Annotated in this window: 439 protein-coding genes, 2 tRNA genes, 2 pseudogenes and 1 riboswitch (2 of these 444 only partly in view); of the genes and pseudogenes, 241 read left to right on the top strand and 202 right to left on the bottom strand. The window is 74.3% G+C overall.

What is annotated here, in order from left to right:
- Positions 1-628: the 3' portion of an HpcH/HpaI aldolase family protein gene (locus OG774_RS14785; protein ID WP_328310681.1), read on the top strand. It extends 164 nt beyond the left edge of the window; the window shows 628 of its 792 coding nt (coding positions 165-792); its start codon lies off the left edge, out of view; it ends in the stop codon at positions 626-628.
- A gap of 39 nt (positions 629-667) precedes the next feature.
- On the top strand, positions 668-1,660 hold the full coding sequence (locus OG774_RS14780) for a helix-turn-helix transcriptional regulator (RefSeq protein WP_328310679.1): 993 nt from the start codon (positions 668-670) through the stop codon (positions 1,658-1,660).
- On the opposite strand, the gene OG774_RS14775 is transcribed toward OG774_RS14780, so the two are convergent.
- Positions 1,633-2,370 carry a VIT1/CCC1 transporter family protein gene (locus tag OG774_RS14775; protein WP_328310677.1) on the bottom strand — a complete coding sequence of 246 codons (738 nt, stop codon included), beginning with the start codon at positions 2,368-2,370 and terminating at the stop codon, positions 1,633-1,635. The two genes, OG774_RS14780 and OG774_RS14775, sit on opposite strands and share 28 nt — an antisense overlap.
- Before the next feature lie 155 nt (positions 2,371-2,525).
- Here OG774_RS14775 and OG774_RS14770 point away from each other — a divergent pair, with 155 nt between their 5' ends.
- The 4 genes from OG774_RS14770 (at position 2,526) to OG774_RS14755 (ending at position 6,369) form a co-directional block, all read left to right on the top strand.
- Positions 2,526-3,098: a DUF1707 SHOCT-like domain-containing protein gene (locus OG774_RS14770; protein ID WP_328310675.1), complete on the top strand. Its 573-nt coding sequence runs from the start codon at positions 2,526-2,528 to the stop codon at positions 3,096-3,098.
- 290 nt (positions 3,099-3,388) lie between these two features.
- The gene (idi, locus tag OG774_RS14765; protein ID WP_328310960.1) at positions 3,389-3,973 is read left to right on the top strand and encodes an isopentenyl-diphosphate Delta-isomerase; all 585 of its coding nucleotides are present in this window, start codon (positions 3,389-3,391) and stop codon (positions 3,971-3,973) included.
- A gap of 99 nt (positions 3,974-4,072) precedes the next feature.
- A complete protein-coding gene (locus tag OG774_RS14760) occupies positions 4,073-4,861 on the top strand; it encodes a YybH family protein (protein WP_328310673.1) in 789 nt (262 codons plus the stop codon).
- A gap of 83 nt (positions 4,862-4,944) precedes the next feature.
- Entirely contained in the window at positions 4,945-6,369 is a 1,425-nt protein-coding gene (locus OG774_RS14755) for an HNH endonuclease signature motif containing protein (protein WP_328310671.1), read from the top strand.
- Positions 6,370-6,503: 134 nt separating this feature from the next.
- On the opposite strand, the gene OG774_RS14750 is transcribed toward OG774_RS14755, so the two are convergent.
- Both OG774_RS14750 and OG774_RS14745 read right to left on the bottom strand, forming a co-directional pair.
- Positions 6,504-6,941 carry a VOC family protein gene (locus tag OG774_RS14750; protein WP_328310669.1) on the bottom strand — a complete coding sequence of 146 codons (438 nt, stop codon included), beginning with the start codon at positions 6,939-6,941 and terminating at the stop codon, positions 6,504-6,506.
- Positions 6,942-6,946: 5 nt separating this feature from the next.
- On the bottom strand, positions 6,947-7,786 hold the full coding sequence (locus OG774_RS14745; RefSeq protein ID WP_328310667.1) for a helix-turn-helix domain-containing protein: 840 nt from the start codon (positions 7,784-7,786) through the stop codon (positions 6,947-6,949).
- Between the two features lie 122 nt (positions 7,787-7,908).
- Between OG774_RS14745 and OG774_RS14740 the strand changes: the two genes are divergently transcribed.
- Positions 7,909-8,232, top strand: coding sequence for a putative quinol monooxygenase (locus tag OG774_RS14740; RefSeq protein ID WP_328310665.1), 324 nt, complete (start codon positions 7,909-7,911; stop codon positions 8,230-8,232).
- A gap of 38 nt (positions 8,233-8,270) precedes the next feature.
- Here the strand turns inward: OG774_RS14740 and OG774_RS14735 are convergent, their stop codons facing one another.
- Positions 8,271-9,737, bottom strand: a complete 1,467-nt coding sequence (locus tag OG774_RS14735; protein WP_328310663.1) for an MFS transporter — start codon at positions 9,735-9,737, stop codon at positions 8,271-8,273.
- A gap of 100 nt (positions 9,738-9,837) precedes the next feature.
- On the opposite strand from OG774_RS14735, the gene OG774_RS14730 reads away from it, so the two are divergent.
- Both OG774_RS14730 and OG774_RS14725 read left to right on the top strand, forming a co-directional pair.
- Entirely contained in the window at positions 9,838-10,365 is a 528-nt protein-coding gene (locus tag OG774_RS14730) for a TetR/AcrR family transcriptional regulator (protein ID WP_328310661.1), read from the top strand.
- Positions 10,366-10,561: 196 nt separating this feature from the next.
- Positions 10,562-10,915 carry a DUF3040 domain-containing protein gene (locus tag OG774_RS14725; RefSeq protein ID WP_328310659.1) on the top strand — a complete coding sequence of 118 codons (354 nt, stop codon included), beginning with the start codon at positions 10,562-10,564 and terminating at the stop codon, positions 10,913-10,915.
- Between the two features lie 30 nt (positions 10,916-10,945).
- Here OG774_RS14725 and OG774_RS14720 read toward each other — a convergent pair whose 3' ends face one another.
- Together OG774_RS14720 and OG774_RS14715 are read right to left on the bottom strand one after the other, a co-directional pair.
- On the bottom strand, positions 10,946-11,647 hold the full coding sequence (locus tag OG774_RS14720) for a Crp/Fnr family transcriptional regulator (protein WP_328310657.1): 702 nt from the start codon (positions 11,645-11,647) through the stop codon (positions 10,946-10,948).
- A gap of 91 nt (positions 11,648-11,738) precedes the next feature.
- Entirely contained in the window at positions 11,739-13,058 is a 1,320-nt protein-coding gene (locus OG774_RS14715; protein WP_328310655.1) for an MFS transporter, read from the bottom strand.
- Between the two features lie 148 nt (positions 13,059-13,206).
- Between OG774_RS14715 and OG774_RS14710 the strand changes: the two genes are divergently transcribed.
- Both OG774_RS14710 and OG774_RS14705 read left to right on the top strand, forming a co-directional pair.
- Positions 13,207-13,545, top strand: coding sequence for a universal stress protein (locus OG774_RS14710; protein WP_328310653.1), 339 nt, complete (start codon positions 13,207-13,209; stop codon positions 13,543-13,545).
- Positions 13,546-13,624: 79 nt separating this feature from the next.
- On the top strand, positions 13,625-14,791 hold the full coding sequence (locus OG774_RS14705) for an MFS transporter (protein WP_328310651.1): 1,167 nt from the start codon (positions 13,625-13,627) through the stop codon (positions 14,789-14,791).
- On the opposite strand, the gene OG774_RS14700 is transcribed toward OG774_RS14705, so the two are convergent.
- From OG774_RS14700 to kdpF, 6 genes are read right to left on the bottom strand one after another with little or no spacing between them, the layout of a single operon-like run.
- Positions 14,754-15,437, bottom strand: coding sequence for a response regulator (locus tag OG774_RS14700; RefSeq protein ID WP_328310649.1), 684 nt, complete (start codon positions 15,435-15,437; stop codon positions 14,754-14,756). The two genes, OG774_RS14705 and OG774_RS14700, sit on opposite strands and share 38 nt — an antisense overlap.
- Positions 15,434-17,950: a sensor histidine kinase gene (locus OG774_RS14695; RefSeq protein ID WP_328310647.1), complete on the bottom strand. Its 2,517-nt coding sequence runs from the start codon at positions 17,948-17,950 to the stop codon at positions 15,434-15,436. The genes OG774_RS14700 and OG774_RS14695 overlap by 4 nt, the downstream gene beginning before the upstream one ends.
- Positions 17,951-17,966: 16 nt before the next feature.
- The gene (locus tag OG774_RS14690; RefSeq protein WP_328310646.1) at positions 17,967-18,674 is read right to left on the bottom strand and encodes a potassium-transporting ATPase subunit C; all 708 of its coding nucleotides are present in this window, start codon (positions 18,672-18,674) and stop codon (positions 17,967-17,969) included.
- A gap of 2 nt (positions 18,675-18,676) precedes the next feature.
- Positions 18,677-20,767 (bottom strand): potassium-transporting ATPase subunit KdpB, encoded by a 2,091-nt coding sequence (gene kdpB, locus OG774_RS14685; RefSeq protein WP_328310644.1) that lies wholly within the window; start codon positions 20,765-20,767, stop codon positions 18,677-18,679.
- Entirely contained in the window at positions 20,764-22,419 is a 1,656-nt protein-coding gene (kdpA, locus tag OG774_RS14680) for a potassium-transporting ATPase subunit KdpA (protein ID WP_328310642.1), read from the bottom strand. The genes kdpB and kdpA overlap by 4 nt, the downstream gene beginning before the upstream one ends.
- Entirely contained in the window at positions 22,419-22,511 is a 93-nt protein-coding gene (gene kdpF / locus OG774_RS14675; RefSeq protein WP_328310640.1) for a K(+)-transporting ATPase subunit F, read from the bottom strand. Before kdpF ends, kdpA begins: the two co-directional genes overlap by 1 nt.
- 240 nt (positions 22,512-22,751) lie before the next feature.
- Here kdpF and OG774_RS14670 point away from each other — a divergent pair, with 240 nt between their 5' ends.
- A complete protein-coding gene (locus OG774_RS14670) occupies positions 22,752-23,354 on the top strand; it encodes a DJ-1/PfpI family protein (protein ID WP_328310638.1) in 603 nt (200 codons plus the stop codon).
- A gap of 3 nt (positions 23,355-23,357) precedes the next feature.
- Here the strand turns inward: OG774_RS14670 and OG774_RS14665 are convergent, their stop codons facing one another.
- A complete protein-coding gene (locus OG774_RS14665) occupies positions 23,358-23,750 on the bottom strand; it encodes an ACT domain-containing protein (protein ID WP_328310636.1) in 393 nt (130 codons plus the stop codon).
- Between the two features lie 59 nt (positions 23,751-23,809).
- Positions 23,810-24,023: riboswitch (cobalamin riboswitch) on the top strand.
- A 144-nt stretch (positions 24,024-24,167) separates the two neighbouring features.
- On the opposite strand from OG774_RS14665, the gene metE reads away from it, so the two are divergent.
- Entirely contained in the window at positions 24,168-26,444 is a 2,277-nt protein-coding gene (gene metE / locus OG774_RS14660) for a 5-methyltetrahydropteroyltriglutamate--homocysteine S-methyltransferase (protein WP_328310958.1), read from the top strand.
- A 78-nt stretch (positions 26,445-26,522) separates the two neighbouring features.
- Here metE and OG774_RS14655 read toward each other — a convergent pair whose 3' ends face one another.
- From OG774_RS14655 to OG774_RS14640, 4 genes are all read right to left on the bottom strand, one after another.
- Positions 26,523-27,137: a class F sortase gene (locus OG774_RS14655; protein ID WP_328310634.1), complete on the bottom strand. Its 615-nt coding sequence runs from the start codon at positions 27,135-27,137 to the stop codon at positions 26,523-26,525.
- 8 nt (positions 27,138-27,145) lie between these two features.
- Entirely contained in the window at positions 27,146-27,997 is an 852-nt protein-coding gene (locus OG774_RS14650; protein WP_328310632.1) for a hypothetical protein, read from the bottom strand.
- Between the two features lie 128 nt (positions 27,998-28,125).
- The gene (locus OG774_RS14645; RefSeq protein ID WP_328310630.1) at positions 28,126-29,223 is read right to left on the bottom strand and encodes an HTTM domain-containing protein; all 1,098 of its coding nucleotides are present in this window, start codon (positions 29,221-29,223) and stop codon (positions 28,126-28,128) included.
- Positions 29,220-29,894, bottom strand: a complete 675-nt coding sequence (locus tag OG774_RS14640; RefSeq protein WP_328310628.1) for a hypothetical protein — start codon at positions 29,892-29,894, stop codon at positions 29,220-29,222. The genes OG774_RS14645 and OG774_RS14640 overlap by 4 nt, the downstream gene beginning before the upstream one ends.
- 36 nt (positions 29,895-29,930) lie before the next feature.
- Here OG774_RS14640 and OG774_RS14635 point away from each other — a divergent pair, with 36 nt between their 5' ends.
- Positions 29,931-31,424, top strand: a complete 1,494-nt coding sequence (locus tag OG774_RS14635) for a hypothetical protein (protein WP_328310626.1) — start codon at positions 29,931-29,933, stop codon at positions 31,422-31,424.
- Here the strand turns inward: OG774_RS14635 and OG774_RS14630 are convergent, their stop codons facing one another.
- Positions 31,425-31,901 (bottom strand): hypothetical protein, encoded by a 477-nt coding sequence (locus OG774_RS14630; RefSeq protein WP_328310624.1) that lies wholly within the window; start codon positions 31,899-31,901, stop codon positions 31,425-31,427. It abuts the gene before it with no gap.
- 60 nt (positions 31,902-31,961) lie between these two features.
- Here OG774_RS14630 and cobF point away from each other — a divergent pair, with 60 nt between their 5' ends.
- Positions 31,962-32,717 carry a precorrin-6A synthase (deacetylating) gene (gene cobF, locus OG774_RS14625; protein ID WP_328310622.1) on the top strand — a complete coding sequence of 252 codons (756 nt, stop codon included), beginning with the start codon at positions 31,962-31,964 and terminating at the stop codon, positions 32,715-32,717.
- Here the strand turns inward: cobF and OG774_RS14620 are convergent.
- The 3 genes from OG774_RS14620 to OG774_RS14610 are packed head-to-tail and all read right to left on the bottom strand — an operon-like array spanning position 32,696 to position 33,898.
- Complete coding sequence (locus OG774_RS14620) at positions 32,696-33,025, bottom strand: ankyrin repeat domain-containing protein (protein ID WP_328310620.1); 330 nt, start codon at positions 33,023-33,025, stop codon at positions 32,696-32,698. The two genes, cobF and OG774_RS14620, sit on opposite strands and share 22 nt — an antisense overlap.
- A 6-nt stretch (positions 33,026-33,031) precedes the next feature.
- The gene (locus OG774_RS14615; RefSeq protein ID WP_328310618.1) at positions 33,032-33,631 is read right to left on the bottom strand and encodes a histidine phosphatase family protein; all 600 of its coding nucleotides are present in this window, start codon (positions 33,629-33,631) and stop codon (positions 33,032-33,034) included.
- A gap of 9 nt (positions 33,632-33,640) precedes the next feature.
- Complete coding sequence (locus tag OG774_RS14610) at positions 33,641-33,898, bottom strand: hypothetical protein (RefSeq protein WP_328310616.1); 258 nt, start codon at positions 33,896-33,898, stop codon at positions 33,641-33,643.
- A gap of 212 nt (positions 33,899-34,110) precedes the next feature.
- Here OG774_RS14610 and OG774_RS14605 point away from each other — a divergent pair, with 212 nt between their 5' ends.
- Both OG774_RS14605 and OG774_RS14600 read left to right on the top strand, forming a co-directional pair.
- The gene (locus tag OG774_RS14605) at positions 34,111-34,323 is read left to right on the top strand and encodes a CbtB domain-containing protein (RefSeq protein WP_274192713.1); all 213 of its coding nucleotides are present in this window, start codon (positions 34,111-34,113) and stop codon (positions 34,321-34,323) included.
- Positions 34,324-34,369: 46 nt separating this feature from the next.
- Positions 34,370-35,227 (top strand): CbtA family protein, encoded by an 858-nt coding sequence (locus OG774_RS14600; RefSeq protein WP_328310613.1) that lies wholly within the window; start codon positions 34,370-34,372, stop codon positions 35,225-35,227.
- A 77-nt stretch (positions 35,228-35,304) separates the two neighbouring features.
- Here OG774_RS14600 and OG774_RS14595 read toward each other — a convergent pair whose 3' ends face one another.
- The 6 genes from OG774_RS14595 to OG774_RS14570 all read right to left on the bottom strand — a co-directional run bounded on the left by OG774_RS14595 (position 35,305) and on the right by OG774_RS14570 (position 39,244).
- On the bottom strand, positions 35,305-36,714 hold the full coding sequence (locus tag OG774_RS14595; protein ID WP_328310611.1) for a nucleoside recognition domain-containing protein: 1,410 nt from the start codon (positions 36,712-36,714) through the stop codon (positions 35,305-35,307).
- The gene (locus OG774_RS14590) at positions 36,711-37,586 is read right to left on the bottom strand and encodes a FeoB small GTPase domain-containing protein (RefSeq protein ID WP_328310609.1); all 876 of its coding nucleotides are present in this window, start codon (positions 37,584-37,586) and stop codon (positions 36,711-36,713) included. Before OG774_RS14590 ends, OG774_RS14595 begins: the two co-directional genes overlap by 4 nt.
- A gap of 2 nt (positions 37,587-37,588) precedes the next feature.
- On the bottom strand, positions 37,589-37,819 hold the full coding sequence (locus OG774_RS14585; protein WP_274191114.1) for a FeoA family protein: 231 nt from the start codon (positions 37,817-37,819) through the stop codon (positions 37,589-37,591).
- 66 nt (positions 37,820-37,885) lie between these two features.
- A complete protein-coding gene (locus tag OG774_RS14580; RefSeq protein ID WP_328310605.1) occupies positions 37,886-38,614 on the bottom strand; it encodes a metal-dependent transcriptional regulator in 729 nt (242 codons plus the stop codon).
- Between the two features lie 41 nt (positions 38,615-38,655).
- Positions 38,656-39,039 carry a hypothetical protein gene (locus OG774_RS14575; protein ID WP_328310603.1) on the bottom strand — a complete coding sequence of 128 codons (384 nt, stop codon included), beginning with the start codon at positions 39,037-39,039 and terminating at the stop codon, positions 38,656-38,658.
- Between the two features lie 31 nt (positions 39,040-39,070).
- Positions 39,071-39,244, bottom strand: a complete 174-nt coding sequence (locus OG774_RS14570) for a hypothetical protein (RefSeq protein WP_328310599.1) — start codon at positions 39,242-39,244, stop codon at positions 39,071-39,073.
- Positions 39,245-39,365: 121 nt separating this feature from the next.
- Here OG774_RS14570 and OG774_RS14565 point away from each other — a divergent pair, with 121 nt between their 5' ends.
- A complete protein-coding gene (locus tag OG774_RS14565) occupies positions 39,366-40,427 on the top strand; it encodes an acyl-CoA dehydrogenase family protein (RefSeq protein ID WP_328310597.1) in 1,062 nt (353 codons plus the stop codon).
- A gap of 95 nt (positions 40,428-40,522) precedes the next feature.
- Here OG774_RS14565 and OG774_RS14560 read toward each other — a convergent pair whose 3' ends face one another.
- Entirely contained in the window at positions 40,523-41,137 is a 615-nt protein-coding gene (locus tag OG774_RS14560; protein WP_328310595.1) for a superoxide dismutase, read from the bottom strand.
- 264 nt (positions 41,138-41,401) lie between these two features.
- On the opposite strand from OG774_RS14560, the gene OG774_RS14555 reads away from it, so the two are divergent.
- Genes OG774_RS14555 through OG774_RS14535 form a run of 5 tightly spaced genes read left to right on the top strand, consistent with a single transcriptional unit; the run spans position 41,402 to position 46,600 of the window.
- Positions 41,402-43,003 carry an ABC transporter substrate-binding protein gene (locus OG774_RS14555; RefSeq protein WP_328310593.1) on the top strand — a complete coding sequence of 534 codons (1,602 nt, stop codon included), beginning with the start codon at positions 41,402-41,404 and terminating at the stop codon, positions 43,001-43,003.
- Positions 43,004-43,016: 13 nt separating this feature from the next.
- Positions 43,017-44,051, top strand: coding sequence for an ABC transporter permease (locus tag OG774_RS14550; protein WP_328310591.1), 1,035 nt, complete (start codon positions 43,017-43,019; stop codon positions 44,049-44,051).
- Positions 44,044-44,973: an ABC transporter permease gene (locus OG774_RS14545; protein ID WP_328310589.1), complete on the top strand. Its 930-nt coding sequence runs from the start codon at positions 44,044-44,046 to the stop codon at positions 44,971-44,973. The genes OG774_RS14550 and OG774_RS14545 overlap by 8 nt, the downstream gene beginning before the upstream one ends.
- Positions 44,970-45,911: an ABC transporter ATP-binding protein gene (locus OG774_RS14540; protein WP_328310587.1), complete on the top strand. Its 942-nt coding sequence runs from the start codon at positions 44,970-44,972 to the stop codon at positions 45,909-45,911. Before OG774_RS14545 ends, OG774_RS14540 begins: the two co-directional genes overlap by 4 nt.
- Positions 45,908-46,600 carry an ABC transporter ATP-binding protein gene (locus OG774_RS14535; RefSeq protein WP_328310586.1) on the top strand — a complete coding sequence of 231 codons (693 nt, stop codon included), beginning with the start codon at positions 45,908-45,910 and terminating at the stop codon, positions 46,598-46,600. Before OG774_RS14540 ends, OG774_RS14535 begins: the two co-directional genes overlap by 4 nt.
- Here the strand turns inward: OG774_RS14535 and OG774_RS14530 are convergent.
- The 8 genes from OG774_RS14530 to OG774_RS14495 all read right to left on the bottom strand — a co-directional run bounded on the left by OG774_RS14530 (position 46,575) and on the right by OG774_RS14495 (position 53,883).
- Positions 46,575-47,600 carry a D-alanine--D-alanine ligase family protein gene (locus tag OG774_RS14530; protein ID WP_328310585.1) on the bottom strand — a complete coding sequence of 342 codons (1,026 nt, stop codon included), beginning with the start codon at positions 47,598-47,600 and terminating at the stop codon, positions 46,575-46,577. The two genes, OG774_RS14535 and OG774_RS14530, sit on opposite strands and share 26 nt — an antisense overlap.
- Before the next feature lies 1 nt (position 47,601).
- Positions 47,602-48,930 carry an ATP-grasp enzyme gene (locus OG774_RS14525; protein ID WP_328310957.1) on the bottom strand — a complete coding sequence of 443 codons (1,329 nt, stop codon included), beginning with the start codon at positions 48,928-48,930 and terminating at the stop codon, positions 47,602-47,604.
- Positions 48,931-48,932: 2 nt separating this feature from the next.
- Positions 48,933-49,487 carry a TauD/TfdA dioxygenase family protein gene (locus OG774_RS14520; protein WP_328310584.1) on the bottom strand — a complete coding sequence of 185 codons (555 nt, stop codon included), beginning with the start codon at positions 49,485-49,487 and terminating at the stop codon, positions 48,933-48,935.
- An 8-nt stretch (positions 49,488-49,495) separates the two neighbouring features.
- Positions 49,496-50,320 (bottom strand): O-methyltransferase, encoded by an 825-nt coding sequence (locus OG774_RS14515; RefSeq protein WP_328310582.1) that lies wholly within the window; start codon positions 50,318-50,320, stop codon positions 49,496-49,498.
- Positions 50,317-51,516: a sedoheptulose 7-phosphate cyclase gene (locus OG774_RS14510; RefSeq protein WP_328310579.1), complete on the bottom strand. Its 1,200-nt coding sequence runs from the start codon at positions 51,514-51,516 to the stop codon at positions 50,317-50,319. Before OG774_RS14510 ends, OG774_RS14515 begins: the two co-directional genes overlap by 4 nt.
- A 101-nt stretch (positions 51,517-51,617) precedes the next feature.
- Positions 51,618-52,283, bottom strand: a complete 666-nt coding sequence (locus OG774_RS14505; RefSeq protein WP_328310577.1) for an HAD family hydrolase — start codon at positions 52,281-52,283, stop codon at positions 51,618-51,620.
- A gap of 134 nt (positions 52,284-52,417) precedes the next feature.
- On the bottom strand, positions 52,418-52,597 hold the full coding sequence (locus OG774_RS14500) for a hypothetical protein (protein ID WP_274192727.1): 180 nt from the start codon (positions 52,595-52,597) through the stop codon (positions 52,418-52,420).
- A 74-nt stretch (positions 52,598-52,671) separates the two neighbouring features.
- A complete protein-coding gene (locus tag OG774_RS14495; protein WP_328310573.1) occupies positions 52,672-53,883 on the bottom strand; it encodes a pyridoxal phosphate-dependent aminotransferase in 1,212 nt (403 codons plus the stop codon).
- A 114-nt stretch (positions 53,884-53,997) separates the two neighbouring features.
- Between OG774_RS14495 and OG774_RS14490 the strand changes: the two genes are divergently transcribed.
- The 4 genes from OG774_RS14490 (at position 53,998) to OG774_RS14475 (ending at position 57,607) form a co-directional block, all read left to right on the top strand.
- Entirely contained in the window at positions 53,998-54,588 is a 591-nt protein-coding gene (locus OG774_RS14490; RefSeq protein ID WP_328310571.1) for a dihydrofolate reductase family protein, read from the top strand.
- Positions 54,589-54,667: 79 nt separating this feature from the next.
- Positions 54,668-55,786, top strand: a complete 1,119-nt coding sequence (locus OG774_RS14485) for a quinone oxidoreductase family protein (protein WP_328310569.1) — start codon at positions 54,668-54,670, stop codon at positions 55,784-55,786.
- A gap of 25 nt (positions 55,787-55,811) precedes the next feature.
- Positions 55,812-56,729 (top strand): fumarylacetoacetate hydrolase family protein, encoded by a 918-nt coding sequence (locus OG774_RS14480; protein WP_328310566.1) that lies wholly within the window; start codon positions 55,812-55,814, stop codon positions 56,727-56,729.
- The gene (locus OG774_RS14475) at positions 56,717-57,607 is read left to right on the top strand and encodes a VOC family protein (protein ID WP_328310564.1); all 891 of its coding nucleotides are present in this window, start codon (positions 56,717-56,719) and stop codon (positions 57,605-57,607) included. Before OG774_RS14480 ends, OG774_RS14475 begins: the two co-directional genes overlap by 13 nt.
- A 3-nt stretch (positions 57,608-57,610) precedes the next feature.
- On the opposite strand, the gene OG774_RS14470 is transcribed toward OG774_RS14475, so the two are convergent.
- From OG774_RS14470 to OG774_RS14450, 5 genes are read right to left on the bottom strand one after another with little or no spacing between them, the layout of a single operon-like run.
- Entirely contained in the window at positions 57,611-58,351 is a 741-nt protein-coding gene (locus tag OG774_RS14470; protein WP_328310562.1) for a GntR family transcriptional regulator, read from the bottom strand.
- Positions 58,352-58,374: 23 nt separating this feature from the next.
- Positions 58,375-59,025: a class II aldolase/adducin family protein gene (locus tag OG774_RS14465; RefSeq protein WP_328310560.1), complete on the bottom strand. Its 651-nt coding sequence runs from the start codon at positions 59,023-59,025 to the stop codon at positions 58,375-58,377.
- Positions 59,022-59,423 (bottom strand): nuclear transport factor 2 family protein, encoded by a 402-nt coding sequence (locus OG774_RS14460; protein WP_328310558.1) that lies wholly within the window; start codon positions 59,421-59,423, stop codon positions 59,022-59,024. The genes OG774_RS14465 and OG774_RS14460 overlap by 4 nt, the downstream gene beginning before the upstream one ends.
- 47 nt (positions 59,424-59,470) lie before the next feature.
- Positions 59,471-59,950 carry an SRPBCC family protein gene (locus tag OG774_RS14455; RefSeq protein WP_328310556.1) on the bottom strand — a complete coding sequence of 160 codons (480 nt, stop codon included), beginning with the start codon at positions 59,948-59,950 and terminating at the stop codon, positions 59,471-59,473.
- Positions 59,947-60,870, bottom strand: coding sequence for a VOC family protein (locus tag OG774_RS14450; protein WP_328310554.1), 924 nt, complete (start codon positions 60,868-60,870; stop codon positions 59,947-59,949). The genes OG774_RS14455 and OG774_RS14450 overlap by 4 nt, the downstream gene beginning before the upstream one ends.
- Before the next feature lie 304 nt (positions 60,871-61,174).
- Between OG774_RS14450 and OG774_RS14445 the strand changes: the two genes are divergently transcribed.
- On the top strand, positions 61,175-62,002 hold the full coding sequence (locus OG774_RS14445; protein WP_328310552.1) for an SDR family NAD(P)-dependent oxidoreductase: 828 nt from the start codon (positions 61,175-61,177) through the stop codon (positions 62,000-62,002).
- On the opposite strand, the gene OG774_RS14440 is transcribed toward OG774_RS14445, so the two are convergent.
- Positions 61,983-62,771 (bottom strand): N-acyl homoserine lactonase family protein, encoded by a 789-nt coding sequence (locus OG774_RS14440; RefSeq protein ID WP_328310550.1) that lies wholly within the window; start codon positions 62,769-62,771, stop codon positions 61,983-61,985. The two genes, OG774_RS14445 and OG774_RS14440, sit on opposite strands and share 20 nt — an antisense overlap.
- A gap of 109 nt (positions 62,772-62,880) precedes the next feature.
- Here OG774_RS14440 and OG774_RS14435 point away from each other — a divergent pair, with 109 nt between their 5' ends.
- Positions 62,881-63,585 carry a mycothiol-dependent nitroreductase Rv2466c family protein gene (locus OG774_RS14435; protein ID WP_328310548.1) on the top strand — a complete coding sequence of 235 codons (705 nt, stop codon included), beginning with the start codon at positions 62,881-62,883 and terminating at the stop codon, positions 63,583-63,585.
- Between the two features lie 49 nt (positions 63,586-63,634).
- Here the strand turns inward: OG774_RS14435 and OG774_RS14430 are convergent, their stop codons facing one another.
- From OG774_RS14430 to OG774_RS14420, 3 genes are read right to left on the bottom strand one after another with little or no spacing between them, the layout of a single operon-like run.
- Positions 63,635-64,471 (bottom strand): class I SAM-dependent methyltransferase, encoded by an 837-nt coding sequence (locus OG774_RS14430; RefSeq protein ID WP_328310546.1) that lies wholly within the window; start codon positions 64,469-64,471, stop codon positions 63,635-63,637.
- Positions 64,468-65,487 (bottom strand): sigma-70 family RNA polymerase sigma factor, encoded by a 1,020-nt coding sequence (locus tag OG774_RS14425; RefSeq protein ID WP_328310544.1) that lies wholly within the window; start codon positions 65,485-65,487, stop codon positions 64,468-64,470. Before OG774_RS14425 ends, OG774_RS14430 begins: the two co-directional genes overlap by 4 nt.
- Complete coding sequence (locus OG774_RS14420) at positions 65,484-66,281, bottom strand: MerR family transcriptional regulator (RefSeq protein ID WP_328310542.1); 798 nt, start codon at positions 66,279-66,281, stop codon at positions 65,484-65,486. Before OG774_RS14420 ends, OG774_RS14425 begins: the two co-directional genes overlap by 4 nt.
- A gap of 169 nt (positions 66,282-66,450) precedes the next feature.
- On the opposite strand from OG774_RS14420, the gene OG774_RS14415 reads away from it, so the two are divergent.
- Positions 66,451-67,572: a ferredoxin reductase gene (locus OG774_RS14415; protein ID WP_328310539.1), complete on the top strand. Its 1,122-nt coding sequence runs from the start codon at positions 66,451-66,453 to the stop codon at positions 67,570-67,572.
- A gap of 50 nt (positions 67,573-67,622) precedes the next feature.
- On the top strand, positions 67,623-68,849 hold the full coding sequence (locus OG774_RS14410; protein ID WP_328310537.1) for a fatty acid desaturase family protein: 1,227 nt from the start codon (positions 67,623-67,625) through the stop codon (positions 68,847-68,849).
- Position 68,850: 1 nt separating this feature from the next.
- Here OG774_RS14410 and OG774_RS14405 read toward each other — a convergent pair whose 3' ends face one another.
- Positions 68,851-70,206: an MSMEG_0569 family flavin-dependent oxidoreductase gene (locus OG774_RS14405; protein WP_328310535.1), complete on the bottom strand. Its 1,356-nt coding sequence runs from the start codon at positions 70,204-70,206 to the stop codon at positions 68,851-68,853.
- A 339-nt stretch (positions 70,207-70,545) separates the two neighbouring features.
- On the opposite strand from OG774_RS14405, the gene OG774_RS14400 reads away from it, so the two are divergent.
- The 3 genes from OG774_RS14400 to OG774_RS14390 all read left to right on the top strand — a co-directional run bounded on the left by OG774_RS14400 (position 70,546) and on the right by OG774_RS14390 (position 73,495).
- Entirely contained in the window at positions 70,546-71,592 is a 1,047-nt protein-coding gene (locus OG774_RS14400) for a DUF222 domain-containing protein (protein ID WP_328310532.1), read from the top strand.
- 7 nt (positions 71,593-71,599) lie between these two features.
- A complete protein-coding gene (locus OG774_RS14395) occupies positions 71,600-72,187 on the top strand; it encodes an HNH endonuclease signature motif containing protein (protein ID WP_328310529.1) in 588 nt (195 codons plus the stop codon).
- Positions 72,188-72,310: 123 nt separating this feature from the next.
- On the top strand, positions 72,311-73,495 hold the full coding sequence (locus OG774_RS14390; protein ID WP_328310527.1) for an FAD-dependent monooxygenase: 1,185 nt from the start codon (positions 72,311-72,313) through the stop codon (positions 73,493-73,495).
- A gap of 57 nt (positions 73,496-73,552) precedes the next feature.
- Here the strand turns inward: OG774_RS14390 and OG774_RS14385 are convergent, their stop codons facing one another.
- Positions 73,553-74,983, bottom strand: a complete 1,431-nt coding sequence (locus tag OG774_RS14385; RefSeq protein ID WP_328310525.1) for an amidohydrolase family protein — start codon at positions 74,981-74,983, stop codon at positions 73,553-73,555.
- A 194-nt stretch (positions 74,984-75,177) separates the two neighbouring features.
- Here OG774_RS14385 and OG774_RS14380 point away from each other — a divergent pair, with 194 nt between their 5' ends.
- On the top strand, positions 75,178-75,984 hold the full coding sequence (locus OG774_RS14380; RefSeq protein WP_328310523.1) for an IclR family transcriptional regulator domain-containing protein: 807 nt from the start codon (positions 75,178-75,180) through the stop codon (positions 75,982-75,984).
- Positions 75,985-75,989: 5 nt separating this feature from the next.
- Here the strand turns inward: OG774_RS14380 and OG774_RS14375 are convergent, their stop codons facing one another.
- Together OG774_RS14375 and OG774_RS14370 are read right to left on the bottom strand one after the other, a co-directional pair.
- Entirely contained in the window at positions 75,990-77,183 is a 1,194-nt protein-coding gene (locus OG774_RS14375; RefSeq protein ID WP_328310520.1) for an acyl-CoA dehydrogenase family protein, read from the bottom strand.
- Entirely contained in the window at positions 77,180-78,160 is a 981-nt protein-coding gene (locus tag OG774_RS14370; protein WP_328310518.1) for a ring-cleaving dioxygenase, read from the bottom strand. The genes OG774_RS14375 and OG774_RS14370 overlap by 4 nt, the downstream gene beginning before the upstream one ends.
- A gap of 105 nt (positions 78,161-78,265) precedes the next feature.
- On the opposite strand from OG774_RS14370, the gene OG774_RS14365 reads away from it, so the two are divergent.
- The 6 genes from OG774_RS14365 (at position 78,266) to OG774_RS14340 (ending at position 83,952) form a co-directional block, all read left to right on the top strand.
- A complete protein-coding gene (locus tag OG774_RS14365) occupies positions 78,266-79,222 on the top strand; it encodes a helix-turn-helix domain-containing protein (protein ID WP_328310516.1) in 957 nt (318 codons plus the stop codon).
- Positions 79,219-79,905: an alpha/beta hydrolase gene (locus OG774_RS14360; protein WP_328310514.1), complete on the top strand. Its 687-nt coding sequence runs from the start codon at positions 79,219-79,221 to the stop codon at positions 79,903-79,905. The genes OG774_RS14365 and OG774_RS14360 overlap by 4 nt, the downstream gene beginning before the upstream one ends.
- A 70-nt stretch (positions 79,906-79,975) precedes the next feature.
- Positions 79,976-81,157, top strand: coding sequence for a CaiB/BaiF CoA transferase family protein (locus tag OG774_RS14355; RefSeq protein WP_328310512.1), 1,182 nt, complete (start codon positions 79,976-79,978; stop codon positions 81,155-81,157).
- Entirely contained in the window at positions 81,154-81,996 is an 843-nt protein-coding gene (locus OG774_RS14350) for a citryl-CoA lyase (RefSeq protein ID WP_328310510.1), read from the top strand. The genes OG774_RS14355 and OG774_RS14350 overlap by 4 nt, the downstream gene beginning before the upstream one ends.
- Positions 81,997-82,012: 16 nt before the next feature.
- Entirely contained in the window at positions 82,013-82,894 is an 882-nt protein-coding gene (locus OG774_RS14345) for a dioxygenase family protein (protein ID WP_328310508.1), read from the top strand.
- A gap of 23 nt (positions 82,895-82,917) precedes the next feature.
- Complete coding sequence (locus OG774_RS14340; protein ID WP_328310506.1) at positions 82,918-83,952, top strand: 5-methyltetrahydropteroyltriglutamate--homocysteine methyltransferase; 1,035 nt, start codon at positions 82,918-82,920, stop codon at positions 83,950-83,952.
- A gap of 64 nt (positions 83,953-84,016) precedes the next feature.
- On the opposite strand, the gene OG774_RS14335 is transcribed toward OG774_RS14340, so the two are convergent.
- Complete coding sequence (locus OG774_RS14335; protein ID WP_328310504.1) at positions 84,017-84,292, bottom strand: hypothetical protein; 276 nt, start codon at positions 84,290-84,292, stop codon at positions 84,017-84,019.
- Positions 84,293-84,420: 128 nt separating this feature from the next.
- Between OG774_RS14335 and OG774_RS14330 the strand changes: the two genes are divergently transcribed.
- The 3 genes from OG774_RS14330 (at position 84,421) to OG774_RS14320 (ending at position 85,903) form a co-directional block, all read left to right on the top strand.
- The gene (locus OG774_RS14330) at positions 84,421-84,930 is read left to right on the top strand and encodes a hypothetical protein (protein WP_328310502.1); all 510 of its coding nucleotides are present in this window, start codon (positions 84,421-84,423) and stop codon (positions 84,928-84,930) included.
- A 1-nt stretch (position 84,931) separates the two neighbouring features.
- Complete coding sequence (locus OG774_RS14325; protein ID WP_328310500.1) at positions 84,932-85,282, top strand: hypothetical protein; 351 nt, start codon at positions 84,932-84,934, stop codon at positions 85,280-85,282.
- Between the two features lie 306 nt (positions 85,283-85,588).
- The gene (locus OG774_RS14320) at positions 85,589-85,903 is read left to right on the top strand and encodes a hypothetical protein (protein ID WP_328310498.1); all 315 of its coding nucleotides are present in this window, start codon (positions 85,589-85,591) and stop codon (positions 85,901-85,903) included.
- A gap of 2 nt (positions 85,904-85,905) precedes the next feature.
- Here the strand turns inward: OG774_RS14320 and OG774_RS14315 are convergent, their stop codons facing one another.
- Positions 85,906-87,864 carry an acyl-CoA thioesterase/bile acid-CoA:amino acid N-acyltransferase family protein gene (locus OG774_RS14315; protein ID WP_328310496.1) on the bottom strand — a complete coding sequence of 653 codons (1,959 nt, stop codon included), beginning with the start codon at positions 87,862-87,864 and terminating at the stop codon, positions 85,906-85,908.
- 143 nt (positions 87,865-88,007) lie between these two features.
- On the opposite strand from OG774_RS14315, the gene OG774_RS14310 reads away from it, so the two are divergent.
- From OG774_RS14310 to OG774_RS14300, 3 genes are all read left to right on the top strand, one after another.
- On the top strand, positions 88,008-89,213 hold the full coding sequence (locus OG774_RS14310) for a PucR family transcriptional regulator (RefSeq protein WP_328310494.1): 1,206 nt from the start codon (positions 88,008-88,010) through the stop codon (positions 89,211-89,213).
- Positions 89,214-89,362: 149 nt separating this feature from the next.
- Positions 89,363-90,037, top strand: a complete 675-nt coding sequence (locus tag OG774_RS14305) for a GntR family transcriptional regulator (protein ID WP_328310492.1) — start codon at positions 89,363-89,365, stop codon at positions 90,035-90,037.
- Positions 90,038-90,066: 29 nt separating this feature from the next.
- Complete coding sequence (locus OG774_RS14300; protein ID WP_328310490.1) at positions 90,067-91,233, top strand: acyl-CoA dehydrogenase family protein; 1,167 nt, start codon at positions 90,067-90,069, stop codon at positions 91,231-91,233.
- On the opposite strand, the gene OG774_RS14295 is transcribed toward OG774_RS14300, so the two are convergent.
- Positions 91,221-92,924: a class I adenylate-forming enzyme family protein gene (locus OG774_RS14295; protein WP_328310488.1), complete on the bottom strand. Its 1,704-nt coding sequence runs from the start codon at positions 92,922-92,924 to the stop codon at positions 91,221-91,223. The two genes, OG774_RS14300 and OG774_RS14295, sit on opposite strands and share 13 nt — an antisense overlap.
- A complete protein-coding gene (locus OG774_RS14290; RefSeq protein ID WP_328310486.1) occupies positions 92,925-93,971 on the bottom strand; it encodes an LLM class flavin-dependent oxidoreductase in 1,047 nt (348 codons plus the stop codon). It lies immediately after the preceding gene.
- Positions 93,972-94,115: 144 nt separating this feature from the next.
- Here OG774_RS14290 and OG774_RS14285 point away from each other — a divergent pair, with 144 nt between their 5' ends.
- A complete protein-coding gene (locus tag OG774_RS14285; protein WP_328310484.1) occupies positions 94,116-94,967 on the top strand; it encodes an SDR family NAD(P)-dependent oxidoreductase in 852 nt (283 codons plus the stop codon).
- 7 nt (positions 94,968-94,974) lie between these two features.
- Here OG774_RS14285 and OG774_RS14280 read toward each other — a convergent pair whose 3' ends face one another.
- Positions 94,975-95,895: a LysR family transcriptional regulator gene (locus OG774_RS14280; protein ID WP_328310482.1), complete on the bottom strand. Its 921-nt coding sequence runs from the start codon at positions 95,893-95,895 to the stop codon at positions 94,975-94,977.
- A gap of 173 nt (positions 95,896-96,068) precedes the next feature.
- On the opposite strand from OG774_RS14280, the gene OG774_RS14275 reads away from it, so the two are divergent.
- Positions 96,069-98,054 (top strand): flavin-containing monooxygenase, encoded by a 1,986-nt coding sequence (locus tag OG774_RS14275; RefSeq protein ID WP_328310481.1) that lies wholly within the window; start codon positions 96,069-96,071, stop codon positions 98,052-98,054.
- 94 nt (positions 98,055-98,148) lie between these two features.
- Entirely contained in the window at positions 98,149-99,510 is a 1,362-nt protein-coding gene (locus OG774_RS14270; RefSeq protein ID WP_328310480.1) for an MFS transporter, read from the top strand.
- Between the two features lie 29 nt (positions 99,511-99,539).
- Here the strand turns inward: OG774_RS14270 and OG774_RS14265 are convergent, their stop codons facing one another.
- Entirely contained in the window at positions 99,540-100,322 is a 783-nt protein-coding gene (locus OG774_RS14265; RefSeq protein ID WP_328310478.1) for an IclR family transcriptional regulator, read from the bottom strand.
- A 90-nt stretch (positions 100,323-100,412) separates the two neighbouring features.
- Between OG774_RS14265 and OG774_RS14260 the strand changes: the two genes are divergently transcribed.
- The 3 genes from OG774_RS14260 to OG774_RS14250 are packed head-to-tail and all read left to right on the top strand — an operon-like array spanning position 100,413 to position 103,694.
- Positions 100,413-101,654, top strand: coding sequence for an FAD-dependent oxidoreductase (locus OG774_RS14260; RefSeq protein ID WP_328310477.1), 1,242 nt, complete (start codon positions 100,413-100,415; stop codon positions 101,652-101,654).
- 23 nt (positions 101,655-101,677) lie between these two features.
- Positions 101,678-102,754 (top strand): cupin domain-containing protein, encoded by a 1,077-nt coding sequence (locus tag OG774_RS14255; protein WP_328310476.1) that lies wholly within the window; start codon positions 101,678-101,680, stop codon positions 102,752-102,754.
- A gap of 10 nt (positions 102,755-102,764) precedes the next feature.
- Positions 102,765-103,694, top strand: coding sequence for a fumarylacetoacetate hydrolase family protein (locus OG774_RS14250; RefSeq protein ID WP_328310474.1), 930 nt, complete (start codon positions 102,765-102,767; stop codon positions 103,692-103,694).
- 4 nt (positions 103,695-103,698) lie between these two features.
- Here OG774_RS14250 and OG774_RS14245 read toward each other — a convergent pair whose 3' ends face one another.
- Complete coding sequence (locus OG774_RS14245) at positions 103,699-104,109, bottom strand: GlcG/HbpS family heme-binding protein (RefSeq protein WP_328310472.1); 411 nt, start codon at positions 104,107-104,109, stop codon at positions 103,699-103,701.
- 231 nt (positions 104,110-104,340) lie between these two features.
- On the opposite strand from OG774_RS14245, the gene OG774_RS14240 reads away from it, so the two are divergent.
- Positions 104,341-104,952, top strand: coding sequence for a sulfite oxidase-like oxidoreductase (locus tag OG774_RS14240; RefSeq protein ID WP_328310470.1), 612 nt, complete (start codon positions 104,341-104,343; stop codon positions 104,950-104,952).
- Positions 104,927-105,685, top strand: coding sequence for an FAD-binding oxidoreductase (locus tag OG774_RS14235; RefSeq protein WP_328310467.1), 759 nt, complete (start codon positions 104,927-104,929; stop codon positions 105,683-105,685). The genes OG774_RS14240 and OG774_RS14235 overlap by 26 nt, the downstream gene beginning before the upstream one ends.
- 9 nt (positions 105,686-105,694) lie before the next feature.
- Here the strand turns inward: OG774_RS14235 and OG774_RS14230 are convergent, their stop codons facing one another.
- Together OG774_RS14230 and OG774_RS14225 are read right to left on the bottom strand one after the other, a co-directional pair.
- The gene (locus OG774_RS14230; protein ID WP_328310465.1) at positions 105,695-106,051 is read right to left on the bottom strand and encodes a UBP-type zinc finger domain-containing protein; all 357 of its coding nucleotides are present in this window, start codon (positions 106,049-106,051) and stop codon (positions 105,695-105,697) included.
- Positions 106,048-106,404 (bottom strand): GNAT family N-acetyltransferase, encoded by a 357-nt coding sequence (locus tag OG774_RS14225; protein ID WP_328310463.1) that lies wholly within the window; start codon positions 106,402-106,404, stop codon positions 106,048-106,050. Before OG774_RS14225 ends, OG774_RS14230 begins: the two co-directional genes overlap by 4 nt.
- 191 nt (positions 106,405-106,595) lie before the next feature.
- Here OG774_RS14225 and OG774_RS14220 point away from each other — a divergent pair, with 191 nt between their 5' ends.
- Complete coding sequence (locus OG774_RS14220) at positions 106,596-107,807, top strand: thiolase family protein (RefSeq protein WP_328310461.1); 1,212 nt, start codon at positions 106,596-106,598, stop codon at positions 107,805-107,807.
- Complete coding sequence (locus tag OG774_RS14215; RefSeq protein WP_328310459.1) at positions 107,804-108,502, top strand: SDR family oxidoreductase; 699 nt, start codon at positions 107,804-107,806, stop codon at positions 108,500-108,502. The genes OG774_RS14220 and OG774_RS14215 overlap by 4 nt, the downstream gene beginning before the upstream one ends.
- 7 nt (positions 108,503-108,509) lie before the next feature.
- Here OG774_RS14215 and OG774_RS14210 read toward each other — a convergent pair whose 3' ends face one another.
- Together OG774_RS14210 and OG774_RS14205 are read right to left on the bottom strand one after the other, a co-directional pair.
- Positions 108,510-109,808, bottom strand: coding sequence for a hemolysin family protein (locus OG774_RS14210; protein WP_328310457.1), 1,299 nt, complete (start codon positions 109,806-109,808; stop codon positions 108,510-108,512).
- Between the two features lie 52 nt (positions 109,809-109,860).
- Positions 109,861-110,436, bottom strand: coding sequence for a TIGR03086 family metal-binding protein (locus OG774_RS14205; protein WP_328310455.1), 576 nt, complete (start codon positions 110,434-110,436; stop codon positions 109,861-109,863).
- A gap of 207 nt (positions 110,437-110,643) precedes the next feature.
- Between OG774_RS14205 and OG774_RS14200 the strand changes: the two genes are divergently transcribed.
- Positions 110,644-110,844 carry a hypothetical protein gene (locus OG774_RS14200; protein ID WP_274191171.1) on the top strand — a complete coding sequence of 67 codons (201 nt, stop codon included), beginning with the start codon at positions 110,644-110,646 and terminating at the stop codon, positions 110,842-110,844.
- A gap of 1 nt (position 110,845) precedes the next feature.
- Here the strand turns inward: OG774_RS14200 and OG774_RS14195 are convergent, their stop codons facing one another.
- From OG774_RS14195 to OG774_RS14175, 5 genes are read right to left on the bottom strand one after another with little or no spacing between them, the layout of a single operon-like run.
- Positions 110,846-111,394: a VOC family protein gene (locus tag OG774_RS14195; protein ID WP_328310451.1), complete on the bottom strand. Its 549-nt coding sequence runs from the start codon at positions 111,392-111,394 to the stop codon at positions 110,846-110,848.
- Positions 111,391-112,401 carry an LLM class flavin-dependent oxidoreductase gene (locus OG774_RS14190; RefSeq protein WP_328310449.1) on the bottom strand — a complete coding sequence of 337 codons (1,011 nt, stop codon included), beginning with the start codon at positions 112,399-112,401 and terminating at the stop codon, positions 111,391-111,393. Before OG774_RS14190 ends, OG774_RS14195 begins: the two co-directional genes overlap by 4 nt.
- Positions 112,398-112,775 carry a nuclear transport factor 2 family protein gene (locus tag OG774_RS14185; protein ID WP_328310447.1) on the bottom strand — a complete coding sequence of 126 codons (378 nt, stop codon included), beginning with the start codon at positions 112,773-112,775 and terminating at the stop codon, positions 112,398-112,400. Before OG774_RS14185 ends, OG774_RS14190 begins: the two co-directional genes overlap by 4 nt.
- A complete protein-coding gene (locus OG774_RS14180) occupies positions 112,772-113,902 on the bottom strand; it encodes an LLM class flavin-dependent oxidoreductase (protein WP_328310445.1) in 1,131 nt (376 codons plus the stop codon). Before OG774_RS14180 ends, OG774_RS14185 begins: the two co-directional genes overlap by 4 nt.
- Positions 113,902-115,293 carry a phytoene desaturase family protein gene (locus OG774_RS14175; RefSeq protein WP_328310443.1) on the bottom strand — a complete coding sequence of 464 codons (1,392 nt, stop codon included), beginning with the start codon at positions 115,291-115,293 and terminating at the stop codon, positions 113,902-113,904. Before OG774_RS14175 ends, OG774_RS14180 begins: the two co-directional genes overlap by 1 nt.
- Before the next feature lie 80 nt (positions 115,294-115,373).
- Here OG774_RS14175 and OG774_RS14170 point away from each other — a divergent pair, with 80 nt between their 5' ends.
- The 11 genes from OG774_RS14170 to OG774_RS14120 all read left to right on the top strand — a co-directional run bounded on the left by OG774_RS14170 (position 115,374) and on the right by OG774_RS14120 (position 125,987).
- The gene (locus tag OG774_RS14170; protein WP_328310441.1) at positions 115,374-116,252 is read left to right on the top strand and encodes an LLM class flavin-dependent oxidoreductase; all 879 of its coding nucleotides are present in this window, start codon (positions 115,374-115,376) and stop codon (positions 116,250-116,252) included.
- A gap of 160 nt (positions 116,253-116,412) precedes the next feature.
- Positions 116,413-117,294: an endonuclease domain-containing protein gene (locus OG774_RS14165; RefSeq protein WP_328310439.1), complete on the top strand. Its 882-nt coding sequence runs from the start codon at positions 116,413-116,415 to the stop codon at positions 117,292-117,294.
- 283 nt (positions 117,295-117,577) lie between these two features.
- Positions 117,578-118,816: a cytochrome P450 gene (locus tag OG774_RS14160; RefSeq protein ID WP_328310437.1), complete on the top strand. Its 1,239-nt coding sequence runs from the start codon at positions 117,578-117,580 to the stop codon at positions 118,814-118,816.
- Complete coding sequence (locus OG774_RS14155; RefSeq protein ID WP_328310435.1) at positions 118,813-119,223, top strand: nuclear transport factor 2 family protein; 411 nt, start codon at positions 118,813-118,815, stop codon at positions 119,221-119,223. The genes OG774_RS14160 and OG774_RS14155 overlap by 4 nt, the downstream gene beginning before the upstream one ends.
- Before the next feature lie 2 nt (positions 119,224-119,225).
- Positions 119,226-120,797: an AMP-binding protein gene (locus OG774_RS14150; RefSeq protein WP_328310433.1), complete on the top strand. Its 1,572-nt coding sequence runs from the start codon at positions 119,226-119,228 to the stop codon at positions 120,795-120,797.
- Between the two features lie 26 nt (positions 120,798-120,823).
- On the top strand, positions 120,824-121,663 hold the full coding sequence (locus tag OG774_RS14145) for a mycofactocin-coupled SDR family oxidoreductase (RefSeq protein WP_328310431.1): 840 nt from the start codon (positions 120,824-120,826) through the stop codon (positions 121,661-121,663).
- 26 nt (positions 121,664-121,689) lie between these two features.
- On the top strand, positions 121,690-122,808 hold the full coding sequence (locus OG774_RS14140) for an NDMA-dependent alcohol dehydrogenase (protein ID WP_328310429.1): 1,119 nt from the start codon (positions 121,690-121,692) through the stop codon (positions 122,806-122,808).
- Positions 122,809-122,819: 11 nt separating this feature from the next.
- The gene (locus OG774_RS14135; RefSeq protein WP_328310424.1) at positions 122,820-123,245 is read left to right on the top strand and encodes a nuclear transport factor 2 family protein; all 426 of its coding nucleotides are present in this window, start codon (positions 122,820-122,822) and stop codon (positions 123,243-123,245) included.
- On the top strand, positions 123,242-123,679 hold the full coding sequence (locus tag OG774_RS14130) for a nuclear transport factor 2 family protein (RefSeq protein ID WP_328310422.1): 438 nt from the start codon (positions 123,242-123,244) through the stop codon (positions 123,677-123,679). The genes OG774_RS14135 and OG774_RS14130 overlap by 4 nt, the downstream gene beginning before the upstream one ends.
- Positions 123,676-125,217, top strand: coding sequence for a class I adenylate-forming enzyme family protein (locus OG774_RS14125; RefSeq protein WP_328310420.1), 1,542 nt, complete (start codon positions 123,676-123,678; stop codon positions 125,215-125,217). Before OG774_RS14130 ends, OG774_RS14125 begins: the two co-directional genes overlap by 4 nt.
- A gap of 98 nt (positions 125,218-125,315) precedes the next feature.
- The gene (locus OG774_RS14120) at positions 125,316-125,987 is read left to right on the top strand and encodes a TetR/AcrR family transcriptional regulator (RefSeq protein ID WP_328310418.1); all 672 of its coding nucleotides are present in this window, start codon (positions 125,316-125,318) and stop codon (positions 125,985-125,987) included.
- 65 nt (positions 125,988-126,052) lie between these two features.
- Here the strand turns inward: OG774_RS14120 and OG774_RS14115 are convergent, their stop codons facing one another.
- Positions 126,053-127,804 (bottom strand): acetyl/propionyl/methylcrotonyl-CoA carboxylase subunit alpha, encoded by a 1,752-nt coding sequence (locus OG774_RS14115; RefSeq protein ID WP_328310416.1) that lies wholly within the window; start codon positions 127,802-127,804, stop codon positions 126,053-126,055.
- An 86-nt stretch (positions 127,805-127,890) separates the two neighbouring features.
- Here OG774_RS14115 and OG774_RS14110 point away from each other — a divergent pair, with 86 nt between their 5' ends.
- The 9 genes from OG774_RS14110 to OG774_RS14070 are packed head-to-tail and all read left to right on the top strand — an operon-like array spanning position 127,891 to position 138,371.
- A complete protein-coding gene (locus OG774_RS14110) occupies positions 127,891-129,507 on the top strand; it encodes an acyl-CoA carboxylase subunit beta (RefSeq protein ID WP_328310414.1) in 1,617 nt (538 codons plus the stop codon).
- Positions 129,504-130,280, top strand: coding sequence for an enoyl-CoA hydratase/isomerase family protein (locus tag OG774_RS14105; RefSeq protein WP_328310412.1), 777 nt, complete (start codon positions 129,504-129,506; stop codon positions 130,278-130,280). The genes OG774_RS14110 and OG774_RS14105 overlap by 4 nt, the downstream gene beginning before the upstream one ends.
- On the top strand, positions 130,280-131,068 hold the full coding sequence (locus OG774_RS14100) for an ester cyclase (protein ID WP_328310410.1): 789 nt from the start codon (positions 130,280-130,282) through the stop codon (positions 131,066-131,068). Before OG774_RS14105 ends, OG774_RS14100 begins: the two co-directional genes overlap by 1 nt.
- The gene (locus OG774_RS14095) at positions 131,065-132,042 is read left to right on the top strand and encodes an LLM class flavin-dependent oxidoreductase (RefSeq protein WP_328310408.1); all 978 of its coding nucleotides are present in this window, start codon (positions 131,065-131,067) and stop codon (positions 132,040-132,042) included. The genes OG774_RS14100 and OG774_RS14095 overlap by 4 nt, the downstream gene beginning before the upstream one ends.
- Positions 132,039-133,307 (top strand): cytochrome P450, encoded by a 1,269-nt coding sequence (locus OG774_RS14090; RefSeq protein ID WP_328310406.1) that lies wholly within the window; start codon positions 132,039-132,041, stop codon positions 133,305-133,307. The genes OG774_RS14095 and OG774_RS14090 overlap by 4 nt, the downstream gene beginning before the upstream one ends.
- Positions 133,304-134,902, top strand: a complete 1,599-nt coding sequence (locus OG774_RS14085) for a class I adenylate-forming enzyme family protein (protein ID WP_328310404.1) — start codon at positions 133,304-133,306, stop codon at positions 134,900-134,902. Before OG774_RS14090 ends, OG774_RS14085 begins: the two co-directional genes overlap by 4 nt.
- Positions 134,899-135,741: a MaoC family dehydratase gene (locus tag OG774_RS14080; protein ID WP_328310402.1), complete on the top strand. Its 843-nt coding sequence runs from the start codon at positions 134,899-134,901 to the stop codon at positions 135,739-135,741. The genes OG774_RS14085 and OG774_RS14080 overlap by 4 nt, the downstream gene beginning before the upstream one ends.
- Before the next feature lie 34 nt (positions 135,742-135,775).
- A complete protein-coding gene (locus OG774_RS14075; protein WP_328310400.1) occupies positions 135,776-136,687 on the top strand; it encodes an alpha/beta hydrolase in 912 nt (303 codons plus the stop codon).
- Positions 136,688-136,733: 46 nt separating this feature from the next.
- The gene (locus OG774_RS14070) at positions 136,734-138,371 is read left to right on the top strand and encodes a flavin-containing monooxygenase (RefSeq protein WP_328310398.1); all 1,638 of its coding nucleotides are present in this window, start codon (positions 136,734-136,736) and stop codon (positions 138,369-138,371) included.
- A gap of 3 nt (positions 138,372-138,374) precedes the next feature.
- On the opposite strand, the gene OG774_RS14065 is transcribed toward OG774_RS14070, so the two are convergent.
- From OG774_RS14065 to OG774_RS14055, 3 genes are all read right to left on the bottom strand, one after another.
- Positions 138,375-139,106: a GAF and ANTAR domain-containing protein gene (locus tag OG774_RS14065; protein ID WP_328310397.1), complete on the bottom strand. Its 732-nt coding sequence runs from the start codon at positions 139,104-139,106 to the stop codon at positions 138,375-138,377.
- A 201-nt stretch (positions 139,107-139,307) separates the two neighbouring features.
- On the bottom strand, positions 139,308-139,631 hold the full coding sequence (locus OG774_RS14060) for a hypothetical protein (RefSeq protein WP_328310396.1): 324 nt from the start codon (positions 139,629-139,631) through the stop codon (positions 139,308-139,310).
- A gap of 117 nt (positions 139,632-139,748) precedes the next feature.
- A complete protein-coding gene (locus OG774_RS14055) occupies positions 139,749-140,750 on the bottom strand; it encodes a helix-turn-helix domain-containing protein (protein ID WP_328310395.1) in 1,002 nt (333 codons plus the stop codon).
- Between the two features lie 204 nt (positions 140,751-140,954).
- Here OG774_RS14055 and OG774_RS14050 point away from each other — a divergent pair, with 204 nt between their 5' ends.
- Positions 140,955-143,120 (top strand): molybdopterin-containing oxidoreductase family protein, encoded by a 2,166-nt coding sequence (locus OG774_RS14050; protein WP_328310393.1) that lies wholly within the window; start codon positions 140,955-140,957, stop codon positions 143,118-143,120.
- 9 nt (positions 143,121-143,129) lie between these two features.
- Here the strand turns inward: OG774_RS14050 and OG774_RS14045 are convergent, their stop codons facing one another.
- The 4 genes from OG774_RS14045 to OG774_RS14030 all read right to left on the bottom strand — a co-directional run bounded on the left by OG774_RS14045 (position 143,130) and on the right by OG774_RS14030 (position 147,102).
- Positions 143,130-143,510 carry a hypothetical protein gene (locus tag OG774_RS14045; RefSeq protein WP_328310390.1) on the bottom strand — a complete coding sequence of 127 codons (381 nt, stop codon included), beginning with the start codon at positions 143,508-143,510 and terminating at the stop codon, positions 143,130-143,132.
- Positions 143,500-143,718 (bottom strand): hypothetical protein, encoded by a 219-nt coding sequence (locus OG774_RS14040; RefSeq protein ID WP_328310388.1) that lies wholly within the window; start codon positions 143,716-143,718, stop codon positions 143,500-143,502. The genes OG774_RS14045 and OG774_RS14040 overlap by 11 nt, the downstream gene beginning before the upstream one ends.
- Positions 143,719-143,911: 193 nt before the next feature.
- Entirely contained in the window at positions 143,912-146,434 is a 2,523-nt protein-coding gene (locus OG774_RS14035) for an HAD-IC family P-type ATPase (protein WP_328310386.1), read from the bottom strand.
- 77 nt (positions 146,435-146,511) lie between these two features.
- The gene (locus tag OG774_RS14030; RefSeq protein ID WP_328310384.1) at positions 146,512-147,102 is read right to left on the bottom strand and encodes a TetR/AcrR family transcriptional regulator; all 591 of its coding nucleotides are present in this window, start codon (positions 147,100-147,102) and stop codon (positions 146,512-146,514) included.
- Between the two features lie 75 nt (positions 147,103-147,177).
- On the opposite strand from OG774_RS14030, the gene OG774_RS14025 reads away from it, so the two are divergent.
- Together OG774_RS14025 and OG774_RS14020 are read left to right on the top strand one after the other, a co-directional pair.
- Positions 147,178-147,549, top strand: a complete 372-nt coding sequence (locus tag OG774_RS14025; protein WP_328310382.1) for a DUF1330 domain-containing protein — start codon at positions 147,178-147,180, stop codon at positions 147,547-147,549.
- On the top strand, positions 147,546-148,319 hold the full coding sequence (locus OG774_RS14020; RefSeq protein ID WP_328310381.1) for an alpha/beta fold hydrolase: 774 nt from the start codon (positions 147,546-147,548) through the stop codon (positions 148,317-148,319). The genes OG774_RS14025 and OG774_RS14020 overlap by 4 nt, the downstream gene beginning before the upstream one ends.
- 56 nt (positions 148,320-148,375) lie before the next feature.
- Here OG774_RS14020 and OG774_RS14015 read toward each other — a convergent pair whose 3' ends face one another.
- Positions 148,376-149,590, bottom strand: a complete 1,215-nt coding sequence (locus OG774_RS14015; protein ID WP_328310380.1) for a cytochrome P450 — start codon at positions 149,588-149,590, stop codon at positions 148,376-148,378.
- Entirely contained in the window at positions 149,587-150,279 is a 693-nt protein-coding gene (locus OG774_RS14010; protein ID WP_328310378.1) for a TetR/AcrR family transcriptional regulator, read from the bottom strand. Before OG774_RS14010 ends, OG774_RS14015 begins: the two co-directional genes overlap by 4 nt.
- A gap of 59 nt (positions 150,280-150,338) precedes the next feature.
- Here OG774_RS14010 and OG774_RS14005 point away from each other — a divergent pair, with 59 nt between their 5' ends.
- Entirely contained in the window at positions 150,339-151,784 is a 1,446-nt protein-coding gene (locus OG774_RS14005; RefSeq protein ID WP_328310376.1) for an MFS transporter, read from the top strand.
- Here the strand turns inward: OG774_RS14005 and OG774_RS14000 are convergent.
- The 3 genes from OG774_RS14000 to OG774_RS13990 are packed head-to-tail and all read right to left on the bottom strand — an operon-like array spanning position 151,781 to position 153,995.
- A complete protein-coding gene (locus OG774_RS14000) occupies positions 151,781-152,266 on the bottom strand; it encodes a VOC family protein (protein ID WP_328310374.1) in 486 nt (161 codons plus the stop codon). The genes OG774_RS14005 and OG774_RS14000 overlap by 4 nt on opposite strands.
- Before the next feature lie 26 nt (positions 152,267-152,292).
- Positions 152,293-152,904 (bottom strand): FMN reductase, encoded by a 612-nt coding sequence (locus tag OG774_RS13995; RefSeq protein WP_328310372.1) that lies wholly within the window; start codon positions 152,902-152,904, stop codon positions 152,293-152,295.
- Positions 152,904-153,995 (bottom strand): LLM class flavin-dependent oxidoreductase, encoded by a 1,092-nt coding sequence (locus OG774_RS13990; RefSeq protein WP_328310370.1) that lies wholly within the window; start codon positions 153,993-153,995, stop codon positions 152,904-152,906. Before OG774_RS13990 ends, OG774_RS13995 begins: the two co-directional genes overlap by 1 nt.
- A gap of 228 nt (positions 153,996-154,223) precedes the next feature.
- On the opposite strand from OG774_RS13990, the gene OG774_RS13985 reads away from it, so the two are divergent.
- Positions 154,224-155,903: an FAD-dependent monooxygenase gene (locus OG774_RS13985; RefSeq protein WP_328310368.1), complete on the top strand. Its 1,680-nt coding sequence runs from the start codon at positions 154,224-154,226 to the stop codon at positions 155,901-155,903.
- Here OG774_RS13985 and OG774_RS13980 read toward each other — a convergent pair.
- From OG774_RS13980 to OG774_RS13970, 3 genes are read right to left on the bottom strand one after another with little or no spacing between them, the layout of a single operon-like run.
- Positions 155,888-157,363: a protein adenylyltransferase SelO gene (locus OG774_RS13980; protein WP_328310366.1), complete on the bottom strand. Its 1,476-nt coding sequence runs from the start codon at positions 157,361-157,363 to the stop codon at positions 155,888-155,890. The genes OG774_RS13985 and OG774_RS13980 overlap by 16 nt on opposite strands.
- Positions 157,360-157,986 (bottom strand): hypothetical protein, encoded by a 627-nt coding sequence (locus OG774_RS13975; protein WP_328310364.1) that lies wholly within the window; start codon positions 157,984-157,986, stop codon positions 157,360-157,362. The genes OG774_RS13980 and OG774_RS13975 overlap by 4 nt, the downstream gene beginning before the upstream one ends.
- A gap of 44 nt (positions 157,987-158,030) precedes the next feature.
- Positions 158,031-159,251: an alpha/beta hydrolase gene (locus tag OG774_RS13970; protein WP_328310362.1), complete on the bottom strand. Its 1,221-nt coding sequence runs from the start codon at positions 159,249-159,251 to the stop codon at positions 158,031-158,033.
- A gap of 97 nt (positions 159,252-159,348) precedes the next feature.
- Between OG774_RS13970 and OG774_RS13965 the strand changes: the two genes are divergently transcribed.
- Positions 159,349-161,109: a pyruvate dehydrogenase gene (locus OG774_RS13965; RefSeq protein ID WP_328310360.1), complete on the top strand. Its 1,761-nt coding sequence runs from the start codon at positions 159,349-159,351 to the stop codon at positions 161,107-161,109.
- Here OG774_RS13965 and OG774_RS13960 read toward each other — a convergent pair.
- Positions 161,106-162,659, bottom strand: a complete 1,554-nt coding sequence (locus OG774_RS13960) for an adenylate/guanylate cyclase domain-containing protein (RefSeq protein WP_328310358.1) — start codon at positions 162,657-162,659, stop codon at positions 161,106-161,108. The two genes, OG774_RS13965 and OG774_RS13960, sit on opposite strands and share 4 nt — an antisense overlap.
- A 42-nt stretch (positions 162,660-162,701) precedes the next feature.
- Positions 162,702-165,386: a pyruvate, phosphate dikinase gene (ppdK, locus tag OG774_RS13955; RefSeq protein ID WP_328310356.1), complete on the bottom strand. Its 2,685-nt coding sequence runs from the start codon at positions 165,384-165,386 to the stop codon at positions 162,702-162,704.
- Positions 165,387-165,704: 318 nt separating this feature from the next.
- Here ppdK and katG point away from each other — a divergent pair, with 318 nt between their 5' ends.
- The gene (katG, locus tag OG774_RS13950) at positions 165,705-167,897 is read left to right on the top strand and encodes a catalase/peroxidase HPI (RefSeq protein ID WP_328310956.1); all 2,193 of its coding nucleotides are present in this window, start codon (positions 165,705-165,707) and stop codon (positions 167,895-167,897) included.
- A gap of 67 nt (positions 167,898-167,964) precedes the next feature.
- On the opposite strand, the gene OG774_RS13945 is transcribed toward katG, so the two are convergent.
- Positions 167,965-169,407 carry a carotenoid oxygenase family protein gene (locus OG774_RS13945; protein WP_328310354.1) on the bottom strand — a complete coding sequence of 481 codons (1,443 nt, stop codon included), beginning with the start codon at positions 169,405-169,407 and terminating at the stop codon, positions 167,965-167,967.
- Between the two features lie 10 nt (positions 169,408-169,417).
- Positions 169,418-170,026: a hypothetical protein gene (locus OG774_RS13940; protein WP_328310352.1), complete on the bottom strand. Its 609-nt coding sequence runs from the start codon at positions 170,024-170,026 to the stop codon at positions 169,418-169,420.
- A gap of 371 nt (positions 170,027-170,397) precedes the next feature.
- On the opposite strand from OG774_RS13940, the gene OG774_RS13935 reads away from it, so the two are divergent.
- The 5 genes from OG774_RS13935 to OG774_RS13915 all read left to right on the top strand — a co-directional run bounded on the left by OG774_RS13935 (position 170,398) and on the right by OG774_RS13915 (position 175,739).
- Positions 170,398-173,130, top strand: coding sequence for a DUF6777 domain-containing protein (locus OG774_RS13935; protein ID WP_328310350.1), 2,733 nt, complete (start codon positions 170,398-170,400; stop codon positions 173,128-173,130).
- Positions 173,131-173,367: 237 nt separating this feature from the next.
- Positions 173,368-173,832, top strand: coding sequence for a hypothetical protein (locus OG774_RS13930; protein WP_328310348.1), 465 nt, complete (start codon positions 173,368-173,370; stop codon positions 173,830-173,832).
- Positions 173,829-174,845, top strand: a complete 1,017-nt coding sequence (locus tag OG774_RS13925; RefSeq protein WP_328310346.1) for an HTTM domain-containing protein — start codon at positions 173,829-173,831, stop codon at positions 174,843-174,845. Before OG774_RS13930 ends, OG774_RS13925 begins: the two co-directional genes overlap by 4 nt.
- 155 nt (positions 174,846-175,000) lie before the next feature.
- Entirely contained in the window at positions 175,001-175,327 is a 327-nt protein-coding gene (locus tag OG774_RS13920; protein ID WP_328310344.1) for a hypothetical protein, read from the top strand.
- A gap of 214 nt (positions 175,328-175,541) precedes the next feature.
- Positions 175,542-175,739, top strand: coding sequence for a hypothetical protein (locus OG774_RS13915; RefSeq protein ID WP_328310342.1), 198 nt, complete (start codon positions 175,542-175,544; stop codon positions 175,737-175,739).
- Positions 175,740-175,766: 27 nt separating this feature from the next.
- Here the strand turns inward: OG774_RS13915 and OG774_RS13910 are convergent, their stop codons facing one another.
- Positions 175,767-176,207, bottom strand: a complete 441-nt coding sequence (locus OG774_RS13910) for a hypothetical protein (RefSeq protein ID WP_328310340.1) — start codon at positions 176,205-176,207, stop codon at positions 175,767-175,769.
- A gap of 355 nt (positions 176,208-176,562) precedes the next feature.
- Here OG774_RS13910 and OG774_RS13905 point away from each other — a divergent pair, with 355 nt between their 5' ends.
- Entirely contained in the window at positions 176,563-176,913 is a 351-nt protein-coding gene (locus OG774_RS13905; RefSeq protein ID WP_328310337.1) for a hypothetical protein, read from the top strand.
- A 13-nt stretch (positions 176,914-176,926) separates the two neighbouring features.
- Here OG774_RS13905 and OG774_RS13900 read toward each other — a convergent pair whose 3' ends face one another.
- From OG774_RS13900 to OG774_RS13890, 3 genes are all read right to left on the bottom strand, one after another.
- Positions 176,927-177,319, bottom strand: a complete 393-nt coding sequence (locus tag OG774_RS13900) for a helix-turn-helix domain-containing protein (RefSeq protein ID WP_274192837.1) — start codon at positions 177,317-177,319, stop codon at positions 176,927-176,929.
- Positions 177,320-177,764: 445 nt separating this feature from the next.
- Positions 177,765-178,163 carry a hypothetical protein gene (locus tag OG774_RS13895; protein ID WP_328310334.1) on the bottom strand — a complete coding sequence of 133 codons (399 nt, stop codon included), beginning with the start codon at positions 178,161-178,163 and terminating at the stop codon, positions 177,765-177,767.
- Between the two features lie 93 nt (positions 178,164-178,256).
- Positions 178,257-178,634 (bottom strand): hypothetical protein, encoded by a 378-nt coding sequence (locus OG774_RS13890; protein ID WP_328310332.1) that lies wholly within the window; start codon positions 178,632-178,634, stop codon positions 178,257-178,259.
- 283 nt (positions 178,635-178,917) lie between these two features.
- Between OG774_RS13890 and OG774_RS13885 the strand changes: the two genes are divergently transcribed.
- Together OG774_RS13885 and OG774_RS13880 are read left to right on the top strand one after the other, a co-directional pair.
- Positions 178,918-179,619 (top strand): TetR/AcrR family transcriptional regulator, encoded by a 702-nt coding sequence (locus OG774_RS13885; protein WP_328310330.1) that lies wholly within the window; start codon positions 178,918-178,920, stop codon positions 179,617-179,619.
- 35 nt (positions 179,620-179,654) lie between these two features.
- Positions 179,655-179,900 (top strand): hypothetical protein, encoded by a 246-nt coding sequence (locus OG774_RS13880; RefSeq protein WP_328310328.1) that lies wholly within the window; start codon positions 179,655-179,657, stop codon positions 179,898-179,900.
- Between the two features lie 24 nt (positions 179,901-179,924).
- Here OG774_RS13880 and OG774_RS13875 read toward each other — a convergent pair whose 3' ends face one another.
- A complete protein-coding gene (locus OG774_RS13875; protein ID WP_328310326.1) occupies positions 179,925-182,288 on the bottom strand; it encodes a xanthine dehydrogenase family protein molybdopterin-binding subunit in 2,364 nt (787 codons plus the stop codon).
- Positions 182,289-182,362: 74 nt separating this feature from the next.
- Between OG774_RS13875 and OG774_RS13870 the strand changes: the two genes are divergently transcribed.
- The 12 genes from OG774_RS13870 to OG774_RS13815 all read left to right on the top strand — a co-directional run bounded on the left by OG774_RS13870 (position 182,363) and on the right by OG774_RS13815 (position 196,901).
- The gene (locus OG774_RS13870) at positions 182,363-183,190 is read left to right on the top strand and encodes an SDR family NAD(P)-dependent oxidoreductase (RefSeq protein ID WP_328310324.1); all 828 of its coding nucleotides are present in this window, start codon (positions 182,363-182,365) and stop codon (positions 183,188-183,190) included.
- Between the two features lie 104 nt (positions 183,191-183,294).
- Positions 183,295-184,098: an alpha/beta fold hydrolase gene (locus tag OG774_RS13865; protein ID WP_328310322.1), complete on the top strand. Its 804-nt coding sequence runs from the start codon at positions 183,295-183,297 to the stop codon at positions 184,096-184,098.
- A 133-nt stretch (positions 184,099-184,231) separates the two neighbouring features.
- Positions 184,232-186,367: a hydantoinase/oxoprolinase family protein gene (locus OG774_RS13860; protein ID WP_328310320.1), complete on the top strand. Its 2,136-nt coding sequence runs from the start codon at positions 184,232-184,234 to the stop codon at positions 186,365-186,367.
- 3 nt (positions 186,368-186,370) lie between these two features.
- A complete protein-coding gene (locus OG774_RS13855; protein ID WP_328310318.1) occupies positions 186,371-188,692 on the top strand; it encodes a hydantoinase B/oxoprolinase family protein in 2,322 nt (773 codons plus the stop codon).
- Between the two features lie 12 nt (positions 188,693-188,704).
- Positions 188,705-190,303 (top strand): FAD-dependent monooxygenase, encoded by a 1,599-nt coding sequence (locus OG774_RS13850; RefSeq protein WP_328310317.1) that lies wholly within the window; start codon positions 188,705-188,707, stop codon positions 190,301-190,303.
- Positions 190,300-191,907 (top strand): (2,3-dihydroxybenzoyl)adenylate synthase, encoded by a 1,608-nt coding sequence (locus OG774_RS13845; protein ID WP_328310316.1) that lies wholly within the window; start codon positions 190,300-190,302, stop codon positions 191,905-191,907. The genes OG774_RS13850 and OG774_RS13845 overlap by 4 nt, the downstream gene beginning before the upstream one ends.
- Positions 191,904-192,686, top strand: a complete 783-nt coding sequence (locus tag OG774_RS13840; protein ID WP_328310315.1) for a maleate cis-trans isomerase family protein — start codon at positions 191,904-191,906, stop codon at positions 192,684-192,686. Before OG774_RS13845 ends, OG774_RS13840 begins: the two co-directional genes overlap by 4 nt.
- Positions 192,683-193,930, top strand: a complete 1,248-nt coding sequence (locus tag OG774_RS13835) for a cytochrome P450 (RefSeq protein WP_328310313.1) — start codon at positions 192,683-192,685, stop codon at positions 193,928-193,930. The genes OG774_RS13840 and OG774_RS13835 overlap by 4 nt, the downstream gene beginning before the upstream one ends.
- 69 nt (positions 193,931-193,999) lie before the next feature.
- A complete protein-coding gene (locus OG774_RS13830; protein WP_328310311.1) occupies positions 194,000-194,731 on the top strand; it encodes a TetR/AcrR family transcriptional regulator in 732 nt (243 codons plus the stop codon).
- A gap of 45 nt (positions 194,732-194,776) precedes the next feature.
- Complete coding sequence (locus tag OG774_RS13825) at positions 194,777-195,418, top strand: VOC family protein (protein WP_328310309.1); 642 nt, start codon at positions 194,777-194,779, stop codon at positions 195,416-195,418.
- Positions 195,415-195,657, top strand: a complete 243-nt coding sequence (locus OG774_RS13820) for a hypothetical protein (protein ID WP_328310307.1) — start codon at positions 195,415-195,417, stop codon at positions 195,655-195,657. The genes OG774_RS13825 and OG774_RS13820 overlap by 4 nt, the downstream gene beginning before the upstream one ends.
- A complete protein-coding gene (locus OG774_RS13815) occupies positions 195,654-196,901 on the top strand; it encodes an alpha/beta hydrolase (protein WP_328310305.1) in 1,248 nt (415 codons plus the stop codon). The genes OG774_RS13820 and OG774_RS13815 overlap by 4 nt, the downstream gene beginning before the upstream one ends.
- 2 nt (positions 196,902-196,903) lie before the next feature.
- On the opposite strand, the gene OG774_RS13810 is transcribed toward OG774_RS13815, so the two are convergent.
- The gene (locus tag OG774_RS13810) at positions 196,904-197,467 is read right to left on the bottom strand and encodes a hypothetical protein (RefSeq protein ID WP_328310303.1); all 564 of its coding nucleotides are present in this window, start codon (positions 197,465-197,467) and stop codon (positions 196,904-196,906) included.
- 133 nt (positions 197,468-197,600) lie between these two features.
- Here OG774_RS13810 and OG774_RS13805 point away from each other — a divergent pair, with 133 nt between their 5' ends.
- Positions 197,601-198,812, top strand: coding sequence for a sensor histidine kinase (locus tag OG774_RS13805; protein ID WP_328310301.1), 1,212 nt, complete (start codon positions 197,601-197,603; stop codon positions 198,810-198,812).
- Entirely contained in the window at positions 198,809-199,450 is a 642-nt protein-coding gene (locus OG774_RS13800; protein ID WP_328310300.1) for a response regulator transcription factor, read from the top strand. The genes OG774_RS13805 and OG774_RS13800 overlap by 4 nt, the downstream gene beginning before the upstream one ends.
- Positions 199,451-199,620: 170 nt before the next feature.
- Here the strand turns inward: OG774_RS13800 and OG774_RS13795 are convergent, their stop codons facing one another.
- The 4 genes from OG774_RS13795 to OG774_RS13780 form a co-directional block, all read right to left on the bottom strand.
- Positions 199,621-200,592 (bottom strand): mechanosensitive ion channel family protein, encoded by a 972-nt coding sequence (locus tag OG774_RS13795; RefSeq protein ID WP_328310299.1) that lies wholly within the window; start codon positions 200,590-200,592, stop codon positions 199,621-199,623.
- A gap of 279 nt (positions 200,593-200,871) precedes the next feature.
- Positions 200,872-202,317 carry an aldehyde dehydrogenase family protein gene (locus OG774_RS13790; protein WP_328310298.1) on the bottom strand — a complete coding sequence of 482 codons (1,446 nt, stop codon included), beginning with the start codon at positions 202,315-202,317 and terminating at the stop codon, positions 200,872-200,874.
- On the bottom strand, positions 202,314-203,009 hold the full coding sequence (locus OG774_RS13785) for a class II aldolase/adducin family protein (protein ID WP_328310296.1): 696 nt from the start codon (positions 203,007-203,009) through the stop codon (positions 202,314-202,316). The genes OG774_RS13790 and OG774_RS13785 overlap by 4 nt, the downstream gene beginning before the upstream one ends.
- A gap of 116 nt (positions 203,010-203,125) precedes the next feature.
- Positions 203,126-203,863 carry an IclR family transcriptional regulator gene (locus OG774_RS13780; RefSeq protein ID WP_328310294.1) on the bottom strand — a complete coding sequence of 246 codons (738 nt, stop codon included), beginning with the start codon at positions 203,861-203,863 and terminating at the stop codon, positions 203,126-203,128.
- Between the two features lie 47 nt (positions 203,864-203,910).
- Here OG774_RS13780 and OG774_RS13775 point away from each other — a divergent pair, with 47 nt between their 5' ends.
- Positions 203,911-205,773 carry an FAD-dependent monooxygenase gene (locus OG774_RS13775; RefSeq protein WP_328310291.1) on the top strand — a complete coding sequence of 621 codons (1,863 nt, stop codon included), beginning with the start codon at positions 203,911-203,913 and terminating at the stop codon, positions 205,771-205,773.
- Between the two features lie 61 nt (positions 205,774-205,834).
- Here OG774_RS13775 and OG774_RS13770 read toward each other — a convergent pair whose 3' ends face one another.
- The 7 genes from OG774_RS13770 to OG774_RS13740 form a co-directional block, all read right to left on the bottom strand.
- The gene (locus OG774_RS13770; protein ID WP_328310289.1) at positions 205,835-206,410 is read right to left on the bottom strand and encodes an AAA family ATPase; all 576 of its coding nucleotides are present in this window, start codon (positions 206,408-206,410) and stop codon (positions 205,835-205,837) included.
- Positions 206,403-207,875 carry a flavin-containing monooxygenase gene (locus tag OG774_RS13765; RefSeq protein WP_328310288.1) on the bottom strand — a complete coding sequence of 491 codons (1,473 nt, stop codon included), beginning with the start codon at positions 207,873-207,875 and terminating at the stop codon, positions 206,403-206,405. Before OG774_RS13765 ends, OG774_RS13770 begins: the two co-directional genes overlap by 8 nt.
- Before the next feature lie 137 nt (positions 207,876-208,012).
- On the bottom strand, positions 208,013-208,381 hold the full coding sequence (gene tatB, locus OG774_RS13760; protein ID WP_328310287.1) for a Sec-independent protein translocase protein TatB: 369 nt from the start codon (positions 208,379-208,381) through the stop codon (positions 208,013-208,015).
- 11 nt (positions 208,382-208,392) lie between these two features.
- On the bottom strand, positions 208,393-209,283 hold the full coding sequence (gene tatC / locus OG774_RS13755; RefSeq protein ID WP_328310285.1) for a twin-arginine translocase subunit TatC: 891 nt from the start codon (positions 209,281-209,283) through the stop codon (positions 208,393-208,395).
- A 3-nt stretch (positions 209,284-209,286) separates the two neighbouring features.
- Positions 209,287-209,571: a Sec-independent protein translocase subunit TatA gene (gene tatA, locus OG774_RS13750; protein WP_328310284.1), complete on the bottom strand. Its 285-nt coding sequence runs from the start codon at positions 209,569-209,571 to the stop codon at positions 209,287-209,289.
- A gap of 55 nt (positions 209,572-209,626) precedes the next feature.
- Complete coding sequence (locus tag OG774_RS13745) at positions 209,627-210,103, bottom strand: (2Fe-2S)-binding protein (RefSeq protein WP_328310283.1); 477 nt, start codon at positions 210,101-210,103, stop codon at positions 209,627-209,629.
- A 10-nt stretch (positions 210,104-210,113) separates the two neighbouring features.
- A complete protein-coding gene (locus OG774_RS13740; RefSeq protein WP_328310281.1) occupies positions 210,114-212,537 on the bottom strand; it encodes a molybdopterin cofactor-binding domain-containing protein in 2,424 nt (807 codons plus the stop codon).
- 336 nt (positions 212,538-212,873) lie between these two features.
- Here OG774_RS13740 and ypfJ point away from each other — a divergent pair, with 336 nt between their 5' ends.
- The gene (gene ypfJ / locus OG774_RS13735) at positions 212,874-213,899 is read left to right on the top strand and encodes a KPN_02809 family neutral zinc metallopeptidase (RefSeq protein WP_328310278.1); all 1,026 of its coding nucleotides are present in this window, start codon (positions 212,874-212,876) and stop codon (positions 213,897-213,899) included.
- Between the two features lie 13 nt (positions 213,900-213,912).
- Here the strand turns inward: ypfJ and purU (OG774_RS13730) are convergent, their stop codons facing one another.
- From purU (OG774_RS13730) to glnT, 6 genes are all read right to left on the bottom strand, one after another.
- Positions 213,913-214,773 (bottom strand): formyltetrahydrofolate deformylase, encoded by an 861-nt coding sequence (purU, locus tag OG774_RS13730; RefSeq protein ID WP_328310276.1) that lies wholly within the window; start codon positions 214,771-214,773, stop codon positions 213,913-213,915.
- Positions 214,770-215,426 carry a sarcosine oxidase subunit gamma family protein gene (locus OG774_RS13725; RefSeq protein WP_328310274.1) on the bottom strand — a complete coding sequence of 219 codons (657 nt, stop codon included), beginning with the start codon at positions 215,424-215,426 and terminating at the stop codon, positions 214,770-214,772. The genes purU (OG774_RS13730) and OG774_RS13725 overlap by 4 nt, the downstream gene beginning before the upstream one ends.
- Positions 215,419-218,253, bottom strand: a complete 2,835-nt coding sequence (locus OG774_RS13720; RefSeq protein WP_328310272.1) for a 2Fe-2S iron-sulfur cluster-binding protein — start codon at positions 218,251-218,253, stop codon at positions 215,419-215,421. Before OG774_RS13720 ends, OG774_RS13725 begins: the two co-directional genes overlap by 8 nt.
- Complete coding sequence (locus OG774_RS13715) at positions 218,250-218,522, bottom strand: sarcosine oxidase subunit delta (RefSeq protein WP_328310955.1); 273 nt, start codon at positions 218,520-218,522, stop codon at positions 218,250-218,252. Before OG774_RS13715 ends, OG774_RS13720 begins: the two co-directional genes overlap by 4 nt.
- 47 nt (positions 218,523-218,569) lie before the next feature.
- Complete coding sequence (locus OG774_RS13710; protein WP_328310270.1) at positions 218,570-219,868, bottom strand: sarcosine oxidase subunit beta family protein; 1,299 nt, start codon at positions 219,866-219,868, stop codon at positions 218,570-218,572.
- A gap of 61 nt (positions 219,869-219,929) precedes the next feature.
- Complete coding sequence (gene glnT, locus OG774_RS13705) at positions 219,930-221,294, bottom strand: type III glutamate--ammonia ligase (protein WP_328310268.1); 1,365 nt, start codon at positions 221,292-221,294, stop codon at positions 219,930-219,932.
- Between the two features lie 134 nt (positions 221,295-221,428).
- Between glnT and OG774_RS13700 the strand changes: the two genes are divergently transcribed.
- The 12 genes from OG774_RS13700 (at position 221,429) to OG774_RS13645 (ending at position 229,635) form a co-directional block, all read left to right on the top strand.
- Positions 221,429-222,148: a FadR/GntR family transcriptional regulator gene (locus OG774_RS13700; protein ID WP_328310266.1), complete on the top strand. Its 720-nt coding sequence runs from the start codon at positions 221,429-221,431 to the stop codon at positions 222,146-222,148.
- A 168-nt stretch (positions 222,149-222,316) separates the two neighbouring features.
- Positions 222,317-222,616, top strand: a complete 300-nt coding sequence (locus tag OG774_RS13695) for a hypothetical protein (protein ID WP_328310264.1) — start codon at positions 222,317-222,319, stop codon at positions 222,614-222,616.
- The gene (locus tag OG774_RS13690; protein ID WP_328310262.1) at positions 222,613-223,056 is read left to right on the top strand and encodes a hypothetical protein; all 444 of its coding nucleotides are present in this window, start codon (positions 222,613-222,615) and stop codon (positions 223,054-223,056) included. Before OG774_RS13695 ends, OG774_RS13690 begins: the two co-directional genes overlap by 4 nt.
- Positions 223,053-223,235: a hypothetical protein gene (locus OG774_RS13685; RefSeq protein ID WP_328310260.1), complete on the top strand. Its 183-nt coding sequence runs from the start codon at positions 223,053-223,055 to the stop codon at positions 223,233-223,235. Before OG774_RS13690 ends, OG774_RS13685 begins: the two co-directional genes overlap by 4 nt.
- Positions 223,232-224,683, top strand: coding sequence for an APC family permease (locus OG774_RS13680; RefSeq protein ID WP_328310258.1), 1,452 nt, complete (start codon positions 223,232-223,234; stop codon positions 224,681-224,683). Before OG774_RS13685 ends, OG774_RS13680 begins: the two co-directional genes overlap by 4 nt.
- A 16-nt stretch (positions 224,684-224,699) precedes the next feature.
- A complete protein-coding gene (locus OG774_RS13675; protein WP_328310256.1) occupies positions 224,700-225,377 on the top strand; it encodes a hypothetical protein in 678 nt (225 codons plus the stop codon).
- Positions 225,374-225,637 (top strand): hypothetical protein, encoded by a 264-nt coding sequence (locus tag OG774_RS13670; RefSeq protein ID WP_274192881.1) that lies wholly within the window; start codon positions 225,374-225,376, stop codon positions 225,635-225,637. The genes OG774_RS13675 and OG774_RS13670 overlap by 4 nt, the downstream gene beginning before the upstream one ends.
- 28 nt (positions 225,638-225,665) lie before the next feature.
- The gene (locus tag OG774_RS13665; protein WP_328310252.1) at positions 225,666-226,559 is read left to right on the top strand and encodes a glutamine amidotransferase; all 894 of its coding nucleotides are present in this window, start codon (positions 225,666-225,668) and stop codon (positions 226,557-226,559) included.
- Complete coding sequence (locus tag OG774_RS13660; protein WP_328310250.1) at positions 226,547-227,254, top strand: glutamate synthase; 708 nt, start codon at positions 226,547-226,549, stop codon at positions 227,252-227,254. The genes OG774_RS13665 and OG774_RS13660 overlap by 13 nt, the downstream gene beginning before the upstream one ends.
- 46 nt (positions 227,255-227,300) lie before the next feature.
- Entirely contained in the window at positions 227,301-228,623 is a 1,323-nt protein-coding gene (locus tag OG774_RS13655) for an FMN-binding glutamate synthase family protein (protein ID WP_328310248.1), read from the top strand.
- Between the two features lie 81 nt (positions 228,624-228,704).
- Complete coding sequence (locus OG774_RS13650) at positions 228,705-229,070, top strand: hypothetical protein (protein WP_328310247.1); 366 nt, start codon at positions 228,705-228,707, stop codon at positions 229,068-229,070.
- A 97-nt stretch (positions 229,071-229,167) separates the two neighbouring features.
- Entirely contained in the window at positions 229,168-229,635 is a 468-nt protein-coding gene (locus OG774_RS13645) for a BLUF domain-containing protein (RefSeq protein ID WP_328310246.1), read from the top strand.
- A 46-nt stretch (positions 229,636-229,681) separates the two neighbouring features.
- Here the strand turns inward: OG774_RS13645 and OG774_RS13640 are convergent, their stop codons facing one another.
- Complete coding sequence (locus tag OG774_RS13640; protein WP_328310954.1) at positions 229,682-229,921, bottom strand: hypothetical protein; 240 nt, start codon at positions 229,919-229,921, stop codon at positions 229,682-229,684.
- A 71-nt stretch (positions 229,922-229,992) separates the two neighbouring features.
- On the opposite strand from OG774_RS13640, the gene mtnA reads away from it, so the two are divergent.
- Positions 229,993-231,042: an S-methyl-5-thioribose-1-phosphate isomerase gene (mtnA, locus tag OG774_RS13635; RefSeq protein ID WP_328310245.1), complete on the top strand. Its 1,050-nt coding sequence runs from the start codon at positions 229,993-229,995 to the stop codon at positions 231,040-231,042.
- Complete coding sequence (locus OG774_RS13630; RefSeq protein ID WP_328310243.1) at positions 231,039-231,680, top strand: class II aldolase/adducin family protein; 642 nt, start codon at positions 231,039-231,041, stop codon at positions 231,678-231,680. The genes mtnA and OG774_RS13630 overlap by 4 nt, the downstream gene beginning before the upstream one ends.
- 138 nt (positions 231,681-231,818) lie before the next feature.
- Here the strand turns inward: OG774_RS13630 and OG774_RS13625 are convergent, their stop codons facing one another.
- Positions 231,819-232,763, bottom strand: a complete 945-nt coding sequence (locus OG774_RS13625; RefSeq protein ID WP_328310241.1) for a Dyp-type peroxidase — start codon at positions 232,761-232,763, stop codon at positions 231,819-231,821.
- 115 nt (positions 232,764-232,878) lie between these two features.
- On the opposite strand from OG774_RS13625, the gene OG774_RS13620 reads away from it, so the two are divergent.
- Positions 232,879-233,655: a class I SAM-dependent methyltransferase gene (locus OG774_RS13620; RefSeq protein WP_328310239.1), complete on the top strand. Its 777-nt coding sequence runs from the start codon at positions 232,879-232,881 to the stop codon at positions 233,653-233,655.
- A 4-nt stretch (positions 233,656-233,659) separates the two neighbouring features.
- On the opposite strand, the gene OG774_RS13615 is transcribed toward OG774_RS13620, so the two are convergent.
- The 3 genes from OG774_RS13615 to OG774_RS13605 form a co-directional block, all read right to left on the bottom strand.
- Positions 233,660-234,070: a hypothetical protein gene (locus OG774_RS13615; RefSeq protein ID WP_328310237.1), complete on the bottom strand. Its 411-nt coding sequence runs from the start codon at positions 234,068-234,070 to the stop codon at positions 233,660-233,662.
- Positions 234,071-234,188: 118 nt separating this feature from the next.
- A complete protein-coding gene (locus OG774_RS13610; protein WP_328310235.1) occupies positions 234,189-235,370 on the bottom strand; it encodes an MFS transporter in 1,182 nt (393 codons plus the stop codon).
- 178 nt (positions 235,371-235,548) lie between these two features.
- Positions 235,549-237,861 (bottom strand): molybdopterin-dependent oxidoreductase, encoded by a 2,313-nt coding sequence (locus OG774_RS13605; RefSeq protein ID WP_328310233.1) that lies wholly within the window; start codon positions 237,859-237,861, stop codon positions 235,549-235,551.
- A 102-nt stretch (positions 237,862-237,963) separates the two neighbouring features.
- Between OG774_RS13605 and OG774_RS13600 the strand changes: the two genes are divergently transcribed.
- Positions 237,964-238,350: an ATP-binding protein gene (locus OG774_RS13600; RefSeq protein WP_328310231.1), complete on the top strand. Its 387-nt coding sequence runs from the start codon at positions 237,964-237,966 to the stop codon at positions 238,348-238,350.
- Positions 238,351-238,378: 28 nt separating this feature from the next.
- Here OG774_RS13600 and OG774_RS13595 read toward each other — a convergent pair whose 3' ends face one another.
- Entirely contained in the window at positions 238,379-238,642 is a 264-nt protein-coding gene (locus tag OG774_RS13595; protein WP_328310229.1) for a hypothetical protein, read from the bottom strand.
- A gap of 112 nt (positions 238,643-238,754) precedes the next feature.
- On the opposite strand from OG774_RS13595, the gene glyA reads away from it, so the two are divergent.
- The 7 genes from glyA to OG774_RS13560 are packed head-to-tail and all read left to right on the top strand — an operon-like array spanning position 238,755 to position 248,049.
- Positions 238,755-240,059, top strand: a complete 1,305-nt coding sequence (glyA, locus tag OG774_RS13590; RefSeq protein WP_328310227.1) for a serine hydroxymethyltransferase — start codon at positions 238,755-238,757, stop codon at positions 240,057-240,059.
- The gene (locus OG774_RS13585; protein ID WP_328310225.1) at positions 240,056-241,315 is read left to right on the top strand and encodes a sarcosine oxidase subunit beta family protein; all 1,260 of its coding nucleotides are present in this window, start codon (positions 240,056-240,058) and stop codon (positions 241,313-241,315) included. Before glyA ends, OG774_RS13585 begins: the two co-directional genes overlap by 4 nt.
- Before the next feature lie 23 nt (positions 241,316-241,338).
- Entirely contained in the window at positions 241,339-241,638 is a 300-nt protein-coding gene (locus OG774_RS13580) for a sarcosine oxidase subunit delta (RefSeq protein WP_328310223.1), read from the top strand.
- Positions 241,635-244,418, top strand: coding sequence for an FAD-dependent oxidoreductase (locus tag OG774_RS13575; protein ID WP_328310220.1), 2,784 nt, complete (start codon positions 241,635-241,637; stop codon positions 244,416-244,418). Before OG774_RS13580 ends, OG774_RS13575 begins: the two co-directional genes overlap by 4 nt.
- Positions 244,411-245,043, top strand: coding sequence for a sarcosine oxidase subunit gamma (locus tag OG774_RS13570; protein WP_328310218.1), 633 nt, complete (start codon positions 244,411-244,413; stop codon positions 245,041-245,043). The genes OG774_RS13575 and OG774_RS13570 overlap by 8 nt, the downstream gene beginning before the upstream one ends.
- Positions 245,040-247,502 (top strand): GcvT family protein, encoded by a 2,463-nt coding sequence (locus tag OG774_RS13565; protein WP_328310216.1) that lies wholly within the window; start codon positions 245,040-245,042, stop codon positions 247,500-247,502. Before OG774_RS13570 ends, OG774_RS13565 begins: the two co-directional genes overlap by 4 nt.
- A gap of 34 nt (positions 247,503-247,536) precedes the next feature.
- Positions 247,537-248,049 (top strand): cyclodeaminase/cyclohydrolase family protein, encoded by a 513-nt coding sequence (locus OG774_RS13560; RefSeq protein WP_328310214.1) that lies wholly within the window; start codon positions 247,537-247,539, stop codon positions 248,047-248,049.
- Between the two features lie 69 nt (positions 248,050-248,118).
- On the opposite strand, the gene OG774_RS13555 is transcribed toward OG774_RS13560, so the two are convergent.
- Entirely contained in the window at positions 248,119-248,793 is a 675-nt protein-coding gene (locus OG774_RS13555) for a GntR family transcriptional regulator (RefSeq protein WP_328310212.1), read from the bottom strand.
- A 100-nt stretch (positions 248,794-248,893) separates the two neighbouring features.
- Between OG774_RS13555 and OG774_RS13550 the strand changes: the two genes are divergently transcribed.
- Positions 248,894-250,258 carry an L-serine ammonia-lyase gene (locus OG774_RS13550; RefSeq protein WP_328310210.1) on the top strand — a complete coding sequence of 455 codons (1,365 nt, stop codon included), beginning with the start codon at positions 248,894-248,896 and terminating at the stop codon, positions 250,256-250,258.
- Between the two features lie 22 nt (positions 250,259-250,280).
- Positions 250,281-251,123 carry a formyltetrahydrofolate deformylase gene (purU, locus tag OG774_RS13545; RefSeq protein ID WP_328310208.1) on the top strand — a complete coding sequence of 281 codons (843 nt, stop codon included), beginning with the start codon at positions 250,281-250,283 and terminating at the stop codon, positions 251,121-251,123.
- Between the two features lie 12 nt (positions 251,124-251,135).
- Here the strand turns inward: purU (OG774_RS13545) and OG774_RS13540 are convergent, their stop codons facing one another.
- The 3 genes from OG774_RS13540 to OG774_RS13530 form a co-directional block, all read right to left on the bottom strand.
- Entirely contained in the window at positions 251,136-251,933 is a 798-nt protein-coding gene (locus tag OG774_RS13540; RefSeq protein WP_328310206.1) for an IclR family transcriptional regulator, read from the bottom strand.
- Between the two features lie 102 nt (positions 251,934-252,035).
- Positions 252,036-252,242: a hypothetical protein gene (locus tag OG774_RS13535; protein WP_328310204.1), complete on the bottom strand. Its 207-nt coding sequence runs from the start codon at positions 252,240-252,242 to the stop codon at positions 252,036-252,038.
- 41 nt (positions 252,243-252,283) lie between these two features.
- Positions 252,284-253,423: an aromatic ring-hydroxylating oxygenase subunit alpha gene (locus OG774_RS13530; RefSeq protein WP_328310202.1), complete on the bottom strand. Its 1,140-nt coding sequence runs from the start codon at positions 253,421-253,423 to the stop codon at positions 252,284-252,286.
- 429 nt (positions 253,424-253,852) lie between these two features.
- Between OG774_RS13530 and OG774_RS13525 the strand changes: the two genes are divergently transcribed.
- Positions 253,853-255,040, top strand: coding sequence for an NAD(P)/FAD-dependent oxidoreductase (locus OG774_RS13525; RefSeq protein WP_328310199.1), 1,188 nt, complete (start codon positions 253,853-253,855; stop codon positions 255,038-255,040).
- A 21-nt stretch (positions 255,041-255,061) separates the two neighbouring features.
- On the opposite strand, the gene OG774_RS13520 is transcribed toward OG774_RS13525, so the two are convergent.
- A complete protein-coding gene (locus OG774_RS13520; protein ID WP_328310197.1) occupies positions 255,062-256,492 on the bottom strand; it encodes an MFS transporter in 1,431 nt (476 codons plus the stop codon).
- A 172-nt stretch (positions 256,493-256,664) separates the two neighbouring features.
- On the opposite strand from OG774_RS13520, the gene OG774_RS13515 reads away from it, so the two are divergent.
- Entirely contained in the window at positions 256,665-257,012 is a 348-nt protein-coding gene (locus OG774_RS13515) for a bifunctional 3-phenylpropionate/cinnamic acid dioxygenase ferredoxin subunit (protein WP_328310195.1), read from the top strand.
- 7 nt (positions 257,013-257,019) lie between these two features.
- Here OG774_RS13515 and OG774_RS13510 read toward each other — a convergent pair whose 3' ends face one another.
- Positions 257,020-257,352: a DUF3040 domain-containing protein gene (locus OG774_RS13510; RefSeq protein WP_328310193.1), complete on the bottom strand. Its 333-nt coding sequence runs from the start codon at positions 257,350-257,352 to the stop codon at positions 257,020-257,022.
- A gap of 139 nt (positions 257,353-257,491) precedes the next feature.
- Here OG774_RS13510 and OG774_RS13505 point away from each other — a divergent pair, with 139 nt between their 5' ends.
- Complete coding sequence (locus OG774_RS13505; RefSeq protein ID WP_328310191.1) at positions 257,492-258,796, top strand: MFS transporter; 1,305 nt, start codon at positions 257,492-257,494, stop codon at positions 258,794-258,796.
- On the opposite strand, the gene OG774_RS13500 is transcribed toward OG774_RS13505, so the two are convergent.
- A complete protein-coding gene (locus OG774_RS13500; RefSeq protein WP_328310189.1) occupies positions 258,755-259,477 on the bottom strand; it encodes a GntR family transcriptional regulator in 723 nt (240 codons plus the stop codon). The two genes, OG774_RS13505 and OG774_RS13500, sit on opposite strands and share 42 nt — an antisense overlap.
- Before the next feature lie 75 nt (positions 259,478-259,552).
- Between OG774_RS13500 and OG774_RS13495 the strand changes: the two genes are divergently transcribed.
- The 5 genes from OG774_RS13495 to OG774_RS13475 are packed head-to-tail and all read left to right on the top strand — an operon-like array spanning position 259,553 to position 264,822.
- A complete protein-coding gene (locus OG774_RS13495; RefSeq protein ID WP_328310187.1) occupies positions 259,553-260,809 on the top strand; it encodes an acyl-CoA dehydrogenase family protein in 1,257 nt (418 codons plus the stop codon).
- Between the two features lie 25 nt (positions 260,810-260,834).
- A complete protein-coding gene (locus OG774_RS13490) occupies positions 260,835-261,716 on the top strand; it encodes a fumarylacetoacetate hydrolase family protein (RefSeq protein WP_328310185.1) in 882 nt (293 codons plus the stop codon).
- A complete protein-coding gene (locus tag OG774_RS13485) occupies positions 261,713-262,696 on the top strand; it encodes an alpha/beta fold hydrolase (RefSeq protein WP_328310183.1) in 984 nt (327 codons plus the stop codon). The genes OG774_RS13490 and OG774_RS13485 overlap by 4 nt, the downstream gene beginning before the upstream one ends.
- Positions 262,697-262,704: 8 nt before the next feature.
- On the top strand, positions 262,705-263,313 hold the full coding sequence (locus tag OG774_RS13480; protein ID WP_328310181.1) for a VOC family protein: 609 nt from the start codon (positions 262,705-262,707) through the stop codon (positions 263,311-263,313).
- A gap of 3 nt (positions 263,314-263,316) precedes the next feature.
- Complete coding sequence (locus tag OG774_RS13475; protein WP_328310179.1) at positions 263,317-264,822, top strand: FAD-dependent monooxygenase; 1,506 nt, start codon at positions 263,317-263,319, stop codon at positions 264,820-264,822.
- Positions 264,823-264,834: 12 nt separating this feature from the next.
- Here OG774_RS13475 and OG774_RS13470 read toward each other — a convergent pair whose 3' ends face one another.
- A complete protein-coding gene (locus OG774_RS13470; protein ID WP_328310177.1) occupies positions 264,835-265,680 on the bottom strand; it encodes a universal stress protein in 846 nt (281 codons plus the stop codon).
- A gap of 118 nt (positions 265,681-265,798) precedes the next feature.
- On the opposite strand from OG774_RS13470, the gene OG774_RS13465 reads away from it, so the two are divergent.
- The 3 genes from OG774_RS13465 to OG774_RS13455 are packed head-to-tail and all read left to right on the top strand — an operon-like array spanning position 265,799 to position 268,945.
- Entirely contained in the window at positions 265,799-267,196 is a 1,398-nt protein-coding gene (locus OG774_RS13465; protein ID WP_328310175.1) for a dihydrolipoyl dehydrogenase family protein, read from the top strand.
- Between the two features lie 14 nt (positions 267,197-267,210).
- Complete coding sequence (locus tag OG774_RS13460; protein WP_328310173.1) at positions 267,211-267,540, top strand: putative quinol monooxygenase; 330 nt, start codon at positions 267,211-267,213, stop codon at positions 267,538-267,540.
- A 22-nt stretch (positions 267,541-267,562) separates the two neighbouring features.
- Positions 267,563-268,945, top strand: coding sequence for a dipeptidase (locus OG774_RS13455; RefSeq protein WP_328310171.1), 1,383 nt, complete (start codon positions 267,563-267,565; stop codon positions 268,943-268,945).
- Positions 268,946-268,949: 4 nt separating this feature from the next.
- Here OG774_RS13455 and fahA read toward each other — a convergent pair whose 3' ends face one another.
- The 3 genes from fahA to OG774_RS13440 are packed head-to-tail and all read right to left on the bottom strand — an operon-like array spanning position 268,950 to position 272,603.
- Positions 268,950-270,140: a fumarylacetoacetase gene (gene fahA / locus OG774_RS13450; protein WP_328310169.1), complete on the bottom strand. Its 1,191-nt coding sequence runs from the start codon at positions 270,138-270,140 to the stop codon at positions 268,950-268,952.
- Complete coding sequence (locus OG774_RS13445; protein WP_328310167.1) at positions 270,137-271,342, bottom strand: homogentisate 1,2-dioxygenase; 1,206 nt, start codon at positions 271,340-271,342, stop codon at positions 270,137-270,139. Before OG774_RS13445 ends, fahA begins: the two co-directional genes overlap by 4 nt.
- A gap of 13 nt (positions 271,343-271,355) precedes the next feature.
- On the bottom strand, positions 271,356-272,603 hold the full coding sequence (locus OG774_RS13440) for a cytochrome P450 (RefSeq protein WP_328310165.1): 1,248 nt from the start codon (positions 272,601-272,603) through the stop codon (positions 271,356-271,358).
- Between the two features lie 219 nt (positions 272,604-272,822).
- On the opposite strand from OG774_RS13440, the gene OG774_RS13435 reads away from it, so the two are divergent.
- From OG774_RS13435 to OG774_RS13425, 3 genes are all read left to right on the top strand, one after another.
- Positions 272,823-275,159 (top strand): phosphoketolase family protein, encoded by a 2,337-nt coding sequence (locus OG774_RS13435; RefSeq protein WP_328310163.1) that lies wholly within the window; start codon positions 272,823-272,825, stop codon positions 275,157-275,159.
- Entirely contained in the window at positions 275,156-276,247 is a 1,092-nt protein-coding gene (locus tag OG774_RS13430; RefSeq protein WP_328310161.1) for an acetate/propionate family kinase, read from the top strand. Before OG774_RS13435 ends, OG774_RS13430 begins: the two co-directional genes overlap by 4 nt.
- Positions 276,248-276,330: 83 nt before the next feature.
- Positions 276,331-276,915, top strand: a complete 585-nt coding sequence (locus tag OG774_RS13425; RefSeq protein WP_328310159.1) for a dihydrofolate reductase family protein — start codon at positions 276,331-276,333, stop codon at positions 276,913-276,915.
- Here the strand turns inward: OG774_RS13425 and OG774_RS13420 are convergent, their stop codons facing one another.
- Together OG774_RS13420 and OG774_RS13415 are read right to left on the bottom strand one after the other, a co-directional pair.
- Positions 276,916-277,923, bottom strand: a complete 1,008-nt coding sequence (locus OG774_RS13420; protein WP_328310157.1) for an RNA polymerase subunit sigma-70 — start codon at positions 277,921-277,923, stop codon at positions 276,916-276,918. It lies immediately after the preceding gene.
- 77 nt (positions 277,924-278,000) lie between these two features.
- Positions 278,001-278,960: a CPBP family intramembrane glutamic endopeptidase gene (locus OG774_RS13415; RefSeq protein ID WP_328310155.1), complete on the bottom strand. Its 960-nt coding sequence runs from the start codon at positions 278,958-278,960 to the stop codon at positions 278,001-278,003.
- A gap of 394 nt (positions 278,961-279,354) precedes the next feature.
- Here OG774_RS13415 and OG774_RS13410 point away from each other — a divergent pair.
- Together OG774_RS13410 and OG774_RS29825 are read left to right on the top strand one after the other, a co-directional pair.
- Positions 279,355-280,397 (top strand): annotated as a pseudogene (locus OG774_RS13410) (AMP-binding protein); the annotation flags it as partial.
- Positions 280,395-280,892 carry a class I adenylate-forming enzyme family protein gene (locus OG774_RS29825; RefSeq protein WP_442874000.1) on the top strand — a complete coding sequence of 166 codons (498 nt, stop codon included), beginning with the start codon at positions 280,395-280,397 and terminating at the stop codon, positions 280,890-280,892. The pseudogene OG774_RS13410 and the gene OG774_RS29825, both read left to right, overlap by 3 nt.
- Positions 280,893-281,004: 112 nt before the next feature.
- Here the strand turns inward: OG774_RS29825 and OG774_RS13400 are convergent, their stop codons facing one another.
- Complete coding sequence (locus tag OG774_RS13400) at positions 281,005-281,412, bottom strand: acyl-CoA thioesterase (protein ID WP_328310149.1); 408 nt, start codon at positions 281,410-281,412, stop codon at positions 281,005-281,007.
- A 37-nt stretch (positions 281,413-281,449) separates the two neighbouring features.
- On the bottom strand, positions 281,450-282,481 hold the full coding sequence (locus OG774_RS13395) for an NAD-dependent epimerase/dehydratase family protein (RefSeq protein ID WP_328310147.1): 1,032 nt from the start codon (positions 282,479-282,481) through the stop codon (positions 281,450-281,452).
- Positions 282,482-282,635: 154 nt separating this feature from the next.
- Here OG774_RS13395 and OG774_RS13390 point away from each other — a divergent pair, with 154 nt between their 5' ends.
- Genes OG774_RS13390 through OG774_RS13350 form a run of 9 tightly spaced genes read left to right on the top strand, consistent with a single transcriptional unit; the run spans position 282,636 to position 292,143 of the window.
- Positions 282,636-283,814 (top strand): inositol-3-phosphate synthase, encoded by a 1,179-nt coding sequence (locus OG774_RS13390; RefSeq protein WP_328310145.1) that lies wholly within the window; start codon positions 282,636-282,638, stop codon positions 283,812-283,814.
- A complete protein-coding gene (locus OG774_RS13385) occupies positions 283,811-284,749 on the top strand; it encodes a hypothetical protein (protein ID WP_328310143.1) in 939 nt (312 codons plus the stop codon). The genes OG774_RS13390 and OG774_RS13385 overlap by 4 nt, the downstream gene beginning before the upstream one ends.
- Positions 284,746-285,885: a class I SAM-dependent methyltransferase gene (locus OG774_RS13380; protein ID WP_328310141.1), complete on the top strand. Its 1,140-nt coding sequence runs from the start codon at positions 284,746-284,748 to the stop codon at positions 285,883-285,885. Before OG774_RS13385 ends, OG774_RS13380 begins: the two co-directional genes overlap by 4 nt.
- Entirely contained in the window at positions 285,882-286,901 is a 1,020-nt protein-coding gene (locus OG774_RS13375) for a Gfo/Idh/MocA family protein (RefSeq protein ID WP_328310139.1), read from the top strand. Before OG774_RS13380 ends, OG774_RS13375 begins: the two co-directional genes overlap by 4 nt.
- Positions 286,892-287,722 (top strand): MBL fold metallo-hydrolase, encoded by an 831-nt coding sequence (locus OG774_RS13370; protein ID WP_328310137.1) that lies wholly within the window; start codon positions 286,892-286,894, stop codon positions 287,720-287,722. Before OG774_RS13375 ends, OG774_RS13370 begins: the two co-directional genes overlap by 10 nt.
- Positions 287,719-289,269 carry a YcaO-like family protein gene (locus OG774_RS13365; protein WP_328310135.1) on the top strand — a complete coding sequence of 517 codons (1,551 nt, stop codon included), beginning with the start codon at positions 287,719-287,721 and terminating at the stop codon, positions 289,267-289,269. The genes OG774_RS13370 and OG774_RS13365 overlap by 4 nt, the downstream gene beginning before the upstream one ends.
- Positions 289,266-290,114 carry a sugar phosphate isomerase/epimerase family protein gene (locus OG774_RS13360; protein WP_328310132.1) on the top strand — a complete coding sequence of 283 codons (849 nt, stop codon included), beginning with the start codon at positions 289,266-289,268 and terminating at the stop codon, positions 290,112-290,114. Before OG774_RS13365 ends, OG774_RS13360 begins: the two co-directional genes overlap by 4 nt.
- Complete coding sequence (locus tag OG774_RS13355; protein WP_328310130.1) at positions 290,111-291,367, top strand: glycosyltransferase family 4 protein; 1,257 nt, start codon at positions 290,111-290,113, stop codon at positions 291,365-291,367. The genes OG774_RS13360 and OG774_RS13355 overlap by 4 nt, the downstream gene beginning before the upstream one ends.
- 20 nt (positions 291,368-291,387) lie before the next feature.
- Positions 291,388-292,143, top strand: coding sequence for a PIG-L deacetylase family protein (locus OG774_RS13350; RefSeq protein WP_328310128.1), 756 nt, complete (start codon positions 291,388-291,390; stop codon positions 292,141-292,143).
- Here the strand turns inward: OG774_RS13350 and OG774_RS13345 are convergent.
- Positions 292,130-292,693: a hypothetical protein gene (locus tag OG774_RS13345; RefSeq protein WP_328310126.1), complete on the bottom strand. Its 564-nt coding sequence runs from the start codon at positions 292,691-292,693 to the stop codon at positions 292,130-292,132. The genes OG774_RS13350 and OG774_RS13345 overlap by 14 nt on opposite strands.
- Before the next feature lie 1,225 nt (positions 292,694-293,918).
- On the opposite strand from OG774_RS13345, the gene OG774_RS13340 reads away from it, so the two are divergent.
- From OG774_RS13340 to OG774_RS13325, 4 genes and pseudogenes are all read left to right on the top strand, one after another.
- Positions 293,919-295,277, top strand: coding sequence for an MFS transporter (locus OG774_RS13340; RefSeq protein ID WP_328310125.1), 1,359 nt, complete (start codon positions 293,919-293,921; stop codon positions 295,275-295,277).
- A gap of 118 nt (positions 295,278-295,395) precedes the next feature.
- The gene (locus tag OG774_RS13335; protein WP_328310123.1) at positions 295,396-296,295 is read left to right on the top strand and encodes a shikimate dehydrogenase; all 900 of its coding nucleotides are present in this window, start codon (positions 295,396-295,398) and stop codon (positions 296,293-296,295) included.
- Between the two features lie 10 nt (positions 296,296-296,305).
- Positions 296,306-297,025 (top strand): annotated as a pseudogene (locus OG774_RS13330) (sugar phosphate isomerase/epimerase family protein); the annotation flags it as partial.
- A gap of 583 nt (positions 297,026-297,608) precedes the next feature.
- On the top strand, positions 297,609-297,902 hold the full coding sequence (locus OG774_RS13325) for a hypothetical protein (RefSeq protein WP_328310121.1): 294 nt from the start codon (positions 297,609-297,611) through the stop codon (positions 297,900-297,902).
- Between the two features lie 11 nt (positions 297,903-297,913).
- On the opposite strand, the gene OG774_RS13320 is transcribed toward OG774_RS13325, so the two are convergent.
- Complete coding sequence (locus OG774_RS13320; protein WP_442873988.1) at positions 297,914-298,606, bottom strand: TetR/AcrR family transcriptional regulator; 693 nt, start codon at positions 298,604-298,606, stop codon at positions 297,914-297,916.
- 35 nt (positions 298,607-298,641) lie between these two features.
- Between OG774_RS13320 and OG774_RS13315 the strand changes: the two genes are divergently transcribed.
- Positions 298,642-299,466 (top strand): hypothetical protein, encoded by an 825-nt coding sequence (locus OG774_RS13315; RefSeq protein ID WP_328310116.1) that lies wholly within the window; start codon positions 298,642-298,644, stop codon positions 299,464-299,466.
- 361 nt (positions 299,467-299,827) lie between these two features.
- Here OG774_RS13315 and OG774_RS13310 read toward each other — a convergent pair whose 3' ends face one another.
- Positions 299,828-300,163: a DUF1330 domain-containing protein gene (locus tag OG774_RS13310; protein WP_328310115.1), complete on the bottom strand. Its 336-nt coding sequence runs from the start codon at positions 300,161-300,163 to the stop codon at positions 299,828-299,830.
- 166 nt (positions 300,164-300,329) lie between these two features.
- Positions 300,330-300,402, bottom strand: a tRNA-Arg gene (locus OG774_RS13305).
- A gap of 153 nt (positions 300,403-300,555) precedes the next feature.
- Here OG774_RS13305 and OG774_RS13300 point away from each other — a divergent pair.
- On the top strand, positions 300,556-300,759 hold the full coding sequence (locus OG774_RS13300; protein WP_328310114.1) for a hypothetical protein: 204 nt from the start codon (positions 300,556-300,558) through the stop codon (positions 300,757-300,759).
- Here the strand turns inward: OG774_RS13300 and OG774_RS13295 are convergent.
- Positions 300,735-301,637 carry an EamA family transporter gene (locus OG774_RS13295; protein ID WP_328310113.1) on the bottom strand — a complete coding sequence of 301 codons (903 nt, stop codon included), beginning with the start codon at positions 301,635-301,637 and terminating at the stop codon, positions 300,735-300,737. The genes OG774_RS13300 and OG774_RS13295 overlap by 25 nt on opposite strands.
- Before the next feature lie 84 nt (positions 301,638-301,721).
- Between OG774_RS13295 and OG774_RS13290 the strand changes: the two genes are divergently transcribed.
- The 3 genes from OG774_RS13290 to OG774_RS13280 all read left to right on the top strand — a co-directional run bounded on the left by OG774_RS13290 (position 301,722) and on the right by OG774_RS13280 (position 303,509).
- On the top strand, positions 301,722-302,624 hold the full coding sequence (locus tag OG774_RS13290) for a LysR family transcriptional regulator (protein ID WP_328310111.1): 903 nt from the start codon (positions 301,722-301,724) through the stop codon (positions 302,622-302,624).
- Between the two features lie 163 nt (positions 302,625-302,787).
- The gene (locus OG774_RS13285; RefSeq protein ID WP_328310109.1) at positions 302,788-303,147 is read left to right on the top strand and encodes a hypothetical protein; all 360 of its coding nucleotides are present in this window, start codon (positions 302,788-302,790) and stop codon (positions 303,145-303,147) included.
- Positions 303,144-303,509: a hypothetical protein gene (locus OG774_RS13280; RefSeq protein ID WP_328310107.1), complete on the top strand. Its 366-nt coding sequence runs from the start codon at positions 303,144-303,146 to the stop codon at positions 303,507-303,509. The genes OG774_RS13285 and OG774_RS13280 overlap by 4 nt, the downstream gene beginning before the upstream one ends.
- Positions 303,510-303,681: 172 nt before the next feature.
- Here the strand turns inward: OG774_RS13280 and OG774_RS13275 are convergent, their stop codons facing one another.
- Entirely contained in the window at positions 303,682-304,200 is a 519-nt protein-coding gene (locus OG774_RS13275) for a hypothetical protein (protein WP_328310105.1), read from the bottom strand.
- Positions 304,201-304,377: 177 nt separating this feature from the next.
- Between OG774_RS13275 and OG774_RS13270 the strand changes: the two genes are divergently transcribed.
- On the top strand, positions 304,378-305,154 hold the full coding sequence (locus OG774_RS13270) for an SIR2 family NAD-dependent protein deacylase (protein ID WP_328310103.1): 777 nt from the start codon (positions 304,378-304,380) through the stop codon (positions 305,152-305,154).
- Between the two features lie 3 nt (positions 305,155-305,157).
- On the opposite strand, the gene OG774_RS13265 is transcribed toward OG774_RS13270, so the two are convergent.
- Positions 305,158-305,928, bottom strand: coding sequence for a bestrophin-like domain (locus OG774_RS13265; protein WP_328310101.1), 771 nt, complete (start codon positions 305,926-305,928; stop codon positions 305,158-305,160).
- Between the two features lie 92 nt (positions 305,929-306,020).
- Here OG774_RS13265 and OG774_RS13260 point away from each other — a divergent pair, with 92 nt between their 5' ends.
- The 4 genes from OG774_RS13260 to OG774_RS13245 all read left to right on the top strand — a co-directional run bounded on the left by OG774_RS13260 (position 306,021) and on the right by OG774_RS13245 (position 309,472).
- Entirely contained in the window at positions 306,021-306,545 is a 525-nt protein-coding gene (locus OG774_RS13260; protein ID WP_328310099.1) for a hypothetical protein, read from the top strand.
- A gap of 75 nt (positions 306,546-306,620) precedes the next feature.
- Entirely contained in the window at positions 306,621-307,460 is an 840-nt protein-coding gene (locus tag OG774_RS13255; protein WP_328310097.1) for an oxygenase MpaB family protein, read from the top strand.
- A 105-nt stretch (positions 307,461-307,565) separates the two neighbouring features.
- Entirely contained in the window at positions 307,566-308,708 is a 1,143-nt protein-coding gene (locus tag OG774_RS13250; RefSeq protein WP_328310953.1) for an acetyl-CoA C-acetyltransferase, read from the top strand.
- On the top strand, positions 308,708-309,472 hold the full coding sequence (locus tag OG774_RS13245) for an SDR family oxidoreductase (protein ID WP_328310095.1): 765 nt from the start codon (positions 308,708-308,710) through the stop codon (positions 309,470-309,472). Before OG774_RS13250 ends, OG774_RS13245 begins: the two co-directional genes overlap by 1 nt.
- Here OG774_RS13245 and OG774_RS13240 read toward each other — a convergent pair.
- On the bottom strand, positions 309,469-309,768 hold the full coding sequence (locus OG774_RS13240; protein ID WP_328310093.1) for a DUF1330 domain-containing protein: 300 nt from the start codon (positions 309,766-309,768) through the stop codon (positions 309,469-309,471). The genes OG774_RS13245 and OG774_RS13240 overlap by 4 nt on opposite strands.
- Before the next feature lie 45 nt (positions 309,769-309,813).
- Between OG774_RS13240 and OG774_RS13235 the strand changes: the two genes are divergently transcribed.
- Together OG774_RS13235 and OG774_RS13230 are read left to right on the top strand one after the other, a co-directional pair.
- Positions 309,814-310,446, top strand: coding sequence for a maleylpyruvate isomerase family mycothiol-dependent enzyme (locus tag OG774_RS13235; protein ID WP_328310091.1), 633 nt, complete (start codon positions 309,814-309,816; stop codon positions 310,444-310,446).
- 24 nt (positions 310,447-310,470) lie between these two features.
- Entirely contained in the window at positions 310,471-311,190 is a 720-nt protein-coding gene (locus tag OG774_RS13230; RefSeq protein ID WP_328310089.1) for a mycothiol-dependent nitroreductase Rv2466c family protein, read from the top strand.
- Between the two features lie 77 nt (positions 311,191-311,267).
- On the opposite strand, the gene OG774_RS13225 is transcribed toward OG774_RS13230, so the two are convergent.
- Entirely contained in the window at positions 311,268-312,368 is a 1,101-nt protein-coding gene (locus OG774_RS13225) for an NYN domain-containing protein (RefSeq protein ID WP_328310087.1), read from the bottom strand.
- A gap of 135 nt (positions 312,369-312,503) precedes the next feature.
- On the opposite strand from OG774_RS13225, the gene OG774_RS13220 reads away from it, so the two are divergent.
- Positions 312,504-313,550, top strand: coding sequence for a leucyl aminopeptidase (locus tag OG774_RS13220; protein WP_328310085.1), 1,047 nt, complete (start codon positions 312,504-312,506; stop codon positions 313,548-313,550).
- Positions 313,547-314,329 (top strand): maleate cis-trans isomerase family protein, encoded by a 783-nt coding sequence (locus tag OG774_RS13215; RefSeq protein WP_328310083.1) that lies wholly within the window; start codon positions 313,547-313,549, stop codon positions 314,327-314,329. Before OG774_RS13220 ends, OG774_RS13215 begins: the two co-directional genes overlap by 4 nt.
- Positions 314,330-314,391: 62 nt before the next feature.
- Here OG774_RS13215 and OG774_RS13210 read toward each other — a convergent pair whose 3' ends face one another.
- From OG774_RS13210 to OG774_RS13160, 11 genes are all read right to left on the bottom strand, one after another.
- Entirely contained in the window at positions 314,392-315,243 is an 852-nt protein-coding gene (locus tag OG774_RS13210; RefSeq protein WP_328310081.1) for an alpha/beta fold hydrolase, read from the bottom strand.
- Complete coding sequence (locus OG774_RS13205) at positions 315,240-315,911, bottom strand: isochorismatase family protein (RefSeq protein WP_328310079.1); 672 nt, start codon at positions 315,909-315,911, stop codon at positions 315,240-315,242. Before OG774_RS13205 ends, OG774_RS13210 begins: the two co-directional genes overlap by 4 nt.
- Entirely contained in the window at positions 315,898-316,590 is a 693-nt protein-coding gene (locus OG774_RS13200; RefSeq protein WP_328310076.1) for an SRPBCC family protein, read from the bottom strand. Before OG774_RS13200 ends, OG774_RS13205 begins: the two co-directional genes overlap by 14 nt.
- Entirely contained in the window at positions 316,587-317,126 is a 540-nt protein-coding gene (locus tag OG774_RS13195; RefSeq protein ID WP_328310074.1) for a (2Fe-2S)-binding protein, read from the bottom strand. Before OG774_RS13195 ends, OG774_RS13200 begins: the two co-directional genes overlap by 4 nt.
- A complete protein-coding gene (locus tag OG774_RS13190; protein WP_328310072.1) occupies positions 317,123-319,558 on the bottom strand; it encodes a xanthine dehydrogenase family protein molybdopterin-binding subunit in 2,436 nt (811 codons plus the stop codon). The genes OG774_RS13195 and OG774_RS13190 overlap by 4 nt, the downstream gene beginning before the upstream one ends.
- Positions 319,555-320,442 carry an FAD binding domain-containing protein gene (locus OG774_RS13185; RefSeq protein WP_328310070.1) on the bottom strand — a complete coding sequence of 296 codons (888 nt, stop codon included), beginning with the start codon at positions 320,440-320,442 and terminating at the stop codon, positions 319,555-319,557. Before OG774_RS13185 ends, OG774_RS13190 begins: the two co-directional genes overlap by 4 nt.
- 144 nt (positions 320,443-320,586) lie before the next feature.
- Positions 320,587-321,984 carry an MFS transporter gene (locus tag OG774_RS13180; RefSeq protein ID WP_328310068.1) on the bottom strand — a complete coding sequence of 466 codons (1,398 nt, stop codon included), beginning with the start codon at positions 321,982-321,984 and terminating at the stop codon, positions 320,587-320,589.
- A gap of 44 nt (positions 321,985-322,028) precedes the next feature.
- On the bottom strand, positions 322,029-323,297 hold the full coding sequence (locus OG774_RS13175) for an FAD-dependent monooxygenase (protein WP_328310066.1): 1,269 nt from the start codon (positions 323,295-323,297) through the stop codon (positions 322,029-322,031).
- 173 nt (positions 323,298-323,470) lie between these two features.
- A complete protein-coding gene (locus tag OG774_RS13170) occupies positions 323,471-323,980 on the bottom strand; it encodes a MarR family winged helix-turn-helix transcriptional regulator (protein WP_420791735.1) in 510 nt (169 codons plus the stop codon).
- Between the two features lie 132 nt (positions 323,981-324,112).
- Positions 324,113-324,730: a TIGR03086 family metal-binding protein gene (locus OG774_RS13165; RefSeq protein ID WP_328310064.1), complete on the bottom strand. Its 618-nt coding sequence runs from the start codon at positions 324,728-324,730 to the stop codon at positions 324,113-324,115.
- A gap of 26 nt (positions 324,731-324,756) precedes the next feature.
- A complete protein-coding gene (locus OG774_RS13160; RefSeq protein ID WP_328310062.1) occupies positions 324,757-325,656 on the bottom strand; it encodes a DNA-3-methyladenine glycosylase family protein in 900 nt (299 codons plus the stop codon).
- On the opposite strand from OG774_RS13160, the gene OG774_RS13155 reads away from it, so the two are divergent.
- Positions 325,655-326,707: a helix-turn-helix transcriptional regulator gene (locus OG774_RS13155; protein WP_328310060.1), complete on the top strand. Its 1,053-nt coding sequence runs from the start codon at positions 325,655-325,657 to the stop codon at positions 326,705-326,707. The genes OG774_RS13160 and OG774_RS13155 overlap by 2 nt on opposite strands.
- A 67-nt stretch (positions 326,708-326,774) precedes the next feature.
- Complete coding sequence (locus tag OG774_RS13150) at positions 326,775-327,350, top strand: hypothetical protein (RefSeq protein ID WP_328310058.1); 576 nt, start codon at positions 326,775-326,777, stop codon at positions 327,348-327,350.
- Positions 327,351-327,403: 53 nt separating this feature from the next.
- Here OG774_RS13150 and OG774_RS13145 read toward each other — a convergent pair whose 3' ends face one another.
- Positions 327,404-328,540 carry a L,D-transpeptidase gene (locus OG774_RS13145; protein WP_442873987.1) on the bottom strand — a complete coding sequence of 379 codons (1,137 nt, stop codon included), beginning with the start codon at positions 328,538-328,540 and terminating at the stop codon, positions 327,404-327,406.
- 300 nt (positions 328,541-328,840) lie between these two features.
- Between OG774_RS13145 and OG774_RS13140 the strand changes: the two genes are divergently transcribed.
- Positions 328,841-329,542, top strand: a complete 702-nt coding sequence (locus tag OG774_RS13140) for a response regulator transcription factor (RefSeq protein ID WP_274189693.1) — start codon at positions 328,841-328,843, stop codon at positions 329,540-329,542.
- A gap of 44 nt (positions 329,543-329,586) precedes the next feature.
- On the opposite strand, the gene OG774_RS13135 is transcribed toward OG774_RS13140, so the two are convergent.
- Positions 329,587-331,128, bottom strand: coding sequence for a HAMP domain-containing sensor histidine kinase (locus tag OG774_RS13135; RefSeq protein ID WP_328310053.1), 1,542 nt, complete (start codon positions 331,126-331,128; stop codon positions 329,587-329,589).
- A gap of 74 nt (positions 331,129-331,202) precedes the next feature.
- Here OG774_RS13135 and OG774_RS13130 point away from each other — a divergent pair, with 74 nt between their 5' ends.
- On the top strand, positions 331,203-332,903 hold the full coding sequence (locus tag OG774_RS13130; RefSeq protein ID WP_328310051.1) for a trypsin-like peptidase domain-containing protein: 1,701 nt from the start codon (positions 331,203-331,205) through the stop codon (positions 332,901-332,903).
- A 24-nt stretch (positions 332,904-332,927) separates the two neighbouring features.
- On the opposite strand, the gene OG774_RS13125 is transcribed toward OG774_RS13130, so the two are convergent.
- The 3 genes from OG774_RS13125 to OG774_RS13115 all read right to left on the bottom strand — a co-directional run bounded on the left by OG774_RS13125 (position 332,928) and on the right by OG774_RS13115 (position 335,103).
- Positions 332,928-333,650, bottom strand: coding sequence for a class I SAM-dependent methyltransferase (locus OG774_RS13125; protein WP_442873986.1), 723 nt, complete (start codon positions 333,648-333,650; stop codon positions 332,928-332,930).
- Positions 333,647-334,345 (bottom strand): DUF2064 domain-containing protein, encoded by a 699-nt coding sequence (locus OG774_RS13120; RefSeq protein WP_328310047.1) that lies wholly within the window; start codon positions 334,343-334,345, stop codon positions 333,647-333,649. The genes OG774_RS13125 and OG774_RS13120 overlap by 4 nt, the downstream gene beginning before the upstream one ends.
- A gap of 65 nt (positions 334,346-334,410) precedes the next feature.
- Complete coding sequence (locus OG774_RS13115) at positions 334,411-335,103, bottom strand: glycosyltransferase family 2 protein (protein WP_328310952.1); 693 nt, start codon at positions 335,101-335,103, stop codon at positions 334,411-334,413.
- A gap of 170 nt (positions 335,104-335,273) precedes the next feature.
- Between OG774_RS13115 and OG774_RS13110 the strand changes: the two genes are divergently transcribed.
- Positions 335,274-336,653, top strand: a complete 1,380-nt coding sequence (locus OG774_RS13110; RefSeq protein ID WP_328310045.1) for a hypothetical protein — start codon at positions 335,274-335,276, stop codon at positions 336,651-336,653.
- Positions 336,654-336,728: 75 nt separating this feature from the next.
- Here the strand turns inward: OG774_RS13110 and OG774_RS13105 are convergent, their stop codons facing one another.
- Positions 336,729-337,787, bottom strand: a complete 1,059-nt coding sequence (locus tag OG774_RS13105; RefSeq protein ID WP_328310043.1) for an NAD-dependent epimerase/dehydratase family protein — start codon at positions 337,785-337,787, stop codon at positions 336,729-336,731.
- Positions 337,788-337,846: 59 nt separating this feature from the next.
- On the opposite strand from OG774_RS13105, the gene OG774_RS13100 reads away from it, so the two are divergent.
- Positions 337,847-338,365, top strand: coding sequence for a MogA/MoaB family molybdenum cofactor biosynthesis protein (locus OG774_RS13100; RefSeq protein WP_274192983.1), 519 nt, complete (start codon positions 337,847-337,849; stop codon positions 338,363-338,365).
- Between the two features lie 199 nt (positions 338,366-338,564).
- Here the strand turns inward: OG774_RS13100 and OG774_RS13095 are convergent, their stop codons facing one another.
- Complete coding sequence (locus OG774_RS13095; protein WP_328310039.1) at positions 338,565-339,221, bottom strand: SAF domain-containing protein; 657 nt, start codon at positions 339,219-339,221, stop codon at positions 338,565-338,567.
- Positions 339,222-339,451: 230 nt separating this feature from the next.
- Between OG774_RS13095 and OG774_RS13090 the strand changes: the two genes are divergently transcribed.
- Positions 339,452-340,354, top strand: coding sequence for a DMT family transporter (locus OG774_RS13090; protein ID WP_328310037.1), 903 nt, complete (start codon positions 339,452-339,454; stop codon positions 340,352-340,354).
- A gap of 217 nt (positions 340,355-340,571) precedes the next feature.
- Here the strand turns inward: OG774_RS13090 and OG774_RS13085 are convergent, their stop codons facing one another.
- From OG774_RS13085 to OG774_RS13075, 3 genes are all read right to left on the bottom strand, one after another.
- Complete coding sequence (locus tag OG774_RS13085) at positions 340,572-340,964, bottom strand: FmdB family zinc ribbon protein (protein ID WP_328310035.1); 393 nt, start codon at positions 340,962-340,964, stop codon at positions 340,572-340,574.
- A gap of 204 nt (positions 340,965-341,168) precedes the next feature.
- Entirely contained in the window at positions 341,169-341,762 is a 594-nt protein-coding gene (locus OG774_RS13080) for a 5-formyltetrahydrofolate cyclo-ligase (protein WP_328310033.1), read from the bottom strand.
- Positions 341,759-343,120, bottom strand: a complete 1,362-nt coding sequence (locus OG774_RS13075) for a UTP--glucose-1-phosphate uridylyltransferase (protein ID WP_328310031.1) — start codon at positions 343,118-343,120, stop codon at positions 341,759-341,761. Before OG774_RS13075 ends, OG774_RS13080 begins: the two co-directional genes overlap by 4 nt.
- 125 nt (positions 343,121-343,245) lie before the next feature.
- Between OG774_RS13075 and glp the strand changes: the two genes are divergently transcribed.
- The 4 genes from glp to OG774_RS13055 all read left to right on the top strand — a co-directional run bounded on the left by glp (position 343,246) and on the right by OG774_RS13055 (position 346,626).
- The gene (gene glp, locus OG774_RS13070; RefSeq protein ID WP_328310029.1) at positions 343,246-344,499 is read left to right on the top strand and encodes a molybdotransferase-like divisome protein Glp; all 1,254 of its coding nucleotides are present in this window, start codon (positions 343,246-343,248) and stop codon (positions 344,497-344,499) included.
- A gap of 5 nt (positions 344,500-344,504) precedes the next feature.
- Positions 344,505-345,179 (top strand): GNAT family N-acetyltransferase, encoded by a 675-nt coding sequence (locus OG774_RS13065; protein ID WP_328310027.1) that lies wholly within the window; start codon positions 344,505-344,507, stop codon positions 345,177-345,179.
- Positions 345,180-345,402: 223 nt separating this feature from the next.
- Entirely contained in the window at positions 345,403-346,503 is a 1,101-nt protein-coding gene (sepX, locus tag OG774_RS13060; protein ID WP_328310025.1) for a divisome protein SepX/GlpR, read from the top strand.
- Positions 346,504-346,553: 50 nt separating this feature from the next.
- Positions 346,554-346,626: transfer RNA gene (locus tag OG774_RS13055), tRNA-Ala, on the top strand.
- A 17-nt stretch (positions 346,627-346,643) separates the two neighbouring features.
- On the opposite strand, the gene OG774_RS13050 is transcribed toward OG774_RS13055, so the two are convergent.
- Positions 346,644-347,018, bottom strand: a complete 375-nt coding sequence (locus tag OG774_RS13050; RefSeq protein ID WP_328311226.1) for a hypothetical protein — start codon at positions 347,016-347,018, stop codon at positions 346,644-346,646.
- On the opposite strand from OG774_RS13050, the gene OG774_RS13045 reads away from it, so the two are divergent.
- Positions 346,909-347,604, top strand: a complete 696-nt coding sequence (locus OG774_RS13045; RefSeq protein ID WP_328310024.1) for a class I SAM-dependent methyltransferase — start codon at positions 346,909-346,911, stop codon at positions 347,602-347,604. The two genes, OG774_RS13050 and OG774_RS13045, sit on opposite strands and share 110 nt — an antisense overlap.
- Before the next feature lie 31 nt (positions 347,605-347,635).
- Here OG774_RS13045 and OG774_RS13040 read toward each other — a convergent pair whose 3' ends face one another.
- Positions 347,636-349,201, bottom strand: a complete 1,566-nt coding sequence (locus OG774_RS13040; protein ID WP_328310022.1) for a dolichyl-phosphate-mannose--protein mannosyltransferase — start codon at positions 349,199-349,201, stop codon at positions 347,636-347,638.
- Positions 349,202-349,226: 25 nt separating this feature from the next.
- On the opposite strand from OG774_RS13040, the gene rsmI reads away from it, so the two are divergent.
- Positions 349,227-350,084 (top strand): 16S rRNA (cytidine(1402)-2'-O)-methyltransferase, encoded by an 858-nt coding sequence (rsmI, locus tag OG774_RS13035; protein ID WP_328310020.1) that lies wholly within the window; start codon positions 349,227-349,229, stop codon positions 350,082-350,084.
- Here the strand turns inward: rsmI and OG774_RS13030 are convergent.
- The 4 genes from OG774_RS13030 to OG774_RS13015 are packed head-to-tail and all read right to left on the bottom strand — an operon-like array spanning position 350,073 to position 355,248.
- Positions 350,073-351,041 (bottom strand): NADP-dependent oxidoreductase, encoded by a 969-nt coding sequence (locus OG774_RS13030; protein ID WP_328310018.1) that lies wholly within the window; start codon positions 351,039-351,041, stop codon positions 350,073-350,075. The two genes, rsmI and OG774_RS13030, sit on opposite strands and share 12 nt — an antisense overlap.
- Positions 351,042-351,097: 56 nt before the next feature.
- Positions 351,098-351,574, bottom strand: a complete 477-nt coding sequence (locus tag OG774_RS13025) for a flavodoxin family protein (protein WP_328310016.1) — start codon at positions 351,572-351,574, stop codon at positions 351,098-351,100.
- A gap of 24 nt (positions 351,575-351,598) precedes the next feature.
- Positions 351,599-352,432: a purine-nucleoside phosphorylase gene (locus OG774_RS13020; RefSeq protein WP_328310014.1), complete on the bottom strand. Its 834-nt coding sequence runs from the start codon at positions 352,430-352,432 to the stop codon at positions 351,599-351,601.
- An 11-nt stretch (positions 352,433-352,443) separates the two neighbouring features.
- The gene (locus OG774_RS13015; protein WP_328310012.1) at positions 352,444-355,248 is read right to left on the bottom strand and encodes a serine/threonine-protein kinase; all 2,805 of its coding nucleotides are present in this window, start codon (positions 355,246-355,248) and stop codon (positions 352,444-352,446) included.
- Between the two features lie 287 nt (positions 355,249-355,535).
- Here OG774_RS13015 and OG774_RS13010 point away from each other — a divergent pair, with 287 nt between their 5' ends.
- Positions 355,536-356,759: an amidohydrolase gene (locus OG774_RS13010; protein WP_328310011.1), complete on the top strand. Its 1,224-nt coding sequence runs from the start codon at positions 355,536-355,538 to the stop codon at positions 356,757-356,759.
- A 113-nt stretch (positions 356,760-356,872) separates the two neighbouring features.
- A complete protein-coding gene (locus tag OG774_RS13005) occupies positions 356,873-359,647 on the top strand; it encodes a Tex family protein (protein ID WP_442873999.1) in 2,775 nt (924 codons plus the stop codon).
- A gap of 76 nt (positions 359,648-359,723) precedes the next feature.
- Here OG774_RS13005 and OG774_RS13000 read toward each other — a convergent pair whose 3' ends face one another.
- The gene (locus OG774_RS13000) at positions 359,724-360,194 is read right to left on the bottom strand and encodes a gamma-glutamylcyclotransferase (RefSeq protein WP_328310010.1); all 471 of its coding nucleotides are present in this window, start codon (positions 360,192-360,194) and stop codon (positions 359,724-359,726) included.
- 134 nt (positions 360,195-360,328) lie between these two features.
- On the opposite strand from OG774_RS13000, the gene OG774_RS12995 reads away from it, so the two are divergent.
- The gene (locus OG774_RS12995) at positions 360,329-361,726 is read left to right on the top strand and encodes an NAD(P)H-quinone dehydrogenase (RefSeq protein WP_328310009.1); all 1,398 of its coding nucleotides are present in this window, start codon (positions 360,329-360,331) and stop codon (positions 361,724-361,726) included.
- Here the strand turns inward: OG774_RS12995 and OG774_RS12990 are convergent, their stop codons facing one another.
- The 3 genes from OG774_RS12990 to OG774_RS12980 form a co-directional block, all read right to left on the bottom strand.
- Entirely contained in the window at positions 361,727-364,486 is a 2,760-nt protein-coding gene (locus tag OG774_RS12990) for a helix-turn-helix transcriptional regulator (RefSeq protein ID WP_328310007.1), read from the bottom strand.
- Between the two features lie 230 nt (positions 364,487-364,716).
- A complete protein-coding gene (gene glpK, locus OG774_RS12985; RefSeq protein WP_328310005.1) occupies positions 364,717-366,219 on the bottom strand; it encodes a glycerol kinase GlpK in 1,503 nt (500 codons plus the stop codon).
- 70 nt (positions 366,220-366,289) lie between these two features.
- Positions 366,290-367,012 (bottom strand): MIP/aquaporin family protein, encoded by a 723-nt coding sequence (locus OG774_RS12980; RefSeq protein WP_328310003.1) that lies wholly within the window; start codon positions 367,010-367,012, stop codon positions 366,290-366,292.
- A 413-nt stretch (positions 367,013-367,425) separates the two neighbouring features.
- On the opposite strand from OG774_RS12980, the gene OG774_RS12975 reads away from it, so the two are divergent.
- The gene (locus tag OG774_RS12975; RefSeq protein WP_328310950.1) at positions 367,426-369,153 is read left to right on the top strand and encodes a glycerol-3-phosphate dehydrogenase/oxidase; all 1,728 of its coding nucleotides are present in this window, start codon (positions 367,426-367,428) and stop codon (positions 369,151-369,153) included.
- Positions 369,154-369,294: 141 nt separating this feature from the next.
- Entirely contained in the window at positions 369,295-369,756 is a 462-nt protein-coding gene (locus OG774_RS12970; RefSeq protein ID WP_328310001.1) for an anthrone oxygenase family protein, read from the top strand.
- A 13-nt stretch (positions 369,757-369,769) separates the two neighbouring features.
- On the opposite strand, the gene OG774_RS12965 is transcribed toward OG774_RS12970, so the two are convergent.
- The 3 genes from OG774_RS12965 to OG774_RS12955 form a co-directional block, all read right to left on the bottom strand.
- Positions 369,770-371,182 (bottom strand): MDR family MFS transporter, encoded by a 1,413-nt coding sequence (locus tag OG774_RS12965; protein ID WP_442873985.1) that lies wholly within the window; start codon positions 371,180-371,182, stop codon positions 369,770-369,772.
- A 276-nt stretch (positions 371,183-371,458) separates the two neighbouring features.
- The gene (locus tag OG774_RS12960; RefSeq protein WP_328309999.1) at positions 371,459-371,884 is read right to left on the bottom strand and encodes a DUF1707 domain-containing protein; all 426 of its coding nucleotides are present in this window, start codon (positions 371,882-371,884) and stop codon (positions 371,459-371,461) included.
- A gap of 18 nt (positions 371,885-371,902) precedes the next feature.
- Entirely contained in the window at positions 371,903-373,717 is a 1,815-nt protein-coding gene (locus OG774_RS12955) for an acetyl/propionyl/methylcrotonyl-CoA carboxylase subunit alpha (RefSeq protein ID WP_328309997.1), read from the bottom strand.
- 240 nt (positions 373,718-373,957) lie between these two features.
- On the opposite strand from OG774_RS12955, the gene OG774_RS12950 reads away from it, so the two are divergent.
- The gene (locus OG774_RS12950; protein WP_328309995.1) at positions 373,958-374,740 is read left to right on the top strand and encodes a hypothetical protein; all 783 of its coding nucleotides are present in this window, start codon (positions 373,958-373,960) and stop codon (positions 374,738-374,740) included.
- Between the two features lie 38 nt (positions 374,741-374,778).
- On the opposite strand, the gene OG774_RS12945 is transcribed toward OG774_RS12950, so the two are convergent.
- From OG774_RS12945 to OG774_RS12920, 6 genes are all read right to left on the bottom strand, one after another.
- On the bottom strand, positions 374,779-375,408 hold the full coding sequence (locus OG774_RS12945) for a Maf family protein (RefSeq protein WP_328310948.1): 630 nt from the start codon (positions 375,406-375,408) through the stop codon (positions 374,779-374,781).
- A gap of 254 nt (positions 375,409-375,662) precedes the next feature.
- Positions 375,663-377,525 (bottom strand): HNH endonuclease signature motif containing protein, encoded by a 1,863-nt coding sequence (locus OG774_RS12940; protein WP_328309993.1) that lies wholly within the window; start codon positions 377,523-377,525, stop codon positions 375,663-375,665.
- A gap of 53 nt (positions 377,526-377,578) precedes the next feature.
- Positions 377,579-378,319, bottom strand: coding sequence for a DUF899 domain-containing protein (locus OG774_RS12935; RefSeq protein WP_328309992.1), 741 nt, complete (start codon positions 378,317-378,319; stop codon positions 377,579-377,581).
- Between the two features lie 70 nt (positions 378,320-378,389).
- Positions 378,390-379,280 (bottom strand): YceI family protein, encoded by an 891-nt coding sequence (locus OG774_RS12930; RefSeq protein ID WP_328309990.1) that lies wholly within the window; start codon positions 379,278-379,280, stop codon positions 378,390-378,392.
- A gap of 18 nt (positions 379,281-379,298) precedes the next feature.
- Entirely contained in the window at positions 379,299-379,532 is a 234-nt protein-coding gene (locus OG774_RS12925) for an acyl-CoA carboxylase subunit epsilon (protein ID WP_328309987.1), read from the bottom strand.
- Positions 379,529-381,172 (bottom strand): acyl-CoA carboxylase subunit beta, encoded by a 1,644-nt coding sequence (locus OG774_RS12920; RefSeq protein ID WP_328309985.1) that lies wholly within the window; start codon positions 381,170-381,172, stop codon positions 379,529-379,531. Before OG774_RS12920 ends, OG774_RS12925 begins: the two co-directional genes overlap by 4 nt.
- A gap of 79 nt (positions 381,173-381,251) precedes the next feature.
- On the opposite strand from OG774_RS12920, the gene OG774_RS12915 reads away from it, so the two are divergent.
- Entirely contained in the window at positions 381,252-382,100 is an 849-nt protein-coding gene (locus tag OG774_RS12915) for a biotin--[acetyl-CoA-carboxylase] ligase (RefSeq protein ID WP_328309983.1), read from the top strand.
- Between the two features lie 46 nt (positions 382,101-382,146).
- Positions 382,147-382,857 (top strand): PH domain-containing protein, encoded by a 711-nt coding sequence (locus tag OG774_RS12910; protein WP_328309981.1) that lies wholly within the window; start codon positions 382,147-382,149, stop codon positions 382,855-382,857.
- Here OG774_RS12910 and OG774_RS12905 read toward each other — a convergent pair.
- Positions 382,811-383,329: a MaoC family dehydratase gene (locus tag OG774_RS12905; protein ID WP_328309979.1), complete on the bottom strand. Its 519-nt coding sequence runs from the start codon at positions 383,327-383,329 to the stop codon at positions 382,811-382,813. The genes OG774_RS12910 and OG774_RS12905 overlap by 47 nt on opposite strands.
- A 76-nt stretch (positions 383,330-383,405) precedes the next feature.
- On the opposite strand from OG774_RS12905, the gene OG774_RS12900 reads away from it, so the two are divergent.
- Entirely contained in the window at positions 383,406-383,651 is a 246-nt protein-coding gene (locus tag OG774_RS12900; protein WP_328309977.1) for a hypothetical protein, read from the top strand.
- On the opposite strand, the gene hisN is transcribed toward OG774_RS12900, so the two are convergent.
- A complete protein-coding gene (gene hisN, locus OG774_RS12895) occupies positions 383,648-384,469 on the bottom strand; it encodes a histidinol-phosphatase (protein ID WP_328309976.1) in 822 nt (273 codons plus the stop codon). The two genes, OG774_RS12900 and hisN, sit on opposite strands and share 4 nt — an antisense overlap.
- Before the next feature lie 49 nt (positions 384,470-384,518).
- Between hisN and OG774_RS12890 the strand changes: the two genes are divergently transcribed.
- The gene (locus OG774_RS12890; RefSeq protein WP_328309974.1) at positions 384,519-385,196 is read left to right on the top strand and encodes a response regulator transcription factor; all 678 of its coding nucleotides are present in this window, start codon (positions 384,519-384,521) and stop codon (positions 385,194-385,196) included.
- A 10-nt stretch (positions 385,197-385,206) separates the two neighbouring features.
- A complete protein-coding gene (locus OG774_RS12885) occupies positions 385,207-386,487 on the top strand; it encodes an ATP-binding protein (RefSeq protein WP_328309972.1) in 1,281 nt (426 codons plus the stop codon).
- Between the two features lie 3 nt (positions 386,488-386,490).
- Here OG774_RS12885 and OG774_RS12880 read toward each other — a convergent pair whose 3' ends face one another.
- The 3 genes from OG774_RS12880 to OG774_RS12870 form a co-directional block, all read right to left on the bottom strand.
- Positions 386,491-386,706: a hypothetical protein gene (locus OG774_RS12880; RefSeq protein WP_274193024.1), complete on the bottom strand. Its 216-nt coding sequence runs from the start codon at positions 386,704-386,706 to the stop codon at positions 386,491-386,493.
- 286 nt (positions 386,707-386,992) lie between these two features.
- Complete coding sequence (locus OG774_RS12875) at positions 386,993-387,493, bottom strand: GtrA family protein (RefSeq protein ID WP_328309969.1); 501 nt, start codon at positions 387,491-387,493, stop codon at positions 386,993-386,995.
- A complete protein-coding gene (locus tag OG774_RS12870) occupies positions 387,490-389,226 on the bottom strand; it encodes a sigma-70 family RNA polymerase sigma factor (RefSeq protein ID WP_328309967.1) in 1,737 nt (578 codons plus the stop codon). The genes OG774_RS12875 and OG774_RS12870 overlap by 4 nt, the downstream gene beginning before the upstream one ends.
- Positions 389,227-389,399: 173 nt before the next feature.
- Between OG774_RS12870 and OG774_RS12865 the strand changes: the two genes are divergently transcribed.
- The 3 genes from OG774_RS12865 to purE are packed head-to-tail and all read left to right on the top strand — an operon-like array spanning position 389,400 to position 392,100.
- On the top strand, positions 389,400-390,350 hold the full coding sequence (locus OG774_RS12865; protein ID WP_328309965.1) for a GGDEF domain-containing protein: 951 nt from the start codon (positions 389,400-389,402) through the stop codon (positions 390,348-390,350).
- Positions 390,351-390,373: 23 nt separating this feature from the next.
- Positions 390,374-391,561: a 5-(carboxyamino)imidazole ribonucleotide synthase gene (locus OG774_RS12860; RefSeq protein ID WP_328309963.1), complete on the top strand. Its 1,188-nt coding sequence runs from the start codon at positions 390,374-390,376 to the stop codon at positions 391,559-391,561.
- A gap of 11 nt (positions 391,562-391,572) precedes the next feature.
- Positions 391,573-392,100 (top strand): 5-(carboxyamino)imidazole ribonucleotide mutase, encoded by a 528-nt coding sequence (gene purE / locus OG774_RS12855; RefSeq protein WP_328309961.1) that lies wholly within the window; start codon positions 391,573-391,575, stop codon positions 392,098-392,100.
- On the opposite strand, the gene OG774_RS12850 is transcribed toward purE, so the two are convergent.
- The gene (locus OG774_RS12850) at positions 392,070-392,672 is read right to left on the bottom strand and encodes a TetR/AcrR family transcriptional regulator (protein WP_328310947.1); all 603 of its coding nucleotides are present in this window, start codon (positions 392,670-392,672) and stop codon (positions 392,070-392,072) included. The two genes, purE and OG774_RS12850, sit on opposite strands and share 31 nt — an antisense overlap.
- A gap of 103 nt (positions 392,673-392,775) precedes the next feature.
- Between OG774_RS12850 and OG774_RS12845 the strand changes: the two genes are divergently transcribed.
- Complete coding sequence (locus OG774_RS12845) at positions 392,776-394,071, top strand: FAD-dependent oxidoreductase (RefSeq protein WP_328309959.1); 1,296 nt, start codon at positions 392,776-392,778, stop codon at positions 394,069-394,071.
- Here the strand turns inward: OG774_RS12845 and OG774_RS12840 are convergent.
- Positions 394,040-395,254, bottom strand: a complete 1,215-nt coding sequence (locus tag OG774_RS12840; protein WP_328309957.1) for a glycosyltransferase — start codon at positions 395,252-395,254, stop codon at positions 394,040-394,042. The two genes, OG774_RS12845 and OG774_RS12840, sit on opposite strands and share 32 nt — an antisense overlap.
- Before the next feature lie 149 nt (positions 395,255-395,403).
- Here OG774_RS12840 and OG774_RS12835 point away from each other — a divergent pair, with 149 nt between their 5' ends.
- Both OG774_RS12835 and OG774_RS12830 read left to right on the top strand, forming a co-directional pair.
- Positions 395,404-396,561: an acyl-CoA dehydrogenase gene (locus OG774_RS12835; RefSeq protein ID WP_328309955.1), complete on the top strand. Its 1,158-nt coding sequence runs from the start codon at positions 395,404-395,406 to the stop codon at positions 396,559-396,561.
- Between the two features lie 106 nt (positions 396,562-396,667).
- Positions 396,668-397,159, top strand: coding sequence for a DUF805 domain-containing protein (locus OG774_RS12830; protein ID WP_328309953.1), 492 nt, complete (start codon positions 396,668-396,670; stop codon positions 397,157-397,159).
- Positions 397,160-397,244: 85 nt separating this feature from the next.
- Here OG774_RS12830 and OG774_RS12825 read toward each other — a convergent pair whose 3' ends face one another.
- From OG774_RS12825 to OG774_RS12815, 3 genes are read right to left on the bottom strand one after another with little or no spacing between them, the layout of a single operon-like run.
- Positions 397,245-398,408 carry a GDSL-type esterase/lipase family protein gene (locus OG774_RS12825; protein ID WP_328309951.1) on the bottom strand — a complete coding sequence of 388 codons (1,164 nt, stop codon included), beginning with the start codon at positions 398,406-398,408 and terminating at the stop codon, positions 397,245-397,247.
- Positions 398,405-399,139, bottom strand: a complete 735-nt coding sequence (locus tag OG774_RS12820) for a TIGR03089 family protein (protein ID WP_328309949.1) — start codon at positions 399,137-399,139, stop codon at positions 398,405-398,407. Before OG774_RS12820 ends, OG774_RS12825 begins: the two co-directional genes overlap by 4 nt.
- A gap of 39 nt (positions 399,140-399,178) precedes the next feature.
- A complete protein-coding gene (locus OG774_RS12815) occupies positions 399,179-401,341 on the bottom strand; it encodes an LCP family protein (protein WP_328309947.1) in 2,163 nt (720 codons plus the stop codon).
- 324 nt (positions 401,342-401,665) lie between these two features.
- On the opposite strand from OG774_RS12815, the gene rfbD reads away from it, so the two are divergent.
- From rfbD to OG774_RS12790, 5 genes are all read left to right on the top strand, one after another.
- A complete protein-coding gene (gene rfbD / locus OG774_RS12810; protein WP_328309945.1) occupies positions 401,666-402,580 on the top strand; it encodes a dTDP-4-dehydrorhamnose reductase in 915 nt (304 codons plus the stop codon).
- Between the two features lie 70 nt (positions 402,581-402,650).
- Positions 402,651-402,911 (top strand): hypothetical protein, encoded by a 261-nt coding sequence (locus OG774_RS12805; protein WP_274189633.1) that lies wholly within the window; start codon positions 402,651-402,653, stop codon positions 402,909-402,911.
- Between the two features lie 54 nt (positions 402,912-402,965).
- Positions 402,966-403,877, top strand: a complete 912-nt coding sequence (locus tag OG774_RS12800) for a tetratricopeptide repeat protein (RefSeq protein ID WP_328309941.1) — start codon at positions 402,966-402,968, stop codon at positions 403,875-403,877.
- A 19-nt stretch (positions 403,878-403,896) separates the two neighbouring features.
- A complete protein-coding gene (locus OG774_RS12795) occupies positions 403,897-404,790 on the top strand; it encodes a glycosyltransferase family 2 protein (protein WP_328309939.1) in 894 nt (297 codons plus the stop codon).
- 88 nt (positions 404,791-404,878) lie between these two features.
- On the top strand, positions 404,879-405,733 hold the full coding sequence (locus tag OG774_RS12790) for an alpha/beta fold hydrolase (RefSeq protein WP_328309937.1): 855 nt from the start codon (positions 404,879-404,881) through the stop codon (positions 405,731-405,733).
- 31 nt (positions 405,734-405,764) lie between these two features.
- Here the strand turns inward: OG774_RS12790 and OG774_RS12785 are convergent, their stop codons facing one another.
- Entirely contained in the window at positions 405,765-406,202 is a 438-nt protein-coding gene (locus tag OG774_RS12785) for a hypothetical protein (protein WP_328309935.1), read from the bottom strand.
- Positions 406,203-406,388: 186 nt separating this feature from the next.
- Between OG774_RS12785 and OG774_RS12780 the strand changes: the two genes are divergently transcribed.
- Together OG774_RS12780 and OG774_RS12775 are read left to right on the top strand one after the other, a co-directional pair.
- Positions 406,389-407,480 carry an NDP-sugar synthase gene (locus tag OG774_RS12780; protein ID WP_328310946.1) on the top strand — a complete coding sequence of 364 codons (1,092 nt, stop codon included), beginning with the start codon at positions 406,389-406,391 and terminating at the stop codon, positions 407,478-407,480.
- A complete protein-coding gene (locus tag OG774_RS12775) occupies positions 407,473-408,408 on the top strand; it encodes a DNA-3-methyladenine glycosylase family protein (protein WP_328309933.1) in 936 nt (311 codons plus the stop codon). Before OG774_RS12780 ends, OG774_RS12775 begins: the two co-directional genes overlap by 8 nt.
- On the opposite strand, the gene OG774_RS12770 is transcribed toward OG774_RS12775, so the two are convergent.
- Genes OG774_RS12770 through OG774_RS12755 form a run of 4 tightly spaced genes read right to left on the bottom strand, consistent with a single transcriptional unit; the run spans position 408,402 to position 412,202 of the window.
- Positions 408,402-409,058, bottom strand: a complete 657-nt coding sequence (locus tag OG774_RS12770) for an NUDIX hydrolase (protein ID WP_328309931.1) — start codon at positions 409,056-409,058, stop codon at positions 408,402-408,404. The genes OG774_RS12775 and OG774_RS12770 overlap by 7 nt on opposite strands.
- Complete coding sequence (locus OG774_RS12765) at positions 409,055-410,404, bottom strand: coenzyme F420-0:L-glutamate ligase (RefSeq protein WP_328309929.1); 1,350 nt, start codon at positions 410,402-410,404, stop codon at positions 409,055-409,057. The genes OG774_RS12770 and OG774_RS12765 overlap by 4 nt, the downstream gene beginning before the upstream one ends.
- On the bottom strand, positions 410,394-411,395 hold the full coding sequence (gene cofD / locus OG774_RS12760; RefSeq protein WP_328309927.1) for a 2-phospho-L-lactate transferase: 1,002 nt from the start codon (positions 411,393-411,395) through the stop codon (positions 410,394-410,396). Before cofD ends, OG774_RS12765 begins: the two co-directional genes overlap by 11 nt.
- 42 nt (positions 411,396-411,437) lie before the next feature.
- The gene (locus OG774_RS12755) at positions 411,438-412,202 is read right to left on the bottom strand and encodes a site-2 protease family protein (RefSeq protein ID WP_328309925.1); all 765 of its coding nucleotides are present in this window, start codon (positions 412,200-412,202) and stop codon (positions 411,438-411,440) included.
- A gap of 351 nt (positions 412,203-412,553) precedes the next feature.
- Here OG774_RS12755 and OG774_RS12750 point away from each other — a divergent pair, with 351 nt between their 5' ends.
- The 3 genes from OG774_RS12750 to OG774_RS12740 all read left to right on the top strand — a co-directional run bounded on the left by OG774_RS12750 (position 412,554) and on the right by OG774_RS12740 (position 416,977).
- Positions 412,554-412,814 (top strand): WhiB family transcriptional regulator, encoded by a 261-nt coding sequence (locus OG774_RS12750; protein WP_274189625.1) that lies wholly within the window; start codon positions 412,554-412,556, stop codon positions 412,812-412,814.
- A gap of 129 nt (positions 412,815-412,943) precedes the next feature.
- Complete coding sequence (locus tag OG774_RS12745) at positions 412,944-416,543, top strand: glycosyltransferase family 2 protein (RefSeq protein ID WP_328309924.1); 3,600 nt, start codon at positions 412,944-412,946, stop codon at positions 416,541-416,543.
- A gap of 47 nt (positions 416,544-416,590) precedes the next feature.
- Positions 416,591-416,977: a VOC family protein gene (locus OG774_RS12740; protein ID WP_328309923.1), complete on the top strand. Its 387-nt coding sequence runs from the start codon at positions 416,591-416,593 to the stop codon at positions 416,975-416,977.
- A gap of 2 nt (positions 416,978-416,979) precedes the next feature.
- On the opposite strand, the gene OG774_RS12735 is transcribed toward OG774_RS12740, so the two are convergent.
- Positions 416,980-417,387, bottom strand: a complete 408-nt coding sequence (locus OG774_RS12735; RefSeq protein ID WP_274193662.1) for a metallopeptidase family protein — start codon at positions 417,385-417,387, stop codon at positions 416,980-416,982.
- A gap of 180 nt (positions 417,388-417,567) precedes the next feature.
- On the opposite strand from OG774_RS12735, the gene OG774_RS12730 reads away from it, so the two are divergent.
- The 8 genes from OG774_RS12730 to OG774_RS12695 all read left to right on the top strand — a co-directional run bounded on the left by OG774_RS12730 (position 417,568) and on the right by OG774_RS12695 (position 426,139).
- Positions 417,568-418,047 (top strand): DUF3499 domain-containing protein, encoded by a 480-nt coding sequence (locus OG774_RS12730; RefSeq protein ID WP_328309921.1) that lies wholly within the window; start codon positions 417,568-417,570, stop codon positions 418,045-418,047.
- Between the two features lie 95 nt (positions 418,048-418,142).
- Positions 418,143-419,576, top strand: coding sequence for a phosphomannomutase/phosphoglucomutase (locus OG774_RS12725; protein ID WP_328309919.1), 1,434 nt, complete (start codon positions 418,143-418,145; stop codon positions 419,574-419,576).
- Positions 419,577-419,600: 24 nt separating this feature from the next.
- Positions 419,601-419,810 carry a Trm112 family protein gene (locus tag OG774_RS12720; protein WP_274189620.1) on the top strand — a complete coding sequence of 70 codons (210 nt, stop codon included), beginning with the start codon at positions 419,601-419,603 and terminating at the stop codon, positions 419,808-419,810.
- A gap of 4 nt (positions 419,811-419,814) precedes the next feature.
- Positions 419,815-420,936 (top strand): SIS domain-containing protein, encoded by a 1,122-nt coding sequence (locus OG774_RS12715; protein WP_328309916.1) that lies wholly within the window; start codon positions 419,815-419,817, stop codon positions 420,934-420,936.
- A 40-nt stretch (positions 420,937-420,976) separates the two neighbouring features.
- On the top strand, positions 420,977-422,227 hold the full coding sequence (gene manA, locus OG774_RS12710) for a mannose-6-phosphate isomerase, class I (protein ID WP_442873984.1): 1,251 nt from the start codon (positions 420,977-420,979) through the stop codon (positions 422,225-422,227).
- Between the two features lie 49 nt (positions 422,228-422,276).
- Positions 422,277-423,239: a cation diffusion facilitator family transporter gene (locus tag OG774_RS12705; protein ID WP_328309913.1), complete on the top strand. Its 963-nt coding sequence runs from the start codon at positions 422,277-422,279 to the stop codon at positions 423,237-423,239.
- 142 nt (positions 423,240-423,381) lie between these two features.
- Positions 423,382-424,935, top strand: coding sequence for an amino acid permease (locus OG774_RS12700; RefSeq protein ID WP_328309911.1), 1,554 nt, complete (start codon positions 423,382-423,384; stop codon positions 424,933-424,935).
- Between the two features lie 178 nt (positions 424,936-425,113).
- The gene (locus tag OG774_RS12695; protein WP_328309909.1) at positions 425,114-426,139 is read left to right on the top strand and encodes an ANTAR domain-containing protein; all 1,026 of its coding nucleotides are present in this window, start codon (positions 425,114-425,116) and stop codon (positions 426,137-426,139) included.
- A 3-nt stretch (positions 426,140-426,142) separates the two neighbouring features.
- On the opposite strand, the gene OG774_RS12690 is transcribed toward OG774_RS12695, so the two are convergent.
- Complete coding sequence (locus tag OG774_RS12690) at positions 426,143-426,466, bottom strand: hypothetical protein (protein WP_328309907.1); 324 nt, start codon at positions 426,464-426,466, stop codon at positions 426,143-426,145.
- Positions 426,467-426,612: 146 nt separating this feature from the next.
- Between OG774_RS12690 and OG774_RS12685 the strand changes: the two genes are divergently transcribed.
- Genes OG774_RS12685 through OG774_RS12675 form a run of 3 tightly spaced genes read left to right on the top strand, consistent with a single transcriptional unit; the run spans position 426,613 to position 429,625 of the window.
- A complete protein-coding gene (locus OG774_RS12685; protein ID WP_328309905.1) occupies positions 426,613-427,290 on the top strand; it encodes a chemotaxis protein CheB in 678 nt (225 codons plus the stop codon).
- A complete protein-coding gene (locus OG774_RS12680) occupies positions 427,287-429,185 on the top strand; it encodes a CheR family methyltransferase (protein WP_328309903.1) in 1,899 nt (632 codons plus the stop codon). Before OG774_RS12685 ends, OG774_RS12680 begins: the two co-directional genes overlap by 4 nt.
- A complete protein-coding gene (locus OG774_RS12675) occupies positions 429,182-429,625 on the top strand; it encodes a hypothetical protein (protein ID WP_328309901.1) in 444 nt (147 codons plus the stop codon). Before OG774_RS12680 ends, OG774_RS12675 begins: the two co-directional genes overlap by 4 nt.
- A gap of 43 nt (positions 429,626-429,668) precedes the next feature.
- On the opposite strand, the gene OG774_RS12670 is transcribed toward OG774_RS12675, so the two are convergent.
- Complete coding sequence (locus OG774_RS12670) at positions 429,669-431,303, bottom strand: long-chain fatty acid--CoA ligase (protein ID WP_328309899.1); 1,635 nt, start codon at positions 431,301-431,303, stop codon at positions 429,669-429,671.
- 527 nt (positions 431,304-431,830) lie between these two features.
- On the opposite strand from OG774_RS12670, the gene ahcY reads away from it, so the two are divergent.
- From ahcY to secA, 8 genes are all read left to right on the top strand, one after another.
- Positions 431,831-433,315, top strand: a complete 1,485-nt coding sequence (gene ahcY, locus OG774_RS12665) for an adenosylhomocysteinase (protein ID WP_328309897.1) — start codon at positions 431,831-431,833, stop codon at positions 433,313-433,315.
- Between the two features lie 179 nt (positions 433,316-433,494).
- Positions 433,495-434,211 carry a dTMP kinase gene (locus OG774_RS12660; RefSeq protein WP_328309895.1) on the top strand — a complete coding sequence of 239 codons (717 nt, stop codon included), beginning with the start codon at positions 433,495-433,497 and terminating at the stop codon, positions 434,209-434,211.
- Entirely contained in the window at positions 434,208-434,885 is a 678-nt protein-coding gene (gene mtrA / locus OG774_RS12655; RefSeq protein WP_328309893.1) for an MtrAB system response regulator MtrA, read from the top strand. Before OG774_RS12660 ends, mtrA begins: the two co-directional genes overlap by 4 nt.
- A 103-nt stretch (positions 434,886-434,988) precedes the next feature.
- Positions 434,989-436,821: an MtrAB system histidine kinase MtrB gene (gene mtrB, locus OG774_RS12650; RefSeq protein ID WP_442873998.1), complete on the top strand. Its 1,833-nt coding sequence runs from the start codon at positions 434,989-434,991 to the stop codon at positions 436,819-436,821.
- Positions 436,818-438,638, top strand: a complete 1,821-nt coding sequence (locus OG774_RS12645) for an LpqB family beta-propeller domain-containing protein (RefSeq protein ID WP_328309891.1) — start codon at positions 436,818-436,820, stop codon at positions 438,636-438,638. The genes mtrB and OG774_RS12645 overlap by 4 nt, the downstream gene beginning before the upstream one ends.
- Positions 438,639-438,742: 104 nt before the next feature.
- Positions 438,743-439,549 (top strand): ComF family protein, encoded by an 807-nt coding sequence (locus tag OG774_RS12640; RefSeq protein WP_328309889.1) that lies wholly within the window; start codon positions 438,743-438,745, stop codon positions 439,547-439,549.
- A 194-nt stretch (positions 439,550-439,743) separates the two neighbouring features.
- Entirely contained in the window at positions 439,744-440,469 is a 726-nt protein-coding gene (gene hpf / locus OG774_RS12635) for a ribosome hibernation-promoting factor, HPF/YfiA family (protein WP_328309887.1), read from the top strand.
- A 119-nt stretch (positions 440,470-440,588) separates the two neighbouring features.
- Complete coding sequence (gene secA / locus OG774_RS12630; protein ID WP_328309885.1) at positions 440,589-443,771, top strand: preprotein translocase subunit SecA; 3,183 nt, start codon at positions 440,589-440,591, stop codon at positions 443,769-443,771.
- 8 nt (positions 443,772-443,779) lie between these two features.
- On the opposite strand, the gene OG774_RS12625 is transcribed toward secA, so the two are convergent.
- Together OG774_RS12625 and OG774_RS12620 are read right to left on the bottom strand one after the other, a co-directional pair.
- Entirely contained in the window at positions 443,780-444,328 is a 549-nt protein-coding gene (locus OG774_RS12625) for an Rv3235 family protein (RefSeq protein WP_328309883.1), read from the bottom strand.
- A gap of 107 nt (positions 444,329-444,435) precedes the next feature.
- Entirely contained in the window at positions 444,436-445,221 is a 786-nt protein-coding gene (locus OG774_RS12620) for a TrmH family RNA methyltransferase (protein ID WP_328309881.1), read from the bottom strand.
- Between the two features lie 66 nt (positions 445,222-445,287).
- Here OG774_RS12620 and OG774_RS12615 point away from each other — a divergent pair, with 66 nt between their 5' ends.
- From OG774_RS12615 to OG774_RS12605, 3 genes are read left to right on the top strand one after another with little or no spacing between them, the layout of a single operon-like run.
- A complete protein-coding gene (locus OG774_RS12615) occupies positions 445,288-446,703 on the top strand; it encodes a WS/DGAT/MGAT family O-acyltransferase (RefSeq protein WP_274193072.1) in 1,416 nt (471 codons plus the stop codon).
- 7 nt (positions 446,704-446,710) lie between these two features.
- Positions 446,711-447,676, top strand: a complete 966-nt coding sequence (locus tag OG774_RS12610) for a patatin-like phospholipase family protein (protein WP_328309878.1) — start codon at positions 446,711-446,713, stop codon at positions 447,674-447,676.
- Entirely contained in the window at positions 447,673-448,176 is a 504-nt protein-coding gene (locus OG774_RS12605) for a DUF6912 family protein (RefSeq protein WP_328309876.1), read from the top strand. The genes OG774_RS12610 and OG774_RS12605 overlap by 4 nt, the downstream gene beginning before the upstream one ends.
- Before the next feature lie 26 nt (positions 448,177-448,202).
- Here OG774_RS12605 and OG774_RS12600 read toward each other — a convergent pair whose 3' ends face one another.
- Together OG774_RS12600 and OG774_RS12595 are read right to left on the bottom strand one after the other, a co-directional pair.
- Positions 448,203-448,979, bottom strand: a complete 777-nt coding sequence (locus OG774_RS12600; RefSeq protein WP_328309874.1) for a DUF5710 domain-containing protein — start codon at positions 448,977-448,979, stop codon at positions 448,203-448,205.
- Between the two features lie 65 nt (positions 448,980-449,044).
- Positions 449,045-450,397, bottom strand: coding sequence for an FAD-binding domain-containing protein (locus OG774_RS12595; RefSeq protein ID WP_328309872.1), 1,353 nt, complete (start codon positions 450,395-450,397; stop codon positions 449,045-449,047).
- Between the two features lie 17 nt (positions 450,398-450,414).
- Here OG774_RS12595 and OG774_RS12590 point away from each other — a divergent pair, with 17 nt between their 5' ends.
- Complete coding sequence (locus OG774_RS12590; protein ID WP_328309870.1) at positions 450,415-451,011, top strand: nucleoside/nucleotide kinase family protein; 597 nt, start codon at positions 450,415-450,417, stop codon at positions 451,009-451,011.
- Between the two features lie 9 nt (positions 451,012-451,020).
- On the opposite strand, the gene rsgA is transcribed toward OG774_RS12590, so the two are convergent.
- Together rsgA and aroA are read right to left on the bottom strand one after the other, a co-directional pair.
- Positions 451,021-452,058 carry a ribosome small subunit-dependent GTPase A gene (gene rsgA / locus OG774_RS12585; RefSeq protein WP_328309868.1) on the bottom strand — a complete coding sequence of 346 codons (1,038 nt, stop codon included), beginning with the start codon at positions 452,056-452,058 and terminating at the stop codon, positions 451,021-451,023.
- Positions 452,059-452,065: 7 nt separating this feature from the next.
- On the bottom strand, positions 452,066-453,379 hold the full coding sequence (aroA, locus tag OG774_RS12580; protein WP_442873983.1) for a 3-phosphoshikimate 1-carboxyvinyltransferase: 1,314 nt from the start codon (positions 453,377-453,379) through the stop codon (positions 452,066-452,068).
- A 92-nt stretch (positions 453,380-453,471) separates the two neighbouring features.
- Between aroA and OG774_RS12575 the strand changes: the two genes are divergently transcribed.
- Positions 453,472-453,752 carry the beginning of an SOS response-associated peptidase gene (locus OG774_RS12575; protein ID WP_328309866.1) on the top strand. The gene runs 508 nt beyond the window's last position, so 281 of the gene's 789 nt are visible here — the first part of the coding sequence; the start codon lies at positions 453,472-453,474; its stop codon lies beyond the right edge, outside the window.

Raw genomic sequence — 453,752 nt, 5'->3', positions numbered from 1 at the left:
TCTCCAGCACGGCCTGTTCGACCGCGCGTCGACCGCTGCCGCGGTCCGCGCCGTCGACGCCCACGGGCTCGCCCCGCTGGTGCGCCTGCCCGCCGTCGACGAGGCCTCCGTGGGGTTCGCGCTCGACCTCGGGGTCCGTGGCGTGATCGCCCCGATGGTCTCCGACGTCGCGACCGCCACCGAGCTCGTCGCCGCGTGCCGCTACCCGCCGGCCGGGCGTCGCTCGTTCGGGCCCGTGCGCACGGCGCTGCGTCCCGGCGCCGACCCCGTGGGGTCCGCAGGCTCCGTCCTCGTGTTCGCGATGATCGAGACGGCCGACGCCCTGGACCGGGCCGGCGAGATCGCCGCGGTGCCGGGCCTGGACGGGCTGTTCGTCGGCCCCGGTGACCTCGGCGTCGCCCTGGGGCTCGGCCCCGCCCAGAACCGCGAGGAGCCCGCGATCCACGACGCGTTCCGGCGCGTCCTCGACGCCTGCGCCGCCGCGGGCACGCGCGCGGCCGTGCACGCCACCCGCGCGCATTACGCCGCCGCCCGGGCCGCCGACGGGTTCTCGCTGGTCACCACGTGGTCCGACGTGCCGGCGCTGCTCGAGGGCCTGGACGGTGCGCGCGAGGGGTTCCGGGGATAGCGGACCGTTCCCGTCCGCCTCACCGGGCACACTGAGCGCGTGCTCGAGACCTCCGCCCGCCTGCTGCGCCTGCTGTCGCTGCTGCAGGCCCGCCCGGAGTGGACCGGCCCGGAGCTCGCCAAGCGCCTCGGCATCACCACCCGCACCGTGCGCCGGGACGTCGACAAGCTCCGCGGGCTCGACTACCCGGTCGAGGTCGGCTTCGGCCCCGGCGGCGGCTACCGCCTCGGCTCCGGGGCCGCGCTGCCTCCGCTGCTGCTCGACGACGACGAGGCCGTCGCGGTCGCGGTGACGTTGCGGACCGCGGCCGGGTCCGGGGTGGCGGGCACGGGGGAGACGGCGCTGGCCGCGCTGGTGAAGCTCGAGCGGATCCTGCCCGCGCGCCTGCGGCACCGGGTCTCGGCGATGCCGGTGGCGATCGTGGCGCCGCGCGTCGCGCCGACCGTCGACCCCTCGGTGCTCGCCGTCGTGGGCGGGGCGTGCCGCGACCGACGCGTGCTCGAGATCGACTACACGGCCCGCGACGGGGCCGCGACCCGTCGGCGGATCGAGCCGATCCACCTCGTCGCCTGGGGTCGGCGCTGGTACCTCGTGGCCTGGGACCGCGACCGCGAGGACTGGCGCACCCTGCGCGTCGACCGCCTCACGCCGCGGCTGGCCCCGGACGGGCTCCCGACCGGGCCGCGCTTCGCCCCGCGCGAGATCCCGGGCGGCGACCCGGCGGCGTTCGTCTCGGACCGCGTCGCCGACGTCCGGCCGTTCCGCTGCGTCGTGCGCGTCGAGGCGTCGGCCGAGCAGGTGCGGGCGACGATCTGGACCGACCAGGTGCGCATCGAGCCGGACGGGCCGGACGCGTGCCGGGTGACGCTCTCCACCGACGACGCCCGCGCCGCGACGATCATCCTGCTGGGGCTCGGGGCGGAGTTCACCGTCGAGTCGCCCGACGCCCTGTCCGAGGAGCTGCGGGTGGTGGCCGCGCGCTACCTGCGGGCCGCCGGGGACGCTCAGCCGACCGCGCCGCCCACCAGGTAGCCAATGCCGTAGGTCGCGGCGAGGCCCAGGGCGCCGCCGATCATCACCCGCAGCACGGCCCGCCTCGGGGTCGCGCCACCGAGCCGGGCGCCGGCCCAGCCCGCAAGCCCGAGGGCGAGGAGCACCACCGCGACGGTGACGGGGACCCGCCACGTGGGCGGGGTGGCGATCACCGCGATCAGCGGCAGGAGCGCGCCGAGAATGAACGCCACCGCCGAGGCGCCCGCCGCCCGCCAGGGGCTGGTCAGCTCGTCGGGGTCGAGGTGGAGCTCGGCGTCGACGTGGGCGGAGAGCGCGTCGTGCTCGGTGAGCTCGACGGCCACCTGCCGCGCGGTCGCCCGCGAGAGGCCCTTCGCCTCGTACAGCTCGGTGAGCTCCTCGAGCTCCTCCTCGGGCGTCTCGCGCAGCTCGCGCTTCTCCTTCGCCAGCTGGGCGCGCTCGGAGTCGCGCTGGCTGGACACCGAGACGTACTCGCCGAGGGCCATCGAGACCGCACCCGCCACGAGGCCGGCGATCCCGGCGGTGACGATGGGGGCGCGCTCGACCGTCGCGCCGGCGACGCCGACGACGATGCCCGCGGTGGACACGATCCCGTCGTTGGCGCCGAGCACGCCGGCGCGCAGGGCGTTGAGCCGCTGGGAGAGCTCGCCGCCGTGCGGCTCGGGGTGGACCTCGCCCGGGGTCCCGGAGCTGCTCACCGTCTCGCTCATGTCTCCAGGGTCCCACGAAGAATGGAATGATTCCAGAAAACTGAGCCTGCCCTCAGTTCGCGCGTGATCCTCACGGCGATCCGGCGCGCGGGAGCGCACGATGGTGGTGCCGGGTGACGCGGACGGGGCCGCCGCGCCCGGCAGGAGGAGGCGCCGTGGACACCGAGGGAGCAGCCGAGCGCGAGGGGCGGGGCGACCCGGAGGAGCACCGGTCACGCCTGCCCGAGCCGAGCGGGCCGCCGGACCTGCGGGTGAGCGACGCCGAGCGCGCGGCCGCCCTGCAGGCCCTGGGCACGCACCTCGAGGCGGGTCGCCTCGACATCGACGAGTTCGGCGAGCGCTCCGCCCGCGCGGCCGTCGCCGTCCACCGGTCCGACCTGGAGCCCCTGTTCCTCGACCTGCCGGCGCCGCACCCGCCGTTGCCCCACCCTCACGTCGCACCGCCGCCCCCGGTGCCGGCGGCGCCGTCCTCCGTGCCCGAGCAGGTCCGGGACCGCCGGCCCGCCCCGGCCGGTCCGGCCCTCGGCGTCGCGCTCGTGATGGTGCTCGTGCTCGTGCTGCCGGCGCTCCTGGTGGGCGCGGCGGCGACGGGCTCGGCCGGCGGCCTGCTGGTGCTCCCGCTGCTGTTCCTGGTGCTCGGCGCGCGGCACGGGCGCTGGCACGGCCGCGGACCCGGGGGCCACGGGCACGGCCACGGCGGGAGGCACGGGCCACACGGACCCTGGTGAAAACGGGGGTGGCGCGCCCGCCTCGGATGAGGTTAGGCTTGCCTCATCGCTGCGCGGTGTTGTGGTGGCGCCAGCGGCAGCGGCGAGAGGTGGCCCCGGGCTCGAGGGACGAGCCCGGGGCCACCGATCCCCCTTGGATACCACGTTTCGCCCCTCCGCGCTCCCATCGAGCGCGTGACCAGCGGCGACGGGATCCGGTGACTCCCCCTGCCGCACGGTCGCGTGAGTCGTCGGCGCTTCGAGGTGCCGCCGCGCGGGGCGCAGGGGAAGCTGTGTCCGTTATGGGGATCATCGAACGGGTCGTGCTTCTCGACGAGTCCGGGGCGGCGACGGGGACGGCGGCCAAGGCCGAGGTCCACCACGACGCCACGCCGCTGCACCTGGCGTTCTCCTGCTACGTGTTCGACGGGCGCGGCAACCTGCTGCTGACCCGGCGCGCCCGCAGCAAGAGGACCTTCCCCGGCGTGTGGACCAACTCGTTCTGCGGCCACCCCGCACCGGACGAGCCGATGGACGAGGCCGTCCGCCGTCGCGGGCGCCAGGAGCTCGGGATCGACCTCGACGGCCTGCGCCTCGTCCTGCCCGGCTTCCGGTACGACGCCGAGCAGGGCGGGGTGCGCGAGAACGAGATGTGTCCCGTCTTCGTCGCCCGCACCCACGACGTTCCCCGCGAGCCGGACCCCGGCGAGGTCGACGAGATCCGCACCGTGCCGTGGGCGCCGTTCCGCGACGAGGTCCTCGCCGAGCGCTGGTCCGGGATCTCGCCGTGGTGCGCCGACCAGATCCGCCTGCTCGCCTCGCTCGGCCCCGAGCCGGGCCGCTGGGCCACCGCCGACCCGGCCGCGCTGCCCCCGGCGGCGTTCCTGGCGTCGTGAGTCCTGGGCGTCGTGAATTCTCGGTCCCGCCGATGAGTCGGCGCGGCCGCGGGAGTTCCACCGGGTGAGGACGCCATCCGAACCCGGGAGGACAGCCCCATGGCCGACAACGACGCCGAGCGCGAGATCCGCGAGCTGATCGAGCGCTGGGCCCACGCCGTGCACGTCGGCGACCTCGAGACGGTCGTCGCGGACCACGCCGAGGACATCGTCATGTTCGATGTGCCCCCGCCCCAGAACGGGATCCGCGGTCTCGCCGACTACACCGCCGCCTGGCCCCCGTTCTTCGAGTTCCAGGCCTCCGGCGGGTGCTTCGACATCGTCGAACTGGAGGTCACCGCCGGCGCCGACGTCGCGTTCGCCCACGCCCTGCTGCGCTGCGACACCCCCGAGGCCGTCGCCGCCCGCCCCGACCTCCGGCTGCGGCTCACCCTCGGCCTGCGCCGCGACGAGGGCCGCTGGGTGGTGGCACACGAGCACCACTCGTTCCCCGACGAGAGCCACGTCGTGGAGGAGGACCAGCAGGCGGTCCGCGAGGTGCACCGGAAGTGGGCGCAGGACACCGCCGCCGGTGACCTCGACGCGCTCGTCGCGCCGATCGCCGACGACATCGTCTCCTACGAGCAGGAGGGTCCGCTGGAATACGTCGGCATCGACGAGGTCCGCGAGGTCTGCCGGGCCGGGCTCGAGGCCACGCCGGAGTCGGTGCGCTGGGAGATCCCGGACCTCCGGGTCGTCGCCGGCGGCGACATCGCGGTCTCGTGGGGGATCGACCACATCACCCCCGGCCCCGACGCCGAGTCGGTGCTCTCCCGCGGCACCCGGGTCTTCCGGCGGACGGGCGAGGGCTGGTCGATGATCCACCAGCACCTGTCGTTCCCCGTCTGACCCACGCCACGTCGCGGATCTCGTGGTCGGTGTTCTCGCCGATCGGGCGGTGGTTGTCGGGGGTCGGTTCTAGAATCGAACGTATGAGCGAAGGCGTGGGTGTCGTGGAGCGCGAGGCGCTCGCGGCTGCCCGCGCCGAGGAGATCGCCGGCAATCAGGCCTACTACCGGCGTCTGGAGCGCATCGCGGAGATGGATCGTCTCGGGCTCGCGGCGGTGACGGGGGACCGCAGCACCGAGCGGTTGCTGCAGGAGAGCTGGCGGCTGGACCCGTCGAAGGCCGGGCGGCTGGTCGCCGAGGCCGAGGACCTGGCGCCGCGCTTGTCGCTGCACGGTCAGCCGCTGCCGCCGCGGCTGCCGTGCACCGCGACGGTGCTGGCGTCGGGGGAGGTCTCCCCGGAGCACGTGGCGATCATCCGCCGCACCATGACCAAGATTCACAAGATGGAGCACGTCGACCCGGCCGAGGTGCCGGCCGCGGATGCGTATCTGGCGGAGAAGGCGACGCTGTTCCCGCCGGCGACGTTGCGGCGGCTCGCCGAGGCGTTGCTGGCCAAGCTGGACCCCGATGGTGCGGCGCCGGACGAGGACGCCGACCTGTTCGACGACCTGACGATGACCTCGGGCCAGGACGGCACCCTGGAGATGCGGATCCGGATCCACGACGCGGTCGACGCCGAGTCGATCCGCGAGGGCATCGGGGTGCTGGCCACCCCCACCGGTTCGGACGATCACCGGTCGTTGGGGAACCGGCAGGCGTGCGCGTTCAAGGAGGTGTTCGCCGACGCCCTCGGTCCGAACGGGCTGGTCACCGACACCCGCCACAACGAAGCCGACAACTCGGGAGCTGACGCCGCCGCCGCCGACGCCGACGCCGACCACACGGGAGCCGACGACACGGAAGCCGACGAGCCCGATGCCGTGGACGCCGGCGAGGACCCGCCGCTCGAGGACGCGCTGATCCCCGAACCCCGCCGCCCCGAGCCCGCGGCAGCACCAACGCCGGCACCGGAGACCACTCGCGGACCCGGGCGGGCGCTGTTGACGATCACCATGGACCACCGCTGGCTCCAGCTCGCGATCGGGCACGGCACCCTGGACTCCGGGGCCCTGTCCGACCCGGCCACCGTCCGCCGGTGGGCCTGCGACGCCGACATCGTCCCCCTCGTCCTGGGCTCGAAGTCCGAGCCGCTGGACATCGGGCGCCGCTCCCGGCTGATCCCCGATGCGATGCGTCGGGCGCTGACCTTCCGCGACGGCGGCTGCGCGTTCCCCGGCTGCACCCGCCGACCCCGCCGTTGCCACGCCCACCACATCGACCACTGGGGTGAGGGCGGACCGACCTGCCTCGACAACCTCACGCTGTTGTGCCGGCATCACCACCAGGTCATCCACCACGGGCACTGGCGGATCGACATGATCGACGGGCTCCCGTGGTTCACCCCGCCACCCTGGATCGACCCCGACCGACAACCCAGACCCGGCGGACGACCAGCCGCTGTCGTCTGAGCGACCCGGAACGCTTCGAAAACCGAAGTATTCGCGGGAGGACTCACGGCGAGCGGCCGTCGGCCCGGCGGACGGTCGGCCACCGTCGTCGGATCCAGCCGGGAGGCTTCGAAGATCGAAGCATCCGCGACACCTCAGGGCCGGGGCGCCCCGTGATAGGTGCCGAACTGCCAGTGGTTGCCCTCCGGGTCGCGCACGGCGACGTCGTGGGAGCCGTAGTCGGTGTCGTAGGGGCCCTGGGTGACCTCGCCGTCGCCGTGGTCCCGGACCCGCGCGGCGATGGCGTCGATCTCGGCGGCGTCGGGTACGACGACGTAGGCGGTGAACGAGCCGGAGGACGTCGCGCGCACGTCGGTGCCCGGGCGCTGCTGGCCCATCATGATCCCGCCGCCGCTGGGCCAGGCCAGCTCGGCGTGCTGCACGACGCCGGCGTCGTCGGCGTAGGCGACGACCTCGACGAACCCGAGGACCTCGGTCAGGAACGCCATGAGGGCGCGGGCGTCCCGGGCCGCGAGCGTGGGCCAGATCTGGGGCGGCGGGGTCTTGGCGTCGGTCGTGGAGGAGATGTCCATGGTGCTCACGGTGCCGTGTCGGGGGTGCCGGCGTCTTGGACGTTCCCGATCTCCTCGGCGAGCCAGCGGGTGGGCGAGCAGCCGGCGAGCGCACCGAACTCCCGCGTGAGGTGGGCCTGGTCGGCGTAGCCCCCGTCGGCGGCGATGTCCGCGAGCCCGAGGGGAGCGCCGGCGACCGCGCGGGCCTGGAGGCGGCGCCGGGCGCGGTCGAAGCGGGCCATCCGCCCCGCGACCTTCGGGGCCACGCCCATCTCGGCGCGGAAGCGCTGGCCGAGGTGGCGCTCGCTCCAGCCGACCTCGTCGGCGAGCGCGTGCACGGGGACGGTGCCGGCCGACCCCACGAGCCGTCGCCAGGCCCGGCGCACCTCGGGGGCGACCGGGCGCCCCGGGGCGTCGACGGCCAGCGCCCGCTGCAGGACGTCGTCGAGCGCGGCGAAGCGCCCGTCCCAGCCCTCGGCGGCCTCGACCCGTTCCTCCAGCTCGCGCGTCACGGCGCCGAGGACGTCGTCGCCGTCGACGGTGATCCCCGCGAGGTCCGAGGCGGGCCGCCCGAGCAGGGCCCGGGCCGCGAGGGGGTCGAGCACGACGTGCACCCCGGATTGGCGCCCGTCGTGGACGATCTCCTCGGGCGTCGTGTGCAGCCCGCCGATCGCCGTGCGGCGCCGGGCCAGGCTGCCGTCCGGCGTGCGCATGACCAGCGGCTCGCCGAACGTGACGATCAGTGTCAGGTACGGCGAGGGCAGGCCGCGGTGCACGCCCGGCGGACCGCCGCGCATGTCGTAGCCGTGGTAGGCGACGTGCCCGCGCAGAGGCGCGCCGGGCACCCCCGACCGTCCGTCCGACACCGGCTCCACTCTCTCAGTGTGGCCCCGGCGGCCGGCGATCGGAACGGTCCGTGGCGGACCCCCGCTCCGCCGCGCGAGGATGCGCACCGCACCCCGACCCCGGACGATGTGGAGAGACGACCTTGATCCTGATCAACGTCAAGTGGACCGTGAAGCCGGAGTACGCCGAGCAGTTCCCGTCCCTGGTCAAGGACTTCACCGACGCCGTGCGCCGGGAGCCCGGCAACATCTTCTTCGAGTGGTCCCGGCACCTCGAGGAGGACAACACCTACGTCCTCGTCGAGGCGTTCCAGGACGACGCCGGCGACGCGCACGTCCAGTCCGACCACTTCCAGACGTTCGTCGCGCAGGCGCCCGACTGGGTCTCGCAGAAACCGAGGATCATCAACGTCCAGAACGTCCCGCAGGACGGCTGGGGCGAGATGGGCGAGATCGAGCCCCGCTGAGTCGAACCCCGCTGAACCGCGGCGCCGGGCCGGCCGGGTCAGACCCCGACCGGCTCGCGCTCCGCGGAGGCCGTTGCGCGGGTGAGCAGCCGCCACGCACCGAGGGCCGTGAGCGCCAGGACGGCGGCACCGAGCGCCGCGGCGCCCTGCATCCCGGCGACGAACGCCTCCCGCGACGCGGTGACGAGCGCGTCGCCCACTCCCGGCTCCAGCGCCCCGGCGTGGGCGAGCGCGCCACCGAGGGTCTCCTGCCCCGTCCGCGCGGTGAAGACGGCCGCGGCGAGGCTGCCGAGCACCGCGGTGCCCAGCGCCCCGCCGAGCTCGTAGCCCGTCTCGGAGATCGCCGAGGCGGCGCCGGCCCGGTCGGCCGGGGCGCGGGCCAGGATCAGGTCGTTGGTCAGCGCCTCCGACAGCGCGACGCCCGCCCCGAGCAGCGCGAACCCGACCACGACCCCGGCCAGGCCGCCGAGGACGGCGACGAGGGCGAGGCCCGTCGCGGCGGACCCGAGCCCGAGGCCGACGAGCGCGGGCGGCGTGAGCCGGCGCGCCAGGCGCGTCGCGAGGAGCGCGCCGGTCACCCCGGCGACGGAGCCGGGCAGCATCCACAGCGCGGCCTCGAGGGGGGAGTGCCCGAGCACCGACTGCAGGTACTGCGGCAGCAGCAGGAGCAGGCCGACCAGTGCGAACACGCCGAGCAGGTTCGTGGTCACCGAGACCGAGAACGACGGGCGGGAGAAGAGCCCGAGGTCCAGGAGCGGGTGCGCGAGGCGGCGCTGGCGGCGGACGAACAGCGTGCCCGCGGCGACGCCCACGGCGGCCGAGAGCGCGGCGCCGACGGTCGGGCCCTCGGTCGCGACGGTCTTGAGCGCGGAGACCAGCGGGAACATCGCGACGAGCGACAGGGCCGCCGAGGTCAGGTCGAACGGGCCCGGGTGCGGGTCGCGGCTCTCGGGCAGGACGAGCGGGCCGACCACCAGCAGCAGCACGATCACGGGGACGTTGATCAGGAAGACCGAGCCCCACCAGAAGTGCTCGAGCAGCACCCCCGCCACCACGGGACCCGCCGCCGCGCCGCCGGAGAACGCGGCCGACCACACGGCGACGGCGGTGGCCCGGCGACGCGGCTCGGGGAACGTGGTCTTGATCAGCGAGAACGTCGAGGGCATGAGCGTCGCCCCGCCGAGGCCCAGCAGGGCGCGGGCGACGACGAGCGTGCCGGCCGTCGGCGCGAACGCCGCGAGCACCGAGGCGATGCCGAAGGCCGCGGCACCCCACATCAGCAGGCGGCGCCGGCCGATGCGGTCGCCCAGCGTGCCCATGGTGACGAGCAGGCCGGCGAGCACGAACGAGTACGCGTCCACGATCCAGAGCTGCTCGGCGGCGCCGGGGTCCAGGTCCTCCGCGAGCACCGGCAGCGCCGCGCCCAGCACCGTCATGTCGATGCTGATGAGCAGCACCGGCAGGACGAGTGCGGCCAGCGCGAGCGCGGGCGACCGGCGGGACATGGCGAGCCTCCGAGCAGGAGCACGAGTGACTGCACCGTCCAGACGGTGCAGTTTTGACGACGGCGAAACTACACCGGCTGGACGGTCTACTGTCAACGTCGTGCCACGCCCGTCACAGCGCGACCGGATCCTCGACGCGTACACGGACCTCGTCGTGACCTCCGGTCCCGAGACCGTGACGCTCGACGCCGTCGCGAGCGCGGCGGGGGTGTCCAAGGGCGGGCTGCTCTACCACTTCGGGTCGCGCGAGGCCCTGCTCGAGGGGCTGCTGGCGCGGGCCCGGGCGCTCAACGACGACGACCTCGCTGCGGCCCGGTCCGCCCCCGAGGGCGTGGCGCGGTACTACCTGCGCACCTCGGTCGACGAGCCGGCCGCCGCGAGCCCCGTCTATCGGGCGACGGTCGCGCTGATCAAGCTCGCGACCACCGAGCCCCGCGCGGCGGAGGCGACACGCCGCTGCCTGGCGGGGTGGCGGGCGGCGCTCACCGACGAGCTCGGCGACCCCTTCGCCGCCGACCTGGTGGCCGCGGTGGGCGACGGCATCTACCTGCGCGCGATCGTCGGCGACTCCAGCGAGGGCCTCGGCGGCGCGATCGAGGAGGTGCTCCGGCGGGCCGGTCCACGGTGAACGGGCGGTCGGCGGCCGGTCCGACGGCGTCGTCCACGGCTCCCGTCGGCCCGACGGTCGCCGCGCTGCGGCGAGGGCCCCTGTTCGGGGCCGCGGCGTGACGGGCTTGGACCCGCGGCATCTCCGCTGGTCGATGCCAGGTACCGGTGGTCGAGGACACGGTGTGAGCCCCCGGCGCCTGACCCATCCTGGGGAGGTGGAGCAGCCAGAGGAGCCGGACCGGGCCGCCGAGGAGACCGCCGCTGAACGGGCCGTCGACCCTTACCGCGCCCCCTTCGACGCGATGGTGCGCGCGCTGGCGGCCCAGGACCCGCGGTTCATCCGCCGGGTCAGCGTCCCCAGGGCGCACCGACCCGGCGTCGGTCACCTCATGCTGCTCGCGGGCCTGGTGAGCACCCTGCTGCTGGGTGTCCTGCCCCTCGCGATCGGGGTCCACACCGGCTCCGTCGTCCTGCTGGTCATCGGCGCGCTGGGCTCGACCCTGCTGCCGGCCGGCGCCCCGCTGGCCGTGCGCATCGTCCTGCACCGGACGCGTCCCCTGATGCGCTGAGCCCGGCCCGCTGGCGCCGGCCCCCGGTGCCTAGACGGCGACCGCGTCCACGCGGCGCCGCAGGGTCGGCAGGTCGCGCACCACGATGCTGCGCCCGTCCTTGACCAGCACGCCCTCGGCGACGAGGCGGGAGAGCTCGCGGCTGAGCGTCACCCGGGTCAGCCCGACCATCAGCGCGAGCTCGTCCACCGGCGGCCGCACGGACAGGCGCGCCGACGTCCCGAGTGCGCCGTCGCCGTAGGCCTCGACGAGGTGCCCGAGCAGCAGGGTCACCCGCTCGCGGGCGGGCAGGCCGTCGAGGAACACGTGCAGGTGCAGCACCCGCTGCTTGTGGGACACCCGGCGGACGACCTCGACGAGCAGCTCCGGGTCGTCGCGCGCGGCGGCGACCAGGGCGTCGCGACCGACGGTGAGCAGCTCGCACGGCGTGATCGCGGTGGCCGACACCTGGTTGAGGCCGCCGTCGAAGCAGACGCCCTCGCCCAGGCTCGCGCCCGGCTCGGCCCAGGAGATCACCCGCACCGTGCCGTCGGGACGCAGCATGTGGATCCGGACCCGGCCGCTGACCACGACGTGGAACGACGACGACGGTTCGCCCTGCCGGTAGAGGTGCTGACCGGCGCGGACGGGGCGCGGGACGCCGAGCGCCTCGATGCGCCGGCTGATGGCACCGGGCTCGCCGAGCAGGAACGGCGAGACGGTCGGCGAGGGTGGAACGTCGTGCGGAGCCATCGCCGTCCTCCGATCCGGCCGCCGGAGCGCGGGTGAGGGGCAGGCTACGGGCCGGACGAGCGTCCCGGAAGGGACGCTCGTCCGGCCGTGCTCACGCTGCCGCGCGCACGGGCGTGGAGGTGATGGACTCGGCGTTGGTGTCGGGCAGCGCGATGGTGCACAGCAGGCTGATCACCGACAGCCCGGCGAGCAGCACACCGATCGCGAGGCTCGACCCCAGCCCCGCGACCAGCGCGGTGGCGATCAGAGGGACGACGCCGCCGCCGAGGACGCCGGCGAGGTTGTAGGACAGTCCCGCGCCGGTGTAGCGGTAGTGCGTCGGGAAGAGCTCCGGGAGCTGTGCGCCCTGCGGACCGTAGGCGATGCCGACGACGCCGAGCACCACCGAGAGCCCCAGCCCGAAGGACCACGCGGTGCCGATGTCGAGGATCGGGAACGCGATGATCCCGCCGACGATGGCGGACGCGTTGCCGATGATGATCATCTTTCGCCGCCCGACACGATCCGACAGGATCGCGCCCACGATGGTGGTCGCGGCGAAGACGAGGCCGCCGATGATCCCCATCGCGAGCACCGTGGTGCGCGGGAGCCCGAGCTCCTGGGTGCCGTAGCTCGTCAGGTAGGTGACGCCGATGTAGAAGAACGCGAACACGGCCATCGTCGAGCCCGCGCCGAGCAGCACCCGGCCCGTGTGGGTGCTCAGCACCTCCATGACGGGCATGCGGGTGCTCGTCGTCTTCTCCCGGGCCATGAACGCCGCGGTCTCGGTGATGGCGAGCCGCACATAGAGGCCGACGGCGACGAGCACGACGCTGCCGATGAACGGCACCCGCCAGCCCCAGGCCAGGAACGCCTCGTTGCTCATGGTCAGCGCGGTGGTCAGGAAGGTGGCGCTGGCGAGTGCGAAGGCCAGCGACGGACCGAGCTGCGGGAACAGCGCGTACTTGCCGCGCATCTTGCCCGGCGAGTTCTCCGCGGTGAGCAGCGTCGCGCCGGCCCACTCCCCGCCGACCGCGAGGCCCTGCAGGATGCGCAGCAGCACGAGCAGGATCGGGGCGGCGATGCCGATGGCACCGGTGGTGGGCAGCAGGCCGATGGCCAGTGTCGAGAGGCCCATGACCAGCAGCGTCGTCACGAGCGTGCGCTTACGGCCGAGCTTGTCGCCGAAGTGCCCGAACAGGACGGAGCCGAAGGGCCGCGCGACGAAGGCGACGCCGAAGGTCGCCAGCGCGAGCGCCGTGCCGGCCGCCGCCCCGAGCGAGGGGAAGAAGACCTTGTTGAAGACGAGCGCGGCGGCGGTGCCGTAGATGAAGAAGTCGTAGAACTCGATCACCGTGCCGGTCATGCTCGCGATCGCGATGCGGCGCATGGGTGGTGACGCGCCGGCGGGCGCGGCGTCGCTCTGACTCACGGAGCCTCCTGAACGTTCGTACGGGTACGCCGAGTGTCCGGTTCAGGAGGATTGAGGTCTGTATCGCACACTACAGACGGAACGTGTCCACGCGTGCTCGCCGAGGTACACACCGTAGCGTGGTCGGCTCAGACATCTCGGGGGATCGATGACGATCTTGGTAGCCGTCACCGACGACGGCACGGGCGCCGTGGCGCTCGGCGCCGCGCTGGCCGAGGCGGCCTGGCGGGACACGGCGGTGGTGGTGCTGAACCTGCGTGCCGGCCCCCTCGCCGTCCCGGCCGGCGCGCCGGTCACCGTCGTCGACCGCACCTCCGGGGTCGAGGACGGCGACGCGGTGCTCGAGCGGCTGGAGGCGGACACCGACGTCGACCTGCTCGTCATCGGCGTCCGGCGCCGCAGCCCGGTGGGCAAGGCGTTCCTCGGCGACGTCGCGCAGCGGCTGCTGCTCGAGGCCGAGGTGCCCGTGCTGGCGGTGAAGACCTAGCGCGCTCCGCGAGGCGGAAGAACCTGCTCGTCTCCCGATCGGTGTGGCCGACCCGTGCCGGTGCTGTGACCATCGGCCGGTGCCGCGATCCCCGGAGCTCCGCCTCACCGTCGCCGGCGCCGCGGTGGTGGGCGTGGCCTACGGGATGGGTCGGTACGCGTTCGGTCTGACGTTGCCGGCGCTGCGCGGGGACCCGTCGCTCTCGGCCGACGGCCTGGACGACGCCGTCCTCGGCCTCATCGCCTCCGCGTCCTTCGCCGGCTACCTCGCGGGCCTGCTGCTCGCGCCCGTGCTGAGCCGCCGCCTCGGGCCGCGGGCCCCGACGACGGTCGGGAGCGTGTGCGGCGTCATCGGCGGAACCCTCGCCGCCGTGGCGCCGTCGCCGGCGGTGCTCGCGGTCGGCACCGTGCTCGCCGGCAGCGCCGCGGGGTGGGTGTGGGCGGCGTACTCCGACCTCGCGGCCGCCGTCGTCGACGCGCCCCGCCGCCCGCGGGTCCTGGCCGTGATCAGCACCGGGACGAGCGGGGGCCTGGTGGTCTCCGGGCTCGTCGCGCTCGCGGTGATGGGCGTGCCCGGCTGGCGGCTGGTGTGGGTGGCGATCGCGGTCGCGTCCGCGGCGGCGGGCCTGCTCAACCTGCGCGGGACGCCCGCGGTCCGACCCTCACGCACCGGGCCGGTGGGACGGATCCCGCTGCGCGGCCTCGCGGTCCCGACGCTGTACTCGGTGGCCTTCCACGTCGGCGTCACGACGTTCTTCACCTGGGCCGCCGACATGTTGCGCCGCAGCGGGCTCGACGCCGGGCTCGCCGGCGTGCTCTACGCCCTCGTCGGGGTGGTCGGCCTCGTCGCGCTGGGCACGGGCGGCTGGTGCGCGCGGTTCGGGACGGTCCGCGTCGCCGCCGCGTGCCTGCTGTCGATCGCCGCGTCGCTGGTGATCCTCGGCGCGGGTGCCGGGTCCGCTCTCGTCGCACTCGGCGCCGCGGTCGTGTTCGCGCCCGGGATCATGGGCGGTGCCGCCGTGCTCGCCGTGTGGACCGCCGAGATCGCCCCGGACCGGTCGGGCGAGGCGCTGACGGTCGTCGTCGCCGTCGGGGCGCTCGCCGCGGTGATCGCCCCGGCCGTCGTGGGCCTGCTCCTCGGGCTCGTCAGCCTGACCGCCGTCCTCGTCGGGCTGGCCGCGCTCCTCCTGGTCACGGCCGGCGGCCTGCTCACGGCTCGAAGCGGTACCCCCGCCCCGCCTCCGTGACGAGGTGGCGCGGGCGCGCGGGGTCGGGCTCGAGCTTGCGGCGCAGGTGCGCGAGGTAGACCCGCAGGTAGTGGCCCTCGGTGCCGTAGGCGGGGCCCCACACCTCGCGCAGGATCTGCTGCTGCGTGACGAGCATCCCGGGGTGGCGCACGAGGTGCTCGAGCACGCCCCACTCGGTGGGGCTCAGGTGCACCTCGGCCCCGTCGCGCACGACCTTCTTGGCGACGAGGTCGACGGTGAAGCTCGCGGTCTCGACCACGGGCGTCCCGTCGGGGGCGACCGCCGCCGCCCGCCGGACCGCGGCCCGCAGACGGGCCAGCAGCTCGGGGACGCCGAAGGGCTTGGTGATGTAGTCGTCGGCCCCGGCGTCCAGGGCGGCGACCTTGTCCACCGAGTCGGTGCGCGCCGACAGCACGATCACCGGCACCGCGCTCCACCCGCGCATCCCGGCGAGGACCTCGAGCCCGGGCATGTCGGGCAGCCCGAGGTCGAGGATGACGACGTCGGGCGGCGGGTGCTCGGCCGCGGCGCGCAGGGCGGCGGCGCCGTCGGCGGCGAGCACGACCGTGTGGCCGTGCGCGGTGAGGTTGATGCGCAGGGTGCGGAGCAGGTGCGGGTCGTCGTCGACGACGAGGACGCGGCTCACGGGACCAGGGCCGGCTTCGGGGCCGCCGGCAGCGACAGCACGGTGGTGAGGCCGCCGCCCGGCGTGTCCTCGGCCTCGAGCGTGCCGCCCATCGCCTCGGTGAAGCCGCGCGCGACGTGCAGGCCGAGCCCGACCCCGGTGGCGGCCCGCCGGTCGCCGAGACGCTGGAACGGGGTGAACAGCAGGTCGCGCTGCTGGCGCGCGACGCCGGGTCCGGTGTCGACGACCCGCAGCTCGACGCGGTCGGCGTAGGCGCTGGCGCGGACGGCCACCGTCGTCCCGCCGCCGTGGCGCAGGGCGTTGTCGACGAGGTTCGCGACGACCCGCTCGGCGAGCCCGGCATCGGCGAGGACGTCGGGCAGGTCCTCGGCGACCTCGACCACCACCCGGTCCGTGGCGGGGTGGACGCCGGCGAGCGCCGCGGCGACGACCTCGTCGAACCCGACCGGCGCCGTCACCGTGGTGACCGCGCCGGTGGCCAGCCGCGAGGAGTCGAGGAGGTTGTCGACGAGCCCGGTGAGCCGGTCGGCCGAGTCCTCGACGGTCGCGAGCAGCTCTTGGCGGTCCTCGGCCGGCATCCGCAGCACGGGGTCGCGCAGGCTCCCGGCCGCGGCCTTGATCGCGGTCAGCGGCGTGCGCAGGTCGTGGCCCACGGCCGAGAGCAGCGCGGTGCGCAGCCCGGCGGCGTCGGCGCGGCGCTGCGCGTCGGTGGCCTGGGCGGCCATCCGCCGGTTGCGCAGCGCGAGCAGCGCCTGCCCGCTGACCGCCGAGAACAGGGCGCGCTCGCTCGAGGTGAGGGTGCGGCCGGTGCCGACGAGGTGCACGCCCTCGTCGATCTCGACGTCGGCGTCGGCGTCGGCGGGTCGCGCGCACGGGGCTCCGCCGGTGCACGCCGTGGTCTCCCAACCGGTGCCCGCCGAGCGCTCCAGCAGCGCGACCGTCGTGAGGCCGAACGCCTCCCGGACCCGCTCGAGCAGCTTGGGCAACGGGTCGGAGCGCGAGAGCACCACGCGGGCGAAGGAGCCGAGGAGCGTCGCCTCGGCGCGGGCCGTGGCGGCCTGGGCGGCGCGACGGTCGGCGCGGTCGACGACGGCCGCGACGAGCAGCGCGACCACCACCATCGCCACGATCGCGAAGGCGTTCTCCGGCTGGGCCACCGAGAGCGTGTACAGCGGCGGGGTCAGGAAGACGTTGAGCAGCAGGCCGCCACCGATCGCGGCGACGAGCGCGGGAGCGAGCCCGCCGATCATCGCCGTCACCACCGTGGCCAGGAAGAACAGCACCACGTCGGTGGAGAGGTCCACCGACTCGCGCAGCGCCACCCCGAGCACGGTGGCGAGCACCGGCAGCAGCACGGCCGCGGGCCAGCCCCAGGCCTGGCGACGGGCGGGCAGGGAGAGGCGTGGGCGCCGTCGGGCCTCGCCCGCCTCCGCGTGGCTCACCAGGTGGACGTCGATGCTCCCGGACTCGGCGATCGTCGCGGCGCCGATCCCGGGGTCGACCAGCCGCGCCCACCGCGAGCGCCGCGACGTCCCGAGGACGAGCTGGGTGGCGTTCGCGGTGCGCGCGAACTCGAGCAGCGTGGCCGGCACGTCGTCGCCGACCACCGTGTGGAACGACGCCTCCACGTCCTCGGCGAGGCGACGCAGCTCGGGGCCGGCGGACCCCGCAGGCCCCGCCGTCGCCAGGCCGTCCCCGCGCAGCACGTGCACGCAGAGCAGGTCCGCCGACCCGCTGCGCCGGGCGATCCGGGCCGCGCGGCGCAGGACCGTCGCGCTCTCGGGTCCGCCGGTGACGGCGACGACGACCCGTTCCCGGGCCTCCCACACCTCCTCGACACCCTCGGCGGTCCGATAGCGCTGGAGCGCGACGTCGACCTGGTCGGCCACCCACAGCAGCGCGAGCTCACGCAGCGCGATGAGGTTCCCGGTGCGGAAGTAGTGCGCGAGCGAGGCGTCGATCTTCTCGGGCCGGTAGATGTTGCCGTGCGCCATGCGCCGCCGCAGGGCCTCCGGGGTGATGTCGACGAGCTCGATCTGGTCCGCGGCGCGCACCACGGCGTCCGGGATCGTCTCGCGCTGGCGCACGCCGGTGATGCGTTCGACGACGTCGCCGAGGGATTCGAGGTGCTGGACGTTGACCGTCGAGATCACGTCGATCCCGGCGGCGAGCAGCTCCTCGACGTCCTGCCAGCGCTTCTCGTGGCGCGAGCCCGGCGCGCAGGAGTGCGCGAGCTCGTCGACCACGCAGACCTCGGGCGCCCGGGCGAGCACCGCGTCGACGTCGAGCTCGCGCAGCTCGGTGCCGCGGTGGTCGAGGACCGTGCGGGGGAGGACCTCGAGCCCCGCGAGCAGCGCCTCGGTGCGTGCCCGCCCGTGGGTCTCGACGAGGCCGACGACGACGTCGGTGCCCCGCTCGAGGCGGCGGTGGGCCTCGTTCAGCGCGGCGTAGGTCTTGCCCACGCCGGGGGCCGCGCCGAGGTGGATGCGCAGCTCACCGCGTCTGCTGGACACCTCCTCATCCTGCACCTCAGCGGATACCCGGCGCCGCCGCGACGAGGGCTGCGTCGAGCGCCGGGACGTCCACCCGCGGCTCCCCGAGCACCCCGAGCGACCGCCCGTCGGTGGCCTCGGCGACGAGCGCGCGGACGCGGTCCTCCCCGAGCCCGGTGACGCGGGCGACGCGGGGCACCTGCAGCGCCGCGTAGGCGGGACTGATGTGCGGGTCGAGCCCGGAGGCCGAGGCGGTGAGCGCGTCCGGGGGAACGGCGGCCGGGTCGACGCGTTCGCGGCCGGCGATGGCGGCCCGGCGCTCCGCCACGGCCGTGCCCAGGTCCTCGGCGGCGGCACCGAGGTTGGAGCCGCCCGAGGTCGTCGGGTCGGCGGGGCCGAGACCGGCGACGGCGAAGTCGGGCGCCGACGCCGACGGCCGCGTGTGGAACCAGGGGTCGGCGGCCGGGTCCGCGGGGACGGGGTCGATGCCGATGAGGGACGAGCCGCTCGGGAGACGGAGCGGAGCGGAGGTCGACCCATCGATGCTCGGCGTCAGGGAGCCCTCGGCGTGGTGCTCCAGCCCCGGCAGGCGCGAGACGCCCCAGATCGCCGCGGGGTAGACGACGCCGAGCAGCACGGTCAGCGCGAGCAGCACCCGCGCCGCGGCGGCGAGCTGGCGGCGCAGCGCGGTCCCGGTGACGGCCGGCTCCCGCGCCGGTGCCTCGGGGTCGAGGGTGGTGGTCATGATCAGCCGATCCCCGGCACGAGCCGGACGAGGAGGTCGATGAGGTAGATGCCGACGAACGGGACGACGATGCCGCCGAGCCCGTAGACGAGCAGGTTGCGCCGCAGCAGCCGGTCGGCCGACGACGGGCGGAAGCGCGCGCCGCGCAGGGCGAGCGGGATGAGCGCGACGATGACCAGCGCGTTGAAGATGACCGCGGAGAGGATCGCCGACTCCGGGGTGGCGAGCGCCATGACGTTGAGCGCCCCGAGCTGCGGGTAGAGCGCGAGGAACATCGCGGGCAGGATCGCGAAGTACTTGGCGAGGTCGTTGGCCAGCGAGAACGTGGTCAGCGCGCCCCGGGTGATCAGCATCTGCTTGCCGACCTCGACCACCCCGATGAGCTTGGTGGGGTCGGAGTCGAGGTCGACCATGTTCCCGGCCTCCTTGGCGGCCGCGGTCCCCGTGTTCATGGCGACGCCGACGTCGGCCTGGGCGAGCGCGGGCGCGTCGTTGGTGCCGTCGCCGGTCATCGCGACCATCCGGCCGCCGGCCTGCTCGCGGCGGATCAGCGCGAGCTTGTCCTCCGGCGTGGCCTCGGCGAGGACGTCGTCGACACCCGACGCGGCGGCGATGGCCCGGGCGGTCACGGGGTTGTCGCCCGTGATCATGACGGTCCGGATGCCCATCGCCCGCAGCTCGCCGAACCGCTCCGCGATCCCGGGCTTCACGACGTCCGACAGCTCCACGACACCGAGCGCCCGCCTACGTGCGTGATCTTCTGAGCTATAGCTCAGAAGATCACGCACGGAGGAGGCGACCACCAACGGCGTCCCACCGCGCTCGGCGATCTCGCCCGACAGGCGCTCGAGCTCGGCGCGCTCGGCGTCGGACACCGCGTCGCCCAGCCACGCCAGCACCGAGGACGTCGCGCCCTTGCGGAGCTCGCGGCCGTCGAGGTCCACGCCCGACATGCGGGTCGTCGCGCTGAACGGGACGAACTCCGCGAGCGCCTCGCGCGCGCTCGCCTCCGCGGGCAGCCCGTGCTCCTGTGCGGCCAGGGCGACGATCGAGCGCCCCTCCGGCGTGGTGTCGGCGAGGCTCGCCAGCCGGGCCACCTCGGCGAGCTCGGCGACGTCGACCCCGGCGACGGGGTGCAGCGCCGTCGCGCGCCGGTTGCCGAAGGTGATCGTCCCGGTCTTGTCGAGCAGCAGCGTCGACACGTCGCCGGCGGCCTCGACCGCACGGCCCGACGTCGCCAGCACGTTGCGCTGCACGAGCCGGTCCATCCCGGCGATGCCGATCGCCGAGAGCAGCGCGCCGATCGTGGTGGGGATGAGGCAGACCAGCAGCGCCACGAGCACCACCAGCGACTGCTGGGCCCCGGAGTACCCGGCCATCGGCTGCAGGGCCACGACGGCGAGCAGGAACACGATGGTCAGCGCCGAGAGCAGGATCGTCAGCGCGATCTCGTTGGGCGTCTTCTGCCGCTGCGCGCCCTCGACCAGCGCGATCATCCGGTCGACGAACGACTCGCCGGGCCGCGCGGTGATCCGCACGACGATGCGGTCGGAGAGCACGGTGGTCCCGCCGGTGACCGAGGAGAGGTCGCCGCCGGACTCGCGCACCACCGGCGCGGACTCGCCGGTGATCGCCGACTCGTCGACGGTGGCGATGCCCTCGACGATCTCGCCGTCGCCCGGGATCGTCTGCCCGGCCTCGACGACGACGTGGTCGCCAACGCGCAGGTCCGTCGCCGGGACCTCCCGGCCGTCGGGCGTGTGCGCCACGGTGTCGGTGCGCGTGGCCCGCAGCGCGTCGGCCTGGGCACGGCCGCGGCCCTCGGCAGCGGCCTCGGCGAGGTTCGCGAACACCACCGTAGTTCCCAGCCACACCGCGATCCACCACGCGAACACGCTCGGGTCGAGGACCGCCGCGACGGTGACGACGACCGAGCCGACCCACACCACGAACATCACGGGGTTGCGCACCTGGTGGCGCGGGTCGAGCTTGCGCAGCGCCGTCGGCAGCGACTCCAGGAGCAGCGCGGGCCGGAAGGCGCCGGCGCCGACGGGCCGGCCCGTGTTCTGCGGTCGTTCGAGGACGGCGGTCATGCCAATCCCTCCGCGAGGGGGCTCAGGGCCAGGGCGGGCAGGAAGGTGATCGCCGCGACGAGCACGATCGTGCCCGCGACGAGCACCGAGAACAGGGGCGTGCCGGTGGAGAGCGTCCCGGCCGACGGGGCGACGCGGGGCTGGCGGGCGAGCAGCCCGGCCAGGGCGAGCACGGCGACGATCGGCAGGAACCGGCCGAGCAGCATCGCGACCCCGAGCGTGGTCTGGAAGAACCCGCTGGTGACCGTGAGCCCGCCGAACGCCGAGCCGTTGTTGTTCGCGGCCGACGCGTAGGCGTAGAGGACCTCGGACAGCCCGTGCGGCCCGGAGTTCGTCAGAGCCCCCGGGATCCCTGGGCGACCCGCGGTCGACGGCAGCGCGATCGCCAACCCGGTGCCGAGCAGCACCAGCGCCGGCATCGTCAGCACGACCACCACCGCGCACGTCACCTCGCGGCGCCCGAGACGCTTGCCCAGGTACTCCGGCGTGCGCCCCACCATGAGCCCGGCGAGGAACACCGCGACGATCGCGACGACGAGGATCGAGTAGAGCCCGGTCCCGACCCCGCCCGGCGTCACCTCCGAGAACAGCATGTTCAGCAACGCCCCACCGCCGCCGAGCGCCGAGAAGCTGTCGTGCAGGGAGTTCACCGCGCCGGTCGACGTGCCCGTCGTCGAGTTCGCGAAGAGCGCCGAGCCGGGGATCCCGAAGCGCACCTCCTTGCCCTCGAGGTTCGCCCCCGCGAACGACGCGCTGCGCGCCTCGGCGGTCCAGATCACCGCGAGCATCGCCGTCCACAGCCCGCCCATGACGGCGAGCAGCGACACCCCCTGGCGGATCGAGCCGACCATGCGCCCGAACGTCCGCGTCAGCGACACCGGGATCACGAGCAGCAGGAAGATCTCGAGCAAGTTGGAGACGGGATTCGGGTTCTCGAACGGGTGCGCGGAGTTGGCGTTGAGGATGCCGCCGCCGTTGGTGCCGAGCTCCTTGATCGCCTCCTGCGACGCCGCCGGCGCCAGCGCGATCGTCGACGGACGTCCGTCCGGACCGACCACGTCGACCCCCGCCCGGAGGCTCATCACGACGCCGAGGGCGACGAGCACGACCGCGGCGAGGGCGGCGATCGGCAGCAGGATGCGGGTGCAGCCGCGGACGATGTCGACCCAGGCGTTGCCCAGCCGGTCGGTGCGGCTGCGGACGAAGCCGCGGACCAGGGCCACGGCGACGGCCATGCCGACGGCCGCGGAGACGAAGTTCTGGACGGTCAGGCCCACCATCGCGACGGCGTGGCCCATGGTCGTCTCGGGCACGTAGGACTGCCAGTTGGTGTTGGTGACGAACGAGATCGCGGTGTTGAACGCGACCCCGGGCTCCACCGCGCCGCGGTCGAACGACCACGGCAGCAGCGACTGCAGGCGCTGCAGCAGGTAGAGCAGCACGATGCCGGCGAACGAGAACGCGAGGATCGCCACGGCGTAGGTGCCCGCTCGCTGCTCCGAGCGCGGGTCCACGCGCACGATGCGGTAGACGAGTCGTTCCAGCCGCCAGTCGCGCGCGTCGCTGTAGACGCGCGCCATCCAGTCGCCGAGGGGACGCCACGCCGCCGCGAGCAGCACGAGCAGGACGCCGACCTGCGCGAACCCGGCCATCAGAACCTCTCCGGGCGCAGCAGGGCCACGACGAGGTAGATCAGCAGGCCCAGGGCGACGAGGCCACCGAGCACGTTCGCGGCGGCGCTCACAGCCGGTCCAGCCCACGGACGGCGAGCAGCAGGATCGCGAAGACCACGATCACCGCGCCCGCGTAGAGGAGGTCGAGCACCGGTTCCCCTTCGACGTCGACACCGCCCCGACGGCGGTGTGCCGATCACCGAGCCTCCGCCCGCCGGCGCCCCGCGAGGGCCGCGTTGACGCGACGTTGACGCCGGACGGCCCGCGTTTTCACGTCCCGTCAGCCCGGTGTGACGCGGCATGCTGGAGACGTGAGCGCACCCGAGGTGAAGCGACTGGGGATCCTGCTGTTCGACGGCGTCGAGGAGCTCGACGCCGTGGGTCCGTGGGAGGTCCTCTCCTGGTGGACGGCGAACTTCCCCGACGACGGCTACGTCGCGACCCTGTTCTCCGTGGACGGCGGGCCGGTGACCTGCGCGAAGGGTATGACGATCGTCCCGCAGCACTCGGCCGACGACGTCGGGCCGCTCGAGGTGCTCCTGCACCCGGGCGGGCGTGGCACGCGTCCCCAGGTCGAGGACCCCGCGCACCTCGACCGCGTGCGGTCCTGGCGCCGCGACGTGCCGCTGATGACCAGCGTGTGCACCGGCTCGCTCGTCTACGCCGCCGCCGGCCTGCTCACCGACCGGCCCGCCACGACGTACCACGCTCAGCTCGACACCCTCGCCCAGCTCGACCCGAGCATCGAGGTCCGGCGCGACGACCGCTACGTCGACTCCGGCGACGTGATCACCAGCGCCGGCGTCTCGGCCGGCATCGACATGGCGTTCCACCTCGTAGTGCGGCTCGTGGGCGTCGAGCGCGCCCGCCAGGTCCGCCGGGGCATCCAGTACGACCCGGAGCCGCCGGTGTAGCCGTCACGACATCCCATCGAGCTCGCGGAGCACCGCCATCGCGTCGTCGCGGCGCTCCCACGGCACGAACAGGTGGTCGTGGTGGAAGCCGGCGACGGGGTTGGTGCCGATCCCGGCGTCGGCGAGCGCGCGGGTGATCACGGCGAGGAAGCCGACGGCCTCGAGCGCCGACGCCACGCGCAGGGTGATCCCGGCGCAGGGGAACGCGCCGGTCAGGCCGTGGGCGTCGGCGTCGGCGGCGGTCACCACCGCCGAGAACCCCTCGTCCTCGCGCATCGTCGCGAGCGGCGCGAGACCGTTGGGGAGCTCGGGCACGGAGACGAACACGTAGCGGTCGGGGTGCAGCACCGGGTCCATCCCGGCGAGCAGGCGGACGGGATCGGTGTCGCCGGGCATCCGGGCATCCTCCCGCTGCCCGTGACGGCGGACACAGGCTCTCCGGGCCTGTCCGGGTTATGGTCCCGGGCGCTGGTGGTTCCCGGTCCGTCCTCGCGGCGGTCCGGGTGGCAACAGGGAACCCGGTGCGAATCCGGGACTGCCCCGCAGCGGTGAGTGGGAACGACCGCCGTCACAGAGCACTGGACACACGTCCGGGAAGCGACGGCCAGTAGGTGGCGCATCCGCGCCTCGCCCGCGAGTCCGAAGACCTGCCATCGGTGCGTGCGCCGACCGTCGGCGCGCGCGGCTGGCGGAGTCTCGTGGGGGGACCCGTGGCGTTCCGGTACCGACGTGTGGTGCCGCGCGCACGACCGACCCGTGCCGACTCTCGCGAGCCCCGACCGCTCGACGAGGAGAAGAGCCGTGTCACGTGCACTGTCCGGCCCCATCGGGGCCACCGTCCTGGGGTACCCCCGCATCGGCCCGCGCCGGGAGCTGAAGAAGGCCCTCGAGGCCTACTGGAAGGGCGCGGGGACCGCCGCCGACCTCGAGCAGGTCGCCGCGGACCTGCGGGCGCAGACCTACCGCGAGCTGGCCGAGGCCGGCCTCGACTCCCAGCCGACCGGCACGTTCTCGTTCTACGACCACGTCCTCGACGTCACCGCGATGATCGACGCCGTGCCGCCGCGCTTCCGGCCGAACGGGCGGCGCGAGGGGACGGCGCTGGAGGAGTACTTCGCGATGGCGCGCGGCACCGCATCCACCGCGCCGCTGGAGATGACCAAGTGGTTCGACACCAACTACCACTACCTCGTCCCCGAGATCGGGCCCGACACGGCGCTGCGCCTGGCCGACGAGACGCCGGTCGAGCGCGTCCGTGAGGCGGCGGCCGCGGGCGTCACCGCTCCCCGGCCGGCCCTGGTCGGCCCGGTGACCTACCTGCTGCTGGCCAAGGCGGCCGACGAGGCGCCGGAGGGCTTCGACGCGCTCGACCGTCTCGACGACGTCGTCGAGGTCTACGCGCAGCTGCTCGCGAAGCTCGCCGACGCCGGCGCCGCCTGGGTGCAGCTCGAGGAGTCGGCGTTCGTGAACGACCGCGCCGACGCCGAGATCGAGGCCCTCCGCCGCGCCTACGACCGCCTCGCCGGCACCACCGACCGTCCGCGGATCCTGGTGACGACCTCGTACGGCGACCCCGGTCCGGCGCTCGACGTCCTCGCCGAGAGCCGCGTCGACGGCATCGGTCTCGACCTGGTCACCGCCCCGCACCTGGCGGACCGTGTGCCCACGCTGCCCGCCCTGCGCCAGAAGACCGTGGTCGCGGGCCTCGTCGACGGCCGCAACATCTGGCGGTCCGATGTCGCGCGGGCGATGTCGCGCGCGGCCACGCTGCTGGGGTCGGTGGGCGAGATCGCCGTGTCGACCTCGTGCTCGCTGCTGCACGTGCCCTACGACGTGACCGTCGAGACGACGCTCGACCCCGGTGTCGTCGCGCGGCTCGCGTTCGCCCGTCAGAAGCTCGACGAGGTCGTCCTCCTGGGCCGCGTGCTGCGTGGTGACGAGTCCGAGGAGAGCCTGCGGCAGGCCGTGGCGGACGCCGCGAGCGACGCCGCGACCGGCGGCGACGCGGCCGTCCGGTCCCGGGTCGCCTCGATCGACCCCGCCGACCGCACCCGCACCGAGTACGCGGTGCGGGCCAAGGCGCAGCAGGCGCGGCTCGGGCTGCCGCCGCTGGCGACGACGACCATCGGCTCGTTCCCCCAGACCCCCGACGTGCGCAAGGCACGCGCCGACTGGGCGAACGGGCGTCTCGACGACGCGTCCTACCGCTCCCGCATGCAGGCCGAGATCGAACGCGTGGTCCGGCTGCAGGAGGAGATCGGGCTGGACGTGCTGGTGCACGGCGAGCCCGAGCGCAACGACATGGTGCAGTACTTCGCCGACAACCTGCCCGGCTTCGCCACCACGGAGCTGGGCTGGGTGCAGTCGTACGGCTCGCGCTGCGTGCGCCCGCCGATCCTGCACGGCGACGTCTCGCGCCCGGAGCCGATCACCGTCGAGTGGGCGCAGTACGCGCAGTCGCTCACGGACAGGCCCATGAAGGGGATGCTCACGGGCCCGGTCACGATCCTGGCCTGGTCGTTCGTCCGGGACGACCAGCCGTTGGGCCGGACCGCCGACCAGGTGGCGCTCGCCCTGCGCGACGAGATCGCCGATCTCGAGTCGGCGGGCATCTCCATCGTCCAGGTCGACGAGGCGGCGCTGCGCGAGCTGCTCCCGCCGCGCCGGGCCGAGTGGGCCGCGTACCTCGACTGGGCGGTCGGCTCGTTCCGCCTCGCCACCGGCGGCACGTCCGAGGAGACGCAGATCCACACGCACCTCTGCTACTCGGAGTTCGGCGACGTCATCGACGCGATCGACGGCCTCGACGCCGACGTCACGACGATCGAGGCCGCGCGCTCGCGCATGGAGGTCCTCGCCGACCTGCAGGCCGTGGGCTACTCCCGCGGGGTCGGGCCGGGTGTCTACGACATCCACTCGCCGCGCGTCCCCGAGCGCGAGGAGATCGCCTCGCTGATCGCCGAGGCGCAGCGGGTCGTGCCGACCGACCGGCTGTGGATCAACCCCGACTGCGGCCTCAAGACGCGGGGGTACGAGGAGGTCGAGCCGACCCTGCGCGCGATGGTCGAGGCGGCGCGGGCTGCGCGGTAGGAGCTCGCGGTAGGACTCGTGACGGAACGACCGAGGGCCCGGGGCGGATCGTGCTCGCCCCGGGCCCTCGGCCGCCGGTCAGATCTTCTGCACCTCGACGAAGTCGGCGTAGACGATCACGTTGGAGAGATACGACCGGGCGCTCCGGTCGTAGTCCCCGCCGCAGGTGATGAGCCGCAGCTGGGGGTTGGCGGTGTCGTTGTAGACCGCGTCCGTCGGGAACGAGTCCTTCGGGATCGTGTCCACCCGCGACACCTCGAACACGGCGCGCTGGCCGTCGGCACGGTCGATGAAGACCTGCGAGCCGGCGACCACGTCCTTCAGGTTCGCGAAGATCCCAGGCTGGCCGCCGCCGTTGACGTGGCCGAGGACGATGCTCGGCCCGACCTCACCCGGCGTCGGGCTCTGGTCGAACCACGACGCCTGCATCGGCTTGGAGACCGGCGGCACCTCGAGGCTGCCGTTCTCCTGCAGCCCGGTCGGGACGAGCGACGACTCCGCGGAGATCGACGGCACGGTGACCCGGGTCGGGGCGGACGCCGCCAGCGGCGCGGGCGAACCGAAGCCCGAGGGACCGGACGAGTTCATCCCGACGACCAGGGCCAGGCCCACCAGGACGACGATCAGACCGATCGAGACGTTCGTCATCGAGATCCCGGACTTCTGCTCCGGGCCCTTGTCGGTGATGCTCATCCGCTCGCTCAGTTCCCCGTGTCGACGCCGCCGGACGGCACGCGCTTGACCTGCGTCGCGTACACCTCACCGACGGGGCGGTAGTCGTACCAGTAGTGGTTCACCGAGCTGTTGAAGTAGCAGACGGTGCGGGCGTGGCCGTGGCTGTACCCGGAGCCGTGGCGGTAGCCCGAGCCGTAGTTGTCGCCCTCGTCCGTCGTGGTGAGGGTGGCGCCGCTCGTGTCGATGTCGGCGTCCGTGTCCGCGTCGCTGCCCGAGCCGGAGTCCGTGGTCGGCTCCGCGGCTCGCAGGCCCTGGGCGCCGGAGAGGCCGCTGGAGCTCACGGACGGGAGTCCGCCGCCGGAGGTCACCGACGGGAGTCCGCCGCTGCTCGAACCGCCACCGCCGGATGAGGTCCCGCCGCCGCCGGATGAGGTCCCGCCGCCGCCGGCGGACCCGCCGTTGGTGATCGGGCCGGTGCCCGGGTCGAGGACGCTGTCGAGGGGCGTGTCGGCGGCCGGGTCGGTGACGGGGTCGGTGCCCGGGTCGAGGACGTCGTCGAGGGGCGTGTCGGCGGCCGGGTCGGTGACGGGGTCGAGGACCGGGTCGGTGCCCGGGTCGGTGACGGGGTCGAGGACGGGGTCGAGGACGGGGTCGATCGGGTTGCTGTCGGTGTCGGTGCTGTCGGTGCCGTCCGTCGAGTTGTCGGTGTTGTCGTCACCATGGCCGTCCCGGTTCGGGTGGCCGTGGCTCGACACCTCGACGCAGGTGTCGCCCGAGTAGTAGTCGGTCGCGGACGCCGACCCGACGCCCAGCGAGCCGATGAGCAGCACCCCGGCCCCGAGCACCAGGAACCGGCGCTGCCTCTCCTGACTGATCATGTCCTCTCTCCGTCCCCGGCCCTCGCCGGCCCGTTCCGCGTACTGGCTGTCGCCCCGTCGACGTTGACCACGTCGCCGCTCACCCATTCGGTGTTACTTCTGAGTTGCCTCGTGACCAAAGCGTTAGCTCAGGTGTCGGACAATGCCCTCGGCTGTTGCCGGTGTGGCACTGCGCTCTCCGCCGGGACCACCAGCTCCTCGGGCATGGTCGACACCTCGATCGCCGGCAGGTGGTCGGGCGTCCGGGCGTCGGGCACCGCCACCTCGACGGGCTGCGGTTCGGGTTCCGGCGCTGACCTCGGGAGGGCCTCCGCGCGACGTCGACCCAGATGCGCGATCCGGTCGCGGACCCACCGCAGCACCCGCTCCGCACGCTCGGGTGGGAGGAAGGCCAGGTAGAGCGTCACGATCGTCACGCTGAAGAAGCCGACGGCCAGGGTGAGCTCGATCGACAGGTGGAGGAGCACGCCGATCGCGAGCACGTAGGGCCGCGCCGTCTTGTTCCACACCAGGACGCCCACGGCCAGCTCCCCGGCGAGGGTGCCGTAGGTGGCCAGCTGGGTGAGTAGCAGCGAGTCGGTGACGAACGACGGGACCGGGACACGGCTGACCTCGCCGATCCGCACCGCGTAGGACACCGCCGTGCCGTCGCGCCAGTGCGCACCGCCCGCCTTCTCCCAGACGGTGGAGATGTAGATGACGCTGAGCTGGATCTGCGCCAGGCGCAGGGCCCAGGGTGCCCGCCGGGGGAAGCTCCACATGTTTGCGCGGTCGGCGCGCCAGCGGTCCACCGACACCGCGGAGCCGGCCGGCATGAGGAGCACGTAGAACGCGACGATCCGCAGCAGCGCGTCGCCCGCGTTGAAGGCGAGGGGGGCCGAGCGGGTCACCGACATCATCACGACGAACACGACCAGGGCAGCCACACGTGTGCGGAACCCGACGGTGAGCGCGACAGCGGCGAGCAAGCCGGCCACCCACATCACCCACACCAACGGCGTGCCCAGAGTGAGGGTGAAGAGCGTCCACCCGCCGGCCGGCAGTTGGCGGGCCGTGATGACACCGTCCGCACCGAAGAACGGGTCGAGGACGGGGACGAGGGACAGCATCCACGCGGTCGCGAGGACGCCGAAGACGATGCGGATCACCTCGACCGGCGCCGTCGATCGCGGTGCGAACCAGAAGCGGTTCCAGCCGTTGCATGCTCGCGTCCATCGGGCGGTCATCGCCGGCTCACCGGGGTCGTGAAGAACGGGATCTCGCGCCACGTCCCCTCGTCGGGGCCCGGGCCGGGCGGCAGGTTCTGCCGGTTCTCGCGGACAAGCGTCACGCGGACCGGCTCGTGTCCCGCCGCGCGGTCCTGGTCGGCGATCCAGCCCGCGAACGCCACGCGCTCGCGCTCGGCCGTGCGCTTCCTCCAGAGTTGCTCGGCGTACTTGCGCCAGCGGTAGTCCCAGTACTCGGTGATCCCGATGCCGCCCTCCATCGGATAGACACCGACGGTGCCGTCCGTGCGGTCGACGCGAGCAACGACTTCGTTGGTGGTGGTCGGCGGGCTGGGGGAGAACACACCCCACCCCTGGTCGACTCCGGACGCGAGCAGGAAGGGGCGCGTCACGTCGCGCAGCTCCTCACGGAGCTGGGACCTCGGCGCGACGCTCGCGAGCATCCCCAGGAGGACGAACACGATCAGCGCCGAGAGGCCGAGGCGTTTGCCCCTGCTCAGTGCGGGTGCGTCGTCCGCGTCCCCGTCTACGGACGGGGACGCCGCGTCCGGGGCGTCCGGCTCCCGGGTCGTCGTGACCATGTTCCCCGACCTCTCCACACCGGTGTGTCGTTGGGAGAGGAATCGGTGGAACGCGCTGAGCGTTACGGAGCAGTTGTCGTCACGGTTCACCTCATTGACCGCTGAGGTGTCGCTACGGTGTGCGCCGTGACCGCGCCGCGAGTCCGGGCCTGTGCCCTGGTCGTCCTGCTGGCCGCGCTCACCGCGCTGCTCGCCCCCGTGGCCTCGGCCCACGAGTCCACCCCGGTCGGCGTCCAGCGCATCGAGCTCTCCCTCGGCGCACGCACGCTCGCCCTCACGATCACCGCGCCACCCGAGGGTGGCGGGCGCATGCCGGTGGTGGTGCTCCCGCGCGGTGAGGCGCTCCCGGGCGACGTCACGCTCGCGGCCGTCCGCCCCGGCGAGGACCCGGCGACGGCGCCGGTCGTCGTGCCTGCGGCGCCCGTCGGGCAGCCGCACGAGGTCGTCCTGACCGCCGACGGGGTCGGCGCCTGGGAGATCGCGGTCGCGGACGGGTCGACCATCGCCCGGATCCCGATCACGGTCGCCGCCCCCGCCCCGACGCCCAGGTGGGTGTGGGCCGTGCGGATCGGCGCGGTGCTCGGCGTCGTCGCCCTGATCGCGGCCCTGGCCCCGAGCGTGCGGCAGCGCCCCCGCCTGGCCCTCGCCCTCGGCGCGGCCGCGATCGTCGGCCTCACGATCGCCGCGACCGCCGTGGCGACGGCCCCGGCGACATCGACGGCAGCCACGACGGCCGCCACGCCGGCGGCGGCGCCGGTCGACCCGGCGGCGGTGCCCGCCGGGGGCCACGCCGGTCACGGCGGCGGCGCGATGCCGGACATGCGGGGGATGTCGGCGACGGACGTGCCGGCGGACATGCCCGCGATGGGGCCCGGCGCCGTCGTCGTCACGGCGCGGACCGGCCCGGGCGCGCAGGCCGGCGCCCCGACCGACCTCGAGCTCGACCTCACCGACGGCTCCACCGGCGCCGTGGTGGACGACCTCACGATCCACGACGACGCCCTGATCCACCTCGCGGTCATCGGTCCGGACGGGCAGCTGGCGCACGTCCACCCGGTCCGGACCGCTCCTGGTCGCTACGTGGTCCGCGTGCAGCCGGCGACGGGCGGGCGCTACGGCGTGTTCGCCGAGATGGAGCGCGCCGGGGACGGCGGCCACCAGGTGGCCCGCACGGCGTTCGACGTGGCGGGACCCGCGGCCCCGGCGATCCCGGCCGCTCCCGGTGCGGGTGTCCGCCAGGTCGCCGGCATGGACGCCGAGGTGACCACCCCGGCGGCTGTGGCCGGCCGACCCACCCGCGTCTCGGTCGCCTTCACCCGGCGCGGCGGCGCCCCGGTGACCGACCTCCAGGGCTGGCTGGGCATGGCGGGCCACCTGATGCTGCTCGGCCCGGGCCTGAGCGGCGTGCCCGACCCGGCCGATCCCGCCTCGGCGTTCGGTCACGTGCACGACATGAGCGCGGCGGGCCCCGCCGGCACGTACGGCCCGCAGGTCGGCTTCGACTACACCTTCCCGCGCGCCGGCCGCTACGCGCTGTGGGTCCAGGTGCAGCGCGACTGGCAGATCGTCACCGTGCCGGTGACGGTCGACGTGGCGGCCGCGGCGGCGCCGACGCCGTGATCACCGCCCGGCGAAGTGGCGGACGAGGCGGCGCTGGCGGTGGGCGAAGAAGGCAGCGAGGACCGGTCGCAGCACCCGCCCCGCCCACCTCAGGAGGGCCCGCGGCTCGAAGGTCACGCGGTCGGTGATCGTCGTGGCGCCGCCCGGCTCGGGCACCACGGTCCGCTCGTGGACCCAGCGGCGCATCGAGGCCATCGTCGACTCCTCGAGGAAGCGCCGCCCCGGCTCGAGCTCGGTGATCACGAGGTCGTCGTGGTCGAACGGCACGACCCCGAACAGTCGCAGCCGGGCGCGTCCGAGGGGCTCGCCCACACGGACGGCCTCGATGCTGTGGACGTCCGCGTCCGGCGGGAACGACATCGTCATCCACGGCCGCAGTTCGTCGTTGATGCCCTCCGGGGTGACCACCCGCCGCCACACGGCGTCGGTGTCGGCGGGGACGAGCGAGGACAGCACGAAGGTCCACACCCCGCCCATCTTCGGGATGTGACGCTCGCCGTCTCGGCGGGGGTGACCCGGCGTGAGAGCGTGCGTGCCGTGCGGACGGTGCAGGTGGTCGGGATCGGGCTGGGCGACCCGGGTCAGCTGACCCTGGACGCGGTGGAGGCGCTCGGCGGGGTCGACGTGGTGGTGCTCCTGCACAAGCCCGGGCCCGCCGACGAGCTGACCGCGATCCGGGCGGCGATCGTCGAGCGGTTCGCGCCGCAGGCCCGCGTGGTCGAGCGCGACGACGCGGTGCGCGACCGCGCCTCCGCCGACTACGAGGGCGCCACCGAGCGCTGGCGCGACGAGCGCGCGGCCCTCTACGAGCAGACCCTGCTCGACGAGGTGCCCGACGGCGGCTCCTGCGGCCTGCTCGTGTGGGGCGACCCGGCGATCTACGACGGCACCGTCGAGATGCTCCACCGCCTCGACGCCCGCGGCCGGGTGGCCCTCGACTGGCGGGTGGTGCCCGGTCTCGGGGCACCGTCGGTGCTGGCCGCTGCGCACCGCACGACGCTGACCCGCACCGCCCGCGCCGCGACGATCACCCCGGCGCGCCGCGTCCTCGACGACAGCGTGGACTCCGGCGAGGCCGACCTCGTCGTCATGCTCGACGGGTCGAAGGCGCACGGGCTCGAGCACCTGCCCGACGACGCGACCGTCTACTGGGGCGCCTACGTGGGCACCGGCGACGAGGTGCTGATCTCGGGGCGCGTCGGGGACGTGCGCGAGGAGATCCTTGCGGCCCGCGTCGAGCACCGGGAGCGCAAGGGCTGGCTGATGGACACCTACCTGGTGCGCCGCGCGTAGGTCGGTTCCGCCGGGCGCAGGTTCCGCGCGGGCGCCCCGCCCAGGGTGCGCAGCCACCGGGCGATGTCGTCCGCGCCGCCCTCGACGGCGGCGTCCAGGGGCGTCCCGTCGTACGAGGGCTGGCAGCGGTTCAGCTCCGCTCCGTGCCGCAGGAGGATCTCCGCGCACCCCCGGTGCCCGTGGCGGCAGGCGCTCCAGAAGGCGACGTCGATCTCGTCCCAGCCCGGCGTGGGGGAGAGGTGCAGGAGCGTGGTGACGGAGTCGTCGAGACCCGTCGCCGCGGCGTCGACGAGGGTGACTGGCTCCACACCGCGTCAGTGTGGGCGATCGGGGTCGGGCTCGCGAATCGGCGGCGCACAACCGAGCGAGCGCAGGTTCCACCGCCCGCCGCGTCGGGTGAGCACGGCGAGGGTCAGCGGGGCCACGTCCACGCGCCACGCCCCGGCCGGTCCGGCCCCGAGTGCGTGGGCGACGGCGGCCCGGACGACGGGCGGGTCGACGACGGCCAGGCCGACGGAGCGCTCCTCGCCCGGCAGACCGTCCATCCAGCCGGCGACGCGGTCGACCAGCGCTCGCAGCGATTCACCGTGCGGCGGCCCCGCCTCGGCGTCGGTCATCCACGCCTGCAGCGCCGCGGGGTCCTCGGCGGCCAGGTCGGCAGGGGACCGCCCGGCCCAGGCCCCGGGGTCGGGCCCGGTCGGGGCGTCGCCGTCGGGCTGCCGGCCCGGCAGCGCGAGCGCCGTCGTCTCCCGACACCGGGCCGGCGGTGCGCACCACAGGAGATCCGGCTCCCGGAGACGTCCCGCGAGCTCCCCGGCGGTGCGCCGGCCCCCGGCGTCGAGCGGCTCGTCGCGCGGGAAGCGGGCGGCCCGGGAGGCCCCGGTGGCGGCGTGGGCGAGCAGGTGCAGTCGCACGGGTGCTTCCTAACTGCTGGTCCGGGTCACGCGCACGAGGGCCACCACGAGGGCGAGCAGCACGAGCCCGGTGGCCGGGGCGATGATCGTCCACGGCGCCCGCTCGACGTAGGCCAGGGAGTCCGCGAGCACCGCGCCCCACTCCGGCGAGTCGGGCGCCGCGCCCAGGCCGAGGAAGCTCAGCGCGGCGACGACGAGCCCGACCACGACGGGCGGCAGCGCGTTGAGCACGTCCGCCGCCCCGGCCCTGGTCGACCGCGCCCCCACGCGCATTGACGCAGAAGCAGTTCTGCATCCGTTGCCAACCGACTGCAGTAGAACGGAGCGGGAGCGCTTGACCCCGGGTGACACGCGCTGCTCAGGCGACATACCTCATCACCTGCTGAGGTGTTGACGATCGTTGCGCGAGCCACCTACGTTCGCAATCGTCGCCGCCCGGTGTGGACGGCGACGTCGTCGTGCGCTTCGAGGAGAACCCTGTGACCACTGCCGGTGCCGTCGCCCGCGCCAAGGCCACCGCCGTCCCCGCGTCGGAGACCCTGCCCTGGCTGATCAGTGCCGTCCTCGTCGGACTGGCGCTCTACTTCTTCATCGGCATCGACCAGGGCGCCGTCTCGGTCTTCGGCGACACGAGCTACGTCCACGAGCTCGTCCACGACGCCCGCCACTTCCTCGGCTTCCCCTGCCACTGAGTCCGGCTCGGTCGGCACCGAAGTCACGAGGAAGGAGAGGGTCCTGATGGAGGCACGCTCGTTCGTGCTCCGTGGCGTGATCGCCGGCGGCGTCGCCGGGCTCGTCGCCTGGCTGTTCGCGCTCGTGTTCGCCGAGCCGCAGATCGACGCCGCGATCGCCTACGAGGAGGGTCGCGGCGAGGCCGAGGAGGCCCTGGCCGTCGCGGGTGGGGCGGCCCCAGCCGGCGGTGGCGAGGAGGAGATCGTCAGCCGCGGCCTCCAGGCCACCCTCGGGGTCGGCATCGGGATGGTCGGCATCGGGATCGCCGTCGGCCTGCTGTTCGCCGTCGCGTACACGCTGCTGCACGGCCGGGTGGCCCTGCGGCCGCGGGTCCTCGCGCTCCTGGTGGCCGGCGCCGGTTTCCTGACGATCTACGCGACGCCGTTCGTCAAGTACCCGGCCAGCCCGCCGGCGGTGGGCAGCGACGAGACCATCGGTGATCGCACCGCGCTGTACCTGGTGATGGTGATCGGTTCGCTGGTGTTCCTCGCCGCCGCGGTCGCCGTGGCCCGGCTGCTGCGGGAGCGCCTCGGGACGTGGAACGCCGTCCTGGTCGGCGGGGTCGTCTACGTCGGCCTCGTGGCGATCCTGATGTCGGTGCTGCCGGGGCTCGGCGAGCTGACGATCAACGTCGTCGAGAGCGGCCCGCGGGTCACCGAGACGCCGCTGCCGCTGCGGGACGCCTCGGGGGCGATCCTCTACCCGGGGTTCGACGCCGACGTCCTCTACTCCTTCCGCGTCGCGTCCTTCACCGCGCAGGCGCTGCTGTGGGGCGTCCTCGGTCTCGTGTTCGGCGGCCTCGTGGAGCGCCGGCTCGCCAAGAACGAGACCGCCGACCGGGCCCCGGAGGCCTCCGCGGTCTGAGTCGAGCCGTCCGACCCGTCGGCCCCGGCCCTCGCCCCGCGCGAGGTCCGGGGCCGACGTCGTCCACGCACGAGGCGCTAGCCGAACGCGCGGACCACGCCCGCGACGGACGCGCAGACGACGAACCCCAGCGCGATCGGCAGGAGCGTCGCCACGGCCGTCCAGCGGGCGCTGCGGGTCTCCTTCCAGATCGTCAGCACCGTCGTGCTGCAGGGGTTGTGCAGCAGGGTGAACAGCATGAGGTTCACGGCGGTGAGCAGCGTCCAGCCGCCGGTGGTCACGAGCACCGAGCCGACCGCGGCGTCGTCGCCCAGCTCGAGCATCACGCCGGGCGCCGCCCCCACGGTGTTCGCACCGAGCGTCAGCGTCAGCATGATGATCGTCGGGATGATGATCTCGTTGGCCGGCACGGCCACGAGGTAGGCCAGCAGGATCACGCCGTTGAGGCCCAGCACCCAGCCCAGCGGCTCGAGGGCGGTCACGAGGTGCGCGGCGAGGCTCGCGTCGCCGAGGTGGATGTTGCCGATCAGCCAGATCACCGCACCGGCCGGCGCCGCCATCATGAGCGCGCGCTTCAGGACCTTGAGCGTGCGGTCGACGATGCTGGTCCAGAGCGTGCGCCAGAGCTGCGGCGGCCGGTAGGGCGGCAGCTCCAGGGAGTACACCGAGCTCTCGCCGCGCAGCACCGTGCGCGAGAGCGTCCACGACACCGCGAGCGTGACGCCGATGCCGAGGATGACGACGGCGACGACGCTGCCGGCCGCGACGAGACCCGCGAGCTGTGCCGGCACGACGGCGCCCACGAAGATCGTCCCCATCAGGATCAGGGTCGGCCAGCGTCCGTTGCAGATGCTGAAGTTGTTGGTGATGATCGCGATCAGCCGCTCGCGGCGGCTGTCGATGATCCGCGTCGCGGTGACGCCGGCGGCGTTGCAGCCGTAGCCCATCATCATCGTGAGCGCCTGCTTGCCGTGCGCCCCGGACCGCGCGAAGAGCCGGTCGAGGTTGAACGCCACGCGCGGCAGGTAGCCGAAGTCCTCGAGCAGCGTGAACAGCGGGAAGAAGATCGCCATCGGCGGCAGCATCACCGCGACCACCCACGCCGTCGCGAGGTAGACGCCGTCGACGAGCAGTCCGGTGACGAACGCCGGCGCCCCCGCCGCGACGAACACGTCGCGCAGCCAGGCGTGGCCGTTCTCCACCAGCAGGACGTAGAGCAGGTCCGAGGGCACCGCCGCGCCGGCGATGGTGAACCAGAAGACGCCGAAGAACAGCACGCCCATCGCGACGAAGCCCCACACGCGGTGGGTGAGGATGCGGTCGAGCGCCCGGTCGAGGGTGAGGCGGGCGCGGGAGTCGTCGCGGTCGACGCTGGTGGACGCGAGCCGGGCGGCGTCGGTGTAGAGGGACTCGACGACGCGGTCGCCGACGTCGTCGGGCAGCGCGCGGCGCAGCCGGGCCGCCTCGTCGAGGAGGTCGGTGCTCATCCCGCACGCTCCACCGGGGCCGCCGGGGTGGCCAGCTCGCCGAGCGTCCCGTCGCGGACCGCGGTCTCGATGCCCGGGTCGCCCTCGAGCAGGCGCAGGGCCACCCACCGGGCGTTGGGCACGCCGGGGAACTGGCCGGCGACGCGGCCGGCGAGGTCGGCCACCGCCTCCTCCAGCGCCGGGTCCTTGTGCACGAGGCGCAGGGGCGCCGGCGCGTCCTGGGCGCCCGCCACCTGCGCGATCGCCGCGAGCAGCTCCGGGACGCCCTCGTTGCGGCGGGCGGCCATCGGGACGACCGGGACGCCGAGCTCGCGGGTCAGGTGCCGGGCATCGACGGTCAGGCCGTGGCGCCGCGCCTCGTCGACGAGGTTCAGGGCGACGACGACCCGCCCGGTGATCTGGCGGATCTGGAGCACCAGCGGCAGGTTGCGCTCGAGGCGCGTCGCGTCGACGACGACCACGACGACGTCGGGTCGCCCGAAGAGCAGCGCGTCGCGCGCGACGTCCTCGTCGGCGCTGGTGGACAGCAGCGAGTAGGTGCCGGGGAGGTCGACGATCCGGTAGCGGGCACCGCCGTAGGTGAAGCCGCCCTCGGCGCGCGCCACCGTCTTGCCCGACCAGTTACCGACGTGCTGGCGCAGGCCGGTCAGCGCGTTGAAGACGGTGCTCTTGCCGGTGTTCGGGTTGCCCGCCAGGGCGACCACGTGGTCGTGGCGTCCCGGGGCAAGCCCGAGCCGGGCGAGCCGGGCCCCGCCGGTGGACAGGGCGCAGGAGGCACAGCCCGGGGCAGCGTCGTGGGAGTCGTGCGTGTCCTGCGCCGGGCCGGGCCGCGGCGTCGGGAGGTCCTCGGTGCCCCCTCCCGGGCCGCCCACGGTCAGCGGTCCTCGAGCTCGACGTGCACCGTGCGGGCCTGGTGGCCGCGGAGCACCACGAGGGTGCCGCGCACCTCGTAGGCCGTGGGGTCGCCCAACGGGCTGCGGAGCTCGGCGCTGATCGAGACCCCGGGCAGCAGGCCGAGGTCCATGAGCCGGCGACGCTCGGCGCCCCGTGTGTCCAGGGCGGTCACCACACCACGCCGGTCGCGAGGCATCTCGTCGAGCGTCATGCCACCACCTCGGGGTCCGGCGGCGACTTCGCCGCGCAGGAGACTGAAAGTTCGGCTGGCCGAACTCTACGTCGCCGGCGCCCGGTGGAACACCCCTTCGACGACATCGTCGACCCACAACGAGTCGGCGAGCTCCGGTCCGAGGTCGATCTCGCGCCCGGCGTCCGCCGCCGTCCCGTCCGAGACCCGCACCAGGAACGGCCCGCCGAACGGGCGGCGCGAGACGAGCTCCAGGCGCACGTCGAGCGCGATCGACTGCTCGCGCAGCCAGGTGAGCATCGCGGGCTCGGTGTCGTCGACACGGACGAGCCGGCCGTGGTCGCCGGGCTCGAGCGTCGCGAACCGGCGGCCCGAGAACGTGGCGACGGTGCCGTCGGCGGCCGGGATGGGGTCGCCGTGCGGGTCGAAGCGCGGGTGGCCGAGCCGGGCGTCCATGCGGTCGAGCAGCGTCGGCGACACGTGGTGCTCGAGCACCTCGGCCTCGTCGTGCACCTCGTCCCAGCCGTAGCCCAGCTCGCGGACGAGGTAGGTCTCGAGGAGCCGGTGCCGGCGCAGGACGTCCAGCGCGGCGCTCGTGCCCTCGGCGGTGAGCCGCACCCCGCCGTAGGGCCGGTGCTCGATGAACCCCTGCTCGGCCAGCTTGCGCAGCATGCCCGACACGGAGGACGCGCCGACCCCGAGACGCCGGGCGAGGCCCGTCGTCGTGGCCGGGCCCTCGCCGCGCTCGTCGCTGGCGTAGATGGCCTTGATGTAGTCGTCGACCGCCACCGTGCGCTGCGCGGCGGGTCCGGTCATGCCGTGAGCGTAACCGGGGGCCCGACGGTTCAGAACGTGGTTCAGAGGGTCGCTCGCAGGGCCTTCACGGCGCGGACACACGCCGTCGCCGACTCCGCATGACGGCGGCAGTGCTCGTGGTGGTCGGCGTGCGCGCCGCAGGCGGCGGCGCTGGCGTCGCAGGCCGCGGCGGCGGCGTCGAGCACGCCGGTCAACGTGGCGAGGTCGCCGCCCTGCCCGCGGGCGAGGACGCGGTGCGCGGCGGCGCAGACGTCGGCGCAGTCCAGGGCCCGCCGCAGCTCACCGGGCATGCCGCCGATCCCGGCCATCGCCACCGCGCAGGCGGTGCTGACCTGCTCGCACTCGCTCAGCGCGTCGAGCGCCGCGACCCGCTCGGGGGCCGCCTCGTCGCCGATGCTCGCCAGGTGCTCCGGGGTGTGTGTCATGGGGCCCAGCGTCCCCGTTCGGGGCGCACGGTCACAGCCCCTTCCGCCCCTCGGTCCAGTGCGCCTTCGTGGCCACGGCGCGGCGGGGGAGCCCGAACTCGGTGCGGAGACGGCGGCGCAGCAGGTCGATCGTCCCGACGTGGCCTGCGAGGCAGGCCTGCTCGGGCGGGGGCTCGTTCTCGCGGACGAGGTCGTCGGCGTGCACGCCGAGCCAGGAGTCGAGCGCACTGCCGTGGGCGGCCCCGGTGACGACGACGGCGAGGTTTCGGGACGCCCGCAGGTGAGGCTAACCTTACCTGTCGAGCCGAGAGCTATCCTCGCGTGTCATGGGTGACGTGCTGGACCGGGCCCGGGACGTGGCCGCCGACGTGCTGCTCCCCGCGGCCGACGAGGTCGACGCGACCGCGACGATCCCGGAGGGCCACTTCCGCGCCTTGGCCGACGCCGGGCTCTACGGGCTGGCGGCCCCGTCCGGGCTCGGAGGGCCGGAGGTCCCGTTCGAGGACTTCCTCGGCATCGTCGAGACCCTCGCCGGCGCCTGTCTCACCACGACCTTCACGTGGATGCAGCACCACGGCGTGGTGCGCGGGCTGGCCGGCACCACGAACACCGCCCTGCGCGAGCGACACCTCGCCGACGCCGTCCGGGGCACGACCCGGTGCGGGGTGGCCTTCGCCGGCGCGATCCCGCAGCCACCGAAGCTGTGGGCGACACGGGTCGACGGCGGCTGGCGGCTCGACGGCGTGGCGCCGCTGGTCACGGGCTGGGGGATCGTCGACCTGCTGCTGGTCTCCGCCCGGGACGCGGCGACGGCCGACGCCGACGCCGACACCGACGACGACGACGACGACCGGGCCCGGGTGGTGTCCGTCCTCGTCCCCGCGCGGGCCGCCCGCGGCGTCACCGTGCACCCCCTCGACCTCGCCGCGGCCAACGGGAGCCGGACAGTCCGCCTCGACGTCGACGGCTGGTCGGTGCGCGACGACGCGGTGGTGGCGACGCCCACGCGCGCCGAGTTCCTCGCTGCCCGGCACGCCGGCGTGCGGGTGAACGGCTGCCTCGCGCTCGGGGTGGCCGGGCGGTGTGCCGCGCTCGTCGAGGAGGCGGGCGAGCCGGAACCGGCCGCGGCCCTGCGCAAGGCTCTCGACGCCGCGCGGGACGACCTCGACGCGGGGCTCGCCGACGCCGCCCGCATGCCGGCGGCGCGCGCCGCCGCCTCGGAGCTCGCCGTCCGCGCCGCCGCGACGCTGACCGTCGCGGTCGGCAGCCGCGCCATCGTCGGCCGGCACCCGGCTCGCCGCCTGGCCCGCGAGGCGGCGTTCACCCTGGTCGCCGCCGGACGTCCCGAGATCCGCTCCGAGCTGCTGGACGCCCTGCCCGGCTCCTGACACACGACGACCCCCCGGCCCGAGGGCTCGAGGGGTCGTCGCGCGCCGCGCGGCGGACGCTTGTCGGAACGATCACCGCGCGAGATCGGGAGGGGTCAGGCGATCGAGACGCCCTGCGCCTTCTCGAAGCGCTGGGCGGCGTCGGCCCAGTTCACGACGTTCCACCAGGCCTTGACGTAGTCCGGCTTCACGTTGAAGTAGTCGAGGTAGAAGGCGTGCTCCCACATGTCGAGCATGACCACCGGAACGATGCCCAGCGGCACGTTCGCCTGCTGGTCGTAGAGCTGGAAGATGCGCAGCTTCCGGGTCAGCGTGTCGACGCCGAGGATCGCCCAGCCCGAGCCCTGGATCGTCGTGGCGACCGCGGTGAAGTGCTTCTGGAACAGGTCGAACGACCCGAAGTCCCGGTCGATCGCCGAGGCGAGCTCACCGGTCGGCTTGTCGCCGCCGTCCGGGCTGAGGTTGTGCCAGAACACCGAGTGGTTGATGTGCCCGCCGTAGTTGAAGGCGAGGTTCTTCTCCCACAGCAGCGCCGTCGTGCCGATCGTGTCCTGCTCGCGGGCCTCGGCGAGCGCGTCGATCGCCGTGTTCAGCCCGGTGACATAGGTGTTGTGGTGCTTGTCGTGGTGCAGCTCCATGATCTTGCCCGAGATGTGGGGCTCGAGGGCGCTGTAGTCGTAGGGCAGGTCGGGGAGGGTGTACTCCGCCATCCGGTGTCTCCCGTCCGGGTCGCTGCTGGGGTCGCGCCGGCCAGCGTGCTGTTGCACATCTTATGCAAATCGGGGGCCGTCGCGTCGACCCGCGAGAGCGCGTGGGTGGACCCGGCGCCGGCCGACGGAACGTGGTTCCCGGTGTCGACGGCGGCGAACCCGCACCCCGAGATGTCGCGTCGAGGGCGCTTGCTGCATACGTGATGCATCAGCGAAAGACAAGCCGTTGCAGAGCGCAACAGGAGCGACCTACTGTGCCGCGACGTGACTCGTGTCCGGCTCGTCGTGGTCTCCCTCCTCGCCGTCGTGGGAGTCGCGATCTCCGCGTGCTCCGCTCCCACGACCGGCCCCGTCCCGGGCAGCGATCCCACGGCGATGGTGCTCGCCGACGGCTACGAGCCCGACGACCTCAACCCGCTGATGGGCTACGGCGAGGAGGGCGCGTCGAAGATCTACGACGGCCTCATCTCGTTCGACGCCGACCGCAGCCCGCAGCCGAACCTCGCTGCAGCGCTGCCGGCCGCGTCCCCCGACGGCCTGTCCTGGACCGTGCCGCTGCGTCCCGGGGTCACGTTCCACGACGGCACGCCGTTCGACGCCCAGGACGTCGTCGCGACGTACACCGCGGTCCTCGATCCGGCCCGCGCGGCCACCGTCAGCTCCGGCTTCCCGATGCTGCGCGGGGTCACCGCGGTCGACCCGAGCACGGTCCGCTTCGACCTGACCTACCCGTTCCTGCTGTTCCCGGGCCGGCTCACGTTGCCGATCGTCCCGTCGGAGGCGCTCGCGACGCCCGGCCCGGCGTCGAACCTCAGCCTGGGCACGCAGCCCGTCGGCACCGGCCCGTACCGGCTGACCGAGTGGCGCCAGGGCTCGTCGATGATCCTCGACGCGAACGAGCGCCACCACGGCGGCGCCCCCGCGGTCCGGCGGATCACGATCGTCATGGCCGAGGACGACAACACCCGCGCACAGCGCACGGCCTCCGGTGAGTTCGACGGCACCGTGCTCCCGCCGTCCCTGGCCCGCGGGATCGCCGACCAGGTCGGGGCGCAGGGCATGGCGCTGCGCGAGCACAGCAGCGCCGACTACCGCACGATCACCATGCCGATGGCGAACCCGGTGACCGCCGACCCGACGATCCGCCAGGCGCTCAACCGCGCGGTGAACCGCCAGGGGATGATCGACGCGCTGCTCGCGGGCCAGGGGCTGCCCGCCTCCACGCCGATCCCCGAGGTCCTGCCCGAGGAGGTCGAGCCGGGCGCGCAGTTCGCCTACGACCCGGCTGCCGCGAACGCGATGCTCGATGCCGCGGGCTGGGTGCGCGGACCGGACGGCGTGCGGGTGCGCAACGGCCTGCCGGCCGGCTTCACGCTCATGTACGGCGCGAGCGACACCGTGCGCCGCGACCTCGCCCAGGCGTTCGCGTCGGACGCGCGGGCGATCGGCGTCGACGTCCGGCTCGAGGGCCTCGGCTGGGACGCGATCGACCCGCGGCTGGGCACCGACGCCGTCGTGCTCGGTGGCGGCAACCCGTTCGACACCGCGTTCAAGAGCTGGCAGCTCCTGCACTCCAGCAACGCCGCCGACGGGTACAACAACCCGGGCTCGTACCGGAACGCGCAGGTCGACGCGGCCCTCGACGCCGCCCAGCGCGCCCCCGACCGTGCCTCGCGCGCCGCGGAGCTGCGTCGCTTCCAGAGCGCCTACGCCGCGGACCCGGGCATGGTGTTCCTGACCTTCCTCGGCCACAGCTACCTCACGCGCGACCGCTTCGACGGCTACCAGCCCGTCGTCGAGCCGCACACCCACGGCACGACCTGGGGTCCGTGGTGGAACGTCGAGGACTGGACTCCCAAGTCATGAGCGGGTGCAGCTCGTGACGGCTGCGGTCGGGAGTGGGGCCGACAGTGCGGTCGCGGCCCTCCCCGCACGGCACCGCGGCCGCGAGGTCGCCCGGCTGGTGGCCTGGCGGCTCGCTGTGGCCGTCCCGGTGGTCGTCGTCGTCGCAATGGCGGTGTTCGTGCTGGCCGCGGTGTCGCCGTTCGACCCGATCTACCAGTACTTCGGCGCGGGCATCTTCTCCGCATCGGGCGCGGACATCGCCAACGCCCGGGCCCAGCTCGGCCTCGACGTCCCGGTGTGGGAGCAGTTCGGCCGGTGGGTGAGCGGCGTCTTCTCCGGCGACCTCGGGCAGAGCCTCTCGTTCCGCCAGCCCGTCGCCACGGTGATCGCGCAGCGCCTGCCGTGGACGCTGCTGCTGGTGACCCTCGGGCTGCTGGTCAGCGTGGTCCTGTCGCTGGTCGCGGCGATCGTCGCGGCCTGGCGCCAGGGCGGCTGGTTCGACCGGGCCGTCACCGCCGTCGGGCACACCCTCGAGGGCCTCTCGCCGTTCGTGCTCGCCCTCGGCGCCATCGCGGTGTTCGCGGTCGGCTGGCCGGTGCTGCCCGTCGCGGGGCTCACCGACGCCGGGGCGCCGGCGACGGTCGACCAAGTCGCCCGGCACATCGTGCTGCCGGCCGTGGTGCTCGGGGTGTCGCAGACGCCGTGGCTCGTGCTGCACGCGCGGTCGTCGCTGATCGCGGCGCTCGACGAGGACCACGTCACCGGGGCCCGGGCCCGCGGCCTGCCCGAGCGCGTGGTCGTGCTGCGCCACGCCCTGCCGACGGCGCTGCTGCCGTTCGTCACCGTGCTCGGCAACCGGCTGCCCGAGCTCGTCACGGGCGCGGTGCTCGTGGAGACGGTGTTCTCCTGGCCCGGCATCGCCGCCGCCGTCGTCACCGCCGCGCTGGCCGTCGACTTCCCGCTGCTCGCGGCCCTGACCCTGCTGACGACGGTCGCGGTGCTCGCCGGCGCGCTGATCGCCGACGTCGCCGTGCTGCTCCTGGACCCGAGGGTGAGCGCCGATGGCTGAGGTGGACCTTCGGCCCGCACCGCCATCTGCCGAGGACGACCCCTGGCGCCCGGCGGCCCGACGGCGCCCGGGCGCGGTCCGGGGGACCAGGTCGGCGTTCCGTGGCCGCGCCCGCCTCGTCGCGGGCGTCGGCGGGCTGGTCGCGCTCACCCTCGCGGCCGTGCTCGTCCCGTGGCTCGGCGGCCTCGACCAGGGTCTCGTCGACTACACCGCGATCCGGCAGCCACCGTCGCTCGCGCACCCGTTCGGCACCGACGGCATCGGGCGCGACGTCGCCCTGATGGCGTTCAAGGGGCTCGGCATCTCGCTGCTCGTCGCCGCGTCCTGCGCGGTGATCGCGACCGTGATCGGCACCCTGTTCGGGGCGGTGTCGGGTCTGCTCGGGGGCTGGCCGGACCGGGTGCTGATGCGAGTCGTCGACGGGGTCAACGCCGTGCCGCACCTGATGCTCGGCATCGTCATCGTCGCGCTCTACCGCGGCAGCGTGCTCGCGGTGATCGCCTCGATCGGCCTGACGCACTGGACGACGGTGGCCCGGGTGGTGCGCTCCGAGGTGCTCTCGTTGCGGAGCCGGCCGTTCGTCGACGCGGCGGTCAGCGGGGGTGCCTCGCGGTGGCGCGTGCTGCGTCGCCACCTGCTGCCCGCCGTCGTGCCGCCCGCGGTGCTCTCGGCGGTGCTCATCCTGCCGCACGCGGTGTGGCACGAGACCGCGCTGAGCTTCCTCGGGCTCGGCCTGCCGCCCCACCTGGCCAGCATCGGCAACATCCTCGCCGAGGGCCGCCAGGCCGTCCTGCTCGGGAGCTGGTGGATCCTGGTGTTCCCCTCGGCCCTGCTCGCCGCGACGACGCTGTCCGTCGCCGGCATCGCCGCGTGGTGGCGCGACCGCACCCTGCCCCGGCGGCGCTCGGAGCTGGCGCTGTGACCGCCGTGGAGACGCGCACGGCGCTGACCGTCCGTGGCCTCGACGTGCGCTTCCGCCTCGGGCGCAGGCCGGTGCGGTGGGTGCGTGCGGTCAGCGACGTCGACCTCGACCTGCGCCCCGGGCGGCTGCTCGCGCTGGTGGGTGAGTCCGGGTGCGGGAAGTCGGTGCTCACCGAGGCCCTGACCGGCCTGCTGCCCGCGACGGCGGAGACGCGGGGTCGGGCAGAGGTCGGCGAGGTGGATCTCCTGGGAGCCGACGAGCGCACGCTGCGCGAGGAGGTGCGCGGGCGCGCGATCGGGCTGGTCGGCCAGTCGGCGGGCACGTTCCTCACGCCGACCCGGACGGTGGGGTCGCAGCTGCGCGAGACGGTCCGCCACCTCGGGGACCGGACCGACGTCGCCGATCTCGCCGCGCGCGTCCAGCTCCCGTCCGCCGCGCTCGACCTCTACCCGCACGAGCTCTCGGGCGGCACGGCGCAGCGGGTCGGGCTGGCCGCGGCGCTCGCGGGGGATCCGTCGGTGCTGCTCGCCGACGAGCCCACCGCCGGGCTGGACCGCCCGCTGGTGGACCACACGATGGACCTGCTCGCGGCGTCGGCCCACGAGGGCCGGGCGGTCCTGGTGATCACCCACGACCTGCGTGCCGCGCGCCGCGCCGCCGACGACCTGGCGGTGATGTACGCGTCGCGGCTGGTCGAGACCGGACCGGCGGCCGAAGTGTTCGCCGACCCCTGGCACTCCTACACGCGGGGCCTGATCGCCGCACTGCCCGGCGAGGGCTTCACCCCGATCCCCGGGCATCCGCCCCAGCTCTCGGCGCTGCCGGACGGCTGCCCGTTCCGTGTCCGGAGCCCCGAGCACGCCGCGGTGTGCACGGACGACCCGACGCTGGTCTCCTTCGGCGAGCGGGCCGTGGCCTGTGCCGGGGGTTCGCGATGAGCCTCGACGGCCGGGCGCTGACCGGGGGCTGGCGCCGCGGCCACCCCGTGGTGCACGGCCTCGACGTCACGGTGGCGCCCGGACGGGTCGTCGGCATCGCGGGGCCCAGCGGCTGCGGCAAGTCGACGCTCGTGCGCATGCTCGCCCTGCTGCACCCGACGTGGGCGGGGGAGGTCGCCGTCGACGGCACCCCGGTGCGCCGCGTCCGCTACGGCGCCCCGGCTCCTCTGCGGCGACGGATGGGCGTGGTGTTCCAGCAGCCCCGCGCCGCCGCCGACCCGCGTCTGACCCTCGACGACCTGGTCCTCGAGCCCCTGCGCGCGGCCGGCGAGCGCGACCCCCGAGCGCTCGGCTCCCGTGCCGACGAGCTCGCCGAGCGGGTCGGGCTCACCCCTGAGCTGCGCAGCCGCCGCCCGCACGAGGTCTCCGACGGCCAGCTCCAGCGCGCCTGTCTCGCGCGCGCCCTCGCCCCGTCGCCCGCCTACCTGCTCTGCGACGAGATGACCGCGATGCTCGACGCCTCCACCACCGCGGCGCTGGTCTCGGTGATCGGCGACGAGGTCGCGCGAGGCCTCGGAGTGCTGACCGTCAGCCACGACGAGCCCCTCCTCGCCGCCTGGGCCGACGAGGTCCTGCGGCCCTGGGGTGCGCAGCGGACACCGGTCACCGGCGCTTCAGCGCACCCGTGACCGCCGTGGCCAGCAGCTCGTCCAGCGCGATCCCGCCCGCCGCGGCCATGACGGCGAGCACGCTGGAGGGCGCGAAGGAGCAGTAGAGGCTCGCCTCGAGGAACACCGGACGTCCCGCGGGGTCGACGCGGAAGTCGAAGAGCGAGTAGTCCCGGCACCCGAGCGCGACGTGACAGCGGCGCGCGGCGTCCCACACCCGGGCGGTCACGGGGTCGTCGGCGTCGACGATCACGACGTCGGGGTCGTCCTTGGCGACGAGCCGGAGACCGGAGTCGGACGGGGCGAGCTTGTCGTCGTAGGAGCGAACGGGCCGGGTCGTCTCGTCGAGGAGGTACTCCTCGAGCGGCAGGCCCACGAGCTCGCCGTCCCGCTCCAGCAGCCCGCAGCGCACCTCCCGCCCGAGCGGCACGAACTCCTCGACCAGGACCTCCGAGGAGTGCGCGAACGCGTCGTCGAGGGCCCCCGGGAAGCCGTCCGCGGAGCGCACCAGCGTCACCCCGAGCGAGTTGTCGGCGTCCGCGGGCTTCACCACCGCGGGCGGCGCGACGGTCGGGCGGTCCCCGCGCCGCAGCACCTCACCGACCGGGACGTCGACGCCCGCGGCGGCGACCATCGCCTTGGCCGCGGCCTTGCGCGCACCGATCGCCATGACCTCGCCGGCGTTGCCGACGACGGGCACGCCGAGCACCTCGAACAGCGAGCGGTAGGACGTCATGCCGGGCAGGCAGAACATCTGGGGGAGCACGACGTCCAGCCCGAGCACGCCCAGGTGGGCGAGGGCGTCGGCCGGCTCGAAGGGTGTCGCGGCGGCGATCACGTCGGCGTCGAAGGACGCCGGGAAGCGCCACCGGCCGTCGGGGGAGACGACGGCGGGGTGGGCCTCGTAGCGCTGCGGGTCGGCGGTGGCCGCGAGGCAGCCGCGGGCGTAGGTCAGCGAGAGGTCGGCGTGGAAGTCGCTCACGGCGGATCCGGCGAGGTGCAGCACGCGCAGTGCGGTCACGTCAGTCCCCCGCCGGCTCGACGATCTTGCCGATGTTGACGTCCACGCGGATCCACGGCCGGCCGGTGACGAGGTTGCGCCACAGCAGCGACGGGATCTGCAGGTGGTGGAGCAGCAGGAACGGCAGCGGGTCGTCGCGGTCGAAGACGGCGTCGGTGCCGCGCCGGATCACGTCGAGGCGCTCGAGGGCCGTCGACGGGCGCGAGATCATCCGCCACAGCTCGTGGTAGAGCCAGTAGGTCGGGCGGCTGTCCGGACGCGGTGTCAGCGGGCCCTGGTCGGGGTCCAGGTCGTCGAGGTAGGCCCGGGCGAGGGCGTCGGGGTCGCGGTGGAACATCGTGATCGCCGAGTGCGTCCGCGGGTTGCACTCGAGGGCGACGAGGTCGCCCTCGGGTGTCTCGATGAAGTCGAACGACAGCTGCCCGCTGACCCGCAGCGCACCGACGAAGCGGCGCACCCACTCCTCGATCTCCGGCTTGTCCACCATGGCGTAGTTGAGCTGGAACGCCGACGACTCGCAGCACGCCCAGACCTGCACGCGACCGTCCCGCACGGTGCTGTGCGTACAGTACTCCCGGCCCGTAGTGAACTCCTGGAGGATCCAGGGCGTGTCCGCGGACATCGGCTTCGACCGGGCGAACTCCCCGGTCTCGGCCGCCGTGGGGCGTGGCAGGGTCGTGAGATCGAGCCGCGCGACCGGGTCGTACGGGACGCTCTTGAGGATCCAGGGCCCGGGCTGCGCGTCGAAGTCGAAGTCCTCGACCTGCTTCGCCGCGGTCACCCGGTGGGTCTCGGGGACGGGGAGGCCGAGCGTGTCGGCGGCCTCGGCGAAGCGGTCCTTGTCGTCGAGGATGCGCAGCACCTCGGGGTCGGGGTGCAGCACCTCGCAGAGCTCGGCGAGCACCGGCTTCGCCAGCGAGTCGTACCGGCTCGCCGCGGGACTGCAGACCGGCACCCACACGTCGACGCCCTCGGCGACCACGACGTCGCGCAGCGCCTCGACGTAGCCGGGCGCGCCGGGCTCCGGCACCACGTGGAAGGCGTCGACCGCCCGCGAGAAGCGGTGCCCGGTGAACCGGTACGTCGCCGACTCGACCAGCACCACCCGGTGGCCCGCGGCGTGGAAGGCGCGTGCCAGGGCCAGGGCCTTGGTCATCTTGCCGCCGCTGATGAGCACGGTGCGCGGGTCGTCGGCCACCGTGCGCCGCGGCGGGACCAGCAGCGAGCGCACCAGCGCCGCGCCGGTGACCGCCAGCGTCACCGGCAGCGGGACGGTCAGCAGGGCGAGCGCGCCGAGGGTCTTCGGGGCGTGGGCGAGGACCGCGCGCATGCTCACGGGGCCACCACCGTCTCGCGGTGCAGGACGCGGTCGTGGTCCCAGAGGACGACGTCGCCCGGGCGCCAGGTGTGCCGGTAGGCGGTGTCCGCGGCCGTGGCGTGCTCGTGGAGGAAGCCGATCGTCGTCCGCGACGCGCCGCCGTCCATCCCGCTGATCTCCACACCGCGCTCGGGCGTGGCGAGGTGCAGCGCGGTCCGCCCGGTGTCCGGGTGCCGCCGGAACAGCGGGTGCTCGGCGCCGGCCCCGTCGGTGACCGTGCGCCCCGCGAGGTGCATACGGATGTCCGACGACAGGGTCTCGTAGGCGCGGTACCGGTCGCCGAAGAGCGCCTCGCCCCCGCGCTCGGGGGCGGTCCCGACCCGGGCGTCCCCGACGCGGCGCCGGAGCGCCGCGAGGCCGTCGTCGTCGAGCCCCTCCTGCCCGGGCACGACGACGAGGCCGTGCTCGGCCAGCAGGGTGCGCAGCTCGTCGATCCGGGCGTCGTCGGCCGTGGCGAGGTCGAGGCCGGTGACCTCGACGCCGATCGGTTCCAGTGCGGTGGTCGGCACGGTGCTCCTCACCCGCTGCGGCGGATCAGGGTCAGGCCGTCGCGCAGCGGCAGGAGCACCTGCTCGACGCGCGGGTCGGCGGCGACGGTGTCGTTGAACGCGGCGATGGCGTCCCCGTTGGCGCCGTGGTCCCCGGAGACCCACGGCGCGCCCTGCATGAGCGTGTTGTCGACGGCGACCAGGCCGTGCGGGGCGAGCAGCCCGGTGTCGAGGAGCGTCGCGAGGTAGCCCTCGTAGCCCGCCTTGTCGGCGTCGACGAACACGAGGTCGAACTCCTCGCCGGCCGCGGCCAGCGCGGCGAGGGTGTCGGCGGCCGGCCCGACCTCGACGGTGATGCGCCCGCCGGCCGGGGACTCCGAGAACGCCCGACGGGCGAGGTCGGCGACCTCGGCGTCGAGCTCGCACGCCACCAGCCGCCCGTCGACGGGCAGGGCCTCGGCCATGGCGAGCGCCGAGTACCCGGTGAACAGGCCGATCTCCAGCACCCGCCGGGCCCGCGTGGCTCCGACGAGCATCTTCAGCGCCTGACCCTCGACGTGCCCCGAGAGCATCTCCTGCTCGAGGAACACCGCCCCGGGGTCGCGCCCCGCCCAGTCGTGCTCGTGCGTCACCGCGGCGAGCCGGGCGAGCGCGGACGACTCGGGCGTGGTGCAGCGCTCGAGGTACGGGTCGAGCCCGCCGGCGAGCTCCTGCGCGCGGCGCAGGTCGGCGCGGACGTCGTCGGGCACGTCCGCCACGCCGTCGAGGCCGTCGGCGATCCGGTCGAGCGTGGCGGCGAGGATGCCGACCGGGGTCACCGGCCGGGGACCGGACGTGCGGGCCGGGGCACTCATCGGCGGAACGTGTCCACACCCGCGCCCGCGCGGGGGTGGTCGGCCACCAGTGCGCGGTGCGCGGCGAGCGTCTCCTCGAGCTCGTCGGGGCCCAGGTCGTTGATGAAGTGCGTCGTCCCGATCGGGCGCGGGACCGCGGCGCGCAGCTTGCCGTCGCGGGTCTGCAGGATCGAGTCGGTGCCCTTGGCCAGCACCTCCGGGGTGAGCAGCGGGCTGTCGAGAGAGAGCCCGAGGCGGCTCATCAGCCCGAGGATCCGGTCGCGGGCGGACGCGGTGATGTAGCCGCGGCGCTGCGCGAGCGTGGTCGAGAGCGCCATGTCGACGCTGATCGCGTGCCCGTGGAAGAAGGGCTCGTCGCCGGAGAGCTCGAGCGTCGGGCTCCAGGTGTGGCCGAAGGCGATGACGCGGTCGAGGTCGAGCTCCTGGAGGTTCGGCACCTCGAGGCGCAGCATCGTCTCGATGGCGCTGTAGGTCAGCCGGTGCGTGACCTCGCGCAGCTCCGGCGAGCCGTCCCGGTGCCCGAAGCCGGTCGCCAGCAGGTCCTCGCCGTACTTCTCGAGCAGCTCGAAGATGCTCTCGTTGCCCACCACGGCGATCTTGATCAGCTCCGCCATGCCGTTGCGCACCTGCTCGACGGGCAGGCTCGCGAGGAACGAGAAGTCGAGCAGCACCTGACGGGACGCGTGGAAGGCCCCGAGCCGGTTCTTCGCCTTGCCGTGGTTCACCGCGACCTTGATCGCGACGCTGGCGTCGACGAGCCCGATGAGCGTGGTCGGGATGCGGATGTAGTCGGTGGAGCGCCGGAAGATCGAGCACGCGAAGCCGGCGACGTCGGTGGTCAGGCCACCGCCGACGACGAGCACGGGCTCGGTGCGCACCAGTCCGAAGTCGCCGAATGCGTCCACGATGCGCTCCGCGGTGCGCAGGGTCTTGTCGGCCTCGTCGATCGCGATGGCGAAGACGGTGAGGTCGATGCCGTGGTGGTCGAAGTAGGCCGCCATCGCGTCGCCGTGCAGCTCGGCCACGGTGGCGTCCACGACGGCGAGGCAGCGGCCGTAGGGACGGTAGGCGTCCGCCAGCCCGGTGTTCTCCGGCGCGAACACGCCGTCGACGAGGGTGAGCGAGTAATCGATCTTCTGGTAACCCTCGACGTGGAAGGCGGTGTCGGTGGCCGTGAGTGTCGGCTGGGCGGTCATGGGCGCGGTCTCCCGAAACTGATTGAACGGGGTGATGTGGGCGTGCGCCATCGGACCGCCGGGTGGCCGGTGGTCGACGGGTGGTGTGGAGAGGGGGGCTGCTAGGCCGCGGTGAGGGAGGTGAGGTCGTCGACGGTCAGACGGTCGAGGCGACGCGCCGCCTCGGGGAACTCGCCACCGGCGGTGTTCTCGTTCGGGAAGGCGACGCAGGTGACCCCGGCCGCGGCGGCGGCACGGACGCCGTCGGCGTTGTCCTCGATGGCCACGGCGGCGCCGGCGTCCTCACCGAGGGTCGTCAGCGCGAGGGCGTAGGCGGCGGGGTCGGGCTTGGGGGTGTCGACCTGGTCGGAGGCGACGACGACGTCGAAGTCCTCGGGACGGACCGTCGCCCGGAGCCCGTCGAGCAGGGCGAGGACGTTGTCGCGGGACGTCGTCGTGACGAACCCGGTCTTCCAGCCCTGGCTCTTGGCCGCGCGCAGCGCGTCGAGCACGCCGGGACGGGGTGCCGGAGCCTGCGTGCGCAGCTTCTCCCGGAAGATGCGCGACTTCGTGGCGTGCACCGCGGCGGCGTCGACGTCCTCGCCACGGGCCGTCGCCTCGTCGGCGATGCGGGCCTCGCCGCCCGCCTTCCCGAGACGGGACCGGTAGTCGTCGCGGTCCCAGTTCCAGTCCAGGCCGTGCTCGGCGAAGGCCTCGTTGAAGGCCTCGCGCTGCAGTTCGGAGGAGTCGGCGACGCTGCTGATCGAGCCGAAGAGGAGTGCGGTCACCGGTGTGGTCCCTTTCGATCCGGGCGCACCGGGTTGGGCGCCGCGAGGGGGGTGACCACGGGGGGACGGCCGAAACGTGCTCCTCGGCGGGGGCGACGGGCCCGCTCGGGGCGGGACCCGTCGCGCGCCTCCGCTCAGGCGGCGGAGGTGCTCCCGGTCGGCAGGGCGTCCTGGATCGCGCGCAGCTCCTGCGCGACGGTGACGAGGCCGTCGGCGTTCACGCGGCGCAGCTCCTCGAGGACCTGCTCGAGCAGGGTGTTCGTGGTCTCCAGGGCCTCGCGCAGGGGCGCGGTACCGGCGATGTCGCCCAGCATGGGTCGTCCTCCTTCAGTAGGAGGTACCCACAGTACCCGATACCGGAGGTTCCGCGTGCCCGACGTCGCCCGGCTCACTCCTGCCGGTAGGTCTCCAGGAACCTCCCGATCCGCGTGATCGCGTCGTCGAGGGTCTCGGCGTGGGGGAGGGTGAGGATCCGGAAGTGGTCGGGCGTCGGCCAGTTGAAGCCCGTGCCCTGCACGACCTGGATCTTCTCCTCGCGCAGCAGGTCGAGCACGAACTGCTCGTCGTCCTTGATCGGGTAGTGCTCGGGGTCGAGCTTCGGGAACGCGTAGAGCGCGCCGCGCGGCTTGACGCAGGAGACGCCCGGGATGGCGTTGAGCCCCGTCCACGCCCGCTCGCGCTGCTCGTGGAGCCGCCCGCCCGGGGCGGTGAGGTCGCCGATCGTCTGGCGCCCGCCCAGCGCGGCCTGGATCGCGTACTGCGCCGGGGTGTTCGCGCACAGGCGCATGGACGCCAGCATCGCCAGACCCTCGAGGTAGTCGCGGGCGTGCTGGCGCGGCCCGGTGACCACCAGCCAGCCCGACCGGAAGCCGGCGACGCGATGGGTCTTCGAGAGGCCCGAGAACGTCAGCACGACGAGGTCCGGCGCGAGCGAGGCGATGTCGTGGTGCACCGCGTCGTCGTAGAGCACCTGGTCGTAGATCTCGTCGGCCATCACCATCAGCCCGTGCCGGCGCGCGAGGTCGAGCAGGCCCTCCAGGACCTCCTTCGAGTAGACCGCGCCGGTCGGGTTGTTCGGGTTGATGATGACCAGCGCCTTGGTGCGGTCGCTGATCTTCGCGGCGACGTCGTCGAGGTCGGGGAACCAGTCCGCCGACTCGTCGCAGCGGTAGTGCACGGCGCGCCCGCCGGCGAGCGTGGCCACCGCGGTCCACAGCGGGTAGTCGGGCGCGGGCACGAGGACCTCGTCGCCGTCCTCCACCAGGGCCTGGACGGCCATCGAGATCAGCTCGGAGACGCCGTTGCCGAGGAAGACGTCGTCGACGTCGACGTCGAGCCCGCGCGCCTGGTAGCGCCCGGCGACCGCGCGCCGCGCGGGCAGCACGCCGCGCGAGTCGGTGTAGCCGTGCGCCTGCGGGAGCATCCGGATCATGTCCTGGACGATCTCCTCGGGCGCCTCGAAGTCGAAGAGCGCCGGGTTGCCGGTGTTCAGGCGCAGGACGCTGTGCCCCGCCTCCTCCAGCAGGTTCGCCTGCTCGACCACCGGCCCGCGGATCTCGTAACACACGTCGCGCAACTTGTTCGACTGCCGGAACTCCACCGCACTACCCCTCGCACACGACGCCGGCACGACTCCGTGCCGCGTGCCGGTCTACCAAACGAGGACGTGTGACGGGGGTCTCCGGTTGCTCAACGTTGTGGTTGAATAAGCGCCATGACCGTGCTGCTGGTGGCGACGATGTCGCTCGACGGGTTCATCGCCCGTCCCGACGACTCGGTGGGCCCGCTGTTCGACTGGTTCGGCGCCGGCACCGAGGAGGTGACCGCGGCGGACGAGGACCGCGTCTTCCGCACCACCGAGGCGAGCGCCACCTGGATCCGCGAGCAGTGGGGGAAGGTCCGCGCCGGTGTGTGCGGGCGGCACCTCTTCGACCACACAGGAGGCTGGGACGGGCGCCCGCCGGCCGGCGACCACGTCGTCGTGCTGACGCACGCGGTGCCCACGGACTGGCCGTACCTCGACACCGCCCCGTTCACCTTCGTCACCGAGGGCGTCGAGGCCGCGGTGGCGACCGCGCAGGAGCTCGCGGGCGACGCCGACGTCACGGTGACGGCCGGGGACGTGGGCGGGCAGGCGCTGGCGGCCGGCCTCGTCGACGAGGTCGAGATCTCCCTGGTGCCCGTCGTGCTCGGGCGCGGGAAGCGCTTCTTCGGCGAGGACGCCCCCGAGATCGTGCTCGAGGACCCCTATGTCTCGGTGCCGGGTCGTCGCGTCACGCACCTGCGCTACCGCGTCCCCCGGTAGGTGGGCAGAGGCTCCGGAGCGCATTGCGCGGGCCCTCAAAGTGTGTGCACTATGAGCCGCCCAGGGAAGGAGCCTGTCGATGACGACCCTCTCCGCGAGACCCGTTCCCGCCGCGTGGCCGTCGGTGCCGCGCGAGCTCCCGCGCACCATGTCCGCGGTCGTGTTCGACGCCTTCGGTCCGCCGGACGTGCTGCGCGTCGACACGGTCGACGTGCCGGAGGTGGGTCCCGGTGAGGTCCTCGTGCGGGTCGCGGCGGTGTGCGTCGGCCGCTTCCTCGACGTCTCCCTGCGCGCGGGCCGGCACCCCGTCACGCCGGAGCTGCCCCACGTCCTCGGGGTGGAGCACGCGGGCACGGTGGTCGCGATCGGTCCGGGGGTCGAGATGGGCGTGAGCGAGATCGACGTCGGCCAGCACGTCGCCGTCTGGCCGGTGCTGGGCTGCGGCAACTGCGAGGCCTGCCTGTCGGGCAGCAAGGAGGCCTGCCCGACGCTGCGGATCGCCGGCGTGCACTCCCACGGCGCCTACGCCGAGTACACCGCGGTCGGCACGGACGCCGTCTGGTCGCTGCCCGACGACCTGGACCCGGCGACCGCCGCGGGCGTCGCCCTCGCCGGGCCGGTCGCGATGAACCAGCTGCGCCAGGCCGGCCTGCGCAAGGGCGACTGGGTGCTCGTGGCGGGCGCGGCCTCGGCCCTCGGGTCCACCACCGCCGAGCTCGCCCGGCACCTCGGCGCACGGGTCATCGGCACCTCCCGCGCGGCCTGGAAGCGCGAGCGGCTCCTCGCGATGGGCCTCGAGGCGGCTCTCGACCCCACCGCCGAGGGCTTCGCCGACGAGGTCCGCGCCCTGACCGGCGGGGCGGGCGTCGCCGTGGCCGTCGACGACCTCGGCGACCCGGACATCTTCGCCCGCCTCACCGACGTCCTCGCCCCGCAGGGTGTGCTCGTCTCGTCGGGGGCGTTCCTCGGCGGGACGGTGCCGCTGAACCTGGCCCGGCTCTACACGCTCAACCAGCGGATCCTCGGTGTCCGCACGGGCAACGACGCCAGCGCCCTCGCGCTGTGGGCGGAGGTCGCGCGCGGCTTCCGCCCCGTCGTCGACCGCGCGTTCCCGCTGGCGGAGGCGGCCGAGGCGCACCGTTTCCTGGAGGCCGACGACAACATGGGCCGGATCGTGCTGATCACGGGCCAGGCCTGAGTCCGAACAGCGCAGAGGAGGACGCGTGCGCGAGGCGCCGTGGATGCTCGTCACCCACCACCAGGGTGACGCCGCGAAGTCGGAGGTCGGCATCCGTGCCGGTGGGGTGATCCGCCGGGCGCCGGACGAGCTCGCCGGACGGACGATGCTCGAGGTGCTGGGGGAGTGGGACACCCTGGCCCCGGTGCTGCGCGGCCTCGACCTCGACCGGCTCGCGCCGGTGGAGGGCGCGGTGCTGCTCGCGCCGCTGCTCTACCCGCCGAAGGTGCTCTGCGCGGGGGCGAACTACTACGCCCACCTCGCCGAGATGGGCGTGGACCGCCCCCCGGGCCCGGTCGAGCCGTACTTCTTCTTCAAGCCGCCGACGACGTCGGTGGTCGGGCCGGGCGAGGCGATCGTGCTGCCCCCGCGCGCCGGCCGGAAGATCGACTGGGAGGTCGAGCTCGCCGCGGTGATCGGCCGCCGGTGCGTCGACGTGCCGGTGGAGCACGCGCTCGACGTCGTCGCCGGCTGGACGATCGTCAACGACGTCTCGTCGCGCGACCTGCTCGACCGCGCCGGCGCGATCGCGCCGCCGTTCGGGCACGACTGGGTCGGCGCCAAGGCCGGCGACACGTTCTGCCCGACGGGGCCGGGGATCGTGCCGTCGTGGATGGTCGACGACCCGCAGCGGGTGGCGCTGCGCCTGTCGGTCAACGGCGTGGTGAAGCAGGACTCGAGCACCACCGACATGGTGACCCCGATCGACCAGCTGATCGCCGCCGCGAGCCGGGCGGTGACCCTCGAGCCCGGCGACGTCATCGCCACCGGCACGCCGGCCGGGGTCGGCTTCCCCCGCGGCGAGTTCCTGGCGCCCGGCGACGAGACCCTCGCCGAGGTCGACGGCGTCGGCGCGCTGCACAACCCCGTCACCGAACGAGAGGACAGGTCATGGGCACGGTGAACGTCTCGAAGCTCGGCTACGTGGGCTTCGAGACCCCCGACGTCGAGCGGCTCGTCGAGTACTACACGACGGTCCTGGACTTCGTGCTCGTCGAGGGCGACGACCGCGGGGCGTTCCTCACCACCGGCTCCGACCACCACTGCGTGGTCGTCACGAAGGGCGACACCAAGGCCCGGCAGGTGGTCGGCTACGAGCTCTGGGAGGACCTGGACAGCGCCGAGCAGCGGCTCAAGGACGCCGGGTACGTCACCGAGCGGCGCAGCGACATCGGGCCGGGCACGCCCGACGTCCTCGTGCTGGAGGAGCCGATGACCGGGGTCGCGCTGCACCTGGCGACCTCGCAGGACCCCAGCGGCGTCCAGGGCCTCACGCCGCTGCGCCCCACCAAGCTCGGCCACGTCGCGGCCTACACCCCGGAGCTGGCGACCATGCAGTCCTTCTACCAGGACCTCCTCGGGTTCCGGTGGTCGGACACGGTCGGCGACTTCTTCGTCTTCATGCGCTGCAACGCCGACCACCACGCGGCCAACTTCATGGCCAGTCAGAAGTACTCCGGCATGCACCACGTCGCCTACGAGATGCGCAGCCCCGACCACCTGATCTCGATGCTCGACCACCTCGCCAAGCACGGCTACCGGCTGCACTGGGGGCCGGGCCGCCACGGGCCGGGCCACAACCTGTTCACCTACCACCGCGACCCCGACGGCAACGTCGTCGAGCTGTTCACGCAGATCGACGTCGTGGTCGACGAGGCCAAGGGCCGCTGGGAACCGCGGCCGTGGCACGAGGAGTTCCCGATGTACCCGAGGACCTGGGAGGTCGACCTCGCCACGGTCAACCAGTGGGGGCCGATCGACCCGCCGAGCCTGGACCACTAGCCCTCAGGAGGAGCCCAGCAGCAGCGCGAGCGCCCCGTCGACGCAGGGGGTGCCGTGGCCCGGGGCGTGGCCGTCGACCACGCGCCGGGCCGTGCCGGCGAGGTGGCGTGCCATCTCGGCGACCGCGGCGTCGGGGTCGGCGTCGCGCACGGCGTCGAAGATGGCCTGGTGCTCGCGCTGCCGGGCCCCGAAGTCGGTCCGGTGCCGGGCCTGGTCGATGCGCACGTAGCGCTCGCTCTGCTCGGCGTAGGAGTTGATGGTGCGCAGCACGGTCGCGCCGCAGCGCCCGACCAGCAGGCGGTGGAAGCCGCGGTGGGCGACGGTCCAGCTCGCCATGTCGCCGGCCCGGTAGGTGCGCTCCATCTCCTTGAACGCCGACGTCGCGCCCCGGATCTCCTCGCGGCTCAGCCGGCCGGCGGTCAGGCGCGCGCCGAGCGACTCGAGCGTGATCCGGGCGGCGTAGAGCGAGTCCAGCTCCTCGGCGTCGAGCCCGAGGACGTGGCTGCGCTGGTTGGGCTCGGAGGAGATGAGCCCCTCCTCCTGCAGCATCCGGAACGCCTCGCGCAGCGGCGTGCGCGACACCGCGAGGACGCGGGCGAGCTCGGCCTGCTTGAGCTGGGTGCCGGGCGGCAGCGCGCCGGAGATGATCAGGTCGCGCAGGTACGCGTGCACGCTGACGCTCGTCTGGCGCGGGTCGTTGATGCGCAGCCCCGCACGGCCCCCCAGGAGCTCGCCGATCGACACCGCCGGAGTGTATGCAGACGTGCTCACGGCAGCCCTGCGAGGTGACGCCACAACCGCTCCATCAGGGGCGGGGCGGCTGCGCGCCACGCGTCGATCTCGTCGACGGTGAGGGCCCGCGGCCCGTGCCCGACGGTCGTGAGGTGCACCCGGCACGCGGCCTCGAGCAGCCACATCCGGGCCACCGCCGCCCCGGGGTCCGCGCCCACGGTGAGCGCGCCGTTGCCCCGCAGGAGCACGGCGTCCTCGTCGGCGAGGGTGTCGGCGGCGGCCTCGGCGCGCTCCCGGTCGCGCAGCAGCCGTGCGGAGCCGTGCACCGGGATGCGGCGCCCCAGCCAGGACGCGTGCCCGTGCAGCGGGACCAGCTCGGTCGCGATCGCCGACGCGGCGAAGGCCGACTCGGGCTGGGCGCGCGCCACGGCGCCGACGTCGGGGCGCGCCCGGTAGATCGCGAGGTGCGCCCAGGTCTCCGGGGCGGTGCCCGCCGGCAGCTCCCCGGCGGCCGCGTCGAGTGTCACCAGCGCGTCGGCGGTGACGTTGCCCGGCGCGATCGGCGGGGTGATCACCACGAGGTCCCCGACGCGCGCGGACACGTGCCCGAACGCGGTGACCAGCCCGTGCCGGGCCAGCGTCCGCGCCGCGAGCGCGACCTGCTCGCGAATCTCGTCGAGTGTCACGGGACCGGTGCGGCCTCCTGGGATTCGGCCTCCATCGCAGCGAACAGGGGCGCGAGATCGATGTGGATGCGCAACGAGGAAACCAGGCCCTGCGGGGTGCGGTCGAGGATCGACACGCACGGCAGCGGCACGTGCGCGCCACCCCTGGTCGTGTAGTGGGTGGTGACCTCGAGGATCGCGGTCGCGCCGTCGTTCTCGTCCCAGCGGTGGTGGACCTCGTGGCGCATCCCGCCGATCATCGACCAGAAGCCCTCGAAGGCGTCGTGGATGGCGGCGATGCCGACCGTGGGCGGCTGGTTGCCGAAGATCACCACGGCGTCCTCGGTGTGGCGCGCGACGAACGGCTCGAGACGGAGCGCGTCGACGTCGGCGTAGTAGTCGGTGACCCAGTCGGACATGCGGGGCTCCTCTGATCGGTCAGACGGGTGGGCTCGGGAGGGAGGGCTCAGACGGCTGCGCCGGCGGCGATCTTGCGGACGGCGCCGAGCGTGGCGGCCACCGCGGCGCGGTAGCTGTCGGTCATCTGTTCGGCGTGTGCCTTCTCGCCCGCCGACCCGCCCGGCTCGCCGGCCACGGTCAGCGCGAAGCTGAACCGCAGTGTCAGGTCGTCCGGACCGTCGTCATCGGATTCGGCACCCTCGATCTCGTTCGCGATCGTGCCCAGCACCGGCCCGGCGATGCGGGTGAACACCACGCGGTGCGGATGCTCGAGGGTGATCCGCTCGGAGAACGCCTGGCCCTTGAACACGATGTCGCGGTCGAACACGGTGTCGCTGTACCGGGCGGTGACCGTGCAGTCGGTGATCGACGGGACGAACGGCAGCGCGTTCTCCGCCTTGCGCACCAGCCCGTCCCACAGGGCGTCGCGCGTGATCAGCGGCTCGCCCGGCTCGTTCACGGGCAGCGCGTGCGTCACGAAGATCATGGGTGAACGGCCTCCGGGAGTACCAGGGGTGGAGTGACCTGGGGTTGGGTCACCTGGGGTTGTGTGACGGGCTTCTGCGTCGGACCGAGCCACATGTCGATCGACCCGCGCTCGGCGGGATCGAAGTACCGGGGCCGCCAGGCCGTCTCGTCGGTGATCCGGCGGACGCCGTACGAGTACTCGTAGGTGAGGCCCTCGGGTCCGAGGAAGTAGAGGAACACCGCGCCCGACTGCGGGTGGCGTCCCGGGCCCATCTCGATGAGCACGCCCTGCTCCTGCAGGTGGTGCCAGTTGCGGAACACGTCGTCGATCTCGGCGACCTGGAAGTTCACGTGGCACAGGCCGGGACGGTCGCCCTGGAACACCGCGAGCTTGTGGTGGACCTCGTCGATGCGCATCAGGCACGCCGCGTCGCCGATCCAGTCCGAGGCCCGCGCGTTGAACGTCGTCGACCAGAACCGGTGGGCCTCGGCGACGTCGGGGGCGTCGAGGCAGAGGTGGCCGAACTCGGTGATGCCCGACCCCCGGCCCGGCCGCACCGGGCGGGCGAGAGTCTGCTGCCCGCAGACCAGCTCGATCCGGTTGCCGAACGGGTCGTCGAACCCGATCAGGTCGCCGACCCGCCGCGACCGGGCGTCGGACGCGCCGCCGCGCCACACCGTGAACCCGCGGCTCTCGAGCTCGGTCTCCGCCAGCGCGAGGGCGCCGGGGCCGTCGACGGTGAACGCCGAGGCGATGACGCCCGAGGCCCCCTCGACGAACGCCAGGCAGTGGTGCCGGGAGTCCGCGCGCAGGTGGGCGACCCCCGGCTCGCCTCCGTCGACGTGCTCGAGCCCGACCACCTCGGTCGCGAAACGCACCGCGCCCGCGAGGTCGGCCGCGCCGGAGCGGATGTAGGCGATGTCGACCAGCTCGATCACACCGGGGCCTCCCGCCTCGACAGTGATGGGGACCACTCAGGGTGCATACAGTTGCGGCGGGTGTCAATCGTCCACCGCAGTCCCGCTCACCGGGACGCCCGTGCCCCGGGCGGCGGACCGCCGGGCCCAGACTCCGGCGCACGAGCGGCACGGGACGGCGAAGGGCCGCAGAGCGGGTGGGGCGACCCGACCCGCGCCCGCGACGCGTTCGACACCACCGCGCTCCCGTACGACCCGGCGGCGGCCCCGGCCTGACGGGACGAGCGTGTTGACGGTCACGCTTAAGTGTGCACACTCTAGAGGCGTGAGCACAGTGCCGACGGACGCCACGCCCGCTCGTTTCCCCACGACCGCCCCCTCCGCGCCGCCCGGCGGGCGCCTGGCCGGCAAGCGGGTGCTGATCACCGGCACCGCCGGCGGGCAGGGGGAGGCTGCCCAGGCGGTGTTCCTCCGCGAGGGTGCGCGGGTGGTCGGGTGCGACGTGCAGCCCGGCGCGGCCGAGCGCACGGCGGGCCCGCTGGCCGCCGAGGGGTTCGACGTCGCCGGTCACACCGTCGACCTCGCGGACCCGGTGGCGGCGGAGCGCTGGATCGAGGAGAGCGCCGCGCGGCTCGGCGGCATCGACGTCCTCTACAACAACGCCGCCGGCGCGGGGTTCGCGCCGTTCGACCAGATGACGCTCGACCTCTGGCGCCACGTGCTCCACGTCGAGCTGGACATCGTCTTCCACACCACCCGGCCGGCCTGGCCGCACCTGCTGGCCACCGGCAACGCCTCGGTGATCAACACGGCCTCGATGTCCGGGCTGCGCGGCATCGCACCGCTCGGGCAGGTCGCGCACTCGGCGGCCAAGGGCGGGGTCATCGCGATGACGCGCTCGCTCGCGGCCGAGGGCGCCGAACGGGGCGTCCGCGTCAACACGATCTCGCCGGGCTTCGTCACCTCCCCGGCCACCGACCAGTTCGTCGGCGACGAGCTGCGGGCGTTCCAGATGGGGTTCCACCTGATCCAGCGGCCCGGCACCGGGCTCGACATCGCCCACCTCGCGGTCTACCTGGCCTCCGACGAGTCGGTGTGGGTCACCGGGCAGAACATCTCGATCGACGGTGGGGTCACGGCCGGCTTCCGCTGATCTCGCCGGGCGCCGCGAAGCGCGCCCAGTCCTCGGGGTCGTGGGTCACCCAGATCGCGGCCTCGTGGGTGGCGGCGAGCCCGATGAGGCGCTGGAGCGAGGTGAGGGCGAGGCACCGGTCGGTGTCCGCGGCCATGGGTGCGGGCGCCCGGACCGCCTCGTGGAGGTGGGCGGTGTCGCCGGCGAGGAGCAGCGTGCCTCCCGGCAGCCGGACCAGCAGGCTCGTGTTCCCCGGCGTGTGCCCCGGCATCGCGAGCACGACGACCGAGCCGTCGCCGAAGAGGTCGAGGTCGCCGTCGGCGAAGGTCCAGTCGGCGTCGCGGACGGGGTCGAGGTCCTCGGACCGGGCGAGCGCCGCGACGTCGGGGTCGCTGCCGTCGACCGCGCCCCGGTCGCCCGCCCCGAGCACGAACCGGGCGTGCCGGACGTGGCGCAGCCCGCCCGTGTGGTCGAAGTGCACGTGGGAGAGCACGACGTGCGTGATGTCGCCGGGGTCGACGCCCGCCGCCGCGAGCTGCCGGTCGAGGCGCTGCGCCGGGGTCATCCGGACCTTCTCGCCGAGCTCGCCGTAGGTGCCGACGGGGTCGTCCGCGGCCTCCGGCGCGAGCCCGGTGTCGAGCAGGACGAGGCCCTCGTCGTGCTCGACGAGGAAGGTCGGCACCACGAGCTCGACCGGTCCCGGGGCCGCGCCGTCGAGCATGTCGGCGCGGTCGAGCGTCAGCCGCGCGCCGTCGAGGGCCCGGAGCCTGCGCGCCGTCCCGGTGGTCATGTCTTTCGGCTACCCGGTCCGGATGAGACACCCTGAGCGACGACGCTTCGAACACCGAAGCGTCGTCGCGAGGCCCATGCCGGTCCGAGGTCCCGGGTATCCGGCCCCAATGAGCGATCGACTCGAGTTCTTCTTCGACCCGATCTGCCCCTTCTGCTGGGTGACCTCGCGATGGGTCGTCGAGGTCGCGCGCCAGCGCCCCACCGAGGTCACGTGGCGGCCGCTGTCCCTCGCGATCCTCAACGAGGAGATCAGCTACGAGGAGCGGAAGAAGGCGTCGCCGGAGTACCCCGACAGCCACGTCCGCGGTCTGGAGATGCTGCGCGTGGTGCACGCGGCGCGGGAGGCCCACGGAGCGGAGGTCGTCGGCGACCTCTACACCGCGCTCGGCGAGCTCGTCTGGGACGCCGACCCGCCCGAGGGCGACGACTTCAAGGCGGTCATGCACGAGATGGCCCGGCAGCGCGACCTGCGCCCGGCCCTCGAGCGCGTCGGCCTGCCCACCGACCTGGCCGACGCGGCGCACGACACCTCCCGCGACGACGACCTGCGCGCCGAGACCCAAGAGGCGGTCGACCGCTGCGGGGGCGGGGTGGGGACGCCGATCCTGTCGTTCAGCCCGCCGGACGGCCCCGCCCTCTTCGGCCCCGTGATCGACGCGCCGCCGCGCGGCGAGGACGCCCTGCGCCTGTGGGACGCGGTGCAGACGCTGGGGGAGTGGGGCGGCTTCGCCGAGCTCAAGCGCACCGCGCGCTCGTTCCCCGACACCCCCATGTCCTCGAAGCTCGCGCGGACGGAGACGACGGTCCGGTAGGTCAGCCTGGGGGCCACGCTGACGTCGGACGTCAGGAAAGCCCCCACGATCACGGTCGTCGGGCGCGCACGATCCAGGTCGCCGCGTCGTACCGGACGCCTCCGGCGTGGTGGTGGGCGACGAGGTCCGCGCGCAGGGCGGCGAGGGCGTCGACGCGGGCCGCCGGGTCGAGGTCGGCGAGCAGCCCCGCCTGCTGGCCCGCCACGTAGCCCAGCGCATCGTCGGGGTCGGCGCCGAACACCATGGGCGCGCGGTGGGCCATGAACTCGACGTCGGCGAACCCGGCCTCCCGGAGCACCGCGTCCACGCGGGCGGGCACCGACAGCGACAACGGGCTCGGACCCTGCGCCGGCGGGAACGCCACCTCGCGCCCGGCGGCGAGGATCGTCAGGAACGAGCGCAGCCACTCCTGGTGCTCGAGGCCCTGCCAGGTGAGCAGCACCATCCGGCCGCCCGGGCGCAGGGCGCGGGCGAGGTTCGCGAACGCCGCCACGGGATCCGCGAAGAACATCGCACCGTGCCGGCTGACGACGACGTCGGTGCCGCCGGCGGGGAAGGGGTGCACCTGGGCGTCGGCGCGCTCGAAGGTGACGGTGCCGAGCCCGGCGGCCGCGGCCCGCTGCCGGGCGATCGCGAGCAGGCGCGTCGAGAGGTCGACGCCGGTGACGTGCCCGGGCGCCGCCGCCCGTGCCGCGTCGAGCGACGTGCGACCCGCGCCGCACCCCACGTCGAGCACCGTCTCGCCCGCGGCGACCGCCGCGGCCCCGAGGAACGGCGGGTGGTGCGCGGCCACGGCGGCGTCGAAGCGGTCGGCGTGCTCCGCCCAGAACGCGCCGGTCCCCCCGTCCCACGCCTCGGCCTGGGCAGCGTTGCCCGGGTCGGTCACGGCAGGGAGTCGGGCAGCCCGAAGCGCGCGTGGTGCTCGGCGCCGATGAACGAGGTGACCTCGGCGATGCGGTCGCCGCGCAGGGTCAGGACGTCGATCGACCAGGGCGTGTGCGGTGCGTCCGCGGGCTCGTCGGGCGCGCGCCGGTACGAGGCGACGGCGGGCTGGCCGTTGGCGGTGACCTCGAGGTGGCGCCACGAGCCGCAGTCGCCGCCGAGCGGCACGGCGCGCGCGAACGCCGTGACCGGCCCGATGCCCGCGTACCAGTGCGCCATGGGCGGCATCGACCAGGTGACGTCCTCCGTGAGCAGGGCGACGAGCGCCTCGGCGTCGCCGCGCTCCAGCGCCGAGGAGTAGCCGTGGACGACCTCGCGCAGACGGTCGTCGTCGATCTCGCGCAGCGTGCGCTGCTGGCTCGCCGCCGGCACCTTCTCGGCGACCAGCTTGCGGGCCCGCTGCAGCGCCGAGTTCACCGACGCCGTCGACGTGTCCATCGTCGTGGCGATCTCGGCGGCCGAGAAGCCGAGCACCTCGAACAGCACGAGCGCCGCCCGCTGGTTGCCCGGCAGGTGCTGCAGGGCCGCGACGAACGCCAGCTCCACCGACTCGCGCTCCTCGGCGCGGGCGCCCGGCTCGTCGGGGTACGGGCCCAGCCAGGCGACCTCGGTGACCGGGACGTCGCCGGTGGTGACGCGGTCGCTCGCGGGTCCGAGGTCGACGGGCAGTGCGCGCCGGCCCCGGGCGTCGACGAGATCGAGGCACGTGCGGGTGGCCACCGTGTACAGCCAGGTCCGCAGCGAGCTCCGACCCTCGAACGTGCCGAGCTTGCGCCAGGCGCGCACCAGCGCGTCCTGCAGCGCGTCGTCGGCGTCGTGAGCCGAGCCGAGCATCCGGTAGCAGTGCGCGTGCAGCTCGCGGCGCAGCGGCGACACCAGGCGACCGAAGGCGTCGTCGTCGCCGGCCCGGGCCAGGGCGAGGTCGTCCGTCAGATCGGGACTGACCGTGGTCTCGCTCACCTGTCCGATTCTGCCGCAGACGGGCTGCCCTCGGGGGCGGATCCGGCCGCGCCCGCGGAGCCGGACTCGAACGCGTCGGAGACCTCGTCGAGGAAGCCCGAGATGGCCCGCGGCATCTCCTCGCGGAACGCCGCGAGCAGGGCCTGCGCGGCCACGGGCTGCAGGGCACCGACGACGTCGAGGACCTGCCCGTGGCGCTCGTGGGGGAGGCCGTCGCGGACGTGGTCGGCCCACACCGTGCGCCGGAACAGGTCGATGAAGCTCGCCGTCACCGCGCCGACGTGCGTCGTCAGCTCCGCGTGCAGGTCGACGAGGGCGCTCAGGGGCATCCCGAGGCGGACGGCCTCGGCCCCGGACCGCACGAGCCCCGGGTTGGGGACGCGCACGCGCCCGTCGTCGAGGGTCTGCACGAGGTGCGCGTCCACCAGCGAGCCCCGGGTCTCCTCGTCCACCGCCACCCCGAGCCAGCCCGGCAGGTCCGCGAGCGGCATCTCCAGCGGAGGCTCCGGGGCCCAGGGCGCGAGCATGTGCAGGTACTGGGCGAGCGCCTCCTCCGCGGACTGCCGCGGGGTCGCCGTGACGAGGCGCTCGATCGCGGCGAGCGCGAACCCCTGCTCCTGCAGCTGGGCGATGAGGTCGAGGCGCGCGAGGTGCTCGGGCCCGTAGTACCCGGTGCGTCCCTGCAGGTGGGGAGGCGGCAGCAGTCCCCGGGCGGCGTGCGCGCGGACGTTGCGCACGGTCATGCCGGCCCGCCGAGCGAGCACGGTGACCGTCATCCCGGGCCCGCTGTCCACGACCACCACGCTAACGATGGGTCGGCGTGACATCCCGGGGCGACATATGACACGTGATCGTGTTTCATGTCGCCGTCGAGTGGTCATCCGTGTCCGAAGGACAACCTGTACGTGTAACCCCTAGTTCCCGGTACCGAGGGTTCCATGTAGCGTGGCGGAGGTGAGCGACGTGAGCGATGGACAGACCGCCGGCCGACTCCCTCGCGGAGTGCGGCGCCTCCGCAAGGTGGCGTCCCGCTTCACCACCCCGCTGCTCCCCGACGACTACCTCTCGTCGCTGGTCAACCCGCTCTGGTCGGCCCGCGAGCTGCGCGGCAAGGTCATCAAGGTCGTGCCCGAGACCGAGGACGCGGTCACCCTCGTCATCAAGCCCGGCTGGGGCTGGTCGTTCGACCACCAGCCCGGCCAGTACGTGGGCATCGCGGTCCAGGTGGACGGGCGCTTCCACTGGCGGTCCTACTCGCTGACCTCGCCGCCCAAGCGCGACGAGGGTCACCTGTCGGTGACGGTCAAGGCGATGCCCGAGGGCTTCATGTCCCAGCACCTCGTCGGCGGGCTCGAGCCGGGCACCATCGTGCGACTCGCGCCACCGAGCGGGGAGTTCGTCCTTCCCGACCCGCCGCCCAAGAAGATCCTGTTCCTCACCGGGGGCAGCGGCGTCACCCCGATCATCGCGATGCTCCGCACCCTCGACCGCCGCGGCACGATGCCCGACGTCCTCGTCGCGCACTCGGCGCCGGACGAGGAGAGCCTGCTCTTCTCCGACGAGCTCGATCAGCTGTCCGAGAAGCACAAGGACCTGCGGGTGCACAAGCAGTTCACCCGCACCGACGGTCACCTCGACCTCGACAACCTCTCCGACCTCTGCCCCGACTGGCAGGAGCGCCAGGCCTGGGTGTGCGGGCCGAACGCGCTGCTCGACGACGCCGAGCGCGTGTGGTCCGACGCCGGCCTCGACGAGCAGCTGCACCTCGAGCGCTTCTCGGTCGACCTCGCCGGTGGCGAGGCCGAGGGCGGCACCGTGTCGTTCAAGCAGTCCGACGTCGAGGTCGAGATCGACGGCGCCACCACGCTGCTCGAGGCCGGCGAGCAGGCCGGCCTGCAGCTCCCGTTCGGATGCCGCATGGGCATCTGCCACACCTGCGTCGTCCCGCTGCGCCAGGGCGTCGTCCGCGACCTGCGCGACGGCACCGAGCACCGTGCCGACGGCACGGGCGGCGCCGACTGGGACGCCGTCAAGGTCCAGACCTGCATCGGCGCCGCCGCCGGCGACGTCGTCCTCGACATCTGACCGTTTCCGCCCGACCAGGTCCAATCGTCCCCGCCGGAGAGGAACCGACCATGGCCATCGCCGACGTCAAGGAGTTCGCCCACCTCAGTGAGGCGGACGTGGAGGCCCTCGGCCGCGAGTTCGACCAGATCCGCGCCGACTTCGAGGAGAAGCGCGGTGACGAGGACGCGGCCTACATCCGGCGCCTCATCACCATCCAGCGCCGGCTCAACGTGGCCGGGCGCGCGATGCTCTTCGGCAGCCACCGCCGCGAGCTGTGGTGGGCCGGGGCGCTGACGCTGTCCGTGGCCAAGATCCTCGAGAACATGGAGATCGGCCACAACGTCATGCACGGCCAGTTCGACTGGATGAACGATCCGGAGGTCCACTCGGCCACGTGGGAGTGGGACAACGTCTGCCCGGCCGACCAGTGGAAGCACTCCCACAACTACCTGCACCACACCTATACGAACGTGATCGGCAAGGACAAGGACGTCGGGTACGAGATCCTCCGCGTCCGGTCCGACCAGCCGTGGCACCCGTACTACCTGACGCAGCCCGTGGTGAACACGCTGCTGATGCTGGCGTTCGAGTACGGCGTCTCCCTGCACGACCTCGACATCGACGGTCTCGTGAAGCTGCAGGTCGAGGACCCGGAGGAGTTCAAGCGCAAGCTGGAGGGCGTCGCCCGCAAGCAGGCGCGCCAGATCGGCAAGGACTACGTCCTGTTCCCCGCCCTGGCCGGCAAGAACTTCGTCCCGACGGCGACGGCGAACTTCACGGCGAACATCATCCGCAACATCTGGTCCTACGCGATCATCTTCTGCGGGCACTTCCCCGACGGCGCCGAGGTCTTCACCGAGGAGGAGCTGGAGAACGAGACGCAGGGCGAGTGGTACCTGCGCCAGCTGCTCGGCTCGGCGAACTTCACGGGCAATCGGCTCATGCACATCATGTCGGGCAGCCTCGGCTACCAGATCGAGCACCACCTGTACCCGGACCTGCCGTGCAACCGCTACCCGGAGATCCAGGAGCGCGTCCTCGCACTGTGCGAGAAGTACGACCTGCCCTACACCACCGGGTCGTTCCCGCGGCAGTTCTGGCAGGCCACGCGCTCGATCTGGCGGCTCTCGCTGCCCGCGAAGAAGATGCGCGAGGCGCAGGAGCGTCGTCAGTCGAAGGGCCTGCCGCGCAACTGGGGTGCCGTCAACTCGACGGGCTCGGACTCCCCGGCCACGCCGCAGACCCCGCCGGCCCCGGCGAGCACCCCGGGGCACCCGGGGCCGAACCAGGCCTGAGTCACGAGCCCAGCGCGAGGACGTTGCAGACGTCACCGCGGGGCCCGGTGCTCGTCAGGCCGCGCTGGGAGCGGATGCGCTCGGCGAGGTACTCGGCGTCACGCCCGACGCCCGAGAACCGGCCCGAGCCCCAGGTCCACTGCCACGGCAGGCCCAGGAAGTAGAGCCCGGGGGAGCTGGTGACGCCGCGGGTGTGGGTCGGCGCGCCGCGACCGGTGAAGACCGGCACGTCGACCCACCGGAAGTCCTGGCGGAAGCCGATGCACCAGACGACCGAGGTGATGTCGGTGTCGGCCAGCGCCAGCTCGGTCGTCTCGGCCCCGGGGCGCCACACCGGCGTGTAGCGCTCCTCGGCCGGGACGTCGAGCTGCTCCCGCGCGATGTACTCGTCGATCGTGTCCTTGATCGACTCGGAGACCTCGTCGGCGTGGTCCAGCCGCTCGCTGAGGTCCGGGTCGAAGTGCAGCGCCCCGTCGCGGTGGTCGGTCATGAGGCCGTAGAGCCTCATGCCGTCCCTCGCGTGGGCCCGCAGGTCGATGTCGCGCCCGCCGTCGCGCCCGGTGACGTAGTGGTTGGCCTGGGCGCGGACGGCCTCGCGGCGCGGGTGCTCGGTGACGGGCATGTCGTAGTAGCCCATCTCCGCGAGCCAGTCGGTGACGTCGCGGCCGCGGTAGAAGCGCGCGACCCGCGGCGCGTCGCCGACGACGAGGTGCACCGTGCGGCCCTCGAGGTGCAGGTCCTCCGCGATCTGCGCACCGGACTGGCCGCTGCCGACCACCAGCACCTCGCCGGGCGGCAGCTGCGCGCCGGACTTGTAGTCCTGCGACTGTACCTGGGTGATCCCGGCCGGCAGCGGCTGGGACATCGGCGGGGTGATCGGCGTGTGGTAGCCGCCGGTGGCCACGACGACCTGGTCCGCGGAGAGCTCGCCCGCGGTCGTCGTCACCCGGTAGGTGCCGCGATCGTCGCGGGCGAGCCGGGTGACCTCGACGCCCTCGACCACCGGCGGCTCGATGAACGCGCGGTACGCCTCGAGGTAGTCGACGATCTGGTCGCGGACCATGAACCCGTGCGGGTCCTCCCCGGCGTAGGGGAAGTCGGGCAGCTGGCACTGCCAGTTGGGCGTGACCAGGCAGAACGTGTCCCACCGGTAGGTCCTCCACGAGTGCGCCACCACGGCGCGCTCCAGCACCACGTGGTCGACCCCCCGCCGCTGCAGGCACCGGCTCATCGACAGCCCGGCCTGCCCGCCACCCACGACCACCACCGGCCAGTGCCCTCCGCCCAGGTCCTCGGGGCCGGTCGGGCGGTGCCGCGAGAACCGGTTCTCCGGGGCCGTGTCGGTGGACAGCGCCATGATCACTCCTGCGTCACGTGAGAGCGGGATCGGGGTCGACGTCGACCGGTGATCCCCACGATGCGCACGGCCTGTTGCCTGGTGGTTGCCGCCGGACTGCCGCGGCGTTGCCGCGTGTAACGGCGGGTGCAGGGCTGCTGGAGCGGGTGCCGGAGGGCCATCCCTTCCGCGTCCTGAGACGGCGACGGCAACTGCTGCAGGTTGCCCCACACCACCAATGTGACTGGTATCATCGAACACATGTTCGACAGTGGCTATGCGGCGGTGGCGGAGGAGCCACCCCCATCGGTCGTGCCGCTGTAATCGTCGTGGGTTCCGGGTCCTGAGCTCGCAGCGGCGTTGGCCGGATCGGAGGCCGTCGACCTCGTGGACGACGAGGGCCACGACGCCGCCGAACGTCTCGCCGGCTGGGAGGCCCTCGCGAACTGGGCGACCGGTCACCTCTACCGCGAGACCGGCGAGTACCTCCACGCCCGCCAGGGTCGTGTCCGAGGTGCCGGGCAGGCCGAGCTAGTGTCCGAGGCCGTGGCGATGGAGGTCGCCACGCTCGCCCGGGTCGCGCCGCGCACCGGGGAGATCCGCATTTGCCAGGCGGAGACCCTGATCGACCAGCTCCCCCGCACCCTCGACGCGCTCGAGGCCGGGCAGATCTCGATGTCCCACGTGCGCGTCGTGATCGAGCAGACCGAGCTGTGCGACCCGGGGACGGCGCGTGCCGTGGACGCCGAGCTGTGGTCCCGGCCGGCCCGTGACCGGACGCCGACCCAGCTGCGCGACCTGGTGCGTCGCATCGTCACCCGGCTCGATCCCGACCAGTTGCGCCGCCGGCCCGAGCAGGCGCGGAAGGACCGCGATCTGCGGTACTGGTCGGACGACCACGGCGCCACCGGCGTCCTGCAGCTGCGCCTGCCCGCCGACGAGGCACGCGGGGTCTACGCGGTGATCGACGGCTTCGCCCGCCGCGCCGGCGACGGACCCGACGGCGAGAAGCGAACTCTCGCGCAGAAGCGCGCCGACACCACCCGCGACCTCGTCCTCGACGGCGCCACCGCACGCCAGAGTGACTGCACGGGCGACTGCGCCTGTGGCGCCGAGGGGGCGGGGGAAGACGGCGTCGGCGGCGACCTGCCGAACGAGGCGGCTGGCGAGACGACGGACGCAGCGACTGACGTGCCGACGGACGCGGCGACTGAGGTGCCGACCGACGAGGCGACCGACGGGGCGACCGACGGGGCGACGGACGAGACGACCGCGAGCTGCGACGGCGACCCGGTGGCCAGCCCTCCCGACCCCGACCCCGGACCTCGCGCAGGGAGCACCAGCGCGATCCGGTGCGGGGCATGGGGGTGGGTGCTCGGACACCGATGCGCGCCGAGGTCCGGGTGACCATCGGGTGGGAGTGCTGGCCGGGTTCTCCGACCGGCCCGCGGAGCTCGAGGGCCACGGCCCGATCCCGGCCGAGATGGGTCGCAGGCTGGCGGGCGACCCGGACTCCTGGTGGCGGCGGCTCCTCACCGACCCCGTCACCGGAACGGCCTCCCATCTCGACGCCCGGCGCTACCGACCACCCGGGTCGATGCAGGAGTTCGTGCGCGCCCGGGACATGACCTGCGCGGCACCCGGCTGCCGGGTGCCGGCGGCCCGCTGCGACCTCGACCACGTCGTGCCGTACGAGCACGGTCGTCCGGGCGGCGGCGCCGGGCCGACACGCGCCGACAAGCTGAAGCCGGAGTGCCGGCGGCACCACCGGCCCAAGACGTTGTCCGACTGGACGGCCGAGCTCGGTCCCGATCCCGAGGGCGGCGGCGAGGCGGTGATCATCTGGACCTCGCCGTCCGGGCACCGCTGGTGGGTGCGGCCGCCCGAGCTCGACCTGCCCTCCTGGGAACGCGCGACGGACGACTGGCCCCGGGACGTCGACTCCTGGCGACGGCGCGAGGCCGACCCGCGGGCCGTCGGCTCCTGGCCGCGCGCGGGCTGACGGACGCCGTGGTCACCCGGACCCGTCGGAGAAGGTGCGGCGAGCCGCCCCGGTGATCGCCGGACCTCCCGCTCCCCGGGAGTCGTGCTGCGCCGGGGCGGCGGTGGCAGCGAAGGTGGCCGAGTGCGTACGGACGTGGTCGTCGTCGGCGCCGGCCCCGCGGGGCTGGTGCTCGCCTGGCTCCTGCAGCGGGCGGGGGTGGCGACGACGGTCGTCGAGTCCCAGCCGCAGGCCGAGCTGGGCCTCCTCCCGAAGGCCGGCATCGTCGAGTACCGGACGGTGCAGATGCTCACCGCGGAGGGCCTCGGCGACACCGTCCTGCCGTTCGCGGCCGAGAACCGGCGCTGCGAGTTCCGCACCGCCGACGAGTCGGTCGTCGTCGACTACGCCGAGATCACCGGCGGCCGCCCGCACTACGTCTTCCCGCAGCACGAGCTGGTCGCGCGGGTCGCCGCCTCCTTCCTCGACGAGGGCGGCTCGATCCTCTTCGAGCACCGGGTCACGGCCGTCGAGCAGGACGACGAAGGCACGCGGCTGTCGGTGACCGGGCCGGAGGGGCCGCGGGAGATCCACGCCGACACCGTCGTCGGGTGCGACGGCGCGGGCAGCGCGGTGGCGCGCTCGCTGCGGGGGCACCTGAGCGTCCACGACCGCCACCACCCCATGCGCTTCCTCGTGATCAGCGCCGCGATGCCGCCCCTGGTCGACCACACGATCTACGCCGCCCACCCTCGGGGCTACGCCGCGCACATGCGCCGGCTGCCCGACGTCACCCGGCTCTACCTCGAGGTGCCGGCCGGCGACACCGCCGCCGACTGGCCCGCCCCGCGCCTGCGCGAGGAGCTGGGCCGGCGCCTCGGCGCGGACCTCGGCGACGTCGACCTGCCCGAGGTCGACGTCCTCGACCTGCGGGTCCGGGTGACGACGCCGATGCAGCACGGGCGGGTGTTCCTCGTCGGCGACGCCGCGCACCTGATCACCCCGGCCGGCGGCAAGGGCATGAACCTCGCGCTGGGCGACGCCGTCGAGCTCGCCCACGGGCTGATCGAGCAGTACGGCCCGCAGCGCGACGGCGCCCGGGCCGCGCGCTACAGCGACACCCGCCTGCCCGTGATCTGGCGGACCGAGGCGTTCTCCGACTGGTTCCTGCGCGTCATCACCGCCCCGCCCGGCGCCGGGGACGACCGCGACGGCTTCGGGCTCGGCCTGCGCGAGGGCTGGGTGTCGACGCTGCAGCACGACCCGCTGCTGCGGCGCTGGTTCGCCCACGCCTACGCGGGCGTCGACCCGGAGAGGGACCCGGAATGACACGACGGCCCCCGCCCCGGGTCCCGGGACGGAGGCCGCCGCGCGCGCCCGAGGGGTTCAGGCGCCGTGCGTCGCCGCGGAGCGGTAGTCGGTGTACTGGTACGGGTTGTCGAGGATCTTCGTCTCGGGGATGTCGGGGTTCATGCCCTGGCGCCACTCGTCCTCGCCGAGCTCGCCGCGCAGGTGATCGACGGTCTCCTCCACCGCGCGTCGTGCCGCGGCCAGGTCGACGCCGACGAGGCGGTGGTCGCGCTTGACGACGCGGCCGTCGACGAGCACGACCTCGACGTCGCCGCGCTGGGCCTGGAAGGCGACGTGCCCGTGCGGGTGCAGGATCGGGAAGCTCACCGGCGAGTGCTCGTTGCGGATCAGTGCGAGGTCGGCCTTCTTGCCCACCTCGACGCTGCCGAGGTCGGCCTCGCGCCCGAGGGCCCGGGCGCCGCCGCGGGTGGCCATGTCGACCACGTGCTCGGCGCGCAGCGCGGCGTGGGTGACGGTCTCCCCCCGGGCGTGGGCCTCGAGGTGCTCGCGGGAGCGGTCGGCGCCGAGGGTCGTGCGCATCGCGGTGAACAGGTCGCCCGACCACCACACCGAGGTGTCCATCGACAGGGACACCGGGATGTCGTGGCTGCGCAGCGCCCAGGTGGGCGGGTAGCCCTGGCCGGCGCTCTGCTCGCTCTCGGTGGACACCGACACCGAGCCGCCGGTGGCCGCGATCCGGTGGTACGAATCGGCCGACAGCGTGGCGGCGTGGACGTAGATCGTCTCCGGCGCCATGAAGCCGTGCTCGTACATCAGCCGGATGCCGTCGTCGTTGGTCGCGCCCCAGACGCCGGCGTGGGTGGTCACCGGGAGGCCGAGGTCGCGGGCGACCTCGAACGCCGGCTTCTCCGGGAACGACGGGTCGCCGGTGACGTCGAACGCGAGCTGGAAGCCCTCGACGTCGCCGCGGCGCCGGTCGAGGAAGTCGCGGAGCTCGGACGTCCCGGTCCAGTTCGCGGGCGCGTCCTGGATGTTGCCGTAGGCGAGCAGGAAGCGGCCGGGCACGGCGGCGAGGGCGTCGACGGCGGCGTCGGCGTGCTGGGTGGACTGCAGCCCGTGCGACCAGTCGACGCAGGTGGTGACGCCGGCGTCGATCGCCTCGATGGCGGCGACCAGGTTGCCCGCGTGCACGTCCTGGGGGCGGAACTTGCGCCCGTGCTCGAGGTAGTACCAGACGAAGTACTGCGTGAGCGTCCAGTCGGCGCCGTAGCCGCGCATGGCCGTCTGCCACATGTGCCGGTGGGTGTCGACCATGCCCGGCATGACGATGCCGCCGCGCGCGTCGATCTCCTCGGTGCCCGCCGGCACCTCGAGGTCGACCCCGACGCCGGCGATGCGGTCGTCGACGACGAGCACGTCGTGACCCTCGAGCACGGTGTGTCCGGTGTCGACGGTGAGCACGGTGCCGCCGCGCAGGACGACGGGGCGCCGCTCGGGCTGGCTCATGGACGGGGCTCCTCGCCACTCGCGGACGGATGTCCGGCAGACGGTCAGATGATGTGGGTCACTGTCGTCCAGCGATGGTCCAGCTGTCAACGACCTGACGCGCGCGACCCGGTGACCGGAAACCGCGGGTCCTGTCCGCCAGGCGGACGTGCGGTTACGCTCCCGCCACCCGGACCTCGAGGAGGGTGGTGCCCGTGCCACGGGACGGAGCGGGCCCGGACTTCATCGAGGCCCTCGCGCGCGGCCTGGACGTGATCACCGCGTTCAAGGCCGGGCGCCCGGTGATGACGCTCGCCGAGGTGGCGACCGCGACCGGGCTCGCGCGCCCCACGGCGCGGCGCATCCTGCTCACCCTCGCCGAGCTGGGGTACGTCCGCGCCGGCGAGCGCGGCTTCACCCTGACGCCCCGGGTGCTCGACCTCGGCGTGGCCTACGTCGACGCGCTGGGCCTGTGGGACGTCGCGCGCCCGCACCTCGAGCGCCTGGTGGAGCGCACCGGGGAGTCCTGCTCGGTCGCGCAGCTCGACGGCTCCGACATCGTCTACGTCGCGCGCGTGGCCGTCCCCAAGATCGTGTCGCTGACCGTGCAGATCGGCACGCGCTTCCCCGCGCTGCCGACGTCGCTGGGCAAGGTGCAGCTCGCGGCCCTGGCGCCCGACGAGCTCGAGCGCGTCCTCGCCGAGCCCACCCGCTCGGGCCTGGTCGCGCGCTGGCGTCCCGACGGCGAGGAGCGCGACGCCGCGCTGCGCGAGGTGCGCGCCCGCGGCTGGGCGCTCACCGACGAGCAGCTGGCGCCGGGCATCCGCTCGGTGGCCGCACCCCTGCGCGACGGCGAGGGCCGCGTGATCGCCGGGGTCAATGTCAACTGCCACGCCGCCGAGACCCCGGTGGCCCACCTCCTCGAGCACCACCTGCCCCTGCTGCTGCAGGCCGCGGGCGACATCTCGGCGGACTTCGCGAGCCGGGAGAGGCTGCCGCGGGTCACCGCTCCGGCGTCCTGAGGCTCTCAGTCCGGGTCCACCAGGTCGAGGAACACCCACGTCGCGCCGGGCGCCAGCCCCGCCAGACGGCGCCCGCACCCGTGCCGGACCGCCGGCCCGGACGTGACGTGCTGGGTGCCGCCGTGCAGGTCGCGGAAGACGCGGTTGAGGTCCCCGTGGCGCAGCGCGGTGGTGCCCGCCCACTGGTAGACGGTCCGCCCGACGTCCTGGGCCGCGGTGGTCGCCGTGTGCAGGGCGAGCCGCAGGAGCGTCTCCTGGTCGGCGCTGAGGTCCTCGCCGCGATCGAGGGTGGCCTCGACGTCGGCCCACACCTCCATGTTCCAGGCGCGGGCCGAGCGCAGCGTCGCCTCGGCGCGGGCGTAGTCGGCGTGGAACTCGGCGGTGTCGACCCCGGCGTTCCGTGTCCCGGTCTTCGACGCCGCGACCGCCTGCATCTCGTCGAGCAGGCGCCGCCCGACGCCGAGGGCCCAGCCGACGTGCTGGAGGCTCGCGAAGTTCGCGAGGCCCAGCCGGAACACCGCCCCGCCGAGCAGCGGCTCGGTGGTGGTCGCGACGTAGGTGTACTCGGCGGGGACGAAGACGTCCTCGCAGTGGTAGTCGACGCTGCCGGTGGCCCGCAGCCCCATGACGTCCCACTCGTCGACGATCGTCACCTGCTCCTTGGGCAGGGTGAAGACCCGCACCTCCCCGGTGTCCACCAGCGCCGCGGTGTGGATGTGCGTGGCGTGGTGCAGCCCCGAGGCGAACGACCACGAGCCGGACAGCAGGAACCCGCCGTCGACGGCACGCGCCCGGCCCGGCCGCGTGCCCTGGCCGGCGGCGAGGGTGCGGTCGCCGTGCGCGGCGACGAGGTCGGCGAAGGGCTCGCGCCCGAGGTAGGCCGCCGTGGTGCCGATGGCCATCTGCAGCGTCATGACCACCCAGCCGGTGGACGCGTCGGCCCGCGCGAGGGCCTCGATCGCCGTGATGACCTGACGCGGCGCGAGCTCCATCCCGTCGAGCTCGCGCGGCATGCTCATCGTGTAGAGGCCGCTCGCGTGCAGGGCCTCCTCCACCTCCGGGGTGAGGCGGAAGCCCTCCTCGTTCTCCGCGGCCTCGGCGCGCAGGAGCGGGTCGAGCTCGTCGATCCGCGCCATGACGTCGTCGAACCGGTCGCTGACGTGCAGGCGTGTCGTGGGCCGAACCATCTGGTCGGTCATGACTCCTCCTCGTCCGGCTGCACCGGCGTCTCGATCGGCTCGAGCTTCGAGAAGATCTCCTCGCGGCGGTCCTCGAACTGCTCGGGGAGCTGGAAGCGCGTCCCGAGCTCGTGCGGGGACTCGTCGCAGGTCCAGCCGCCCTCGGCGTGGGTGACGGCGAGCTCGAACAGGGCTCCGGACGGCGTGCGCACGTAGACCGACTTGAAGTACTTGCGGTCCTTGAGCTCGGAGATGTCGGTGTAGCCGTTGCCCTCGATGTCGAACTTGAGCGCGTCCTGGTTCTCGAGGGTCTCGAGGTTCCAGGCGACGTGGTGGAAGGTGCCCGCGCCGTAGCGCCAGGTGCCCTGCTCCTCGCCGTTGTCGGCGATGAGCTCGACGTGGTTGCCGACGGGGTCCTGCCCGACCTGGTAGGCGGCGCGGTCGCCGTCCTCGACGAGCTTGCCCTGCGAGTGGAAGACCTCGTCGGAGAACTCGATCATCCGCTCGGGCGTGGCGACGTGGATGCCGACGCCGTGGATGCCGTGGATCGCGTACTCCGGCGGGACGCCCTGCCCGGGATGGCCGACGCGGGCGTCCGCGTCGGCGGGGACGAGGGCGTACTCGATGCCGCAGGGGTGGCGGAACTCCAGGCGCCGCCGGTCGAACACCTCGGTGCTCGTGGCGTCGACGCCGTGCTCGGCGAGGCGGCTCGCCCAGAAGTCCAGGGAGTCCGCCGGCACCGCCAGGAGCACCTCGCGCGCCTGGTTCGTGCCGCGGCGCCCGACGAGCCCGGCCTGGCGCCACGGGAAGGTCGTCAGGACCGCCGACGGGTCGCCGGCCGCGTTCGAGTAGTACAGGTGGTAGATCGGCAGCGAGCCGTCGAACAGCACCGTGCGCTTGATGAACCGCATGCCCAGGGTGCCGACGTGGAAGTCGACGTCCTCCTGTGCGCCGGACACCGACAACGTCGTGTGGTGCGAACCGCGGATGTGGGACACCGGGCCTCCTCGTGGCAGGGGTGTCCGCTGACGCTAGATGTGGCCCGCGTCTCGTGGCTCTCGCTACAGTGCACGGACATCTCCACCCGGTGCAGGGACGACGGTATGGACGACGAGGTCCGGGACGTCGACGCCTGGCGGGGTGCCGTCACCGGGGCCCTGCTGCCGTTCCACGTCGAGTGCACGGCCCCCGAGCGCTTCCGCGGCAGCATCCGCCGCCGCCGGCTGGGCGACACCTCGCTCATCGCGATGACGTCGCGCCCCCACCGCGCGGTCCGCGCGGCCGAGCACATCGACGACGGGCCGGCCGACTACCTGCTCTCCCTGCAGCTCGCGGGTACCGCACGGTTCCGGCAGGACGACCGGACCGCCCGCGTGGGGCCCGGCGACATGGTCTTCTACGACTCCGGCCGTCCCGTGGAGATCGTCAGCGGGGAGGGCTACCGCAGCCTGTGCTTCCGCTTCCCCACCGACGGCCTCGGGGCGCACCGCGGCGCCGGGGAGCTGACGGCCACGACGCTGGACGCCGCCCACGGCCTCGCCCCCGCCGTCGCGGGCCTGCTCACCGGGCTGCACGAGGGCCTGGAGGGGGCGGCAGGCGACGAGGCCGGTTCCGCGGCGCTGCTCGCCGGCGCCCGGCACGCCACCGAGCTCGCCCGCGCCCTGTTCGACGACGAGCTCGCGCGCCGGGGACTGCTCGCGACCCCCGACCCGCACGCGGAGCTCCGCGCCCGGATCGACCGCCACATCGACGCCCACCTCGCCGACCCGACGCTCTCGCCGCGGGCCGTCGCGGCCGCGGTGTTCGTCTCCCCCCGCCACCTGCACGCCCTGTTCGCCGAGGACGGACGCACCGTCGCGGGCACCATCCGTGAGCGCCGCCTGGACCGGTGCCTGGCCGACCTCGCCGACCCGGGCCAGGGCCCCACGCCGGTGTCGGCGATCGCGTCGCGCTGGGGGTTCGCCAACGCGACGCGGTTCGGGCAGCTGGTCAAGGCCGCGACCGGGCGCACGCCGGTGGCCTACCGTCGGGCGATGTCGAGCGGGACGTCCGGCACGTGAGCACCCCCGACACCGCCCTCGCGGCGCCGGGGATCGAGGTCCACGGGGCACCGGTGGGCAAGGGATCCCTCGCGGTGGTGCTGCTGCACGGCCGCGACCAGGACCCCGGCTGGATGCACGACCACGTGCTGACCCGCCTCGCCCCGCGGCTCGCGGGCGTGACCGTCACGTGGGTGCTCCCGGCCGCCCCCGGCCGGTCCTGGTACGCCGGGCGTGTCCACGACCCGGAGACCGGGACCCTCGCCGAGCGCGACCGCGCCGCCGACGTCGTCGACGGGCTCGCCGACGCCCTGGTCGCCCGCGGCGTCGACGCCGGGTCGCTGGTGCTCGCCGGGTTCTCGCAGGGCGCGTGCCTCGTCGCCGACCACCTGCTGCGCAGGCCCCGTCGCTGGGCGGGTGCGGTGATCTGGACCGGCGCCGCGTTCGGTCCGCCCGGCACCGACCGGTCGCTGCCCCCGTCGGCGCCGGACCCCGTGCCCCTGCGCGGTCTCCCGGTGCTGGTCACCAACGGCGACGCCGACGCGTGGGTGCCGCTCGCGGACACCGAGGAGACGGTCGCCGAGCTGCGTGCCCGCGGGGCCGACGCCGAGCTGCGCGTCCAGCCCGGACGGGACCACGAGGTGGCCGACGACGAGGTGGACGCGGCAGTGACCCTGCTGACCCGGCTCGCCCGGCGGCCTTGACGATCTCGCCGACCGCGAGCAGGCTCCGCGTCGACGGACAGGTGTCCGGCTGTCGGACGGAGGCGTGAGGATGGCGTCGGAGGACCACTCCGAGGGGACCGGCGGCGGGCCGCTGGCCGGGCTGGTGGTGGCCGACTTCTCGCGGGTGCTGGCCGGGCCCTACGCGACGATGCTGCTGGCGGACCTGGGTGCCGAGGTGATCAAGGTCGAGTCGCCGCAGGGCGACGAGACGCGGACCTGGATGCCGCCGAAGCGCGACGAGACGTCGACCTACTACCTCGGGATCAACCGGGGGAAGCGCTCGATCGCGCTCGACCTGCGCGACGCCGAGGACGTCGCGGTGGGCAAGGAGCTCGCCCGCCGCGCCGACGTCCTCATCGAGAACCTGCGCCCGGGCGGGATGGCCAAGTACGGGCTGGACTACGAGTCCGCCGCGGCCGACAACCCGGGGCTGGTCTACGCCTCGATCTCGGGCTTCGGGTCCACCGGCGGCGGGCACGTGCCGGGCTACGACCTCATGGTCCAGGCGGTGTCCGGGCTGATGAGCCTCACCGGCGCCCCCGACGGCCCGCCCTTCCGCGCCGGCATCTCGATCTTCGACGTGATGGCGGGCAAGGACGCGCTCATCGGCATCCTGGCCGCGCTGCGCCACCGCGACGCGACGGGGAAGGGCCAGCACGTCGAGGTCAGCCTGCTCGGCTCGGCGATGTCGGGGATGGTCAACCAGAGCTCGGCGTACGCCGCGGGCGGCGTCGTCCCCACGCGGATGGGCAACGCCCACCCCAGCGTCGTGCCCTACGAGCCGCTGCCGACCGCCGACAACGACCTCATCGTGGCCGCCGCCAACGACGGTCTGTTCCGCAAGCTGGTCGCCGTGATCGGGCTGCCCGAGCTGGCCGACGACCCGCGGTTCCTGCGCAACGCCGACCGCACCGAGCACCGCGAGGAGCTGCGCCCGATCCTGATCGAGGCGCTCTCGGCGAAGGGCGCGGAGGAGTGGTTCGACCTCCTCGTCGACGCCGGGGTGCCGTGCGGGCCGATCAACTCCGTGGCCGGCGGCTTCGCCATCGCCGAGCGCTTCGGGCTCGACCCGATCGTCAGCGTCGGGGAGGGGGAGCGCGCGGTGCCCACCACCCGCAACCCCATCCGCTTCTCCGGCACGCCGGCGGTCTACGAGCTGCCGCCGCCGGAGCTCGACGAGCACGGCGCGGAGCTGCGCCGCTGGCTGACGACACCGGAGGGGCAGGCATGACCGAGGACCCCACCGGCCCATACCCCACGGCGCTGTATCCGACTGCTCTGGGCGCGGCCTCGAAGGACGAGATCACGCTGCTCGGCCACGACCTCGCCCGCGACGTCATGGGCGAGGTGTCGTTCGGCGAGCTCGCGTTCTGGCTCGCGGCCCAGCGCCGTCCCACGCCGGGGGAGACCCGGGTGTTCGAGGCGGTGCTCGCGGCGCTCGCCGACCACGGCTACACGCCCACCGCGATCATCAGCAGGCTCGCCCTCCTGTCCGCCCCCGACTCCGTGCAGGGCGCGCTGGCCGCCGGCCTGCTGGCGGGGGGCTCGCGGTTCCTCGGCGTCACCGAGGACTGCGGACGGTTCCTGCACGCGGTGCTGGTCGAGAACACGGTCCCGACGGACGACGCCGGCTGGGACGCCCTGGCCCTGGAGACCGTGACGGCGCAGCGCGAGGCCGGCAAGTTCGTCCCCGGCCTGGGTCACCATGTCCACAAGGACGGCGACCCGCGCACCCCGCGGCTGATGGCGATCGCGACCGAGGAGGGCCTGTTCGGCCCGCACCTGGCGCTGTTCGCCGCGATCGGGCGGGTGCACCCGCAGGTGCTCGGCAAGACCCTGCCGCTCAACGGCGCGGGGGTGTGCGGGGCGGCGCTGGCCGACCTCGGCCTGCCGCTCGAGCTCCTGCGCGCATTCGCCCTGCTCGCCCGCACCGCGGGGCTCATCGGCCAGCTCGCCGAGGAGCTGCGCCACCCCGTCGCGAACGACATCTTCCTGTCGGTGGACCGCAACAACCGCCCGACGGATCCTGACCCCTACCGGCCGACCCCTGTTGGCCACGCCGACCTCTAGCCACCAGGAGGGCGCGATGTCGCACCCGGTCACCACTCCGACGGCCGTCACCGAGGACACGATCACCGACCTCGCCGCGGCCCGCTGGGGCACGGCGCACGACCCGCGCACGGCGGAGCTGATGAGCGCGCTCGTCCGCCACCTCCACGCGTTCGCGCGCGAGACCCGGCTGACCGAGGCGGAGTGGATGGCGGCGGTGCGCTGGCTCACCGAGGTCGGGCAGATCAGCGACGACAAGCGCGAGGAGTTCATCCTCACCTCCGACGTCCTGGGCCTGTCGATGCTGGTCGTGCAGCAGAACCACCGCCTCGCCGAGGGCGCGACGCCCGCCACCGTGCTCGGCCCGTTCCACATCGAAGGCTCACCGGAGCTGGGCCACGGCGCGGACATGTCCGAGGGCCTGCCCGGCACCCCGCTCTACGTGCACGGCACGGTGCGCTCGCTCGACGGCGCGCCGATCCCCGGCGCGGTGCTCGACGTCTGGCAGGCGGACTCCGACGGCGCCTACGAGTCGCAGCTCGACGTCGACGAGGCCCGCCTGCGCGGGAAGTACACCGCCCGCGAGGACGGCACGTACTGCGTGCGCACGATCGCCCCGCTCGGGTACGCGATCCCCATGGACGGGCCGGTCGGCTCCCTCATCTCGAAGACCGACATCAGCCACTACCGGCCCGCCCACGTGCACTTCCTGCTCAACGTGCCCGGCTTCGAGCCACTGATCACGCACCTCTTCCGCGAGGGGGCGCAGTACCTCGACAGCGACGTCGTCTTCGGCGTCAAGCGCGAGCTGGTCGTGACCTTCACCGAGCGCGAGCCGGGCCCGACGCCCGACGGCGGACGCAGCGACGTCCCGTGGTGCGAGGCCACGTACGACTTCGTGCTGCAGCCGGCCGCCTGACCGACACCCCCGAGGAGCCACCCGTGCCGACCCTGCCCCTGCTGCCGACGTCGTTGGTCGGCAGCTACGCCCAGCCCGACTGGCTCATCGACCGCGCCAAGCTCGCGGGGCGCTTCCCGCCGCGGGTGCGGGCCAAGGAGCTGTGGCGGGTGGCCCCCGAGTTCCTCGCGCAGGCCCAGGACGACGCCACGCTCCTGGCGATCAAGGCCCAGGAGGACGCCGGGCTGGACGTCCTCACCGACGGCGAGATCCGTCGCGAGAGCTACTCGAACCACTTCGCGACGGCGCTCGACGGCGTGGACGTCGACAACCCGGGCAGCGCGCTGGACCGCAGCGGGCACCCGAACCCGGTCCCGCGCATCACCGGTCCGATCGGGCGGCCGACGCCGATCCAGGTCGACGACCTGCGCTTCCTGCGCGCGGCGACCGACCACACGATCAAGATGACCGTGCCCGGCCCGTTCACGATGTCCCAGCAGGCCCAGGACGACCACTACGGCGACCCGGAGGCCGCGGCGATGGCGTACGCGGCGGTGGTGAACGCCGAGGTCCGTGACCTCTTCGCCGCCGGGGCGGACGTCGTGCAGATCGACGAGCCGTACATGCAGGCACGCCCCGAGGCCGCGCGGGCCTACGGGTTGTCGGCGCTGAACGCCGCGCTCGACGGCGTCACCGGGACCACGGCGGTGCACATCTGCTTCGGCTACGCCGCGATCATCCACGAGCGGCCCGAGGGGTACTCGTTCCTGCCCGAGCTCGCGGGCAGCCCGGTCCAGCAGATCTCCATCGAGACCGCGCAGTCCGGGCTCGACCTCGGGGTGCTGCGCGACCTCACCGACAAGACGATCATCCTCGGGGTGCTCGACCTGTCCGACCCGGCGGTCGAGTCGGCCGAGACCGTCGCCGGCCGCGCCCGTCGCGCCCTCGAGCTGCTCCCGCCGGAGCAGATCGTCCTCGCCACCGACTGCGGGCTGAAGTACCTGCCGCGCGACGCGGCCGAGGGCAAGATGCGCGCGCTCGCCGGCGGGGCGGCGCTGCTGCGCGCGGAGCTCGGGTAGACGGTCAGGGCGTCGCCCTCCGGGTCATCGGGTCACCGGGTCATCGAGTCACCGGGCCATCGAGTCACCGGGTCATCGAATCAGCGAGGTCGCGGATCGTCCGGTTGCTGCGGTCGGCCGCGAGGACGTGGCCGCCCGCGATGACCAGGGCGATCGGCCACTCGAGGAGGCCGAGGGCCGTGAGCCCGGCGATCCCGCCGACGTAGGCGAGCTCGGGACGCGACATCTCGATCGAGCCCACCAGCGGCAGCCAGAGGGTGACGCCGTCGGGGCCGCTCTCGCGGACCTGCGCGGGGTCGGGAGCCGTCGGCTCGCGGGTCGCGAGCGGTGCTGTGGTCATCCTGCAGCGTGCCCGTCCTGCCATCCCCCTACGCCGCGATCCTGGCCGGATCGGGGGATCGACCGCTCGGTCCAGTGGGTACCACCGCTCGTCAGCGCCCTTGGCGTCGTTCGAGCAGGAGGAAGCCCATGGCCGACCCCAGCGAGTCCACGAAGGCGACCCGCGCGGGTCAGCGCATCGCCGGCGCCGCCAAGCAGGCCGCCGGAGCGATCACCGACAACCAGGACCTGCGCGCCGAGGGTGAGCTCCAGCAGGAGAAGGCGGACGCGGCGAAGGAGGCCCGGCGCGCCGACGAGTTCGCCGCGCAGAAGCGCGAGGAGGCCGAGGCCACCGCCCGCGAGGAGGAGCTCCGGGTCGAGCGCGAGCGCCTGGCGGCCGAGGACGCCGCCGCCGCGCGGGAGGAGCGCGCCGAGCAGGACCGGCAGGCCGAGCAGCAGCAGGCCGCCCGGGACACCGCGGTGCGCCGGCAGGCGACCGAGCAGGTCGCGCAGGCCCGCGAGCAGGACCTGCGGCGCGACGAGGTGGACGCGGTGCACGAGCGCGCCGCCGCCGAGGGGCGCGCGCAGGACGAGGAAGTGCGAGCCGAGCGGGCCCGTCGCGACGCGGCCGCGCTCGAGGACGTCGAGGAGGAGTCCTGAGATGACCAATCCGGTGGCCGCGGTGCCGCGGACGATCGTGTCGCTGGGCTTCGGCGCAGCGCGCGTGCCGGTCGACCTGCTCGCGCAGGTGACCGGGAACGGCAACAACCGCGAGTGGGGTCCGACGCTCGCCCTCGACAGCGTCGAGGCGACGGTGCGGGGGCTGCTGGGCTTGCTGCTCGGGGACCCGGAGCTGGCCGCGCAGGGCCACGTGACGGAGGCCCGGGTGCAGCAGCGCACCGAGGCCGCGGAGCGGGACCGGGCGGCGGACGCGCGACGCGAGGTCGCCGACGACCGTCTGCAGCGCCGGCGCGAGGAGGACCAGCAGGCGCGCGAGCAGGTCCGGGACTAGGCGCAGGAGCAGAAGCAGCAGCTGGAGGAGGAGCGCCGGCAGCGCGCGCAGCAGGCCGAGGAGCGCGAGGAGAAGCGCAAGGAGCAGGCCCGGCGCGACGAGCAGAAGGCGCAGGAGCGCGCCGACGAGCACGCGCAGGAGGCCCACCGCACGCGGGTGGCCGAGGAGTCCGAGGCCGTCGCCGCCGAGCGCGAGGCGGCGCAGCGCAAGGCCGAGGCCCTCGAGCTGGCCGAGGCCACCGACGAGGCGCGCCGACGGCGCTGACGCGCGTGGGGGTCGTCCCCGGTCGGTCGGGTATCCCGCCCCGTGACCGACCGGGACGACCTCCTGCGCCGCTACCGCGAGCTCGTCGACCACGACCTGCCCGCGGCCGGGTCGCGCGAGCGCTGGACCCTGCGCCACGACCACTGCTTCGGCCGCGTGCTGCTCGACGACGCCGTGGGTGCGTGCTGGTACGACGTCCTCGGCCGTGGTCGCGGCGCCGCGTACCGCCGTCTCGACGACCACCGTCTCGCGCATGCGGTGGCGCAGGGGGAACGGATGCTCGTCGAGGGCGACGCTCTGGTGCGCGCGCTCGACGCCCGCTCGCTCGCCTGGCGGGGCAAGCCCGCGAAACGCTGATGTCAGGCGCGCGCCGCGGCGCCGGTGTACTGGACGAGGAACGCGGTCACCAGGTCCGTCGACTCCTTCTGCGCGGCCGCCAGCCCGGGCCGCGTCCCGCCGAACGCGATGCCCCCGGTCCACGGGGCCTCGGTGGGCAGCAGCGCGCACCGGATCAGGTGCCCGGCGCCGGGGAAGGCGTGGTGCTGGTCGTCGACGCGGGCGCGGCGCGCCAGCAGGGTCCGCGCCATCGGGCCGGACGGCCAGAGCGCGTCGTCGTCGCCGGTGAGGACGAGCAGGGGACAGGGGACGTCCTCGGCCGTGATCGCCGCCTCGGGCCGGTCACCCGTGCCCCGCGCGAGGCCCGCCTCGTAGGCCGGGCGCAGTCGCAGGAGGGTCGGCCGGTGGGCCGCGGCATCGCGGCGGACGCCGATCGCGTTGCGCACGAGCTGCGTCATCAGCACCCCGCTCGGGAGGGGCTGCCACGGCAGCGGGGCACCGCGCAGCGTCCAGGACGGGGTGCCGGGCACCTCGCCACCGCCCCCGATCGCCTGCCACGTGACGCTGCTCGGGCTGATCAGCACCAGCGCGGTCGGGTGGACGAGCCCCGCGACCGAGGCGGCGAGGATCCCCTCCGAGCCGCGCGAGATCGCCGTCGCGCCCACCCGCGCCGGATCGACCGCGGCGTGGCCTGCGAGGAGGTCGACGGCCTCCGCGAACCGCTCCAGCGGCACCTCCTGGACCGACCTCGCGGCGTCCTCCTCGGTGATCCACGAGGCCGCGAGCGCCACCAGGCCGCGCGAGGCCAGCGCCGACGCGAGCCCGAGCTGGGAATCGGACCCGCCCTCGGAGCCGCCGAAGCACGCGACCGCGGCCAGCCGGTCGCCCGCGGCCGCGTCGGCGGGCAGCGCGAGGTGGGCGACGCGGCCACCGAGGTGCACGGTCTCGATCCGCACGCCGGGACCGGCCGAGTGCCGCCGGACGGTGCGCGTCTCGGAGCGCCCGCCCGAGCGGGCCCGCACCGTGACCTGCCACGGCTCGGCGGGCGGGAGGAACATCGACGGCGTGGGGTCGGCCCCGTCGGGTGCGCCGACGCAGCGCATCGCCCAGATCGGGGCGTCGCCGTCGGGGGCGTCCCAGTCGCCGCCGGTGGGGGTGGCCCGGTCCGCGTCCACGACACCGTCGGCCCCGGCGGGGAGCGTCGCGCGCGATCGCCAGATGCGGCCGACGAGGTCGGTGCCCTCGACCTCGAGCTCGACGGGTCCGTCGGCGCCGCGCACGACGAGGTCGAACGGCTCGTCGTGGCGCCGATCGGCGGCGAGGTCGATCTCCAGTCCGTCGGACGCGTCCGGCGGTGGGGCGCCCTGGGCCACGGGCGCCGGGCCGCCGGCGGAACGGGCGTCGACCTCCGTCGACCGCGACGCGAACCACGGCGGGAACGCCCCCGAGATCGTGCCGCCCAGCCCGAGCAGCACGAACGGCGCCACCCAGTAGCAGAGGATCGACAGGGTGTCGGTCGAGTCCAGCATGGTGGCCGACCCGTCGACGACCGGGGGGATCGCCGAGAGCAGCGTCATCACCGCGAACAGCCCGGCCCACAGCCAGGTCATCGCCGTGGTGATCGCGCGGAAGCCGTCGGTGCGGGCCGTGACGGCGTCGACGGTCGGCGTCGCGTAGTCCAGGACGAACGGGCGCCCGACGGCGAGGCCTACGAGCACGACGGCCAGCAGCCCGGCGTTGCCCAGCGGCTGCAGCCACCGCTCGAGCACGTCGTCCGGCACCACGAACGCGAGGACCGCGAGGACGACGAAGACCACGAGCGTGCCGGTGTCGAGCGTCCGGCCGGGGAGGCGTCGGAGCCGCCCCACCAGCAGCGCCAGCCCGGAGACGGGCACCGCGACCAGCACCGCGAGCTGGAAGGGGACGTTGCCGACGAGGACCCAGTAGACGATCCAGGGCAGGAAGCCGACGACGAAGGCCATGCCCGGATGATCCTGGGCCGCGCCGCTCACGGCCGAGGATCGCCGGCTCCCGTCGCCCGATCGGACCAGTCGCCGCCGGACCTGGGCGCGGAGCACAAGGTGTGACGTGGACCGCACGGCCCGTGGCACGGCATGCTGCCGCGATGGCCGCTCCCGTCCGCCCGGACGCCGCCCGGGACACGCTCACCGTGCTGTGCCGCGCGCTGCTGGAGGACGTCGACGGGCTCGCCGACCGGCTCACCCGCCGGATCCTCGAGCGGGAGGACGTCTACGGGGCGCTCGGTGTCCCGGTGCGCGACGACCTGCGCGCGACCTGCCGGGCGAGCCTCGAGCGGCTGCTCACCCAGCTTGCCGGGGACCTGCCGCTCGACGTCGACGCCGCCGCCCTCACCGTCGACACCGGGCGTCGCCGGGCGCGCCAGGGCGTGCCGCTCGAGGTCGTGCTGCGCGCCTACCGCCAGTGCGGGCGGCTGGTGTGGGAGCGGATGCGGGCGGTGTCGCAGGAGCGGTTCGCCGGGGCGCACGACGCGGCGCTGCTGGTCGTCGCCGACGACGTGTGGCGCATCCTCGACGCGAGCTCCGATCGTCTCGTCGACGCCTACCGGCGCGAGGAGACGCGCCTGCGCGGCCTCGAGCTGGGCCGGCGCTGGGCGGTGCTCGAGGGCCTGCTCGCCGGACGGGGGCGCGAGCCCGGCGCGGCCCGGGACGCCGCCCGGGTGCTCGATGTGGGAGAGGACGCCGAGATCCTCTGCGTGGTCGCGCCCGTCGGGGAGGCCGACGACGACCCGCTGCCCGCGCCGGCCGAGGCCCTCGCCGGGGTCGCGACCTCGATCTGGCACGCCCGCGCCGCCGAGGTCGTGGGCGTGATCGTGCCGCCCGAGGACGCGGTCCCCGCGGTGCTCGCGGGGCTGCGCCGGCGCGCGCAGGGCCCGGTGGGCGTGTCCCCGGTGGTGCGCGGGCTCGGCGAGCTCGACGTCGCCCACCGGTGGGCGCGGCTCGCGGCCCGGACGCTCCCGCCCGGTACGGGCGCCGTCGCCGGACTCGACGAGCGGCTGCCCGAGGCCCTGCTGGGCGAGGCGCCGGACCTCGTGCCCCGGCTGCGCCGCGCCGCTCTCGGCGACCTGCTCGACCTGCCCGCGCCCGAGCGCGCCACGCTGCTCGCCACCCTGCGCGCGGTCCTCGACGCCGACGGCTCGCCCTCGCACGCGGCGTCCGCCCTGTACTGCCACCGCAACACGGTCATGTACCGGCTGGCGCGGATCGAGGCGCTCACCGGCCGCCGCCCCGCCGACGCCCGCGACCGCCTGCTCCTCGGCCTCGCCCTCGTCGCGGCGGACGAGCCGGGCTGAGGTGCGGGCTCGACGGGCCTCCGGCATGCAAGCCCTGCGTCCACGCTGGCACATCACTACAGCACGCCGAGAGGGCCAGGAAAGCCGCGTGGATCATGAACCGAGTCGTCCGCTCGCCGCGACAAATCCCATAGGATATGGTCGTCCTCGTGGACACCGGCCTGCTCGGCGACGCCCCGGCGCTGCCCGAGCGCGTGGAGCTGCAGCTCCGCGAGCGGATCCTCGCCGGCGACCTGCGCCCCGGCACCTTCCTGCGCCCCGATCGCCTGGCCGTCGAGCTCGGCGTCAGCCCCACGCCCGTGCGCGAGGCGCTGCAGGCCCTGCGCGCCGACGACATGGTGCGCGCCCTGCCCCGGCGGGGGTTCGTGGTCGCGCCGCTGGACCGCGGCGACGTCGTCGACCTGTTCGACGTCCAGGCCCGCATCACCGGCGAGCTCGCGGCCCGTGCCGCCGGCGCACTCGACGCCGAGGGCCTCGCGGGGCTGCGGGCGCGCGCCGCGGAGGTCGACGCGCTCATCGAGGCCGGCGACGCCGGCGACCTCGCCCAGGCCGAGCGCCGCTTCCACGCCGCGCTCAACCGCGCCTCGGGCGCCCGCAAGCTCGCCTGGCTCGTCGGGCGCGCCGCGCACTACCTGCCCCCGCGCTTCTACACCGACCGTCGCGCCTGGCGCACCGCCACCGTGGCGGCGCACCGCACCCTGCTCGACGCGCTCGCCGCGGGCGACCCCGACACCGCCCGCGCGGCGATGGAGGGCCACGTCCTCGACGGCCGCGACCTGCTCGTCGCCCACCTGGAGGCCGTCGGCTTCTGGGACGAGCACTGACACCGGACCGAGACCACAGGAGGCCGACGATGCCCGTCACCCTGACCGAGGAACAGCAGGACTTCGCGAACGCGATCGGCGAGTTCGCCCGCCGCGAGGTGCCCGACAAGGCACGTCGCGACGAACTGACCGCCGAGGGCCCGCACTCGATGGAGGTCTATCGCAAGATGGCCGACCAGGGCTGGCTCGGCATCGCGCTGCCCGAGGCGTACGGCGGCTCCGGCGGGTCGATGACCGACCTGCTCGTCTTCCTCGAGGAGACCTCGTACCACCAGATCCCCATCGGCGGCTTCGGCACGACGATCATCACCGCGGCGGCGCTCGAGCGCAGCGGCTCGGAGGAGCAGAAGCAGCAGCTGCTCGGCGACGTGATCAACGGGGAGCTGCTGGCGATCTCGATGTCCGAGCCGGGCGCCGGGTCCGACGTCGGCGGCCTGACCTGCAAGGCCGAGAAGACCGAGAACGGCTGGGTGGTCAACGGCCAGAAGACGTGGTGCTCCAACGCCCACATCTCGAAGCACGTCCTGCTGGTGGCGCGCACCTCTCCTTGGGCGAGCGGAGCGACGGGAGAGGGCGGTGTGGGCGGCAAGCACGACGGCCTGACGATGTTCATGGTGCCGACCGACGCCGACGGGCTCGAGATGCACGGCATCGAGACGATGGGCGGCAAGGAGGTCAACGACCTCTACTTCACCGACTGCCACCTGCCCGCCGACGCCGTCGTGGGCACCGAGGGGCAGGGCTGGCGCCAGCTCATGGCCGGGCTCAACCTCGAGCGCATGATCCTCGCCGGGCTGATGCTCGGGCTCGCGCGCCGCGCGTTCGACGACACCGTCGCCTACGTCAAGGAGCGCCACCAGTTCGGCCGGCCGGTCGGCAGCTTCCAGGCCATGCGCCACCGCATCGCCGACAACGCCACCGAGCTCGCGGCCACGAAGCTGCTGGTCCACGACACCGCACGCACCATCGACGCGAACCCGGGCGCGCTGTTCCCGCGCGAGGCGTCGATGGCCAAGCTCAAGGCCACCGAGCTGGCCAAGCACCTCTCGCTCGAGGGGATGCAGATGCTCGGCGGCTACGGCTACGCCACCGAGTACGGCATGGAGCGCCTGCTGCGCCAGAGCGTCGTCTCGACCGTGTACGGCGGCACCAGCGAGATCCAGCGCGACATCATCGGCAAGTCCTACGGGCTCTGAGGGGGCTCCGCCAGCTCGCCGCGCAAGGTGTCCTTGAGGACCTTGCCGGTGGCCGTGCGGGGTAGCGGCTCCCCGCGCCAGATCACCGTGCCGGGCACCGCGAACGAGGGCAGCGTCCGGCCCAGGGCCTCCTGCAGCGCGCCGGTGTCGGGCGCGCTGCCGGGTGCGGCGACGAGCACGGCGGCCACGTCCTCGCCGAGGCGCGGGTGTGGGATCCCGACGACGGCGGCCTCGTGCACGCCCGGCTGGGCGAGCAGCGCGGCCTCGACCTCGCCGCAGTAGACGTTCTCCCCGCCGCGCACGATGACGTCCTTCGCACGGTCGACGACGAACACCCATCCCTCGCGCCGTAGCCCGAGGTCACCGGAGGACAGCCACCCGTCGCGCAGCACGGCCGCGGTGGCCTCGGCGTCGCGCCAGTAGCCGCGCATGATCTGGGGCCCGCGGAAGCGCAGCTCGCCCACCACGCCGTCGGGCACCTCGGTGTCCGTGGCCGGGTCGACGACCCGCAGCTCGGCACCGGGCACCGGGCGGCCGACGCTGTCGGGGTGCGCGGCGTAGTCGGCGCCGGTGTTGGCGCAGACCGCCGACGTGGTCTCCGTCGCGCCGTACCCGTTGGCCGCCGACGCCCGGCCCGCGAGCTCCGTGGCCACCCGCGCCACCAGGGGCGGGGGGATCGGGGCGCCGCCCATCGCGATGCGGGTGAGCGAGGCGGTCTCGCGCGGGTGGTCGACGGCCAGCTCGACGACGTCGCGCAGCACCGCGGGCACGCCGGACGCGGTGGTCAGCTGCTCGGAGGCGATGAGGCGCAGCGCCTCGCCGGGGTCCCAGTGGTGCAGCAGGGCGAGCGTCGCGCCGGACAGCACGGCGCCGTAGAGGCCGTTGAGCCCGGCGATGTGGAACATCGGGTAGGCCAGCAGCGTGCCGGGACGCGCCGGCGCGCTCACCGCGTCGCCCCGCCGCGCGGCGGCCAGCGCGACGGCACGGCCGAGGCACGCGACGTTCAGCGCGTTCGTCACGTGGTTGCGGTGGCTGCTGACGACGCCCTTGGGCCGGCCCGTGGTGCCGGACGTGTAGATGAGCGTCGCGGTGTCGTCCGGCGCGACGTCCACCGCGAGCGGCGCCTGGTCGGACGGCCGGACGACGTCCTCCCACGCCACCACGCCCGCCGGGGCCGGGCCCTCGCCCCGTACCCGCACGATCGGCGGGAGGTCCGCGTGATCCGCGAGCGCGGTGACCCGCTCCGGGTCGGCGACCAGCACCCGCGCGCCGGCGTGCTCGAGTGCGCCGGCGAGCTGGTCACCGGTCCACCACGCGTTGAGCGGCACGGCGACGAGGCCGGCCACCATCGCCGCCCAGAACGCCACCGTCCACTCGGGCACGTTGCGCATCGCGATCGCCACCCGGTCGCCCGGGCGCAGCCCCTGCTCGTCCACCAGCCACGCGGCGAGCCCCGCCACCGAGCGCCGGTGCTCGCCGTACGTCCGGCGTTCGTCGCCGTAGACGGTGAACACGCGGTCGTCCGGGGCGGGCGACGTCAGGTAGAGCTCCCGCAGCGTGTGCGGACCCCGCCGGTGGACGCGCATGGGGACGCCGTCGACCGTCGCCGGGACCATCGCGAACTCGCCGCCCGGCGCGGTCAGCTCCGCGAGCACCGGGCCCAGGCCGACGCGCTCCGCGTGGTCGGTCATCTACGCGGCGGCCTTCCACCCCAGCGCCGGCCCGAGCGTGGTGGCCATGTCGGTGAGGATCTGGACGTAGTCCTCGTGCTCGAACGTGAAGGGCAGGGCGAAGACGACCTCGCGCACCTCGCGGAACGCCGGGTCGGCGTACAGCTTCTCGGCGATCTCCCCGGACGTACCGAGGACGTCGGGTGCGGCGAGCAGCCCCGGCCCGGGCGGGCCCAGCGGCGCAGCGGTGCGCGGGGTGCGCTTCTCGACGAAGGCCTCGTACTTCGCGCGCTGCTCCGCGGTGGCCGAGTCGGTGGGGATGACGACCAGGCCCTGCGACACCCGCGCGGACTCACCGGCGGGGTGGTGGGCCTTGAACAGCGCGATCTGGCGCTGCTGGATCGCTGCGAAGTCCCACTTCCCGTCGGTCTCGAGGTCGCTGTCCTCGGGCTTGATGATGTTGCTGGTGAGCAGGTTGAGGCCCTGCTCGGCGGCCCACCGCGTCGAGCGCCTGCTGCCCGCGCCGTACCAGATGCGGTCGGCGAGGCCGGGGGAGTGCGGCTCGACCCGCGCCGAGAACTCCTCGAAGCCCTGGGTGCCCGAGAACGTGCTCACCGGCTCGCCGCGCACCATCCGCAGCAGCCGCGCCACGCGCTCGTAGGAGAGGTCCTCGACGTCCGCGGTGTCGGGGTAGAGCGCGCCCTTGACGTCGTCCCAGTGGATCGGCGGGCCGACGCTGAAGCCGGGCTCCAGGCGCCCGCCGGACAGGATGTCGACGGTCGCGAGGTCCTCGGCCATCCGCAGCGGGTTCTCCCAGCCCAGCGGCGTGACGGCGGTGCCCATCGCGATGCGCGACGTGCGCTGCGACGCGGCGGCCATGATCGCGATCGGCGAGGAGATGCCGGTCTGGAAGTGGCGGTGGCGCAGGTAGGCGCTGTCGAACCCGAGCTGGTCGCCGAGCTCGATGACCTCGAGCGTGCTCTCCATGCCGGGGCCGGGGTCGTCCCCGTCGAACAGGCCGAGGGTGAGGAAGCCCAGCTTCTCGAGCGGGACGTCGGGTGTGGGCATGGCGGTTCCTCCCGGGACGCGGCACCCGGATCAACGCCCCGGGGCCCGGGATGTTCCCGGGTCATGCCGATCGGTGCGGCCGTGATGCCGGGGTGCCATCGGCCGGAGCGCCGCCGCGACGCGGTGCCGGGCGAGCATCGGCGCATGGAGCTGCAGACGGGCGACGTCGCGATCGTGACGGGCGCCGCGAGCGGGATCGGCCGGGCCCTCGCCGAGGCCCTCGGGCGGTGCGGCGTGCACGTGGTCCTCACCGACCGGGACGCCCCGGCGCTGGACGCGGCCCGCGACGCGGTGCTCGCGGCGGGGGGCTCCGCGAGCGTTGCGGCGCTCGACGTCACCGACGCCGGGGCCGTCGCCCGCGTCGTGGCCGACACCGAGGAGCGCCACGGCCGCGTGGATCTCGTGGCCGCCAACGCCGGCGTGCCCGGGCACCCGGCGCGGCTGTGGGAGACCCCGCTCGAGGACTGGCGCTGGGTGGTCGACGTCAACCTGTGGGGCGTGGTGCACCTGCTGCACGCGGCGGTGCCGGGGATGGTCGCCCGCGACCGGGGCCACGTGCTGGTCACCGGGTCGATCGCGTCCTGGTCGGCGGGCGCCGCGATGGCGCCCTACGCCGCGACGAAGCACGCGCTGCTGGGGCTGGCGGAGTCGCTGCACCGGGACCTCGCGGGATCGGGGAGCGCGGTCGGGGTGACCGTCCTGTGCCCCGGCGCCGTGGCGACTGCGTTCAACGCGCGCAACCACTGGCCCGACCGACTCGGCCCGCGCCCGCCGGCCCGCGACGACGCCGTCGCCGCAGCGACCTCCGACATGCTCGCCCGCGGCATCACCGGCGGCGCGGACCCGTCGGTGGCCGCCGACGCCGCCCTCGCCGCGGTGCGTGACGGGCTGTTCGTGGCGTCCAGCGACCCGGCGTGGATCGCGCACGCCGCCCGGACGCGCGTCGCCGTCGCCGAGGGCGCCGAGCCGCCGCTGCGCCGCCACGTCCCGCAGTGAGCGACCGTCACGCGGCCGGCTGCGGGTCGCTCTCCGCGGTCGGGCACAGCGCGAGGAAGTTCGCCAGCACGGTGTCGGCCGTGTCGGCGGAGTCGCGCCACGCGACCCCGACCGTGAGGCGCGCGGAGGGCTCCGCCAGCGGCCGGTAGGCGACGTCGGGGTGGGCGGCCCGCCGCGCGGACTGCGGGACCAGCGCCACCCCCAGCCCGCAGGCGACGAGGCCCACGGCCACGTGGGTGCGGTCGACCTCGTGGGCGACGCGCGGGCGGAAGCCGTGGGCGGCGCAGAGCGCGAGGTAGGAGTCGTGGAGCTCGGGCTCCTGGGCGCGGCCGATGAGGACGAGGTCCTCGTCGGCGAGGTCCGCGACGCCCAGCGGTCCGCCCGTATCGAGGTCGCCCCCGGCGGGCACGGCCACGACGAGCGGCTCGCTGCGCACCGGGCGCACCCGCAGGTCCGGTTCCGGGGGCAGCGGGGTCCGGACGAACGCGACCTGCACGCGGCCGCCGAGCACGCCGTCGACGGCCTCGCGGTTGTGCATCTCCTGCAGCACGAGCCGCACGTCGGGGTAGCGGGCGCGGAACGGGCGCAGCAGCGCGGGCAGCAGGTCGTAGAGCACCGGGGCGATGAACCCGACGCGCAGCGTGCCGGTGGTGCCGCGGCCCGCGGCCTGGGCGCGCTCGACCGCGGCGTCGGCCTGCCCGAGCACGCGGCGCGCGTCGTCGAGCAGGGCCCGGCCGGCGGTGGTCAGGGCGACCCCGTGGCGGTCGCGCCGGAGCAGCACGACGTCGAGCTCGCGCTCCAGGGCGGCGATCTGCTTGCTCAGCGCCGGCTGCACCACGAACAGGCGCGCGGCGGCACGCCCGAAGTGCAGCTCCTCGGCCACCACGACGAAGGAGCGCAGGTGACGCAGCTCCACGGGCACCTCCATGGTGGGGACCGCGCCGCGATCCCAGCACGGGCGGCGCGGCCGCGCCACGGGTGACCACGGTCATTCCCGCGCGGAATCACCGTCGTCCTCTTCGCCATTTCCCCACGCCGGGCGCCCGGCCGCACTGTGGGGACGCCGCCGGACCGGCGGCGTGTCCAGCGGAAAGGCAGCGCATGGCGACCCCGACGGCGACCACGACCGACCCGGACGCCGGGCTGCGCGCGCTCCTCGCCGACGACGCGGCGCTCGTCGCGGCGGTGGAGACCGCGGAGATGCCGGCACTCCTGCCCGCCCTGGCGCACCTGACCGGGGACCTCGGACTCGTCGACGACGCGCTGCGCCCCCCGCTGCGGCTGCTGCCCGACCGCGTCGAGCCGCAGGGCGGGATGTCGCCCGAGGTCCTCGCGCGGGCACGGACGCTGGCGCTGGCGGCGCTGCGGGCGTTCCGGGACGCCGGTGCGGTGCCCGCGCCCGAGCCCGACACCGCGACCCTGCGCCGCCTCATGCGCTTCGTCGCGGGCGACGTCGGCGACGAGTACCTGCCGCTGATGGCCCACGAGCTCGGCCTGCCCGAGGACGTCGGCGCCCCCGGGTGGACCGTCGACGAGGTCGCCCCGGGCCGCACCCTGGACGTCGTCGTCATCGGCGCGGGGATGTCGGGGCTGGCGACGGCCCACCGCCTCACCCAGGCCGGGATCGGGGTGACCGTCCTCGAGCGCAACGACGACGTCGGCGGCGTGTGGCTGGAGAACGGCTACCCCGGCGCGCGCCTGGACACCGCCAACTTCGCCTACAGTCTCTCGTTCGCCCAGCGCCCCGACTGGCCCGACCAGTTCTCGGTCCGCGACGAGATCCACACGTACTTCCGCGACATCGCCGACGGGTTCGACCTGCGTCGGTGCGTCCGCTTCGGCCACGAGGTCACCGCGGCGGTGTACGACGAGGGCACCGGGCGGTGGACGGTCACCGCCCGCGGCCCCGGGGACAGCACCCTCGTCCTCGAGGCCGACGCCGTCATCAGCGCGACCGGGCAGCTCAACCGCCCGAAGCTCCCCGAGGTCCCGGGCCGCGACACGTTCGCCGGGCCCGCGTTCCACACCGCGCGCTGGCGCCACGACGTCGACCTCACGGGGAAGCGGGTCGCGGTCGTGGGCACCGGGGCGAGCGCCTACCAGGTGGTGCCGTCGATCGTGGACCGCGTCGCGTCCCTGACGGTCTTCCAGCGCACGCCGCCGTGGATGGCTCCGACCCCGACCTACCACGAGGCCATCCCCGCCCCGGCCCGCGCGCTGGCGACGGCGCTACCGCACTACCCGCGCTGGCTGCGGTTCCTGCAGTTCTGGACAGCGGTCGACGGGCGCCGCCCGTTCATGGAGGTCGACCCGGACTGGGAGCACCCGGTGTCGGTGTCGGAGCGCAACGAGGCGCTGCGCCAGGCGCTCGTGGCCAACCTGGAGGCCCGCTTCGGCGACCGCCCCGACCTGCTGGCCAAGGTCGTGCCCGACTACCCGCCCGGCGCCAAGCGGATGATGCGCGACAACGGGGTGTGGGCCGCGGCGCTGCACCGCGAGCACGTCGCGCTGGTCACCGAGGGCCTCACCGAGATCACCCCCACCGGTATCCGGACGGCCGACGGCGCCGAGCACGAGGTCGACGTCATCGTCTACGCCACCGGGTTCCACGCCTCGGACTTCCTCGCGCCGATCACCGTGCGGGGCCGCGGGGGCCGCGACCTGCACGCGCAGTGGGCCGGCGACGCGCGCGCCCACCTGGGCGTGCACGTGCCGGGGTTCCCCAACCTGTTCTGCGTCTTCGGGCCGAACACCGGCCTGGTGATCAACGGGAGCATCCTGCTGTTCTCCGAGATCGCGGTGCACCACGTCCTCGGCCTCCTGCGCGCGCTCCTGGAGCGCGACGCGGCGGCCGTCGAGGTCCGGCGCGAGGCCCACGACGCCTACAACGCCCGCGTCGACGCCGGCAGCGCGCGCATGGCGTGGGGCGCCTCGAGCGTCAACAGCTGGTACCGCAACGCGACCGGACGGGTGTCCCAGGTCTGGCCGTTCACGCTCATCGACTACTGGCGGATGGTCCGCGAGCCCGACCTCGCCGAGTACGTGTTCCACGCCCGCCGTTCTGGTCAGCAGAACGGTCACGCGTGACGCGTCGCACCCTGCGCGCCCGCCCCTAGCGTCCCCGCCACCCCCGTTCCGCCGCCCCCGTTCCACCAATCCCGTTCCACCACAGGGAGTCCTCGTGCCGACAGCCCCGTCCCGCGACGACGCGGGCGACATCACGCCCGCCCACGCCCGCCGCGTCGCCCGCGCGACGTTCGTCGGCACCGCGATCGAGTGGTACGACTTCAACATCTACGGCGCGGCCGCCGCGCTGATCTTCGCCCCGCAGTTCTTCCCGACGTTCTCGCCGGCCGCCGCCACGCTCGCCGCCTTCGGCACCTTCGCCGTCGGGTTCATCGCCCGGCCGATCGGCGGGATCGTCTTCGGTCACTTCGGCGACCGGCTCGGCCGCAAGCAGACGCTCGTCGCCGCGCTGCTGCTCATGGGCGTCGGCACCTTCCTCATCGCGGTGCTGCCCAACTACGCCGCGATCGGCGTGGCCGCCCCGATCCTGCTCGTGCTGCTGCGCTTCGTACAGGGCCTCGGGGTCGGCGGGGAGTGGGGCGGCGCGGTCCTCATGGCGATGGAGCACGCCCCGCCGGGACGCCGCGGCTGGTTCTCGTCGTTCCCGCAGATGGGCCTGCCCGCCGGGTCGCTCTCGGCGCTCGTGGTCTTCCTCGTGACGACGCTGGCGTTCGGCCGCGAGGGCTTCGCCGCCTGGGGCTGGCGCATCCCGTTCCTGCTCAGCGCCCTGCTCGTCGTCGTCGCCCTGGTGATCCGCCTGCGCCTCACCGAGAGCCCCGAGTTCCGCGCGACCCAGCGGACGCAGGGGGTGCGCCGCCTGCCCGTGCTCGAGGTGCTGCGCACCAGCCCCGGCAACGTCGTGCTCGGCATGGGCATCACGCTCGCGCCGTCGTCGTTCGGCTACCTGCTCTCGGTGTACCTGCTCTCCTACGGCACCGGCACCGTGCGCATCCCCCAGCAGACGATGCTGCTGACCATCATCGGCGGCTCGGCCCTCTACCTCGTGGTCACGATCATCGCGGGGGCGCTGTGCGACCGGGTCGGCCCCGTCCGCATCTTCCTGCTCGCCTCGGGCCTCGGGATCGTCGTGCCGTTCGCGGTGTTCGGGCTGATCGACACCGGCGCCACGCCGGCCGTGGCCGTCGCCATGCTGCTCATGGGCCTGGTGCTCGGGATGCTCGCCGCGGTCCAGGCGATCATCGTGTCCGGGGCGTTCCCCACCGCGGTGCGCTACTCCGGGGCGTCGCTGGCCTACCAGTTCGGCGCGGTGCTCGGCGGCGGCGTCACGCCGCTGATCGCGGCGACGATCCTCGCCGCCACCGGCACCTCGCAGGCCATCGCCGCCTACATCGGCGTGCTGTCGCTGATCTCCGGCGTGGCCGTCTGGCGGCTCGCCGCTCGCTCCACCGGCGAGTCGGGCGCCGGCCGTCCCGCAGCGACCACACGCCCGGCCGAGGACGACGCGGTCAGCGCCTGAGGGCCCTCGGCCGACCCCTCGGCCGACCCTCAGCCAAGCTCGGTGCCGATGGTGTCGGCGGTGGCCCGGAGGGCCTCGAGGGCCACCGCCAGCCCGGTGTCGTCCAGTCGCTGGGTGGGTGCCGAGACCGCGAGGGCACCGACCGCGCGGGGGCCCGACCGGACCACGACGGCCACGGCGGACAGGCCCGGCTCGCTCTCCTCGCGGTTGACCGCGTAGCCGCGCTCCCGGATGGCCGCGAGCTCGGCCTGGAGGTCGGCGGTGTCGACGATCGTGTGCGGTGTGACCCGGCGCAGCGACGCGCCGAACAGCGCCTCCACCTCGCGTGGCGGCAGCTCGGCCAGCAGCGCCTTGCCGCCGGAGACGATGTGCGCGGGGAGCACGGCGCCGGTGCGCACCCGGGTGCCGAGGGGCCGCTCGCCGGCCACGCCGTCGAGGAACCGGCACGACGCGCCCTCGAGCACCATGAGGTTGATTGTCTCGCGCAGCCGGGCCGACAGCGCCCGGACGTGCTCGCCCGCCGCGGCGCGCAGGTCGACCTCGCCGACCGCCCCGAGCCCGAGCAGCTCCGGCCCGCCCCGGTAGCTGCGGTCGTGGGGATCGCGCACCACGAAGCCCCGGTGGGCGAGCGTCGCGAGCAGCCGGTGCGCGGTGGAGCGGGCGACGCCGAGCTCCTCGCCCACGTCGACCACGCGCACCCGCCGACGCTCGCGCAGCATCACCAGGATCTGCAGCGCCTTGTCCACCGACTCGATGGCGTAGGCCGGGAGGGGCGCGTCGCCGGCCCCCGGACCCTCGGTGTTCCGCTCCACAGAACACATCTCACCATTCGTTCCGCCGAGCGGTCACCGCTCCTAGCGTCCGGGGCACCGCACTGCTCGTCAGAGAGGACCGACCGCCTGATGTCGCTCGCCGCGTCCGCCGACCGCCCGGTCACCGTCGTCGGGGCGGGCCCGGTCGGGCTCGTCACCGCCTGGTCGCTGGCCGACGCCGGCCTGCCGGTGCGGGTCCTCGAGGCCGACACCGTCAACCGCACCGACTGGCGCGCCTCGACCTTCCACGCGGCGACGATGGAGCTGCTCGCGGGCATCGACGGCGGGCTCGTCGCCGAGGAGATGCTCGAGCGCGGCCTCCGCGTCCCGCGCTACCACTACCGCGACCGCCGCACCGGCCTCGTCGCGGCCTTCGACCTGGGCCTGCTGGCCGACGAGACGCGCTTCCCCTTCCGGCTGCAGCTCAACCAGCAGCGCCTCGTGGAGATCCTGCTGCGCCGCCTCGGCGAGCTCGGGGTCCCGCGGCACTTCGGGTCGCCGGTGGCGGGCCTGGCGCAGGACGACGCCGGGGCCACGCTCACCACGGAGGACGGCACCGAGCACCGGGCGGCGCTGGTCGTCGGGGCGGACGGCGCGGGCTCGGCGGTGCGCAAGCTGCTCGGCGCCGCGTTCGAGGGCGTCACCTACCCCCAGCGGTTCCTCATCATCTCCGTGGCCGAGGACCTGCGCGCCGAGGTGGGCGACGTCCACGCCGACCTGGCCGAGGTCAGCTACATCTCCGACCCCGAGGAGTTCGTGTTCGTCCTGCGGACCCCGGAGTCGTGGCGGGTGCTCTTCCCGATCCCGCCGCAGGAGGACTCCGCCGAGGCGCTCGCCCCGGCCGCCATGCAGCGGCGCCTGCGCGGCTTCGCCGACATCGGACGGGACTACGGCATCCTCGACCACCAGATCTACGCCGTGCACCAGCGCGTCGCCGACCGCTTCCATGAGGGCCGGGTGGTGCTCGCGGGCGACGCCGCGCACATCAACTCGCCGATGGGCGGTATGGGCCTGAACTCCGGGATCCACGACGCCGTCGACCTCTCCCGCCGCCTGGTGCGCGCCGCGGGCGCGGACGGCGACGTCGCCGCCGAGCTGGCGGCCTACGACGCCGTGCGTCGTGGCGTCGCCCTGGACTACGTCCGCGCGGACACCCACCGCAACACGCAGATGATGGCCGAGCGCGACCCGGCGGTGCGCGCCCAGAACCAGGCCGCGCTGCGCGCCACCGCCGGCGACCCCGACGCCGCCCGCGTGTGGCTGCGCCGGGCCTCGCTGCTCACCGCCGTGGCCGAGCAGGGCATCGGGCGCCCGCTCGACGTCGCGTCCTGACCCGCCGATCCCCGGGAGATCCGATGACCCGCATCCTCGAGAACGAGACCGCTGCCCTCGAACGGTTCTACGGCGACGTCGCCGCGGCCGGGCTGCAGCCGCTGTGGACCCAGACCCGCGACCTCATGACCCCGTCGCCCCGCGGCGGCACCCGGGCGCACCGGTGGCCGTGGGAGACCCTGGCGGCGCTGGCGCACCGCTCGGGCGACCTCATCCCCATCGAGCGCGGCGGCGAGCGGCGCGTGCTCGCGCTGGCCAACCCGGGGCTGGGTGGGCTGCCGTTCGCGACGTCCACCCTGTGGGCCGCGGTGCAGTTCCTCGGACCGCGGGAGACCGCGCCTGCCCACCGGCACAGCCCGGGTGCGGTGCGGTTCGTGCTGCAGGGCGAGGGCGTGTGGACCTCGGTGGACGGCGACCCGTGTCCGATGAGTCCCGGCGACCTCGTGCTCACCCCGGGCGGCACCTGGCACGAGCACCACAACCCCGGCGACGGCACCATGATCTGGTTCGACGGGCTCGACCTGCCGATGGTGGCCGCCCTCGACGCCGTGTTCTTCGAGACCGGCGACGACGCGGTCCCGAACACCGCCGCCCCCGCCCGCTCGCCGGGGGAGTCCCTGCACGGCCACCCCGGGCTGCGGCCCGACGGCGTGCCCGCCCCCGCCGGGCGCTCGCCGCTGTCGGTGTACCGGCGCGCCCACACCGACGCGGCCCTGACCGACCTCGCCGCGCACCGACCGGACGCGCCGAGCGTCGGGGTCACGTTCACCGACCCCGCGACCGGGCGGGACGTGCTGGCGACCATGCGCTGCCGCATGGAGCGCCTGCGCCCCGGCGCCCGCACCGCGACCACCCGCACCGTCGGCTCGTCGGTGCGCGTCGCGTTCTCGGGGCGCGGGACCACGACGGTGGACGGCGAGACCTTTGCCTGGGGCCCCGGCGACATGATCACCGTCCCGTCGTGGACGGCGGTGGACCACCGTGCTGATGACTCGGGGCCTGACGACGGGGAGCCCGCCGACGTCTTCGTGCTCTCCGACGCCCCCGTCCTCGAGGCGCTGCGGCTCGACCGCCACGTCGTCGTCGACCCCCAGCCCTAGGAGCTCCCGAATGCGACTCGTCTCGTTCACGACCCCCGACGGGGGCGACCGCCTCGGCCTGGTCGACGGCGACCCGGCGGACCCGGACGCCACGACCGTCACCGACCTCACCGACCTGGTCCGCGCGCACACCGACGCCGCCGGCCTCAGCCCGATGCGCGCCCTGGCCGGGGCGTGGGACGCGCTGCGCGGCTCGCTGACCCCGGACGACGGGCCGACGCTGGCCCTGCGCGACCTGGCGCTCGCGCCCGTCGTCCCGGACCCGGGCACGGTCCTCGCCGCGCCCGTGAACTACCACGACCACATGGTCGAGATGAGCCAGACCAGCCACGTCGGCGCGCTGGGCGTGTTCCTCAAGGCGCCGGCGTCGGTGCTGGCCCACGGAGGCACCGTGCAGTTGCCCTACACCGACCGGCGCTTCGACCATGAGGGCGAGCTGGCGGTGGTCATCGGGCGCGAGGCCCGCCACGTGGCGGAGGCCGACGCGCTCGACCACGTCCTGGGCTACACCGGCTGCCTCGACATCACCATGCGCGGCGGCGAGGACCGCTCGCTGCGCAAGTCGTTCGCGACCTTCACCCCGCTCGGCCCCTGGCTGGTGACCGCCGACGAGGTCGACGCGGACGACGTCGACCTCGTCTGCGCCGTCGACGGGCACGTGCGCCAGCGCGCCAGCACCCGCGACCTCATCTGGAGCGTCGCCGCCCTCGTGGCCTACGCGTCCTCGGCGTACCCCCTGCGTCCCGGCGACGTCCTCACCACCGGCACGCCCGCCGGGGTCGGCGAGGTCGTCGCGGGGCAGGAGGTGACGCTCTCGCTCTCCGGGCTGCCCGACCTGCGCGTGGCGGTCGCCGCCGACCACGCCGTCGCGTGCCCGACCAGCGGCGCGGGCCGGGGGCCGGTGCCCCCACCGACGCCCGAGCCCGCCGGGGTCCGATAGGCGCCTACAGCGCGGCGGCCGCCGCGGTGGCCACGGCCTGGTCCTGCTCGCCGGTGCCCCCGCTGACGCCCACGGCACCGACGACGGCGTCGCCGGACATCAGCGGGACGCCGCCCGCGAAGATCATGATGCGGCCGTGGTTCGAGTCCTGGATGCCGTAGAACTGGCCCCCGGGCTGGGCGTTCTCGCTGAGCCCCTGGGTGGAGACGTCGAACGCGCGGGCGCTGAACGCCTTGTTGATCGCGACGTCGACGCTGCCGATCCAGGCGCCGTCCTGGCGGATGTGCGTCACGAGGACGCCGCCCGCGTCGACCACGGCGATGTTCATCGGCTGGCCCTGGCTCGCTGCCTCCTGCTCACCGGCGGCGACGACGCGGCGGGCGTCGTCCAGGGTCACGGTCTCGATCGAGCGCATATCAGTCCTCTCGGCGGGCCGCGGACGGGCACGTCGATCGGTCGACGCCGCCTCGCGTCGGGGCCCGGACCTCATCGTGGTCCCTGCCGGCGTGACGCGTCCAGTACGGGGCGTCATCGGGGTCACGCTCGCGCTGGGCCGTTCGCGGGCACCTCCGAGGGCTCCGTACTGGCTAGTGTCGACGGAGGGCGACGCGGCCCGTCCTGGCCGGAACGCACGTGAGACGGAGTGATGAGCGTGGCGACCACCCGCGGTTTCCTGGGACGGCGCAAGGAGCGCGATCCGCGCCTGCCACCCGGGCAGTACGACGTCGGGGCAGGGTGGCCGGTGCTCACAGCCGAGGCCACGCCGCGGGTGGACGCCGAGAAGTGGAGCGTCACCGTCGACGGTCTGGTCGACACCCCGACGACCTGGTCGCTGCGCGAGCTGCGGTTGCTGCCGCCGTCGGTGTACGCCGGTGACATCCACTGCGTGACGACGTGGTCGAAGCTCGACACGAACTTCACCGGCATCTCGCTGGACACCCTGTTCGACGCGGTCGGGGTGCGCCCGGAGGCGACGTTCGTGGTGGAGACCTCGACGACCGGTTACACGACCAACCTGCCGATCGACGACGTGCGGGGCGGCAAGGCGTGGCTGGTGTGGGAGCACGAGGGCAAGCCGTTGACCCGCGAGCACGGGGGGCCGGTGCGGATGCTGGTGCCGCACCTGTACTTCTGGAAGTCCGCGAAGTGGATCTCGAAGATCACGTTGCTGGACCACGACGAGCCCGGTTTCTGGGAGGTGAACGGCTATCACGAGCGAGGCGATCCCTGGCGTGAGCAGCGCTTCGACGGGGACTGACGACCAGTTCGGCGCGCCCGAGGACCACGCGGGCGGGCCGAACGACCGGCGCGCGGCCGCGAAGTGGCGCGACGCGCGGGTCGTCGAGGTCGCCCACCCGGCCGTCGACGCCGTGGTGCTGCGCCTCGCGGTGCCCGAGCGCGTCCAGCACCACCCCGGCCAGCACTACGTGGTGCGCCTGCGCGCCCCCGACGGCTACACCGCGCAGCGGTCGTACTCGGTGGCGTCCCCGCCCGCCGACGACCTCATCGAGCTGTTCGTCGAGCGCATCGAGGACGGCGAGGTGTCGGGCTACCTCGCCGACGTCGTCGAACCCGGCGACGAGCTCGAGGTCCGCGGACCCATCGGGCGCTGGTTCGTCTGGAGCGGGCGCACCCCCGCCGTCGCCATCGGCGGCGGTAGCGGGGTGGCCCCGCTGGTCGGGATGCTGCGCCACGCCATCGGTCTCGGGCACCCGGAACGGCTGCGGCTCGCGGTCAGCGCCACCACCCGGGCGCGCCTGCCCTACGCCGACGAGCTCGAGGCCGCCGGCGCCCGGATCGCGCTCACCCGCGAACCGGGCGAGCACGCCGGGCGCCTCGACGCGGCGGCGATCGCGGAGCTGGTCGACTCGGCCGCCACGGTCTACCTCTGCGGCTCCGCGCGCTTCACCGGCGCCATGGAGACACTGCTCGTCGACGCAGGCCAGCCCGAGGGCAGCATCCGCGTGGAGCGCTTCGGCCCCACGGGATAGCTCCCCGGCTCAATGCAGTTGCCGCTGCCAGTCCCGCGGCACGCGGTCGGTCGGGCCCGGGGTGCCCTGGTCGGCGGGATGGTGCCGCGGGCCGGCGAGGACCGGGCCGTGGGACACCGTCCCGTCGCGGTCGTCGAAGAACCAGTCCTCGCCGGGCTCGAAGCTCGTGAGGATCGGGTGCCCGGCGTCGCGGGCGTGGTGGGTGGCGTGCTGTCCGGGCGAGGAGTCGCAGCAGCCGATGTGCCCGCAGGCGGCGCAGCGGCGCAGGTGGAACCACCACCCGCCCGTCGCGTCGCACTCCACGCAGCCCGTGCCGGAGGGCTGCGCGTGCGGGTCGATCTCGGGGCCGTTCTCGCCGTCGCTCACGACGCCTCCTCGGTCGGTGCGTCCAGGCCGAGCGAGCGCCGGTCGTCCGGCGGCACGTCGGCGAGGTACTCGCGGTGGGTGCGCAGCCAGCGCTGTGCGTAGGGACAGCGGGGGACGACGGCGACCCCCTCGGCGCGGGCGGCGTCGAAGACCGCCTGCACGAGGCGACCGGCCAGGCCGCGCCCGCCGTAGGCCTCGTCGACCTCGGTGTGGATCAGCACGATCGCGCCCGGGGTCTCGTGGCCCCGACGGCGGCGCACGGAGACGTGACCGGCCTCGACGCCGTCGACGCGCAGTACGAACTCCCCGCGGTCGGGGTCCTCGTCCACCCGGACGTCGCTCTCGTCGTCCATCGGTCTCCTCACGTGCGATCCGTCCCCCGATCCGCCCCCATCCTGCTCCTGCGGGCGACGGGACGCCCGTGACCCGCGGCACCCGGCGTTGACGGCGGTCACCACCCGGCGCAGGATCGGGACCGATCGGTCCGGGACCATGTGGTCCGATTCTTTCGGGTCCGTCACCGGTCCGACACCGAGGAGGAACCATGAGGGACGCGGTCATCGTCGACGCCGTGCGCACCCCGCTGGGCCGGGGCAAGCCCGACGGCGCCTACGCCGGGGTGCACCCGGTGGACCTGCACGCGCACGTGCTGCGGTCGCTCGTCGAGCGGACGGGGCTGGACCCCGCCGAGGTCGACGACGTCGTGGGCGGCGCGGTCGGGCAGGTCGGCGAGCAGAGCGGCAACACGACGCGGTTCGCGGCGCTGGCCGCGGGCTTCCCCGAGTCGGTGCCGGGGGTGACGGTCGACCGCCAGTGCGGCTCCAGCCAGCAGGCGTTGTCGTTCGCGGCTCAGGGCGTCGTCGCGGGCGGCTACGACATCGCGATCGCCTCGGGCGTCGAGTCGATGTCGCGCATCCCGATCGGCAGCCAGACGCGGGTGGACGGCGTCGGCCAGGACGTCGCGGGACCGTCGGTCGGCGCCCGCTACGCGCCGGGCCTCGTCCCGCAGGGCGTGAGCGCCGAGCTCATCGCGCGCCGCTGGGGCCTGTCGCGCCGGCAGCTCGACGAGTTCGCTCTCACGAGCCACCAGCGCGCGGCGAGCGCCTGGGCCGACGGGCGGTTCGCCGGCGAGGTCGCGCCGCTGAAGACCACGCGCGCCGACGGGTCGGTCGGTCAGCTCGAGACCGACGAGACGATCCGTCCGGGCACGACGGCCGAGGCGCTGGCGGCGCTGCGCACGCCGTTCGCCGACCCCCGCTGGACCGAGCGCTTCGGTGACATCGACTGGACGGTCACCGCCGGCAACGCGAGCCCGTACAACGACGGTGCCGCGGCCCTGCTCGTCACGACCTCCGAGATCGCCGCCGCCCACGGCTGGACGCCACGCGCCCGGGTGCACACCGCGACCGTCACCGGCGACGACCCGGTCCTCATGCTCACCGGCATCATCCCGGCGACGGCGAAGGTGCTCGCGCGCGCCGGCCTCGCGATCGGGGACATCGACGCCTTCGAGGTGAACGAGGCGTTCGCGTCGGTGGTCCTCGCCTGGCTCGCCGAGACCGGCGCCGACCCGCGGAAGGTCAACGTCCACGGCGGTGCGATCAGCATCGGCCATCCGCTGGGCGCGAGCGGCGCCCGGCTGGCCACCACCCTGCTCGGGGTGCTCGAGCAGACCGGCGGGCGCTACGGCCTCCAGACCATGTGCGAGGCCGGCGGCACCGCGAACGCCACGATCGTGGAGAGGATCGACCAGTGATCATTTCAGGAGCGAACGCCCTCGTGACCGGGGCCAACCGCGGGCTCGGCGCCGCGCTCGTCGAGGGACTGCTTGCGCGCGGCGCGGGCACCGTCTACGCCGCCGCGCGCGATCCCCGCACCGCCACGCACAAGGACCCGCGCGTCCTCCCGCTGCGCCTCGACGTCACCGACCTCGCGTCGATCCGGGCGGTCGCCGAGCGCGCCGACGACGTCGACCTGCTCGTCAACAACGCCGGCGTGAGCGGAGCCGGCTCGCTGCTCACCGCCGATCCCGAGCGTGCCCGCGCCGAGATGGAGACCAACTACTGGGGCCCGGTCGCGATGCTGCGGGCGTTCGCCCCGGTGCTCGCCGCGCGCGGCGGGGGCGCGACCGTCTCGGTGCTGTCCGCGCTCTCGTGGGCGGCGATGCCCGGCGCCGGGGCCTACTCGGCGACCAAGGCGGCGGCGTGGTCGTTCACCAACACCGCCCGCGCCGAGCTGCGCGACCAGGGCACGCTGGTGGTCGGCGTGCACCTCGGCTTCATGGACACCGACATGGTCGCCCACCTCGACGTCCCGAAGGTCGCCGCCGTCGACGTCGCCGACCGGATCCTCGACGCGGTGGCCGCGGGCGAGGAGGAGGTGCTCGCCGACGGTCCGGCCCGCGCGCTCAAGGAGGCCCTCGCCGGCCCGCCGAAGGGGCTGGAGATCTAGAGCAGGTCTAGGGCTCGGCGGTCGCGTCGCTCACCAGCGGGGTGATGCGCACCCGCTCCACGCGGTGGCCGTCGACGGTCACCACCGCGAACCGGTGGCCGAGCGCCTCGACGACGTCGCCGACCTCGGGCGTGCGTCCCAGCCGGTGCAGGACGAACCCGCCGAGGGTGTCGTAGGGCCCGTCGGGCAGTTCGAGACCGGTCTGCTCGGTGACGTCGCTGCGGTGCAGCAGGCCGTCGACGTCGTAGGCGCCCTCGTGGCGGGGGCGCACCGGCACCGCGGGGTCGTACTCGTCCTGGATCTCGCCGACGATCTCCTCGACGAGGTCCTCGACCGTGACGATCCCGTCGGTGCCGCCGTACTCGTCGATCACCACCGCGAGGTGCCCGCCCCCGCGGCGCAGCAGGGTCAGGGTGTCGAGCACCGGCTTCCCGCCGGGCACCACCGTCACGGGGCGGGCGAGGTCGCGCAGCACGGGCGGCGTGCCGTCCGGGCGCGGGCGGGCCGTGAGCAGGTCGCGGACGTGCACGAACCCGATGACGTCGTCGACCGACTCGCCGGTGACGGGGTAGCGGGAGTGCGGGCGGTCGCTGACGTGGTCGACGGCATCGGCGGCGGTGTCGTCGGCGGAGAGGAAGTCGACCTCCGTGCGCGGCACCATGACCTCGCTGATCACGCGGTCGGTCACCGCGAAGGCGTCCGAGAGCAGGCGGCGCTCGGCGTCGGTGAGCGTGCTCGTGGTGCGCACCATGTCGCGCAGCTCGTCCTGGCTGACCTCGTCGCCGGGGTCCTTAGGGTCGACCCCGAGCACACGGACGACCGCGTTGGTCGAGCGCGAGAGCAGCCAGATCAGCGGCCGGGTCAGGGTCGCCAGCCGGTCGAGCAGCGGCGCCGCGACCAGCGCCACCCGCTCGGGCTGCTGCAGGGCCAGGCGCTTGGGCACCAGCTCGCCGGCCACCAGCGACAGGTACGACACGAGCGCGGTGACGACGAGCAGCGCGGCGGTCGCCGCGAGCGCCACCGGCAGGCCCCAGCCCGCGAGCACCGGCTCGAGCCGGGTCGCGATCGTCGCGCCGCCGTAGCTCGAGGCGAAGAAACCGGTGAACGTCACGCCGATCTGGACCGCGGACAGGAACCGGTTCGAGTCGCCGCGCAGCTTCGCGACGGCCCGGCCGCGCCCGCCCCGCTCGCCCAGCGCGCTCACCTGGCCCGGGCGCAGCGCCACCAGTGCGATCTCGGCCGCGGCGAAGAACCCGCCCACGAGCACGAACACCAGCACCAGCGCGATGTTCAGCGCGACGTCCACCCCGTGATCCTGACAGCCGGGAGGTACCGGACCTGTCGGGACCGGGGTGCTCCTACGGGGTGCGGCCCGTGACGGCGACGATCCGGTCGAGCCTCCCGGCGTCGACGCGGGGGGTGACGGGGTCGCCCCACAGCTCGGGGAGCGGCGCGCCCGGCACGAACACGAGGACGTGGTCGAGGCACGCCCGCAGGGTCTCGTCGGGCAGCTCGGGGGCGGGACGGTCGAGGGCGCGGGCGAGATCCCAGGCGTGCACGACGAGCTCGGTGAGCCCGATGAGCGCCCAGGTCGGACGCGGGAGCTCCGGCCCGTCGGGTGCGCCGGCCGTGCCCTCCCACGCGGCGGGATCGCGCCACGCGTCGGCCATCGCCCCGATCCTGGTCGCGAGCGCCTCCCGGCGCCCGACCTCCCACCGCCCGGCCTCCCAGGGGCCGGTCCCCGGGGCGGGGTCGTCGTCCCCGCGGGCCAGCGCGGCGAACCCGCCGGCGACAACGTCGAGATGGTCGAGCAGGTCGGCGACCGCCCAGCCGGCGCAGGGGGTCGGTGCGCGCAGCCCGTCGTCGTCCGTGGCCGTGACGAGGGCGGCCAGCGGCGCCGCGGCGGGGGCGAGGTCGATCGGTCGGGTGCTCATGGGGAGGGGACGGACGGCGCGGCCCCGAGTCATCGGTCGCGTCGTGCCGTCGTCCTCCTGGTCGGGCCCGCAGAGGTCCGAGCGCACCCCTCCGAATCGCGGGGAGGGGTCGACGGTCGGTGTGACGTGGGTAACCTCGGAGGTGCCGCCCGTCAGGGGCGGTGATGTCCCGACGACGGTGACGACCATGTCATCGGAGGTGGACCGATGTCCGACGACGCGCGACGCGAACCCACGGCTCCCCGCGAGCGGCACGACGACGACCAGCCCGTACGCCAGGGCAACGTGCACGGCATGGTCGAGGCGGCCCGGCTGTGGGCCCGCCAGCAGGGCCTGCCGGTGCCGACGAACGGACCGCTCCCGCACGAGGTGATGGCGCAGTACAAGCGCCGCCAGACCTGGGAGTAGGTCAGCTCGGGGCCTCCCGCAGCACCGCCCGTTCGTCGTCGGTGAAGACGACGCGACCGGCGAGCACGTCCTCGAGCGTGATGCCCTCGGCGGGCTCGTCCCACCGCAGCGTGGTGTCGGCGAGCTGGAGCAGGGTGCCGCAGCCCGAGCGGGGCCGCACGAAGGCCTCGCGCCAGGCGGGGTTGCGGACGTCCACGTCGACGACCTCGTAGCCGTGGCCCTCGAGGCGGGCCACGGCCACCTCGACGTCGGCGACGATCAGGGTGATGTGGTGGACGCCCGGGCCCCGCTTCTCGAGGAACCGGGCGACCGGGGCGTCGTCGCGCAGCGGCGAGATCAGCTCGATCTTCATCCCACCGGGCAGGACGAACTGCGCGACGCGGATGCCCTGGTGGTCGTTGTCGCCGCCGAACAGGAAGCGCCCGCCGAGGGTGTCGCCGAACAGGGCGGCGCCCTCGCGCGGGTCGGCGACGGCCACGGCGACGTGGTCCATCCGCAGGACGCCGGCGTCGGGCGGGAGGGCCGGCAGGGCAGGCGTCTCCGGGATCACGACCGCACCGCCGCGGCGTCGGCCACGCGGGCGATGGTCTGCGCCGGGCCTTCGGCGTCCCCCGGCACGGCGCCGGGGGTCAGGGCGATCGGCAGGTCGACCCCGGCCTCGCGCAGGGCGGCGACGCGCGCGGCGACGTCGTCGCCGGTGCCGAGCGCGCACATCGCGGCCACGGCGTCGTCGTCGACCGCCCGCAGGGCCGCTTCCCGGTCGCCGGCGGCCCACGCGTCGGCGGCGCGGTCGAGACCGGAGAGGCTCGCGCGGAACGACGGCCGGTGCGTGGGCACCATCGCGTACTGCAGCACGAAGCGGCGCATCCGCTCGCGCGCCTCCTCGACGCGGTCGCCCGCGTAGGCCCAGAAGGACGCGGCGATGCCGACCTCGTCGGGATCCCGGCCGGCCTCGCGCGCGCCCTCGCGGACCAGGGCGATCTTCGGGCCGTACTCGTCGGGCGGGGTCCAGGTCAGGAACGCGACGTCGGCGATCGCGCCGGCGAGGCGCAGCATCCGCGGGTTCATCGCGGCGAGCACGATCGGGACGTCGACGGGCCCGAGTCCCGCACGGAAGCCGTGCGAGCGCACGTGCTCGCCGTCGACGTCCGTGCGTTCGCCGCGGAAGATCGTGCGCATCGTGGCGACGTACTCCTCGATCCGGGCGCGAGGGGCGTCGAACCCCAGGCCGTGCCACTGCTCGACGATGATCGGACTCGAGGCGCCCAGCCCGGCGAGCACCCGGCCGGGGGCGAGCGAGGCGAGCGTCGTGAAGCCCATGGCGGTGAGCACGGCGGTGCGCTGGTAGACGCCGACGATCCCGCTGCCGAGCCGGATGCGGGACGTGGACGCGGCGATCATCCCGAGCATGGAGAACACCTCGGGCCCGGCCACCTCGCCGACGAGGACGTCGGAGTAGCCGTGCTCCTCGGCGAGGCGTGCGAGGTCGAGGTACTGGCCGGCGGTGAGGCCCTCGTCGACCGGCAGGGTGACGCCGAGCCCGCGCAGCACGGTCACGTGGCACGCACCATGCGGCCGACGGCGGCCGTGTCGTACCAGGTGGAGAGGCGTGCGATCCGCGTCCCGTCGTCGGTGAGGTCGAAGACGTCCACGGCGTCGAACTCCACGGGATCGCCCGCCGGGGTCCGGCCGCTGAAGTGGATCTCGACGAGGACGACGGTCCCGGCGACGACCACCCGGGTCGGTTCGTCGTGGTGCACGGGCAGCGCGGCGAGCACCCGCGGGAAGTGCGCGGCGATCTCGTCGCGCCCGGTCCGGGTGGGCGCCCCGACGCTCTGCAGCACGGCGTCGGGGGCGAAGACGTCGCGGATCGTCGCCCAGTCCTCGTCGTTGATCGCGGCGAAGTAGCGCTCGACCGCCGGCGGCGTCACGGCGCGAGCCTCTTGCGCAGCTCGGACATCGCGCCGAACGACCAGCGCGCCAGGCTCGGGTCGCCGAACGCGGTGATGTTCCACATGACGAGGTGGCGCAGGCCTTTCTCGACGTACTCCTCGACCTGCTCGGCGACCTCGTCCGGCGTCCCGCAGAACGCGTAGTGGCGCACCACGGCGGGCGGGATCGCGTCGATGATCCGCAGGGACTCGGCCCGGTCGATGGCCGTGGGGATGAAGTCGTGGAAGCCGGAGCCGTCCGGGTAGGGGCCCTCGACCCCGAGATCCCGGAACACCTGGGCGGGCAGCAGCACGCACAGCGCCCGGACGAGCGGGGCCTCGGTGAGCCGCTGCACGGTCTCGGCGTCGGGGCCCATGAGGACGTAGCCGAGCATCCCCGGGGTGATCGCGTCGGCGTCGCGGCCGGCTTCGTCGGCCGCCCCGCGGATCGTCGCCAGCGCGTCGCCGTACTCGGCGGGGCCGAGCTTGGTGGGCAGCCAGCCGTCCGCCTTGCGTCCGGTCAGGCGCAGCATCCGCGGGCCGTGGGCGGCGGTCCAGATCTCCGGGGGACTCTCGCCGTAGGGGCGCAGGCCGAGGACGGCCTTGTCGAGACGGTGGAAACGGCCCTCGAAGTCGACCGGGCCGTCGGCGTCCATGAGCAGGCGCATGACGTCGATGCCCTCGTCGAGGCGGGCGACGGGCTTGTCGAACGGCATCCCGTAGGGCGTCGCGTTGAGCTGCTCGCCGCTCCCGAGCCCGATGATCGCGCGGCCCTTCGTGACGTGGTCCAGCGTCAGCGCGGTCTGGGCGGCCATCGCGGGGTGGCGGCGGATGAGGTCCGTGACGCACACGCCGACCTTGATCCGCTCGGTCGCCGCCCCGACCACGCCCATCATCACCGCGGGGTCGAAGTAGACGTGGGGGTTGGGCTGGAGGTCCGCGAGCGGCGTGAGGTCCGGCGTCCACATGGTGTCGGGGTGCCAGCCCATGAGGTGGTCGGGCCACCACACGGCGTCGAAGCCCTCGTCCTCGCTGCGCTTCGCGAACTTCACCGCCGCCTCGGCCGGCGGCATGATCTGCCCGGGGACGCCGAGTTCGATCTTCTTTTGGGTTCCGAGCCGCGCCATCAGTAGCGCCACCCGTCGCCGAAGGTCGACAGGCGGCGGCCGAGGTACTCCTCGACGACGGTGACGGCGGCCCGCGCCGCGCGGTCGGTGCCGATGCCGCGGCTGCGGAAGGTCTCGCCGGCGAACCACAGGCCCTCGGTGCCCGGCGGGCGCCAGTGCGGCCGGTACATGCCCACGAGCCCGGGCTTCTGGATCACGCCGAAGCTCGGCTCGAAGACGAGGTGCCTGCGACGCCAGACGGACTTCGCGAACCCCGGCCACATCTCCGTGATGTCCGCCTCGAACTGCTCCATCTGCTGCCGCAGCCAGGCGCGGTCCCGGCCCTTCTCGCCGGGGAAGATCCCGCCCATGACGTGCAGCTGCGTGCCCTCCGGCGAGCAGGAGGGGTCCATCGCGGTCTGGTTGAACATGAAGCCGCTCAGCGCCGTGTTCGGCGTGCGCAGCCACGTGGAGAGCTCGCGCGGGTCGTACTGGTGGACGGGCTCCTCGGTGGCGAGGTAGAGCCCGAGCCAGGAGATGCGGAACTGGTCCTGCGCGAGGAACTTGATCTGGGCGGCGTACCAGTCGGGGAGGTCGCCCTCGTCGACGATGTTGAGCACGTGCCACACGGGCAGCGTGCAGATCACGTGGTCGGCTTCGAGGATCTCCTCCTCGAAGAACTCGTTGGGCAGCACGCGCGGCTGCCGGGCGATCGCGACGCCCTTGACCTGGCGGTCCTCGATGACGACGCGCTCGACGGGGGTGGAGAGCCGCAGGTCGCCGCCGGCGGCCCGGAAGGCGTCGGCGAGGTCGGCCCACATGCCGTCCCAGCCCTGGCCGGGCCAGCAGGAGTAGGCCGCGGTGCCCCGCTCGGCGAAGTGCATTTTGCGGACGAAGAGGTTGTCGCTGGCGGAGTGGTCCCACCAGTTGTCGGTCATGCACTCGAGGACGGTGATGAACTCGAAGAGGTCGACGACGCCCTGGTCGTCGGTGTGCTGGTGCAGCCATTGGCGCAGCGGCCGGTCGTCCCAGCGGTCGAGCTCGTCCCACTCTGTGTTCAGCAGCGCCTTGATGACCTTCTTGAGCTCGCCCTTGCTGCCCGAGTAGCGGTCCCGGATCGAGCCCCAGCGGTTGTTCTCGTGGTCCCACACGGGCATCTCGGCGGAGACCTCGCCGTGCTGCAGCGTCTTGCCGACGTGCTCGAAGACCTTCGTCAGCCCGGAGCCCGGGTCCTCGATGAGGTGGCCGCCGACGTTGACGGTGAACCCCTCGTCCGGCACCGCCATGCCACGCCCGCCCAGGTACGGCGAGCGCTCGAGCAGGCACACGCTCTTGCCCTCGACCGCGAGCAACGACGCCGCCGTCAGCCCCGCCGCACCGGCTCCGATGACCACGACGTCGTACTTCGCCACGAGGGGCCTCCCGTCTACCAAACGACCGTTCGAGAGCGTGGCAAGGGCGCAGGGTCGGGGTCAAGCGGCATGATGCCCCGGTGGCGACCACTCCCAAGTTCGGCTGGCTCTCCCCGGTGATCGGGAACAGGTGGAGCGACCACCGACCCATCGCCGCGGACCAGGACACCGCGATCCTCCCGACGGCCCTGCCGCACTTCGACTCGCTGTGGATCGCCGACCACTTCTGGGGCTTCGACCAGAAGTCCGACCCGTTCCTCGAGGCGTGGACGACGCTGACGTGGCTCGCGGCGCGCCACGAGGACGTCGAGCTCTGCCACCACGTGCTCGGCGTCGGCTACCGCCACCCGCCGCTGCTGGCGAAGATGGCGGCGACCCTGCAGTACCTCAGCGGCGGGCGCTTCGTGCTGGGCATCGGCGCCGGCTGGCGCGAGCCCGAGTACGAGGCCTACGGCTACGACTTCCCCCGGCCCGCGGTGCGCTTCGCGCAGCTGGAAGAGGCGATCACGATCTGCCGGCGGATGTGGACCGAGGTCGAGCCGTCCTTCGAGGGCCGGCACTACCGCATCGACGGCGCTGCGGCGCCGCCGCTGACCGACCCGCCGCCGCGGGTCTGCGTCGGCGCCGCCGGCGAGCAGATCGGGCTGCCCCTGGCCGGGCGGCTCGCCGACATGTGGAACGGCCCGTTCAAGGGGGAGACGGAGGACTTCGTCCGCCGCTACGACATCGTCCGGCGCGCGGCGGAGGGCGCCGGCCGCGACCCGGACGCGATCGAGGTGTCGGTGACGCTCGAGCGTGCCCTGCCCGAGAGCGACGAGGATTCCTCCCGGCTCGTGGAGGAGCTCGCCGCGAAGGTCGAGGTCGGCGTCGACCACTTCGTCATGGACTTCGGCAACCCGGCCTCCACCGAGCCCGTGCTGCGCTTCGCGGAGCAGGTGATCGCGCCGCTGCGGGGGTGATCGCGCGCCGGCGGGCCGCTCGCCCTCCTGCGCGTGATCACCAGCACCTCATCGCCTCTCGCATGGCCGGCGAGGTCGATGACGCGCCCGTGATCTTCGTTCTGGAGACTTGCGCCCGGCGCAGGGGAACCGTCGGGTCGCCGCGGCCCTCCAACCAGGCATGGACCTCTCGACACCCTTCCGCGGCAGCGCGGCCGTCCGAGCCGGGGTGACCACCTGGCGGCGGCTCGCCGGACCCACCTTCGACCGCCTGGGCTACGACACGTACGTCGCTGCCGGCACCGTGCTCGATCTCCGGGGACGTGCGACGGCGACGGCGCTCGCCGTGCCCGGCTCCGTGGTCGGCGGTCATGCGGCCGCCGACATCCTCGGCGCGGACTGCGCGCCGCGGAACGCGCTCGTCGAGCTCGTCGTGGGACGTCGCCGCGTGCGGCCCCGCGACGGCGTCCGACTCCGGCAGGACGTCCTCACCGAGGAGGAGGTCACGCTGTTCGACGGCGTCACGGTGACCTCGCCGCTGCGCACCATGTTCGACCTCGCGTGCACGCTCGACCACGACGAGGCCGTCGTCGCCGTCGATGCGCTCGCGCACCGGTACCGGCTCGATCCCGGGCAGCTGCTCGTCTACCCGGCCGCCCGGGACAACCCGCGCGGCGGCCGAAGGATCGCCGCCGTCGTCGCGGACGCCGACGCCCGGGCCGAGTCGCGGCCGGAGACCCTCGCCCGCCTCCTCATGCGCCGCGCGGGGCTGACCCCGACTCCGCAGCTCCGGGTGTACGACGCGTGGGGGGTCTTCGTCGGTCGCCTGGACTTCGCGTGGGAGGACTGCAAGCTCGGGGGCGAGTACCAGGGCGACCACCACCGCACCGACCGCGATCAGTGGCTCCGCGACGCCACTCGCACCGCCGACTTCGCGTCGTGCGGCTGGTCGATCCTCCCGATCACGTCGAACGACGTGTTCCGGAACCCGGGCGAGTTCGTCCGGCGCACCGGGGCTGCCGTCGACGCCCGCCGGCGCGAGCTCGCGGCGCGCTCACGTTGATCACGGGCGCGTCATCCACCCTCGCGTGGGGCACCGCGTGGACGAGGCGCTCGTGATCTCCTGAGCGTGGCGCGGGCGTCCGACCCGCTGGAGATCACGGGCGCGCTGTGCACGCTCGACCGCCGAACTGCGTGCATGAGGTGCCCGTGATCTCGGCTGCCGCGGAGCACCCCGGACCGCCGCGATCCCCCTTGACCCGAAGGGGTGTGATGCTAGTCTCTCGACGCGTACCAAACGATCGGTAGATAGCGCGACATCGACGTCTGCGCAGGTCGGGGGACCCATGACGGCTCGACTGGAACAGCTCGAACCGCCGGACATCCTCTCGGCGGAGTTCGCCCGGGACCCGTACGCGGCCTACCGGTTGCTCCGCGACGAGTTCCCGCTCGTGTGGCACGACGCGATGCAGACGTACGTGATCAGCCGCTACGACGACGTGCAGCGGGCGTTCAAGGAGCCCGTGTTCACGAGCGAGAACTACGCCTGGCAGCTCGAGCCGGTGCACGGGCGCACGATCCTGCAGATGGAGGGCCGCGAGCACTCCATGCACCGCGCGCTGGTGGCGCCGGCGTTCCGCGGGAAGGCGCTGCAGGAGCAGTTCGGGCCGACGATCCGGCGCAACTCGCGCGAGCTCGTGGACGCGTTCCGGAACGAGGGTCGGGTCGACCTCGTCGACGCCTTCGCGACGCGCTTCCCGATCAACGTCATCGTCGACATGCTCGGGCTCCCGCGCACCGACCACGCCCGCTTCCACGCCTGGTACACGTCGATCATGGGGTTCCTCGGGAACCTCGCCGGCGACGAGGGCGTGGCCGCGGAGGGTCTGCGGACCAAGGACGAATTCGAGCAGTACATGATCCCGGCGATCCGGGAACGCCGGGCGAACCCGGGCGACGACCTGCTCTCCACGCTCTGCGCGGCCGAGATCGACGGCGAGTCGATGACCGACGAGGAGATCAAGGCGTTCTGCAGCCTGCTGCTGACCGCCGGCGGCGAGACCACCGACAAGGCCGTCACGAGCCTGATGGCCAACCTCGTCGCCCACCCCGCGCAGCTCGAGGCCGTGCGCGCCGACCGCTCCCTGATCCCCGCCGCGTTCGCCGAGACGCTGCGCTGGTCGCCGCCGGTGCACATGATCATGCGGCAGCCCGCGGAGGACGTGGCGCTCTCGGGCGGGATCGTCGAGGCGGGCCGTACGGTCACCTGCCTCATCGGCGCGGCCAACCGCGACGACCGCCGCTTCGACCGGCCCGAGGTGTTCGACGTCCTGCGCGCGGACCTCGACGGGTCGCGCGCCTTCTCCGCCGCGGCCGACCACCTCGCCTTCTGCCTCGGGCGCCACTTCTGCGTCGGGGCCCTGCTGTCGCTGTTCGAGATCGAGGTCGGGGTCAACGACCTCCTCGACGCGATGAACGACATCCGCTTCGCCGACGGCACCCCGCCGCCCGAAGCCGGGGTGTTCACCCGAGCCCCGAGCAGCCTGCACCTCCAGTTCACGCCCGCAGCGGAGGAACGACCATGACCGCACGCCCCCACATCGAGAACCTCCTCGGCAAGGCCTCCTGGGGCTACGACGAGGCCGACCCCGACCTCATCGCGTCCTGCTTCACCGAGGACGCGCGCATGAGCCTGCGCATCGGGCGCGACGGCGACCTGGTCGGCCCGTTCGAGGGCCGGGCGGCGATCCGCGCGCTGCACGCCGACTCGATGGCCGCGCAGACCGACCAGCGCCGGCACAACCTGTCGAACCTCTGGTTCGAGAAGGACACCGACGACGAGGCCATCGCGGTCACGAACCTGACGCTGCTCTCGATCGAGGACGGCGCGATCCGGGTGCTGTCCAGCGGCTGGTACCGCGACCAGCTCGTCCACCGGGACGGCGCCTGGTTCATCGCGGACCGGTACGTCTACCTCGACCTCCCCTACTGACCATGGTCAACATCGGCCGCATCCCCGAGAAGTGGGCGGCGCTGACCCCGCGCGGCGACGCCGTCGTCGACACCACGACCGAGCGCCGCACCACCTGGGCCGAGCTCGACGAGCGCGTCCGCCGCCTCGCCAACGGCCTGCGCGGGCCGCGACCCGACGGCCTGGCGCTGCACCGTGGCGACCGCGTGGCCGTGCTCGCCAAGAACTCGACCGAGTTCCAGGAGATCTACTACGCGGCCGGGCGCGCGGGGCTCGTCGTGCAGCCGCTGAACTGGCGTCTCGGGGTGGGCGAGCTGTCCCGCATCGTCGCCGACGGGGCGCCGCGCGCGATCGTCGTCGCGGGGGAGTGGGCCGACGCCGGGCGCGAGCTCGCGACGCAGGTGGACGTCGAGCACTGGCTGTCGTACGGGCCGGGCGGCGACGGGTCGTACGAGGACCTGCTGGCCGCGTCGTCGGACGACGAGCCGACCGACTCGGCGAGCGTCGGTGACGACGACCCGTTCTTCATCCTCTACACCGGCGGCACCACGGGGGCCTCGAAGGGCGCACTGCACACGCACCGCAGCGCGTCGTTCGGGATGCTCAACCAGACCGTCGCCGAGCGCATCGTCCCGACCGACGTCTACATGCTGACCGGGCAGATGTACCACATCCCGGTGGTGCTCTCGATGAACTACATGCGCCACGGCTGCCCGCTGGTGCTCATGAACTTCGAGGCGAAGCGGTCCCTGGAGATCATCGAGGCGGAGCGCGTCTCGGCGTTCCTCGGCATCACCACGATGCTCAACTGGATGATGGCCGTGCCCGGCTTCTCGGGCTACGACATCGCGAGCCTGCGCAACATCCAGTACGGCGGCGGGCCGATGCCGTCGGCGGTGGTCAAGAACGCGCTGCAGGCCTTCCCGTGCACGCTGATCCAGGGCTACGGGCAGACCGAGGGCACGACGATGTGCTTCCTCTCCCAGGAGGACCACCACGCCGCGGTCAACGGGGTCCACCCCGAGCGGCTGCAGTCGTGCGGGCGCGAGGGCTTCGTGACGTCGGTGCGGGTCGTCGACGTCGACGGCCGTCCGGTGCCGACGGACGGGGCCACGGTCGGCCAGATCGTCGTGCGCTCCGAGGCCAACATGGCGGGCTACTGGAACCGCCCCGACCTCACCGCCGACACCCTGCGCGACGGCTGGATGTGGACCGGCGACCTCGCCACCTGGGACCCCGACCGCTACGTGTTCATCGTCGACCGCGCCAAGGACATGATCATCTCGGGCGGCGAGAACATCTACTCGGTGCAGGTCGAGGAGGCCGTCAACCACCACCCGGCGGTCCTGGAGTGCGCGGTCATCGGTGTCCCGGACGAGGAGTGGGGCGAGAGCGTCAAGGCGTTCGTCGTGCTCAAGCCGGGCACGAGCGCGACGGAGTCCGACATCGTCGAGACCGCCCGGGCGCACCTCGCGTCGTACCAGAAGCCGCGCTCGGTGGAGTTCGTCCCCGAGCTGCCCAAGGCTCCCACCGGCAAGATCCTCAAACGCGACCTGCGCGCCCCGTACTGGGGCGAGCGCGGACGCTCGGTCTAGCCCATCCCGCAACGAAGGGAAGATCCGTGACCGGACGCATGGAGGGCAAGGTCGTCCTCGTCACCGGGGCCGCGCGTGGCCAGGGGCGCGCGCACGCGGTCCGGCTCGCGCAGGAGGGTGCCGACATCATCGCCGTCGACCTCTGCGCGGGGATCGACACCGTCGTCGGCAAGTACCCGCCGGCGACGCGCGAGGACCTCGACCAGACCGTCGTCGAGGTCGAGAAGCTCGACCGCCGGGTGGTCGCCCGCGTCGCCGACGTCCGCGACCAGGCGGCGCTGGACGAGGCGGTCGCCGCGGGCGTCGCGGAGCTCGGGCGGCTCGACGGCGTCGTCGCCAACGCGGGCGTCGCGAGCTACGGGCGCGCGTGGGAGCTCGACGAGGCGACGTGGCAGGACATGATCGACGTCAACCTCACCGGTGTCTGGCACACCGCCAAGGCCGCGATCCCGCAGCTCATCGAGGGTGATCGCGGCGGGGCGATGGTGTTCACCAGCTCGATCGGCGGCTTCAAGGGCATCCAGCAGGTCGGCCACTACGTCTCGGCCAAGCACGGGATCGTCGGCCTGATGCGCAACCTCGCCAACGAGCTCGCGCCCCACCGCGTCCGCGTCAACACGGTGCACCCGACGAACGTCGACACGCACATGATCCAGAACCCGGGGACGTGGGGGATGTTCGCGCCCGGCGACCCGGAGCCCACGCAGGAGAAGGCGATCGCCGGGTTCACGTCGCTCAACGCGCTCGAGATCCCGTGGATCGAGTCCGTCGACGTCGCGAACGCCGTGCTGTTCCTGCTGTCCGACGAGGCCCGCTACATCACCGGCGCGACGCTGCCCGTCGACGCCGGCGCGGCGATCAAGTGAGCGCCCCCCGACGAGTGGAGTGACCAGTGAAGACACGAGGAGCCCTGCTCTGGGAGCCCGGCACCCGGTCGGGGTGGAGCGTCGAGGAGATCGAGCTCGACCCGCCGAAGGCCCACGAGGCGCTGATCAAGCTGGCGGCGTCGGGCGTCTGCCACTCCGACGACCACCTCGACACCGGCGACATCCCGCTGCCGTGGTCGCCGGTGCTCGGCGGGCACGAGGGCGCCGGGATCGTCGAGGAGATCGGCCCGGGTGTGACGGCGGTGAAGCCCGGCGACCACGTCGTCCTGTCGTTCCTGCCGTCGTGCGGGCGCTGCCGGATGTGCGTCAAGGGCAAGTCGAACATGTGCGAGCTGGGCGCCGGCGTGCTCGCCGGCGTCGCGCCCGACGGCACGCACCGGGTGCACGCGCGGGGGCAGGGTGTGGGGTGCATGTCCTACCTCGGGACGTTCGCGCCCTACGTCGTCGCCCCGCTCGACGCCGTGGTCCCGATCCCCGAGGAGATGCCGCTGGACAAGGCCGCGCTCATCGGGTGCGGGGTGCCGACGGGCTGGGGCTCGTCGGTGTACGCCGCCGAGATCGAGCTCGGCGACACGGTCGTGGTGGTCGGCACCGGCGGCGTCGGGATGAACGCGCTGCAGGGTGCGCGGCACAAGGGCGCCCGCCACGTCGTCGCCGTCGACCCCGCGCCGTTCAAGCGCGAGAAGGCCGTCGAGTTCGGCGCCACCCACGTCGCGAAGGACTACGAGGAGGCCGGGCAGATCGTCGAGGGACTGACGAACGGCCAGGGCGCCGACCGCGTGATCATCACCGTCGGCGTGGTCACCGGCGACCTCATGAACCCCGCACAGGAGATGACGCGGCGCGGCGGCACGATGGTGCTGACCGGCGCCGCCCCCGTGCTGCAGCGCGACGTGCCGTTCGACCTGTTCACGTTCGCCATGTCCGGCAAGCGGCTGCAGGGCTCCCTCTACGGCACGACCACGAGCCGCACCGACGTACCGCTGCTCGCCGACCTCTACCTGCGCGGCGAGCTGAAGCTCGACGAGCTGATCACCCGCACCTACACGCTCGACGACATCAACCAGGCGTTCCGCGACATGCACGACGGCAAGAACGTGCGCGGCGTGATCATCTACGACTGACGGGGGCACCGATGCCGAACGCCGACGACCGCGCCGAGATCGTCCAGGCGACGTGTCTCTACGCGCGGGGGCTGGACCGTTTCGACCCCAAGGAGGCGCTGTCGGCCTACACCGACGACGCGGTGTGGGACGCGACGGGCGTGGGGCTGGACCGCTACGAGGGCCGCGACCAGGTCCTCGCGTTCTTCGAGCGCGACGCCGGGTCGATGTCCGAGCAGTTCCACATCATGACCAACCACGTCGTCGAGTTCGACGACGACGACCACGCGCACGGCACCAACTACGTGCTCGCCGAGGGGCGCACGACGGGCGGGGCGTCGATCAGGGCGGCGGCCCTGAACGTCGACACCTACCGGCGCACGGCGGCCGGCTGGAAGATCGCCAGCCGCGTGATCTCGCCGTTGACGGCCCCGCAGATGGAGGGGTTCGGGGCATGAGCCGCGACGCCACGGAGGTCGTGCGGCGCTACCTCGACGCGGTGGGGGCCCTCGACCTCGACGCGCTCGGGGAGACGTTCGCCGCCGACGTCGTCATGGACCTGCCCTACGCCCCGCCGGGGTTCCCGCGGCGGGTCGAGGGCAAGGACGACGTCACGGCGTTCTTCGTCGGCCTGCCCGCGGTGATCACGCCGCTGGGCTTCCACGACTACCGGCTCGACGCGCTGGCCGACGACCCGGGCTCGATCGTCGCGCAGTACGCCAGCGACGCGCGCATCCTCACCACCGATCGGCCCTACCGGAACTCCTACATCGCCCGGTTCCAGGTGCGCGGCGGGGTGATCACGTGGTTCGCCGAGCACTTCGACCCGATCACGCTGGTCGAGGCCCTCGGCGGCACGGTGACGATGCCGGGGCAGGAGGTGCCGGCGTGAGGGTGCGGCGCACCCTGCCCGACCTGCTCGACGACGCGGCGGAGCGGTCGCCGACGCGCGAGGTCGTCTTCCCCACCGAGCGGGCGACCTGGCCCGCGGTCCGGGAATCGGCTCGGTCCTGGGCGGCCGGACTGCGCGCCCGCGGGGTGCGCCGGGGCGACCGCGTGCTGCTCGTGCTGCCCGGTGGGCTGGACGCCGTGGTGGGCACGCTGGCGGCGGCGATGCTCGGCGCGGTACCCACGCCGGTCAACCACCGCGGCACGCCCGACGAGGTGGCGTGGCTGCGCGACGACGCGGACCCCGCCGTGGTGGTGGCGTCCCCCGAGCTCCTCGGGCTCGCCGGCGGGGGAGCCGTGACGCCCGCCGAGCTGGCCGGGGACCCGGCCGACGCGCCCGCCGTGGACGTCGCCCCGGACGACCCGATGATCCTGCTCTACACCTCCGGGACGACCTCGCGCCCGCGCGGCTGCGTCCACACGCACGCCGCCTACGCCGCGCTCGGGGAGAACCTCGTCGAGCGGCTGCGCCTGACACCGGACGACAGGTTCTGGACCCCGCTGCCGCTGCACCACTGCGGCGGGATCGACCTGCTCATGGGCTCGCTCGCGGCGGCCTGCACGCTCGTGCACGTCGGCGCGTTCGCCCCGGACGTCGCCTGGCGGCAGCTCGTCGAGGAGCGCGCCACCGTCGCGTTCCCGGCGTTCGACACGATCTGGCTGCCGGTGCTGGACCACCCGGAGTTCGTGCCGGCGGCGGTGCCGGACCTGCGCACGGTGATCAACGTCGGGCCGGCCGAGCGGATGGCCGCGATGCAGGCGAGGCTGCCGACCGCGGTGCAGATCTCCTGTCTGGGGGGGACGGAGTCCGCCGGGTTCTGCTGCGTGGGCTTGGTGGACGACCCGCCCGAGGCGCGGGCGGGCACGAGCGGGGTGCCGCTGGCCGGGATGGAGGCGACGGTCCGCGACCCCGAGACCGGCCGGGAGTGCGCGCCGGGCGAGGTCGGCGAGTTCCTGCACCGCGGCGTCTCGCGGATGGCGTACTACCACGGGGATCCCGGGACCACGGCCGAGCGCATCGACGCCGACGGCTGGTTCCACACCGGCGACCTCGTGCGCCGCGACGCCGCCGGCCGGTTCACGTTCGTCAGCCGGCTCAAGGACATGCTCAAGGTCGGCGGGGAGAACGTCGCGGCGGCCGAGGTGGAGGGACGTCTCGCCGAGCACCCCGCGGTCGGGGTCGTGGCCGTGGTCGCCGCCCCCGACACCCGTCTGGGCGAGGTCGCCGCCGCGTTCGTCGAGCTGGCGCCGGCGTTCCGGGGCGCGGACCGCGACGTGCTCGGTCGTGAGCTCGTCGACCACTGCCTGGAGGCGCTCGCGACGTACAAGGCGCCGCGCTACGTCGAGTTCGTCGACTCCTGGCCCATGTCCGGGACGAAGATCCAGAAGGGGGCGCTGCGCGAGAGGATCGCGGCCGACCTGACCGACCGGGGGATCACCGAGGCGCCGCGACTGTCGCGTCGCCACCTGACGGCGGGGTGAGCCGCACGGCGGGGTGAGCTGCTCCGGGCAACCTACCGACCGTATGGTGGTCGGGCGCACCGAGGCGTCGACGTGGCGTCTCGACCAGGGAGCAGACCATGGCACAGGACCGCCGCCCGGCGGGGCGCAGCGAGCGCCGGGCCGCCGGGGAGCGCAAGCCCCGCGAGGAACGCTGGGCGCAGCTGCTCGAGGTGGCCACCCAGGTGTTCTACGAGAAGGGCTACGACGGCGCCTCGCTGCAGGACATCGCCGACCGCCTCGGGATGCTCAAGGGCAGCCTCTACTACTACATCCAGTCCAAGGAGGACCTGCTCTTCGAGGTGATCAGCGAGGTGCACCGGGAGGGCTACGCCGTGGTGCGCACCGCGGCCGCCTCCGAGGGCGACCCCCTGGACCGCCTCGAGCGCACGATCCGCGCCCACGTCGAGCACGCCTGCCGCAACCTGGTGCCGACGGCGGTGTTCCTGCACGAGCTCGAAGCGCTGCCGACGGCGCGCCGCGAGGAGATCCTCGGCAGCGGCCACGCCTACCAGGGCGTCTTCCGCGACCTCGTCGCCGAGGCCCAGGGCGAGGGCCTGGCCCGTCCGGACGTCGACCCCCGGGTGGCCGGGCTGTCCATCCTCGGCTCGACGAACTGGGTCTACCGCTGGTTCCGGGCCGACGGGCCTTCCACTCCTGAGGAGATCGCCGCCCAGCTCGCGGCCATGGCGGTGCACGGCGTCGCCACCGCCGACGCCCTCGTGGCGCGCGGCGCGGCCGTCGGGGCCTGACGGGCACCTCCCCGACGCAACGAACGGGCGGTTCGCTGCTTCTACGCGCGCGAACTCCCCGTTGATCACCCGGAACCGGGCGCCGACATCCCCACGAGCGCGTCCCCGGCCGTGACGCGGTCGCCGGCCGCGACGTGCACGACGTCCACGCGGGTCGCCCGGGACGCCCGGACCGGGAGCTCCATCTTCATCGCCTCCAGCACGACGAGCACCGCGCCGGCGGCGACGTCGTCGCCGGGCGCGACGACGACCTCGACGACGGTCGCGTCCATCGGCGCCACCGGGTCTCCGGTCGGCGTCGACTCCGTCGCCGGTCCGCTGCGCTCCGGGCGGGATGCCACCGCGGCGGCGGTTCCCGTCGCGCCCGCGCGGTGGCGGGGGACGCGCAGCGCCAGCGGGCCGCGGTCGGTGGCGAGGTGGACGGCGCGGGCGGTGGCGGGCTCCTCGGTCGGCGCGAGCGTCGGTCGGGCCGTGGCCTCCGGCGCCCAGTCCCGCTCGACGCTGCCGGTGTCGTGCTCCATCGCGGCGTGGTCGGGGCGGTCGAGCACCGCGCGCAGGTAGGGCGCGGTGGTGGGCACGCCGGTGAGGACGAGGTCGTCGAGCGCGGCGGCCAGGCGCGCGCACGCGGTCGCGCGGTCCGGACCCCAGGCGTGCACCTTGCCGAGCAGCGAGTCGTACACCCCGGGCACCGCGTCCCCGGCCTCGACGCCCAGGTCGCAGCGCACCCAGGGACCGGACGGCAGCGTCAGCGCCGCGACCCGCCCGGGCGCCGGGCGGAAGCCCTCCCACGGGTCCTCGGCCGCGATCCGGGCCTGGACCGCGTGGCCCCGCACCACGCCCGCGCTCCCGAGGACCTCGTCGAGCGGCTCCCCGTCCGCGATCCGGAGCTGGGCGACCACGACGTCGATGCCCGTGACCATCTCGGTGACCCCGTGCTCGACCTGCAGCCGGGTGTTCATCTCGAGGAACGCCAGGGCGCCGGTGTCGCGGTCGACCAGGAACTCCACGGTGCCCGCGCCGCGATAACCGACGGCCGTCGCGAGCCGCCGGGCGGCCGCGTGCAGCTCGGTGCGCACGGCGTCGGGCAGGTCGGGGGCGGGCGCCTCCTCGAGCAGCTTCTGGTGGCGGCGCTGCACGGTGCAGTCGCGGTCGCCGAGGACGGCGACGGCGCCGTGGTGGTCGGCGAGGACCTGCACCTCGACGTGACGCGCACGGGCGACGTGACGCTCGAGGAACACCTCGCCCCGCCCGAAGGCGGCGGCCGCCTCGCGCTCGGCCGCCGCGAGGGCGCCGTCGAGCTCGTCGGGGCCTGCGACGACGCGCATGCCGCGACCGCCTCCGCCGTGCGCGGCCTTGACCAGAACCGGGAAGCCGATCTCCGCGCCGGCGACGCGCGCGAGGTCGGCGTCCACCGGCCCGTCGGTGCCCTCGAGCACCGGCACATCGCACTCCCGGGCCAGCGCGCGAGCACGGATCTTGTCGCCCATGGCCGCCACCACCTCCGCGGGCGGACCGACGAACACCAGGCCGGCGTCGGTGACGGCCCGCGCGAACCGCGCGTCCTCGGCGAGCAGGCCGTAGCCCGGGTGCACGGCCCGCGCCCCGTGGGTGAGCGCCGCGCCGACCACGGCGTCGACGTCGAGGTACGACGTCACGCGCACCGCGGCGTCGGCCACCCGCGTGGGGAGCGAGCCCGCGTCCATGTCGGTGTAGATCGCGATCGAGCGCAGCCCCAGCTCACGGCAGGCACGCACGATGCGTACGGCGACCTCACCGCGGTTGGCGACGAGGACCGGGCCGGGCCCCACACGCTCCATGGGCGGCCTCCTCTGGTGCGCCATCTACCAAACGACCGGATGGTAGATTACGGTCGCCGGGAGAGCCACGTCACGCGGGAGGAACGGTGCCAGTCGCCAACGGCCAGGGGCCGGTGCCGCACGGGCAGACCCCCGCGCAGGACGCCACCCGGTCCGGCATGACCGAGGCGATGGACGAGCTGGCCCGCCGGCGGGCGGCCGCCGAGGCGATGGGCGGCGAGCAGGCGGTCGCGAAGCTCCGGGCGTCGGGCCGGATGGTCGTCCGCGACCGGGTCGCGGCGCTCGTCGACCCCGGCACCTGGTTCGAGATCGGCGCGCTCGCCGAGCCGGAGATCCGCCGCGAGAAGCCGGTGCCCGGCGACGCCGTGGTCACCGGGTTCGGCACGCTCGACGGGCGGCGGGTCGGCGTCATCGGGATCGATGCCACCGCGGTCGCCGGCACCACGGCGCCGATCAGCATGCGCAAGCAGGGCCGGCTCATCGAGCACGCCCAGCACGGCGGCTTCCCGCTCGTGCTGCTCTGCGACGCCGACGGCGGACGGATGCCCGACGTCATGGGCTGGCGGTTCTCGGGTCTCCCGCTCGACTTCACCACCTTCCTCGGCGCCACCGACGGCAGTCCCGCGGTGCCGCGGGCCGCGGCGGTCCTCGGCCCGTCCTACGGCGACTCGGCGCTGCACGCCGCCACCGCCCACTACGTCGTCATGACCCGCGGGTCGTCCGTGGCCCTGTCCGGGCCGTCGGTGGTCGAGCCCGCGATCGGCGAGCGCGTCACCGACGACGAGCTCGGCGGGGCCGAGGCCGCGACGGCCGCCGGCAACGCCCACCTCGTCGTCGACACCGAGGCCGACGCGCTCGACGCCCTCGGCGCGTTCCTGTCCTACCTGCCCTCGAACGCCGCGCTCCCGGCGCCGGCGTCGGAGCCCGTGGCGCCGGCCCGCGACCCGGCCGAGCTCGCCGACGTCGTCCCCACCGGCGCCCGCGCGGGCTACGACATGCGCGAGGTGCTCGCCGCCGTCGCCGACGCGGAGTCCGTGCTGCCCTGGGCCGACGGGTGGGGGCCGAGCCTGCTCTGCGCGCTGGCCCGCATCGAGGGCCGGCCGGTGGGGATCGTCGCCAACCAGCCGCTCGTGCGCGCGGGAGCGCTCGACGCGGACTCCCTGGCCAAGGAGCACGACTTCGTCGACCTGTGCGACACGTTCGGGCTGCCACTGGTGTTCCTGCACGACGTCCCGGGCCTGATGATCGGCAGCCAGGCCGAGCGCTCCGGCATCCTGCACGCCTACGAGCGCACCGTCTCGCGCATCGCGCGGGCGTCGGTGCCGCGGGTCGGGGTCGTGCTGCGCAAGGCCTACGGCGGCGGGCACTTCGCCATGGGCGGGCGCCCGACCGGGCCCGACTTCCTCTACGCCTGGCCCACGGCGGAGATGGGCTTCATGGCCCCCGAGACCGGCATCCGCACCGTGCACCGCCGTGCCCTCGACCGGCTCCTCGCCGACGAGGGCCCGGAGGCCCGCGACGCCCGGGCCGCCGAGCTCACGGCCGAGTGGGTCGCGGAGTCCGAGCCGTGGGAGGCCGCGGCGCACCTGTCGCTGGACGACGTCATCGCGCCGGCCGCGACGCGGCACGTGATCGCCACGAGCATCGAGATCGCCTGGGGGGAGCGGCCGCACCGGGTGGGCCACCGGGGGGGTCGGGAATGACGGAGTACACCGAGATCACCGTGAAGGCCGACGGCCCGGTCGCGGTGATCCACCTCGACCGTCCGGAGAAGCACAACGCGCTCACCGAGGCGTTCTGGCCCCAGATGCGCGAGGCCCTCGCCCGCCTCGAGGCGGACGGCACGACGCGCGCGGTGGTGCTCACCGGGTCCGGCGACAAGGCGTTCTCCGCCGGCGGGGACATCGCCGGGTTCGGCGAGCTCGACGGCGCGGCGGCCAAGCGCGCGTTCCAGGCCGACTGCCTGCGCACGTTCGCGGCGGTGGAGGAGTGCGCGCTGCCCGTCGTTGCCGCCGTCAACGGCTACGCGTTCGGCGGCGGCTGCGAGCTCGCCCTTGCCTGCGACCTGGTGCTCGCCTCCGACCGCGCGAGCTTCGCGATGCCCGAGAGCGCGATCGGCCTCGTGCCCGGCTTCGGGGTCCTGCGCGGGCCCGCGGTGATGGGCCGGCACTGGACGAAATGGATGGTGCTCGCCGGCGAGCGCGTCGACGCCGCGCAGGCCGAGCGCATCGGCCTGGTGCAGCGGGTGGTGCCGCACGACACGCTGCTCGACGAGGCCGTCGCGCTGGGCGAGCGCATCGCCCGCGCCGCGCCGCTGGCCGTGCGCGTCGGCAAGCAGATGATCAATCGCGGGGTCGACCGCGGCGAGACGGGCTACTCGCTCGAGGCGGTGACGATGCTGCAGGAGACCGCCGACACCGCCGAGGGCATCGCCGCGTTCACCGAGAAGCGCGCGCCGCGGTTCGAGGGACGCTGATGGACCCCTTCGTGGCCCTGATGCGCCGCTACGTCGTCGACTACACGAACTCCCACGACCTCGCCGTCTGCGACGAGATCATGGAGCCGGACTACGTCTTGCGCATGGGCCCGCACGTCGTCGCCGGCCGTGACGAGGCCTACAAGCCCGCGACGCGCAAGCAGCTCGAGCAGTTCCCCGGGCTCGGGCTCACGGTCCACGAGGTGGTGAGCAACGGCGAGCGCCTCGCCATGCGCTTCTCCGAGCACGGCGCCTCGGTGCGCCACGGCGGGGCCGTCGCGGTGTGGGGCGGGATTGGGCTGTACGCCTGGAACGGGCGTCGGCTGACCGCCAACCGCGTCGAGCAGGACTACCTCGCCCGCCGCCGCCAGCTCGCCGGCGGCGTGCCCGACACGGTGCCCCCGCCCGCCCCGGCGCCCTGGGACACCGTGGCCCGCGAGCCCGACGCCGGCACCGAACGCGCCGCGCGGGCGTGGGCGGAGCAGGGGATGCCGACGCTCAGCGACGTCGTCGTGGACGACGGCCGGCACCCCGCGACGCTCGTGGAGCCCGACGCCGTGGTGGTCGACGACCTGTTCAGCGCCGGGGACCGGGCCGCGGTCCACGTGACGGTCTCGGGGGCGTTCCGCGGCGGCCTCGACGGGGCCGACGAGCACGTCGGTGCGCCCGCGACGCTCCACGCCGCGGCGGTGGTCGTCGTCGACGGGGGGCGGGTCGTCGCCGGGCACGTCGTGCGCGACCGCCTCGGGCTCCTGCGCGCCCTCACGCCCGCGGGGGCCACGCGGTGAGCCCGACGACCAGGGTCGGGCTCTACCTCGACCTGCGCATACCGCCGGGCGCGACGGGCGCCGACGTCTACCGCCGCACGCTCGACCGTGTCGCCGACGCCGAGCGGCGCGGGCTCGAGGCCGCGTGGGTCACCGAGCACCACGGGTTCGCCGACGGCTACCTCCCCGCGCCGCTGACCGCCGCCGCCGCGATCGCCGCGCGCACGCACACCCTGCGGATCGGCACCGGCGTCGTGATCGCTCCGATGCTCCCCGTCGAGACCCTCGCCGAGCAGGCGGCGGTGGTCGACCTCGTCTCCGGCGGCCGGCTCGAGCTCGGCGTCGGGGCGGGCTGGCGGGCCGAGGAGTTCGCGCGGGTCGGCGCCGACCACCGCGCCCGCTACACGACGCTCGAGGACCACCTGCGCCGCCTGCCCGGGCTGTGGGCCGACGGCACCGTGACGCCGGCGCCCGTGCAGGACCCGCTGCCCACGTGGGTCGGCGCGCGCGGTCCCCGCGGGGCCCGGCTGGCGGGACGGGTCGGCGCCGGGCTGCTCTGGCTCGACCCGGCCCTGGTCGCCCCGTACGCCGAGGGGCTCGCCGCCGGCGGGTGGCCGCGGGAGCAGGGCCGGCTCGGCGGCCTGGTGAACGTCCTGCTCGCCGACGACCCGGACGCCGCGAAGGCCGAGGTCCGCGCCGCCGCCCGCCGCAACCGGGAGTCCTACCAGGGCAACGACGACGCGGCCGCGAAGCCCGGCGACACCACGTTCCCGAGGTTGCGAGTCCTGACCGGTGAGGACGCCGTCGCCGTGGTCCGCGAGCAGCTCACCGCGCTCGAGGGCTTCCCGGTCGCCCACGTCTTCTGCTTCGCCGACCTCGGCGGGCTGCCGGCCGAGGTCGTCGACCGGCACCTCGAGCTGGTCACCGACGTGCTGCGCCCGGGCCTCGTCGACGTCGGTGCCGCGGCGCCCGTCCCGGTGGGAGGTACATCGTGAGCCGTCTCGAGTCGGCCGAGCTGCCCGACGACCTGCTGACCCCGGAGGCCGTGGCCGATCCCGACGGGGCCGCCGCGGTCCTGCGCGCCCACGACCCGGTGCACTGGAGCCCGACCCACCGCGCCTGGCTCGTCACGCGCTTCGACGACGTCGTCGCGGCCTTCAAGAACCCGGCGCTCTCGTCGGACCGGGTCCGCCCGCTCATGTCGGCGCGGGAGAAGCCGTCGGGTGACGCGTCGCAGGAGATGCTCGGGCTGATCAGCGAGTGGATGGTCGTCACCGACCCGCCCGCCCACACGCGGCTGCGGCGCCTCGCCGGCGCGGCCTTCAAGCAGCAGCAGATCGCGGCGATGGAGGAGCGCATCCAGACGCTGGTCGACGACCTCGTCGACACGTTCCTCGCCGAGAGAGGGACCGACCTCGTCGCGGGCGTCGCCTACCCGCTGCCCGCGATCGTCATCGCCGAGATGCTCGGCGCCCCGCCCCAGGACCGCGACCGGTTCCGCTCCTGGTCCGACGAGCTCGCCCTCGTCGCGTTCGGTGCCGGCGGCGACGCGCGCCCGGACCGTCACGAGCGGGCGCTGCGCGGGCTGGAGGAGATGGCCGAGTACTTCCGCGTTCTCGTCGCGCACCGCCGCCGCGAGCCGGGCGGCGACATGCTCTCGGCGATGATCACGGGGGACGACCGGTCGGACGGCGCGGGTCTCTCCGACGACGAGCTCGTCGGCATGTGCGCGCTGCTGCTGTTCGCCGGGCACGAGACCACCACCAACGCCATCGCCAACGCCGTCCGCCTGCTCACCGCCGACGCGGCGCTGCGCGACCGGGTGCGCGACGACCCGGCGCTCGTCGCCCCGGCGGTCGAGGAGGCGCTGCGGCTCGTGGGGCCGATCAAGGTGCTGGTCCGCTGGGTGATCGAGGACCACGAGCTGCGCGGGCGCACCATCCGGGCGGGCGAGCGCGTCTACCTCGTGCTCTGCGGGGCCAACCGGGACCCCGAGCGGTTCGCCGAGCCCGACACCGTCGACCTCGCGCGCTCCCGCGCCACCCACATCGCGTTCGGGCGCGGCGTCCACGCCTGCATCGGCGCTCAGCTCGCCCGTATCGAGACCCGGATCGCCGTCGGCACGCTGCTGCGCCGCCTGCCGGGGCTGCGGGTCGAGGGCGAGCCGGAGTACCTGCCGACGATCGCCTCGCGGGCCCAGACGTCGCTACCGGTGGTGCACGACGGCGGCGCGACCGTCGAGACGGCGAGCCGGCCGTGAGACCGCGGGTCACCACGCTCTTCGAGCTGGTCGACGAGTCCGCGGCGGCCGAGCCCGACGCCGAGGCGCTGGTGTTCGCCGACGGCGAGCGCCTGACCGTCGGCGCACTCGCGGAGCGCTCCGTGCGCCACGCCGCCGCGCTGCTCGCGCTCGGCGTGACGGCGGGCGACCGGGTGGCCCTGCTGCTGCCCGCCTCGGCCGACCTCGTCGCCCTGCTGCTCGCCGTGACGCGCGTCGGGGCGGTCGCCGTGCCGGTCAACGCCCGCTACCGGCCCGACGAGGTCCGCCACGTCGTCGTGCACTCCGGCGCCGCGCTCCTGGTGACCGCTGCGCCTGTCCGGGAGGGGCCCGCGCCGGGCGCCCCCGACCTCGCCGACCTCGCCCGCGGCGCGGTCGAGAGCGGCCCGACGCCGGAGCTGCGGGGGCTGGTGACGCTCGCCGACCTCGCCGGTGGGGAGGCCGCCGACGTCGCGCACGCCGAGGCCGGCACCCGCGTCCGCGATCCCGCCGTGCTCGTCTACACCTCCGGCACGACCGCCGCGCCGAAGGGCGCGCTGCTCTCGCACGAGGCGCTGGTGCGGCTCGCGGCCGGGATCGCGGAGCGGATGGCGTTCACCCCCGCGGACCGGATCTGGACCGCCATCCCGCTCTTCCACGGCGGCGGGATCACGTTCGCGGTCGCCGCGCTCACCGCGCGCGCCGCGTTCGTCCACCCCGGGCACTTCGACCCCGCGGCCACCCCCGCCCTGCTCGAGGCCGAGCGGATCACGGTGGCGCTCGCGGCCTTCGAGACGATCTGGCTGCCGGTGCTCGACCGGCCCGACTGGCCCGAGCGGGACCTGCACCGCCTCCGGCTCGTCATGGCCGTCGGTGTCCCCGAGCGGCTGCGGGCGATGGCGGCGCGGGTGCCGCAGGCCGTGCACGTCTCCTGCGTGGCGATGACCGAGTCGTCCGCGTTCCTCGCCCTCGGCCGCCTCGACGACCCGCTCGAGGCGCGGCTGACCACCGGCGGCCACCCGATGCCGGGCATGGCGGTCCGCGTCGTCGACCAGGACACCGGCGCCGACCTGCCGTCCGACACCCCCGGTGAGCTGCTGTTCCGTGGTCCGACGGCGTTCGACGGCTACTTCCGCGACCCCGAGGCGACGGCCGCGACCATCGACGCGCAGGGCTGGGTGCACACCGGCGATGTCGTCACCGTCGACGCCGACGGCCGGGTCACGTTCCGCTCCCGGCTCAAGGACATGCTCAAGGTCGGCGGCGAGAACGTCTCGGCCGCCGAGATCGAGAACCATCTGCTCACGCACCCCGCGGTCGGGGTGGTCGCCGTGGTCGCCGCCCCGGACGCGCGCTACGTGGAGGTGCCGGCGGCGTTCGTGCAGCTCGCCTCCGGGGCGTCCGCCACCGCCGAGGAGCTCATCGCGCACTGCGTCGGGCGCATCGCGAGCTTCCGCGTGCCGCGCTACGTGCGCTTCGTCGCGGAGTGGCCGATGTCCGGCACCAAGATCCGGAAGGTGGTGCTCCGGGCGCGGATCGCCGAGGAGCTGGCGGCGGCCGGGATCACCGAGGCGCCGCGCCCGGCGAGCCGCGTGTGACGGCGCCCGAGGACCTCGCAGGCCTCCGGCTGCCCGGGGGCACCTGCCGGGTCGAGGGCTACGAGAGCCTGCTCCTGCACGACGCCGTGCGGTCGCCCCGGTCGCCGCGCCCGCACCCGATCTGGGCGTTCCTCGCCCCGCAGCGGGGCATGGGCCTGACCCTCGCGGCGCTGTTCGAGACCCTCGGCTGCCCGCTGGACGCCGGCCCGCTGCTCGGCACGTTCGGCGCCCGGTGCGCGGGTCCCCTGGTGCTCGACGTCGACCACGAGGTGCAGGGTGGCGTCACCACGGTCCGGCGCCGCCGCTCCCGCGTGCTCGGCGTCGTCGACGAGGTCGAGGTGGTGCTCGACCTCGTCCGCGGCGACGGGGCCCCGGTGCTCACCGCGACCTACGGCTTCCTGCTGCCACGCCGTGACGTGACGGCGCCGCCGGAGGGCCCGCGGACCGGGACGCACGCGCCTACCGGTCCCGAGCACCGCGGCGAGCCGCTCACCGTCCGCGCGGACGAGATGAAGCTGATGGCCCTGCTGCTGCGCGACCCCAACCCCATCCACCTCGACCCCGACGCCGCGGCCGCGCTGGGGTTCGGGCGGGCGTGCGTCAACCAGGGCCCGGCGAACCTCGCCTACGCGCTGGGCTTCCTCACCGCCCGCCACCCGGACGCGGCGCTGCTCGGGTTCGACGCCCGCTTCCGCGCGACGGTGGTCGCAGGCGACGTCGTCACGCCCGTGTCGTACGACGACGGGGCCTTCGCCCTGCGGCACGGCGACGGCCGGGCGGCGGTGACCGGGCACGCACGGTGGGGCCGACCCGTTGTGAGCGGGACCACGTCCACCTAAACTAACGGCCGTTTGGTAGCGAAGGGACGGGTGCATGGCTCTCGACGAGGCGAGCACGGCGCTGCTGACGCAGCTGGGGGAGAGCGGCCTCCCCCCGATCAGTGACATGACCCCGGAGCAGGCCCGCAGCCTCGGGCCGGCGCTGGCCGAGATGTACGGGCCGGGGCCGGACGTCGAGCACGTCGTCGAGCCGGCCGACGCGCCGGTCCCGGTGCGGGTGATCGTGCCCGGGGGCACGCTGCGCGGCGTCGTCGTCTACTACCACGGCGGCGGGTGGGTGATCGGGGCGCTCGACGAGGTCGAGACGCTCGGGCGCACCCTCGCCGTGCGCACCGGCTGCGTCGTGGTGCTCGTGGACTACCGGCTCGCGCCCGAGCACCGGTACCCGAGCGCGGTCGACGACGCGTGGTCGGCGCTGCGCTGGGTCGACGAGCAGGTCGAGACGCTCGCCGGCGCGCGCGTCCCGGTGGTCGTCGCCGGCGACTCGGCGGGCGGGAACCTCGCCGCCATCGTGGCCCGCCGCGCCCGCGACGCCGGCGGTCCGTCGCTCGCCGGGCAGGTGCTCGTCTACCCCGTCACGGACGCGAACGTCGACCGGCCGTCGTACGTCGACCCCGCCAACCAGCTGCTCGTCAGCCGCGCCGCCATGATCTGGTTCTGGGGCCACTACGCCCCGGACCCGGCGCAGCGGGGCGAGCCCGACGCGTCGCCGCTGCGCGCCGAGGACCTCGGCGGGCTGCCCCCCGCGGCCGTCCTGCTCGCCGAGCACGACCCGCTGCGCGACGAGGGCCAGGCCTACGCCGACCGCCTCGCCGAGGCCGGGACCACCGTCGCGACGCTGCTCGTCCCCGGCCAGATGCACGGCTTCTTCACCCTGCTGACCCTGCCCGGCGCCGCCGTCGGGATGGACTTCGTCGTCGAGCAGATCGCGCACCTGACGTCCTGAGCCCCGCCGTCCGCAGCAGGGCCCGCTCACCCCGGAGGTGACCGCAGTGACCGACACCCTCACGCAGTCCACCCGCCCCGACGCCGCCGTGCGGCGCGTCGACGCCCTCGTCGTCGGCGCCGGCCTGTCCGGGCTCTACATGCTGCACCGCTTCCGCGGTCTCGGGCTCGACGCCGTCGTGCTCGAGGCCGGCGGGGACATCGGCGGCACCTGGTTCTGGAACCGCTACCCGGGCGCGCGCTGCGACGTCGAGAGCATGGAGTACTCCTACTCGTTCTCCCCGGAGCTCGAGCAGGAGTGGGACTGGTCGGAGAAGTACCCGACCCAGCCCGAGATCCTGCGCTACGTCCACCACGTGGCCGACCGCTTCGGCCTGCGCGACGGCGTCCGGCTCGACACCCGCGTCGCATCGGCGCACTTCCGCGACGCCGAGGGCCGCTGGACCGTGACGACGGAGTCGGGCGAACGGTGGGACACCGAGCAGCTGGTGATGGCGACCGGCTGCCTGTTCACCTCGAAGCTGCCGGAGATCCCGGGCATCGACCGGTTCGCGGGACGGACCCTGCACACCGCGCACTGGCCGCACGAGGGCGTCGACTTCACCGGCCGTCGCGTCGCTGTGATCGGCACCGGCTCCTCGGGCATCCAGGCGATCCCGCTGATCGCCGACGAGGCCGCCGACCTCACGGTCTTCCAGCGGACGGCGAACTTCAGCATGCCGGCGAACAACGCCCCGCTCTCCGACGAGGCCCAGGCGCAGCGCAAGCAGACCTATCCCGAGCACCGCCGGGCGGCGCGGGAGTCGGGCTTCGGCGTCCCCGTGCCGGAGGCCACGCGGTCGGCGCTGGAGGTCGACCCGGAGGAGCGCCGCGCGCAGTACGAGTCGACCTGGGGGCGCAACCTGGTCGGGCTGCTCACCTCGTACACCGACAGCATCGTCGACGCCGCCGCCAACGAGACCGCCGCCGAGTTCGTCCGCGAGAAGATCCGCGAGATCGTCGACGACCCGGAGACCGCGGAGACACTGTGCCCGCGTGACCACCCGTTCGGCACGAAGCGGCCCTGCCTCGACTCCGGGTACTACGCGACGTTCAACCGCGAGCACGTGCACCTCGTCGACCTGAAGAAGACCCCGCTGACCGGGGTCACCGAGCGGGGCATGCGCACCGCCGAGCGGGAGTACGAGGTCGACGACCTCGTGTTCGCCACCGGGTTCGACGCCATGACCGGGTCGCTGGCCGCGATCGACATCCGCGGGCGGGCGGGCCGGGCGCTCACCGACAAGTGGGCCGACGGCCCCGTCTCCCACCTCGGCCTGCAGGTCGCCGGGTTCCCGAACCTCTACACGATCACCGGGCCCGGCAGCCCGTCGGTGCTGTCGAACATGATGGTGTCGATCGAGCAGCACGTGGACTTCGTCGCCGACGCCGTCCACCACGCCCACCAGCGCGGGGACACCGTCGTCGAGTCCACCGACGAGGCCGAGCGGGCCTGGACCGACCACGTCCGCGAGGTCGGCGACTACACGCTCTACCCGCAGGCGGACTCCTGGTACATGGGCTCCAACGTGCCCGGCAAGCCGCGGGTGTTCATGGCGTACATCGGCGGCGTGGGGGCCTACCGGCAGCACTGCGACCAGCTCGCCGCCGACGGCTATCCCGGGTTCGCGTTCTCGTCGCCCTGAGTCTCACGGCCGGGCCAGGTCGACGACGAGCGCGGCCACCTCTCGGAGCTTGATGTTGTGGTTCTGGGAGAGCTTCCGCAGCCGCGCGAAGGCCTCGCCGTCGCTCGTGCCGCGCGCCATGAGCAGGCCCTTCGCCTGCTCGATGACCGCGCGCGACTCCAGCGCGGTGCGTAGCTCCTCGGCCAGCTTCGCCATCGCGGCGTGGCGGGCGACGGCGGCGAGGGCGGTGGAGGCGAGGTCGGCCGCCAGCCGCGCGATCGGTACCGCCGCGCGCAGGTCGGCGTCGGGATCGGTGGCGTAGAGGTTCAGGCTGCCGAGCACCTCGCCGGCGGCCGAGAGCGGCACGACCAGGCAGGAGCGGACCCCGAGCTCCTCCGCGCAGGACGCGTAGGGCGCCCAGGACCGCGCTGCGCGGGTGTCGACGGCCACGACCCGGTGCTCGCGCAGCGCGACCGGGACCGGGCCGGTCTCCGCGGCGTACTGGACCTGCTCGAGGCGGCTGAAGGGGGCCCGGTCACGCATGATCGACGTCGGGGTGCCGTCGCGCAGGACCGTGAGGCCGCGCCCGGCGACACCCGGGGCGGCGGACAGCGCCTGCCCCGTGGCCGCCCACAGGATGCGGTCCGTCGCGTCGGTGTCGGGCGGTGCCTCGCCGAGCCGGCCGATCGCGCCCGCGACCACGTTGAGCCCGGGGTCCGGGACGGCGGACGGACGGGGGTCGCCGACGACGGGCATGCGTTCACTCCCGGGGACTCGCCCCGGGCGGCACGAGGGCACGCCGGGGAGCTCCACCGGTGGCGTGATCGTCTCAACCACCGTGCTTGGCGCGGAGGAACCTACCGGCCGGTCCCCTCCCCGGGGCCCGCGGGGTGAGCCGTTGCCGGGCCCTACGTGCGTGATCTTCTGAGCTATGGCTCAGAAGATCACGCACGTGGGTCAGAAGCCGTTGGGGTCGTAGGCGGTGGTCTCGAAGGTGCCGTCGGCGTTGGTGTCGACCGCGGAGGTGTCGAAGTCGCCGTCGTTGTCGGTGTCGACCAGCACGACCTCGCCGTAGCCGTCGGCGTCGGTGTCGACCACGGCGGACTCGAAGGAGCCGTTGTGGTCGGTGTCGGCGATGACGGTGTCGACGGCGCCGTTGCCGTCCTCGTCGGTGGACACGGAGTCGATGTTGCCGGCGGCGTCGGTGGTGTAGGTGCCGGCCACGGTGCCGTCGGCGTGGTAGACGGTGCCGTTGGTGAAGGAGTAGGTCTCGGCGCTCATGGTCTGCTCACTCTCGGTCTGTTCGCGGTGCCCGGCTGGTGGGCTCTCGGCGCTGTGACGACGCGAGGAGCTGGGGATGTTCCGCGACGACCGACAATTTTCTCCGCGAGAGAGCGGTCACGCCCCGTGACGACGGCGGAAGGTGCTCGGCGGCTCGTGGAACGTCTCCTTGAACGCGCGGCTGAACGAGGCGAGGTCGCCGAAGCCGCAGCGCAGCGCGACGTCGGTGACCGAGACACCGGCGAGGCGCGGGTCGGCGAGCTCGCGGCGCCCGTGCTCGAGGCGCCGCCGGCGCACCAGGCGGCTCACCGTCGTCGAGGCGTCGGCGAAGGCGCGGTGCAGCTGGCGGGTCGAGACGAAGTGGGCGCGGGCGATCGTCTCGGGGCTGAGGTCGGGGTCCTCGAGGTGCTCGGCGACGAACGCCTCCACGCGGGCGCGCAGATCGGCCGCCCCGCGGGTCCCCGTGATCTCGTCGCGACGCAGCGCCTCGCCCACCACCGTGCCGACGAGGTCGCCCAGCTCGGTCGCCAGGCGCTCGGCCGCGGCGGGGGAGAGCTCCGGCGGCGCGGCGACGACGTCCGCGAGCGTCCGGCCGACGATCCCGCCGAGGCGGTCACCGCCGAGCGCCCGGGCCGTGGCGGCGCGGGAGGTGTCGGGGGAGATGCCGAGCAGGTCGCGGGGCCAGGTGAAGACCAGCATCCGCCACGGTCCGTGGAACCTCCAGGCGAACGGGCGTCCCGTCTCGTAGACCGACCAGGCCCCGGGGCCCAGCGGGGCCTCCCGGCCGTCCTGGCGCACCACGGCGTGACCCCGGGCGATGAGGCCGACCTGCAGGTAGTCGTCGGGATCGTAGCGTGCCAGGCCGGGCGTGCGAACGCACTCCTGGTCGGTCGAGTCGACCGTCGCCACCGCGAGGTGCCCGACGAGGCTGCTGCGCACGGCGCCGTCGAACGGGGTGTCCCGCTGGGCGTTCACGTCGAGGGCGACGAAGTGCTCGCGGATCAGGTCGCGCCAGCCGTCGAGGCGATCGGTCGCCCCGTGCACGTCGGTGGCGTCCGGGACGTGCGCCACCGCGCGGGCCCGTGGGAACGGGCCCACGGGGCGGGTGGTGGTCGCCACGGGCGGCTCGCAGAGGTGCTCGACGAAGTCCTCCGACGCTAGAAGCCCACCAGGTCGTGGTCAAACCCCGCGTGCCCGATCCGTCGCGCAGCGACAAGCGCCCGACCCCGGGCGCGGCCAGGCTCCGGTGTGACGGTCGTCGCCGACCGCCCGGACCACCACCACAGCGAGGCACCACCACTCGCGCCGACCCGGGGAGCGCCCGTGACCGCACTGGACGACCTGCCGATCACGCCCACCACGACCACCGTGCGTGCCGCGTGCCCGCACGACTGCCCCGACACCTGCGCCATGCTCGTCACCGTCGAGGACGGCCGCGCGACCAAGGTCGCGGGCGACCCGGAGCACCCGCTCACCCGCGGCGGGCTGTGCGTGAAGGTCAACAACTACCAGGAGAAGACCTACAGCCCCGACCGCGTGCTGCACCCCCTGCGGCGCACCGGGCCCAAGGGCAGCGGCCGGTTCGAGGAGATCTCCTGGGACGAGGCGCTGGACACCATCGCCGACACCTTTCGGGCGAGGATCGCCGAGCACGGCCCCGAGACCGTCATGCCGGTCAGCTACCTCGGCACCCAGGGCATCCTCAACGGCCTGTCGGTGGGCGACGCCTTCTTCAACAAGCTCGGCGCGACGATCACCGAGCGCACGTACTGCGACTCGGGCTCCTGCACCGCGCACGTGGCCACGATCGGGGCGACGGCGGGCGTCGACCCCGAGAGCCTGGTCCACGCGCGCTACATCATCATCTGGGCGTCGAACACCATCTCGACGAACCTGCACCTCTGGCCGGTGATCGCCGAGGCCCAGAAGCGCGGCGCGAAGGTCGTCTGCATCGACCCCGTGCGCCACCGCACGGCGCAGCGCGCCGACTGGCACATCCCGCTGCGGCCCGGTACCGACGGCGCCCTCGCCCTGGCGATGATGAACGTGATCATCAGCGAGGGGCTGCACGACGAGGCGTACGTCCGCGACCACACCGTCGGGTTCGACGAGCTCGCCGAGCGCGTGCGCACGGCCACCCCGGAGTGGGCGTCGCAGGAGACCGGCATCCCCGCCGAGGACATCCGGACGCTCGCCCGCGAGTACGCCACCACGGACCCGGCCGTCATCCGCATCGGCGTCGCGATCGAGCGTCACGCGGGCGGCGGCCAGACCGTGCGGGCGCTCGCCTGCCTGCCCGCGCTGGTCGGCGCCTGGCGCCACGTCGGGGGCGGTCTGCTGCAGCTGCCGCTCTGGGCGCACCCGGTCAACTGGCCGGCGTTCATCCACCCCGAGCTCGCCACCCCGGGCACGCGGGTCGTGAACCAGTTCCTGCTCGGGCAGGCGCTCACCGGGGAGACCGGGGCGAGCGGAGCGCCGGGGACCGACGGAGCGCTGGACCCGCCGATCACCGCGCTCATGGTCTACAACTCGAACCCCATGGTCGTGGCCCCCGAGCAGGAGAAGATCGCGCGGGGGCTGGCCCGCGAGGACCTGTTCACGGTGGTCAGCGACCACTTCCTCACCGACACCGCGCGCTACGCCGACATCGTCCTGCCCGCGACGACCCAGCTCGAGCAGCACGACCTCATGTTCAGCTGGGGCCACTTCTACGTCACCCTCAACGTCCCCGCCGTCGAGCCGGAGGGGGAGTCGATCCCCAACACCGAGCTGTTCCGGCGGCTCGCGGCACGGATGGGCTTCGACGACGAGTACTTCCGCCTGACCGACGAGGAGCTGCTGGCGCAGGCCTACGACTGGTCGGCGCCGGCGATGGAGGGCATCACCCTCGACTCGCTGCGCGAGACGGGGTGGGCGCGGCTGAACCTGCCGGGCCCCGACGCATACGCCCCGCACGCCGAGGGGAACTTCCCGACCCCGTCGGGCAAGACCGAGTTCCGCTCGTCGGCGCTCGAGGCGGCCGGCAACTTCGTCGTCCCGCTGTTCCGGCAGCTCTGCGAGGAGTTCCAGCCCGGCGGCACCGTCGACCCGCTGCCGCACTACATCGCGCCGCGCGAGACCGGCGAGGTCTACCCGCTGAACCTGCTCTCGCCGAAGTCGCACGCCTACATCAACTCCAGCGCGGGCGACCAGGCGATGCAGAAGCGCGTCCAGGGCGAGCAGAAGGTGACCATCCACCCCGCCGACGCCGAGGCGCGCGGCATCACCGACGGGCGCTACGTCGAGGTGTCCAACGACCGCGGCCGGTTCGTCGCGCTCGCCGACGTCTCCGACGAGGTCTCCGTCGGCGTCGTCGTGTGCCCGATGGGCTCGTGGGCGAAGAACGCCAAGGACGGCAGCACGGTGAACGCGGTCAACCCGTTCGCCTTCGCCGACCTCGGCAACGCACCGACGTTCTCGGACACGCGGGTCGAGATCACCCCGGTGTGAGCGCCCCGGTCACCGGGCGGCCAGGACCTCCGGGTCCCGGTCGCCCGGTGACCGCGGGGTGGGGGCCGTGCCCGTCGAGGTCCCGGCGCGCGTCCGGTCCTCGGCCCCGCTCCCGGCCCCGGCGAGGTCGGTGAGGAGCCGCCGGGCCGCCCGGACCGCGACGTCGGGCACCTCGCCGTCGCGGGCGAGCCGCCGGAAGACCTCGGCGAGCGCCGCGGCCGCGGAGCCGGACAGGACGAGCCCGCGGTCCGGACGCGTGTACGGCGCGAGGGCCCGCGCGACCTCGCGGCAGGTCTCGGCGCCGGGGTCGGCGAGGGTGAAGGCGAGCGTGTCGGCGTCGAGGCCGGCGGCCCTGTCAGCGGCCCTGTCAGCACCTCTGTCAGCGACCACGGACACGCACCGACTCGGGGACGTCGGCGGCCTTGGCCGCGTCGGGGGTGTCGCTCCGGACGTGCTGGAACGTGCCGCGCGACGGCGTCGAGCCGCTCGCGCGCCGACGACGCCCGGGCCGGCCGTCGGTGCCGGTCGTGCTCCCACCGTCGACGGTGTCGACGCCGGGGGGGTGGCGCGCGTCAGCACGCCAGTGCAGGTGCCACATGGGCGGGGACCTCCTGATCCACCACCGGGGCCGTACTCGGGACCACTCGGGGCGTACCGGACGAGTACGGAGGGACAGCCGTCGCTCACGGACTGAACACGGCACCCGCGATGGTGGTCCAGATCACGCCGTGGTCGCCACGTGAGGGGGGCCTGTACCGAGAAAGCACCGGATCGGGGCAGCGCTCGTCCGGTCAGGGAGTGGTCGGGGCCATCGGGGCCGGTCGCGGGCGGAGGCCGAGGACGCGTTCGAGCACCCGGTACCGCAGCGCGACGCTCAGCGTGACGAACCACAGCACCAGGGCGATCGCGGGAATCTCCACGACGGGCGGGTCGGGCGCGGTGAGCCCGAAGTACTCCCGGGTGGCCGGGACGACGAGCACGACCGCGAAGGCGGCGAACAGGCCCAGCGCGAGCCAGGTGGGGCGGCGGTCGCTGCTCACCGGCGCCCAGGCCGTGAAGATCCGATGCGGGGGTTCGAGCAGCAGGATCAGCACGATCGCCGTGCTCGAGACGAACACCGACATCGCCGACTGCGCGCCGAGCGTGGCCGAGGCCTCGACGAAGTCGGCGTCCACCCCGTAGGTCAGCCCGGTGTACTGCTCGAACAGGGTGATGGCCTGCGGGAACGGTGTGCCGGTGAAGCCGTCGGCGATCCGGCGGTAGAGGTAGGCGTAGATCGCCGTGGCGTAGCCGGCGGTGAGCACGCCGACCGGGATGACGAACCGTGCCAGCGACGCCAGCAGGTCGTCGTCGGGCGGCTTCGGACGGGCCCACAGCGTCAGGAAGAAGGTCGGCACGCCCACGGTGAACAGCGTCAGCCCCACCTGCGTGGGCGTGTAGGGGAAGCCGAGACCGAGCAGCGTCACGGTGAGGATGACGAGCATCTGCGTCGCCACCCGCGACAGGAACAGGTACATCGACGAGCCGACGCCGGCGATGATCCGGCGGCCCTCGGTGCGCGCCGGGGGCAGGGTGGCGAAGGAGTCGTCGAGCAGCACGATGTCGGCGACGTCCCGGGTCACCGGGCTGCCCGAGCGCATCGCCACCCCGACCTGCGCACGCTTGAGCGCGCGGGCGTCGTTGACGCCGTCGCCCACCATCGCCACCTGGCGCCCGCGGCGGCGCAGCGACGCGACGATCTGCTCCTTCTGCTCCGGGGCGATCCGCCCGAAGACCCCGTGGGTGTCGACGGCCTCGTCGAAGGCGTCGGTGTCGGGGCCCTCGAGCCGGGCGAGCGCCGGCCCGGCCATCGCGGGCGCGTCGAGGCTCGCGCGGCGGGCGAGGGCGGCGACGGTGTCGGGGTCGTCGCCGGAGACGACCTTGACCGCGACGCCCTCGGCGGCGAGGCCGGTGAGGACGTCGGTGACGCCCTCGCGCAGCTCGTCGGCCAGCGCGACGAGCGCGACCGCGCGCAGGCGCGGCAGCCGGGGCCGTCCGTCGGCGTCGTGGAGCGCGCCCTCCCCGCGCGCTAGCACGAGCACACGCAGGCCCTCGCCCGTGCGCCGGCGGACCGCGTCCTCGGAGACCACCGCGGCGTCGGCCAGGGCGGGACGTACCGTGGACGGCGCGCCGAGGACGAGGGCGGTGCCGTCGGCGAGCGTGATCCCGCTCCAGCGCAGCGACGAGCGGAACTCGACCTCGTCGAGCACCTCGGCGGGCTCGCCGGGCAGCGAGGTGTCCGCGGCGAGAGCGGTGGTGGTGGCGTTGGTGCTCGCCACCGAGCGGGCGAAGGTCCCGAGCAGCGCCCGCGCGCCCGCCTCGTCGCCCCCCGCGGGCACGACCTCCACCAGCGCGAGCCGCCCGCTGGTCAGCGTGCCGGTCTTGTCGGTGCACACGACGTCGACGCGGCTGATCGCCTCGACGGCGTTGGTCTGCTGCACGAGCGCCCCGCGCCCGCCGATGCGCGCGGCCCCGACCGCGTAGGCGACGGCGACGAGGAAGAACAGGCCGTAGGGCACGAGGCCCGAGAGCACCGCGGAGGTCTGCACGAAGCGCAGCACCGTCGACCCGTCGAGCGCGGCCTGGGCGAGGATCGCGCCGCTCATCAGCAGGACCAGCAGGATGAGCAGGCGCACGACCAGGTCGACCCGCCGCTGCAGCGGGGTGAGTCCGGTGGTGTCCTCGCGCGCGGCGATCGTCAGCCGGCCGGCGTGGCTGTCGACGCCGACGTCCTCGGCGCGCTGCAGTCCCTCGCCGCCGGAGCAGGAGCTGCCCGAGAGCAGAGGGTCGCCGACCGCCTTGGCGATCGGGTCGGACTCGCCGGTCAGCAGGGACTCGTCGGCCTCGAGACGGCCGGCCACCACGGGCCCGTCCACCACGATCTGCCCGCCGCTGCGCAGGCGCACGAGGTCGCCGACGACCACCTCGGACGGGGGCACCGACCGGTCCGCGCCGTCGCGCACCACCGTCACGGGCTCGCGCGCGAGGAGCTGCAGCCGGTCGAGCTGGCGCTTGGCCCGCAGCTCCTGGAACGCCGCGAGGGCCGCGTTGATGATGCCGAGACCCACGCTGACCAGCGCATCGCTGTAGCGCCCGAGCGCGAGCAGCGCGAACCCGATGACGAAGAGCGTGTTGTTGTAGAACGAGAAGACGGTCGTGCGCAGGATGCGCGCGGTGGTGCGCCCGGAGCCGGAGACCGGGGCGTTCGCCTTCCCCTCCCGCGCGAGCTCGCGCGCCCGGGCCTCGGTGAGGCCCTCGACGGTCGCTGTCGTCATCCCGTCGTCCCCCGCTCGGCCCCTCGCACGCGGCCATGATCCCGGCCGGACCTGGAGCGGAGCTGAAGGGGCGCCGGTCAGCCGGGCTGCAGCGCGCGGCGCCACTGGGCGGGCACCTGCGCGCGCAGGCGTTCGGTGTCCACGCCCTCGGGGTCGAGCAGGCGCTGCATGCCGATGCCGCGCAGCTGTCCGACGACGGCCACGGCGACGGCGTCCGGGTCCGTGTCCGGGCGGATGTGGCCCGCGGCGACGCCGGCCTCGACGTCCTCGCGGAGGTCGGCGCGGAAGCCGCGGTCGCGCTCGCGGAACGTCGCGGCGAGCTCGGAGGCGGTCGCGGCCTCGGCCCAGAGCAGCAGGAAGGCGCGGTTGGCGGTGCCGAGGCCGGTGAGCGCGTGCAGGTACCCGTCGACGAGCGCGAGCAGCCGCTCGAGGCCCGGCGGCATCTCCTCGAGGCCCGGGACGAAACCGCCCTGGATCGCGCGGGAGAGGGCGTCGACGAGGCCCTGCTTGGAGCCGAACTGGTGGGTGACGATCCCGCGGCTGTACCCGGCCCGCTCCCCGACCTTCGCCAGCGTGAGCGCGCGGACCCCGGACTCGACGACCAGCTCGGCGGCCGCGGCCACGAGCGCCGCCTCGGTGCGCTCCCGACGTTCCTGCTGGGTGGGCATGGCGGGGAGCGTAGCGCATCACTTGCGTGTCATCCGACAAGTATGTGAGGGTGGCTCTCGACGAGAGGACACACAGTGATCGAGTTCGAGGACAGCGCCCTGGACACCCTGCTGGCGGAGGATCCCGGCGAGCCCGTGGTGATGCTGAACCTGTTGCGCTTCCGGCCCGACGGCGGCCGGGAGAGCTACCAGCGCTACGTCGACGCGGTGGGGGCGGTGAGCGCGCGGTACGGCGTGCAGATCACCTACCTCGGGGAGGGCGGACGCGCCCTGGCGGCCGAGGAGGGCCAGGCCTGGGACATGGTGCTCCTGGTGCGCTACCCGAGCCGGGAGCACTTCGTCGCGATGATCCGCGACCCCGCCTACCAGCAGATCGAGCACCTGCGCGCCGAGGCGCTCGTCGAGGCGGTCCTCCAGCCGACCGTGCCGGTGACGGGGGCGGCATGACGACGGTGCTGGTCCACGGCAACCCCGAGACGGCGGCGGTCTGGGACCCCCTGCTGTCGGTGCTCGGGACGCTCGGGGTGCCGAGGGAGCAGGTGGTGCGCCTCTCCCCGCCCGGCTTCGGGGCGCCGCTGCCCGACGACTTCCCGGCGACCCCGGAGGCCTACCGCCACTGGCTCGTCCGCGAGCTGGAGGCGATCGTCGCGGAGCACGGCCCGGTCGACCTCGTCGGCCACGACCTCGGCGGCGGCCACACGCTGCGGGTGGCCATGACCCGGCCGGACCTGCTGCGCAGCTGGGTCAGCGACGTCATCGGGAGCTTCGCGCCCGACTACGTCTGGCACGAGCTCGCCCAGCGCTGGCAGACGCCGGGCGTCGGCGAGTCCGACGTGGCCGAGCGCTTCGGCCCCGACCGCGACGTGGAGGCCGTGGTGGCGGTGCTCGTCGGTCGCGGGATGCCCGAGGTGGTGGCGAAGGAGGTGGTCGCGGGTCAGGACGAGGCCATGGGGCGCGCGATCCTCACGCACTACCGCTCCCTCGTGCCGCCACGGATGGCCTCCGAGGGCGCGGGGCTGGCGGCGGCCGCACGGCGTCCCGGACTCGCCGTGATCGCCACCGGCGACCACGTCGTGGGCACGGAGGCCCAGCGCCGCGCGATGGCCGAGCGCGCGGGTGCGCGCGTCGCGGTGCTCGACGGCCTGGGGCACTGGTGGTTGGCCGAGGACCCGCACCAGGCCGCCCGCGTGCTCGTGGACTTCTGGTCGTCGCTTTGAGGGGCCGGTCCCGACCCGCGGCGGAAGCTTCGAAACCGAAGCGTCCCCCGCACCCTTCACCACGCGACGGGGAGGCGCTCCAGCCCGTGGATGGCGTGCTCGGTGGCCCAGGCGACCTCGTCGTCGGGGATCGCCAGGCGCAGCGTCGGGAAGCGGCGCAGCAGGGCGGGGAAGGCGATCCGCATCTCCATCCGGGCCAGCGGCGCGCCGAGGCAGTGGTGCACGCCGTGCCCGAAGGCGACGTGCGGCGGGGCGTCCCGGGTGATGTCGAGGCGGTCGGGGTCGTCGACGACCGAGGGGTCGCGGTTGGCGGCCGGCAGATTGAACACCACGAGGTCGCCGCGGTGGATCGTCGCGCCCTCGATCTCGACGTCGCGCAGCGCGAGGCGCGGCGAGCCGCTCGAGACGATCGACAGCCAGCGCATCAGCTCCTCGACGGCGGGCGCCACCGCGTCGTCGTCGTCGCGCACCGCGGCGAGCTGCTCGGGGTGGCGGAGCAGGGCGAGCGTGCCGAGACCGAGCATGTTGGCCGTGGTCTCGTGCCCGGCGACCAGCAGCAGGTTCGCGATCCCGACGAGCTCGTCGGAGGTGAGGTCGTCGGTGTGCTCGCGCAGGAGCATGCCGATGAGGTCGTCGCCCGGGTCCCGCCGCGCCCGGGCCACCAGGGTCTGCATGTAGGCCAGGGCCTCGGCGGCGAGCGCCACCCGCCGCTCCTCCGGCAGACCCGTGTCGAGCTGGGCGCTCGTGCGCGCCTGGAACTCGTCCTGGTCGCCCGGCGGCACGCCGAGCAGCTCGCAGATGACGAGTGACGGGATCGGCAGCGCGTACTGCGCGACGAGGTCGGCGGGCGCGCCGGAACGCTCGAGGGCGTCGAGGTGGTGGTCGACGATCTCGACGATCCGCGGCTCCAGGCGGCGCATGCGGCGCACGGTGAACTCGCCGGCGAGCATCTTGCGCAGCCGCGTGTGCTCCGGCGGGTCGAGCGAGAGCAGGTTGCCGGTGCGGTCCCCGGAGAGCTGGCGGGGGTCGCGGCGCACAGCACCGTCGTCACCCGCGAGGTCCTCGGGCGTCCAGCCGTTGGCGAACGTGTCGGCGTCGCCGAGCATCCGGCGGACGTCGGCCTGCCGGGTCAGCAACCACGCCGGCGGGCCGAACGGCGTCGGCACCCGGGCGATCCCGGCACCGTTCCGCAGCTCCTCGGCGTCCGGGGCGGGGCCGAAGCCGGTGCGCCGGAGATCGAGGGGGGTGGTGGTGCCGGGGGAGGGGGTCACACGGGCTCCTGGTCTGGCGTCGGGTGGTCCGCGGCCTGGTGGTGAGCGGTGGCGGTCACGGGCGCGAGCCAGACGCCGACGAGCACGTCGACGAGGCCGGTGGCGGTGTCGGCCCACGTCGCCCGGGTGGTGGGGGTGCCGTCGGCGAGGGCGCGCTCGCGCTCGACGGGGACGTGCACGAGCAGGTGGCGCGCGACGTCGCCGCGCTCGCGGAACACCGCGGGGGGCAGGCTCGGCAGGCAGGCGTGCAGCCCGTCGAGGATGCGCAGCAGCGCCGGCGACGACAGTGACTCGTCGACGAGGATCTCGCGCAGCGCCGGGTCGGTCATCACCTGCGCGCCGAAGCGGGCGTACCAGGTCGGCGAACCCGGCGTGGCGAGGTGGTCGAACGCCGGGCGCACGAGGCACGCGAGCCAGTCGCGCAGGTCGTCGCTGCCCGCGACCTGCTCGACCATCTCCTCGCGCGTGCGCTCGATCGCCGTCGTGTGGCGCCGCACGATGGCGCGCACGAGGTCGGCCTTGGTGCCGAAGTGGTAGCCGACCACCGCGGTGTTGCCCTGGCCTGCGGCGTCGGCCACCTGCCGGTTGGACACCCCGTGGACGCCGTGCTCGGCGAACAGGCGCTCGGCGGCGTCGAGGATGGCCGTCCGGGTGTGGGCGTTGCGGTCGGTCCGGGCCTTGGCGGGCACGGCACCGAGTGAACGACCCCACCTCGCGTTTGTCAATCGGGTGCTTTAAATTGAGCGACGTGTCCTCGGCAACCACGGCAGTGCCGTCCGCCGCCGGACCGCGCCGCGCCCCGGTCTTCGTCGCGGTGCTCGCGGCGGCGGGGATCACGGTCTCCCTGCAGCAGACGCTGGTCGTGCCGCTGGTGCCGCAGTTCCCCCGCCTGCTCGGGGCGCCCGCGGCCGACACGGCCTGGGTGGTGACCTCGACGCTGCTCACGGCCGCGGTCGCGACGCCCGTCGTCGGGCGGCTCGCCGACATGCTCGGCAAGCGCCGCATGATGGTGTTCTGCCTGGTCATGCTGATCAGCGGATCGGTGGTGGCCGCGCTGTCCACCTCGCTCGTCCCGCTCATCGTGGGACGCTCGCTGCAGGGCCTTTCCACCGGCCTGATCCCGCTGGGCATCAGCCTCATGCGCGACGAGCTCCCGCCCGAGCGCCTCGGCTCCGCGACGGCGCTCATGAGCGCCTCGCTCGGCGTCGGCGGCGCCCTCGGGCTCCCACTGGCCGCGTTCGTCGCCCAGGCCACCGACTGGCACGTCCTGTTCTGGGCGGCCGGCGGTCTCGGTGTCCTCGTGCTGATCGGCGTGCTCGCCCTCGTGCCCGAGTCGGCGCAGCGCGCCGGCGGGCGCTTCGACGTCGTGGGGGCGATCGGGCTCGCCGTCGCGCTCGTGTCCCTGCTGCTCGCGGTCTCGAAGGGCGGCACCTGGGGCTGGGGGAGCGCGCGGATCGTGACGCTCTTCGTCGTCGCGGCCGTGGTGCTGCTGGCCTGGGGCTGGTGGGAGCTGCGCACCCGCCAGCCGCTGGTCGACCTGCGCGTCAGCCGGCGTCGTCAGGTGCTGCTGACGAACACCGCGTCGATCGTCTTCGGCTTCTCGATGTTCGCGATGTCGCTGGTGTACCCGCAGCTGCTGCAGCTGCCGACCTCGACCGGCTACGGGCTCGGGCAGTCGATCCTCGTCGCGGGCCTGGTGCTGGCGCCCGGCGGGCTGTGCATGATGGCGATGTCGCCGGTGTCCGCGCGCATCAGCGCCGCCTCGGGTCCGCGCACCACGCTGATGCTCGGCGCGCTCGTCGTCGCCGTCGGCTACGGCGTCGGGGCCGTGCTCCACGCCGACGTCTGGCAGCTGGTGATCAGCTCGATCGTCATCGCCTGCGGCATCGGCCTGTCCTACGGCGCGATGCCCTCGCTGATCATGGCCGCCGTGCCGGTCGAGCAGACCGCGGCGGCGAACAGTCTCAACAACCTCATGCGCGCCCTGGGCACGTCGTTCGCCAGCGCCATCGCCGGCGTGCTGCTGGCCTCGCTCGTGACGACCGCCGGCGTGCCCACCGAGAGGGCCTTCGTCCTGGTCATGCTGCTCGGCGCGGGGGCGGCGATCGTCGCGCTGGTGATCGTCGGGGCCATCCCGCCGCGGCCGGCGCCGGTGGCCTCGTGCGGCGACCGGGTCCCGGTGCCGACCCGCTAGAGCACCTGGTGCCCGTACATCTCGCCGAGCGGGTCGGAGATCAGCTCGATGCGCGCGCCGTCGGGGTCGCGGAAGTACACCGAGACGCCGCTGTGCACCTCGTGCTCGACCCCGGCGTCGGCCAGGCGGGCGACGAGCTCCTCCCAGCGGGCCGGGTCGACGCTGATCGCGACGTGGTGCAGCCCGCCGAGCACCTCGGCGTACGGCCCGAGATCGAGGCCGGGGAAGTCGAAGAACGCGAGCAGGTTGCCGTTCCCGATGTCGTGGAAGAAGTGCGACGAGCCGGGGTAATCACGGTTGTCGATCAGCTCGGTGAGCGGGAAGCCGAGGACGTCCTGGTAGAACGCCACGGTCCGCTCGACGTCGCTCGACAGCAGCGCCGTGTGGTGCAGCCCGCGCGCGGTGGACGCGGGTCGCTCGCCGACGGGACGCAGGTAGCGCTCGCGGAGGGCGGCGCGGCGGGTCTCGATGTCGGTGCTCATGGGCGTACCTCTCCGGTGGATCGGGGTCAACGGGACAGCAGGGCGGTGAAGTCGGGGACGTCGGCGAAGGGGTCCACGGGACCGGCCGGCGCGCGGGCGGCCACCAGGTCGGCCAGCTCCCCGGCCGCCCGCTCGATGCGCGCGCCCAGCTCGCTGCCGATCCCGCCGGCGCCCCAGTCCTCCGCCGCGGCGAACACCGCGGTGGGCACGACGGCGGCGTGCAGGTAGGAGAACAGCGGGCGCATCGCGTGATCGAGCGCCAGCTGGTGGCGCGCGGTGCCCGCCGTGGCCGCGAGCAGTACCGGGGTGCCGTCGAGGGCCTCCCGGTCGAGGACGTCGACGAACGTCTTGAACAGACCGCTGTAGGACGCCGAGAAGATCGGCGTCACGGCGATGACGCCGTCGGCGCCGGCCACGGTGTCGAGCACCGGGCGCAGGGCGGCGTTCGGGAAGCCGGTGACGAGGTGGTCGGCGAGGTCGCGGGCGTGCTCGCGCAGCTCGACGACCTCGACGCGGACCTCGATCCCGCGGTCGCGCAGGGCCGCGGTCGTCGCGCCCGCGAGCCGGTCGGCCAGCAGGCGCGTCGACGACGGCGACGAGAGCCCGGCGCTCACGACCGCGAGGGTGCGGGTGGTCATCAGACCGTCACCTCCTGGGCGAGGCGAGCCGCCACGAGCGACTCGTGGGTGGGGGCGTCGGGCACGTGCGTGGGCCTGCGGGCCGCGAACTCGCGACGCAGCACCGGCACGACCTCCTCGCCGAGGAGGTCCAGCTGCTCGAGGACGGTCTTCAGCGGCAGGCCGGCGTGGTCGATGAGGAACAGCTGGCGTTGGTAGTCGCCGACGTACTCGCGGAAGCCCAGCGTCCGGTCGATGACCTCCTGCGGGCTGCCGACGGTCAGCGGCGTCTCGCGGGTGAAGTCCTCGAGCGACGGCCCGTGCCCGTAGACCGGGGCGTTGTCGAAGTACGGCCGGAACTCGCGGACGGCGTCCTGCGAGTTCTTCCGCATGAACACCTGGCCGCCGAGCCCGACGATCGCCCGGTCGGCGTCACCGTGGCCGTGGTGCTCGAAGCGGCGGCGGTAGAAGTCGACCATGCGCCGGGTGTGGTCGGCGGGCCAGAAGATGTGGTTGTGGAAGAAGCCGTCGCCGTAGAAGGCAGCCTGCTCCGCGATCTCGGGGCTGCGGATCGAGCCGTGCCAGACGAACGGCGCGACGCCGTCGAGGGGGCGCGGGGTGGAGGTGAAGCCCTGCAGCGGCGTGCGGAACGTCCCCTCCCAGTCGACGACGTCGGAGTCCCACAGCCGGCGCAGCAGCGCGTAGTTCTCCACCGCCAGCGGGATGCCCTGGCGGATGTCCTGGCCGAACCAGGGGTAGACGGGGCCGGTGTTGCCGCGCCCGAGCGTGAGGTCGACGCGACCGCCGGAGACGTGCTGCAGCATCGCGTAGTCCTCGGCGATCTTCACCGGGTCGTTGGTGGTGATCAGCGTCGTCGCGGTGGAGAGCTGCAGGCGCTCCGTGCGTCCGGCCAGGTAGCCGAGCGTCGTCGTGGGCGAGGACGACATGAACGGCGGGTTGTGGTGCTCGCCGAGGGCGAAGACGTCGAGGCCGACCTCCTCGGTCTTCTCCGCGATGCGCAGGACGGCCTGGAGACGCTCGGCCTCGGTGGGGGCGAGGCCCGTCCTCGGGTCGGGGGTGATGTCGCTGACCGAGAAGACACCGAACTGCATGGCCCTGCGCTCCTTTTAGTTGACAGTTCAACTTGCACTCCGCAGAACCGCTCGGGCGGCGCGGCTATTCCGGGTGGACGTCGCGCCGAGATCGTTGACGCCTGGACGGGTGTCGGTTGTACTCCAGGTGACGGGTGGATCTCACTGTTCCACGAACAGAGCAGTTGCCGACGTGCGACCGGCCTGAGTGGCCCCGGTCGATGACGGATGGTGACGAACGGAGTGGGCATGGCGGACGAGGCGCAGGACGTCCTGGTGGCGGGGGCCGGCCCCGTCGGCCTGACCGCGGCGGTGGAGCTGGCGCGGCGCGGGGTGGCGGTCCGGGTGATCGACACGCTCGAGCAGCCGCGGCACTACGCCAAGGCCGTCGGGCTCCAGCCGCGGACGCTGGAGCACTGGGAGCGCACCGGCATGCTGACCGCGGCGCTCGACGAGGTCCAGACGATGCGCGGGCAGATCGTGCACGTCGACGGCGTCGAGGTCGCGCGCCTGGAGCTCCACCTGCCCCCGGACGTGCCCTACGGCTTCACGTCCCTGCCCCAGTACACGACCGAGCGCCTCCTCGCCGAGGAGCTGCACCGCCACGGCGGTGTCGTCGAGCGCGGGGCCTCGCTGGTCGGCTTCTCCCAGGACGCCGACGGGGTGACGGCGCAGATCCGCACCTCCGCGGGGGAGGAGACCGTGCGGGCGTCCTACCTCGTCGGGGCCGACGGCGCCCACAGCGTGGTGCGCAAGGGACTCGGGCTCGCCTTCGAGGGCGACGCGTTCGCCGAGGAGTACATGCTCGGCGACGTCGTGCTCGACTGGTCGCTGCCGCCCGGCTACGGCGTCCGCCTCACCCGGAAGGTCCCCGGCGCGCCGGACGACATCCTCGTCGCCATCCCGCTCCCGGAGCACGGGCGCTACCGCATCTCGATGCTCGCCCCGCCGGAGCTCAGCACCCGCCCGGCGGCGGCCCCGGCCGGCGGCGCGCCCGCCGACGACGTCGTCCACGGGCTGGAGTCCGGCCACGCCCCCGAGCTGCACCATCTCCAGGCCGTCGTCGACCGCCTCGCCCCGGAGCCGACGACCGTCTCCGACCTGCGCTGGTCGTCGGTGTTCCGCATCAGCCACCGGCTCGCCGACCGCTACGGCGTCGGGCGCGTGTTCATCGCGGGCGACGCCGCGCACATCCACCCGCCCACCGGCGGGCAGGGCATGAACACCGGCATCCAGGACGCCCTCAACCTCGCGTGGAAGCTCGCGCTCGTCGTCGGCGGCGTCGCGGAGCCCGCCCTGCTGGAGAGCTACCACCTCGAGCGCCACCCGGTGGGCGAGGAGGTCGTCGGGCGCACGGTGCGCCAGGCGCGGCAGGGCTTCGACGCCGACGATCCGGCGACGATGATGCGGCGCGAGGCACAGCTGCTGGTGAGCTACCCGGTCAGCCCGATCGTCGGGGCCGCGGGCGCCGCCCTCGGGGTGCTCCCCGGCGAGCGGGCGCCCGACGCCCGCGGCCTGCGCCGCCCCACGGTCACCGACCCGCTGCGTCTGCACGCCGTGCTCGCCGCGACGGAGTTCGCGCTGCTCGCGTACGTCGACGACCTCGACCAGCTCGCGGAGGTCGCCGCCGCGCGGGCGGTCGCGGCCGCGAGCGCCCTGCCGGTGCGCGTGCACGTGGTCGGCGGCCCGGACCTCGGGCCTGCGCTGGACGCCGCCGGCGAGCCCTACCTGCTCGACGGCGCCGGGGACCTCGCGGCGACGTACGGCGTGCGGGGCGGCGACGCGGTGCTCGTCCGCCCCGACGGCTACGTCGGCTGGACCGCGCGCCCGCTCACGGCCGAGGCGCTCGCCCTCCACCTCGCCACCCTCACCCGGGCCCCCGAGGGCGCCGCGGCCGGCGCGGCGCCCTCGGCTCAGGTCCCGCAGTAGGTCACGTACGCCGCGGAGCCGGCCGGGTCGGGGGCCGCGTAGGCCTCCTGGCCCGGCTGCTCGGTGAACGGGTCGGCGAGCACCGCGACCAGCCGGTGGAACGGCGCGAGGTCGCCGTCGACGGCCGCGGTGAGCGCGGCCTCGACCTGGTGGTTGCGGGGGATGTAGACCGGGTTGACGCGGTCCATGGCGTCGGCGATCTCCGCGGCGGGCCGCGTGTCGCCCGCCAGCGCGGCGTGCCAGCGCTCCAGCCACGCGTCGACGGCCTCCCGGTCGATCACGAGGTCGCGCACCGGGGCGTCGTCCCCGCGGGCGGCCGACGACAGCGCCCGGAAGAACCGCGTGTGGTCGGGGTGCTGGTCGGCCATCAGCGTGACCAGGTCCTCGACCAGCTCCGGGTGCTCGTCGGTGAGCCCCAGCTTGGCGTGCAGACCGGCCGACCGATGCTGCGTGTAGCGCTCACCGAACGCCGAGACGGCGTCCGTGGCGAGCTGCACCGCGGTGTCGGCGTCGTCGTCGATCAGCGACAGCAGGCTCTCGGCGAACCGCGCCAGGTTCCACTGCGCGACCGCGGGCTGGCGTCCGTACGCGTAGCGCCCGCCGTGGTCGATGGAGCTGTACACCGTGGCGGGGTCGTAGGCGTCCATGAAGGCGCAGGGCCCGTAGTCGATGGTCTCGCCGGAGATCGTCATGTTGTCGGTGTTCATGACGCCGTGCACGAACCCGACGTCCATCCACTGCGCGATCAGCGACGCCTGGGCCTCGACGACGGCCTCGAGCAGCGCCAGCGCCGGGCGCTCGGCCTGCGCCGCCGCCGGGTGGTGGCGGGTGATCGCGTGGTCGGTGAGGCGGCGCAGGAGGTCGGCGTCGCCGGTGGCCGCGGCGTACTGGAACGAGCCCACCCGCAGGTGGCTCGACGCGATCCGCGCCAGCACCGCGCCGGGCTGCGTCGTCTCGCGGGTCACGGTCTCGCCGGTGGTGACGACGGCGAGCGCTCGCGTCGTCGGGACGCCCAGCGCGTGCATGGCCTCGCCGATCACGTACTCGCGCAGCATGGGCGCGAGCGGCGCCCGGCCGTCCCCGCCGCGGGCGAACGGTGTGCGGCCCGAGCCCTTGAGGTGCAGGTCGCGTCGCCGCCCCGTGGTGTCGGTGAGCTCGCCGAGCAGCAGCGCCCGGCCGTCACCGAGGCGCGGGGAGTAGTTGCCGAACTGGTGGCCGGCGTAGGCCTGCGCCACCGGCGTCGCGCCGGCGGGCACGGCCGCGCCGGCGAGCACGGCGACGCCCTCGGGGCTGCGCAGCGCCTCGGCGTCGAGCCCGAGCTGGCCGGCGAGCTCCTCGTTGAGCGCGACGAGCTCCGGCGACGGCGAGGGCGCGGCCTGCCATGCCTGGTAGAGGCCACCGAGGTCGCGGACGAACCAGTCGTCGAGAGCGAACAGCGGCCGGGTGTCGGCGACGGTCATGGATCCGAGGTTAACCACGTCGGCTGATCGTCACGCCGGATCAGCGTCGTGATCCGTACGAGCGACGGCGCCGTGGGCGTCGAGCCGAAGCCGAAGTGCACGGGCGGGCGCACCGGGCCGAGCGCGCCCTGGTCGCGGCCCTCGAACGTCACGGCGGCGTCGAGGACGCGGTGCAGGTCGCGGGCGCCGTAGTACTCGGTGCGCCCGCCGCCGGCGGTGCCAACTGTGCGGACGCCGGGCAGCACCCGGCGCGCGATCGCGTCGAGGGCGGCGATCCAGCGCGGCGCCGCGGCCAGCCGCGACGGCACGGCGCGCAGCAGCCACCCGAGCGCCGGGCGCCCGCCGACCCGCAGCGTCACCTCCAGGTCGTCGGTGACGACCCGGTGACAGTCCCCGAACTCCTCGTGGCTCACCGCCCCGAGGCGCGTCTCGTCGAACGTGTACGTCGCTCCCACGAACTCCGCGACCCGCTCGTCGGGCGCCAGGAGGATCCGGTGGCGGTCGGGACGCTCGACCATGACGTCGGTGAACGCCCCGAGCGGCGACGTCGGCCAGTGCCCGATCACCACACGCAGCCCGGCCGCCGTGCCGAGGCCGGCGATCCATCCGTCGAAGCGCTCCACGTCCCGGGCCTACCCGATCTGCGGCGACCCACGGGGTCCTCAGCTCACCGCGGCAACCCGACCTGGTCGCCCGCCCAGCGCCCGAGCACCGAGAACGCGGCCTGGTGCCCGAGCGAGCCGTCCGGGCCCGTGTCGAAGGCGTGGTCGGCGAACGGGACGTCGACGCGCTCGACGAGGACCCCGGCGTCCCGCGCGGCGTCGACGAAACCGTCGGCGCCGGACGGCGGGACGAGCCGGTCGCGCGCCGGCACGATCACCAGGGTCGGCGGGGCCGCGCCCGGGACGGCCGCGAGGGCGTCGGCGGCGGCGACCGCCCGGTAGCGCTCGGGCACCTGCTCGGGGGTGCCGCCGGTGTAGGCGACGGCGAACTCCTGCGCGCCCCGGCCGTTCCGGTAGGTGTCGCCGAGGTTCACCGCCGGATAGAGGGTGGCGATCGCGCGCGGGACCGGCACCGGCACCGGCGACGCGCACGCCGCGGTCTGCGTGCCGGCGGCCGCGCCGTAGCCCACCGAGAGGGCGAGCTGGCCGCCCGCCGAATCGCCGCCGATCACGAGCCGGCGGGCGTCGCCACCCTGCTCCGCGGCCTGCTCGGCGACGCGGGAGAGCGCGCAGGCGACCTGGGGGCCCGCGACGTCCCACGTCGGGCGCCCCGGGCGGGTGAGCGTGTACTCCACGGAGACGACGAGCCAGCCCTCGTCGGCGAGACGCCGGAGGTCCGGGGTCCGGTCCAGCTCGGAGCCGGTGCGCCACCCGCCGCCGTGCACCCAGACGAAGACGGGCGCCAGGGCTGTCGTGCCCGGCCGCAGGACCGACAGGTGCAGGTCCTCGCCCTCGGGGGTCGTCAGGTAGATCGGGTGCGCGTCGGGCTGGGCGGCGGGCGGGCCCGGCAGGGCGACGGCACGCACGGGGTCGACGCTCCCGCCGCCGCCGAGCGTCGCCGCCACCACGGCGCCGACGGCCCCGGCGAGCGCCAGGGTCGCGACGGTGGCGACGGCGGCCACGACCGCGGTCGGGACCGTCCGCCGTGTCCCGCGCAGCAGCCACGCCCCGGCCGTCACGACGAGGCCGAGGAGCAGCAGCGGCGGCCCCCACACGACCACCACCACCGGCGAGCCCTGCGCGCCGAGCAGCGACGACCCGGGGACGAGCGCGGTCAGCGCCGCCACGGCGAGGAACACCGCCGCCACGGCGAGGACGACCAGCGTGACGACGCCGAGCGGCCCCGATCGGCGCGGCCCGGCCGGCCCCACGTCCCGGTCCGTCACGTCGGACAGCGAAGCACGCCCGCCGTCCCACCCGTCGGTCACGGTCGGGTGAGAGCTACCCGTGCGCCGCCGCGCCGGGCGGGTGGAAGATCGGGCCATGGCTCACACCGTCGCCGACCAGCTCATCGAGGTCCTGATCCAGTCGGGAGTCCGGAGGATCTACGGGCTCGTCGGCGACAGCCTCAACCCGATCGTCGACGCCGTGCGGCGCTCGGGCGGCGCGGCCGAGGGCGGGATCGACTGGATCCACGTGCACAACGAGGAGGCCGGGGCGCTCGCCGCGGCCGCGGAGGCCCAGCTCACCGGCACGCTCGCCGTCTGCGCGGGGAGCTGCGGGCCCGGCAACACGCACATGATCCAGGGCCTCTACGACGCCCACCGCTCCGGCGCCCCGGTGCTCGCGATCGCCTCGCACATCCCGTCGGTCCAGATCGGCACGACCTACTTCCAGGAGACCCACCCGACCTCGTTGTTCGCCGAGTGCTCCTCGTGGGTCGAGCTGGTCTCCCGCCCGCAGCAGCTGCCGCGCCTGCAGCGCATCGCGATGCAGACCGCGCTGGCCGACCGCGGGGTCTCGGTGCTGGTGATCCCCGGCGACATCACCGCCGAGGCGGCGGCGCACCCCACCGGCCAGGGCGACCTCGTGGCGCCGTCCGCGGTCGTGACGCCGGCTGCCGACCGTGTCGAGGCCCTGGCGGAGCGGGTGAACCGCGCGTCGTCGGTGACGCTGTTCGTCGGCGCCGGAATGCGGGAGGCCCGCGACGAGGTCCTCGCGCTCGCCGAGAAGGTCAAGGCGCCGGTGGGTCACTCCCTCGGCGGTAAGGAGTGGATCCAGTACGACAACCCCTACGACGTGGGGATGAGCGGGCTCCTGGGCTACGGCGCCTGCTTCGAGGCCAGCCACGAGGCCGACCTGCTCGTGCTGCTCGGCACCGACTTCCCCTACGACGGGTTCCTGCCGCAGGCGCACACCGTGCAGGTCGACCGCGACGCGCGGCACCTCGGACGGCGCACGGTGCTCGACCTCGGCGTCGAGGGCGACGTCGGCGCCACGCTGCGCGCGCTGCTGCCGCTGCTCGACGAGAAGACCGACCGCACGTTCCTCGACCGGATGCTGCGCCACCACGCCGACGCGCTCGAGCACGTCGTCGACGCCTACACGCAGCGCGTCGAGGACCACCGGCCGGTGCACCCCGAGTACGTCGCCTCGGTGCTCGACGAGGAGCTGACCGGCGACGCCGTCGTCACCGTCGACACCGGCATGTGCAACGTCTGGGCCGCCCGCTACATCACGCCCACCGGCCGCCGGCGGATCCTCGGCTCCTTCCGGCACGGGACGATGGCCAACGCGCTGCCGCACGCGATCGGCGCGGCGATCTCCCAGCCCGGCCGCCAGGTCGTCTCCATGTCCGGCGACGGTGGGCTGACGATGCTGATGGGCGAGCTGCTCACCACCGTCGAGCAGGACCTCGACCTCACCGTCGTCGCGTTCAACAACGGCGCGCTCGGCATGATCCGCCTGGAGATGATGGTCGCCGGCTTCCCGTCGTTCCAGACCGACCACGGGCCCGCGGACCTCGGGGCGATCGCCGCGGCGGCCGGGCTGCACGCCGTCACGGTCACCGACCCGCACGAGCTGCGCGGTGCCCTGCGCGCGGCCCTCGACCACCGCGGCCCGTCGCTGGTCGACGTGCGCACCGACCCGAACGCCCTGTCGATCCCCCCGCACGTCACCGCGGAGCAGGTGCGCGGCTTCGCCCTCGCCGGCATGCGGACCGTGCTCGCCGGCGGAGTCGGGAAGATGGTCGACCTCGCCCGGTCCAACCTGCGCTCGATCCCGCGGCACCCGCTGCGTTAGTCGTCGGCGGCCCGGTCGCTCGGTGCGTGCACGCGGGTGGCCCGCTTGCGGCCGCGCAGCCGCAGGACGTCGACCTCGGTCCACCGGCCGGCCTCGCCCGCGCCGGCCCGGCCGATCGCCGCGTCGGAGGCGGCGACGAGACCCCGCAGGCCCTTCGCGACGTCGCACAGGCGCGCGGCCTCGTTCACCGGGTCGCCGATCACGGTGTACTCGTAGCGGCGGGCGTCGCCGATGTTGCCCGCCAGCGTCGGGCCCGCGGAGACGGCGATGCCCGCGGTCGCGGGGGCGTCGCGCGCGTCGAGGCGCTCGGCGAGGGCCCGGGCGGCCGCGAGCGCGCACCCGGCCGCGTCCTCCAGGTCGTCGGGCGCCCCGAACACCGCCAGCGCCGCATCGCCCTCGAACTTGTTGATCCACCCACGGTGGCTCTCGACGACGTCGACCACCTCGGCGAAGAAGGCGTTGAGCACCGCGACGACCTCGTGGGGCGGGTGCTCGAACGCCATCTCGGTGGACCCGACGAGGTCGACGAACATCACCGCGACCTCGCGCACCTCGCCGCCGAGCTCGATCTCGCCCGCGAGCGCGGTGCGCGCGACCCCTTCGCCGACCTGGCGACCGAACAGCTCGCGGATGCGGTCGCGCTCGCGCAGCCCCGTCGCCATCTCGTTGAACCCGGCCTGCAGCATCCCCAGCTCCGAGGCGTCCGAGATCTGCACCAGGGTCTCGAGCTCACCGTCCTGCACCCGCCGCAGCGCCCGCCGGACGTCCATGACGGGCCCGGCGATCGACGTCGACGTCAGCGCCGCGAGCAGGAACCCGACCGCCAGCGCGACCGCGGCCAGCACCAGCACGACGATCCCGAGCCGCGTCACCGTGTAGTAGTCCCGGAACACCAGCGACGCCGCGGCGGCGAGGGCGATGCCGAGCAGCGGGACACCGGTCCCGAGCGTCCAGGCGCTCAGCGATCGGGCCACCACGCCGGGCACGAGGCCGAGCCGGTCGGGCGGGTCCTCGGCGAGCACCCGCGCCACCTCGCCGCGCAGGGCGAGCTCGCTGAGGCGGTAGGCGACGGCGACCGTCGCGACGCCGCCGAGGGCGACGACGCACGCCACGGTGAGGGCGACGGTCAGCGAGGACAACGCGTTGATCGTCGCGAAGAGCGGCACGGCGACGATCCACGGGACGGCCTGGACGACGGTGATGCGCAGCGGCGCCGCGAGCACCGCGCTGCGCGCCTGCCGGCCGTGCGCCCGCCAGGCGTCGTCGCCGGCGTCCGGGTCCGGCTGCGGGGGCACGTGCACCCACAGGAAGCCCCAGATGAGGCCGACGACGACGGCGAACGCGAGGTAGAAGCCGAACGCCCAGAGGTTGCGGTCGAGGGTGGTCTCGAGGTCGGGCACCAGGTTCTGGGTCGGGAGGAGCCACCCGGCCACCGCGAGCACGATCGCCGCGCCGACGACGTTCGAGAGCACCACGAGGGCGCCGACGAGCGCCTTCGTCGCCGGCCGGAAGTCGCGGTGCACGGTCCCGCGCTCCGGGGGGTCGTCCATGCGCCCGACCCTATATAGCAGGTACCGATGGTACCGCGACGGTCAGCCCGTGGCGTCCGCCACCACGGCCCGCCCGCCCTCGAGACGGGCCACGGGAATGCGGAACGGGGAGCAGGACACGTAGTCCAGCCCCGCCCGGTGGAAGAAGTGCACCGAGTCCGGGTCGCCGCCGTGCTCGCCGCAGATGCCGAGCTTGAGGCCGGGACGCACCTCGCGGCCGCGCCATGACGCGATCTCGACGAGCTCGCCGACGCCCTCGACGTCGAGCGACTCGAACGGGGAGACCCCGAAGATGCCCGACTCGAGGTAGTCGGAGAAGAACGAGCTCTCGACGTCGTCGCGGGAGAAGCCCCAGGTGGTCTGGGTGAGGTCGTTGGTGCCGAAGGAGAAGAACTCGGCGACCTCGGCGATCTGCGCCGCCACGAGCGCGGCGCGCGGCAGCTCGATCATCGTCCCCACCTGGTGGGGGACCGGCGCCCCGTCGACGTGGGACTCCGGCTCGGCCACCACCTCGGCGATCTCGGCGGCGACGGCCTGCAGCTCCTGCACGGTCCCGACCAGCGGCACCATGATCTCGGGCAGCACCTCGACGCCGTCGGCGGCGAGCGCGGCCGCGGCACGGGTGATCGCGCGGACCTGCATGGCGAACAGCCCCGGCACCGCGATCCCGAGCCGCACACCGCGCAGCCCGAGCATGGGGTTCTGCTCGTGGAGCCGGCGCACCGACGCGAGCAGCTCCTCCTTCTCGGTGGTGAGCTCGCCGCGCTCGCGGTCGAGGGCGACCTCGACGGACAGCTCGGTGAGGTCGGGCAGGAACTCGTGCAGCGGCGGGTCGAGCAGCCGGATGGTCACCGGCAGGCCCTCCATCGCCCGGTAGATCGCGGTGAAGTCCTCGATCTGCAGCGGCAGCAGGGCCGCGAGGGCCTCCTCGCGCTGGTCGCGGGTCTCGGCGAGCACGAGCGTCTCCACCAGCTCCCGGCGCTCGCCCAGGAACATGTGCTCGGTGCGGCAGAGCCCGACGCCCTCGGCGCCGAAGGTCCGGGCGGTGGCGCAGTCCTCCCCGGTGTCGGCGTTGACGCGCACGCGCAGGCGCCGCAGGGAGTCGGCGTGGCGCATGATCCGGTCGACGGCCGCGACGAGGTCGTCGTTCTCGGCGAGCCCCGTGGACCCCTCGAAGTAGGCCATGACGGGGCTCGCGACGACGGGCACCTCGCCGAGGTAGACCTCGCCGTTCGTGCCGTCGATCGAGAGCACGTCGCCCTCGACGACCTCGCGCCCGTCCGGCAGCGTGATCTTCTTCGCGTGGACGTCGACCTCGAGCTCCTCGGCGCCGCACACCGCGGTCTTGCCCATGCCGCGCGCGACGACGGCCGCATGCGACGTCCGCCCGCCCCGGCTGGTGAGCACGCCCTGGGCGGCGATCATGCCGTCGAGGTCGTCGGGGGTCGTCTCGCGACGGACCAGGATGACCTTCTCGCCGGCCTTCGCCCGCCGGACCGCCGTGGCGGAGTCGAACACGGCGGCCCCGCCCGCGGCGCCCGGCGAGGCGTTCATGCCGGTGGTCAGCAGCTCCTTGGTCGCGTCGCGGTCGAAGCGGGGGAACATCAGGTTCGCCAGCTGCGCGCCGCTGACACGGTCGAGGGCCTCGTCCATGCCGATGAGGCCCTCGTCGACGAGCTGGCAGGCGACGGTGAACGCCGCCGCGGCGGTGCGCTTGCCGACCCGGGTCTGGAGCATCCAGAGCTTCCCGCGCTCGATCGTGAACTCGATGTCGCACAGGTCGCGGTAGTGGTTCTCCAGCGTCGTCATGATCTCCATGAGCTGGTCGTACGACGCCTTGTCGATCCGCTCCAGCTCGGTGAGCGCCAGGGTGTTGCGGATGCCCGCGACGACGTCCTCGCCCTGCGCGTTCTGGAGGTAGTCGCCGTACACGCCGCGCGCGCCGGACGCGGGGTCGCGGGTGAAGGCCACGCCGGTGCCGGAGTCCATCCCGAGGTTGCCGAACACCATCGAGCACACGCTGACTGCGGTGCCGAGGTCGGCGGGGATGCGCTCCTGGCGGCGGTAGACGTTGGCGCGGGGGGAGTTCCAGGAGTCGAAGACGGCGCGGACGGCGAGGTCGAGCTGCTCGCGCGGATCCTGCGGGAAGTCCCGGCCGGCGTGCTCGCGGGTGAGGCCCTTGAACGCGTCGACGAGCGCGCGCAGGTCGTCGGCGTCGAGGTCGAGGTCGTTCGTGGTGCCCTTGGCCTTCTTGGCCTGCTCGAGCGCCTCGGCGAAGTGCTCGCCCTCGATGTCCAGCACCGTCGCGCCGAACATCTGCACGAGGCGGCGGTAGGAGTCCCAGGCGAAGCGCGCGTCGCCGGACTGGGCGGAGAGGCCCTCGACCGACGCGTCGTTGAGGCCGACGTTGAGGACGGTCTCCATCATCCCGGGCATCGAGAACTTGGCGCCGGAGCGGACCGACACCAGCAGCGGGTCGTCGGCCTGGCCGAGCTGCTTGCCCATCGTCTTCTCGAGCGCGACGAGGTGCTCGGTGACCTCGTCGGCGAGGCCGGCGGGCTCGTGGCCGTCGACGAGGTAGGCCCGGCAGGCCTCGGTGGTGATGGTGAACCCGGGCGGCACCGGCAGACCGAGGTTCGTCATCTCGGCGAGGTTCGCGCCCTTCCCTCCGAGCAGGTCCTTCTGGTCCTTGTTGCCCTCGCCGAACGAGTACACGAGCTTGGTCATGCTGCCTCCGGGGCACGGGCGACGATCATGGCGCAAACGATCACGGACGGGCCGGCGCGCACGCCGACCCCGTCACTGTGACCGAGGGGCCGCACGGCGGCCAGACCTGACCACGCAGATGATGCTCATCGCGCCCCGATTCTTGATTCGTTCCAGAATAGGCGCGACACTGCGGCCCGTGTCCGCGCCGACCGCACCCCCGCCCGGGGCGACCGCGACGGCCCGTCCCACCACCTCGAGCACCGCACCGACCACCGCTGACCACCCAGTGACCCGGAGGACTTCCTCGTGTCAGAACACGTGACCCGCGAGACCGAGATGAACACGGAGGACGCCGGGGGCTGCCCCGTCCACGCCGGTCGTCTCTCGCACCCGACCGAGGGCGGCGGCAACGTCGACTGGTGGCCGAACCAGCTCAACCTCCGCGTCCTGCGCTCGCACACGTCCGTCTCCAACCCGATGGACCCCGACTTCGACTACGCGGAGGAGTTCGCGACCGTCGACCTCGACGCGCTCGCGGCCGACGTCGACGAGGTCCTGACGACGAGCCAGGACTGGTGGCCTGCCGACTTCGGCCACTACGGCGGCTTCATGATCCGTCTGGCCTGGCACTCGGCCGGCACCTACCGCCTGGCCGACGGCCGCGGCGGCGCCGGCATGGGGATGCAGCGCTTCGCCCCGCTGAACAGCTGGCCGGACAACGGCAACCTGGACAAGGCCCGCCGTCTGCTCTGGCCGGTCAAGCAGAAGTGGGGCAAGAAGGTCTCCTGGGCCGACCTCCTGATCCTCGCGGGCAACCGGTCCCTGGACACGATGGGCCTGCCGACCTTCGGCTTCGCCGGCGGTCGCCCGGACGTCTTCGAGCCCGACAACGAGACCTACTGGGGCCCGGAGAACTACTGGCTCGGCGGCGACCAGCGCTACACCGGCGACCGCCAGCTCGAGAAGCCCCTCGGGGCCTCGCAGATGGGCCTGATCTACGTCAACCCGGAGGGCCCGGACGGCAACCCCGACCCGCTGGCCGCGGCGCGCGACATCCGCGAGACCTTCGGCCGGATGGCGATGAACGACGAGGAGACCGTCGCCCTCATCGCCGGTGGCCACACCTTCGGCAAGACCCACGGCGCGGCCGACCCCGAGCAGTACGTCGGCCCCGAGCCCGAGGGCGCCTCCATCGAGGAGGGCGGCCTGGGCTGGAAGCAGAGCTTCGGCAAGGGCAAGGGCCGCGACACGATCACCTCCGGCCTGGAGGTCACCTGGACCTCCACGCCGGTGCAGTGGAGCAACGGGTACTTCGACAACCTGTTCGGCTACGAGTGGGAGCTCCACAAGTCGCCGGCCGGCGCGTGGCAGTACCGCCCGGTCGACGGCGGCGGCGCGAACACCGTGCCCGACCCGGAGACCGGCGAGCTCACCCGCCAGCCCACGATGCTCGTCACCGATCTCTCGCTGAAGGTCGACCCGATCTACGGTGAGATCTCGAAGCGGTTCCACGAGAACCCCGACGCGTTCGCCGACGCGTTCGCGCGTGCCTGGTTCAAGCTGACCCACCGCGACATGGGTCCGATCCAGCGCTACGTCGGCCCCTGGGTGCCGGACGAGACGCTGATCTGGCAGGACCCGGTGCCCGCGCACGAGGGCCCGCTCGTCGGCTCCACCGAGATCGCGGAGCTGAAGAAGCAGATCCTCGACACCGACCTGACCGTCTCCCAGCTCGTCAAGGCGGCCTGGGCGTCGGCGTCGACGTTCCGGATCGGCGACAAGCGTGGCGGCGCCAACGGTGCGCGCGTGCGTCTCGACCCGCAGATCGACTGGGAGGTCAACGACCCGCAGGAGCTGCGCCGCACGCTGTCGGCCCTCGAGGGCGTCCAGTCGTCGTTCAACGCCTCCGGCACGCAGGTCTCGCTCGCCGACCTCATCGTCCTCGGCGGCTGCGCCGCGGTGGAGAAGGCGGCGCGCGACGCCGGGTTCGACGTGTCGGTCCCGTTCACCCCGGGCCGCACCGACGCCTCCCTGGAGTGGACCGACGTCGACTCGTTCACTCACCTCGAGCCGAACGCCGACGGGTTCCGCAACTACCTCGGCAAGGGCCACCAGCTCCCCGCCGAGTACCTGCTGGTGGACCGCGCGAACCTGCTCAACCTCTCGGCCCCCGAGATGACCGTGCTCGTCGGCGGTCTGCGGGTGCTGGGCGCGAACACCGCCGGTGCGTCGCACGGGGTGCTCACCGAGCGGGTCGGGCAGCTCACGAACGACTTCTTCACCAACCTGCTCGACATGAACACCACCTGGGCGAAGGTCGCCGAGGAGGAGGGGCTCTACGAGGCCCGCGGCACCGACGGTGAGATCCACTGGACCGGCACCCGCAACGACCTCGTGTTCAGCTCGAACTCCGAGCTGCGCGCCCTCGCGGAGATCTACGCCGAGAACGGGTCGGAGGAGAAGTTCGTCCGTGACTTCGTCGCCGCCTGGGACAAGGTCATGATGCTGGACCGCTACGACGTCAAGTAGCTCGCACGGAACGAGGGACGCCCCGGCTGCGCACGTCGCAGCCGGGGCGTCCCTCGTTCGTGGTGCGCTACTCCTGCGTCGGGAGCCACGCCCCGTGCAGCCCGAGCGGGACGCGCAAAGGGATGCGGACGCGGGCCACCGGCCCGGAGCCCGGGTCGGCGCCCGGGAGGACCACGAACCAGCTCGACCGGTCGGTGCGGTCGGTCGCGAACGTGACCCACCAGCCGTGCGTGGCGTCGTCATCGCCGGGCCGCGGGACGAAGCACGGCTCGCCGACCGACAGGTCGCCGGCGTCCCACGTGACGCTGCGGCCGGCCGCGGTGTCGACCCACAGCACCGCGTCGAACTCACCGCTCGCGAGCTCGTGGTGCCCGGTCTTCGTGCCGAGCGCGACGACGTCGTGCCGCTGCCCGAGCCGACGGTCGTCGACGCGCGGGAACTCCATGCCGTGCGGTTCGGTGAGGAACGTCCTGGTGATCGATCCGCGCACCGGGTCGATCTCCGCGCGGGCGAGGCCGCCGACGACCGGGCCCGTGTCCGGGGACAGGCCGCCCGGCCGGGACCACTCGACGAAGTCCAGGACGACGCCGCCGTCGTCCCTGTCGTAGGCGTTGGCGCTGTGCCACGACCAGAACGCGTCGGTGTGGGCCCAGCGCACCGGTCCGCCGTCGCGGGGGATCAGCGCGATCCGCGTGCCGTCGTCGGGCCGCCAGGACAGCAGCGACCCGCCGCGCATCGCCGCCGCCACGTCGAAGTACATCGGGCCGAGCACGAGCACGACGAAGCGCTCGGTGAGCGCCATGTCGTGGATCATCACCGGGACGTCGACGTCGGGCACCGCCGTCGGCGTGCGCCGCGCGCTGCCGTCGGGTCCGAGCACCGACCACGTGAGGTACGGCGCCTCGAGCCCGTAGCAGAACACCACCATCTCGCCGGTGCGCGGATCGACCTTCGGGTGGGCGCAGATGCCCGCGGGCAGCGAACCGCCGAAGGTCTCCCGCCCCCGCGTCGCGAGCTCCGGGGTCAGCGCGTAGGGCGGCGCCGACTCCGCGAGCGCGAGCAGCTTCCCGCCGTGGCGCACGACGTTGATGTCGGGCAGGTCCTTCACGGCCCCGGCGAGCGCCGGGCCGACCTCCTCCGCGCTCGGCGTGTAGCCCGTCATCAGGCCGCCCCACAGCGCGCGGCCGGCGGCGATCTCGGTGTCGAGCATCGGGGTGTGCACGAAGCGGTTGGCGTACCGGGCCTTCCCGCCCGACACCCGGAGCCCGTGCACCATGCCGTCGCCCTCGAGCGGGAACACGTAGGACCCGAGGGGCGTGAAGCGCGGGTTGGGGCCGTTGCGCAGGTACATCCCGTCCATCTCGGACGGGAGCTCGCCGACGACCTCGAGGTCGCCGGCGTCGATCTCGTCGATCACCGGCTCGAACAGGCCGGAGAGGTGCGGGTCGTGCGCGGCGTCGACGGGAGGCGGTGCGCCCGGTGATGGGGCACTCGGCACGGTGGCGGTCATCGCGCGTGCCTCAGGCCGGCTGGGCGGGCGGGGCGGATGCCTCGTGGGCGCCCTGCGGCTGGTCCCGGCCGGTGACGTGGTCGGGGTACCAGCTCGTGAACTTCACCGCGGCGACGATCGCGACGATCGGCACCACCCAATTGAAGACGTCCGAGGTCGCACCGAGGTAGGCGACGGCCGCGTCACAGAGCGCGTTGACGACGAACACCAGGCCCCACACCGCGGTGATCACGCGGTTGATCTGCTTGAAGGTCGGGCTGTCCCAGTACTCGCGCGGCGTCTGCTGCCGTGCGTAGTACTCGGTGAACGGCCGGCCCACGGCCAGCGACCCGAGGGCCACGAGCGCGATCACGATGCTCGAGAGCAGCTGGGCGCGGTCCTCGATCGGCTGCAGGGTCGCGCGGTCCAGCACCAGCGCGAGCACCACCAGCACGCTGAAGAAGAGGAGGCCCGCGGCGTCGAGGACGCTGATCGAGCGGGTGCTGCGCCAGCTGGGCACCGAGAGGATCAGCGAGCAGAGCAGCGCCGCGAGGGCCGCCCACATCCAGGTGCTGGGCCCGGCGACCACGCTGAAGACGATCCAGGGGACGAACCCGAGGAAGATGGCGGCTTTTTGCACGACGAGGCCTCCTTGACGACAATGACTGTGCGTCATCGTGAGACAGGCAGACGGAGGACTCAAGAGTTCCGACCCGGAGATCCTCTCTCGATGGGTAACGATCTCGTCGAGTCTGTTGGCCCGAATGGGTGATCGCACTCCGCGGTTCGTCGACGCTCTCGTCGCACCGGGCTGAGGCCTTCCCTTCCGACGCGATTCCTACGGGGCGCGACGCGCGGTCACTCCTCGGTGCGCTTCGTTAGCCACATTGGGCAAAGTGATGCTTGCGCTTGACACTCAGCGCTACAAGCCACACTGTGTTGTTTGTCAAGCAAGAGAAGACACCCCGCACGTCTGCGTGCTGACACCGGTCAGCGACGAGAGAAGCCGATGTGAAGTACCGACCGATACTGACCACCTTCGCGGTGGCCGGACTGATATGCGGCGGCGCCGTCGGCACCGCCGTGGCCGCCGACCCCGCGCCCTCCGTCTTGGTGGCTCCACCCGCCCTGGTGGCCCAGTCCGCGGGCACGCCCGGGCTGGACCCCTTCGCACCCCCCGCGGCGGGCGGGCTCGACCCCGTCCTGCCGGCCGCCTCCGTCGGCGCCGTCTCGGGCGCCACTCCCGGCCTCTACGGCGGCACTCGCGACAACGCCTGCGACAGCGCCTCGATGGCCTCGTTCCTGCAGGCCAACCCGGACCGCGGCAACGCCTTCGCCGCCGCCCAGCAGATCGCGCCCGCCGACATCGGGGGCTACCTCGACGCGCTGACGCCGGTCACGCTCCGCGCGGACACGGCCGTGACGAACAACGGGTTCGCCAACGGCAGTGCCACCCCGTTCCAGGCCGTTCTCCAGGCCGGGACCGCGGTCATGGTCGACGAGTTCGGCGTGCCCCAGGTCCGCTGTGCGTGCGGGAACCCCCTCGAAGGGTCGGTGCAGAACGGGCCGGCCGGCCTCACGGGCGACACCTGGGAGGGCCTCTCCTCCGACGACGTCGACTCGATCAGCGCGTCGGATCACCGGATCGAAGAGTTCGCCCTGGTGACGGCCACGAACGAGACGATGACGCGACCCACCGGGAGCCACGGTGACCGGGACTACGTGACACCGGGTGGCAGCACGACCGGGACCACTGCTGGTGGGACGACGGCTGGCGGCACGACGGCTGGCGGCACCACGGCTGGCGGCACGACGGCTGGCGGGACGACGGCTGGCGGCACCACGGCTGGCGGCACGACGGCTGGCGGCACCACGGCTGGCGGCACGACCGCTGGTGGGACGACCGCTGGTGGGACGACCGCTGGTGGGACGACCGCTGGTGGGACGACGGCTGGTGGGACGACCGCTGGTGGGACGACCGCTGGTGGGACGACCGCTGGTGGGACGACGGCTGGTGGGACGACCGCTGGTGGGACGACCGCTGGTGGGACGACCGCGGGTGGCACGACCGCGGGTGGGACGACCGCGGGTGGGACGACCGCTGGTGGCACGACCGCTGGTGGCACGACCGCTGGCGGGACCACTGCCGGTGGCACGACTGCTGGTGGCACGACTGCCGGTGGCACGACTGCCGGTGGCACGACCGCTGGCGGGACCACTGCCGGTGGCACGACTGCCGGTGGGACGACCGCGGGTGGCACGACCGCGGGTGGCACGACCGCTGGCGGGACGACCGCGGGTGGCACGACCGCTGGTGGCACGACTGCCGGCGGGACCACTGCTGGTGGCACGACGGCTGGCGGCACGACCGCTGGCGGGACCACTGCTGGTGGCACGACTGCCGGCACCACTGCTGGCGGGACCACTGCTGGTGGGACGACTGCTGGTGGGACGACCGCTGGCGGTACGACGGCTGGTGGCACGACGGCTGGCGGCACGACCGCTGGCGGTACGACCGCCGGTGGCACGACCGGGACGACCGCCTCGACCGGCACGACGGCCACCACGGCCGGCGGCACGACCGGCACGACCGCCTCGACCGGCACGACGGCCACAACTGCCGGTGGCACGACCGCCGGCGGCACGACAGCCTCGACAGGCACGACGGCCACCACGGCCGGCGGCACGACCGGTACGACCGCCTCGACCGGCACGACAGCCACGACCGGCACGACAGCCACGACCGGCACGACAGCCACGACCGGCACGACCGGCACGACCGGCACGACCGGCACGACCGGCGGCACCGCCACGGGCTGTGACCTCAGCGAGGGAGTCACGCAGGACGGCAACGTCATCACCGGAACGTCCGGTAACGACACCATCGACTGCACGAACGCCACCGCAGGCGTGACGGTCATCGGTGGCGACGGCAACGACACCATCACCGGAACGGTCTACGCCGACAACCTTGACGGCGGGGGTGGCAACAACACGATCACCGGCGGTGCCAGCGCCGACGTCATCACTGCCGGCGATGGCAACAACACCCTCACCGGCAGCGAGGGCGACGACACCATCACCGCGGGCAACGGCGACAACATCATCACCGGCAGCGCCGGCTTCGATGTGATCGTGGCCGGCACGGGCGCGAACACCATCGACGAGGGTGATCAGACCCCGACCCCGGATCTGGCTCCTGGAGCGAATGCCCGGACCGCACCGTCAACAGACGGTCCTGTGGTCGATGAGCCGATCGTGCCCGGCGTCGATGCCCCGATTGCTCCGGCGACCGAGGAGGCTCCGGCCACTGAGGAGGCTCCGGCCACTGAGGAGGCTCCGGCGACCGAGGAGGCTCCGGCGACCGAGGAGGCTCCGGCGACCGAGGAGGCTCCGGCGACCGAGGAGGCTCCGGCGACCGAGGAGGCTCCGGCGACCGAGGAGGCTCCGGCGACCGAGGAGGCTCCGGCGACCGAGGAGGCTCCGGCGACCGAGGAGGCTCCGGCCAGTGAGGAGGCTCCGGCCAGTGAGGAGGCTCCGGCCAGTGAGGAGGCTCCGGCCAGTGAGGAGGCTCCGGCCAGTGAGGAGGCTCCGGCCAGTGAGGAGGCTCCGGCCAGTGAGGAGGCTCCGGCCAGTGAGGAGGCTCCGGCGACCGAGGAGGCTCCGGCGACCGAGTCGCTCAAGGCTCCGACGGCAGGGCTGTTCACGCCGGCTCTGATCGTGATGGAGGTCCTGGGGCTGTAGGACACCATAGGCGAATGGCTCCGACCTCGTGGACACGAGGTCGGAGCCATTCGCAGTGAGTGGTTCTCACTCGGTCGGGGCGGGCGAGGTCGGATACCCACCATCGGTGCTGTCGAAGTGGACACGGATGTGAATGTGAACGAGGAATCGACGGACACCGACCGTTCCGACAATGCACAGGCGCCCCCGCACCGCGCTCTCTCCCGTCGCCGGCGAATCGTCATCACCCTTTTCGTGGTGGTCACGGTCGGGGCGGTCCTCGTCCAGAACATGCCGGACTCGGTGCTCAAGGGTGGCCTCATGGCAGCGGCGCGGCCATATCTGAACCTGACCGGGTTGGACCAGACCTGGTCGATCTTCTCGCCGAACCCGCGTCAGGAGACCGCCTACATCCTTGCTCGCGTCGAGCGGATCGACGGTTCCGTCGCGTTCCGTCCGATCCCCACCGGTGTCGGACCGTCGGAGTACTGGGGCTACCGGTGGCAGAAGTACGGAGAGAGCCTCACCGAGCCCGGCGGGGGTCGTGCGCTCTGGAGGCCGTACGCCGAGTGGGTCGTCGGCGAGGATCGCAGCGAGGGCAACGAGCCCGTGCGGGTCACTCTCCTCCGTCGGTCGTCGACGAACCTGCCGCCCGGGGTGCAGCCGGACGCCCTGCCCTTCGTTGATCGCGACTTCTACACGGCGCCGGTGACGGCACGATGACCGCGACATGGGACCGGGTCCGCACGGGCTGGAACACGTTCTGGTTCCGGCCGGAGCCGACGTCGACCATCGCCGTCGTCCGGATCGCATTCGGTTTCGTGGCGATCCTGTGGACGTTGTCGCAGCTCCCCACGCTGCTGACGTTCTACGGACCCCGCGGCGTGCTCCCGGTGCAACCGGAGCTCGGTCCCGGGGCCTGGACACTCCTCGGTGTCTCCACCAGTGCCCCGGTGGTCATCTCTCTGTGGGTCGTGACCCTGCTCGGCGCGGTCGGCGTCATGATCGGGTTCCGGACCCGGCTGGCCACGATCCTGCTGTTCGTCGGGGTGCTGTCGTTCGAGCGTCGGGATCCCTACATCCTCAACGCCGGGGACGTCCTGCTGCGCACCCTGGCGTTCTACCTCGTGTTCTCCCCAGCCGGCGCCGCCCTTTCGGTCGACCGGTGGCGCCACGCGCGGGAACGGTTCTGGGAGTTCCCGCTACGGGCGCCCTGGGCGCTGAGGTTGATGCAGATCCAGCTCAGCGTCATCTACTTCGCGACCCTGTGGGGGAAACTGCAGGGGGATCGGTGGCGTGACGGGACAGCGGTGTCGTACGCGTTGCGTATCGACGACATCCATCGTTTCGCGACACCGGGTCTCCTCACCGACTCGGTCGTCCTGTCCGAAATCCTGACTTTCGGTACCCTGCTGCTCGAGCTCGCGCTCGCCATTCTCGTCTGGAATCGCACCCTGCGTCCCTGGGTGCTCGCGCTCGGGGTCTCCCTCCACGTGTCGATCGCGTTCTCGATCATGGTGGGGTTCTTCACGATGCTCATGCTCACGCTCTATCTGGCGTTCATTCCCACGGAGACCGCCCGCCGACTCATCCTGTCCGTGCCGGCGGCGTGGCGCCGGCGAAAGGCCACCCGGCGAAAGGTCACCCGGCGCCCGCCGGGGTCGTCGACCGGACGCCCGCCTGCTCACTCGCCGAAGCCGGATCGTGCGGAGAGTAGTGACGTAGTGCGCAGTTGAGCCGTGAGACCCCCTCGTTGGCGTATTGCCGCAGCGTCCTGCGGAGGTGAGGGTTGAGCCAGACGTCGTACCCGAGCCCCCGGTGCCTGTCGTCATGTGCACGCGGCGAGGGGATCGGCATGGATGTTTGCAGGGGTACGACTCCCTCATCGGACGTGGCCGGACGAGAAGCCTCGCCCGGGGCGGTCCACCCACGGTGGTGCGACGAGGACGCCGCCGCCGAGTTCGACGGTGTGGAGCACGCCTCTCGGGCTCATCGGTGGCGCCCGGCGTACGAGCACGAGGTCGCGATCGTCGACCTGCTCCGCCAGGTCGTCTATCTCGACGGGGGCACCGAGATCCCCACGGCGACCGTCCGTATCGACAACTCGTCGCAGCCCGGCGAGGTCGCCCTGACGGCGGAGGACCTCGCGACCTTCGCCGGCCGTCTCCTGAGCCTGCGCGCCGCCCTGATAGCCCAGCGCGGGGACTCGCCCCGTTAGGCGCTCGACCGGTCTCACGGCCCGTGGCGGATGCCACGATGCGGTAGGCTCATTAACACAATCGTGTTCTGCGCTTCGGTGCAGCGAGAGCCCTGGTCCCCGGGTCTCCAGGCGCGATCGTCGCCCGACCGAGGGGGCCCCCGTGCGCGACCAGAGCACTCACAGTCTCGATGCCGAGAGAGTGCTGGTCAGGGGGTTGCGTGCCGTGCTCACAGTGTCCTACGCACCCCTGGTCGGCAACGTCGCCCTGCTGGACACCACGGCCGCCGCCTGGACCCTGGAGCTCGACACGGGAAGCTCCGCGGAGGACCACTGCTGGGCGATGCTCGACCTGCTCAAGGTCCTGAGCTTCGGTGTGCAGGCTGCCGACTTCGCGACGCCCTCGCCGTCTTTGCGGCTGGTGCGGGGCTGAGGCCCGGCCTCGGGACGACCACGACGACTACGACGACTCCGACGCCTCCGACGACGCATCGGAGGTCTCGGACGGCGCGGTGCTCTTCGGCCACCCCAACCGCAGCCCGCCGAGGGAGTCCGACCGGGCGCCGGCGAGGCCCTCGTCCGCCGACGCCTCGGCGACGGCAGCACGGATCAGGGTCAGGATGGCGTCGCGCATGCCCTCCGAGAGTCGCTCCGTCCGTTCCGGCAGCAGCTCGGAGAACACGCTGTCCCGACGGACGACGTCGAGGCCGACCGTCTGCGCCGCCGCGAGGACGACCGTCGTGATGTCGACGTCCAGGACCCGCGCCATGGCCGTCAGCGACTCCGGGTCCGGGAACCTCCGTTGCGGCACCCCGGAGCCGAGCTGTTGCCAGCGTCCGCGGGTGAGCGCCTTGTCGGAGATGCGCTCGAGGTCGCTGTAGGACCATCCGCGATCCCGCATGCGAGCGCGGATGAGTTCGTGCAGAGGCATCGCGGGGCCGCCGTACCTGCTCGCGTCATCCTCGGACACTGCTCTCGCTCACCTCGCACCACGACGAGCGGTCGCGGGCGCCGAACCCGGCGAGGACTCGCGAAGCGCCACTGCTCCGTCTACTGTGGCTCTCTCTTCGGCATCACTGTACTTGACGGGCCGTGCCAGGACGCACGGATTCTGCCGGCACCAAGTTCCACTTCGGTCCGGGGCGTAACGCGGAGGGCCTTCGCTGCGAACCTCCTGTGCGGGGGCACGCATAGTCACAGCCCGGTCACGGACAGAGGCCGGTGTGGGCGCGGGATCGTTGTCGAGAGGAGCGCTGATGGGTGAGCGTCCCGGGCCGGACGATGCCGGGCAGACGTTCGCCCAGGTCCTCGGCGACGAACTGGACGACACCGGCCATCCCGCGTGGTGCCAGTTCGACCGGCCCGGCGCCGTCGGCGGTGTCGAGCACGTGTCGAGGCTCTTCGAGTGGCGCCCCACCTACATGCCCGATGTCGCGGTGACCGGATGGTTGCGGCACGTCTCCTACCAGGACAGCAGCGAGGAGACCCCGGTCGTCGTCCTCCAGGTCGACAACCCCGAACAGCCGGGCGAGATGGGGATGAGCGCCGAGGACCTCGCGTCGCTGGCGGAGCATCTCCTGGCACTCCGGCGGACCCTGCTCGGCTGAGCCGCCCGCCGGATCAGTTCTCCAGGGTGCTCTCCGGGCTGGGTCCGTCGGCGTTGCCGACGGAGCGCTGACGACCTTCGTTGGCGATGCGGAACTGCTTGGCCAGCTCCACCAGCGAACGCCACTGGTCGTCGGTCAGGTGGTGGAAGTCCTCGGGCAGGGTGCGGACCTGGTGGACCGGGCGTCGGAGCTCGGCGAGCACCGCGTTGTAGTCCAGATCCAGGGCCGAACAGAGCGGCCTGATCGTGTCGTAGCGCGAGTGCGAGACCCGACTCTTCAGGACGTTGTGGACGGTGCCCTCCGACACCGGGTCGCCGAGCTCGGCGGTGAGTCGCGCGAGCTGCTTGATGTTCACGCCGCGCCGCTGCATCGCCTCTCGGACGATCTCGCCCAGGCTCCGCTCCACGAGGCCGCACCCTACGGTCTCGCCTCCCGATGCTGTCCACCTTCTGTCACCGACCGGTCTCTCTGCGGCGCCCGAACGTGGATCTTCCGCAAAGAGTCCCGGCGATGTGGTGACGCTCGGTGAGAAGTGCACGATAGTGGCGACTCGCCGTCACATCGCCGACCCCGTTGGTGGCTTGTCACAGGGAAGTGGGGCTCTTAGTCTCAAGTCGCGATTGTTATCTGCGCCTGACGATGTGGCCCCGGACCTCGGCCCCGGTCGTCGAGGGTTCGTTCCCTGTCGACGTCAGAGCGAGTACCGGGGGGATTTCTGTGGGTGTCGCTGCGTGGATCTATCTCGGTGCGGCGTCCTGGACGGTGGTGAGCTGCGGCCTCGGCTTCGTGATCGGCCGATTCCTGGCGACGCGGGATCACGGTCGTCCCGCCGAGGCGGACCGGGGGACGCCTCAGGTGGTCTGGTCGGCCCGCGCGCCGGCCACGGCGGTCAGGACCGGCACGCCGTCGATCCGCCGGGGCAGGAGCCCGGACTCGGCGGCGGTGGTGACCAGGACGACGAGGTCGACCGCGGGGTGCTGCGCTGCGTGGTGCAACTGCCGCTCCACGGGTTCCGTCAGCCCACCCAGCGCCGGCACGACGCCGATCGACGCCTCGACGCGCGGGTACGGCTCCGCGGCCAGCAACGGCAGGCGGAGGTCCCCGCCGAGCGCGTAGTCCCGGACGGTGACCAGGCCGGCTCCTGCTAGGAGCAGAGCGATGACGCCGATGACGGACGTCGGGTCGAGGTGGGGGAAGGACGCACCCTCGATCAGCTCGACGACGCGGTGAGCCAGCAGTTCAGCATTCATGCTCGACCCTCCCGCCTCCCACGACAGGACCATGATTACCTGTTCGGGCCCGTGAGGCGAGCCCTTGACGGGAACGGTGTGTCGCGGACCTGCTCAGGCGAGCACCGACGCCCCGTGCGGGAGGCGGGCTGCGAAGCGGCGGTAGCCGTCGGTGTCGTCGCCGTCGTCGACGTGGTTCCAGCCGCTGACGAACACGCCCTGCTCGGAGAGCACGCGCACCGCGACGGCCTGGGCGACCGCGGGACGCACCCGGGGCGCCGCGCCCCGCGGCGCCAGGGGGATCGACCAGGCCACGCGACCGCCGCGACGGCACACCAGCGACCATCCCTCGGCGTAGGCGAGCGGCTCGCTGACCAGCTCGTACTCGGTGGCGGCCACGGGCGGGACGACGACGCGCGGATCGGGGCCGGGGGGCGCCGCCACGGCGAGGTCGCGGAGCCCGATGACGTCCAGGTCGCGGTTCGTGATCATGTCCGGTCCCTCCCCGGTGCTCGACGCCCGGCGAGCTTCCCCGGGGTGATACACGGCAGCCTTGTATCGAATCGCGCCAAACGTTAGCTGCGCCACATCGAGGTCGGCAACACGCTATGTGTCACTGACACCGGATGGAGCACGCACCCGCGCCGTGTCCATCACTCGGACGGCGCAGCGATCGGTGTCTTGCCGTGAGACGAGCGTGAGCGGCGGTGCGTCATGGCGCGGAGCATCGATACGACACGTTTGTGTATCCGTGCTCGAGGGTCACCTAGCGGTCGTGTCTCCCGCCGAGCGCGCCCCCGCACGTCCGCCCGCGGCACCACGCATCAAGGCCGTGGCGTCGGGCGAGGGTGCCGCCCACGCCGGGGGGCACGCGGGCGGTCGGCCGCGCAACGCCGAGATCGACCGGCACGTCCTCGAGGTGGCCCTGCGTCACCTGCGCACCGTCGGGCTGCGCGGGCTCTCGGTCGCTGCCGTGGCCGAGGAGGCGGGGACGACGCGCGCCGCGGTCTACCGGCGGTGGGCGGACCGCACCGAGCTGGCCGTGGCGGCGCTCGGGACGATCACCCACGGCCCTTCTCCCGCGTCCTCGGGCGACCCGTTCGCCGACCTCGTCGGCGAGCTCGCGCGGTTCCGGCGCTTCGTCGTCGACACCGACGCGACGGCCCTCGTCGCGGTCGCGCTCGTCGAGGGCACCGACGCCCGGGTGTGCGAGGAGATCCGGCGCCGGCTGGTCGAACCGGCCCGCGGGCGTCTGCGGGCCTGCCTCCGTGCCGGGGTCGAGTCCGGTGCGCTGCGTGCGCAGGCCGACCGCACGACGGCCGAGGACCTGCTCACCGGCTCGTGGCTCGCGCACGCCGCGCGCGGCGAGACCCTCGCCGAGGACTGGGCCCCGCGGACGGCCGCGATGGTCTGGGCGGGGTGCGGAGGTGTGCCGGTGGAGCGCCGGGGCGCAGCACACGCCGCCCCGATCGAGTGATCGAGTTCCCGGCGACACGAGCCGTTGTCCGGGACATGACCCTCTCCCCGGAACTCGTCCCCGTCGACGCTGCGCGACTGCGCACCGGCGTGAGCGCGATGCGTGCCGCCATCGCCGACGGAACCCTGCACCACCACGCCCCGCGCGACGTGCCCCCGGGGAGCCGGTCGAACGCGGTGGAGGTGGTGCGGGCGTGGGCCGCCGGCGAAGGACCGGACGCCCAGCGCCGTCGGTGCGGTGTCTGCGCGACGTGGCCCCTCGCGCCGCGCACCCCTGCCTGAGTCCTCCACCGGAGGCCGACCCCGTCACACGTCGACCGCAGCCGCCTCCGGGTCCGCCGATGCACCGCGCACGGGCAGGTCGGCGAAGAACGCCGGCGGCTCCGTCCAGGGGTCGGCGGGGGTCCCGTTCTCGGCCTCGTGGATCGCCCGCCAGACCCGCTCGGGGGTGAGCGGCATGTCGACGTGGCGCACGCCCAGCGGGGCGAGGGCGTCGACGACCGCGTTCTGCACCGCGGGCGTCGAACCGATCGTCGCGGCCTCGCCGATCCCCTTCGCCCCGAGCGGGTTGTAGGGCGTCGGTGTCTCGGTACTCGCGACCTCGTAGGTCGGGAGCTCGGCCGCGGTGGGCAGCACGTAGGCGGCGAAGGTGCCCGACGTCGGGTTGCCGTCGTCGTCGTAGGAGAAGCCCTCCCACAGCGCCTGCGAGATGCCCTGCGCGAGCCCGCCGTGCTGCTGGCCGGCGACGAGCGTCGGGTTGAGCACGGTGCCGCAGTCGTCGACGGCGACGTGGCGCACGGGGGTCACGCGGCCGGTGTCGAGGTCGACCTCGACGACCGACACGTGCGCACCGAAGGGGTACGTCGCACCGGACTGGCTCTCGTCGCGGGCCTCGATAAGCGACACGCCCTGCTCGGTCGCGGCGGCGGCGACCTCGCGCCACGTGAGCACGCGGTCGGGCACCCCGGCGACGCCCAGGCCGACGACGCCGTCGTCCATCGCGGTGATGTCGCCGGGGTCGGCCTCCAGCGCGGTGGCGACGACCTCGCGCGCCCGGGACAGCACGGTGTCGGCCGCGACGAGCACGCTCGAGCCCGCGAGCTGCAGCGAGCGCGAGCCGCCGGTGCCGCCGCCGCGAGGCACGGAGGCGGTGTCGGACTGGACGAAGCGCACCTGGTCCATCGGGACGCCGAGACGGTCGGCGACGATCATCGCGAACGACGTCGCGTGGCCCTGGCCGTGCCCGGAGGTGCCGACGGAGACCGTCGCGCCGCCGTCGTCGTCGACGCTCACGGCGCCGTACTCCGCGCCGCCGCCGCCCGCGGTGACCTCGACGTACACGGCGAGCCCGATGCCGAGCGCGACGCGGTCACCGCGTGCGCGGCGGGCCGCCTGGTCACGGCGCAGCTCGTCGTAGCCGGCGATGCGCAGCGCCTCGTCGAGCGCCTTCTCGTACTCGCCGGAGTCGTAGAGCGAGCCCGTGCGCGTGGTCACCGGGAACTCGTCGGGCTGCAGGAAGTTGGCGCGGCGCAGCGCCGCGGGGTCCATCTCGAGCTCGTGCGCCGCCATGTCCACCAGCCGCTCGAGCATCGCCGCCGCCTCGGGCCGCCCGGCCCCGCGGAACGCGCCCATCGGCGTCGTCGTGGTCAGCACGGCGGCGCCGTCGTAGGCGATGGTGGGGATGCGGTAGACGCCCTGCGCCATGGCACGCGTGGGCCCCAGGGTGAGCGCGCCGCCGAACCCGGCGTACGCGCCCGCGTCGCCGACCACCCGCGCGCGCAGGCCGACGATCGTGCCGTCGCGGCGCAGCCCGAGCTCGCCGTACTGCACCTGCCCACGGCCGTGCGGCATCGCCGTGAGGTTCTCCGAGCGCGTCTCGGTCCACGTCACCGCACGCCCGAGCTGCCGCGCCGCCTCGATCACCACCGCGTGCTCGGGCGCGAGCCCGGCCTTGCCGCCGAAGCCACCGCCGACGTGCGGGGCGACCACGCGCACGCGCTCGGGGTCCCATCCCCACTGGCGCGCGACCTGCCCGCGCAGCCCGTGCGGCATCTGGGTGGAGACGTGGATCGTCATCTCGTACCCGTCGCCGGGCGCCGCGGTGACCGCATTCCCCTCCATCGGCGCCACGGCGAGGCGCTGGTTCACGATCCGCGCGCGCACCACGACGTCGGCGCCCTCGAGCGCTGCCACGTCGTCGGGGTCGCGGACGCCCGCGGCGAGGTTGCTGCCGAGCTCCTCGAACTGCAGCGGCGCCCCGTCGGCCAGCGCGGCCTCGGGGTCGACGACGGGCTGGAGCGGGTCGTAGTCGACCTCGACGAGCTCGGCGGCGTCCACGGCGGCAGCGCGCGTGGTGGCCACGACCGCCGCGACCATGTCGCCGACGAAGCGCACCTTGCCGCGTGCGAGCAGGGGGCGCGCGCAGTCGTCGTTGAGCACCATGAACGGGCGATGATCGGGCAGGTCCGTGAAGTCCTCGCCGGTCAGGACCGTCACCACGCCGGGCGCTTCGCGCGCCTCGGCGGTGTCCACGGCGCCCAGCCGGGCGTGCGCGAGCGGGGAGCGGACGAAGACGCAGTGCAGCGCCCCGTCCGGCACGATGTTGTCGACGTACGTGGCGTGGCCGCGGAGGAGCTCGGGGTCCTCGACACGGCGCACGGCCGTTCCCATGATCGATCCTGGCACTCCTCGACGCTAGGCCTTCGAGCGCGCTCGAGCGCAACCCGAGCGGGTACTCGGCCGCCATGCCGCTGCCGCCGCCGGGACCCGACGCCGCCGTCCTCGTCACCGGAGCCTCGTCGGGCATCGGTGCCGCCGTCGCCCGGGTGCTCGCCGGGCGCGGCCACCCGAGCGTGCTCGTCGCCCGGCGCGGCGACGCGCTGACCGAGCTCGCCGCGGAGCTGCGCGCGGTGTCCGGCCAGGCCTCTGAGGTGCACGCCGCGGACCTCGGCACCGACGCGGGCCTCACCCTCACCCGGGACCTGCTCGACGACGACCGCGTGGCCGGTCTGGTCAACGCCGCCGGCTTCGGCGTCACCGGCCGGGTCGCCGACCTCGCCGGGGACGCGGACAGCCGCGCCGCCCTCGACGGGCTGGTCCGCCTCAACGTGCTCGCGCTGCACGACCTCACGGTGGCCGCGGTCGGTGCACTCACCCGCCGCGTGCGCGAGGACCGCCCCGGCGCGATCCTCAACGTCTCCTCGATCTCCGCGTTCCAGCCCCTGCCGGGCGCGGCCAGCTACGCCGCGAGCAAGGCGTTCGTGCAGTCGTTCTCCGAGGCCGTGCACGCCGAGCTCGTCGGCACCGGCATCACCCTGACCACGCTCAGCCCCGGCCTCACGCGGACCGGGTTCGCCGAGGCGGCCGGCACCGACGCGTTCGACCAGGTGCCCGACCTCGTCGTCGGGGAGGCCGCGGACGTCGCCGAGGCGGGCGTCGCCGCGATGGCGCGCGGCGCCCGCAGCGTCACCCCGGGCCTGGTCAACCAGCTCTCCGCCGTCGGCGGGCGCCTCGCCCCGCGCACGCTGCTGCTGCCCGCCCTCAAGGCGGGGATGGAGTCCTTCGGGGCCTGAGGAGGGAAAGTCCTCGTGACACTTCTCGGGGGCTGCTGTCGAAACGGGGCGGCGTCGTTCGACGCCCGGGCGAGACCCTCTCCGGCCCACCCCCAGGAGCCCCGATGAGCACCCCGACCAGCACCGGTTACGCCCCCGTCGGCGACCTGCAGATGTACTACGAGCTCCACGGTCCCGCGGACGCCGACGGCACGCCCCTGCTGCTCCTGCACGGCGGCCTGTTCGACATCGACCTGCAGTTCGGTGCGGTGCTGCCCGGCCTGTCGGCGGACCGTCGGGTCATCGCGACCGACTTCCAGGGCCACGGCCGCACGAACGACCTCGACCGGCCGCTCTCGAGCGCCGCCCTCGCGGGTGACGTCGTCGCGCTGCTGGCGCACCTCGACGTCGGGCAGGTCGACGTGTTCGGCTTCAGCGTCGGCGGGGCGGTGGCGCTGGAGCTCCTGGTGAACCACCCGGAGCTGGTGCGTCGCGCCGTCGTCTCCTCAGTGTCCTTCACGCCCGACGGCATGCGCCCCGAGAACGCCGCCGTCGGTGAGATGAAGGTCGAGATGATCGAGGGGACGCCGATGGCGGACTCCTACCGCGCGAAGTCGCCGCACCCCGAGGGCCTGCAGGGGCTGCTCGACAAGCTCGGCGCCTTCGACGGCGGACCGGGCTGGAGCGACGCGCAGATCGAGGGCATCGCGGCGCCCACGTTGATGACGGTGGGCGACTGCGACGCGGTCCACCTCGAGCACGCGGTGCGCTTCCTGCGCCTGCGCGGCGGCGACGTCAACGGCGACTTCGTCGGCGTCCCGGCCTCGCAGCTCGCGGTCTTCCCGGGCACCACGCACTTCAACGGCATGGCCCGGACGGCGCTCGTGCTGGACGTCGTGACGACGTTCCTGGACGTCGGGGAGGGCTGACGCCCGGACGGCGGCGGGAGACCGTCTCGTCCACGAGAGCCCCCCTTGACGAGCCTTCGCCAGTGTCAGATAGTCAACGGCACCGTCAAACGCGTGGCTCGGGTCACGCTCCGGCTCAACGAGGAGAGTGGCCATGGCCTACGTGATCGGCGTCGACGTGGGCGGCACGTTCACCGATGCGGTGCTCGACGACGAGTCGGGGTCGGTGGTCGCGGCCAAGGCCCCGTCGACGCCGCCGGACTACTCGCGCGGGGTGCTCGATGTGCTCGAGCTGCTCGCCGAGCAGCTGGGCCGTCCCGTCGAGGAGATGCTCGCCGAGACGCACCACATCGCCCACGGGACGACGTCGTCGTTGAACGCGCTGGTGACCCGCCAGGTGCCCGACGTCGGGTTCCTGACCACCCAGGGTCACCGCGACTCGATCTTCATCATGAACGTCGAGGGCCGCTACCTCGGACGCTCGCCGCACGAGCTCCAGCACGTGCTCGAGCAGGACAAGCAGCACCACCTGCTCCCCAAGCGCCACGCCCTCGAGGTCGTCGAGCGGCTCGACCGCGACGGCGAGGTCGTCGTCGCGCTCGACGAGGACGGTGCGCGCGAGCGGATCCGCACGCTGCTGGCCGACGGCGTGCGGGCGATCGCGGTGTCATTGCTGTGGTCGTTCCGCAACCCGGTGCACGAGCGCCGCATTCGCGAGCTCGTGCACGAGATCGACCCGGACGTGTACGTCGCGCTCTCCAGCGAGGTCAGCCCGCGCATCCGCGAGTTCGCGCGCAATTCCACCACCATTATGAGCACGCAGGTGGGTCCAGGATTGCGCGACTACCTGACCTCGCTGGAGTCCGCGTTGCGCGAGCGCGGTCTCGCCGGTCCGCTGCTGGTGATGCAGAGCAACGGCGGCGCCGTGGCGGCGGCGGAGGCGCCGGCGCAGGCCATCAGCACGGTCGGCTCGGTGCTCACCGGCGGCGTGGTCGGCTCGATGGCGCTGGGCCGCAAGCTCGGCCACCGCAACATCATCTCCACCGACGTCGGCGGCACGACGTTCCTCGTCGGCCTCGTCGTCGACGGCCGTCCCGAGCGCGAGACGACCACCGTCATCAACCACCACCCGATCAACGTCCCGACGCTGCGCGTGCACGCCATCGGGTCCGGCGGCGGCGCGATCGCGTGGGTCGACGCGGGCGGCAACCTGCGCATCGGGCCGGAGAGCGCGGGCGCCGTGCCCGGCCCCGCCTCGTACGACCAGGGCGGCACCGAGCCGACCAACACCGACGCCAACCTCGTGCTGGGGATCCTCCCGGCGCGGGGCCTGCTGGGCGGGCGCAAGGCGCTCTCCCTCGAGAGGGCGCGCGAGGCCATCCGCGTCCGGGTCGCCGAGCCGCTGGGGCTGTCGGTGGAGGACGCCGCGGCTGCGATCCACGCCGCGCAGAACGCGCAGACCGGCGATCTCCTGCGCAAGACCGTGGTCGAGGCCGGCTACGACCCGCGCACCTTCGTGCTCTACGCCTTCGGCGGCTCCGGCCCCGCGTTCTGCGCCGCGTACGCCGCCCACCTGGGGGTCGAGGAGGTCGTCGTCCCGCTCGGCGCCGTCGCCTCCGCGTTCTCCGCGTACGGGCTCGCGGCGTCCGACATCGAGCTCGCGAGCGAGCTGTCCGATCCCGCCCAGCTGCCGGTCGACGCGGTGCGCGCGGAGAAGAACTTCGCGCAGCTCGAGGACCAGGTGCGTCAGGGCCTCGACCGCCAGGGGCTCACGTTCGAGTCGGTCGAGATCCACCGCGAGATCGACATGCGCTACGCGATGCAGCTCGCCGAGGTCACCGTCCCGGTCACCGGCGGACCTCTCGACCAGGCCGCGCTCGACGGGGCGGCCACCCATTTCGAGACCCGCTACGCCGAGCTGTTCGGCCCCGGCTCCGGCTTCCGCGAGGCCGGCGTCCAGGCCATCACCTACCGGGTGCGCGGTCGCGGCGTGCTGCCGTTCTCGCCGGAGCTGCCCGCGCTGCCCACCGCCGACGGCCCCGACCCGGGCGCCGCCGAGACGGGCCGGCGCCCCGTGCACCTCGACATCACCCGCGGCTTCGAGGACACGCCCGTCTACGACTACGCCGCCCTGCGCGCGGGCCACGTCCTCACCGGCCCCGCGATCGTCGAGGTGCCGACGACCACCGTCGTCGTCCCCGCCGGGCGCACCGGCACCGTCGACGAGCTCGGCAACCTCACCCTCCGCCCCGCTGCGTCCTCCGATGCTGCGTCTCCCGAAGGAGCCTGACCCATGGCCATGGCCGTCCCCGGCTCCGAGAGGTTCTCGAGCCGCCCCGTCGATCCCGCCACGCTCGCCGGGTCGTTGCCCGCGAGCCTCCCGGTGCACACGGTGACCCAGGACCAGATCGACGCGCTCGACCCGCTGACCTACGAGGTCGTGCGCCACCGCCTCTGGTCGGTGACCGACGAGATGGGCGAGGCGCTCAAGCGCATGTCCGGCTCGCCGATCGTCACCGACGCCAACGACTTCGACTTCGCGGTCTCGGACGAGCTCGGCCAGGAGGTGCAGGTCGGGCTCTACAACACGATGCTCGTCGGCGCCGTCGACCTGGCCATCTACTGGACCCTGCAGCACCGCGCGACCAACCCCGGCATCGCCGAGGGCGACATGTTCCTGTGCAACGACCCGTGGGTCGGCGGCGGGCTGCACCAGAACGACGCGATGGTCTACCAGCCCGTGTTCTGGGACGGGAAGCTCTTCGGCTGGACCTCGGCGATCGCGCACCAGCCCGACCTGGGTGGCGTCGGGCTCGGCTCGTTCTCCCCGGCCGCGCAGGACGTGTTCTCCGAGTCGCTGCCCACCCCGCCGACGAAGGTCGTGCGCGACGGCCTCCTGCAGGACGACGTCGCCGACATGTGGGTGCGCCGCTCCCGGGTGCCGCTGATGATCGGGCTCGACCTGCGCGCGAAGGTCGGCGCCAACACCGTCGGGCGTGACCGCCTGCTCGCGGTCATCGCGCAGTACGGCGCGGACACGGTCAAGGCCGTCATGAAGCGGATGATGACCGACGCCGAGTCGCGCCTGCGCGGCAAGCTGCGCGGCCTGCCGAACGGCACGTGGCGCGCCACCGGCTACCAGGACCAGTCCCACACCGGGGACCGGAACCTGCACAAGATCACGGTGGCGATGTCCAAGGACGACGACCACCTGACGTTCGACTTCACCGGCACCGACCCGCAGACCGGCGTCATCAACTGCACCTACGCCGGCATGCGCGGCGGGGTCATGCTCGCCCTGCTGCCGCTGCTCGCGGGCGACATCCCGTGGTCGGCGGGCGGCCTGATGCGCTGCTTCGACCTCGTCGCCGAGGAAGGCACGATCAACAACGCGAGCTTCCCGGCGGCGGTGAGCCGCGGCCCGATCGGGCCCGCGTGGCTCACCGGCAACCTCGTCGCCGAGTGCCTCTCGCAGATGCTCGACCGGTCGCCGGAGCCGGGCATGCACGTCCAGGCGACGTGCTGCGGCACCTGGGACACGGCCGTCATCGCGGGCCTCGACGAGCGCGGGCCGGTCCCGAACCCCTTCCTGTCGATCATGATGGACCCGATGGCGGGCGGCTACGGCGCGCAGCCCGAGGCCGACGGCATGGACACCGGAGGGCTGTTCTGCATCCCGATGGGCCGGGTGCCGGACGTCGAGATGACGGAGTTCCTCTACCCGGTGCTCGCCCTGTGGCGCCGCGAGGAGCCCGACTCCGGCGGCCCGGGCCGGCGGCGCGGCGGGGTGTCCGCGTCGATGGCGATCACCCCGCACGGGACGAGCTTCCCGATCGGCCTCGTGCTGGCGTCGGCGGGCAAGGCCGTCAGCCAGAACAACGGCCTGGCCGGCGGTTACCCCGGCAACACCGGCGTCGAGCGGATCGCGCGCGGCAGCGACCTGTCCGCCGTGCTCGCCGACGGGCGGTTGCCCGCGGACCTCGACGAGATCGGCGGCGAGCAGGAGACGTGTCCCTGCTACGGCGAGACCTACGTGGCGCCCGGCGAGGTGTTCACGATGTTCTGGCAGGGCGGCGGCGGGTACGGCGACCCCCTGACCCGTGACCCCGAGGACGTCGCCCGCGACGTGCGCGAGCTCAAGGTGGGCGCGGAGAACGCGCCGGCGGCCTACGGCGTCGTCCTCGACGGCAGCGGTGCCCCCGACCTCGCGGCCACCGAGCGGCTGCGGGGGGAGATGCGGGACGCGCGCCGGTCGCGTGGGGTGTCCGGTGGCGGTGAGCGCGCCACGATCGACGTCTCCGGCGGGCGTCGCCTCGACGACAACCTCGTCGCGGTCGGGGCGGGTGCGGACCAGCAGGTGGCGTGCCGGCACTGCGCGACGCTGCTCGGGACGGGCACGGAGGGCGCGCTGGACCTCGTGCGCTACGAGGGCCCGGCCACCGACGCCGGACCGCAGATCGCGCCCGACGCCGACTTCTACGTCGACCAGGCCGTGCAGTTCCGCCAGTACTGCTGCCCGGGCTGCTCCACCGCGATCTCCACCGCGGTCGTCCCGGTCGACCACGTCGACGACATCACCCGCGCGAGCCGCGTCCTCGCCGACGCGGGCCGGTAGGAGCACCCGGAGATGCTGCATCGCGTCGCCGTGCTCGGCGGGGGCCCCGGAGGGCTCTACGCCGCACGGCTGCTGAAGCTCGCCCGTCCCGGGACCGAGGTCGTCGTGCACGAGCAGGGTGCGCCCGACGAGACCTTCGGCTTCGGGGTCGGGCTGGCCGCCCGGACCCAACGTCGCCTCGAGGAGGCGGATCCCGCGACCCTGCGCGACATCCTCGCGGGCTCGTACGCCCACGACATGCGGATGCGCGTCGGCGCCCGGGAGGCCGGGATGAGCGTGTCGAGCCTGGTCGCCGTCGGGCGCGCGGATCTCCTGAGCGTGCTCCAGCGTCACGCCGAGGACGCCGGGGTGAAGCTCGAGTTCGGGGTGCGGCGGACCGCCGACGAGCTCGATGCCGACCTGGTGATCGCCGCGGACGGGGTGGGGAGCGCGACGCGCTCGGCGTCTCCGGAGGCGTTCGGCGCCGAGGTCGAGCCTGGGACGGGCTGGTACCTGTGGGCGGGGACGGACGTCGCCCTGGACCATGCGCTGTTCGCGCCGGAGCGCACGGAGCACGGCGTGTTCGTGACGCACGCCTACCCGTACGCGCCGGACCGCAGCACGTTCCTCGTCGAGACCGACGAGGCGACGTGGCGGATGGCGGGGTTCGAGGCGACCACGGCGGCGACCCCGTTCGACGCCTCCGACGTCGCCGCGCTCGAGTACCTCTCCGACGTGTTCGCGCCGCACCTGGGCGGGCACCGGCTGATCGGGAACCGCACGCGCTGGCTGCAGTTCCGCACGGTGCGCTGCGCGCGCTGGCACGACGGGCGCACGGTGCTTCTCGGGGACGCGGCGCACACGGCGCACTACTCCGTCGGCTCGGGGACGAAGCTCGCGATGGAGGACGCGATCGCGCTGGTCTCGGCCCTGGACACCGGGGACGACCTCGACGCGGCGCTGACCGCGTACACCGGGGCGCGCCGTCCCGCGGTCGGCCGCATCCAGGACATCGCGGAACGCTCCCGGCGGTGGTGGGACACGTTCCCGGAGCGTCTCGAGCTACCGGTCGAGCAACTCCTGGTCGCGTACATGAGCCGATCCGGCAATGTGCCGCTCGACCGGTTCGCGACGGGGTCGCCCGAGGTGGTGCACGCGGCGCTGGAGCAGTGGTCGGGGGAGGAGCCCGGCGGCGACTCCCTGGCGGAGTGGGTGCTCGCACGGCCGTGGCGGCCCTCGACACCGGGACAGGAACCCGTCGCGGGGAACAACGCCGTCGGGCCCCGGGGGTTCGACTCCCGGGTGGTCGCCGACGACCCGGATGCGCTCGATGCCACCGTCCTCGACGTCGGGACCGACGCCCGGCCCGCCGGCTCGGAGGCGGTCGTCGAGGACGCGGTGCGTCGCGGCGAGACGCTGACCGGCTGCGTCTGGCTCACGGGCGGCGACGACCGCTCGAGCCTGCTCACGCGGCTCGAGGTCGCCGAGCGTCTCCGCCGCCGGACGGACGCGCTCGTCGTCGTCGCGGGACCGGACGAGCTGCGCGCCGACCTGGCCGACGGCCTCGTCGCGGACCGAGCGCACCTGGTGGCGCTTAGGGGCAGGCGCAGTGACGGGGGACGGGCCCGATGACGACCACTCAGCAGTACTTCCCGACCGACGTCGCGGCCACCTACCGGGACGCCGGGCTCTGGGGGACCCGGACGGTCGCCGACGAGTTCCACGCGGTCGCTCGGACGCACCCCGCGAACGACGCCGTGGTGACGGCCGAGGGACGGCTGACCTACGCCGAGCTCGACGCCCGCACCGACCGCATCGCCGTCGGACTCGCCGACCTCGGTCTGCACCCGGGCGACCCCGTGCTCGTCCAGATCACGAACCGCCTCGAGGCCGTCGTGGCCTGGTACGCGCTGCTCAAGGCCGGGCTCGTGCCCGTCGCGACCCTCGCCGCACACCGCGGCCACGAGATCACCCACATCGGCCGGGCGGTGGGCGCGCGGGCGCACCTCGTGGAGGCCGGCACGCGGGGCACCGACCTCGTCGCGTTCGCCCACGAGCAGGCGCGCGGGCACCCGACGATGCGGCACATCCTCGTCCTCGGCGACCTGCCCGTCGCCGGCGTCGACCCCGCGGAGGCCCGTCGACGCGTCGAGACGATCCAGCGGGGGATCGATCCCGACGACGTGGCGGTCTTCCAGCTCTCCGGCGGCACCACCGGGGTGCCGAAGCTGATCCCGCGCCTGCACGCCGAGTACTGGTACAACGCCCGGGCCTACGCCGCGTTCCTGGGCTGGGGTGCCGACGACCGCGTCGGTCACCTCATCCCGATCATCCACAACGCCGGCATCGTGTGCGGCGTCCACGCCCCGCACAGCGTCGGCGCGTGCCTCGTGCTCACCGACCACGACCTCGAGACGGCCATGCCGGTGCTCGTCGCCGAGCGCACCACGGTGGTGCTGTTCGGGCACGTCCACTACCGCGCTCCCGAGCACTCGCTCTACCCCGCGCTCGCCGGGTCGCTGCGCACGGTCGTCCTCTCCGGCGCGAAGGTCTCCGAGGAGCTCTTCGCGGCGACCGGGCAGGACGGCGTCGCGGTCGGCCAGCTCTTCGGGATGGCCGAGGGCATGTTCCTGGTGACGCCGCTCGACGCGTCGCCGGAGCTGCGCCGCACCACGGTCGGGGCACCGATCTCCCCGCTCGACGAGGTCCGGGTGCTCGAGCCCGGGGGCGAGGACGAGGTCCCCGACGGCGAGGTGGGCGAGCTGTCCTGTCGGGGCCCGTACACATTGCGCGGGTACTACGGGACGGACAGACCCGAGGCCTTCACCGCCGACGGCTTCTACCGCACGGGCGACCTCGCGAAGGCCACGACGATCGACGGGCTCCGCGCGTTCTCGATCGAGGGCCGCATCAAGGACCTCATCAACCGGGGCGGCGAGAAGATCAACGCGGAGGAGGTCGAGCTCCTGCTGCTCGCCCACCCGCACGTCGTCGAGGCGGCCCTCGTCGCGATGCCCGACCCGCGGCTGGGGGAACGGGGCTGCGCCTACCTCGCCACCGACGGCACCCCCGTCACCCTCGCCGACCTGCAGCACCACCTCCGCGCCCTCGACGTCGCGAAGTTCAAGTGGCCGGAGCGCGTGGAGCTCCTCGAGGCCCTGCCGCGGACGAAGGTCGGGAAGCTCGACAAGAAGGCCATGGCCGCCGACATCGCCGCGCGTCTGGAGAACCCGTGAGCCACCACCGCATCGGGATGATCGTCCCGAGCTCCAACGTGACGGTCGAGACCGAGATCCCGGCCCTGCTGGCCCGCCACGCGAGCGCCACCTTCTCCTTCCACGGCAGCCGGATGCGCATGCACACCGTGTCGCCCGAGGAGCTCGTCGCGATGAACGCCCAGCGCGGGCGCTGCGTCGACGAGCTCGCCGACGCCGGGGTCGACGCGCTGCTCTACGCGTGCCTCGTCGCCGTGATGGCGCAGGGCGCGGGGGAGCACCGGCGGGTCGAGGCGGAGGTCGCCGCCCAGCTCACGGAACGCGGTCTGCCGGCCGGGCTCGTCTCGAGCGCCGGCGCCCTGGTCGAGGCCCTCGCCGCCGCGTCGTACCACCGGGTCGCGCTCGTCATGCCCTACATGCGGCCGCTGGCCGAGCAGGTCGTCGCGTATCTGGGGGCGGAGGGCGTCGAGGTCGTCGACTGGGTGGCGCTCGAGGTCGGCGACAACGCCGAGGTCGGCTGCATCCCGGGCGACCGGGTGCTCGGCGCCGCCCGCGGGCTCGACCTGTCCGGCGTCGACGCCCTGGTGATCTCCTGCTGCGTCCAGATGCCCTCGCTGCCACTGGTGGCCGTCGCCGAGGCCGAGCTCGGGCTGCCGGTGCTCTCGGCCGCCACGGCGGGCGCGTTCTGCCTGCTCCGCGCGCTGGGACTGGCGCCGGAGATCCCGGATGCCGGGGCACTGCTCGCGGGCCGTGCCGGCGCCCGCCCGTCCATCACCACCACCCTGGAGCGTGCCCGATGACCGTCGAGGACCAGCCCACCGTCGCCGAGCCCACTCTCTCCGGGCCCGCTCTCTCCGGGCCGCAGGCGTTCAACCCGTTGGCCGCCGGCCCGCTCGCCGAGGTCCGGGAGGGACTCGGGAGCATCCGGGAGTCCGGCTGCCCGGTACACCGTGTGGCCCCCGGCCTGGGCTTCGTCGGGCAGCACGACCTGGTGCGCGAGACGCTCCTCGACCACGGGACCTTCAGCAACCAAGGCAACTTCGTCCTCGAGGGCGACGACCCGGACGACCCGCCGCCGTCGCTGATCACCCAGAGCGACCCGCCCGAGCACGCTGCCCTGCGATCGCTGCTGCGGCCCGGGTTCGCCCGCAAGGTCATCACCGACGCCGCCCCCTGGGTCCGCGCCTACACCGACGAGCTCATCGACGCCCTGCCCGACGGCGGCCCCGCCGACCTGGTGGGCGACATCGCGTTGCCGCTCACCGCCAAGGTCATCGCGCGCCTCGTCGGGGTGCCCGCGGAGGATGCGGCGGAGCTCGCGCAGCTCTCGCTGGACATCACCGCGATCCTGCCCGTCAGCTTCGTCGGTACCGACGCGTGGCAGCGTCTCGAGGCCTACTTCACCGACGCCGCGCGACAGCGCCGGGCGGCCACGGACCCGCCGGACGACCTCGTCACGCGTCTCGCCCTCGGCCGGATCGACGGGCGTGAGCTGGGCGAGCGGGAGGTGGCCTTCCACGCCTGGCAGCTCTTCGTCGCCGGGCTCGAGAGCACGGCGTACACGATCGGCTCGACCATGTGGCAGCTCCTCGCCGACCGCGGGCGCTGGGAGCGCCTCGTCGCCGATTCCTCGCTGCTCGACAACGTCCGGGAGGAGGGCCTGCGCCACGGGTCAGCGATCCGCTGGGTCCTGCGGACCGTCACGGAGCCGACCGAGGTGCGCGACGAGGCGCTCGCGGCGCAGGACCGGGTGATCATCGGACTGGAATCCGCGAACATGGACGCGGCCGTGTTCGGCGACGACGCGGAGACCTTCGTGATGGAACGGCCGACGGCGCGCCGGCACGTGTCGTTCGGCCACGGCATCCATCTCTGCCTGGGCGCGGAGCTCTCGCGCATCGAGATCGCGACGGCGCTGCAGGCCCTCGTCGAGCGGCTGCCCACGCTCGCCCTGGCGCCGGGCGCGCAGTACCGCGACGTCGCGTCGCCGATGTTCTGCGGCCCCCAGCGCGTCGACGTCGTCTGGAGTGCCTCCGGCAGGTGAGCCCGTCGAGGGCCGCCGGCCCCTCGCGCTGCTCACCCGCCGCAGGCGCCCGACGTATCGTCACCGCTCATGAGCGCGCCGGGACAGTCGGACGAGGCCCCTGTCCGGAGGCCTCGTCGCGAGCTGGTCGAGGCCCAGATCTACGAGCAGGCCACCCGGCTCTTCGCCGAGCGCGGCTTCGCGGGCACGAGCCTGCAGGACATCGCCGACGCCATGGGCATGACGCGGCCGTCGCTCTACTACTACGTCAAGAACAAGGACGAGCTGCTCGCGCGGCTCGTCACCGAGATCACCGAGGCCCCGGCGGCGGCCACGGAGGAGATCGCCGACCGCGACGCCGACGCGCCGACCAAGCTGCGCGAGCTCGTCCGGCTCATCGCCGGGCAGCAGGCCCGGCACGCGGCGCGGTTCCAGCTGGTGATCCGTTCGGAGTCGGAGCTCCCCGACGACCTCGCCGTCGCCCACGAGGCCGCGAAGCGCCGCGTGCTCGACGGGTTCGGCCGCATCGTCGACCAGGGCGTCCGCAGCGGCGAGTTCCGTCCGCGTCCGGTGCGGACGACCGCGCTGGCCCTGATCGGCATGTGCAACTGGGTCGCGTGGTGGTTCAACCCCGCGGGTCCGCAGTCGCCCGAGGAGGTCGCGGAGCAGATGGCGGAGATGGCGTTCGCGCTGGTCGCGCAGGCCCCCGACCGCACGCCCGACGCCCCGCGTCCCGACGATCCCGCGGCCGCGCTGCGGCTGTTGCGCCAGGACCTGGACTATCTCGAGAGCGTCATCACGACGCGGACGTCGAAAGATTGACGCTTACGTCGAGAACTCCTACGCTGAGCGACAGGAGGTTCGACGATGACACTCGAGCACAAGGTCCGCGGCGTGGACCACACGGCGTTCCCGACGTTCGATCCCGCCGGGACGGTGCGCTTCTACCGCGACGTCCTCGGCTTCCCGGTCGTGCACTCGATCTGTGCCGCGGGCTGGGGCCCGGAGAACCACCCGGACTTCATCCACTTCTTCTTCGACATCGGCAACGACGACCGGATCGCGTTCTTCTACTACTTCGGTCTCGAGCCGATCCACGACCAGGAGCGCGGCGACGTCTACGCCGGCTTCGGGCCCGAGGTGCCCGAGTTCTTCGTCCGGTCGCGGCACCTCGCGATCCACGTCGACGACCAGGACGACCTCCTGGAGTACCGGCGCCGGCTCGACGACTCCTCCTGGCCGGTCGAGATGCAGATCCAGCACGAGACGATCGAGTCGATCTACACGCACGACCCCAACGGCTACATGGTCGAGTTCACCCGCGCGATGCGTCCCGTGACGCCGCAGGAGGACCTCGACGCGAACCTGACGATCGACGCGCTGCTCGACGTGGTCGCCGAGCCCGAGCCGTCGTTCGGCAAGCTCCTGGCGCGCAAGGCCGAGCTGATCGTCGAGCGGGCCGGCGCGTGGGAGCAGGCACAGCGGGAACTCGCGCAGGCCGACCGATGACCGCGCTCTACGTCCTCGACGTCCCCGAGAACACGTCGGTGGCCAAGGTCGCGGCGGAGGCGGGCGCGGCCGTCGGCAGGATCGGCCCGTACTTCGAGATCACCGCCGATGGGTCGATCGTCGTGGACCGTCGCGCCACCGGCTGCCGGCACGCGGTCTGGTACAGCTGCGTGGCCGGCGTCGCGGGCGGGCGCATCGTGCAGCACGACAAGGACGCCCTGCAGGTCGACCCGGCATGAGCGCCCCGACCCGCCTCGGTGCGGGGCGCTACGTCGCGGTGGACGATCGACCGGCCGCGACGGTCACGAGCGTCCACGAGCTGACGACCGCCGACGGTGCGACCGTGCGGGGCGTGCTCGCCACGGTGCCGGGCGCGCGGACGGTCGTCGCCCTGATGCATCCGCGCCAGGACGTCACCCACCATGCGCTCGTCCCGCAGCTCCTCGCGGCCGGGGCGGCGGTGTGGACCCAGCACACGAGGTCGGTGAACAACGACCTGACGCTGGTGCACGAGCAGGCGCTGCTCGACGTCGCGGCCGGCGTGGTGTTCCTGCGCGAGCAGGGCTACTCCTCGATCGTCCCGCTCGGGCACTCCGGCGGCGGCACGCTCTTCGCCTTCTACCTCGAGCAGGCCGGGCTGGCGGGCGAGGACCGGATCGCGACGACGCCGGGCGGGCGGCCGACGGCGCTCGCCGACGCGACGATGCCGACGGTCGACGGCGTCGTGTTCCTCGCTCCGCACCCGGGGCAGGGGCGGCTGCTGCTCGGCTGCATCGACCCCTCGGTCGCCGACGAGGCCGACCCCCTCGCCGCGGTGCCCGAGCTCGACGCGTTCGACCCCCGCAACGGCTTCGCCGAGCCGCCCACCAGCGCGTCGTACTCCGCGGAGTTCCTCGAGCGCTACCGGGCGGCGCAGGTCGCCCGTGTCGCCCGCCTCGACGCACGCGCCCGCGCGCACCTCGCCCGCACCACCGAGGCGCGGGCCCTGCACAGACGCACGGGTGCCGTCGCGGATCGTCGTCGGGCGCTGGCGCCGGAGATCATGACGGTGTTCCGCACCGACGCCGACCCCCGCACGGTCGACCTCTCGCTCGACCCGAGCGACCGCCCCTACGGCTCGCTCTTCGGCGCCCGGCCCGACCTCATCAACTACGGGCAGGTCGGGTTCGGCCGGTTGACGACGCCGGAGGCGTGGCTCTCGACGTGGTCGGGGCTGAGCTCGAACGCCGACTTCGCGCGGTGCGCGCCCGGGGTCACGGCACCCAGCCTGTTCGTCGAGCTCACCGGCGACCAGGCCGCCTTCCCGTCCGACTCGCGCCGGATGGTCGCCGCGCTCGGCAGCACCGACCTGACGCACGAGAGCGTGCGCGGGACGCACTTCGGCGGCGCGATCGCGCCCGGGGAACCCACGGGCAACGCGCTGGCCGCGGAGCGGATCGCGGCGTGGCTCGGCGAGCGTCACGAGCTCGCGCCGCCGGCCTGAGATCACCGTGACGCCGTCGTCGGCGTCGTCAGGAACCGCGCCGGGCCGGTGACGAACCAGATCACGGTGACGAGCCCGAGCCGCCCGAACCACGGGGTGAGCGCGGCGAGATCGGCGTCCGGGCCGGCGAGCAGGTGCACGACGCCCAGCACCGCTGCGCAGATCGCTGCTGCGACCACCCACCGGGCGAACCGGTCCCACTCGTGCCGCGCGCGCTCCGGGCCCTGCTTCGGCAGCGCGACCGGCGCCGGTCCGCCGGCCCAGCGGTACGCGGCCCGCACGTCGGCCCACCGGATCAGCACGGGGCCGAAGGCCACGGAGACACCGACGTAGATCGCGGCGAGCCCGTGGGCGGAGGTCGCGGCCCCGCCGGAACGGATGTCCAGGACCGCGGTCGCGAGGATGCCGAGGTCCACGAGGATCGTGCCGGCGAGCAGCACGGCGCCCAGCCGCGGCCGCCGCAGGAGGTAGCGCGCGGCGAGGCCGGCCGCGATCAGGACCCAGAACAGGACCTCGCCCACGAGCAGGGCGACGAACGCGGGGGACGTGAACACCTCGGGGCTCATGGTGTCGAGCCTCCGGCGCGAACGGGCCGCGCCGCGTCGGTCCGGCGCCGCGTCCCGTGTCATCCCTTCGTCGCACACCACGGGGGTCGGGCGACGGATCCGGACGCGGCTCCGACCGTGGTGGGATGGCCGCGTGCAGGTGCTGACGACGGTCCGCGCCGCGATGCCCCGACCGTGGTGGTGGGACGGCGGGATCGCGGTGCTCTACGCCGTGGTCGCCGTGCTCGGGGTGCTCGTCTGGCCGCTGTTCGTCCTCCCTCCCGGCCTGCCGGTCCCGCCGGTGCTGAGGCTCGCGGTCCCCCTGGTGCTCGCGGCCCTCACGGTGCTCCGCACCCGGCGGCCCGTGCCGGCCCTGCTCGCCGCCGTCCCGCTCGTCGTGCTCGACGCGGCGCTCGGCCTGTCGCTCGCGGCGGCCCTGGTGCTGGCGGACCTCCTCTACTGCGTGGCGCTGCACGGCTCGACGGCGGCCAGCGAGCGCGTCCGCACCGCCTCGTTCACGGCGTTCGGCGGGCTCGTCGTCCTCGTGCTGCTGGTGACGGGGGACGCGCGGACCACGGCCACCACGGCCCTGTCGGCCAGCGCGGTGCTCCTGCTGCCGGTGGCCTGGGCGCGGGAGGTCCGTCGCCCCACCGAGGAGGCCGCCGCGACCCGACGGGAGGCGGCGCAGGCGGCGCGGATCGCCGAGCTCGACCGTCGCGGCGCCGTCGCCGACGAGCGGGCACGGGTGGCGCGCGATCTGCACGACTCCGTGGCCGGGCACCTCTCGGCGATCGCCCTGCAGTCCCAGGCCGCGTTGGGCGCCGACGCGACGACGCCCGGCGGCAGCGCCCTGCGCGACAGGGTGCTGACCTCGGTCCGCGAGAACAGCGTGCGCGCTCTGGACGAGATGCGCGCCCTCATCGACGTGCTGCGGCGCGACGAGGAGGGCGACGGCACCGACGAGGCGCGCCGGGTGCCGGCCCGGCTCGCGGACCTGCCGGAGCTGGTGGAGTCGGCGCGGGTCGGAGGCCTCGTGGTGGACGCCGATCTCGCGGCGCTCGACGACGAGGCCGTCCCGGCGCCCGTGGGGCTCACGGTCTACCGGATCGCGCAGGAGGCGCTGACCAACGTCGGCCGACACGCGCCCGGGGCGACCGTGACGCTCGCGCTCGCGCGTGACGACGCCGACCTGGTGCTCGACGTGAGCAACACGGTGCCTGCCCCCACGGTGCCGCGACCCGGCTCCGGCACCGGGGTGGAGGGGATGCGCGTGCGGGCCGAGGCCGTCGGGGGATCGGCGAGTGCGGGGCCGGACGGCGACCGGTGGCGCGTGTGCGCGCGACTGCCGCTCGGGGCGTCGTCGTGACCATCCGGGTGCTGATCGCCGACGACCACGAGGCCGTGCGGACAGGACTCGTCATGATCCTCTCGGCCGCCGCCGACATCGAGGTCGTCGGCGAGGCGGGGGACGGCGACGCCGCGATCCGCCGCGCGCGGGACCTCCGGCCGGACGTCGTGCTCATGGACGTGCGCATGCCGTCGACCGACGGGATCGCCGCGACCCGGGAGCTCACGTCCGACGGTGTCTGTGCGGTCCTCGTCCTGACGACCTTCGACCACGACGAGTACGTCTTCGCCGCACTGCGCGCCGGTGCGGCGGGCTTCCTGCTCAAGTCGGCCGACGCCGCGCGCCTGGTCGACGGCGTCCGTCGCGTCGCAGCGGGGGAGGGGGTGCTCGAGCCCGGTATCACGCCGCGGGTGATCGCCGCCGCCGTCACCGCGGAGCCGGCCGCCGAGGCGCCGCCCGGCATCGGCGACCTGACCGATCGCGAGCGGGAGGTCTTCGCGGTCCTCGGTGAGGGCCTGTCCAACCACGAGATCGGGCGGCGCCTGCGCCTGTCGGAGGCGACGGTGAAGACCCACGTCTCGCGCGTGCTCGCGAAGCTCGACCTGCGCTCGCGCACCCAGGCCGCGATCGTCGCCTCGCGCCTGTCCCGGCCGTAGCGGCGGCCGTTCTCGACGTGGCGTTGGCCGCGGAGGGCGATCGACCCGCGGTCGACGCTTCGAGAACCGAAGGATCCGCAGCACCCCTCCCGGAGTCGTCGCGACGCCGGTAGAGACACGACCGCCCCGGCGCGGGTGCGCGCCGGGGCGGTCGTGCGGGTCGTCGGGCGTCAGCGCCGAGGAGTGCCCCCCGGCGGGGTGCCGGGCGACACGGGCTCGGTGGCGCCGGCGCCGTAGGGGTCGCCGGGACGGGTCGCCGGGCCCGCCTGACCGGGCTGGGCGTACGGGTCGCCACCGGGGACGGCCGTCCCCTGCGGCGGCGTCGGTGCGGCCGGAGGAGCCCCTCCGTCGTGAGCACCGTCGCGCCCGTTGGCGCGCATCCCGCTCGGGGCGTGGGCCCGGGCGTCCGCCTCGGCCCGCTCGCGACCGACCTGCATGTCGCGCTGGACCTGGTCGGACTGCAGCTGGGCCTTGCGGTAGCCGGAGTTGATGAGGTCGGCGGCGGCGTCACGCCCACCGAGACCGAAGGCGAGCGCCGAGCCCAGCGCGACCGCGCCGATCAGGGCGATGTAGGTGGCGGTGACGATCGTCTGCGCGATGCCCAGCTGGTTGAGGATCATGAAGACGGCGATGGCCATGACCAGCGTCGGGGCGGCGCTGCGCGCCACCCGGCCGGTGGGGGTGTCGCCCATGGTGCGGTGCACGAGGCCACCGACGGCGGCGGCGATCGCCGCGGCCACCAGGAAGATCAGCACGGCGGCGAGGACGTTCGGCAGGTACGAGAGCACCAGGTTCACGAACCCGGTGACGGCGGGGATGTTCAGCGTCCCGACCGCGGAGACGATGACGAAGACGAGCAGCACCCACTGCACGACAAGGCCGACGAGCTTGGACGGGCTGCCGTCGGGGGAGAAGCGACCGACGTACTCGCCGCCGCGACCGTGGGTCAGCCGCTCGTCGAGGCGGACGCGCCGCAGCAGCTTCGTGATCCCGGCCCGGAGGAGCCGCGCGATGATGTAGCCGATGAGCAGGACGAGCAGCGCACCGATGATGTTCGGTACGTAGTTCAGGAGGGTGGTGAAGGCATTCTGCAGGCTCTGCAGAATGTTGAATCCACCGCCTCCGGACGATGCGGGTGGCATGCGGTTCTCCGTTCTCGCCGATCGGTCGTGGAATCCCGTGGTCCCCGATCGGCGTCGGCGATAACCGCTCCGTCACCCGTTCGCCGTGTCCGGCCCGGCGGTGCAAAGGCGTCACATCGCCCGGTCCGGGGACCGGGCACGTATCGGATACCTGCGGCGGCATCCGACTCCCCGGTACTCGTCGGGGCGTGCCGCCGATGGACGACGCCACGCACTTCCGGGCGGCGGAATGGCGGTCCTCGGAGGAACTGACGGCTTTCAATCCGTCGTCGTCGGTCCTCAGCGGCCGTAGTTGATGTGCACGTTCTTGAGCTGTGTGTACGAGAAGAGCTCGTCGAGGTCCTCCTCGCGGCCGATGCCGCTGTCCTTGACCCCGCCGAACGGCGTGCCGGGGACGTGGCGGCCGACCTCGTTGACCCAGACGTAGCCCGCCTCGAGATCCTCGGCGAAGCGGTGCGCGGTGCCGAGGTCGCGGGTGAATACGCTCGCCGTCAGGCCCAGCGAGGTCCCGTTCGCGATCTCCAGCGCCTCGTCCGCGTCGGCGAAGGGCATCACGGCGAGCACCGGCCCGAAGATCTCCTCCTGGGCGAGGCGCGAGCGCGGGTCGACGCGGTCGAACACCGCAGGCCGCACGAACAGCCCGTCGGCGAGGGCGCCGTCGGTGACGCGGTCGCCGCCGGTGCAGAGCCGCGCGCCCTCGTCTTGGCCAAGCCGGACGTAGCCGAGGACCTTCTCGAGCTGCCCGGTGTTGACGATCGCGCCGGTGTCGGCGCCCGGGTCGTCGGGCAGGCCGGGACGCAGGGCGGAGACCGTCTCGACGAGGCGCTCGACGAACGCGGCGTGGATGTCGCGGTGCACCACGACACGCGAGAGCGACCCGCACGACTGGCCCTGCCAGGTGAAGTTCATGCCTCGCACCGAGGCCGCCACGGCCGTGTCGAGGTCGGCGTCGGGGAAGACGACCAGCGGGTTCTTGCCGCCGAGCTCGAGGGTGACGGTCTTGACGCCGACCTCGGCGGCCCGGCGCTGGATGGCCCGCCCCGTCGCGGCGGACCCTGTGAACGCGAGGCGGCGCACGTCGGGGTGCGCGACGAGCGCGTCGCCGGAGCCCGCGCCCGTCCCGGTGACGATGTTGAGCACGCCGGGCGGGAGGACGTCGGCGGCGAGCTCGCCGAGGCGCAGGGCCGAGAGGCTCGTGTGCTCGCTCGGCTTGATCACCACGGCGTTGCCGGCCGCGAGCGGGGCCGCGATCTTCGACGCCGCGAACATCAGCGGGTGGTTGAACGGGATCAGCCGTCCGACCACGCCGTAGGGCCGGCGCAGCGAGTACGTCAGCGTCCCCGGCTCGCTCGGGACGGTGTCGCCGTGCAGCTGCAGGACGAGGCCTGCGTAGTAGCGCAGGTAGAAGACCGCCATGTCGACGTCGCGGCGCATCTCGCGCAGCAGGCTGCCGTTGTCGTCGGCGTCGAGCCGGGCCAGCTCGTCGGCGTGGCGCTCGATGACGTCCGCGAGGGTCGTGAGCGCCTGCGAGCGCACGGCGGGGGCGGCCCGCCGCCACCCCGGGAAGGCCGCGCCCGCCGCGGCGACGGCGTCGTCGACGTCCGCGGCCGTGGCCTCCGGGATCGCGGCGAGGACCTGGCCCGTCGACGGGTTCGGGGTCTCGAGCACGCCGCCGTCGGAGGCGGGGCGGAGCGTGCCGCCGATGAGCATCTCGGGGCGTCTCACGGCGTCTGCTCCAGGGCGCGGACGAGGTGCTCCCAGACCGCGGCGATCGCCGTCGGCGAGTAGATGTGCTCCCTCTTGGCGAGGGCCTCCCCGGGCGGCGACCAGGAGGGCCAGCCGCCCGCGGAGCGGGTGAGGATCTGCTGGGCGCAGGCGCGCTCGAGGATCACGGCCGTCACCACCGCGGTCGGCAGGTCGGGCCCGACGGTGACGATGCCGTGGTTGACCAGGAAGAGCGCGTTGCGGTCGCCGAGGTCGGCGGCGACCCGCTTGCCGAGCTCCTCGGTGAGGATCAGGTCCGCGGTGTCGGTGAAGCGCGGGACGTCGGGCGGGGTGAACATCGTCGCCCCGTGGCTCACCGGCAGGAGCGGCTGGCCGGTGGCGGCGAGTGCCACCGCATGGGGCGGGTGCGTGTGGACGACCGCGCCGACGTCCGGCCGGGCCGCCAGGATCTCGGTGTGGATCGGGTACTCGCTGTGCCGCGAGCCCGGTCCGCCCTCGACGACGCCGCCGTCCGCGGCGACGAGGTGCACCCGCTGCGGGGTGATCTCCTCCAGACCCCACTCGGCGGTCTTGATCCACACGCCCCGACCGTCCGGGTCGCGGACCGAGGCATGGCCCCAGACCAGGTCGCCGTGTCCGTTCGCGGCGAGCACCCGGGACGCGGTGGCGACCAGGGACGCGGTCTCGTGCATGCGGTGTCCTCCGTGAGCGACGTCGGTCACGTTTCGCTGAGTAGACGTATAGTCTGCTCAGCAGAACGCTCGGGGGAGATTCTGCTGGAAAGAACCGCGGCGTGGCCGGCGGATCGTCAGCCGGCGCCGAGGTCGCGCGCGATCCCCCGTGCGGTGGCGGCGAGGAGCCCCGCCCACTCGGTGAGGCGGTCGCGGCGGTAGCGCGCGGTGGGCATGGAGATCGAGATGCCGCCGGCGAGCCCGTCGGTCGGCACGGCGGCGCCCACGGCGGTCACCCCGGTCTCGGTGCGCTGGTCGTTGACGGCGAAGCCCTGGCGCCGGATGCGGCGCAGCTCGCGGACGAGGCCGTCGACGTCGGCGACCGGCGATTCCGCTCCGCGGTAGAGCGCGCGGAGCTCGTCCTCGTCCCGGGTGGCCAGCACGGCCCGCCCGCCCGAGGCCAGGTGCGCGGGCAGGACCCGACCGCCGCGGTCGCCCACGCGCAGCACCCGGTCGCACTCGACGGACGCCACGAACCGCGCCTGGTCACCGACCACCACCACGAGGTTCGTGGTCTCGTCGGTCCGCGCCGTGAGGTCCTGCAGGTGCGGCAGCGCGACGCGGCGCAGCTCGGCGGCCGGCTCGGGCGTGGTCGGTCGGCGCAGGACGGGCCCGGCGACGTAGCGGCGGTCCTCGTCCTGCTCGGCGAAGTCGCGGTAGACGAGCATCGCGAGCAGCCGGTGCGCCGTGGAGCGGGCCACGCCCAGGCGCTCCGCGGCCTCGCTGACGCGCAGCGGGCCCTCCTGCTGCAGCATCGCCGCGAGACGCAGGGCGTAGTCCACGGACTGGATCCCGTACGTCGGCCTGTTCTGCACTCCAGAAGAGTAGGACTCGCCGGGCAGAACGCTCCTAGGGTCGGCGCGTGGTCCAGTTCTACGTCGACGGCTACCGGACGGGCGATCCGTTCCTCGAGGAGCCGCATCCCTCGGTGCGCGACCGGCCGGACGGGCTCCCGGAGACCACGGACGTCCTGGTCGTGGGGTGCGGGCCGGCCGGCCTCGTGCTGGCGGCACAGATGGCGAGCTTCCCCGACCTCCGCACGGTGGTCGTCGACCGCCGGGACGGCCCGCTCGAGATCGGGCAGGCCGACGGGGTCGCGTGCCGCACCGTCGAGATGTTCGGCGCGTTCGGTCTCGCCGACCGCGTCATCGCCGAGGGCTACCAGGTCAACGAGGTCGCGTTCTGGCGCCCGGACCCCGACGACCCCTCCGCCATCACGCGCACCGGCCGGATCCAGGACGTCGAGGACGACCTGTCCGAGATGCCGCACGTGATCGTCAACCAGGCGCGGATGCTCACCTACCTGCGCGAGCACATGGCGCGGTCGGCGGCGCGGCTCGAGCCCCTGTACGGGCTGCAGGTGGACGGGATCACGGTCGGGACCGGGGACGAGCCGGTGACGGTGACGCTCGCGCACGTCGAGGGCGGCGAGACGACCGGCGAGACGTCGACGATCCGGGCCCGCTACGTCGTCGGGTGCGACGGCGCCCGCAGCGCCACCCGCACCGCGATCGGCCGGGAGCTGGTCGGCGACCTGACGAACCAGGCCTGGGGCGTGATGGACGTCCTCGCCGTCACCGACTTCCCCGACATCCGGCTCAAGAGCGCGATCACGTCCGCCGCGGGCAGCATCCTGATCATCCCCCGCGAGGGCGGGTACATGGTGCGGCTCTACATCGAGCTGGACGGTGTCGACGGGACCTGCGACGTCACGCCCGAGACGCTCGCGGCCGTCGCCAACCGGATCCTCCACCCGTACACGCTCGAGGTGCGCGACGTCGGGTGGTGGTCGGTGTACGAGGTCGGGCAGCGGCTCTGCGACAGGTTCGACGACGTGCCCGCGGGCGCCGAGGACCGTCTCCCGCGGGTGTTCATCGCCGGCGACGCCTGCCACACCCACAGCGCGAAGGCCGGCCAGGGGATGAACGTGTCGATGGCCGACACCTGGAACCTCGGGTGGAAGCTCGCCGCCGTCCTGCAGGGCCGGGCGCGCCCGGAGCTGCTGCATACCTACTCCGAGGAGCGCCATGAGGTCGCCCGGGAGCTGATCGACTTCGACCGCGAGTTCGCCGCCATGTTCAGCGCCCACCCCGGGGGGCAGGGGGCGGACCCGGAGAAGTTCCAGCGCTACTTCCGCGACCAGGGCCGCTTCACCGCGGGCGTCGCGGTCCGGTACGCGCCGTCGACGATTACGTCCGGCAACGCGCACCAGCACCTCGCCGAGGGTCTGCCGGTGGGCACGCGGTTCCACTCAGCGCCGGTGATCCGGCTGGCCGACGCCAAGCCGATGCACCTCGGGCACGTCGCACGGGCCGACGGCGCCTGGCGGCTCCACCTCTTCGCCGACCGCGACGGGTCCCGGCTCCGCGCGCTGTGCGCGTTCCTCGCCTCGCCGGCATCCCCGGTCCTGCGCCACACCCCCGCCGGCGCCGAGCCCGACGAGGTGATCGACGTCCGGGCGGTGTTCCAGCAGGGGCACCGCGATCTCACCGTCGCCGACCTGCCGCCGGCCCTGCTCCCGCGCAAGGGCCGCTTCGGTCTCGTCGACTACGAGAAGGCCTTCTGCCCCGACCCCGCCGTCGACGTCTTCGACCTGCGTGGCATCGACCGCGCGGGCTGCGCCGTGGTCGTGCGCCCGGACCAGTACGTGGCGCACGTCCTCCCGCTGGACGCGCACGCCGAGCTGGCGGCGTTCTTCGCGGGGGTGCTGACCGAGGCGCGGTAACGACCCTCGCCCGCCCCAGCAGGTGGACCCGGCCCGCGGATGCTTCCGAAGCATCCGCCGGTCACGCTCGGCCCCACCCCATCCGCAGTTGGGCGTCGATGCCCTCCGGGCCGTCGGTGCGGTTGTCGACCGCGAGGTGGGGCACGGGCGGCGGGACGTCCGGCTGCATCCGGGCGGCGAAGGCGTCGAAGGACGCGAGCTTGCCCGCGTCGTGGGACCGGCCGCGCGACGCGATCCGCCGGCGCAGGGTGGCGGCGTCCGACGCGACCCAGACCAGGTGCACGGGCTCGCCGCCGAGCTCGTCCACCCATGTCCGCCAGCGCCCCAGGTCCCGGATCTGGCCCGTGAACGGCGCGCTGAGCAGCACCGGGCACCCGCGGGCACGGATCTCCCGGGCGACAGCGGTCATCCCGCCGTACTCGTGCACCTTGACGTGCTCGTCGTACCAGGGCCCCTCGCGCTCGCCGGGAGGACGACCGGCCGCCGCCAGCGTCGCGGACACGAAGCCGCCGTACATCGTGTCCTTGTCCAGCAGCGCCGGCACGGGCTGCAGCAGGGCCAGCAGCCGGTCGGCCACCGTCGACTTCCCCGACCCGGGCGGCCCCGCCACCACCCAGACGTCCGCAGGCTCAGGCACGGCGGAAGGAGGGGTAGCCGGCGTCCGCCTCGCGCAGGCACCGCTCGCGGTAGCGGCCGACGCCGCCGGCGTAGTCGGACGACGACGCGACGGGCATCGTGCCCGCGACCTCGTGGTGGTGGGCGATCCAGGCGTCCTCGCCCGCCGCCGTCGCCTCCAGGGTGCGGAGGCCCGCGGCGTGCAGGTCGGCGATCGCCTGCGCGATCCACTCGACCTGCACCTGCCGGCAGGTCGTCATGAGGCACCGGTCGGACGGCGGCGTGAGCGGGGCGGCGGTGGTGAACAGGTTCGGGTAGCCGTGCTTCGCGAGCCCCAGCGTGCTGCGCGCCTCCCGTCCCCACTCCTCGCCCAGCACCTGCCCGCCGCGCCCGCGCACGTCGATCCGCGTCAGGGCGTCCGGCCCGCCGTCGAACGTCGAGGTCAGGACGATCACGTCCAGCGCGTGCACCGTGCCGTCGGACAGCTCGATCCCCTCGGGGACGAGGCGGTCGATCGGCGTGTGCACCAGGTCGACGAGGTCGACGTCGTCGCGGCCGAACACCTCGAGGTATCCGGAGTCCAGGCGCACGGGCCGCACCCCGAAGCTGCCCCGCGGCACGAGCACGTCGGCGAGGCCGGGATCGGGCAGCCGTGCCCGCATCGCCGCCCGCACGGCCTCGCCCGCGTCGCCGAGCGCGCCGAGGGCACCCGTCCACGCCGACCTCGTCCCGTCGCCGAGCACCGGCGGGCGCTCCTCGTCGCCGGTCAGGGTGTGGACGACCGTGTCGCGGAGCTCGGCGAACCGGCTCCGGTAGGCGTCCCGCTCGCGCCAGCCGAACACCGGGTTCGCGCGGGGCAGGAGGTCGACGGGACGGGTGGCGAAGACCGTCAGGCGGGACACCCGGTCGACGATCGTCGGCACGAGCTGCACCGTCGCCGCGCCGCTCCCGAGGACGCCGACCCGTAGCCCGGCGAGGTCGTGCCGGCCCTCCGGCCAGTGCGCGGTGTCGAGGACCGGCCCCGCAAAGGCGCCGCCGATCAGGTCGATGGTCCTCTCCGGCAGCAGGCCCGTGCAGGCGACGACGAACCGGGCGTCGAGGGTCTCGCCGCGGTCGGTGCGCACGGTCCAGCGGCCGCTCTCCTCGTCGAGGTGCAGGTCGACGACCCGGGTGCCGAGGCGGATGGCGCGGCGCAGGTCGAGCCGGTCGGCGACGAAGCGCAGCCACCGCTGCACCTCGTACCCGGCGGGGTAGCGCTCGCTCCAGCCCCAGTCGCGGTAGAGCTCCTCGGAGAACAGGTACTGGTACCCGGGCCCCTCGGAGTCGAGGTGCGAGCCGGGGTAGCCGTGCCACCACCACGAGCCCCCGACGTCGTCGGCGGCGTCGAAGGCGCGCACGCGCAGACCCTGCGCCCGCAGCAGGTGCAGCTGGTACAGCCCGGCGACGCCCGCGCCGATGACGACGGCGTCGAGCTCCTCGACCGTCACCGCGGCACCAGCGGGCCCGGCGGGGTGGGCTGCTCGAGCTCGGCCCGGATCCGGAGCCGCGCGCCGGAGGCGGACGGGCGGTGGATCACGACCTGCATGCCGGCATCCTGCCGCGCCCCGGCGGGCGCGGCGAGGCGCTACGGCACCGGGGCCCCGCTAGCCGTCCCGGGGGACGGGGCCACCGGCATCCCCGGCCTCCCCGACCGCCGGACGGGTCGAGGGGTGGGCCCGGGTGGCGGCGGCGCGGGCTCGTCCCGCAGCGCCTCGCGCCAGGCACGGCGCGGGTCGGCCGAGCGGATCTCGGCGAGGGGCTCACGCAGCTCGTCGAGCTGGCGGCGGACCTCGGCGAGATCCGCGGCCTCGCCCACCTGGTCCTTGACCGCCGTGGCGTACTGCTTGGCCTGGGTGGCCATCCCGGCCACCGCGCGGATCGCGGCGGGGAGCCGCTCGGGGCCGATCACGAAGAAGCCGACCAGGGCGAGCAGGAGCAGCTCACCCATGCTCATCCCGAACACGGCTACTTCACCTCCTTCTCGAGGGGCGACGGCTGGTCGTCGTCGAGGTCCTCCCAGCCGGGGTCGCGGCGGGCGCGACGGCGGTCGTGCAGCCGGCAGACCTGGATGGCGGCCTCGAGCAGCACGCAGAGCGCGGCGCCAAGCACCGCCATGGAGATCGGGTCGCCGCCGGGCGTCGCGACGCCGGCGAACAGGAACGCGCCGAAGATCATGCCGCGGCGCCAGCTCGCCAGCTTCCGGTAGGAGACGACCCCGACGCGGTTCAGCATGATCACCACGAGCGGGGTGAGGAACGCGACGCCGAAGACCACCATGAGGGACAGGACGAGGGAGTAGTACTCGTCGCCGCGCAGCGCCGTGGTCTGGACGCTGTTGCCGACCATGAGCAGGAACCCGAGCGCCTCGGCGACGACGAGGTACGCGATCACCGCGCCGCCGGCGAAGAGCACCGAGGCGCTGCTGACGAACAGCACCGCGCCCCGGCGCTCGTGGCGCCGCAGGCCGGGGGTGACGAACGCCCACAGCTGCCCGAGCCACCACGGCGAGGACAGGACCACGCCGGCGGTGATCGCGACCTTGAGCCGCAGGACGAACTGGTCGAACGGCCCGGTGGCGAGCAGCCGGCACTCGCCGGCGCCCAGCCCGGCGCGCGCCGTCGACGGCAGGGAGCAGTAGGGCTCGAGCAGCAGGGCGCCCAGGGTGGGCGCCCCGAACACGGCGTTCTCGTACCAGACGAATCCGGCCACCGTGCCGACCGCCACCGCGAGCAGCGCCCAGGTCAGACGGCGACGCAGCTCGAGCAGGTGGTCGAGCACCGACATCGTGGCGTCGGGGTTCCGGCGCCGCCGGCCGGGCCACCACCGGCTCGATCGCAGCCGCCCCAGGTCGGGCACGGCCTAGACCGCCGAGGCGTCGGTGGACCTCGCCGGGGCGCCGTCGGCCGCCGGCGCCGTGCCGGCGGGCCGCGCCGGCCCGGCCTCGACGGCGGCGGGCGCCTGAGCCGGCGCCGGAGCGGGCGACGAGGATTCGCCGTCGTCGGTCAGGGTCTTGGTCTCGGCCTTGAAGATGCGCAGCGACCGGCCGATGCCGCGGGCGGCGTCGGGCATGCGCTTGGCGCCGAAGAGCAGCAGGACGACGACGAGGATGACCAGCCAGTGGGTGGGGCTGAGGGCTCCGGTCATGACGGTTCCTTCCGGGGGACGAACAGGGGGAGCGGGGACGGACAGGGAGCGGTGCTCACATGTTCTCGGCGCCCTGCTTGATGGCCTCCCGGATGCGGGAGTACGTGCCGCAGGCGCACATGTTGCGGATCTCGTCGATGTCGTCGTCGGTGATCGACCCGCCGCCGGCGCGGACCTTCTTCACGAGGTCGACGGCGGCCATGATCTGGCCGGGCTGGCAGTAGCCGCACTGCGGGACGTCCCGGTCGATCCACGCCTCCTGCATCGGGTGCAGGTCGGCGCCGACGGTGTCCGGGAGGCCCTCGATCGTGGTGACCTCGTCGGTGGGCCGGATCGCGCTGACCGGCACCGAGCAGGGGTTGAACGCCCGGCCGTTGATGTGGCTGGTGCAGGCCTTGCAGACGTTGATGCCGCAGCCGTACTTGGGCCCGGTGATGCCGAGGACGTCGCGCAGCACCCAGAGCAGGCGCACGTCGTCCTCGATGTCGACCGTCACGGGGCGGCCGTTGACCTTGAAGGTGCGGGGAGGCATGCGGGGCTCCTCAGCTCGCGGGGTTGAACGCCGGGCCGGCCGCGGACGGCGTCGGGTACGCCGTGAGGCCGTCCGTGGGGGACGGGGGCAGCGGCGGGACGAACTTCTTGACCTCGAACGGCACGTCCTTGGTGTGGCCGATCGGGAAGCTGGTGGGCATCTCCCCGACGGCCCTGGCGTAGGCGCAGGCCACCGCGGCCGTCGCGGCGCCCACGGCGAGCTCGCCGGCGCCGCCGGGCCGGTCGCCGCTCGGCGGCATGACGATCACGTCGATCTCCGGCGGGGCGTTCCAGTGCCGGGTGTAGCGGTAGTCGTCCCAGCTGCCCTCGAGGAAGTTGCCGTCGCGCAGGTGCAGGCTGCCGGTGAACACGTGGGAGATCCCGGTCATGACCCCGCCCTCCATCTGGGCCTTGAGGCCGAGGGGGTTGATGGCCAGGCCCACGTCGACGGCCACCGTGACCTTGCGGACCCGGGGACCGGTGGTGGCCCCGCGGATCTCGCGCTCGGCCGTCGCCGGACGCGTGTCGACCTCGGCGAGCACCGCGACCGAGCCCTTGTACTCGTTGTGCACGACGACGCCCTGGGCGACGCCCTCGGGCAGGTCCCGACCCCAGTCGCCCTCGTCCCGGACCGCTTCCAGGACGGCCTTGGCCCGCTCGTCCTCGACGCGGTTGATCCGGAACTCCATCGGGTCCTCGCCCAGGCGCTCGGCGAGCTGGTCGACCATGAGCTCCTGCGCGGGCCGGAAGTCCTGGTTGTTGAGGTTGCGGACGCTGCCGGTGGCGAACCGGTCGAAGTCGAAGATCTCGTTGTAGCCGAACACGATGGCGCCGAGGTCGTACGGCACGCTGGCGGTCAGCAGGAAGACGGTCTGCGAGAGCGTGAGCTCGTTGGCGAAGGGCAGCTTCGCGGCCTGCGACGTGATCATGTCGCCCAAGGACTCGGTGTAGTCGGTGGCGACGCTCGTCTGCCGCTGCTCGAAGCTGACGACCTCGCCGAGGCCCGGGCTGTAGGTGGCCTTCACCCGCGAGATGCACATCGGGTGGACGCGACCGGCCCGGCACTCGTCGGCGCGGTGCCACATGAGCCGCACGGGCTTGCCGATCTCCTGCGACACGCGCGCCGCGTCGAGCGCGGCGTCGCTGAAGAGCCGGCGGCCGAAGGCGCCGCCGCCGCGGGGGACGTGGACCGTCACCTGGGCCGGGGTCATGTCGAGGACCTGGGCGAGCTGGCTCTGGGTGACGATCGGGATCTGGCTGGGGGTCCAGACCTCCGCCTCGCCGTCGCGGACGTCGGCGATCGCGACGTTGGGCTCCATCGCGGCGTTGCTGCGCCAGTAGAAGACGAACTCCTGCTCGAGCGCCTCGACGGGGCCGACCGCCCCGAGGGCGTCGGTGGCGAGCGGGACCACTCCGCCCACCTCGTCCAGCGGGGTCGGCGAGGGCAGGTTGGCCGGCGCGTCGGCCGCGCGCAGCTGCTCGAGGATCGTCTCGTCCGACTCGTCGTCGACGTTGCCCCCGCCCCAGGTGATGTCCAGGGCGTTGACCGCGTCGATGCACTGTCCGAAGGTCCGGGCGCGCACGGCGACCGCGGACGAGGTGGTCCCCCGGCCGGGCTCCGCGTCGGTGGAGATCTCGACGACGTCGGTGACCCCGGGCATGGTGCGGACCTGGTCGAGGTTGTTGACCGACTCCACGGTCCCCTTGATCGTCGGGGGCCGGGCGATCATGGTCGGCAGCGCCTCGGGGACGTCGAGGTCCATCGTGTACTTCTTGCGGCCGGTCACGGCGGCGACGACGTCGTCGCGGCGCGTGTCGGTCCCGATGATCTCGAACTCGTCGACGGGCTTGAGCTCGGTGATCGCCTCCCGCGTCACGGAGTTCGCCGCCGCGGCGGCCAGCTCGGCGAACGGGACGCTCGATCCGGCGGTGGAGAGCACCCGGCCGCCGGTGGTGCGCAGGTTCTCGGCCTCGTCGCCGAGGATCGTCGCCGCCGCCTCGACCAGCCGGCCGCGGGCCAGCGCCGCCGCCACCCGGACCGGCGTGTAGATCGAGATGACCGAGGCCGACCCCTGGGTCTGCTGGTTGAACAGCAGCTCGGGGCGCGCGTCGGCGAGGGTGACGTTGACGTCGGAGACGTCGATGCCCATCTCCTCGGCGATGAGCACCGCCGCCGTCGTCGTGATGCCCTGGCCGCTCTCGGCCCGCGGGATGCTGAACGACACGGTGCCGTCCTCGTTGACGACGATGGTGATGAGGTTCGCCGTCGCGCGGGTGGAGTCCAGCAGCAGGTCGGAGAGGTCGTAGACCTCCGACACCTCGGGGGTCGGCGAGGGCAGGGCGTTGGCCTCGAGGACCGAGTCGGCGGTCAGCTTCACGCCGACGGCGAGGGTCGGGGCGGCGATCAGGTACCCGAGGAAGCGGCGACGTTCCATGCCGGCGACGGTGGGCCGCGTCCGGTCCGCCGGTCGGCGGGACGGTCGCGGGGCGGAGCGGTGCTTGGCCGGCATCGCGGTCCTTTCGGCGTGGTAGGGCCGTTCGTCGTAGTCCATAGAGCTTGAAGGACTAACGAGTTTGGTCACGGGACGGTAACGGGCGCCTGTCAAGATCATTAAGCTGTGTCGGCGAACAAGCTCGACCACGTCTGTGATCAGGACTTTTCCGCCGGAACCGGATCTCGGCGCGGGGGCCTCACGGCGATGCGCGCGCCGGCGGCCCGGTCTGGGCCAGGATCAGGGCTCCACACGTCCTCCACCCCGACGGGCCTGCCGATGCGCTACGACGACGACGCCCAGCTCGACGCCTCCGAGGTCACGGACAACCGTGGCCAGGGCGGCGGGTCCGGCTCGGGCTTCGGGGGACTCGGCGGGGGTGGTGGTGGCGGCGGCCTCCTGCCGCTGCTGATCGGGCTGCTCTTCCGCGGGCGCAGCGGCAAGGTCAGCTGGGTCCTCATCGTCGTCGTGGTGGTCGGCTTCCTCGCCGTGACCTTCCTCGGCGGCGGGGGCGGCCAGGGGTCGTCGATCGCGGGCACGTTCGGCGAACCCGGCGGGCCGGCGGTGGCGGGCACGTCGGAGCTGGCCGGCGAGTGCCGCACCGGCGCGGACGCGAACACCAACCCCGACTGCGCGATCGTCGCCGACATCAACTCGATCCAGGCGTACTGGGCGGGCGGCGGCTACGCGCAGATCGCGCCGCGGGTGCGGGGCGCGCAGCCGCGCTACCAGAACGTCGACACCGTGTTCTTCAGCGGCCGGGTGAACACCCGCTGCGGCAGCGCCGATTCGAGCTCCGGGCCGTTCTACTGCCCGGCCGACGACCTCGTGTACATCGACCTGACCTTCTACGACCAGCTGCGCCAGCAGTTCGGCGCCCAGGGCGGCCCGTTGGCCAACGCCTACGTGCTCGCCCACGAGTACGGCCACCACGTGCAGGACCAGCTCGGCACCCTCGGCACCACCGGGTCCGCGTCCGCGCGGCAGGGCGCGACGTCGGCGGCGGTGCGCGTCGAGCTGCAGGCCGACTGCTACGCCGGCGTCTGGATGAACAACGCGACCAGGCCGCAGGGCGGCCGGCCCGCCTTCATCACCGAGATCACACGGGCCGACCTGGACACCGCGGTCGACGCCGCGACGCGCATCGGCGACGACTACATCCAGGGCCGGCTCGGTGGCGGCACCGTCGACCCCGACTCGTTCACCCACGGCACGTCGGCCCAGCGCAAGAAGTGGCTCACCACGGGATTCACCACCGGCGACCCCGCCCGCTGCGACACGTTCCGGACGAACGACCTGGGCTGAGCCGCGCGACAGGTCAGAAGACGAGCGTCGTCCGGCCCGTGACGACGACGCGGTCGGCGCAGTGCGCGGCGACGGCGCGGGCCAGCACGCTGCGCTCGACGTCGGCGCCGCGGCGGGTGATGTCGGCGACGGTGTCGCGGTGCGAGACGCGGGCGACGTCCTGCTCGATGATCGGGCCCTGGTCGAGGTCCTCGGTGACGTAGTGCGCCGTGGCGCCGACCAGCTTCACCCCGCGCTCCTTGGCCTGCGCGTAGGGCCCGGCGCCGACGAACGCCGGCAGGAACGAGTGGTGGATGTTGATCGCGGGCACGCCGAGGGCGTCGAGGAAGCCGCCGGTCAGGATCTGCATGTAGCGGGCGAGGACGACGAGGTCGACGCGGCCGTCGAGGAGCTCGATCTGCTGCTTCTCGGCGACGTCCTTGGTCTCGCGGGTGACGGGGATGTGGGCGTAGGGCACGCCGAACCGGGCGACCTCGTCGGCGAGGTCGGGGTGGTTGGACACGACCTGGACGATGTCGACGCCCAGCTCGCCGCGGCGCTGCCGCCACAGCAGGTCGAGCAGGCAGTGGTCGAGCTTCGAGACGAACACCGCGACCCGCGTGCGCTCGGCGGCGATGCGCATCCGGAACGTGATGTCGTACCTATCGGCCACCTCCTCGCCGAACTCGGCGGTGAGCTCGTCGAGGGCCTCCTCGAGGCCCGGCAGCCGGAAGACCAGCCGCATGACGAAGTGCCCGCCCTCGGGGTCGGTGGTGTCCTGGTCGGACTGCACGATCGTCGCGTTGTGCGCGTGCAGGAACGAGCTGATCGCCGCCACCAGCCCGGGCTGGTCGCGGCAGGAGACCAGCAGCCGCCCGACGTCCGTGTCGTTCACTGCCGGAGCCCCCGGAAGCCCGTGACCTCCACCGCGGAGCGTGCGCCGGCGTCGAGCAGCGCGTCCCACAGGTACTGGCCCGACGAGCGCTCGCAGTGCAGCAGGTAGGACAGCACGCCGGAGACGTCGTCGCGCACGACGTCGGTGACCACGGCCGCGACCGACGTCCGCAGCGCGGTCCCGTGGGGGGTGACGGTGTCGGCGAGGTCGATCGCGCAGACGCCGGCCAGGACGGCGGTGGCCGCCGGGCCCTGCAGCCGCATCAGCGCGCGGCCGTGGGTGAGGTCGAGGACCGACGTGAACTCGCCGGTGCCGGCCAGGCGCTCCTCGAGGGCGGTGCGCAGCGCCGGGGCCGTACCCGGCGCGCCGAGCGCCAGCCACTCCCCGGGGGCGGACCCGACGAGCAGCACCGCTCCGGACCCGAGGTCGGTGTACCGCGTGCGCCCGAACCCCACGCCCAGGGCCTCGCGGCCCGCGCCGTCGAACGGGGCGCGCACGTGCACCTTCGCGAGCGGGGTCTCGTCCGAGAGCGTGGACGCGCCGGTCGCGGCGCGCGCGCTGACCTCCCACCCGTCGAGGACGGTGGCGGGGGAGGCGGCGATCGGGCTGCGTGCCAGGGGGAGGGGGGCCACGGGCGCGGCGGTGTCAGACACGCTGGCGCTCTCCTTCGGGGTCGACGTGGACGCGGTCGGTCACCTCGGCGACGACGTCGCGCCCGTCGGGCAGGCGGACGGTGACGCGGGTGCCGACGGCCGCCAGCTCGCGATCGATCTGGGCCAGTCCGATCGAGCGCCCGAGGGTCGGGGACATCCGGCTGGACGTCACGCGCCCGGCGATGCCGCCGGCCCGGTCGAGGATCTGGCTGGCCTCCGGGGGCACGATCGTCCCGTCGAGCGTCCGCAGACCGACCAGGCGCGGGTGGGTGTCGCGCCCGTGCTGCCACACCAGTTCCGGCTTGCCGACGAAGTCCGGCTTGTCGAGCTTGATCAGCTCGTCGACGCCGGCGCTGAAGCCCTGGGTCAGGCCGTCGGTGTCCTGCCCGACGATCGCGTGCCCCTTCTCGAGACGCAGGACGCGCTGCGCCTCCACACCGAAGGGACGCACACCGAGGTCCTCGCCGGCGGCCATGAGCCGCTCCCACAGGTGCAGGCCGTACGCGGCCGGCACGTGGACCTCGAAGGACAGCTCGCCGGTGAACCCGATCCGCCAGAGCACGCAGTCGGCGACGCCGGCGACCGTGCCGGTGCGGACGCTCATGTAGCCGAAGGACTCGGGCCCCAGGTCCAGGTCGGTGAGCCGTCCGAGCAGCTCGCGCGAGCGGGGCCCGGCGACGTTGATGCTGGCGTACGCCGTGGTCACCGGGGTGACGTGCACCTGCCACTGCGGGCGCGCCGTCTGCAGCCAGCGCTCCGCCCACTCCCACACCGCGGCGGCGCCCGAGGACGTCGTCGACATGAGGTAGTGCTGCTCGCCGAGGCGTCCGGTGACGCCGTCGTCGAGCACCACCCCGTCCTCGGCGCACATGACCCCGTAGCGCACGCGGCCGACGCCGAGCTTCTGCCACTTGTTGACGTAGAGCAGCTCGAGCAGCTTCGGCACGTCCGGCCCGCGCAGGTCGAGCTTGCCGATCGGGGTGACGTCGATGAGCCCGACCGCGGCGCGCACGGTCGTCACCTCGCCGGCGGGATCGCCGTAGTGGTCGGGACGGATCCACTGGCCGGCGACGAGCGGGACCGCGCCGTGGCGCTCGTGCCACGGCTGCATCGGGGAGTACCGCACGGGTTCGCGCGGCCGGCCGGCGAGCGCGCCCAGGGTCACCGGCGCGTACATCGGTCGCCACGTGGTGGTGCCCGTCGCGGCGATCGTGCTGCCGGTGGCCTCGGCGAGGACCGCGACGGTGTTGACCGTCTCGAGCTTCCCCTGGCCGGGCCCCATGGTGGCGGTGGTGTAGCGCTTGACGAGCTCGACCGAGTCGTAGCCCTCCGCCGCCGCGGTGACGATGTCCTTGGCCGAGACGTCCTCGGAGAGGTCGACGAAGCCGCCGGTGCCGTTCGAGAACAGTTCCGGGTGGTCGGCGACGGCCAAGTCGGGGACGGTCACGGCGGTACCCGCGGTGCGCAACGCCCGCCGCGCGGCCTCGCGGCCCACGGCGTCGGCGTGCTCCACCACCTGCGCGACGTCGCCCTCGCCGACGATCCCGCCGGCGGCCAGCACGTCCTCGGGCATCCGTGCCGGGTCGGGCCGGAACCGTGCGGTGCGCGGGTCGTAGACGGGGTTGTCGCCGGACTGGTTGAGCAACGACGTCGGCGCCGTCCACCCCACGGCGGTGACGAGCAGGTCGGCCTCGACCCGGCTGCCGTCGCCCAGCTCGACCGCGCGCACCCCCTGGCGCCCGTGCGCGGCGGTGATCGTCTCGCCCCGGCGGGCGTCGACCACGGCGGCGACCTCCACGCCCGCGTCCTCGAGGTCGGCGATCGCGGCGTCGCCCTCGGGGTTCGCGGTGAGCACCACGGCACGCTGCCCGGGCTGCACCGCCCAGAGGTTGACCAGCCGCCGCACGGCGGTCGAGAGCACCACGCCGGGCAGGTCGTTGCCGGCGAAGACGTAGGGGCGCTCGATCAGCCCCGGGGCAGCGATCAGCACGCCCGCCCGGGCCTTGATCAGCCGCTCGTCGACGCCGGGCAGGCTGCGCTGCACGATCGGGATCCAGTTGTCGTCGTAGCGGGCGGCGACCACCGAGTCGGTGAGCACCTCGATGCCCGGCTGCGCGGCGACCCGGGCGCGGAGGTCCTGCAGCGCCGCCCGGTCGCCCGGCCCGCCCCAGCGCAGGTGCCCGCCGAGCTGGTGCTCCTCCTCGACGAGCATCACCGACGCGCCGGCGCGGGCGGCCGCCACCGCCGCGGCCATCCCCGCGGCGCCGCCGCCGGCGACCACCACGTCGGGGTGGGCGTGGCGCTTGTCGTAGTAGCCGCGGTCGGTGTCGGGCGGCACCTCGCCGGCGTGCACGAAGGTGCGGAGCACCTTCTCGTACGCGGGCCAGAGCCGCTCGGGCTTGATGAACGTCTTGTAGTAGAAGCCGGTGGCCAGGAACCGCTCGGCGAGCCCGTTGACGGCCTTGACGTCGAAGCGCAGCGACGGCCAGGTGTTCTGCGAGCGGACGTCGAGGCCCGGGGTGAGCAGGCGGTGCGCGCCGCGGACGTTCGGCTCGTCGCCGACCTGCACCATGGTGCCCGGGTCGAGGTAGCCCGCGGTGAGCAGCCCGCGGGGCCGGTGGTACTTGTAGCTGCGCGAGAAGACGAGCTCGCCCGCGGCCGCGAGCGCCGAGACGATCGTGTCGCCGGGGTGGCCCGTGTAGCGGGTGCCGTTCCAGGTGAACCCGACGGTGCGCCTGCGGTCGATGACCTCGCCCTCGCGGGGCGGGAGACGCCGGTCGGTGGCGTCGCCGGCGCCACGGCGCCGCGTCGTCGGCAGGATGCTCATCGGGCTCCCTCCCGGGCGACCTGCACGGCGTCCCGGACCCCGCGGACCTCGTGCGTGAGCGTGTGCCGCTCGACGACGAGCCAGCGGCGGCAGCCGGCGCCGTGGTACCAGCTCTCGGTGACCCAGCCCCGGGTGTTGGCGTGGAAGTACAGGTAGCGCCGCCACTCCTCGGGCGTCGTCGTCGCCGGGTCGGGTCGCGCGCCGCCCTCGCCGGCGTACTTGAACTCTCCGGCGTTGCGGGGCCCGCACCAGGGGCAGGGAAGCAGCATCACGACAGATCACCTCATGACGGGCGGAGGACGAGGGGCGCCGGCGACTAGTGGCCCACCGCGGCCGCCCCCTTCTCCCCGACGAGCCGCCCGGAGAGGAAGCGGTCCAGCCCGAAGGCCGAGATGATCTCCGGCGGTTTGCCCTCGGCGAGGCACGCCGCCATGGCCTCCCCGGAGACCGGGCCGGCCTTGAAGCCGTAGGTGCCCCACCCGACGTCGACGTAGAAGCCCTCGACCGGTGTCGGGCCCATGATCGGCGAGTAGTCCGGTGTCATGTCGCAGAGCCCGGCCCACTGGCGCAGCAGGCGCATCTTCGCCAGCGCCGGCATGAGCTCAAGGACGTGCCCGGCGATGCCCTCGGTGAACTCCAGCGAGCCGCGCATCGAGTACGACGCGAAGGGGTCGACGCTCGCGCCGAACACCAGCTCGCCGCGGTCGGTCTGGCTGACGTAGACGTGCAGCGTCCCGGAGACGACGACGGTGTCGAGGAACGGGCGGACGGGCTCGGTGACCGCGGCCTGCAGCGGGAACGTCTGCACCGGCATGGCCACCCCGGCCATGTCCGAGATGAGGCTGGACCAGCCCGCGGTGGCGTTGAGGACCACCGGCGTCGCGATCCGCCCGCGGGTGGTCTGCACGCCGGTGACGCGCCCGCGCTCGACGTCGATCCCGGTGACCTCGGTCTTCTGGTGGATGTGCACGCCGTGCGCGTCGGCGGCGCGGGCGTAGCCCCACACGACGGCGTCGTGGCGGACCACGCCGCCCGGCGGGTGGTATAGCGCGCCGAGGATCGGATAGCGGGTCTCGGCGGAGGTGTCGAGGTAGGGCACGAGCCCCTTCACCTCGTCCGGCCCGATCACCTCGGACTCGACGCCCTGGAGCTTGTTGACCTCTGCGCGCCAGGCCATCGTGCGCATCGACGCGTCGTTGTGCGCGAGCGTGAGGTGCCCGCGCTGGGAGAACATGACGTTGAAGTTCAGGTCCGCGGCCAGGTGCTCGTAGAGCTTCACCGAGCGGTCGTAGAAGCGCACGCCCTCGGGCGTGAGGTAGTTCGAGCGCAGGATCGAGGTGTTGCGGCCCGACCCGCCGCCGCCGATGTAGGACCTGTCCAGCACCGCGACGTTCGTCATGCCGTGGTTCTTCGCGAGGTAGTACGCGGTGGCCAGGCCGTGCACCCCGCCGCCGATGATCACGGCGTCGTAGCCGGGGCGCAGCTCCCGGTCGTGCCAGGCGCGCGGCCACTCGGAGCGCGAGAGCCCGTGGCGCAGGAGGCTCCACGCCGAGTAGCCCCGCACGCGCCCGTTGCCGTTGCCGTTGCGGTGGCCGTTGCCGTTCGTGCTGGTCACCCGGGGTCCTTCCGAGAGTTGCGGGCCGGGGAGTCGCGGGCCGGGACGTCGCGGACCGGTCTCAGGCCTGCGTGAGGTACCGCCGGACCTCCCAGTCCGACACGGAGGCGTGGTACTCGTCGAACTCCTGCTGCTTGACCGCGGCGAAGTAGTCGATGAAGTCGCCGCCCGGGGTCTTGCCCAGCGCGGCGCGCAGGACGTCGTCCTCCACGAGCTCCTCGACCGCGCGGTCCAGCGTCTTCGGGAGGTGCTTGATGCCGCGGGCGCGCACCTCGTCGGAGTGCAGGGCGAAGAGGTTGTCGTCGGTGCAGGCGCCCGGGTCGATCTCGCGGTCGATGCCGTCGAGGCCGGCCGCGAGCAGGGCGGTGGCGGCGAGGTACGGGTTGGCGGAGCCGTCGACGCCCCGGTGCTCGATGCGCCCGCCCTCGGGGACGCGCAGCATCACCGAGCGGTTGTTGCCGCCGTAGGCCACGTACGCCGGGGCCCAGGTCGAGCCGGAGGTCGGGGCGCCGACGCCGATGCGCTTGTAGGAGTTGACCGTCGGGCAGATGATCCCGGCGACGGCCCGGCCGTGCTCGAGCAGCCCGCCCAGGTAGTGGCGGGCGAGGGGCGAGAGGCCCAGCGCGTCGGACTCGTCGTCGAACAGCGGCGTGCCGTCCTGGGACCACAGGCTCTGGTGGATGTGGAGCCCGTTGCCGGTGACGGTGCTGAACGGCTTCGGCATGAACGTGGCGACCATGCCCGCGTCGTGCGCCAGCATGTGGATCATGTACCGGAAGAAGATGGTGCGGTCGGCCGTGGTGAGCGCATCCGAGTAGTGCCAGTTGTTCTCGAACTGGCCGGTGCCGTCCTCGTGGTCGTTCGCGTAGTTGCCCCAGCCGAGGGTGTTGAGGTTCCGCGACACGGTGGACAGGTGGTCCCACATCCGCGTCAGGCCCTTGACCTCGTAACAGGGCTTCGCGGCGGTGTCGAGCGGGTCGGCGACCTCCAGCGTCCCGTCCTCACGGCGGCGCAGCAGGCTGTACTCCAGCTCGGTACCGGTCTTGAGCACCCAGCCGCGCTTCTCCGCGAGCTCCGCGAGCTGACGGCGCAGGATCACGCGCGGGGCGTAGGGCCAGGGCTTGCCCTCGACGTGCGGATCGCAGTGCAGCACCGCGACGCCCGGCTTCCACGGCAGGGGCGTGTAGGACGCCGGGTCCGGGACGACGAGCACGTCCGGGTCGGCAGGCGACTGCCCGAGGTCGCCCGCGGCGTAGCCGGCGAACCCGGCCCCGCCGTCCATGAGCAGGTCGAACGACGAGAACGGGATGGCCTTCGCGCACGGCTTCCCGTGCAGGTCCACGAACATCGCCAGGAAGAACTCGATGCCGTCCGCCTCGGCGCGTTCCCGCAGGTCGCTGCGTGCCCTGTCGTCAGCAGAGTCCATGCCGCCTCCCCGGGAAGGTGTGGACTTAGAACCATTCACGCCCGCGACGAAAGGTGTCAACCCCGTCACGGTCGCCCGCGCACAACCCGTCTGCTCGGACACGCACCGTGACCGGAACGCGGTAGCCTCCGGCCATGGCCAGGCAGGTCACCTCCACGACGCTGGCCCAGGCCGTGGCCGACCACCTCCGGATGCGCATCCACCGCGGCGACGTGAGCCCGGGGGAGCGCCTGCCCGCGGAGCGGGATCTCGCCGAGCAGCTGGGCGTCGCGCGCATCAGCCTGCGGGAGGCGATCCGGCAGCTGCGCGAGGACGGCTACGTCGAGGTCCGGCGGGGCTCCACCGGCGGCACGTACGTCACCGAGCTGCGGCGCCCGGCCGAGGCCTGGCGGGCCCGGATGCGCGAGCAGGTCGGCGAGATGGACGACATCCTCGACTTCCGCATCGCGCTCGAGACCGAGACCGCCACGCTCGCCGCCCGTCGGCACACCGAGGCCGGCCTCGTGCCGATCCGCGACGCGATCGCGGCGCTGAGCGGGGTCATCGGGCGCACGGCCTTCCGGCAGGCCGACTCCCGCTTCCACGTCGCGCTGGCCCGCGCCGCCGGCAACGAGCGGCTCGAGGAGGCCGTCGAGACCGCGCGCGGCGAGCTCTTCAGCCCCCGCGACCTCCTGCCGTTCCGGGAACCGGTCGAGGAGACCCTGCGCGACCACCAGGCGATCTACGAGGCCGTCGCGGCGGGCCACGAGGGCGAGGCCGCCGAGGCCATGCGAGCGCACCTCGAGCGGGCCCGCCGCCAACTGCGGTTCATCGTGTTCGGCGCCGCCGACGACGCGGAGTGGCCCACCGCCTGACGGTCGTGACCTCACATGGGGTTGACACGGTGTGGCGTGGGTCTCTTATTGTCAGCTCGTTCTTGGTCTGCAGATGAGACCAATGCGGGGCCGCTCGCGCCGGTCCGGCAACGGACCCCGTCATCGACCCGTGCCCACGGCGGCCACGGCGCGATCGGAGGCACGGTCATGAGCTCACTCGACGACCGCATCGCGGGGCTGTTGCGCCGCGACCGGCTCCTCGCGATCGGCAGCACCGTCGCCATGTGGGTGGTGCTGGTGTTCGTCTTCCTCGCCGCGGCGCCCACGGTGCCGGGGACCACGCTGCTCGTGGTCCTCGGCGTCGCGATGGTGGCGCTCGGCGGCCTGAACACCGCCTCGGCCGCGGCGCTGATCCGGCGCTACCGGGCGGCCAGGGACCAGGTCTACCGGCCCGACATCGAGAACCTCGACGCCCAGCGGGCCGCGAAGCACGGGAGCGTCTCGTGACCGCGGACGCCGGACGGCGGGCGGCCTACGAGCCGCCGAAGCAGTCGGTCCGGGGCCAGCTCCTGGACGCGTTCGTCGTCCTCGCGCTGATCTTCGTGACCCTGTTCGGGACGACCTACCTGATCGAGTCCGAGGACACCGGCGGCGGCGCCGTGCGTCCGCTGGCCGAGCTCCCCATCACGCCGGGCGAGCGCGTGCAGTACCAGAAGATGATCGACACCGGTGTCGCCGACCTGGAGACGATCTCGGCGGGCGTCGAGGCGAACCAGGCCGGCACCGACAAGTACGAGATCGACGTCCTGGCCCTGCTCGGGACGGCGGTGCTGCTCGCCCTCTACCTCGGCTTCGTCTACCGCGTGTCGTTCCGCGAGTACCGCGAGGTCGTGGAGGAGAAGTTCGGGCCCAGCGACGTCGACGGCGACTCCGGGAGGCAGTCATGAGCACCGTGGCCGTGGTGGAACTGATCGCGTGGGTGCTCAGCGCGCTCATCGCGGGCTGGCTGGTCCTCGACGTCCTCAAGGTGGGCCGTCACCACGACGAGGCGACCCTGGTGAACGCGCCGGACCCGCTCGAGGAGCCGCCGGGCACCGTCGAGGGCTCGGGGGTGAGGTCGGCATGAGCGCCACCGAGGACGCCCCCGTCGCCGCGCCGTCGACCGCCGCCGCCCAGGAGCGGCCCGCCCTGCGCAAGGTGCTCGCCCCGATGCACATCTGGGCCCTCGGGGTCGGGATCGTGCTCGTCGGCGAGTTCATGGGCTGGAACTTCGCGGTGGAGAAGGGCGGCATGTACGGCGCCCTGGTCGCCTGCTGGGTCGTCGGGCTGCTCTACACGTGCATCGTCATGATCAATTCCGAGGTCACCTCGGCGATCCCGGCCGCCGGCGGGCAGTACGCGCAGGCCAAGCACACCGTCGGGCCGTTGATGGCGTTCAACGTCGGGCTCTACCTGACGCTCGCGTACACCATGCTCGAGGCGGCCAACGCCAACGTCCTGTCCGACCTGCTGAGCACCCTGTCCGGGCTCATGGGCAGCGAGCAGGAGCTCTCGCCCTACCCCTTCGCGGTGCTCGCGATCCTCGCCCTGGCGTTCCTGAACTACCGCGGGGTGTTCGCCTCGCTGACGCTCAACCTCGTCATCACCGGGTTCGCGTTCGCGACGATCCTCGTGCTGTTCGTCGGCCTGCGGGCGTGGTCGCCGTCGGGCGAGCTCGACCTGGCCGGCCTCGCGGGGGACGCGACGAACGCCCTGCCCTACGGGTGGATCGGGGTGATCGCGGCCTTCCAGTTCGGCATGTGGTTCTACCTCGGCATCGAGGGCACCGCGCAGGCCGCGGAGGAGTGCCGATCGGCGCCGCGCTCGGTGCCGCTGGGCAGCCTCGCCGGGATCATGACGCTGATCATCGCGGCGTCCCTGACGTGGTTCGTCTGCGCCGGGACGCTGCCGTGGCACTACCTGGGCACCGCGATCACGCCGCTGTTCGACGCCGCGCTCGTCTCGGGTCAGGACGTCCTGGTCGTGCTGCTCCTGCTGGGAACGCTGTGCGCCACGCTCGCCTCGGCCAACGGGTGCATCAACGACGCCTCGCGGGCGTGGTTCTCGATGGGCCGCGACCGCTACCTGCCGGAGTGGTTCGGGGCGGTGCACCCGAAGTACCACACGCCGTTCCGGGCGATCGTGTTCCTCGTCCCGGTGGCGATCGCCTTCGCGCTGCTGCCGGTGCTGCTCTCCGAGCCGACGCTGCTGTCGACGGTGATCACGTTCTCCATCCTCTCGGGGCTGCTCATGTACAGCTTCATGGGCCCGAGCTTCATCCGGTTCCGGCGGCTGTGGCCGCTCGGCAAGATCACCCGGGCCTACACGCTGCCCCTGCACCCGGCACCGGCGATCGCCCTGCTCGCGCTCTCGGCCGTCGTCTTCTTCGCGACGTTCCTGGGCTACGGCGCCGCGCTGCTCTCGATCCTGGCCTTCTACCTGCTGGCGTCGATCTGGTTCGTGCTCCGGCGCTACAAGTTCGTGCGACGGGGGGCGCAGTTCACCGCCGACCTGCCGCGTCCCGAGGGGTACTGATGGGGGTGACGGCGCGATGACCGGCGCCCTGGTGGTGATCGTCGTGGCGGTCGTGGTCCTCTCGGTCCTGCACCGACGGTCGCAGCGTGCCGACGCCGCGGACCGCGCGCGGCTCTTCGAGCGCGTGGTGCCGCTGGTGCAGGACGCGCGCCTCACTCGCGAGGGCGGTGGTTACCCGGTGCTCACCGGGCGTCTCGGCGGCCACCCCGTGACCCTGCGGCCGATCGTCGACGCGGTGACGCTGCGCAAGCTGCCCGTCCTCTGGGTGGAGCTCGTCGTGCACCGCGCCCTGGAGGTCGAGGGCACGGTGAACGTCCTGCTGCGCCCGCTGGGCACCGAGTTCTTCTCGCCGAGCGCGGGGTTCGCCCACGAGCTGGCGCCGCCGCCCGGGCTGCCCCGCCCGGTGCGCGTCGCGTGCGCGTCGGCCGACCGGGCGCCCTCGGACGCTGTGCTGGCCGGCCTGCTCGCGCCCGCGACGGAGCTCTGCGGGCACCCCGCGACCAAGGAGCTCGGCGTGGGCCGGGGTGGGCTCCGGGTGGTCCTGCGGGTCGCCGAGGGCGACCAGGCGAGCTACCGGAGCGCGCGGCGCGCGGTGTTCGACCACCCGCGCGTCGACCCGGACGCGGTGCTGCGGGCGGTGGCGGTGCTGGATGCGACCGGTGACCGCGTGTCGGCCGGGGAGGTCCTGTCGTGACCCGCTCCTGGCTGGTGCTTGCCGTCGCCGTCGTGCTCCCCGGGATGGGCCACGTGCTCCTCCGGATGCCCGTGCGGGGGCTCATGTTCGCCTTCTACACGGTGCTCCTGGGCGCGATCACCTGGCAGCTCACGACACCGGAGATCTCGCTGGTCGGGCGCCTGGCCGGCGGGCTGTTCGTGTACGCGATCAGCCTGCTGGACGCCTACACCTGGGCCACTCGACGTTTCGTACGAAGCAACGTAATTTCGCAGCAGTAGTCCCCGATCGCAGGAAGGCCCGAGTCCCATGTGCGGAATCATCGGTCTCCACCTCCGCGACCCCGAGCTGGCGCCGATGCTCGGTCGCCTCCTCGACGACATGCTCTGCGGGGTCTCCGAGCGCGGCCCCGACTCGGTGGGCATCGCCGTCTACGGCGACGGGGAGCGCAACCCGGAGGGCCACTCCGCGGTGTCCGTGCTGCGGGCGCCCGGCGACCTCGCGGCGTCGGCCGGCGCCCTCCTGCCGGGCACGCCGACCGTGACGGTGCGGGTGGCGGGGGACACCACGGTGCTCAGCGCCCCTGTCGGGGTCGAGGCGCTCACGGCCGCCGTCGCCGCCGCGGCGCCCGAGGCGCTCGTGGTGGGCAGCGGCAACGACCTCGTGGTCTACAAGGGTGCCGGGCACCCGCAGGACCTCGCCCGCACCTACGCGCTCCGCGACGTCAGCGGCTGGCAGGGCGTCGCCCACACCCGCATGGCCACCGAGTCGGCGATCAACCCCGAGGGCTGCCACCCGTACTCGGTCGGCGCCGACCAGTGCCTCGTGCACAACGGCTCGTTCTCCAACCACGCCACCATCCGCCGCGAGCTCGAGCGCCAGGGCGTCGCGTTCGACTCGGAGAACGACTCCGAGGTCGGCGCCCGCTTCGTCGCGGCCTGCCTCGCCGAGGGCGACGACCTCGAGAAGGCCCTGCTGCGGCTCGGGGAGACCTTCGACGGCTTCTACACGCTGCTCGTCACCACCGCCGACGGCTTCGCCGTGGTGCGCGACGAGATCGCGTGCAAGCCGGCCGTGATCGCCGAGCACCCCCGCTGGGTGGCCATGGCGTCGGAGTTCCGCGCCCTCGCGGACCTCCCCGGGATCGACGAGGCCCGCGTCTTCGAGCCCGATCCCGGCAAGGTCTACGCATGGCAGCGCTGAGCCGGGCCGAGGCGGATGCGCGGTCCCCCGTCGTGTTCGACCTGCACGAGACGACGGTCCGCGCGCTCAACGCCGAGCTCCACGCCCCGACCGCGACCTCCTACGAGGTGCTCCACCCGCAGGGTGCGCACTCCCTCGGCGCCGGCATCCACGACGAGATCGACGTCGCGGTGCGCGGGCACGCCGGCTACTTCTGCGCGGGGATGAACAAGCTCGGCCGGGTGGTCGTCGACGGCTCGGCGGGCAACGGCGTCGCGGAGAACATGATGTCGGGCTCCGTGCGGGTGCGCGGCGACGCCTCGCAGTCGGCCGGGGCCACCGGGCGCGGTGGCCTGCTCGTGATCGAGGGCTCGGCGTCGATGCGCTGCGGGATCTCGATGAAGGGCATCGACATCGTCGTCGGCGGATCCGTCGGCCCGATGAGCGCGTTCATGGCGCAGGCCGGGCGGCTCGTCGTCTGCGGCGACGCGGGCGACGGGCTGGGCGACTCGATCTACGAGGCTCGCCTCTACGTCCGCGGTTCCGTCGGGACCCTCGGCGCCGACTGCGTCGAGAAGCCGCTGCGCGACGAGCACGTCGCGGAGCTCACCGAGCTCCTCGACGCCGCCGGCCTGGACCACCGGCCCGAGGAGTTCCGGCGCTTCGGCTCGGCCCGCGGGCTCTACCATTTCACCGGCGACCACGGGAGCTACTGATGGCGGGGCTACTGACGGCGGCTGACGCGGAGCGGAGCTCGACCCGATGAAGGATCCCGCCAAGCGGGGGCTGCGCGAGTCGGCCACGTTCGACCGCGCCACGATCGCCGCGATCCAGCACGCCGCCCGCACGGGCGTCTACGACATCCGCGGCTGGGGCGCCAAGCGCGCCGTGCCGCACTTCGACGACCTGCTGGTGCTCGGGGCCTCGATGTCGCGCTACCCGCTCGAGGGCTACCGCGAGCGCTGCGACACCGACGTCGTGCTCGGCGACCGCCACGCCACGCGGCCCCTGCACCTCGACATCCCCGTCACGATCGCCGGCATGAGCTTCGGCGCGCTCTCGGCCCAGGCCAAGGAGGCCCTCGGGCGCGGGGCCAGCGAGGTCGGCACGTCGACGACGACCGGCGACGGCGGCATGACCGACGAGGAGCGCGGCGAGTCCAAGACGCTCGTCTACCAGCTGCTGCCGAGCCGGTACGGGATGAACCCCGACCACCTGCGGGCCGCGGACGCGATCGAGGTCGTGCTCGGTCAGGGCGCGAAGCCCGGCGGCGGCGGGATGCTGCTCGGGCAGAAGATCTCCGACCGCGTCGCCGAGATGCGGACGCTGCCGCCCGGCATCGACCAGCGCTCGGCGTGCCGGCACCCCGACTGGACGGGTCCCGACGACCTCGCCATCAAGATCGGCGAGCTGCGGGAGATCACCGACTGGGAGAAGCCGATCTACGTCAAGGTCGGCGCGACGCGCACGTACTACGACGTGAAGCTCGCCGTGGCCGCGGGCGCCGACGTCGTGGTGGTGGACGGGATGCAGGGCGGCACGGCCGCCACCCAGGAGGTGTTCATCGAGCACGTCGGCATCCCGATCCTCGCCGCGATCCCGCAGGCCGCGCTGGCGCTGCAGGAGCTCGGCGTGCACCGCAAGGTGCAGCTCATCGTCTCGGGCGGCATCCGCACCGGCGCCGACGTCGCCAAGGCGATGGCCCTGGGCGCCGACGCCGTCGCGATCGGCACCGCCGCGCTCATCGCGCTCGGCGATAACGACCCGCAGTACGCCGAGGAGTACGAGGCGCTCGGGTCGGGGGCCGGGTACTACGACGACTTCCAGGACGGGCGCGACCCGGCGGGCATCACCACACAGGACCCCGAGCTGTCCGCGCGGCTCGACCCCGTCGAGGGCGGGCGCCGCGTGGCGAACTACCTGCGGGTGCTGACCATGGAGGCCCAGACGCTCGCCCGCGCCTGCGGGAAGGGGCACGTGCGCCACCTCGAGCCCGAGGACCTCGTCGCGCTGACCATCGAGGCGGCCGCCATGGCCCGGGTACCGCTAGCGGGCACGTCGTGGATCCCGGGGCACGGCCTGTGATCGTCGCCTTTCGGCGGGTCGCTCGTTCTCGGTGGTGACGGCACGGCGTCACGGCACGGCTCACCTCGAGGAGCGTCGGCGATGGGGCACCACCGGAAGGGCCGGTCGACCCGGCGCCACGACGTACCGCCCGTGGTCCAGGAGGCCCACGGCTCCCACCGCGCGGAGACCCGGACGCCGGTCGTGCCCGAGGCGCGGCCCGAGCTGGGTGCCGCGGGGCCCGGGCCGAGGCGGGCGGTCGAGGGCGTGAGCGGACGACCGCTCGAGGACCTCGCCGAGGCCGCGCGCACCGCGCGCCGGACCGGGTGGGCGTTCGGGGCCGAGATCCTCGCCTCCGCCGACACCCGCGGCGTGCCGACGTCGGCGCCACCCCCGCCCGACGGTCGCCCCCGGCGCTACGCGACCCACCAGCCCACCGCGCCGATCGCGGTGCTCGACGGGCGCTGACCACCCGGACCGGTGTGCTCCGGGTCACGATCAGCTAGCGTCGCCGTCGTGGCCCACCGGGCCCGTCCCGCCCCGACGTGACCAGGAGCCCGAAGCCATGGTGGACACCCCCGCTGCGTCCGAGACCGTCTTCCGGCTGATCTACCGCAGCCACATGCGGCTCGCGTCCGACGTCCGCAAGGCCGAGCTGGGTGAGATCTTCAGCATCGCCCGGTCGAACAACAAGCGCCTTGGCGTGACCGGCGCGCTGCTCGTGTGGGACGAGTACTTCGTGCAGACCCTCGAGGGCGACGAGACCGTGGTGCGCGATCTCTACGACCGCATCCACCGCGACGCCCGCCACGAGCGCGTCGCGATCATCAGCGAGGACCCCGCCGCCGAGCGGGTGTTCGGCCGCTGGTCGATGGCGCGGGTGGGCGACGGCGACGAGCCCGACATCCCCCTGCTGATGAACCGGGACAAGGGCGGTATCTCCCCGGCCGCCCCGCGCCCGACGACGCCGGACCAGGAGGCCGTCCTGGGCGACATGCGGGAGGCCGCCCGCAGCGGCGCCCAGCCGGCCTGAGCCCGGCCGGCCCGAGCCCGGCCGGCCCGAGCCCGGCCGGCTCCCGTCAGGTCGCGGCCGGCGTGGGGGACGCCGTCGGCGTCACCCGTTGCTGGCGGGTCCGGGGGCCGAAGAGGGCGACGGCGATCGCTCCGACGATCCACATCGCGGCGATGAAGACGAAGACGCTCGCGTACCCGCTGCCGGTGTAGAGCGCGGCGATGATCAGTGGGCCCGCCGCGTTGGAGAGCCGTCCGATGCCGTAGGAGATGCCGGTGCCCAGCGAGCGGGTGCGGGTGTCGAACAGCTCGGGGGAGTACGCGTAGGCCAGCGCCGTGACGCTGGCGTCCGTACCCGGGTCGCGACGAGAGTGGTGGGATGGACCGCACGGTGGATTGGGACGGTTCGGGCGAGGGCGCCGTCAGCGCCGTCGACCAGCGCGCGCTGCCGGGCGAGTACCGCCTCCGCCGGCTCGCGACCGTGGACGAGCTGGTGGCGGCGATCGCCGATCTGACGATCCGCGGCGCGCCCGCGCTGGGTGCGGCCGGGGCGCTGGGGGTCGCGCTCGCCGCCCGTCGTCACGCGGACGATCCGGCCCGGGCGCGTGACGAGGCGGAGCGGGTCGCGGCGGTCCGTCCGACGGCGGTGAACCTGCGCCGCGGGGTGCAGCGGGCCCTGGCGCGGCTGGGCGAGGGTCCCGACGCCGTGCTCGCCGAGGCGTGCGCGCTGCTCGACGAGGACGAGGCGACCAATCGGCGGATGGGCCGGCGCGCCGCGGACCTCGTCACCACGCTGTGTCCCGACCGCCCGCTGCGGGTGCTGACCCACTGCAACTCCGGGGCGCTCGCCGCCGTCGCCTGGGGCACCGGGCTCGGTGCGGTCCGCGAGCTCGCCGGGCGGGGCCGGATCGCCGAGGTGCTGGCCTGCGAGACCCGCCCGCTGCTCCAGGGGGCGCGGCTCACGGTGTGGGAGCTGCGGGAGATGGGCGTGGCGCACCGGCTGTGCGTCGACTCGGCGGGCCCGTCGGCGATCGCGCGGGGGCTGGTCGACGTCGTGATCGTCGGCGCCGACCGCGTCGCGGCCAACGGCGACGCCGCGAACAAGATCGGCACCTACTCCCACGCCTGCGCCGCGGCGCGCCACGGCGTCCCGGTGGTCGTGGTGGCGCCCGAGTCGACCGTCGACCACGCGACGCCGTCGGGCGACGACATCGTCATCGAGGAGCGCGCGGACGACGAGGTCCGCACCGTCGCGGGCGTGCCGACAGCGCCGCCGGACACCCCGGTCTACAACCCCGCCTTCGACGTCACGCCCGGCGCGCTGCTCGCCGCGGTGGTCACCGAGTCGGCGACCTTCCGGGACGGCGTCTGGACGGTCGAGGCCCCAGCCCCGGCTCCGGCGCCGGTGACGTCGGGGGCCGCTCCATGAAGCTCCGCGACGAGCGCGAGGCCGTCGTCGCCCACGCCCGGCGGATGGACGCCGACGGCCTCACCGTCGGCACCTCGGGGAACCTCTCGGTGCGCGCCGGCGACCTCCTCGCGATCACTCCGAGCGGGCTGCCCTACGACCAGCTGACGCCGGAGACGGTCAGCGTCGTGGACCTCGAGGGGCGGCCCGTCGACGCGCGGCTGCGGCCGTCGTCGGAGCTGCCGATGCACACCGCGGTGTACCGGGAGACCGACGCCGCCGCGGTCGTGCACACCCACCCGGTGTTCGCGACGGTCCTCTCGACGCTGGTCGACGAGCTCCCCGCGATCCACTACATCATCGCCCACCTGGGCGGCCCGGTCCGCGTCGTGCCCTACGCCCCGTACGGCACCGAGGATCTCGCCCGGCTCGGGGTCGAGGGCCTGGCCGGGCGGTCCGCGGTGATCCTCGCGAACCACGGCGCCACCACCTACGGCGCCGACCTCGCGCAGGCCTACACGCGGACCGAGTACCTCGAGTGGCTCTGCCGGCTCTACGTCGAGGCCCGCAAGCTCGGCGAACCGCGCCTCCTCGACGAGGCGCAGATCGAGGCCGCGGCGGCGGCGTTCGCGGACTACGGCCCGCAGCCGCGCGCCTGAGGCCCGCGCGGGACCTGGTCGGACTGCGGCCGCACGGGTTCGACCTCGTCGAACCCAACCCAGGCCAACGTCCAGTGGACCGCCACGTAGTGGCCCGTCGCTCGCCGTCGGACATCCCGGCGAGCGTCTCGTCGTCGATCACGAGCCCGTGGGGCCGTCGGGCGGGTCGTCGAGGAAGTCGGCCGTCGGCACGTAGTAGAGGGCGCCGGTGACCGCGGTGGAGAAGTCGAGGATGCGGTCGTGGTGGCCCTCGGCGGTGCCGACGAACATGTTCTCCAGCATCTGCTCGGTGACCCCGGGATCCCGGGCGTAGCCGATGAAGTAGGTGCCGTACTCCCCGGCGCCGACGTGGCCGAAGGGCATGTTGACGCGCAGGATCTGCTGTTCCTGACCGTTCTCGTCCTCGATGACGTTCAGCGCGACGTGCGAGTTCGGCGCCTTCCGGTCGTCGGGGATCTCGATGTCCTGGAGCTTGGTCCGGCCGATGGCGCGCTCCTGCTCCTCGACGGTGAGCGCGTTCCAGCCGTCCATGTCGTGCAGGTACTTCTGGGTGATCACGTAGCTGCCGCCGGCGAACCCGGGGTCCTCGTCGCCGACGAGCACCGCCTCGCGGGCCGCGGCGCCGTCGGGGTTCTCGGTGCCGTCGACGAAGCCGAGCAGGTCGCGCTCGTCGAAGAACCGGAACCCGTGCACCTCGTCGACGACCGTGGCGTGCGGCCGCAGGCGCGTGACCAGCAGCTGCGCGAGCTCGAAGCACATGTCCAGGCGATGGGCGCGGAGATGGAACAGGAGGTCCCCGGGCGTCGACGGCGCCTCGTGCGCCCCGTGCAGGGCGCGGAACGGGTGCAGCGACGCCGGGCGCGGGCCGCCGAACAGCCGGTCCCAGGCCTGCGACCCGACCCCGACGACGCAGGTGAGCTCGCCCTCCGGGAGCCGGAACCCGACCGACCGCTTGAGGCCGGCGACGTCGGACAGCAGGTCGCGCACCGCCGCCGCGTCGCCGCCTGCGTCGAACGTCAGCGTCAGGAAGATCGACGCCTCCGTGATCGGCGCCAGGACCGGCTGGGGCTCACCGTGGACCATGCGTCGCACCCTAGAGGCGCCGTCGGCGCAGGAGCGGTGTTCGGCCACCCGGCCGCCGACCTGTCACGCTGTCGCCGCGACACCGCCGTCCAGGAACGCGCGAGGGGAGTCCGCCGTGACCGAACAGATCGCCGAGCACTACGAGCGCGTGGCCGCGACCTACAACGACCACTGGACCTACGACCCCGACTATGTCCGGCAGCTCGCCCACGCCATGAGCGACGCGCTGCGCCTGACGCGCTCCGACGCGATCGCCGACATCGGGTGCGGCACCGGCCTCTACACGCGCCACATCGCCGACGACGTCCGCCCGACCCGGCCCGTCCTGTGCGTCGACCCGGTGTCGGCGATGCTCGACCAGCTCCCGAGGTCGCCGTCCCTGCAGCCGCTGCACGCGAGCGCCGAGGACCTGGCGTCCGGACGCGTCGCGCTCCCGGAGTCGGCGCCGCTGGACGCGATGATCATCAAGGAGTCGATCCACCACATGACGGATCGGCGCGGGACGCTCGACGGTCTCGTCCGGCTCCTGTCACGCCACGGCCGCATCCTCGTCGTCATGCTGCCGAAGGCCATCCACCACCCGCTGTTCCGGGCGGCGCACGAGCGCTTCGGGGAGCTGCAGCCCGACCCCACCGACATCCAGGAGATCGTCTCCGCGGCCGGGCTCCGGGCGTCGGTGAGCCAGCGGACGTTCCACGTGGCCATCGAGCGCGAGCGCTACGTCCGCATGCTCGAGGCGCGGTACATGTCGGTGCTCGGCGAGTTCTCGGACGAGGAGCTGAAGGAGGGCATCGCGCAGTTCCGGCGGTCCTACCGGGACACCCCGGTGCTCCGGTTCGAGGACCACTTCGCCTTCGTCAAGGGCTGGGTTCCGGGCCGCCCGCCCGCCTGACCCGTCAGCGGCGCAGGACGAGCACGGTGGTGATCAGCAGGACGACCGTGCCGGCCGTCTCGACGACGAGGGTGGTCGGCGCCAGGGCGTAGTCCAGGCTGGACTCGATCCCGAACAGCCCGACGGTCAGGGCGACCACCAGCGCGGCCAGCGTGCCCGCCATGAAGAGCAGGCCCAGCACCGTGGCGACCTGCAGGAGCCGTCCCTGCAGCACGGTGATCGCGATCGCCAGCACGAGGCCGCCGATCGCGTTGAGGACGAACAGCATGCCGAGCACGCCGCCGGTGCTCGTGAGCACGAGGTAGAGGTGGATGCCGCCCATCGCGAGCAGGGCGAGGGCACTGAGCAGCCGCCACACCATGATCGAGCGGGACGAGCTGGTGGCGGGACGCGCCGGGTGCGCAGCGTGGGACATGTCCGTCTCCCTGCCCGGGGACCGTGCGCGGTGCACGGTGCGGTGACGGAACTGGTTACCACAAGTCGGGAGTCGGACCCAGGGGCGGGAGCCCCACGTACAGGTCGGACGGTGCAGGTCAGGGCGTGACGAGCCGTCGCGCGCCGGGCAGCCCGAGCAGCAGCGCCGCCACCGCCGAGACGATCGCCAGGCCGGCGAGGGGCCCGGCGAGACCGCCGGTGCCGGCGAGGGCCGAGAGCAGGTACGGCACCCCGAAGCCGAGGTAGGCGCAGGCGTAGAACGTGCCGGTGAGCGCGCCGCGCTCGCTCGGGGCCGCGAGCCGCGCGACCGTCGTCAGCCCCGACGCCAGGCACAGCCCGTAGCCCACGCCGAGCAGCAGCGCCACGGGGACGAGCAGCGGCCACGCCGTCAGCGCGACCCCGAGCAGCGCGATCCCGAGCCCGATCGCGCCGATCCCCAGACCCACCGGGCCCGCCCGCTCCGCACCGAGGCGCCGTGCGAGCGGCGGCACGAGCGCGCCCGTCGCCAGGGTCAGACCCGCCACCAGGCCGGTGACGGCCACGGCGATCGTCGGCATCTGCGGGGTGAGCAGCAGCGGCAGCAGGGTGACCGCGGTGGACGGGAAGGCGAACACCCCGATCGCGACCGGCACGACGACCAGCGCGAACGGCCGCCGCGCGTCCACCGGCACCCCGAGGTTCACGACGGGGCCGCCGTCGCGCCTGCGGTCCGGCGGGAGGGTGTCGGGGATGCCGCGCAGCAGGGCGATCGCGCCGATCATGAGCACGACGTGCAGCAGGTACGGCAGCACCGTCGGGGCGGGCGCCCACTGCGCCAGCAGTCCCGTGAACAGCGGCCCGAGCGCCCAGCCCGCGGCGAGCGCGACCGTCGTGAGCCGCGCCGAGCGCCCCGGCTCGCCGACCAGCTCGCCCAGCCACGCCGTCCCGACGCTGAACACCACCCCGGACACGGCGCCCTGGAGGAACCGTCCGAGGAACAGCACCGCCACCGACGACGCGGCCCCGAGGAACAGCAGCGAGACCAGGCCGGCGAGGACGACGAACGGCACCACGACCGCGCGTCGTCCGAGGCGGTCGGACGCCGGCCCCGACAGCAGCAGCGCGGGGATGAGCCCCGCGGCGTAGACCCCGAAGGCGCCGGTCAGGGCGGTGGGACCGAGTCCGAGCGTGTCCCGGTAGACCAGCAGCAGGGGCGTCGGCACGTTCGTCCCGTAGGCGACGACGAACACGACGATCCACAACGCCCGCGCGGGCGTCGACACCGCGGCGGCGCGAGTCACGGGGCACAGCTTGGCCTGTCGCGCCTGCGCGCGCGATCACGGACCTCGTCCTGTGGAGGCGATCCGTCGTCGCGGCGATCGATACTTCGGAATCCGAAGCATCGTGGGGAGGTCCACCCGCCTCCGGAAGCCGCGCGTCGGCCCGAAGCGTTCGGCACGAGCGGCACGTTCGACATGCTCAACGAGCGCGGCCGCCTGCCGAACGTGCCCCTCGCAGCGCGAACGCGGGCAGCGAATGTGGGTCGCTGTAGGGGGCCGGGCTCTCGACGCGGGCGATCTCCACGAGCACCGTCTGGGCGCTCGTGCCCTGCGAGAGCCGCGAGGCGGGGACGTCGCGGGTGAGGACGTTCGGGTTGCCGTGCAGCTCGGGGCTGTCGTCGGCCGCCGGGTCGAGAGGGGTGTACCAGGCGCCGGTGGCCAGGAGCGCCACGCCGGGGAGGACGTCGTCGGACACCACCGCGCCCACGAACGTCTCGCCGCGCTCGTTCCACAGGCGCAGCACGTCGCCGTCGGCGATGCCCCGCGCCGCGGCGTCGTCGGCGTTCACCACACACGGCTCCCGGCCCGCGACCTTCGACTCCGTGCTCACCGGGCCCATGTCGAGCTGGCTGTGCAGGCGGGTGCCCGGCTGGGGTGAGAGCAGGTGGATCGGGAAGCGCTCCGACGCGCTCCCGGCCCACTCCGTGGGCGGCAGCCACGTCGGGTGGCCGGGGCACTCGTCGTAGCCGAACCCGTCGATCGTCGCGGAGAACAGCTCGATCCGCCCCGACGGCGTCGCCAGCGGGGCGCCGGACGGGGATCGCCGGAACGCCGCGTACGGCGGTGGGGGCGCGGGCAGGTCGTAGCGGTGGTGCCCGGTGGCCCAGAAGGTGTCGAAGTCGGGGATCGGGTGGCCGTGCTCGGCGGCGGAACGCCGGGCCCGGTCGTACATCGCCCGCAGCGCGCCGGCGTCGTCGAGCCCGCCGGTGTACGCGTCCGCGACACCGAGGCGCTCGGCCAGCGCCGCGAAGATCGTCCGGTCGTTGCGGGCCTCGCCCGGCGCGTCCACGCTGCGCTGCATCGCGATCAGCCACGGTTCCCCCGAGGCGGCGGCGATGTCGTCGCGCTCGAGGGTGGTGGTGGCGGGCAGGACGATGTCGGCCATGCGCGCGGTCGCGGTCCACCACGGCTCGTGGACGACGACCGTCTCGGGGCGTTGCCAGGCCCGGGCGAGCCGGTTGAGGTCCTGGTGGTGGTGGAACGGGTTGCCGCCGGCCCAGTAGACGAGCCGGACGTCCGGGTAGCGGTGCACGGCGCCGTCGAACGCGTACTCCTCGCCGGGGTGCAGGAGCATGTCGGTCAGGCGCGCGACGGGGACCCGGACCGGGCACTCGTTGTAGCGCGCGGTGAACGCCGGCGTCCCGAACGTCCGGTACGTCGCGCCGAAGCGTGCGACGCAGCCGTACCCGAACCCGAACCCGCCGCCGGGCAGGCCGATCTGCCCGAGGTAGGCGGCGAGGGCGACGACGGCCCAGTAGGGCTGCTCGCCGTGCTCGGCCCGCTGCAGCGCCCAGGTCGCGGTGACGAGGGTGCGCCCCGTGCGCAGCCGGTCGGCGAGACCCTCGATCGTCGCGACGGGCACGCCGGTGAGCGCTGCGGCCCAGGCGGGCGTCTTGTCGACCCCGTCGACGGCTCCGCGCAGGTAGGCGCGCAGGCGGTCGTCGCCGACGGTGCAGCGGGCCACGAACTCCTCGTAGACGGCGCCGAGGGCGTCGAGGCGGCGCATCAGGGCCAGCAGGAGCGCGGTGTCGCTGCCGGGACGCACCGGGACCCAGTCCACGCCGGGGTGGTCGGGGGCGTCGGTGCGGACCGGGTTGACGTTGACGACCCGGGTGCCGCCCTCGAGCGCCCGCGCCAGCCCGAGGCGGGCCGTGTGGTCCCCGGTGCCCCCGGACTCCAGCTGCACGTTCTTGGCGGGGAAGCCCCCCAGCATGAGCACGGTGTCGGTGTGCGCGGCGATGTCGTCCCAGGTCGCGACCTGCCCGGTGACGGGTGCGGTGTCCCCGAGGACGTGGGGCAGGAGCCGCTCGGCGGCCCCGTAGCTGTAGTTCGAGACCTGGCCCGAGTAGCCGCCGGCGCAGGCGAGGAAGTGGTTGAGCTGGGTCTTCGCGTGGTGCAGCCGGCCGGCGCTCGACCAGCCGTAGGAGCCGCCGAACACCGCCTCCGGGCCGTGCTCGGCGTGGACCCGGCGCAGCTCGCCGACCACCAGGTCGAGCGCGGTCTCCCAGGACACCTCGACGAACGGGTCCGCGCCGCGCCGCCCGCCGGTGCCGTCCAGCCACGACCCGCGCACGGCGGGCTGCGTGACGCGGTTGCGGGCGTGCACCGCGCCGGGCACCGAGCGCAGCAGCGGCGAGGGGTCGGTGTCGCCCTCGAACGGGACGGCCTCGACGAGGCGCCCGCCCTCGACACGCGGGCGGAAGGCGCCCCAGTGGGACCCGTGGATGGTCATCGCCGACGATCCTCGCCCGCACCACGGACCCGGCGCCATCCCCGACCGGCCGCGGGGGACACTGATGCACGTCGAGACACCGGCACCGGGGAGGACACGGCTGTGGGCACGTTCCGCGCGTCGTTCGAGTTCCCGCCGTCGCCACACGCTCCCGGTAGGGCCCGCCGTCTGCTCGGGGAGCTCTTCGACGCGTGGTCGCTCGACGCGACGCTGCACGTCGACGCGAAGGTCCTCGTCACCGAGCTCATCTCCAACGCCGTGGACCACGCCGGCAGCGACGTCGTCCTCGAGCTCGACGTCACCGCCTCCGACGGGTGGTTGCGGGTCGGCCTCGCCGACGGCTCGACCATCCGCCCGGTGGTCCGGGAGCTCGACCGCAGTGCCCCGCGGGGTCGCGGGATGCAGATCGTCGCGGAGCTGGCCGACCGGTGGGGCAGCGAGGAGCGCGACGGGGGCAAGCGGGTCTGGTTCGAGCTGACCGGCTCCTGACCGGCTCCGGACCGGCCGGGACCAGCCCTCAGGGGCGCTCGTCCACCGGCCAGAACTCCGCCCACAGGGCGCCCGGCTCCTCGACCTCCTGGACGTGCAGCGCGTAGCCCCGCCGCCGGGCGATCACCTCGGCGCCGCCCCGATTGACCCGCCGGATCGTCAGCCCGACCCGGTCCGGCAGCACCCGCGCGGCGAGCTGCTGGTCGAGTCGGCCCATCTCGAAGCCGGCCTCCCACCAGTCGGCGGCGCTCCCGGCCGCGACCCTCGGGTCTCCTGACGTCTCCGTCGTCATCCCCTGACCTCCGTCCTTTCGCTGAAGACGGCACGAGTGTTGACCCTGCCGACCGGCTGTGTCTACAGTCTCCGCCAGCAGATATATCAGTTGGCTACGATGAGGATCGCGAATGTCGGTCACAATCGCCCCCGAGGGTCGGACGCCCGTCGCGTCGGTCCTCGACCGGTCGCTCGCACAGGCGGATCCCGAGGTGCACGCCCGGATCGCCGACGAGCGGAGCCGCCAGCACCGGACGCTCGAGATGATCGCGAGCGAGAACTTCGCGCCCCGGGCGGTGATGGAGGCGCAGGGCTCGGTCCTGACCAACAAGTACGCCGAGGGCTACCCGGGCCGGCGCTACTACGGCGGCTGCGAGCACGTCGACGTCATCGAGCAGCTCGCGATCGACCGGCTGAAGGCGCTGTTCGGGGCCGAGTACGCCAACGTCCAGCCCCACTCCGGGGCCCAGGCCAACGCCGCGGTCATGGCCGCGCTGCTGACGCCCGGCGACACGATCCTCGGCCTGGACCTGGCGCACGGCGGCCACCTCACGCACGGGATGCACCTGAACTTCTCGGGGCGCCTCTACGACGTCGCCGCCTACCACGTGCGCGCCGACGACCACCGCGTCGACATGGCCGAGGTCGAGCGGCTCGCCCACGAGCGCCGCCCGTCACTGATCATCGCCGGCTGGTCGGCCTACCCGCGGCAGCAGGACTTCGCGGAGTTCCGCCGGATCGCCGACGCGGTCGGCGCCTGGCTCATGGTCGACATGGCCCACTTCGCCGGCCTCGTCGCCGCGGGCCTGCACCCCTCGCCGGTGCCGCACGCGCACGTCGTCACCTCGACGACCCACAAGACCCTCGGCGGCCCCCGCGGCGGGGTGGTCCTCGCGGGCACCCGGGAGCTCGCCAAGAAGCTGAACTCGAGCGTCTTCCCCGGTCAGCAGGGCGGCCCGCTCGAGCACGTGATCGCCGCCAAGGCCGTCGCGTTCAAGGTCGCCGCGGAGCCCGAGTTCCGCGAGCGCCAGGTGCGCACGCTCGCCGGTGCCCGCCTGCTCGCGGAGCGCCTGGTGGCCGAGGACGGCATCGGCGTCGTCTCCGGCGGCACCGACGTCCACCTGGTGCTGGTCGACCTGCGCGACTCCGACCTCGACGGGAAGCAGGCCGAGGACCGGCTGCACCGCGTCGGTATCACGGTCAACCGCAACGCGGTGCCCTTCGACCCCCGCCCGCCGATGGTCAGCTCCGGCGTCCGCATCGGCACCGCCGCCCTCGCGGCGCGCGGCTTCGGCGACGAGGACTTCGCCGCCGTCGCCGACGTCATCGCCCGGGCCCTGCGGCCGCAGGTGACGGAGTCCGAGCTTGACGCCCTCGCCGACCGCGTCGCCGCCCTCGCCGACCGCCACCCCCTCTACCCGGAGCTGCCGGCATGACGCACGCAGGCACGACCGCACCCACGACCGCGCCCACCCCGCCGGGCGCCGACCTGCCCGAGCACCCCGAGTCCCTCTGGCGCAGCGCCGAGCCGAAGAGGTCCTACGACGTCGTCATCGTCGGCGGCGGCGGACACGGCCTGGCCACCGCCCACTACCTCGCGAAGCTCGGCATCACGAACGTCGCCGTGCTCGAGAAGGGCTGGCTGGCGGGCGGGAACATGGCCCGCAACACCACGCTGATCCGCTCGAACTACCTCTGGGACGAGTCGGCGGGCATCTACGAGCACGCGCTCAAGCTCTGGGAAGGCCTCGAGGAGGACCTCGGCTACCCGATCCTGTTCAGCCAGCGCGGGGTGCTCAACCTCGCGCACACCGAGCAGGACGTGCGCGACTCGGTGCGCCGCGTCGAGGCCAACAAGCTCAACGGGATCGACGCCGAGTGGCTCGACCCCGACGAGGTCGCGAAGGTCTGCCCGATCGTCAACGTCTCGGGCGACATCCGCTACCCGGTGCAGGGCGCGACGTTCCAGGCCCGCGCGGGGATCGCGAAGCACGACTACGTCGCGTGGGGCTTCGCGCGCCGGGCGAGCGAGGCCGGCATCGACATCATCGAGAACTGCGAGGTCACGGGCTTCGTGGCCGACGGTGACCGCGTCACCGGCGTGCGCACGACGCGCGGCGACATCGCCGCCGGCACCGTGGCGCTCTGCGCGGCGGGCCACACCTCGGTGCTGCTGGACATGCTCGGCGTGCCCGCCCCGCTGCAGTCCCACCCGCTGCAGGCGCTGGTCTCGGAGCTCCTCGAGCCCGTCCACCCGACGATCGTCATGTCGAACGCCGTGCACGTGTACGTCTCCCAGGCCCACAAGGGCGAGCTGGTGATGGGCGCGGGCGTGGACACCTACAACGGCTACGGCCAGCGCGGCGCGTTCCACATCATCGAGCGCCAGATGGCGGCCGCGGTCGAGCTCTTCCCCGTGTTCGCCCGGGCCCACCTGCTGCGCAGCTGGGCCGGCGTCGTCGACGTCACGCCGGACGCGAGCCCGATCGTCGGCGCCACGCCCTACGAGAACGTCTTCCTCAACTGCGGCTGGGGGACCGGCGGCTTCAAGGCCACCCCGGGCCTGGGCTGGGCGTTCGCCGACACCGTGGCCCACGGCCGTCCCCACCCGCTCGTCGCCCCGTTCGGTCTCGACCGCTTCGTCACCGGAGCCCTCGTCGACGAGCACGGCGCCGCCGCCGTGGCCCACTGAATCTCCGAGACGGGAGAGTCCTGATGCAGCTCATCGCCTGCCCCTGGTGCGGCCCCCGCGAGGAGATCGAGTTCTCCTACGGAGGCCAGGCCGCCGTCGCCTACCCGGCCGACCCCGCGTCGCTGTCCGACGAGCAGTGGGCCCGCTTCGTGTTCTTCCGCGACAACCCGAAGGGCCCCTTCGCCGAGCGCTGGGTCCACAGCGCCGGGTGCCGCCGCTGGTTCGGCGCCGTCCGCGACACCCGGACCTACGAGTTCCTCTCCGTCGGACCCCTCTCCACCACGACCGCGCGCCCGTCCGCCCTCCCGGAGGCCACCCCATGAGCCGGATCGAGGGCTACGGCCGCATCGACCGCAGCCGCCACGTCACGGTCACCGTGGACGGCACCGCCTACACGGGCCACCCCGGCGACTCGCTGGCCTCGGTGCTGCTCGCGCACGACGCCCGTCCGGCCGACACCGGCGTCAAGCTGGGACGGCCCCGCGGCATCGGCGCCTCGTGGACCGAGGACCCGACGGGCCTGGTGCAGGTCGAGGAGCCGTTCCCGGAGCCGATGCTGCTGGCCACCACCGTCGAGGCCACCGACGGGCTCGTCGCCCGCGGCGTGAACGGGCAGGGCCGGCTCTCCGAGGTCCCCGACCTCGCCCGCTACGACCGCCTGCACACCCACTGCGACGTCCTGGTGATCGGCGCCGGCCCGGCCGGGCTCGTCGCCGCCCGCACCGCGGCCCGTCGCGGCGACGACGTCGTCCTCGTCGACGACCGCCCCACTGCCGGCGGCACGCTCACCGGCACCGAGACGATCGACGGACGCCCCTCGCTGCAGGTCGTCGACGAGATCGTCGCCGAGCTCGCCGCGCACCCCTCGGTGACGCGCCTCCAGCGCACGACGGCCTTCGGGCACTACGACGACGGTTTCGTGCTCGCCCTCGAGCGGCGCACCTCGCACACCGACGACGGCGGCCTCGCGCGGCGCTCGCGCCAGCGGGTGCACCGCATCCGCGCGGGCCGGATCGTGGTCGCGGCCGGCGCGATCGAGCGGCCCATCGTGCTCGAGGACAACGACCGCCCGGGCGTCATGCTCGCCGCGTCGGCGCGGGACTTCCTGCACCGGTACGGCGTGCTCGCCGGTCGCGAGGTCGTCGTCTTCACCAGCGACGACGCCGCCTACGCCGCCGCGGTCGACCTGCACGACGCCGGCGCCTCGGTCCAGGTGCTCGACGCCCGGCCGACGGCTCCCGCGCTCTGGTCCCGGCGCTGCGCCCACCGCGGCATCGCCGTCACGGCGGGCACCCACGTCCACGGCACCCGGGGAGGGGACCGCATCACCGCCGCCCTCGTCGGCCCGGAGCGCCGCGAGGTCCCCTGCGACCTGCTGCTCACCAGCGGCGGCTGGAACCCCACCGCGCACCTGTTCAGCCACGTCGGCGGCCGGCTGGCCTACGAACCGTCGCTGGGCGCCTTCCGGCCCGCCGCGCCCCGCCCGGGCGTCGAGGTGATCGGCGCCGCCGACGGCACCTTCGGTCTGGCGGACATCCTGCGCCAGGCGGGCGGTCCCGGTGGTGCTGGCGGCGCCCCGCAGGCCGACGACGAGCCCCGCGACCCGACGGCGGTGCTCTGGCGCACCGACGGCGACCCCACCCGCCAGTTCGTCGACATCCAGCGCGACGCCACCGTCGCCGACATCGCCCGCGCCGTCGGCGCCGGCATGACGTCCGTGGAGCACGTGAAGCGCTACACGACGATCGGCACCGCGCACGACCAGGGCAAGACCTCCGGCGTGATCGCCTCCGGCATCACCGCGGAGCTCCTGGGCCGGCCCGTCGAGGACCTCGGGACGACCACGTTCCGGCCGCCCTACACGCCGGTCGCGTTCGCCGCGCTGGCCGGGCGGGAGCGCGGCGACCTCTTCGACCCCGTGCGCACCACCCCGATCCACGACCGGCACGTCGCGGCCGGCGCGGAGTTCGAGGACGTCGGCCAGTGGAAGCGCGCGCGGCACTACCCGCACCCCGGGGAGAACATGACCGACGCGGTGCTGCGCGAGTGCGCCGCGGTGCGGACATCGGTCGGCATCATGGACGCCTCGACGCTCGGCAAGATCGACGTGCGGGGTCCCGACGCGGCGGTCCTGCTCGACCGGCTCTACACGAACATGATGTCGAGCCTGAAGGTCGGGCGCGTGCGCTACGGCGTCATGTGCGGCAACGACGGCATGGTCCTCGACGACGGCACCGTCCTGCGCCTGGCCGACGACCGCTTCCTCGTCACCACCACCACCGGCAACGCCGCCGCCGTCCTCGACTGGATGGAGGAGTGGCTCCAGACCGAGTGGCCGGAGCTGCGGGTGCGGCTGACCTCGGTCACCGAGCAGTGGTCGATCTTCGCGGTGGCGGGTCCCCGCTCCCGCGACGTGATCGGCGCGGTCTTCGCCGATCTGGACGTCTCGAACGAGGCCTTCGGCTTCATGACCTGGCAGGACACCGCCCTCGACGGGGTGCCCGTGCGGCTGGCCCGCATCTCGTTCTCGGGGGAGCTGGCGTTCGAGGTCAGCGTCAGCGCCTGGTACGCGCCGGCGGTGTGGGCCCGCCTGCTCGAGGCCGGCCGCGACCACGGGATCACGCCCTACGGCACCGAGACGATGCACGTCCTGCGGGCCGAGAAGGGCTACCCGATCATCGGGCAGGACACCGACGGCACGGTCTCGCCGCACGACCTCGGCATGGCCTGGGCGGTGTCGAAGAAGAAGCCCGACTTCGTCGGCCGGCGCTCCTTCGGCCGCGCCCAGAACCAGGACCCGCTGCGCAAGCAGCTCGTGTCGCTCCTCCCGACCGACGCCGCGACGAAGCTGCCCGAGGGCTCGCAGATCGTGCGCTTCGCCGACGACGGACGGCTGCCCGCGCCGCCCGTCCCGATGCTCGGGCACGTCACCTCGAGCTACCACAGCGCCGCCCTCGACCGCCCGTTCGCGCTCGCCCTGGTCAAGGGCGGGCGGGAGCGCATCGGCGAGGTCGTCGGCGTCCCCGTCGCGGGCGAGCTGGTGCCCGCACTGATCGGCGAGACCGTGCTGGTCGACCCCGAAGGAGCGCGCCGCGATGGCTGACACCTCCATGCTCGTTCGACACCCGCTCGAGACGCGGCGCACGCAGCTGGCGGAGCTCTCCGCGGAGCTCGACGGCGTGGCCCTCGAGCTCGAGGCGCCGGTCGCGGGGGTCGACCTGCGGCTCGACCCCGCCGGCCCCGGGCCCGCCACCGTCGCGGAGGTGGCCGGCGGCCCGCTGCCGGCGCAGCCCGACACGTGGACCGGGCTCGTCGCCGGGCAGGCCCTGCGCCTCGGCCCCGACGAGTGGCTGCTGACGAGCACGGCGGCCCGGCCCGAGGACTGGGAGTTCGGCCTCGACGAGGCCGCCGCCCCGTTCGGCGGCACGGCCGTCGACGTGTCCGCGCAGCGCACGACGGTGCGGGTGCGCGGCGCCTCGGCCCGCCGGCTGCTCGCCTCCGGGTGCGCGATCGACCTGCGCCCCGCGTCGTTCCCGCGCGGGCGCTGTGCCCAGACCCTGCTCGGCCAGGCGGGCGTCCTGCTCGTCGCCCTCGCCGACGACGACCTCCAGCTGTTCGTCCGTCCCTCCTTCGCGGGCTACGTCGTCGACTGGCTCGTCGACGCCGCGCAGGAGTTCCGCCGCCCGTCGGCGAGACCTCGACACGACCCTCGAAAAGAGACGCCATGAGCACCACCCCCCGCGTCGTCGTCATCGGAGCCGGGATCGTCGGCGCGAACCTCGCCGACGAGCTCACCGAGCGCGGCTGGACCGACGTCACCGTCCTCGACCAGGGACCGCTGCCGCTCACCGGCGGCTCGACGTCCCACGCCCCGGGTCTGGTGTTCCAGACCAACGCGTCGCGGACGATGAGCGCGTTCGCGTCGTACACCGTCGAGAAGTTCCTCGGGCTGGAGGTCGACGGGGCCTGGTGCTTCAACCAGGTCGGCGGGCTCGAGGTCGCCACCACCGCCGAGCGCCTCGCCGACCTGCACCGCAAGCGGGGCTGGGCCACCGCCCGGGGCATCCCGGCCGAGGTCGTCGACGTCGACGAGTGCGTCCGCTGGCACCCGCTGATCGACCCCGACCGCATCCTCGGCGGCCTCCACACCCCTACCGACGGGCTGGCCAAGGCCGCGCGGGCGGTCACCGCGCTGATGCGCCGCGCCGAGTCCCGCGGGGCGATCTTCCGCGGCTCGACCCGCGTCACCGGGATCTCGCAGCACGGCGGGCGCGTCACCGGCGTGCAGACCGACCGGGGCGAGGTCGCGGCCGACATCGTCGTGTCGTGCGCCGGCTTCTGGGGGCAGGCGATCGGCGACATGGTCGGCATGCGCGTGCCGCTGCTGCCGCTCGCCCACCAGTACGTGTTCACCGGCCAGGTGCCCGAGCTGGTCGGGCGCAACGACGAGGCGAGCGAGGCGCGCCTGCCGATCCTGCGCCACCAGGACCAGGACCTCTACTACCGCGAGCACAACGACCGCATCGGCATCGGCTCCTACGCCCACCGCCCCATGCCGGTGTCGCTGCACGAGCTGCCCGAGGTCGACGACGTCAGCGAGGCGCGCCAGCCCTCGATGCTGCCGTTCACCGAGGACGACTTCGCGGCCCAGTGGGAGCAGAGCCGGCTGCTGCTGCCGTCGCTGCAGGACACCAAGGTCGACACCGGCTTCAACGGCATCTTCTCGTTCACCCCGGACGGCGGGCCGCTGATCGGGGAGTCGGCGGACGTGGCGGGCTTCTGGATCGCCGAGGCGGTGTGGGTGACCCACTCCGCCGGGGTGGCCCGCAGCGTCGCCCAGCTCCTGGTCGACGGGCGCAGCGAGATCGACCTGCACGGCTGCTCGGTGCACCGCTTCGAGGAGTTCCAGACCGCCGACGACTACGTCTCGGCGACCGCGCAGCAGAACTTCGTCGAGATCTACGCCATCGTGCACCCGCTCCAGCCGCGCCTCGCGCCCCGCGATCTGCGGGTGAGCCCGTTCCACGCGCGGCAGAAGGAGCTCGGGGCGGTGTTCCTCGAGTCGCACGGCTGGGAGCGCCCGCACTGGTACGAGGCCAACGCCCCGCTGGTCGCCGACCTGCCGGCCGAGTGGGCGCCGGTGGCCCGGGACCCCTGGTCGGGGATGTTCGACTCGCCGATCGTCGCGGCCGAGGCGTGGAGGACGCGGACCGCGGTGGCGATGTACGACATGACCCCGCTGACCCGCCTGTCGGTGTCCGGCGCGGGCGCGCTGGCGTTCCTCGACCGTCTCACCACGGGGAAGATGGACAAGTCCGTCGGCGCGGTCACCTACACGCTCGCCCTCGACGAGGCCGGCGGCATCCGCAGCGACCTCACCGTCGCCCGCCTCGGTCCGGACCTCTTCCAGGTCGGCGCCAACGGCCCGCTCGACGTGCACCACCTGCAGCAGGAGGCGGCCGGCGAGGACGACGTGTCCGTCCGCGACGTCACCGGCGGCACCTGCTGCGTCGGCGTCTGGGGCCCGCTCGCGCGGGACCTCGTGCAGCCTCTGACCTCGGTCGACCTCTCGCACGAGGGGCTGAAGTACTTCCGCTGCGTCCAGGGGCAGATCGCCGGCATCCCGGTGACGGCGATGCGCCTGTCGTACGTCGGCGAGCTCGGCTGGGAGATCTACACGTCCGCGGAGTACGGGCAGCGGCTGTGGGACGTCCTGTGGCGGGCCGGGCAGCCGCTCGGCGTCGTGGCCGCGGGGCGGGCGGCGTTCAACAGCCTGCGCCTGGAGAAGGGCTACCGCAGCTGGGGCACGGACATGACCAGCGAGCACGACCCCTACGAGGCCGGGGTGGGCTTCGCGGTGCGGCCGCAGACCAAGGGCGACTTCGTCGGCCGCGCCGCCCTCGAGGGCCGCGCCGCGCCGACGCGCTCGCTGACCTGCCTGACCGTCGACGACGGGCGCAGCGTGGTCGTCGGCCACGAGCCGGTGCTCGTCGACGGCGTCCCCGCCGGCTACGTCACCTCGGCGGCCTTCGGGCACACCGTCGGTCGTCCCGTGGCCTACGCCTGGCTGCCCGCCGGACTGGAGGTCGGCACCTCGGTGTCGATCGAGTATTTCGGGCAACCCGTCCGCGCGACGGTGGCCGCCGAGCCGCTCGTCGACCCGGAGATGGCGCGCATCCGGCGCTGATCCCCGGCGGGTCCTTCGTCAGAGAGGGCGTCGCGTGCGCACCGAGACCGTCGAGCACTTCCTGGAGTCCCTCGCCGCCCGGAGCCCCGCTCCGGGCGGCCGGACGGGCGCGGCGCTGCACGCCGCTCAGGGCGCGGCGCTCGTCGCCAAGGTCGCGCGCGACAGCGGGGTCGTGTCCTCGCCGGAGCAGGCCGACGAGCTGCGCGAGACCGCGCTGACCCTGGCCGCCGGTGACGTCGAGGGCACGGGGCCCGCGGGACCGGGACGGTTCTCCACGGAGGTCATCGCCGTCGCCGACCAGGTCCTGACCCTCGCGGAGTCGATCCGCCCGGTGGCCCGCCGCACGGCCGTCGCCGATCTCGCGGCGGCGTCCGAGGCGGTGCGCGCCGCGGCGGGCACCGCCCGGGTCGACGTCGAGGTGGACCTCGTCGGGATCACCGATCCGGCCGCGCGGGAGCGGCTCCTGACCGCGATCGAGCCCGTCGACGACCTCGTCCTGCGCGCCGCGAAGCTCACCGCCGTCGTGCGGGAGCAGATCCTGCGCTGACCCCACGTGCGTGATCTTCCGAGCTATAGCTCAGAAGATCACGCACGTGGGTCGGGTCAGATGACGGCCCTAGATGACGGCCCTGATCGCCTTCTCGAAGCCCTGCACGTGGTGGCGGGCCTTGCGTGCGGCACCGTCGGCGTCGCCCTCGGCGATCGCGCGGAGCAGGCCCGCGTGCTCCTCGACGTGGGAGACGAAGTCGGACATGCGGTCGAGGAAGATGCAGAAGATCCGGGTGGCCAGGTTGTCGTAGCGCACGAGGGTGTCCTCGAGGTGCGGGTTGCCGGCCGCGCGGTAGACCGAACGGTGCACCCGCAGGTCCCAGCGCATCAGCTCGTCGCGCGTCAGCTCCGGGATGTCGAGCGCGTCGGTGGCGTCGGCGAGGTCCTCGAGCTCCGCGCGCAGCGCGGTGGACGTCGCGGCGTTCTCGGCCGCGCGGCGCGCCGCCAGCGGCTCGAGCTGGACCCGGATGTCGGAGATGTAGGCCAGGTCCGTGATGTCCACGGCCGTCGCGAAGGTCCCGCGCCGGGGGTAGGAGACCACCAGCCGATCGACCTCGAGGCGCTTGAGCGCCTCGCGCACCGGCGTGCGCCCCACCTCCAGCGACTCCACCAGGGCGACCTCGTCGATCGGCGCCATCGGTGGGATCTCCAGCATGATCAATTTGTCCTGGATCGCCGTGTAGGCACGCTCGGAGAGCGACAGGGGCGGACCGGTCTCCTGCTCATCGCTGAGGACGCTCACGGGCGGAGCCTACAACAGATGGAGCAACTCTTCTGGTCTGGAGCCATGACTGATATACTAGTTTGACCACAATCGCCCTGCGATTCGTCAGGGGTGCTCCATGGCCATCTCGGTGTTCGACCTGTTCAAGGTCGGGATCGGCCCGTCCAGCTCGCACACCGTCGGGCCCATGCGCGCCGCGTTCCTGTTCGTCTCGCGGCTGCACGACACCGGCCTCCTCGAGCGCGTCGCGGCGGTGCGCTGCGAGCTGTTCGGCTCCCTGGGCGCCACCGGGCACGGCCACGGCAGCGTCCCCGCCGTCGTCCTCGGCCTGAGCGGCGAGCAGCCCCACCTCGTCGACCCGGTGGAGGCGGAACCGATCGTCGCGGCCGTGCGGTCCGGCGGGCGGCTCGCTCTCGGCGGCAAGCACACCGTGGCGTTCTCGGCCGACGACGACGTCGTGCTCCACCGCCGGGGCCGGCTGTCCTTCCACAGCAACGGCATGGTGTTCCTCGCCCTCGACGCCGAGGGCCGTCCCGTCGACCGCCGCGAGTACTACTCGGTCGGCGGCGGCTTCGTCCTCGACGAGGACGAGACGGGCGAGCCCGTGCTCCGCGAGGACCCGACGCCCGTGCCCCACCCCTTCGACTCCGGGGACCAGCTGGTCGCGCGCGCCCGCGAGCACGGTCTGCGGATCAGCGACGTGATGCTCGCGAACGAGGCCGTGTGGCGCCCGGAGCAGGAGACCCGCGCGGGCCTGCTGCACCTCTGGTCGGTGATGCGCGAGTGCGTCGAGCGCGGGACGACCACGGGCGGGGTGCTGCCCGGGGGCCTGCGCGTACGCCGGCGCGCCCCCGAGCTGCGACGTCACCTCGACGAGGAGGTGGACACCGCGGAACCGATGGACCGCGTCACCCTCTACGCCCTGGCCGTCAACGAGGAGAACGCCGCCGGCGGCCGGGTGGTCACCGCTCCCACCAACGGCGCGGCCGGTATCGTGCCCGCGGTCCTGCACCACGCGGCGAGCACCGTCCGCGGGTTCGACGACGACGCCGTCGTGCGCTTCCTGCTCACCGCCGGCGCGATCGGGCTGCTGTTCAAGAGGAACGCGTCGATCTCCGGCGCCGAGGTCGGGTGCCAGGGCGAGGTCGGCTCGGCGTGCTCCATGGCCGCGGCCGGGTTCGCCGAGCTCCTGGGCTGTTCCCCCGAGCAGGTCGAGAACGCCGCCGAGATCGGGATCGAGCACAACCTGGGGCTGACCTGCGACCCGGTCGGCGGCCTGGTCCAGATCCCCTGCATCGAGCGCAACGCCGTCGCGTCGGTCAAGGCCATCACGGCCGCGCGCATGGCCCGCCGCGGCGACGGCGTGCACCACGTCTCGCTCGACAAGGCCATCAAGACCATGCGGGAGACCGGCGCCGACATGTCGGTCAAGTACAAGGAGACCGCCCGCGGCGGGCTGGCTCTCAACGTCATCGAGTGCTGATCCCGAACCGAACGAGGACCCCGTGACCGATCCGTTCGTCCTGACCCTGAGCTGCCCGAACCGGGCCGGCATCGTGCGAGCGGTGAGCAGCCACCTGGGCGCGTACGGCTGCGACATCGTCGAGCACCAGCAGTTCGACGACCCCATGAGCGGGCGCCTGTTCATGCGCACCCGGGCGTCGACCGACACCGAGCTCGACACCCTGGCCGCGGGCTTCGCCGACGTCGCCGCCGCCTTCGGCATGGAGTACGCGTTCCACCCGCGCCGCGACGTGCGTGTGCTGGTCATGGTGTCGAAGTCGGGTCACTGCCTCAACGACCTGATCTTCCGCTGGCGCACCGGCAGCCTCGACGGCGAGCTGGTGGGCGTCGTCTCCAACCACGAGGACCTGCGCGCCATGGCCGAGTCCGCAGGCCTGCCGTTCTTCCACGTGCCCGTGTCCCCGGCGACGAAGGCGGACGCCGAGGCCGAGCTGCTCGCCCTCGTCGACGACCTCGACGTCGAGCTCGTCGTGCTCGCCCGGTACATGCAGATCCTGTCCGACCGGACCTGCGTGGCCCTGCGCGGGCGGGCCATCAACATCCACCACTCGTTCCTGCCCGGCTTCGTGGGCGCCAAGCCCTACCACCAGGCCTACGACCGCGGCGTGAAGCTCGTCGGGGCGACCGCGCACTACGTCACCCCGGACCTCGACGAGGGGCCGATCATCGAGCAGGAGGTGGTCCGCATCGACCACTCCTACGACCCCGAGGCCCTGCAGACCGTGGGGCGCGACGCCGAGGCGCTGGCGCTCTCGCGGGCCGTGCGCTGGCACTGCCAGCGGCGGGTGCTCGTGGACGGGCACCGTACGGTGGTGTTCCGCTAGAGGGGTGTTCCGCTAGGTCTCGCCCCGGTACCCGAGCTTCGCCGACAGCTCGGCCGCGCCCTCGCGGAGCTCGCCGACGATGGCGCGGGCCCGGCGGCGGGGGAGCCGGTAGGCCGGGCCGGTGGCGCTCAGGGCGGAGCCGACGGTGCCGTCGAAGGAGAAGACCGGCACCCCGACGGCGTGCATCCCGACCTCGAGCTCCTCGAACGAGCGGGCGTGGCCCTCGTCGAGCACCCGCGCGAGCTCGGCGCGCAGGTCGGTGGCGGTGACGATGGTGTCGTCGGTGAACCGGGTGAGCTTCTTGCGCAGCACCTGACGCCGCTCGTCCTCGGTCATCCACGCGAGCAGCACCTTGCCCGCGGACGAGGCGTGCAGGGGCGTCCGGCGGCCCACCCAGTTCTGCGACGTGATGGCGGCCGTGCCGTCCTCCTGGGCGACCGTGATGCCGGCCTCGCCGTCGTGGACGGCGATGTTGACGGTCTCGCCCAGGCTCTCCGCGAGGCGCTGGCAGATCGGCTGGCCGAGCCGCGCCACGTCGAGGCGGGCCGTGGTGGCGGCCGCGAGCCGCACGATGCCGAAGCTCAGGGTGTACTTCCCCCGCTCGGAGAGCTGCTCGAGCAGGTTGCGGTGCTGCAGCGCGGCGACGAGACGGGAGGCCGTCGACTTGTGGACGTCGAGCTCCTCGGCGATCTCGGTGATCCCGACCTCGCCGCGGGTGGCCACGAGTTCCAGGATCGAGATCGCGCGGTCGACCGATTGGACCGAGGATGCCTTCTCCGTGGATTCCTCCGGTCCCCGCGTCGCAGACATCATCATATGCTACCTGACAGTAGGTGGAGCTTCGTCACCGCATTGGTCCGTGGGTGGGCCGACCTTTCCCCGCAATTCGCGGCAGAATCCCGGGAAATGCGTTCAGTCGGTCGAGTCGCGCCGGATGGCCTGCGCGAGCTCGCTCAGCAGGCCCGAGAGACGGCCTGCGCAGGTCGGGCAGACGCAGTCGCTGCCGTGCACGGCGAGCTCGTCGGCCACGGCGAACGCGTCGCGGTAGCGCGGCGGGCCCGCCCCGGTCGCGAGCGGGTCGGCGTCGTCGGAGGGGCTCCCGGGGGAGACAGGGTGCATGGTGTGGTCCTCGTTTCGGTACTGGTCAGGACGGCGGACGGTCAGTCGGTCTTCTTCTGGACCCAGTCGTGGAACTCGCCGATGTGGTGCTCGCTCGGGACGAGCACGCCGCCGCGCGCGTAGGCGCGGGAGTCCATCGCCACCTGGCAGCGCTCGCAGGCGTCGAAGTCCTGCTGGTTGACCCGGTGGAAGAGCTCCACCGAGCGTTCGATGTCGGCGCCCGAGTCGACCACCTCGGGGAGGTAGAGCCAGTCGCAGCGCACGAGGGTGCGTGTGGGCGAGAGCGGGAACATGCGGTGGAAGACCACGTGGTCGGGGACGAGATTGATGAAGACCTGGGGCCGGACGGTGATGGCGTAATAGCGCCGGTCCTGGTCCTCGGCGACGCCGGGAATGCGATCGAGGCCTTCCGAGCCGTCGACGGTGAACCCCGCGACGTCGTCGCCGAATGCGGCGCCGTGGCCGACGAAGTACTGCGCGGCGAGGCCGTCGGCGAACTCCGGGAGGACCTCGGTGAGCTCCGGGTGGATCGTCGCGCAGTGGTAGCACTCCATGAAGTTCTCGACGATCTGCTTCCAGTTCGCCGCCACGTCGTACTCGATCCGCCGGCCCAGCTTCAGGTCGGCCACCTGGTAGCCGACGATCGCGTCGGGGGAGCCCAGCCGCTCGTCGACGTCGGCGACCACCGTGTCCTCGAACGACGGCGGCTCGTCGGCCAGGCACAGCCAGACGTAGCCGAGCCACTCGCGCACGTGCACGCGGTGGAGGCCGAACTCGACGCGGTCGACGTCCGGCATGTCGCCGATGTTGGGCGCGGCGATGAGCTTGCCGTCCAGGCCGTAGGTCCAGGCGTGGTACGGGCACTGGAACGACCGGCGGACGGCGCCCTTCTCCTCGGTGCACAGCCGTGCGCCGCGGTGGCGGCAGACGTTGAGGTAGGCGTTGACCGCGCCGTCGCGTCCGCGGGCGACGATGACGCTCTCGCGGCCGACCTGGACGGTCTCGAAGGCGCCGGGGGTCGGGATGTCGGTGGCGAGCACCGCACAGAACCAGTGCATCTCGAAGATCAGGGCCTGCTCGGCCGCGAAGATCGTCGGGTCGGTGTAGTACCGCCCCGGCAGCGTGCCCCGCAGGCTCGCCGGCAACCCCGACACCGTCGGTGCCATCTCTCCAGTGGTCATTGAATCCGTGCTCCTCGGAGTGCGGCAGGGGCGGGGCGACGGCGCCGTGGCGGGAGTCTTGCGTCGTTGTTGCGTATGAAACAACGTGGTTCGCAGTACGCAACACATACGGTCCGATCGCCGAGTCGCGTTGTCAAGGGTCCGCGACGGTGACGTCGTCCCGTCCGTCGACGGATCTCGGGCAGGACGCCTCTTGACAAGCGGTTCTGTCTCTCCCACCGTCACTTGTTGCGGGATGAGCATCGCGTTGCTCATCGCGCAACGCACTCCAGCCCGTGGGTGTTCGCTCACCGGTCGTCAGCGACGACGCTCGACCGGCTCGTCCCCCGAGACCTCCCGACCCCGGGCCCGACGGCCACGCGGGGGCGTGAGGACACGCGCGCGATCCGCGCGCCACCCCCCAGTACCGCAGGCCGACCAGGAGGCCGCATGAAGACCATCGCGATCGTGGGAGGGTCCGTCGCCGGGGTCCGGTCCGCCGAGGCCCTGCGCGCCGCGGGCTACGACGGACGGCTGGTGCTCGTCGGCGACGACGTGCACCGGCCCTACGACCGGCCGCCGCTGTCGAAGGGATTCCTCGACGGCAGCGTCGACGAGGGCGGGATCGGCCTGCTCGACCCGGCCGACGACGACGAGCTGGCGCTGGAGCTGCGGCTCGGTGTCACGGCGTCCCGGCTCGACGCCGCGGGCGGGCGCGTCGTGCTGGCGGACGGCTCCGACGTCCGCGCCGACGGGGTCGTGCTCGCCACCGGCGGGCGGGCCCGACGCCTGCCGGGCACCGAGGGCGTCGAGGGCGTGCACGTCCTGCGGACCCTCGACGACGCCGTCGCGCTCCGGACGGCCCTGCGCGACGGCGCCCCGCGGGTGGCGATCGTCGGGGCCGGCTTCATCGGCGCCGAGGTGGCGTCGACCTGCCGCGCGCTCGGCCTCGAGGTGACCGTCCTCGACGGCACCGACCTGCCCCTGGCGCCCGCCCTCGGCCGCCGCATCGCCCGCAGCTGCGTCGACCTGCACGCCGCGCACGGGACGTCCCTGCAGGTCGGTGCCGCCGTCGCGGGGCTGGCGACGGTCCCGAGCGGCGAGGGCCGACGGGTCGTCGGCGTCGAGCTGGGCGACGGGAGCACGGTGAAGGCCGACATCGTGGTGGTGGGCATCGGCATCGTCCCGAACACCGAGTGGCTCGAGGGGTCGGGCGTCACGCTGGACCGCGGCGTGCGCACCGACGCGGGCCTGGTCACCGACCTCCCGACCGTCGTGGCCGTCGGCGACGTCGCCCGGTGGACCGACCGGGCCGAGGCGGGCACCCACCGCCACGAGCACTGGACCAGCGCGGGGGAGCAGGCCGCCGTCGCGGCGGCCAACCTGCTCGGTGGGCGCGGCAGCGCGACCTTCCGGCCCAGCGGCTACGTGTGGTCCGAGCAGTACGGGCGGATGCTGCAGCTCGCCGGGCACCCGTCGGTCGACGACGAGGTCGAGATCGTCGACGGCGACGTCGCCGACGGCCGGTTCGTCGCGCGCTACACCGACGGCGCCGGGACGACGACCGGCATCTTCGGGATGGGTAACCCGCGCATGTTCGGGCGCTTCCGCCGCACCGAGCTCCGGCGCCCCGCCTAGCCTGGTCTGGTGGGGCGGGATCTACCCGCCCGGGCGCTCCAGCGGCACGCCGTCCGCCGACACCGGCGGCGGCGGGAGCTCGGCGCTCGAGGTGAGCGGCGCGGCTCCCGCGAGCGGCCGACCGGCGGACTCCCGCAGGAACGCCACGCTGACCACGCCGACCACCCCCGCCGCCACGAGGTAGTAGCCCGGCCAGTCGAGGTTCCCGGTGGCCGTCGTCGCGGCGGCGATGACGGTCGGCGCGGTGCCGGCGAACACCGAGACGGAGACGTTGAACGTCAGGGCCAGGCCGCCGTAGCGCACGAGCGTCGGGAACATCGCCGGCAGCGTCGACGGGGCGACCGCGGCGAAGCAGACGAGGCTCGCCCCCATCAGGACGAGGCCCGCGAGCTGGCCACCGAGACCCTGGCGCAGCAGCCAGACGGACGGCAGGCCGAGGACGACCAGCGAGAGGCTCCCGGCGAACAGGACCGGCCGACGTCCGATGCGGTCGGAGAGCCGGCCCAGCGAGGTGATGACCGCGAGCATCGCGACCATGACGATCACCTGCAGCAGCGTCGACGTGGCCTTCCCCGTGCCCGTCCCGCCGTGCTCGGCCAGGGTGCTGGTGAGGTAGGTCGGCACGTAGCTGGTCATCACGTAGTTGGCGATGTTCCAGGCCACGATCAGGCCACCGGCCACGACGAGCGCGCGGCGGTGGCGGCGGACGAGGATGTGCAGGGCGCGCCGCAGCGGCATCGTCGCCAGCGCGGGGGAGCGCTCCATGAGCTGCCGGAAGGCCGGGGTCTCCTCGAGGCGCAGGCGCAGGTAGATGCCGACGACCCCGAGGGGCAGCGCGAGCAGGAACGGCAGCCGCCAGCCCCAGGCGAGGAGGTCGTCGTCGGGCAGGAGGCCGATGACGGCCGCACTCACGCCCGCACCGAGCGTGTAGCCGGTGATGGTGCCGAACTCCAGCCAGCTCCCGAACACCCCGCGACGCGTGTCCGGCGAGTACTCGGCGATCATCGTGAGCGCGCCGGTGTACTCCCCGCCCGCCGAGAACCCCTGCAGCATGCGGATCACCAGCACGAGGACCGGGGCCGCCGCGCCGAGCGCGCCGTGCGTCGGGACGAGCCCGAGCAGCACGGTCGCCACCGCCATGAGGAGCACCGTCATCGACAGCACGCGGGTGCGGCCGATGCGATCGCCCAGCGGGCCGAAGACCAGGCCTCCGAGCGGGCGCATGAGGAACGCCGCGGCGAAGGCGCCGAGCGTGTAGACGGTGGCCCACGGGCCCGCGTCGGGGAAGAACACCCTGCTCAGGACCGCGCCGGCCAGGTAGGAGTAGATCCCGAAGTCGTACCACTCGGCGACGTTGCCGATCGCCGCGGCGGCCGTCGCACGCCGCAGGGTGTGTTCGCCCTCGACGGCCCGGGCGACACCGCGGCCCGGAGGCGGTCGCTGCGAGGACATGGGACGGCCACCGTAGCGTGTTCGAAATATCAGTGGAATATCAATGTTTGAAGCTCGGCGCGAGACATCTCGTGGCGACGTCGGCCACGGAGGTTGACGGGCGACTTCCGAAGCCTCACGCTGGTGTTGCGGATTACAGGACTCGATGCGCATAGCGCAACAGGAGCTCGACATGATCTACGTGGCGGAGCTGGCCGACATCCCCGTGGGGGAGTCGGTGCGGGTGCAGGGCTCGGTGGCCATCGCGGTCTTCAACGTGGACGGCGATCTCTATGCCATCGACGACACGTGCACCCACCAGGACGCGTCGTTGTCCGACGGCTGGCTCGAGGGCTGCGCGGTCGAGTGCCCGCTGCACGCGGCGTGCTTCGACCTGCGCACCGGTCGCCCCAGCGGCCCGCCGGCGAAGAAGCCGGTGCGCACCCACGAGGTGCACGTCGTCGAGGGCGTCGCCTACGTCCAGGAGACCGTGACGGTGGAGGCCGCCGCCGCGCCCGCGCAGCAGGTGACCGCGGCGTAGACCGGCGTCACGGCTCCCGGCGCTCGGGACGCAGCGCCGTGGTGATCCGGTCGAGCCGGGGGCGCCAGCCCAGGCCGACCAGGGCGGCGACGCCCACCATCACCACGAGCAGGGCCTGTCCGGGGAGCGCGAGCCAGAAGAGCCCGACGACCAGCGCCACGGTCGCGAGCACGACGGCGGCTCGCCCCCGCGCCGCCCGCCGACGGCGGACACCGGGCCGGCGCATCCGCCGCGCCAGGGAGGGGTCGTCGCGGGCGAGCGCCCGTTCGGTCTCCTCGAGCACCGTGCGTTCGTCGTCGTCGAGCATCGCGGGTGCCCCCTGGTCATCGCCGGCCGTCACGAGACGGTTCGTGCGCCGCGGGCCGCCCGTTCGACGTGCCGTCGCGCACGTCCACGGGGTGGTCCGGCTCACCCGGCCTTGAGGGTGCCGCGACGGCACGGCGTCCCCTGGGTGCCGCTCGCACCCCGGGAGGACGGAAATGCGCCGCAGCCCCGCTGTCTGGTTCGCCTCGTACGGCATGTCCCTGCTCGGCGCCGGCATCGCCAGCGTCGTCATGCCGCTGCTCGTGCTCGAGCGCACGGGCGACGTGCTCGCGGCCGGCGTGCTCGCGACCGTGACGACGGCGGCCGCGGCGGCGACCGGCCTGCTCTCGGGCCTGCTCGTCGACCGCATCGACCGGCGCGTCGTGGCGGTCGTCTCCGACCTGCTCTCCGCGCTCTCGCTGGCCGCCCTCCCGGTGGTGGACGCCCTGTGGGGCCTGGACATGACCGCGTTCCTGGTGCTGGGCCTGGTCGGTGCGGTCATCCGCGTGCCCGGTATGACGGCCCAGGAGTCGGTGCTGCCCGTCCTCGCGCGGCTCGGTGACGTCCGCCCGGGGCGCCTGGACCGGCTCATCGCCACCCGCGAGACCGTCGGCAACGTCCTGCTGCTGGCCGGGCCCGGGCTGGGCGGCCTGCTCGTCGGGCTCCTCGGACTGTCGCCCGCCCTCGTGCTGACCACCGCCGCCACGAGCGTCGCGGCTGCGGTGCTGACGGTCGTGCTCGATCCGCGCGTCGGTGTCGTCGGCCCGCGCGACCGCCCCGGGCCCGGCGGGGCGGTGCGCCGTGCCGTCACCGACCTCGTCGTCTCGTGGCGGTTCCTCGTCCGCCACCGCCTCGTGCTCGGTGCCACGCTCGTCGGCGCCACCTTCGTCGCCGTCCTGAGCTCCCTGCAGAGCACGCTCATGCCCGCCTACTTCACCGCCGAGGACCTCCCGGCGCTCACGGGGCTGACCCTGAGCGCGATCGCGGCCGGCAGCATCGCAGGCTCCGCGCTCTACGCCGCCACCACCGGCCGGGTGCGCCGCCGCACCTGGTTCGTGATCGGCATGACCGGCACCCTCGTCGGGTTCGTCGCCGTCGGCAGCATGGCCTCGCCGTGGCTGGTCCTCGCCGGTGCGGCGCTGGTCGGGCTCACCAACGCGCCGGCCTCGGCCGTGCTCGGCGTCCTGACGGTCGAGGCCACCCCCGACGCGATGCGCGGCCGGGTGCTCGGCGCGCAGAACACCGTCATGCTCTCGGCGCCCGCCCTGACCAGCGCCCCGCTCGCCGCCGTGGCCGCGACGGCCGGGCTGCCCGCCGCCGGGGTCGTGATCGCCGCGCTCGCCAGCCTGACCGCGATCGTCGCCCTCCTCGTGCCGGCGTTCCGCGCGCTGGACGGTCCGCAGGCGCCGCCGGAGCCCCCCACGTCGGCCGTGCTCGTGTCAGGCGGTGGCGTCGCGACCGCTCCAGAGCCGCCGGCGTGAGGTGTCGATGGTGCTCATCTCGTCGAGCATCGTCGTGAGGTTGTTCTCCAGGTGCTCGCGGACGGCGGCGCGGACCGTCTCCGGATCGCGGGACCGGGCGGCGTCGACGAGCTCGTCGTGCGCGTGGGCGCGGCGGGTCGCGAACGACTCGGGCGCCTCGACGGGGTCGAACACCAGCCGTGTGTAGCGCTCGGAGGCGTCCCAGAGCGGGGCGAGCATGCGCCGGTCCCAGTCGCTCGCGGCCGGTTCGATCATCGCGGCGTGGAACGCGCGGTGCGGTTCCCAGAACGCCTCGCCGAGGACGTCGCCGAACGTCGCGCGCACCATCCCGTCGAGCTCGGCGATCTCGGCGTCGGTGCGGTGCGGGGCGGACAGTGCCGCCAGCTCGGGCTCGACGGTGATGCGCAGCCGGTAGAGCGCCCGCAGGTCGTCGGCGTCGAGCGGGGTGACCGTCGCGCTGCGCGAGGGGCTCAGCGTCACCAGCCCCTGGGCCTCGAGCTGACGCAGGGCCTCGCGGACCGGGACGTGGCTGACGCCGAGGCGTTCGGTGAGGGCGGGCACGGTGAACGGCTGACCCGGCGGCAGCGCCCCGGACAGGATCGAGCGGCGGATCTCGTGCAGCACGAGGTCCACCGCCGACGCCTTGCGCGCCGCCACCGACTGCACCCCCGGGACCGTCACGGCGAGCAGCCTAGCGCAGATTGACATCTTATAAGTTAGCGCCCTAGCGTCCGTGATGGCCCACGTCACGTCGTCGTGACCACCGACCCGGAGGTGCCCATGTCCTCGCCCTCGACGCCAGGCTGTTCCCTCGACCGCCCCGGGACCTCCGACGAGGCGCGTGCCCTGCGCGCGGAGCTGGTCGGACGGGCTCGCGAGATCGTCCCCGTGCTCGCCCGCAACGCCCCTCGCACCGAGGAGGACCGGCGGGTGGTCGAGGAGAACATCGCGCTGATCGACGAGGCCGGCCTCTTCTCGATCATGCGGCCGAGGCGGCTCGGCGGGCTCGAGACCGACATCCGCACGAAGCTCGAGGTGTCCCGCGAGCTCGCCCGCGGCTGCGGCTCGACCGCCTGGGCGACGACGCTCATGAACGTCTGCGCGTTCTTCGCGGGCCTCTTCCCGGACCAGGCGCAGCGCGACGTGCTCGAGAGCTCGCCCGGCAACCGCATCGCCGGGGTGCTCGCGCCGACGGCGGAGGCGACACGCGTCGACGGCGGCTACCGGCTGACCGGCTCCTGGGGCTGGGCATCGGGCTGCCTGCACGCGCAGTGGGCCGTGGTCGGGTTCCCCGTGCCGGACGAGCACGGCGAGATCGTCGACCAGGGCCTGGCGCTGGTGCCGATGACCGACCTGTCGATCGAGGACACCTGGTTCGTCGCCGGCATGCGCGGCACCGGCTCGAACACCCTGGTCGCGCGCGACATCCTGGTGCCGGAGCACCGGGTCCTCTCGATCCCGGCCGCGATCGGCGGGCGCTACGCCACCGAGCACACCGACGAGGCGCTCTACCGGTCGGCGTTCATCCCGGTCGCCGCCGTCGTGCTCGCCGGCCCGCAGCTCGGCCTGGCCCAGGCGGCCCTGGACCTGGTGCTCGAGAAGGCGCCGAAGCGCGGCATCTCCTACACGTTCTACGACACCCAGACCGAGGCGCCGACCGTGCAGCTCGCGGTCGCGAAGGCCGCCTCGCTCATCGACGCGGCGCACCTGTTCGCCTACCGCGCGGCCGCCGACATCGACCAGGCGGCGGTCGACGGCGTCTACCCCGACTACGCCGCCCGGGCGCGGGTCCGGATGGACACGGGCGCGGCCATCGAGAACGCCCGCGAGGCGATCCGCACGCTGGTCTCGGCGCACGGTGCCGGCTCGTTCGCCGAGACCAGCCCGATGCAGCGGATCTGGCGCGACTCCGAGGTCGCCTCCCGCCACGCCGTCATCAGCCCGGCCATCTCGTCGGAGGTCTACGGCCGGGCGCTGCTCGGCCTGACCGACGGCGTGACGGCACTCGTCTAGAGGCTCTGCAGAAGGAAGGACACACGTGCGCATTGCCAATCACGCGGGCCGGCTGGCCCTGGTGGAGCCCGACGCCGAGTCGTCGGGGGGCCTGCGCGGTCTCGACGTGGAGCGGGCCAGCGACGGCCGCTTCGCCGCCGACCCGCAGGCCGTCTACGACCGGTGGGCCGAGTTCCGGGAGTGGGCGGACGCGGCGGACCTCGCCGCCGCCGTCCCCCTCGGCCCGGGCGCGCTCGGCCCGGTCGCCCCCCGGCCGCCGCAGGTGTTCGCCGTGGGGCTGAACTACCGCGACCACGCCGCGGAATCGGGCATGGAGCTGCCGACGACGCCGCTGGTGTTCACCAAGTACGCGTCGAGCTTCACCGGCCCCCGGGGCGACATCCGGCTCTCGCCCGGCAACGTCGACTGGGAGGTCGAGCTCGTCGCCGTCATCGGTACGGGTGGCCACCACATCCCGGCGGCGCAGGGCTGGGCCCACGTCGCCGGGCTGACCGTCGGTCAGGACCTCTCCGACCGCGTCACCCAGTTCGCCGCGCCGCCCCCACAGTTCGGGATGGGCAAGTCGTACCCCGGGTTCTCGCCCGTGGGCCCGGCCCTCGTCAGCGTCGACGAGCTCCGCGCGGCGGGCCTCGACCCCGACGACCTGGAGCTGGGCTGCCTCGTCAACGGCGAGAGCGTCCAGAAGGGCCGGACCGGGGCGATGATCTTCTCGGTCCCGGACCTGGTCGCCGAGCTCTCGGCGATCGTCACGCTGCTGCCCGGCGACGTGGTCTTCACCGGCACCCCGGCCGGCATCGGCGCCGGTCGGACCCCGCCGCGCTTCCTCGGCGACGGCGACGAGCTCGTGACCTGGTGCGCCGGGATCGGTCAGATGCAGCACCGCTTCGTGAGCGGAGACAGTGCGTGACCGTCCTCGAGGCCGCGGACCGCGCGGCGACCTTCGTCCCGCACGCGTTCCCGGAGCAGACCGTGGACCTGGGCGAGGTCCGCATGAACTACGCCGTCGCGGGCGACCCGTCGCTGCCCGCGCTGCTGCTGATCCCCGGGCAGTCCGAATCGTGGTGGGGCTACGAGGCGGCGATGCCGCTGCTCGCCGAGCACTTCTATGTCCACGCCGTCGACCTGCGCGGGCAGGGACGGTCGACGTGGACGCCGGGGCGCTACACGATCGACAACTTCGGCAACGACCTCGTCCGCTTCATCGACCTGGTGATCGGGCGGGAGACGCTGGTCAGCGGGATGTCCTCCGGCGGGATCCTCTCGGCCTGGCTCTCGGCGTACGCGAAGCCCGGCCAGATCCGCGCCGCGATCTGGGAGGACCCGCCACTGTTCTCCAGCCAGATCACGCCGGCGATCGGGCAGAGCATCCACCAGGCCATCGGCCCGGTCTTCGCGGCGTGGAACAAATGGCTCGGCGACCAGTGGTCGATCGGCGACTGGGCGGGGCTCATGCGGGCGTTCCCGGCCGAGATCCCGATGCCGATGCTGGTCAACCTCGCCGCGATGATCCCGCCGGCCCCTGATGCTGATCCCGCCGCGGGCCCCGCCGACGGCGTGCCCCAGAACCTGCGCGAGTACGACCCGGAGTGGGGACTGGCGTTCGTCTCCGGCACCGCCACCGCGTCGTGCGACCACGTGACGATGCTCGAGCAGGTCCGCGTCCCGGTGCTGCTGACGCACCACTTCCGCACCGTCGACGCCGCGACGGGCCGCCTCGTCGGGGCGTCGTCCGACGACCAGGCCCGACGCGCTCGGGAGATCGTCACCGCCGCCGGCGCGCGGATCGAGTACCGCGACCACCCGGACGCGCCGCACTCGATGCACGAGCACCTGCCCGAGCAGTACGTCGAGGCCGTCCTCGACTTCGTCGCGACCCTCGATCGATAGGAGACGTCATGGCCGGAGAGCACCTGCAGGCCCCGATCATCCCGCCGAAGCTGCACCACGCCACGTTCCTGACGCTCGAGCTGGACGAGATGGTCCGCTGGTACGGCCTGGTGTGCGGGCTGTACCCCGTGCACTACGCCGAGAGCGCGGCCTGGCTGACCAACGACGAGGCCAACCACCGCATCGCGCTCATCGCCCACCCCGCCGTGCACCGGCCGGTGGACAAGCCGACCAGTGCCGGCCTGCACCACACGGCGTTCGAGTACGGCTCGTTCGGCCAGTGGCTCGACAACTACGAGCGGCTGCGCGACCACGGCATCACGCCGTTCATGTGCCTCGACCACGGCATCACGATGTCGATGTACTACGCCGACCCGGAGGGCAACGGCGTCGAGATCCAGTTCGACGCCTTCGGCGACTGGGCGGTCTCCAAGGAGTGGATCTGGGCGTCGCGCGAGTTCGCCGAGAACCCCATCGGCGAGTGGTTCGACCCCGACAAGCTCGTCGAGGCCCGCGCGCAGGGCGTGTCCCAGGACGAGATCCACGAGGGAGCGCGTGCCGGCAAGTACCGGCCCGAGGACGTGCCCGCCGACATCCTGCTGCCCGAGGTCTACTAGGCCGTGCACTCCACCCAGGTGCTCGTCGCCGGCGGCGGCCCGGTCGGGCTGGCGGCCGCGGTGGAGCTCGGCCGGCGCGGCGTCGAGTGCCTCGTGGTCGAGCCGCGCGTGACGGTGTCGCACGCCCGGCCCCGGTGCAAGACGGTCAACGTGCGCACGATGGAGCACCTGCGCCGGTGGGGGATCGCCGATCGGCTGCGCGACCGGGCCCCGCTGCCGCGCGGGTTCTCCACCGACGTCGTGTTCTGCACGTCGCTGGTGGGCCGCGAGCTCTCGCGCTTCACCGGGGTGCTCGGCCTCGCGGCGCAGGGGGACCGCTTCCCGGAGGTCGGTCAGCAGGCGCCGCAGTACGTGCTCGAGGAGCTGCTCCGGGAGGTCGTCCTCGGGCTCGACACGGTGACGCTCGCGCTCGGCTCCCGCGTCACCGGGCTGGTGCAGGACGCCGACGGGGTGACGGTGCGCCTGGACGACGCCGGGTCGGTCCGGGCCGACCACGTCCTCGGGTGCGACGGCCCGCGCAGCGCGGTGCGCGAGCTCGTCGGTGCGGACTACGTGGGCGAGCACGCGCTGCGCCCGAACTTCGGGATGGTCTTCCGGGCGCCCGGTCTCGCCGAGCGCGTGCCGCACGGGCCGGCGGTGCAGTACTGGACGGTCAACGCGCAGGCGCCCGCGCTGCTCGGCCCGCTCGATCCGGCCGACGGCACCTGGTGGGTCATCACCTTCGGTGTCGACCGCGCGACGGGCGAGCGCGACGGCGCGGCGTTGATCGACGCGGCGGCGGGCGCGCCCGTCGGCGCCGCGGTGCTCTCCACCGACCCGTGGACGGCGCGCATGCAGCTCGTGGACCGGGCGCGCGTGGGGCGGGTGTTCCTCGCCGGGGACGCCGCCCACCTCAACCCGCCGTTCGGCGGGCACGGGCTCAACACCGGGATCGGCGACGCCGTCGACCTGGGCTGGAAGCTCGCCGCCGTCCTGCAGGGATGGGGTGGACCGGGGCTGCTCGAGAGCTACGAGGCCGAGCGGCGCCCCGTCCAGGACCGCGTCGTCACGGCGGCGAGCGAGAACATGCGGACGCTGTCCGGCGACCTGGTCGCCGACGACCTCGAGGCCGACACCCCGGCCGGCGACGCCGCCCGCCGGCTCGCCCACCAGCGGATCCAGGACGCGAAGAGCGCCGAGTTCCACGCGCTCGACCTCGTCCTCGACGTCGGGGTGGCGGGCTCGCCGGTGGTGGCCGACGGGGCGGGCGACCGGCTGCCCCACGCCTGGTTGCCCGACGGCCGGTCGCTCTACGACGTCCTCGGCGCGGGGTTCACGCTGCTGACGCCGCCCGGCTTCGCGAGTGCGTCCGTGGTCGACGCCTGCGCCCGGCGCGGCGTCCCGCTGGCCGTCGCGCCCGGGCCGTCCGGGGACGAGGCCCTGCTCGTCCGGCCGGACCAGCACGTCGCCTGGCGCGGCCGGCACCCGCCCGCCGACCCGGTGTCGCTGGTGGAGCGCCTCACGGGCTGAGTCGTGGCCGGCTCAGGACTCGGGGGCCGGCACCACCAGGACGGGCCGGTGGGCGTGGTGGAGCACGGCCATGGCGGTGCTGCCCAGCACCAGCTGGCGCAGCGTCGAGCCTCCCCGCGAGCCGACGACGATCACACCGGCCTTGCGTGCGGCGGACTCGGCGCCGAGCGCCTCCGCGGTCGCCCGCGGGCCCCACCCGTGCGCGCGCACGGACACGGCGTCCGGCGGGCCGCCCTCCTCGTCCACGGACGCGGTGACGTGGACGTCGATCCGCTCGCGGCCGGGCAGCAGCGCCGCCGCCGCCGCACCCGCACGGCCCGCGCCCTCGGACCCGTCCTGGGCGATCACCACCGGGCCCGTCGCCGCGCGGGCGCGTTCCCAGCTCAGCAACGGGGGCACGACCAGCACCGGGACGGGGCTGTGGTGCACGGCGAGGTCGGAAACGCTGCCCAGCAGTGCGGACGCTCCGCCGAGGCCGCGCGAGCCGACCACCATCGCGGCGGGCCGCAGCTCGGCGGCGAGGAGGGCGAGCTCGGCGCCCGGGTCGCCGTAGGAGCGGCGGGTGAGCGGCTCCGCCGACCAGCCGGCCGCGCGGGCCAGCGCCGTCCCGTCGGCGGCGACGTGCGCGGCGTCGATGCCGCACTCCCGCAGCATGAGGTCGCCGAGGTCGCCCAGCCGGCCGGTGTGGTGGGTCACCCGCTCGCGCAGCGCCGGGTCGGCGCCGGGTGGCGCCCACACGTTCACGACGCGGGCGGCGAGGTCGGGCAGCACGCGCGCACCGACCGCGATCGCCCGGGACGCCTCCCGCGAGCCGTCGAAACCGACGAGGACCACGCCGGCGCCACCGTCTGTGCTCATGGCGGCGAGTATGCCGCGCATCGGGCATCTCCCCGTTCCGTGTGTGGTGGGCCCACGCCCGCCACCGGAGGGGCAGACTCGCGCTCGGCGTGACGACGACCGAGGAGGAGACGGACGGATGAGCGATCTCGACGTGGACGTCGTGGTGATCGGGGCCGGCCCGGTGGGCGAGAACGTCGCCGGCCGTGCTCAGCAGCAGGGGCTCTCCGCGGCGGTCGTCGAGGACCGGCTGGTCGGGGGCGAGTGCTCCTACTACGCGTGCATCCCGTCGAAGGCGCTGCTGCGCCCGGTCGACCTGCTCGCGGCGGCGCAGCGCATGCCCGGCGTCGAGGCCGGCCCGATCGACGTCGCGAAGGTCCTGGAGCGCCGCGACCAGTTCGCCGCCCCGGACGACTCCGGCCAGGCCGACTGGCTCTCCGGCGCCGGCATCACGCTGCTGCGCGGGCGCGGACGGCTCACCGGCGAGCGCGCCGTGGAGGTCACCCACCACGACGGCACCACGACCTCGGTCGGAGCCCGGTACGTCGTCGTCGCCACCGGGTCGGTGCCGGCCGCGCCGCCGGTCGACGGCCTGGACACGGTGAACGCCTGGACCAATCAGGAGGCCACCCAGGTCAAGGAGATCCCGGCGTCGCTGCTGATCCTCGGCGGCGGCGTGGTCGGGGTCGAGATGGCGACGGTCTACCAGCGCCTCGGCGCGCAGGTCACGCTCGTCCAGCACGGGGACCGGCTCCTGCCGACCACCGAGCCGGAGGCGGGGCGCCGCGTGCAGGCCGCGCTCGAGGCCGACGGCGTCGACGTGCGGCTCTCCACCTCGATGACCGCGGTCCGGCGGGACGGCCCGGACGTCGTCGCGACGCTCGGCGACGGGTCCGAGGTGCGCGGCGCCGAGCTGCTCGTGGCCGCCGGGCGCCGGCCCGCGACCTCCGACATCGGGCTCGACACGGTCGGGCTCGAGCCCGGCACCCGCCTCGCGGCCGACGACGCGACGACGGTGCTCGGCGACTGGCTCTACGCGGTCGGCGACGCCTCCACGGGCGCCCAGCTCACGCACATGGGCAAGTACCAGGCGCGGATCTGCGGCGACGTCATCGTCGCCCGTTCCCGCGGCCAGGAGCTCGGCGGCCGGTACTCCCACCACGCCACCACGGCCGAGCACACCGCCGTACCGCAGGTGATCTTCACCGACCCGCAGGTGGCGAGCGTGGGCCACACCGAGGCGTCGGCGGGCCGGGCCGGGCTGTCGGTGCGGACGGTGAGCTACGAGATCGGGAACGTCGCCGGCGCCGCGCTGCAGGCCGACGGGTACGACGGCGTCGCCACGCTCGTCGTCGACACCGACCGCGGCGTGATCGTCGGCGCGACCTTCATCGGCCAGGACGTCGCGGACATGGTGCACGCGGCGACGATCGCGGTCGTCGGCGAGGTGCCGCTCGAGCGCCTCTGGCACGCCGTGCCCTCGTTCCCCACCATGAGCGAGGTCTGGCTGCGCCTGCTCGAGACCTACGGGCTGTAGAGGAGCCGAGAGTCGTGATCTTCATCGTGATCAGCATCGAGGTCCGTCCCGACCGGCGTGACACGTTCCTTGAGGGCATCCGGCGCTACAGCGCCCGGGTGCGCGAGGAGCCCGGCAACCTGCACTTCACCTGCTACGAGAGCGTCGAGGGCGGCGACGAGTTCGTCGTGGTGGCGAACTACCGCGACCAGGCCGCGGGCGAGGCCCACGTGTCCTCGGCCCACGCCCAGTGGTTCTTCGGCTGGCTCCTGTCGGTGGTCGCGCGCGTCCCGAAGATCGTCTACCAGGAGCTGCCCGCGGGCGTGGACTGGTCGGAGATGGGCGAGGTCGCCGCGCACATGTGAGTGCCGCTCGTAGGCTCACGGCATGTCGTCCCCGACGCCGTCCGAGCCCCCTGCCGACCTGCGCGCCGCGGTGGACGCGGTGCTCCCCGACGCCCGCGCCGACCTCGAGGCGCTGGTGCGCATCCCGAGCATCTGGGCCGACCCGGCCCACGCGGAGGACACCCGGCGCTCGGCCGACGCGGTCGCCACGCTCGCGCGGGGGGCCGGGGCGCAGCGCGTCGACGTCATCGCCGCCGAGGGGGGCGCGCCCGCCGTCGTCGCGCACTGGCCGGCTCCCGGTGACGCCCCGACCGTCATGCTCTACGCCCACCACGACGTCCAGCCCACCGGTGGCGACGAGCTGTGGACCACGGCGCCGTTCGAGCCCCACGAGCGCGACGGCCGCCTGTACGGGCGCGGGGCCGCCGACGACAAGGCCGGCGTGATGACCCACCTCGCCACCCTGCGGGCCTTCGACGGCCGACCGCCGGTGGGCGTGCTGCTGTTCGTCGAGGGCGAGGAGGAGTCCGGGTCGCCGACGCTGCCCGCCCTGCTCGCCGAGCACCGCGACTCCCTCGCGGCCGACGTCATCGTGATCGCCGACGCCGCCAACCCCGCCGTCGACGTCCCCGCGCTCACCACGAGCCTGCGTGGTCTGGCGAACATCGTCGTCGAGGTCTCGATGCTCGAGCGCGCGGTGCACTCCGGGATGTTCGGCGGCCCCGCGGGCGACGCCCTGACCGCCCTGTGCCGCCTGCTTGCGACGCTGCACGACGACAAGGGCGAGGTCGCCGTTGCGGGCCTGACGGTCGGGTCGTCAGCCACACCCGATCCGGGGGCGCCCGACATCGAGGCGGACACCTTCCGCGGCGACGCGGGGCTGCTCGACGGCGTGGAGCTCCTCGGCACCGGGACGATCACGGAGCGCCTCGCCCACAAGCCGGCGATCGCCGTGCTCGGCATCGACGCGCCGGCCGTGGTCGGGTCGGCGAACATCCTGCTCCCGCGCGCCCGCGCGATGGTCAGCGTCCGTCTCGCGCCCGGTGACGAGAGCGGGCGCGCCGTCGAGGCCGTCACCGAGCACCTGCGTCGCCACGTCCCGTGGGGCGCCCACCTCGACGTCTCCACGCGCGCCAGCGGCGAGCCCTTCGCGCTCGAGGCCACCGGCGACGTCTACGACCTCGCCCGCGACGCGCTGGCCGCCGCGTTCGGCCACGGCACGATCGAGATGGGCATGGGCGGCACGATCCCGTTCATCGCGGAGTTCGCGCGGACCTTCCCCGGCGCGGCGGTGCTGGTCACCGGCGTCGGCGACCCGGCCAGCCGCTGGCACGGCGTCGACGAGAGCCTCCACCTGGGGATGTTCGGGCGCTGCGTGCTCGCCGAGGCGATGCTGCTGCGCTCCCTCGCGCCCGGCAGTCGCTGAAGGGTCAGCCGGCGGCCGTGACGGTGCCGGTGACGGGGCCCAGCGCGATCGTCCGGCCTCCGGGCCCCGGCGCCCGGGCGGTGATGGTGACCTCGTCCCCGTCGGCGAGGAAGGTGCGTCGGCTCCCGTCGGGGAGCGTGAGCGGCTCACGGCCGCCCCAGCTCAGCTCGAGCAGCGACCCGTACTCGTCGGGTTCCGGACCGCTGACCGTCCCGCTGGCGAAGAGGTCGCCGGGTCGCGTCGGCGCCCCGTTGGACGTCAGGTGGGCGAGCTGCTGGGCGGCGGTCCAGTAGGTGGTCCGGAACGGCGGACGGGAGATCACGTACCCGTCGAGACGGACCTCGAGGGCGAGGTCCAGGGCGGCGTCCCCGGGGTCGACGAGGTGGGGCAGCAGCGGCACGTCGCGCGGGGGCGGGTCGGTGCGCGCGTGCTCGAGCGCCGCCCACGGCACCACCCACGCCGAGATCGAGGTCGCGAACGACTTGCCGAGGAACGGGCCCAGCGGCACGTACTCCCAGGCCTGCACGTCGCGGGCGGACCAGTCGTTCACCAGCACCACCCCGAAGAGGTGGTCGGCGGCCTCGCCGACCGGGATCGGCTCCCCGAGCGCGCTGTGCCCGCCGACCACGAACCCGACCTCGGCCTCGATGTCGAGGCGCTCGGTCGGCCCGAACGTCGGCGGCCCGTCGTCGGTCCGGCGCTGCCCGGACGGCCGGCGCACGGGCGTGCCCGAGACGACGACCGACCCGGCCCGCCCGTGGTACGCGACGGGCAGGTGCTTCCAGTTCGGCGCGAGGGGCGGCGACCCGGGACGCAGGATGCGCCCGACGTTCGCGGCGTGGTGCTCGCTCGCGTAGAAGTCGACGTAGTCGCCGACGGTGAAGGGCAGGTGCATCGTCACCGCGTCGCGCCGGTGGTGCAGCGGTCGCGGTGAGCGGGCGGCGCGCCACCCGGGAGATCCCAGCCAGCCGGTGAGGGCCTCGCGCACCCGACGCCACAGGGCCGGGGTCCCGGCGAGCAGCGGGTCCAGCGAGGGCACGTCGAGGACGTCGTCCAGCGCCGACCCGTGGGCCGCGGCGAGGGCGCCGACGTCGATCACCTCGTCGCCGAGGGCCACGCCGAGCCGGCGGCCGTCGCCGGCGTCGAAGACGCCGTAGGGCAGGTTGTCGAGCCCCCAGCCGTCGTCCGGGGTCACTGCGCCGGTCCGCGACCCGCCCAGGTCCACGCGTAGCGGCCGTCGTCGGACGCGACCCCGCCCTCGCCCAGATCGAGGGGACGGAACGTGTCGACCATGACCGCGAGCTCGTCGAACGACTCCGCACCGAGGGACCGTTCGACGGCGCCCGGCTGCGGGCCGTGCGAGTGGCCGCCGGGGTGCAGGCTCACCGAGCCCTGCCCGATGCCCGAGCCCTTGCGGGCCTCGTAGTCGCCGCCGCAGTAGAACATGACCTCGTCGGAGTCGACGTTGGAGTGGTAGTAGGGCACCGGCACCGACAGCGGGTGGTAGTCGACCTTGCGGGGCACGAAGTTGCAGATCACGAAGCCGGCGCCCTCGAAGACCTGGTGCACCGGCGGGGGCTGGTGCACCCGCCCGGTGATCGGCTCGAAGTCGGCCACGGCGAACGTGTACGGGTAGAGGCAGCCGTCCCAGCCGACGACGTCGAACGGGTGGGTCGGCACGACGTAGCGGGTGCCGGTGACGCCGCCGCGGGAGTCGCGGTGCTTCACGAACACCTCGACGTCCGCGTGGAGCTCGTCGGCGACCAGCGGCCCGTCCGGCCCCTGGATGTCGCGCTCGCAGTAGGGCGCCGTCTCGAGGAACTGGCCGTAGCGCGACAGGTACCGGGCGGGCGGCGCGATGTGCGAGTTGGCCTCGATCACGTAGCAGCGCAGCGGCTCGTCGCCGCGCGGGAGCCAGCGGTGGGTGGTCGCGCGGGGGAGGAGCACGTAGTCGCCGCCGGTGACCGGGAGCGTGCCGAAGACCGTCTCGACCACGCCCTGCCCGGACTCGACGTAGACGCACTCGTCGCCGACCGCGTTGCGGTAGAGCGGCGACGTCTCCCCGGCGACGACGTAGGAGATGCGGACGTCCGCGTTCCCGAGCACGAGCCGCCGGCTCGTCACGGGGTCGGCGGCCTTCCACTCCTGGCCGGGGAAGAGGCCGTGCAGGTCGAGGTGCCGCGGCAGCAGCGGCTGGTTCGTCGTCGTGGTGAGGTCGCCGGGCGTCCACGGGGTCGCGTCGACGATCGCCGAGGGGATCGCGAGGTGGTAGAGGATCGAGGAGTCCGAGCTGAAGCCCTCCTCGCCCATGACCTCCTCGGCGTGCAGGGCTCCGGAGGAGTGCCGGTGCTGGGTGTGGCGCTTCGGGGGCACGTCCCCGACCCGTCGGTAGTACATGGGCTCCTCCTGGTCACCAGCGCAGTGGCAGACGCGTCAGGCCGTTGATGAAGTTCGACGTCAGCCGCCGCGGGGCGCCGTCGAGCTCGACCTCGGGCAGCAGGTCGAGGAACGCGGTGAAGAACTCCCGCATCTGCAGGCGCGCGAACTGCGCGCCCAGGCAGAGGTGCGGGCCCTGGCCGAACGCGAGGTGGTCGCAGGGGTCGCGGGCGACGTCGAAGCGGAACGGGTCGGCGAAATGGCGTTCGTCGTGGTGCGCGGACACGTGGTAGACGACGACCTTGTCGCCCGCCGCGATCTCGACCCCGCCCAGCGTCGTGTCCCGCCCGGCGGTGCGGCGGAAGGTCAGCACCGGCGGGTGCCAGCGCAGCATCTCCTCGAGCGCGCCCGGCAGCAGCGAGCGATTCCCGCGCAGGCGGCGGTACTGCTCGGGGTGCTCGACGAGCGCCAGGACGCCACCGGGCAGCGCGGAGCGCACGGTGTCGTTGCCGGCGATGGTGAGCAGGAAGAAGAACATCTGCAGCTCGGTGTCGTCGAGCGACTCCCCGTCGACCCGGGCCTCGACGAGTGCGGTCATGACGTCGTCGGCGGGGTGGCGACGCTTGTGGTCGGCCAGCTCGCCCGCGTAGGCGAACATCTCGGCGAGCATCGCCGGCGACCGCGGGTTCACCGGCCGCCCGCGCTCGTCGCGGACGACCTGCGCGTGCTCGTCGTCCTGGTAGCCGATCACGCGGTTGGTCCACTCGAGCAGCAGGTGCCGGTCGGACTCCGGCACGCCCATGAGCTCGGCGAGGTTGGCCAGCGGGAAGTCGTCGGTGACCTGGCGGGGCAGATCGCACACTCCAGCGCCGGCCACGTCCGCCAGCAGGCCGCGGGCCCGGGCGGCGACGTCGTCGGTGAAGCGCTCGAGACGCCGCCGCGTGAACGCGGCCGTCACGAGCTTCCGCAGCCGCTGGTGCTCCGGCGGGTCCATGTTGAGGATCATGCGGCGGATGAACGGCAGGTCCTCGGGCTCGGGATCGCGGATCTGGGTCGCGCCCCGTGCCGAGCTGAAGACCTCCGGGGTGCGCAGGACGTACCGGACGTCGTCGTAGCGCGTGACGGCCCAGAAGCCGGGACCCGCGGGCCAGTCGCCGACGGCGTGCTCGTCCTGCCAGGCCACCGGCCGCTCGTCGCGCAGCCGCCGCAGCGCCTCGTGCGGCACGCCGCGGGCGAAGACGGCCGGATCGAAGACGTCGTCCTCCGCACCCAGGCGCGTCATCCCCGACCTCCCCGGTCCCGGTCGGGACGGCGCCCCCGTAGGGCGCCGACCCCCTGCGTCAGCCGGTCCCGCAGGACGGTCTACCACGGGGACGACGGCTGCAACCAGGGTCGCGATCGGAGCCTCCCCGCCCGCCCGGCAGGGCCGTTCGGCGCTCGCCGGGGGCCGTCGCGGCGGGCTACGTTCCGCTCCTGATCGCTCGACGCGAGGAGCACCGGGATGGCCCAGCCGGCGACCGCTGACGACCTGGCCCTGCTCGACGCGTACTGGCGGGCGGCGAACTACCTCTCGGTCGGGCAGATCTACCTGCTGGACAACCCGTTGCTGCGGGAACCGCTGCGCCCGGAGCACGTCAAGCCGCGGCTGCTGGGCCACTGGGGCACGACCCCGGGTCTCAACCTCCTCTACGCGCACATGAACAGGGCGATCCGGCAGCGGGACCTGGACACGCTGTACGTGACCGGGCCCGGGCACGGCGGGCCGGGGCTCGTCGCGAACGCGTACCTGGAGGGCACCTACAGCGAGGTCTACTCGAGCCTCGGCGAGGACGTCGACGGCATGCGGGCGCTGTTCCGGCAGTTCTCCTTCCCGGGCGGGATCCCCAGCCACGTCGCGCCGGAGACGCCGGGCTCGATCCACGAGGGCGGCGAGCTCGGCTACGCGCTCGTGCACGCCTACGGCGCGGTGTTCGACAACCCGGACCTGCTGGCGCTGTGCGTCGTCGGCGACGGCGAGGCGGAGACCGGGCCGCTCGCCGCGAGCTGGCACTCGAACAAGTTCCTCGACCCGCGCCGCGACGGCGTCGTGCTGCCCGTGCTGCACCTCAACGGCTACAAGATCGCCAACCCGACGGTGCTCGCCCGCATCCCCGACGCCGAGCTCGCGTCTCTGCTGCGCGGCTACGGCCACACGCCGCACTTCGTCGTCGGCGACGAGCCGTCCGCCGTGCACCAGGAGCTGGCCGCCACCCTCGACACCGTCCTGGACGACATCGCGGCCCTCAAGGCCGATCCGGGCTCCACGCGCCCCGCCTGGCCGATGATCGTGCTGCGGACGCCCAAGGGCTGGACGGGGCCGAAGGAGGTCGACGGGAAGCAGGTGGAGGGCACCTTCCGCTCCCACCAGGTCCCGCTCGCGGGCACGCGCACCGACCGCCGGCACCGGGCCCAGCTCGAGGAGTGGATGCGCAGCTACCGGCCCGAGGAGCTCTTCGACGCCGAGGGCCGCCTCGTCCCGGAGCTCCGCGCGCTCGCGCCCGAGGGGACCCGGCGGATGAGCGCCAACCCGCACGCGAACGGCGGCCGCCTCCTCCGGGACCTCGCGATGCCGGATTTCCGGGACTACGCCGTCCCGGTGGAGAAGCCGGCCGCGTCGACGAGCGAGGCGACCACCGTCCTGGGCGAGTTCCTCCGGGACATCGTCGCCCGCAACGACGACCGCTTCCGGCTCTTCGGGCCCGACGAGGTCGCGTCCAACCGGCTGCAGGCGGCGTTCGAGGTGACCGACCGGGCCTGGAACGCCAGCGTGGTCGACGGGGACGACCACCTCGCCCCCGGCGGCCGGGTGATGGAGATCCTCTCCGAGCACCTGTGCCAGGGTTGGCTCGAGGGCTACCTGCTGACCGGACGGCACGGGCTGTTCACCAGCTACGAGGCGTTCGTCCACATCGTCGACTCGATGCTCAACCAGCACGCCAAGTGGCTCAAGACGACCCTCGGCATCCCGTGGCGCGCCCCGATCGCGTCCCTGAACTACCTGCTCTCCTCCCACGTCTGGCGTCAGGACCACAACGGGTTCTCGCACCAGGACCCGGGCTTCCTGGACCACGTGATCAACAAAAAGGCGGAGATCGTCCGGGTCTACCTCCCGCCGGACACCAACACCCTGCTGTCGGTGGGCGACCACTGCCTGCGCAGCAGGCACTACATCAACGTCATCGTCGCGGGGAAGCAGCCGCAGCTCACCTACCTGACGATGGACCAGGCGATCGCCCACTGCATCCGGGGCGTCGGCATCTGGGAGTGGGCCGGGAACACCGAGGGCGAGCCGGACGTCGTCCTCGCGTGCGCGGGGGACATCCCGACCCTGGAGACCCTCGCCGCGGCGAAGCTGCTGCGCGAGCACAGCCCGGAGCTCAAGGTGCGGGTGGTGAACGTGGTCGACCTGATGCGGCTACAGCCCGCGAGCGAGCACCCGCACGGCATGTCGGAGAAGGACTTCGACGCGCTCTTCACCCCGGACAAGCCGGTCATCTTCGCCTTCCACGGCTACCCGTGGCTCATCCACCGGCTCACCTACTCCCGGAGCAACCACCACAACCTGCACGTGCGTGGCTACAAGGAGGAGGGCACGACGACCACGCCCTTCGACATGGTGATGCTCAACGACCTGGACCGTTTCCACCTGGTCATGGACGTCATCGACCGGGTCCCGGCGCTCGGCAGCAACGCCGCGGTCCTCCGCCAGCGCATGGAGGACGCCCGGCTCGCCGCCCGCCGCTACACCCGCGAGCACGGCGAGGACGACCCGGCGATCTCCGGGTGGACCTGGGAGTGAGCCGGGTCCTCGTCGTCAACGCCGGCTCGTCCAGCCTCAAGCTGCGCCTGCTCGGCGGAGACGACACCGTCGAGCAGGCGGCGGACGTCGAGGCGGGGCCGGACGGGTTGGCCGGCGACGACCTGACGGCCCTGCTCCACGGCTGGGCGACGCCCGACGCGGTGGGCCACCGGGTCGTCCACGGCGGCACCCGGTTCACCCGGCCCACCGTGATCGACGCGCAGGTCCGGCACGCCCTCGAGGAGCTCGGCTCCCTCGCGCCGCTGCACCAGCCGAAGTCCCTCGCCGGGCTCGACGCCGTGTCCCGGCTCCTGCCGGACGTGCCCGCGGTCGCCTGCTTCGACACCGCCTTCCACGCCACGATCCCCGACGCCGCCGCGACCTACGCCGTCCCGTCGGAGTGGCGGGAGCGCTACGCGATCCGCCGGTACGGCTTCCACGGGCTCTCCCACGGCTACTGCGCCGGGCGGGTGGCCGAGCTGACCGGGCGGACCGACCAGCGGGTGGTCACCTGCCACCTCGGCGCCGGGGCGTCCCTCGCCGCGGTGGTGGACGGCCGCAGCGTCGACACGACCATGGGTTTCACCCCGCTCGAGGGCCTGATCATGGCCACCCGCTCCGGGAGCGTCGATCCCGGGCTCGTCCTCTGGCTGGAGGAGCACGAGGGTCTCGCCCCGCACGAGATCGCGACGGCGCTCGAGACCCGGTCCGGGCTGTCCGCGCTCGCCGGGACGGCGGACATGCGCGAGATCGTCGCCGCGGTGGCGCGGGACGAGCCGGACGCGACGCTCGCGCTCGACGTCTACCTGCACCGCCTGGTGGGTGGCATCGCCTCGATGGCCGCCGCGGCCGGCGGCCTCGACGTCCTGGCGTTCACCGGCGGGGTGGGCGAGAGGGCGCCCCTCGTGCGGCGCCGCGCCGCCGAGCGGCTCGCCTTCCTCGGCGTGGACGTCGACGAGGCGAGGAACGACGCCGCCGACGGCGACACCGACATCGGGGCCGCGGGCGCCCCGGTGGCGTCGTTCGTGGTGGCCGCCCGCGAGGACCTGGCGATCGCCGCGGGGACCCGCGCCGCGCTCGTCGGCTGAGTCCGCCCCGGGTCGCGGACCGATCAGGTTTCCGCCCCGCGCCCGTCGGTACCTGTGAGATCGACCCACGGGAGGCGGGCACGATGCGCAAACTGATCTACGGCATGAACGTGACACTGGACGGCTACATCGCCGCGCCCGGCGACGATCTGGGCTGGAGTGGGGGAGACGGGCCGGACTCGTCGCCGAACGACGAGCTGTTCCGGTGGTGGTCCGACCGGGTGGATGCGACGGGCCTGGCGCTGTACGGGCGCAAGCTGTGGGAGGAGATGAGCTCGTCCTGGCCGACGGCCGACGAGCAGCCGGACGCCACACCGGCCGTGATCGAGTTCGCGCGACGCTGGCGGGCCATGCCGAAGGTGGTGTTCTCCTCCACGATCGACGAGGTCGAGGGGAACACCCGCCTGGTCACCGGCGACGCGGTCGCCGAGATCGCCCGGCTCAAGGCCGAGGACGGCGGCCCCATGGACATCTGCGGGGCGACGCTCGCGGGGGCGGCCATGCGGTCCGGGCTGATCGACGAGTACGCGATCGTCACCCACCCGGTCCTCGTGGGCGGCGGCACGCCGTTCTTCACGACCCTGGACAGCTGGGTGAACCTGGATCTGGTCGAGACGCGGACGTTCCCCGGCGGCGTGCTGCTGACCCGGTACGAGACGAGGAGATGATCACAGCGTCGGGGGCAGGTCCAACCATGGTGCGGCGGCGGCGTCGAACCCGATGAGCTCGGCGATCTCCCCGTCGACGACGCGCAGGACCGCGAGGGCGAACAACCGGTACTCCGGCGCGTCGGGGGTGCGGAGGTACAGCACGGCGGCAGGCATGCGGTTGACCGTCGTGGTGACGCCGCGCCAGTCGTCGTGGCCGCGCTCGAAGAGCCCGCCGGAGACCCAGCCGTCCACCGCGTCCTCGGCCGTCATGAGCACGGGGCCCAGCTCGGGCAGCATCGCGAAGCGCAGGTCCTTGCGCAGCAGGGACGTCAGCCCCTCGAGGTCGTTGCGCTCGTGGGCGTCGATGTACGACGCCACCACGGCGCGCTCGTCGTCCGACAGCTCGTGGGTGGCGGGGCTCCGCCAGTCGAGGCGGCGGTCGGGAAGCTGCTCGCGCATCGTCACGCGCGCCCGCTGCAGCGCGCTGGTCACCGAGGCGAGGGTCAGCTCCAGGGCGTCGGCGGCCGTGGACGCCGGCCAGCCGAGGACGTCGCGCAGGATGAGCACCGCCCGCTGCCGCGGCGGCAGGTGCTGGACGGCGACGATGAACGCCAGCTCGATCGTCTCCCGCGCCACCACCGCTTCCTGCGGGTCCTCGGGGAGCATCCGGTCGGGGTACGGCTGCAGGTACAGCAGCTCGGAGGCGGGGTCCACGAGCTCCGCCGGGACGGGTGTGCGGTCGTTGCGCTTCTCCAGGAAGTCGAGGCAGGCGTTGGTCGCGATCCGGTACAGCCAGGTCCGCAGCGCGGCGTGGCCCCGGAACGACTCCCGCTTGTTCCAGGCCCGCAGGAACGTCTCCTGCGTCAGGTCCTGGGCGTCCTCGTAGTTCGCGAGCATCCGGTAGCAGTGCACCTGCAGCTCGCGCCGGTGGCGCTCCGTCAGGGACGCGAACCGCGCCGCGTCGCCCGAGCGGACCGCCGCGAGCACCGCGGCCTCGTCGGCGCCCGATGGTCCGGCGTCGGTCATGGTCGTCGATCCTTCCACCGGGGTCAGGGGCTACGAGGACCGACGACGTGGCGGCCGATTCCTGATCGGTTCCGGGGTCACCCTCGGGGAGACGCCACACCCATGGTCTCGACGGCCCGGCGCCGCGCCAGCGCCAGCACGGCGGTCACGTAGACCACCATCCCGAGCGTCGAGATGACGAACACCCCGGCTCCGACCTCGGTGTAGTCGGCGATGGAGCCGGTCGCGCCGTAGGCGGCCGAAACGACCCAGCTCACGGCGTTGTGGACCAGGTGCAGAGCCAGGGCCGCCTCCAGGCCGCCGGTGCGCAGGGTCACGACCGAGAGCGCGACCGCGAACACCACGAGGTCGGCGAAGCCCCACGCGCTCGCCGTCGCACCCTCGTGGACCAGCGCGAACAGGACAGCACTCACGGCGACGCCGGGCCACGGGATGCGGACGACGGCGCCGAACGTCTGCACGATCCAGCCCCGGAACAGGTACTCCTCGGCCGCGACCTGGAACGGTGTGAGCACCAGGGCCACGACGGCGACCCCGAGGAACGACGACCAGCCCGCGAAGGTGCCCTCGGTCGGGTCGACGAGCTCGCCCACCAGACCGGCGAGAACCGACACCGCGAGCGCGGGGACCAGGCACACGGCGAGCCAGCCCCCGCGCAGGCGCCCGGTGACCGACGACAGCGTCCCGGGCCGCCGCCGCTCCACGAACCGCACGACCAGCAGCACCGCGGGCAGGGCGGCGGCGACGGTCACCAAGGTGACCGCGGCCGACCAGCCGGGGTCGGTCGGGAGGGCGTCGGCGTCGAGGGGGATTCCCGCGATCACCGAGGCCAGGCCGGACGTGAACCCGACCACGAGCACGAACAGCAGGCCCACGACGACGACCGACAGCAGCGCCAGCGGACCGTGGTACCAGCGGCGGCCCGCCGTCCGGGCGAGGTGGTCGTAGGTCGGCGGGACCGGTGCGACCGAGGGGGTGCCGACGGGGACGTCGTCGTCCGGAGCCGGTGTCGGTGGGGCGGGCAGGTGCGTCGTCATGGTGGTCCTCCGACGAGGTGCAGTACGGCACGGTGGCGGGCGTGACGCCCTGCACCCAGGGTCGACCGGTACTCCGACGCGGTCTGTGGCGTCGCGGCGCGAGTTCCGTGGCCGGACGACAAGCCTTGTGTCACCGGAAGGAGAGGTCTCCGGTCGACCGGGGCGGTGGTCGGGGGCGACCTCCGGTGAGGCGATCGGCGCCGTGCTCCTCGCCCGCGTCGCCGCTCGGGGGAGGCGGTGATGGAGACACTCGGACCCCAGACAGCAACCTGCCGGTGATGTCGCTGTGCCCGCAGGGTGTCCGTTGCCCGAGGACTGTGACGCGGAGGACGGGACACCTGGCGAGCCGGCCGGCTGCCTCACCCGCGGATTCCGTTAGGCAGGAAGGCCAGCCATGCGTGTGCCACTGACGGTCAATGACTTCCTGTACCGGGCGGAGGCCGTCAGCGCGAACGCCGTCGCTGTCGTCGACGAGCCCGTCCAGCCCGGGGCTCCGGTGCGGACGATGACGTACGCCGACCTGCTCATGCGCGTCCGCGCCTGGCAAGCCGGCCTGGACGGGCTCGGCGTCGGCGAGGGCGAGCGGGTCGCCGTCGTGAGCCACAACGCCACGAGGCTGCTCGAACTGATGTACGCGGTGCCGTCCAGCGGGCGGGTCTGCGTCCCCGTGAACTTCCGCCTGCGCGCCGAGGAAGTCGACTACATCGTCCGACAGTCCGGAGCGTCGGCACTGTTCGTCGACCCAGAGCTCGACGAGCCGCTCAAGACGGTTCAGGCCCCGCACCGGTTCGTGCTGGGTGGGGAGACCGACGAGCACGTGATGCGGTTCGATGTCGTACCCCGCGCATGGTCGGACCCGCAGGAGGACGCGACGGCGACGATCAACTACACCTCGGGAACGACGGCTCGTCCCAAGGGTGTCCAGATCACGCACCGCAACATCTGGGTCAACGCCATGAGCTTCGGCATGCACCTTCGCCTCTGGGAACGCGACGTCTACCTGCACACGCTTCCCATGTTCCACGCCAACGGATGGGGATTGCCGTACCCGCTGGCCGGGCTCGGTGCCAAGCAGGTGGTGCTGCGCAAGGTGGACGGTGCCGAGGTTCTTCGCCGCGTGGACGAGCACGGTGTCACGGTGATGTGCGGAGCCCCCGTGTGTGGAACGCGGTGCTCGCCGCTGCCGCCACGTGGGACGGCGACGTCCCCGGCCGGGGACGCGTACGAATCGTGTGCGCCGGCGCGCCGCCGCCGACGCGGATGATCCAGCGCATCGACGAGGAACTGGGCTGGGAGTTCCTTCAGATTTATGGGCTGACCGAGACGTCGCCGATCGTCAGCTTCAACCGGACGCGGCCGGCCGACGTTGCACTTCCCGGTGGGGAACGTGCACACCAGTTGGGACGCGCCGGTGCACCGGCACTCGGCGTGCAGATGACGATCTCCGACGTCGGGGAGGTGCTCGTCCGTTCGAACGTCGTCCTGGACCGCTACTGGGAGAACCCCGACGCCACGTCCGAGGCGCTGGCGAGCGGGTGGTTCCACACCGGCGACGGCGGCACGATCGACGATGAAGGCCACCTGACGATCTCGGACAGGAAGAAAGATGTGATCATCACCGGCGGGGAGAACGTGTCGTCGATCGAGGTCGAGGACTGCATCTCCCACCTGGCCGAGGTCGCCGAAGTGGCCGTGATCGGCGTGCCCGATGAGAAGTGGGGTGAGACGATCAAGGCACTCGTTGTCCGAACACCAGGCACCGAGATCGGCGAGCAAGACGTCGTCGCCCACTGCAAACAACGCCTGGCAGGGTTCAAGGCCCCTACAACAGTCGAGTTCCGCGACGCCATCCCCCGCACGGCAACCGGGAAGGTGCAGAAGTTCCGGCTTCGCGAGCCCTATTGGGGCGGTCACCGACGTGGCGTGAACTGACCGGAGGTGTTGGTCAGGCGAGTGATGGGGCGGGCTTGTCGTCGTGGGTCGGGTCGGTGAGGGGGAGGTCCGACGACGCGGTCGTGCCCAACGGCAGCGTCGGATCAGCGCCTCATCGGAGGCCCTCCAGCGCCGCCCGGCGCTCGCCCTCGATCGCCACGGTCTCCTGCGACTGGCGGTCGATGAACGCGTGCACGAAGTGGCCGGTGAAGAAGAGCGTGCCGTCGCTGCGGCACATCCCGACCTCGAACCGCACGCTCGACCGCCCCAGCTCACCGACCCGGAGGCCGACCGACACCACGTCGGGGAACCCGGCCTGTGCGTGGTACTCGCAGTGGACCTCCTTCACCAGGCCGATCGTGTCGTCCCCGAGCGGGTCGAGGCACCCGTTCTCGATCAGCCACCGGTTCACCACGGTGTCCATGATCGAGTGGTGCACCACGTTGTTCAGGTGGCCGTACATGTCGTTGTCGTTCCAGCGGGTGGTGACGTCCTGCCAGTGCGCGTAGTCGTCGGTCACGGACGCGATGGTCGGCGGGGAGCCGCCCCCGCAAACCTCAGACGTCGACCCACCCCTCGACGAGCGCTCGCTCCCGGTCCGGGTCGAGGCCGGCCGCCAGCTCGGTGCGGTCCTCCGCGCGGAGCTGTGCCAGCACGTCCCGCGCGGTCTCCTCGGCGGGCCGGAACCGCAGCCCCTGCGTGATCGCACCCGACGCGTCGATCGCGTCCTGCGGGATCTGGTCCTCGGGGAACCAGAGCGGCCGCTGCTCCTCCTCGACGTCCCGCAGGTTCTCGCGCAGGTACCGCTCGCCCGCCCACACCCAGTCGACGTCACCGGGTGCGCCTCCCGCCGCGCGCAGGCAGGCGTCGAGCACCGCGGAGAGCGGCTGCGCCCGGCCCGGGCCCACCGTGTCGACGACTCCGTCGGCGCGCCGGTCGAGGACCGCGACCGCGAACTCGGCGACGTCGCGGGCGTCGGTGTACTGCACGACGCGGTCGGGGTCGCCGGGGGCGAGCACCGTGCGCTCGGCGTGCCCGGCGAGTGCGCGGGCCAGGCGGACCGGCCACCAGGTGAACCGGTCGGTGGGGTCGTGCGGGCCGACCAGGATCCCCACCCGCAGGATCGGTGCCGGCCCGTCGAAGCGTTCGGCGAGGGCGGCCTCGGCGGCGAGCTTCGCGAGCGAGCGCTCCTGGAGGGGGTCGTCCTCGGTGGCCTCGCCCTCGCGGCCCTCGCGGCGGACCGGGTCCCCGGCGCCCGGGACCGCGGGGCCCGCGGGGTGGTAGACGCTCATCCCCGAGACGTAGCCGTACGTGCCCACCGAGCCGGAGAGCAGCGAGGCCGTCGCGGACACCGCGTCGGGATCGGAGAAGGTGTCGAGCACGGCGTCCCAGGTACGCCCGTGCAGCGCGGTGAGGTCGTCGTACCGGTCGCCGGCGAGCGCCTCGACACCGTCGACGGGTGCCGTGCCGGCGCGGGAGAAGACGGTGACGTCGTGGCCGTCGCGGACGGCTGCGGTGGCGACGTGGCGGCCGAGGAAGCCGCCACCGCCGAGCACGAGGAGCTGCACCGGCCCGGCTACCCCGCTCACGCCGAGGTTTCACCTCTCCCGATCACGGGGCCCCCGGGGGTGGGAGGCCGAGCCCACGAGCCACCCAGGGATGACGAGTCGCGCGTCGAGATCGGGACGTGATGCGCCCGCGACGCACCCCGGTTTCGGGATGTCAGGTCGAGGAGGACGTCGGGTGTCGGACGAACAGCGCAAGGTCGGGGTGGCGGTCGTCGGGCTGGGAGGGGCGGTCGCGACGACCGCCGTCGCCGGGGTCGAGCTCTTGAAGGTCGGGGCCTCCGGCGTGGAGGGGCTCCCGTTGGCCGAGGTCACCGACCTCGTCCCGTACACCTCGCTGGTCTTCGGCGGCTGGGACGTCGACGGCGACGATCTCGCCAAGGCCGCCCACGTGCACCGCGTGCTGGACGCACGCCAGATCGAGGCGGCGGGCGCGGCGCTCGCGAGCATCACACCGTGGCCCGCGGTGGCCGACCCGGAGTACTGCCGCAACGCCGCCGGGGCCAACGTGGTGCCGGTCGGGTCGGTGCGCGGGCGCGTCGACCGGGTCCGCGAGGACATCGAGCGCTTCCGCTCGGAGAACGGTCTCGACCGCGTCGTCGTGGTCAACCTGGCGTCCACCGAGCGCTGGCCCGACCTGACGCTGCCGGCCCTGCAGGACCCGGAGGCCTTCGAGGCCGCCCTGGACGACGACGACCCGGTCGTCAGCCCGAGCATGGTGTACGCCTACGCCGCGATCGCCTCGGACTGCCCGTACGTGAACTTCACGCCGAGCGCGTCGGCCGACATCCCCGCGCTGCGCGAGCTCGCCGCGCGTCGCGGTGTGCCGGTGGCCGGCAAGGACGGCAAGACCGGGCAGACGATGATGAAGACCGTCCTCGCCCCGGCCTTCCGGTCGCGCGCGCTGCAGGTCGACGGGTGGTACTCGACCAACATCCTGGGCAACCGCGACGGCGAGATCCTCGACGACGCGGACTCCCTCGCGAGCAAGGTCAACACCAAGGGCACCGTCCTGGACTCCATGCTCGGCTACCCCGTCGACGACCACGTCGTCCGCATCGACTACTACCGGCCTCGCGGGGACGAGAAGGAGGCCTGGGACAACATCGACCTCGTCGGGTTCCTCGGCCAGCGGATGCAGGTCAAGGTCGACTTCCTGTGCCGTGACTCGGTGCTGGCCGCGCCTCTGGTGCTCGAGCTGGTGCGTCTGGTCGACGAGGCCGCCCGGCGCGGCGAGGGCGGGGCCCAGGAGCAGCTCGGCTTCTTCTTCAAGGCGCCGATCACCCGCGACGGCTCGCAGCCGGAGCACGCGCTGTACCGCCAGGAGCAGGTGCTGCACGAGTGGCTCGCCCGGTGAGCCCTGTGGGCACGGCCCACCAGCCCGAAACGCTCGGCGTGCCGAGCGGGCTCGGCGACCTCGTCGGGCTGTTCCGGGAGATCGGTGACCTCAAGCGGGTGCACGTGGCCGGCCGTCCCGGCTCGATCGCCGACCACGCCTTCCTGCGCGCGTGGTCGGCGCTCGTGGCGGGCGAGGACCCGGCGAGGGTCGCCGCGGCCGAGTGCGCCGCCGCCGTCGCGGGGGCGCGGCTCGCCGGCCTCGACGGCCCGGTGCTGCGCGACGCCGGACTCTCCGCGGACCAGGCGCGGGCGGTGCGGACGCGGGCGATCGAGGAGGTCGGCGCCGCGCTGCCCGACGGGCTGTGCGCCCTGCTGGCGGCTGCCCCCGACCCCACCGAGGGCGCCGGACCCGCCCCGGCGTTCGCCGCGACGCTCGTCGACCAGCCCCGCGCCGGCGCGACCGCACCCGGGCGACCGCGCCTGATCGTCGAACCTCCCGAGGCCCACGGCGAGCACTGCTGGGCGGTCGCGGTGTACGGCGCGCTGCTGGCGGAGGAGACGGGCGCGGAGCCGGGCGACGCCTTCCTGCTCGGTCTGGCCCACCACCTGCACAACGTGGCGCTGCCCGACGCGGGGTTCGCGGGCGAGATCCTGCTCGGCGAGCACCTCGAGCCGATGCTGGAGCGGCTCACCGAGCGGGAGCTCGCGACGCTGCCCGACGCCCTCGCCGCGCACGTGCGGGACCTGCTCACGGCCCGGGCCGACGCCGACGGTCCGCTCGGTCGCGCCTTCCACGCCGCCGACGTGCTCGACCGCGTGCTGCAGGTCCACCACCACGCCCGGGCCGCCGCCTTCACAGCCCGCGACGCGCTGGTCGACCTCGAGCTCGTGCACGACTCACCGGTGTCGGCGTACCACGACGCCGTGCTCGCCAGGGCTGGTCTGGTGGAATGAGCGCCCTCCACGACCCCGTGTCGGGGCGCCCGCTGACGCCCGACACCCCGCACTCGCTCTCCGACGGTGCTCGCCGCTGGCCGGTGCTCGACGGGATCCCCTACCTGCGGGTCGGTCGCGACGAGCTCGTCGCGACCGCCCTCGCCGCCCTCGACGGCGGTCGTGTCACCGAGGCCGCGGCGGCGCTGCTCGCCGACAACGACGACTGGTGGGACCAGCCGCCACCCCCGCCCGACGCCCTCGCCGCCGCCTACCGGGCAGCCGCGGACCCGGGCACGACGCTGCGCGACGCCGTCGCGGCGCTCGGCCTCGGACGCGTCGGCGACTACTTCCTGCACCGCGACCACGATCCGTCGGGGCTGGCCGTCACCGCTCTGGCGTCGACGCACCCGCCGGCGGGTCGCGCGGTCGTCGACCTCGCGTGCGGTGCCGGGCACCTGCTGCGCCGTCTCGCGCTCGAGCCGGGGGAGGCCCCGGCGGCGATCGGCGTCGACATCGTCTTCGCCAAGCTCTGGCTCGCGCGGCGGTTCGTGCTGCCGCCCGACGCCGACGTCCGCCTCGTCTGCGCCGACCTGCGGACCGGCTGGCCCGTCGTGCCGGAGGGGGACGCGTGGGTGTCCTGCCACGACACGCTCTACTTCCTCGACGACCCCGGGGACGTCCTGCGCCGCGCCGGCGACCTCGCCGGGCCGGGCGGAGCGGTCCTGGCGGCGCACTGCCACAACGTCGAGCACCCCCTCGGGGTGGCCGGCCACCCCCGCTCCGTGCCCGCGTGGGCCGGGCTGCTGCCCGGAGCCCTGACCTACGCCGAGGAGGAGCTGACCGCGGCCGCGCTCGCCGGCCGTCCCGCCCGTCCCGCGGAGCCCGGCGCGCTGCGCGACACCGAGGCGGTCGCCCTCGCCCTCGATTGGGCCGGGGCGCCGCCGCGACCGAGCCTCGTCGAGCCGGCTCCCGGCGCCGAGCTGCACCCGAACCCTCTCTACCGCGACGGTGTCCGCCGGTGGCCGAACCCGCGGTGGGCCGAGGAGTACGGCGACCGCGCCGCGGCCTATCTCCCCGAGCACGCCCCCGTCGGGCTGGGCCGGGACGAGGCGGCACGGCGCCGGGTCCTCGTCGAGCTGCCGGAGCGGTGGTGAGTGCCGTGACGGGGTGGGGCGTGGTCGGGCTCGGCTGGGTCGCCCGCGACCACGTGCTCCCCGCCGTCGCCGCCGACCCGCACGCGCACGTCGTCGCCGTGTGCGACCGCGACCCCGAGGCGCTCGCGGCGGTCGGCGACGGCGTCGCGACCACCACCGACCTCGCGGAGCTCCTCGCCCTCGACGGTCTCGACGCGGTCTACGTCGCGACGCCCAACCACGCCCATCTCCCGGTGGTGCGGGAGGTCGCCGCGGCCGGGGTGCCGGTGCTCTGCGAGAAGCCGATGGCCCACACGGTCGACGACGCCGTCGCGATGGTGGCGGCGGTCGGCGACGGGCTCGCGGGCACGGCGTTCGACCAGCGCTTCCACCCCGCGCACCAGCGCGCCGCCGATCTCGTCGCCGAGGGACGGCTGGGCGCCGTGACCGCGGTCCGGATCGTCTACGGCTGCTGGCTGCCGCCGGACTGGTTGCCGCCGCACACGCCGTCCGAGGGCAGCAACTGGCGCGTGGACACGGCGCTGGCGGGCGGCGGCGCCGCGATCGACCTGGCCCCGCACGGCATCGACCTCGTCGGGACGTTGCTCGGGGAGGACCTCACCTCGCTCTCCGCGGTCACGCGACGCCGCGTGCACCGCTACACCGACCCCGCCGCGGACGACAGCGCCGCGCTGGTGGGGGCCACCGCGTCGGGGACGGTCGTCACCGCGCACGTCAGCTTCTGCCTGCCCGACGCGCTGCCCCGCCGGCGCCTCGAGGTCGTCGGCACCCGCGGCCAGCTCGTCGCCGAGAACACGCTCGGTCAGGTCGCGGGCGGCTCGCTGACGTTCGTCGACGCCGCGACGGGCGCCGCCGAGGCCGTGGCCTTCGACCCCGACGGGCCGTTCGACCGCCAGGTCGCCGCCTTCGGCGCCGCGGTCCGCGGCGAGCGCGACTGGCCCTTCCCCCTCGCGCGGGACCTCGCCCTGCACGAACTGCTGCTGCACACCCTCGAGAAGGAGGCACCGTGCCCCTGACCCCCTGGACGTGCACGAACTGCGGGCACTGGCAGCGCTGGTTCGCGACGCCGCCGTCGTGCCCGGTGTGCACCGACGTCCGCAACGCCCTGCCCGACGACGGCTGGGACTTCCGGTCCCTCGACGAGATCGCCCCCGGCCGGGAGGCCCGGTGGGCCGAGGTCCGCCCCGGCATCACCGGCTACTGGTGCGAGCCGCAGGTCGGCCTCGGCACCTGCGGCTGGGTGATCGAGACCGACGAGGGCCTGGTCGGCTGGGAGGGCGCGGGCTTCTACCCCGACGAGGCCATCGCCGAGCTGCGGCGCCGGGGCGGGCTCGCCGCGCTCGCCGCCAGCCACGTGCACGGGTACGGCGCGCTGTTCCAGCTGCAGGACGCGCTCGAGCCGGAGATCCTCGCCATCGGGGTCCGCGATCTGGAGTGGACCAAGACGTTCCGGGTGACGTGGCCGCTCGACGACCGCCACGAGTTCGCCCCCGGCCTCGTGGCCCACCGCACCGGCGGCCACTTCGACGGGCACATGGTGCTGCACGACGAGCGTCGCCGCGTCCTGTTCTGCGGCGACATGCTCAAGGCGACCCTGGACGACGCCGGCCACCCGACGGGGCTGTCCGCCCACAAGGCGTTCCACGCCCAGATCCCGCTGTCGCACCAGGAGATCCGGGACGCGCGCAAGGTGATCGGCGAGCTGGAGTTCGACGCCGTCGCCACCCCGTTCGAGTTCGTCGACGGCGTCACCACGACCCATGTCCTCGCGCTCTACGACCGGCTCCTCGCCGCGCGACCCGTGGCCGGACCGATCCCGCTGGACGAGCTCTCGTGACGGTGGACGCCCCGGCGGACCTCGACGCCGTCACCCGGGCCTACGACGACGCGCTGCCCGCGGGCGAGGCCGGCGACTTCACCCTCGGCGACACCGACCGCAGCGGTGTCCACGTCGTCGCCGCGGACTTCGCCGACCCCGGCGGCACCTGGCCGCGCTCCGGGTCGTTCGGCTACGGGCTCTCCGCCGCCCGGGCCCGGGTCGCCGCCCACGCGGAGCTCATCGAGGAGATGCTGCTCTCCCGGCACCTGCGCGACCTGCCCCGCACCCGGGACTCCTACCGCGCCCTGCGGACGCGGCACGGCGAGGACGGGGTGGTCGACCCGGTCGCGCTCACCCTGCCCGCCGGCGCCGTCGTCGATCCCGACGCGCCGCGCTGGTGGCTGCCCGCCACCCGGGTTCGGACGGGGGAAACCGTGCTCGTCCCGGCCGAGTTCGCCGCCGCGTACCCCGTCGACCTGCCGTGGCAGGACCCGTCCGAGCGGCTGACCACCGTCATCACCAACGGGTGCGGGGCCGGCGACACCGTCGAGCGCGCGCTCGGACACGCCCTGGGTGAGCTCCTCCAGCGTGACGGCAACGCCACCGCCTTCCGCGCCGTGGACCGGGGCATCGTGATCGACACGGGCCCCGACGACGAGCTCGTGCGGGACCCCGACACGCGCCGCCTGCTGGCGCACCTGCGCGACGCCGGGATCCGCGTCGTGCCCAAGCTCGCCGCCACCGCGTTCGGGGTGACCGATCTGCACGTGGTCGGGCACGACGTCACCGACGCGGACGCCCCGCACCCGATCGCGCTCACCGCGTGCGGCGAGGCCGCCCACCCCGACCGCGAGGTCGCCCTGCAGAAGGCGCTCCTGGAGTTCTGCTCCGCGCGGGTGCGCAAGGTCTTCGCGCACGCCGGCCTCGATCAGGTCCGCCCGCTCGCGCCCGGGACGTACTGGGAGCGCGAGCTCGCCCACCCGTTGCCGCCCCAGGAGGAGCGCGCCTTCCGGGCGATGCGGGACTGGACCGGCCGCAGCGCCCGCGAGCTGCGGGCGCTGCTGGCGCCGACGGTGCTCGCGGAGCGCTCCCGCGTGGCCTTCGACGCGCTGCCCACCGTGGCCCCCGGTGCACTCGACGAGCCTGCGGCGCTGCTCGACGACCTGCTCGGCCGGCTCGCGGGATTCGACGTGCTCGCGGTCGTGGCACGCAGCGAGGGCGCGTGCGCGGTCAAGGCGATCGTGCCCGGCCTGGAGGTCGAGACGATGTCCTACGGACGCATCGGCCGGCGGGGGGTCGAGCGGCTGCTCGAGCGGGCGGGCGATCCCGACGACCCGGCCGCCGGGCTCGTCGGGCTCGGGGACCCGCCGCACCCCGGGGCGCTGCCCGTGGTGATGACCGACGACGACGCGCAGCAGCTGGCCGCCGACCACGGCAGCGACCGTGCGTGGCTGGACCGCGAACGCGTCGACGCCGTCGTCGGCGACCTCTATCCGCTCTACCGCGAGCCGACCCGACACGCGGTGGGCAGGGCGGCCGCGGGGGAGGAGGTGGAGCTGCGATGAGCGCCCCGACACCCCCGCTGCGCTGGGCGTACAACACCAACGGGCTCTCCTCGCACCGGTTGGACGACGCGCTCGACCTGCTCGCCGATCACGGCTACGCCGGCGTCGCGCTCACCCTCGACGTCGCCCACCACGACCCGTTCGCCCCCGACCTCGCCCGCCGCACCGCAGCCCTCGCCGACCGGCTCGGCGAGCTGGGCCTGGGCAGCGTCGTCGAGACGGGCGCGCGCTTCCTGCTCGACCCGCGCCGCAAGCACCACCCGACGCTGGTCAGCGCCGACGCCGCCGACCGGGCCCGGCGGGTCGACTTCCTGCGCCTGTGCGTCGACGTCGCCGCCGACCTCGGCAGCGAGGCCGTGTCGTTCTGGGCCGGGGTGCTCGCCGCGGACCTCGACCGCGACGAGGCCTGGACGTGGCTCGTCGAGGGCGTGGCCGCGGTCGCCGAGCACGCCCGCGGGCGCGGCGTCACGATCGCCGTCGAACCGGAGCCCGGCATGCTCGTCGACGACTGCGACGACTGGATGCGGCTGGCTCTCGACGTCCCCGAGGTGTCGTTGGCCCTCGACACCGGCCACTGCATCGTCTCGGGGCGCTGGTCGCCCGAGGGCGCGGTCCGCGAGTTCGCCCCGCTGCTCGGCGCGGTCGCCGTGGAGGACATGCCGCGCGGCGTCCACGACCACCGCGCCCCGGGCGAGGGGGACATGGACCTGCCGGCCGTCGTCGGCGCCCTGCGCGGGGTCGGGCACCGCGGTCTGGTCAGCCTCGAGCTGTCCCGCGACTCCCACCGCGCCGACCAGCTCGTGCCACGGGCGATCGAGACGCTGCGAGCCATGGAGGTCACGTGAGGATCTGCTTCGTCTCCCGCCGCTACTGGCCCGCGGTGTCGGGCATGAGCGCGTACGCGGAGAACCTGCTGCGCCACCTCGTGCGCGCGGGCCACGACGTCACCATGATCTCCCAGTACCGGGGGGACCCGACGGGACGCGCGGTCTACGGCGGCGGCCCCCCGCCGCCCGACCGCATCCCCGCCGGCGTCGAGGTCGTGGCGCTGGAGGCGCACGGCGAGCAGGAGGTCGCCGAGGGTCGGCCCGCCGACTTCGAGGCCGACGTCGCGACGATGCAGGCGACCATCACCCGGCTCCACGCGGAGCGCCCGTTCGACGTGCTGCACGCCCAGTACGCCTACCCCAACGGGCTCGCGGTCCTGCGCGCCGCGCACGAGCTCGGCCTGCCCGCCGCCGTCAGCGTGCAGGGCGGTGACGGGCACTGGGTGGGCACCTGCTGCGCCACCCACCGTGAGCTGGTCCGCGCGGTGTTCACCCACGCCCCGGCGCTGGTCATCGGCTCACCGTCGTTCGCGGCCGAGGTGTCGGCGCGCCACGACGTCGACCCGGCCCGCTGGACGATCGTCTCCGGCGCCACCGACACCGAGCGCTTCACCCCGCACGGCGAGCCGGGCGCGCTCGGCGACCCGCCGACGCTGCTCTACCACGGTCGCGTCGACGCCCGGAAGGGCGTGCTCGACCTGCTCGCGGCGCACCGCATGCTGCTCGACGCCGGCCGCGAGGTGCGTCTCGTCGTCTCCGGGATCGGGCCCGACACCGCCCTCGTCGCCGAGCGGGTCACCGAGCTCGGCCTCGACGACCACGTCGAGCAGCTGGGCTACACGCCCTACGAGCAGGCGCACGAGGTGTACGGGCGCGGCGACGTGTTCGTCAGCCCGACCTACGCCGAGGGGTTCTCCAACACGATCCTCGAGGCGATGGCCTCGGGGCTGCCCGTCGTGTCCACCGACGTCGTCGGGGTGCGCGACTGCGTGCGGCCCGACGACAACGGTGTGCTCGTCCCGGCGAAGGACCCGCGGGCCCTGGCGGCCGGGATCGTGCGGGTGCTCGACGACGACGTCCTGCGCACCGGGATCGCCCGCCGCGCCCTCGACGAGGTGCGGGCCGTCTGGTCCTGGCCGGTGATCGCCGATCGCGTGACGTCGGTGTACGACACGTCCTTCGAGCGGGTCCGCGACGTCCCGGTCCCCGCGATCCCCGACCCGCCGATCGACGCCGACTGCCGCTTCCGTGCGGCGCCGCACCTGCTGTGAGCGGCGCGAGAGTCGTGGCGGTGAGCCCCCACCTCGACGACGCCGTGTTCTCGATCGGGGGGACCCTCGCGCGCCTCGGGGAGACCGCCGAGGTCACCGTCGTCACCTGCTTCACCGGCTCGGTCGACCCGGCCACGGCGACACCGTTCGCGCTGTCGACCCAGCTCGACAAGGGGCTGGCGGCCGACGTCGACTACATGGCGGTGCGCCGCGAGGAGGACCGGGCGGCCCTGGAGCTCCTCGGCGTCGACGGCCGTCACCTCGAGCTGCTCGAGGCGCCGCACCGGGGCTACGACAGCCCCGCCGCCCTCTTCGCCGGCCGGCACGACAGCAACGACGTCGGCCCTGCGCTCGCCGAGGCGCTGGCACCCGTCCTCGACGGTGCCGACGTCGTGCTGGCCCCCCAGGCCCTCGGCGACCACGTCGACCACCAGTGGGTCGGCACGGTGGTGGCCGATCTCGTGGGCGAGGACCGCCGGGCCTGGTGGCGCGACACCCCGTACGTCGTCCGCAGGCCCGACGCGCTTCCCATGGCGCACGTGCGCGGTCGGGAGATCGCGGTGGACGTGACCGAGGTGCTCGACCGCAAGATCCAGGCCGTGGCCTGCTACGCGACCCAGGTGCCCTTCCAGTTCGGGTCCGCCGCGGCGGCCGGACCGGCACTGGCCTCGCTCGCCCGGAGCGAGGGGGAGCGGTGCGGGACCGCGGCGCCCGCCGAGGTGCTGGTGGCGACGCCCGCCGCGCGCGACGCCTTGGCGTGCGTCAGAGTTGGGTGAGCAGCTCGTCGAGGTTGGCCCGGATGCGCATGACCGGGGCGGCGGTGGGTTCACGGGCGACGAACTCGCGACCCGTGGCGCCGCCGAGGAAGGCCTGAGCGGCGAGGGCGGACTCGCGCGGGTGGTAGCCGGTCTCGGGCCAGAAGCGATTGCCGTTGCGTCGAGCTCGACCAGTGGCCGTGATCGGCCGAAGAACGCGCCCGCCTCGTAGGTGCGGTTGATCGACGATGCGCCGAAGTGCACGTGCTGCACGGCCCGCAGGAGGTCGTCCCCGTAGTGGATGTCGAGGACGATGAAGCCCGAGTCGCTGTCCGGGTCGTCGCCGGGGCGGGACGTCGACGGCGGTGACGATCTCGAACCACCACGCGTTGTCGTACTCGACGAAGAACCGCAGCGGCATGCGCGAGTCGTCGGAGAGGGTCGTCTGGAGATGGCCGTCGTCGAGCTCGTAGTGCGCCGGATCGAAGCGCTTCTCGCGGTAGGTCTCGGCGAACTGCGGCGTCGAGGCAGGTCGCAAGGGCGCCCCCGGCAGGATTCGAACCTGCGACACCCGCTCTAGGAGGACGGTCGACCACGGGTACTGGGCCTGCTACCAGCAACTGTGCAGGCGTCGGAGGGGACTGAGTCCGCCCCCGAGGCCACGGTTCGACTCCAGTTCGCCCCCAGAACCGCACCCCGTCAGAGACCACTCGAAGATCGACGTTGGTGGTGTGGGTGCCCCTCGACCAGCCCGACGCCGGGGAGCCGGCACGTCCGTCGGGTCTTGGTGGGCGAGGGGCGGACGCTGGTCCGGGCTCGGACTACGGTGGCGGGGTGAGCGCGATGTACTCGGTGGAGGACGAGCCAGTCCGGTGTCACCCGCTGGCCGATGAAGCCCCTCGATCTTGACCGCTGGATGGAAGTGTCGTTTCGTGCAGCAATTCTCGGAGGCTGGATCGGTGAACCGCCGGTTCGGTCTTCGAGTGCTCCGGCTCGATCGCGGGAGTATCGGCGGTCAGGGCGCCCGACGGTGCGGCTGCTTTCCTGAGCAGGACAGGACGAGTTCGTCGATGTGCCCGACGCGCGTCTGCGCTCGGGGACGATCGTGGGTCGAATTCGCCAGTGCGGTCGCGAGGCCACGCGAATGGTGACCGGGACGTTGGCCGTGGGCACGGTGTTGGTCGAGGCCCCGTTCCGGGAGTTGCCCGTCCCCGCGCCGGCCGGCTCGTCACGCTCGTAGCCGAGGTGAACCGGCTCGAAGTCGAGAACGAGATGCTCAAGCGTGCCGCGGCCTACTTCGCGCGGGAGAACATGCTCCTGAAGTAGTTCTCCGCTGGTCCGTGACCTCGCCGACGACGGTGTCAACCTCGCGGTGACCTGTCGCCGGGCGTGCCATCACATCTCGCCCTCCGGAGCGCGTTCGAGCACCATCAGGAGGAAGTCGCTGGTGACGGCTGGAGGGACCCGCTCCGGATGCCCGTCTGCAGGCATCTGATCCGCGGGTGGCCGCTCAGCCGCGCGCGGACGCGGCCCGCAGCTCCACGCCATCGGATGTGTACGAGCCGTCGGCGGGTTGCGCCGAGGGCGCAGTCGATGCGGTCGCGGGGGTCGCCGAGCGGCGGCAGGTAGGCGACGTGAAGCCCTCGAGGGTCTCGGCCAGAGCGGCCGGAGTGAACCACTTGACACGATCTCGCTTCCCAACTCACCATCTAGTACGTAACCAGACGGTACATAGCTGGCGGGGCGGCGTGCCGTGAGAGCGACCCGGCAACGGAGCACGAGGTCAGGAGTAGTCCATGTCCCACCCCTCGGCGGCCCCCCCGGTGGCCCAGCCCCGGAAGGCGGCCCTGGCGGCCTGGATCGGCAGCGCCCTCGAGTACTACGACTTCTTCATCTACGGCACCGCCGCGGCGCTGGTGTTCAGCGAAGTGTTCTTCCCGGCGTCGAGCCCCGCGACCGGCACCCTCCTCGCGCTGGCGACGTTCGGGGTCGGCTACGTCGCGCGACCGCTCGGGGCCGTCGTGCTCGGTCACATCGGGGACCGCTACGGGCGCAAGCGCGTGCTGGTCGCGACGATCCTGTTGATGGGCGTCGCCACGTTCGCGATCGGCTGCCTGCCCAGCTACGGCGCGGCCGGCGCACTGGCGCCGATCCTGCTGGTGATCGCGCGGCTGCTGCAGGGCTTCTCGGCTGGCGGTGAGCAGGCCGGGGCGAGCTCGATGTCCCTTGAACACGCGCCCGACGACCGGAGGGCGTTCTTCACCAGCTTCACGCTCAGCGGGACGCAGGCCGGGATGATCGTGGCCACGGCGGTCTTCCTGCCGTTCGCCGCCCTGCCGCGCGACGAGCTGCTCGCCTGGGGATGGCGGGTGCCGTTCTGGCTGAGTCTCGTGGTCGTCGTCGCGGGCCTGCTGATCCGCCGCACGCTCGACGAGACCCCGGTGTTCGCGGCCGGGGCCGAGGAAGCCGGGACTGCGCGCAAGGAGGGCCCGCCGATCGCCGTCCTGCTCCGTCACCACTGGGCGGCGGTGCTTCGCGTGGTGCTCGCCGCGCTGGTGTCGTCGATCAGCACCTTGTTCAGCGTCTGGGCTCTCTCGTTCGCCACCGGCACCGTGGGCCTCTCCCGGACCACCATGCTGTGGGTGAGCATCACGGCCAACATCGTCGCCCTCGCGGCGATCCCGGCGTTCGCCCGCCTCGCCGACCGCACCGGGCGAAAGCCGGTGTTCATCGGCGGCGCGCTCGCCAGCGCGCTCCTGTTCGCGGCCTATCTCTGGTCGATCTCCTCGGCGCAGTACGCGCTCGTGTTCGCCACCGGGATCCTGCTCACCGGCGTCGTCTACAGCGCCTCGAACGGTGTCTGGCCGTCCCTCTACAACGAGATGTTCCCGACGCGCGTCCGACTGACCGGTGTCGCGGTCGGGACGCAGATCGGGTTCGCCATCGGCGGGTTCGTCCCCACCATCGCCGAGTCGATCGCCGGAGAGGGCCCCGGCGGCTGGGTGCCGGTCGCCGTCCTCGGCGCGGTGCTCTGCCTGCTGGCCGCGGGCGCGGCGGCGACCGCGCGGGAGACCGCCCACGTGCCGATCGCCGAGCTCGACGCCGTGGTGGCCCCCGACGGGCAGCGGGCGTCGGCCGGGGGCCGACCGCAGTGAGGCGACGGAGGTCCGTGTCGCGCTCCGGGGTAGCCGTGGGCATGCCCGGAGCCCGATTTGCCGCCGACGCGACGCCGGCTCCGTCAGGACTCACCGGTCCGTTACTGGGAGGTGCTCCGTGACCTCGGTGCTCGCCGATCTCGCCGCCGCCCCGCGGTCGGCCTCGCGATACCTGGTGGGGCTCGTCGGGTCCGGCATCGGTCCGTCCCTGACGCCCGCGCTCCACGAGCGTGAGGGGGATGCGCGGGGGATGCGATATCTCTACCAGCGGTTGGACCTTGGGGTCCTCGGGCTCGTTCCGGAGGAGATCGGTCGGGTCCTCGACGCCGCTCGCCTGGCGGGGTTCCGCGGACTGAACCTGACCCACCCCGTCAAGCAGGCCGTCCTGCCCCACCTGGACGCATTGTCCGACGACGCCGCGGCCCTCGGCGCGGTGAACACGGTCGTGTTCGAGGCCGACGGGGCCGTCGGCCACAACACCGACTGGTCCGGTTTCGCCCGCTCGCTGCGCCGTGGCCTGCCGGACGCCGCCACCGACCGCGTCGTCCTACTCGGTGCCGGCGGGGCCGGCGCCGCGGTCGCGCACGCGCTGGTCCGCCTCGGCGTCGGACACCTCGTCGTGGTGGACGCCGACCGCTCGCGGGCCGAGGCGCTCGCCGCTGCGGTGACCGGGCAGCCGGCCGCCGGCGCCTCGGTGGCCGACGCCGCGGACCTGCCCGCCGCACTGCGGCACGCCGACGGACTCGTCCACGCCACGCCGACGGGCATGGCCGCCCACCCGGGCTGCCCGCTCGATCCCGAGCTGCTCACGCCACGGCTCTGGGTGGCCGACCTGGTCTACCGGCCGCTGGAGACCGAGTTGGTGCGCAGCGCCCGCGCCCGCGACGTCCGGGTGCTCGACGGGGGCGGCATGGCCGTGTTCCAGGCCGTCGAGTCGTTCCGCCTCTTCACCGGCGTCGAGCCCGACGCCGAGCGGATGGTGGCCCACTTCGGCGAGCTCATCGCCGCCGGCGGCTGAGGAGAGCTGGATGCATCGGCACGCCATCGCCACGGTCTGTCTCTCCGGCCTGCTCGAGGACAAGCTGGCCGCTGCCGCCGCCGCGGGCTTCGACGGCGTGGAGATCTTCGAGCCGGACCTGCTGGCGTCGCCGGAGCCACCGGCCGACGTCGCCACCCGATGCGCGGACCTCGGCATCACGATCGACCTCTTCCAGCCGATCCGCGACGTCGAGGCCCTGCCGCGGGAGGCGTTCGCGGCGGCGTTGCACCGCGTCGAGGCCAAGTTCGCGGTGATGGAACGGCTCGGGGTGGACACGGCTCTGGTCTGCTCGTCGGTGTCGCCCGATGCCGTCGACGACGACGGGCTCGCCGCTGAGCAGCTGCGCACCCTCGCCGACCGGGCCGCCGACCACGGCCTGCGCCTGGCCTACGAGGCCCTCGCCTGGGGCCGCCACGTCGACACCTGAGACCACTCGTGGCGCATCGTCGCCGAGGCCGAGCATCCCGCGCTGGGGCTCTGCGTCGACAGCTTCCACATCCTCTCCCGCGGCGACGACCCGGCCGGTCTCGCCGACGTGCCCGGGGAGAAGATCTTCTTCCTCCAGCTCGCCGACGCCCCCGAGCTCGACATGGACGTCCTGCAGTGGAGCCGCCACCACCGCCTCTTCCCCGGGCAGGGCGCGTTCGACCTCACCGGACTCGTCGGCCATCTCGAGGCGGCCGGCTACCGCGGGCCGTGGTCGCTCGAGGTGTTCAATGACGTCTTCCGCCAGGCCGACCCGCGGGGCGCCGCCGTCGATGCGCGGCGCTCGCTGCTCGCCCTCGAGGAGTCGGCATCCGTGCCGGCGACCGCGTCCCGACACCCCGCGACTCCGCTGCCGCCGCGGCCCGGCCTGCGCGGGACGGCGTTCGTCGAGCTCGCCGTCGACCCGGCCACCGCCGACGAGGTCGCCATCGCCCTGCACGCTCTCGGCTTCGACCGCACCGGCCGCCACCGCACCAAGCCGGTGACGCTGTGGGAGGCCGGGGACGCCCGCGTCGTGGTCCGCAGCGATGCGTTCGAGCCCGGGCCCGGGGCCGCGTCGGGCCCACCACGGCCGTCGCCGGACTCGCCGTCCGCTCGCACGACCCCGCCACGCTCGCCGCGCGCGCCGAGGCCCTGCTCGCGCCGCCGCACGTCCCGGCGCACGCCACCGGCGAGGCCGAGCTCCGCGCCGTGGTCGTCCGGACGGCTCACTGCTGTTCTGCTGCCCGGAGCGTCCACAGCCGGGTCACGACGACTTCTCGCCGGGCGACTTCACGGCGACCGGGGTCGCCCGCCGCGACGGGCACGTGCGCGCCGTCGACCACGTCTCGCTGACCCCGCCGTTCGACCACGTCGCGGAGGCCGCGCTGTTCCACCGCGCCGTGCTGGGCCTGCAGGCGACGGGGGAGTGGGAGGTCGCGGCGCCGTTCGGCCTGGTCCGCAGCCGCCTGCTCGCGGCGGGCGAGGGCGCCGACGCCGTGCGGCTCGTGCTGTCGTCGGCGACGGTGCGTCGCGGCGGCTGGGCGCCGGGGGTCCCGAATCCTCAGTCGGCCGCGCACCGCCGCGCCCGCGCCGCGCGCAGCGCCCGCGCGGTCCCCTGACGACCCGTCGCTCAGGTGCGCCCGACGTGAGCCGTGAGGTACTCGACGACGAGGTCCCCCAACATCCGGCGCTGGCGGTCACGATCAGCGGGATCGAGCATGTCGCGACCGAACACGGCCCGGAACGTGTGCCGGTTGGCCGTGCGGAACACGCAGAAGGCGCTGATGACCATGTGCATCTCGAGGGCGTCGACGTCGTCGCGGAAGAGCCCGGCAGCCCGTCCGCGCTCGAGGATCCCGCCCAACACGTCGAGCGCCGGGTCCGCGAGCCCGGACAGGATCGGCGAGCCGCGCAGGTGCTCGGCGTGGTGGATGTTCTCGATGCTGACCAGTCGGATGAACGCCGGGTGCGCCTCGTGGTGGTCGAAGGTCAGGTCGGTCAGCGCCCGCATCGCCGCCGTCGGGTGCAGGTGCTCCACGTCGAGGCCCTGCTCGAGATGCCGGATGCCCAGGTACGCCTTCTCCAGCACGGCGAGGTAGAGCCCCTGCTTGCTGCCGAAGTAGTAGTAGAGCATCCGCTTCGTGGTGCGGGTCTTCGCCGCGATCTCGTCCACCCGCGCCCCGGCGAGCCCGCGCTCGGAGAACTCCTCCGTGGCCACTGCGAGGATCTCCGCACGCGTGCGCTCGGCGTCGCGCTGCCGTCCCGGGACCGCCTCCGGCCCTGCCGCCACGCGTGCCTCCGTTCCTGCCGGGCCCGTCCGCATGTTCAGTCGTTCACCAGGCAGTACATCATGGTCCCGTGAACCGCGTCGCCGTCCACCAGTCGGTGCTGTCGCCGGCCGACCCCGTCGCCTGCGTGCTCGCCGCCCGCGCCGGAGGCATCGACTCCGTGGGCCTGTACGTCGCCTCGGCCGCCGACGTCGAGCAGACGTGGGGCGGTGGCGCCGGGGCACCGATGCTCGCCGAGCTGGTGGACGCGCTGCTCGTCTCCCGTGTCACCACCCTCGACGTCGGGCGCATCGACCTCGCCGACGACGAGGGCGCGGATCCTGGCGAGCCGCATCGGCCCGGACACCGGGTCCTCGACCTCGCGGGCCGCCTGGGTGCGCAGTTCGTGACCGCACGCGCCGGGGCGGCCCGGACGGTCGGCGCGACCGCCGACGCCTTCGCTGCGCTCTGCGAGCAGGCTCGCCCGTTCCGGGTACGGCCGCTCCTCGTCCCCGCACCCGACACGCCCGTCACCACGCCCCGAGCGGCGCTGGCCGTCGTCGAGGGCACGCGGGGCGGTGTCGTGCTCGACGTCGCACCGTCGACGGCCGACCCCGAGGAGGTGGCCGAGCTCGTCGTGGAGGCCGGGGACGCGCTCGGCTACGTCCGCGTGCCCGCCGACGAGCTCCGTCCCGACATGGCCGTCGCGACCTCGCTCCTGGCCACGCTGCCGCCCCAGGTCCCCCTGGTCATCGGGACAGCCGTCGCTGGGGCCGCAGCCCGGAGGACCGTCGCGCCGGGGGCGGCGGCCACGGTCCCCGTGTACGACGGGGTCTTCCTCGCTGCCTGTCGCGCCGGGCTCGACCGCATGCTCGTGCACCCGCGTGCCGTCGCCGCCGAGCGGCGGCAGGGCTGACGCCGCGGCCGCGTCCTGCGGAACGGGGTCCACGTCACGTATCGGACGGACCGGTGAGTGTGTGCTCCGGGGACGACCTGGTCCCGTCCTCCGTGGAGCGTCGATGTCCGCCCTCTCCCGGCGGCTCGTCACCGGTGTCACCGGGATCGCCGGTCACGCACTGACCCAGCGGTTCACGACACACACCGACAGCATCCTCGGCCGGCGCGTCGCGGTATCTCGCCGGCCGGGTGCGAGGCGTTGCACGCCGATCTCACCGACCCCGAGGCGCTGCGCGAGAGGCTCGCCGGCACGTAAGCAGTACCCGACGCGCGGCGCGCGGATGCGGAGGGTGGGAAGGCCTTCCGTCGTGTTGGCGTCGTCAACCGGCCTTGTCGCTCAGTAGCGGCCGCAGGTCGTCGAGCTTGTCGTAGGCCCACCAAAGGTAGTTCTCGGTTCCTCCTTCACGCAGGGGGTGGAGGTCGACGTGGTCGGGGTCGTCCTTGAACGCCTGGAACGCCTCGGCCGAGGGCCATTCGACGAGCACGAGGACCTGACGGGGCGATCCGCCGGCGCTCGGCGCGCTGTCGCTCAGCCTGCCGAGCGCGACGACGGTCCCGCCGTGCTTGCCGACGGCGGCCACCGACCGCTTCGAGTAGGCCTTGTAGTCGTCATTCGGGGCGAGGTCGAAGAGGTTGAGGGCGTAGACCGGACTCATGCCGGCAGTCTTCCCGCCAGAGCGAGGGGCCAGCCCACCCACGCCCGGGCTCCTCGGCGCTGCGGCAGCGGCAGGATCGGGCGTGGTGGCATTCGGCCACCGGGTGCCGGGTCCATGACGCGGTGAGCGCGTGGGGCCGAACGGCGAGCGTGCAGGTCAGGCTGGGCGCCCCCGGCAGGATTCGAACCTGCGACACCCGCTTTAGGAGAGCGGTGCTCTATCCCCTGAGCTACGGGGGCCCGGGTGCACTCTAGCGCCACGACGTCGTCGCCGGTCGTCGTCCTCACCCCGCCGAGGAGATCGCGAGCAAGCGCTTGCTGCCTCAATCGGGCCGCGACACTCCCCGGTTGTGAGGTGGATCCCGGGGCGGGACACGTGCACCCTGGTCTCTCGTGGCCGACTCACCGAACGGCGCCCAGCCCCCGGGCGAGCAGGACGACAGCGGCGCCCGCGCCCAGGTGCACCTCGACGACACCTACGACAGTGCCGCGCTCGCCGTCTTCCGGACCGCCGAGTGGATTCCACCGGCGTACCGGCAGGCCTACCTCGACGGGGCCGCGAGCGTGCTCGGCTACGACGCACTCGTGGAGAACTGAGCGCGCCGCGCCCCCGCCCGTTCCGCACCGATCCCCGCGAGGACGACGGCCGCGACGCCGGCCGCCGCGGCCGGTGACGGCGTCTGGCTCAGGAAGAGCACCCCGACCCCGAGGGCGATGGCGGGCTCGAGGCACATCAACGTGCCGAAGGCGGCCGTGGTCAGCCGGCGCAGCGCCAGGAGCTCGAGGCTGAAGGGCACGACGGGGAGCAGCAGGGCGATCCCGAGGCCCGCGAGCAGCACGGACAGGTCCAGAGCCCCCGTCGAAACGCTCCCCACCAGGCTCGGCCCGGCGACGACGGTCGCGACCAACCCGGCCACCGGCATCGACACCCCGAGCCCCGTCAGGCCGGTGACCTGGTCGCCCACGCGCTGGGTCAGCAGGATGTAGCCGGCCCAGCACGCCGCGGCGGCGAGGGCGAAGACGACGCCGGCCGGGTCGAGGCCGCTCTGCCAGGGGTTGGTCAGCAGGACGACGCCGAGCGCGGCGAGCAGGGCCCAGCCGCGCGCCCGCCCCCGACCGCGCAGCAGCGCGACCCCGAGCGGGCCGAGGAACTCCAGCGCCGCCGCCGTGCCCAATGGGATGCGGGCGAGCGCCTCGGTGAACAGGATCGTCAGGCCGGCGGTGACGGTGCCGAGCGCGACGGCGGCCGCGAACCCGGACCGGGTGAACGCCGACGGCCGCGGACGCGCGATCACGGCGAGCAGGAGCCCGGCCCAGAGCAGCCGCAGCGCCGCGGTGCCCGTCGACCCGATCCGGTCGAAGAGACCGACGGACACGGCGAGCCCGATCTGGACGCACAGCATCGAGCCCGTCGCCATGAGGGCGCCGGTGCGGGGAGAGGACGGGAGGACGAGCGCGGAGGTCGGGGCGGCCACGACGACCAGTGAAGGTGAAACGATCGTTCGCGTCCACGTGAGAATCGTAGACGCAACGTTCGTAGATCACGGACGATGTCAGGCGTGGACACCCGTCGCCTGCCCTATCTCGTGGAGTTCGCGCGCCACGGCTCGATGCGGGTGGTGGCGGAGGTGCTGGGCACCAGCACGTCCGTGGTCTCGCAGCAGATCGCCGCGCTGGCGCGGGAGGTCGGCGCGGCCCTGGTGGAGCCGGCGGGACGCCGGTCCCGGCTCACCCCCGAGGGTCGGCGTCTCGCCGAGCACGCCCGCACGATCCTCGCCGCGGTCGAGACCGCCGAGCTCGACCTCGACCCGGCCGCCGAGCCCCACGGGGTCGTCCGCGTGGCCGGGTTCGCGACGGCCGTCCGGCGAGCGGTGGTCCCGACCGTCACCGCGCTGGCCGCAACCCACCCGCAGGTGGCGCTGACGATCCGCGAGTACGAGCCCGCCGAGGCGCACGCGATGCTCGCCGCCGACGAGATCGACCTCGCTCTGACCTACGACTACGACCTGGCTCCCGCCGCGCTCGACCCCGACCTGACCGCGGTCCCGCTGTGGTCGGCCGACTGGGGGCTCGCGGTCCCGAGCGCGGAGGTGCCGCCCGCCGCCGGCGCCCTCGACGCCCTCGGGGTGGTCGCGGCGTTCGCCCACCGGGACTGGATCGGCAACTCCCGCAACCGGGCCGACGAACAGGTGCTGCGCACCCTCGCCTCGATGGCCGGCGTGGCGCCGCGCCTGACCCACGAGGCGGACAGCCTCGAGCTCGTCGAGGACCTCATCCTCGCCGGGCTCGGCGTCGGACTCCTGCCGCGCGACCGCCGTCCCCGTCCCGGCGTCGAGGTCCTCGCCCTGACCGCACCCGGCGTCCGGCTCCGCGCCTACGCGGTGACCCGCCGCGGCCGCGCCGGCTGGCCCGCGCTGGCCCTCGTCCTCGACCGGATCGTGCGCCGGGCCGAGCACCGGTGAGCCGTGCGCCTCCCATCCCCCATCCCCGCATCCCGCGGACGCTGGACCAAACGGCGGCGTTGCGCGAGGCTGGACGGGCAGGTCCTCGGCTCAGACCCCGCCGAACGCACGACACGCGCGCCCGGAGCGCGGTGGACGCTGGTCGAGGGGGTCCGGTCGTTCCGTGTACGCACACACTCCGCGCACGCTCGTCCTCGCCGGACCGCTCGACGCGTCCGAGACGAAGAGCCTCCTGGACTACTGCCGGCTGCTGTACGGGAGCGGGCAGACGAGGCTCCACATCGACATGACCGGCGTGACCGAGTGCCACCGGGCCGCCCTCGACGGCCTGCAGGCCCTGACCGCGGGGGTCACCGGCCTCGCGGTCTCGCTGGGCGGGGCACACCGCGAGCAGTTCACGGCCCTGCTGAGCGCGGCCGCGCCGTCCGACGCCGAGGGCCTCGGCGTCTCCGTGCACGCACTCTGCCGTGCACCGGCCGACCCGGAGCCCGCGGCCGGCACCTCCCCCGGAAGTGAGCGATGAGCACCTCCCACGACGCCGAGCCCCACGTCCAGGCCGAGATCGACCCGGTGGACATCGACCGCCTCCGCGTCGCCGCCCACCAGGTCCTGCGCTGGACCGAGGAGGGGGGCACGGACGACCCGGACGTCGCGCGTGTGGACCTGATCCGGCATCACGCGGGCACCCTGGTGGACCTGGGCTCCGGGGCGGCGCACCCGTTCGCCGCGGCGCGCTCCCACGCGCTGACCGTGCGGAACGAGCTCGTCGAGATCGGCACCGAGAAGTCGCTGACCCTCGCCGTGTGGTTCGACGACGCCCTCGGGATCAGTACGCGCGGGGGAGAGGCGATCACCAGCGATCCCGCCGAGCGCGGCACCGACTGACGGGCGCCCCGATCCCGTTTCGACACCGGGACGGATCGGGAAATGCCCGGCCATCGCCGGCCGACGGCCGGCGGTCGGGGCGGCCTCGCCGAGGGTTGAGCACACAGCGCCGGCGGGGCCGTCACCGCTCATCCGACGTCGTGACCGGGTTCGTCACGACGGGGCCGACGGATCAGAACAGCTCGCGCGAGTAGGAGCCGACCGACTCCGCGTCCGAGGGCACGCGCGACGACGGGACGGCCGACGAGGCGACGTCGGCGGCGCGACGCGAGCGCTCGGCGGCGTCGAGGACGGCCCCGTGGAAGCGGGCGACCTCCGGGCCCCCGTCCGACGGCACGTGCCGGGAGCTGCGCTCCGTCGAGCCGACGGGCGTGCTGAGCAGGCCCAGGCCCGGCTCCGGCACGTCGACGGCGGTGACCTCGAGCTGGTGCACCCGGTGGAAGGTCACCTGCGCGTCGGGGTCGGGGCCCTCCCGGTCGGGATCGCGGTCCGTCACCACGAGGACGTCCGGGGTGAGCAGCAGCTCGACGGTGCGCCGACGCGTGCGGCTGCGGCCGAACCACCGGCCGGACTCGACGACCTCGTCGGTGCGCACCGCGTGCGTGACTTCCGGCAGCGGGTCGCGGACGAGCCCGCGGACCTCGGCCTGCTCCTGCACCAGCGAGATGACGGCCGTCGGGAGGCTGTGCACACCGATGACTCGAGACGACGTGTTGCGGTGGGTCCCCACGACACCCCTCCACTCCGCGGCGCGAGCCGGGGGTTCCATCACCCGGAGGTGCTCGCGACGCCGCATGGGTGAGGTCGGGGTGAATCATGCGCGCGTTACACACGCCACCCGATCAAGCGAACATGCGACGGTGTGTGCATGCGTGACGACGCTGCGGGCCGGGCGGTGGCGCACGCGGCGGAGCTCGTCGCGCGCGCCCGACGCGTGACCGTGCTCAGCGGCGCGGGGGTGTCCACGGACTCCGGCATCCCCGACTTCCGCGGGCCGCAGGGCGTGTGGACGCGCAACCCCGCGGCCGAGCGCCTCTCGTCGCTCCAGGCCTACGTCTCCGACCCCGAGGTGCGGCGCGAGGCCTGGCGGCAGCGCGCCACCCACCCCGTCTGGACCGCGCGCCCCGGCCCCGCGCACGCCGCGCTGGTCGACCTCGAGCGCTCGGGGCGGCTGCTCGCCCTGCTGACCCAGAACATCGACGAGCTTCACCAGGCGGCCGGGTCGTCGCCCGAGCTCGTCGTCGAGCTGCACGGGACGATGCACCACACGGAGTGCCTGTCCTGCGGTGCCCGCGCGCCGATGGCCGACACGCTGGCCCGCGTCGCCGCCGGCGAGGAGGACCCGCCGTGCCCGCACTGCGGCGGTGTCCTGAAATCGGCGACCATCTCGTTCGGTCAGGAGCTCGACGCCGGGGTGCTGATGCGGGCCCGACGGGCCGCCGTCGACACCGACGTCCTGCTCGCCGTCGGGACGTCGCTGGGCGTGCACCCGGCGGCCGGCGTCGTCGACCTCGCCGCGGCCGCCGGCGCGGCGGTGATCATCGTCAACGCCGAGCCGACGCCGTACGACGACGTCGCCACGGTGGTGCTGCGCGGCGGGGTCGGCGAGATCCTCCCGCGGCTGGTGCCCGGCCCGTCCGGGTGAGCCTCAGCGCGAGAAGTCGGACAACACGCGTTCCAGGGGTGCGGGTTGGACGGCGACGTCGCCGAGGAACGGCTGGTCGATCGCGATCGCCACGAAGAGCAGCACGCCGATCGTCGCCGCGAGGCTGCCCGTCATGAACAGGTGCAGGGACGTGCTGCGGAGCCCGAAGATCATCCCGAAGCCGATCGTGACCACGCCGCCGAGGACCAGCGCGACCCACAGGACGCCGGGGAGCCCCTGCCCGACGAAGTCGAGACGCTGCGAGCGGAACGAGAGGACGTCGGCGAACCGGTCGGCCTCGACGGCGACGTACGCCTGCTGGATGGCCGTGTCGGCCGGCAGCGTGGCGAGGTGCTCGGCGGTGCGGTCGAGCACCGCCGCGACCGCCGGCGAGCCGGGCTCGCCGCGGTCCATCGCCGGCCACTCGTACATCACCACGGCCGCGGCGTAGTCGCGCACGTCGCTCTGGACGCGCTCGCGGACCTCCGGGGGGAACGCGACGGTCTCGCGGTAGAGCCCGCGCAGCGCGCTCGCCTCCTGCCCGACGACGTTCGACGCCTGGCTGAACTGCTGCCACGTGACGACGACGACGAACGCCAGGAGCACCGCGTAGATGACGCCGACGATCGCGATGAGGTAGCCCGCGACGTCGTTGTGCCCGCCCTCGGCGAGGTGGGGCCAGTGCCGGCGCACGAGCACCTGGAGCCCGGTGACCAGCAGCGGGACCGCGATCACGAACAGGACGAACAACAACCAGATCGGCAGCATGGTCATCGGGAGCCCGGGTCCGTGGCGGACACGCGCGGAAGACCAGCGGGATGGACCCCGTGGTGGCGCGCGAGGAACCGCAGGCGCACGATCAGGCCATGACCTCTGTCGACCTCGCCCAGGTGCCGCAGCGTCTCGCCACCGGTGCCTTCATCCTCAACTCCGGCCTCCAGAAGTGGTCCGGCGACGAGGAGACCGCGGCCGGGCTGCACGGCTTCGCGTCCGGCACCTACCCGTTCCTCAAGGACATGGACCCGCCCACGTTCCTCAAGGCCCTCGCCGTGGGCGAGATGGCCGTCGGTGCCACGCTCCTCGCGCCGTTCGTCCCCGGCCGCCTCGCCGGCGCCGCGCTGACCGGCTTCTCGGCGGGGATGCTCGGGCTGTACCTGCGGACGCCAGGCATGCACGACGGGAACCTGCGCCCGACCCAGCAGGGCACGCCCATCGCCAAGGACATCTGGATGATGGGCATCGGCGCCGCACTCCTGCTGGGCAACGGGCACCGTCGCGCGGAGAAGAAGGCGGAGAAGAAGGCCGAGAAGGCGGTGCGCAAGGCCGAGAAGCGCGCGGCGCAGGCGGAGGCGAAGGTGGAGAAGAAGGCGGCGCAGCTCGCGCGGGACTGACCCGCGGGACGCGGCGTCGAACGAGCCACGAACGGGGTTGGACCCACCCGGATCGGTGACCCCTGCCGTATGGCGGTGGATGTCGGGAGCACGGGCGCGGACGAGATCGACCACGGGCTGTTCGGTCCGTCGTCGGTGACGTGGCGGGTCCAGCTGGAGCCCGTCCTCTGGGTCGCGGGGATGCGGGCGCTGCTGCTGCAGTCGCTGCACCCCCGGGTGATGCGCGGGACGTTCCAGAACTCCGCGCTGTTCGACCCGAAGAAGGCCTGGCCGCGGTTCCAGCGCACGGTCGGTTTCGTCGGCACCCGCACCTTCGGCACCCACGACGACGTCGAGGCCGCCGGAGCGCGGGTGCGGCGGATGCACGCCACCCTGAAGGGCCGCGCGCCGGACGGCACGTCGTTCGCCCTCGACGACCCCGAGAACCTGCTCTGGGTGCACAACGCCGAGATCGACTCGTACGTCGACGTGGCCCGCCGGGCCGGAGTGGTCGACGACGTCGAGGCGGACACCTACGTCACGGAGAGCGTGCGCGCGGCCGAGGTGGTGGGCCTCGACCCCGCGATCGTGCCGGCGTCGCGGGCCGAGCTCGCCGCCTACTTCGACCGCGTGCGCCCCGAGCTGCAGCTCACCGACGAGGCGCGACGCGGTGTGGGCGGGCTGCTCACCCCGCAGCCGAGCGCGCCGACCGGGATCGCGCTCGCCCTCTCGTCGATCGCCGCGGTGTCCTTCACGACCCTGCCCCGGTGGGCGCGCCGGATGTACGGCCTGCCGGGCCTGCCGACGACCGACCTCGGCGTCACCCTGGCCCTCAAGGCGCTCCGGACCGCGTCGGACCTGCTCCCCGACCTCCCCGCCCCGCCCGAGATCGACCGCGCCCGGCGCCTCGTGCGCGAGGCCCGCGCCGCGGGATGACGTGTGACCTCTGGTGTCAGCGGCGTGGCGTCGCAGACACTGGACGTCCGTAACGCCACGCGCTCGATCACGCCTGCTCGATCCGACGAGGAGAACCAGGTGCCCCTGACCGAGGCGTACATCGTCGACGCCGTCCGCACGCCGGTCGGGACGCGCAAGGGCGCGCTCGCCGACGTGCACCCCGCCGACCTCGGCGCACACGCGCTGACGGCCCTCGTGGAGCGCACGGGCATCGACCCCGGCGCCGTCGACGACGTCCTCATGGGCTGCGTGAGCCAGCTGGGCCCGCAGGCCGGGGTCATCGGGCGCACCGCGTGGCTCTCGGCCGGCTTCCCCGAGCACGTGCCCGGGACGACGATCAACCGTGCCTGCGGGTCGTCCCAGCAGGCGCTGCACTTCGCCGCGCAGGCCGTGCTCTCGGGCACACAGGACATGGTGATCGCGGCGGGCGTCGAGAACATGGCCATCGTCCCGATCGACGCCAACGCCTCCGTGCTCGAGCGCATGGGCACCCGGCGCGAGGGCGCGGGATGGATCGAGCGCTACGGCGAGCAGGAGATCAGCCAGTTCCGCGGCGCGCAGCTGATCGCCGAGAAGTGGGACATCAGCCGGGAGCGCATGGAGGAGTTCGCGGTCGAGAGCCACCGCCGCGCCGCCCGCGCCACCGACGAGGGCCGCTTCACCTCCCAGATCGCGCCGCTCGAGGGGCTCGGCCGCGACGAGGGCATCCGGCCCGACGCGGACGTCGAGAAGATGTCCACGCTGCCGCCGCTGCGCGAGGGCTACGCCCTGACCGCCGCCGTGTCGAGCCAGGTCTCGGTCGGTGCCGCGGCGCTGCTCGTCGCGTCCGAGGACGCCGTGCGCACCCACGGGCTCACACCGATCGCGAAGGTGACGACGCTGTCGGTGGTGGGCGAGGACCCGGTGCTCATGCTGACCGGCCCCATCCCGGCGACGCGGGACGCGCTGCGCCGTGCCGGGCTGACGATCGACGACATCGACCTCGTCGAGTGCAACGAGGCGTTCGCGTCCGTCGTGCTCGCCTGGGCGCACGAGACCGGCGCGGACCTCGGGCGCACCAACGTCAACGGCGGCGCCATCGCCATGGGCCACCCGCTCGGCGCGACGGGCGCGATCCTCGCGACCAAGCTGATCCACGAGCTGCGGCGCACCGGCGGCAGGCGCGGGCTGCAGACGATGTGCGAGGGCGGCGGCCAGTCCAACGCGACGATCATCGAGACGGTCTAGTGGAGCTGCGTGACCGTACGGCCGTCGTCACCGGGGCCGGCGGGGGGATCGGGCGGGCGCTCGTCGCCGCGCTCGCCGAGGCCGGCGCCCGTGTGGTGGCCACCGACCGCGACGCCCCGGAGGTCGAGGGTGCCGCGGTGTCGCGCGCGCTCGACGTCACCGACGCCGACGCGACCGCCGCGTTGCTGGACGAGGTCGGCCCGGTCGACGTCTACCTCGCCAACGCGGGCGTCGGAGCCGGCACGGACCCCGTCGAGACCCCCGACGCCGTGTGGGACACCGTGCTCGACGTCAACCTGCGCGCCCACATCACCGCCGCGAAGCTGCTGCTGCCCGGGTGGCTGGAGCGCGGCGAGGGCTACTTCGTCTCGACGGCGTCGGCGGCAGGGCTGCTGACCCAGATCGGCTCGGCGCCCTACGCGGTGAGCAAGCACGCGGCGGTGGCGTTCGCCGAGTGGCTCTCGGTCACCTACGGCGCGCGGGGTGTCCGCGTCAGCACCGTCTGCCCGATGGGTGTGGCGACGCCGATGCTCGAGACCGACCCGGACGGCATGGGCGCGCTGGCGACGGGGACGGTGAAGGCGGCGGGCGAGGTGCTCACGCCGGAGGCCGTCGCCGCGGCCGTCGTCGAGGGGATCGGGCGGGAGGAGTTCCTCGTCCTGCCGCATCCCGAGGTGCTCACCTACTTCCGGCGCAAGGGCGAGGACTACGAGCGCTGGCTCGCCGGGATGCGCCGGCTGCAGTCGGCGGTCGGGGGCGGTTAGTCGGGGAGCCCCTCCACGATCCGGATCTCCCGCTCCGCGCCGTCGCCCAGGGCGCGCAGGGCCTCCTGGTAGGCGGGGGAGTGGTACGCGGCCACCGCGGCGTCGGCGTCCGGGAAGGCGATGAGCGTGGTGCGCTGCACCGTCCCGGCGCCCTCGAAGACGGCGGCCGCGGGGCCGCGCGCCAGGAAGCGCCCGCCCGCCTGCGTGATCGCGGGCCCGGCGAGGGCGGCGTAGGCCGCGACCTTCTCCTGGTCGTGCACGGTGGTGAAGTAGTTGATCCAGTAGGCGACGGCCATCCGGGGGCTCCTCTTCTGGGCGACAGGAGGGAACGATCCCAGGGCATGACCGACACCCGCGCCCTGGCCCGCGAGGAGCGGGCGGAGTTCGCCGCGTTCCTCGCGACCCTCACGCCCGAGCAGTGGGACGCCCCGACGCTGTGCACCGCGTGGCGGGTCCGCGACGTCGTCGCCCACGTCATCGGGTACGACCTCGAGGGCATGACCGGGTTCGCGCGGACCCTCGTACGCTCCGGTTTCTCCCCGGACGGTGCGAACCAGCGCGTGGTCGAGGACCTCCGCGACCTCGATCCCCGGGGGCTGCTCGACCTCGTGCGCCGGTACGAGACGCCGGCGGGGCTGCCCGCGCGGTTCGGGAACCGGATCGCCCTCACCGACGGGGCGATCCACCAGCAGGACATCCGCCGCCCGCTCGGGCTGCCGCGGGAGATCCCGCCGGAGCGGCTGCGGGCGGTCCTCGACTTCGCGATGGTCGCCGTGCCGATCCGCGCGTTCGTGCGGACCCGCGGCCTGCGTCTCGTCGCCACCGACCTGGACTGGTCGTCGGGACGTGGCACCGAGGTCCACGGACCTGCCGAGGCGCTGCTGATGGCGGCCTCGGGGCGCCCCGATGCGCTCGACGAGCTGGAGGGGCCGGGGCTCGGTGTCCTCGCGGGTCGGTGTCGTCCGGGGCGCTGACCGAGGCCGTTCTAGGCTCGCGTCATGGACGTCCGCCTCTGGTTCGACCCGGTCTGCCCGTTCTGCTGGATGACCAGCAAGTGGCTGCGTCTGGCGGCCACCCAGCGGGACCTCGCGATCGAGTGGCGCTTCATCTCGCTGCGCCTGCTCAACGCCGGCGTCGACTACGACGCGCAGTTCCCGCCGGAGTACGAGGCCGGGCACACCGCGGGCCTGCGGATGCTGCGGGTCGCGGCGCGGGTGCGCAAGGAGCACGGTCCCGAGGTTCTCGACCGGCTGCAGGAGGCGTTCGGTCACCACGTCTTCGAGCAGGAGCCGGTGCCCGACACCGCGAACGCGCGCGGGCGTCAGGGCTCCGAGGCGTTCGTCGCGGAGGTGCTGGCCACCGCCGGCCTGCCGGCCACGCTCACCGAGGCCCTCGACGACACCGCGTGGGACGAGGTCGTGCAGACCGAGACCGACGAGGCGCTCGCGCTGACCGGACGCGACGTCGGCACGCCGATCATCCAGGTCGACCCGCCCGACGGACTCGCGTTCTTCGGGCCGGTGATCAGCCGGATGCCGACCGAGGAGCAGGCCGGCGAGCTGTGGGACCACGCCGTCGGGCTGGCCCGCTTCCCCGGCTTCGCCGAGCTCAAGCGCAGCCTGCGCGAGCAGCCGCAGCTGCCGTCGTTCGGTGGCTCGACCGACCAGGTCGGCATCACCGAGGACTGGCACGGCGGGAGCCGACGCCAGCACCGGTGAGACGCGAGGGCTCCGCCACGTGAGTGATTCGGGTCGCCGGGACGACCCGAATCACTCACGTGGCCGGAGGCCATCGCTCAGTACACCGACAGCTGGTAGTCGCCGCGCCCCTCGTCCCAGTCCATCGTCACGAGGTCGCGGGCGCGCGCGGCGCGGGCGAAGGACAGGAAGCCGTTGAACCCGTAGCGCTTCTCGGAGAAGCCGGGGTCGCGCTTGCGCATCTGGTCCTTGAGACCGGAGAGCTGGGGCGGCGCGCCGGCGGAGGCCTCCAGGTCGCGCACGGTGGTGGCGAACAGGGCGAACGCCTCGTCCTCGGCCGAGGTGTCCTCGGGGAACGACACCTCGGGGTCGCCGGCGGCGGTGCCCGGCGCGAGCGCCAGCACGCCACGGCTCTCCAGGTGGCGCAGGAGCTCGCCGAAGCCGCGGAAGCCCTGGTCGCCCTCGTCGAACGTGGGGTCCTTGCGGAGGATCGCGCGCTTGAGGGTCGACGCGCGGACGGGCCCGTCGGTGGCCCGCGCGAGGCCGGCGAGCGTGCTGGTCACCACCGCGGTGACGTCGGTGTCGGACCCGCCGGCCGTGGTCTCCTCGGCCGCCGGGGCCGCGACGGGCTCCGGCTCGACGGGCACCGGCTCGGCGGCGAGGGTGGCCGTCGCCGCGGCCGGACGTCGCCGCGAGGTCTTCGGGGGGACCGGACGGCCCTCGACCCCGGGCAGGCGGTCGTAGAACAGGAACTCGTCGCACGCGGCGGGGAGCAGCTTGGAGGTCGACGACTGCACGCCGATGCCGATGACGCGCTTGTCCATCTCGCGCAGCTTGTGCATCAGCGGCGTGAAGTCGGAGTCGCCGGTGCCGATGGCGAACGTCGTGACGAACTCGCGCTCGTAGGCGAGCTCGATCGCGTCGACGGCCATCTTGATGTCGGCGGCGTTCTTGCGGGATCCGCCGATGCGCTGCGGGATCTCGATGAGCTCGACCTGCGCGCGGGCCAGCAGCCGGCGGTCCTCGTCGAACGACGACCAGTCCGCGTACGCCCGCCGGGTCACCACACGGCCGCGGTCGGCCAGCGCGTCGGCGACCGGCCCGAAGTCGAACGGGCTCACGCCGAGCCCGTCGCGGGCGCCGATGGCCAGGTTCTCGTAGTCGAGGAACAGGGCGATGCGTTCGTCCTCCGGGGCCATCGGGGCAGCCTAGGCGGCGATCCCGGGACGGACGCGTGGGCTCCGCCGTGCGGCCCCACCTCGATGACGATCCCGTTGCAGTCCTTGCGTGCTCGGATAGTACGTGCTCGGATTGTGGGTGGAGGTGGTCGACCGATGGACCAGAACCTGTTCAACGAGATCTGCCTGGCGCAGCTGCGGCTCTCCGGGGTGCACGAGGGCGAGACGGTGGCGGTGCTGACCCGGGGCGCCGAGCGCGGGGAGTACGCCGACGCGTTCCTGTGGGCCGCGCAGCAGCTCGGGGCCTCGACGTTCCACCTGCGGCTGCCCCCGCCGGCGAGCGCGTCGGGCGCGTGGGCGGTCGGCGACTCCGGTCTGGGGGAGATCCCGCTGGCCGTGGAGGCGCTGAAGTCGGTCGACATGCTCGTCGACTGCACCTTCCTGCTCTTCAGCCCCGAGCAGTTCGCGATCCAGGACGCGGGCACCCGCATCCTGACCGCGGTCGAGCCGCCCGAGCTGCTGGCCCGGCTGATGCCGACCACCGAGCTGCGCGAGCGCGTCGAGTACGGCGCGGACCTGCTGGCCAAGGCCTCGACGATGCGGATCACGAGCCCGGCGGGCACCGACGTCACCTACCGGCTCGGTGTCTACCCGACGATGTCGGAGTACGGCTACACCGACACCCCCGGGCGGTGGGACCACTGGCCGGCGGCGTTCGTGTTCACCGGCGGTGCCGACGACGGCGTCGACGGGCAGATCGTGCTCTCGCCCGGCGATGTGCTGCTGCCGTTCAACACCTACGTGCAGACGCCGGTGACGCTGACGATCGAGCAGGGCTTCATCCGGGACATCCGCGGCCAAGATGGGGGTGTCAGCCTTGACGCGGACCTGTTGAGCTCGTACATCCAGAGCTTCGACGACCCGCGGGGCTACGGCATGTCCCACGTCGGGTGGGGTCTCGACGAGCGTGCGCACTGGCACGGGCTCACACAGTTCGGCGGCGGCATGGGCATGGAGCTGCGCAGCTTCTACGGCAACGTCATGTTCTCGATCGGCCCGAACAACGAGCTCGGCGGCCCGAACGACACCCCGTGCCACTTCGACATCCCGATGCGCGGCAACAGCCTCTACCTGGACGACGAGCTGATCGTGGACAAGGGTGGGCTGACGATTCCGGAGATGCGTCCCGCGGGGGTCCGATGACCGACCACCACATCGGCATGATCGTCCCGAGCTCCAACCTGACGATGGAGACCGAGCTGCCGCGGATGCTGGCGGCGCGGGAGCAGGCGATCCCGGAGGACCGGTTCGTCTTCCACGCCGCGCGGGCGCGCATGCAGCACGTGACCCCGGAGCAGCTCCAGGCCATGAACGCCCAGGCGGTCCGCGCGGCCACCGAGCTCGCGGACGCCCGCCCGGACGTCGTCGCCACCGCCTGCCTGGTGGCGATCATGGCCCAGGGGCCGGGGTTCCACTGCACCGCCGAGGACGACATCACCGGCGCCCTGCGCGCCGAGGGATCCGACGCCCCGGTGATCTCCTCGGCAGGCGCCCTGCTCTCCGGGCTCGCGGCGCTCGACGCGCGGCGGGTGGCGATCGTGACGCCGTACATGAAGCCGCTGACCGCCGCCGTGGTGGCGTACCTGGAGGACGCCGGCATCGAGGTCGTCGACTCCCTGTCGCTCGAGGTGCCCGACAACCTCGCCGTCGCCCGCCTCGACCCGGCCGACCTGCGGGAGCACTACAAGAAGCTCGACCTCACGGCTGCCGACGCGCTCGTGCTCTCGTGCTGCGTGCAGATGCCCTCGCTGCCCGTGGTCCAGGCCGTGCAGGACGAGGTCGGCATCCCGGTGCTCTCGGCGGCCACGGCGACGACGTTCCGGATCCTCTCCGAGCTCGGCCTCTCGACCCACGTACCCGGCGCGGGCGCGCTGCTCTGCGGGGACGTCCGCGACCCGGGGGCCGTCACGCGCGTGGCCTGATCGCGAGGGGCACGTTCAGCAGGACCGACCGGCGTCGGGGCCTGCGGGACGTGCCCCTCGTGTCAGAGCAGCGAGTGCAGCGCGCCGCGCACGGTGGTGCGGGCGGCGGCGGGCTCGTCCCAGAAGACCATGTGGCCGGTGCCGGGGACCTCGACGACCGACGCCTCGGGGTTCGTCTTCCCGGCCTCCTCGGCGCCGGCGGCGGTGACGACCGGGCTGTCGCCGCCGTGGATCAGCACGGTCGGCGCGGGCACCGCGGGCCAGACGGCGAAGAAGTCGTCGGACTCGAAGCCCGCGTGCGTGGCGACGATCGCGTCGCGCGAGATCGAGCCCATCCAGCGTGCGCGCAGCTCCTGCTCGCGACGGGGCCAGCGGGGCCAGGACGCGGCGACCTCGTCGGCGTCCGTGCCGCGGCGGGCCTGGTCGAGCTGGCCGAGGAAGGCCTCCAGCGTGGTGGGGTAGGGCCCGCGTCCGGGGCCGCTCATCGGCGGGTCGACGAGCACGGTGGCGCGCAGGTCGAGGCGGGTGGCGGCGAGGGCGGTGATCCGCGCGCCCATGGAGTGCCCGAGCATGAGCGGGCGGCCCAGCACGAGGGTGTCGACGACCGCGGCGACGTCGCCGGCGTAGGTCTCGAGGTCCCAGGCGTCGCCGCTGTCGGAGAGGCCGCGACCGCGGACGTCGAGGACGAGCGGGCGCACGAGGTCGGTGAGCTCGCGGGCGACGAAGTCCATGGCGATCGCGGGGCTCGTGATGCCGGGGACGATCACCAGGGGAACACCGTCGGCGGGGCCGTAGTCGAGGACGTGCAGGCGCACGTCCCCCGACCGCACCCAGCGACTCACCGCCGGGACGTCGGCGAGGTCGGCCAGGGCCGGCTGGGTGAGGACGCGGGCGTCGGGGGACTCGAGGGTCAACGGTCGGCCTTCCGGAAGGGGTCGTCGAGGTAGGAGACGGCGTCGTCGAGGGTGACGACGTCGGCGTACTTCGCCTGGAGATCGAACAGGGCGGCGTCGTGCGGACCGCGGGCGCGGTCGCCGCACGCGTCCGCGACCACGAGGGTGTCGAACCCGCTCTGCACGGCGTCGACGGCGGTGGCGCGCACGCAGCCGGAGGTGGTGGCGCCGCAGACCACGGCGGTGTCGATGCGCAGGCCGGCGAGCAGCGCGGCGAGGGACGAGCCGTGGAACGCCGAGGCGCCCTTCTTGAGGATCCGGTGGTCGTCGGGGGCGAGGCCCAGACGCTCGTCGAGGGCGACGGCGTCGCTGTCCTCCCGGAGCGCGCGGACGCCGGGGGCCTTGCGCAGCCAGGCGACGGCGTCGCCGTCGGCCTCGGCGGCGGTGAACGAGACGGCGGTGGCGATCACCGGGACGTCGCGCCGGTGGGCGACCTCGATGAGCTGCGCGGCCGCGGCGACCTCGGCGGAGAGGTCGGCGCCCAGCGGGAAGCCGGGCTCGGTGAAGCCGCGGGTGAGGTCGACGACCACCAGCGCGGGACGGGGTCCGCGGGGGACCGTGGCCCCGAAGCCTGCGCGGTCGTAGACGTCGTCGGTGGCGCGGCCGTGCAGGCCGTCAGCGTCGGGCATGGCGTCGCAGCTCCTCGATCAGCATCTTCTGTCCGCGCAGGCGGCCGAGCAGGTAGCCCTGGACCAGGCCCACGCCGAGGGCGCCCGCCAGCGCGGCCCAGCGCCCGGTGCCCGGGGGCAGGAGCATGGCGAGGCCGTCGAGGGCCTCCTCGCGAGCGGGACCGGGTGCCGACGAAGCGGATTCATGCGCACCCAGTGCAAGCGAGGACGCAGGGCTGGCACCGGAGGTGCCCGATCCCCCCTGCAGCTCGCCGGCGAGGTTGCGGGCGAACTGGTCGAGCAGGCGGCTGGAGACGGTGGTGATCGCGCCCTTGCCGAACTGGGCGATCTTGCCGCGCACCAGGAGGTCGGTGTGCAGGTCGAGGGTCGAGCCGCCGGGGGCCTCGAGCACCGACAGCACGACGTCGGCCTCCGCGTCGCCCGCGCCGTGGGCGTCGGACGCGCGGGCCGACAGGCGCAGGGTCCGCTGGTCGGGGGAGACGTCGGTGAAGCGCAGGGTGCCGGCGTAGGCGGCGCTGATCGGGCCGACCTTGACCTTCACGCGACCCGTGTACGCCTCGCCGTCGCGGCCCTCCAGCGTCGCGCCCGGCAGGCACCCGGCGACGCGCTCGACGTCGCCCAGCAGCGCGAACACCGCGTCCGGGTCGGCGGGCACGTCGAGCTTGTTCTCGAGGATCACGAGGCACTCTCCGATTCGATGGGTCGAGCTCCCCTATCGGCGTGCTCCCCTGACCGCTGCGTCTCCCGGCGCGAGCACGCCGTCGCGTGCACCGCATCGACGATGGTCTGGTAGCCGGTGCAGCGGCACAGGTTCGCCGACAGCCCCTCGCGGATCTCCTCGCGGGAGGCGTCCGGCTGCTCCGCCAGCACCCCCTCGGCCAGCATGAGGAAGCCGGGCGTGCAGAAGCCGCACTGCAGCCCGTGGTGGTCCGAGAACGCCTGCTGGAGGTCGGAGAGCTCGCCGTGGTCCGCGAGCGACTCCACCGTGCGCACCGACGACCCCTCCGCCTGCACGGCGAACACGAGGCACGCGCGCACCGGAGCGTCGTCGAGCAGCACGGTGCACGCCCCGCACACCCCGTGCTCGCAGCCGACGTGGGTGCCGGTGAGGAGCAGGTCGTGGCGCAGGACGTCGGCGAGCGTGCGCCGGGGTTCGACGACGACCTCGTGCTCCTCGTCGTTGACCGTCAGCGCCAGCAGGTGCGGATCGCTCACAGCTCGCCCTCCAGTGCGGCCAGCACCGTCCGGGGGTGGATCGGTGTGGTGTCGAGCTCGACGCCGGTGTGGCGCAGCGCGTCGTTGACGGCGTTGAGCACCGCGGCCGGCGCGCCGATCGTGCCGCCCTCGCCGGCGCCCTTCGCGCCGTTGGCGGTGAACGCGCACGGCGTCTCGAGGTGCTGGATCGAGACGTCGGGGATCTCCGTCGCCGTCGGCACGAGGTAGTCGATGAACGAGGCCGCCGACGGCTCGCCGTGGCCGTCGTAGGTGACCTCCTCGAACAGTGCGCCCGCGATGCCCTGCGCGATCCCGCCGCGGCACTGCCCGTCGACGACCTTCGGGTTGATCACGACCCCGCAGTCCTCCACGCAGACGTAGCGCAGGATCCGGATCTCCCCGGTGCCCGGGTCGGCCTCGACGACGACGGCGTGGGTGGCGTTGGAGAAGGTCCCGTCGCCGGGGACGTCGAAGCTGGCCGTCGCGGTGAGCGCGGGCTCGACGTCCTTGGGCAGCAGGTGCGAGCGCAGGTGGGCGACGTCGGCGATGTCCTCGAACGACAACCGGCGCGCCGGGTCGTCGAGCTGCACCACCCCGCCGTCCCCGTCCAGCGCGACGTTGTCCGGCCGGGTCTCCAGCAGGTGCGCGGCGATCCGGCACAGCAGCTCGCCGAGCCGCTCCGAGGCCAGCGCCACCGCGGAGCCGCCGATCGTCACCGAGCGCGAGGCGAACGTGCCCCAGCCGTAGGCGATGCGCTCGGTGTCGCCCTGGCGCAGCTTCACGCGCGCCACGTCGAGCCCGAGCCGGTCGGCGACGATCTGCGCGAACGTCGTCTCGTGCGACTGCCCGTGGTTCATCGTGCCGCTGGTGACGACCACCGAGCCGGTGGTGTCCATGCGGATCTCGGAGAGGTCGAACCCGGGGACGACGGTCATCTTGCGCTTCGCGAAGGCCTCGGACCCGTAGCCGGTGCGCTCGGAGAAGCAGCAGAAGCCGATCCCGAGGTGCCGGTCGCCGGCCTCCCGCGCCTCGTACCAGCCCTCGTCGCGGATCGTCGCCTCGGCGAGGTCGAGCGACTCGAGGTAGGTGCCGGGGTCGTAGGTGACGCCGTTGACGCCCGTGTACGGGAACTCCGTGATGACGTTGCGACGGCGGACATCGACCGGGTCCAGGCCCAGCTCGCGCGCCGCGCGCTCCATCACGCGCTCGATCGCCATGACGTACTGCGGGCGGCTCACCCCGCGGTACGGGGCCGTCGGGGCCTTGTTGCTGGTGATCGCCCGGCCCCGGACGCGGTACGCCGGCACCCGGTACACGCTGGGCATCTCCGCCGAGGCCATCAGCGGCTCGATGCCTGCGGTGAAGGGGTAGCAGGAGTAGGCGCCCATGTCGCAGACGACGTCGACGTCGAGCGCGGTGATCCGCCCGTCGGCGTCGAACGCCGCGCGCGTCCGGTAGCGCTGCTCGCGCGCCAGGAACCCGGCGGTCAGCGCCTCGCGCCGGTCCTCGATCCACTTCACGGGACGGTCGAGACGCTGCGCGGCGGCCGCGACGGCGATCTCCTCGCGTCCCACGACGCACTTCTGCCCGAACCCGCCGCCCATGTCCGGCACGGTCACGCGCACCGTCCGTTCTGCGATCCGCAGCGAGCGCGCGAGCATCGTGCGGACCTGGTGGGGCACCTGCGAGCAGGTCTGCACGAGCAGCTGGTCGTCCCGCGCGTCCCACGACGCGACGACCCCCCGCGTCTCCAGCGGCAGCGCGTTCTGCCGACCGCTGCGGGTGGTGACGTCGACCGTGAGGGCGGCGTCCGCGAACGCCTCATTTACCCCCGGGGTGTCGAACATCGAGACGTCGAGCAGCACGTTGTCGGGGGCCTCGTCGTGCACGGCGGGCGCATCGGGGGCGAGCGCCGTCTCCTCGGAGACGACGGCGTCGATCGCGTCGTAGGTGACGCGGGCGGCCTCGATGCCGTCCTCCACGGCGTAGGGATCGCGGGCGACGACGAGCGCCAGCGGCTCGCCGACGAAGCGCACCTTGCCGCGGGCGAGGATCGGCATCGCGGTGGGCGTGAACTCCTCGGCGGGCCGGTCGAGGACGGCGACGATGTCGCCGAGCGCCAGGTCCGCGGCGTCGTAGGCCGCGACGACGCCGTGGACCTCGCGGGTCGCGGTGAGGTCCAGCTCCGTGATCGCGGCGTGCGCGACCGTGGCGCGCACGAAGCCCGCGTGCAGCATCCCGGACAGCGCGATGTCGTCGATGAAGCGGCCGCGCCCGGTGAGCAGGCGCGGGTCCTCGTGCCGGGGGATCGAGGCGCCGACCCAGCGGCCGCGGCGGCCGTCGAAGCGGGGCTCGGTGGCGGGCCGTTCCCCGCGCTCGGGCTGGTCGGGATCGACGTCGGGCGGGACGCCGGGCAGGTCGGTCGTGGTCATCGGGGGCCTCCCGCGGCCTGGGCGCAGGCGTCGGCGACGAGCGTGCGGGTGAGCCGGCGGCGGTAGGCGGCGGTGACCTGCGGATCGTCGGGCGGGTCGATCGCGGCGGCCGCGGCGTCGGCGACCGCGGCGAACAGCTCCGGGCCCGGCGCGCCGCCGGCCGCGAGGACCGCCTCGGCCTCCGGCACCCGCACCGGGGCGGGCGCCACGCCGCCGAGGACGACGCGCCCGCCGCGGACCTGCTCGGCCGTCATGTCTCTGTCGAGGTCCAGCGCGACCGCCGCGTCGACGATCGCGAAGTCCCCGTGCCGGCGGGCGAACTCGCTGAGCGCGGCGTGCGGGGCGGGCCGGGTGAACCGCACCTCGACGACGACCTCGTCGGGCTCGACCGCCGTCGCGTAGAAGCCGTGGAAGAGCTCGTCGGCAGGGATCTCGCGCCGCCCCGACGGGCCCTCGGTGACGACGACCGCGTCGAGCAGCAGGGCGAGCAGGCACCACTCGGCGGTGGCGTCGCCGTGCACGAGGCTGCCGGCGACCGTGCCCCGGCTGCGGATCGGCAGGTGGCCGACCCAGCGCATGGCGCGCGCGAGCACGGCGAAGCCGTCCGGCAGCGTCGCGGTCTCCACGGCGTGGTGGGTGACGAGCGCGCCGAGGGTCAGGGTCCCCGCCTCCGCGTCGAGGGCGGTCATCGACGGCAGCCGGCGCAGCGGGCCGAGGTCGACCAGCGCCGACGGGCGGGCGAGGCGGAAGTTCATCATCGGCATGAGGCTCTGCCCGCCGGCGATGAGCTTCGGGTCCTCGCCCGCCGCGGCGAGGTCGGAGAGCAGCCCGACGGCGTCGGCGACGTCGTGTGCGCGGTGGTAGGTGAACGCGGCGGGCTTCACGTCGCGGGCCTCCTGTCCGGGTCTGGGCTGTGGGCTGTGGGCGCTGCCGAGTGTGGGCTCTCCGGGTGCGGGTGGCGTCCCGGCGAAGGGCACCATCGGCCGCTCTATCCGGCCGATGGTGCCCTTCGCGCGGAACGGGCGCGCTCAGGCGCGGGTGCGCTCCGCGTCCGTGGCGGGCTCGTCCGGCACGTCGGTCGTGATCCGGTCGAGCTCACGGCCCGCGGTCTCGGGCGCCGCCACCCACATGAAGATCACCGCGGCCACGACGAGCAGGCCGAGCAGCGTGAACGTCAGCGGCAGGCCGAGCACCGGCCAGAGCACGCTGCCGAACAGCAGCGGGGCGAAGCCGGTGATCGCCCGGCTCGAGGACGACGCCCAGCCGAAGCCCGAGGCGCGCAGCTCGGTCGGGTAGAGCTCGGAGACGTAGGCGTACATGACCGGGATGACGATCAGCGCGAACATCCCGAACGCGCCGATCGCGACGACGGCCAGCGTCGGCGTGCCGAGCAGCAGGGAGAACAGGACCAGGGTCGCCGAGGCCACGGGGCCGGCGATCGCGATGACGCGCTTGCGGCCGTAGCGGTCGACCACCAGCACCGAGATCGCGACACCGACGATGCCCAGCGCGTTCATCAAGGTCGTCGAGGCGAACGCGGCGATCTCGCCGAAGCCCTGCGCCCGCAGGATCGAGGGCATCCAGCTCAGCGCGGCGTAGTAGACGAGCATGACCGCGATGAACAGCGACCACGCGACCGCGGTGATCTTCGGGTTGAACGCCCAGACGCGGCGCAGCTGGTCGACCGCGGCGGCCCAGGCGCCGCCCCGCTTGTCCTCGGCGACGGCGGCCGGGATGACGTAGGGCTCGGGGGTGGTGCCGGTGCGGGCGACGAGGTCGTCGATCACGACACGCGCCTCCTCCTCGCGACCCATCCGCGAGAGGTAGAGCGGCGACTCCGGCACGCCGCGGCGGATCCAGAACAGCAGCAGGGCCGGCAGGATCATCAGCACGAGCATCCAGCGCCAGTTGCCGTCGACGGGGACGAGCAGCGTCGCCGAGACGCCGGCCAGGGTGGCGCCGATCGGCCACCAGCCGTCCATCGCCGAGAGCACGCGCCCGCGGCTCTTGCGCGGCGAGAACTCGCTGACGATCGCGTAGTCCACCGGGATACAGCCGCCGAGCCCGACGCCGGCGAGGAAGCGCAGCGCCAGGAACATCTCGATGTTCGGCGAGAGCGCCCCGAGCACCGAGAACAGCGCGAAGATCAGCAGCGTGATGCTGAAGGCCTTCTTGCGCCCGATGCGGTCGGCCACCGTGCCCCAGGCGACGGCGCCGACGGCCATGCCGATGAGGTTCGCCGTCGCGACGAGGCCCTTCTGGCCCGCCGTGAGCCCGAACTCGGTGCCGACGAGCGGGGTGAGGAACCCGTTGAGGGCGACGTCCCAGGCGTCGAACATGTAGCCGAGGCCGCCGATGAGGAAGATCTTCCCCTGGACTCCCCAGCGCCAGGGCAGGTCCTGGACGATCTGGTCTCCGGTGCGCATTGCGTTCGCTCCCGTCGCGGGTGGGTGGTTGATCGGTCCGCGCGTCAGCGGGCGAACTGGTAGTGGATGGACTCGGTGTCGGGGTCATGCAGCGGGCTGCCGTTCCACAGCCAGTCGTACGACAGGTCGGACTCGCCGTCGAAGCGGCGCAGCTTCTCGTCGCGCTCGCGCTGCTCCGGGCCGTCGGGCAGGTGGTAGAAGGCCATGTTCTGCAGCGAGGCGTCCTGCACCATCCCGGCGTGCTTGGCGCGCCGGTCGACGTAGCGCACGAGCGCGGCGTCGATGCCGTCGCGGGTCACCCGGCCCAGCTCCTCGGCCAGCACGGCGGCGTCCTCCATCGACTGGGACGCGCCCTGGGCCTGGTAGGGGAGCATGGCGTGGCAGGCGTCCCCGAGCAGCGCCACGCGGCCGTCGACCCACACCGGGTCGCGGCGCCGCCGGTACATCGCCCACACGGAGACGTCCTCGGGCTTGGCCTTCGAGAGCATCGCCGGGACGCGGTCGTCCCAGTCGGCGAAGTCCGCCGCGAGCTGCTCGGGGGTGGCCGGGCCGCTCCAGTCGCGCTCGATGGTGTCGGTGCACGGCACGATCGCGACGACGTTGAGGTACTGCCCGCCGCGGATGATGTAGTGCACGAGGTGCTTGTCGGGCCCGTACCAGATCGTCGAGTGGTAGCGGTCGACGAGGAAGCGGGTGGCCGGGTCCGCGGCGATCAGGTCGCCGGGGATGAGGGCGCGGTAGGCCATCTCGCCGGAGAACACGAGCGAGTCCTCGAACCCGGCGAGGTCGCGCACCGCCGAGCGGATGCCGTCGGCGCCGACGAGCACGTCGCCGGCGAAGCGGCGGCCGTCCTCGGCGACCGCGACCGGCCGCGCCGGGTCGGTGCGGTCCAGCTCGACGACCTTCGCGCCGGTGGCGAGGACGACCGTCGGGCCCGGGAGCTCGGGGTCGGCGCAGGCGTCGAGCAGCACGCGGTGCAGGTCGGCGCGGTGGTAGTGCCAGTACGGGGCGCCGTACTGGTCGATGACCCGCTGGCCCAGGGGCAGCTGGGCGATGATGCTGCCGTCCGCCCAGCGCCGGCGGACCTGGTCCTCGGGCTGGGTCCGGATCGCCTCGAGCTGGGGGCGCAGCCCCAGCCCGATCAGGATGCGGCTCGCGTTGGGCGCGGTCTGGATGCCGGCGCCGATCTCGCCCAGCTCCGGCGCGGCCTCCACGACCGTGACCCGCAGGCCGCGCTGGCGCAGGGACAGCGCCGCGCAGAGCCCGCCCAGACCTCCGCCGACGATGGTGACCTCGAACGATTGGCTCGCCATCTGGCCGCCTCCCGGTGTCGCACTTCACGTTCGCTCGGGTTCAATCCGAGCACGTACTATCCGAGGACGCAATACCTGGGCGCATCTCGAAACGAACCCGTCACGGATTCAGGGGCCGGCGGGAGGAGCCGGTTCCGCCCTGGGAACCCGGGGTGTTGCTCTGCGCGGACCCCTCAGAGCGCGTCGCGCTCGGCGACGCGCTCCCACTGCTGCCCGAGGTCGTTGAGCAGCGACGCGATCTGCGGGCGCTGCTCGGGAGGGCAGCCGTCGAGCAGCGCCTCGTCGAGGGCGCGGGCGCGGCGGTTGGTCTCGGCGAGGGCCGCGGCGCCGTCCTCGGTGAGCGTCAGCACCTTCGCCCGCGCGTCGTGCGGCGCGGCGGTGCGCGTGATGAGCCCGCGGCGCTCCATGCGGCGGCAGACGTCGGCCATGGTCGAGGTGTCGAGGGCGACCGCGCCGGCCAGGGCGGTCTGGTCGGCGTCGGGGTGGGCCCGGATCGCCGAGAGCACGGCGAACTGCGGGCCGGTGAGCACGGCGTCGACGTGACGGTTCCAGGCCGCGAGATAGGCCTGGTAGAGGCGCCGCGCGCCGTACCCGGGGGCCGCCACGAGGTCCGGGGGCGGGCTCATCCGCACCCGGCCCCGGGCTCCGCCCTGGCCGCCGTTCGCGCTCGCCGACCTGGTCACGGCCCACCTCGTCATCCGGCTCTGGGCGACGGTCCCCCTGGCCCCGTCCGCCGCACCCGCCCCAGATAGTACGTGCCCGGAACGGATGGAGCCCGTCCGGCGGCCACCACCTCTCGCATCCCGGGACGTCGGCTACCGCCCGGCGGTCATCGCGTTCGTCGCGAACGCCGGGTCGCGACCCAGCCACGCGATCAACCGGACGGTCGGCGCGGCGTCGCCGGCGACCGCGACGGGCGGCCCGAACGGGATCGGCCCGCCGCGGGGCTCGGCCGGCAGCACCTGGCGCGCGGTGTCCTCGATCGCCGCGGCGAGGCCGTCGTCGAGCCCTGCGGTGCGGCCGGTGGCCGCCGCGAGGTCCCAGGAGTGGACGGTGAGCTCCTGGACGTAGCCGAACCCGACGAACCGACCCGGCATCGTGCCCCAGGGGACGGTGAGGACGCGGTCGAGCACCGCGGCGTCGGAGCCGTGGAGGCCCCACGACGCGTCGACGTCGGCGCGCGCTGCGGTCAGCTCGGCCAGGTGGCGGCCCGCGGCGACCTCGGGCATGGAGTCGACCTCGGAGAACAGGCCCCCGGCGCCGACGTGGGCGATGCGGCGGTGCACGCCGACGAGGTGGTCGAGCAGGGTGCGGACGTCCCAGTCGTCGCACGGGGTGGGGCGGTCGAGGGCATCGGGCGCGGTGCCGGCGACCAGGTCGCCGACCTGGTCGAGGGCGCGGGTCAGCAGGGGGCGGGGGTCGGGAGCGGTCATGTCGATCTCCTTCTCGGGGTTCGTCGTCAGCTGGCCACGCGCAGGAGCAGCGCGGTCCACGTGCGGTAGGGGCGGAGGCGCTCGATCAGGTCGTCGAGCGGGTCGTCGGGGTGGCGGTCGTGGATCCGGGCGAGGACGGCCCGGCAGCGGGGCTCGTCGGGGAACTCGTCGACGACGCCGCACGCGCGCAGCCAGATCCCCGAGGCCCAGAACTCGCCGATCCCGCGCAGCCGGCGCAGCGCCGCGCGGGCGCCGTCCGGGCCCAGGGCGCGCAGCCGCGCGACCTCGAGGTCGCCGGCCCGCGCGGCGTCGGCGATCCCGTGCAGGCGGTGCACCTTCTCCTGCGGCAGCCCCGGGAACTCCTGCAGCGCGCGCAGGGCCTCGGGCCGGGGGAACGCGTCGACCTCGGCGCCGGCGACGGAGAGCACCTCGCCGTGCGCGACCGAGAGCCGGCGGAAGATCCTGCCGGCCTGGCGCCTGCTCATCCGCGCCGAGATCACGCCCCACGCCGCGGCCTCGTAGGGCGCGCCGAAGAGCGTCGGCCGCAGGCCGCGGTGCTCGTCCATCAGCGCGCCGACGGCCGGGACGCGCCGGCCGACCTCGGGGTAGTCGCGGGCGTCGTGGTCCAGCGAGAGCAGGCGCGCGATCTGGGCGAGCGCGACCTCCTCCGCGCCGTGCGCGCCGGCGATCTCGACGTGCACCTCGGCGTCGGGCCCGGCTTGTGTCAGGGCGAAGGCCACGGGCCGCTGGTCGCCGTCGAGCGGGGCGGTGAGGCGCAGGGGCTCTCCGGGTCCCGGCGTGTGCCGCGTGATCGGGTCCCAGCGGCCGACGAAGTCGCGGGTGCGCTCGAGGTCGAACGGGCCGAGCGGCCGGAGGGTGTGCGCGGCGGCGGCGGCGACGGGGGCGGGGGTGGTGGCGGCGGTCATGAGGAGCATGCTGCTCGCCGATACACGCCACCTGCTGTCTTGTTTCTCGGGCATTCTCGACGACGTGCGCTCGGACCGTCTGCTCGCGACGCTGCTGCTCCTTCAGAGCCACGGACGCCTGCCCGCGCCCGAGATCGCCCGGCGCCTGGAGGTGTCGAGGCGCACGGTGTCCCGCGACGTCGAGGCGCTCTCGGCGGCGGGGGTGCCCGTGTACTGCGAGCGCGGACGGAACGGGGGCGTCGCCCTGCTCGCGGGCTACCGCACCGACGTCACCGGCATGACCGACGAGGAGCTGCGCGCCCTGGTGGCGCTCGGGTCGTCGGCCGACGGGGGCGCGCTCGGGTCGTCGCTGGCCTCGGCGTCGCGCAAGCTGCTGGCCGCGCTGCCCGACGCCCGGCGCGAGGGGGTCGACCGCGCACGGCGGCGCCTGCTCGTCGAGCACCAGGGGTGGCGGCGCGCGCCCGAGGAACTGCCCGCCCTGCCGGCGCTGGACGCCGCACTCGTCGCCGACGAGCGGGTGCGGCTGCAGTACGCGACGGGCGACGCCGCGCACGCCACGTGGCGCACCGTCGACCCCTACGGCCTGGTCAGCAAGGCCGGCACCTGGTACCTCGTCGCGGCCCACCGCGGCCGGCCGAAGATGTACCGCGTCAGCCGGGTGCGGGCCGTGGCCGCCACCGGGACGCCCGCGCGGCGTCCTGACGGGCGCGACCTCGCCGAGGTGTGGACCGAGCTCCGTGAGCGCCTCGAGACACCGACCGCCGAGGTCGAGGTCCGGCTCCTCGTCGACCCGGCGTGGGCGCCGACCCTGCGCCGCGTCCACCTGGCCGTGCTCGCCGGTCCGTGGCGCACCGAGGGCGTCGCCCCCGACGGGCGGGAGATCCTCGTGGCACCGTTCCGGTCGCTCATCGGGGCCCGGGCCGGCCTCCTGGGCTACGGCGAGGCGGTCGAGGTGCTCGAGCCGGCGGCGCTGCGCGAGGAGATGGCCGATGCCGCGGCGCGGGTGGTGGCGATGTACACGGCTCGGAGCGGAGCGGGGCTCGACCTGTGATCCCGTGGGCAACTCTGCCGGAGTCGTCCGTGCCGAATGTCCTGGGCGCCGATTAGGGTCACGCGCCATGACGACGGTGTTGGTGACCGGTGGCGGCGAGCGACTGGCAGAGGTGGCGAAGGCCATCGAGGAGGCCGGGGCGGAGACCACGGTGGTCGACACCCTGGACCGCCTGGGCGAGGCGGTCCGCGGGAAGACGTTCGACGGGTACGTGCAGCTGCCGGTGGCGATGACCCCGCGGCACGGCGGCAGCCTCGTCTCCCGCGTCGAGCAGTTCCTCTCCGAGGGCCTGCTCAGCCGCTTCCGGGCCGCCGAGACGGTGCTGCCGTCGCTGTCCGAGTCGGCGAACGTCCTGCTCGTGGGTGGTCAGACCAACGTCGACTCCGACGCGCCCGACGACCAGGAGGCGCGCACCGCCCTGATGCGGGTGCTCGCCCACGCCCTGCGCGCCGAGCGCGCCCCGAGCCACCTGCGGGTGCGCACGGCCGGGCCCGAGTGGTCCGCGACGGACATCGCCACCAAGATCCTCAGTGAGGGCGGGAGCGAGTCGGACGCCGACCAGGCCGGCGAGCGCCAGGCCATCGGCAAGGCCTACGCCGATTGGCGCGCCGAGGTCCTCGGGCTCGTGCGGGTCGAGTTCTGACCTCGCGGCTCTGATCTCCGGGCCGGGCCGTCGGTGACCCGGAGCCCGGGCGCCTACGGCAGCGCCGAGCCCTGGCGGTACTCCTCCCAGGGGATCGTCCAGTCGGCGATGTCCCCGTCGCGCGTCGTCAGCGGGCGGCTCGAGCCGACGATCTCCACCGGGTCGCCCATCTGCACCCAGTTGTAGAAGAACTCGCCATTGGCCGGGGACAGGTTGACGCAGCCGTGCGAGACGTTGCGACGACCCTGCGCGCTGACCGAGTCCGGGTTGACGTGCACGAACTCGCCGTTGTTCGAGATGCGGACGGCCAGCGGCAGGTTCTGGTCGTAGAACCCGGGCTGGCCCTCGCCCGGGCCGCCCCACGTGTCCGAGCGCATCCGCTTGACCTCGTGCTTCTCGAACGCGACGTGGACGCCGTACTGCGTCGGGTAGATGTCGCGGCCGTAGGACGCCGGCAGGCTCCGCAGCTCCTGCCCGTCCTGGTAGAGCACGAGGGTGTGGGCGTTCACGTCGCCACGGGCGCGCTGGTCGCGGCCGACGGTGAAGGAGAACGAGCGGTCCTCGGCGCCGTAGAGGCCCTCGCCGCCGTCGACGCCGAACAGGCGCGCCTCGACGGTGACCTGCGTGCCGGGGCGCCAGTACTCCTTCGGGCGCCAGTTGAGCTGCTCGTCGGACATCCACCGGAAGGAGCCCTCGGTCGGCACCGAGGTGGCGACCGAGACGCGCCGCTCGACCGCCGCCCGGTCGGTGACCGGCGCGTCGAAGGTGATCGAGATCGGCATGGCGACGCCGACGGTCTGGCCGTCGGTGGGTCGGATGCTCGCGATCTCCAGGGTCTGCTCGGGGTCGACCGTGCGGAAGGTCTGGTCGAGCGGGGCGCCGGGGCCGCCGCGCTCGTCGACGCCGACCGCCTGCACCCGGTACTCGGTGCCGTAGGCCAGCGTCGCGCTGGTCCAGCGCGTGCCGGTCGGGTCGAGCGTGCCGGTGAGGGCGGGCGCGCCGGCAGGCGTGACCGTGACCGAGGTCAGCCGCCCGCCCGCCGCGGACACGACGAGGGGCTCGGCGGGCGCGACGTCCACCGCGCCCGGCGCCACCGAGGCGGCCAGCGCGACCGGGGGCACGGGCGGGGGCGGGGGCGACGTCACCCCGGCGCAGCCACCCAGGAGGGCGACCAACGCCAACAGGACCACGATCGGTCCCGTCGACGCCCGATCGAGCCCACGTCCCCGCGCTCCACGAGCGCGCTCTGTCCTCGCCACACCGCCCCCAAATCCCGTTCCGGGGAGATTCTCCCCGGACATCCTCATCCGAGCGAGACGTCGCGGACGCTCCGCGGGTTGCGTGTCGCGGGTGTCGAATCGGTCTCGGTCGGGCCGCGCGGCGCGGCGTCACTGTGCGTCGGATCGGACAGACCGGACACGGCGCCGAACGGGTGAGGCTGATGCTCTGGTCTCAGGGCTGTCTCAGGCCGTGCGGTCACACTGTCCGGCATGCGCATCCTCGTCGCGGACGACGACCGGGCCGTGCGGGACTCCCTGCGCCGCTCGCTCGCCTTCAACGGCTACCAGGTCGAGCTCGCGTCGGACGGGCAGCAGGCGCTGGACGCCATGTCCGGCGAGACGGGCCAGCGCCCCGACGCCCTCGTGCTCGACGTGATGATGCCGCGGGTCGACGGCCTCGAGGTGTGCCGGCGGCTGCGCAACGCCGGCGACGACATCCCCGTGCTGGTGCTCACCGCGCGCGAGGCGGTCTCCGACCGCGTGGCCGGCCTCGACGCCGGCGCCGACGACTACCTCGCCAAGCCTTTCGCGCTCGAGGAGCTCCTCGCCCGGCTGCGGGCGCTGCTGCGCCGCCGGGTGCCCGACGAGCCGGGCACCCCCGACCCCGAGCCCCTGCGCTTCGCCGACCTCTCGCTCGACCCCGTGACCCGCGAGGTGCGCCGCGGCGAGCGCCCGATCAGCCTCACGCGCACCGAGTTCTCGCTGCTCGAGCTGTTCATGGCCAACCCGCGCCGCGTGCTGACCCGCAGCCGCATCCTCGAGGACGTCTGGGGCTACGACTTCCCGACCACCGGCAACGCCCTCGAGGTCTACGTCGGCTACCTGCGCCGCAAGACCGAGGCGGAGGCCGAGCCCCGCCTCATCCACACCGTCCGCGGCGTCGGCTACGTGCTGCGCGAGACACCGCCCTGACCCGTGAGCGACGTTCCCGGCTATGGCCGGGAACTTCGCTCACGTCAGCTGCGGGGGATCCAGAAGCGCAGGAGTGCGCCGCCCTCCGGGGCGCGGCCGGCGGAGACGCCGCCGTGGTGGCGCTCGGCGACCTGGGCGACGATCGAGAGCCCGAGCCCCGAGCCGCTCATCGTGCGGGCGTCCAGCGAGCGGTAGAAGCGCTCGAAGACCAGGTCGAGCTCCTCGTCGGCGATCCCGGGGCCCGCGTCGGCCACCTCGAGCACCGCGGTGCCGGGACGTTCCGGGGCGACGCCGGCGCGCAGCGTCACCCGCACGCGGCCGCCCGGCGGGCTCCACTTGGCGGCGTTGTCGAGCAGGTTGAGGGCCGCGCGCTCGAGGGCGTTGGCGTCCCCGGTGACCTCGCACGACGCGAGGTCGACGTCGAAGGTCACGTTCTCGGCCACCCCGCGGCGCCGGGCACGGTCGAGCGCGCGCTCCACGACGTCCGCGAGGTCGAGGGGCTCGGCGGCCACTTCGGGCGGGTCGTCACGGGCGAGCTCGACGACGTCGCCGATGAGGTTGGCGAGCTCGTCGACCTGCGCGCGCAGGTCGGCCTGCAGCTCGGCGCGGTCCTGGTCGGAGAGCCGGGGTGCGTCGGGGCGTTGCGACGCCTGCTCGGACGCCATGAGCAGCTCGAGGTTCGTCCGCAGCGAGGTCAGCGGCGTGCGCAGCTCGTGCCCGGCGTCGGCCACGAGCCGGCGTTGTCGGTCGATGGACGACGAGAGCGCCGCGAGCATCGCGTTGAAACTGCTGGTCAGGCGGGCGATCTCGTCGCCGCCGGAGACGGGGATCGGGCGCAGGTCGCCGGTGCGGGCGACGCGCTCGGTCGCCGAGATCAGCCGCTCGACGGGCCGGAGCCCGGCGCGGGCGATGGCCACGCCGGTCAGGGCGGCGAGCAGGACGCCCGAGGCGCCGGCGACGAGCAGCACCACCGCGAGCTTCGACAGCGTCCGCCGCGTCGGGTCGAGCTCCTGGGCCAGCACGAGCGCGCGGTCCTCGCCCGCGTAGACGGCGACGACCCGGTAGACCTCGCCGTCGATCACCCCGGTGCGCACCGACGTCGGCGGGCTCTGGCGGGCCGCGGACACCTCGGCGGCGCCGAGGGGCGGGCTGCTGCCCCGCAGGGTCACGAACTCGCCGCCGGCGGTCACGATCGCCACCCGCACCTCGCCGGCGGCGAGCGCGTCGGACGAGACCCGCAGCAGCAGCGAGGGGTCGGCGAGGTCGCCGGACGCCGCGACCGTCGCGCGCTGCACCAGGCTCTCGTCGAGCTGGTCGTAGAGCGCGCGCTGCGCGGTGAAGAAGACCGCGGCGGCGATCAGCGCGACGAGCAGCCCGCCGCCGACCGAGACGAGGATGCCCACCCGCCGTCGCAGCGGGATGCCCTGCAGGACGTGGCGGATGAGGCCGGGCGGGGCCTCCTCCTCGTCGTCGCGCCGCTCATCGGACGAACCGGTGGGTGCCAGGGTCCCGTCGGGCGACGTGTGGGCCGGGTCCTCGAGGGTCGTCCGGCCACCGCTCGTCGGGCCGGCTCCGAGACGCTCCACCCCACCAGCTTCCCCCATGCGGTCGACGGCGCCCGTGTGGGCGAAGCACGGGGTCGGTGCGAGAGGCTGGGGGGATGAGCGAGAACGACGCCGCGTCCGCCGCCCCGGACGGGTCCGGCCCGTCGGGATCCGACGTGCCGCCCGGACCGACGTCCACCGCTCCCACGGGTCCCTCGTCGACGCCGTCGTCCGCCGCCACGGGTCCGACGGCCACGGGTCCGGACGGCGCCGACGGCCCGGCCGGCCGCCCGGCCGGGCCCGGCGGCGTGCGCTGGGCCGAGGGCACGGGCCGCGAGTACGACACCCAGCCCGGGACGCAGGCCACCGGCGGTGCCTCGCCCTACAGCGCGCCGACCCAGGTCACCCAGCAGCCCCAGGGCCCCGGGAACCCCTCCGGCGCGGCCGGCGCGACGGCCTTCGGTCCGATGCCGTCCTACCCCGCGACCGCGCCGCAGAGCCGCGAGGCGCCCGTCGGCACCTACGACGGTCCCGGTGGCTACGGCGGTCAGGGGGGCGGACAGGGCGGCGGACCGGGGGGCTACGGCGGTCCCGCGCAGGGCCCGCCGACCGACCACGGTGGCTACGGCTGGGGCGCCACGGGCGCCGGGCCCGCCACCCCGCCCGGTGGCCACCCCCGCGACCCGGGCGGCGGCTGGGGCGGCGGGGGAGCCCCCGGGGGCGGCGGACCGACCCCGCCGCGGCGTCGGCTCGGGACACTCGCGCTGGTCGCCCTGGCGCTGGTCGCGGGTCTCATCGGCGGCGCCCTGTCGGCGGTGGCCATCGGCGGGATCGGTGGGTCGTCGAGCTCCTCGCAGGGCACCGCGCTCGACGAGCCCGTGCCGAACGAGGGACCCACCGACGCGGAGCCGGGGTCGATCGAGGCGGTGGCGGCGAACGTGCTGCCCAGCGCCGTGCAGATCCGCGGAGCGGCCGGCGAGGGCTCGGGGGTCGTGCTCTCGGCCGACGGCCTGATCATGACCAACAACCACGTCCTGCAGGCCGGCCAGGGCGGCGGGCTGGAGGCGATCTTCTCCGACGGCCGCGCCGCGCCCGTCCAGATCGTCGGCACCGCCCCGGCGGCGGACATCGCGGTGGTGCGGGCCAGCGGCGTCACCAACCTGCGGCCCGCGAGCCTCGGCAACTCCGACGAGCTCGCGCAGGGCCAGACCGTCATCGCGGTCGGCTCGCCGCTGGGGCTCTCCGGCACGGTGACCACCGGCATCATCAGCGCGCTCCAGCGCCCCGTGCAGGCCGGCGGCTCCGGCTCGGGCCAGAGCAGCGTCCTCGACGCGATCCAGACCGACGCGGCGATCAACCCCGGCAACTCCGGCGGGCCACTCGTCGACGACCAGGGCCGCGTGATCGGCGTCAACACCGCGATCGCCAGCGTCACGGGCGGCACGGGCCAGGAGGGTGGCTCGATCGGCCTCGGGTTCGCGATCCCGATCAACCAGGCGCGCCGCCTGGCCACCGAGCTCGTCGACACCGGCCAGGCCACCCAGGCCGTCATCGGTGTCGGGGTGGCCGACGCCCAGCCGCGCGGCGCCGCGATGGCCGACGTGCAGCCGGGATCGCCCGCCCAGACGGCGGGCATCGTCGCCGGTGACGTCGTCGTCGGCGTGGACAACCGCGTGATCGAGGACGCCAACGCGTTCGTCGCGGCCATCCAGTCGCGGCCGCCGGGGCAGACCGTCACCCTCGCCCTGCAGACGCCCGGCGGTGCCCCGCGGCAGGTCACCGTCACGCTCGGGAGCCGGGTGATCGGCGGGCGCTGAGGTCCGCCGGGGCCCGCCCCGACGTCAGGCGGGGACGAGCTCCACGAAGCACCGCTCGCCCTCGGCGCGCGCGACGACCACGAGGCCGGCCTCGGCCGCCACGTCGTCCACCGCGAGCGGGCCCAGCACGGCCCAGGGGAACCAGGGGCCGCCGTCGACGAAGGGGTCGAGGACGGTCAGCGGGTCCGTCGAGGTGTCCGCGGTCCCGGTGGTCTCGAGGTAGGCCGTGCCGCACCAGAGGGCGGCACCGGCCTCGAGCTCGAGCAGCACGCTGCCGCCGTCGGCGAGCAGGGCGCGGCACCGGCGCAGCAGCGTGACCGGGTCCCCGCCGATGCCGATGTTGCCGTCGGCGAGCACGACGTGCTGCCAGCGGCCCTCGCCCGGCAGGCGCTCGAACGCGTCGCGGTGCAGCACCGCGGCGCCGCGCTCGAGGCAGCGCTGGATGGCCTGCACGGACACGTCGACGCCCAGGGCCGGCACGCCGCGGTCCGCGAGCGCCACGACCAGGCGGCCGGGGCCGCAGCCGAGGTCGAGCGTCGGACCGGTACACCGCCCGAGCAGCCAGGCGTCGTCGTCGTCGGCGTCGTCGTGCCAGCGCTGGACGGCGAGCGGCAGCACGACCCCGTCGCCACGCACCAGGCGCTGGCAGTGGCCCGCGAGGGCGGCGTCGAACACCGAGCCCGCGTCGGCCGGGCGCGCCTGGAGGAACAGGGCGGCCTCGTCGGGGGCGGACGTCACGCGGGTCATCGTGGGAGGCCTCCGGAAAGGGGGAGCAGGTCCGAGACCGCACGGGCGAAGCGGCCGGAGGGGACGAGGTCGGCGACGGCGACGGCGTCGTCGGGGGTGTCGACGTCCGAGAGCGGCGGCAGCTCGAGCACCCGGGCGGGTGAGAGCCCCGGGTGGCCCGCGCGCAGCGCCGAGAGGGTGGCCACGCCGGTGTCGTCCCGCGAGGTGGGGACGTCGGCGATGTGCCGGGCCCGGCGCGGTTCGGCGAGGGCCAGGGCCCACCACCCGCCGTCGAGGGCGAGGCCCAGGGCGGCGTCCGCGTCGGCGGTGACGAGATCGAGCGCGTCGGCGAGCAGCGCGGCGTCCACCTGGGGGGTGTCCATCCCGATCTGCACGCTCACCGCGGCGGGGAACAGGTCGGCGACGTCGGCGTGCGCCGCGGTGATCCGCTCGCCCAGGGTGTCGCCACGTTGGGGGACGACGACGGTGCCGGCCAGCGCGTCGACCAGCTCGGCCCGGCGCTCCGCCCGGGCGATATCGCCCTCGAGGGCCACGACGACGCGGGCGTCGGGCACCGAGCGGGCGGCGTCGAGGGTGTCGAGCAGGGCCGCGGCGGCGATGCCGGCCGCTCCGGCTGGGGTCGCCGCGGGGATGAGACGGGTCTTCGCCCGGCCGGCCACGGGGGCCTTCGCGAGGACGAGGACGACCCTCGTCACCGGCGCAGTGGTCCGCATGGTGGGCGCGTTCGTGCGCGGGCTCGTGATCGGTTCGACCGACCCGCTCATCGGGTGGTGCTCCGGCCGTCGATGCGCCCGGCGGTCGCCGGACGGGTACGAGCGACCGCACGGGCCATGTCCCGCACCGCCCGCACGGTGCCGCGCACGGAGCCGGAGACCTTCGACCGCCCGCCCGCCCGCGGCCGGTAGGCGATGTCGACCTCGCGGATGCGCCAGCGGGCGGCGCCGGCGCGGATGAGCAGCTCGAGGGGGTAGCCGAAGGCGCGGTCGGTGATCCCGAGGTCGAGCAGGGCCTGCCGGCGGGCGACGCGGATCGGGGCGATGTCGCGCACACCCACCCCGCGGGCCCGCATGAGGCCGGAGAGCACGAGGTTCCCGGCCCGCGCGTGCCACGGCCAGACCCCGCGCGACGAGGGGACGCGGCGGCCGACGACGAGGTCGGCGTCGGTGTCGAGCAGCAGGCGCACCATGGCCGGGAGCTCGGCCGGGTCGAGGGAGCCGTCGGCGTCGATCACGGCGACCACGTCGGTGCGCGTCGCCTCCAGGCCGGTGTGCACCGCCGCGCCGTAGCCCTTGCGGGCCTCCCGGACGACGAGGGCGCCGAGGCGCTCCGCGAGCTCGGGGGTGCCGTCGGTCGAGCCGTTGTCGCAGACGACCGCGTCGAACCCCTCCGGCAGGGCGGCGAGGACCCCCGGCAGCGCTTCGACCTCGTCGAGACAGGGCAGCACCACGTCCACGCGACCATCCACCCGGTCACGCTATGAGGTCGCCGGTGAGCCCGCCGTTCGGGGTCCGGTCGCTCACGACCGATCGGGAGCACACCGTCCGCCCCCGGACGGGTGACCAGGGACGTCCGTGCGGCCCTCCTCACCGGGGGGTCACGGCGCGTCCGTACTGTCCGCCGGTGATGACGACCGTGTTGCGGGACCGCCCCGGCGCTGCCGACGAGCCCTCGTCCACGCCCCGCCGCCCCTTCCGCCTGCGCGGCGACCTCCTGGCCGTCGCCGTGGCATCGCTGCTGGTCACGGCGTCGGCGCTCGTGGGCTGGGCCCTGGTCGACGCCGGCGTGCCCGTGCTCGTCGGGTGGCCCCCGCTGCTGGCGCAATGGCTGCCGCACGTCGGTCCGGGCACCGTCCCGGCGGTCCTGGTGGCCCTCGTCGTCGCGCTCGGCGGTCCCGCCGTCGCCCGGTCGTGCCGCTGGGGCCCGCTCCTCGCCGTGGCCTACGTCGCGTCACTGGCGTGGACCTTCGCCCTCGCGACGATCGACGGGTGGTTCGTCGGGGTCGCCGAACGGCTGGCGACGCCCACCGAGTACCTCGCGGAGATCCCCCGCACCCCGGACATCGCGGTCTTCCTGCAGACGTTCGCCGAGCGGATCGCGGGGCAGACCCCGGACACCCTGGTGACGCACGCGTCGGGCCACCCGCCCGCCGCGACGATCTTCTACGTCCTGCTCGACCGCGCGGGCTTCCCCGGCGGCGAGTACGCCGGCGCCGTCACGGCGGCGATCGGGGCGTCCGCGGTGGTCGCGGTGGCGATCACCCTCGCCGCGCTCGGCGACCGCGACCTCGCCCGCACCTACCTGCCCTTCGGCGTTCTGTTCCCGGGCGCGGTCTGGGTCGGCGTCTCGGCGGACGGGATGTTCGCGGCGATCCTGGCCTGGGGCGTCGCGCTGCTCGCGCTCGGCGCGGTGCGCCGCGGGCTCGGGGGGCACGCGCTGTGCCTGCTCGCGGGCGTCGTCCTCGGGCTCTCGCTCTTCTTCTCCTACGGGCTCGTGCTCGCCGGGCTCCTGCCCGTCGCCGTCGCGCTGCTGAGCCGCCGGATCCTCCCGTTGGTCACCGGCGGGATCGGCGCCGCAGCCGTGGTCGCCGCCTTCGCCGCCGCCGGTTTCTGGTGGTACGAGGGCTACGAGCAGGTGACGGTCCGGTACTACCAGGAGGGCGAGTACGGCCTCCTGCGCCCGTACGAGTACTGGGTGTGGGGCAACCTCGCCGCGCTGCTGCTGGTGCTCGGCCCGGCCGTCGTCGCGGGCCTGCGGCGCGCGGCCTGGCGCCCGCGCGCCGTGCCGCACGCCCTGCTGGCCCTCGCCGCGGCGGGGCTGATCGCCATCGCCGTCGCCGACCTGTCGGGGCTCTCGAAGTCCGAGGTCGAGCGGATCTGGCTGCCCTTCGCGGTCTGGGTCGTGCCCCTCGCCGCCCTGCTCCCGCGCCCGTCGGCGCGCTGGTGGCTGCTCGCCCAGGCCACCCTGGCGCTCGCGATCAACCACCTGTTGCTGACGGTCTGGTAGCTCGCCGGGTCCTTGCAGCGAACGCGCTGTTCGCTGCTTCTATGCGCGCGAAGTCCCCGTTCGCGCGCCCGGTGGTCAGCCGACGGCGTCGCGCAGCGGGTCCGTCGCGAAGGCGGCGATCCCGTCGGCGAAGCGGGTGCCCGCGCGGTAGCCCAGCAGCTCGGCGGCGCGGGCCGGGTCGGCGGTGACGTGGCGGACGTCGCCGGGCCGTGCGCCGCCGACCACCTGCGGCGCCGGCCCGTCCATGGCGGCGGCGAGCGTCGTCGCCAGGTCGCCGATGGTGCGCACCTCGCCCGAGCACACGTTGAGCGGGACGCAGCGTCCCTCCTCGGCGGGGGTCTCCAACGCGGCGAGGTTGGCCTCGGCCACGTCCCCGACGTGCACGAAGTCCCGGCGCTGGCGGCCGTCCTCCATCACGCGTGGTGCCTCGCCGCGCTCGAGGGACGACCGGAAGATCGACGCGACGCCCGCGTAGGGCGTGTTCTGCGGCATCCGCGGGCCGTAGACGTTGTGGTAGCGCATCGCCCAGACGCGCCCACCGGTGGCGCGCGCCCATGCGACGGCGAGGTGCTCCTGGGCGAGCTTCGTGGCGGCGTAGGTGCTGCGGGGTTCGAGCGGGGCGTCCTCGGGGATCAGCTCGCCGCCGAGGTCGCGGCCGCAGTGCGGGCACGGGAGGTCGTAGCGCCCCGCGTCGACGTCGGCCTGGGTGCGCGCGGGGGCCGGGACGATGCCGTGCTCGGGGCAGGAGTAGCGGCCCTCGCCGTAGACGACCATCGAGCTCGCCATCACCAGGTCGCGGTGCCCGGACCGGAACATGGCCGCGAGCAGGACGGACGTGGCGACGTCGTTGTTCTCGGTGAAGTCCGGGCCGTCGTTGGGGTCGACGCCGTGGCCGACCATCGCGGCCTGGTGGCACACGGTGTCGACCTGGGGGAGCAGCCGGTCGAGCAGCCCCGCGTCGCGGACGTCGCCGTGCACGACCTCGTGGCGGTCGAGCCAGGCGGGCGCCTTGCCCGCCGCGTGCGCCTGGGGGAGCAGGGCGTCGAGCAGCACCGGGGTGTGACCCCGCTCGACCAGCAGATCGGCGATGTGGGAGCCGATGAACCCGGCACCGCCCGTCAGGAGTACGCGCACCCCGGAAACGCTAACGACCACCCGGCGGGACCGGATCCACCCCTACTACGTTGGGCGCCATGGAGAACCAGCCGCTGCACGGCGGCACGGAGGAGTTGCTGGGGCGAGCCCTCGTCGTCGTCGTCGACGACCGGGTCAGCCGGGGGGAGAGCTCGGACTCGATCGGTCCGCTGGTCACCGAGCTGCTCGGTGAGGCCGGGCTCGTCGTGGACGGGACGATCGTGGTGCCCGGGGAGTCGGTCGCCATCCGCAATGCGCTCAACACCGCGGTGATCGGCGGGGTCGACCTCGTCGTCACCGTCGGCGGCACCGGGGTGTCGCCGCGCGCGGTGACCTCCGACGCGACCGCCGGCGTGCTCGACCGCCCGATCCCCGGCATCGCCGAGGCCATCCGCGCGTCCGGCCTCGCCGCCGGCGCCGTCGACGCCGGGCTCTCGCGCGGGCTGGTCGGCGTCTCGGGCAGCACCCTCGTGGTGAACCTCGCGTCGTCGCGCGCGGCGGTCCGCGACGGCATGGCCACGCTCACGCCGCTGATCTCGCACGTGATCGCCGAGCTCTCGGGGATGGAAGAGCACTGAGCTCCGGCGGCCACGACGACGCGGAGGAGGCCCGGCGGCGCGCCGCCCGCCGGGCGGCGATCTTCGGCGACGACCCGGTGTCGTCGACCGACGAGCGCGAACCCTCGGACGTCCCGGCAGGCGACGACGACCGTCGCCGATACGACGCCGAGCGCCCGCCGCACCACGACCGGCCCTGATCCTCATCGGCCCATGATCCTCATCGCAGGGTCACGGTGACCTCCTCCCGCAGCGACACCGTCGCCACCCGCGCGGCCAGCGCCGACGGGAGGGCGACCACCACCACGGGCGCCGAGCCCGCGGTGCGCTCCGGCGCGGGGAGCACGGCGAGCACCACCGCGCCGGGCGCGAGGAGAGCGGGGTCGGCCGCCACGGCCGCGGCGTCGTCCGCGCCCGCCGCCACGAGGTCGACACGCGTCCCGGGCGTCAACAGCGCGGCCACGCCCGCGTCCGCGAGGCGCACCGGCACGCCGGCGGCGTCGGGCACCCCGGCCGCGGCGACGGCGGCCACCGGGCCCAGGAGCCGGACGTCGGTCAGCGCCTCGCCGGCCCGGACCCCGCCGACCACCTGACGCCCGGCGACCGCGCCCGGCTCGGCGAACGCCCCCGCCGGCACCAGCTCGCCCGGGAGCAGCCGCACCGCCACGTCCGCGGGGCCGAGCGCGACCCCCGGCGCGAGGTCGCGGGCGGCGACGAGCACCGGCGTGCCGCCCGGCGCGACCGACGGCGCCGCGAGGAGCCCGAGCGCGACCACCACGAGCAGCCCGGCGGCGGCGCGGCGCAGCGCCACCGTCCGTCGCCACCCCGGCGGTGGGAGTCGCCACCGTCGGGGGCCCTGCCTGGTCTCGTCCGCCACGGTCCCGACGCTAGGGCGGGAGCGCGGTGGACACCCAGTCCTGTCCGCGGGCCTGTGGACGCATCCGGACGATGGGGACGGCGACCGGACCAACCGCGCGCGGCCGTCGCCGGTGCGGTGATCATCCCGTCCACCGGCCCGGCGCGGCGGACGCACCGGACCGGGCGGTAGTTTGCGGCCGAGGGCGACCCGTCCACGGGGGCCGGGAGCGGGAAGAGGCGGGCGCTGGCATGGCCGTGGTGCTCGTGCTGCTCGCCACGATCGCCAACGCGATGGCCCTCGTCCTGCAGCGCAAGGCGGCGCAGGACAGCGCACGCTCCCGCGGGATCAGCGCCGGCACCCTGCGCGACATGGTCCAGCGGCCCGCGTGGCTGGTCGGGACCTCGATCTTCTGCGTCGCCGTCGGACTGCAGGCCGTCGCGCTGAGCCTCGGGTCGATCGCCCTGGTGCAGCCTGTGCTGGTCATGGAGCTGCCGTTCACGCTGCTGCTCGGCTGGTTCGTGCTCGGCGGTGCGCTGCGCCGGCGCGAGTGGATCGCCGTCGCGATCATGTCCATCGGCCTCGTCGTCCTGCTCGTCAGCCTGCAACCCAGCGGTGGTGACGCCCTGGGTGCCGGGGCCGTGACGTGGATCCTCGGCACGATCGTCACCCTGGGCCTGCTCGGCGGGGCCAGCGCGATCGCGGAGCGGTCGCGTCCCGTGGCCCGCGCCGCGTGGTACGGCATCGCTGCCGGCATCGGCTCGGGCTTCGTGGCGGTGATCGTCAAGGCGATGTCCGAGGCGCTCGCGCTCGGCGGGATCGGCGGGGTGCTGACGACCTGGCAGAGCTACCTGCTCCTGCCCGTCGCGCCGGCGGCGTTCCTGACGCTCCAGTACGCGCTGCGGGCGGGGCGCCTGCTCGCGTCCCAGCCGGGCCTGATCCTCGGCAACCCGCTGCTCTCGTCGACGTGGGGCATCTGGCTGCTGGGCGAGCAGGTCAACGGCGGCGCGGCCCTGCTCGGCGGGTTCGTCGGCGCCGGCCTGATGACGGTGGGCGTGTTCCTGCTGTCGCGCTCGCCGCTGCTGGCGGCCCAGGAGGGCGGCCCGCGGGACACGTCCGGGACGAGCCCCGGGTCCCGTCGCCGACCCCTCTGATCCCTCTGGACCAGCCTCGAAACCTCGGGACGGTCACCCGAAAGGGTGGTCCTGCTCGATCAGGGGAACCATCGGGGCGTGTGGGCCGTCATACATGGTGCGAGGACCTCGATGCCGGCCGCTGGGGAGCGGGTGGGCGTCGGGCAGGTCCGGGACGTCGGCTCGGGGCCGATGTCCCGGGCCACCCCTCAACCCTCTCCGGCCAGGTCCGGGCCGCTCAGGCCGACTTCGCGGACGATCCCGACGAGCTCGAGGATCCCGACGTCCCGGACGAGCTCGACCCGGCGGTCGAGGAGCTCGAGCCGGAGCTGCTGCCGGAGTCCGACGAGCTCTTCGTCTCGGTCTTGGTGCTCGTCGACTCGCCCGAGCCCTTCGACTCGCCCGAGCCGGACTCCGCCGACGCCGAGGCCTTCTCCGAGTTCGCGCCGGAGCCGGCACGGGCGTCGTTGCGGTAGAAGCCGCTGCCCTTGAAGACGATCCCGACCGACGAGAACACCTTGCGCAGACGTCCACCGCACACGGGGCACTCGGTCAGCGAGGGGTCGGAGAACGCCTGGACCTGCTCGAAGCGGTGATCGCAAGCGGTGCAGGCGTAGGGGTAGGTCGGCACGTGCACTCCCGTTCTCGTCCCGCCCCCGCGGACGGGCGGGGGTGGTGATGTCCGCGCGCAGTGTAGATGGCACTCGCGCCACCCGAGTGCCAACGCCGCGAGAGTCACGGCTGTTCCGTGAGGAGGCGCGACCTCCTCGCCGCGAGCGGGGGGATTTCCTGACGATGAACGTCAGCGTGGTCCCCAGGCTGGCAACCCCGCCGATCAGAGGGGGAGCGGAGTGACGCCCGCGCGGGGGCGCCAGACGGCGTGGACGGCGACGTCGTGGGGCTCGGCGGGCAGCGGGCCCTCGACCAGCTCGTCGTCGCCCACGAGGGCCACCAGGCGGGTCGCCGCGCCCGCGAGGGGGAGCGTGCGGTCGTAGTGCCCGCCGCCGCGGCCGAGGCGCACGCCGCGGTGGTCGACGGCCAGCGCCGGGACGACGATCAGCCCCGCGTCGGCCACGACGGACGGCCCCAGACGCGGTCCGAGGGGTTCGAGCAGCCCGCGGGGGCCGGGACCGAGAGCATCGGGACCCTCGTACGAGGCCCAGTCCAGCGGCGCCTCGCCCACCGTCACGGGCAGGAGCACGCGACGTCCGAGCGCGCGGGCGGCGTCGAGCACGGGCAGCTCGCCGTCGGGGATCGCGCCCGGCTCGCCTCGCACGGCGACGAACAGGCAGACCAGGTCGCCGGCCCCGTCGAGCACCGCCGGCAGGCCGGCCGCCAGCGCCGCCGCGTCGGCCCGGCGCGCCTCGTCGGAACGCCCGCGCCGCGCCTCCAGCAGCGGGCGGCGCCACTCGGCCTTCGTGCGGGTCACCCCCGCAGCGTCTCGCCGTCGTCGACGTGGCGCGGCCCCTCGACCGTCACGTCGCCCTCGACGGCGACGTCGGACCCGAAGGTGACGTCCCCCGAGACGGTCAGCGACGACGCGCGCGCCAGCGACGGCGCCCCGCCCGCGAACCGGCGCTCGAAGTCGTCGAGCATCCCGAACCGGGCCTTCTCCAGGTCGACGACCGGGAAGTCGGCGCGCGTGGGCTCCATCCGGCCGTCGTCGGTGAGGTCGTAGAGGTCCGAGCGCGCCACGAGCAGGTCGTCGGTGGTCTTGACCGGCGCGAACCGGCTGCGCGGCACCTCGATCGCCCGCGCGTCCTCGATCGACCCGATCGCCGCGCCCATCGCGGTCTCGAGCTGCAGCACGGCCGTCGACGACTTGTCCGTGGGGTCGACCGTCTTCTTGTTGACGATCAGTGGCAGGTACGGCGCCGCCGGGTCGGCCTGCTGGAGCGTGCGCAGGTGCTCGAGGTCGAACCACAGGTTGTTGGTGTTGAAGAAGCAGAACCGCTCGATGTCGGTGAACGAGTCGTCGCCGTCGGGCACCTGGGCGGTCTCGCGCAGCACCAGGGCGCCGTCGCGGCGGGCGAGGTGCCCGCCCTTGCGGTCCATCGGGGTGCGCCGGGCGACCTCGAGCGCGAACGGCACGCCCTGCTCGGCCATCCACGCCGCGATCCGTACGTCGGGGATCGCGCCGAGGTTGTCGGAGTTCGACACGAAGCACCAGCGCACGCCGGCCGCGAGCAGCGCCTCGAGGGTGCCGGACGCGGCGAGCGCGGTGTAGAGGTCGCCGTGCCCCGGCGGACACCACTCCAGGCGTGGGTCGGCCGGCCACGAGACGGGGTGCCAGTCGTCGGCGCGCAGCTTGGGCTCGGAGCCCTGCAGGAAGTCCAGCGGCAGCTCGGGGTCCTCGAGACCCTCGTGCCGGCGCAGCGCGGCGAGCGAGGGCTCGCGGGTGCCCTCGGAGTTCATCACCAGCAGCGGCAGGCGCGCCCCGTGGCGCTCGCGCAGCGCGAGGGTCTGGCGGGCGACGGCGTCGAGGAAGCTCGTGCCGGGCTTGATCTCCAGCAGCGACTTCGGGCCCGCGAGGCCCATGCTCGTGCCGAGGCCGCCGTTGAGCTTGATCACGGCGAGGCGGTCCAGCGCGTCGCGCGCCGCGGCGTCGTCCGGCTCGCCGAGGTCGTCGAGGGCGGGCAGGTCGCCCACCTCGGAGAGCTCCTCCCCGGGCACGACGGCGCTCTCCGGCTTGGCCAGCTGCTCGAGGCGACGGCGGAAGGCCTCGACCTCCGCGGGGTGCGCGTCACGCTCGGTCAGGGTCGCCAGGGCGGCGTCGACGTAGGTCATACGGCTCTCTCACAACGGGGCGCGGGACCCGTCCCACGATATCGGGCGCGTCGGTCCCCTCCGCCCGACGCCCGGCGTAGGACGATGGGGCGCATGAGGAGCCGGCCAGAGGGAAGGCGCAGGCGGTGAGGACGGTCGAGGCCCAGCTGCGCCGTGTGCTCGACGCCGCGGTCCGCCCCGCGCCGATCCGGGTCGACATCTCCTCCGCGCAGGGCCTGCTGTGCGCCGAGGAGGTCGTCGCCGACCGGGCGCTGCCCGGGTTCGACCAGGCGGCCGTCGACGGCTTCGCCGTGCGCAGCGTCGACGTGCGCGTCGCGGCCGAGGAGCCCGTCGAGCTGCCGGTGGTGGGCGAGGTCGCGGTCGGGTCGCGCCAGGCGCACCGCCTGCAGCCCGGCCAGGCCGTGCGCGTCGCCACCGGCGCGCCGCTGCCGACGCTGGCCGACGCCGTCGTCCCGCACGACCACACCGACGCGGCCGACGACCCGGGCAGCAAGGGCACCGGGCACCGCGCCCGGCTCACCGTCAAGACGCCCGTGCCGTCGGCGGCGTGGGTGCGCCGGGTCGGCGAGGACGTCGCTCCAGGGGACGTCGCCGTCCGCCGCGGCGCCACCGTCGGCCCCGCCCAGGTGGGACTGCTGGCCGCGGTCGGGCGCACCAAGGTGCTCGTGCACCCGCGTCCGCGCGTGTCGGTGCTCGCGGTCGGCGACGAGCTGGTCGACCTCGACCGCACGCCCGGCACCGGCCAGGTCGTCGACGTCAACTCCTACGCCCTGGCCGCCGCGGCCGCGGACGCCGGCGCCGAGGTGACGCGTCTGCCCATCGCCTCCGCCGACGCGACGGCGCTGCGCGAGGCGGTCGAGTCGGCGCTCGCGCGCTCCGAGATCGTCGTCCTCGCGGGCGGCGTCGGCGGGCGCCTGGGCGAGGACGTCCAGGACACGCTGTCGGCCCTCGGGCCCGTCGACATCTCGCGGGTGGCCATGCACCCCGGCTCCGTCCAGGGCTTCGGCCGTCTCGGCGCCGAGGAGATCCCGACGTTCCTGCTCCCCGCGAACCCGGTGTCGGCGCTCGTCGCGTTCGAGGTGCTCGTGCGCCCGCTGATCCGGCTGGCGCTGGGCCGCCAGGAGCTGCACCGCCGCGAGGTCACCGCCTCCCTGCTGTCGCCGGTGACGTCCCCGCCCGGGCGCCGCAGCTACGTGCGCGGGCGCCTGCTGCGCGACCGCGGCACCGCCGACTACCTCGCCCAGCCGCTGGGCGGCTCGGACTCCCACCTGCTGTCCTCGCTCGCGGAGGCCAACGCGCTCATCGTGATCGACGAGGACACCACCGAGGTCGGCATGGACGCCCCGGTGCGGGTGTCGTTCCTCGCGCCGCGCACCTGACGCGCGTGTCCCGACCCCCGTGGGGCGGGCCCCGGCCGACCGGGCGCCACCCCGGCTGGCCCGCGCGCACCCGGACCCTGAGGGTGCCGGCGGGCGTCGTCGAGCTGCGGCCGGTGCGCCTGCGGGACGGCCGGGCCTGGTCGCGGATCCGGCAGCGGGACGAGGAGCACCTCGCCCCGTGGGAGCCGACGCTGCCCGGCCCGTGGGCGGAGCGGAACGCGCTCTCGGAGTGGCCGGCGCGGTGGAGCGCGCTGCGCTCGATGGGCCGCGCGGGCCAGGCGCTGCCGTTCACGCTGCTCGTCGACGGCGAGTTCGCCGGTCAGGTCGTGATCGGCAACGTGGTGCGCGAGCCGTTGCTCTCGGCGTACGTCGGCTACTGGGTCAGCGCGCAGGTCGCGGGCGGCGGTGTCGCGACGGCGGCCGTCGCCCTGGCCGTCGACCACTGCTTCGCCCGCGTCGGCCTGCACCGCATCGAGGCGACGGTGCGGCCGGAGAACCTGCGCAGTCGGCGGGTGCTCGCGAAGCTCGGCTTCCGCGAGGAGGGGCTGCTGCGCCGGTACCTGGAGGTCGACGGCGACTGGCGCGACCACCTCGTCCTCGCGGTCACCGAGGAGGACGTGCTGCCCGACGGCCTGGTCGCCCGGTTGCTCCGGGCCGGCCTCGCCGAGCGAGATCGATAGTCACACCCACATGGCCGAGGGGTTGAGACTTCCGAACCATCCGGTCGAGTGCTAAGGGGCCCGAACCTGCTGGCGTGAGGTTCCCCTACTGGAGGGATCTCGTCACCGCTCGCACACGACACGCCGTGTCGGCTGCGAGGCCCACGGGGCTCGTGTGACTAGCGTGGCGCCTGCGACGAACCGGATCCGGTCCGTCGCGGTCGTCCCAGGTGGGGGGTGTGCGGTGCCGAGCTCGGTCGTGTTCGCGGCCCTGGTCCTGGCGTGGCTGGTGGTCCTCGTCCCGGTCGTGGCCCGGCGTCGCCAGATGGTTCCCCGACCCGCCGAGGCCGATCTGAGTGCCCGGGTGCTGCCGCGGACGGCGGGCGCACCCCTGATCGAGGAGGTCCCCGTGACCACTGCGCAGGCGGACGCACGCACCGGACGCACGGTGGCGGCCGGAGGCGGTGGGACGAACGGTGCCGCGACCGGCACGGTGCTGGCCGAGCGCGCGGACGAGACCCCCGAGGCCCTCGACGCCGAGCTCGACCTCGACGCCCAGCACGACGAGGACCTCGAGGACCTCGACGACGAGCTCGAGGACGAGCGGCCCGAGCTCGACGAGTACGACGACGACCCCCGCCCCGCCGGGCGCGAGCGGGTCCTGCGCCGGGCCCCGCACCCGGACGACGACGAGTACCTCGAGGACGAGTACCTCGACGACGAGTACCTCGACGAGGACCTCGAGGACGACGAGCCCGTCGCCGAGCGTGCCCTGCGCACCTACCGGCCGGGACGGGGCGGCTTCGACCCCGACGCCGCGGCCGCCGCGGCGCGCGCCCGCTACACGTTCCGCCAGCGCGTCGCGCTCGGCCTGATCGCGGTGGCGGTGCTCTCGGCGCTGGCCGCGCTGGTCGTCTCGAGCGCCATGTGGTGGCTGCACGCGGCCGCCGACGTCATCCTGGTCGGCTACCTGGCCTTCCTGCGCCGCCAGACGCGCATCGAGGAGGAGGTGCGCGTCCGTCGCGCCGCCCGCCTGTCCGGGGAGCGGCGCGCGATGGAGGCCCGTCGCGCCCGTCAGGCCGAGCACGAGGCGCGGATGGCCGCGATGCGCGAGCAGGACTGGATCGACGGGGAGTACGAGGCCGACGACCTCGACGACGAGCAGGTCCGGTTCGAGGACGAGGAGCTCCGCGCCGCGTCCTCGCCCCGCTGGGCGGCCCCGCGCACCCCGGCGCCGCCGGTGCCCGACGACCTCGAGCTGGTCGACGACACCGACGACGACCCGGCGTTCCACGACCTCGACGGCGAGCGCTCCTACGGCTACCGGCGGGCCGCCGGGGCGTGACCCGGCATCCGGTCGCGATCGACGGCGTTGCTAGAGTCGTCATCGCACCAGGGGCTGTGGCGCAGTTGGTAGCGCGACTCGTTCGCATCGAGTAGGTCAGGGGTTCGATTCCCCTCAGCTCCACTCCTTCTCTCTCCGGATCACCAGTCGGCTCGCCGGGCGATCGCCGCGAGCTCCGCCGGATCGGCGACGGCGTCGGCCGGGTCCTCGGGCCAGGCCTCGATCTGCTCGCTCGCCCAGTCCGCCCAACGCGCCACGGTCGCGTAGAGATCGGTGAAGAACGCGCCGGCGAGCATGCCCTGGGCCGCGCGGTCCTGGAACGGTCCCTCGCCGGCCGCATACTCCCGCGCCGCCACGAGGTTCTCGACGTTGTGCCGCTCTGCCCAGGCGCGCGCGGCGGCGACCGTGCGCAGGGCGTCATCCCGGGTCCCGTGCTCGGCAAAGCTGACGACGCGCGCCGCGGCCCGGGCGGCCCCTGCGGGGGAGGCCCTCGGGATCGACCTCTCCGGCCGCATGATCAACCTGGCCCGTGCCCTGGCGGAGCGCGAGGGCGTGCCGAACGCGCGGTTCGAGCGCGCCGACGCCCAGGTCCACCCGTTCCCGACGGCCGGGGTCGACGCGGTGATCAGCCGCACCGGCGCCATGTTCTTCGGCCGGCCCGACGTCGCCTTCGCGAACCTGGCCCGTGCCCTGCGTCCCGATGGGCGGCTGACGCTCCTGACCTGGCAGTCCGCGGTACGCAACGAGTGGATCGGCGCCTTCGCCAGGGCCCTGGCCGGCCGGGAGCCTCCGGCGCCGCCGCTCGGGACACCCGGTCCGTTCTCGCTCGCCGACCCCGATGAGGTGCGTGCCCTGCTCGGGGACGCGGGGTTCGCCGACGTCCGGTGCGAGGGGCTGGCGCGCCCGATGGTCTACGGGCGCGATGCCGAGGAGGCCCACGCGTTCGTCCTCGGACTCCTCGGCTGGATGCTCGCGGGGCGCACACCGGCCGAGCAGGAGCAGGCGTCCGACGCCCTGCGCACGACCCTGCAGGAGCACGAGGGCCCCGACGGCGTCGCGCTGGCGTCGGCGACCTGGCTCGTGACGGCCCGCCGCGCCTGAACTCCTGGCGTCGCCGACCTCGGCGAACAAGTCAGCGCCAGGACGGCAGCCACAGCTCCGCGTTCCAGCGGTCGGCGGTGATCCAGGCGCCGACGAGGATCGGCCACAGCCACGCGAAGTTGGCGACGACGAGGCCGGTGTAGATGCCGACCACGAGCGTCCCGACCCGCCGGCGCTCGAGCCCCTGCTCCCGCCGGCCGAGGAACTCCCCGAGGGCCAGCACCACCGCCAGGACCAGGAACGGCGCCACGGGCGTCATGTAGAAGAAGTACATCTGGCGGTCGAGGTTGGTGAACCACGGCAGGAAGCCCGCGCCGTAGCCCACGAGCACCGCGGCGTGGCGCCAGTCGAACGTCGTCACGACGCGCCAGATCGACCAGCCGAGCGCCGGCACCGACGCCCACCAGAGGGCGGGCGTCCCGATCAGCATCACCGCGGACACGCACGACGGGCCGCCGCAGCCGGCCTCGGCGGTGCCCGATTCGTAGGAGTAGAGCATCGGGCGCAGCCCCATCGGCCACGTCCACGGCTTGGACTCCCAGGGGTGCGGCGACCCGCGCGGGGTGTCGAGCGTGGCGTGGAACTCCAGCACCTTGGTGCTGTAGTACGCCAGCCCGCGCAGCCAGTCGGGCAGGAACGCCGCCGCCCCGCCGACGGGCAGCTGCTGGCCGACGGCGTGCCGGTCGGTGCCGGTCTCGCTCGCGATCCAGGGCAGCCAGCTCGCGAGGTAGCACAGCACCGGGACGGCGAGGAACGCCCACACCGCGGGGGCGACGTCACGGACGAACGTGCCGACGAACGGGCGCGCGACGCCCGCGGCCCGCCGGGCGGCCATGTCGAAGCCGATCAGCAGGGCGCCGAAGAAGACGATGTAGTAGAGGCCCGACCACTTCGCGGCGAGCGACAGCCCGAGGCACGCGCCGGCGGCCAGGCGCCACCACCGCACGCCGAGGCGCGGCCCGTACACGGTCTGCGCGATGCGGCCCTCCGCGACGACCACCGCGAGCCGGGACCGCACGTCGTCGCGGTCGACCAGGATCGCCGCGAACGCGAGCAGCACGAACAGCGCCGGGAAGATGTCGATCATGCCGACGCGCGCGGACACGTGGCTGACCCCGTCGGCGATCAGCAGGACGCCGGCCAGGGCGCCGAGCAGCGTGGAGCGGGTGAGGCGCCGGGCCACCCGGACGATCGCCAGGATCGCGATCGTGCCGGCCAGCGCCGATGCGGCGCGCCAGCCCACCGGGTCGTACCCGAACACCCACTGCCCGACCGCCATGAGCTGCTTCGACAGCGGCGGGTGGACCACCAGCTCGTAGCCCGGGTTGTCCTCGTACCCGCCGTTGCGCAGGACCTGCCAGGCCTGGGGGACGTAGTGCTTCTCGTCGAAGATCGGGGTGCCCTGGTCGGTGGGCCACCCGACGTTCCAGAACCGGACGATCCCGCCGACGACGGTGAGGACGAGCGCGACGATCCAACCGCGCAGGCGGTCGGTGGGCATCGGTCGCCCGAGCAGCTGGGCGACGGCCGGTGCGTCCTTCGGCGACGGGAGCACGCTCGCCGCGTCCGGCGTCGGGCGCGCGATGGTGGCCGTCACGGCTGCCGATCGTATGGTCTCGGGGATGCCTGGGAAGCAAGATGGGGGTGCGGACGGGGTGCTCCTCCTGGCGGGCGTCCCGCTGGGTGACCCCGCGGACGCCTCTGCGCGGCTGCGCGACGCGCTGGCCACGGCCGACGTCGTCGCCGCGGAGGACACCCGCAGGCTCGCCCGGTTGGCGTCCGACCTCGGCGTGGGAGTGGGCGGGCGTGTCGTCACCTTCCGCGAGGACAACGAGGTCGCGCGCACGCCGGGCCTGGTCGAGGAGGTGCGCGGCGGCGCGACCGTCCTGCTGGTGACCGACGGCGGGATGCCGAGCGTGTCGGACCCCGGCTACCGCGTCGTCACGGCGTGCCTCGACGCCGGGCTCGCCGTGCGCTGCCTGCCCGGGCCGTCGGCGGTGCTGATGGCGCTCGCGGTCTCCGGCCTGCCGACCGACCGCTTCTGCTTCGAGGGCTTCGCCCCGCGCACCGACGGGAAACGACGGACGTGGTTCCGCGAGCTCGCCGGCGAACGGCGCACCGTGGTGTTCTTCGAGTCCCCGCGCCGCCTCGCGTCCCTGCTGGCCGTGGCCGTGGAGGTGCTGGGCCCCGACCGCGCCGGCGCGATCTGCCGGGAGCTGACCAAGACCCACGAGGAGGTCGTGCGCGGCCCGCTCGCCGACCTCGCGGCGTGGGCGGGCGCCCGGGACGTGCTGGGGGAGGTGACCGTGGTGCTGGGGCCCGCGGTCGTGGTGACGCCGGAGCCCGAGGACCTCGCGGAGGAGGTCCTCGGGCTCGTCGCCGACGGCCGGCGCCTCAAGGACGCCGCGCGCGACGTCGCGACCGTCCACGGCGTATCGACGAAGGCGCTCTACGACGCGACGGTGCAGCTACGGAAGTAGGACGAGCTTGCCCGCCACGCGGCGGGTCTGGTTGTCGTCCTGGGCCCTCCCGGCCTCGGCGAGCGGGTAGGTGACGACGGTCGGGGCGCGCAGCCGCCCCTCGGCGAGCAGGCCGAGGGCCTCGGCCAGGGCGCGGCGCTCGTCGTCCGGGTCGCCGCCGGAGGTGAACGTGACGCCGAGCTCCTGCGCGCCGGCGTAGTCGGCGATCGTGATCGCCTTCTCCGGGGCGCCCGTGAGCGCGACGAGGTCCCGGAGCCCGCCGTAGCCCGAGGTGTCGAAGCCCAGGTCGACGCCGTCCGGTGCCACGGCGCGGACCCGGTCGGCGAGGCCCTCGCCGTACACCACCGGGGTGGCGCCGAACGCGCGCAGCTCGTCCTGGTGGGCCTCGCCCGCGCTGCCGATCACGGTCGCGCCGCGGGCCACCGCGAGCTGCACCGCGAAGACGCCGACGGACCCGGCCGCGCCGTCGATGACGATCGTGGTGCCGGTGTGGTCGCCCTCGCCGAGGCCCAGCAGGGCGAGCGCGCGGTACGCCGTGCTCGCGACCACCGGCAGGGCCGCGGCGGTCTCCCATCCCACCTCGGCGGGCTTGCGCACGAGGGCCCGGACATCGGCCACGGCCTCCTCGGCGTAGCCGCCGCCGGTGGCCTTGCCGACGACCTCGTCGCCCACGGCGAACTCCGTCACGCCCTCGCCGAGCGCGTCGACGACGCCGGCGACGTCGTACCCGGGCACCTGGGGCTCGTCCGGCGCGTCCCCGGACGCCATCCCGCCGCCGCGGAGCTTCCAGTCCAGCGGGTTGACGGCGGCGGCGCGCACGGCCACCCGGACCTGGCCCGGGCCGGGCGTCGGGTCCTCGCGGTCGACGAGCTCGAGGACCTCGGGACCGCCGTAGCGGCGGTACTGCACGACCTTCGATGTCATGTCCGTGCGCAACGTCCCGGGGTCGTCGTGCATGCCCGCCCGGTACGACGAACGACCTATCGGCGTGCTCGACGAGACGTTCGCTGCTTCTAGGCGCCCGAACTCCCCGTTCGCTCGGCCGCCCGCAGCGCCACCGTGGCGCCGAGCTCCCACGCCGCCTCGCGCTCGGCGCTGCCGATCTCGCCGGTGGACTCGCAGACCTCCGCGACCTGCTCCCACCCGAGCGCGCCGGTGATCCGCAGGACGTCGCGGACGGCGCCGGCGACGTCCGACCCGCCGTGCACGTACAGCCCGAACGGGCGCCCGGCGGTCGCGTCCAGGCACGGGTAGTAGATCTGGTCGAAGAAGTGCTTGAGCGCGCCCGACATCGTCCCGATGTTCGCCGGCGTGCCGAGCACGATGCCGTCGCAGGCCAGCACGTCCGCCGCGCCTGCGGTGAGGGCCGGCCGGCGGACGACCTCCACCTCGGCCTCGATCTCGTCGGCGCCCGCGCCCTCGACGACGGCGCCCAGCAGCTCGTGCAGGCTCGGCGAGGGGGTGTGGTGGACGACGAGCACCGTGGTCATGGTGTTGGCGTCATGGTGTCGGGGTCACGGGGTCGGGCTCTCCTGCAGCGCGGCCTCGACGAGCCGCGCCAGGAGCGCGCCGGTGCGCGCGGCGGAGGCGTGCACGGCGTCGATGACGGCGAGGTGGTCGACGGGCGCGTCCGTGGTGCCCGCCGCCGGGTTGCTCACCAGCGCGACCCCCGCGACCCGCACCCCGGCGGCGCGCACGGCGATCGTCTCGAGCACCGTCGACATCCCGACCAGGTCGGCGCCCAGGGTGGCCAGCATGCGGATCTCGGCCGGGGTCTCGAAGTGCGGGCCGGGCAGCCCCGCGTACACGCCCTCGGCGAGGTCCGGGTCGATCCCGCGGGCCAGGGCGCGCAGCCCCGGGTCGTAGGCGCCGGTGAGGTCGACGAACTCGGGCCCGAGGAGCGGCGAGCGTCCCGTGAGGTTCAGGTGGTCGGTGATCAGCACCGGCTGGCCGACCGCGTACGACGGGTCGATCCCGCCGGCGGCGTTCGTCAGCACGACGCTCGTGGCGCCGGCCGCGCAGGCCGTCCGGACCGGGTGCACGACCTGCTCCGGCCCGTGGCCCTCGTAGAGGTGCGTGCGACCCAGGAGCACCAGCACGCGTCGGCCGCCGAGCTCCACCGACCGCGCCACCCCGGCGTGGTCGGGCGCGCCGGGCGGGGTGAAGCCGGGCAGCTCGGAGAACGGGATCTCCGCGACGGGCGGGCCGAACGCGTCGGCCGCGGGCCCCCAGCCGGAACCGAGCACCACCGCGACGTCGTGGGTCAGGGCGCCCGTGCGTCGTGCCAGCTCGGACGCGGCCTCCTCGGCGGAGGGACGGGGCGGCGCGAGCGGCTCGATATCGGTCATCGGCGGCGAGCCTAGGGGGGCGGTGCGGCGAAGCTGTCGGCGACGGCCTGGAACTGGTCGGGCGCCCCGACGACGTCGCTGCTCGTGGCGGTCAGCCGGATCACCCACAGGCTGGTGCCCGACGGCACGAGGCGCGTCCACGTCGTCCGGTCGTCGGTCGGTCCGGAGGTGGTGCGGTAGACGGTCTGCTGGGGTGACTCCCCGCCCGGGGTGCCCGCGCCGACCGTCTCCACCGGGCCGACCGACGAGCCGTCCACGCCCAGGCTGTCCGGCCGCGAGAGCAGCGCGACGTAGTCCGCGGCGCGCTGGGACGGGTAGAAGCCGGTGACGCGGTCGATCCGCAGCTCGCGGCCCGCGTCCGGCGACACGAAGCGCACCGTGACGTCGCCGCCGGGCTGCTCGAGCCGGAACTGCTGCCAGCCGGCGGGCACCAGCGCGCTGAAGTCCAGGCCGGTGCCCGCGTAGCGCTGGTCGGTGTCGGCGTGCGCGACGAGCACCGTGCCGGCGACCTCGGGCCCCGCGGGCGTGAGGTCCGTCGACAGCGCCCCCTGGCCGGCCAGCGAGCGGGTCAGCGCGTACGCCCCGATCGCCCCGAGCGCGGCCATCAGCACGAGCAGCACGACTACCCCGGCCACGGCCCACGGCGACCGGCGCGGTGCCGGTGCCGGCCGCGCCGACGGCGTGAACGGCAGCGGGCCCGGGTCGGCGGCCAGCCGCTGTCCGGTGGCGCTCGGGCTCGGAGCCGCCGCGGCGGGCCGCGGCGGCGGGGGCCGCCACCCCGGGGCCGGGGCCCCACCGGGCGGCGTCCAGCGCCCGGGCGTCGGCGGGCCGACGGTGCGGGGCGGCGGAGCCGGCGGGCGGCGCACCGCCCGCGTGACGTCCTCGGAGCGCGGCACCCGCGGGGCGGCGACCGTCGTGGTCTCGGCGTCGCCCGGTGCCGACACCGCGGCCCGCGCCGCCGCCGGCCGGCCCTGGCCGTTGCCCGGCGCGGCGGGCGCGGGCTTGTCGGTGGGCTCGTCGGCGGCGGGCTCGGGCGCGTCCGCCTCGGCCGCCGTGGCCTCGGACGTCTTTTCGGGCGTCTTCTCGGACCGGGCCTCGGCAGGCCCCTTCGCCTCGGCGTCCTCGGCGTCCTCGGCGTCCTCGCCGTCGGCGGCCGCCGACGGCGACGCGTCGTCGTCGGCCGTGTCGGCGCCCGCCGTCTTCTCGGCGGGCTCCGCCCCCGGGGTGTCGGTGTCCGTGCTCGCGGCCGCGTCGTCGCCCGCCGCCGCGGTCTCCGGGGCGTCCGGCTCCTCGACCGCCGCGGCGTCCGCCGCCTCGACCTCGGTCTTCTCCTCGGCGGACGGAACCTCGGTCGGCTCGTCGTTCCCGTCCGTACCCGCCTCGACCTCACTGGCCTCGACGACCTCGTCCTCGGACCCCTCGGCGCCGGACTCGACCTCGGTGTCCTCGGACGCCTCGACCTCGGACGCCGCGGGCGCCTCGGCAGGCGCGTCGTCCGCCGCGGGCTCCGACCCGTCGGGCTCCTCGGCCCCCTCGGCCTCGGCCGGCGCCTCGGCCTTCTCGCCGCTGCCGTCCTCGCCGGCGGCACTCGCCGCCACCGCCGCGCCGGCCGCCACCGCCGCGCCGGCGGCCGCCTGCTCGCCCGAGACGGCCTCGTCCTTCTTCTCGGGCGCCTCCTGCGGCGGGTCCGCGACGCCCGCCTCGTCCACCGCGGCGTCCTCGTCCACCGCCGCCCCGGACGCGCTCCCGGCCTCGGTCCCCGACCGCGGGGTGGGGGAGGGCTTGGCGTCCGGCGTCGGGCGCGGGCTCGCCGGCACCTCGCCCGGAGCGTCCGGCGACCCCTCGACCAGCGTGCCGGCCGGCCCCCGCGAGGAGGACGCCGGGACCGGCATGATCCCGGCCTGGTCGCTGACCTCGCCCGCCCGCGGCACCCGGAACGCCGCGGTGCGCGGCGAGGACGGGGCGGCGAGGACGGGACCCTCCGGGTCGGACAGCAGCGGGCGCAGGCGCCGGCGGACCGCGGCGAGCGGCATGCGCAGCGCGGGGTCCTTGACCATCAGGCCCCGGATGACGTCGACCACGGGCCCGCGCCCGGTGGGCACCGGGACGTCGCCGTGCACGACCTCGGTGACCGTGCCGACGGGGTCGCCCGCGTCGTAGGGCGGGCGTCCCTCGAGGCAGGCGAAGAGGGTGGCGCCGAGCCCCCAGAGGTCGGCGGCCGGCCCGACCGCGCGGCCCATCGCGACCTCGGGCGCGATGTAGGGCGGGGAGCCGAGCACGGTGCCCGTCTGCGTCATCGACTGCTCGGCCGCGTTCCGGGCGATCCCGAAGTCGGTGAGCTTGATCTGCCCGTTCTCGCCGATGAGCACGTTGCCGGGCTTGACGTCGCGGTGCGTGATGCCCGCCCGGTGCGCCGTCGTGAGCGCCGACGCCACCGCGGAACCGATCTCGGCCGCCTCGGGCTGGGTGAGCGTGCCGCGCTCGCCGATGTAGCTCGCGAGGCTCCGCGAGGGCAGCAGCTCCATGACGACGTAGGGCTCGGAGTTGACCTCGACGACGTCGTAGAGGGTGACGACGTTGGGGTGGCTGAGCATCGCCGTGGCCCGGGCCTCGCGCAGCGTCCGCTCCCGGACGATGCCGCGCTCGTTGACCGGCACGGACGACAGCCGCACCTCCTTGACCGCGACGGCGCGGTGCAGGACCTCGTCGTACGCGGACCACACGGTGCCCATGGCGCCGCGGCCGAGCTCGTGCTCGAGGCGGTAGCGCCCGACGAGCCGGCGGGGACCGGGGGCGTCGGCGGGTCCGGGGGTCACGTCCCCATCATGGCAACGCCGACCGTTGGGCGGACCGCCCCCGGGGTACCCCGCGACGAACGACGTGCGACGGACGGGCGACGATCGCCGGGCAGCGGCCCGGCACACCGGTGACCAGCACCGACCGCCCGCTCGTCGGACCGTCCTGCGGGGTGGTCCGCCGCACACAGAGCGGTCGCGACCCCTCGGCGCGAGGGCGGTCTCGTTGCCCACAACCGCCGTCCGGCGCAGGCATGCTGGGCCGGACAGTCGGACTCGCCACGGGTTCGGCACAGGAGGTGTGTTCGATGACTCTGGCACAGCCACGCCCGGAGACGGCCCCCGTGGCCGACCTCGGCGCGGGCCACGGCCCGGAGTGGATCGACCGCTGGCTCACCGCGCACGCCGACGACGTCGTCTCCTGGCGGCGGGCGATCCACGCCCGCCCCGAGCTCGCCCGTCACGAGCACGAGACCACCCGCCTCGTCGCCGAGACCCTGGTCGCCGCGGGCCTGCGCCCCCGGCTCCTGCCCGGCACGGGCCTGGTCTGCGACATCGGCGAGGGCCCGCGCACCGTCGCCCTGCGCGCCGACATCGACGCCCTGCCGCTCACCGAGCAGACCGAGGTGCCCTGGGCGTCCCGGGTGCCGGGTGTCGCGCACATGTGCGGCCACGACGCCCACACCGCCATGGTCCTCGGCGCCGGGCTCGCGCTGGCCGCGTCCCCGCAGGAGCTGCCCGGCCGGGTGCGGCTGATCTTCCAGCCCGCCGAGGAGGTGCAGCCCGGCGGCGCGCTCGACGTCATCGCCGCCGACGGGCTCGACGGGGTCGACCGCATCTTCGCGCTGCACTGCGACCCGCGTCTCGAGGTCGGCAAGGTCGGCACGCGCACCGGGGCGATCACCTCGGCCTGCGACATGCTCGAGCTGCGCCTCACCTCGCCCGGCGGGCACACCTCGCGCCCGCACCTCACCGCCGACCTCGTGCACGCGCTCGGCACGGTCATCACCGGCCTGCCCGACCTGCTCTCCCGCCGGGTCGACCCGCGCTCGGGCACCGTCCTGGTCTGGGGCACCGTCCAGGCCGGCAACGCCACGAACGCCGTCCCGCAGCAGGGCGTGCTCGGCGGCACGCTGCGCACCGCCCAGCACGCGACGTGGAACGAGCTCGAGCCGCTGGTCCGCTCGCTGGTCACCGCGCTGCTCGCGCCCACCGGCGTCGGCTACGTGCTCGAGCACCGCCGCGGCGTCCCGCCGGTGGTCAACGACGCCGTCTCCGCCGACCTGCTGGCCCGCGCGGCCGAGCGGGCCGTCGGGCTCGACGCCGCGGTCGGCACCGAGCAGTCCAGCGGCGGCGAGGACTTCGGCTGGTACCTCGAGCACGTCCCGGGCGCGATGGGTCGTCTCGGCGTCTGGTCGGGGTCGGGCGACATGTCCGACCTGCACCAGCCCACGTTCGACCTCGACGAGCGTGCCCTGCCGGTCGGTGTGCGGACGCTGGCGCACGCCGCGCTGGCCACCCTCGCGGGCTGACCCGGACGCATCTGCTTGGCGCGCCCGGCGAACGGTCGGGCACGATGGCGGCCGTGAGCGATGCAACGGTGACCGCCACGGACGTCCCGACCACCGATGAGGGTGGTCCGGGCGTGTCCGTCGCCCCTGTCCTGCCCCCGGTCACCCGCCGCATCGCCGACGAGCTCGGCGTCGCCGAGAGCCGGGTGCGCGCCGCGGTCGAGCTCCTCGACGGCGGCGCGACGGTGCCGTTCGTCGCCCGCTACCGCAAGGAGGCGACGGACGGTCTCGACGACGCGCAGCTGCGCACGCTCGAGGAGCGCCTGACCTACCTGCGCGAGCTCGAGGAGCGGCGCTCCGCGGTGCTCGAGTCGGTCCGTGGCCAGGGCAAGCTGGACGACGAGCTCGCCGCGCGCATCCTCGGTGCCGAGACGAAGAGCCGCCTGGAGGACGTCTACCTCCCGTTCAAGCCGAAGCGGCGCACCAAGGCCGCGATCGCCCGCGAGGCCGGCCTCGAGCCGCTGGCCGACGCGCTGCTCACCGACCCCACCCACATCCCGCGCACCGCGGCCGGCGCCTACGTCGACCCGGACCACGGCGTGCCCGACCGCGACGCCGCCCTCGACGGCGCGCGCGCGATCCTCGTCGAGCGCTGGGCGGAGGACGCCGACCTCGTGGGCGAGCTCCGCGAGCAGATGTGGCGTCGCGGCCGGCTCACGGCGACCTACCGCGACGGGCGCGGCGGGGAGGGCGACACCGCGGCCGCGAAGTTCTCCGACTACGGCGCCTTCGACGAGAAGTTCACCCGCCTGCCGTCGCACCGGATCCTCGCCGTGCTGCGCGGCGAGACCGAGGAGGTCCTCGCGCTCTCGCTCGACCCGCTCGCCGCGGACGACGAGGAGACCGCGATCTCCGACGTCTACCTCTCGCGCATCGCCGCGGCCGTCGGCGTCGCCGACCGCGGCCGACCCGCCGACCGCTGGCTCACCGACGCCGTGCGGTGGGCGTGGCGCACGCGCATCCTGTCCCGCCTGGTCGTCGACCTGCGGGTGCGGCTCCGCGAGGTGGCCGAGGAGGGCGCGGTGCTGGTGTTCGCCGGCAACCTGCGCGACCTGCTGCTGGCCGCCCCCGCCGGCGCCCGGCCCACCCTCGGCCTCGACCCGGGCCTGCGCACCGGCGTGAAGGTCGCGGTCATCGACGGCACGGGCAAGGTCGTCGCCACCGACACGATCCACCCGCACGTCCCGCGCCGGCAGTGGGAGGCCTCGCGCACCCGCCTGGGCGAGCTGGCCCGCGAGCACGGCGTCGAGCTGGTCGCCATCGGCAACGGCACGGCCTCGCGCGAGACCCACGCCCTGGTCCGCGACCTCATCGCCCGTGAGCCCGATCTCGGGCTCACCGCCGCGGTGGTCTCGGAGGCCGGCGCGTCGGTGTACTCGGCCTCGGAGCAGGCGTCGGCCGAGCTGCCCGACCTCGACGTGTCGCTGCGCGGCGCGGTCTCGATCGCGCGGCGCCTGCAGGACCCGCTGGCCGAGCTCGTGAAGATCGACCCGAAGTCGATCGGCGTCGGCCAGTACCAGCACGACATCGCCGGCACGGCCCTGTCGCGCTCGCTGGACGCCGTCGTCGAGGACGCGGTGAACGCCGTCGGCGTCGACGTCAACACGGCCTCGGCGCCGCTGCTGCGCCGGGTGTCGGGCATCAGCACCGGGCTCGCCACCACGATCGTCGGCTACCGCGACGAGCACGGGCCGTTCGCGTCGCGCACCGCGCTGCGCGAGGTGCCGCGCCTGGGCGCGAAGGCGTTCGAGCAGAGCGCGGGCTTCCTGCGCATCTCCGGCGGCCCCGACCCCCTCGACCGCTCGGCGGTGCACCCGGAGTCGTACCCGGTGGTGCACCGCATCGCGGAGTCGACCGGCCACGACGTCGAGGGCCTCCTCGGCAACACCGCCCTGCTCACGAGCCTGGACCCCGACACCTTCACCGACGAGCGCGTCGGGCGCCCGACGGTCGTCGACATCCTCGCCGAGCTGGACAAGCCCGGGCGTGACCCGCGCCCCGAGTTCACCACCGCGGAGTTCGCCGAGGGCGTCGAGGCGATCACCGACCTGACGCCGGGCATGGTGCTCGAGGGCCAGGTGACCAACGTCGCGGCGTTCGGCGCGTTCGTCGACGTGGGCGTGCACCAGGACGGTCTGGTGCACATCTCGGCGATGTCGAAGGACTTCGTGTCCGACCCCCGCTCGGTGGTCGGGCCGGGCGACGTCGTCCGCGTGCGGGTGCTCGACGTCGACGTCGAGCGCAAGCGCATCTCGCTGACCCTGCGCCTCGACGAGGAGCAGCCCGCCGAGACCGGCGGCGCGCGGCCCGGTGGCGCCGGCGGCGGTGGCGGCCGGGGTGGCCGCGGCCGTGGGGGGCGTGGACGTCCGGGTGCCGCGCCGCCGACGGAGGCGACGCCGTCGGACGCCGCCGCCACACCCACCGAGGGCGGCGGCGAGCGCCGACGCCGGGGTGGTCGTGGCGGCCGGGGTGGCGGACGCGGCCAGGGCGAGCCGAAGCCCGCCGAGCAGACGCCGGCCGCTCAGGCACCGGCCACCGGGGCGCCGGCCGAGCAGAAGCCCGCCGACCAGAAGCCTGCCGACCAGAGGGCTGCTGACCAGAAGCCCGGCGAGCGCGGTGGCCGGGGCCGGCGGGACGGCGGCCGGGGCCAGGGCGGCCCGGGAGAGCGCGGCGGTCAGGGCCGGGACGACCGGGGCAAGGGCGGCGACCGGGGCCGGGGTGGCGACCGCGGCAAGCCCGGCCAGGGCGGTCAGGGCGGCCGCGACCAGCGCGGCTCGCGCGACCGTCGGTCCGCGCCCACCAACGGCGCCATGGCCGAGGCCCTGCGCCGCGCCGGCTACGACAGCTGAGCTTCGGCTTCGGTGGCGGAACCCGCGCCCGGCGCGGGTCTCGTCACCGAGGTCCGGTGTCCAGAGGGTCCGGTGGCTAGAGCTCCGAGCCCGGCCCGGGTCCGACGGAGCGGCAGGGGCGCTCGCGCAGGGCGCGCACGTAGTCGTCGGGGGCTCCGGCGCCCTCGGCGGCGTCGGAGAGCACCCCGATGTAGCGCGCCGACGGCAGGCCGCCCTCGTAGGCGTCGAGGACGTAGACCCAGGCGAGCTGCGGCCCGTCCATCGTCTGGATGCGCAGCCGGAGCTTCTTGTGCATCCCCAGCTCGCCCCCCTCCCAGCGGTCGAGCTGGTCGACGTCGAGCGGGCTGACGTCGTAGAGCACGACGAAGACGCGGGAGTCGGGGTCCTCGACGACGGTGGAGAGGGCGCCCTCCCACCCGAGGTCCTCCCCGCCGAAGGTCAGGCGCCACCCCTCGAGCCACCCCGTCCCCGACATCGGGGAGTGGGGCGCCCGTTGCATCATCTGCTCGGGGTCCATGTTGGATCCGTACGCGGCGTAGAGCGGCACGGCGGACAGGGTAGTCAGCCGGGGTGGGCTCCGGCCGCGACCCGGTCCGTCGAGTTCAGGAACACCATCGGTGCGTACCGATCACCGGGGCGGGGGACACTGGGAGTCACCACAGGTTGCAGGAGGAGCACCGCATGACCCGCATCGTCATCCTCGGTGGAGGGCCGGCCGGGTACGAAGCGGCCCTCGTCGCCGCCCAGCACGAGGCCGACGTCACCGTCGTCGAGGAGGACAGCCTCGGCGGCAACTGCGTGGCCTACGACTGCGTGCCCTCCAAGACCTTCATCGCCTCGGCGGGGGTCCGCGCCGGGTTCCGCGCGACGGCCGAGATGGGCGTCGACGTCGACGACCCGCGCGTCGACCTGCCGCGTGTCAACGCCCGCGTGCGCGGGCTCGCCCTCGCCCAGTCCGCCGACGTGCGCGCGAAGCTGCAGGCCGAGGGCGTGCGCGTCGTCCAGGGCCGCGCGTGGTTCGAGGAGAGCGACCGCACCAGCGCCACCCACGACGTCTGCATCGCGTACCCCGACGGCTCCACCGAGACGGTCACCGCCGACGTCGCCCTCGTCGCCACCGGGGCGTCCCCGCGCGTGCTGCCAGACGCGCAGCCGGACGGGAAGCGGATCCTGACCTGGCGCCAGATCTACGACCTCGAGGCGTTGCCGGAGCACCTCATCGTGGTCGGCTCCGGGGTCACCGGCGCCGAGTTCGTCTCCGCGTACGCCGAGCTGGGCGTGCCCGTCACGCTGATCTCCAGCCGCGACCGCGTCCTGCCCCACGAGGACCCCGACGCCGCGACGACGCTCGAGGAGGTGTTCACCGAGCGCGGCGTGACGATCGAGCCGCGCTCGCGGGCCGACAAGGTCGTCGCCACCGCCGACGGGGTGCGGGTGACGCTGTCCGACGGGCGGGAGGTCGAGGGGTCGCACGCGCTGATGACGGTCGGCTCGGTGCCGAACACCGCCGACATCGGCGCCGCGAACATCGGCCTGGAGCTGCGCGAGAGCGGTCACATCGACGTCGACCGCGTCTCCCGCACCGCGATCCCCGGCGTCTACGCCGCCGGCGACTGCACCGGCCTGCTGCCGCTCGCGTCCGTCGCGGCGATGCAGGGCCGGATCGCGATGTGGCACGCGCTGGGCGAGGGCGTCGCCCCGCTGCGTCTCAAGACCGTCGCCTCGGCGGTGTTCACCCGCCCCGAGGTCGCCACCGTCGGTATCAGCCATGCTCAGGTGGAGAGCGGGGAGTTCCACGCCCGCGAGGTCATCATGCCGCTGGGCACGAACCCCAGGGCGAAGATGTCCGGCCTGCGCGAGGGCTTCGTCAAGGTGTTCTGCCGACCGGCGACGGGCGTCGTCATCGGCGGGGTGATCGTGGCGCCGGTGGCCAGCGAGCTGATCCTCCCGCTGGCCATGGCCGTGCAGAACAACCTGACGGTGAACGACCTCGCCCACACGTTCTCGATCTACCCCTCGCTCTCGGGCTCGGTCACCGAGGCGGGCCGTCGCCTGATGCAGCACGACGATCTGGACTAGTCAGCGGCTCTGCACCCGGTCGCGCAGCGCGCGGCGGCCGCGGAGGCCGAGCTTCCCGTAGACGTTGCGCAGGTGGTACTCGACAGTCTTGGTCGAGACGAACAGCTCGGCGGCGATCTCCGGGTTCGTCCACCCGCGCCCGACGAGCGTCGTGACCTCCCGCTCGCGGTCGGTGAGGTCGTCGGCCCAGCGGCCACGGGCCGGGTCGGCCCCGACGGCCAGGTCGGCGGGATCGGCCGCGTCCGCGAGGTCGGCCAGGCAGCGCTCCAGGAACGGGCGGGCGCCGAGACGGCTGAAGGCGTCCGCCGCGGCGTCGAGGGCGGTCCGGCCGGCGGAGCGGTGGCCGGCGAGCACCAGCGTCGCCCCGTACGCGTGGCGCAGCCGTGTCCGGTACCAGCCGGGCTCGCCGCCGTCGGCGGGCAGCGCGAGGCCGGCCTCGAAGGCCCGGCGCGCACCGGGCAGGTCGCCGAGGGCCGCCGCGAGCCGACCGGAGAGCCAGGCCCGCGCGACCGGCAGGCAGCTGCCCGCCGACGGCACCCGGTCGAGCGCGGCGAGGGCTCGCGCGGCGCTGTCCAGCCGTCCGGTGTCGAGGTGGCTGTCGACCAGCGCCGGGAGCCACCACCCCGAGTACAGCTGGACGCGGTCGGGCTCGAGCTCGTCGGGCGTCAGGGCGCTCAGCGTGCTCGCGACGTCCCCCGCGCGGCCCTCGGCCTGCGCGATGGCGGCGTCGGCCAGCGTCAGGTGGATCCGCGGCCCGAGGAAGTCGGCGGTCTCGGCCAGCGTCCGGGCGCGCGCCAGGTCGGCCCGTGCGGCGTCGTACTCGCCGCGCCCGGCGTGCAGGATCGAGGAGAGCGACCAGAGGGTGGCGTGGTCGAAGCTGCGCCCGTGGCGCGTGACGGCCTCGACGGCGACCTCGAGCTCGCGGCGGGCGGCGTCCCACTCGCCGAGCAGGTAGTCGCACCAGATGAGGTGGACCTGGGCGGACACCCCGAGCAGGTGGGCGAGCGGGGTGCCGCGGCGCCGGGCGACGACGGTCAGGTCGGCGCACGCCGGGGCGAGCCGGCCGAGGAGCCCGTTCAGGATGCCGCGCTGGGTGAGGGCGGCGAGCTCGTAGGGGGTGGCGCGGGCCGGGCCGTCGGTGAGGGCGGTGCCGGCGGCGAGGAAGGCGCGGGCGAGGGGCACCAGACGGTGCGCCTCGGGGATCTGGCGGCGGGCGTCGTCGGCCGCGCCGACGGCCGCCTCCCCGTCGCCGAGCTGGCAGTGGACGTAGGCCAGCTCGAGGTCGAGCCGCGCGACGGACTCGCCCGGCACCGTCCCGTCGACCATGCCCGCCCGCGCCGCGACCAGCAGGTCGCGCGACGCGGTGACCTCGTCGCGGGCGAAGGCCAGCAGCCCGAGCAGCTCCGAGCGCGCCGGACCGTCGGGGAGCGCCTCGATCTCGGCGGTGTGCGCCAGGGCGTGGCCCTCCCGCGCCGCGTGCACCAAGAGGCGGACGCCCTCGGTGAGGCGAGCGGCCCGGGCGCGCTCGTCGGCGCTGCGGGCGGCGGCCCACAGGAGGTACTCCGCCGCCGCGACCAGGGCGCCCTGCTCGAACTCGCTGGTCGCCGCCTTCTCCAGGGCGTCGGCGAGGCCGGCGTCGGGACCGTCGGTGCTCCCCACGAGGTGGCGCCAGTGCGCCGTGCCGCCGGTGAGGTCGGCGGCGTGCCGGTGCAGGGCGCGGCGCCGGGCGGCCGGGAGGCTCCCGTACACGGCGTCGCGGACGAGGGCGGACCGGTAGGAGAGGATCTCGTCGGTCTCGTCGACCTGCGCCTCGAGGAGCCCCTCCCGCACCACGGGGGCGCAGTCCTCCGACACCGTGTCGTGGCCGGTCAGGGTGCGCAGGACGTGCACCGACGCCGGCTCGCCCAGGACGGCCAGAGCCTCGAGCGCCTCCCGGGCCCTCGGCGGAGCGCCGGCCAGCCGCCGCCGCAGGCCCGCGGCGAGCGACCCGGGCGGGCGCGGGCGCCCGAGCCGGTACCGGCCCGCGAGGTCCCTGTCCGTGGGGTCCCTGTTCGTGAGGTCCCTGTTCGTGGAGTCCCTGTCGGCGAGCACCGCCCGCAGGTACATCGGGTTGCCGTCGGTCTCCTCGCGCAGGCGCGCGACCGTCCACGGCGTCACGTCGGGGTCGATCTCCCGGGCCAGCTCGGCCACCTCGGCGTCGGTGAGGCCGCGGAGGGTCAGCCGCACGGTGTCCTCGGGCCACGCGTCGCCGGGCGGGGGCTCGAGCCAGTCGTCGGGCCGGTCGTGACCGGCGAGCACGGTCATCACGCGCAGCGGGGGCAGCCGGCGCAGCAGGCGCCGCAGCGTCGCGAGCGACTCGGGGTCCGCGCGGTGCAGGTCGTCCGCGACGAGCAGCACGGGCCGACGGTCGGCCAGGTCCTCGAGGGCGGCGAGCAGCGCCGCCGCCCCGGGTCGCGACGGGCCGGTCGGGACGTCGGCGGGGCGGGCGCCGGCGGCGCGGGCGGCCGCGAGGCAGCGTCCGAGCAGCGTGCCGGGGTGGCTCACCTCGACGTCGGGGGCCACCGCCCGGACCACGGTCATCCCGTCGGGACCGGCCGGACCGTCGGGACCCTCGACGTGCCGGCGCAGCCGGTCGACGAGCTCGGACTTGCCGATCCCGGCCGGCCCGGTGATCAGGATCGGGGGCGGGGTGGCGGTGCGCGCCCGCCGCGCCACGTCGAGCAGACGGCCGAGCTCGGCGGCACGACCGACACCCTCCACGCGTCCTCCCCCCGGAGCCACGGACGACTAGGGATTCTGCCTGGGGCGAGGGCCTCCGCGGCCGACGAAGGTGGACGGTGTTGCCCGAGCGGCCGTCGACGACAGCTCGTCCCGCCCGTCCCCCCCATGGGCGGGGCGCGGAGGTCGGACCGGCACCGACCCGGGCGCCGGCGCGGCGTGCCCGTGTCGGCGCCTGTGTGCCGGGACCGGCCGCTCGGGCGACCTGCCGGTCACACCCAGTCGAAGGTGCGGGTGACCGCCTTCTTCCACTGCGCGTAGGTCTCGTCGCGCAGGGTCGCGTCCATCTGCGGGTTCCAGACCTTGTCCTGGGCCCAGTTGTCGCGGATGTCCTGCTCGGAGTCCCAGAAGCCGACGGCGAGCCCGGCCGCGTACGCGGCGCCCAGGGCCGTGGTCTCGGCGACCTGCGGCCGGATGACCTCGACGCCGAGCAGGTCGGCCTGGAACTGCATGAGGACCTCGTTGCCGACCATGCCGCCGTCGACCTTGAGCGTCGTGAGGGGCACGCCCGAGTCGGCGTTCATGGCGTCGATGACCTCGCGGGTCTGGAACGCCGTCGCCTCGAGCACCGCGCGGGCGAGGTGGCCCTTGTTGACGTAGCGGGTGAGCCCGACGATCGCGCCGCGGGCGTCGGCGCGCCAGTACGGCGCGAACAGGCCCGAGAACGCCGGCACGAAGTAGGCGCCGCCGTTGTCGTCGACGCTCTTGGCGAGCTCCTCGATCTCCGGCGCCGAGGTGATGATCCCGAGGTTGTCGCGCATCCACTGCACCAGCGAGCCGGTGACGGCGATCGAACCCTCGAGCGCGTAGATCTGCGGGGCGTCGCCGATCTTGTAGCAGACGGTCGTCAGCAGGCCGTTCTTCGACTCGACCTTCTCGGTGCCGGTGTTGAGCAGCACGAAGTTGCCGGTGCCGTAGGTGTTCTTGGCCTCGCCGACGGACAGGCAGGCCTGCCCGAACGTCGCCGCCTGCTGGTCGCCGAGGATGCCGGCGACCGGGACGTCGCGGAACGTGCCGCGGGCCCGGATCGGGGCGTAGTTCTCCGAGGAGGACCGGATCTCGGGGAGCATCGCCATCGGCACCCCGATCTCCTCGCAGAGCTGCGGGTCCCACTCCAGGGTGTCGATGTTCATCAGCAGCGTGCGCGACGCGTTGGTCGGGTCGGTGACGTGCAGCCCGCCCTCGATGCCGCCGGTGGCGTTCCACAGCACCCAGGTGTCCATCGTCCCGAACGCGAGCTCGCCACGCTCGGCCCGCTCGCGGGCGCCGTCAACGTTGTCGAGGATCCACCGCGCCTTCGGCCCCGCGAAGTAGGTGGCCAGGGGCAGACCCGTCTTCGCGCGGTAGCGCTCGGCGCCGCCGCCGAGGGCGCCGAGCTCCTCGCAGATGGCCTGGGTGCGCGTGTCCTGCCAGACGATGGCGTTGTGGATGGGCTCGCCGGTCGACTTGTCCCAGATGACCGTGGTCTCGCGCTGGTTGGTGATGCCGACCGCGGCGATCGAGGACGCGTCGAGGTCGGCGCGGGCCAGGGCCCCACCGCAGACCTGGCGGGTGTTGACCCAGATCTCCGAGGCGTCGTGCTCCACCCACCCGGCCTTGGGGAAGATCTGCTGGTGCTCGAGCTGATCGACCGCGACGACCTGACCCGAGTGATCGAAGATCATGCATCGGGTCGACGTCGTGCCCTGGTCGATCGCGGCGACGTACTGGGTCATGCGAGAGCTCCCTGGCGAGTCGGGACGGACGGAAGGCAGGGGCCGCCGCGGGTCCGGGGGCGGCCGGGGATCAGGTCGCGGAGACCGGGGCGACGATCGCGACGAGCGCGGCCAGCACGGCACCGATCAGCGGGCCGATCACCGGGACCCACGAGTAGCCCCAGTCGGGGCGGCCCTTGCCGCGGATCGGCAGCACCGCGTAGGCGATGCGCGGCCCGAGGTCACGGGCGGGGTTGATGGCGTAGCCGGTCGGCCCACCGAGGGCCTGGCCGATACCCATGACGACCGCGGCGGCGGCGCCGTAGATCGCCGGGCTGGAGCCGTAGGGGTTGACCAGGAGGAAGAGGACCAGCGCGAACGTCGCGATGGTCTCGGTGACCAGGTTCCACACCGGCTTCTTGATCGGCGGGTTGGTCGAGAAGATGTTCAGCGTGCCCGAGTTGTCCTCGTTCGCGTCGAACTGCAGCTTGTAGACGAGCCAGGCGAGCGCCGCGCCGACGAAGGCGCCCAGGAACTGGCCGATCAGGTACCAGGGCACGTCCGACCAGGGTGTCCCGCCGTTGATGGCGCTCCCGAGGGTGACGGCGGGGTTGATCGCGCCGCCGGACGCGTCGGCGATGCTGGCGCCGGCGAAGACGCCGAAGCCCCAGCCGAAGGTGATGAGCACCCATGACGCCGTGTCCCCGTCGGCGTTGGTACGGGTGAGGAGGACGTTCGCCACCACGCCGCACCCGAAGAGGAGCAGCACCATGGTGCCGAGGAACTCCGAGAGAATGATGCTTCCAGCGCCCACGACGGCTCCTGTCGGACGGCGACCCGTTACCCCTGATGCCGCGTCCGAACCCCGACCCAGTGGGAGTCGAGGCCGGACGTGATCGTCAGGACGCTAGTGGCGTGTTCCACACGTGTAAACGCTTGCGGCCGATCTCAGGGTGGCGTGGTCCGACTCGGGGCACTCCATGTGGGGGAAGGAGCAGGGAGCTGGCCCGGCTGCACGGTGCTGCAGTGGCGACGGCGCGTTAGCGTGGAACACGAGAGCGTCCTCGGGGGCGCCGGCGCCCGCGGCCCGTCGCGGCACGCGGTCGGGCCCTGTGCCACCTCGGAGACAGCATCGGCAGAGAGGGGTCGGACGTGGACGCTGGACGAGGCACGCAGGACGGCAGCGCGGCGGGCCCGGACGCCGGGACGGCCGCGCCGGCCGAGGAGCTGGACGCGGCGGCGGAGCCCGCCCGTCTGGGGCCGGGGGACCGGGCGCGGTCGTGGGACCGCCTCGCCTCCGAACAGTTCGACGTGGTCGTGGTCGGCGGCGGCGTGGTCGGCACCGGGGCGGCACTCGATGCGGCGACCCGCGGGCTGAAGGTGGCCCTCGTCGAGGCCCGCGATCTCGCCTCGGGCACGTCGAGCCGGTCGTCGAAGCTCTTCCACGGTGGGCTGCGCTACCTGGAGCAGCTGGACTTCGGGCTGGTGCGCGAGGCCCTGCGGGAGCGCGAGCTGAGCCTCACCCGCCTCGCCCCGCACCTGATCAAGCCGGTCAGCTTCCTGTACCCGCTGACCAAGCACTGGGAGCGCCCGTACGTCACGGCCGGCGTCACGCTCTACGACACGATCGGCGGCAAGAGCTCGCTGCCGCACCAGAAGCAGTTGACCCGGTCCGGGGCGCTGCGGATGGCGCCGGCACTCAAGCGCAGCGCGCTGGTCGGGGCGATCCGCTACTTCGACGCCCAGGCCGACGACGCCCGCCACACGATGATGGTGGGCCGCACCGCCGCCCAGTACGGCGCCGTCGTCCGCACCTCCACGCAGGTCGTCGAGTTCCTCCACGAGGTCGACCGGGTCGCCGGCGTCCGTGTGCGCGACGTCGAGACCGGGCGCGAGACCGAGGTCCGCGCGTCGGTGGTGGTCAACTGCACCGGCGTGTGGACCGACCAGATGCAGCACGCCGCGGGCACCCGTGGCCGCTTCCGGGTCAAGGCCTCGAAGGGCGTGCACTTCCTCGTCGCCCGGGACAAGATCCCGTCGGACACCGGGATGATCCTGCGCACCGAGAAGTCGGTGCTGTTCGTCATCCCGTGGCGCAACCACTGGATCGTCGGCACCACCGACACCGACTGGAACCTCGACCTGGCCCACCCCGCGGCGACGCGCAAGGACCTCGACTACCTGCTCGAGCACGTCAACTCCGTGCTCGTGACGCCCCTGTCGCACGACGACATCGAGGGCGTCTACGCGGGCCTGCGGCCGCTGCTGGCCGGGGAGAGCGAGGAGACCTCGAAGCTCTCCCGCGAGCACGCCGTCTCCCGGGTCATGCCGGGTCTCGTCGCGATCGCGGGCGGCAAGTACACGACCTACCGGGTGATGGCCGCCGACGCGATCGACGCCGCGGCCGAGGACATCCCCACCCGGGTCGCGCCCTCGGTCACCGATCGCGTGCCGCTCATCGGCGCGGACGGCTACTTCGCGCTGGTCAACCAGGCCGAGCAGCTCGGGAAGCAGCACGGGCTGCACCCGCACCGCGTGCGCCACCTGCTCGACCGCTACGGCTCGCTGCTGCACGGCCTGCTGGCCATGGGCGACGAGAACCGGTCGCTGCTCGAGCCGGTACCGGCCTCGCCGGACTACCTGCGCGTGGAGATCGCCTACGCGGTCGCCTACGAAGGCGCCATCCACCTCGACGACGTCCTCACCCGCCGCACCCGCATCTCCATCGAGTACGCCCACCGCGGCGTCGACTCGGCCGAGTCCGTCGGGGCCCAGATGGCGACCCTGCTGGGCTGGTCCGACGAGCAGCGCGACCTCGAGGTGCGCTCGTACATCGAGCGCGTGGAGGCCGAGCGCGAGTCGCAGTCGGTCGACACCGACGTCGAGGCCGACAAGCTGCGCGTCGCCGCGCCGGACCCGCGGGCCCCGAGGCTCGCGGCGCTCGGCACCGGCTGAGAGCACACCCTCTCAAGGGGGAGCGAGGGTCGCCCTCGCTGCGTCCGGCGCAGTCGAGGACGCCCTCGCTCCGGACGGGCGGGCACGGACGCCGGACGCCCGGCACTGGCTGCAGCCGGCGCCGGGCATTGTGCTGTCGGTATGACGAACGTGGTCCCGGCCGTGACCCTGCTCGCGGGCGTGCTGTCCGCCCTGCTCGCGGGGTTCTACCTCGCGTTCAGCGTGGTGATCATGCCGTCACTGGCCCGCCTGCCCGACCGGGTGCTCGTGTCGGTGATGCAGACGGTCAACCGCGTGATCGTCCGGCCGGCGTTCGTGGTGCTGTTCCTCGGCGCGCCCGGTGTCGCGGTCGTGGCGCTGGTGCTGGCCCTGGTGGCCGGCGCGCCGGTGCTCGCGATCCTCGTGGGCGCCGTGCTGCAGGTCGCCTCGATCGTGACGACTGTGGCGGTGAACATCCCGCTCAACACCGCGCTCGACCGCGCGGACCCGGACGATGCCGGCGACATCGTCCGGGCCCGCGAGGCCTTCGAGCGTCCGTGGGTGCGCGCGCACCTCGTGCGCACGGCGTTCGCCACCGTCGGTGCGGTAGCGCTCCTGCTCTGACCGAGTCCGGGGCTCAGTGCCCCGCGACCGGCGCCGGCGAGGTCTCGTCGGTGCCGACGGACTCGATGTCGGCCTGGGTGCGCTCCGACTTGGGTCGCACCATGAACGAGACGCCGACGGCGATCAGGCCGATGACCCCGGCCGCCATGAACGCGAGCCGGAGGCCGGCCGCGTCCGGCGACCCGGTGGCCGCCGTCGACCCGATGGCCGCGATGGTGACGAAGCCGGCCGTGCCGGCCGCGCCTGCCACCTGCTGGAGCGTCGTGAGGATCGCGCTGCCGTGCGAGTAGAGGTTCTCGGGGAGCACCGAGAGCCCCTCGGTGAGCAGCGGCGTCATCATCAGCCCGAGCGAGGCCATCAGCACCAGGTGGACCACGATGACCATCCACAGGGACGCCGAGGCACCCAGCGCGGCGAAGAGCCACATCGAGACCGCGAGCCCGATGGCGCCCGGAATCACGAGCGGCCGGGCGCCGACGCGGTCGAACAGCCGGCCGACGGGCCGGCCCATGAAGCCGAGCAGCAGACCACCGGGCAGGACGGCGAGGCCGGTGACAGCCGCGCTCGCCCCGAGCACGTTCTGCAGGTAGATCGGCAGCAGGATCGCGCCCGCGCCCAGCAGCGTCATGAACAGCAGCGCCGACAGGATGATCGCGACGACGAACGGCTTGTGGCCGAATGGCCGCAGGTCGAGCAGCGCCGACTCGGTGCGCTGGAGCTTCATCTGGCGCGCGATGAACACGGCCAGCGAGACGACGCCGATCACCAGCGCCGCCCACGGCGGGAGCGCGGCGTCGCCGCCGTGCCCGAGCGTGGAGAACCCGTAGACGATGCCGCCGAAGCCCACCGCCGACAGGGCCACCGAGAGCAGGTCGAGCGGCGTCGACCGGGTCTCGCTGGAGAGCCTGAAGATCACGAAGCCGACGACGAGCGCCGCCAGCGAGAGGGGCAGGACGCTCCAGAACATCCAGCGCCAGTCGAGCGAGGTGAGGATCAGCCCGCCGATGGTCGGCCCGATCGCGGGCGCGACGGCGATGACGATCGAGATCGTGCCCATGGTCGCGCCGCGCCGGTCGGCCGGGATCAGCTTCATGACCGAGGTCATGAGCAGCGGGATCATCACCGCCGTGCCGGTGGCCTGCACGATGCGGCCCGCGAGCAGCAGCGGGAAGCCGGGCGACAGCGCGCAGATCAACGTGCCGAGGCTGAACAGGGTCATCGCGGCCAGGAAGACCTGGCGCGGCGTGAACCGCTGCAGGATGTAGCCGGTGGTCGGGATGACCACGCCCATCGTGAGCAGGAACCCGCTGGTCAGCCACTGCACCGTCGTGGCCGAGACGCCGAGGTCACCGGTGAGGTGCGGCAGCGCCACGCTGAGGATGGTCTCGTTGAGGATCATCACGAACGCCGAGACGACGAGCGTCATGATGATCACCATCGGCCGCGCGGACCCACTGGTGGTGCTGGGTCCGGCGGTGTCGGACCCGCCTGGGGTCTGGCCGGTCATCGTTCCCCCTCAGGGCGACGGCCGTGGCGGTCACGGCCGGTCTGGAAGAGCATCACACGGACCCCCGACAGGCGAGCGGTTTGGCGAACGGGGGCCGACCGGGCGTGCACCGCCGCACCCGGCAACGACGACGTCAACGCCTGGTCAGGCGTCCGTGTTCCGGGATCGGGGGACATTGCGCCGAGCGCGAACGTCCTACTGCTGGTGGCGGTGGGAGACGAACGCCACGGCCGCGATGATGATCGGGACGAGGAGGAAGACCCACGGGAACCGCCCGCCGCTCACCGCGAAGAGGAGCGCGGCGGCGACCGGCGTCAGCATCGAGATCATGCCCGCGTGCCGGGCGACGGCGGCCCCGGTCGGGGCCACCAGCTCCGGCAGGTCCGGGACCGCGGGCGGGTCCGTCGGCGGCGGGGCCGGCGCGGCGGGGGCGCCGGAGGGGTAGGCCGGGTGCGGTTCGGGCAGGTCCCGGAACAGGGCGTCGAGCTGGGAGCGCGAGCCGGCCCGCGAGGCCGCGGCGCAGCGGCTGGCGTGCTCCTCGCGCTCGAGGCGCCCGGCGCGCCGGTGCGCGTCGAGGGCCTCCATGGCGAGCTCCCGCTCGTGCGCCCCGACATCGGCCATGGAGCAAGTATGCGCCGATCAGCCGGCGTCGGGGATCTCGCAGATCACGGCACCCTGGTTGACGCTGGCGCCGGCCTCGAGGGTGAGGCCGGTGACGACGCCGTCCTTGTGGGCGGTGACCGGGTTCTCCATCTTCATGGCCTCGACGACCACGACGAGGTCGCCGGCCGCGACCGTGTCGCCCTCGGAGACCGCGACCTTGACGACGGTCCCCTGCATCGGCGCGGTGATCGCGTCACCGGACACCTTGGCGCCGCCGCCGGAGCGCTTGCGCGACTTCTTCTTCGGCGCCGCACCACGGCCGCCGCCCCCGCCCCCGCCGATGGCGAGGTCGCCGGGGAGCGAGACCTCGAGACGCTTGCCGCCGACCTCGACGACCACCGTCTGCCGCGGCGCGCTCTCCTCGTCGTCCTCGGCCGGCTCGGCGGCCTGGAACGGCTCGATCCGGTTGTCGAACTCGGTCTCGATCCAGCGGGTGTGGACCACGAACGACTCGGCGCCCTCAGGAGCCGTGAACGCCGGGTCCTCCAGGACCACGCGGTGGAACGGGATGACCGTCGGCAGGCCCTCCACGACGAGCTCGTCGAGGGCACGGCGGGAGCGGGCGATGGCCTGCTCGCGGTCCTCGCCGGTGACGACGAGCTTGCCGACCATCGAGTCGAACTGCCCGCCGATCACGGTGCCGGTCTCGACGCCCGAGTCGACCCGCACGCCGGGGCCGTCGGGGGCGACGAAGCGGGTGACGGTGCCGGGCGCGGGCAGGAAGCCGCGCCCCGCGTCCTCGCCGTTGATCCGGAACTCGATGGAGTGCCCGCGCGGCGTCGGGTCCTCGGAGAACCGCAGCTCCTGGCCCGCGGCGATCCGGAACTGCTCGAGCACCAGGTCGATCCCGCTGGTCTCCTCGGAGACGGGGTGCTCGACCTGCAGGCGGGTGTTGACCTCGAGGAACGAGATCGTGCCGTCCTCGCCCACGAGGAACTCGACGGTGCCCGCGCCCGAGTAGCCGGCCTCGACGCAGATGTCCCGGGCCGACGTGTGGATGCGCTTGCGCTGCTCGTCGGACAGGAACGGCGCCGGCGCCTCCTCCACGAGCTTCTGGTGACGGCGCTGCAGCGAGCAGTCGCGGGTGCCGACGACGATGCAGTGCCCGTGCTGGTCGGCGAGGACCTGCGCCTCGACGTGGCGCGGGCGGTCGAGGTAGCGCTCGACGAACGACTCGCCACGCCCGAACGCCGACACCGCCTCGCGCACCGCGGCGTCGAACATCTCGGCGATCTCGTCGCGCTCGCGCGCCACGCGCATGCCGCGCCCGCCACCGCCGAACGCGGCCTTGATGGCCACCGGCAGCCCGTGCTCGTCGGCGAACGCGATCACCTCGTCGGCGTCGGCCACCGGGTCCTTCGTGCCGGGCACCAGCGGTGCGCCCGAGCGCTCGGCGATCTTGCGGGCGGTGACCTTGTCGCCCAGGTCGCGGATGGCCTGCGGCGACGGCCCGACCCAGATCAGCCCGGCGTCGATCACGGCCTGCGCGAAGTCGGCGTTCTCGGAGAGGAAGCCGTACCCGGGGTGCACCGCGTTCGCGCCCGAGTCGCGCGCGGCCTTGAGCAGCTTCTCGACGTCCAGGTAGGAGTCCGCCGCGGTCTCGCCGCCGAGCGCGAACGCCTGGTCGGCCATCCGCACGTGCGGGGCGTCGCGGTCCGGGTCGGCGTAGACGGCCACGCTGGCCAGGCCCGCGTCGGCGCACGCGCGCACCACCCGCACCGCGATCTCGCCACGGTTGGCGACGAGGACGGTGTGCAGCGGGTCGAACCCCGAGGGGGCGGTCGGGGCCATCGGGAGACCTCCTGGGATCGTCGCTGAGCCGGGGGGCGGTCGGGGCAGTGTAGGGGCGGCCGGACGGGCGCCCGCCGGGGTCACTCTCTCGTACTCCACCCGCCTCCGTGGTTCCCCCCGGCGTGGCCATGACCACATGCGTGACCACGGGGTGACCGTGTGTTCCCGGTGCCCGGGTGCGGAGCACACCGGTCACGCGGATACCGTCGGCGACCGATGAGGCCTTGGTGGTGGCGGTCCGTGGCCGCGTGCGTGTCCGTGCTGGTCCTGGCGGGCCTCGTCGCGGTGATCGCGGGAGCCGTCAACGCCGATCGCTCGACCGCCTCGCGCCTCGCCGCGGAGGACGGGGCGGGGACGTCGGAGAGCGACGCGCCTCCCTCACCGGCTGCGGCGACCGGTCCCGAGGAGCCCGGGCCCTCTGATGCTCCTGCCGAGCCCTCGGAGCCCTCGGAGTCCTCTGAGCCCTCCGCCGAGCCTGGTGCGGGTCCGGAACCCGGACGTGTCCCCGACGCGGGCACCGCCACGACCCTGGCCGTCCTGCCCGGCTGGCGGGTGGCGCCGACCCAGGACGTCGTCGAGGTGCCGTCCGGACGCTTCGAGGGCGCCACGATCCTGCGCCGCGGCGCGGGCACCGTCGTGCTCGTCGGCCTGGCCGACCCCGAGCGGGTGCCGCCGCGCGCCGACCCGGCGCGGCCCGACCCCGCCCAGGAGGACGCCCTCGCCGCCGAGGCGCGCCGGCTGGCCGACGCCTACGCCGACCTGCTCGCGCCGGGTGCCGAGACCGGCGCCCTCACCGACAACGACACGGCGATCGCGGACCTGCCCACCCGCACCTCGGTGCGCCGGGTCGAGGGCGGCGCGCTCGACGGCGCCCTGGTGCGCGTCAGCACCCTCGCCGCACCGGGTCGCACCCTGACGGTACTGGCGGTCGCGCGGCCGGCGCCGGACGTCGACGCCGAGGGCGACGCCGCCGACCAGGTGGTGCGCTCCCTGCGCCTCGACGAGCCGGTGCCGGCGCCCTGACCGGACCGAGCCCTAACCGGACCGGACCGGACCGAGCCCTATCCGGTGCGTGCCCAGAGGGCGTCGACGCCGATGCCGATCTCGGCGAGCAGGCGCCGGGTCAGCGGCAGGCTCAGGCCGATCACGTTCGACGGGTCACCCTCGACGCCCTCGACGAACCAGCCGCCGCGACCGTCGAGCGTGAACGCGCCCGCCACGGCCAGCGGCTCGCCGGTGGCGAGGTAGGCCTCCAGCTCGCCGGTGGTCGGCACCCCGAAGGTGACGGCGGTCCGGGCGTGGCCGATGACCTCGCGCCCGAGTTCGCCGCCCCCGACCGCGACCAGCGCGTGGCCCGTGAACAGCTCGGCGCTCTGGCCGGCCATCTGGTCCCAGCGCCCGCGGGCGGCGTCCACGTCGCGCGGCTTGCCGACGAGCTCACCCTCGAGGAACAGCATCGAGTCGGCGCCGATGACGACGCACTCCCGCTCGGTCGCGGCGATCCGCGCGGCCACGCTGCGCGCCTTCGCGAGCGCCAGCGCGGTGACGGTGTCGACCGGTTCGGCGTCCGCGCCCAGCTCGGCGAGGAGCGCGTCCTCGTCGACGTCGGACACCTCGACCAGGGGTTCCACACCCGCCGCCCGCAGGATCGCCAGACGGGCCGGGGACGCGGAAGCGAGGACCAGACGCACGTCGCGGAACCCTACGTCGCGCTCGTGGTGCCGGCTGCGGTGCGGTCCAGGGTGCTGTCCACGGTGGCGTCCGGCGGCGCCGGGCCGCCCCACCCCGGCGAGGATCGACAGGTGCGTCGGGCGCTCGGAGTCCCGCCGACAGCAGACGTCGACGACGCCGATCACCGCCTCGGCGGCCTCGCGGTCGGTGGCGACGTCGTCCCGCCGCCGAGGTCGGCGTCGTACATCCGCGCGGGGGAGGGCGGCGGGGCCCATTAGAAGGGCGGCTCGTCGGGCAGGCGGCCGGTGCGGGGCAGCGGGCTCCGGGGCGGCGGACTACCGGGCGGTGCTCGGCCGGTGCGGGCGTCGTCCGGATAGGGGTCGTCGGTCCAGATCGGCTCGTCGGACGCCAGCCCCTCCGGGGCGGTGCTCGAGCGGTATCGGCCCGGTGCGGGGTCCGGGACGTCGGGGATGACGCGGCGGGGCGCACGCTCGTAGGAGTGGCCGGTGGGGCTGGTCCAGACGAACGTCCCCGCCTCGGGCTGGGCGAGGTGCCAGCCGGCCTCGTGCTTGACGCGGTGGTCGTGCCGACACGCCGCGTCGAGGTTCGCGCCCGCCGTCGGCCCGTCATCGACGACGGCGACCGTGTGATCGATGTCAGCCGTGAGCGCCGACGCCCGGCAGGGCGGGAAGATGCACGTGCGGTCCCGCATCTGGATCCACCGGGCGAGCGCGGCGGGAGGGACGCGTCGTCGCGCGTCGTCGGGCGTCCGGGGCTCGGGTGGTCGCCACGCCCGGAGCTGCTCCTGGAGATCGGTCAGCATCGCGACCCACGTCGGATGATCACGAAGGCGCAGCGCGGCGAGCTCGGACTCGCGGACGTGCAGCTCGACGACGGGGCGCGGCACGATCGGGGGGACGTCCGTCGGCGTGGTCGCGTACCCCGGCGGCCGGCGCCGGGTGAGGAGCGCGGCGATCAGCCGGCCCTCCTCGTCGGTGACCGCCACCCGCCACTCCGCCGCGCACAACTGGCGGGCGAAGTTCCGCGCGAACGGCGCGTGGACGACCCCGTAGCCGGGCAGGAACCCGGGCTTCTCGTCGGCGCCGAGCAGGGTCAGCAGGCCGACCCGGAGCTCGATGCGCGACCGCCGGGTGCCGCCACCCCGCGGGCGGGAGGAGGTCTCCCGCTCATCGTCGGTGCCGTCCGGCTCCGCGTCGTCCGGCTCCGCATCCCGGGGTTCGGCCTCGGGGCGGTCGTCGGCGGGCTCCCCGGCCGGCGGGGGCCCGCCGACGTGCACCGGGGCCCGGCGCCCACGGGGATCGGTGGGGCAGGCGTTCGCCGCCACGTGCGCGACCAGGGCGTCGTCGGCCCAGCCCTCGGGCCGGGGACTCAGCAGCGCGAGGTAGATGTCGGCGCGGATCGTGTCGATCAGCCCCGGGTGTCCCAGAGCCTTGGCGCGCAGGGCGAGCGCCTCGACGTGCGCGGTGGAGAGCGCGCCGGCGTCGAGCGGCAGGTCGAGCCCCGAGAGGTTGACCGTGCCCGACTCGGTGCGCCGCGCCCGCACCCGCCGCTGGCGGCGGGAGTTCTCGTAGAGCCGCTCCGCCCACAGCGGGTCGAGCGCGGTGGCCAGCTGCTGCAGGCGCTCGATCAGACCCGCGAGGGTCAGCGCCGGCGCCTCGGGCAGCACCCGGCGCACCACGCTTGCGGCGTGCTCCGCCGAGAGCGAGGACGTCCAGGTGACGCAGAGGCGCACCCGGTCGGCGTCGATCAGCCCCGCGTCCCAGGCGGCCCAGAGCTCGGGGATCGCCTCGATCGCGGTCTGGGCCTGGCCCAGGAGCTTCGACACCCGTGTGCGCGACTCGACGAGCGCGACCCGCAGCTCGTCGGCGCCGAACTCGCCGTAGCCCTCGCGGCGGCCGCCCGGCAGATCGGGATCGGCGAGCGCCGCCTCGCGGGCGGCGCGGGCGTACCGGGCCTCGTGGTGCGAGAGCTGCCGGCGCCACGCGAGCGCGAGCGTCACGGTGTCGTGCGGCGACACGGCCCGCGGATCGACCTGCTCCAACAGGGCGCCCAGCGTCGCGCCGGGCGGGGTCGTGGCGACCCCCTCCGGCAACGATGCGAACACCTGTTCGAACATGACCCGAGACTAGCGCGCACCCCCGACAACGACGGGCCGTGCCGGGACGACCGTCAGCTCCGGAACCCCGGGTCCGCCTCGTGCGCCACCGGCGCCCGCCCCTTGGGCTCCTCCCAGTCCTCCTGCCGGCCCAGCGCCGTGAGGTCGAGCAGGTGGTAGGCGTGCATCATCGACTCGACCCCGCGGCCGTAGGTGGCGTAGGTGTGGAACACGTCGTCGCCGTCGCGCAGGAACGCGCTGATGCCGGGCTGCTCGCCCACGTAGTCGAGCATCCAGTCGGAGCCGGACGCGGCCAGCTCGTCGGCGTCGCGGAAGTTGTAGCTCACGGGCGTGACGGAGGCGTCGAGCGTCACGTGGAAGTCGTGGTTGAAGCGGCTGCCCGCCGATGAGTACCAGGGGAACGTCCAGCCCCGGGCGGAGGCCACGGCCTCCAACCGCGGGAACGGCGCCCGCGACACGGCGGCGAAGGCGGTGTCACGCCGGGCGAGGTGCTCCCGCACGCCCTCGCCGTTGTCGGCGGCCATCGCGCTGCAGCTGTAGCAGGGCACGTCCCACGCCGGGTCGAACATGAAGTGCTGCAGCACGAGCTGCCGGTGGCCGCCGAACAGGTCGAGCAGCCCGACCTCGCCGTCCGGGCCGGTGAAGCGGTAGTCCGGCTCGACCCGCACCATCGGCAACCGCCGCCGGTCGGCGTTGAGCACGTCCCGTGCCCGTGCCATCTCCTTCTCACGCTCGAGGAGCGCCCGCCGCGCGACCAGCCACTCCTCCCGCGAGACCACGTCCGGTAATGCCATCGTCCTCACCTCGTCCGTCGACTTGCGTGAAGCAACGACGGTAGGGGGTGCGACTTGCATCACGCAAGCACTAGAGCTGCAGGACCGCCTGCACATCCAGGTGGATCTGGATCGTCGAGCCGACGACGGGCACGCCGCGGGCGACCATCTGCTGCCAGTTCAGGGTGAAGTGCTCGCGGTGCAGCGAGGTGCTCGCCGTGGCGCCGATCCGCGTGCCGTTCCAGGTCTGGGTGCCCAGGTAGGTCGTCTCGAGGCGCACGTCGTTGGTGCGCCCCCGGATCGTCAGGTCGCCGTCGATCGTCCAGGAGTTGCCCGCCCGCACGACGAAGCGGGTGCTGGAGAACTGCAGCTGCGGGTGCTCGTCGACGGCGAGGAAGTCCTGGGAGCGCAGGTGGGCGTCGCGCTGAGGGTTGTGGGTCTCGATGCTCGCCGCGTCGATGACGACGTCGATGCTCGAGTCCTCGATGTCCTCGGCGATCTGGATCGACCCGCGGAACCGCGTGAACTGCCCGTAGACGCGGGAGAGCGCGATGTGGCGCGCCACGAACCCGAGCCTGCTGTGGGCGTCGTCGATCACCCACTCGCCGGGCGACGGGCGCGTGCTGCCCTGGTCGGCGTTGAGGATCAGGGCGCCGAGGGCGGCGTGCTCACCCCGCCCCACGACGATGTCGCGGGTCAGGGCGCTGTAGCCGCCGAGGCTCGCGCGCAGCGTGTACGAGCCGCTGGGCACGGCCGCGGTGTAGAAGCCGAACGGGTCGGTGGGCGACTCGGTGACCACCCGCCGCAGGCCTTCGCTCTCGACGATCGCGACCGTCACCCCGGGGAGGGGACGGCCCTCGACGTTGCGCAGCTGGAGGCTGACGAGCCCGCCGGTGGGCGGGATCGGCATGAGGGCGTGGTCGGAGTCGCGGTACGACTCGCCCCCGATGGGTGTGCGACGTCGTCGGCGCAGCAGGGCCATCAGGTCACCGGCCCGCTCTCATCGGGGCCGGGCCGAGGCTCGCCAGCCGCCGGGGCCGGGGTGGACGGGGCCGCGCACGAGGTCGGTGCGACGTGCCCACCCCGAGGCCGGGGTGGGGTCCGGGGCCTCGTCGTCGCCGCCGCCGCCCGCCGCGGCCAGCACGGCCGTCAGCGCCGCCAGCTCCGCCGCGTCGGGCTCGCCGCGCACGATCCGCAGGGTCGGACGGGACGGAGCGTCATCGTCCCCACTCACAGCGGAACGTTCCCGTGCTTGCGCGGCGGCAGCGTCTCGCGCTTGGTCTCGAGCATCCGCAGCGAGCGGGCCACGTACCCGCGGGTGTGCGACGGCGGCACGACGGCGTCGACGTACCCGCGCTCGGCGGCGACGTACGGGTTGGCCAACGTGTCCTCGTACTCCTGCTGGAGCTCGGCGCGACGGGCCTCGACGTCGCCGCCGGAGTCGGCCACCTTCGACAGCTCCTTGCGGTACAGGATGCTGACCGCGCCGGACGCCCCGGTGACCGCGATCTGCGCGGTGGGCCAGGCGATGTTGACGTCGGCGCCGAGGTGCTTGGAGCCCATCACGTCGTAGGCGCCGCCGTAGGCCTTGCGGCAGATGACCGTCACCAGCGGGACCGTCGCCTCGGCGTACGCGTAGATCAGCTTCGCGCCGCGCCGGATGATGCCGTTGTACTCCTGGTCGGTGCCGGGCAGGAATCCCGGGACGTCGACGAAGGTCAGCACCGGGATGTTGAACGTGTCGCACGTGCGCACGAACCGCGCGGCCTTCTCGCTGGCCCCGATGTCGAGGCAGCCGGCGAGCTGGGTCGGCTGGTTGGCGACGATGCCCACCGGGCGGCCCTCGATGCGCCCGTACCCGGTGACCATGTTGGCCGCGTAGAGCGCCTGGACCTCGAGGAAGTCGCCGTCGTCGACGACGCGGGTGATCGCCTCGCGGATGTCGTAGGGCTGGTTCGGCGAGTCGGGCACGAGCGTGTCGAGCTCGAGGTCGGTCTCGGTGATGCCGTCCGGGACCGAGCCCGTCTCCTCCTCGCCCGGGATGCGCGGCGGGTCGGTGAGGTTGTTCGACGGCAGGTAGCTCAGCAGCTCCTGGACGTAGGAGATCGCGTCGTCCTCGTCGGAGGCCAGGTAGTGCGCGTTGCCCGAGGTGGCGTTGTGGGTGCGGGCGCCGCCGAGCTCCTCGAACCCGACGTCCTCACCCGTGACGGTCTTGATCACGTCCGGGCCGGTGATGAACATGAAGGACGTCTCGTCGACCATGATCGTGAAGTCGGTGAGCGCCGGGGAGTACACCGCGCCACCGGCCGCCGGGCCCATGACCAGCGAGATCTGGGGGACGACGCCCGAGGCGTGCACGTTGCGCCGGAAGATCTCGCCGTAGAGCCCGAGGGCGACGACGCCCTCCTGGATGCGCGCGCCGCCGCCGTCGTTGATGCCGACGACGGGGCAGCCGATCTTCATGGCCACGTCCATGACCTTGACGATCTTCTCGCCGTAGACCTCGCCGAGCGCCCCGCCGAAGACCGTCGCGTCCTGGGAGAACACGCACACCGGGCGGCCGTCGACCGTGCCCTGGCCGGTGACGACGCCGTCGCCGTAGGGACGGTTCTGCTCGAGGCCGAAGTTGGTGGACCGGTGCCGGGCCATCGCGTCGAACTCGAGGAACGAGCCCTCGTCGAGCAGCAGGTCGAGGCGCTCGCGGGCGGTCTTGCGGCCCTTGGCGTGCTGACGCTCGACGGCGCGCTCGCTGCCGGCGTGGATCACGTCGTCCTGTCGCCGGTGCCAGTCGGCGAGCTTGCCCGCCGAGGTGTGGACGTCCGGCTCCTCCGAGGCGTCGTCCGGCTCCGGCAACGGCTCCGTCGCGGCGGTCATGGCCCGGCACTGTAGCGACCGCCCCCGACACGGCCCGGCTTCGCGCCGATGAGGTGATCAGCGGCACTACGGTGCGCGCGTGGCACCCGGACCGCTGGACCAGGACGCGCTGCGTCACGCCGTGGGCCCGCCCACCGGGCCGTGGGCGTCGCTCGACGTCGTCGCGCGCACCGGCTCGACCAACGCCGACCTGCTCGCGCGCACCTCCGGCCCGGACGCGGCCCCCGACCGCACCGTGCTGGTCGCCGAGCACCAGGACGCCGGACGCGGCCGGCGCGACCGCGTGTGGGAGGACCGCGCGGGGGAGGGCCTGACCTTCTCGATCCTGCTGCGTCCGCGCGAGGTGGCCGTCGAGCGGTGGGGCTGGGCGCCGCTGCTCGCCGGGCTCGCGCTCGCCGAGGCGGTCGACGAGGTCACCGGCGGAGAGGTGCCCGCGGCCCTGAAGTGGCCCAACGACCTGCTGCTCGGTGGCAGCCACGACCGACAGCCCGCGAAGGGCGCCGGCATCCTCGCCGAGGTCGGCGGGGGACGGGACGACGACCGGACGCTGGTCGTGGGGATCGGGCTCAACGTCGGCACCGTGGTCGCCGACCTGCCCGCGGGGGCGACGTCGTTGGCCGCCGAGGGCTTCGGGCACCTCGACCGGGAGACCGTGCTCGTCGCGGTCCTGCGCGCGCTGGCCGACCTCGACGCCCGCTGGCGCGGCGCGTACGGCGACGTCGTCGCGGCCGGCATCGTCGAGGACTACCGGGCGCGGTGCGCGACGCTCGGGCGCGAGGTGACCGTGACACTGCCCGGCGGACGTGTCCTCGAGGGCCGGGCCGTCGACGTCGACCGCGACGGGCGCCTGGCCGTCCGCGAGCTCGGGGGCGACACGACCGTGGTGTCGGCGGGCGACGTGGTCCACGTGCGGCCCGCGGCTCGCTAGCCTCTCCGCATCCCCGGCGACGGCCGGGCGGGTCGAGGGGGTGCGCGTGGCCTACCCCGACGCGGTGCTGCGGCGCGGCGAGCACGTGCTCGCCCACCGTCGGCCGCACTGGCGCATGCTGCTCGTGCCCGCGGTGGTCCCGCCCGTCGCGGTGTTCCTCGCCGCGTTCCTCGCCGCGCTCGCGGGGTCGATCCCCACCGGGTCCACCCGCACCGCGGTGCGCCTCGCGCTCGTGCTGCTCGCGGTGATCGCCATCGTGTGGCTCGCGGTGCTCCCGCTCGTGCGCTGGCGCTGCACGCACCTCGTCGTCACCGACCGACGGCTGCTCGTGCGGGAGGGCGTGCTCTCCCGGGAGAGCGTGGTCGTGCCCGGCGCGACGATCACCGACGTGCGCACCCGCCGGACCTCGGTCCTGGGCGCGGGCACGCTGATCGTGTCGACGGCGGGGACCCGGGAGCCCTGGGAGTTCGTCGGCCTGGGCGACGTCGAGCGTCTGGCCTCGCTCGTCGAGGGCGTCGCCGACGAGCGGGGCGGCCTGGCCCTGGCCGAGGCGGACGACGACTGGGGGGCCTGGCCCTCGGACGATTCGGACGACACGGACGGCCCGGAGGCCCTCGAGGACGGGAGCGACGACGACCTGGTCGCCGACGACGACGGGCTCGAGGACGAGGACGAGGACGACGAGGAGCCGGCCGGGGAGGCCGCACCCGTCAGGCGGGGTCGCTGGCGCCGTCGCGCCGCCCGAACATCCCGGTGAAGCGGGACCGGAAGACGACCGCCTCGGGATCGGCCCTGGTCAGCGTGCCCGCGAGGGTGATGAGCCCGAGCTGCGGGCGGCTCGCCGACACGCGCGCGGCGACCACCTCCATCGTGGCGTCCAGCCGGTCGCCCGGGAACACCGGCGCCGGCCACGCGATCTCGTCGCCGCCCGGGCTGCCCAGCGACGCCGACCGGGACAGCAGGGCGTCGACGTAGCACCGCATCCACAGCGAGGCGGTGAACCAGCCCGATGCGCACAGCCCGCCGAACAACGAGGCCTTCGCGGCGTCCTCGTCGACGTGGAAGGGCTGCGGGTCGAAGCGGCGGTTGAACGCGAGCATCTCGTCGCGGTCGACGACCACCGAGCCCAGCGCGATGCGCCGACCGGCGGGCAGGTCCTCGAAGTACACCTCGGGGTCGGGCGTGGGGGGCTCGGTCACGGAGGGGTCGGTCACGGGAGGGTCGGTCACGGGCCGGGATGGTGCCACCCCCGACCGACGCCGATCCCGACGGAACCGTTCGGGCCCCGGCTGCGTCGGACCCCGTGTGCGAGCCGGTGAGCTGGCGGGCTGGCTGGTCGCGGCCGGGGTGGCCGACGCGGCCGTCAGCGTGGGCGCGGAGGCCGATCGGGCGTGGTGCGTGCGCGCCGTGGCCGACGGGGACGGGACCTGGGAGGTGTTCTGGTGCGAGCGGGATGGACGGTTCGAGTGGACGCGGTTCGACGACGAGTCGGCCGCCTGCTTCTCGCTGTTCGGGCGGCTGGTGTGGGCGCGGCTCGCGGCGTCCGGCTAGCGCTCGGGCGTGAGGATCGCGAGGGCCGCGTCGTGCAGGTGCCCGTTGGTCACCAGGGCGTCGCCGCCGTCGCAGCGGACGACGCCGGCGAGGTCGGTCAGGCGCCCGCCGGCCTCCTCGACGATCACCTGGGCGGCGGCGAGGTCCCAGGTGTTGGCCGCGGGGTCCACGGCGACGTCGATCAGGCCCTCGGCGACCAGGCAGTGGTGCCAGAAGTCGCCGAACCCGCGGCTCTCCCAGCACGCCTGCGTCAGGGCGAGCCAGCGGTCCTGGAGCCCGATGGTGCGCCAGTGGTCGAGGTCGGTGGTGGACGCGTAGGCGTCGGCGAGGTCGCCGACGCCGGACGCCCTGATGCGCTCGTCCTCCACCCCGCGGACGGGATCGCTGGTGTGGGCGCCGCTGCCGGCGGCGGCCCACCAGCGCCGCCCGAGGGCCGGCGCCGACACCACGCCGACGGTGGGACGGCCGTCCTCGACGAGGCCGATCAGTGTCGCCCACACCGGCACGCCGCGGGAGAAGTTCTTGGTGCCGTCGATGGGGTCGAGCACCCAGACGCGGCCGGCCCCGAGCTCGCCGCCGCGCTCCTCGCCCAGCACGGCGTCGTCGGGCCGGTGGTCGGCGATCACCGACCGCAGGCGGTCCTCGCACGCGGTGTCGGCGTCGGTGACGGGGGTGCGGTCGGGCTTGCGCTCGATGCGCAGGTCGGCCGCCCGGAAGCGCGGCAGCGTCACCGCGTCGGCGGCGTCGGCGAGGGCCAGGGCGAGGGCCAGGTCGTCGGAATGTCCGGCTCGTCCGGCTCGTCCTTCCGTGGGGCTCATGGCGGGCGATCGTGCCAGCAGACGCCGACCACCGGTCTACTGTGGCGCCGTGACCACGGTGCTGCTCGTCGAGGACGACGCGGCGATCGCCGGACCCCTGTCCCGGGCGCTGCAGCGCGAGGGCTACGAGGTCGACGTCGTCGGCGACGGTCAGGCCGCGCTCCACCGCGCGGGTGCGGCGGGGCCGGACCTGATGGTGCTCGACCTCGGCCTGCCCGGCATGGACGGCCTCGAGGTCTGCCGGCGCGTGCGCGCCGACCAGCCGGATCTCCCGGTCCTCATGCTCACGGCGCGCACCGACGAGGTCGACTTCGTCGTGGGGCTCGACGCGGGCGCGGACGACTACGTGGGCAAGCCCTTCCGGCTGGCCGAGCTGCTGGCCCGGGTGCGGGCGCTGCTGCGGCGCCGGGCCCCGGAGGTGCTGGACGCGGGCGGGGTGCGGCTCGAGCCGTCGGCGCGCCGGGTCACCGTCGACGGGGTCGAGGTCGGGCTGGCCAACAAGGAGTTCGAGCTCCTGCGGGTGCTCATGGCGCACGCCGGGCAGGTGGTCTCCCGCGAGGAGATCCTGCGCGAGGTGTGGAACGACCCGGAGATGAAGACGTCGAAGACCCTCGATATGCACATGTCGTGGCTGCGGCGGAAGCTCGCCGACGAGGGCGGCACCGGGGTGGGCGGCGGCCGCCGCATCAGCACGGTGCGCGGCGTCGGGTTCCGCTTCAACACCTAGGTCGTCCCGCGTGCGCCGTCGGATCCTGATCTCCACGCTCCTCGTCGTCACCATCACGGTGGCGGTGCTGGGCGGCCCGCTGGCGCTCACCACGTGGCGGCTGGTCGAGGACTTCACCCGCGCGGACATCAACTCCCGGCTGCGCCAGGTCGTCGCGACGTTGGACACGCAGGTCTCGGCCGACCGGGCGGTGGACCTCAGCGCGGTCGGCATCGCGGTGCCGCCCGGCGGGTCGCTGGTGGTGCGCACGCCGCGGGGGGTCAGCACGCTGGGGATCCTCGAGCCCGGCGCGACCGTCAGCGAGACGCTGCCGTTCGGTCTGTCCGGGTCGGCGGTGCTCTCGGAGCCGATCACCGAGATGCGCAACCGCCAGCTGCAGGCGACGGCGCTCGTGCTGGCTGCGGTGCTGCTGTCGGTGGGCGTGGGTGCGGTCGTCGCGACGCTGACCGCCCGGCGGCTCGCGGACCCTCTGCAGCAGGTGGCGGGACGCGCGGCCCGGCTCGGTGCGGGCGACTTCCGGCCCGCGCCGCACCGCCACGGCATCCCCGAGCTGGACCGGGTCTCCGACGTCCTGGACTCCTCGGCCACGGCGCTCGCCGAGCTCCTCCAGCGCGAGCGCGAGCTCGTGGGCGACGTGTCCCACCAGCTCCGCAGCCGGCTGACCGCGCTGCAGCTGCGCCTCGACGAGCTCGCCGCCCATCCCGACGACGACGTCGCGGGCGAGGGCGCGGCGGCCCTCGAGCAGGCCGAGCGACTCGCCGAGGTGCTCGACGAGCTGCTCGCGTCCGCCCGCGAGGCGCGCGCCGCCGGGGCGGCGCCGGTCGAGGTGTCGGGCGAGCTGGAGGCGGTCGCCGCCGAGTGGCGCGACCCGCTGCGCGCCGAGAGCCGCACGGTGCGGGTGCGGGCGCCGGAGGGGCTGGTCGCGCGCGCCACGTCGGGACGACTGCGCGAGGCGCTGGGGGTGCTCGTCGACAACGCCCTGCGTCACGGGCGGGGGACGGTCACGCTGGCGGCGCGGGTCTCGGACAACGACATGATCGTCGTCGAGGTCGGCGACCACGGGGACGGCGTCCCGCCGGAGCTCGCCCCGCACGTCTTCGACCGCGGGGTGTCGGGGGCGGCGTCGACCGGCGTCGGGCTGGCCCTCGCCCGCGCGCTCGTCGAGGCCGACGGCGGGCGCCTCGAGCTCGCGCGGACCAAGCCGGCGACCTTCGCCGTGTTCCTGCCCGTCCCGCGCACCGACCGCACCGTCGCCGCGCCGCGACCGCTGCCGACGACGGGGCCGCGGTAGGGGCTAGCGGGGGCGGTGGTGGCGCACGAGCGCGACGGTGACCTCGGTGAGGTCCTCCGCGTCGAGCTCCTGGCGCCGACCGTCGGCCTCGGCACGCGCCCGTCCGGCGGGGTAGGGGCCGTAGGTGTCGGCGGCGCCGGTGACGGGATCGAGGACGAGGACCATGAGTCCGTCGCAGTGTTCGAGCTCGTCGTGTTCCAGCAGAGGATCCGTGGTCACGGCCCGGCGGGCGGGCCGACGGGGGCACGGTAGTCTGGGCACAGCAGGTCCTCCTCCGCGTCCTGGTGTCCCGAACCACCCGACCGTCCGGTCGGGAGCGCGGTACCGAAGGTATCAAGAACCTTGCGTTTCCTTCCGCGATCGGGCGGTGACCGGCCCCTGGGCGGAGACCGACGGTCGTCGAGTCGCGACCGTGCGAGGACCGCCGCCTCCGTCGGGTCCAGTCCGGTCCCCCGATCGGGCCCCGGGCGATCACGACGGGCAAGGGGACGGGGTCGGGGCGACCTCAGCGCAGCGGACCGACCTCGTCGGGGAACACCCAGCGCCGGAACGCCCACCAGCGGAAGATCATGGCGAGGAGGGTGCCGATGATCTGGGCACTGACCAGGTCGGCGACGTGCTCGGTGAGCGCCGACACCGCGGGCTGCGCGAGGTCGAGCACGTAGCGGGAGATCCCGAGCGGGGCGGCGTTGATGCCGAGCGCCACACCGGACACCGCGAAGTAGAGGAGGGCCTCGTGCGGGCGCCCCCGGCCCCCGCGCAGGCGGAACGACCACTCGCGGTTGAGGACGTACCCGACGATCGTCGCCACGAGCACCGCGAGGACCTTGGCGGTGACGGGCTTGGGCTCGAGCACCGTCGACTTGGCGGTGACGAACACCGCGGTGTCCACGACGAACGTGATCGCCCCGACGGCGGCGAACTTGAAGAGCTCGCCGTGACGCTCCGCGAGCCGGGCGAGCCACCCCTGCAGCAGCGGCACGCCGCGCGTCCGGTGCTCGGTCATCGGCGCGAGTCTAGAGGCGCCTCCCGCTCCGCACGGCCCATCGGGCAGACCAGGCTCGCCGATCCCAGCACCGGCAGGCGGGTCGTCACGGCACAGTCCGCCGCGGACGGGCGGCTGCGCTCCGGGACGAGGACCACCAGCGCCGCGGTGGCGGGCCGGGCCGCGGACTCCCGGTCCGGCCCTCCTGCCGACGTCGGCGCGGACCGGGGGGCGGAGCGCGCCGGGATCCGGTCCGCGGGGCGCGCCGGGGTCCGGTCCGCGGACCGCAGGGTCGGGTCCGACGACGACCTGGCGGCGGTGCGATCCGTTCCTGCGGGGATGCGGTCCGTCCCCGCGGGGGTGCGACCCGCTCCCGCGGACACCGTCGCCGCGGTCCGGCCCCCGGTGCTTCTGGCGTTTCCGGTGCCCCCCGCCTCCCCGGCGCCGGGGCCGGCGAGGTCGGGCACGGCCAGGGCGGGATCGCGGGGGACAGGCGTCGGGGCCGGCGGGGACATCGGGGACATCGGGGACATCGGCGGCGCGACCGGCACCCCGGGCAGCCGCGGCGGCAGCAGCGCCATGGGCGGTACGGCGAGCCCGGGCGCGGCCTGCGGCGGTAGGGCGAGCCCCGGCGCGGCCTGCGGCGGCGAGGCGGGTGGCTCGACGACGTCGCCGACGACGAACGCCGCGACGCCCACCACGCCCGCGAGGCCGAGGGCGCCGACGACACCGATGCGGTTCGGCGCCGCGGGGCGGGGCGCGCCGGTGATCCCGGTCAGCGCCCCGAGCACGCCCAGCGCGCCGCCGCCGGCGATGGCGAGCTCGCCCGTGCTGGCATCGAAGGCCAGCGGGCCGGTGGAGCCGCGCGACGCCAGATAGCCGACGAGCCCCGCGCCGAGCACGAGCGGCGCGACGACGGAGCGGATCATGCCGGCGTTGACGTCGCGCAGCTCGTCGGCGAGCGCGCGGCACTCGCCGCACTCGGCGAGGTGCGCCTCGACCCGCTGCGCCTCCCGGCGGGCGAGCCCGCCCCGGGTGTAGGCGCCGAGCTTCTCGCCGGTCTCGCGGTGGCGGCGGTCCCACCGTCCGGACCCGGACGCGAGGTGTTCCTGCAGGTAGGCCTGCCGCAGACCCTCCCGCGCGCGGTAGCCGAGCGCGGAGACGGCGTTGGCGGTCAGGCCGAACAGCGGCGCGATGTCGGCCGGGCTGTCACCCTCGACCTCGAGGTGCCAGAGCACCGCCTGCCAGCGCTCGGGCAGCGTCGCGAACGCCCGCGCGGCGAGGGTGCGCTCGAGCCCCGCGAGCGCGGGGTCGGTGAACGGGACGATCGTGCCGACGGGGTCGATGCCGTGGACGTCGGTGATGTCGTCGGTGAGGTCGAGGCGGCGCTCGGCGCGGCTGCGGTCGTAGGCGAGGTGCCGCACCGACGTCAGCAGGTACGCCCGGAACGCGTCGGTGGGCCCGCGGCCGGCGCGCAGGATCTCGAGCATGCGCGTGAACGCGCCCGCCACGAGGTCGTCGACGTCCGCGGGGGAGCGGGCGAGCTGGCGGGCCAGGGCGCGTGCGGCCTGCTGGTGACGCCCGTAGAGCGTCGCGAAGGCGTCGGTCGAGTCCCGGTCCGCGCCGCGACCGCGCAGGCGGGCGATGAGGTCGGCGTCGCTGCGCAGGTCTTCCCCGGGACGCCCAGCAGAGTCGTCAGCGGTGTCGTCGGGGTCGGAGACGTCACCGACCTGCCCGTCCTCGTCCGGCGGCATCGTCTCTGACCACCCCCCTCACCCGTCCGGCGCAGTGTGTCCTGCAGCGATCGGCCGAATCGGTGACCGTCACCGTCATGGGCGACGTCCCCGCGCGTCTCCTCGCCGTGGACCTCACGCGGGTCCTACGACGGCAGGCAGCAGAACGACGAACGCCGGAGGTCGGCGCGGGGATGGACGTCAGGACGAACACGGGTGGCCCGGCCGGTACCGGACCCGGTCGTGCCGTGGTCGACGGGGCCACCCCGCGACCCGGGCGTGCCGCCGTGCTGCGGGAGCGGTGGTTCGCGTGCAGCAGTGCGCTGGGCTGGGGCGCCGCCGTCGAGTGGCCCGACCCGGCGGTGGACGCGGTGTGCGCCGTGGTCACCGCCCGCCACGCCGGCACGGCCGCCCGCGACCGCGCGGTGGAGCGGGCCCTCGCCCGGTGGGCGGGCGCCCGGGCCGGCGCAGGCGTCGGGCTGGCCGAGACCCTCACCGACCTCGCCGCCCTCAACACCGCGGTCTCCGGTGGCGCGGGGTCCGACGCGTCGGGCCGGGACGACCCGACGCCGTCGGCCCTGGACGTGTCCCCGTCTCCCGTCCGCGGACCCGACGGCGTGCGGCTGCTGCGCGCCGTCTCGCTGGCCTGGACCGACGTGGCCTGCGGCGACCTCGCCGAGACCGCCGCCGTCGACCCGCTCTCCGGGCTCGCGAGCGTCCGCTACCTACGGACCCGCCTCGCCGAGGTCTACCGCTGCGCCCGCGCCCACGGCCGCGCTGCGGGCGAGGAGCACGCGCTGGTGGTCCTCGCGCTCGACGTCCGCGACTGGCGCCGCGTCGCGCCGCTCACGATCGCCGGGGAGGCGGCCGGGGTCGTGTTCGACGCCGGCGAGTCGATCGCGGTCGTCGGGCGCGGCACCGTCGTCGTCCTCGCCCCGCGCGACGGCCTCGCCGAGCGGGCGGCCGTGCTGCGCCGCCTGCTCACACGCCGGCTCGCCGCCGCCGAGGGCCTGGTGGGGACGCCCTCGGTGCGGATCGCGCGCCTGCCCGCCACCCACGACGGCGCCTGCGCGCTGCTGGAGCGGCTGCGTGACGAGGGCCCCGACGAGACGGGCCCTGCCGAGCCGGGCCCCGCAGAGTTCTGATCAGCGCGTACTGTCTCCCGACCGTGGACGAGCGCACCGGCCTGCCCGTGGTGACGATGATCGGCGCCGGCCAGCTGGCGCGGATGACGCACCAGGCGGCGGTGGCCCTCGGGCAGTCGCTGCGGGTGCTCGCGGCGGGGCCCGACGAGCCCGCGGCGCTGGTGGCGCCGGACGTCGTCCTCGGCGAGCACACCGACCTCGACGCCCTCCGCAGGGCCGGTGCCGGGGCCGAGGCGATCACCTTCGACCACGAGCACGTGCCCGGCGAGCACCTGCGGGCCCTGGTCGAGGAGGGCCACACCGTCCACCCCGGCCCCGTCGCGCTGCTGCACGCGCAGGACAAGCTCGTCATGCGCACCCGGCTCGCCGAGCTCGGGGAGCCCGTGCCGCCGTTCGCCGCGGTGGCGGGCATCGAGGACGTCCTGGGGTTCGCCGCCGACCAGGGCTGGCCGGTGGTGCTGAAGGCCGTGCGCGGCGGCTACGACGGGCGCGGCGTGTGGATCCTCGACGACGCCGAGCAGGCGCGGAGCACGGTCGACGAGCTCCTGGCCGCCGGCACCCCGCTCATGGTCGAGCAGCGGGTGGCCCTGCGCCGCGAGCTCGCCGTCCTGCTGGCGCGCTCGCCGTTCGGCCAGGCGGCCGTGTGGCCGGTGGTCGAGACGGTCCAGGAGCAGGGCATCTGCACCGAGGTGCTCGCCCCCGCGCCGGGGCTCGATCCGGAGCGCGCCGAGGAGGCCGGCGAGCTCGCCCTGCGCATCGCCGCGGCGCTGGGCGTCGTCGGGCTGCTCGCGGTGGAGCTCTTCGAGACCGAGCACGGCCTCGTCGTCAACGAGCTCGCCATGCGCCCGCACAACTCGGGGCACTGGACGATCGAGGGCTCGGTGACCTCGCAGTTCGAGCAGCACCTGCGGGCGGTGCTCGACTACCCGCTCGGCGCGACGACGACCACCGCGCCGGTCACCGTCATGGCCAACGTCCTCGGCGGCGACCCGACGCCCGCGATGCGCATCGACGAGCGCCTGCACCACACCTATGCGCGCTTCCCCGACGCGCGCGTGCACCTCTACGGCAAGGCCGAGCGTCCCGGCCGCAAGATCGGCCACGTGACCGTGCGCGGGGACGACCTCGACGAGGTGCGCACCCGCGCCCGCCTCGCCGCCGACCACCTCTCCACCGGCGTGTGGAGCGACGGATGGGCAGCACATGACTGAGGGGGCAACGCATGAGTGAGACCACCCCGCCCGTCGCCGTCGTCATGGGCAGCGACTCCGACTGGCCGACGATGCGCGCCGCCGCGACCGCGCTCGACGAGTTCGGCGTGGGCTGGGAGGCGCGGGTGCTCTCGGCGCACCGCACCCCGCGCACGATGCTCGACTGGGCCGGCGCCGCCGCGGGCCGCGGCGTGCGGGTGGTCATCGCCGGCGCGGGCGGGGCGGCGCACCTGCCCGGCATGGTCGCCTCGGCCACCGTGCTGCCGGTGATCGGCGTGCCGGTGCCGCTCGCGCACCTCGACGGCATGGACTCGCTGCTCTCGATCGTGCAGATGCCCGCCGGCGTGCCCGTCGCGACGGTATCGATCGGCGGGGCGCGCAACGCGGGGCTGCTCGCGGTGCGCATCCTCGGGGCGTCGGACGCGGAGCTCGCCCGGGCGATGGAGCGCTTCCAGGCCGGGCTCGCCGAGACCGTCGCCACCAAGGACGCCGCGCTCGCCGCGCGCGCTCATGAGGAGTCCAGCGGCTCCGTGAGGTAGCGCTGGATCGTCCGGCCGTAGACCCCGACGAGGGTCTCGCGGTCGGCGGCGGCGAGCTCGGGGAGCGCGAGGATCTGGCGGGCCATCAGGATCCCGACGATCTGCGAGGCGCACAGGTCGGCGCGCAGGCGCGGACGATCGGCCTCGATGGCGGCCGCCACGCGGTCGAGGATCGCCTCGCCGAGGAACTCCCGCATCATCCGGGCCGCGTCGGGATGACCGACGGCCGAGCGCACGAGCCCGAGCATCGGGTTGGCCTCGCCGAGCTCGTCGACGAGCCCGAGCAGGAAGCGGACCAGCCGCTCGCCCAACCCGTCGACCCCGGGCCCGACGATGTGGGGCACCACGTCCGCCGGGTTGATCGGGAACTCCATGGCGGCCACGAACAGCGCCTGCTTGGTGCCGAAGAAGTGCATCACCAGCGACGGGTCGACGCCCGCGTCGCCGGCGATGGCCCGCACGGTGGCCGAGCGGAAGCCCTCCGAGCTGAACCGGCTCCGTGCCGCGTCGAGGATCGACTCCCGCGTGCCGGAGTCGCCGGGGCGGCGCCCCCGCCGGGCGGACCCCCTCATGTCGGTCACGAGGCCGACCCTACCGTTTTTCCACAGCCGTTGATTTCCTGCGCCGGCGCGCGCACACTCGGATTCAACAGGTGTTGAGATCAGCAGGGATGGGGTGGGGACCGTGGAGCGCACGACGTGCTGTGTGGTCGGGGGCGGCCCGGCGGGGATGGTGCTCGGGCTGCTGCTGGCCCGGGCGGGGGTCGAGGTCACCGTGCTCGAGAAGCACGCCGACTTCCTGCGGGACTTCCGCGGCGACACCGTCCACCCGACGACGCTCGACCTGCTCGACGAGCTCGGCCTGGGCGAGCGCTTCGACGCCCTGCCGCAGAGCCGGATGGAGGAGGTCGCGTTCCCGGTCGGCGAGGTCGGCGAGGGGGAGAGCCTGGTGGTCGGCGACTTCCGCCGCCTCGCCGGACGCTGCGTCCGCTGGACTGCCCACCCGTACGTCGCGATGGTCCCGCAGTGGGATCTCCTCGACCTGCTCGCCGACGCCGCCGAGGCCGAGCCGACGTTCACGCTGCGCCGCAGCACGGAGGTCACCGACCTGCGTCGCGACGCCGCGGGACGCGTCACCGGGGTGGCGTACCGGACCGCGGACGGCGCCACCGGCGAGCTCGCCGCGGACCTCACCGTGGCCTGCGACGGCCGCGGCTCGAAGGCCCGCGCCCAGGCCGGGCTGCAGGTCGTCGACTTCCCGTGCCCCATGGACGCCTGGTGGTTCCGGCTGCCCCGCCGCGCCGGCGAGGACCGGCCCGCGCTCACCCCGCGCATCGGCCCCGGGCGGATGGCGGTGGTGATCCCGCGCGAGGGCTACCTCCAGGTCGCCTCCATGTCGGCGAAGGGGCGCGACGCCGAGATCCGCGCCCGGGGGATCGAGGCCTTCCGCGCCGACGTCGCGGACCTCGCACCCGACCTCGCCGACCGCGTCGACGCCCTGGAGAGCATGGACGACGTCAAGTTCCTCGACGTGCGCCTCGACCGGCTGCGTCGCTGGCACGTCGACGGGCTGCTCTGCATCGGCGACGCCGCGCACGCGATGTCGCCGATCGGCGGAGTGGGGATCAACCTCGCGGTGCAGGACGCGGTCGCCACCGCGACCCTGCTCGCGGGGCCCCTGCTCGAGGGAGAGGTGACGGGCGCCGACCTCGACCGCGTGCGCCGCCGCCGCCTGCTGCCGACCGTCGCCGTGCAGACGCTCCAGCGCCTCTTGCACCGGGCGATCGTGACGCCGGCCCTCGAGGGACGGATGGCGGGCCCGCCGCGGATCGTGCGCCGCATCGCCGCGGCGTTCCCGCCCGCGACGGCGGTGCCGGCCTACCTCATCGGGGTCGGCCTGCGTCCCGAGCGCGCCCCCGACTTCGCCCGGCGGTCACCGGTCACGAGCGCGGCACACCCGCCACGTCGGTGAGCACCCCCCACGCCACGCCGACCCCGTCCTCGGCCGCCATCCGGGCGGCGGGGCCGGCCAGGTCGGCACGGGGCGGCAGGGCGTCGAGAGCACGGTCCAGCCGCGCGGCGGTGAGACGGCCGCCCGGCACCGGCGGCCCCGCCAGCCCGGCCGCGTGCAGCCGCCGCGCCCAGAAGGGCTGGTCGGCGAACATCGGCACGGGCACCGAGGGCACGCCCGCGGCCACCACGGCGTGGGCGGTCCCCGCGCCGGCGTGGTGGAGCGCGGCGGTACAGCGCGGCAGCACGGACGTGTGGTCGACCGACCGGCGGACGAGCACGTCCGGGCCGGCGAGGTCGTCGGGCACCTCGAGCCCGCCCCACCCCGTGACCAGCAGGATCCGCGCACCGCGGGCACGCAGGACGTCGACGATCCTGCGGGCCCGGGTACGGGGGTCGCCGCGCGCCATGGAGCCGAAGCCCGCGTAGGTGACGTCGCCGGCGGCGAGGAAGGCGTCGAGCTCGGGGTCGGGCGGGCCGGCGGCGCCGTCGGGCGGGTCCACCCACCGGCCGGTGACGACGGTCGTGGCGGGCCAGTCGTCCGGCCGGGGGAGCAGGACCGGGCTGACCGGCACGAGGGTGCGGGTCGGGGCGGCGCCGGGCGGCAGCGGTCCGATGTCGCGCTCGACGCGCCGCCGGGCCGCGCGCTCGCCGAGCCGGGCCCCGGCGGCGAGCGCGCGGAAGGTCAGGGGGTTCAGGGCCGGGACGTCGGGGACGGGGAGGCCTGCGGCGGGGAAGTCGCGGGTGGGCGTCAGCGTCGGCACGATCTCCGCGCGCACCCACGGCCGTCCCCGGCGGGCCGCGATCGCGCCGGCCGTGAGGATCTTCGGGTGGGTGAGCAGCACGTCCGGCGCGGCGGCGAGCGCCGCGGCGACCGCGGAGCGCTCGATGGCCGCGAGCATCGGCGCCATCGTCGTCCGGTAGGTCCGCAGCGCCGTCCACGGCGAGGTGCCCTGGGCCGCGACGAGCGCGGCGAAATCGCCGTCGAGCCCGTGCACGACGGCGCCCGTGCGGTCGGCGTCGTCGCGGGCCTCGCGGGTGACCGCGAGGTGCACCTCGTCGCCCCGGGCGACCCCGTGGCGCGCCAGCGCGAGGAACGGCGCCACGTCTCCCCGCGACCCCGCGGTGACCAGTAGTGCCCGCATCGCAGGACTCCTTCGCCTCGGGGTTGTGGACGTGGCGACGGGGGCGGAGCGTAGCCGGGACCACATCCCTCCGGGGTCGTGCGAGGGCCATGATGGTCGGACGTCCGAGTATCGTGTGGGCGGAACGCAGCCGTGTATGGAGGATCGCCGTGGACCCCGATTTCGACCTGTACAGCCTCGGCGAGGAGCGCGACGCGCTGCGTGAGTCGGTCCGGGCGCTCGCCGAGAAGGAGATCGCGCCCCACGCGTTCGAGGTGGACCACACGCCCCGGTTCCCCGAGGAGGCGCGCAAGGCCCTCGTGCAGGCCGGGTTCCACGCGATCCACATCCCCGAGGCCTACGGGGGCGAGGGCGGCGACTCGATCGTGGCCTGCATGGTCATCGAGGAGATCGCGCGCGTGGACGCGTCGGCGTCGCTGATCCCGGCGGTGAACAAGCTGGGCTCGATGCCGATCATCCTGAGCGGCTCCGAGGATCTCAAGCAGCAGGTGCTGCCGACGATCGCCTCGGGCCAGTCGATGATCAGCTACGCGCTCTCCGAGCGTGAGGCCGGGTCCGACACCGTCTCGATGCGCACCCGCGCCCAGCAGGACGGGGACGACTGGGTGCTCAACGGCACCAAGTGCTGGATCACCAACGGCGGCATCTCCGACTGGTACACGGTCATGGCCAAGACCGACCCGGACAAGGGCGCCAACGGCATCTCGGCGTTCGTGGTGCACAAGGACGACCCCGGCTTCTCCGTGGGCCCGAAGGAGCACAAGCTCGGCATCAAGGGCTCGCCCACCACCGAGATCTACTTCGAGAACTGCCGCATCCCGGGCGACCGCATCATCGGCGAGCCCGGCACGGGGCTGAAGACGGCCTTCGCCACCCTCGACCACACCCGGCCCACGATCGGCGCGCAGGCGGTCGGCATCGCGCAGGGCGCGCTCGACGGCTCGGTCGACTACGTGCGCGAGCGCCGGCAGTTCGGCAAGGCCGTCGCCGAGTTCCAGGGCGTCCAGTTCATGCTCGCCGACATGGCGATGAACACCGAGGCCGCGCGGCACCTCGTCTACGCGGCGGCCGCCCGGGCCGAGCGCGGTGTCAAGAACATGGGCCTCATCGCGTCGGCGTCGAAGTGCTTCGCCTCGGACACCGCCATGTCGGTGACCACCGACGCGGTGCAGCTCTTCGGCGGCGCCGGCTACACGGTCGACTTCCCGGTCGAGCGGATGATGCGCGACGCCAAGATCACGCAGATCTACGAGGGCACCAACCAGATCCAGCGCATGGTCATGGCCAGGAGCCTCCTCAAGAAGTAACCCGTTCGGGGTACTCCTCACGGAGTGTGAGAGTAGCTAGTCTGGCCGGGCGAAAGGGACCGCCAGAACGGAGCGGCCCCGCCCACGCTCCGTGAGAGGTCACCCCATGCAGTGGTACCTGAAGGTGCTCAAGCAGTACGCCGACTTCAACGGGCGTGCGCGTCGCACCGAATTCTGGATGTTCACGCTGTTCAGCGCGATCGCCTCGATCGTCCTGGGCCTGATCGACACGCTGATCGGGACGTCGACGATGGTCGCGACCGGGTCCGCCGTCTTCTACTCGCCCGGCCTGCTCCAGGGCATCTACGCCCTCGGGGTCCTGATCCCGACACTGGCCGTCACCGTCCGCCGCCTGCACGACACCGACCGCACCGGCTGGTGGATCCTGATCGGCCTGATCCCGATCGTCGGCGGCATCGTCCTGCTGGTGTTCATGTGCCTCGAGGGCACCCGCGGCCCCAACCAGCACGGCATGGACCCGAAGCAGGACGCCATGGGCGGCGGCTACCCGCAGGGCGGCTATCCGCAGCAGCAGGCGCCGGGCTACCCCCAGCAGGGTGGCCACCCGCAGCAGCAGGGGTACCAGGGCCAGCCCTGATCCCACACGCTCTCCCGCACGACCCCGACACCGGATCCGGCACTCGCCGGGTCCGGTGTCGTCGTGTCGGGGGTGTCTGCGGCGGTCAGGCGAACGGCCCGCCGGGCGCGAAGACGCGGGCGGCGAAGCGGTCGGCGATCCGGACGTGGGTGGCCGCGTCGGGGTGCAGACGGTCGGGCAGCGGCAGCTCGGCGGCGTCGGCCTCGCCGTAGAGCTCGAGGCCGTCGAGGTGGTGCAGGTGCGGATCGTCGGGCATCCGTTGGCTGAGGACGCGCTCGATCTCCTCGCGGATCACCCGCAGCGTGAGGCGCCCGGCGGGGACCTCGGCGGGGTCGCCCGTCGCGCGGAACGACATCGCCCCGTGCTCGTCGACGTCGACGGCGCCCGGACCGGGGGTGTCCTCGTGGATCGGGCACAGGATCGGGGACACGACGAGCAGCGGCGTCGTCGGGCGGCCCTCGCGGATCGTGTCGAGGAACCCGTGCAGCGCGGGTCCGAGGGCGCGCCGGCGCATCACGTCCGCGTTCACGAGGTTGATGCCGATCTTGATGCTGAGGAGGTCGGCGGGGGTGTCGCGCAGCGCGCGGGCAGCGAACGGGTCGAGCATCGCGCTGCCGCCGAAGCCCAGGTTGACGAGCTCGACGCCCCCTGGCGCGGCCGCGAGCGCGGGCCAGGTCGTCGACGGGCTCGCGGCGTTCGAGCCGTGGCTGATCGAGCTGCCGTGGTGCAGCCACACGGGGCGCTCCACGGGCGACACGGCGATCGGCGCGTCGGTGCGCAGGGCGACGAGATCGGTGATCTCGGTGTGCGGGAGCCAGACCACCACCTCCTTGTCGTGCTCGGGCAGTCCGTCGAACCGGACCGTGCCCGCCGGCCCCGGCTCGGTCTCCGCGACGCCCGTGGCCGGGTCGAGACGCAGGACCCGCCCGCCCGACGTCCCCGCGCGGGCGACGAGCCGGCCGTCGACGTGCAGGTCGTAGACGCCGTCGGGGCGCAGGGGCAGGCCGCGGTAGCCGACGCGGGTGCGCAGCGTGTCCAGCTCGACGACCGACGCCCGCGTGCGCAGGACCAGCCGCACCCCCGACGGCTGAGCCTCCGCCATCAGCAGCTGCCCCCTATCGGCGTGCTGCATCGCATGTGCCTGCGCCCGGGCCCGGGCGGGGAGGCGGTGCGGGCGCAGGCCGTCGCCGGTGGGCTCCAGCTCGAGCGCCCCGCGCACCAGTTCGGGGGTGATCTCGGTGCTGATCACGCGTCGAGCACCCGGGTGACCTTCTCGGTCCCCGCGCGCCGCTCCTGGTCGCCGGCGGGGTGGCGGACGTGCACCAGCGAGGCCCCCGCCGCGAGCACGGCCAGGAAGCCGTCGACGAGGCCGCCGGCGCTCGCGACGGGCCACGCGGCGGTGCTGAGGACGCGGTCGTCCGCGCCGAGACCGAGCTCGGCGGCGCGCGTCCGGGCGCCGGCGACGACGCCGGCGACGTCGGTCCCGGCGAGCGCGGGCGCGTCGTCGGGCACCGGGGTCAGCGGGTCGAAGTGGTCGCCCTGGAGGCGGACCTCGGTCGCGTAGTCGACGGCCCCGGACGGCAGTCGCCCACCCGATTCGACAGAGCCGAGGCCCCGCCCGAACGCGTCGAGGGAGAACCCGACGACCAGGCCGGCGCCGGTCGCGTTCTCGAGCGTGTCCTCGGCGGCCAGGGCGACGTCGGCGTCCGCGGGGTCGGCGACGGCCTCCGCGCCGCACCACCAGATCGCGCACAGGGCCGCGGCGGTCTGCCAGTGCGCCGGCAGCAGCACGGCCACGGTCATGCCCGGCTCGACGTCGCACTCGTCGCGCAGCAGGTTGGCGGTCTTGGCGACCCAGTTGCCGAACGTCGCTCCCGAGAGCTCGATCCGCTCGCCGGTGGCGTCGTCGTAGAAGGTGATCAGGGGGCGCGCGGCGTCGGCCGCGAGCACGGGGTTCAGCAGGGCGTCGGTCACGGTCATCGGGGCGCGACGCTATCGGTGGGCCCTGGTCGACGCAGGCTAGTCGACGCAGGCCACGCCCTCGGCGGTGATCGCCGGCTGGGGCGGGGGCACCGGCGCGGGGGTCTCCGCGGAGCCCGAGAGCCCGTTCGAGGACTCGCCGCCGGAGCCAACCAGGCCCGTGGCCTGCGGCGGCGCCGCGCCGGGGCCGTCGTAGTCGTTGCCGAGCACGACGCGCACCGAGTTCGGCGGCACCGCCGGCTCGAAGCGTGCCGGCAGGTCGCCGAGGCTGCGTGCCACGCGGGCGCCCGCCGCATCGCCGGCGGGACCGAACAGCACCTCGGAGCGCGGGGCGGGGGCCTCGGCGTTGCCGGCGATCGTGCGCGCGTAGCCCTGCGCGGACAGCACCGCGACGACGCGGGCCGCGGCGCCCTCCGCGCCCGAGGCGTTGCGCACGTCCACGGGGATGGTGCTCGGCGCGGGTCCGTCGTCCTCGGCGGCCGAGTTCTCGGGGCCGATGGCGTCGGCGACGAACCGCTGGACGGCGATGGGGTCGACGGCGATCACGTCGCCGCGCCCGTCGATGTTCTGGGTGCCCTGGGTCGGGATGGTCAGGAACGCGACGGCGCCGCCGCTGACGTCCTGCATCTGCTGGCCGAACCGCAGGAGATCCCAGTCGCCGTCGAGGACCACGGACCCGCGGACGGCGTCGAGCAGCCGCGCCAGGGTGAGCGGGTCGGCGAGCGTGCCGCTGGAGAGGATCTTGCGGGACATCGACGCGAGGAACGCCTGCTGGCGACGGATGCGGTCGAGGTCGCCGTTGGGCAGGCCGTGGCGCTGGCGGACGAAGGCGAGCGCGTCGTGACCGGCGACCGTGCGCGGGCCCGCGGGGAAGCGGGCGCCGGAGAGCTCGTCGTCGACCGGGTTCTTGAGGCACACGTCGACCCCGCCGATGGCGTTGGTCAGCGTGTAGAAGCCCATGAGGTTGACCTCGGCGTAGTGGTCGACGGTCAGCCCCGTGAGGCCGGCGACCGAGCGCACCAGTTCCTGGCGGCCCGCCTCCGAGGAGCGGACGTCGACCTCGCGCGGGTCGGTGACGCCGGACTGCACCAGCCGGTTGGCCTCGTCGGCCTTCGCGCCCGGGTACGCCGAATTGATCTTGTCTCGGCGGAAGGCCCCGGGGATCGAGACGTAGCTGTCGCGCGGGATCGAGAAGGCCACCGCGCGGCTGCCGTCGTTGGGCACCCGGACCAGGATCATCGTGTCGGTGTTGACGACGCCGTCCGCGGCGCCGGCGCCGATCGCGCGCAGCGCGTCGTCGGGCAGCGCCTGGCCCTGCGCGTCGGTGCGGCTGTCGACCCCGACCAGCAGGATGTCGGTCGCACCGTCCGCGGCATCGCCGACGGGGCCGTCGCCGAGCGCCCCGGACGAGCCCATGGAGCCCGAGAGCGCCGCCCACGCCGTGCCGGACAGGGCGAACACGAGCACCGAGAGCACGATCATCGCGAGGCGCAGCGTGCGCCCGATCGACCGACGGCCGCGCTCGGGCGGGACGTCGCCGCGGTCGGGCGCGGGCGGGCGCGGAGCCCGCGGCGGCGGGGACCCCGGACGGCGGTCGCGCTCCCGCTCCCGCAGGGCGCGCGTGTCGCGGGGGTCGCGGTCCCTGGGGTCGCGGTCCCGGGGGTCGCGGTCCCTGGGGTCGCGGTCCCGGGGGTCGCGGTCCCGGGGGTCGCGGTCGCGGGGGTCGCGGTCCCTGGGGTCGCGGTCCCGGGGGTCGCGGTCCCGGGGGTCGCGGTCCCGGGGGTCGCGGTCCCGGGGGTCGCGGTCCCGGGGGTCGCGGTCACGGGGTGGGGGGGCCGGACGGCGGGGGCGGTCGTCGTCGGGGCGCGGCGGCCGGGACCTGGTCGTTCCCTTGGAGGACTTCGACGACCCCCGCACCTCGACCGACGGGGTGGAGAGCTCGGCGAGGTCGCGGCGGCGTAGGCGGGCCCCGCCGCGCTCGGGCTCCCGGCGGGCCGGCTCGCGCTCGGGGACGGTGGGGTCGACGTCCACGTCGGGCGGCCCGCCCGCACGCCCGGGGCTGCGGCGGGCGGCCGTGGGGCCGTAGCGGCGTGCCGGATCGCGACGGGGCTGTTCGCGACCCGTCTGGCCGGGCTCGTCGTCGTCCATCGGCCCGGCCTCCCTCCACGTGCGGGCCCGCAGGCCGCTGTCGATCTCGTCCACCGTCGCCCTGGTGTCCGCAGCACCCCGGCGACCGGATCGGTCCGGGGCACGCGATCCCTGGTCACCGGCGTCGCGCGGCCCGGGAGGGCGTCCGGACCGCAGATTAGACGGCGCCCGACCGGTTCGGGGCTTCTCACCCGTACGACGGCCCGTCGGCGCGTCGTGGCCACGGCGGGTCAGATGTCGATCAGGAAGGCGCTCCCGACCAGGGTCTCTCGCGGCGGACGGGACGCCCGGCCGGTGACCCGCCGCGTCGGGTGCCCTCCGTGACCGGTGGGAGACTCCCTGTGAGTGATCGACGGGTGGGGGGTTCCTGTGCGGTGGATGGTGACCGGGGCGGGCGGAGCCCTGGGCAGGGAGGTCGTCGCACGTCTGACCGCGCCCGACGCCCCGTCGGGCGACGGGGCGTCGAGCGGGGTCGTCGCCCTGGCGCGCGCGGAGCTGGACGTCACCGACCCGGTGGCCGTGCGCGACGCGGTGCACGCCGGCCTGGGCTCGGGTGACGGTCCTGCGGTGCTGCTCAACGCGTCCGCGTTCACCGCGGTGGACCGCGCCGAGACCGACCCCGAGGCGGCCGCCGAGGCCTGGGCCGTGAACGCCGACGCGCCCGGCCTGCTCGCGGCGGCGTGCGGCGAGGTCGGCGCGGCCCTGGTCCACGTCTCCACCGACTACGTCCTGGGGCCGCTGCCGGGTGGCGCGCGCCGTCCCCTGGAGCCGGGGGACCCCGTGGGCCCGGAGGGCGTCTACGCCCGCAGCAAGCTCGCGGGGGAGGAGCGGGTGCGCGCGGCCCTGCCCGGCGCCCACCAGATCGTCCGCACCGCGTGGGTCTACGGCCCGACCGGGGCGAACTTCGTCCGCACGATCGCCCGGCTCGCCCGCGAGCGCGACACCCTGACCGTCGTCGACGACCAGCACGGCTCGCCGACCTGGGCCGGCGACCTCGCCGACGGCCTGCTCGCCCTCGCCCGCTCCGGCGCGTCCCCGGGGACGCGCCACGCCGCCGGCGGCGGGGCGACGACCTGGTGCGGCCTGGCCCGGGCCGTGTTCGAGGAGATGGGCGCCGACCCGTCGCGGGTGCAGCCGTGCGACACGGCGTCGTTCCCGCGCCCCGCGCCGCGTCCCGCCTGGTCGGTCCTCTCGGACGCCTCGTGGCGCGCGGCCGGCCTCGCGCCGTTACCACCCTGGCGGGACGCCCTGCACACCGCTGTCGCCCGCCATCCGCACCTCCTATTGGGCTGAACAGCCCAGCTTGTTAATCCCATCGGTGTCATTTGCGTGTCCTCCGCGCACCGTCGCGCGTTGAGCGGCCATGGCTGTGGAGACGGTGCTCCTCGCGCTGCTCGGTCTCGTCGCCGTGTGGTTGGTGATCGACGCCGGGCGTGAGCGTCATCGGTTGCGTGCCCGCGTGGCCCGGGACGAGCGGTGGCAGGCCGAGCGACGGCGCAGTGACCGCCGCGCGGCGCGCCTCGCAGGCCCGACGGCCTCGTCGGTCCCGACGCCGAACTCCTGGCGGTACTGGCCGATGACCCTGCCGTCCGCCGACGACACCTCGAGCGGTCCGCGGCTCTGACGTGCTGGCCCTGAGTTCCTGGGTCTGGGCGTCCTCGCGTGACACCCTGAGGCGATGACGGAGCAGGCCGCGCCGGGGACGACCACCTCGTCGGGATCGGACTCCACGGACGAACCCCTCTGCGCCCAGGCGCGCGCGCTCGCCGCCTCGCCGGGCGACGATCCGGACGAGCACCACGAGGACCTCGTGGCCCTGCTCCGGCGGGCCCACGCCAGCGGCGAGCACTCCGCCCCCGGCCTGCTCGCCGACGCCCACCTCGACCACGGCGAGCGTCGCGAGGCCGTCGAGGTCCTCACCCGGGCCGTGCACGGGCGGCGCCGCAGCGACCTCGCCGGTCTGCTGGGCGAGACGCTCGAGGCGCTCGGCGACCACGAGGGCGCGGAGGCGGCGTTCCTCGTCGGGATCGACGGCGGCCACCCCGACGCGATGAACGACTACGGCGTCTTCCTGCGCGCCCGCGGCCGCACGCAGGAGGCCGCCTACGTCCTGGACCGCGCGGCCCGGCTCGGCGACGACCTCGCTCCGCTGAACCTCGTGGCCCTGCACCTCGAGGAGCTCGACGACCCGTTCACGGCCACCGAGCTCGCGGAGGCCTACCGGGACGACGCCAAGCCCTCCACGCTCGTCGCGCTCGCCGACTGCCGGCTCGCGGAGGACCGTGTCGACGAGGCCGAGGAGCTGTACCGGAAGGCCGCGGAGGGCGGCGGGGCGTGCGCGCACATCTACTACGGCTGGTTCCTGCGCGATCGGCGCGCCGACACCGACGGCGCCGAGGAGCAGCTGCGCCGGGCCCACGAGGTCAAGGAGCCCGGCGCCGCCTTCCACCTCGCGCGCTTCCTCTACGACCAGGGGCGCACCGACGACGCCCACCCGTTCTTCGAGGAGGCGGCCTGGCGCGGCGACCCGGACGCCCTCGCGGTGCTCGAGGCCGAGTACCGCGGGCTGGTCGACGAGTGGGACGACTGAGTCGGCCACAATGCGGGGCGTGTCCGACCCTGACCTGCCCGAACCCGTGTCCGCCCCCTACGGCTCCGGGCTGGCCGTCGTCTCCGTGACCTACTCGCCGGGCGACTCCCTCGCGGAGTTCCTGACGTCCCTGGAGAAGGCCACGACGCGCGCGTACCGGGTGGTGCTCGCCGACAACGGGTCGGTCGACGGCGCTCCCGAGGCCGCGGCGGCCGCCGACGAGCGGGTCGAGCTGCTGCGCATCGGCGAGAACGTGGGCTACGGCGCGGCCGCCAACCGCGGCGTCGCGGGACTGCCCGCCGAGGTGGGCTGGGTGCTCGTCGCCAATCCCGACATCGTCGTCGACCCCGGCGCGCTCGACACGCTGATCGAGGCCGGCGACCGCTGGCCGCGCGCGGGCGCGCTCGGACCGCTGATCCGCACCGGGGGCGAGGTCTACCCGTCGGCGCGCCTGCAGCCGTCGCTGGGTCGCGGCGTCGGGCACGCGCTGTTCGCGGCGGTGTGGCCGGCGAACCCCTGGACGCGCTCCTACCGCCAGGAGGGCTCGGTCGCCGAGCGGACCGCGGGCTGGCTCTCGGGCTCGTGCGTCCTGCTGCGCCGGGAGGCCTGGGACTCCGTCGACGGCTTCGACCCGCGCTACTTCATGTACTTCGAGGACGTCGACCTCGGCGACCGCCTGGGCAGGGCGGGGTGGCTGAACGTCTACGTCCCCGACGCCGAGGTCGTGCACACCGGCGGGCACGCCACCGAGCGCGACGCCCCCACGTCGTCCCGGATGCTCACCGAGCACCACCGCAGCGCCTACCGCTTCCTCGCCGACCGCTACCGCGGCGCGCGCTGGGCGCCGGTGCGGTTCGGCCTGCGGGTGGGGCTGGGGCTGCGCGCCCGCACCGGGGTGCGCTCGGCTCCCTGATCAGGCCGGCGCCGCCAGGTGGCGGTCGAGCACGGCGAGCGCCGAGTCGGGCGAGGCCACCGACGAGTACCGCGAACCCGGAGGGCTCATGGCGATCGGTGGGTTCGTCGACGAGGAGGCCCGGGCGCGGTACCTCGCGGCCCTCGACGCCGCGATGGCGGCGCTCCCGCCCCACGAGAGCCACGACGTCGCGACCGGCTGGGGGACGGTCCGGGTCCACCGGTTCGGACGGGGCACCAGGACCCCGGTGCTCCTGCTGCCCGGGCGGACCGGGACGACGGCGATGTGGGCGCCGAACCTGCCGGCGCTCGCGGCCCGGCGCACGGTGTGGGCGCTCGACCTGCTCGGCGAGCCGGGCGCGAGCACCCAGACCGCGCCGATCACCGGCGACGCCGACCAGGCGTCCTGGCTCGCCGAGGTGGTGGACGCCCTCGGCGGCCCGCTGCACGTCGTCGGCGCGTCGCTGGGCGGGCGCTGGGGCACCGAGCTCGCCGTGCGGCACCCGCACCTCGTGCGCTCGCTGGCCCTGCTCGAGCCGGCGCACACGCTCTCCCGGCTGCGCCCCGGATTCGTGCTGGCGTCGCTGGCCTCGCTCGTCGGGGCCCGGCGGTTCTTCCTGCGCTACGCCGGCGGGGAGAGCCCGCCCGCCGACGACCCGCTGGGCCCCGTGCTCGAGCTCGGGTCCGCGACGTACCGGATGGCGCTCGGCCCGCCCGGCTACCCGACCGACGCGGCGCTGCGCTCGCTCGCGATGCCCGTCCTGGCCCTGCTCGGCGGGCGCAGCACGGTCGGGGACGCGCGGCGGGGGGCGGCGCGGGCTCGGCGGTGCGTCCCCGACGTCGAGGTCGACGTGTGGCCGGGGGCGACCCACGCGCTGCCGAGCGCCTGCGCGGACGCGGTCGACGCCCGCCTGGAGGCGTTCCACGCGCGGGTGGACGGGTGAACGGCCGGCGCGGTGTTCGGCTGAGCCGCGGTCAGCCGCCGAACAGGCGGCGCCACCACGCACGCCGGGGCTTCTCCTGCGGGCTCTCGGTGCGCGCGCCGTCGTCGCCGGCGGGGAAGGGGCCGGAGGTGAAGGGGCTCGCGGGGAACGGCGACGTGCCCGGGTGCGTCGGACCCGTGCCGAAGCGCACGGTGCGGGCGTCGCTGTCGTCGTCGACGTCCTCGTCGGGCCGCCGGTGGTGGCCGTTGGCGCGGCGGCCGCCGTTGTTCTGCGGCAGCCGCTGGGTGAGCTCCGGGTCCACCGGCACGCCGCGACGGGCGGCCAGCCCGCCCGGGAGGACGGTGGTGGCGGAGGCGTCGAACGGCGACTCGGCGTTGTCCGGCGTGATCACGTCTTCGTCACGCTCCGTGGCCCGCTGGGAGGCGTGCGCGATGGCGTCCTGGGCACGCTCCCATGCATTCGAGGCCACCACGACCCTCCTGCTCGTTCCCCCGACGGGCGGGTCACTTCCGGGTCACTGCCGTCGGCGGCCCCGGGTGGGTCCACACTATCGCCCTCGGTCACGATTCGTCATCGACGAGGGGGGTCTCGAGTGGAGCACTCGGGGGACACGACAGGGCGTACGGCGGGACACGCGGCCGACCACACCGTCGAGATCGACCCGGCGCGGACGGCCGCGGTCGTCCTCGTCGGGGGTCAGGGCAGCCGGCTGCGGCCGCTGACGCTGACCACGCCGAAGCCGATGCTGCCCACGGCCGGGGTGCCGTTCCTGGCCCACCTGCTCTCGCGGATCGCGGCGGCCGGGATCCGCCGCGTCGTGCTCGGCACCGCCTACCGGGCGGAGGTCTTCGAGGCGTTCCTCGGCGAGCAGACCACCGGCGGGCTGGAGGACCTCGAGCTCGAGTGCTGCCCCGAGCCGGAGCCGCTGGGCACCGGCGGCGGCATCCGGTTCGCCGCAGAGGCGCTGGAGCCCGGGTACGACGAGGTCGTCGTGTTCAACGGCGACATCCTCTCGGGCGTCGACGTGCGCGCGGTCGTCGGCGAGCACCGGGCCGCGGGCGCCGACGCGACCCTGCACCTCGTGCGGGTCCCCGACCCCACCGCCTTCGGCTGCGTGCCCACCGACGCCGACGGGCGCGTCCTGGCGTTCCTGGAGAAGACGCTCACGCCGCCGACCGACCAGGTCAACGCCGGGTGCTACGTCTTCCGCCGCGACGTGCTCGACGCGATCCCCGCCGGGCGCCCGGTGTCGGTCGAGCGGGAGACGTTCCCCGGGCTGCTCGAGAGCGGCCGCCGCCTGCAGGCCCACGTCGAGTCGTCGTACTGGCTCGACCTCGGCACCCCCGCGTCCTTCGTCCGCGGCAGCGCCGACCTCGTGCAGGGGGCGGCGCCCACCGCCGCGCTGCCCGGCCCCGTGGGCACCGCCCTGCTGCTGGCCGGGGCGAAGGTGGCGCCGTCGGCGTCGCTCACCGACGGCACGACGGTGGGTGCCGACGTCCAGATCGGCGACGGCAGCCGCGTCTCGGGCTCGGTGCTCATGGACGGCGCCCGGATCGGCGACGGCGCCCTCGTCGAGCGCTCGGTGATCGGTCCCGGCGCGTCGATCGGCGACGAGACCGTGGTGCGCGACGCGGTCGTCGGCGACGGCGCCTCGATCGGGGCGTCCTGCGAGCTGCTGGCCGGGCTGCGCGTCTGGCCCGGGCTCGTCGTCCCCGACGGCGGTCTGCGATTCTCGGGTGGTGCCTGAGGTCCTCGCTGCCGCCGCGGAACGGGTGTGGCGGCCGGAGTTCGTCCTCGACGTGCGGGCGCTGCTCGCACCGCTGCGCCGCGGGCGGGGCGACCCGACCTTCCACATGGAGCTGGAGGGCTCTGAGGGCGGCGAGATCTGGCGCTCGACGCCGACCCCCGACGGCCCCGCCACGCTCGCGATCTCGCGACGCGACGGGGAGGTCCGGGCCCGCGCCTGGGGTCCGGGCGCGCAGTGGGCCGTCGACGGGGTGCCCATGCTGCTGGGTGCCGAGGACGACGACTCCGGCTTCGTCGGCCACCACCCGCTCGTCGCCGAGACCCGGCGCCGCATGCCGGGCCTGCGCCTCGGCGGCACCCGCACCGTGTGGGATCTGCTGGTGCCCTCGATCCTCGAGCAGAAGGTCACCGGCACCGAGGCCCGCCGGTCGTGGCGCGAGCTGTGCTGGCGGTTCGGCGAGGACGCCCCGGGCCCCTGCCCGCGCCGGATGAAGCTCCCGCCGACGCCGCGGCGGCTCCGCGAGATCCCCGACTGGGAGTGGCACCGCGCGGGCGTCGACCAGTCGCGCCGCCGGGCGATCCTCGCGTCGGCGACGGTCGCCCACCGCCTGGAGAAGGCCGCCGAGCTGCGCGGCGAGGCCGGGCGCGCGCTGCTGATGAAGATCCCGGGCATCGGCGTGTGGACCGCCGCCGAGGTCGCCCAGCGCTCCTGGGGCGATCCGGACGCCGTGAGCGTCGGCGACTTCCACATCCCGTCGACCGTCGGCTGGGCCCTGGTGGGGCGCAAGCTCGACGACGCCGGGATGCTCGAGGTCCTGGCCTGCTACGCCCCCCAGCGCCAGCGGGCGGTGCGCTACATCGAGGCCTCGGGGTTCCGCCGGCCCCGCTTCGGGCCGCGCTTCTCGCCGAAGGACTACCGGAGCTACTGACCCCGCGTCGCGCTCGGTCGTGACGACGCTTCGGAGATCGAAGCTTCGTCAGCGAGGGTCCCGATCCGGCGCGGCCCGGACCGGACCAGCGACCGGCCGAACGCGACCTCGTCCGGGAGCTCCGTCAGCGGCCACCAGCGCAGGTCCAGCGACTCGTCGCTGATCGCCTCGACGGCGCCGGGCGGGGCGTGGGCGACGAAGCGGACGTCGAGGTGGCGGGTGGGGACGCCGAGCGAGCAGGTCAGGGCGTGGATCTCGACGTGGAAGGGCTCGGGGTCGAGGGTCAGGCCCTCGATGCCCGACTCCTCCTCCGCCTCGCGGAGTGCGGCGCCGGCGAGGGTCGTGTCCTCCGGCTCGATGTGCCCGCCGAGCTGGAGCCACGCGCCGACCCGGGGGTGCAGGGTCAGCAGCGCACGCTCGCCCGCGGCGTCGAGGACGAGCGCCGAGGCCGTGAGGTGGCCCGGTGCGCAGGAGCGCGAGCACGCGTCGGGGCGGGCGTCCAGGTACGACACCAGCCCGAGGCGCACGGACTCCAGCTCGCGCGTCCCGGCCCGCCACCGGCCCAGGACCTCCCGGGCGTCGGCGTGCACGGCGGCCGTCGAGACGGCGGCACGCGTGGTGGACGCCGGCGTCCGTTCCGTGTCCGTCATCTCTCCACCCAGCGGTCGTCGACGGCGAGCCCTCCCCGCGGGGGCGGGGCGGCCGCCGGGTGCCCGATCGCGACGGCGCCCAGGGGCTCCCAGTCGGCGGGCAGGTCGAGCACCTCGCGCACGATCTCCGCCGCGAAGATCGTCGACGACACCCAGCACGACCCCAGCCCCTCGGCGGCCAGGGCGACGAGCAGGCTCCCGACGGCCGCGCCCCCGGCGACCGTGAACATCGTGTGCTCGGCCGTGGCCCGGTGGGCGTCGGGGTAGGCGTGGGCGCCCTCGAGGACGAGGAACGGCAGCACGACCTCCGGCGCGGCGCGCAGCAGGTCGCCGCGGGCGACACGACGCTCGATCGCGTCGCGGGAGAAGCCGTCGCCGCGCAGGTCGGCACGCCACGCCTCGGCCATGGCGTCGAGCAGCCGGGTGCGCAGCTCCGGCGACGCCAGGCGCACGAAGCGCACCGGGCGGGTGTGGTGCGGGGCGGGCGCCGTGAGGCCTGCGGCGCCGGCCCGGCGCAGCGCCGCGGGGTCGACGGGGGTGTCGGCGAACGTCCGCACCGAGCGTCGCGCCGGCACCGCCTCGCGCCGCCCCCGCGCGAGCGCCTCGTCCGTGCCCAGCCAGAAGAGGTCCTCGTCGACAGGCCGCACGAGGTCGCGACCGCGCGCCGTGTCCGACCGCAGGGAGCCGGGCAGACCGCGCACCACGGCGACGGGGACGCCGCCGAGCTTGCCCTTGACCAGGTCGGCGGCCGCGGCGACCTCGTCGGCGACGGCGACCTCGGTGACCACGAGCTCGTTGCCCTGGCTGTCGACCGCGCCGCCGTAGGCGTGCACGACCTCCAGCCCGGCGGCGCCGATCGCGGCGTCGGTCTGACCGACGCGCCAGGTGCGGCCCATGGTGTCGGTGACGACCACGGCGACGTCCACGCCGAGCCGCTCGCGCAGCGCGGCGCGCAGGGCGGCGGCCGAGGCGTCCGGGTCCTCGGGGAGCAGCGCGACCTCGTCCCCGGCGACGTTCGAGGCGTCGATCCCCGCGGCGGCCTGCACGATCCCGAGGGGATTGGCGACGATCTTGGTGCGGCCCTTGGTGGCCAGCAGTCGCACGGTCTCGCGGTCGACCAGCGCGCGGCGGGCGGCGTCGCGCTCGTCGGGATCGGTGGGCACCCGCACGAGGCGGCCCTCGACCTTCGAGAGCACCTTGGACGTCACGACCACCACGTCGCCGTCGGCCAGGGAGCCGGCGAGGGCATCGGCCAGCGCCGCGGGGAGGTCGTCGCCGGGACGGAACTCCGGCAGGCCGGGGACGCCCCAGAGGGTCAGCCCGTCGGAGGCGTGATCAGCTGCCATCGACGGTCCGGCTCCGCTCCGCTCCGCCGACGCCGGCGAGATCGTAGGCCGCGCGCACCATCGCCGCCGTGGCGTCCGGGTCGGTCATCATCAGCGGCACCTCGCGGACCTCGACGCCCGGCACCTCCGCCCCGTCGCCCGGGGCGACGAGCCACCCGTCGAGCAGGCCGCCGGTGGTGCGCGCGCCGTACCAGCGCCCGACGCCCTCGGCGCTGACCGGCACGTCCACCGCCGCCAGGCACGCCTCGGCCATCCCGCGCACGGCGTGCCCGTCGACGATCGGGGACACCCCGACGACCCGGCCCGGCGCGGCGGACAGCGCGGGTCGCATCGCGGGGACGTCGACGATCGTGTGGATGCTCACCACGGGGTTCGACGGCGCCACGAGCACGACGTCGGCGTCGGCGATCGCGGCGAGGGCGGCGGGGCACGCCGTGGCCTGCTCGCGCCCGACCGACGCGAACGAGTGCGCCGGCAGGGCCGCACGGTGGCGCACCCACCACTCCTGGAAGTGGATGGCGCGGCGGGCGGGTGGGTCGTCGGCGCTGTTCGGGTCGTCGACGACGACGTGGGTCTCGATCCGGTCGTCGCTGGCCGGGATGAGCTCGACACCGGGGGACCAGCGGTCGCACAGCGCGGCCGTGACCTGCGAGAGCGGGTAGCCCGCCCGCAGCATCCGGGTGCGCACGAGGTGGGTGGCGACGTCGCGGTCGCCGAGCCCGAACCACGTCGGGTCGGCGCCGTAGGCCTCGAGCTCCTCGCGGACCGACCAGGTCTCCTTGGCCCGGCCCCAGCCGCGCTCGGTGTCGATGCCCGCGCCGAGCGTGTACATGCAGGTGTCAAGGTCCGGGCAGACCCGCAGGCCGTGCAGCCAGATGTCGTCGCCGACGTTGACCACCGCGCGGATCGCGTCGCCCGGTGCGGCGGCGGCCAGGACGCCCTGCAGGAAGCGGGCGCCGCCGACCCCGCCGACGAGAACGGTGACCTTCATGCCCCGATCGTCCTCCCGGCCCTGATCCTGTCGAGCAGGCGGTCAGCCGAGCAGCCGGGCGAACTGCACGTTGCCCAGCCGCGCGAGGGTGCCGTCGCCCCCGACGAGGGCGAAGATCCACTCGGCCGCGGCGAACAGCAGCGCCGAGGCGCCCGGGATCAGGAAGAGCAGCAGGATGATCGCGAAGGGGGCGAACGGCGCGATGCGCGCCGCGCCGGCCCGCGTCCCGTAGGGCAGGTAGGGGTCGATGACGCCCCAGCCGTCGAGCCCCGGGATCGGCAGCAGGTTCAGCACGAACGTCAGGACCTGGATGATCCCCAGGAACGACAGGGCCGCCGCCAGCGGCAGCGGCGGGGCCGTGAGCGCCACGCCGATCGCGATCGCGGCGGCGAGCACGAGGTTGGCCATCGGCCCGGCCAGCGAGACCGCGCTGATCGCCGGCCGCGACCGCAGCGCGCCCCGCTGGATCCAGACGGCGCCGCCGGGCAGCGGGATCCCGCCGATGACGAGGAACAGCAGAGGCAGGACGAGCGTGAGCCCGATGTTGGCGTAGCGGCGGATGTCCAGGGTCAGGTAGCCGAGGGCACGCACCGAGTGGTCACCGCAGCGGTCGGCGGTCAGCGCGTGGGAGAACTCGTGCAGGCACAGTGAGACCGCCCACCCGGCCAGGACCAGCAGGACCGTGCCGCCGATCACGGTGCCTCGGGCGGGCACGAGCGTCAGGGCGCCCCCCGCGACGGTGAGCGCGACCAGCACCAGGAAGATGGGGCTGACCGGCGAGCGCAGGCGCGAGACGCGGGATGTCACGCACCCAGTCTCCCCGATCACCGGCCGGCGCCTCGAAGGCGTGGTGACAGCTCATTGCTACGGACAGCGCAGTGACGCTCACCGCACGTGACGACCGCCCGCCGCGACATGCGGCCGGACGTGTCCCCCGGCTTGACCCGGATGGAACGACACCGGTGTAATTCCTACGCGATGACACGTCGGTGCGGGGCCGGCGCCTCGTCCACTCAGTGGGGGCCGGGGGGAGTCGAGGCGAGGGAGGTGTCCGTGAACGGTGCGGAGAGCGGGTCGGTGGTGCTGGGTAGCGATGCAGTGAGGGCCTTCGGTCCGGTGGGGCAGGCTCCTCTGAGGGACGTCCTCTCGGAGCTGGCGATGGTCACCGAGGACGAGCAGGAGTGGCAGGAGCGCGCCCTGTGCGCGCAGACGGACCCGGAGGCGTTCTTCCCCGAGAAGGGCGGGAGCACGCGGGAGGCCAAGCAGATCTGCAACAGCTGCGACGTCCGCTCGGAGTGTCTCGAGTACGCCCTCGGGCACGACGAGCGCTTCGGGATCTGGGGCGGCCTGTCCGAGCGCGAGCGCCGGCGCCTGAAGCGCCGCGCGTTCGACACGATGGACGCGGTCGACGCCGTCTGACGCTCGTGTGACGTCGTCCCGGGCGCCGACCCGGCACCGGACAGTCCGCCGGGGGGCCCTACTCTCGGCGGCCGGACCGGTGCAGGGGCGCCCCGCGGGGAGGTCGCCCGAGGGAAGGGCGGCTCGTCGGTGGCTGGAACCTCGCCCGTCCTCGCGGTGCTGGTGTGCCACGACGGCGAGTTCTGGCTGCCCACGGCCCTGGACTCCCTGGCGCGCCTGACCCGCAGGCCGCGCTGGGTGATCGCCGTCGACACGGGCTCCACCGACGGCACCTCCGGGCTGCTCGCGGCGAGCAACCAGGTCGACGTCGTGCTGCGCATGCCGCGCGACACCGGGTTCGCCGAGGCCGTGCACACCGCGGTCGACGACGCCGACCGCCGCTGGGGTCGCAACGCCGAAGGCGCAGGTCCCTCCGGGTCGGGCGACTGGCTGTGGGTCCTGCACGACGACGCCGCCCCGGCCCCGGACTGCCTCGAGGTCCTGCTCTCCGTCGCCGACGCCTCGCCGTCGGCCGCCGTGCTCGGCCCCCTGTGCCTCGACTGGGACGAGCCCCGGCTCGTGGTCGAGGCCGGTGTGTCCATCGACGCGTCGGGGTCGCGGCAGACCGGCATCGGGGCCGACGAGCTCGACATGGGCCAGTTCGCGACGAACTCCGAGGTCCTCGCCGTCGGGTCCGCGGGCTCGCTGATGCGCCGCCGCGAGTGGGACGGGCTCGGCGGCTACGACACGGCCCTGGGCCTGCTGCGCGAAGACGTGGACTACGGCTGGCGGGTCAACCGCGCCGGCGGCCTCGTGCTCTGCGCCCCCTCGGCCCGGCTGCGCCACGCCCGCGCGCTCTCCGGCCGCACCCGCCCGCTGGACACCGCAGGGGTCGACCACCGCTACCGCGCCACCGACCGGGCCCACGGCGTCCGGACCTTCCTGGCCAACTGCTCGTCGCCCGCCTTCGTGCTCGGTCTCGCGCGCCTGCCCGTGCTCGCCGTGCTCCGCGCCCTGGGCCTGCTGCTCGTGCGCCGGGCGCGGGCCGCGGGCGCCGAGCTCGCCGGCCTGTCGCGGGTGCTGGGGTCCGGGCCGGGCATCGCCGACCTCGCCGACGCCCGCCGCCGGCGCAGCACCGGGGCGACGGCCCTGCCTCGCGAGCTGCGGGGACTGCTCACGAGCCGCACCACGCGGCTGCGCAACGCCGTGCGCGGCGGGCTGACCTCGCTCGTGCGCGGCCGCCTCGCCGACGAGCTCGCGCTCGGGCGGCTGCCCGAGTGGGCGGAGCGGGAGTCGCGGGCGGACGGCCCCACACCCGACAGCTCGGCCGCCGACGACGGTGACGCCGCCCGGCGCCCGGCCGTCGGACCCGGCGCGCTGGCCGTCGGCGCCGCCCTGCCGCGCAGCACCCGCAGCACGCGCCGGACCGCGGGCCTGCGCCGCCCCGGCGAGTCCCTGGCGGTGGCCCTGCCGGGACCCCGCGCCCCGGCCGACGCGGCCCCCGCGGGACCGGCCCCCACCCCGGCCCCGCGCGCCGAGGGTCGTCCCGACGCTGCTCCTGGCCAGGGCCGGGAGGACCCCCCGACAGCGCCCGGCGAGCGGGTGGTCGTCGTCCCCGTCACCGCGGGACGGGTCGCGCGCGAGCTCCTGCTGGCCCCGCCGCTGCTGCTCGTCGTCGGCCTGACGCTCGTCGCCCTGGTCACGCAGTGGTCCCGGCTGGGCCTCACGCTCGCCGGCGGGCGGATCGCCGAGGTCCCGGGGCTGCGCGAGCTGTGGTCGTCCTACCTCGCGGTGTGGCACCCGGCCGCCGGCGGCACCGGCGCGCCGGCGCCCGCCGCGCTGGCCGTGGTCGGGGTGCTCGGGGGCCCGCTGACGCCGCTGGGCGGACCGCCGGCGGCGGTCTCGCTCCTGCTGCTCGCGGCGCTGCCCCTCGCCGGTCTCTCGGCGTACCTCGCGACCCGCGAGCTGCGGGTCGGCCGGGTCCTGCGCGCGCTCGCCGGCGCCGTCTACGCGCTGCTCGGGGTGGCGGGCGGCGCGGTGGCGCAGGGCCGGCTCGACGGCGTCGTCACCGTGGTGCTGCTGCCGCTCGTGCTCGCCGGCGTCCTCGCCGTGCTGCGCGGGGTGCGCGTGTCCGGTCGTCGCGGCTCCTGGTGGAGCACCGCGGCGGGCACCGCGCTGGCGCTCGCCGTCGTCGGCGCCTTCGCGCCGCTCGTGTACGCGCTCGTGCTCGTCGTCGTGGTGGTCGGCTTCGTGCTCGTGCCCTCGCCGCCGCGGGCGGCGGGGCGCCGCGCGATGGCGCTGGCCGTGATCGTCGTCCTGCCGGTGCTGCTGCTCCTGCCGTGGCCGACGGTGCTGCTCACCGCCCCCGAGATCCTCCTGCACGGCACCGGCGCCCCGGTCGCCGAGCGGTTCGCGGGCGCCCTCGACATCCTCTCGCTCGACCCCGGCGGGCCGGGGACGGTCCCGTGGGCGGGCCTGCTGCTCGTCCTCGTCGCGGTCGGCGGCGCGCTGCTCGCGCCCCGCCGGGCGGCGGTACCGGGGCTCGCGCTCCTGCTGCTCGGGGTCGGCGCCGCGGCGCTGGTCGGCTCCTTCGCGCTGCCGCCGCTCTCGGGCGGTGACGCGCGCCCGGGCTGGACCGGTCCCGCGCTCGCGCTGGCGGCGTGCGGGGCGCTGTGGAGCCTGCTCGCCCAGGTCGCGGCCGCACGGGCCGAGCCGCTCGGCCAGCTCCTCGGGCGGCGCGAGCGCAGCGGCCGCGCGCCGGACCGCCGCGGCGAGTCCGAGCTCGACCTCGGCGGTGCGGGGTTCGGCGGTCGCCTCTCGGACGCCGCCGAGCGCGTGGGCGCGAGCGCGACGGGCCTCGCGAGCCGGTTCCGGTCGCGCGACCGCGGGGACGACCGCACCGAGCGGGTGCGGGGCGTCGCGGTGCCGGTGCTCGCGCTCGCCGTGGTGGCGCTGGCCGTGGTCACCGTCCTCGGCGGCGGGGCCGGACCGCTCGCCGCCACGCGCCCGGCCACCCTCGCCGCCCCGCTCGCCGACGAGCTCGCGCGCAGCGGCGCCGGCGTCGTCGTCCTCACCCGCGACGCGGACACCACCCGGCGGTCGGGCCCGGCGCTGCCGCGCTACGGCGACGACGACTTCGCCCCGGTCGGCGCCGCGCCCGCCCGGCTGCAGCGCGACGTGCGCGCGCTGCTCTCGGGCGACCCGGCCACCGTGCAGGCCGGCGTGGCCGAGCTCGCCACGGCCGGGACCGGTGCCGTGGTCCTGCCCGACGAGCAGACCGCGCGCTCGGTGCGCACCTCGGCCGGGCCCCTGCTCGGCGACGCCCCGCCGGCCTCCGACGGGCGGCCCGTCGCCCGGGTCGCGCTCCCGGTGGGCGGCGCGGTGCTGCTCGAGCCGCCGGTCTCGGACGACGCCACCGAGGCCCGCGCGGCCCCGCGGCGTCCCGCGGGCCTCACTCCGGTGCCGTCGGACCTGCCGACCGTCGGGGTGCGCGTCTCGCCGGGCGCCGACCGCCGGCTGCTCGTGGTGGCCGCCGAGCTCGAGTCGGGGTGGGCCGCGACGGTCGGCGGCGCGCCCGTGGCCGTCGTCCCCGCCTGGGGCCACCTCGTCGGCGTGCCCGTCGGGGACGCCGGTGGACCCGTGGTCGTCGGGCGCGACGACACCGCCCGGCTGCTGCTCCTGCTCCTGCAGCTGGCGCTCGTGCTGTTCACGGCGCTCTCGGCCCTGCCGTCGCGGACCCGTCTCGACTAGCAGCGGCTCGCTGAGGGGTGTCGGGGGTCACCCCTAGGGTCACGACCGTGTTCGACCACCTCGGTTTCCCCAGCAGCGACGTCGAGACCTCCGTCGCCTTCTACACCGCCGCCTTCGCCCCGCTCGGCATGGCGGTGGCCGTCCGCATCCCCACCGGCCCGCCCGGCGCCCCGGAGGTGGTCGGCCTGTCCGCGGGCGGCGGCCACGCCGGCTTCTGGCTCGCGCCGGGCGGCGCGGTCGAGCAGGAGCTGCACGTCGCGTTCGCGGCCCCGGACCGCGCGGCGGTGGACGCGGTGCACGAGGCGGCCCTGGCGCACGGCGCCGAGGTGCTCCACGCGCCGAGGATCTTCCCCGAGTACCACCCGGGCTACTACGCCGTGTTCCTCCGCGACCCCGACGGCCACAACGTCGAGGCCGTCCACCACACCTTCTAGCCCTACTCCTCGCCCGCGATGGTGTCGGGCTCGACGCCCAGGTAGCCCGCCACCTGCTCGACGAGGACGTCGTGCAGCAGGTCGGCGAGGTCCTCGCCGTCGAGCGCGCGCGCCTCGAGCGGACGGCGGTAGAGCACGATGCGGGCGCGGGTCACCGCGCCGCGGCGGTCCATGCCCGCGGGGACGAGTCGCGCGAGCGGCACCTCGCCGTCGCCGAGCACCGCGTCGTCCTCCACCGGCGAGCGCTCGGAGCCCGACGGCACCTCGGGGACGTCGTCCACGGCCACGTCGAGATCCGCGAGCTCGGCGCTCCAGCGCTCCTCGATCGGCTCGAGCGCCTCGAGCACGAGGGCGTCGAACCGCTCGGCACGCGTGCGGGCGGCGGGGGAGCCGGACGGGTAGAGCGGCATCCGCAGCCCGCGTCCCCGCCGGTCACGGCGCCGCCGACGCGCTCCGGACGACGGGGTGGGGCCCCGACGGCTCGCGCTCCTCGTCACGTGCCGGAGCCTACGCGGGCCTCACCCCCACGGGGCCGACGCGCCCCGCGCGCCTGCACGATCAATGCGGGCGACCGGGCTATCGTTCGGTCCGTGCGAGGAGTACGGAAGTGCTCACGGACCGGGTGTGGTCACGCGGCCGTGGCCACCCTGACCTATGTCTATTCGGACTCGACTGCCGTGGTCGGGCCGCTGGCGACGAGCGCCGAACCGCACTCCTACGACCTCTGCGAACGCCACGCCGTGCGTCTGACCGCCCCCCGCGGATGGGAGGTCGTCCGGTACGAGGGCGAGTTCCCGGCCGAGCCCTCCGCCGACGACCTCACCGCCCTCGCCGAGGCGGTCCGCGAGGCCGGGCGGGCCGACCGCCCGCGGGAGGAGAGCCGCGACGGACGCACGCGGGTCACCGCGGGGCGCGGCGCGGCCGCCGCCTCGGGGTCGGGCGCGGCCTTGTCCCCGGGGCCCCCGGGACCCCCCGCCGCCATGCCGCCGGGCCTCGCGGCGGGTATGCCCGCCGGCTCCACGGGCCGGCGCGGCCACCTCCGGGTCCTGCCCGACCCCGCCGGGTCCTGAGGATCTCTCCCGCGGGCCGCAGCTCGGCGCACCGTTCGACGGACGTGCCCGCCCGGCGGGCGCAGCCCCCCGGCACCGGCCGATAGGCTCAGGGGGTGGCCACTGCAGCGGACACGACCCCGGACCGCGCCCAGGTGATCGACCAGGTCGTCAAGGCCTACGACATCCGCGGTCTCGTGGGCTCCCAGCTCGACGAGACCTTCGTCCGTGACGTGGGCGCGGCCTTCGCGCGCATCCTGCTCGACGAGCAGGCGGACGGCACCGGCTCGGGCCTCGGCAACGGCGGGGCGGTCGTCGTCGCGCACGACATGCGCGAGTCCTCCCCGGGGCTGGCGGAGGCGTTCGCCGAGGGCGTCACGGCGCTCGGCGTCGACGTCGTCCACATCGGCCTGGCCAGCACGGACATGATGTATTACGCGTCCGGCGCGCTCGAGATGCCCGGCGCCATGTTCACCGCGAGCCACAACCCGGCGACCTACAACGGCATCAAGCTCTGCCGGGCCGGGGCGTCGCCCGTCGGGCAGGACACCGGGCTCGACGAGATCGCCGCGCTGCTCGACCGCGGCGCCGGCGCGGTACCGGGTGACGTCGAGACGCGCGGCACGGTCAGCCACCGCGACATGCTCGCCGACTACGCGGCCTTCCTGCGCTCGCTGGTCGACCTCTCGGGCCTCCGCTCGATGTCGCTCGTCGTCGACGCGGGCAACGGCATGGCCGGCTACACGGTGCCCGCGGTGATGGACCCGCTGCCGCTCGAGATCGAGCCGCTGTACTTCGAGCTCGACGGCTCGTTCCCCAACCACGAGGCGAACCCGCTGGACCCGGACAACCTCGTCGACCTGCAGCGCAAGGTGGTCACCCTCGGCCGCGTCGACGCGGGGCTCGCCTTCGACGGCGACGCCGACCGCGTCTTCCTGATCGACGAGAAGGGCGACGCGGTGAGCCCCAGCGCGATCACCGCGCTCGTGGCGACGCGGGAGCTCGCGAAGCACCCGGGCTCGACCGTCATCCACAACCTCATCACCTCGCGCGCGGTCCCCGAGCTCATCAGCGAGGCCGGCGGCACGCCCGAACGCAGCCGCGTGGGCCACTCGTTCATCAAGGCGACGATGGCCGACACCGGCGCGGTCTTCGGCGGCGAGCACTCGGCGCACTACTACTTCCGCGACTTCTGGAACGCCGACTCGGGCATGCTCGCCGCCCTGCACGTGCTGGCCGCGCTGGGGGAGCAGGACGAGCCGCTGTCCGAGCTGATGGCGCAGTACGACCGCTACGCCGCCTCCGGCGAGATCAACTCGGAGGTCTCCGACGCCGCCGCCGTGATGGCGGAGGTGGAGCAGGACTTCGGGGCCCGGGACGGCGTCACCACCGACGACCTCGACGGCCTCACCGTCGTGCTGCCCGACAACAGCTGGTTCAACCTGCGCCCGTCGAACACCGAGCCGCTGCTGCGGCTCAACGTCGAGGCCGCCGACGACGACGCCGTCGCCGCGCTGCGCGACGAGGTCCTCGCGCTCGTGCGCGGCTGATCCGGACTTCAGAGGAGACCCCGAATGCCGCTCGGCCTGGACCCCGACCTGCTCGACATCCTGGCGTGCCCCGCGCCCGACCACGGCACGCTGCGCCCCGGGACGCCCGACGACCCCGAGGCCGCCGCCCTCACCTGCACGTCGTGCGACCGGCGCTACCCGGTCACCGACGGCATCCCGGTCCTGCTGTTGTCCGAGGCGACCGGGGGACCGGCCACCGCAGTTCAGGGGTGAGCGCGTGCTCGACGACGCCCTCCTCTCCGACGAGCCGCGCCTGCTCGCCGCCGACCACGACGGGGTGCTGCGCGCGGTGGCGACCGCGGGCGCCCAGGTGCGCGCGACGTGGGCGGCCGCCCGTGACGTCGGGGTGCCCGGCGATCTCGCCGGCCTGCGCCCGCGCGCGCTGGTCCTGCTGACCCACCCGGGCACCACCGAGTCCGCGTGCCGCCTGCTCGCCGCCCTCCTGACGCCGACGGCCCCGCTCCCGGTGATCGTCACCGGCGTGGCGCCGCCGTGGCTCGGGCCGCTCGACGTCGTCGTGGCCACCCATCGCGGGCGCGAGGGCGACCCGGTCGAGGCGGACGTCGCCGAGTCCGTGCACCGTGCCGTGCGGCGGGGGGCCCACGTCGTGCTCGCCGGCCCCGGCGAGGGGCCCGCGGCCGCCGCCGGCGCGGGCCGGGCGCTCGCCGTCGTGCCCCGGATGACGCTCGGCGTGCCGGGGGAGGACCTCGACGGCCTCGATACCGCGACGGTCTTGGCCACGGGCCTCGCCGTCGCCCGGGCGCTGGAGCTGCTCGACCTCGACCTCGACGTGCTCGCCGACCGGCTCGACGCCGAGGCGGAGCGCGACGGCCCGCGCGGCGAGGCGTTCGTCAACCCGGCGAAGAGCCTCGCGCTGCGCCTGGCCGAGCGCACGCCGCTGCTGTGGGGCGCCGACCCCGTCGCCGCCCTGCTCGCCGGGTACGGCGCGACGGTGCTGGCCACGCACGCCGGGGTCGTCGCCCAGGCCACCTCGGTGGCGGCCGCGACCACCCAGCCGGCGCTGCGGGCCCGGCTGCAGGAGACCTCCGGGGAGGCGTCGATCTTCGCCGACCCCTTCGACGACCCGTCCCCGGCGGCTCCGCCGCCGCGGCTGGTGCTGCTCGCCGCCCGCGAGGACCTCGCGGTGCGGCGGCTGGTCGCCGACCTCGGTGCCCGTCATCCGGGGGCCGACGTGCTGGAGATCGACGACGTCGACCTGGCCGGCGAGGGCCCCGTCGCGGACGCGATGCGCGCGGCCGTGCTGGCCACCCGGCTGGACTTCACCGCGGTGTACCTCGGCCTCGCGCTTGGCGCGCGGGTGCCGGGCGTCCACAGCTGAGTCGCGTCACGTCCCCCGTCCCGACCAGAGAGGCACGTCCGTGGAGACCCTCAGGGGCAGCGTGCGCACGTACGCGTGGGGTTCCCGCACGCACCTGGCCGAGCTGCTCGGCGAGGAGGTCCCCTCCCCCCACCCGCAGGCCGAGCTGTGGCTCGGCGCGCACCGCGACGAGCCGTCGCACCTGACGGGCCGCGGGACGAACCTGGCCGACGCGCTGGCCGACGACCCGGCGGGCGGGCTCGGCCCGGGGCGTCGCGAGCGGTGGTCCGACCGGCTGCCCTACCTGCTCAAGGTGCTCGCCGCCGAGGAGCCGCTGAGCCTCCAGGCCCACCCCTCGGCGGAGCAGGCGGCCGCCGGCTGGGCCCGCGAGGAGGCCGCGGGCGTGCCCCGCACGGCCGCGGAGCGCAACTACCCCGACCCGCTGCCCAAGCCCGAGCTGCTCTGCGCGCTCACCGAGTTCCACGCCCTCGCCGGGTTCCGGGAGGCCGCGACGACCGTGCGCCTGCTGAAGGCACTCGACGTGCGGGCGCTCGAGCACCACGCCGGCCTGCTCGCCGCCCAGCCCGACGGCGACGGCCTGCGCGCGGTGTTCACCACGTGGATCACGCTGCCTCAGCGGGCGGTCGACGAGCTGGTGCCCGCGCTGCTCGACGGCTGCGTCGCCCACGTCCGCGCCCGCGGCGAGTTCACCGGCGAGGCGCGGACCCTGCTCGACCTCGGCGAGCGCTACCCCGGCGACGCCGGGGTGCTCGCGGCGCTGCTGCTCAACCGGGTGACGCTCGCGCCGGGGGAGTGCCTCTACCAGCCGGCGGGGTCCCCGCACTCCTACCTGTCGGGCGCCGGCGTCGAACTGATGGCCAACTCCGACAACGTCCTGCGCTGCGGGCTGACCCCGAAGCACGTCGACGTGCCCGAGCTGCTGCGGGTGCTCGACTTCGCGCCCGGCCTGCCGACGCTGCTGCGCGGGGAGGGCAAGGGCCCCGTCACCCGCTACGCGCCGTCGGAGTTCTTCACCCTCGCCCGCTGTGACTTCGAGGAGGGGCACTTCGACGAGGGGGCCATCGACGAGCGCCAGGCCGGACCCGCCGACCTCGGCCTCGAGGGGCCGCGGATCGTCGTCACCGTGCGCGGCACCGTGCGGCTGCGCACGGCGGCCGGGCGCTGCCACGAGGTGTCGCAGGGGTCCGCGGCCTGGATCCCGGCGTGCGACGGGCCGGTGACGATCGCTCCGGTCGACGGCCCGGCGCTGGCGTTCGCGGCGGCGGACGGGCTCGAGGCCCCCGGGGGTTAGCCTTCACGGCGAACCCACACCGGCCCGGTCCATCCCCTGGAGGCACCCCGTGTCCGCATCCGGAGGCGGCAAGGCGATCGTCGCCGCGCTCGCGGCCAACGCCGGCATCGCCGTCGCCAAGTTCGTCGGTTTCGCGATCACCGGCTCGTCCTCGATGCTCGCCGAGGGCGTGCACTCGGTGGCCGACACGAGCAACCAGGGGCTCCTGCTGTTCGGACGCAGGCGGGCGCGGCGCGAGGCCGACCGGTCGCACCCCTTCGGCTACGGGCGCGACCGCTTCTTCTACTCGTTCATCGTGGCGCTGCTGATCTTCAGCCTCGGCTCGGTGTTCGCCCTCTACGAGGGCATCCACAAGCTCACGGCGGGCTCCGAGGACCTCACCAGCCCGTTCGTCGCCGTGGCCATCCTCGTCGTCGCGATCGCCCTGGAGACCTACAGCTTTCGCACCGCCATCAAGGAGTCGCAGGAGCTCAAGGGCGACCAGTCGTGGTGGGGCTTCATCCGCACCTCGGTCAACCCCGAGCTGCCCGTCGTCCTCCTCGAGGACCTCGGCGCCCTCATCGGCCTGGTCCTGGCCCTCGCGGGCGTCGGGCTGTCCGTCCTGACCGGCAACGTCGTCTTCGACGCGATCGGGACGATCTGCATCGGCGTCCTGCTGGGCGTCATCGCGGTCATCCTCATCGTCGAGACGAAGAGCCTGCTCATCGGCGAGGGCGCGTCGCCGCCGCTGGTCCGCACGATCACCGGCGCGCTGGTCGGCGGGCCCGTCGAGCGGGTGATCCACCTGCGCACCCAGTACCTCGGTCCCGAGGAGCTGCTGGTCGCCGCCAAGATCGCGGTGTCCTCGTCGCTGCCGACCGAGACGGTCGCCGAGGCGATCGACCACGCCGAGGCGCGCCTGCGCGACGCGGTGCCGGAGGCCCGGCTGATCTACCTCGAGCCCGACCTCGATCGTTCCGACGGATCCCCGGTCGGCGAGGCACTCGACCCGACGCCGGACCGCGCGGGCTGACCGGCCGAGCCGCTGCGTCCCGCCGGCGCAGCGAGGTGAACTCGCCGTCACGGTTCTGGTCGTCTCCGTGGTCATACCGGGGGTCTGCGGGCGTAGGGTGCCGCCGACCACGGACGGACCGGTCGGACCTTCAGGAGTGCCCATGACGTCGACCCAGCCGCAAGGCGGGCTCTTCCGGACCAAGTCGGTGGAACAGTCCATCGCGGACACCGACGAGCCGGGCAGCAAGCTCCGCCGCGAGCTCGGCGCCTTCGACCTCACCGTCTTCGGCGTCGCGGTGCTCATCGGTGCCGGCATCTTCACCATCACCGCGCGCGTCGCCGGCGACATCACCGGCCCGGCCATCGCGATCTCGTTCGTCATCGCCGCGATCGCCTGCGGGTTCGCGGGCCTCTGCTACGCCGAGTTCGCCTCGACGGTGCCGGTGGCGGGCAGTGCCTACACGTTCTCCTACGCCACGTTCGGCGAGTTCATCGCCTGGATCATCGGCTGGGACCTCATCCTCGAGTACGCCCTCGGCGCGGCCGTCGTGTCGAAGAGCTGGGCGCAGTACCTCGGCGAGCTGTTCGGGGGCAGCAGCACCGCCGCGTCCCTCGAGCTGGGCCCGGTGACGTTCGACTGGGGCGCCGTGCTGGTCATCGGCGCCCTCACCGTCGTCCTCGTGCTCGGCATCAAGCTCTCGAGCCGGGTCTCGACGATCATCACCTCGATCAAGGTGCTCGTGGTGCTGCTCGTCATCGTGGTCGGGCTCTTCTACGTGCAGGCCGCGAACTACACCCCGTTCATCCCGCCGCCCGGGGGCGAGCAGGAGAGCGGCGGCGGGGCCGACGCGTCGCTGCTGTCGCTCATCGCGGGCAGCGAGGGCTCGACCTTCGGCATCTACGGCCTGCTGGCAGGCGCGTCGCTGGTCTTCTTCGCCTTCATCGGCTTCGACGCGGTCTCGACCACCGCGGAGGAGACCAAGAACCCGCAGAAGGACCTGCCCCGCGGGATCCTCGGCTCGCTCGGCGTCGTCACCGTCCTCTACGTCGCCGTCTCGCTCGTGCTGGTGGGCATGGTCAACTACACCCAGCTGGCGACGCCGCCCGGCAGCGAGGAGAGCGCCACCCTGGCGACGGCGTTCACGCTCGTCGGTGCGGACTGGGCGTCCACGATCATCTCCGTCGGCGCCCTCGCGGGCCTGACCACCGTGGTCATGGTGCTCATGCTCGGGCAGAGCCGGGTGTTCTACGCGATGAGCCGCGACGGGCTGCTCCCGCGCAATCTCGCGCAGACGGGCTCCCGGGGCACCCCGGTGACGATCACGATCATCATCGGTGTGCTCTGCGCCGTGCTGGCCGGCTTCTTCCCGATCGACGAGCTCGAGTCGATGGTCAACATCGGCACGCTGTTCGCCTTCATCCTGGTCGCGGTCGGGACGGTCTACCTGCGGCGCAACCGACCCGACCTGCACCGGACCTTCACGGTCAAGGCCCTGCCGCTGGTGGCCACGCTCGCGGTGCTCAGCTGCCTCTGGCTGATGCTGAACCTGACCGTCGAGACGTGGATCCGGTTCATCGTGTGGATGGTCCTCGGCGTCGCGATCTACTTCGCCTACTCCCGCCGGAACTCGGTGCTCGGCAAGCGGGAGCGCGGGGAGGAGTCCTCGGTCACCAACCCGGGCGGCCCGGCCGCGCGGCCGACCGAACCAGGCTGATCGGGGCGGCCCCGCCGGCGGTCGTCACGACCGGCGGGGCCATCGTCATCCGCCCGGCGGCGGTGGCCCCGGCACCCGGTGGTGCGTTGCAATGGACGGGCGCGGGAACGGACCGGGCTCAGCTCTCTCCGTGCCGGCCGTGGGCCGGGCCGCGCCGTCGGACGAGGAAGGTGACGACGTGGACGTCGGACACGAGCTCGACGAGCTGATCGACCTGATCGACCGCCTCCGCCGCGACGTCGGTGACGCGGGGGCCGCCGGCGGACCCCGTCCCGACACCGGCGTCGCCGGACCGGGCGCCGGGGCCGCCGAGAACCGCTCGATCGCGGGCGCCCGCGCCGCGCTGGCCCGCGAACAGGCGCAGCGCGTCCGGGAAGGGCTCGCCGAGGTGCGCGAGCGGACGCGGACCCTGGCGGAGGTGAACCGCGCCGGGCAGGCCCGGCGGGGCGTGCAGGACCGCGCGGCGGTGACCGCGGCCGGGTCGACCGTGGCACCGGACCCGGCGTCGGGGCCGCCCGCCGTCGCGGCAGCCCCCACGGACGCGCTGCGCGCGGCGGCCCGCAACCTGGGGAACGTCACCGACGCCCAGGGGCTGGCCGAGCGCGTCGTCGCCGGTGCCCTGACGACCGTCCCCGGCGCGGAGCGCGCCGCCCTCCACACCGCAGCGCGCGCCGGCGCGACGACGGTGACGACGGTGCGGGCGGCGAGCGACCCCGTCGCCGAGGAGCTCGAGGCGGCGCAGACCGCCGCCGGCGAGGGTCCCCGCATCGAGGTCCTCGAGAGCGGTGGGCGCGTCCACGTCCCGGACACCGCCGTCGAGGCCCGCTGGCCGGACGTCATCGCCCGGGCCCGCGCGGCCGGGGTGGGCGGCGTGCTCGCCCTCGACGTCTCGTGCGCCGCCGTGCGCGGCGCGCTGGTGCTCTACGCCGCGCGGGCGGAGGCCTTCGGCGCCGCGAGCCGGGCGACGGCGGCGCTCTTCGCCGACTACGTCGCGGTGGCGTTGGCCGCGCAGGCCCGGATCGACGCCATGACGGGCGCCCTGTCCCAGCGGGACGTCATCGGGCAGGCCAAGGGCATCCTCATGGCACGCCAGGGGCTCGACGCGGACGGGGCGTTCGCCCTCCTCGCCCAGTCGTCACAGCAGCGCAACGTCAAGCTCGTCCAGGTGGCCCGGGAGCTGGTCGGGGACGCGCTCGGGGGCTGACGCTCAGGGTCCGCCCGCCGGCGCGTCGCCCCGGTCTCCCCGCTCGTCGGACTCCCCGGGACCGAGGAGCCGGCGGCTCTGCTCGCGCTCCCGCGCGGCGAAGTCGCGCGCCTCCTTCGCAGCATCCCGCAGCCGGTCCGCGGCGTGCGGGCGCAGGCGGGCGGAGTCCTCGTAGGTGCGGGCCACCCGCTCCTCGGAGTCCGCGATCTCGCTCGCCAGACGCCCGATCCGCGTGGTGAGCTCGGAGGCGCGGCCCCGCACGCGGTCGAGGGCGTCGGCACTCTCGTCCGGCCCGGAGGGCTCTGCGGGGGTGTCCTTCTCGGCCATGGACTCCTCCTCGAGACCCTGAATCCGGGCGCGGGTCGTGACGTCGTCGCTACGATCCCATGACCGGCCCGTGGACCGCCCGGCCTGCAGGTCGCCGCACCCCTGTCGTCGGCGACGGCGGCGGTGCCGCAGCCGGGAGGTGGGCCGTGGCGGACGAGGGGCTGGTGGGGGTGCTGGTCGGGGTCGGGGCCTCGGCCGGCGGCGTCGAGGCGCTGCTGGCCCTGGTCGCCGGGCTCGACGAGGACCTGCCGGTCGCCCTGTTCGTGGTGCTCCACCAGGCGGCGGCCGCGCCGACGGTGCTCCCGGGGCTGCTGGCGAGGCGGTGCCGGCTCCCGGTCGAGGACGCGCGCGACGGCGCCCCGGTCCGGCCCGGCCGCGTGGTCGTGGCGCGGCCGGACCACCACCTGCTGGTCCGGGACGGGCACGTCGTCCTGGGCCGCGGGCCCCGTGAGGACGGGCACCGCCCGGGCGTCGACCCCCTGTTCCGCTCGCTCGCCCGCGAGGCCGGGCCCGGGGCCGTCGGGGTCGTGCTGAGCGGTCTGCTGGACGACGGGGCCGCGGGGATGCTGGAGATCGTCCGGCGCGGCGGGAGCGCCATCGTGCAGGAGCCCGGGGAGGCGCGCCACGACTCGATGCCCTGTGCGGCGCTCGACCGGGTCCCGGGAGCGATCGTGACGTCCGCGCACGCCGTCGGCGCCGTCCTCCGCGAGATCGTGGCGCCGACGTCCTCCGCGGGGGCCATGCCCGCCGGCGGCCTGCGTAGCCTCCTCGCCGGGGACGCCCGCCGCCGCGGGCCCGAGGAGAGCGGGAGCGGACGGCCGTGAGCGAGGACGACGACGCGGGGCTCGGAGCTCTTCTCGACTTCATCAAGGAGAGCCGCGGCTTCGACTTCACCGGCTACAAGCGGTCCAGCCTGCAGCGTCGCGTCGAGCGCCGGATGCAGGAGGTCGGGGTGGGGACCTTCGGCGAGTACCTGGACCGGCTGCAGGTCGACCAGGACGAGTTCACGCAGCTGTTCAACACCGTCCTGATCAACGTCACCGGCTTCTTCCGGGATCCCGAGGCGTGGCGGGAGCTCCAGAACGAGATCCTGCCCGAGCTGTTGGCGCCGAAGACACGGGGCGAACCCATCCGGGTCTGGTCGGCCGGCTGCGCCAGCGGCGAGGAGGCCTACGGGCTGGCGATCCTGCTCGCCGAGGCCGTCGGCCCCGAGGAGTTCCGCCGGCGCGTCAAGGTCTACGCCACCGACGTCGACGAGGACGCCCTGGCCACGGCACGCCAGGCCACCTATACCGACAAGGAGCTGCAGGCCGTCCCCGAGGAATGGCGCGAGCGCTACTTCGAGCGCCACGGGTCGCGCGCGACGTTCCGCGGGGACCTGCGCCACAGCGTCATCTTCGGGCGCAACGACCTGGTGCAGGACGCGCCGATCGGCCGGCTGGACCTGCTCGTCTGCCGCAACACGCTGATGTACCTCAACGCCGAGACGCAGGCGCAGGTCCTGCGCCGGTTCCACTTCGCCCTCGGCCCGGCCGGGGCGCTGTTCCTCGGCAAGGCCGAGATGCTGCTCAGCCACAGCAGGCTGTTCCTGCCCGTCGACCTCAAGCGGCGGTTCTTCCGCAAGGCCGACCAGGGGGATCCCGCGGGCCGGCCGGTCAACGCCGACGGCCGGCGGGACGCCGCAGGCTCCGCGGTGGACGCCCGCCTCGAGGACGAGACGCTGCTGGTCAGCCCGCTGGCCACCATCGTGATCAACGCCGAGGAGGTCGTCGAGAAGGCCAACCAGCGGGCCGAGGCCCAGCTCGGGGTCTCGGTCCGCGAGATCGGCCGGCGGTTCACCGAGCTCGACCTCTGCCAGCGCATCACCGGGCTGCGGGCGTCGTTCGAGGACGTCCGGCGCCACCGCACCTCGCTGTGGCAGCACGACGCCGAGTTCTCCCGCTCGGCCACCGAGACGCTGTACTTCGACATCCAGGTCGCCCCCCTCGAACCGGACGAGGGCGGCGGCGTGGCGGTGGCGATCTTCTTCTCCGACGTCACCCGCTACCGGCGGATGACCGGCGAGCTCCAATCGGCGCACCGGCAGGTCGAGACCGCCTACGAGGAGCTCCAGTCGACGGTCGAGGAGCTGGAGACGACCAACGAGGAGCTCCAGTCCACGGTGGAGGAGCTGGAGACGACCAACGAGGAGCTCCAGTCGACGGTCGAGGAGCTGGAGACGACCAACGAGGAGCTCCAGTCCACGAACGACGAGCTGCAGTCGATGAACGACGAGCTCCGTCAGCGCGGCACGCAGCTCGACGAGGCGAACGACTTCCTCGAGTCGGTCCTGGGCAGCCTGCGCACCGCCGTCGTCGTGGTCGACACCGAGCTGATCGTCCAGGCCTGGAACGCCCGCGCCGACGACCTCTGGGGCCTGCGGTCGGAGGAGACCGTGGGGCAGCACCTGCTCAACCTCGACATCGGCCTGCCCGCCGAGCGCCTGCGCCCCCTGGTCCGCCAGGCCCTCGGCGGTGACGGCCCGCCGGAGCACCCGCTGCGCGTCGAGGCGATCAACCGGCGCGGTCGCCCCGTCCAGCTCGCGGTCTCCGCCTCGCCGCTGACCCTGCGCCACCGAGGGCCGACCGGGGCGATCGTGCTCATGGACCAGGTCGACGGGCACGGGAACGGTCGGGCCGGGACGCCCGGACCCGACACCGACGGGCGGGAGCCGCCATGAGCGGCGCGCCCCCCGGCGGCAGCGGGAGCGCGGACCGGGCCCGTCGGGAGGAGCTCGCCGACGAGCGGGACGCCCGCGCCACGGACCGCGACGCCGCCGCCGACCGCCGGGAGGAAGCGGCCGACGCCCGCGAGGCGGGCGCCGACGCCCGGGAAGGCACCGCCGACGCCCGCGAGCACGCGGTCGACGAGCGCGAGGGCCGGCTCGACACCCTGGCCCGCGCGTTCCGCTTCGACAGCCCCGGGCTCCTGGAGCGCGCGGGCGAGGCCGTCGAGCGCACGGCGGAGACGACCGAGCGGACCCGCGAGCGGGTCGAGCGCTCCCGGGCGGCGTTGCGACGCTCGCGGGAGCTGGCGGACCGCGAGCAGCGCGAGATCGACGACGAGGGCGCCGCCTCCGAACGTCGGCTGCGCGACGACCCGGGGACGCCGGAGCCGTGACGGCGTCCGTGTCCCCGGGCCCCCGAGGTCAGGCCCCCCCGGATCAGGCCTTCGCCGGCGCCTGGTGACCCGCGAACTTCTCCCGCAGGGTCTTCTTCGAGAACTTGCCGGTGGAGGTCTTGGGCACCTCGTCGATGAACACCACGTCGTCGGGCACCTGCCACTTGGCGACGCGTGAGGCGATGTGCTCGAGCACCGCCTCGCGGGTGAGCTCGACGCCCTGCTCGGGGACGACGCAGGCCAGCGGGCGCTCCGACCACTTCTCGTCGGGGATCGCGATGACCGCGGCCTCGGCGACGCCCTCGAGGGACATGATCTCGTTCTCGAGGTCGACCGACGAGATCCACTCACCGCCGGACTTCACGAGGTCCTTGGTGCGGTCGACGAGCTTGACGTAGCCGTTGCGGTCGATCACCGCGACGTCCCCGGTCTTGAGCCAGCCGTCCTCGGTGTACTGCTTGCCGCCGTCCTCGTTGCGGTAGTAGGACGCCGCGATCCAGGGCCCGGCGGCCTGCAGCTCGCCGGAGGTCTCGCCGTCCCAGGGCAGCACCTCGCCGGAGTCCGGGTCGCAGATGCGCAGGTCGACCAGCGGCGCGGGCGTGCCCGCCATCGCGCGCACGTCGGCGAGCTCGTCGTCGGAGAGGCCGTCGTGGACCGTCTTGAGGACCCCGGTGGTGGCGATCGGGCTGGTCTCGGTCATGCCCCAGGCCTGGGTGATCGGCAGGCCGATCTTCTTGCGCCACGCCTCGGACAGCGACTTCGGCACCGCGGACCCGCCGCAGAGCAGCAGGCGAAGGTCGGGGAGGTCGCCCTCGGAGAGCTCGGGAAGCACGCCCATCCAGATCGTCGGGACGCCCGCGGTGACCGTGACGTGGTGGTCGCGCAGGATGCCGGCGATGGCCTTGGGGGTCATGTTCGGGCCGGGCATGACCAGCGACGAGCCGGCGAACACCGCTGCGTAGGGCGTGCCCCAGGCGTTGGCGTGGAACATCGGCACGATCGGCAGCAGCACGTCGCGCTCGACGAGCCCGGCGACGTCGGCCATGAGCACGGCGATCGAGTGCAGCACCGTCGAGCGGTGCGAGTAGACGACGCCCTTGGGGTTGCCGGTGGTGCCCGACGTGTAGCACATGGCCGCGGCCTGGTTCTCGTCCGCGATCTCGAAGCGGCCCGCGTGGGGCTCGACGGACTCGAGCAGGGCGTCGTAGTCGGAGATGCGCTCGTCGTCGGGGATGGCGACGTCGGCGCCGTCGTCGATGACGATGACCTTGCGGACGGTCGTCATCTCGTCGACGTGCGGCCAGAACTGCGGGAACAGCGACCGGTCGACGAAGACGACCTCGTCCTCGGCGTGGTTCGCGATGTAGATCAGCTGCTCGGTGAAGAGCCGTATGTTGAGGGTGTGCAGCACGCGCCCGCTGCACGGCACCGCGAAGTAGAGCTCGAGGTGGGCCGGGCTGTTCCAGCAGAAGGTGCCGACGCGGCCCTCGGGGGAGACACCGAGGGCGTCGATCGCGGCGGCGGCGCGGCGGACCCGGACGGCCCAGGACGCGTAGTCGCTGCGGTGCAACGTGCCGCCCGCACCCACGCCGGTGATCGGCTTGTGGCCGAAGATCTGCTCCGCACGATGGAAGACGTGGGGCAGGGCGAGGGGGTAGTCCTGCATCTGACCGAGCACTGGCGGGGCCTCCCTGAACGGTGTAACTGCCGTCACTCATCCTACGGCGATCCCGCCCGGGATCGCCCGCGTCGCCGGGATCGGCCGGCGGTGGATCACCATGCGTGCCGGGACGTGTGACCCGGGTGACCCGCGGCTCCGGACGGCGGTCGCGACCTGCGCGAACGCCGGTCACCGTACGGACGGTCCGCGTCGGGCCGGTCCGCCCCCGGCCCGTCGCGGTTGACCGGGTATGGGGCCTGTGCTGGACTTGGTGCACGGCATCGATCGCACACCACGTGCGAACGGGAGCTGCCGAGTGGCGCTGCAACGGACGGCTGAGGTCTTCCCCGGCCTGTCCGCCACGCTCGGTAGTGGTCCGGACCTTCGCAAGGGCGCCTGCGGATGGTGATGAAGCGTGTTCTGAGTCCTCGTGCCCCGGCGTGCCGTCCTCCCGCCCGCGCGACAGCGAGCGACGGCGACACACCGGACGTCCACGGATTCGGCACCGTTTCGCACGGTCCAACGATCACTGACCAGAGGGAGTCATGACGAACGCAGTAGGCACCGTCGACCAGAAGCACGACACGCGCAACGGCATCGATTTCGCCGTCGCCGATCTCGGCGAGGCCGACTTCGGGCGCCGCGAGATCCGCCTGGCGGAGCACGAGATGCCGGGCCTGATGGCCCTGCGCCGCGAGTACTCCGAGGCCAAGCCGCTCCACGGCGCCCGGATCTCCGGCTCGCTGCACATGACGGTGCAGACCGCCGTGCTGATCGAGACCCTCGTCGAGCTGGGCGCGGAGGTCCGCTGGGCCTCCTGCAACATCTTCTCCACGCAGGACCACGCCGCCGCCGCGGTCGTCGTCGGCCCGCACGGGACCGCCGAGAAGCCCCAGGGCATCTCCTGCTTCGCCTGGAAGGGCGAGTCGCTGGAGGAGTACTGGTGGTGCGCCGAGCAGATGCTCGCGTGGAAGGACGCCGACACCCGCGGCCCGAACATGATCCTGGACGACGGTGGCGACGCCACCATGCTCGTCCACAAGGGTGTCGAGTTCGAGAAGGCCGGCGTCGTCCCGAGCGTCACCGCCGAGGACCCGGCCGAGTACCAGGTCGTCCTGGCCACGCTGCGCCGCAGCCTCGAGGAGGACCCGCAGCACTGGACCAAGGTCGCGTCGGGCATCAAGGGCGTCACCGAGGAGACCACGACGGGCGTCCACCGCCTGTACGAGTTCTTCAACGAGGGCAAGCTGCTCTTCCCGGCGATCAACGTCAACGACTCGGTCACCAAGTCGAAGTTTGACAACAAGTACGGCTGCCGCCACTCGCTCATCGACGGCATCAACCGCGCCGTGGACGTGCTGATCTCCGGCAAGAAGGCCGTCATCTGCGGCTTCGGCGACGTCGGCAAGGGCTCCGCCGAGTCGCTGCGCGGCCAGGGCGCCCGCGTGACCGTCACCGAGTCCGACCCCATCTGCGCGCTCCAGGCGCTGATGGAGGGCTACGACGTCAACACCCTCGAGAACGTCATCGATGAGGCCGACATCGTCATCACGACGACCGGCAACAAGGACATCGTGACCCTCGAGCACATGAAGCGGATGAAGCACCAGTCGATCCTGGGCAACATCGGCCACTTCGACAACGAGATCCAGGTCGAGAAGCTCGAGAAGTCCGGTGCGAACCGCATCAACATCAAGCCGCAGGTCGACGAGTGGAAGTTCGAGGACGGCCACTCGATCATCCTGCTGTCCGAGGGCCGGCTGCTGAACCTCGGCAACGCCACCGGGCACCCGAGCTTCGTCATGTCGAACTCGTTCGCCAACCAGACGATCGCGCAGATCGAGATCTGGACCAAGCCGGACGAGTACCCGATCGGCGTCTACCGCCTGCCGAAGCACCTGGACGAGAAGGTCGCCAAGGTCCACGTCGAGGCGCTCGGCGCGGAGCTGACCAAGCTCACCAAGGAGCAGGCCGAGTACATCGGCGTCGACGTCGAGGGCCCGTACAAGCCGGATCACTACCGCTACTAGTTGGTCGCGGCAAGCAGATCGGCCGTCAGCGCTCCTTCGTCGCGCTACCGACCGATCTGCGCCGCGCTCCGGTGGTGGACGTGACCGACTGACGGTCTGACCGAAGGGCACCTTCACCCGCTCGACGCGGGTGGAGGCGCCCTTCGGTCGTTCCGGGCCCGCGCCTAAGGTCTGGAGAAGTGGGCGTAGTGGTGGCCGTCGAGGGCCTGGACGGGGCGGGCAAGGCGACGCTGGTCGCCGCGCTCGCCGACGCCGCCCGCGCCCGCGGGGCGACGGTCGGGGCGTTCGCCTTCCCCCGCTACGACGCCGACGTGCACGCCGCGATCGCCGGCGAGGCGCTGCACGGCGGGCACGGCGACCTCCGCGGCTCGATCCACGCGATGGCGGTGCTCTTCGCGCTCGACCGGGCCGGCGCCGCGGTCCCGCTGCGCGCCGCGCGCGACGAGTACGACCTCGTGCTCGTCGACCGCTACGTCGCCTCCAACGCCGCGTACGGGGCGGCCCGGGGCGGCGAGGACGTCGACGGGGCGTTCGTGGCCTGGGTGCACGCCCTCGAGATCGGCCGTCTCGGGGTGCCGGCCCCGGACGCGCATGTGCTCGTCCGCGTCCCCGGGGAGCTCGCCGCGCAGCGCGTCCGCGACCGCGCCGCGGCCGACCCGACGCGCACCCCGGACCGCTACGAGGCGGACGCGGCGCTGCAGGCGCGGTGCGCCGCGGTGTACGACCAGCTCGTCGAACGGGCCTGGCTGGCGCCCTGGGCGGTGGTCGGCACCGACGGAGACCGCATGGCGCTCACCCGAACGGCGGAGTCATGGGTCGCCAACTGGCTCGGAACCGGCTCGTCGGGCGACATCGGCCCCGGATCGTCGGTGAGAAGTGACACCATTGAGACATGACCTCTCGGATCCTCGTGGTGGACGACGACGCCTCGCTGGCGGAGATGTTGACGATCGTCCTGCAGGGCGAGGGATTCGAGACGACGGTGGTGGGCGACGGACCGGCGGCGCTGCCGGCGCTGCGGGAGAACGCGCCGGATCTCGTACTGCTCGATCTCATGCTCCCGGGGATGAACGGCATCGACGTCTGCCGGGCGATCCGCGCCGAGTCCGGGGTGCCGGTGGTGATGCTGACGGCGAAGACCGACACGGTGGACGTCGTCCTGGGCCTGGAGTCCGGCGCCGACGACTACGTGGTCAAGCCGTTCAAGCCCAAGGAGCTCGTGGCGCGCATCCGGGCGCGCCTGCGCCAGTTCCCGGCCGAGCCTGCCGAGCAGATGCAGATCGGGGACGTCACGATCGACGTCCCGGCCCACCAGGTGCGCCGCAACGGGCGCACGATCCCGCTGACGCCGCTGGAGTTCGACCTGCTGGTGGCGCTGGCGCGCAAGCCGCGCCAGGTGTTCACCCGCGAGGTGCTGCTCGAGCAGGTCTGGGGCTACCGGCACGCCGCCGACACGCGGCTGGTCAACGTCCACGTGCAGCGCCTGCGCTCCAAGGTCGAGATCGACCCGGAGCACCCCGAGGTCGTGCTGACGGTGCGCGGCGTCGGGTACAAGGCCGGGCCGCCCTGAGTCCGGGCCGCCGGGGGACACCGTGCTGACGGGCCTGCGCCTTCGCCTCGAGCGCTTCGCCGCCGAGCGGGTGGGTCAGGTCCGGGTGCTCTGGCGGCGCTCGATGCAGCTGCGCGTCGTGCTCTCGACGCTGGCCATGTCCATCGTCGTCGTGGCCGTGCTCGGCCTCGTGCTGCAGACCCAGATCGCCGACCGGCTCGTGCAGGGCAAGGAGCAGGCGGCCCTGATCCAGGCGGACATCTCCCGCCAGGCCCTCGAGCGCGACCTCGCGCGCATCGACCCCGACCGCGACGGCGCCCAGGCCGTGCTCGACGACGTCCTCGACCGGCTCTCCACCAGCGGTCAGGGCGCCGACCACGACGGGCTGGCCCGGGGCACCGACCCCACGAGCGACGCCGGCGCGTTCGACGCCGTGCTCATCGCCGGCTCCGACACCGTGGGCGCGGGCGCCCCGGGCGCCCTGCCCACGGTCCCGGGCGGGGTCACGGTGGAGGTCAGCGCCGGGCCCGCCGAGGTCATCCCGCCCCAGCTGCGGGCCCCGGTGCTGCAGGGTTTCCTCGCCACCAAGTACCTGACGGTCGCCTCGTCGGACCAGGCCGCGCCCGTGCCCACGCTCGTCGTCGGCCAGCCGGTGCGCACCGCGGGCCGCAACCTGCAGCTCTACCTGCTCTTCCCGCTCTCGGCCGAGCAGCGCACGCTCGCGCTGGTCCAGAGCACGCTCGCGCTCGCCGCCGGAGTCCTGCTCGTGCTGCTCGCGGGCATCTCGTCGGTGGTCACCCGCCAGGTCGTGCGCCCGGTGCGCCAGGCCGCCGACGTCGCCGAACGGTTCGCCGACGGCCATCTCGACGAACGCATGCCGGTCCACGGCGACGACGAGGTGGCCCGGCTCGCGGAGTCGTACAACGAGATGGCGGCGAGCATCCAGTCGCAGATCCGCCAGCTCGAGGAGTTCGGGGCGCTGCAGCGCCGGTTCACCTCCGACGTCAGCCACGAGCTGCGCACGCCGCTGACCACCGTGCGCATGGCCGCCGAGGTCCTGCACGCCCAGGTCGACCCCGCCGAGGTGACGTCGGCGCGCTCGGCGCAGCTGCTCGTCGACGAGCTCGACCGCTTCGAGACGCTGCTCGCCGACCTGCTGGAGATCAGCCGCCTCGACGCCGGCATGGCCGAGCTGGGCCTCGAGGAGGTCGACGTCGGCGCGATCGTGCGGCGCTCGGCCGAGACGGTGCGGCACCTCGTCGAGGCCACCGGCACCCCGCTGCTGCTCGACCTGGGCGACCAGGTCCTCGCCGAGGTCGACCCGCGCCGCGTCGAGCGCATCCTGCGCAACCTGCTCGCCAACGCCATCGACCACGGCGAGGGCCGGCCCATCGAGGTGCGCCTGGCCGCCGACGAGGGCGCGTTCGCGGTCGTCGTGCGTGACCACGGCGTCGGCCTCAAGCCGGGCGAGGCCGGCCTCGTGTTCAACCGGTTCTGGCGCGCCGACCCGTCCCGCCAGCGGCGCAGCGGCGGCACCGGGCTCGGGCTGGCGATCAGCCTGGAGGACGCCCGCCTGCACGGCGGCTGGCTGCAGGCCTGGGGCGAGGTCGACCAGGGCGCCGTCTTCCGCCTCACGCTGCCGCTGCGCCACGGCGAGCGCCTGCGCACGAGCCCGCTGCCCCTGCTGCCCGTCGCGGCCGCCCCGGCCGCCGCCGAGCCCGGCATCCGCGACGCCGCGCCCACCGCGGGCACCGCGCTGCCCCCACCCGAGGCCGACACGGGCGACGGGGACACGACGAACGGCGGGGCCGACATGCCCGAAGCGGCCCTCCCCGAGCCCACCCTGCCCGGACCGACCCTGCCCGAGCCGACCCTGCCCGAGCCGACCCTGCCCGAGCCGACCCTGCCCGATCCCGCACCGCCCTCGGGACCGGGCACGTCCTCGGTGATCCGGTGACGCGGGTGCGCCGGGTGGTGCTGCTCCTCCTCGCGGTGCTGCTCGCGGCCGGCTGCGCGTCGGTGCCCGGCTCGTCCGAGGTCACCGTGCTGCGGCAGGTCGGCGACGCCGCCGAGCCGACCGCGCCGCCCGGCCCCGCGCGCGACGCCGGGCCGCTGGAGACGGTCCGGGGCTGGGTGCTCGCCTCCGGCGCCACCGCCGAGCGCCACCGCGCCGCGCGGGGGTTCCTCACCTCGGCGACGGCCGGGACGTGGGACGACGGGGCCAGCCCGGTGGTCGTCTCCGACCAGGTGGACACCGTGTTCGTCGACCGCCCGGTGCCGGTGGGCGAGGCACGGGTCCGCGTCCGGGCGACCGCGCTCGGGGTGCTCACGCCCGACGGGGTCTTCGACGCCGGCGTGCGCCCCGTGGAGGTCGAGGTCGGGCTGACCGAGCAGAACGGCCAGTGGCGGATCTCCTCGCTCCCGACGGGCACGATCGTGCGGCGCTCGGACCTGCGCGCCAACACCCGCCCGGTGCGCACCTGGTTCCTCGACCCGCAGCGCGCGAGCCCCGTCTCCGACCCCCGCTACCTGGCCACCACCCCGGCGCGCTCGGTGCCGACGCGCACGATGCAGTACCTGCTCGCCGGGCCCTCGGAGTCGCTCGCGGGCGCCGCCGTCAGCGCCCTGCCGGTCGGCACCGCGCTCCGCTCCGACGTCACGATCACGCCCGAGGGCACCGCGGTCGTCGACCTCACCCGTACCGGCCCCCTCGACGACCGCCGGCGCCGCGAGGTCGCGCAGCAGGTGACGCTGACGCTGGCCGGCATCGGGGTGGCACGGGTCGAGCTGCTGGTCGACGGCGAACCCCTGCTTCCCGGCGTCCCCGAGGTCGACATCGCCGCCGCGCTCGCCGGCCTCCCGCCCGAGGTCGCCCGGCGTCCCGACCTGCCCGTCGACCCCGTCGTCGGCGGCCCGGGCGAGTCCGACGTCCCCGTCCTCGTCGCCGACGACGGGCGCCTGCGCCTGCTCTCGGGGGAGCCCGCGGGCGGCCCGGCCGGGCGCGGCACCTACCGGGCGGCCTCCGCCTCGGCGAGCGCCGACGGCGACGTCGCGCTCGTGGCGCAGGACGGGGTGTCCGCCGACCCGGCGGTCCCCCGGATGCGCCTGCTCACGGGGGCCGGTGGGTCGGAGCTCGCCGCGAGCGGGATCGAGGGCCGGTCGCTGGCCCGGCCGTCGTGGACCCCGGACTCGAACGAGGTGTGGTCGGTCGCCGACGGCACCACCGTCGTGCGGGCGGCGCGGGCCGGGCCGCCCGGGGCCGCGCGCCCGCTGCCCGTCGACGCGTCCGGGCTGGTCGCGGCGGGGGTGACCGCGGCGCCGGGGGCGCTCGGGCCGCTGTCGGCGCTGCGGATCTCGCCGGACGGGGCGCGGGTCGCGCTCGTGTCCGGCGGCCGGGTGCTGGTGGCGGCGATCGCCCGCGACGGCGCGGGCAACGCCCGGCTGGGGTCGGTCGCGGCGCTGCGTCCCGAGTCGCTGGACCAGGTCCTCGACGTCGGCTGGACCCGCACCGACCAGATCGTCACCGTCGGCAACCGGGCCGACCGGCCGGTCACCCTGGTCTCGGTCGACGGCCTGGACCTCGAGTCCCTCTCGACCACCAACATCACGCCGCCGGTGACCGCGGTGGCGGCCCGGCCCGGGCGACCGCTGGTCGTGGCCGACCAGGGCGGCACCTGGACCCTGCCGCTGGGCGGCGAGAGCGGGTCGGGCACCGACGTGTGGCAGGCCGTGCCGGGCTTCGGCGCCTCCACCGTGCCGGCGTACCCGGGCTGACGCAGCGCCCGCCGTCCCGCACGGCTGTCCCCATCGCCCGGATGCGTCCCCAGGCCCGGACGCGACGCTGGCCGTCGGGGCACCCGTGGCGCGAGCCTGGCGGGGTGCCCCCGGCCGAAGTGCCGCAGACGCAGCGAGCCCCGCAGACGCCGCGAGCCCAGCGCGCGCTGCTCGCCCTCGCCGACCTGCTGCTGCCCGCCCCGTGCCCCGGCTGCGGGGCCGACGGCGAGCGCTGGTGCGCCGCGTGCCGGGACCGGTGGCGACGCCCGGCGCTGCTCGACCTGCCCGGCCTGCCCCCGGTGATCGCGCTCGCGCCCTACGGCGGCAGCGCGCGCGAGGCCCTGCTGGCCTACAAGGAGCGGGGTCGCCGCGAGCTCGCGCGGCCGCTCGCGGAGCACGTCGCCGGCGGCCTGCGCGCACACGACGTCCCACCCGCCGCGCTCGTGCCCGCCCCGTCGCGTCCCGCCGCGGCGCGTGCCCGCGGGGGCGATCACGTGCTGCGCCTGGCCCGCGCGGTCGTCCGGGGCGCGGCACGGAGCGAGCCGGGGGTGCCCTGCGTCGCCCGGGCGCTCGCGCTGGGCCGGAGGGCCGTCGACGCAGTGGGCCTCGACGCCGCCGCCCGCGCCGAGAACCTCGCGCGCCACCTGCGCCTGCGTCCGCGGGGGCTGCCGCCGCCGGGGTGCGCGGTGGTGCTGCTCGACGACGTCCTGACCACCGGAGCCACCGCCCGCGCGGCGACGAGTCTGCTCGCCGCGGCGGGCCGGCCGGTGGACGCGATCGTGGTGCTCACCGTGGCCGACCCCCGCGCCCGCCGGTCACTCGTCCGGGTGGGTACGGACCCGCACGCTCGTCTCACCCGGCCGGTGCCCGTGACCAGGGGTGGACCGTCCGGTCGAGTGTCCGCCGCGTAGCCGTACCCGGGCAGATCGGACCTTCCGCAGGACCGGCAGGAGTCACTACGGTGACGCACCACACCCGCCGAGGTGAACGACAGGAGGCGCGAACGTCGCAGTTCGACGCGGTCGCGGGCCCCCGAGGACGGTGTGCCCGGAGCTCCACCCAGGAGACGGCCGCGCATCGCATTCCCCCAGATCGGGAGGTCGTCTTGGAGACCGTTCTCTGTGGACGCAACGTCGAGGTTCCCCAACACTTCCGCGAGCACGTGGCCGACAAGCTGTCGCGTCTCGAGCGCTATGACCACAAGATCGTGCGGATGGAGGTCCAGCTCTCCCACGAGCCGAACCCCCGCCAGGCGAAGAACTGCCAGCGCGTGGAGATCACCGGCCGCGGTCGCGGCCCCGTGGTCCGCGGCGAGGGCTGCTCCGCCGACTTCTACTGTGCGCTCGACCAGGCCGTGGCACGTCTCGAGGCCCGGCTCCGCCGCGCCCACGACCGGCGCCGCGTGAGCCACGGCCGTCGCGTGCCGGTGTCGGTGGCCCGGGCGACCGGCACGATCACGGTGACCGAGGAGCTCGAGGGCACCGCGGGGGCGGTGACCGACCTGCTCGAGCCCGCGGAGCCGGCCACCAACGGCCACTCGCACGGCCGCGACTGGGGCGTCGACGTCCCGGCGGCCCGGGAGCCCGGGGACGACGTCGCGCCGGAGGACGACGCCGGGGAGGACGCTGCGGAGGACGCGGGGGAGCGCCGGCCCGGCCAGGTGGTGCGGACCAAGGAGCACCATGCGGTCCCGATGAGCGTGGACGACGCCCTGTCACAGATGGAGCTCGTCGGCCACGACTTCTTCCTGTTCTCCGACGCCGCCACGGGGCGGCCGAGCGTGGTCTACCGCCGCCACGGCTACGACTACGGGGTGATCGCGCTCGCCTGACGGCACGGGCACACAGGGCCCGTCCCCGTTGCACCTACGATGGGGGCGGGCCCGTGCCGGTGCGCGCGCCGGGGCCGGCCCGCACCCGAGCGCCGACGAGCACGAGCGAGGTCACCACCGTGGTCCTGAACCGACTGCTGCGGGCGGGTGAGACTCGGACGGTCAAGCGCCTCGGCAAGATCGCGGACTACGTCGACACCTTCGCCGACGAGATAGCCGAGCTCACCGACGCCGAGCTGCGGGCGAAGACCGACGAGTTCCGCGAGCGGTACGCCGGCGGCGAGTCCCTGGACGACCTGCTGCCCGAGGCCTTCGCCGTCGTCCGCGAGGCCGCGTCCCGCACGCTGGGCCAGTTCCACTACCCGGTGCAGCTCATGGGCGGCGCCGCCCTCCACGAGGGCAACGTCGCCGAGATGCGCACCGGCGAGGGCAAGACCCTGGTCTCGACGTTGCCCGCGTACCTCAACGCGATCGCCCAGGAGGGCGTGCACGTCGTCACGGTCAACGACTACCTCGCCCAGCGCGACTCGCAGTGGATGGGTCGTGTGCACCGCTTCCTCGGTCTCGAGGTCGGTGCCATCTTCGCGGGCATGCCGGCCGCCGACCGGCGCGCGGCCTACGAGGCCGACATCACCTACGGCACCAACAACGAGTTCGGCTTCGACTTCCTGCGCGACAACATGGCCTGGTCGAAAGCCGAGTGCGTGCAGCGCGGGCACGCCTTCGCGATCGTCGACGAGGTCGACTCGATCCTCATCGACGAGGCCCGCACCCCGCTGATCATCTCCGGCCCCGCGGAGCAGAGCGCCCGGTGGTACACCGAGTTCGCGCGGCTCGCCCCGAAGATGACCAAGGACGTCCACTACGAGGTGGACGAGCGCAAGAAGACCATCGGGGTCACCGAGGACGGCGTGTCCTTCATCGAGGACCAGCTGGGCATCGACAACCTCTACGAGGCCGCCAACACCCCGCTCGTCGGGTACCTGAACAACGCGATCAAGGTCAAGGAGCTCTTCCTCCGCGACAAGGACTACATCGTCCGCGACGGCGAGGTCCTGATCGTCGACGAGTTCACCGGCCGCGTGCTCGTGGGCCGGCGCTACAACGAGGGTCTGCACCAGGCGATCGAGGCCAAGGAAGGCGTCGAGATCAAGCCGGAGAACCAGACCCTGGCGACGATCACGCTGCAGAACTACTTCCGCCAGTACGAGAAGCTCTGCGGGATGACCGGTACCGCCCAGACCGAGGCGGCGGAGCTCTCGAAGACCTACAAGCTCGGCGTGGTCACGATCCCGACCAACAAGCCACCCCGGCGCGTCGACCAGGCCGACCTCGTCTATAAGACCGAGCCCGCCAAGTTCGAGGCCGTCGCCGACGACGTCGCCGAGCACTTCGAGCGCGGCCAGCCGGTGCTGATCGGCACCACCAGTGTCGAGCGCTCCGAGTATTTGGCGAAGCTGCTGGCCTCGCGGGGCGTGGAGCACTCGGTGCTCAACGCCAAGTTCCACGAGCAGGAGGCGCAGATCATCGCCGAGGCCGGGCGGCGCGGCTCGGTCACCGTCGCGACGAACATGGCCGGCCGCGGGACCGACATCGTGCTCGGCGGCAACCCCGACTTCATCGCCGACCAGCGCCTGCGCGCGAAGGGGCTCGACCCCGTCGACACCCGCGAGGAGTACGAGGCGGCGTGGGACGAGACCCTCGCCGAGGTCAAGGACGAGGTGTCCCGCGAGGCCGTCGAGGTCAAGGAGGCCGGCGGGCTCTACGTCCTCGGCACCGAGCGCCACGAGTCGCGACGCATCGACAACCAGCTGCGCGGCCGCTCGGGACGTCAGGGCGACCCGGGGGAGTCGCGCTTCTACCTGTCCCTGGGCGACGAGCTCATGCGGCGGTTCAACGGCGCCATGGTCGAGTCGATCATGACCCGGTTCAACCTGCCCGAGGACATGCCGATCGAGGCGAAGATGGTCTCCCGGGCCATCCGCAGCGCGCAGACCCAGGTCGAGCAGCAGAACTTCGAGGCCCGCAAGGACATCCTCGAGTACGACGAGGTCATGAACCAGCAGCGCACGGTGATCTACGCCGAGCGCCACCGGGTCCTCGAGGGCGAGAACCTGTCCGAGCAGGTCCAGAACATGATCGTCGACACCGTGACGGCCTACGTCGACGGCGCGACGTCCGAGGGCTACAGCGAGGACTGGGACCTCGAGAAGCTCTGGACGGGCCTGGGTCAGCTCTACCCCGTCGGGGTCCGCTGGCAGGACCTCGTCGAGGAGCAGGAGGACATCGACCGCGACATGCTGGTCGAGCTCCTCACCGAGGACGCGCTGGAGGCCTACGCCAAGCGCGAGGACGAGATCGACGCCATCGCGCCCCAGGGCGGGATGCGCGAGCTCGAGCGGCAGGTCGTCCTGTCGGTGCTCGACCGCAAGTGGCGCGAGCACCTCTACGAGATGGACTACCTCAAGCAGGGCATCGGCCTGCGGGCGATGGCCCAGCGCGATCCCAAGATCGAGTACAAGCGCGAGGGCTACGAGATGTTCACCTCCATGATGGAGGGCATCCGTGAGGAGTCCGTCGCGTTCCTGTTCAACCTGACCATCCAGGTCGAGGAGCAGGCCCCCGTCGACGCCGTGCCCGGCGCGAACCCGACGACGGACACCAGCGTCCAGGCGGCGATCACCCCGGACACCCCCGACCCGCGCACCAGCCAGACGCGCACCACGGCGGGCGCCGCCCCGCTGCCGGTCGACCCGCGGGTGGCCGGCGCGCCGACCAGCGCGATCCCGGTGCCGCCGCGCGGACCCGCCGCCCCGGCCCAGCCCGCCGCCGCCCAGTCTCCTGCCGCGGCCCAGTCTCCTGCCGCCGCCCAGCCGGCGGCGCGGGGTGGGCGAGGCCGTCCGGGCCGCGGGCCCGCGCCGGAGTCGCAGCGTCCCGGCGGTGGCCAGCGCAACGCCCAGCGGGACGGCCGCCGCTCGGGGGCGCACGCCGCCCCGCCGGCGGCCGGCCCGCCCACGGCCTCCGGTCCGGCGCTCTCCCAGCTGGGGCAGGAGTCGGTGCCCGAGGCCTTCCGGGGCGCGGGGCTCGGCGGTCGTCGCCCGCAGCAGCTGGACTACATCGGGCCCGACGAGGACGGCCAGGCGTCGCGGCACGCGGCGGCGGACGGGGGCGGGGGCGCCGCGCGCGCCAACCCGCAGCAGGCCCGTCGCGCCGACACCCCGTCGCGCAACGCACCCTGCCCCTGCGGCTCGGGCCGCAAGTACAAGCAGTGCCACGGGGCGCCGCCCCGGACCCCGGGGTAGGGCCCAGCTCACCCGGGCCACAGCGCCACCGCGCGCCACTGGCCCGGGTCGGCCGGGCCGTCGCCCGCGCGCTCCAGGCGCGCGGCGAGGGCCCGGACACGCTCGGGGCCGTGCACGACGGCGACGACCTCCACCGCCCGCGGTCCGACGGCGCACACGCGCAGGCCGCGCAGGCCCGCCCGGGTGGCGGGGCGCGCGCCCGGGTCCCTGGTCCCGCGCCGCGGACCCGCGACGTGCCGCGTGGCCCGGACCAGGGTCGCGAGGGCGTCGGGGCCCAGGAGCGGGCCCAGGTCGCCGGGCGGCCGGCGGCCGGCCAGCACGTCGGCCACGGCCGTCAGCAGGCGCAGCGCGACGGGACGCAGCCCCGCCGCGAGCCGGTCGAGCTCCTCCTGGGCCCGACGCGTGCGTGCCCCGTCGTCCGGATCGACGGGCACCGTCGTCCGGGCCGGCGGCAGCACCTCGGCGAGCCGCCGGACCCGGGGCGTCGGCACCGCGCCGACCCGGCGGGCCCGGGCGGGGGCGGTGCAGGGGGCGAGCGCGAGCGGCGTCACGGACACGGGTCCTCCCGGCATGGCGGAGCGCTGTCGCGGCGGCGGGGGAGGACCGGGGTCGCGGGGTCGGCGGCCAGCCTAGGCACGCCGGTCCGGGGACGGTGGCGGTTCCGTCAGGTCCGTCGGCGCGCGAGCTCGAAGCAGGCCACCGTGGCCGCACAGGCGGCGTTGAGCGACTCGACGCCCTCGGCGAGGGGGATCGTCAGGGTCCCGTGCAGCTCGTCGCGCACGTCGTCGGTGAGCCCGTCGGTCTCGCCCCCGACGACCAGGGCGACCCGCTCGGGCAGCTCGGCCCCGAACAGGGACTCTCGTGCGGCTCCGTCCAGCCCGAACAGGACGAACCCCGCCTCGGCCAGGGCCGCGAGGCCGGTGGCGGCCGTCCGGGACCGCAGGACCGGGGCGTGGAAGGCGACCCCGGCCGAGGCCTTGATCACCAGGGGGTCGATGGCCGGCACGCCCCGGCGGGGGACCAGCACGCCCTCGAGGCCCGCGCCGGTCGCCGAGCGCAGGATCATCCCGACGTTCGCGGGGTTCGTCAGGCCGTCGAGCACCAGCACCCGGGCGGGGGCGGCCGGGTCGAGGTCGGTGAGGAAGTGCTCCACCGGACGCATCCGCGGGGCGACGACGTCGGCGAGCACGCCCTGGTCCTGGCGCCCGTTGCCCGCGAGCACCTTCACCCGCTGGGCCGTGGCGCGCTGCAGCACCAGCCCGCGGGCCCGGGCGGCCTCGGTGAACGTGCGCACCGCCTCACGGTCGGCCCCCTCGGCGAGGATGACCTTGTCGACCGCCAGCGCCGGGTCGCGCAGCGCCTCGAGCACCGGCTTGCGCCCGTAGACCGTGACGAAGGTGTCCTTGGGGGAGACCGGGGGCCCGGCGTCCGACACAGGTGAGGGGGTCATCACCTCCAGCCTGGCAGAGCGCCCGACCCCCGGCCGCCGGTCCGGCCCTGTGCGACGATCGCGCCCATGCCGGACCGCTTGTCGGCGCTGGACGCCTCGTTCCTCTACATGGATCAACCGACCACGCCGATGCACGTCGGGAGCGTGTCCCTCTTCCGCAAGCCGAAGTCCGGGTTCGACTACGACGGCCTCGTCGACCTCATCTCGAGCCGCATCGGCCTCGTGCCGCGCTACCGCCAGAAGATCCGCGAGGTGCCGGGCCGGATGGCGCGGCCGGTGTGGATCGACGACGTCGACTTCGACGTCACCTACCACGTCCGCCGCTCCGCGCTGCCGCCTCCGGGCACCGAGCGGGCGCTGTGCGACCTCGTCGCCCGGCTCATGTCGCGCCCGCTCGACCACACCCGCCCGTTGTGGGAGATGTACCTGGTCGACGGACTGTCCGGGGGCCGGGTCGCGCTCGTGACCAAGACCCACCAGGCGATGGTCGACGGCGTCGCGTCGATCGACATCGGCCAGGTGGTGCTCGACGACACCGCCTCGGGGCGCTCGACCCCCGAGGACGTCTGGGTGGCGCGCAGCGAGCCGTCGTCGTGGCGGCTGATGTACGACGCGTTCAGCGAGAACGTCTCCCGTCCGGGCAACGCCGTCGAGGCCGCCCGCGACGCGGTGCGCGACGCCGCGGACACCGTCACCAAGGTCGCGGGCGTCGCCGGGGGGCTGTTCTCCGCGGTGCGCACCGCGGTGCGGCCGGCCCCGGTGAGCCCGCTCAATGTCCCGATCTCCACCCAGCGCCGGTTCGCGATGACCCGCACCGACCTCGAGGACTACCGCGCCGTGCGCCGCGCCCACGGCGGCACGATCAACGACGTGGTGCTCGCCGTCGTCTCCGGCGCCCTGCGGAACTGGCTGCTCACCCGCGGTGCGTCGGTGACCCCGACGACCACGATGCGGGCGATGGTGCCGCTGTCCGTGCGCGGGGACGCCGAGACGACCGGCTCGATCGCGGGCGCGGGTCTGCTGGGCAACCAGATCGCCTCGTACCTCGTCGACCTGCCCGTCGGGGAGCCCAACGCCGTGCTGCGCATGCACCACGTCGCGCACGCCATGCGCGAGCACAAGGAGTCCGGGCAGTCGGTGGGGGCGAACGCGCTGGTGCGCGTCGGGGGCTTCGCGCCGCCGACCCTGCACGCGCTGGGCGCCCGGGCGGCCAACGGCTTCGCGCGCCGGCTCTTCAACCTCGTCGTCTCCAACGTCCCGGGCCCGCAGCACGCGCTGTACGCGGCGGGGGCGCGGATGCTCGAGATGTACCCCGTGGTGCCGCTGGCGAAGGGCCAGTCCCTCGCGGTGGGCCTGACCTCGTACGACGGCGGGGTCTTCTACGGCTTCAACGCCGACCGCGACTCGATGGCCGACGTCGACGAGCTCGGCCCGCTGGTGACGGAGGCGCTCGCCGAGCTCGTCGCGACGGTCCCGCGGTGAGTCGGCCGTGAGTCTCGGCCTCGTCCTCGGCACCGGCGGCCAGCTGGGCTACGCCTGGATGGTCGCCGCGCTGACGACCTGGGAGCAGGCGACGGGGCGCGACGCCCGCGAGGCCGACGTCATGATCGGGACGTCGGCGGGCTCGGTGGTCGCCGCGGCCCTGGCCAGCGGGGTCCCGGTGTCCGACATGCTCGCGCAGCTGCTCGACCCGCCCCCGCCGCGCCCGCGCCCGAAGAGCGCCCCGCCGTCGACGGCGCGCCGCGGCCTGCCGCCGATGCCGCGGGTCGGGCCCGGCTCGCTGCGCCTGCTCGGCGAGATCGCCCGCCGCCCGCGCCGCTTCCCGCCTCTCGCCTTCGGGGCGGCGCTGCTGCCGACCGGCCGGGGCGACACCACCGGACTGCACCGCTGGGCCACGAAGTGGTCGAGCGAGACGTGGCCCGAGCACCCGCAGGTGCGGATCGTGGCGATGGACTACGACAGCGGGGCGCGCGTGCCCTTCGGTCGGGCCGGCGCACCGCCGGCGTCGATGGCCGAGGCGGCGACGGCGTCGTGCGCGGTACCGGGCTGGTTCTCGCCGGTGCGGATCGCGGGGCGCCGCTACGTGGACGGCGGGGTGTGCTCGGCGACGTCGGCGGACCTGCTGCTCGACGGCGACCTGCCCCGTGTCGACGAGGCCCTCGTGCTGGTGCCCCTGGCCCGGTCGGGGTCGACGACGCGGGTGTGGTCGGATCCCGTCGCGGCCACCGACGGGTGGCTGCGGGGGCTGATCGGCGGCCGCTCGACGCGCGAGATCGAGCGGCTCCGCGAGGCCGGCATCGCGGTGACCGAGCACGCCCCGGGCGCCGAGGACCGGGCCGTGACCGGCTGGAACGTCATGGACCCCCGCAAGCAGGCCGAGGTCGCGCAGGTGGCGCTGCGCACCACGGCGGCGCGGTGGACCGGGGCGGACGACGACAGGGCAGGAGAACGGTGAGGATCTACGTACCGGCCACGGTGGCCGGTCTGCGGCGGCTGCTCGACACCGAGGCGCTCCAGCCCCTCTCGGGCACCGCGTTCGCCCTGACCCCACGGCTGCGGGAGTCCTACGCGGCGGGTGACGACGAGGAGCTCGAGTACGTCGCCATGTCCGAGGCCGCCCGCGCGTCGCTGCGTCTGCTCGCCGCCGAGCTCGCCGACGACCCGGACGCGTCGCCCCGGCGCGCGGTCGTGAGCGCCGACGTCGAGGACGTGACGCTGCGGCCCGACCTCGACGACGCCGTCGTCCGCGTCGCAGGCCCGATCCCGATGGCGCGTCTCGCCGCCGTGCACCTCGACCTCGTCGATGCCGCGGACGCCGTGCGCGCCGCGGCGGCCGTCGTCGACGCCGCAGACCTCGGCGACCCGGACGCGGAGTTCGTGCTCGGCGACGTCGAGGACCACGAGCTCGCCTGGTACGGCGTCCAGGAGCTGCCGTTCGTGCTGGAGCTCCTGTAGGACCCGTCGCCGGCACGTGCCGGCGGTCAGAGGTCGCGGGTCCAGGTGCCGAGGCGGCGCGCCACGGCGTAGAGCTTGTCGATCTCCCGGTCGTCGAGCGCGGCGGGCAGGGCGGTGACCAGCCGCGACAGGCTCGCGGGCGTAGTGACCAGCACGCCCGACGGTAGCTCGCCGCCCGGCTCGGGCGTCACGGACGCGGCGTCGACGGCCAGCGCGGCGATGACGGGCGGCGCCGCCCCGGCGTCCCCTCCCAGGGCGGCGGCGAGGAGCCGGCCGGCCCGCTCGGCCCGGGCGCGCGCCCGCGGCACGTGCCCGACGTCCTCGCCGTCGACGGTGAACCGGTCGCCGTCGACGCGCACCGCCCGGCCGGGATGGCGCTCGACGGTCACGGTGACCACCCCGGGCGGGCCGATCAGCACGTGGTCGAGGTCGCCGTGGCCGGCGCCGGCGGGCACGGCGTGCAGCACGCGCCAGGGTGGGCGGCGCCGGGTGAGCCGGGCCAGCACGTTCGGCTCGGTCAGCCACCGGAGGGCCTCGGCGAGCAGGACCTCGGGAGGGACGGCGACCGGGTCGGGTGGGGTCGGCTCCGGAGCAGACGCGGCCTCGTCGGACGCAGCCTCGGCGGGTGGCGCCTCGTCCCGGTGCGCGGGGAGCCACCGGGCGAGCTCGGCCATCCCGGGCCGCGGGGCGTACCAGCGCTTGGCCCGCCAGTCCCACAGCGCGCCCGCGGCCTTGGCGTCGTCCTTCTCGCCGAACGGCACGTCCAGCCACGGCTGCTGCTCGCGCATCATGACGACCCCCACCGTGACGACCCCTCGGGACCCCTGCCCGGGAGGATGGCAGGTCACCCCGACGCCCGGGGCCGCGCTCAGCGGTCGGGCTGCGCGGGGCGGTCGGGCTGCGCGGGGCGGTCGGGCTGCGCGGGGCGGTCGGGCTGCGCGGGCACGCCCTTGCGCCAGGCCGAGTAGGACTGGATGCGACCGGCGCGCGGGCGGAAGAGCCAGGGCCACGGGTGCACCACCGCGGGCTCGAGCTCGGCGGCCCGCCGGCGGAACCCCGGCACCGGCGCGAAGGTCACCGCGAGCCGACGGCCGGCGAGCTCGTCGGCCACCCGGCCGCGCCGGATCTCGACGGGACGCCGGGTGGCGAGGTCGGCCAGGGTCTCGACGAGGAACACCAGCCGCTTGCCCGACAGCATCAGCCTGCTCAGCAGCGGCTCGTCGAAGCAGAACACCGCCGGGACGTCGGGATGGGCCACCAGCGCCCGGTCGGCGTCCCCGAGCGACTCGCCGGTGAGCCACACGGCGTCGACCCCACCGTCGACCTCACCGTCGACCTCACCGTCGACCGAGGCGTCGCCGTCGGCGGACTCCGGCCCGGCGGTCACCTCCGGGTCCGGGTCGCCGCGCAGCAGGTCCGAGACCGCGACCCGCGAGGTCCGCTGGTCGGCGGGCCACGACGCCACCGGGCAGGCGTCGCGCAGGGCGCACTCCCGGCACAGGGCCGGCGCCCGTTTCTGCACCTGCCAGCGGGAGAACGCGTAGGCCTTGCCGTTGCCGGCGCCGACGGTCCACTGCCAGTTCAGCCGGTTGGCGGCGCGGGAGCCGTCCAGGAGGTGGGTGAAGAACTCCTCCTCGCCGTCGCGCCATCGCGCGCCGGCCCGCACGGTCCACTGGCTGGCCAGCCACATCCGCGTCTGGTTGACCAGCCAGCCGTCGGCGTGCAGCTCGCCCACCGTCGCGTCCATGCACCGCATGTCCCGGGGCCACGGCTCGTCCCACACCTCGGGCGCCTGCGGCGGCTGGGCGCGCAGCTCCTCGCGCAGCGCCGGCCGGCCGTCGCGCCCGAAGCGGGCGTAGAGGTGGCGGGTGAACTCCTGCCAGGCCAGCTCGTCGCGGTACTTCCGGCGGTCGTTCGTCGGCGCGTCCGCGACGTGGTCCCACAGCGTGGGCAGGTCGACGAGGTTGTAGCGGACGTACGGCGACATGCGCGAGGCCCCGCGGCGCTCCGGCGGCCACACCTGGTTGCGGCTCCCGGCGTAGCCCGTGACGTCGAGCGCGGCCAGGGCGGCGTCCGCCGCGGTCTGCCCGCCCCGGATGGTCACCGAGGCCGCCGGGGTGTCGCACGTGAGGTCGGCGAGGTGCTCGCGGACGAATCGCACCGCGGCGTCGGGCCCGGGACCGGGAACGGGGAGCTGCACCGGCCGGGCGTACCCGCTCATCGGCGATAGTGCGCGTTGTGGAAGCCGATATCGCGCACCTCCTCGACGCCGCCCGGTCCGACGGCCGCCGCCGTGTCCTCGGCATCGTCGGCGGCCCCGGCGCGGGCAAGTCGACGCTCGCCGCGTCGCTGGCCGGCCCCGAGGTCGCCGTCGTGGGGATGGACGGCTGGCACCTGGCGAACTCGGTGCTCGACCGCCTGGGCCGCGGCGACCGCAAGGGCGCCCCGGACACCTTCGACGCCGCGGGCTACGTCGCCTTCCTCGACCGCCTGCGCTCCCGCGCGGCGACGGTGTGGGCGCCCGAGTTCCGGCGGGAGATCGAGGAGCCGATCGCCGGGGCCCTCGAGGTCCCGCCGGAGGCGCTGGTCGTCGTCACCGAGGGCAACTACCTGCTGCTCGACGAGCCCCCGTGGGACGGCATCCGGCCGTTGCTCGACGAGGCCTGGTTCGTCGCCCCCGACGAGGACGTCCGCCGCGACCGGCTGATCGCCCGCCACGTGCGCCACGGCCGCAGCCACGCCGAGGCCGTGGCCCGCGCGGACGGCAGCGACGGCGCCAACGCCCGGGTGATCGCCGCGACGGCGCACCGCGCCGACGTCGTGCTCAGCGGGTGACGCTCACCCTCAGGTCTCCCACGCCGGGGTCCGCAGCGCGGTGAGCACCCGGCGCAGGGCGTCGAGGCGCCCGGGGCCGAGGCGGCCTGCGGCCACCTCGGCGTCGAGCGCGCACTCCGGGTCCGACGGCGGACCCAGGTGCGCGCAGCCGCGCGGGCACTCCTCGATCGCCTCCGCCAGGTCGCCGAACGCCGCCACGACGTCGTCGGGGGCGATGTGCGCGAGCCCGAAGGACCGGATGCCCGGGGTGTCGACCACCCAGCCGGAGTGGTCGGGCAGCGGCAGGGCCACGGCCGAGGTCGACGTGTGCCGCCCCTTGCCGACCCCGGAGACGACGCCGACGGCGCGGTCGGCGTCCGGGACGAGGGTGTTGACCAGCGTCGACTTGCCGACCCCGGAGTGCCCGATCAGCGCCGACACCCGCCCGGCGACCACCTCGCGCAGCGCCTCGGGATCGCGGTCGGACCGCGTCACGACCACCGGCAGGTCGAGCTCGGCGTAGTTGGCGGCGAACTCCGCCGGGTCCGCGAGGTCGGACTTCGTCAGGCACAGCACCGGTTCGAGGCCGCCCGCGTAGGCCGCGACGAGGGCGCGGTCGACGAAGCCGGTGCGGGGGACCGGGTCGGCCAGCGCGGTGACGATCACCAGGTGCGACGCGTTGGCGACGACCACGCGCTCGTAGGGGTCGGTGTCGTCCGCGGTGCGGCGCAGGACGCTGCGGCGCTCGGCGACGCGGACGATGCGCGCGAGGGCGTCGTCACCCCCGGAGACGTCGCCGACGAGGTCGACGCGGTCGCCGACGACCACCGGCGTCCGGCCCAGCTCCCGGGCGCGCATCGCGACCACGCGGCGGGACGGGTCGTCGTCAGGTGCGCAGGTCCAGCGTCCGCGGTCGACGGCGACGACCATCGCCGCCTCGGCGTCGGCGTGGTCGGGGCGTCGCTTCGAGCGCGGACGGGTGCCGCGTCCCGGGCGGACGCGGACGTCGGACTCGTCGAGACGCGACGTCTCCCCGCGCCCGCCGCCCCGCGCCCCGCTCGGTGACATGGGCGGCTCAGGACCCGGCGCCGACGAGCAGCGGCCAGTCGGCGGCGAAGTCGGGCAGGGTCTTGGTGGTGGCCGCGACGTCGTCCACCCGCACGCCGTCGACGACCAGCCCGACGATCGCGCCTGCGGTGGCCATCCGGTGGTCCGCGTACGCGCGCCACGGCCGGGTGGGCGCCGACAGCGGCGCCGGGGCGATCTCCAGCCCGTCCTCGGTCTCGGTGACCCGAGCGCCCACGGTGCCCAGCTCCGCGGCGAGCGCGGCCAGGCGATCGGTCTCGTGGCCGCGGATGTGGCCGACGCCCCGCAGTCGTGACGTCGCCCCGTCGCGCGCGGCGACCGTCGCCAGCGCCGCCACGGTGGGGGTGAGCTCGCTGACCTCGGTGAGGTCGACGTCCACACCCCGGAGCCGGTCGGGCCCGCGCACGGTGAGCCCCGCGGCGCCGAGCTCGACGCGGGCGCCGAAGGCCTCGAGCACGCGGAGCACGGTGCCGCCGGGCTGCAGGTCGGTGTCCGGCCAGCCGGGCACCGTCACCTCGCCCCCGGTGGCGACGGCCGCGGCCAGGTACACGGCGGCGCCCGAGAGGTCGGGCTCGACGTCGAGCACCGACGGCGCGGTCACGGGGCCCGGCGCGACGTGCCAGCGCGCGGCGCCTTCCTCGACGGTGACCCCGGCGTCGCGCAGCATCGCCACGGTCATCGCCACGTGGGGCAGCGACGGCACCCCGCGCCCGCCGGCGTGGACGACGGTGACGCCGTGGGTGTAGCGGGCGCCGGAGAGCAGCAGCCCGGAGACGAACTGGCTGGACGCCGATGCGTCCACGGTGACCTCGCCCCCGGCCGGCTGCGGGCCGCCGGTGACGGTCAGCGGCAGGGTCTCGCCCTCGACCCCGACGCCGAGCCCGCGCAGGCCGGCGACGATGCCGCCCATGGGCCGCTCGCGGGCCCGCGGGTCGCCGTCGAGCACGACGGGCCCGTCGGCCAGCGCGGCGAGCGGCGGGACGAAGCGCATGACGGTGCCGGCCAGCCCGCAGTCGACGTGCCCGCCGTGGAAGGTGCCGGGGGCGGTGACGGCCAGGTCGACGGTGCCGGTGCGGCCCTCGGTGAGGGTGACGGTGGCCCCCAGCGCCTCGAGCGCGCCGGCCATGAGCGTGGTGTCGCGTGACCGGGCGGCGCCGCGCACGTGGCGGGTGACGCCGTCGGTGCCCAGCGCGGCGAGGACCAGCGCCCGGTTGGTGACCGACTTCGACCCCGGCACCGACACCGTCCCGCGCACGGGCCCGCCCGCGGTCGGGGCGGGCCAGGGCTCGAGCACGTCGGTCATGACGCCATCCTCCCGCGCCGGACCGACGCCGGGGGAGCGGACCCGCGCGTGATCGTCCGCGGGGTGTCGGGGTCCGGTGCCAGGATGGGGGCATGTGCGGCCGCTACAGCCAGGCGAAGGACCCGGCGACCCTCGCCGAGGAGTTCGACGCCGTCGACGCCACCGAGGGCGCGTGGCCCGGTCCCGAGCACAACGTCGCGCCCACCACCACGGTGCTCGCCGTCGTCGACCGGCACCCGCGTGACGACGCCGGGAAGGCCGACCCCCAGCGGCTCGAGCGCAGCCTGCGCGCCATGCGCTGGGGGCTGGTGCCCGGCTGGGCCGACGACCCCAAGGTCGGCAGCCGGATGATCAACGCGCGGTCCGACTCGCT

The organism is Actinomycetospora sp. NBC_00405, from assembly GCF_036044095.1.
Classification (GTDB): Bacteria; Actinomycetota; Actinomycetes; order Mycobacteriales; family Pseudonocardiaceae; genus Actinomycetospora; species Actinomycetospora callitridis.
Note: the sequence above shows the minus strand (reverse complement) of the source record. Positions and strands in the feature narration are given on the sequence as shown.

Excerpts from the sequence above, each read along its gene's own strand:
- OG774_RS13535 (WP_328310204.1), bottom strand. The coding sequence starts at position 252,242 with ATGCACCCTGTCTCCCCCGGGAGCCCCTCCGACGACGCCGACCCGCTC.
- OG774_RS12965 (WP_442873985.1), bottom strand. The coding sequence starts at position 371,182 with ATGACGCTCGTCGTCTCGGCGTTCGTGATGATCCTCAACGAGACCATC.
- OG774_RS13625 (WP_328310241.1), bottom strand. The coding sequence starts at position 232,763 with ATGGTCCACGGTGAGCCCCAGCCGGTCCTGGCGCCGATCACGGAGGCG.
- OG774_RS13125 (WP_442873986.1), bottom strand. The coding sequence starts at position 333,650 with ATGACCCGCGTGACGTCCGCCCCCGACGAGGCCGCCCTGTTCCTCCAG.
- OG774_RS14720 (WP_328310657.1), bottom strand. The coding sequence starts at position 11,647 with ATGGCTCCGCACGACGTTCCACCCTCGCCGACCGTCTCGCCGTTCCTG.
- OG774_RS12830 (WP_328309953.1), top strand. The coding sequence starts at position 396,668 with ATGCAGTGGTACCTGAAGGTGCTCAAGCAGTACGCCGACTTCAACGGG.
- OG774_RS14535 (WP_328310586.1), top strand. The coding sequence starts at position 45,908 with ATGAGCCTCGACGGCCGGGCGCTGACCGGGGGCTGGCGCCGCGGCCAC.
- OG774_RS12995 (WP_328310009.1), top strand. The coding sequence starts at position 360,329 with ATGACCCGCATCGTCATCCTCGGTGGAGGGCCGGCCGGGTACGAAGCG.
- OG774_RS14150 (WP_328310433.1), top strand. The coding sequence starts at position 119,226 with ATGGTCAACATCGGCCGCATCCCCGAGAAGTGGGCGGCGCTGACCCCG.
- OG774_RS13990 (WP_328310370.1), bottom strand. The coding sequence starts at position 153,995 with ATGCAGTTCGGTGTCTTCTCGGTCAGCGACATCACCCCCGACCCGAGG.
- OG774_RS12735 (WP_274193662.1), bottom strand. The coding sequence starts at position 417,387 with ATGCCGCTCTACCCGTCCGGCTCCCCCGCCGCCCGCACGCGTGCCGAG.
- OG774_RS13910 (WP_328310340.1), bottom strand. The coding sequence starts at position 176,207 with ATGCGGGATCGCGGATGGTCCTACAGCGACCTCGAGCGCATCTCCGAC.
- OG774_RS12615 (WP_274193072.1), top strand. The coding sequence starts at position 445,288 with ATGCCGGACCGCTTGTCGGCGCTGGACGCCTCGTTCCTCTACATGGAT.
- OG774_RS14755 (WP_328310671.1), top strand. The coding sequence starts at position 4,945 with ATGAGCGAAGGCGTGGGTGTCGTGGAGCGCGAGGCGCTCGCGGCTGCC.
- OG774_RS12800 (WP_328309941.1), top strand. The coding sequence starts at position 402,966 with ATGACGGAGCAGGCCGCGCCGGGGACGACCACCTCGTCGGGATCGGAC.
- OG774_RS14225 (WP_328310463.1), bottom strand. The coding sequence starts at position 106,404 with ATGGACGACGAGAGCGACGTCCGGGTGGACGAGGACCCCGACCGCGGG.
- OG774_RS13265 (WP_328310101.1), bottom strand. The coding sequence starts at position 305,928 with ATGACCATGCTGCCGATCTGGTTGTTGTTCGTCCTGTTCGTGATCGCG.
- kdpB (WP_328310644.1), bottom strand. The coding sequence starts at position 20,767 with ATGACCGCCGTCCTCGAACGACCGCAGAACACGGGCCGGCCCGTCGGC.
- OG774_RS14040 (WP_328310388.1), bottom strand. The coding sequence starts at position 143,718 with ATGTGGCACCTGCACTGGCGTGCTGACGCGCGCCACCCCCCCGGCGTC.
- OG774_RS13815 (WP_328310305.1), top strand. The coding sequence starts at position 195,654 with ATGAGCGCCCCGACCCGCCTCGGTGCGGGGCGCTACGTCGCGGTGGAC.
- OG774_RS13675 (WP_328310256.1), top strand. The coding sequence starts at position 224,700 with ATGACCGGCGCCCTGGTGGTGATCGTCGTGGCGGTCGTGGTCCTCTCG.
- OG774_RS13895 (WP_328310334.1), bottom strand. The coding sequence starts at position 178,163 with ATGAATGCTGAACTGCTGGCTCACCGCGTCGTCGAGCTGATCGAGGGT.
- OG774_RS12765 (WP_328309929.1), bottom strand. The coding sequence starts at position 410,404 with ATGGCAGCTGATCACGCCTCCGACGGGCTGACCCTCTGGGGCGTCCCC.
- OG774_RS13680 (WP_328310258.1), top strand. The coding sequence starts at position 223,232 with ATGAGCGCCACCGAGGACGCCCCCGTCGCCGCGCCGTCGACCGCCGCC.
- OG774_RS13715 (WP_328310955.1), bottom strand. The coding sequence starts at position 218,522 with ATGCTGCTTCCCTGCCCCTGGTGCGGGCCCCGCAACGCCGGAGAGTTC.
- OG774_RS12970 (WP_328310001.1), top strand. The coding sequence starts at position 369,295 with ATGACGAACGTGGTCCCGGCCGTGACCCTGCTCGCGGGCGTGCTGTCC.
- OG774_RS14355 (WP_328310512.1), top strand. The coding sequence starts at position 79,976 with ATGGCGTCGGAGGACCACTCCGAGGGGACCGGCGGCGGGCCGCTGGCC.
- OG774_RS14560 (WP_328310595.1), bottom strand. The coding sequence starts at position 41,137 with ATGGCGGAGTACACCCTCCCCGACCTGCCCTACGACTACAGCGCCCTC.
- OG774_RS14180 (WP_328310445.1), bottom strand. The coding sequence starts at position 113,902 with ATGGCGCGGCTCGGAACCCAAAAGAAGATCGAACTCGGCGTCCCCGGG.
- OG774_RS13310 (WP_328310115.1), bottom strand. The coding sequence starts at position 300,163 with ATGAGTCCGGTCTACGCCCTCAACCTCTTCGACCTCGCCCCGAATGAC.
- rsgA (WP_328309868.1), bottom strand. The coding sequence starts at position 452,058 with ATGTCACCGAGCGGGGCGCGGGGCGGCGGGCGCGGGGAGACGTCGCGT.
- OG774_RS14335 (WP_328310504.1), bottom strand. The coding sequence starts at position 84,292 with ATGACCACAGCACCGCTCGCGACCCGCGAGCCGACGGCTCCCGACCCC.
- OG774_RS14600 (WP_328310613.1), top strand. The coding sequence starts at position 34,370 with ATGGAGGCACGCTCGTTCGTGCTCCGTGGCGTGATCGCCGGCGGCGTC.
- OG774_RS13455 (WP_328310171.1), top strand. The coding sequence starts at position 267,563 with ATGTCGTCCCCGACGCCGTCCGAGCCCCCTGCCGACCTGCGCGCCGCG.
- aroA (WP_442873983.1), bottom strand. The coding sequence starts at position 453,379 with ATGACCGACGTGCTCGAGCCCTGGCCCGCCCCGACCGCGGGCGGGCCC.
- OG774_RS13160 (WP_328310062.1), bottom strand. The coding sequence starts at position 325,656 with ATGACCGCCGCCACCACCCCCGCCCCCGTCGCCGCCGCCGCCGCGCAC.
- OG774_RS14525 (WP_328310957.1), bottom strand. The coding sequence starts at position 48,930 with ATGCGCGCGGTCCTCGCCCACGCCCCGAAGACCCTCGGCGCGCTCGCC.
- OG774_RS14160 (WP_328310437.1), top strand. The coding sequence starts at position 117,578 with ATGACGGCTCGACTGGAACAGCTCGAACCGCCGGACATCCTCTCGGCG.
- OG774_RS13695 (WP_328310264.1), top strand. The coding sequence starts at position 222,317 with ATGAGCTCACTCGACGACCGCATCGCGGGGCTGTTGCGCCGCGACCGG.
- OG774_RS14020 (WP_328310381.1), top strand. The coding sequence starts at position 147,546 with ATGACGACGGTGCTGGTCCACGGCAACCCCGAGACGGCGGCGGTCTGG.
- OG774_RS13270 (WP_328310103.1), top strand. The coding sequence starts at position 304,378 with ATGCGTGACGACGCTGCGGGCCGGGCGGTGGCGCACGCGGCGGAGCTC.
- hisN (WP_328309976.1), bottom strand. The coding sequence starts at position 384,469 with ATGAGCCCCACGGAAGGACGAGCCGGACGAGCCGGACATTCCGACGAC.
- OG774_RS13605 (WP_328310233.1), bottom strand. The coding sequence starts at position 237,861 with ATGACCATCCACGGGTCCCACTGGGGCGCCTTCCGCCCGCGTGTCGAG.
- OG774_RS14650 (WP_328310632.1), bottom strand. The coding sequence starts at position 27,997 with ATGATCAGTCAGGAGAGGCAGCGCCGGTTCCTGGTGCTCGGGGCCGGG.
- OG774_RS14120 (WP_328310418.1), top strand. The coding sequence starts at position 125,316 with ATGGCACAGGACCGCCGCCCGGCGGGGCGCAGCGAGCGCCGGGCCGCC.
- OG774_RS13100 (WP_274192983.1), top strand. The coding sequence starts at position 337,847 with ATGGAGAACCAGCCGCTGCACGGCGGCACGGAGGAGTTGCTGGGGCGA.
- OG774_RS13130 (WP_328310051.1), top strand. The coding sequence starts at position 331,203 with ATGAGCGAGAACGACGCCGCGTCCGCCGCCCCGGACGGGTCCGGCCCG.
- OG774_RS14330 (WP_328310502.1), top strand. The coding sequence starts at position 84,421 with ATGGCCGACCCCAGCGAGTCCACGAAGGCGACCCGCGCGGGTCAGCGC.
- OG774_RS14165 (WP_328310439.1), top strand. The coding sequence starts at position 116,413 with ATGGACCTCTCGACACCCTTCCGCGGCAGCGCGGCCGTCCGAGCCGGG.
- OG774_RS14630 (WP_328310624.1), bottom strand. The coding sequence starts at position 31,901 with ATGGGCGGGGTGTGGACCTTCGTGCTGTCCTCGCTCGTCCCCGCCGAC.
- OG774_RS13505 (WP_328310191.1), top strand. The coding sequence starts at position 257,492 with ATGCGCCGCAGCCCCGCTGTCTGGTTCGCCTCGTACGGCATGTCCCTG.
- rsmI (WP_328310020.1), top strand. The coding sequence starts at position 349,227 with ATGCCTGGGAAGCAAGATGGGGGTGCGGACGGGGTGCTCCTCCTGGCG.
- ppdK (WP_328310356.1), bottom strand. The coding sequence starts at position 165,386 with ATGACCAAGCTCGTGTACTCGTTCGGCGAGGGCAACAAGGACCAGAAG.
- OG774_RS14690 (WP_328310646.1), bottom strand. The coding sequence starts at position 18,674 with ATGACCACCACCCTCGACCCCGAGGCACCGGCGCGGGAGCCGGCCGTC.
- OG774_RS13465 (WP_328310175.1), top strand. The coding sequence starts at position 265,799 with ATGAGCGATCTCGACGTGGACGTCGTGGTGATCGGGGCCGGCCCGGTG.
- OG774_RS14385 (WP_328310525.1), bottom strand. The coding sequence starts at position 74,983 with ATGAGCCAGCCCGAGCGGCGCCCCGTCGTCCTGCGCGGCGGCACCGTG.
- OG774_RS13010 (WP_328310011.1), top strand. The coding sequence starts at position 355,536 with ATGACTCTGGCACAGCCACGCCCGGAGACGGCCCCCGTGGCCGACCTC.
- OG774_RS13700 (WP_328310266.1), top strand. The coding sequence starts at position 221,429 with ATGGCCAGGCAGGTCACCTCCACGACGCTGGCCCAGGCCGTGGCCGAC.
- OG774_RS13220 (WP_328310085.1), top strand. The coding sequence starts at position 312,504 with ATGGACCAGAACCTGTTCAACGAGATCTGCCTGGCGCAGCTGCGGCTC.
- glyA (WP_328310227.1), top strand. The coding sequence starts at position 238,755 with ATGTCGGTCACAATCGCCCCCGAGGGTCGGACGCCCGTCGCGTCGGTC.
- OG774_RS13445 (WP_328310167.1), bottom strand. The coding sequence starts at position 271,342 with ATGTACTACCGACGGGTCGGGGACGTGCCCCCGAAGCGCCACACCCAG.
- OG774_RS13515 (WP_328310195.1), top strand. The coding sequence starts at position 256,665 with ATGATCTACGTGGCGGAGCTGGCCGACATCCCCGTGGGGGAGTCGGTG.
- OG774_RS12865 (WP_328309965.1), top strand. The coding sequence starts at position 389,400 with ATGGACGTCAGGACGAACACGGGTGGCCCGGCCGGTACCGGACCCGGT.
- ypfJ (WP_328310278.1), top strand. The coding sequence starts at position 212,874 with ATGCGCTACGACGACGACGCCCAGCTCGACGCCTCCGAGGTCACGGAC.
- OG774_RS13435 (WP_328310163.1), top strand. The coding sequence starts at position 272,823 with ATGGCCCAGCCGGCGACCGCTGACGACCTGGCCCTGCTCGACGCGTAC.
- OG774_RS13030 (WP_328310018.1), bottom strand. The coding sequence starts at position 351,041 with ATGCACGACGACCCCGGGACGTTGCGCACGGACATGACATCGAAGGTC.
- OG774_RS13225 (WP_328310087.1), bottom strand. The coding sequence starts at position 312,368 with ATGGCCCCGGAGGACGAACGCATCGCCCTGTTCCTCGACTACGAGAAC.
- OG774_RS12595 (WP_328309872.1), bottom strand. The coding sequence starts at position 450,397 with ATGAGCGGGTACGCCCGGCCGGTGCAGCTCCCCGTTCCCGGTCCCGGG.
- OG774_RS14595 (WP_328310611.1), bottom strand. The coding sequence starts at position 36,714 with ATGAGCACCGACCTCCTCGACGAGGCGGCCCGGCTGCGCCGCGCGCTG.
- OG774_RS13835 (WP_328310313.1), top strand. The coding sequence starts at position 192,683 with ATGACCGTCGAGGACCAGCCCACCGTCGCCGAGCCCACTCTCTCCGGG.
- glnT (WP_328310268.1), bottom strand. The coding sequence starts at position 221,294 with ATGGACTCTGCTGACGACAGGGCACGCAGCGACCTGCGGGAACGCGCC.
- OG774_RS14490 (WP_328310571.1), top strand. The coding sequence starts at position 53,998 with ATGACCGTGCTGCTGGTGGCGACGATGTCGCTCGACGGGTTCATCGCC.
- OG774_RS13420 (WP_328310157.1), bottom strand. The coding sequence starts at position 277,923 with ATGACCGACGCCGGACCATCGGGCGCCGACGAGGCCGCGGTGCTCGCG.
- OG774_RS13575 (WP_328310220.1), top strand. The coding sequence starts at position 241,635 with ATGAGCCGGATCGAGGGCTACGGCCGCATCGACCGCAGCCGCCACGTC.
- OG774_RS12620 (WP_328309881.1), bottom strand. The coding sequence starts at position 445,221 with ATGACCCCCTCACCTGTGTCGGACGCCGGGCCCCCGGTCTCCCCCAAG.
- OG774_RS13595 (WP_328310229.1), bottom strand. The coding sequence starts at position 238,642 with ATGACGACGGAGACGTCAGGAGACCCGAGGGTCGCGGCCGGGAGCGCC.
- OG774_RS13020 (WP_328310014.1), bottom strand. The coding sequence starts at position 352,432 with ATGACCGATATCGAGCCGCTCGCGCCGCCCCGTCCCTCCGCCGAGGAG.
- OG774_RS13615 (WP_328310237.1), bottom strand. The coding sequence starts at position 234,070 with ATGTCCCACGCTGCGCACCCGGCGCGTCCCGCCACCAGCTCGTCCCGC.
- OG774_RS13585 (WP_328310225.1), top strand. The coding sequence starts at position 240,056 with ATGACGCACGCAGGCACGACCGCACCCACGACCGCGCCCACCCCGCCG.
- OG774_RS13525 (WP_328310199.1), top strand. The coding sequence starts at position 253,853 with ATGAAGACCATCGCGATCGTGGGAGGGTCCGTCGCCGGGGTCCGGTCC.
- OG774_RS13025 (WP_328310016.1), bottom strand. The coding sequence starts at position 351,574 with ATGACCACGGTGCTCGTCGTCCACCACACCCCCTCGCCGAGCCTGCAC.
- OG774_RS14500 (WP_274192727.1), bottom strand. The coding sequence starts at position 52,597 with ATGCTGGGCGACATCGCCGGTACCGCGCCCCTGCGCGAGGCCCTGGAG.
- OG774_RS14205 (WP_328310455.1), bottom strand. The coding sequence starts at position 110,436 with ATGAGCACCCGACCGATCGACCTCGCCCCCGCCGCGGCGCCGCTGGCC.
- OG774_RS13740 (WP_328310281.1), bottom strand. The coding sequence starts at position 212,537 with ATGGAACGTCGCCGCTTCCTCGGGTACCTGATCGCCGCCCCGACCCTC.
- OG774_RS13050 (WP_328311226.1), bottom strand. The coding sequence starts at position 347,018 with ATGCGGCCGGAGAGGTCGATCCCGAGGGCCTCCCCCGCAGGGGCCGCC.
- cofD (WP_328309927.1), bottom strand. The coding sequence starts at position 411,395 with ATGAAGGTCACCGTTCTCGTCGGCGGGGTCGGCGGCGCCCGCTTCCTG.
- OG774_RS13215 (WP_328310083.1), top strand. The coding sequence starts at position 313,547 with ATGACCGACCACCACATCGGCATGATCGTCCCGAGCTCCAACCTGACG.
- OG774_RS14760 (WP_328310673.1), top strand. The coding sequence starts at position 4,073 with ATGGCCGACAACGACGCCGAGCGCGAGATCCGCGAGCTGATCGAGCGC.
- OG774_RS13820 (WP_328310307.1), top strand. The coding sequence starts at position 195,415 with ATGACCGCGCTCTACGTCCTCGACGTCCCCGAGAACACGTCGGTGGCC.
- OG774_RS14275 (WP_328310481.1), top strand. The coding sequence starts at position 96,069 with ATGGCGACCCCGACGGCGACCACGACCGACCCGGACGCCGGGCTGCGC.
- OG774_RS13150 (WP_328310058.1), top strand. The coding sequence starts at position 326,775 with ATGACGACGGTGTTGGTGACCGGTGGCGGCGAGCGACTGGCAGAGGTG.
- OG774_RS12870 (WP_328309967.1), bottom strand. The coding sequence starts at position 389,226 with ATGCCGCCGGACGAGGACGGGCAGGTCGGTGACGTCTCCGACCCCGAC.
- OG774_RS12790 (WP_328309937.1), top strand. The coding sequence starts at position 404,879 with ATGGCGATCGGTGGGTTCGTCGACGAGGAGGCCCGGGCGCGGTACCTC.
- OG774_RS14565 (WP_328310597.1), top strand. The coding sequence starts at position 39,366 with ATGGGTGACGTGCTGGACCGGGCCCGGGACGTGGCCGCCGACGTGCTG.
- OG774_RS13075 (WP_328310031.1), bottom strand. The coding sequence starts at position 343,120 with ATGACCTACGTCGACGCCGCCCTGGCGACCCTGACCGAGCGTGACGCG.
- OG774_RS13655 (WP_328310248.1), top strand. The coding sequence starts at position 227,301 with ATGAAGGATCCCGCCAAGCGGGGGCTGCGCGAGTCGGCCACGTTCGAC.
- OG774_RS13745 (WP_328310283.1), bottom strand. The coding sequence starts at position 210,103 with ATGCCTCCCCGCACCTTCAAGGTCAACGGCCGCCCCGTGACGGTCGAC.
- OG774_RS14405 (WP_328310535.1), bottom strand. The coding sequence starts at position 70,206 with ATGGCGCTGTCCACCGACACGGCCCCGGAGAACCGGTTCTCGCGGCAC.
- mtrB (WP_442873998.1), top strand. The coding sequence starts at position 434,989 with ATGCAGCTGCGCGTCGTGCTCTCGACGCTGGCCATGTCCATCGTCGTC.
- OG774_RS13090 (WP_328310037.1), top strand. The coding sequence starts at position 339,452 with ATGGCCGTGGTGCTCGTGCTGCTCGCCACGATCGCCAACGCGATGGCC.
- OG774_RS12955 (WP_328309997.1), bottom strand. The coding sequence starts at position 373,717 with ATGGCCCCGACCGCCCCCTCGGGGTTCGACCCGCTGCACACCGTCCTC.
- OG774_RS13985 (WP_328310368.1), top strand. The coding sequence starts at position 154,224 with ATGGCGGACGAGGCGCAGGACGTCCTGGTGGCGGGGGCCGGCCCCGTC.
- tatA (WP_328310284.1), bottom strand. The coding sequence starts at position 209,571 with ATGACCGGAGCCCTCAGCCCCACCCACTGGCTGGTCATCCTCGTCGTC.
- OG774_RS13650 (WP_328310247.1), top strand. The coding sequence starts at position 228,705 with ATGGGGCACCACCGGAAGGGCCGGTCGACCCGGCGCCACGACGTACCG.
- OG774_RS13845 (WP_328310316.1), top strand. The coding sequence starts at position 190,300 with ATGACGACCACTCAGCAGTACTTCCCGACCGACGTCGCGGCCACCTAC.
- OG774_RS14585 (WP_274191114.1), bottom strand. The coding sequence starts at position 37,819 with ATGACGCTCGACGAGATGCCTCGCGACCGGCGTGGTGTGGTGACCGCC.
- OG774_RS13785 (WP_328310296.1), bottom strand. The coding sequence starts at position 203,009 with ATGCACGAGACCGCGTCCCTGGTCGCCACCGCGTCCCGGGTGCTCGCC.
- OG774_RS14035 (WP_328310386.1), bottom strand. The coding sequence starts at position 146,434 with ATGACGACAGCGACCGTCGAGGGCCTCACCGAGGCCCGGGCGCGCGAG.
- OG774_RS14510 (WP_328310579.1), bottom strand. The coding sequence starts at position 51,516 with ATGACCGCCCAGCCGACACTCACGGCCACCGACACCGCCTTCCACGTC.
- OG774_RS14245 (WP_328310472.1), bottom strand. The coding sequence starts at position 104,109 with ATGCGCTCGATCGAGACCGTGACCCTGGACGACGCCCGCCGCGTCGTC.
- OG774_RS14105 (WP_328310412.1), top strand. The coding sequence starts at position 129,504 with ATGACGGAGTACACCGAGATCACCGTGAAGGCCGACGGCCCGGTCGCG.
- purE (WP_328309961.1), top strand. The coding sequence starts at position 391,573 with ATGAGTGAGACCACCCCGCCCGTCGCCGTCGTCATGGGCAGCGACTCC.
- OG774_RS12840 (WP_328309957.1), bottom strand. The coding sequence starts at position 395,254 with ATGCGGGCACTACTGGTCACCGCGGGGTCGCGGGGAGACGTGGCGCCG.
- OG774_RS14100 (WP_328310410.1), top strand. The coding sequence starts at position 130,280 with ATGGACCCCTTCGTGGCCCTGATGCGCCGCTACGTCGTCGACTACACG.
- mtnA (WP_328310245.1), top strand. The coding sequence starts at position 229,993 with ATGGACCGCACGGTGGATTGGGACGGTTCGGGCGAGGGCGCCGTCAGC.
- OG774_RS13870 (WP_328310324.1), top strand. The coding sequence starts at position 182,363 with ATGCCGCTGCCGCCGCCGGGACCCGACGCCGCCGTCCTCGTCACCGGA.
- katG (WP_328310956.1), top strand. The coding sequence starts at position 165,705 with ATGAACACGGAGGACGCCGGGGGCTGCCCCGTCCACGCCGGTCGTCTC.
- OG774_RS29825 (WP_442874000.1), top strand. The coding sequence starts at position 280,395 with ATGACGATCTCCGACGTCGGGGAGGTGCTCGTCCGTTCGAACGTCGTC.
- OG774_RS13965 (WP_328310360.1), top strand. The coding sequence starts at position 159,349 with ATGGCTCACACCGTCGCCGACCAGCTCATCGAGGTCCTGATCCAGTCG.
- OG774_RS12675 (WP_328309901.1), top strand. The coding sequence starts at position 429,182 with ATGAGCGGCGCGCCCCCCGGCGGCAGCGGGAGCGCGGACCGGGCCCGT.
- OG774_RS14665 (WP_328310636.1), bottom strand. The coding sequence starts at position 23,750 with ATGCCCGGCGACACCGATCCCGTCCGCCTGCTCGCCGGGATGGACCCG.
- OG774_RS14475 (WP_328310564.1), top strand. The coding sequence starts at position 56,717 with ATGGGCACGGTGAACGTCTCGAAGCTCGGCTACGTGGGCTTCGAGACC.
- OG774_RS13140 (WP_274189693.1), top strand. The coding sequence starts at position 328,841 with ATGCGCATCCTCGTCGCGGACGACGACCGGGCCGTGCGGGACTCCCTG.
- OG774_RS14515 (WP_328310582.1), bottom strand. The coding sequence starts at position 50,320 with ATGAGTGCCCCGGCCCGCACGTCCGGTCCCCGGCCGGTGACCCCGGTC.
- OG774_RS13810 (WP_328310303.1), bottom strand. The coding sequence starts at position 197,467 with ATGAGCCCCGAGGTGTTCACGTCCCCCGCGTTCGTCGCCCTGCTCGTG.
- OG774_RS13645 (WP_328310246.1), top strand. The coding sequence starts at position 229,168 with ATGGTGGACACCCCCGCTGCGTCCGAGACCGTCTTCCGGCTGATCTAC.
- OG774_RS13945 (WP_328310354.1), bottom strand. The coding sequence starts at position 169,407 with ATGACCGCCACCGTGCCGAGTGCCCCATCACCGGGCGCACCGCCTCCC.
- OG774_RS14735 (WP_328310663.1), bottom strand. The coding sequence starts at position 9,737 with ATGTCCCGCCGGTCGCCCGCGCTCGCGCTGGCCGCACTCGTCCTGCCG.
- OG774_RS13175 (WP_328310066.1), bottom strand. The coding sequence starts at position 323,297 with ATGGCGAGCCAATCGTTCGAGGTCACCATCGTCGGCGGAGGTCTGGGC.
- OG774_RS14300 (WP_328310490.1), top strand. The coding sequence starts at position 90,067 with ATGCCCGTCACCCTGACCGAGGAACAGCAGGACTTCGCGAACGCGATC.
- rfbD (WP_328309945.1), top strand. The coding sequence starts at position 401,666 with ATGGTGACCGGGGCGGGCGGAGCCCTGGGCAGGGAGGTCGTCGCACGT.
- OG774_RS13580 (WP_328310223.1), top strand. The coding sequence starts at position 241,339 with ATGCAGCTCATCGCCTGCCCCTGGTGCGGCCCCCGCGAGGAGATCGAG.
- OG774_RS14295 (WP_328310488.1), bottom strand. The coding sequence starts at position 92,924 with ATGACCGACCACGCGGAGCGCGTCGGCCTGGGCCCGGTGCTCGCGGAG.
- OG774_RS12850 (WP_328310947.1), bottom strand. The coding sequence starts at position 392,672 with ATGAGGGGGTCCGCCCGGCGGGGGCGCCGCCCCGGCGACTCCGGCACG.
- glpK (WP_328310005.1), bottom strand. The coding sequence starts at position 366,219 with ATGACCCAGTACGTCGCCGCGATCGACCAGGGCACGACGTCGACCCGA.
- kdpA (WP_328310642.1), bottom strand. The coding sequence starts at position 22,419 with ATGGCCGGGTTCGCGCAGGTCGGCGTCCTGCTCGTGCTGCTCGCGGCG.
- OG774_RS14075 (WP_328310400.1), top strand. The coding sequence starts at position 135,776 with ATGGCTCTCGACGAGGCGAGCACGGCGCTGCTGACGCAGCTGGGGGAG.
- OG774_RS14455 (WP_328310556.1), bottom strand. The coding sequence starts at position 59,950 with ATGATCTTCGTGACGCACGCGCTGCCCGTGAACGAGCCGGGCGAGCCG.
- OG774_RS12720 (WP_274189620.1), top strand. The coding sequence starts at position 419,601 with ATGCCGCTCGGCCTGGACCCCGACCTGCTCGACATCCTGGCGTGCCCC.
- OG774_RS14440 (WP_328310550.1), bottom strand. The coding sequence starts at position 62,771 with ATGACCACCGGGACGGCGCGCAGGCTCCGGGCCCTCGACGGCGCGCGG.
- OG774_RS14200 (WP_274191171.1), top strand. The coding sequence starts at position 110,644 with ATGTCCGACGACGCGCGACGCGAACCCACGGCTCCCCGCGAGCGGCAC.
- OG774_RS13205 (WP_328310079.1), bottom strand. The coding sequence starts at position 315,911 with ATGCCCGACGCTGACGGCCTGCACGGCCGCGCCACCGACGACGTCTAC.
- OG774_RS14130 (WP_328310422.1), top strand. The coding sequence starts at position 123,242 with ATGAGCCGCGACGCCACGGAGGTCGTGCGGCGCTACCTCGACGCGGTG.
- OG774_RS12805 (WP_274189633.1), top strand. The coding sequence starts at position 402,651 with ATGGCTGTGGAGACGGTGCTCCTCGCGCTGCTCGGTCTCGTCGCCGTG.
- OG774_RS14250 (WP_328310474.1), top strand. The coding sequence starts at position 102,765 with ATGCGACTCGTCTCGTTCACGACCCCCGACGGGGGCGACCGCCTCGGC.
- OG774_RS13685 (WP_328310260.1), top strand. The coding sequence starts at position 223,053 with ATGAGCACCGTGGCCGTGGTGGAACTGATCGCGTGGGTGCTCAGCGCG.
- OG774_RS13795 (WP_328310299.1), bottom strand. The coding sequence starts at position 200,592 with ATGCCACCCGCATCGTCCGGAGGCGGTGGATTCAACATTCTGCAGAGC.
- OG774_RS13190 (WP_328310072.1), bottom strand. The coding sequence starts at position 319,558 with ATGACCACGACCGACCTGCCCGGCGTCCCGCCCGACGTCGATCCCGAC.
- OG774_RS14580 (WP_328310605.1), bottom strand. The coding sequence starts at position 38,614 with ATGACCGGACCCGCCGCGCAGCGCACGGTGGCGGTCGACGACTACATC.
- mtrA (WP_328309893.1), top strand. The coding sequence starts at position 434,208 with ATGACCTCTCGGATCCTCGTGGTGGACGACGACGCCTCGCTGGCGGAG.
- OG774_RS13530 (WP_328310202.1), bottom strand. The coding sequence starts at position 253,423 with ATGACCACTGGAGAGATGGCACCGACGGTGTCGGGGTTGCCGGCGAGC.
- OG774_RS13880 (WP_328310328.1), top strand. The coding sequence starts at position 179,655 with ATGACCCTCTCCCCGGAACTCGTCCCCGTCGACGCTGCGCGACTGCGC.
- OG774_RS14260 (WP_328310477.1), top strand. The coding sequence starts at position 100,413 with ATGTCGCTCGCCGCGTCCGCCGACCGCCCGGTCACCGTCGTCGGGGCG.
- OG774_RS13165 (WP_328310064.1), bottom strand. The coding sequence starts at position 324,730 with ATGACCGCTCCCGACCCCCGCCCCCTGCTGACCCGCGCCCTCGACCAG.
- OG774_RS12690 (WP_328309907.1), bottom strand. The coding sequence starts at position 426,466 with ATGGCCGAGAAGGACACCCCCGCAGAGCCCTCCGGGCCGGACGAGAGT.
- OG774_RS12920 (WP_328309985.1), bottom strand. The coding sequence starts at position 381,172 with ATGACCGCCGCGACGGAGCCGTTGCCGGAGCCGGACGACGCCTCGGAG.
- OG774_RS14460 (WP_328310558.1), bottom strand. The coding sequence starts at position 59,423 with ATGTCCGACTGGGTCACCGACTACTACGCCGACGTCGACGCGCTCCGT.
- OG774_RS14710 (WP_328310653.1), top strand. The coding sequence starts at position 13,207 with ATGACGATCTTGGTAGCCGTCACCGACGACGGCACGGGCGCCGTGGCG.
- OG774_RS13380 (WP_328310141.1), top strand. The coding sequence starts at position 284,746 with ATGAGCGCCCTCCACGACCCCGTGTCGGGGCGCCCGCTGACGCCCGAC.
- tatB (WP_328310287.1), bottom strand. The coding sequence starts at position 208,381 with ATGAGCATGGGTGAGCTGCTCCTGCTCGCCCTGGTCGGCTTCTTCGTG.
- OG774_RS14435 (WP_328310548.1), top strand. The coding sequence starts at position 62,881 with ATGAGCGATCGACTCGAGTTCTTCTTCGACCCGATCTGCCCCTTCTGC.
- OG774_RS12750 (WP_274189625.1), top strand. The coding sequence starts at position 412,554 with ATGGTCACCGAGGACGAGCAGGAGTGGCAGGAGCGCGCCCTGTGCGCG.
- OG774_RS13630 (WP_328310243.1), top strand. The coding sequence starts at position 231,039 with ATGAAGCTCCGCGACGAGCGCGAGGCCGTCGTCGCCCACGCCCGGCGG.
- OG774_RS14240 (WP_328310470.1), top strand. The coding sequence starts at position 104,341 with ATGAGCGTGGCGACCACCCGCGGTTTCCTGGGACGGCGCAAGGAGCGC.
- OG774_RS14315 (WP_328310496.1), bottom strand. The coding sequence starts at position 87,864 with ATGGCCTTCGTCGTCGGCTTCCTGCCCTGGATCGTCTACTGGGTCCTC.
- OG774_RS13415 (WP_328310155.1), bottom strand. The coding sequence starts at position 278,960 with ATGACGACGCACCTGCCCGCCCCACCGACACCGGCTCCGGACGACGAC.
- OG774_RS14410 (WP_328310537.1), top strand. The coding sequence starts at position 67,623 with ATGGCCATCGCCGACGTCAAGGAGTTCGCCCACCTCAGTGAGGCGGAC.
- OG774_RS13440 (WP_328310165.1), bottom strand. The coding sequence starts at position 272,603 with ATGACGCGCCTGGGTGCGGAGGACGACGTCTTCGATCCGGCCGTCTTC.
- OG774_RS13480 (WP_328310181.1), top strand. The coding sequence starts at position 262,705 with ATGGCCGGAGAGCACCTGCAGGCCCCGATCATCCCGCCGAAGCTGCAC.
- OG774_RS13320 (WP_442873988.1), bottom strand. The coding sequence starts at position 298,606 with ATGCGGACGGGCCCGGCAGGAACGGAGGCACGCGTGGCGGCAGGGCCG.
- OG774_RS13830 (WP_328310311.1), top strand. The coding sequence starts at position 194,000 with ATGAGCGCGCCGGGACAGTCGGACGAGGCCCCTGTCCGGAGGCCTCGT.
- OG774_RS13110 (WP_328310045.1), top strand. The coding sequence starts at position 335,274 with ATGACGACCGTGTTGCGGGACCGCCCCGGCGCTGCCGACGAGCCCTCG.
- OG774_RS14645 (WP_328310630.1), bottom strand. The coding sequence starts at position 29,223 with ATGACCGCCCGATGGACGCGAGCATGCAACGGCTGGAACCGCTTCTGG.
- OG774_RS13660 (WP_328310250.1), top strand. The coding sequence starts at position 226,547 with ATGGCAGCGCTGAGCCGGGCCGAGGCGGATGCGCGGTCCCCCGTCGTG.
- OG774_RS12770 (WP_328309931.1), bottom strand. The coding sequence starts at position 409,058 with ATGACGGACACGGAACGGACGCCGGCGTCCACCACGCGTGCCGCCGTC.
- OG774_RS13425 (WP_328310159.1), top strand. The coding sequence starts at position 276,331 with ATGCGCAAACTGATCTACGGCATGAACGTGACACTGGACGGCTACATC.
- OG774_RS13470 (WP_328310177.1), bottom strand. The coding sequence starts at position 265,680 with ATGAGCACAGACGGTGGCGCCGGCGTGGTCCTCGTCGGTTTCGACGGC.
- OG774_RS13550 (WP_328310210.1), top strand. The coding sequence starts at position 248,894 with ATGGCCATCTCGGTGTTCGACCTGTTCAAGGTCGGGATCGGCCCGTCC.
- OG774_RS14575 (WP_328310603.1), bottom strand. The coding sequence starts at position 39,039 with ATGACACACACCCCGGAGCACCTGGCGAGCATCGGCGACGAGGCGGCC.
- OG774_RS14135 (WP_328310424.1), top strand. The coding sequence starts at position 122,820 with ATGCCGAACGCCGACGACCGCGCCGAGATCGTCCAGGCGACGTGTCTC.
- OG774_RS12820 (WP_328309949.1), bottom strand. The coding sequence starts at position 399,139 with ATGACCGTGACCGACGCCCTGCTGAACCCCGTGCTCGCGGCCGACGCC.
- OG774_RS13360 (WP_328310132.1), top strand. The coding sequence starts at position 289,266 with ATGAGCGCCCCGACACCCCCGCTGCGCTGGGCGTACAACACCAACGGG.
- OG774_RS14000 (WP_328310374.1), bottom strand. The coding sequence starts at position 152,266 with ATGAGCACCGACATCGAGACCCGCCGCGCCGCCCTCCGCGAGCGCTAC.
- OG774_RS13850 (WP_328310317.1), top strand. The coding sequence starts at position 188,705 with ATGCTGCATCGCGTCGCCGTGCTCGGCGGGGGCCCCGGAGGGCTCTAC.
- OG774_RS14655 (WP_328310634.1), bottom strand. The coding sequence starts at position 27,137 with ATGAGCATCACCGACAAGGGCCCGGAGCAGAAGTCCGGGATCTCGATG.
- OG774_RS13960 (WP_328310358.1), bottom strand. The coding sequence starts at position 162,659 with ATGGACGACCCCCCGGAGCGCGGGACCGTGCACCGCGACTTCCGGCCG.
- OG774_RS14365 (WP_328310516.1), top strand. The coding sequence starts at position 78,266 with ATGGACGACGAGGTCCGGGACGTCGACGCCTGGCGGGGTGCCGTCACC.
- OG774_RS12875 (WP_328309969.1), bottom strand. The coding sequence starts at position 387,493 with ATGACCGAGCACCGGACGCGCGGCGTGCCGCTGCTGCAGGGGTGGCTC.
- OG774_RS14155 (WP_328310435.1), top strand. The coding sequence starts at position 118,813 with ATGACCGCACGCCCCCACATCGAGAACCTCCTCGGCAAGGCCTCCTGG.
- OG774_RS14115 (WP_328310416.1), bottom strand. The coding sequence starts at position 127,804 with ATGGAGCGTGTGGGGCCCGGCCCGGTCCTCGTCGCCAACCGCGGTGAG.
- OG774_RS14375 (WP_328310520.1), bottom strand. The coding sequence starts at position 77,183 with ATGACCGACCAGATGGTTCGGCCCACGACACGCCTGCACGTCAGCGAC.
- OG774_RS13240 (WP_328310093.1), bottom strand. The coding sequence starts at position 309,768 with ATGGCCGTCGCCTACTGGATCAACTACTTCACCACCGTGCACGACCAG.
- OG774_RS14545 (WP_328310589.1), top strand. The coding sequence starts at position 44,044 with ATGGCTGAGGTGGACCTTCGGCCCGCACCGCCATCTGCCGAGGACGAC.
- OG774_RS13875 (WP_328310326.1), bottom strand. The coding sequence starts at position 182,288 with ATGGGAACGGCCGTGCGCCGTGTCGAGGACCCCGAGCTCCTCCGCGGC.
- OG774_RS13980 (WP_328310366.1), bottom strand. The coding sequence starts at position 157,363 with ATGACCGTCGCCGACACCCGGCCGCTGTTCGCTCTCGACGACTGGTTC.
- OG774_RS13925 (WP_328310346.1), top strand. The coding sequence starts at position 173,829 with ATGACCGCGACATGGGACCGGGTCCGCACGGGCTGGAACACGTTCTGG.
- OG774_RS12940 (WP_328309993.1), bottom strand. The coding sequence starts at position 377,525 with ATGTTCGAACAGGTGTTCGCATCGTTGCCGGAGGGGGTCGCCACGACC.
- OG774_RS12960 (WP_328309999.1), bottom strand. The coding sequence starts at position 371,884 with ATGGCCGATGTCGGGGCGCACGAGCGGGAGCTCGCCATGGAGGCCCTC.
- OG774_RS13720 (WP_328310272.1), bottom strand. The coding sequence starts at position 218,253 with ATGAGCATCCTGCCGACGACGCGGCGCCGTGGCGCCGGCGACGCCACC.
- OG774_RS13340 (WP_328310125.1), top strand. The coding sequence starts at position 293,919 with ATGTCCCACCCCTCGGCGGCCCCCCCGGTGGCCCAGCCCCGGAAGGCG.
- OG774_RS13905 (WP_328310337.1), top strand. The coding sequence starts at position 176,563 with ATGGGTGAGCGTCCCGGGCCGGACGATGCCGGGCAGACGTTCGCCCAG.
- OG774_RS14750 (WP_328310669.1), bottom strand. The coding sequence starts at position 6,941 with ATGGACATCTCCTCCACGACCGACGCCAAGACCCCGCCGCCCCAGATC.
- OG774_RS13565 (WP_328310216.1), top strand. The coding sequence starts at position 245,040 with ATGAGCACCACCCCCCGCGTCGTCGTCATCGGAGCCGGGATCGTCGGC.
- OG774_RS13865 (WP_328310322.1), top strand. The coding sequence starts at position 183,295 with ATGAGCACCCCGACCAGCACCGGTTACGCCCCCGTCGGCGACCTGCAG.
- OG774_RS12935 (WP_328309992.1), bottom strand. The coding sequence starts at position 378,319 with ATGGCATTACCGGACGTGGTCTCGCGGGAGGAGTGGCTGGTCGCGCGG.
- OG774_RS13520 (WP_328310197.1), bottom strand. The coding sequence starts at position 256,492 with ATGTCCTCGCAGCGACCGCCTCCGGGCCGCGGTGTCGCCCGGGCCGTC.
- OG774_RS14065 (WP_328310397.1), bottom strand. The coding sequence starts at position 139,106 with ATGCCCGTCGTCGGCGACCCCCGTCCGTCCGCCGTCCCGGACCCCGGG.
- OG774_RS14345 (WP_328310508.1), top strand. The coding sequence starts at position 82,013 with ATGTCGCACCCGGTCACCACTCCGACGGCCGTCACCGAGGACACGATC.
- OG774_RS13860 (WP_328310320.1), top strand. The coding sequence starts at position 184,232 with ATGGCCTACGTGATCGGCGTCGACGTGGGCGGCACGTTCACCGATGCG.
- OG774_RS14775 (WP_328310677.1), bottom strand. The coding sequence starts at position 2,370 with ATGAGCGAGACGGTGAGCAGCTCCGGGACCCCGGGCGAGGTCCACCCC.
- OG774_RS13540 (WP_328310206.1), bottom strand. The coding sequence starts at position 251,933 with ATGTCTGCGACGCGGGGACCGGAGGAATCCACGGAGAAGGCATCCTCG.
- OG774_RS13180 (WP_328310068.1), bottom strand. The coding sequence starts at position 321,984 with ATGCGCACCGGAGACCAGATCGTCCAGGACCTGCCCTGGCGCTGGGGA.
- OG774_RS14290 (WP_328310486.1), bottom strand. The coding sequence starts at position 93,971 with ATGCCCACACCCGACGTCCCGCTCGAGAAGCTGGGCTTCCTCACCCTC.
- OG774_RS13825 (WP_328310309.1), top strand. The coding sequence starts at position 194,777 with ATGACACTCGAGCACAAGGTCCGCGGCGTGGACCACACGGCGTTCCCG.
- OG774_RS13260 (WP_328310099.1), top strand. The coding sequence starts at position 306,021 with ATGACCTCTGTCGACCTCGCCCAGGTGCCGCAGCGTCTCGCCACCGGT.
- OG774_RS12930 (WP_328309990.1), bottom strand. The coding sequence starts at position 379,280 with ATGGCCCTGCTGCGCCGACGACGTCGCACACCCATCGGGGGCGAGTCG.
- OG774_RS14255 (WP_328310476.1), top strand. The coding sequence starts at position 101,678 with ATGACCCGCATCCTCGAGAACGAGACCGCTGCCCTCGAACGGTTCTAC.
- OG774_RS13890 (WP_328310332.1), bottom strand. The coding sequence starts at position 178,634 with ATGATCACGAACCGCGACCTGGACGTCATCGGGCTCCGCGACCTCGCC.
- OG774_RS13855 (WP_328310318.1), top strand. The coding sequence starts at position 186,371 with ATGGCCATGGCCGTCCCCGGCTCCGAGAGGTTCTCGAGCCGCCCCGTC.
- OG774_RS13995 (WP_328310372.1), bottom strand. The coding sequence starts at position 152,904 with ATGACCACCCGCACCCTCGCGGTCGTGAGCGCCGGGCTCTCGTCGCCG.
- ahcY (WP_328309897.1), top strand. The coding sequence starts at position 431,831 with ATGACGAACGCAGTAGGCACCGTCGACCAGAAGCACGACACGCGCAAC.
- OG774_RS13235 (WP_328310091.1), top strand. The coding sequence starts at position 309,814 with ATGACCGACACCCGCGCCCTGGCCCGCGAGGAGCGGGCGGAGTTCGCC.
- OG774_RS13280 (WP_328310107.1), top strand. The coding sequence starts at position 303,144 with ATGAGCACCTCCCACGACGCCGAGCCCCACGTCCAGGCCGAGATCGAC.
- OG774_RS13665 (WP_328310252.1), top strand. The coding sequence starts at position 225,666 with ATGTGCGGAATCATCGGTCTCCACCTCCGCGACCCCGAGCTGGCGCCG.
- OG774_RS13570 (WP_328310218.1), top strand. The coding sequence starts at position 244,411 with ATGGCTGACACCTCCATGCTCGTTCGACACCCGCTCGAGACGCGGCGC.
- OG774_RS14350 (WP_328310510.1), top strand. The coding sequence starts at position 81,154 with ATGACCGAGGACCCCACCGGCCCATACCCCACGGCGCTGTATCCGACT.
- OG774_RS14485 (WP_328310569.1), top strand. The coding sequence starts at position 54,668 with ATGACGACCCTCTCCGCGAGACCCGTTCCCGCCGCGTGGCCGTCGGTG.
- OG774_RS13230 (WP_328310089.1), top strand. The coding sequence starts at position 310,471 with ATGGACGTCCGCCTCTGGTTCGACCCGGTCTGCCCGTTCTGCTGGATG.
- OG774_RS14285 (WP_328310484.1), top strand. The coding sequence starts at position 94,116 with ATGGAGCTGCAGACGGGCGACGTCGCGATCGTGACGGGCGCCGCGAGC.
- OG774_RS14310 (WP_328310494.1), top strand. The coding sequence starts at position 88,008 with ATGGCCGCTCCCGTCCGCCCGGACGCCGCCCGGGACACGCTCACCGTG.
- OG774_RS14060 (WP_328310396.1), bottom strand. The coding sequence starts at position 139,631 with ATGAGCGCCGAGACCTACTCCTTCACCAACGGCACCGTCTACCACGCC.
- OG774_RS14220 (WP_328310461.1), top strand. The coding sequence starts at position 106,596 with ATGAGGGACGCGGTCATCGTCGACGCCGTGCGCACCCCGCTGGGCCGG.
- OG774_RS13155 (WP_328310060.1), top strand. The coding sequence starts at position 325,655 with ATGAGGAGCATGCTGCTCGCCGATACACGCCACCTGCTGTCTTGTTTC.
- OG774_RS12700 (WP_328309911.1), top strand. The coding sequence starts at position 423,382 with ATGACGTCGACCCAGCCGCAAGGCGGGCTCTTCCGGACCAAGTCGGTG.
- OG774_RS14030 (WP_328310384.1), bottom strand. The coding sequence starts at position 147,102 with ATGCCCACCCAGCAGGAACGTCGGGAGCGCACCGAGGCGGCGCTCGTG.
- OG774_RS14280 (WP_328310482.1), bottom strand. The coding sequence starts at position 95,895 with ATGGAGGTGCCCGTGGAGCTGCGTCACCTGCGCTCCTTCGTCGTGGTG.
- OG774_RS14325 (WP_328310500.1), top strand. The coding sequence starts at position 84,932 with ATGACCAATCCGGTGGCCGCGGTGCCGCGGACGATCGTGTCGCTGGGC.